At 60.5% G+C, this 356,404-nt stretch carries 365 protein-coding genes and 4 tRNA genes (1 of these 369 running past the window's edge); 217 read left to right on the forward strand and 152 right to left on the reverse strand.

Going from position 1 to position 356,404, the window contains the following annotated elements:
* From tsf to ispD, 22 genes are all read left to right on the forward strand, one after another.
* Positions 1-391, forward strand: the end of a protein-coding gene (gene tsf, locus AC1RME_RS18420) for a translation elongation factor Ts (RefSeq protein WP_096819628.1). The gene continues 473 nt to the left of window position 1, outside the view; only the last 391 of its 864 coding nucleotides appear in the window; its start codon lies off the left edge, out of view; its stop codon occupies positions 389-391.
* 210 nt (positions 392-601) lie between these two features.
* On the forward strand, positions 602-1,345 hold the full coding sequence (gene pyrH / locus AC1RME_RS18425; RefSeq protein WP_003222124.1) for a UMP kinase: 744 nt from the start codon (positions 602-604) through the stop codon (positions 1,343-1,345).
* Entirely contained in the window at positions 1,342-1,899 is a 558-nt protein-coding gene (gene frr / locus AC1RME_RS18430; protein ID WP_096819627.1) for a ribosome recycling factor, read from the forward strand. The genes pyrH and frr overlap by 4 nt, the downstream gene beginning before the upstream one ends.
* 14 nt (positions 1,900-1,913) lie before the next feature.
* Positions 1,914-2,669, forward strand: coding sequence for a polyprenyl diphosphate synthase (gene uppS, locus AC1RME_RS18435; protein WP_096819626.1), 756 nt, complete (start codon positions 1,914-1,916; stop codon positions 2,667-2,669).
* On the forward strand, positions 2,669-3,475 hold the full coding sequence (locus AC1RME_RS18440) for a phosphatidate cytidylyltransferase (protein ID WP_096819625.1): 807 nt from the start codon (positions 2,669-2,671) through the stop codon (positions 3,473-3,475). The genes uppS and AC1RME_RS18440 overlap by 1 nt, the downstream gene beginning before the upstream one ends.
* Positions 3,472-4,662, forward strand: a complete 1,191-nt coding sequence (gene ispC, locus AC1RME_RS18445) for a 1-deoxy-D-xylulose-5-phosphate reductoisomerase (protein ID WP_096819624.1) — start codon at positions 3,472-3,474, stop codon at positions 4,660-4,662. Before AC1RME_RS18440 ends, ispC begins: the two co-directional genes overlap by 4 nt.
* A gap of 52 nt (positions 4,663-4,714) precedes the next feature.
* Positions 4,715-6,067 (forward strand): sigma E protease regulator RseP, encoded by a 1,353-nt coding sequence (gene rseP, locus AC1RME_RS18450; protein ID WP_096819623.1) that lies wholly within the window; start codon positions 4,715-4,717, stop codon positions 6,065-6,067.
* A gap of 74 nt (positions 6,068-6,141) precedes the next feature.
* Positions 6,142-8,517 (forward strand): outer membrane protein assembly factor BamA, encoded by a 2,376-nt coding sequence (gene bamA / locus AC1RME_RS18455; RefSeq protein ID WP_096819622.1) that lies wholly within the window; start codon positions 6,142-6,144, stop codon positions 8,515-8,517.
* A gap of 45 nt (positions 8,518-8,562) precedes the next feature.
* The gene (locus AC1RME_RS18460) at positions 8,563-9,066 is read left to right on the forward strand and encodes an OmpH/Skp family outer membrane protein (RefSeq protein ID WP_003222140.1); all 504 of its coding nucleotides are present in this window, start codon (positions 8,563-8,565) and stop codon (positions 9,064-9,066) included.
* 3 nt (positions 9,067-9,069) lie between these two features.
* Positions 9,070-10,125: a UDP-3-O-(3-hydroxymyristoyl)glucosamine N-acyltransferase gene (lpxD, locus tag AC1RME_RS18465; RefSeq protein WP_096819621.1), complete on the forward strand. Its 1,056-nt coding sequence runs from the start codon at positions 9,070-9,072 to the stop codon at positions 10,123-10,125.
* 106 nt (positions 10,126-10,231) lie between these two features.
* A complete protein-coding gene (gene fabZ / locus AC1RME_RS18470; RefSeq protein ID WP_042557884.1) occupies positions 10,232-10,672 on the forward strand; it encodes a 3-hydroxyacyl-ACP dehydratase FabZ in 441 nt (146 codons plus the stop codon).
* Positions 10,669-11,445 (forward strand): acyl-ACP--UDP-N-acetylglucosamine O-acyltransferase, encoded by a 777-nt coding sequence (lpxA, locus tag AC1RME_RS18475; RefSeq protein WP_085712845.1) that lies wholly within the window; start codon positions 10,669-10,671, stop codon positions 11,443-11,445. The genes fabZ and lpxA overlap by 4 nt, the downstream gene beginning before the upstream one ends.
* Positions 11,446-11,447: 2 nt before the next feature.
* Positions 11,448-12,578: a lipid-A-disaccharide synthase gene (gene lpxB, locus AC1RME_RS18480; protein WP_096819620.1), complete on the forward strand. Its 1,131-nt coding sequence runs from the start codon at positions 11,448-11,450 to the stop codon at positions 12,576-12,578.
* 11 nt (positions 12,579-12,589) lie between these two features.
* Positions 12,590-13,216 (forward strand): ribonuclease HII, encoded by a 627-nt coding sequence (rnhB, locus tag AC1RME_RS18485; RefSeq protein ID WP_085712847.1) that lies wholly within the window; start codon positions 12,590-12,592, stop codon positions 13,214-13,216.
* Between the two features lie 76 nt (positions 13,217-13,292).
* Complete coding sequence (dnaE, locus tag AC1RME_RS18490; RefSeq protein WP_096819619.1) at positions 13,293-16,814, forward strand: DNA polymerase III subunit alpha; 3,522 nt, start codon at positions 13,293-13,295, stop codon at positions 16,812-16,814.
* A 139-nt stretch (positions 16,815-16,953) separates the two neighbouring features.
* Entirely contained in the window at positions 16,954-17,901 is a 948-nt protein-coding gene (locus AC1RME_RS18495) for an acetyl-CoA carboxylase carboxyltransferase subunit alpha (protein WP_085748116.1), read from the forward strand.
* Between the two features lie 133 nt (positions 17,902-18,034).
* Complete coding sequence (tilS, locus tag AC1RME_RS18500; RefSeq protein ID WP_096819618.1) at positions 18,035-19,363, forward strand: tRNA lysidine(34) synthetase TilS; 1,329 nt, start codon at positions 18,035-18,037, stop codon at positions 19,361-19,363.
* Between the two features lie 274 nt (positions 19,364-19,637).
* Positions 19,638-21,269, forward strand: coding sequence for a CTP synthase (gene pyrG / locus AC1RME_RS18505; RefSeq protein ID WP_096819617.1), 1,632 nt, complete (start codon positions 19,638-19,640; stop codon positions 21,267-21,269).
* Between the two features lie 5 nt (positions 21,270-21,274).
* Positions 21,275-22,120 carry a 3-deoxy-8-phosphooctulonate synthase gene (gene kdsA / locus AC1RME_RS18510; RefSeq protein ID WP_007954807.1) on the forward strand — a complete coding sequence of 282 codons (846 nt, stop codon included), beginning with the start codon at positions 21,275-21,277 and terminating at the stop codon, positions 22,118-22,120.
* A gap of 156 nt (positions 22,121-22,276) precedes the next feature.
* Complete coding sequence (gene eno, locus AC1RME_RS18515) at positions 22,277-23,566, forward strand: phosphopyruvate hydratase (protein ID WP_007954808.1); 1,290 nt, start codon at positions 22,277-22,279, stop codon at positions 23,564-23,566.
* A gap of 171 nt (positions 23,567-23,737) precedes the next feature.
* Positions 23,738-24,016, forward strand: coding sequence for a cell division protein FtsB (ftsB, locus tag AC1RME_RS18520; RefSeq protein ID WP_003222158.1), 279 nt, complete (start codon positions 23,738-23,740; stop codon positions 24,014-24,016).
* On the forward strand, positions 24,013-24,720 hold the full coding sequence (ispD, locus tag AC1RME_RS18525) for a 2-C-methyl-D-erythritol 4-phosphate cytidylyltransferase (protein WP_096819616.1): 708 nt from the start codon (positions 24,013-24,015) through the stop codon (positions 24,718-24,720). Before ftsB ends, ispD begins: the two co-directional genes overlap by 4 nt.
* On the opposite strand, the gene AC1RME_RS18530 is transcribed toward ispD, so the two are convergent.
* The gene (locus tag AC1RME_RS18530; RefSeq protein WP_102621420.1) at positions 24,717-25,613 is read right to left on the reverse strand and encodes a LysR substrate-binding domain-containing protein; all 897 of its coding nucleotides are present in this window, start codon (positions 25,611-25,613) and stop codon (positions 24,717-24,719) included. The genes ispD and AC1RME_RS18530 overlap by 4 nt on opposite strands.
* 115 nt (positions 25,614-25,728) lie before the next feature.
* Between AC1RME_RS18530 and AC1RME_RS18535 the strand changes: the two genes are divergently transcribed.
* The 8 genes from AC1RME_RS18535 to rpoS all read left to right on the forward strand — a co-directional run bounded on the left by AC1RME_RS18535 (position 25,729) and on the right by rpoS (position 32,935).
* Positions 25,729-26,841, forward strand: a complete 1,113-nt coding sequence (locus tag AC1RME_RS18535) for an S-(hydroxymethyl)glutathione dehydrogenase/class III alcohol dehydrogenase (RefSeq protein ID WP_007954819.1) — start codon at positions 25,729-25,731, stop codon at positions 26,839-26,841.
* Between the two features lie 55 nt (positions 26,842-26,896).
* Positions 26,897-27,742, forward strand: a complete 846-nt coding sequence (gene fghA, locus AC1RME_RS18540; protein WP_114881646.1) for an S-formylglutathione hydrolase — start codon at positions 26,897-26,899, stop codon at positions 27,740-27,742.
* Between the two features lie 43 nt (positions 27,743-27,785).
* On the forward strand, positions 27,786-28,259 hold the full coding sequence (gene ispF, locus AC1RME_RS18545; protein WP_007954821.1) for a 2-C-methyl-D-erythritol 2,4-cyclodiphosphate synthase: 474 nt from the start codon (positions 27,786-27,788) through the stop codon (positions 28,257-28,259).
* Entirely contained in the window at positions 28,256-29,314 is a 1,059-nt protein-coding gene (truD, locus tag AC1RME_RS18550; RefSeq protein WP_493091611.1) for a tRNA pseudouridine(13) synthase TruD, read from the forward strand. The genes ispF and truD overlap by 4 nt, the downstream gene beginning before the upstream one ends.
* A complete protein-coding gene (gene surE, locus AC1RME_RS18555) occupies positions 29,302-30,051 on the forward strand; it encodes a 5'/3'-nucleotidase SurE (RefSeq protein WP_096819612.1) in 750 nt (249 codons plus the stop codon). The genes truD and surE overlap by 13 nt, the downstream gene beginning before the upstream one ends.
* Positions 30,052-30,092: 41 nt before the next feature.
* Positions 30,093-30,728, forward strand: a complete 636-nt coding sequence (locus AC1RME_RS18560) for a protein-L-isoaspartate(D-aspartate) O-methyltransferase (RefSeq protein ID WP_173861377.1) — start codon at positions 30,093-30,095, stop codon at positions 30,726-30,728.
* 211 nt (positions 30,729-30,939) lie between these two features.
* Positions 30,940-31,821: a peptidoglycan DD-metalloendopeptidase family protein gene (locus tag AC1RME_RS18565; protein WP_096819610.1), complete on the forward strand. Its 882-nt coding sequence runs from the start codon at positions 30,940-30,942 to the stop codon at positions 31,819-31,821.
* Between the two features lie 106 nt (positions 31,822-31,927).
* The gene (rpoS, locus tag AC1RME_RS18570) at positions 31,928-32,935 is read left to right on the forward strand and encodes an RNA polymerase sigma factor RpoS (protein ID WP_007954831.1); all 1,008 of its coding nucleotides are present in this window, start codon (positions 31,928-31,930) and stop codon (positions 32,933-32,935) included.
* Positions 32,936-33,422: 487 nt separating this feature from the next.
* On the opposite strand, the gene fdxA is transcribed toward rpoS, so the two are convergent.
* A complete protein-coding gene (fdxA, locus tag AC1RME_RS18575; RefSeq protein WP_007908827.1) occupies positions 33,423-33,746 on the reverse strand; it encodes a ferredoxin FdxA in 324 nt (107 codons plus the stop codon).
* 163 nt (positions 33,747-33,909) lie between these two features.
* Positions 33,910-36,492 (reverse strand): DNA mismatch repair protein MutS, encoded by a 2,583-nt coding sequence (mutS, locus tag AC1RME_RS18580; RefSeq protein ID WP_096819609.1) that lies wholly within the window; start codon positions 36,490-36,492, stop codon positions 33,910-33,912.
* Between the two features lie 210 nt (positions 36,493-36,702).
* On the opposite strand from mutS, the gene AC1RME_RS18585 reads away from it, so the two are divergent.
* The 49 genes from AC1RME_RS18585 (at position 36,703) to recX (ending at position 73,526) form a co-directional block, all read left to right on the forward strand.
* Positions 36,703-37,437 (forward strand): LexA family transcriptional regulator, encoded by a 735-nt coding sequence (locus tag AC1RME_RS18585; RefSeq protein ID WP_085729827.1) that lies wholly within the window; start codon positions 36,703-36,705, stop codon positions 37,435-37,437.
* Positions 37,438-37,585: 148 nt separating this feature from the next.
* A complete protein-coding gene (locus AC1RME_RS18590) occupies positions 37,586-37,774 on the forward strand; it encodes a hypothetical protein (protein ID WP_134825654.1) in 189 nt (62 codons plus the stop codon).
* 194 nt (positions 37,775-37,968) lie between these two features.
* A complete protein-coding gene (locus tag AC1RME_RS18595) occupies positions 37,969-38,400 on the forward strand; it encodes a tail fiber assembly protein (RefSeq protein ID WP_096819608.1) in 432 nt (143 codons plus the stop codon).
* A gap of 153 nt (positions 38,401-38,553) precedes the next feature.
* Entirely contained in the window at positions 38,554-38,955 is a 402-nt protein-coding gene (locus AC1RME_RS18600; protein WP_096819607.1) for a tail fiber assembly protein, read from the forward strand.
* 141 nt (positions 38,956-39,096) lie between these two features.
* Positions 39,097-39,516: a tail fiber assembly protein gene (locus AC1RME_RS18605; protein WP_096819606.1), complete on the forward strand. Its 420-nt coding sequence runs from the start codon at positions 39,097-39,099 to the stop codon at positions 39,514-39,516.
* Between the two features lie 152 nt (positions 39,517-39,668).
* Positions 39,669-40,103: a tail fiber assembly protein gene (locus AC1RME_RS18610; RefSeq protein WP_096819605.1), complete on the forward strand. Its 435-nt coding sequence runs from the start codon at positions 39,669-39,671 to the stop codon at positions 40,101-40,103.
* A 123-nt stretch (positions 40,104-40,226) separates the two neighbouring features.
* Entirely contained in the window at positions 40,227-40,565 is a 339-nt protein-coding gene (locus tag AC1RME_RS18615) for a phage holin family protein (RefSeq protein ID WP_096819604.1), read from the forward strand.
* Positions 40,566-40,638: 73 nt separating this feature from the next.
* Positions 40,639-41,160: a hypothetical protein gene (locus AC1RME_RS18620; RefSeq protein WP_493091612.1), complete on the forward strand. Its 522-nt coding sequence runs from the start codon at positions 40,639-40,641 to the stop codon at positions 41,158-41,160.
* A 3-nt stretch (positions 41,161-41,163) separates the two neighbouring features.
* Positions 41,164-41,772: a phage baseplate assembly protein V gene (locus tag AC1RME_RS18625; protein ID WP_493071686.1), complete on the forward strand. Its 609-nt coding sequence runs from the start codon at positions 41,164-41,166 to the stop codon at positions 41,770-41,772.
* 14 nt (positions 41,773-41,786) lie between these two features.
* Positions 41,787-42,119 (forward strand): phage baseplate protein, encoded by a 333-nt coding sequence (locus tag AC1RME_RS18630; protein WP_102621413.1) that lies wholly within the window; start codon positions 41,787-41,789, stop codon positions 42,117-42,119.
* On the forward strand, positions 42,116-43,111 hold the full coding sequence (locus tag AC1RME_RS18635; protein ID WP_493091613.1) for a baseplate J/gp47 family protein: 996 nt from the start codon (positions 42,116-42,118) through the stop codon (positions 43,109-43,111). Before AC1RME_RS18630 ends, AC1RME_RS18635 begins: the two co-directional genes overlap by 4 nt.
* A complete protein-coding gene (locus AC1RME_RS18640; RefSeq protein WP_273539884.1) occupies positions 43,108-43,743 on the forward strand; it encodes a phage tail protein I in 636 nt (211 codons plus the stop codon). The genes AC1RME_RS18635 and AC1RME_RS18640 overlap by 4 nt, the downstream gene beginning before the upstream one ends.
* Positions 43,744-45,357, forward strand: a complete 1,614-nt coding sequence (locus AC1RME_RS18645; RefSeq protein WP_255261907.1) for a phage tail-collar fiber domain-containing protein — start codon at positions 43,744-43,746, stop codon at positions 45,355-45,357.
* Between the two features lie 9 nt (positions 45,358-45,366).
* Positions 45,367-45,954 carry a phage tail protein gene (locus AC1RME_RS18650; RefSeq protein ID WP_255261906.1) on the forward strand — a complete coding sequence of 196 codons (588 nt, stop codon included), beginning with the start codon at positions 45,367-45,369 and terminating at the stop codon, positions 45,952-45,954.
* A 99-nt stretch (positions 45,955-46,053) separates the two neighbouring features.
* A complete protein-coding gene (locus tag AC1RME_RS18655; RefSeq protein WP_096819598.1) occupies positions 46,054-46,239 on the forward strand; it encodes a hypothetical protein in 186 nt (61 codons plus the stop codon).
* Between the two features lie 2 nt (positions 46,240-46,241).
* Positions 46,242-47,408, forward strand: a complete 1,167-nt coding sequence (locus tag AC1RME_RS18660; RefSeq protein ID WP_248738157.1) for a phage tail sheath protein — start codon at positions 46,242-46,244, stop codon at positions 47,406-47,408.
* Complete coding sequence (locus AC1RME_RS18665) at positions 47,408-47,914, forward strand: phage major tail tube protein (protein ID WP_134825665.1); 507 nt, start codon at positions 47,408-47,410, stop codon at positions 47,912-47,914. The genes AC1RME_RS18660 and AC1RME_RS18665 overlap by 1 nt, the downstream gene beginning before the upstream one ends.
* An 81-nt stretch (positions 47,915-47,995) precedes the next feature.
* Complete coding sequence (locus AC1RME_RS18670) at positions 47,996-48,577, forward strand: phage tail assembly protein (RefSeq protein ID WP_192559917.1); 582 nt, start codon at positions 47,996-47,998, stop codon at positions 48,575-48,577.
* A 128-nt stretch (positions 48,578-48,705) separates the two neighbouring features.
* Positions 48,706-50,997 (forward strand): phage tail tape measure protein, encoded by a 2,292-nt coding sequence (locus AC1RME_RS18675; RefSeq protein WP_493091614.1) that lies wholly within the window; start codon positions 48,706-48,708, stop codon positions 50,995-50,997.
* Entirely contained in the window at positions 50,997-51,380 is a 384-nt protein-coding gene (locus AC1RME_RS18680; protein WP_273539261.1) for a phage tail protein, read from the forward strand. The genes AC1RME_RS18675 and AC1RME_RS18680 overlap by 1 nt, the downstream gene beginning before the upstream one ends.
* Positions 51,373-51,585, forward strand: a complete 213-nt coding sequence (locus AC1RME_RS18685; RefSeq protein ID WP_493091615.1) for a tail protein X — start codon at positions 51,373-51,375, stop codon at positions 51,583-51,585. The genes AC1RME_RS18680 and AC1RME_RS18685 overlap by 8 nt, the downstream gene beginning before the upstream one ends.
* Before the next feature lie 9 nt (positions 51,586-51,594).
* Positions 51,595-52,623, forward strand: coding sequence for a phage late control D family protein (locus AC1RME_RS18690; RefSeq protein ID WP_493091616.1), 1,029 nt, complete (start codon positions 51,595-51,597; stop codon positions 52,621-52,623).
* 62 nt (positions 52,624-52,685) lie between these two features.
* Positions 52,686-53,267 carry a phage tail terminator protein gene (locus AC1RME_RS18695; protein WP_493091617.1) on the forward strand — a complete coding sequence of 194 codons (582 nt, stop codon included), beginning with the start codon at positions 52,686-52,688 and terminating at the stop codon, positions 53,265-53,267.
* Positions 53,264-53,443, forward strand: coding sequence for a DUF2635 domain-containing protein (locus AC1RME_RS18700; RefSeq protein ID WP_007954893.1), 180 nt, complete (start codon positions 53,264-53,266; stop codon positions 53,441-53,443). The genes AC1RME_RS18695 and AC1RME_RS18700 overlap by 4 nt, the downstream gene beginning before the upstream one ends.
* Entirely contained in the window at positions 53,443-54,939 is a 1,497-nt protein-coding gene (locus AC1RME_RS18705) for a phage tail sheath subtilisin-like domain-containing protein (RefSeq protein ID WP_493091618.1), read from the forward strand. The genes AC1RME_RS18700 and AC1RME_RS18705 overlap by 1 nt, the downstream gene beginning before the upstream one ends.
* Positions 54,940-55,006: 67 nt before the next feature.
* Positions 55,007-55,354 (forward strand): phage tail tube protein, encoded by a 348-nt coding sequence (locus AC1RME_RS18710; protein WP_007908779.1) that lies wholly within the window; start codon positions 55,007-55,009, stop codon positions 55,352-55,354.
* Positions 55,351-55,647 carry a phage tail assembly protein gene (locus AC1RME_RS18715; RefSeq protein WP_003222226.1) on the forward strand — a complete coding sequence of 99 codons (297 nt, stop codon included), beginning with the start codon at positions 55,351-55,353 and terminating at the stop codon, positions 55,645-55,647. The genes AC1RME_RS18710 and AC1RME_RS18715 overlap by 4 nt, the downstream gene beginning before the upstream one ends.
* Positions 55,648-55,777: 130 nt before the next feature.
* A complete protein-coding gene (locus AC1RME_RS18720; protein WP_493071709.1) occupies positions 55,778-57,676 on the forward strand; it encodes a phage tail protein in 1,899 nt (632 codons plus the stop codon).
* Positions 57,663-58,898, forward strand: coding sequence for a DNA circularization protein (locus tag AC1RME_RS18725; protein WP_493091619.1), 1,236 nt, complete (start codon positions 57,663-57,665; stop codon positions 58,896-58,898). Before AC1RME_RS18720 ends, AC1RME_RS18725 begins: the two co-directional genes overlap by 14 nt.
* A 3-nt stretch (positions 58,899-58,901) precedes the next feature.
* Positions 58,902-59,927 (forward strand): phage baseplate assembly protein, encoded by a 1,026-nt coding sequence (locus AC1RME_RS18730; RefSeq protein WP_493091620.1) that lies wholly within the window; start codon positions 58,902-58,904, stop codon positions 59,925-59,927.
* 46 nt (positions 59,928-59,973) lie between these two features.
* On the forward strand, positions 59,974-60,483 hold the full coding sequence (locus AC1RME_RS18735; RefSeq protein WP_192559925.1) for a phage baseplate assembly protein V: 510 nt from the start codon (positions 59,974-59,976) through the stop codon (positions 60,481-60,483).
* A complete protein-coding gene (locus AC1RME_RS18740) occupies positions 60,483-60,881 on the forward strand; it encodes a phage GP46 family protein (protein WP_096819584.1) in 399 nt (132 codons plus the stop codon). The genes AC1RME_RS18735 and AC1RME_RS18740 overlap by 1 nt, the downstream gene beginning before the upstream one ends.
* The gene (locus tag AC1RME_RS18745) at positions 60,871-61,914 is read left to right on the forward strand and encodes a baseplate J/gp47 family protein (protein WP_096819583.1); all 1,044 of its coding nucleotides are present in this window, start codon (positions 60,871-60,873) and stop codon (positions 61,912-61,914) included. Before AC1RME_RS18740 ends, AC1RME_RS18745 begins: the two co-directional genes overlap by 11 nt.
* The gene (locus AC1RME_RS18750) at positions 61,902-62,501 is read left to right on the forward strand and encodes a YmfQ family protein (protein ID WP_096819582.1); all 600 of its coding nucleotides are present in this window, start codon (positions 61,902-61,904) and stop codon (positions 62,499-62,501) included. Before AC1RME_RS18745 ends, AC1RME_RS18750 begins: the two co-directional genes overlap by 13 nt.
* A gap of 11 nt (positions 62,502-62,512) precedes the next feature.
* Positions 62,513-63,664, forward strand: a complete 1,152-nt coding sequence (locus tag AC1RME_RS18755; RefSeq protein WP_493065376.1) for a phage tail protein — start codon at positions 62,513-62,515, stop codon at positions 63,662-63,664.
* On the forward strand, positions 63,661-64,176 hold the full coding sequence (locus AC1RME_RS18760; protein ID WP_493091621.1) for a phage tail protein: 516 nt from the start codon (positions 63,661-63,663) through the stop codon (positions 64,174-64,176). The genes AC1RME_RS18755 and AC1RME_RS18760 overlap by 4 nt, the downstream gene beginning before the upstream one ends.
* Positions 64,177-64,316: 140 nt before the next feature.
* A complete protein-coding gene (locus AC1RME_RS18765; RefSeq protein WP_192559928.1) occupies positions 64,317-65,396 on the forward strand; it encodes a phage tail protein in 1,080 nt (359 codons plus the stop codon).
* 7 nt (positions 65,397-65,403) lie between these two features.
* The gene (locus tag AC1RME_RS18770; RefSeq protein ID WP_192559929.1) at positions 65,404-65,970 is read left to right on the forward strand and encodes a tail fiber assembly protein; all 567 of its coding nucleotides are present in this window, start codon (positions 65,404-65,406) and stop codon (positions 65,968-65,970) included.
* A gap of 22 nt (positions 65,971-65,992) precedes the next feature.
* Positions 65,993-66,919 carry a glycine-rich domain-containing protein gene (locus tag AC1RME_RS18775; protein ID WP_493091622.1) on the forward strand — a complete coding sequence of 309 codons (927 nt, stop codon included), beginning with the start codon at positions 65,993-65,995 and terminating at the stop codon, positions 66,917-66,919.
* Complete coding sequence (locus tag AC1RME_RS18780; protein ID WP_493091623.1) at positions 66,919-67,386, forward strand: tail fiber assembly protein; 468 nt, start codon at positions 66,919-66,921, stop codon at positions 67,384-67,386. Before AC1RME_RS18775 ends, AC1RME_RS18780 begins: the two co-directional genes overlap by 1 nt.
* 41 nt (positions 67,387-67,427) lie before the next feature.
* The gene (locus AC1RME_RS18785) at positions 67,428-68,348 is read left to right on the forward strand and encodes a gp53-like domain-containing protein (protein WP_096819575.1); all 921 of its coding nucleotides are present in this window, start codon (positions 67,428-67,430) and stop codon (positions 68,346-68,348) included.
* A gap of 2 nt (positions 68,349-68,350) precedes the next feature.
* Positions 68,351-68,791 (forward strand): phage tail assembly chaperone, encoded by a 441-nt coding sequence (locus tag AC1RME_RS18790; protein WP_096819574.1) that lies wholly within the window; start codon positions 68,351-68,353, stop codon positions 68,789-68,791.
* 12 nt (positions 68,792-68,803) lie between these two features.
* Positions 68,804-69,973, forward strand: a complete 1,170-nt coding sequence (locus tag AC1RME_RS18795) for a glycine-rich domain-containing protein (protein ID WP_493091624.1) — start codon at positions 68,804-68,806, stop codon at positions 69,971-69,973.
* The gene (locus AC1RME_RS18800) at positions 69,973-70,227 is read left to right on the forward strand and encodes a hypothetical protein (RefSeq protein ID WP_096819572.1); all 255 of its coding nucleotides are present in this window, start codon (positions 69,973-69,975) and stop codon (positions 70,225-70,227) included. The genes AC1RME_RS18795 and AC1RME_RS18800 overlap by 1 nt, the downstream gene beginning before the upstream one ends.
* A 33-nt stretch (positions 70,228-70,260) precedes the next feature.
* Positions 70,261-70,824, forward strand: coding sequence for a glycoside hydrolase family 19 protein (locus AC1RME_RS18805; protein ID WP_102621389.1), 564 nt, complete (start codon positions 70,261-70,263; stop codon positions 70,822-70,824).
* Positions 70,806-71,336: a lysis system i-spanin subunit Rz gene (locus AC1RME_RS18810; RefSeq protein ID WP_096819570.1), complete on the forward strand. Its 531-nt coding sequence runs from the start codon at positions 70,806-70,808 to the stop codon at positions 71,334-71,336. Before AC1RME_RS18805 ends, AC1RME_RS18810 begins: the two co-directional genes overlap by 19 nt.
* Before the next feature lie 68 nt (positions 71,337-71,404).
* Positions 71,405-71,905 carry a CinA family protein gene (locus AC1RME_RS18815; protein ID WP_096819569.1) on the forward strand — a complete coding sequence of 167 codons (501 nt, stop codon included), beginning with the start codon at positions 71,405-71,407 and terminating at the stop codon, positions 71,903-71,905.
* 83 nt (positions 71,906-71,988) lie between these two features.
* Positions 71,989-73,047: a recombinase RecA gene (recA, locus tag AC1RME_RS18820; RefSeq protein ID WP_003222269.1), complete on the forward strand. Its 1,059-nt coding sequence runs from the start codon at positions 71,989-71,991 to the stop codon at positions 73,045-73,047.
* Positions 73,048-73,055: 8 nt separating this feature from the next.
* Positions 73,056-73,526 (forward strand): recombination regulator RecX, encoded by a 471-nt coding sequence (gene recX, locus AC1RME_RS18825; RefSeq protein WP_493091625.1) that lies wholly within the window; start codon positions 73,056-73,058, stop codon positions 73,524-73,526.
* A gap of 73 nt (positions 73,527-73,599) precedes the next feature.
* Here the strand turns inward: recX and AC1RME_RS18830 are convergent, their stop codons facing one another.
* Entirely contained in the window at positions 73,600-74,718 is a 1,119-nt protein-coding gene (locus AC1RME_RS18830) for an LOG family protein (protein WP_096819567.1), read from the reverse strand.
* A gap of 353 nt (positions 74,719-75,071) precedes the next feature.
* On the opposite strand from AC1RME_RS18830, the gene AC1RME_RS18835 reads away from it, so the two are divergent.
* Positions 75,072-75,266: a hypothetical protein gene (locus tag AC1RME_RS18835; protein WP_096819566.1), complete on the forward strand. Its 195-nt coding sequence runs from the start codon at positions 75,072-75,074 to the stop codon at positions 75,264-75,266.
* Positions 75,267-75,282: 16 nt separating this feature from the next.
* On the opposite strand, the gene AC1RME_RS18840 is transcribed toward AC1RME_RS18835, so the two are convergent.
* Entirely contained in the window at positions 75,283-75,708 is a 426-nt protein-coding gene (locus AC1RME_RS18840; RefSeq protein WP_096819565.1) for a PA3611 family quorum-sensing-regulated virulence factor, read from the reverse strand.
* Between the two features lie 189 nt (positions 75,709-75,897).
* On the opposite strand from AC1RME_RS18840, the gene AC1RME_RS18845 reads away from it, so the two are divergent.
* The 3 genes from AC1RME_RS18845 (at position 75,898) to AC1RME_RS18855 (ending at position 77,959) form a co-directional block, all read left to right on the forward strand.
* Positions 75,898-76,641, forward strand: a complete 744-nt coding sequence (locus AC1RME_RS18845; protein ID WP_493091626.1) for a tRNA-uridine aminocarboxypropyltransferase — start codon at positions 75,898-75,900, stop codon at positions 76,639-76,641.
* Positions 76,642-76,870: 229 nt separating this feature from the next.
* The gene (erdR, locus tag AC1RME_RS18850; protein ID WP_085647827.1) at positions 76,871-77,521 is read left to right on the forward strand and encodes a response regulator transcription factor ErdR; all 651 of its coding nucleotides are present in this window, start codon (positions 76,871-76,873) and stop codon (positions 77,519-77,521) included.
* A 75-nt stretch (positions 77,522-77,596) separates the two neighbouring features.
* Positions 77,597-77,959, forward strand: a complete 363-nt coding sequence (locus AC1RME_RS18855) for a diacylglycerol kinase (RefSeq protein ID WP_003222276.1) — start codon at positions 77,597-77,599, stop codon at positions 77,957-77,959.
* On the opposite strand, the gene AC1RME_RS18860 is transcribed toward AC1RME_RS18855, so the two are convergent.
* The gene (locus AC1RME_RS18860; RefSeq protein WP_085729869.1) at positions 77,956-78,882 is read right to left on the reverse strand and encodes a LysR family transcriptional regulator; all 927 of its coding nucleotides are present in this window, start codon (positions 78,880-78,882) and stop codon (positions 77,956-77,958) included. The two genes, AC1RME_RS18855 and AC1RME_RS18860, sit on opposite strands and share 4 nt — an antisense overlap.
* Positions 78,883-79,026: 144 nt before the next feature.
* Here AC1RME_RS18860 and fpr point away from each other — a divergent pair, with 144 nt between their 5' ends.
* A complete protein-coding gene (fpr, locus tag AC1RME_RS18865) occupies positions 79,027-79,806 on the forward strand; it encodes a ferredoxin-NADP reductase (RefSeq protein WP_007908723.1) in 780 nt (259 codons plus the stop codon).
* A 68-nt stretch (positions 79,807-79,874) separates the two neighbouring features.
* On the opposite strand, the gene tsaA is transcribed toward fpr, so the two are convergent.
* The 6 genes from tsaA to rimO all read right to left on the reverse strand — a co-directional run bounded on the left by tsaA (position 79,875) and on the right by rimO (position 84,788).
* A complete protein-coding gene (gene tsaA / locus AC1RME_RS18870; RefSeq protein ID WP_176504827.1) occupies positions 79,875-80,573 on the reverse strand; it encodes a tRNA (N6-threonylcarbamoyladenosine(37)-N6)-methyltransferase TrmO in 699 nt (232 codons plus the stop codon).
* Between the two features lie 59 nt (positions 80,574-80,632).
* Complete coding sequence (locus AC1RME_RS18875) at positions 80,633-81,403, reverse strand: SDR family oxidoreductase (RefSeq protein WP_102621518.1); 771 nt, start codon at positions 81,401-81,403, stop codon at positions 80,633-80,635.
* Positions 81,404-81,530: 127 nt separating this feature from the next.
* The gene (locus tag AC1RME_RS18880) at positions 81,531-81,998 is read right to left on the reverse strand and encodes a YehS family protein (protein WP_096819561.1); all 468 of its coding nucleotides are present in this window, start codon (positions 81,996-81,998) and stop codon (positions 81,531-81,533) included.
* A 73-nt stretch (positions 81,999-82,071) separates the two neighbouring features.
* Positions 82,072-82,782 (reverse strand): rRNA pseudouridine synthase, encoded by a 711-nt coding sequence (locus AC1RME_RS18885; protein WP_102621517.1) that lies wholly within the window; start codon positions 82,780-82,782, stop codon positions 82,072-82,074.
* An 82-nt stretch (positions 82,783-82,864) separates the two neighbouring features.
* Complete coding sequence (locus AC1RME_RS18890; protein ID WP_096819559.1) at positions 82,865-83,338, reverse strand: GNAT family N-acetyltransferase; 474 nt, start codon at positions 83,336-83,338, stop codon at positions 82,865-82,867.
* Between the two features lie 112 nt (positions 83,339-83,450).
* On the reverse strand, positions 83,451-84,788 hold the full coding sequence (gene rimO, locus AC1RME_RS18895) for a 30S ribosomal protein S12 methylthiotransferase RimO (protein ID WP_096819558.1): 1,338 nt from the start codon (positions 84,786-84,788) through the stop codon (positions 83,451-83,453).
* Positions 84,789-85,138: 350 nt separating this feature from the next.
* Between rimO and AC1RME_RS18900 the strand changes: the two genes are divergently transcribed.
* Positions 85,139-86,980: a potassium transporter Kup gene (locus AC1RME_RS18900; RefSeq protein ID WP_371858323.1), complete on the forward strand. Its 1,842-nt coding sequence runs from the start codon at positions 85,139-85,141 to the stop codon at positions 86,978-86,980.
* Between the two features lie 260 nt (positions 86,981-87,240).
* Here the strand turns inward: AC1RME_RS18900 and AC1RME_RS18905 are convergent, their stop codons facing one another.
* The 4 genes from AC1RME_RS18905 to AC1RME_RS18920 all read right to left on the reverse strand — a co-directional run bounded on the left by AC1RME_RS18905 (position 87,241) and on the right by AC1RME_RS18920 (position 91,815).
* Entirely contained in the window at positions 87,241-88,533 is a 1,293-nt protein-coding gene (locus AC1RME_RS18905) for a virulence factor family protein (RefSeq protein ID WP_096819556.1), read from the reverse strand.
* A complete protein-coding gene (gene mprF / locus AC1RME_RS18910) occupies positions 88,533-91,172 on the reverse strand; it encodes a bifunctional lysylphosphatidylglycerol flippase/synthetase MprF (protein ID WP_493091627.1) in 2,640 nt (879 codons plus the stop codon). The genes AC1RME_RS18905 and mprF overlap by 1 nt, the downstream gene beginning before the upstream one ends.
* 279 nt (positions 91,173-91,451) lie before the next feature.
* A tRNA-Met gene (locus AC1RME_RS18915) sits at positions 91,452-91,528 on the reverse strand.
* Between the two features lie 210 nt (positions 91,529-91,738).
* Positions 91,739-91,815 (reverse strand) — tRNA-Met (locus AC1RME_RS18920).
* 280 nt (positions 91,816-92,095) lie between these two features.
* Here AC1RME_RS18920 and dinB point away from each other — a divergent pair.
* Complete coding sequence (dinB, locus tag AC1RME_RS18925; RefSeq protein WP_096819554.1) at positions 92,096-93,157, forward strand: DNA polymerase IV; 1,062 nt, start codon at positions 92,096-92,098, stop codon at positions 93,155-93,157.
* 48 nt (positions 93,158-93,205) lie between these two features.
* Here dinB and AC1RME_RS18930 read toward each other — a convergent pair whose 3' ends face one another.
* The 4 genes from AC1RME_RS18930 to AC1RME_RS18945 all read right to left on the reverse strand — a co-directional run bounded on the left by AC1RME_RS18930 (position 93,206) and on the right by AC1RME_RS18945 (position 97,994).
* On the reverse strand, positions 93,206-94,159 hold the full coding sequence (locus AC1RME_RS18930) for a hypothetical protein (protein WP_096819553.1): 954 nt from the start codon (positions 94,157-94,159) through the stop codon (positions 93,206-93,208).
* 17 nt (positions 94,160-94,176) lie between these two features.
* Positions 94,177-95,892 (reverse strand): proline--tRNA ligase, encoded by a 1,716-nt coding sequence (locus AC1RME_RS18935; protein ID WP_096819552.1) that lies wholly within the window; start codon positions 95,890-95,892, stop codon positions 94,177-94,179.
* Positions 95,893-96,007: 115 nt separating this feature from the next.
* Positions 96,008-97,567 (reverse strand): AmpG family muropeptide MFS transporter, encoded by a 1,560-nt coding sequence (locus tag AC1RME_RS18940; RefSeq protein ID WP_096819551.1) that lies wholly within the window; start codon positions 97,565-97,567, stop codon positions 96,008-96,010.
* A gap of 43 nt (positions 97,568-97,610) precedes the next feature.
* Positions 97,611-97,994, reverse strand: coding sequence for an MGMT family protein (locus AC1RME_RS18945; protein ID WP_170929612.1), 384 nt, complete (start codon positions 97,992-97,994; stop codon positions 97,611-97,613).
* A 135-nt stretch (positions 97,995-98,129) separates the two neighbouring features.
* On the opposite strand from AC1RME_RS18945, the gene AC1RME_RS18950 reads away from it, so the two are divergent.
* Entirely contained in the window at positions 98,130-99,137 is a 1,008-nt protein-coding gene (locus AC1RME_RS18950) for a DUF481 domain-containing protein (protein WP_096819550.1), read from the forward strand.
* A 60-nt stretch (positions 99,138-99,197) separates the two neighbouring features.
* Here AC1RME_RS18950 and AC1RME_RS18955 read toward each other — a convergent pair whose 3' ends face one another.
* The gene (locus tag AC1RME_RS18955) at positions 99,198-100,658 is read right to left on the reverse strand and encodes a toxin-antitoxin system YwqK family antitoxin (protein WP_141401763.1); all 1,461 of its coding nucleotides are present in this window, start codon (positions 100,656-100,658) and stop codon (positions 99,198-99,200) included.
* Between the two features lie 131 nt (positions 100,659-100,789).
* The gene (locus AC1RME_RS18960) at positions 100,790-100,999 is read right to left on the reverse strand and encodes a cold-shock protein (RefSeq protein WP_002554837.1); all 210 of its coding nucleotides are present in this window, start codon (positions 100,997-100,999) and stop codon (positions 100,790-100,792) included.
* Positions 101,000-101,353: 354 nt separating this feature from the next.
* Here AC1RME_RS18960 and dcd point away from each other — a divergent pair, with 354 nt between their 5' ends.
* Positions 101,354-101,920, forward strand: coding sequence for a dCTP deaminase (gene dcd / locus AC1RME_RS18965; RefSeq protein ID WP_096819549.1), 567 nt, complete (start codon positions 101,354-101,356; stop codon positions 101,918-101,920).
* A 106-nt stretch (positions 101,921-102,026) separates the two neighbouring features.
* Positions 102,027-102,236 carry a hypothetical protein gene (locus AC1RME_RS18970; RefSeq protein ID WP_096819548.1) on the forward strand — a complete coding sequence of 70 codons (210 nt, stop codon included), beginning with the start codon at positions 102,027-102,029 and terminating at the stop codon, positions 102,234-102,236.
* A 98-nt stretch (positions 102,237-102,334) separates the two neighbouring features.
* Here AC1RME_RS18970 and AC1RME_RS18975 read toward each other — a convergent pair whose 3' ends face one another.
* The 9 genes from AC1RME_RS18975 to AC1RME_RS19015 form a co-directional block, all read right to left on the reverse strand.
* Complete coding sequence (locus tag AC1RME_RS18975; protein ID WP_096819547.1) at positions 102,335-103,099, reverse strand: ABC transporter ATP-binding protein; 765 nt, start codon at positions 103,097-103,099, stop codon at positions 102,335-102,337.
* Positions 103,100-103,112: 13 nt separating this feature from the next.
* Positions 103,113-104,231, reverse strand: a complete 1,119-nt coding sequence (locus AC1RME_RS18980; RefSeq protein ID WP_096819546.1) for a succinylglutamate desuccinylase/aspartoacylase family protein — start codon at positions 104,229-104,231, stop codon at positions 103,113-103,115.
* A 12-nt stretch (positions 104,232-104,243) separates the two neighbouring features.
* Positions 104,244-104,954, reverse strand: a complete 711-nt coding sequence (locus AC1RME_RS18985) for an ABC transporter permease (protein WP_096819545.1) — start codon at positions 104,952-104,954, stop codon at positions 104,244-104,246.
* Positions 104,951-105,679 (reverse strand): ABC transporter permease, encoded by a 729-nt coding sequence (locus tag AC1RME_RS18990; protein WP_096819544.1) that lies wholly within the window; start codon positions 105,677-105,679, stop codon positions 104,951-104,953. The genes AC1RME_RS18985 and AC1RME_RS18990 overlap by 4 nt, the downstream gene beginning before the upstream one ends.
* 56 nt (positions 105,680-105,735) lie before the next feature.
* Positions 105,736-106,518 (reverse strand): transporter substrate-binding domain-containing protein, encoded by a 783-nt coding sequence (locus AC1RME_RS18995; protein ID WP_096819543.1) that lies wholly within the window; start codon positions 106,516-106,518, stop codon positions 105,736-105,738.
* Between the two features lie 219 nt (positions 106,519-106,737).
* Entirely contained in the window at positions 106,738-108,426 is a 1,689-nt protein-coding gene (locus tag AC1RME_RS19000; protein ID WP_096819542.1) for an ATP-dependent DNA ligase, read from the reverse strand.
* Positions 108,423-109,457 carry a ligase-associated DNA damage response exonuclease gene (locus AC1RME_RS19005; RefSeq protein ID WP_096819541.1) on the reverse strand — a complete coding sequence of 345 codons (1,035 nt, stop codon included), beginning with the start codon at positions 109,455-109,457 and terminating at the stop codon, positions 108,423-108,425. The genes AC1RME_RS19000 and AC1RME_RS19005 overlap by 4 nt, the downstream gene beginning before the upstream one ends.
* Positions 109,458-109,585: 128 nt before the next feature.
* A complete protein-coding gene (locus AC1RME_RS19010) occupies positions 109,586-112,036 on the reverse strand; it encodes a penicillin acylase family protein (RefSeq protein ID WP_096819540.1) in 2,451 nt (816 codons plus the stop codon).
* Positions 112,037-112,180: 144 nt separating this feature from the next.
* Positions 112,181-112,825, reverse strand: a complete 645-nt coding sequence (locus AC1RME_RS19015; protein WP_096819539.1) for a glutathione binding-like protein — start codon at positions 112,823-112,825, stop codon at positions 112,181-112,183.
* A 147-nt stretch (positions 112,826-112,972) separates the two neighbouring features.
* Between AC1RME_RS19015 and AC1RME_RS19020 the strand changes: the two genes are divergently transcribed.
* Positions 112,973-113,530, forward strand: coding sequence for a cysteine hydrolase family protein (locus AC1RME_RS19020; RefSeq protein ID WP_096819538.1), 558 nt, complete (start codon positions 112,973-112,975; stop codon positions 113,528-113,530).
* A 78-nt stretch (positions 113,531-113,608) separates the two neighbouring features.
* On the opposite strand, the gene AC1RME_RS19025 is transcribed toward AC1RME_RS19020, so the two are convergent.
* Genes AC1RME_RS19025 through AC1RME_RS19040 form a run of 4 tightly spaced genes read right to left on the reverse strand, consistent with a single transcriptional unit; the run spans position 113,609 to position 115,328 of the window.
* Positions 113,609-113,812 carry an SEC-C metal-binding domain-containing protein gene (locus AC1RME_RS19025; protein ID WP_003198420.1) on the reverse strand — a complete coding sequence of 68 codons (204 nt, stop codon included), beginning with the start codon at positions 113,810-113,812 and terminating at the stop codon, positions 113,609-113,611.
* Between the two features lie 5 nt (positions 113,813-113,817).
* Positions 113,818-114,318 carry an LEA/WHy family protein gene (locus tag AC1RME_RS19030; protein ID WP_096819537.1) on the reverse strand — a complete coding sequence of 167 codons (501 nt, stop codon included), beginning with the start codon at positions 114,316-114,318 and terminating at the stop codon, positions 113,818-113,820.
* A gap of 31 nt (positions 114,319-114,349) precedes the next feature.
* The gene (locus tag AC1RME_RS19035) at positions 114,350-114,826 is read right to left on the reverse strand and encodes a YchJ family protein (protein WP_096819536.1); all 477 of its coding nucleotides are present in this window, start codon (positions 114,824-114,826) and stop codon (positions 114,350-114,352) included.
* 4 nt (positions 114,827-114,830) lie between these two features.
* Positions 114,831-115,328 carry a DUF6231 family protein gene (locus AC1RME_RS19040; RefSeq protein ID WP_096819535.1) on the reverse strand — a complete coding sequence of 166 codons (498 nt, stop codon included), beginning with the start codon at positions 115,326-115,328 and terminating at the stop codon, positions 114,831-114,833.
* A gap of 199 nt (positions 115,329-115,527) precedes the next feature.
* Here AC1RME_RS19040 and AC1RME_RS19045 point away from each other — a divergent pair, with 199 nt between their 5' ends.
* From AC1RME_RS19045 to AC1RME_RS19060, 4 genes are all read left to right on the forward strand, one after another.
* Complete coding sequence (locus tag AC1RME_RS19045) at positions 115,528-116,223, forward strand: PA1041 family peptidoglycan-binding anchor lipoprotein (RefSeq protein ID WP_096819534.1); 696 nt, start codon at positions 115,528-115,530, stop codon at positions 116,221-116,223.
* A 90-nt stretch (positions 116,224-116,313) separates the two neighbouring features.
* Entirely contained in the window at positions 116,314-117,036 is a 723-nt protein-coding gene (locus AC1RME_RS19050) for a PA1041 family peptidoglycan-binding anchor lipoprotein (protein WP_096819533.1), read from the forward strand.
* A 163-nt stretch (positions 117,037-117,199) separates the two neighbouring features.
* Complete coding sequence (locus AC1RME_RS19055) at positions 117,200-117,478, forward strand: DUF1145 domain-containing protein (protein WP_096819532.1); 279 nt, start codon at positions 117,200-117,202, stop codon at positions 117,476-117,478.
* Positions 117,471-118,229 carry a hypothetical protein gene (locus tag AC1RME_RS19060; protein WP_096819531.1) on the forward strand — a complete coding sequence of 253 codons (759 nt, stop codon included), beginning with the start codon at positions 117,471-117,473 and terminating at the stop codon, positions 118,227-118,229. The genes AC1RME_RS19055 and AC1RME_RS19060 overlap by 8 nt, the downstream gene beginning before the upstream one ends.
* A 50-nt stretch (positions 118,230-118,279) precedes the next feature.
* Here the strand turns inward: AC1RME_RS19060 and AC1RME_RS19065 are convergent, their stop codons facing one another.
* Positions 118,280-118,744: a CopD family protein gene (locus AC1RME_RS19065; protein ID WP_096819530.1), complete on the reverse strand. Its 465-nt coding sequence runs from the start codon at positions 118,742-118,744 to the stop codon at positions 118,280-118,282.
* A 98-nt stretch (positions 118,745-118,842) separates the two neighbouring features.
* Between AC1RME_RS19065 and dinG the strand changes: the two genes are divergently transcribed.
* The 5 genes from dinG to pdxH all read left to right on the forward strand — a co-directional run bounded on the left by dinG (position 118,843) and on the right by pdxH (position 126,574).
* On the forward strand, positions 118,843-120,987 hold the full coding sequence (dinG, locus tag AC1RME_RS19070) for an ATP-dependent DNA helicase DinG (RefSeq protein WP_096819529.1): 2,145 nt from the start codon (positions 118,843-118,845) through the stop codon (positions 120,985-120,987).
* Between the two features lie 95 nt (positions 120,988-121,082).
* Complete coding sequence (locus AC1RME_RS19075; protein ID WP_096819528.1) at positions 121,083-123,440, forward strand: beta-galactosidase; 2,358 nt, start codon at positions 121,083-121,085, stop codon at positions 123,438-123,440.
* 94 nt (positions 123,441-123,534) lie between these two features.
* A complete protein-coding gene (locus AC1RME_RS19080) occupies positions 123,535-124,680 on the forward strand; it encodes a serine hydrolase domain-containing protein (protein WP_096819527.1) in 1,146 nt (381 codons plus the stop codon).
* Positions 124,681-124,792: 112 nt separating this feature from the next.
* On the forward strand, positions 124,793-125,902 hold the full coding sequence (locus tag AC1RME_RS19085) for an OmpA family protein (protein WP_096819526.1): 1,110 nt from the start codon (positions 124,793-124,795) through the stop codon (positions 125,900-125,902).
* Positions 125,903-125,926: 24 nt separating this feature from the next.
* Positions 125,927-126,574 (forward strand): pyridoxamine 5'-phosphate oxidase, encoded by a 648-nt coding sequence (gene pdxH / locus AC1RME_RS19090; protein ID WP_096819525.1) that lies wholly within the window; start codon positions 125,927-125,929, stop codon positions 126,572-126,574.
* Between the two features lie 5 nt (positions 126,575-126,579).
* Here pdxH and AC1RME_RS19095 read toward each other — a convergent pair whose 3' ends face one another.
* Positions 126,580-126,816, reverse strand: a complete 237-nt coding sequence (locus AC1RME_RS19095; RefSeq protein WP_096819524.1) for a hypothetical protein — start codon at positions 126,814-126,816, stop codon at positions 126,580-126,582.
* A gap of 168 nt (positions 126,817-126,984) precedes the next feature.
* On the opposite strand from AC1RME_RS19095, the gene AC1RME_RS19100 reads away from it, so the two are divergent.
* Positions 126,985-127,449 carry an outer membrane lipoprotein gene (locus AC1RME_RS19100; RefSeq protein WP_007918566.1) on the forward strand — a complete coding sequence of 155 codons (465 nt, stop codon included), beginning with the start codon at positions 126,985-126,987 and terminating at the stop codon, positions 127,447-127,449.
* 63 nt (positions 127,450-127,512) lie between these two features.
* Here the strand turns inward: AC1RME_RS19100 and AC1RME_RS19105 are convergent, their stop codons facing one another.
* The 5 genes from AC1RME_RS19105 to nhaA all read right to left on the reverse strand — a co-directional run bounded on the left by AC1RME_RS19105 (position 127,513) and on the right by nhaA (position 130,797).
* Positions 127,513-127,767, reverse strand: a complete 255-nt coding sequence (locus AC1RME_RS19105; protein ID WP_096819523.1) for a colicin E3-like toxin immunity protein — start codon at positions 127,765-127,767, stop codon at positions 127,513-127,515.
* Between the two features lie 36 nt (positions 127,768-127,803).
* The gene (locus AC1RME_RS19110) at positions 127,804-128,034 is read right to left on the reverse strand and encodes a DUF7683 domain-containing protein (protein ID WP_096819522.1); all 231 of its coding nucleotides are present in this window, start codon (positions 128,032-128,034) and stop codon (positions 127,804-127,806) included.
* A 3-nt stretch (positions 128,035-128,037) separates the two neighbouring features.
* Complete coding sequence (locus tag AC1RME_RS19115) at positions 128,038-128,286, reverse strand: pyocin S6 family toxin immunity protein (RefSeq protein ID WP_096819521.1); 249 nt, start codon at positions 128,284-128,286, stop codon at positions 128,038-128,040.
* Between the two features lie 17 nt (positions 128,287-128,303).
* Positions 128,304-129,476, reverse strand: a complete 1,173-nt coding sequence (locus tag AC1RME_RS19120; protein WP_096819520.1) for an S-type pyocin domain-containing protein — start codon at positions 129,474-129,476, stop codon at positions 128,304-128,306.
* A gap of 133 nt (positions 129,477-129,609) precedes the next feature.
* Positions 129,610-130,797, reverse strand: a complete 1,188-nt coding sequence (nhaA, locus tag AC1RME_RS19125) for a Na+/H+ antiporter NhaA (RefSeq protein ID WP_096819519.1) — start codon at positions 130,795-130,797, stop codon at positions 129,610-129,612.
* A gap of 246 nt (positions 130,798-131,043) precedes the next feature.
* Here nhaA and AC1RME_RS19130 point away from each other — a divergent pair, with 246 nt between their 5' ends.
* Positions 131,044-132,138, forward strand: a complete 1,095-nt coding sequence (locus AC1RME_RS19130) for a PLP-dependent cysteine synthase family protein (RefSeq protein ID WP_096819518.1) — start codon at positions 131,044-131,046, stop codon at positions 132,136-132,138.
* Positions 132,139-132,204: 66 nt separating this feature from the next.
* On the opposite strand, the gene AC1RME_RS19135 is transcribed toward AC1RME_RS19130, so the two are convergent.
* Together AC1RME_RS19135 and AC1RME_RS19140 are read right to left on the reverse strand one after the other, a co-directional pair.
* A complete protein-coding gene (locus AC1RME_RS19135; protein ID WP_493071758.1) occupies positions 132,205-133,818 on the reverse strand; it encodes an NAD(P)/FAD-dependent oxidoreductase in 1,614 nt (537 codons plus the stop codon).
* Positions 133,819-133,913: 95 nt separating this feature from the next.
* Complete coding sequence (locus AC1RME_RS19140; protein WP_096819516.1) at positions 133,914-134,567, reverse strand: COG3650 family protein; 654 nt, start codon at positions 134,565-134,567, stop codon at positions 133,914-133,916.
* 162 nt (positions 134,568-134,729) lie between these two features.
* On the opposite strand from AC1RME_RS19140, the gene AC1RME_RS19145 reads away from it, so the two are divergent.
* Entirely contained in the window at positions 134,730-135,098 is a 369-nt protein-coding gene (locus tag AC1RME_RS19145) for a hypothetical protein (protein ID WP_493091628.1), read from the forward strand.
* Between the two features lie 34 nt (positions 135,099-135,132).
* Here the strand turns inward: AC1RME_RS19145 and AC1RME_RS19150 are convergent, their stop codons facing one another.
* Entirely contained in the window at positions 135,133-135,732 is a 600-nt protein-coding gene (locus tag AC1RME_RS19150; protein ID WP_096819514.1) for a short chain dehydrogenase, read from the reverse strand.
* Between the two features lie 103 nt (positions 135,733-135,835).
* Here AC1RME_RS19150 and AC1RME_RS19155 point away from each other — a divergent pair, with 103 nt between their 5' ends.
* The gene (locus AC1RME_RS19155; RefSeq protein WP_102621490.1) at positions 135,836-136,750 is read left to right on the forward strand and encodes a LysR family transcriptional regulator; all 915 of its coding nucleotides are present in this window, start codon (positions 135,836-135,838) and stop codon (positions 136,748-136,750) included.
* On the opposite strand, the gene AC1RME_RS19160 is transcribed toward AC1RME_RS19155, so the two are convergent.
* From AC1RME_RS19160 to AC1RME_RS19205, 10 genes are all read right to left on the reverse strand, one after another.
* The gene (locus tag AC1RME_RS19160) at positions 136,741-137,214 is read right to left on the reverse strand and encodes a DoxX family protein (protein WP_102621489.1); all 474 of its coding nucleotides are present in this window, start codon (positions 137,212-137,214) and stop codon (positions 136,741-136,743) included. The genes AC1RME_RS19155 and AC1RME_RS19160 overlap by 10 nt on opposite strands.
* Positions 137,211-137,969 (reverse strand): HvfC/BufC N-terminal domain-containing protein, encoded by a 759-nt coding sequence (locus AC1RME_RS19165; RefSeq protein ID WP_493091629.1) that lies wholly within the window; start codon positions 137,967-137,969, stop codon positions 137,211-137,213. Before AC1RME_RS19165 ends, AC1RME_RS19160 begins: the two co-directional genes overlap by 4 nt.
* Positions 137,966-138,853 (reverse strand): MNIO family bufferin maturase, encoded by an 888-nt coding sequence (gene bufB, locus AC1RME_RS19170; protein ID WP_493091630.1) that lies wholly within the window; start codon positions 138,851-138,853, stop codon positions 137,966-137,968. The genes AC1RME_RS19165 and bufB overlap by 4 nt, the downstream gene beginning before the upstream one ends.
* 25 nt (positions 138,854-138,878) lie before the next feature.
* Positions 138,879-139,187, reverse strand: a complete 309-nt coding sequence (locus AC1RME_RS19175) for a BufA1 family periplasmic bufferin-type metallophore (protein ID WP_096819509.1) — start codon at positions 139,185-139,187, stop codon at positions 138,879-138,881.
* A 243-nt stretch (positions 139,188-139,430) separates the two neighbouring features.
* Positions 139,431-139,829 (reverse strand): hypothetical protein, encoded by a 399-nt coding sequence (locus AC1RME_RS19180; protein ID WP_493071770.1) that lies wholly within the window; start codon positions 139,827-139,829, stop codon positions 139,431-139,433.
* A 180-nt stretch (positions 139,830-140,009) separates the two neighbouring features.
* Positions 140,010-140,711, reverse strand: a complete 702-nt coding sequence (locus tag AC1RME_RS19185) for an ABC transporter ATP-binding protein (RefSeq protein ID WP_493091631.1) — start codon at positions 140,709-140,711, stop codon at positions 140,010-140,012.
* Positions 140,712-141,479 carry a high-affinity branched-chain amino acid ABC transporter ATP-binding protein LivG gene (gene livG / locus AC1RME_RS19190; RefSeq protein ID WP_096819506.1) on the reverse strand — a complete coding sequence of 256 codons (768 nt, stop codon included), beginning with the start codon at positions 141,477-141,479 and terminating at the stop codon, positions 140,712-140,714.
* On the reverse strand, positions 141,476-142,732 hold the full coding sequence (locus AC1RME_RS19195; protein WP_096819505.1) for a high-affinity branched-chain amino acid ABC transporter permease LivM: 1,257 nt from the start codon (positions 142,730-142,732) through the stop codon (positions 141,476-141,478). The genes livG and AC1RME_RS19195 overlap by 4 nt, the downstream gene beginning before the upstream one ends.
* Positions 142,729-143,652 carry a high-affinity branched-chain amino acid ABC transporter permease LivH gene (gene livH / locus AC1RME_RS19200; protein WP_085729918.1) on the reverse strand — a complete coding sequence of 308 codons (924 nt, stop codon included), beginning with the start codon at positions 143,650-143,652 and terminating at the stop codon, positions 142,729-142,731. Before livH ends, AC1RME_RS19195 begins: the two co-directional genes overlap by 4 nt.
* A gap of 231 nt (positions 143,653-143,883) precedes the next feature.
* The gene (locus tag AC1RME_RS19205; protein WP_096819504.1) at positions 143,884-145,011 is read right to left on the reverse strand and encodes a branched-chain amino acid ABC transporter substrate-binding protein; all 1,128 of its coding nucleotides are present in this window, start codon (positions 145,009-145,011) and stop codon (positions 143,884-143,886) included.
* Between the two features lie 352 nt (positions 145,012-145,363).
* On the opposite strand from AC1RME_RS19205, the gene AC1RME_RS19210 reads away from it, so the two are divergent.
* Positions 145,364-145,669, forward strand: coding sequence for a DUF2288 domain-containing protein (locus AC1RME_RS19210; RefSeq protein ID WP_096819503.1), 306 nt, complete (start codon positions 145,364-145,366; stop codon positions 145,667-145,669).
* A 250-nt stretch (positions 145,670-145,919) separates the two neighbouring features.
* Here AC1RME_RS19210 and AC1RME_RS19215 read toward each other — a convergent pair whose 3' ends face one another.
* A complete protein-coding gene (locus AC1RME_RS19215) occupies positions 145,920-148,121 on the reverse strand; it encodes a hypothetical protein (RefSeq protein WP_102621486.1) in 2,202 nt (733 codons plus the stop codon).
* Positions 148,122-148,318: 197 nt separating this feature from the next.
* Here AC1RME_RS19215 and AC1RME_RS19220 point away from each other — a divergent pair, with 197 nt between their 5' ends.
* Positions 148,319-149,215, forward strand: a complete 897-nt coding sequence (locus tag AC1RME_RS19220; protein WP_176504826.1) for an NAD(P)-dependent oxidoreductase — start codon at positions 148,319-148,321, stop codon at positions 149,213-149,215.
* Here the strand turns inward: AC1RME_RS19220 and AC1RME_RS19225 are convergent.
* Together AC1RME_RS19225 and AC1RME_RS19230 are read right to left on the reverse strand one after the other, a co-directional pair.
* On the reverse strand, positions 149,106-151,388 hold the full coding sequence (locus tag AC1RME_RS19225; RefSeq protein WP_096819501.1) for a putative bifunctional diguanylate cyclase/phosphodiesterase: 2,283 nt from the start codon (positions 151,386-151,388) through the stop codon (positions 149,106-149,108). The genes AC1RME_RS19220 and AC1RME_RS19225 overlap by 110 nt on opposite strands.
* Before the next feature lie 164 nt (positions 151,389-151,552).
* A complete protein-coding gene (locus AC1RME_RS19230; RefSeq protein ID WP_096819500.1) occupies positions 151,553-151,906 on the reverse strand; it encodes a YkgJ family cysteine cluster protein in 354 nt (117 codons plus the stop codon).
* A gap of 302 nt (positions 151,907-152,208) precedes the next feature.
* On the opposite strand from AC1RME_RS19230, the gene AC1RME_RS19235 reads away from it, so the two are divergent.
* On the forward strand, positions 152,209-153,558 hold the full coding sequence (locus AC1RME_RS19235; RefSeq protein WP_493091632.1) for a spinster family MFS transporter: 1,350 nt from the start codon (positions 152,209-152,211) through the stop codon (positions 153,556-153,558).
* A gap of 77 nt (positions 153,559-153,635) precedes the next feature.
* On the opposite strand, the gene rapA is transcribed toward AC1RME_RS19235, so the two are convergent.
* Positions 153,636-156,482: an RNA polymerase-associated protein RapA gene (gene rapA / locus AC1RME_RS19240; protein WP_096819498.1), complete on the reverse strand. Its 2,847-nt coding sequence runs from the start codon at positions 156,480-156,482 to the stop codon at positions 153,636-153,638.
* 241 nt (positions 156,483-156,723) lie between these two features.
* Between rapA and AC1RME_RS19245 the strand changes: the two genes are divergently transcribed.
* On the forward strand, positions 156,724-157,065 hold the full coding sequence (locus AC1RME_RS19245; protein ID WP_096819497.1) for an aspartate-semialdehyde dehydrogenase: 342 nt from the start codon (positions 156,724-156,726) through the stop codon (positions 157,063-157,065).
* Here the strand turns inward: AC1RME_RS19245 and AC1RME_RS19250 are convergent.
* From AC1RME_RS19250 to AC1RME_RS19260, 3 genes are all read right to left on the reverse strand, one after another.
* Entirely contained in the window at positions 157,035-158,246 is a 1,212-nt protein-coding gene (locus tag AC1RME_RS19250) for an aminotransferase class V-fold PLP-dependent enzyme (protein ID WP_493091633.1), read from the reverse strand. The two genes, AC1RME_RS19245 and AC1RME_RS19250, sit on opposite strands and share 31 nt — an antisense overlap.
* On the reverse strand, positions 158,243-158,713 hold the full coding sequence (locus tag AC1RME_RS19255; RefSeq protein ID WP_096819495.1) for a RidA family protein: 471 nt from the start codon (positions 158,711-158,713) through the stop codon (positions 158,243-158,245). The genes AC1RME_RS19250 and AC1RME_RS19255 overlap by 4 nt, the downstream gene beginning before the upstream one ends.
* 89 nt (positions 158,714-158,802) lie before the next feature.
* Positions 158,803-159,669: a LysR substrate-binding domain-containing protein gene (locus AC1RME_RS19260; RefSeq protein ID WP_096819494.1), complete on the reverse strand. Its 867-nt coding sequence runs from the start codon at positions 159,667-159,669 to the stop codon at positions 158,803-158,805.
* 183 nt (positions 159,670-159,852) lie between these two features.
* Here AC1RME_RS19260 and AC1RME_RS19265 point away from each other — a divergent pair, with 183 nt between their 5' ends.
* On the forward strand, positions 159,853-160,014 hold the full coding sequence (locus AC1RME_RS19265; protein WP_096819493.1) for a hypothetical protein: 162 nt from the start codon (positions 159,853-159,855) through the stop codon (positions 160,012-160,014).
* A 145-nt stretch (positions 160,015-160,159) separates the two neighbouring features.
* Complete coding sequence (ccoM, locus tag AC1RME_RS19270; protein ID WP_003222396.1) at positions 160,160-160,273, forward strand: cytochrome c oxidase subunit CcoM; 114 nt, start codon at positions 160,160-160,162, stop codon at positions 160,271-160,273.
* Positions 160,274-160,844: 571 nt separating this feature from the next.
* Here the strand turns inward: ccoM and AC1RME_RS19275 are convergent.
* Entirely contained in the window at positions 160,845-162,320 is a 1,476-nt protein-coding gene (locus tag AC1RME_RS19275; protein ID WP_096819492.1) for an inorganic phosphate transporter, read from the reverse strand.
* A gap of 375 nt (positions 162,321-162,695) precedes the next feature.
* Positions 162,696-162,896, reverse strand: coding sequence for a hypothetical protein (locus AC1RME_RS19280; protein WP_007957826.1), 201 nt, complete (start codon positions 162,894-162,896; stop codon positions 162,696-162,698).
* 642 nt (positions 162,897-163,538) lie between these two features.
* Between AC1RME_RS19280 and pcaR the strand changes: the two genes are divergently transcribed.
* The 11 genes from pcaR (at position 163,539) to pcaC (ending at position 174,381) form a co-directional block, all read left to right on the forward strand.
* Complete coding sequence (pcaR, locus tag AC1RME_RS19285) at positions 163,539-164,381, forward strand: pca regulon transcriptional regulator PcaR (protein ID WP_096819491.1); 843 nt, start codon at positions 163,539-163,541, stop codon at positions 164,379-164,381.
* 294 nt (positions 164,382-164,675) lie between these two features.
* Positions 164,676-166,022 carry a 4-hydroxybenzoate transporter PcaK gene (gene pcaK / locus AC1RME_RS19290; protein WP_096819490.1) on the forward strand — a complete coding sequence of 449 codons (1,347 nt, stop codon included), beginning with the start codon at positions 164,676-164,678 and terminating at the stop codon, positions 166,020-166,022.
* A 187-nt stretch (positions 166,023-166,209) separates the two neighbouring features.
* Positions 166,210-167,067, forward strand: a complete 858-nt coding sequence (locus tag AC1RME_RS19295) for a CoA transferase subunit A (protein ID WP_003222404.1) — start codon at positions 166,210-166,212, stop codon at positions 167,065-167,067.
* Entirely contained in the window at positions 167,067-167,846 is a 780-nt protein-coding gene (locus AC1RME_RS19300; protein WP_096819489.1) for a CoA-transferase subunit beta, read from the forward strand. Before AC1RME_RS19295 ends, AC1RME_RS19300 begins: the two co-directional genes overlap by 1 nt.
* Positions 167,843-169,048, forward strand: coding sequence for a 3-oxoadipyl-CoA thiolase (gene pcaF, locus AC1RME_RS19305; RefSeq protein ID WP_493091634.1), 1,206 nt, complete (start codon positions 167,843-167,845; stop codon positions 169,046-169,048). The genes AC1RME_RS19300 and pcaF overlap by 4 nt, the downstream gene beginning before the upstream one ends.
* 36 nt (positions 169,049-169,084) lie before the next feature.
* Positions 169,085-169,789, forward strand: a complete 705-nt coding sequence (gene pcaH, locus AC1RME_RS19310) for a protocatechuate 3,4-dioxygenase subunit beta (protein WP_007957831.1) — start codon at positions 169,085-169,087, stop codon at positions 169,787-169,789.
* Position 169,790: 1 nt separating this feature from the next.
* Complete coding sequence (gene pcaG, locus AC1RME_RS19315) at positions 169,791-170,357, forward strand: protocatechuate 3,4-dioxygenase subunit alpha (protein WP_007957832.1); 567 nt, start codon at positions 169,791-169,793, stop codon at positions 170,355-170,357.
* A gap of 111 nt (positions 170,358-170,468) precedes the next feature.
* Positions 170,469-171,764 carry an MFS family transporter gene (locus tag AC1RME_RS19320; protein WP_096819486.1) on the forward strand — a complete coding sequence of 432 codons (1,296 nt, stop codon included), beginning with the start codon at positions 170,469-170,471 and terminating at the stop codon, positions 171,762-171,764.
* A gap of 46 nt (positions 171,765-171,810) precedes the next feature.
* Positions 171,811-173,175, forward strand: coding sequence for a 3-carboxy-cis,cis-muconate cycloisomerase (locus tag AC1RME_RS19325; protein ID WP_096819485.1), 1,365 nt, complete (start codon positions 171,811-171,813; stop codon positions 173,173-173,175).
* 11 nt (positions 173,176-173,186) lie between these two features.
* Entirely contained in the window at positions 173,187-173,978 is a 792-nt protein-coding gene (gene pcaD / locus AC1RME_RS19330; RefSeq protein ID WP_096819484.1) for a 3-oxoadipate enol-lactonase, read from the forward strand.
* A gap of 10 nt (positions 173,979-173,988) precedes the next feature.
* Positions 173,989-174,381 carry a 4-carboxymuconolactone decarboxylase gene (pcaC, locus tag AC1RME_RS19335; RefSeq protein WP_025110738.1) on the forward strand — a complete coding sequence of 131 codons (393 nt, stop codon included), beginning with the start codon at positions 173,989-173,991 and terminating at the stop codon, positions 174,379-174,381.
* Between the two features lie 167 nt (positions 174,382-174,548).
* Here the strand turns inward: pcaC and AC1RME_RS19340 are convergent, their stop codons facing one another.
* Positions 174,549-175,805 carry an OprD family porin gene (locus AC1RME_RS19340; RefSeq protein ID WP_096819483.1) on the reverse strand — a complete coding sequence of 419 codons (1,257 nt, stop codon included), beginning with the start codon at positions 175,803-175,805 and terminating at the stop codon, positions 174,549-174,551.
* A gap of 586 nt (positions 175,806-176,391) precedes the next feature.
* Between AC1RME_RS19340 and AC1RME_RS19345 the strand changes: the two genes are divergently transcribed.
* From AC1RME_RS19345 to AC1RME_RS19360, 4 genes are all read left to right on the forward strand, one after another.
* Complete coding sequence (locus tag AC1RME_RS19345; protein WP_096819482.1) at positions 176,392-176,652, forward strand: Os1348 family RiPP precursor; 261 nt, start codon at positions 176,392-176,394, stop codon at positions 176,650-176,652.
* A 99-nt stretch (positions 176,653-176,751) separates the two neighbouring features.
* Entirely contained in the window at positions 176,752-177,228 is a 477-nt protein-coding gene (locus AC1RME_RS19350; protein WP_096819481.1) for a GNAT family N-acetyltransferase, read from the forward strand.
* 15 nt (positions 177,229-177,243) lie between these two features.
* Entirely contained in the window at positions 177,244-178,404 is a 1,161-nt protein-coding gene (locus AC1RME_RS19355) for an aKG-HExxH-type peptide beta-hydroxylase (RefSeq protein ID WP_096819480.1), read from the forward strand.
* A gap of 15 nt (positions 178,405-178,419) precedes the next feature.
* On the forward strand, positions 178,420-180,369 hold the full coding sequence (locus AC1RME_RS19360; protein WP_096819479.1) for a multinuclear nonheme iron-dependent oxidase: 1,950 nt from the start codon (positions 178,420-178,422) through the stop codon (positions 180,367-180,369).
* A 62-nt stretch (positions 180,370-180,431) separates the two neighbouring features.
* Here AC1RME_RS19360 and emhC read toward each other — a convergent pair whose 3' ends face one another.
* The 3 genes from emhC to emhA are packed head-to-tail and all read right to left on the reverse strand — an operon-like array spanning position 180,432 to position 186,196.
* Entirely contained in the window at positions 180,432-181,892 is a 1,461-nt protein-coding gene (emhC, locus tag AC1RME_RS19365; protein WP_102621469.1) for an efflux RND transporter outer membrane subunit EmhC, read from the reverse strand.
* Entirely contained in the window at positions 181,889-185,038 is a 3,150-nt protein-coding gene (gene emhB / locus AC1RME_RS19370; protein WP_096819477.1) for an efflux RND transporter permease subunit EmhB, read from the reverse strand. Before emhB ends, emhC begins: the two co-directional genes overlap by 4 nt.
* 3 nt (positions 185,039-185,041) lie before the next feature.
* Positions 185,042-186,196 carry an efflux RND transporter periplasmic adaptor subunit EmhA gene (gene emhA / locus AC1RME_RS19375; protein ID WP_085712979.1) on the reverse strand — a complete coding sequence of 385 codons (1,155 nt, stop codon included), beginning with the start codon at positions 186,194-186,196 and terminating at the stop codon, positions 185,042-185,044.
* Between the two features lie 267 nt (positions 186,197-186,463).
* Here emhA and emhR point away from each other — a divergent pair, with 267 nt between their 5' ends.
* Positions 186,464-187,096: an efflux system transcriptional repressor EmhR gene (gene emhR, locus AC1RME_RS19380; RefSeq protein WP_096819476.1), complete on the forward strand. Its 633-nt coding sequence runs from the start codon at positions 186,464-186,466 to the stop codon at positions 187,094-187,096.
* A gap of 314 nt (positions 187,097-187,410) precedes the next feature.
* Here the strand turns inward: emhR and AC1RME_RS19385 are convergent, their stop codons facing one another.
* The 4 genes from AC1RME_RS19385 to AC1RME_RS19400 all read right to left on the reverse strand — a co-directional run bounded on the left by AC1RME_RS19385 (position 187,411) and on the right by AC1RME_RS19400 (position 190,673).
* On the reverse strand, positions 187,411-187,866 hold the full coding sequence (locus AC1RME_RS19385; protein ID WP_096819475.1) for a hypothetical protein: 456 nt from the start codon (positions 187,864-187,866) through the stop codon (positions 187,411-187,413).
* Between the two features lie 225 nt (positions 187,867-188,091).
* Positions 188,092-189,141 (reverse strand): alkene reductase, encoded by a 1,050-nt coding sequence (locus tag AC1RME_RS19390; protein ID WP_096819474.1) that lies wholly within the window; start codon positions 189,139-189,141, stop codon positions 188,092-188,094.
* A gap of 32 nt (positions 189,142-189,173) precedes the next feature.
* Positions 189,174-190,337, reverse strand: coding sequence for an MFS transporter (locus AC1RME_RS19395; RefSeq protein ID WP_096819473.1), 1,164 nt, complete (start codon positions 190,335-190,337; stop codon positions 189,174-189,176).
* A 33-nt stretch (positions 190,338-190,370) separates the two neighbouring features.
* Positions 190,371-190,673 carry an ArsR/SmtB family transcription factor gene (locus AC1RME_RS19400; RefSeq protein WP_007957866.1) on the reverse strand — a complete coding sequence of 101 codons (303 nt, stop codon included), beginning with the start codon at positions 190,671-190,673 and terminating at the stop codon, positions 190,371-190,373.
* Positions 190,674-190,844: 171 nt separating this feature from the next.
* Here AC1RME_RS19400 and AC1RME_RS19405 point away from each other — a divergent pair, with 171 nt between their 5' ends.
* The gene (locus AC1RME_RS19405) at positions 190,845-191,417 is read left to right on the forward strand and encodes an acyl carrier protein phosphodiesterase (protein ID WP_096819472.1); all 573 of its coding nucleotides are present in this window, start codon (positions 190,845-190,847) and stop codon (positions 191,415-191,417) included.
* 14 nt (positions 191,418-191,431) lie between these two features.
* Here the strand turns inward: AC1RME_RS19405 and AC1RME_RS19410 are convergent, their stop codons facing one another.
* A complete protein-coding gene (locus AC1RME_RS19410) occupies positions 191,432-192,226 on the reverse strand; it encodes a lysophospholipid acyltransferase family protein (protein ID WP_096819471.1) in 795 nt (264 codons plus the stop codon).
* Positions 192,226-192,981, reverse strand: coding sequence for an L-ornithine N(alpha)-acyltransferase (gene olsB, locus AC1RME_RS19415; protein WP_096819470.1), 756 nt, complete (start codon positions 192,979-192,981; stop codon positions 192,226-192,228). The genes AC1RME_RS19410 and olsB overlap by 1 nt, the downstream gene beginning before the upstream one ends.
* Positions 192,982-193,134: 153 nt before the next feature.
* Here olsB and AC1RME_RS19420 point away from each other — a divergent pair, with 153 nt between their 5' ends.
* The 9 genes from AC1RME_RS19420 (at position 193,135) to AC1RME_RS19460 (ending at position 202,275) form a co-directional block, all read left to right on the forward strand.
* Entirely contained in the window at positions 193,135-194,040 is a 906-nt protein-coding gene (locus AC1RME_RS19420; RefSeq protein ID WP_096819469.1) for an acyl-CoA dehydrogenase middle domain-containing protein, read from the forward strand.
* Between the two features lie 31 nt (positions 194,041-194,071).
* Entirely contained in the window at positions 194,072-195,151 is a 1,080-nt protein-coding gene (locus AC1RME_RS19425; protein ID WP_096819468.1) for a serine hydrolase domain-containing protein, read from the forward strand.
* On the forward strand, positions 195,148-195,450 hold the full coding sequence (locus tag AC1RME_RS19430) for an amidase (protein WP_096819467.1): 303 nt from the start codon (positions 195,148-195,150) through the stop codon (positions 195,448-195,450). The genes AC1RME_RS19425 and AC1RME_RS19430 overlap by 4 nt, the downstream gene beginning before the upstream one ends.
* A 144-nt stretch (positions 195,451-195,594) precedes the next feature.
* Positions 195,595-196,770 (forward strand): M20 aminoacylase family protein, encoded by a 1,176-nt coding sequence (locus AC1RME_RS19435; protein ID WP_493071806.1) that lies wholly within the window; start codon positions 195,595-195,597, stop codon positions 196,768-196,770.
* Between the two features lie 79 nt (positions 196,771-196,849).
* Positions 196,850-198,160 (forward strand): citrate-proton symporter, encoded by a 1,311-nt coding sequence (locus tag AC1RME_RS19440; protein WP_096819465.1) that lies wholly within the window; start codon positions 196,850-196,852, stop codon positions 198,158-198,160.
* Positions 198,157-199,614: an amidase gene (locus AC1RME_RS19445; protein WP_493091635.1), complete on the forward strand. Its 1,458-nt coding sequence runs from the start codon at positions 198,157-198,159 to the stop codon at positions 199,612-199,614. Before AC1RME_RS19440 ends, AC1RME_RS19445 begins: the two co-directional genes overlap by 4 nt.
* 59 nt (positions 199,615-199,673) lie before the next feature.
* Entirely contained in the window at positions 199,674-200,444 is a 771-nt protein-coding gene (locus AC1RME_RS19450; protein WP_096819463.1) for an IclR family transcriptional regulator, read from the forward strand.
* Between the two features lie 81 nt (positions 200,445-200,525).
* Positions 200,526-201,116 (forward strand): YceI family protein, encoded by a 591-nt coding sequence (locus AC1RME_RS19455; RefSeq protein WP_096819462.1) that lies wholly within the window; start codon positions 200,526-200,528, stop codon positions 201,114-201,116.
* Position 201,117: 1 nt separating this feature from the next.
* Positions 201,118-202,275: a phospholipase D-like domain-containing protein gene (locus AC1RME_RS19460; protein WP_096819461.1), complete on the forward strand. Its 1,158-nt coding sequence runs from the start codon at positions 201,118-201,120 to the stop codon at positions 202,273-202,275.
* Between the two features lie 68 nt (positions 202,276-202,343).
* Here the strand turns inward: AC1RME_RS19460 and bglX are convergent, their stop codons facing one another.
* A complete protein-coding gene (gene bglX / locus AC1RME_RS19465) occupies positions 202,344-204,635 on the reverse strand; it encodes a beta-glucosidase BglX (protein WP_096819460.1) in 2,292 nt (763 codons plus the stop codon).
* 260 nt (positions 204,636-204,895) lie between these two features.
* Here bglX and AC1RME_RS19470 point away from each other — a divergent pair, with 260 nt between their 5' ends.
* From AC1RME_RS19470 to AC1RME_RS19485, 4 genes are all read left to right on the forward strand, one after another.
* Entirely contained in the window at positions 204,896-205,504 is a 609-nt protein-coding gene (locus tag AC1RME_RS19470) for a LemA family protein (protein WP_096819459.1), read from the forward strand.
* Between the two features lie 13 nt (positions 205,505-205,517).
* Complete coding sequence (locus AC1RME_RS19475; RefSeq protein WP_096819458.1) at positions 205,518-206,270, forward strand: TPM domain-containing protein; 753 nt, start codon at positions 205,518-205,520, stop codon at positions 206,268-206,270.
* 28 nt (positions 206,271-206,298) lie between these two features.
* Entirely contained in the window at positions 206,299-206,916 is a 618-nt protein-coding gene (locus AC1RME_RS19480; RefSeq protein ID WP_096819457.1) for a TPM domain-containing protein, read from the forward strand.
* Between the two features lie 90 nt (positions 206,917-207,006).
* Positions 207,007-208,233: a class I SAM-dependent methyltransferase gene (locus AC1RME_RS19485; protein ID WP_096819456.1), complete on the forward strand. Its 1,227-nt coding sequence runs from the start codon at positions 207,007-207,009 to the stop codon at positions 208,231-208,233.
* Here AC1RME_RS19485 and AC1RME_RS19490 read toward each other — a convergent pair.
* The gene (locus AC1RME_RS19490; protein WP_096819455.1) at positions 208,223-209,137 is read right to left on the reverse strand and encodes a DMT family transporter; all 915 of its coding nucleotides are present in this window, start codon (positions 209,135-209,137) and stop codon (positions 208,223-208,225) included. The genes AC1RME_RS19485 and AC1RME_RS19490 overlap by 11 nt on opposite strands.
* 169 nt (positions 209,138-209,306) lie before the next feature.
* Between AC1RME_RS19490 and AC1RME_RS19495 the strand changes: the two genes are divergently transcribed.
* On the forward strand, positions 209,307-209,888 hold the full coding sequence (locus AC1RME_RS19495) for a DJ-1/PfpI family protein (RefSeq protein ID WP_096819454.1): 582 nt from the start codon (positions 209,307-209,309) through the stop codon (positions 209,886-209,888).
* 48 nt (positions 209,889-209,936) lie between these two features.
* Here the strand turns inward: AC1RME_RS19495 and AC1RME_RS19500 are convergent, their stop codons facing one another.
* The 3 genes from AC1RME_RS19500 to AC1RME_RS19510 all read right to left on the reverse strand — a co-directional run bounded on the left by AC1RME_RS19500 (position 209,937) and on the right by AC1RME_RS19510 (position 214,110).
* On the reverse strand, positions 209,937-212,495 hold the full coding sequence (locus AC1RME_RS19500) for a TonB-dependent receptor (protein WP_096819453.1): 2,559 nt from the start codon (positions 212,493-212,495) through the stop codon (positions 209,937-209,939).
* 122 nt (positions 212,496-212,617) lie between these two features.
* Positions 212,618-213,577, reverse strand: coding sequence for a FecR family protein (locus AC1RME_RS19505; protein ID WP_096819452.1), 960 nt, complete (start codon positions 213,575-213,577; stop codon positions 212,618-212,620).
* A complete protein-coding gene (locus tag AC1RME_RS19510; protein ID WP_096819451.1) occupies positions 213,574-214,110 on the reverse strand; it encodes an RNA polymerase sigma factor in 537 nt (178 codons plus the stop codon). The genes AC1RME_RS19505 and AC1RME_RS19510 overlap by 4 nt, the downstream gene beginning before the upstream one ends.
* A gap of 157 nt (positions 214,111-214,267) precedes the next feature.
* Here AC1RME_RS19510 and AC1RME_RS19515 point away from each other — a divergent pair, with 157 nt between their 5' ends.
* Entirely contained in the window at positions 214,268-214,612 is a 345-nt protein-coding gene (locus AC1RME_RS19515) for a YegP family protein (protein ID WP_096819450.1), read from the forward strand.
* A 73-nt stretch (positions 214,613-214,685) separates the two neighbouring features.
* On the opposite strand, the gene AC1RME_RS19520 is transcribed toward AC1RME_RS19515, so the two are convergent.
* Together AC1RME_RS19520 and AC1RME_RS19525 are read right to left on the reverse strand one after the other, a co-directional pair.
* Positions 214,686-215,567, reverse strand: a complete 882-nt coding sequence (locus tag AC1RME_RS19520) for a dihydrodipicolinate synthase family protein (protein WP_096819449.1) — start codon at positions 215,565-215,567, stop codon at positions 214,686-214,688.
* A gap of 26 nt (positions 215,568-215,593) precedes the next feature.
* Positions 215,594-216,376 carry an aldolase gene (locus AC1RME_RS19525; protein WP_007957912.1) on the reverse strand — a complete coding sequence of 261 codons (783 nt, stop codon included), beginning with the start codon at positions 216,374-216,376 and terminating at the stop codon, positions 215,594-215,596.
* A gap of 108 nt (positions 216,377-216,484) precedes the next feature.
* On the opposite strand from AC1RME_RS19525, the gene AC1RME_RS19530 reads away from it, so the two are divergent.
* Positions 216,485-217,027, forward strand: a complete 543-nt coding sequence (locus AC1RME_RS19530; protein ID WP_085747256.1) for a helix-turn-helix domain-containing protein — start codon at positions 216,485-216,487, stop codon at positions 217,025-217,027.
* On the opposite strand, the gene AC1RME_RS19535 is transcribed toward AC1RME_RS19530, so the two are convergent.
* Positions 217,028-218,047, reverse strand: coding sequence for a DUF4917 family protein (locus AC1RME_RS19535; protein WP_096819448.1), 1,020 nt, complete (start codon positions 218,045-218,047; stop codon positions 217,028-217,030).
* Positions 218,048-218,202: 155 nt separating this feature from the next.
* Between AC1RME_RS19535 and yiaY the strand changes: the two genes are divergently transcribed.
* On the forward strand, positions 218,203-219,351 hold the full coding sequence (gene yiaY / locus AC1RME_RS19540) for an L-threonine dehydrogenase (RefSeq protein WP_096819447.1): 1,149 nt from the start codon (positions 218,203-218,205) through the stop codon (positions 219,349-219,351).
* Here the strand turns inward: yiaY and AC1RME_RS19545 are convergent.
* The 3 genes from AC1RME_RS19545 to AC1RME_RS19555 all read right to left on the reverse strand — a co-directional run bounded on the left by AC1RME_RS19545 (position 219,348) and on the right by AC1RME_RS19555 (position 222,465).
* The gene (locus tag AC1RME_RS19545; RefSeq protein ID WP_493091636.1) at positions 219,348-220,514 is read right to left on the reverse strand and encodes an MFS transporter; all 1,167 of its coding nucleotides are present in this window, start codon (positions 220,512-220,514) and stop codon (positions 219,348-219,350) included. The genes yiaY and AC1RME_RS19545 overlap by 4 nt on opposite strands.
* 17 nt (positions 220,515-220,531) lie before the next feature.
* Positions 220,532-221,767 carry an aminotransferase class I/II-fold pyridoxal phosphate-dependent enzyme gene (locus tag AC1RME_RS19550; RefSeq protein ID WP_493091637.1) on the reverse strand — a complete coding sequence of 412 codons (1,236 nt, stop codon included), beginning with the start codon at positions 221,765-221,767 and terminating at the stop codon, positions 220,532-220,534.
* Between the two features lie 209 nt (positions 221,768-221,976).
* Positions 221,977-222,465, reverse strand: coding sequence for a DMT family transporter (locus AC1RME_RS19555; RefSeq protein WP_493091638.1), 489 nt, complete (start codon positions 222,463-222,465; stop codon positions 221,977-221,979).
* A 78-nt stretch (positions 222,466-222,543) separates the two neighbouring features.
* Here AC1RME_RS19555 and AC1RME_RS19560 point away from each other — a divergent pair, with 78 nt between their 5' ends.
* The 8 genes from AC1RME_RS19560 (at position 222,544) to AC1RME_RS19595 (ending at position 228,365) form a co-directional block, all read left to right on the forward strand.
* A complete protein-coding gene (locus AC1RME_RS19560; RefSeq protein ID WP_493091639.1) occupies positions 222,544-223,455 on the forward strand; it encodes a LysR family transcriptional regulator in 912 nt (303 codons plus the stop codon).
* 20 nt (positions 223,456-223,475) lie between these two features.
* The gene (locus AC1RME_RS19565; protein WP_493091640.1) at positions 223,476-224,213 is read left to right on the forward strand and encodes a PA3715 family protein; all 738 of its coding nucleotides are present in this window, start codon (positions 223,476-223,478) and stop codon (positions 224,211-224,213) included.
* A 35-nt stretch (positions 224,214-224,248) separates the two neighbouring features.
* Complete coding sequence (locus AC1RME_RS19570) at positions 224,249-224,968, forward strand: PA3715 family protein (RefSeq protein WP_096819441.1); 720 nt, start codon at positions 224,249-224,251, stop codon at positions 224,966-224,968.
* A gap of 3 nt (positions 224,969-224,971) precedes the next feature.
* Positions 224,972-225,388, forward strand: a complete 417-nt coding sequence (fos, locus tag AC1RME_RS19575) for a fosfomycin resistance glutathione transferase (RefSeq protein WP_493091641.1) — start codon at positions 224,972-224,974, stop codon at positions 225,386-225,388.
* Positions 225,389-225,448: 60 nt separating this feature from the next.
* On the forward strand, positions 225,449-226,087 hold the full coding sequence (locus AC1RME_RS19580; protein ID WP_493071835.1) for a LysE family translocator: 639 nt from the start codon (positions 225,449-225,451) through the stop codon (positions 226,085-226,087).
* A gap of 77 nt (positions 226,088-226,164) precedes the next feature.
* A complete protein-coding gene (locus AC1RME_RS19585; RefSeq protein WP_096819438.1) occupies positions 226,165-227,514 on the forward strand; it encodes a sensor domain-containing protein in 1,350 nt (449 codons plus the stop codon).
* A gap of 116 nt (positions 227,515-227,630) precedes the next feature.
* Entirely contained in the window at positions 227,631-227,786 is a 156-nt protein-coding gene (locus tag AC1RME_RS19590; protein WP_077045875.1) for a KGG domain-containing protein, read from the forward strand.
* A gap of 75 nt (positions 227,787-227,861) precedes the next feature.
* The gene (locus AC1RME_RS19595) at positions 227,862-228,365 is read left to right on the forward strand and encodes a DUF4142 domain-containing protein (protein WP_102622192.1); all 504 of its coding nucleotides are present in this window, start codon (positions 227,862-227,864) and stop codon (positions 228,363-228,365) included.
* A 44-nt stretch (positions 228,366-228,409) separates the two neighbouring features.
* Here the strand turns inward: AC1RME_RS19595 and AC1RME_RS19600 are convergent, their stop codons facing one another.
* The 3 genes from AC1RME_RS19600 to AC1RME_RS19610 form a co-directional block, all read right to left on the reverse strand.
* A complete protein-coding gene (locus AC1RME_RS19600; RefSeq protein WP_493091642.1) occupies positions 228,410-228,820 on the reverse strand; it encodes a low affinity iron permease family protein in 411 nt (136 codons plus the stop codon).
* Positions 228,821-228,961: 141 nt separating this feature from the next.
* Complete coding sequence (locus tag AC1RME_RS19605) at positions 228,962-229,501, reverse strand: AidA/PixA family protein (RefSeq protein ID WP_493091643.1); 540 nt, start codon at positions 229,499-229,501, stop codon at positions 228,962-228,964.
* Between the two features lie 123 nt (positions 229,502-229,624).
* Positions 229,625-230,128, reverse strand: coding sequence for an inclusion body family protein (locus AC1RME_RS19610; protein ID WP_007957947.1), 504 nt, complete (start codon positions 230,126-230,128; stop codon positions 229,625-229,627).
* A gap of 372 nt (positions 230,129-230,500) precedes the next feature.
* Between AC1RME_RS19610 and tam the strand changes: the two genes are divergently transcribed.
* The gene (gene tam / locus AC1RME_RS19615) at positions 230,501-231,271 is read left to right on the forward strand and encodes a trans-aconitate 2-methyltransferase (RefSeq protein ID WP_493091644.1); all 771 of its coding nucleotides are present in this window, start codon (positions 230,501-230,503) and stop codon (positions 231,269-231,271) included.
* A 40-nt stretch (positions 231,272-231,311) separates the two neighbouring features.
* Here tam and AC1RME_RS19620 read toward each other — a convergent pair whose 3' ends face one another.
* The 8 genes from AC1RME_RS19620 to AC1RME_RS19655 form a co-directional block, all read right to left on the reverse strand.
* On the reverse strand, positions 231,312-232,040 hold the full coding sequence (locus AC1RME_RS19620; RefSeq protein WP_493091645.1) for a class I SAM-dependent methyltransferase: 729 nt from the start codon (positions 232,038-232,040) through the stop codon (positions 231,312-231,314).
* A 235-nt stretch (positions 232,041-232,275) separates the two neighbouring features.
* Positions 232,276-232,683, reverse strand: a complete 408-nt coding sequence (locus AC1RME_RS19625) for a type II toxin-antitoxin system HicB family antitoxin (RefSeq protein WP_493065433.1) — start codon at positions 232,681-232,683, stop codon at positions 232,276-232,278.
* Positions 232,684-232,719: 36 nt separating this feature from the next.
* Positions 232,720-232,899 (reverse strand): type II toxin-antitoxin system HicA family toxin, encoded by a 180-nt coding sequence (locus tag AC1RME_RS19630; protein WP_095049193.1) that lies wholly within the window; start codon positions 232,897-232,899, stop codon positions 232,720-232,722.
* A 260-nt stretch (positions 232,900-233,159) separates the two neighbouring features.
* A tRNA-Gly gene (locus AC1RME_RS19635) sits at positions 233,160-233,233 on the reverse strand.
* A gap of 168 nt (positions 233,234-233,401) precedes the next feature.
* Positions 233,402-234,286: an alpha/beta fold hydrolase gene (locus tag AC1RME_RS19640; RefSeq protein WP_249485023.1), complete on the reverse strand. Its 885-nt coding sequence runs from the start codon at positions 234,284-234,286 to the stop codon at positions 233,402-233,404.
* A gap of 315 nt (positions 234,287-234,601) precedes the next feature.
* Positions 234,602-235,294 carry a pseudouridine synthase gene (locus AC1RME_RS19645; RefSeq protein WP_096819430.1) on the reverse strand — a complete coding sequence of 231 codons (693 nt, stop codon included), beginning with the start codon at positions 235,292-235,294 and terminating at the stop codon, positions 234,602-234,604.
* Between the two features lie 33 nt (positions 235,295-235,327).
* Positions 235,328-235,546, reverse strand: coding sequence for a cysteine-rich CWC family protein (locus tag AC1RME_RS19650; RefSeq protein ID WP_493071847.1), 219 nt, complete (start codon positions 235,544-235,546; stop codon positions 235,328-235,330).
* Positions 235,547-235,550: 4 nt separating this feature from the next.
* Positions 235,551-237,038: a sensor domain-containing diguanylate cyclase gene (locus AC1RME_RS19655; protein WP_096819429.1), complete on the reverse strand. Its 1,488-nt coding sequence runs from the start codon at positions 237,036-237,038 to the stop codon at positions 235,551-235,553.
* A gap of 207 nt (positions 237,039-237,245) precedes the next feature.
* Between AC1RME_RS19655 and AC1RME_RS19660 the strand changes: the two genes are divergently transcribed.
* Complete coding sequence (locus tag AC1RME_RS19660; RefSeq protein WP_096819428.1) at positions 237,246-237,509, forward strand: hypothetical protein; 264 nt, start codon at positions 237,246-237,248, stop codon at positions 237,507-237,509.
* Between the two features lie 178 nt (positions 237,510-237,687).
* Positions 237,688-238,089, forward strand: a complete 402-nt coding sequence (locus AC1RME_RS19665; RefSeq protein WP_096819427.1) for a hypothetical protein — start codon at positions 237,688-237,690, stop codon at positions 238,087-238,089.
* Positions 238,090-238,140: 51 nt separating this feature from the next.
* On the opposite strand, the gene dspII is transcribed toward AC1RME_RS19665, so the two are convergent.
* Positions 238,141-239,253, reverse strand: coding sequence for an enoyl-CoA hydratase/isomerase DspII (gene dspII, locus AC1RME_RS19670; RefSeq protein WP_273539139.1), 1,113 nt, complete (start codon positions 239,251-239,253; stop codon positions 238,141-238,143).
* Between the two features lie 132 nt (positions 239,254-239,385).
* Here dspII and ung point away from each other — a divergent pair, with 132 nt between their 5' ends.
* On the forward strand, positions 239,386-240,081 hold the full coding sequence (ung, locus tag AC1RME_RS19675; protein ID WP_085605867.1) for a uracil-DNA glycosylase: 696 nt from the start codon (positions 239,386-239,388) through the stop codon (positions 240,079-240,081).
* A 3-nt stretch (positions 240,082-240,084) separates the two neighbouring features.
* On the opposite strand, the gene AC1RME_RS19680 is transcribed toward ung, so the two are convergent.
* From AC1RME_RS19680 to AC1RME_RS19700, 5 genes are read right to left on the reverse strand one after another with little or no spacing between them, the layout of a single operon-like run.
* Positions 240,085-241,113 (reverse strand): AbrB family transcriptional regulator, encoded by a 1,029-nt coding sequence (locus AC1RME_RS19680; protein WP_096819425.1) that lies wholly within the window; start codon positions 241,111-241,113, stop codon positions 240,085-240,087.
* Entirely contained in the window at positions 241,106-242,620 is a 1,515-nt protein-coding gene (locus AC1RME_RS19685) for a tripartite tricarboxylate transporter permease (protein ID WP_493091646.1), read from the reverse strand. The genes AC1RME_RS19680 and AC1RME_RS19685 overlap by 8 nt, the downstream gene beginning before the upstream one ends.
* A 1-nt stretch (position 242,621) precedes the next feature.
* Positions 242,622-243,080, reverse strand: coding sequence for a tripartite tricarboxylate transporter TctB family protein (locus AC1RME_RS19690; protein WP_096819423.1), 459 nt, complete (start codon positions 243,078-243,080; stop codon positions 242,622-242,624).
* Between the two features lie 58 nt (positions 243,081-243,138).
* On the reverse strand, positions 243,139-244,116 hold the full coding sequence (locus AC1RME_RS19695; protein ID WP_096819422.1) for a Bug family tripartite tricarboxylate transporter substrate binding protein: 978 nt from the start codon (positions 244,114-244,116) through the stop codon (positions 243,139-243,141).
* A 39-nt stretch (positions 244,117-244,155) separates the two neighbouring features.
* Positions 244,156-245,448, reverse strand: a complete 1,293-nt coding sequence (locus AC1RME_RS19700; RefSeq protein ID WP_096819421.1) for an OprD family porin — start codon at positions 245,446-245,448, stop codon at positions 244,156-244,158.
* 237 nt (positions 245,449-245,685) lie between these two features.
* Here AC1RME_RS19700 and AC1RME_RS19705 point away from each other — a divergent pair, with 237 nt between their 5' ends.
* Together AC1RME_RS19705 and AC1RME_RS19710 are read left to right on the forward strand one after the other, a co-directional pair.
* The gene (locus AC1RME_RS19705; protein WP_102622206.1) at positions 245,686-246,357 is read left to right on the forward strand and encodes a response regulator; all 672 of its coding nucleotides are present in this window, start codon (positions 245,686-245,688) and stop codon (positions 246,355-246,357) included.
* A complete protein-coding gene (locus AC1RME_RS19710) occupies positions 246,350-247,735 on the forward strand; it encodes a sensor histidine kinase (protein ID WP_096819419.1) in 1,386 nt (461 codons plus the stop codon). The genes AC1RME_RS19705 and AC1RME_RS19710 overlap by 8 nt, the downstream gene beginning before the upstream one ends.
* 3 nt (positions 247,736-247,738) lie before the next feature.
* Here the strand turns inward: AC1RME_RS19710 and AC1RME_RS19715 are convergent, their stop codons facing one another.
* Both AC1RME_RS19715 and ygfZ read right to left on the reverse strand, forming a co-directional pair.
* Positions 247,739-248,560 carry an HDOD domain-containing protein gene (locus AC1RME_RS19715; protein ID WP_096819418.1) on the reverse strand — a complete coding sequence of 274 codons (822 nt, stop codon included), beginning with the start codon at positions 248,558-248,560 and terminating at the stop codon, positions 247,739-247,741.
* Between the two features lie 34 nt (positions 248,561-248,594).
* Entirely contained in the window at positions 248,595-249,536 is a 942-nt protein-coding gene (gene ygfZ / locus AC1RME_RS19720; protein ID WP_493091647.1) for a CAF17-like 4Fe-4S cluster assembly/insertion protein YgfZ, read from the reverse strand.
* Between the two features lie 149 nt (positions 249,537-249,685).
* Here ygfZ and AC1RME_RS19725 point away from each other — a divergent pair, with 149 nt between their 5' ends.
* Together AC1RME_RS19725 and AC1RME_RS19730 are read left to right on the forward strand one after the other, a co-directional pair.
* The gene (locus tag AC1RME_RS19725) at positions 249,686-249,940 is read left to right on the forward strand and encodes an FAD assembly factor SdhE (protein WP_007957989.1); all 255 of its coding nucleotides are present in this window, start codon (positions 249,686-249,688) and stop codon (positions 249,938-249,940) included.
* A complete protein-coding gene (locus tag AC1RME_RS19730; RefSeq protein ID WP_493091648.1) occupies positions 249,924-250,376 on the forward strand; it encodes a protein YgfX in 453 nt (150 codons plus the stop codon). Before AC1RME_RS19725 ends, AC1RME_RS19730 begins: the two co-directional genes overlap by 17 nt.
* On the opposite strand, the gene nadB is transcribed toward AC1RME_RS19730, so the two are convergent.
* Positions 250,345-251,961: an L-aspartate oxidase gene (gene nadB, locus AC1RME_RS19735; protein ID WP_493091649.1), complete on the reverse strand. Its 1,617-nt coding sequence runs from the start codon at positions 251,959-251,961 to the stop codon at positions 250,345-250,347. The two genes, AC1RME_RS19730 and nadB, sit on opposite strands and share 32 nt — an antisense overlap.
* Positions 251,962-252,519: 558 nt before the next feature.
* Between nadB and rpoE the strand changes: the two genes are divergently transcribed.
* From rpoE to AC1RME_RS19755, 4 genes are all read left to right on the forward strand, one after another.
* Positions 252,520-253,101: an RNA polymerase sigma factor RpoE/AlgU gene (gene rpoE, locus AC1RME_RS19740; RefSeq protein WP_003172477.1), complete on the forward strand. Its 582-nt coding sequence runs from the start codon at positions 252,520-252,522 to the stop codon at positions 253,099-253,101.
* A gap of 31 nt (positions 253,102-253,132) precedes the next feature.
* The gene (locus AC1RME_RS19745; RefSeq protein ID WP_096819414.1) at positions 253,133-253,720 is read left to right on the forward strand and encodes a sigma-E factor negative regulatory protein; all 588 of its coding nucleotides are present in this window, start codon (positions 253,133-253,135) and stop codon (positions 253,718-253,720) included.
* A gap of 8 nt (positions 253,721-253,728) precedes the next feature.
* On the forward strand, positions 253,729-254,691 hold the full coding sequence (locus AC1RME_RS19750) for a MucB/RseB C-terminal domain-containing protein (RefSeq protein ID WP_096819413.1): 963 nt from the start codon (positions 253,729-253,731) through the stop codon (positions 254,689-254,691).
* A 207-nt stretch (positions 254,692-254,898) separates the two neighbouring features.
* Positions 254,899-256,347 carry a DegQ family serine endoprotease gene (locus AC1RME_RS19755; protein ID WP_102622210.1) on the forward strand — a complete coding sequence of 483 codons (1,449 nt, stop codon included), beginning with the start codon at positions 254,899-254,901 and terminating at the stop codon, positions 256,345-256,347.
* 78 nt (positions 256,348-256,425) lie between these two features.
* Here the strand turns inward: AC1RME_RS19755 and AC1RME_RS19760 are convergent, their stop codons facing one another.
* Entirely contained in the window at positions 256,426-257,859 is a 1,434-nt protein-coding gene (locus AC1RME_RS19760) for a M48 family metalloprotease (protein ID WP_096819411.1), read from the reverse strand.
* A gap of 97 nt (positions 257,860-257,956) precedes the next feature.
* Between AC1RME_RS19760 and AC1RME_RS19765 the strand changes: the two genes are divergently transcribed.
* Both AC1RME_RS19765 and AC1RME_RS19770 read left to right on the forward strand, forming a co-directional pair.
* Positions 257,957-258,196: a sulfurtransferase TusA family protein gene (locus AC1RME_RS19765; protein WP_007963279.1), complete on the forward strand. Its 240-nt coding sequence runs from the start codon at positions 257,957-257,959 to the stop codon at positions 258,194-258,196.
* Between the two features lie 32 nt (positions 258,197-258,228).
* Positions 258,229-259,299 (forward strand): AI-2E family transporter, encoded by a 1,071-nt coding sequence (locus AC1RME_RS19770; protein ID WP_096819410.1) that lies wholly within the window; start codon positions 258,229-258,231, stop codon positions 259,297-259,299.
* A gap of 34 nt (positions 259,300-259,333) precedes the next feature.
* Here AC1RME_RS19770 and AC1RME_RS19775 read toward each other — a convergent pair whose 3' ends face one another.
* Together AC1RME_RS19775 and AC1RME_RS19780 are read right to left on the reverse strand one after the other, a co-directional pair.
* Positions 259,334-259,807, reverse strand: a complete 474-nt coding sequence (locus AC1RME_RS19775) for a peroxiredoxin (protein WP_096819409.1) — start codon at positions 259,805-259,807, stop codon at positions 259,334-259,336.
* 10 nt (positions 259,808-259,817) lie between these two features.
* Positions 259,818-260,378: a glycine cleavage system transcriptional repressor gene (locus tag AC1RME_RS19780; protein ID WP_096819408.1), complete on the reverse strand. Its 561-nt coding sequence runs from the start codon at positions 260,376-260,378 to the stop codon at positions 259,818-259,820.
* A gap of 312 nt (positions 260,379-260,690) precedes the next feature.
* Here AC1RME_RS19780 and dapA point away from each other — a divergent pair, with 312 nt between their 5' ends.
* From dapA to AC1RME_RS19805, 5 genes are all read left to right on the forward strand, one after another.
* Entirely contained in the window at positions 260,691-261,569 is an 879-nt protein-coding gene (gene dapA / locus AC1RME_RS19785) for a 4-hydroxy-tetrahydrodipicolinate synthase (protein ID WP_096819406.1), read from the forward strand.
* Positions 261,570-261,586: 17 nt separating this feature from the next.
* The gene (gene bamC, locus AC1RME_RS19790; protein WP_096819405.1) at positions 261,587-262,702 is read left to right on the forward strand and encodes an NlpB/DapX family lipoprotein; all 1,116 of its coding nucleotides are present in this window, start codon (positions 261,587-261,589) and stop codon (positions 262,700-262,702) included.
* Between the two features lie 4 nt (positions 262,703-262,706).
* Positions 262,707-263,465 (forward strand): MBL fold metallo-hydrolase, encoded by a 759-nt coding sequence (locus tag AC1RME_RS19795; protein ID WP_096819404.1) that lies wholly within the window; start codon positions 262,707-262,709, stop codon positions 263,463-263,465.
* A 28-nt stretch (positions 263,466-263,493) separates the two neighbouring features.
* Positions 263,494-264,207: a phosphoribosylaminoimidazolesuccinocarboxamide synthase gene (gene purC / locus AC1RME_RS19800; RefSeq protein ID WP_025110658.1), complete on the forward strand. Its 714-nt coding sequence runs from the start codon at positions 263,494-263,496 to the stop codon at positions 264,205-264,207.
* Between the two features lie 83 nt (positions 264,208-264,290).
* Positions 264,291-264,380, forward strand: a tRNA-Ser gene (locus AC1RME_RS19805).
* Positions 264,381-264,455: 75 nt separating this feature from the next.
* On the opposite strand, the gene AC1RME_RS19810 is transcribed toward AC1RME_RS19805, so the two are convergent.
* Both AC1RME_RS19810 and AC1RME_RS19815 read right to left on the reverse strand, forming a co-directional pair.
* Positions 264,456-265,049: a hypothetical protein gene (locus AC1RME_RS19810; RefSeq protein WP_096819403.1), complete on the reverse strand. Its 594-nt coding sequence runs from the start codon at positions 265,047-265,049 to the stop codon at positions 264,456-264,458.
* A gap of 313 nt (positions 265,050-265,362) precedes the next feature.
* The gene (locus AC1RME_RS19815; RefSeq protein WP_096819402.1) at positions 265,363-265,653 is read right to left on the reverse strand and encodes a DUF3077 domain-containing protein; all 291 of its coding nucleotides are present in this window, start codon (positions 265,651-265,653) and stop codon (positions 265,363-265,365) included.
* A gap of 219 nt (positions 265,654-265,872) precedes the next feature.
* On the opposite strand from AC1RME_RS19815, the gene AC1RME_RS19820 reads away from it, so the two are divergent.
* Positions 265,873-266,061, forward strand: coding sequence for a hypothetical protein (locus tag AC1RME_RS19820; RefSeq protein WP_096819401.1), 189 nt, complete (start codon positions 265,873-265,875; stop codon positions 266,059-266,061).
* A gap of 148 nt (positions 266,062-266,209) precedes the next feature.
* Positions 266,210-267,034, forward strand: a complete 825-nt coding sequence (gene ppk2 / locus AC1RME_RS19825) for a polyphosphate kinase 2 (RefSeq protein ID WP_493091650.1) — start codon at positions 266,210-266,212, stop codon at positions 267,032-267,034.
* Between the two features lie 87 nt (positions 267,035-267,121).
* Here ppk2 and AC1RME_RS19830 read toward each other — a convergent pair whose 3' ends face one another.
* Positions 267,122-267,313, reverse strand: a complete 192-nt coding sequence (locus AC1RME_RS19830) for a YegP family protein (protein ID WP_064383113.1) — start codon at positions 267,311-267,313, stop codon at positions 267,122-267,124.
* A 278-nt stretch (positions 267,314-267,591) separates the two neighbouring features.
* On the opposite strand from AC1RME_RS19830, the gene AC1RME_RS19835 reads away from it, so the two are divergent.
* From AC1RME_RS19835 to AC1RME_RS19865, 7 genes are all read left to right on the forward strand, one after another.
* A complete protein-coding gene (locus AC1RME_RS19835) occupies positions 267,592-268,560 on the forward strand; it encodes a glycosyltransferase family 2 protein (RefSeq protein WP_096819398.1) in 969 nt (322 codons plus the stop codon).
* Positions 268,561-268,563: 3 nt separating this feature from the next.
* The gene (locus AC1RME_RS19840; RefSeq protein ID WP_096819397.1) at positions 268,564-269,274 is read left to right on the forward strand and encodes a class I SAM-dependent methyltransferase; all 711 of its coding nucleotides are present in this window, start codon (positions 268,564-268,566) and stop codon (positions 269,272-269,274) included.
* A complete protein-coding gene (locus AC1RME_RS19845) occupies positions 269,274-269,657 on the forward strand; it encodes a GtrA family protein (protein WP_219737340.1) in 384 nt (127 codons plus the stop codon). The genes AC1RME_RS19840 and AC1RME_RS19845 overlap by 1 nt, the downstream gene beginning before the upstream one ends.
* Positions 269,654-271,750: a DUF6311 domain-containing protein gene (locus tag AC1RME_RS19850; protein WP_493091651.1), complete on the forward strand. Its 2,097-nt coding sequence runs from the start codon at positions 269,654-269,656 to the stop codon at positions 271,748-271,750. Before AC1RME_RS19845 ends, AC1RME_RS19850 begins: the two co-directional genes overlap by 4 nt.
* A gap of 73 nt (positions 271,751-271,823) precedes the next feature.
* On the forward strand, positions 271,824-272,744 hold the full coding sequence (locus AC1RME_RS19855) for a LysR family transcriptional regulator (protein ID WP_096819394.1): 921 nt from the start codon (positions 271,824-271,826) through the stop codon (positions 272,742-272,744).
* Between the two features lie 62 nt (positions 272,745-272,806).
* The gene (locus tag AC1RME_RS19860; RefSeq protein WP_493091652.1) at positions 272,807-274,015 is read left to right on the forward strand and encodes a low temperature requirement protein A; all 1,209 of its coding nucleotides are present in this window, start codon (positions 272,807-272,809) and stop codon (positions 274,013-274,015) included.
* Between the two features lie 53 nt (positions 274,016-274,068).
* Entirely contained in the window at positions 274,069-274,434 is a 366-nt protein-coding gene (locus tag AC1RME_RS19865) for a 5-carboxymethyl-2-hydroxymuconate Delta-isomerase (protein WP_493091653.1), read from the forward strand.
* A 3-nt stretch (positions 274,435-274,437) separates the two neighbouring features.
* On the opposite strand, the gene AC1RME_RS19870 is transcribed toward AC1RME_RS19865, so the two are convergent.
* Both AC1RME_RS19870 and AC1RME_RS19875 read right to left on the reverse strand, forming a co-directional pair.
* The gene (locus AC1RME_RS19870) at positions 274,438-275,373 is read right to left on the reverse strand and encodes a LysR family transcriptional regulator (protein ID WP_096819391.1); all 936 of its coding nucleotides are present in this window, start codon (positions 275,371-275,373) and stop codon (positions 274,438-274,440) included.
* A gap of 212 nt (positions 275,374-275,585) precedes the next feature.
* Positions 275,586-276,770, reverse strand: a complete 1,185-nt coding sequence (locus AC1RME_RS19875) for a cyanate transporter (RefSeq protein ID WP_493091654.1) — start codon at positions 276,768-276,770, stop codon at positions 275,586-275,588.
* 309 nt (positions 276,771-277,079) lie between these two features.
* Between AC1RME_RS19875 and AC1RME_RS19880 the strand changes: the two genes are divergently transcribed.
* The 4 genes from AC1RME_RS19880 to AC1RME_RS19895 all read left to right on the forward strand — a co-directional run bounded on the left by AC1RME_RS19880 (position 277,080) and on the right by AC1RME_RS19895 (position 281,323).
* Positions 277,080-278,729 (forward strand): phosphoethanolamine transferase, encoded by a 1,650-nt coding sequence (locus AC1RME_RS19880; protein ID WP_096819389.1) that lies wholly within the window; start codon positions 277,080-277,082, stop codon positions 278,727-278,729.
* 131 nt (positions 278,730-278,860) lie between these two features.
* Positions 278,861-279,994: a ribonuclease D gene (gene rnd / locus AC1RME_RS19885; RefSeq protein ID WP_096819388.1), complete on the forward strand. Its 1,134-nt coding sequence runs from the start codon at positions 278,861-278,863 to the stop codon at positions 279,992-279,994.
* The gene (locus AC1RME_RS19890) at positions 279,991-280,284 is read left to right on the forward strand and encodes a YcgL domain-containing protein (RefSeq protein WP_096819387.1); all 294 of its coding nucleotides are present in this window, start codon (positions 279,991-279,993) and stop codon (positions 280,282-280,284) included. Before rnd ends, AC1RME_RS19890 begins: the two co-directional genes overlap by 4 nt.
* A 106-nt stretch (positions 280,285-280,390) precedes the next feature.
* Positions 280,391-281,323: a D-2-hydroxyacid dehydrogenase gene (locus tag AC1RME_RS19895; protein WP_102622219.1), complete on the forward strand. Its 933-nt coding sequence runs from the start codon at positions 280,391-280,393 to the stop codon at positions 281,321-281,323.
* Positions 281,324-281,371: 48 nt separating this feature from the next.
* On the opposite strand, the gene AC1RME_RS19900 is transcribed toward AC1RME_RS19895, so the two are convergent.
* A complete protein-coding gene (locus tag AC1RME_RS19900; protein ID WP_085605592.1) occupies positions 281,372-281,965 on the reverse strand; it encodes a nitroreductase family protein in 594 nt (197 codons plus the stop codon).
* A 282-nt stretch (positions 281,966-282,247) separates the two neighbouring features.
* On the opposite strand from AC1RME_RS19900, the gene AC1RME_RS19905 reads away from it, so the two are divergent.
* Both AC1RME_RS19905 and AC1RME_RS19910 read left to right on the forward strand, forming a co-directional pair.
* Positions 282,248-282,697, forward strand: a complete 450-nt coding sequence (locus AC1RME_RS19905) for a YcgN family cysteine cluster protein (protein ID WP_025110643.1) — start codon at positions 282,248-282,250, stop codon at positions 282,695-282,697.
* 81 nt (positions 282,698-282,778) lie between these two features.
* Positions 282,779-284,008 (forward strand): hypothetical protein, encoded by a 1,230-nt coding sequence (locus AC1RME_RS19910; RefSeq protein WP_493091655.1) that lies wholly within the window; start codon positions 282,779-282,781, stop codon positions 284,006-284,008.
* A 3-nt stretch (positions 284,009-284,011) separates the two neighbouring features.
* On the opposite strand, the gene AC1RME_RS19915 is transcribed toward AC1RME_RS19910, so the two are convergent.
* The 4 genes from AC1RME_RS19915 to AC1RME_RS19930 form a co-directional block, all read right to left on the reverse strand.
* On the reverse strand, positions 284,012-284,389 hold the full coding sequence (locus tag AC1RME_RS19915; RefSeq protein ID WP_493091656.1) for a YgaP family membrane protein: 378 nt from the start codon (positions 284,387-284,389) through the stop codon (positions 284,012-284,014).
* An 81-nt stretch (positions 284,390-284,470) separates the two neighbouring features.
* A complete protein-coding gene (locus AC1RME_RS19920; RefSeq protein ID WP_007958066.1) occupies positions 284,471-284,941 on the reverse strand; it encodes an RNA methyltransferase in 471 nt (156 codons plus the stop codon).
* 125 nt (positions 284,942-285,066) lie between these two features.
* Positions 285,067-285,438, reverse strand: coding sequence for a YajD family HNH nuclease (locus AC1RME_RS19925; RefSeq protein WP_007944009.1), 372 nt, complete (start codon positions 285,436-285,438; stop codon positions 285,067-285,069).
* 50 nt (positions 285,439-285,488) lie between these two features.
* Positions 285,489-286,175 (reverse strand): spermine/spermidine synthase domain-containing protein, encoded by a 687-nt coding sequence (locus AC1RME_RS19930; protein WP_011332930.1) that lies wholly within the window; start codon positions 286,173-286,175, stop codon positions 285,489-285,491.
* A gap of 79 nt (positions 286,176-286,254) precedes the next feature.
* Between AC1RME_RS19930 and AC1RME_RS19935 the strand changes: the two genes are divergently transcribed.
* A complete protein-coding gene (locus AC1RME_RS19935) occupies positions 286,255-286,539 on the forward strand; it encodes a hypothetical protein (protein ID WP_096819383.1) in 285 nt (94 codons plus the stop codon).
* Here AC1RME_RS19935 and AC1RME_RS19940 read toward each other — a convergent pair.
* Together AC1RME_RS19940 and AC1RME_RS19945 are read right to left on the reverse strand one after the other, a co-directional pair.
* Positions 286,536-287,009 (reverse strand): cyclic nucleotide-binding domain-containing protein, encoded by a 474-nt coding sequence (locus tag AC1RME_RS19940; RefSeq protein WP_096819382.1) that lies wholly within the window; start codon positions 287,007-287,009, stop codon positions 286,536-286,538. The two genes, AC1RME_RS19935 and AC1RME_RS19940, sit on opposite strands and share 4 nt — an antisense overlap.
* A gap of 108 nt (positions 287,010-287,117) precedes the next feature.
* Positions 287,118-289,172 carry a S9 family peptidase gene (locus AC1RME_RS19945; RefSeq protein ID WP_096819381.1) on the reverse strand — a complete coding sequence of 685 codons (2,055 nt, stop codon included), beginning with the start codon at positions 289,170-289,172 and terminating at the stop codon, positions 287,118-287,120.
* A gap of 99 nt (positions 289,173-289,271) precedes the next feature.
* Between AC1RME_RS19945 and AC1RME_RS19950 the strand changes: the two genes are divergently transcribed.
* The 3 genes from AC1RME_RS19950 to AC1RME_RS19960 are packed head-to-tail and all read left to right on the forward strand — an operon-like array spanning position 289,272 to position 291,122.
* Positions 289,272-289,772: an MFS transporter gene (locus AC1RME_RS19950; protein WP_096819380.1), complete on the forward strand. Its 501-nt coding sequence runs from the start codon at positions 289,272-289,274 to the stop codon at positions 289,770-289,772.
* Positions 289,773-289,788: 16 nt separating this feature from the next.
* Complete coding sequence (locus AC1RME_RS19955) at positions 289,789-290,565, forward strand: class II glutamine amidotransferase (protein WP_003222625.1); 777 nt, start codon at positions 289,789-289,791, stop codon at positions 290,563-290,565.
* Positions 290,566-290,579: 14 nt separating this feature from the next.
* Positions 290,580-291,122: a DUF2937 family protein gene (locus AC1RME_RS19960; protein WP_096819379.1), complete on the forward strand. Its 543-nt coding sequence runs from the start codon at positions 290,580-290,582 to the stop codon at positions 291,120-291,122.
* Between the two features lie 34 nt (positions 291,123-291,156).
* Here the strand turns inward: AC1RME_RS19960 and AC1RME_RS19965 are convergent, their stop codons facing one another.
* Positions 291,157-292,068: a LysR family transcriptional regulator gene (locus AC1RME_RS19965; RefSeq protein ID WP_096819378.1), complete on the reverse strand. Its 912-nt coding sequence runs from the start codon at positions 292,066-292,068 to the stop codon at positions 291,157-291,159.
* A gap of 144 nt (positions 292,069-292,212) precedes the next feature.
* On the opposite strand from AC1RME_RS19965, the gene AC1RME_RS19970 reads away from it, so the two are divergent.
* The 4 genes from AC1RME_RS19970 to AC1RME_RS19985 all read left to right on the forward strand — a co-directional run bounded on the left by AC1RME_RS19970 (position 292,213) and on the right by AC1RME_RS19985 (position 295,925).
* Positions 292,213-293,499 (forward strand): MFS transporter, encoded by a 1,287-nt coding sequence (locus AC1RME_RS19970; RefSeq protein WP_096819377.1) that lies wholly within the window; start codon positions 292,213-292,215, stop codon positions 293,497-293,499.
* A 61-nt stretch (positions 293,500-293,560) separates the two neighbouring features.
* Entirely contained in the window at positions 293,561-294,313 is a 753-nt protein-coding gene (locus AC1RME_RS19975) for a 5-oxoprolinase subunit PxpA (protein ID WP_096819376.1), read from the forward strand.
* The gene (gene pxpB, locus AC1RME_RS19980; RefSeq protein WP_096819375.1) at positions 294,310-295,014 is read left to right on the forward strand and encodes a 5-oxoprolinase subunit PxpB; all 705 of its coding nucleotides are present in this window, start codon (positions 294,310-294,312) and stop codon (positions 295,012-295,014) included. The genes AC1RME_RS19975 and pxpB overlap by 4 nt, the downstream gene beginning before the upstream one ends.
* Positions 295,011-295,925 (forward strand): 5-oxoprolinase subunit C family protein, encoded by a 915-nt coding sequence (locus AC1RME_RS19985; RefSeq protein ID WP_096819374.1) that lies wholly within the window; start codon positions 295,011-295,013, stop codon positions 295,923-295,925. Before pxpB ends, AC1RME_RS19985 begins: the two co-directional genes overlap by 4 nt.
* 37 nt (positions 295,926-295,962) lie before the next feature.
* Here the strand turns inward: AC1RME_RS19985 and AC1RME_RS19990 are convergent, their stop codons facing one another.
* The 3 genes from AC1RME_RS19990 to AC1RME_RS20000 all read right to left on the reverse strand — a co-directional run bounded on the left by AC1RME_RS19990 (position 295,963) and on the right by AC1RME_RS20000 (position 299,218).
* Complete coding sequence (locus tag AC1RME_RS19990; RefSeq protein ID WP_007956512.1) at positions 295,963-297,141, reverse strand: vWA domain-containing protein; 1,179 nt, start codon at positions 297,139-297,141, stop codon at positions 295,963-295,965.
* A 12-nt stretch (positions 297,142-297,153) separates the two neighbouring features.
* Positions 297,154-297,999 (reverse strand): AAA family ATPase, encoded by an 846-nt coding sequence (locus AC1RME_RS19995; protein WP_007911294.1) that lies wholly within the window; start codon positions 297,997-297,999, stop codon positions 297,154-297,156.
* Positions 298,000-298,141: 142 nt separating this feature from the next.
* Complete coding sequence (locus AC1RME_RS20000; protein WP_096819373.1) at positions 298,142-299,218, reverse strand: DUF748 domain-containing protein; 1,077 nt, start codon at positions 299,216-299,218, stop codon at positions 298,142-298,144.
* Positions 299,219-299,346: 128 nt separating this feature from the next.
* Between AC1RME_RS20000 and cysK the strand changes: the two genes are divergently transcribed.
* The gene (gene cysK, locus AC1RME_RS20005; RefSeq protein ID WP_102620234.1) at positions 299,347-300,321 is read left to right on the forward strand and encodes a cysteine synthase A; all 975 of its coding nucleotides are present in this window, start codon (positions 299,347-299,349) and stop codon (positions 300,319-300,321) included.
* Between the two features lie 187 nt (positions 300,322-300,508).
* Complete coding sequence (locus AC1RME_RS20010) at positions 300,509-301,447, forward strand: aspartyl/asparaginyl beta-hydroxylase domain-containing protein (protein WP_096819371.1); 939 nt, start codon at positions 300,509-300,511, stop codon at positions 301,445-301,447.
* Positions 301,448-301,698: 251 nt separating this feature from the next.
* On the opposite strand, the gene AC1RME_RS20015 is transcribed toward AC1RME_RS20010, so the two are convergent.
* The gene (locus tag AC1RME_RS20015; protein ID WP_096819369.1) at positions 301,699-302,244 is read right to left on the reverse strand and encodes a hypothetical protein; all 546 of its coding nucleotides are present in this window, start codon (positions 302,242-302,244) and stop codon (positions 301,699-301,701) included.
* 448 nt (positions 302,245-302,692) lie between these two features.
* Here AC1RME_RS20015 and AC1RME_RS20020 point away from each other — a divergent pair, with 448 nt between their 5' ends.
* Positions 302,693-303,556, forward strand: coding sequence for a DMT family transporter (locus AC1RME_RS20020; RefSeq protein ID WP_096819368.1), 864 nt, complete (start codon positions 302,693-302,695; stop codon positions 303,554-303,556).
* Positions 303,557-303,613: 57 nt separating this feature from the next.
* Here AC1RME_RS20020 and AC1RME_RS20025 read toward each other — a convergent pair whose 3' ends face one another.
* Positions 303,614-304,522: a DMT family transporter gene (locus AC1RME_RS20025; RefSeq protein WP_096819367.1), complete on the reverse strand. Its 909-nt coding sequence runs from the start codon at positions 304,520-304,522 to the stop codon at positions 303,614-303,616.
* A gap of 84 nt (positions 304,523-304,606) precedes the next feature.
* Complete coding sequence (locus AC1RME_RS20030; protein ID WP_096819366.1) at positions 304,607-306,232, reverse strand: methyl-accepting chemotaxis protein; 1,626 nt, start codon at positions 306,230-306,232, stop codon at positions 304,607-304,609.
* 416 nt (positions 306,233-306,648) lie between these two features.
* Between AC1RME_RS20030 and aceK the strand changes: the two genes are divergently transcribed.
* From aceK to AC1RME_RS20055, 5 genes are all read left to right on the forward strand, one after another.
* Positions 306,649-308,370 (forward strand): bifunctional isocitrate dehydrogenase kinase/phosphatase, encoded by a 1,722-nt coding sequence (gene aceK / locus AC1RME_RS20035; RefSeq protein ID WP_096819365.1) that lies wholly within the window; start codon positions 306,649-306,651, stop codon positions 308,368-308,370.
* 189 nt (positions 308,371-308,559) lie between these two features.
* Complete coding sequence (hrpA, locus tag AC1RME_RS20040) at positions 308,560-312,471, forward strand: ATP-dependent RNA helicase HrpA (RefSeq protein WP_096819364.1); 3,912 nt, start codon at positions 308,560-308,562, stop codon at positions 312,469-312,471.
* Between the two features lie 212 nt (positions 312,472-312,683).
* Positions 312,684-313,805 carry a beta-ketoacyl-ACP synthase III gene (locus tag AC1RME_RS20045; RefSeq protein WP_096819363.1) on the forward strand — a complete coding sequence of 374 codons (1,122 nt, stop codon included), beginning with the start codon at positions 312,684-312,686 and terminating at the stop codon, positions 313,803-313,805.
* 80 nt (positions 313,806-313,885) lie between these two features.
* On the forward strand, positions 313,886-314,500 hold the full coding sequence (locus AC1RME_RS20050) for an RNA polymerase sigma factor (protein ID WP_102620240.1): 615 nt from the start codon (positions 313,886-313,888) through the stop codon (positions 314,498-314,500).
* Positions 314,494-314,730 (forward strand): anti-sigma factor family protein, encoded by a 237-nt coding sequence (locus tag AC1RME_RS20055; RefSeq protein ID WP_096819361.1) that lies wholly within the window; start codon positions 314,494-314,496, stop codon positions 314,728-314,730. The genes AC1RME_RS20050 and AC1RME_RS20055 overlap by 7 nt, the downstream gene beginning before the upstream one ends.
* A gap of 135 nt (positions 314,731-314,865) precedes the next feature.
* On the opposite strand, the gene AC1RME_RS20060 is transcribed toward AC1RME_RS20055, so the two are convergent.
* Positions 314,866-316,197 carry a putative porin gene (locus tag AC1RME_RS20060; RefSeq protein WP_096819360.1) on the reverse strand — a complete coding sequence of 444 codons (1,332 nt, stop codon included), beginning with the start codon at positions 316,195-316,197 and terminating at the stop codon, positions 314,866-314,868.
* Between the two features lie 280 nt (positions 316,198-316,477).
* Between AC1RME_RS20060 and AC1RME_RS20065 the strand changes: the two genes are divergently transcribed.
* Complete coding sequence (locus tag AC1RME_RS20065) at positions 316,478-317,602, forward strand: GNAT family N-acetyltransferase (RefSeq protein ID WP_096819359.1); 1,125 nt, start codon at positions 316,478-316,480, stop codon at positions 317,600-317,602.
* A gap of 15 nt (positions 317,603-317,617) precedes the next feature.
* Here AC1RME_RS20065 and aqpZ read toward each other — a convergent pair whose 3' ends face one another.
* From aqpZ to AC1RME_RS20090, 5 genes are all read right to left on the reverse strand, one after another.
* Complete coding sequence (gene aqpZ / locus AC1RME_RS20070) at positions 317,618-318,313, reverse strand: aquaporin Z (protein ID WP_096819358.1); 696 nt, start codon at positions 318,311-318,313, stop codon at positions 317,618-317,620.
* Positions 318,314-318,500: 187 nt separating this feature from the next.
* A complete protein-coding gene (locus AC1RME_RS20075; protein WP_096819357.1) occupies positions 318,501-320,333 on the reverse strand; it encodes an ABC transporter ATP-binding protein in 1,833 nt (610 codons plus the stop codon).
* A gap of 88 nt (positions 320,334-320,421) precedes the next feature.
* Positions 320,422-320,985: a peptidylprolyl isomerase gene (locus AC1RME_RS20080; RefSeq protein WP_096819356.1), complete on the reverse strand. Its 564-nt coding sequence runs from the start codon at positions 320,983-320,985 to the stop codon at positions 320,422-320,424.
* Between the two features lie 3 nt (positions 320,986-320,988).
* On the reverse strand, positions 320,989-321,792 hold the full coding sequence (locus AC1RME_RS20085; protein ID WP_096819355.1) for an alpha/beta fold hydrolase: 804 nt from the start codon (positions 321,790-321,792) through the stop codon (positions 320,989-320,991).
* A gap of 14 nt (positions 321,793-321,806) precedes the next feature.
* Positions 321,807-322,730 (reverse strand): PA3225 family LysR-type transcriptional regulator, encoded by a 924-nt coding sequence (locus AC1RME_RS20090; RefSeq protein ID WP_007956543.1) that lies wholly within the window; start codon positions 322,728-322,730, stop codon positions 321,807-321,809.
* 49 nt (positions 322,731-322,779) lie between these two features.
* Between AC1RME_RS20090 and AC1RME_RS20095 the strand changes: the two genes are divergently transcribed.
* The 3 genes from AC1RME_RS20095 to AC1RME_RS20105 all read left to right on the forward strand — a co-directional run bounded on the left by AC1RME_RS20095 (position 322,780) and on the right by AC1RME_RS20105 (position 324,953).
* The gene (locus AC1RME_RS20095; protein WP_085710332.1) at positions 322,780-323,094 is read left to right on the forward strand and encodes a 3-phosphoglycerate kinase; all 315 of its coding nucleotides are present in this window, start codon (positions 322,780-322,782) and stop codon (positions 323,092-323,094) included.
* 165 nt (positions 323,095-323,259) lie between these two features.
* The gene (locus tag AC1RME_RS20100; protein WP_493091657.1) at positions 323,260-323,859 is read left to right on the forward strand and encodes an FMN-dependent NADH-azoreductase; all 600 of its coding nucleotides are present in this window, start codon (positions 323,260-323,262) and stop codon (positions 323,857-323,859) included.
* A gap of 212 nt (positions 323,860-324,071) precedes the next feature.
* Entirely contained in the window at positions 324,072-324,953 is an 882-nt protein-coding gene (locus AC1RME_RS20105; protein WP_102620243.1) for a carboxylate/amino acid/amine transporter, read from the forward strand.
* Here AC1RME_RS20105 and AC1RME_RS20110 read toward each other — a convergent pair.
* Positions 324,898-325,803 (reverse strand): LysR family transcriptional regulator, encoded by a 906-nt coding sequence (locus tag AC1RME_RS20110; protein WP_493091658.1) that lies wholly within the window; start codon positions 325,801-325,803, stop codon positions 324,898-324,900. The two genes, AC1RME_RS20105 and AC1RME_RS20110, sit on opposite strands and share 56 nt — an antisense overlap.
* 169 nt (positions 325,804-325,972) lie before the next feature.
* On the opposite strand from AC1RME_RS20110, the gene AC1RME_RS20115 reads away from it, so the two are divergent.
* The gene (locus AC1RME_RS20115; RefSeq protein ID WP_085648570.1) at positions 325,973-326,617 is read left to right on the forward strand and encodes a hydrolase; all 645 of its coding nucleotides are present in this window, start codon (positions 325,973-325,975) and stop codon (positions 326,615-326,617) included.
* 62 nt (positions 326,618-326,679) lie between these two features.
* On the opposite strand, the gene AC1RME_RS20120 is transcribed toward AC1RME_RS20115, so the two are convergent.
* Positions 326,680-327,978, reverse strand: a complete 1,299-nt coding sequence (locus tag AC1RME_RS20120; RefSeq protein ID WP_096819351.1) for a mechanosensitive ion channel family protein — start codon at positions 327,976-327,978, stop codon at positions 326,680-326,682.
* A 191-nt stretch (positions 327,979-328,169) separates the two neighbouring features.
* On the opposite strand from AC1RME_RS20120, the gene AC1RME_RS20125 reads away from it, so the two are divergent.
* Positions 328,170-329,510 carry a DEAD/DEAH box helicase gene (locus AC1RME_RS20125; protein ID WP_096819350.1) on the forward strand — a complete coding sequence of 447 codons (1,341 nt, stop codon included), beginning with the start codon at positions 328,170-328,172 and terminating at the stop codon, positions 329,508-329,510.
* A gap of 63 nt (positions 329,511-329,573) precedes the next feature.
* Here AC1RME_RS20125 and AC1RME_RS20130 read toward each other — a convergent pair whose 3' ends face one another.
* From AC1RME_RS20130 to AC1RME_RS20140, 3 genes are all read right to left on the reverse strand, one after another.
* Positions 329,574-330,173, reverse strand: a complete 600-nt coding sequence (locus AC1RME_RS20130) for a hypothetical protein (RefSeq protein ID WP_273540964.1) — start codon at positions 330,171-330,173, stop codon at positions 329,574-329,576.
* 12 nt (positions 330,174-330,185) lie between these two features.
* Positions 330,186-330,770 (reverse strand): C39 family peptidase, encoded by a 585-nt coding sequence (locus AC1RME_RS20135; RefSeq protein ID WP_102620291.1) that lies wholly within the window; start codon positions 330,768-330,770, stop codon positions 330,186-330,188.
* A 239-nt stretch (positions 330,771-331,009) separates the two neighbouring features.
* Entirely contained in the window at positions 331,010-331,285 is a 276-nt protein-coding gene (locus AC1RME_RS20140) for a hypothetical protein (RefSeq protein WP_493091659.1), read from the reverse strand.
* Positions 331,286-331,438: 153 nt separating this feature from the next.
* Here AC1RME_RS20140 and AC1RME_RS20145 point away from each other — a divergent pair, with 153 nt between their 5' ends.
* Positions 331,439-331,930 carry a hypothetical protein gene (locus AC1RME_RS20145; RefSeq protein WP_217993301.1) on the forward strand — a complete coding sequence of 164 codons (492 nt, stop codon included), beginning with the start codon at positions 331,439-331,441 and terminating at the stop codon, positions 331,928-331,930.
* 79 nt (positions 331,931-332,009) lie between these two features.
* Here AC1RME_RS20145 and AC1RME_RS20150 read toward each other — a convergent pair whose 3' ends face one another.
* A complete protein-coding gene (locus tag AC1RME_RS20150) occupies positions 332,010-332,747 on the reverse strand; it encodes a DUF899 domain-containing protein (protein WP_096819345.1) in 738 nt (245 codons plus the stop codon).
* A 176-nt stretch (positions 332,748-332,923) separates the two neighbouring features.
* Here AC1RME_RS20150 and AC1RME_RS20155 point away from each other — a divergent pair, with 176 nt between their 5' ends.
* Complete coding sequence (locus tag AC1RME_RS20155; RefSeq protein WP_096819344.1) at positions 332,924-333,316, forward strand: transcriptional regulator; 393 nt, start codon at positions 332,924-332,926, stop codon at positions 333,314-333,316.
* A 57-nt stretch (positions 333,317-333,373) separates the two neighbouring features.
* Here the strand turns inward: AC1RME_RS20155 and AC1RME_RS20160 are convergent, their stop codons facing one another.
* The 3 genes from AC1RME_RS20160 to AC1RME_RS20170 form a co-directional block, all read right to left on the reverse strand.
* The gene (locus tag AC1RME_RS20160) at positions 333,374-334,243 is read right to left on the reverse strand and encodes a DUF6279 family lipoprotein (RefSeq protein ID WP_096819343.1); all 870 of its coding nucleotides are present in this window, start codon (positions 334,241-334,243) and stop codon (positions 333,374-333,376) included.
* A 77-nt stretch (positions 334,244-334,320) separates the two neighbouring features.
* On the reverse strand, positions 334,321-335,037 hold the full coding sequence (locus AC1RME_RS20165; protein WP_096819342.1) for a TorF family putative porin: 717 nt from the start codon (positions 335,035-335,037) through the stop codon (positions 334,321-334,323).
* 217 nt (positions 335,038-335,254) lie between these two features.
* Positions 335,255-335,443, reverse strand: coding sequence for a PFL_1563 family small protein (locus tag AC1RME_RS20170; RefSeq protein ID WP_016985943.1), 189 nt, complete (start codon positions 335,441-335,443; stop codon positions 335,255-335,257).
* A gap of 350 nt (positions 335,444-335,793) precedes the next feature.
* On the opposite strand from AC1RME_RS20170, the gene AC1RME_RS20175 reads away from it, so the two are divergent.
* From AC1RME_RS20175 to AC1RME_RS20185, 3 genes are all read left to right on the forward strand, one after another.
* Positions 335,794-336,630, forward strand: a complete 837-nt coding sequence (locus AC1RME_RS20175; RefSeq protein WP_096819341.1) for a CvfB family protein — start codon at positions 335,794-335,796, stop codon at positions 336,628-336,630.
* A 45-nt stretch (positions 336,631-336,675) separates the two neighbouring features.
* Positions 336,676-337,086, forward strand: coding sequence for a DUF2177 family protein (locus AC1RME_RS20180; protein ID WP_096819340.1), 411 nt, complete (start codon positions 336,676-336,678; stop codon positions 337,084-337,086).
* A gap of 151 nt (positions 337,087-337,237) precedes the next feature.
* Complete coding sequence (locus tag AC1RME_RS20185) at positions 337,238-338,170, forward strand: DMT family transporter (protein ID WP_493091660.1); 933 nt, start codon at positions 337,238-337,240, stop codon at positions 338,168-338,170.
* On the opposite strand, the gene AC1RME_RS20190 is transcribed toward AC1RME_RS20185, so the two are convergent.
* Positions 338,115-339,296, reverse strand: coding sequence for an MFS transporter (locus AC1RME_RS20190; RefSeq protein WP_096819338.1), 1,182 nt, complete (start codon positions 339,294-339,296; stop codon positions 338,115-338,117). The two genes, AC1RME_RS20185 and AC1RME_RS20190, sit on opposite strands and share 56 nt — an antisense overlap.
* Positions 339,297-339,400: 104 nt before the next feature.
* Here AC1RME_RS20190 and ptrR point away from each other — a divergent pair, with 104 nt between their 5' ends.
* The gene (gene ptrR, locus AC1RME_RS20195) at positions 339,401-340,294 is read left to right on the forward strand and encodes a putrescine utilization regulator PtrR (protein WP_096819670.1); all 894 of its coding nucleotides are present in this window, start codon (positions 339,401-339,403) and stop codon (positions 340,292-340,294) included.
* 142 nt (positions 340,295-340,436) lie between these two features.
* On the forward strand, positions 340,437-340,565 hold the full coding sequence (locus AC1RME_RS20200) for a PA1414 family protein (RefSeq protein WP_007914492.1): 129 nt from the start codon (positions 340,437-340,439) through the stop codon (positions 340,563-340,565).
* Positions 340,566-340,671: 106 nt separating this feature from the next.
* Here AC1RME_RS20200 and AC1RME_RS20205 read toward each other — a convergent pair whose 3' ends face one another.
* From AC1RME_RS20205 to speB, 6 genes are all read right to left on the reverse strand, one after another.
* Positions 340,672-340,920, reverse strand: a complete 249-nt coding sequence (locus AC1RME_RS20205) for a phosphopantetheine-containing protein (protein ID WP_096819337.1) — start codon at positions 340,918-340,920, stop codon at positions 340,672-340,674.
* A gap of 45 nt (positions 340,921-340,965) precedes the next feature.
* Positions 340,966-341,691, reverse strand: a complete 726-nt coding sequence (locus tag AC1RME_RS20210) for an MBL fold metallo-hydrolase (protein WP_096819336.1) — start codon at positions 341,689-341,691, stop codon at positions 340,966-340,968.
* 86 nt (positions 341,692-341,777) lie between these two features.
* A complete protein-coding gene (locus AC1RME_RS20215; protein WP_096819335.1) occupies positions 341,778-343,157 on the reverse strand; it encodes a sodium:solute symporter family protein in 1,380 nt (459 codons plus the stop codon).
* A gap of 79 nt (positions 343,158-343,236) precedes the next feature.
* Entirely contained in the window at positions 343,237-344,748 is a 1,512-nt protein-coding gene (locus AC1RME_RS20220) for a purine-cytosine permease family protein (protein ID WP_096819334.1), read from the reverse strand.
* Between the two features lie 55 nt (positions 344,749-344,803).
* On the reverse strand, positions 344,804-345,226 hold the full coding sequence (locus AC1RME_RS20225) for a YybH family protein (protein ID WP_096819333.1): 423 nt from the start codon (positions 345,224-345,226) through the stop codon (positions 344,804-344,806).
* A gap of 10 nt (positions 345,227-345,236) precedes the next feature.
* Entirely contained in the window at positions 345,237-346,187 is a 951-nt protein-coding gene (gene speB, locus AC1RME_RS20230; RefSeq protein ID WP_003222717.1) for an agmatinase, read from the reverse strand.
* A gap of 206 nt (positions 346,188-346,393) precedes the next feature.
* Here speB and AC1RME_RS20235 point away from each other — a divergent pair, with 206 nt between their 5' ends.
* Entirely contained in the window at positions 346,394-347,287 is an 894-nt protein-coding gene (locus AC1RME_RS20235; protein WP_039772530.1) for a LysR family transcriptional regulator, read from the forward strand.
* Positions 347,288-347,291: 4 nt separating this feature from the next.
* The gene (locus AC1RME_RS20240) at positions 347,292-347,885 is read left to right on the forward strand and encodes a tRNA-uridine aminocarboxypropyltransferase (protein WP_096819332.1); all 594 of its coding nucleotides are present in this window, start codon (positions 347,292-347,294) and stop codon (positions 347,883-347,885) included.
* Between the two features lie 37 nt (positions 347,886-347,922).
* On the opposite strand, the gene AC1RME_RS20245 is transcribed toward AC1RME_RS20240, so the two are convergent.
* From AC1RME_RS20245 to AC1RME_RS20255, 3 genes are read right to left on the reverse strand one after another with little or no spacing between them, the layout of a single operon-like run.
* Positions 347,923-349,284 carry an HlyD family type I secretion periplasmic adaptor subunit gene (locus AC1RME_RS20245; protein ID WP_096819331.1) on the reverse strand — a complete coding sequence of 454 codons (1,362 nt, stop codon included), beginning with the start codon at positions 349,282-349,284 and terminating at the stop codon, positions 347,923-347,925.
* 9 nt (positions 349,285-349,293) lie between these two features.
* Entirely contained in the window at positions 349,294-351,453 is a 2,160-nt protein-coding gene (locus AC1RME_RS20250; protein ID WP_096819330.1) for a type I secretion system permease/ATPase, read from the reverse strand.
* Between the two features lie 30 nt (positions 351,454-351,483).
* On the reverse strand, positions 351,484-352,842 hold the full coding sequence (locus AC1RME_RS20255) for a TolC family outer membrane protein (RefSeq protein ID WP_096819329.1): 1,359 nt from the start codon (positions 352,840-352,842) through the stop codon (positions 351,484-351,486).
* A gap of 533 nt (positions 352,843-353,375) precedes the next feature.
* Between AC1RME_RS20255 and AC1RME_RS20260 the strand changes: the two genes are divergently transcribed.
* On the forward strand, positions 353,376-356,404 hold a 3,029-nt coding region (locus AC1RME_RS20260), incomplete at its 3' end, for a retention module-containing protein (RefSeq protein ID WP_493091661.1).

Here is a 356,404-nt window from a genome sequence, read left to right on the forward strand (position 1 = left end):
GAAAGGCGGTGACGTCGAGCTGGCCAAAGACATCGCGATGCACGTTGCTGCAAGCAACCCTGAGTTCCTGCTGCCTTCGCAAGTCTCCGACGAAGCGATCGAGCGTGAGAAGGCTGTGTTCCTGCAGCTGAACGAAGAGAAGATCAAAGGCAAGCCAGAAAACATTGTTGAGAACATGGTCAAAGGCCGTATCAGCAAGTTCCTGGCAGAAGCGAGCCTGGTTGAGCAGGCGTTCGTCAAGAACCCTGAAGTCAAGGTTGGCGATCTGGCCAAGAAAGCCGGTGCTGAAATCGTTTCCTTCACCTACTTCAAAGTAGGCGAAGGCATCGAGAAGCCGGTCGACAACTTCGCTGAAGAAGTTGCTGCCCAGCTGGCTGCCGCCAAGCAATAAGACGGTTTTTCAACTGTCGCCCGAAAGAGGCTGCCCGCTCACGCGCGCAGCCTCTTTTCAGATAGGGTTACCAATTTTTAATTGGTTTCCCCTTGGAACTGACTTACAAAGCCATGTTCCGATGGCGCTGAAGCAGCGCCAAGCTAGAGTGAACGCCAGCTGTAAACAGCTCGCAAAGAATTTTTAAATACGCCGCAGGAGAGATTCGCAATGGCTCAGCAGGGCAGTGGTTATCAGGCTCGCTATAAACGCATTCTACTCAAGCTTAGCGGCGAGGCCCTGATGGGCTCGGAAGAGTTCGGGATCGATCCGAAAGTGCTGGATCGCATGGCGCTGGAAGTCGGCCAGTTGGTCGGTATCGGCGTGCAGGTCGGTCTGGTGATCGGTGGCGGCAACCTGTTCCGCGGTGAAGCGCTGAGCAAGGCCGGCATGGATCGGGTCACGGGCGACCACATGGGCATGCTGGCCACTGTGATGAACGCCCTGGCCATGCGCGATGCGCTGGAACGTGCCAATATCTCGGCCATCGTGATGTCGGCCATTTCCATGGTGGGTGTGACCGATCACTATGATCGTCGCAAGGCCATGCGTCACCTGAACTCCAAGGACGTGGTGATTTTCGCGGCCGGTACCGGCAATCCGTTCTTTACCACGGATTCGGCAGCCTGCCTGCGCGCAATCGAAATCGATGCGGACGTCGTGCTCAAGGCGACCAAGGTCGACGGCGTCTACACTGCCGACCCGTTCAAAGACCCGCATGCCGAGAAGTTCGATCATCTGACTTATGATGAAGTACTGGATCGCAAGCTGGGTGTAATGGATCTGACGGCCATCTGCCTGTGCCGCGACCACAAGATGCCGCTGCGCGTATTCAACATGAACAAGCCTGGTGCCCTGCTGAACATCGTCCATGGCGGCGCTGAAGGCACCCTGATCGAGGAAGGTCAACAATGATCAACGAAATCAAGAAAGACGCTAAAGAGCGCATGACGAAGTCCGTCGAGTCTCTGGCTCACAACTTCGGCCGCATTCGTACCGGTCAAGCGCACCCAAGCATCCTGGAGGGCGTAATGGTTCCGTACTACGGTTCCGATACCCCGATCAAGCAAGTGGCCAACATCACCGTCAAGGACGCCCGTACCCTGCAAGTGGTTGCGTTCGAGCGCAACATGCTCGGTGCTGTCGACAAGGCGATTGGTAGCGCGGGTCTGAACCTGAACCCGACCAACCTCGGTGAACTGCTGCTGATCAGCATGCCGGCCCTGACTGAAGAAACCCGTCGTGGTTTCACCAAGCAGGCGCGTGACGTGGCTGAAGACGCTCGTGTTGCCGTGCGCAACATTCGTCGCGATGCCAACAGCTCGCTGAAGGATCTGGTTAAAGAGAAAGAAATCAGTGAAGACGAAGAACGTCGTGCCACTGGCGAAATCGACGACCTGACCAAGAAGTTCGTGGCTGAAATCGACGCGAAGCTGGCAGAGAAAGAAAAAGACCTGATGGCCGTATAAGGGTCGAGCTTTAAATGGATAAGACCAAGCAGACTGCGCCGTCCGCGGTGCCGCGCCATGTCGCGATCATCATGGATGGCAACAATCGCTGGGCGAAAAAACGCTTTATGCCGGGTGTCGCCGGGCATAAAGCGGGCGTGGACGCTGTTCGGGCGGTGATCGAGGTGTGTGCCGAGGCCGGGGTCGAGGTGCTGACCCTGTTCGCCTTTTCCAGTGAGAACTGGCAGCGCCCGGCCGATGAGGTCAGTGCCTTGATGGACCTGTTCTTCAAGGCATTGCGTCGTGAGGCCAAGCGCCTCAACGACAACAACATCAGTCTGCGCATCATTGGCGACCGCTCGCGTTTCCATCCCGAGCTTCAAGCTGCCATGCGCGAAGCCGAGGCCATGACCGCGGGCGCCAATCGTTTTGTCCTGCAGATCGCTGCCAACTACGGCGGTCAGTGGGATATCGCGCAAGCGGCGCAGCGTCTGGCTCGTGAGGTTCAGGCCGGGCATCTGCGTCCGGAAGACATCACGCCGGATCTGTTGCAAACCTGTCTGGCGACCGGTGACCTGCCGCTGCCGGATCTGTGCATCCGCACTGGCGGCGAGCACCGCATCAGCAACTTCCTGCTGTGGCAACTGGCCTATGCCGAGTTGTACTTCTCCGACCTGTTCTGGCCGGACTTCAAACACGATGCCATGCGTATTGCGCTGGCCGATTTCGCTTCGCGTCAGCGTCGTTTCGGTAAAACGAGCGAGCAGATCGAAGCTGGAGCCCGGGTTTAATGCTTAAACAACGAATCATCACTGCGCTGATCCTGCTGCCGATCGCCTTGGGCGGGTTTTTCCTGCTCGAGGGTTCCGGTTTTGCGCTGTTCATCGGGCTGGTCGTGAGTCTGGGTGCCTGGGAATGGGCGCGCCTGGCCGGTTTTACTGCGCAATCGTTCCGCGTCGGTTATGCGGCAGTGGTCGCGCTGATGTTGTTCGTCATGTACATCCTGCCGGGGCTGGCGCCTTGGGTGCTCGGCGCCTCGGTGATCTGGTGGGCGGTGGCGACCTGGCTGGTGCTGACCTATCCGCGCTCCAGCGAACGCTGGGCCAGCGCCGCCAGCAAACTGGTGATCGGTTTGTTGATTTTGCTGCCGGCCTGGCAAGGGCTGGTCCAGATCAAGCAATACCCGCTGGGCAACTGGCTGATCATGGCAGTGATGGTGCTGGTCTGGGGCGCCGATATCGGTGCCTATTTCTCCGGCCGCGCTTTCGGCAAGCGCAAGCTGGCCCCGCAAGTCAGCCCGGGCAAGAGCTGGGAAGGCGTGTATGGCGGTCTGGCGCTGAGCCTGGTGATCACCACGCTGGTCGCCCTGTTTCGTGACTGGACGGTGGCGCAGTTGTTCAAGGGCCTGATCGGCGCTGCGCTGATCGTGTTCATCTCGGTGGTGGGCGATCTGACGGAAAGCATGTTCAAGCGCCAGTCCGGCATCAAGGACAGCAGTAATCTGCTGCCTGGTCATGGCGGCGTACTGGATCGCATTGACAGTCTGACAGCGGCGATCCCGGTATTCGCGGTGTTGCTGTGGATGGCTGCGCCGTGAGTCGCCCGCAGCAGATTACCGTGCTGGGGGCAACCGGCTCGATCGGTCTGAGCACCCTCGATGTCATTGCTCGTCACCCTGAGCGATATCAGGTTTTTGCACTGAGCGGCTTTACTCGTCTCAGTGAGCTGTTTGCCTTGTGCGTGCGCCATGTCCCTCAGTTTGCTGTAGTGCCGGAAGTCGGCGCCGCTCGTGGCTTGCAGGACGACTTGCGTGCCGCGGGGCTGTCGACTCGGGTGCTGGTGGGGGAGGAGGGCCTGTGTCAGGTCGCGGCTGCCCCTGAGGTGGATGCCGTAATGGCTGCCATCGTCGGCGCCGCCGGTCTGCGTCCGACCCTTGCTGCGGTCGAGGCAGGCAAGAAGATCCTCCTGGCCAACAAGGAGGCGCTGGTGATGTCCGGCGCCTTGTTCATGGACGCTGTGCGCAAGAGCGGTTCGGTCCTGCTGCCAATCGACAGCGAGCACAATGCGATTTTCCAGTGCATGCCGCAGGATTTTGCCCGTGGCTTGAGTACTGTTGGCGTACGTCGGATTTTGCTGACAGCCTCCGGCGGTCCTTTCCGGCAGACGCCGATGGCCGAACTGGCGCATGTTTCACCCGACCAGGCCTGTGCTCATCCGAACTGGTCCATGGGGCGCAAGATTTCCGTGGATTCGGCCAGCATGATGAACAAGGGCCTCGAATTGATCGAGGCCTGCTGGTTGTTCGATGCCAGGCCGTCGCAAGTCGAAGTGGTGATCCATCCGCAGAGCGTGATTCATTCTCTGGTTGATTATGTGGACGGCTCGGTGCTGGCGCAGTTGGGCAACCCCGACATGCGCACCCCGATCGCCAATGCGCTGGCCTGGCCTGAGCGCATCGATTCCGGCGTGGCGCCATTGGACCTGTTTGCCATCGCGCGCCTGGACTTCGAAGCGCCCGATGAAGAGCGCTTCCCGTGTCTGCGACTTGCGCGTCAGGCGGCTGAGGCCGGCAACAGTGCTCCGGCCATGCTCAATGCCGCGAATGAAGTGGCAGTGGCAGCGTTTCTCGACGGGCGGGTTCGCTACCTGGAAATCGCGAGTATCATCGAGGAAGTGTTGAATCTCGAGCCAGTGGTTGCTCTGAATGATCTCGATGCGGTGTTCACGGCGGACGCGGCAGCACGCGCTCTGGCCGGGCAATGGTTGACCCGTCACGGTCGATAGACCCTGCGGTACAGGCTCCACGCGGCATAGAACAGGATTGCGGAGAAAGTAGATGAGCGCGCTCTATATGATTGCCGGCACCCTGATCGCCTTGGGTGTGCTGGTCACCTTTCACGAATTCGGCCACTTCTGGGTCGCGCGTCGCTGTGGCGTCAAGGTTTTGCGCTTTTCCGTAGGCTTCGGCATGCCATTACTGCGCTGGCATGACAAGCAGGGTACCGAGTTTGTTGTCGCGGCCATTCCGCTGGGTGGCTACGTCAAGATGCTCGACGAGCGTGAAGGCGAAGTGCCCGCTGATCAGCTTCATCAATCCTTCAATCGCAAGTCCGTTCGTCAGCGTATTGCCATCGTTGCAGCTGGCCCGGTCGCCAACTTCCTGCTGGCCATGGTGTTCTTCTGGGTGCTGGCCATGCTGGGCAGCGAACAGGTGCGTCCGGTCATCGGTGCGGTCGAGTCCGGCAGTCTCGCGGCAAAGGCCGGGCTGAGTGCGGGCCAGGAAATCATTGCCATCGACGGCGAGCCGACTTCTGGCTGGGCTGCGGTCAATCTGCAATTGGTGCGTCGTCTGGGGGAAAGTGGTTCCTTGCAGGTGCTGGTGCGCGAGCAGGGCTCCACGGCCGATTCGCCACGTGAACTTGCACTCGATCACTGGCTGAAGGGTGCCGACGAGCCGGATCCGATTCGCTCCTTGGGTATTCGCCCGTGGCGTCCGGCTCTGCCGCCGATTCTCGCTGAGCTCGATCCAAAGGGCCCGGCACAGGCAGCCGGGCTGAAAACCGGCGACCGTCTGCTGGCGCTGGATGGCAAGGCGCTGGATGACTGGCAGCAAGTGGTCGACACCGTTCGTACGCGTCCTGATACCAAAATCATGCTGCACATTGAGCGCGACGGTGCTCAAATCGACGTCCCTGTGACCTTGGCTGCGCGCGGCGAGAGCAAATCGCCAAGTGGTTATCTGGGGGCGGGAGTGAAAGCTGTCGACTGGCCGCCGGAGATGATCCGCGAGGTCAGTTATGGTCCTTTGGCCGCGATTGGCGAGGGTGCCCGCCGTACCTGGACCATGAGTGTCCTGACGCTGGATTCACTGAAGAAAATGCTGTTCGGCGAGCTCTCGGTAAAAAACTTGAGTGGACCGATAACCATTGCTAAAGTGGCGGGCGCTTCTGCCCAGTCGGGTGTCGCTGATTTCCTGAATTTCCTTGCTTATCTGAGTATTAGCCTGGGGGTTCTGAATTTGCTGCCCATTCCTGTACTGGATGGGGGGCATTTGTTGTTTTATCTGATCGAGTGGGCGCGTGGTCGTCCCTTGTCGGATCGGGTGCAAGGTTGGGGGATACAGATCGGTATCAGTTTGGTGGTCGGGGTGATGTTGCTTGCTCTGGTCAACGATCTGGGTCGACTGTAACGCTTCGCTGAATTGCGAATCTGCCGCATTTTGCGGCAGTTTGTTTATTGCCAGTTGGAATAAGAAAGGACTTCATGAAACGTCTGCTGCTAACTGCGGTTCTCACCGTATTGATGATCGCCGAAGTTCACGCCGAGTCCTTCACTATCTCTGATATTCGCGTCAATGGCCTCCAGCGGGTCTCCGCGGGTAGCGTCTTTGGTGCCTTGCCGTTGAACGTCGGCGAGCAGGCGGATGATCGTCGCCTGGTGGAATCCACTCGTGCGTTGTTCAAAACCGGTTTCTTTCAAGATATCCAGCTGGGCCGCGAAGGCAACGTTCTGGTGATCACTGTCGTCGAACGTCCATCGGTCGCCAGCATCGAGATCGAAGGCAACAAGGCGATCTCCACCGAAGACCTGATGAAAGGCCTCAAGCAATCCGGTCTGTCCGAAGGCGAGATCTTCCAGCGCGCGACCCTCGAAGGCGTGCGCAACGAGTTGCAACGTCAATACGTTGCACAAGGTCGTTACTCGGCCACGGTTGATACCGAAGTGGTATCGCAGCCGCGTAACCGTGTCGGCCTGAAAGTGAAGATCAACGAAGGCACCGTCGCTGCCATTCAGCACATCAACGTGGTGGGCAACACGGTTTTCCCTGAAGAAGACCTGACCGACCTGTTCGAACTGAAAACCACCAACTGGCTGTCGTTCTTCAAGAACGACGACAAGTACGCCCGTGAAAAGCTTTCCGGTGACCTGGAGCGTCTGCGTTCCTACTACCTGGACCGCGGCTATATCAACATGGATATCGCTTCGACCCAGGTGTCCATCACTCCGGACAAAAAACACGTCTACATCACCGTCAACGTGACCGAAGGCGAGAAGTACACCGTTCGTGACGTCAAGCTCAGCGGTGACCTGAAAGTCCCTGAGGATCAGGTCAAGTCGCTGTTGCTGGTGCAGAAAGGCCAGGTGTTCTCGCGCAAGCTGATGACCACCACCTCGGAACTGATCACTCGTCGTCTGGGTAACGAGGGCTACACCTTCGCCAACGTCAACGGTGTTCCGCAGCCGCACGATGATGACCACACCGTGGACATCCTGTTCGCTGTCGATCCGGGCAAGCGTGCCTACGTCAACCGCATCAACTTCCGTGGCAACACCAAGTCCGAAGACGAAGTGCTGCGCCGTGAAATGCGTCAGATGGAAGGTGGCTGGGCTTCGACCTACCTGATCGACCAGTCCAAGACCCGTCTGGAGCGTCTGGGTTTCTTCAAAGAGGTCAACGTTGAAACCCCGGCCGTTCCGGGTGTCGACGACCAGGTTGACGTGAACTACAGCGTTGAAGAGCAGGCTTCCGGCTCGATCACCGCCAGCGTCGGTTTCGCCCAGAGCGCCGGTCTGATCCTCGGTGGCTCGATCACCCAGAACAACTTCCTGGGTACCGGTAACCGCGTCAGCGTCGGCCTGACCCGAAGCGAATACCAGAGCCGTTACAACTTCGGCTACGTTGACCCCTACTGGACCGCCGATGGCGTGAGCCTGGGCTACAACGCGTTCTATCGCACCACCGACTACAAAGACCTCGATGTCGACGTAGCAAGCTATGCGGTAGACAGCCTGGGTGCCGGTGTGAACGTTGGCTACCCGATCAGCGAGACTTCGCGTCTGACCTTCGGTCTGTCCGCTCAGCAGGACAAGATCAAGACCGGTACTTACACCGTTGACGAGATTTTCGACTTCGTCAAGAAGGAAGGCGACCAATACCTGAACTTCAAGGCGTCGGCCGGCTGGTCCGAATCCACCCTGAACAAAGGCGTGTTGCCAACCCGTGGCCGTTCCCAGAGCCTGACCCTGGAATCGACCATTCCTGGCAGCGACCTGTCGTTCTACAAGCTTGATTACCGTGGCCAGCTGTTCCAGCCGATCACCGAGAACTACACACTGCGTCTGCATACCGAACTGGGTTACGGCGACGGTTATGGTTCGACTGATGGCTTGCCATTCTACGAAAACTACTATGCTGGTGGTTTCAACTCGGTACGTGGCTTCAAGGACAGCACCCTCGGTCCACGCAGTACGCCAAGCAAGGGTACCAACCCTGGCACCTTGGCAGACCCGGACCAGGATCCGCTTCCGTTCGGTGGTAACGTCCTGATTCAGGGCGGTGTCGAGGTTCTGTTCCCGCTGCCATTCGTCAAGGATCAGCGCTCCCTGCGTACTTCGGTATTCTGGGATGTGGGTAACGTGTTTGACTCGCAGTGCAAGGATACTGTGAACGCCGATGGCTCGAAGTCCAGCACCAAGTGCAACGACATCAGCCTGAGCAACATGGCCAGTTCCGTCGGTGTCGGCGTGACTTGGGTTACCGCACTGGGTCCTTTGAGCTTCGCGTTGGCCACACCGATCAAGAAACCGGATAACGCTGAAACTCAAGTGTTCCAATTCTCCCTCGGCCAGACGTTCTAAGCGTCTGACCCAAGATAACGACAATGGATTTTGTAGGAGTGCATCGTGCGTAAGTTGACTCAATTGGTTCTCCTGGCCTCCGTACTGGTGGCAGGCCCGGCATTTGCCGACATGAAAATCGCTGTTCTGAACTATCAGATGGCACTGCTGGAATCCGACGCAGCCAAGAAATACGCTGTGGATGCCGAGAAGAAGTTCGGCCCTCAACTGACCAAGCTCAAGACGCTGGAAAGCAGCGCCAAGGGCATTCAGGATCGTTTGATGGCGGGTGGCGACAAGATGCAGCAGGGCGAGCGTGAGCGTCTGGAGCTGGAATTCAAGCAAAAGGCCCGTGACTTCCAGTTCCAGTCCAAGGAACTGAACGAAGCCAAAGCCGTTGCTGACCGTGAAATGCTCAAGCAGCTCAAGCCGAAACTGGATAGCGCAGTGGAAGAAGTCATCAAGAAAGGTGGTTTTGACCTGGTGTTCGAGCGTGGCGCAGTGATCGATGTCAAACCTCAATATGACATCACGCGCCAGGTTATCGAGCGCATGAATCAGCTGAAGTAACCCATGACCGTGACTATCAAACTCGGCCAGTTGGCCGAGTTCCTCGGTGCCACCCTGAGTGGCGACCCCGAGAAGCAAATTACTGGGCTAGCCACCTTGCAGGAGGCTGGCCCAGCTCAGTTGAGCTTTCTGGCAAACCCTCAATACCGCAAATACCTCGCTGGCTCGCAGGCGGCGGCACTGCTGCTCAAAGCGGCTGATGCCGAAGGTTATGCCGGTAATGCGTTGGTGGTGCCGGATCCTTATCTGGCTTACGCACGCATTTCCCACCTGTTCGATCCGAAGCCGAAATCTGCAGCCGGTATCCATCCGACTGCAGTGATTGCTTCGGACGCCGTGGTCGATTCGACTGCCAGCATCGGTCCCTTTGTGGTGATCGAGGCCGGCGCCCGGATCGGTGCAGGCGTGACACTCGGCGCGCATTGCGTTGTCGGTGCCCGCAGCGAAATCGGCGAGGGTGGCTGGCTGGCCCCGCGGGTGACGCTGTATCACGATGTGCGTATCGGCAAGCGGGTGGTGATCCAGTCCGGTGCAGTGCTCGGCGGTGAAGGCTTCGGCTTTGCCAACGAGAAAGGCATCTGGCAGAAAATCGCCCAGATCGGCGGCGTGACCATTGGCGACGATGTGGAGATCGGCGTGAATACCGCCATCGACCGCGGTGCGTTGGCCGATACCGTGATCGGCAACGGTGTGAAGCTCGACAACCAGATTCAGATCGCCCACAACGTTCAGGTCGGTGATCACACCGCCATGGCGGCGTGCGTGGGGATTTCCGGCAGCACCAAAATCGGCAAGCACTGCATGCTCGCCGGCGGTGTTGGCCTGGTGGGGCACATCGATATTTGCGACAACGTTTTCCTGACCGGGATGACCATGGTGACTCACTCGATTACCGAGCCGGGTGCCTATTCTTCCGGTACAGCCATGCAGCCGGCTGCCGAATGGCGCAAAAGCGCGGCACGCATCCGTCAGCTCGATGACCTCGCGCGACGGTTGAAACAGCTGGAAAAGCGGGCAGGGGAAGTGACCCCTGGCGGTAATGCTTCATCTGAAGGCTGATACCATTTCCATATCAAGAGTGCACAGCCTCTGGACTGCCTCCTTGATTTGCTAGAGGAGTGCGCGTCAGTCGCGCTCCCAATCTTTACATAGGCTTCCCCCCGAAATGATGGACATCAACGAGATTCGCGAATACCTGCCTCACCGTTACCCGTTCCTGCTGGTGGACCGGGTGGTGGACCTGGATACTGAAGGCAAGCGAATTCGCGCCTACAAGAATGTCAGCATCAACGAACCGTTCTTCAATGGTCACTTCCCTGCGCATCCGATCATGCCGGGCGTCCTGATTATCGAAGCGATGGCTCAGGCAGCCGGGATTCTCGGTTTCAAGATGCTCGACGTGAAGCCCGCTGATGGCACGCTTTACTACTTTGTCGGCTCCGACAAACTGCGTTTCCGCCAGCCGGTCAAGCCTGGCGATCAGTTGATTCTTGAGGCCACGTTCATTAGCTGCAAGCGCAAGATCTGGAAGTTTGAATGCCAGGCGTCGGTTGATGGCAAGCCGGTCTGCTCCGCCGAGATCATCTGCGCGGAACAAAAAGTATGAGTTTGATTGACCCTCGCGCAATCATCGATCCTTCGGCCGTACTGGCTGAAGGTGTCGAGGTCGGCCCGTGGTCGATCATCGGCGCAGGTGTGGAAATCGGCGAGGGGACAGTGATCGGGCCACACGTGATCCTCAAAGGCCCGACCCGAATCGGCAAGCACAATCGCATCTACCAGTTTTCCTCGGTAGGCGAAGACACGCCTGATCTCAAGTACAAGGGTGAAGAAACCCGTCTGGTGATCGGTGACCATAACGTTATCCGTGAAGGCGTGACGATTCACCGTGGTACCGTTCAGGATCGCTCGGAAACCACCCTGGGCGATCACAACCTGATCATGGCTTACGCCCACATCGGTCACGACAGCGTCATCGGCAACCACTGCATTCTGGTCAACAACACCGCGTTGGCCGGGCATGTGCACGTCGAGGACTGGGCGATCCTGTCCGGTTTCACCCTGGTGCACCAGTATTGCCACATTGGCGCCCACAGCTTTTCCGGCATGGGCACCGCCATCGGCAAGGACGTTCCGGCGTTCGTCACGGTGTTCGGCAACCCGGCCGAAGCGCGCAGCATGAACTTCGAAGGCATGCGCCGTCGTGGTTTCAGCGAGGATGCCATTCATGCCTTGCGCCGCGCCTATAAAACCGTCTACCGCCAGGGACTGACTGTCGAGCAAGCCCTGGCCGAACTGGCCGAGCCTGCAGCCCAGTTCCCGGAAGTCGCGGTGTTCCGTGACTCCATCCAGTCGTCGTCTCGCGGCATCACCCGCTGATCATGGCCAATCTGCGTATTGCGCTGGTGGCGGGTGAGGCTTCCGGTGACATTCTGGGCGCCGGTCTGATGCGTGCCCTCAAGGCACAGCATCCCGCTGTCGAGTTCATCGGCGTCGGCGGCCCGTTGATGCAGGCCGAAGGCCTGAGCTCCTACTTCCCCATGGAACGGCTGTCGGTCATGGGGCTGGTGGAAGTCCTCGGGCGACTGCGTGAACTGCTCAAGCGCCGCAAGGACCTGATCGCCACGCTGATCGCTGAAAAACCGGATGTGTTCATCGGCATCGATGCGCCGGATTTCAACCTCAATATCGAACTCAAGCTGCGTCAGGCCGGGATCAAGACCGTGCACTACGTCAGCCCTTCGGTATGGGCGTGGCGGCAGAAGCGAGTGCTGAAGATCCGCGAAGGCTGCGACCTGATGCTCACGCTGCTGCCGTTCGAAGCCAGATTCTACGAAGAGAAAGGCGTGCCGGTGCGGTTCGTCGGCCATACGCTGGCCGATACCATTCCACTGGAAGCCGATCGCACTGCTGCGCGCGCCGAACTGGGACTGCCGGATGGCCCGCTGGTGGCTTTGATGCCGGGCAGTCGCGGCGGCGAAGTCAGTCGTCTGGGTGCGCTGTTCCTCGATACCGCCGAACGCCTGCGCGCCATGCGCCCGGGTTTGCGCTTCGTCATACCGTGCGCCAATCCCGAGCGTCGGGCCCAGCTTGAAGAGCTGCTGGCCGGTCGCGACTTGCCGGTGACCTTGCTCGATGGCAAATCCCATCTGGCGCTGGCGGCCTGCAACGCGGTCCTGATCGCGTCCGGCACTGCCACGCTGGAAGCGCTGCTGTACAAGCGCCCGATGGTCGTGGCTTACCGTCTTGCACCACTGACGTTCTGGATTCTCAAGCGCATGGTCAAGAGTCCGTACGTCTCCCTGCCGAACCTGCTGGCCCAGCGACTGCTGGTGCCGGAATTGTTGCAGGACGATGCGACGGTCGAAGCGCTCGCCCAGACCCTGTCGCCGTTGATCGACGGTGGCGAAGAGCAGACGCGCGGCTTCGACGAAATCCACCGCACCCTGCGTCTGGACGCCTCCAATCAGGCGGCTGACGCCGTTCTGAACCTGATCGGTCAAACACGATGAGCAAGACAAGCATGCAGATGGGCCTGGATTTCACCCTGGTCGCCGAAGTCGAAGAGTTGGTGGCCGGCGTTGATGAAGTCGGTCGTGGCCCGTTGTGCGGTGCGGTCGTCACGGCGGCGGTGATCCTCGATCCGAACCGTCCGATTCTTGGTCTCAACGACTCGAAGAAACTCACTGAAGCCAAGCGTGAAAAGCTCTACGACGAAATCTGCGAGAAGGCACTGAGCTGGTGCATCGCCCGTGCCGAAGTCGAAGAGATCGACGAGTTGAACATCCTCCACGCCACCATGTTGGCGATGCAGCGCGCGGTGGCGGGGCTGCACATCCAGCCGAAGCTGGCGATGATCGACGGCAACCGCTGCCCGAAACTGCCGATGCGTTCCGAAGCAGTGGTCAAGGGCGACAGCAAGGTGCCGGCCATCGCCGCCGCGTCGATTCTGGCCAAGGTCAGCCGCGACCGCGAGATGGCGGCGTTCGAATTGATCTATCCGGGTTACGGCATCGGTGGCCATAAAGGCTACCCGACGCCCGTTCATCTGGAAGCGTTGGTGCGCCTCGGGCCGACGCCGATTCACCGGCGTTCGTTTGCCCCGGTGCGGCAGGCTTATGAAGCGCTGGAAGGCCTCACGCAGGTTTAGCGGCGAGGCTGATGTTTTGTTCAGGGCCCGGTACAATCCGGGCCTTGTTGTCTCTATGTAACTGGACAGGATCACTATGCCGGCTTCATTCGTTCATCTACGCCTGCACACTGAATACTCCCTGGTCGACGGGCTGGTGCGGATCAAGCCGCTGGTCAAGGCCCTGACCGGCATGGGCATGCCGGCCGTTGCGGTTACCGACCAGAACAACATGTGTTCGCTGGTCAAATTCTATAAAAACACCATGGGCGCCGGGATCAAGCCGATCTGCGGCGCCGACCTGTGGCTGTCGAACAAGGACCCGGAGGGTCCGCTGAGCCGGATCAGCCTGCTGGTCATGAATGCCCTGGGTTATCGCAACCTGACCGAGCTGATTTCCCGTGGCTTCATCGAAGGTCAGCGCAACGGCATGATCATCATCGAGCGCGAATGGGTCGCCGAGGCCAACGAAGGCCTGATTATGCTGTCCGCCGCGAAAGAAGGCGAAATCGGCATGGCCATGATCGGCGGCAACCCCGCTGAGGCCGAGGTCCTGACGCGCGAATGGATGGCGGTGTTCCCGGATCGTTTCTACCTGGAGATTCAGCGTACCAACCGTCCGAATGACGAAGAACAATTGCACGGCGCCGTGGCCCTGGCCGACAAGCTCGGTGCGCCGCTGGTCGCGACCAACGATGTGCGTTTCATCAAGCAGGAAGACTTCGCCGCCCACGAAACCCGCGTCTGCATCGGTGAGGGCCGGGCCCTTGACGATCCGCGTCGTTCGAAGAACTACAGCGATCAGCAATACCTGAAAAGCGCCGAGGAAATGGCCGAGCTGTTCAGCGACCTGCCGGATGCGGTGGAAAACTCCGTCGAGATCGCGAAGCGCTGCAACATTGAAGTGAAGCTGGGCACGCACTTCTTGCCCAACTTCCCGATCCCCGATGGCATGACCATCGATGAGTATTTCCGCAAGGTGTCCTTCGAAGGTCTGGAAGAGCGGTTAACCGTTCTGCTGCCAAGGGACACGACTGAAGATTACGAAGCCAAGCGGCAGGTCTATGTAGACCGACTGAATTTCGAGCTGGATATCATTATCCAGATGGGGTTCCCCGGTTACTTCCTTATCGTGATGGACTTCATCCAGTGGGCCAAGAACAACGGCGTGCCGGTGGGCCCGGGCCGGGGGTCGGGTGCCGGATCGCTGGTGGCCTACGTGCAGAAGATCACCGACCTCGATCCGCTGGAATACGACCTGCTGTTCGAACGTTTCCTTAACCCGGAACGGGTATCCATGCCCGACTTCGACGTCGACTTCTGCATGGACGGTCGCGACCGCGTGATCGACTACGTGGCCGAAAAGTACGGCCGTAACGCTGTGAGCCAGATCATCACCTTCGGTTCCATGGCGGCGAAAGCTGTGGTGCGCGACGTGGCGCGGGCGCAGGGCAAGTCGTTCGGCCTGGCGGATCGCCTGTCGAAGATGATTCCGTTCGAAGTCGGCATGACCCTGGAAAAAGCCTACGAGCAGGAAGAAATCCTGCGCGATTTCATCAAGGTCGATGAAGAGGCGGCGGAAATCTGGGAGATGGCGCGTAAGCTCGAAGGCGTTGTGCGTAACGTCGGCAAGCACGCCGGTGGTGTGGTGATCGCACCGACCAAGCTGACCGACTTCTCGCCGATCTATTGCGACGAGGCCGGTGACGGCCTGGTAACCCAGTTCGACAAGGATGACGTCGAGGCGGCCGGTCTGGTGAAGTTCGACTTCCTCGGCCTGCGAACGCTGACGATCATCGACTGGGCGCTGAAAACCATCAACCGCGACCGCGCCAAGGTCAACGAACCGCCGCTGGATATCGCGTTCATCCCGCTGGATGACAAACCGACGTATCAGCTGCTGCAAAAAGCTGAAACCACCGCGGTGTTCCAGCTTGAATCCCGCGGCATGAAAGAGCTGATCAAAAAGCTCAAGCCCGACTGCCTGGAAGACTTGATCGCACTGGTGGCCCTGTTCCGTCCGGGCCCGCTGCAATCGGGCATGGTGGATGACTTCATCAACCGTAAGCACGGTCGCGCCGAACTGGCCTATCCGCACTCGGATTACCAGTACGAGGGCCTCAAGCCCGTCCTGGCACCTACTTACGGCATCATCCTGTATCAGGAACAGGTGATGCAGATTGCCCAGGTCATGGCCGGTTACACCCTCGGTGGTGCGGACATGCTGCGGCGGGCCATGGGTAAGAAAAAGCCCGAGGAAATGGCCAAGCAGCGCGGCGGCTTCATTGAAGGTTGCGCCACCAACAATATTGACGCGGACCTGGCCGGTAACATTTTCGACCTGGTAGAGAAATTCGCCGGTTACGGCTTCAACAAATCCCACTCCGCCGCCTACGGCCTGGTGTCATACCAGACCGCCTGGCTGAAGGCTCACTACCCGGCGCCGTTCATGGCCGCGGTACTGTCGGCGGATATGCACAACACCGACAAGGTCGTGACCTTGATCGAAGAAGTGCGCACGATGAAGCTGCGCCTCGACGCGCCGGACGTGAATACCTCGGAGTTCAAGTTCACGGTGAACGACGAAGGTCGCATCGTGTATGGCCTGGGCGCGATCAAAGGCGTCGGCGAAGGCCCGGTGGAAGCGATCACCGAGGCACGTCAGGCAGGCCCGTTCAAGGACCTGTTCGACTTCTGTGCCCGGGTCGACCTCAAACGCATCAACAAGCGCACGCTGGACGGCTTGATCCGTAGCGGCGCGCTGGATCGCCTCGGCCCGTACTTCCATGACGAGCAAAAGGCTTATCAGGCCAACATCGACCGCAACCGTGCCGTACTGCTGGCGGCGATGGAGGAGGCGATCAAGTCGGCCGAGCAGACTGCGCGCACCCGCGACAGTGGCCATGCCGACCTGTTCGGCGGGCTGTTCGTTGAGGAAGATGCGGACGTTTACGCACTGCATCGCAAGGCCAAGGAACTGACCCTCAAGGAACGTCTCAAGGGTGAAAAAGACACCCTTGGCCTGTACCTGACCGGCCACCCGATCGACGAATACGAAGGTGAAATTCGCCGTTTCGCCCGCCAGCGCATCATCGACCTGAAACCGGCCCGGGATACCCAGACCGTGGCGGGGATGATCATTGCCCTGCGTGTGATGAAGAACAAAAAGGGCGACAAGATGGGCTTCATCACCCTCGACGACCGCTCCGGACGGATCGAGGCGTCACTGTTCGCCGAGGCGTTCCACTCCGCTCAATCGCTGCTGCAGACCGATGCGATGGTGGTGGTCGAAGGCGAGGTCAGCAACGATGACTTCTCCGGCGGCTTGCGCCTGCGGGTCAAGCGGGTGATGAGCATGGAAGATGCGCGCACCAACCTGGCCGAGAGCCTGCGCTTGAAGTTGCAGACCCAGGACCTGAAAGGCGATCAACTACGCTGGTTGGGTGATTTGCTCAAGCGTCACCGCGGGGCGTGCCCGATCACCATGGAATACACCAGCCCTGATGCGAAGACCTTGCTGCAGTTTGGCGAGACCTGGCGGATCGACCCGGCGGATGCCTTGATTCAAGCCCTGCGTGACCAGTTCGGGCGAGACAACGTCTTCCTCCAATACCGTTGACCGGCAGGTGATATCAAACCGCCTGCCCGCAACCTGAATTTTTAATCTCGACCTTAGCGCGCCTCTCCCTTAAGGTAGGGCGCGAATAGACAACCGGCCGGCCCAAGCTCACTTGGGACACGACCCTAGACGGACGCCTATGAACCCGAATTTTCTAGATTTCGAACAGCCGATCGCCGACCTGCAAGCCAAGATCGAAGAGTTGCGCTTGGTCGGTAATGACAATTCGCTGAATATCGGCGATGAGATCTCCCGCCTGCAGGACAAGAGCAAAACGCTCACCGAAGACATTTTCGGCAAGCTGACCAGCTGGCAGATCGCACGTCTGGCGCGTCACCCGAAGCGTCCATACACCCTGGACTACATCGAGCACATCTTCACCGAGTTCGACGAACTGCACGGTGATCGTCACTTCTCCGACGACGCGGCCATTGTGGGCGGCGTGGCACGTCTGGAAGACCAGCCAGTGATGGTGATCGGTCACCAGAAGGGCCGTGAAGTGCGCGAAAAGGTACGCCGCAACTTCGGCATGCCGCGCCCGGAAGGCTACCGCAAGGCTTGCCGCCTGATGGAAATGGCCGAGCGTTTCAAGATGCCGATCCTGACCTTCATCGACACCCCGGGTGCCTACCCTGGCATCGACGCTGAAGAGCGCAACCAGAGCGAAGCGATTGCCTGGAACCTGCGCGTCATGGCTCGCCTGAAAACCCCGATCATCGCCACCGTGATTGGTGAGGGTGGTTCCGGCGGTGCACTGGCGATCGGTGTCTGCGATCAGTTGAACATGCTGCAGTACTCGACCTACGCGGTGATCTCGCCGGAAGGTTGCGCTTCGATTCTGTGGAAAACCGCAGAAAAGGCGCCGGATGCCGCTGAAGCGATGGGCATCACCGCCGAGCGTCTGAAAGGCCTGGGCATCGTCGACAAAGTGATTGGCGAGCCTCTGGGCGGCGCCCACCGTGATCCGGCGGCTGCCGCGGCCTCGATCCGTGCCGAGCTGAGCTCGCAACTGGCGATGCTGAAGAAGTTCGACAACGAAGCGCTGCTCAAGCGTCGCTACGATCGTCTGATGAGCTACGGCCTCTAAGTCGACCGCGCAATACCCGATGTGGGGGCGAGCCTGCTCGCGATGAGGGGTAACATTCAACCAGTGCGTTGGCTGTTGCACCATTATCGCAAGCAGGCTCGCTCCCACATTTGATTTGTGCCAAGGGAAAAAAATGGATCAGTCGACGATTGATTTGCCTTCCAGGCTTTTGCGCCATCTCAAGCCCTGGCTCGGTGCTTCCCATTGGCGGATCGCCTACTCGGGTGGGCTCGATTCCACCGTCCTGCTGCACCTTCTGGCCAGTCTCGCCAAAACTGAATCCCTTCCGGCGCTAGGCGCCATCCATGTCCATCACGGCCTTCAGGCTGCGGCCGACGCGTGGCCGGCGCATTGCCAGGTGGTCTGCGATGGGCTGGCGGTGTCGTTGCAAGTGGTGCGTGTGCAGGTGCAGCCGGGGGCGAGTCTGGAGCGGGCGGCGCGGGATGCGCGTTATGCGGCGTTCAGTGCGGCGATTCAGGCCAACGATGTGTTATTGACCGGACAACACCGCGATGATCAGGCTGAAACACTGCTGTTCCGTCTGTTGCGCGGCGCCGGGGTCCGAGGTCTGTCCGGCATGCCGGCGCAACGAGCGTTGGGGCAGGGCAGTCTGGTTCGGCCCTTGCTCGACGTCACGCGGGCCGAGCTGGAAGTCTATGCGCGGGACCATGGCCTGCGCTGGGTAGAGGATCCGTCGAATCAGGATCGACAGTTCTCGCGCAATTACCTGCGCCATCAGGTCATGCCGCTGCTGACCGGTCGCTGGCCGCAGGCTCACGCCAGCATGGCCCGCAGTGCGGCACATTTGCGTGAGGCGCAAGGTTTGCTCGATGAGCTGGCGCAGATTGATCTGGCTCAAGCGACCTTGTCCGATGATTTCGAGTGGTTGGGTTTGCCATCGCTGGCGTTTGCGGCCATCGCCGGGTTGTCCGATGCCCGCCAGAGAAATGCACTCAGTTATTGGCTGGAACCGCTCACCCGACTGCCGGATACCGACCATTGGTCGGGTTGGCTCGATTTGCGTGATGCCGGCATCGATGCTTCTCCGGTCTGGCGTCTGGCGGACGGGGAGTTGCATCGAAGCGCCGGTCGCCTGTGGTGGCTCAGCGGGCAATGGTTGCGCGCGCCAGTGGTCAGCGGCGACTGGCATGAGCCGTCGCTGGCGCTACGCTTGCCCGATAACGGGCGTGTCATGTTCAGCGGTCAGACTCCCGCAGGGCCGCTGCGCATCCGCTATCGGCTGGGCGGCGAGGTGATGCATCTGGCGGATCGCGGTCATCGCGATCTCAAGCGCTTGCTCAATGAACGCGCGGTGCCGGGCTTCGTGCGTGGCAGATTGCCGCTGCTGTTTCGCGGTGAAGAATTGCTCGCCGTGGCGAACCTGCCGGGGCTCGACGGCAATGCGTTGGAAGGCTGGCGTTTGCATTGGCAGCCATCTGACGAAGATCAAGGTTTGAGATGAAGGGGGCATTCCGGTAGACTACGCTCCCTTCTTGATACAACTTCTGTGGATTCGCCTGAATTGCAGGAGTTGCCGATTACCAAGCAGTCTTTGCTGGGCGATTCCAAAAAATGTGTAGCGAGCAACGTACCGGTGTTTTCACTTCCGGTCTGTCCCAACGCGGCGGTTTTTTTGAAAGGTGCACTGTGATTAATGCAGGTGATCGGGGGCTTCGGCCTTCCTTCGCTTTCCCCGGCGGCTCGGACCGCTTTAACGCAGACTTCTAGGGTTTTTCATGACGCGCTACATATTCGTCACGGGCGGTGTTGTTTCTTCTTTGGGGAAAGGCATTGCATCGGCTTCATTGGCGGCCATCCTGGAGGCGCGGGGGCTTAAGGTCACCATGCTGAAGCTGGATCCGTACATCAACGTCGACCCGGGCACCATGAGCCCGTTCCAGCACGGTGAAGTGTTCGTCACCCACGACGGCGCCGAGACCGACCTGGACCTGGGCCACTACGAGCGGTTCATCCGCACGACCATGACCCAGAACAACAACTTCACCACCGGCCGTGTTTACGAGCACGTGCTGCGCAAAGAGCGCCGTGGTGACTACCTGGGTGCAACCATCCAGGTGATTCCGCACATCACCGACGAAATCAAGCGTCGCATCATCAAGGGCGCCGGCGATGCCGACGTGGCCCTGGTGGAAATCGGCGGTACCGTTGGTGATATCGAATCGCAACCGTTCCTCGAAGCCATCCGCCAGCTGCGTGTGGAAGTCGGTTCCAAGCGCGCGATGCTGATGCACCTGACTCTGGTTCCGTACATCGCCACCGCTGGCGAGACCAAGACCAAGCCGACCCAGCACTCCGTAAAAGAGCTGCGTTCGATCGGCCTGCAGCCAGACGTGCTGATCTGCCGCTCCGACCATCCGGTGGATGTGTCGTCGCGTCGCAAGATCGCGCTGTTCACCAACGTTGAAGAGCGTGCGGTGATCTCCCTGGAAGACGTCGACACCATCTACAAGATCCCGGCCGTGCTGCACGCCCAGGGTCTGGACGATTTCGTCGTCGAGCGCTTCGGCCTGCAATGCAATGGCGCCGACCTGTCCGAGTGGGAAAAGGTCGTCGATGCCAAGCTCAATCCAGAGCACGAAGTCACCATCGCGATGGTCGGCAAGTACATGGAGCTGCTGGACGCCTACAAGTCGCTGATCGAAGCGATGAGTCACGCCGGCATCACCAACCGCACCAAGGTCAACCTGCGCTACATCGATTCCGAAGACATCGAGAACCAGGGCACCGCGCTGCTGGAAGGCGTCGACGCGATCCTCGTACCGGGCGGCTTCGGTCTGCGTGGCGTGGAAGGCAAGATCACTGCCGTTCAATACGCTCGCGAAAACAAGGTTCCATACCTGGGTATCTGCCTGGGCATGCAAGTGGCGGTCATCGAGTTCGCCCGTAATGTGATGGGCTGGAAAGATGCCAACTCCACCGAGTTCGATCGTGCCAGCGGCCATCCGGTTGTCGGTCTGATCACCGAGTGGGAAGACGCCACCGGTGCAGTCGAAACCCGTACCGAATCGTCCGATCTGGGCGGCACCATGCGTCTCGGCGCTCAGGAATGCCTGCTCGAAGCGGGTTCCAAGGTGCACGACTGCTACGGCAAGGATGTGATTGTCGAGCGTCACCGTCACCGTTACGAAGTGAACAACAACCTGCTGCCGCAAATCATCGAGGCCGGCCTGAAGATTTCCGGTCGCTCCGCTGATGCTGCGCTGGTTGAAGTGGTCGAAGCACCGGATCATCCATGGTTCGTCGCTTGCCAGTTCCACCCAGAGTTCACCTCGACGCCACGCGATGGCCATCCGCTGTTCAGCGGCTTCGTCAAAGCGGCATTGGCTCAACACCAGAAGAAGGCGTAACCCCGATGGCACAGAAGATCATCCGCGTCGGCGACATCGAGATTGCCAACGACAAACCCATGGTGCTGTTCGGCGGCATGAACGTGCTGGAAAGCCGTGACATGGCCATGCAGGTTTGCGAAGAGTACGTGAAGGTCACCGAAAAACTCGGTATCCCTTACGTGTTCAAGGCCAGTTTCGACAAGGCCAACCGTTCTTCTGTGACCTCTTATCGCGGTCCTGGCCTGGAAGAGGGCATGCGCATCTTCCAGGACATCAAACAAGCCTTCGGCGTGCCGATCATCACCGACGTCCACGAGCCTGACCAGGCCGCGGTCGTCGCTGAGGTCTGCGACATCATCCAGCTGCCGGCCTTCCTGTCGCGCCAGACCGACCTCGTGGTCGCCATGGCCAAGACCAATGCCGTCATCAACATCAAGAAAGCCCAGTTCCTCGCGCCTCAGGAAATGAAACACATCCTGAACAAGTGCGTGGAAGCGGGCAACGATCAATTGATCCTCTGCGAGCGCGGTTCGAGCTTCGGCTACAACAACCTCGTGGTCGACATGCTCGGCTTCGGCATCATGAAGCAGTTCGAGTACCCGGTATTCTTCGACGTGACCCATTCGCTGCAAATGCCTGGCGGTCGTTCCGACTCCGCCGGCGGTCGCCGCGCCCAGGTCACCGACCTGGCCAAGGCTGGCATGAGCCAGTCGCTGGCGGGCCTGTTCCTCGAAGCGCACCCGGATCCGGACAACGCCAAATGCGACGGCCCTTGCGCCTTGCGTCTGGACAAACTGGAGCCATTCCTGGCCCAGCTCAAAGCCCTGGACGAACTGGTGAAGAGTTTTCCGACGGTAGAAACCGCGTAAACCTCAATTCTCCGGTAAAGTACCGCACGATTTGTCGCTCATGCCCTCGGGTATGAGCGTTGTCGTCTGCAAGCTGCCCGCTGCACACCACTTGCCGACGGTAAAAAGATTTCCTCTAGCTGCGTCGTTTTCGTCAACTTTGGAGTGTTTACAACAATGGCAAAAATCGTCGACATCAAAGGTCGTGAAGTTCTCGACTCCCGTGGCAATCCCACCGTGGAAGCGGACGTGCTTCTCGACAACGGCATCATCGGCAGCGCTTGCGCGCCGTCCGGTGCATCCACTGGCTCGCGTGAAGCGCTCGAGCTGCGTGATGGCGACAAGAGCCGTTACCTGGGCAAGGGCGTGCTCAAGGCGGTAGCCAACATCAACGGTCCGATCCGCGATCTGCTGCTGGGTACCGACCCAAGCGACCAGAAAGCCCTGGATCACGCGATGATCAAGCTGGACGGTACCGAAAACAAAGCGACCCTGGGCGCCAACGCCATCCTCGCCGTCTCCCTGGCTGCGGCCAAGGCTGCTGCACAGGATCAGGACCTGCCGCTGTACGCACACATCGCCAACCTGAACGGAACCCCGGGTGTCTACTCGATGCCGGTTCCGATGATGAACATCATCAACGGTGGCGAACACGCCGACAACAACGTCGACATCCAGGAATTCATGGTTCAGCCGGTAGGCGCCAAGTCTTTCTCGGAAGGTCTGCGCATGGGCACCGAGATTTTCCATCACCTGAAAGCTGTTCTGAAGGCCCGTGGCCTGAGCACTGCTGTCGGTGACGAAGGCGGTTTCGCGCCGAACCTGGCGTCCAACGAAGACGCACTGAAAGTGATCTCCGAAGCTGTTGCCAACGCCGGTTACAAGCTGGGCACTGACGTGACCCTGGCTCTGGACTGCGCGGCCAGCGAGTTCTTTGAAGACGGCAAGTACAACCTGTCCGGCGAAGGCCAGGTGTTCACCGCTGAAGGTTTCGCCGACTACCTGAAAGGTCTGACCGAGCGTTACCCGATCATCTCGATCGAAGACGGTCTGGACGAGTCCGACTGGGCTGGCTGGAAGATCCTCACTGACAAGATCGGCGAGAAGACCCAACTGGTCGGCGACGACCTGTTCGTGACCAACACCAAGATCCTGAAAGAAGGCATCGATAAAAAGATCGCCAACTCGATCCTGATCAAGTTCAACCAGATCGGCACCCTGACCGAAACCCTGGAAGCCATCCAGATGGCCAAGGCTGCCGGTTACACCGCCGTGATCTCGCACCGTTCGGGCGAAACCGAAGATTCGACCATCGCCGACCTGGCGGTGGGTACTTCGGCTGGCCAGATCAAGACCGGTTCGCTGTGCCGTTCCGACCGCGTTTCCAAGTACAACCAACTGCTGCGTATCGAAGAGCAGTTGAATGGCAAAGCCAAGTACAACGGTCGCTCCGAGTTTCGCGGTTAAGTTGTAGATGGTAAAAAGACACCGGATTGTGTCGGAAAAGTCGTGACAGCGATGGATTTGCCACTAATCTGATGCCTTATATGCACAAGCCTGGATATTCCAGGCTTCGTGCTATCAGATGCTTCAAAGTTTTGGCGTGGCTGTCTTTTTTCACTGGATACCTGATATTCGATGCGCAGTCCTTACTGGTTGTTTCTCGTCTTGCTCTTGCTGCTGGCCGGTCTGCAGTACCGCCTGTGGGTGGGCAATGGCAGTCTGGCGCAAGTTGCCGAACTGAATCAGCAGATTGCTGATCAGCACGCCGAGAACGAAGCCTTGCTGGAGCGCAACCGGGTGATGGACGCTGAAGTCAGCGAGTTGAAGAAAGGCATGGAGACCGTTGAAGAGCGGGCTCGTCACGAACTGGGCATGGTCAAGGACGGCGAAACCCTTTACCAGTTGGCCCAATGATCGATTCCCTGCCGGCCTTCTGGGCCGTGATTCCTGCCGCGGGCGTCGGTGCCCGTATGGCCGCGGACCGTCCCAAGCAATACCTGCAACTGGGCGGGCGCACAATTCTCGAACACAGCCTCGGCTGTTTCCTCGATCACCCGAGCCTCAAGGGCCTGGTGGTCAGTCTTGCTGTCGATGATCCTTATTGGCCGAACCTGGCTTGCGTCAGCGATCCGCGGATTCAGCGGGTCGAGGGTGGCGCCGAGCGTTCAGGTTCGGTGCTCAACGCTTTGCTGCACCTGCACGCCCAAGGTGCCGACGATGAGGATTGGGTGCTGGTGCACGATGCGGCACGGCCCAATCTGAGCCGTGACGATCTCGATAAACTGCTGGCTGAGCTGGCGAACGATCCGGTCGGTGGCTTGCTGGCCGTGCCGGCGCGCGACACCCTGAAACGGGTCGACAAGCACGGTCGAGTGGTCGAAACCGTGGATCGCAGCGTGATCTGGCAGGCCTACACGCCGCAGATGTTCCGCCTCGGAGCATTGCACCGCGCACTGGCGGACAGTCTGGTGGCCGATGCGCTGATCACCGATGAAGCCTCGGCGATGGAGTGGGCCGGGTTGGCGCCGCGCCTGATCGAGGGTCGCGCGGACAACCTGAAAGTCACCCGCCCGGAAGACCTCGAATGGTTGCGCCAACGCTGGGCCAACCGTCGTTAAATCCGATACTCCGGCCGTTCGGCCAAGCCTTCCTTGAGAAAATCCACCAGTTTGCGCACCTTCGGCGACAAGTGCCGTTGTTGCGGATACAACGCCCACACCGCCGTGTTCGGCGGTTGATGCGCCTCCAGCAGCGAAATCAACGCGCCGCTGTGCAGATGCTCCAACACGTAATAGTCCGGCAACTGACACAGACCGACGCCTTGTAGCGCCGCATCCAGCACCGCTTGCCCACTGTTGCAGCGCCAGTTTCCCTGTACCCGCTGGGAAAATTCCCGCCCGTTCTGTTCCAGTTGCCAGATGTCCGAGCTGCCGATCAGGCAGTTGTGCCGGCTCAGTTCCGACAAACTGTGTGGCCGACCGTACCGTTCGAGGTAGGACGGCGACGCGCAGAGGTACATGCGCCGCGGTGCCAGCCGGGTCGCCACCAACCGAGAATCCTGAAGACGCCCGAGGCGGATCGCCAGGTCCAGGCCTTCGTGCACCAGATCGAGTTGCCGGTTGGTCAGTTCGATATCGATGCGCAGTTGCGGATAGTGCCCCATGAACCGCGTCACCAGCGGCACGATGAAGCGCTCGCCATAGGCCACGGCGCAGGTCATGCGCAGCATGCCTTTGGGTTCGCTGGTCAGGTCGCCGACCGCACGCAGTGCTTCTTCGCGACCATCCTGCAGACGCTGGCAATGTTGCAGGAAGGTCTGGCCGGCTTCGGTCAAGGTGACACGCCGGGTGCTGCGATACAGCAGTCGTGTCTGCAGTCGCTCTTCGAGTCGTACGATTTGTCGACTGACATGCGAGGAAGAAACACCCAGGCGTTCGGCGGCGGCGGTGAACTGGCTGCACTCGGCAACGGCGACGAACTCGTCGATACCTTCCCAGCGGTTTTCGGACATGGGGATTATCCCTGTATGGCAATAATGTTTTGCTTTTGTTCTGATTATTCATCAGTCAGCGCTGGACTACACTCCCTGTCTGGTTTTTATTCAATGGATTCACTGGAGAGTCAGCATGATCAAGTCGCGCGCCGCCGTTGCCTTCGAGGCCAAGAAGCCGCTGGAAATCGTAGAAGTCGATGTCGCCATGCCCAAGGCCGGTGAAGTGTTGCTGCGCGTGGTGGCTTCCGGTGTTTGCCACACTGACGCCTACACCCTGTCCGGTGCTGACCCGGAAGGTATCTTCCCGTCGATCCTCGGCCACGAAGGTGGTGCCATTGTTGAAGCGATCGGCGAAGGCGTGACCTCCGTTGCCGTCGGCGACCACGTGATCCCTCTGTACACCCCGGAATGCGGCCAGTGCAAATTCTGCAAATCGGGCAAGACCAACCTGTGTCAGGCGATTCGCGCCACTCAGGGCAAGGGCCTGATGCCGGACGGCACTTCGCGCTTTTCCTACAAGGGCCAAACGATTTTCCACTACATGGGTACCTCGACCTTCTCCGAGTACACCGTGTTGCCGGAAATCTCCGTAGCCAAGATCTCCAAGGATGCACCGCTGGAAAAGGTCTGCCTGCTCGGTTGCGGCGTGACCACCGGTATTGGTGCAGTGATCAACACCGCCAAGGTCAAACCGGGTGACACCGTGGCCATCTTCGGTCTCGGCGGCATCGGTCTGTCGGCCGTGATTGGTGCAGTGAAGGCCAAGGCCTCGCGCATCATTGCCATCGACATCAACCCGGCCAAGTTCGAAATCGCCAAACAACTGGGTGCCACCGACTGCGTGAACCCGAAAGATTTCGATCGCCCGATCCAGGAAGTGATCGTCGACATGACCGACGGTGGCGTCGACTTCTCCTTCGAATGCATCGGCAACGTGCAACTGATGCGCGCAGCCCTCGAGTGCTGCCATAAAGGCTGGGGCGAGTCGGTGATCATCGGTGTTGCCGGTGCCGGCCAGGAAATCGCCACCCGTCCGTTCCAGCTGGTGACCGGTCGCGTCTGGCGCGGCTCGGCGTTCGGCGGCGTGCGTGGCCGTACCGAGCTGCCAAGCTACGTCGACATGGCGCAAAGCGGCGAGATCCCGCTGGATACTTTCATCACCCACACCATGGGCCTGGAAGACATCAACAAGGCCTTCGACCTGATGCACGAAGGCAAGAGCATCCGCACCGTCATTCATTTCTGATCAATCGCGATGCCACGGCTGCCAACTTGCAGCCGTGGCGGCGTAGGAGTCCTACATGAGTCTGGAAAACATCTCCTGTCAGAAAAGTTTTGGCGGTTGGCACAAGCGCTATCGCCATCGTTCCGATGTGTTGGGCTGCGACATGGTGTTCGCCGTGTACCTGCCGCCGCAGGCAGAGCAGGGCGGCAAGCTGCCGGTGCTGTACTGGTTATCGGGCCTGACGTGCACGGACGAGAACTTCATGCAGAAGGCCGGCGCCATGCGCATGGCGGCCGAACTGGGATTGATCATCGTGGCGCCGGACACCAGTCCCCGTGGCGCCGATGTACCGGGTGATCCGGATGGTGCGTGGGATTTCGGCCTCGGTGCCGGGTTCTATCTGAATGCCACGCAGGAACCGTGGTCGCGGCACTATCGGATGCATGACTATGTCGTACAGGAATTGCCTTCACTGGTTGAAGCGCATTTCCCGGCTTCGGACAAGCGCAGCATCAGTGGCCATTCCATGGGCGGTCACGGTGCATTGGTCTGTGCATTGCGCAACCCTGGGCGTTACCAATCGGTGTCGGCGTTTTCGCCGATCAACAATCCGATGGATTGCCCGTGGGGCCAGAAGGCGTTCTCCCGTTATCTGGGCGAAGACCGTTCGAAGTGGCGCGAGTGGGATGCCTGTGCGCTGATCGCCGAGGCGGACGAGAAACTGCCATTGCTGGTCGATCAGGGTGATCGCGACGACTTCCTCGCCACCCAGCTCAAACCCGAAGCGCTGCAACAAGCGGCAAAACAGGCGGGCCATCCGCTGACGCTACGCCTGCAACCGGGCTACGACCACAGCTATTTCTTCATCGCGAGCTTCATTGACGACCACTTGCAGCATCACGCACGCGCCCTCAAGGGCTAATGCAGGTAGAATCACGCCCTGACAAAATTCGGGGCGTTTTTTTATGCGTATTGGCCACGGCTATGATGTGCACCGTTTCGCTGAAGGCGATTTCATTACTCTGGGCGGCGTGCGAATCGCACACGGCTTCGGGCTGCTCGCTCACTCCGACGGTGACGTCCTGCTGCATGCCTTGAGCGACGCCTTGCTCGGCGCGGCTGCGCTGGGTGATATCGGCAAGCACTTCCCGGACACCGACCCGCAATTCAAGGGCGCCGACAGCCGAGTGCTGTTGCGTCATGTGGTCAGCCTGATCCACGCCAAAGGCTGGAAAGTCGGCAACGTCGACAACACCATCGTTGCCCAGGCACCGAAAATGGCCCCCCATATCGAATCGATGCGCGCGCTGATTGCCGCGGATCTGCAAGTAGAACTGGATCAAGTGAACGTGAAAGCCACCACCACCGAGAAGCTCGGCTTCGTCGGTCGCGAAGAAGGCATCGCCGTGCATTCCGTTGCCTTGTTGCTGCGCGCATGAACGAACTGCAATTGCTCGGCCCACGGGCCTATGGCGACGCGCTCGGCACCGCGGTACTGAAAGCCATCGCCGAAGATTTCCAGGTCGATGAAGTCCTCGACATTCCGTTCAGCGGTGACGGCGAGCACCTGTGGATCTGGGTGGAAAAGCGCGGTCTGAACACCGAAGAAGCGGCACGCCGCATTGCCAAGGCGGCCGGTGTGCCGTTGCGCACGGTCAGCTATGCCGGCCTCAAGGACCGTCAGGCGCTGACGCGCCAGTGGTTCAGCGTGCAACTGCCGGGCAAGGCCGATCCGGATCTGTCGGCGGCGGAAAACGACACGCTGAAGATCCTCAAGACCACGCGCCACAAGCGCAAGCTGCAACGCGGCGCGCATTCGGCCAATGGTTTCACCTTGCGCCTGACCCAGTTCAATGGCGACAAGGCTGCCATCGACGAGCGCCTGCAACTGATTGCCAAGCAAGGTATCCCGAACTACTTCGGCGCCCAGCGTTTTGGCCATGACGGTGGTAACGTCGTCGACGCTCGGTCATGGGCGGCGCGCAAGGCCCTGCCGGAGCAGCGCAATGTACGTTCGCGCCTGCTGTCGACTGCACGCAGCTTTCTGTTCAACCAGGTGCTGGCGGCACGAGTGGCTGATGGCACCTGGCAGCGCGCCCAGGTCGGCGATCTGCTGGCGTTCACCGACAGCCGCAGCTTTTTCCCGGCGGGTGAAGCCGAGTGCAGCGACCCGCGCCTGGCGATTCTCGACCTGCATCCGACAGGGCCGCAGTGGGGCGAAGGTGACTCACCGGCCGCCGGCGCTGTCCATGATCTGGAGCAGACAATCGCCGCAGGCGAGGCGGATCTGCGCGATTGGTTGATTAATGCCGGTATGAGCCACGAACGTCGCATCCTTCGACTGCCCATTGGCGGGTTGACGTGGCATTATCCCGAGCCTGACATTCTGCAACTGGAATTCGTCCTCCCGGCCGGATGCTTCGCCACCGTATTGGTGCGCGAACTCGTTGATCTGGTGCCGGTGGGGCAGACGGACAGCCCATGCGTATTCTGATTTCTAACGACGATGGGGTAACCGCACCCGGTCTTGCCGCGCTTTATGCTGCGCTGGCGGATTACACCGAATGCGTGGTTATCGCCCCGGAACAGGACAAGAGCGGTGCCAGCAGTTCGCTGACGCTGGATCGTCCGCTGCACCCGCAATACCTGGCCAACGGTTTCATCAGTCTCAATGGCACGCCGACCGACTGTGTGCACCTGGGGCTCAATGGTTTGCTGGAGCGCGAGCCGGACATGGTGGTTTCGGGCATCAACCTCGGCGCCAACCTGGGCGACGACGTGTTGTATTCCGGGACAGTGGCGGCGGCCCTTGAAGGCCGTTTTCTCGAACGCCCATCGTTTGCCTTCTCGCTGGCCTCCCGGCAGGTGGACAATCTGCCCACCGCTGCCTACTTTGCGCGCAAACTGGTCGAGGCCCACGCCGGGCTCGATCTGCCACCGCGCACGGTACTGAACGTGAACATTCCCAATCTGCCCATCGATCATATTCGCGGTATTCAGCTGACGCGCCTGGGGCATCGCGCCCGTGCGGCAGCACCGATGAAAGTGGTCGATCCCCGTGGCAAGGCCGGTTACTGGATTGCCGCCGCCGGCGATGCGGAAGACGGCGGGCCGGGCACTGATTTCCATGCGGTGATGCAGGGCTACGTTTCCATCACTCCGTTGCAGCTCGATCGCACCTTCAATGATGCCTTCAGAAATCTCGACGGCTGGCTGGAGGGGCTCAACTGATGGCTCGTGAACAAGACGACCGGTTGCGCAGCGGCATCGGGATGACCTCCCAGCGCACCCGTGAACGCCTGATTCAGCGGTTATATGAAGAAGGCTTGTCCAACGCCAATGTGCTGGAAGTGATCCGTCGTACGCCGCGTCATCTGTTTGTCGATGAAGCGCTGGCGCACCGGGCCTATGAAGACACCGCGCTGCCGATCGGCCACAACCAGACCATCTCTCAGCCTTATATGGTCGCGCGCATGAGCGAGTTGCTGCTCGAGGCGGGGCCGCTGGACAAGGTGCTGGAGATCGGCACCGGTTCCGGTTACCAGACGGCGGTGTTGTCGCAACTGGTCGAGCGGGTGTTCTCTGTCGAGCGGATCAAGGTGCTGCAGGATCGGGCCAAGGAGCGTCTGGTCGAACTCAACCTGCGCAACGTGGTGTTCCGCTGGGGCGATGGCTGGGAAGGCTGGCCGGCGCTGGCGCCGTACAACGGCATCATCGTCACGGCCGTGGCGACCGACGTACCGCAGGCCTTGCTCGATCAACTGGCGCCCGGCGGTCGGCTGGTGATTCCGGTCGGTTCCGGAGAAGTGCAGCAATTGATGCTGATCGTGCGCGAAGAAAACGGCTTCTCCCGACACGTTCTCGGGGCGGTTCGCTTCGTGCCATTGCTCAACGGGCCGCTGGCCTGAGCATTTGTTTGCCGGCGCTGAATTCCTTGCGAGAGCGCCTGTCTTACAGCGGCATCGATTGTTTAAACAGGATTTATCGTCCATGAGCAAACGTGTGCGTCGAGCGATATCGCTTCATTAAAGGTAAAGCCTGTTTCGCCCGTTATACTTGCGAAGTTACATGCCGGAATCGGCATTCCACATTTTTCAGCCACCACAAAGGGAGCGGCGGGTGAGTCTCACAGTCATTGCGCAGCGTATGGGTAACACGAGCTTTCAGCGCCTGGTGACTGGCCTTGTCTTGAGCACCTTGCTGGTCGGTTGCTCCAGCACCAAATCGAGCAACGTGCGGGTCGTCGATCGCAACAATGCGGTGGCCCAGCGTCCTACAGTGACGACCGGGCAGTACGTAGTCCGTCCGGGTGACACCATGTTTTCGATCGCGTTTCGCTACGGCTGGGACTACAAAGCCCTCGCTGCCCGGAACAATATTCCTACGCCGTACACGATCCATCCGGGTCAGACGATTCGCTTCGATGGCCGCCCTGGTTCAACGTCGACCGCGGTGGTGAGCAACAGCGGTTCTGCGCCGTCTTCGTCGAGCAAAACCACGATAATCCGGCGCCAGGCGAATGGCACGACGACCACCACAACCACCGGTTCCGGGGCGACTTCTGCGGCCGTTGTACCGTCCGTCGCCAACAAGCCGGCACCGGCTCCATTGCCTCCACCGGGCCCGGCCCCGACCGGCTGGGGATGGCCATCTAATGGCATTCTGATTGGTAAATTCTCTTCAAACGGTAGTTTGAATAAAGGAATTGATATCGCCGGGGATTTGGGACAGCCTGTTTTAGCTGCGTCTGATGGGACGGTGGTTTACGCCGGGAGTGGCTTAAGGGGCTACGGCGAATTAGTCATCATCAAACACAGTGAAACCTACGTCAGTGCTTACGGACACAACCGTCGGCTGTTGGTACGGGAGGGGCAGCAGGTCAAAGTCGGACAGACAATTGCCGAAATGGGGTCAACGGGTACAGACCGGGTGAAACTGCATTTTGAGATTCGCCGACAAGGTAAACCTGTAGATCCGCTGCAGTTCCTGCCAAGACGTTGATTTGCAGACCAGCCTGTTCCGTCGCGTAGAGGGGACAGGCTCCAGCGTTGCCAAGGATAAAGGCGTCGCTTGAGCTTGGGGTCGAACTCACCAAAGGACTATAACAATGGCTCTCAGTAAAGAAGTGCCGGAGTTTGACATCGACGATGAGGTTCTCCTGATGGAGACCGGCATCGATTCGGATTCGATGTCGAATGATGAAGGGGCTGCTCCACCTTCCGTTCGTGCCAAATCCAAACACTCCGCTTCACTTAAGCAACACAAGTACATCGACTACACCCGGGCACTCGATGCCACGCAGCTGTACCTCAACGAAATCGGCTTTTCCCCATTGCTCTCCCCGGAAGAGGAAGTTCATTTTGCGCGCTTGTCGCAAAGTGGCGATCCCGCCGGGCGCAAGCGCATGATTGAAAGTAACCTGCGGCTGGTGGTCAAAATCGCCCGGCGTTACGTCAATCGGGGGCTGTCGCTGCTGGATCTGATCGAAGAGGGCAACCTCGGGCTGATCCGGGCGGTGGAAAAGTTCGATCCCGAGCGCGGCTTCCGCTTCTCGACCTACGCGACCTGGTGGATCCGTCAGACCATCGAGCGCGCGATCATGAATCAGACCCGGACCATCCGGCTGCCGATCCATGTGGTCAAGGAGCTCAACGTGTACCTGCGGGCTGCACGGGAGCTGACGCAAAAACTCGATCACGAACCTTCACCCGAAGAAATCGCCAACCTGCTGGAAAAACCGGTGGGCGAGGTCAAGCGCATGCTGGGCCTGAACGAGCGGGTTTCTTCGGTCGACGTCTCGCTGGGTCCGGATTCGGATAAAACCCTGCTGGACACCCTCACGGATGACCGTCCGACCGATCCATGCGAACTGCTGCAGGACGACGATCTGTCGCAGAGCATCGATCAATGGCTCTCGGAGCTGACCGACAAGCAACGCGAGGTGGTGGTACGCCGCTTCGGCCTGCGCGGTCACGAGAGCAGCACGCTGGAAGATGTGGGCCTGGAGATCGGTCTGACCCGGGAACGGGTGAGACAGATCCAGGTGGAAGGCCTCAAGCGCCTGCGTGAAATCCTCGAGAAAAACGGCCTGTCGAGCGAGTCGCTGTTTCAATAAGCGCCTTGCGTGATCGCCACAAAAAGCCCCGACTGGTTCGGGGCTTTTTGTTTTCTGCGGCAAAGCGGTTTGCTTCCCCGGGTTTGTAGTCTCGCGTTGTAAGCCCTGGCTTACTCTTTCGTAAGTGTTCGCTATTTTTACACTGCGGCAGACGTCCATTGAGCTTGGTGAAGATATTCAACTTATTGTTTTACATGGTTATTTTTAAATATTAAGTGCATATGACTGCGTGTTTTAGCTGAGCAGGCCGGTTGCGGCTGTCAGGGAAATCTCTAGTATCTGGGTTGTGTCGACGGACAGACACGCCCTTCAAGGAAGAGGGGAAAGGACATCGCAGGACGCGATTCATCAGGACGATGAAAAGGAACACAGGGAATAGGGAAAAAATGTGGGCGGGTCAAACCGCCCCTTTTTTTGCCTGAAGAAAAGCAAAACCCGGAAAAGCAAAAAGGCCCGCAAGGGGCCTTTTCTTCAAACGCGGGACAGATCAGCGTTCGAGGTCTTTGATCTTGCCTTTGACGCCATCCCACTCTTCGGCATCCGGCAGCGATTCTTTCTTCTCGGTGATGTTCGGCCAGATCTCCGCCAGCTCGACGTTCAGTTGAATGAACTCTTGCATCTCTTCCGGGACTTCATCCTCGGAGAAAATGGCTACGGCCGGGCATTCTGGTTCGCACAGGGCGCAGTCGATGCACTCATCCGGGTGAATCACCAGGAAGTTCGGGCCTTCGTAAAAGCAGTCCACCGGACAGACTTCTACGCAGTCGGTGTACTTGCACTTGATGCAGTTGTCGGTGACGACGAAGGTCATTTCTAATTTTCTCCTCAGGCGGCGGCAGCGTTGCCCCTTCACGGTTGGGGTCGCCAGGTTCGGGAGCGATGTCTGCCAGCCAGGCTATTAGCCAGCAGCATCCCAAACCGCGCGAGATTCTAACAGCTTGAAGCCTTTTGCGTTATATCCGGTTCATCGGTGCTTAGATCCGGTTCTTTAGTGCATAGAGCATTTCGAGCGCACGGCGCGGTGTCATGTCGTCTATGTCCAGTTTAGCCAACTCATCCAGCACCGGATGCGGCAGGCTGGCGAACATGTCGCTTTGTTGCGGCGTCGCCGGTTTGCCCTTGGCGGCCGGTTTAGGCGCTTCATGCGGCAAAGCGGTGTCTTCCAGGCGGCTCAGGTGTTCACGGGCGCGCACGATCACTTCGCTCGGCACACCCGCCAGTTGCGCCACGGCCAGACCATAACTCTGGCTGGCCGGCCCTGGCAGCACGTGGTGCAGGAACACGATGCGTTCGTTGTGCTCGGTTGCATTGAGGTGCACGTTGGCCACCAAGGGCTCGGCTTCCGGCAGCACGGTCAGTTCGAAATAGTGCGTGGCAAACAGCGTGTAGGCGCGCAGGTGCGCCAGTCGCTCGGCTGCCGCCCAGGCCAGGGACAGACCGTCGAACGTGCTGGTGCCGCGACCCACTTCGTCCATCAGCACCAGGCTGCGCTCGGTGGCGTTGTGCAGAATGTTGGCGGTTTCGCTCATTTCCACCATGAAGGTCGAGCGCCCGCCGGCCAGGTCGTCGCTGGAACCGATCCGGGTGAAGATCCGGTCCACCAGCGACAGTTCGCAGCTGGCCGCCGGCACGAAGCTGCCAATATGCGCCAGCAACACGATCAGTGCAGTCTGGCGCATATAGGTGGATTTACCACCCATGTTCGGGCCGGTAATCACCAGCATGCGGGTGTTGTCATCCAGGCTCAGGTCGTTGGCCACGAACGGCGTGGTCAGTACCTGCTCGACCACCGGGTGACGACCCTGAGTAATGCGCATGCACGGTTCGCTGACGAAGGTCGGGCAATTCAGGTCGAGGTTCAGTGCTCGTTCGGCGAGGTTGCTCAGCACGTCGAGTTCGGCCAGCGCGCCAGCGGTGTCCTGCAACGGCGGCAACTGACTGATCAGATCTTCCAGCAGCGCTTCGTAGAGCATTTTTTCGCGAGCCAGGGCGCGGCTCTTGGCCGACAGCGCCTTGTCTTCAAATTCTTTCAGCTCAGGCGTGATGAAGCGCTCGGCACCCTTGAGGGTCTGACGACGGATGTAGTCCGCCGGTGCCGATTCAGCCTGCTTGCTCGGCAACTCGATGAAGTAGCCGTGGATGCGGTTGTAGCCGACTTTCAGGTTGGCCAGGCCGGTACGAGCCTTTTCCCGCGCTTCCAGATCGATCAGGAACTGACCGGCGTTTTCGCTCAGCGATTGCAGCTCGTCGAGTTCGCTGTCGTAACCGGTTTTCAACACGCCGCCGTCACGGATCACTGCCGGCGGGTTGTCGATAATGGCTTTTTCCAGCAGCGCCGCCAGTTCCGGGTAAGTGCTGGTGGTGGTGGCCAGACGTTGCAGATGCGGCGCTTCCAGGTCGGTCATCGCCACTTGCAGTTCAGGCAGGGCGCCAAGTGCATCACGCAGGCGGGCAAGGTCGCGAGGACGGGCATTGCGCAGGCCGATCCGCGCCAGAATCCGCTCGATGTCGCCGATTTCCTTGAGCTGCGGTTGCAGGCTTTCAAAGCGATAGCGGTCGAGCAGGCAAGTGATCGAGGTCTGGCGTGCGAGCAGTACGGTCAGGTCGCGTAGCGGACGGTTCAGCCAACGGGTCAGCAAGCGGCTGCCCATGGCGGTCTGGCAACGGTCGACAACCGATTGCAGGGTGTTGTCGCGGCCACCGGCCAGGTTGGTGTCGAGTTCCAGGTTGCGGCGGCTGGCGCCGTCCAGTACCACGGTGTCGTCCAGACGTTCATGGCGCAGGCTGCGCAAGTGGGGCAGGGCGGTACGCTGGGTTTCCTTGGCGTACGCCAGCAGGCAACCGGCGGCACCGATGGCCAGGGTCAACGTTTCGCAGCCGAAGCCTTTGAGATCCTGAGTGGAGAATTGCTGGCAAAGGCTTTTCAGCGCCGAATCACGCTCGAAATCCCACGGCGCGCGGCGACGCACGCCACGGCGTTTTTCCGCCGGCAGATCCTTTGGCCAGTCATCCGGGATCAACAGCTCGACCGGGTTGACCCGCTCAAGCTCCGCCAGCAGGTTCTCCCAGCCCTTGATCTCAAGCACCGTGAAGTTGCCACTGGTGATGTCCAGCACCGCCAGACCGAACAGGCGCTCGTCCCCCAGCACCGCCGCGATCAGGTTGTCGCGACGCTCATCGAGCAGTGCCTCGTCGCTGACTGTGCCCGGGGTGATGATTCGCACTACCTGACGTTCCACCGGGCCCTTGCTGGTGGCCGGATCACCGACCTGCTCGCAGATCACGACCGACTCGCCGAGCTTGACCAGTTTCGCCAGATAACCTTCCGCCGCGTGATACGGAATCCCGCACATCGGAATAGCCTGCCCCGCCGATTGCCCACGGGCAGTCAGGGTGATGTCCAGCAACTTGGCCGCCTTCTTCGCGTCTTCGTAGAAGATCTCGTAGAAGTCGCCCATGCGGTAGAACATCAGCTGGTCCGGGTGCTGATTCTTCAGGCGCCAGTACTGCTGCATCATCGGGGTGTGGGAGGACAGGTCGGAGACGGCTTTATTCATCGGATTGTCAGGTAACTCGTTGGAAGGTGTGGGGTAAAAGCGGGGCAGTGGCCGGGCTTTTCCGCGATGGGCGCAAGGTTACCATGGGCGGTCTGTCGGACGCAGGCATCGCGGCCGGGTGACAGGTATCTGGCGCAAAAAGCTCGATTATGCACGATTTATGCAAATCAGCATTTGTCTTCCCGAAAAACTTCAAGCACTATGCGCGTTATGCAAAAACGCAACGTATCCTCCGTCTTAAGAGCACTGCTCGATCAGCACGGGATCTCCCCCACGGAGCTCCACCGTCGCACTGGCGTGCCTCAATCCACTCTCTCGCGGATTCTCAGCGGGAAGATCGTCGATCCTTCGGATAAACACATCTCGAAGATTGCCGAGTACTTCGCCGTGAGCACCGATCAGTTGCGCGGGCGCGCGGATGTTGCGCCGGTCGCCGGCGGCGGGCGCGAGGAGTTGCATTCCGAACTCAAGGACATAAGCCTGTGGGACGATGACACGCCCGTCGATGATGACGAGGTGTCGGTGCCCTTTCTTCGCGAGGTTGAATTGGCTGCTGGATCAGGAAGATTCGTCATCGAAGAGAGCGAGCGCTCTAGCCTGCGCTTTGGCAAGCGCAGCCTGCGCCATAATGGTGTGCAGTTCGACCAGGCCAAATGCGTGACCGTACGGGGCAACAGCATGTTGCCGGTACTGCGTGACGGCGCCACTGTCGGTGTCAACGCGGGCAAGTGCGGGATCGGCGACATTGTCGATGGCGACCTTTATGCGATCAATCACAACGGTCAATTGCGGGTGAAGCAGCTCTATCGCCTGCCTACCGGTATCCGCCTGCGCAGCTTCAATCGCGATGAGCATCCGGATGAGGACTACAGCTTCCAGGAGATCCAGGAGGAGCAGATTGTCATCCTCGGTCACGTCTTCTGGTGGGGCATGTACGCCCGATAACGATCCCTCTCTCAGATAAAACCCGCCCACGGCGGGTTTTTTTTCGCCTGTAGAAAACCGGACAACCCTTGATTGGCGGGGCTTTCATGCGTCCGTGCATTTCTTGTGCATAAATAAATGCATTTGCGCATTGACTGGATATGCATACATGCATATTCTTGCCACCAAGCCGCTCGACAAAGCGGCTGGCAACAACAGCTCTTTAGTTCCACAAGAACAGGCAGCGATGAACCGGCCTCAACGGTTCAGAGGGTTGGCAACTGACCCGGGTGTGCAGCGTAAAGCACCAGAAGCAGTTATCCGGCGGGCAGGGACCGCGGTCGGAAAAACAATTTGAACGGACTCGTACCGCGCCAGTAGCGCCGAAAAGTCAGCTTCCTTCACGTACACAGGATTGAAGGAAGGTAAAGGAGTGCATTACTGAAAAGCCCGGCGCATTGCCGGGCTTTTTGGAATGCTCCTCTGAGCAGATCACCTGCAATGAATATTGTGCAGAGCAGGGCCTGGTTAAATAGACAAAGGGAAATTGGAATGAATCGTTATGCACTGATGGAGTTGATCTCCGGGTACAGCTTTTATCTGGTCAACCAAATCGTGGAGGCTGAAAGTCAGCCGCCACTTCCTGAACAGACAGGACCGATGGACTACTGGATGGATATCACCACAAATCCGGAGGCTCAAGTTGGCTTGATATACAGGTACCTCGGCCCGGAACCTGGCTTCTTTCAAGCCGTTTATAGTGACTACGTTGCCATTGCTGCCGCCCGCAAGAAGCTGCGCCTTGACATTGCGGACAGATGGCTGCCGTTTAACCCGCTGCAATACCGGGTAGAGCTGGGTGCGGCAACCCCGGCAGAGGTGACGCAGTGGCAAGCCTACAAACAGTACATCGTCGACCTGACCGAGATTAACAATCAGCCCGGTTATCCAACGGCGCTCAACTGGCCGGTTGCTCCTTTCTGAGTCACTCGCCTCACAAGACTTCCACAGCGCGTGCACGACTGAAGAGCCCGGCGTAATGCCGGGCCTTTTGAAGTGCCTGGCGGATGCAATCGCTGTGGCAGTACCTCTGGAGATGAACGCATCTTCGTGAAATATCAAACCAAGGAGCAGGGAATGAAGTTGTTTGCGCTCGTAGAAGGATCGAAGGTTACCCGTCTGGTGGAAAGTGAAGAGATGCCGATTGCAACTTCACCCTTTGGTAATTGGGTCGATGTAACCGGAAACACTGAAATCGCAGTGAATGACCGCGCGTCCTTCAATGGCGGCTGGACGTTCACAAAACCAACCAATGAAGAGCTGATCAACGAGATCGAATATGACGCACTGTTGCGATTGAGAGACATTGAAAATCGTCTGTTGAGGAAGTCGTTGCAGTTCAAGGTTGATCTTGGCGTAGCCGAACCTGCCGAAGCGGCGTTGTTGCTGGTTTACAAGCAGTACGCCATTGCCATCAGCGATCTCAACAAGCAACCAGGTTATCCACGGACTGTTGTTTGGCCCGTTGTGCCTCAGTAAGCCGGTTTAACCACTCAATGGATCATTCAGGATCGCATGACTGATTAGCCCGGCCTAAGCGCCGGGCTTTTTGGAATGCCTTGACTGATTCAGGCAGATTTTCAAACAAGCCCGGGTTGCCGGCAGATCAAGGTAATAGTGATGAAAAAGTACGCACGCATTGTCGGCGGTAAGGTCGACAACCTTTTTGAAACCAATAACCCGATTCAAGAAGAATTCCCTGCCGATCAGCTTTGGGTGGATGTCACAAGTCTTTCCATTAACCAGATCGACTATGACTCGACAGCAGTCAATAACGACGGCGTCTGGACGTTCAGTGCTCCGGACCCAGCGATGCCGAGCTGGTTGTCACTGCGATTGAACAACGAAAGAAACACCCGTCTTGCCAAGTTGAACGATCGCCTGACCGCGACCGCGCTGCCATTCAAGGTCGAGTTGGGTATCGCGACAGACGCCGACAAGGCTTATCTGCGGGCTCACAAGCAGTTCTGCATCGACCTGAGTAATGTGAACAAACAGCCTGGTTACCCACTGACCGTTGTCTGGCCGCCATTGCCATAAATGCAATTGCGGTACTTGCTCCAGCAGTATCGTAAACCGGAGTGCATGACTGAAAGGCCTCTCTAGAGGTTTCTTTGTGATCTGCAAATAAACCCCGGTGGCTGGGGTGCAGATGAATAAATCAGTCTTCTGAAAATTTAGAGAAAAAAACAATGAATCGATATGCATTTGTCCCGACTTTTAGCCAAACACCTTTTTTATTAGTGACTCACGTGCTGGATACAGAAGGAAGCGCTCCAACGACCAGTCCGGATGGGGTTCAGGGGAATTGGCACGATGTAACAGCTAACTCCGGTGTTCAAGTCGGCTGGAAAGTTGAGTATTTCTTCGATAAGGGGCTTGTTTTTACCGAGCTGACTTATGAAGACCATCTGACGCTTGCCTCGATTTACATGCAGCAGCGCTTCGATGAGACCACGCGTCGCCTGATGTTCAATCCATTGCAATGCAAAGTTGATCTTGGCATCGCTACTCCGGCAGATGAGGCAGCATTGATCACTTATAAGCGATACATCATCGCTGTCAGTGAAGTCGTAAACCAGCCTGGCTACCCGTCCACGATCAACTGGCCTGCGACACCTTACTAACAACAAATGAGCACGCATTACTGAAAAGCCCGGCGAGATGCCGGGCTTTTTGGAATGCCTGCCTCGAGAGAAAACGTTTGAACCCAACACACACCACTCATCCATCACACCAGGAGGCGTGACATGACAAACGAGCAACAAGCGTTGGCGGACATGCCGATCTGGCTGGTCATCCTGCTTGCCGTGGCGGGCGGGGTCTCCGGCGAAATGTGGCGCGCCGACAAGGACGGCGCCCGCGGCTGGCCACTGCTGCGACGGCTGGCCCTGCGCTCCGGCGCCTGCATGATCTGCGGCGTCTCGGCGATCATGCTGCTGTACGCCGCCGGCATGTCGATCTGGGCCGCCGGCGCCTTCGGCTGCCTGACCGCAATGGCCGGTGCCGACGTCGCCATCGGTCTCTACGAACGCTGGGCCGCCAAGCGCATCGGCGTCTGCGAAGTACCTCCGCGCGACCCGCAGTAACCCCTTCACTTTCTTGTCTCGCTGCACGCCGTGCGGCGGGACTGCGCGTGGACATTTGAAAAGGAGGTCATGCATGCCCGCACCGATCCGGCAGCCATCGCAGCTGTTCACGGCGATGGCGACAGCCTTGCGCAATAACGTTGACCTGAACATGCAAGTCGGCAATCACGATGACTTCACGGCACCCGGCGACAAGGCCTGGGTGTTGATCGATATCGAACGAAATGCGCCGGGAGAGCGGGCAGCCAACGGGCGGATTGCCCATGTGCTGACGCTGTCGCTGCAGGTCATTCCGGCAGTTTCCGCCACGGCGTTTGCTGCCTGCGACCTGATCGCCGCACTGAAAAACCTGATCACCGACAACCGCTGGGGCCTGCCCGGCGATCAATGTGATCTGCCGGTGAACATCGATGGATTGCCGTCCTTGCTCACCCGTGCCGATCAACAGAACAAAGCCTGGACGCTGTCGTTCAACCAGACCCTCTACCTCGGTCCGACCTTGCTCGACGACCCGCTCGGCACACCGAAATTCGCCCGCACCTGGGAAGTCAGCGACATCGACGACCCCGACCAATACACCTCGCTGGAGGCCTGACCGATGTTCGACGCATTACTGCGTATGCAACTGGGGCCGATCATCGAACGCCTGGCCGAGATGGAAGCGGAGATCGAAGACCTGCACCGGCGCGCCGAAAGCTATTGCCGCATTGGCATTTGTCAGGAAGTCGATGCGGCGAGCAATACCTGCAAGGTCAGCCACGGAGGATTGCTCACCCCGGCCATCAAGTTCTTCAACCCGAGCGCCGGCGCACAGAGCGAGTCGCGGATTCCGAGCGTTGGCGAACAGTGTCTGCTGTTCAACTACGGCAGCGGCGAAAGCGGTGCGCAAAGCGTGGCGTTGTTCGGCTTGAACAGTGACCGTTTTCCACCCGCTGCCACCGTCCCCACGCTGACGCGACGGGTGCATGTCGATGGCAGCGAAAGTGGCTACGACGATGCCTCTCACACCCTGCACTGGCAAAACGGTCCTGTGGCTTTCAGCGGTTCTCGCGAATCCCTTGAGCTGAGCATCGGCCCCGCACGGCTGGTGATGACACCGCAAGCGATCAACCTGCAACTGGGCGCTGTCGGCCTGACGATCGACACCTCGGGCGTGCACTTCAGCGGCCCGCTGGTGGATCACCAGGGTCGCGTCATCAGCCCCTGAATCAAGAGCCTCCCATGATCGGAATCGATAGAAACACCGGGGCCACGGTCGACGACTGGCTGCAATTCGTGCAGCGCGCGACCCGGGCCCTGACCACGCCTTTGGGCACACGGCAGAAGCGGCCCTTGTACGGTTCGCTGATCCCCACGTTGCTGGGGCAGAACCTCGGCGATGACGTTCTGCTTCTGGCGCAAAGCCACGCCGCGCAGGCGTTCTACAACGCACAGAACGGCATCGGCGATTTTCAGCCGCAAGTGATCGTCGCCAGCCGTCAGGGCGCGGGGTTGCTGCTGCGATTTGCCGGCACCTGGAAAAACCGCCAACAGACTTTCGAGGTCGTGACATGAGCATGTTGATCCCTGGCCAGAACCAACTGGCCGAACCTTCACTGATCAAGGTCGAGGCCTTCGAGGATCTGCTCGCCGAGTTCAAGACCTTCGTCCTGGAATACGTCGGTACCCGCTCGCCGCAGAGTGCTGCGAAACTCAAGACCAGCCTGGAAAACGAAAGCGAACTGCTGACGATGGCGCTCGAAGCGTTTTGCGTTCGCCTGCAAACCCACGAACGCAAATACAACGCCCGCATCAAGCAGATGCTGGCGTGGTGGGCCACCGGTAGCAACCTCGATGCGCGGCTGGCGGACATGGGCCTGGAGCGACAGTTGCTCGACCCGGGCGACCCGGCGGCGTTCCCGCCGGTGCCGGCGATTTACGAAAGCGACGATGACGCCCGGTTGCGCTATTACCTGGCGCCCCATGCGCCGGCGGCGGGCTCGCGGATGCAGTATCGCCGCGAAGTCTTCACCCTCGGCGAACGGCCGGCAGTGAAAGTCGAATCCACCGATGCCGGCGTCGTCGACGTCACCTACACCTTCGCCCCGGACGGCCTCGCCGCACAGGTCAAGGATGGCAACGGTCGTCGCACCGCACCCGGTGAAGTGCAGGTGACTGTGCTTTCCCGCGACGCCGACGGCACACCGTCCACCGCATTGCTCGACGGCGTGCGCCAACACTTTGCCCGACCCGATGTCTGCCCGGAAACCGACAAGGTCACCGTCAAAGCTGCGGACATTCAGCGCTACAAGATCCGCGTCGTGGCGAAGATCAACTCCGGCCCGGATTCGGGCCTGACCAAAGTCGCCGCGCAGCAGCATTTGCAGGCCTACGCCGACAGTTGCCATCGCCTGGAAGGCCGGGTCGATCCGAGCTGGATCGACTACACGCTGCACAGCGCCGGCGCCGTGCAATTGCAGATTCTTGAACCGCTGACACCGATCGTATGTACCGCGTTTCAAGCGCCGTACTGCACGGCGGTCGAGGTCGAGGTGCAGACGCTATGACGGACCAGACACCGCGTCCGACCCTGCTGCCGGCCAACAGCTCGGCGCTGGAGCGGGCCCTCGACATCGGCTTCAGCACATTGCTTGACCGCATCGCGCCACCGTTTCCCGAGCTGATGAACCCGAGTTCGACGCCCGTCGCGTTCCTGCCGTATCTCGCGGCGGATCGCGGCGTGGCCGAATGGAGCACCGACGCACCGGAAGCGGAAAAGCGCCTGACCGTCGAACTGGCCTGGCCCACCGCGCGCCAGGCCGGCACCCGCAAGGCGTTGGAGAACGCGGCCAAAGGCTTGCAACTGAGACCCGAAATCCGCGCCTGGTACGAACAGACTCCGCCGGGCGCGCCTTACAGCTTCTCTGTGCGGGCCTTCAGCGAACAACCCTACAGCGAAGAAATCGACGCCCGTCTCGACCGACGCCTGGCCGATGCCAAGAGCGAACGGGACGTGCTGTCGGTGTCGGTCGGTCTCAGCGCCTTCGGCTCTCATGTGATCGGTGCCGCGACGTTCTGCGGCGAACTGACGACGGTCTACCCGGTGTTCCTCGAAGGACTCGAAACCTCCGGCAAAGCCTTCATGGCGGCCGCTCTCTACACCGTCGAAACATCCACTATTTATCCTCAGGGGGCCTGAATGGCTGACTATTACACCCTGCTCACCAACGCAGGGATTGCCTACGAAACCGCCTGCAAGGCAGCGGGCGTGCCGATCAAGCTGACGCAGATTTCCGTCGGCGACGGCGGTGGCGCGGTCTACAACCCGGCCGCGACGGCTACCGCGCTGAAACGCGAAGTCTGGCGCGGACCGCTCAACGCACTGTTCCAGGACGAGAAAAACCCGAGCTGGCTGCTCGCCGAAGTCACCATCCCGCCGGACGTCGGCGGCTGGTACGTGCGTGAAGCGGGTCTGTGGACCGACACCGGCATTCTCTACGCCATCGTCAAATACCCGGAGTCGTTCAAACCGGTGCTGGCCACGTCCGGCTCGGGCAAAGAGTTCTACATCCGCTCGATTTTCGAGACCAGTAATGCCTCGCTGGTGACGCTGCTGATCGATGACACCGTGGTCAAGGCTACCCGCGCCTGGGTCATGAGCTACCTCGCCGAAGAACTCGGCAAGCTCGATGGCAAACAGTCGGTACGTGTCGCCGCCACCGCTAACGTGGTGTTGAACGGTGCGCAGCAGATCGACGGTGTGGCGGTGATTGCCGGCGACCGCGTGCTGCTGCCGAATCAGACCCTGGCGAAAGACAATGGTCTGTGGATCGTCGCCAACGGTGACTGGACTCGGGCCAACGATGCCAACGTCAGCGCCAAGGTCACACCGGGCCTGACAGTGATGGTGGAAGAGGGCACGCTCAACGGCGATTCGCTGTGGCACCTGACTACCAACGCGCCGATCACCCTCGGCACCACCGCGCTGACATTCAAGATGCTGGCCGGGCGCACGGGGATTGCTGCCGGTACTTACAAGAGTCTGAGCGTCGACGAATATGGCCGCGCAACGGCCGGGGCTAACCCCACGACACTGGCCGGTTTCGGGATCACTGACGCTCTTGGAATCAACGCCACTGCAGTCGCGGCTCGAAAGCTCGAAACGGCACGCAGTATTTCCATCTCCGGCGCGGCGAGTGGTAGCGCGTCATTTGACGGATCGGCGAATGCCAACATTGCCCTGGCACTTGCCGATTCAGGTGTTGCTGCCGGCACTTACACAAAAATTGCCGTCAACGCCAAAGGGGTGGCTACCAGTGGCACAACTCTGGTCGCATCCGACATCCCTGCGCTGGACTGGAGCAAGATTACCTCTGGCAAACCCAATTCGCTGGCGGGCTACGGAATTACCGACAGCTATACCCAGGCCCAGACCAACAGCGTAGTCACCGCTGCTTTAAACAATTTTTCAGCGACTACCCTCCTGGTTCCTGCGTTTATCAATGGCTTCACTGACGGTAATTCCTCCCGCTACTGGAGAGCCAACGGCAATGTCTATGTGAGCCTTGATGCCGCACGTTGGGTAAGTAACGGTGTCGATTCGTTGGTCATGTTCACACTTCCACCAGGCTATCGTCCCCTCTGCAGAATGTGTGGGACGGGCGATTGGGGGACCACCGGTCAACTTGGAATGGGGTTGCTGTCGTGGCGTGTGGAAACCACGGGCGAAGTTATCCTGGATTACTCGATTGGATCGACGGCAGGCGTGGCTGGTTACAAGTGCCAGTTCAGTTTTTGCGTTCAAGCGGCTTAAGGGGACAATATGATTTTTGTCATTGATCAAACCGGGCGGTTTCTCTACGCCTCCGATGCCCCCAATGGGGCCGTAAACTGGACGACCGTCCAATTGCCTCAACCTTGCTGGAATCCGCGATTCAAAGGTGAGCGAGTCAGTGATACCGGCGAATGGAAAGGCCAATGGGAGCATGACGGTGAGCCTGTGCCGACCTGCGCCGAGTTGTGCGCAAGGATTGATAACTACGCCGACCAGGCACGACAGACTTTTGCAGGCGACCCGTTGCGGGCGTTCGAATACGAACGAGCGACGGCCGAAGCGCAAGCTTTCAAGGATGCCGGCTATCCCGCAGACGCAGTGCCACGTTCGGTCGCTGCCTGGGCAATCATGGGCCGCACGCCTCGGGAAGCCGCAGACAGCATGCTGGCTGAATCCGCCAGATACGCAGAAGTACTTTATTTAGTCCGCGAACGCCGCCTGGAGGCGAAAGAGCTGATCAGAGACAGGATTGCGAATGGCGCAATCGATGAAGCCAGAAAGGCTGCCGACGAAGCAATCAAAGCTATCCAGACAGCTGTGACAGATACCGGGAAACCTGAACCGTCACTTCAATAACGCCCCGAATCCGGGGCGTTTTGTTTTCCCACTCAACACAATCAACACCCGCCAAGCCCCTCCCTCTGAGGGGCTTTCCCGTTTATGGAGAAACGAAAAATGGCAACCCGCCAAACCTACACCGTGCTCGTTCCATTCCCCACCGGCGGTGGGCACTGGTCGAGCGTCGGCCAGGAACTCGATCTGCTCGATGTCGAGGCCAGTGCCCTGCACAGCGCCGGTCGACTGGAGCTGAAAACACCTACCACCAAGGCCGTGAAGGCCGCTGCCAAGAAGGCTAACTGACTATGGCTGAGGTTCTGAACTTCGAGCACAACGGCATTACCGTCAATGCCACCGAATCCCCCGAGGCCATGGGTGGCCTGGGTGACAACGTCATCGGTCTGGTCGGCACCGCGCCGAAAGCCGATCCGCTGATTCCGCGCAACGCACCGTTTCGCATCAACAGCTTCACCACCCACGCGCTGCTCGATCCGACCGGCGCGGAAGAGGGCACCCTGTACCATGCCGTTTACCAGATCCTCAAAGTGGTCAAGGTGCCGGTGTACGTGGTGATCGTCGAGGCGGGCGCGACCCCGGCCGACACCGTCAACGCAGTGATCGGCGGCATCGAGCCAGTGACCGGTCGCAAGCTTGGTCTGGCGGCACTGGGCAGCGTCCCTGAAGACCTGACCATCATCGGTGCGCCGGGCTTCACCGGCACCAAAGCGGTGGCCAGCGAGTTCGCCTCGTTCGGCAAACGCATCAAGGCCCGTGTGGTGCTCGACGGCAAGGACGCTTCGGTCGCCGACCAGGTGACCTACAGCCAGGAACTGGGCGGCGCCGACCTCGGTTTCGACCGCTGCCTGGTGGTGCACAACATGCCGGCCGTGTATTCGAAAGCGGCGAAGAAAAACGTCTTCCTCGCACCATCCAGCCTGGCAATTGCCGCGCTGGCCAAGGTCAAGCAATGGGAAAGCCCGGGCAACCAGGTGACCTACGCCGAAGACGTGTCCCGCGTCGTTGAGTACAACATCCTCGACACCTCCACCGAAGGCGATCTGCTCAACCGCTACGGCGTCAGCTACTACGCCCGCACCGTGCTGGGTGGCTTCTCGCTGCTGGGCAACCGTTCGATCACCGGCAAGTTCATCAGCTACGTCGGTCTGGAAGACGCCATCAGCCGCAAGCTGGTGAAGGCCGGCCAGAAAGCCATGGCCAAGAACCTGACCAAGTCGTTCATGGATCAGGAAGTCAAACGCATCAACGACTGGCTGCAAACCCTGGTCGCCGACGAAACCATTCCTGGCGGCAGCGTCTACCTGCACCCGGAACTCAACAGCGTCGAGAAGTACAAGAACGGCACCTGGTACGTGGTCATCGACTACGGCCGCTACGCGCCGAACGAACACATGGTTTATCAACTCAACGCCCGCGATGAAATCATCGAGCAGTTCCTGGAGGACGTTCTCTAATGTTTACCAACCGTAATCGCCAGGCCATCGCGGCCACCCTGCAAGGCCTGCCGCTGTCGGCGACCGTGGAAGAGTTCACTCCGCCGAAGATCGAATTCGATGTAGAAGAAATGCGTGGCGGCCGCTTCATCGTTGAAGAAATGGTCAAGGGCGGCAAAGCACTCAACGCCAAGTTGACCCTGCAAGGCATGGGCACCGAGGTCATGCTTGCACTGGGTGTGAAGTTGGGCGACGACATCCTGCTGAACGTGCGTGAAGCCGGTCAGGATCAGGATGGCAACACCTGGTTCACCTACCACACCGTCGGCGGCAAGCTGAAGTCCCTGGAGGAAACCGCTGTGAAGATGGGTGAGAAGCCCAAGACCAACCTGGAGCTCTCCTGCCGTACCTACAACCGTCTGGAAAATGGCGTGCCGGTGATCGACATCGACGTGCGCACCCAGAAGTTCGTGCTCAACGGCGTCGACATCCTCGGTGATGCCCGTCGTGCGGTGCTGATGCCGTAAGCCTTTTCGGCGCATCAAGCACACACCCTGTGGGCGCTCACGCCCACAGGGATCTTCAAGAACACCCAAGGAATTCCTTTCATGTCGTGGATGCCACCCAAGCATGACCTGTTGTCGCCGATCACCGGTGACGACGGCTCGCAGATCGAATCGATCCAGCTCAAGCCCCTGTTCTACGCCGCCCAGAAAGACGCGCTGGAACGCGCCGGCGACGACGAAGACGATCAGTTCTTCGAACTGGCGCTGCTGGCCACCGGGTTGTCGGTCAAGGAACTCGATCAGCTCAAGCGTCCGGACTACGTGACCATTGCGCAGTACGTGCACGAGATGTCGACCCGTCCGGCGTCGTACTTTCTCGACCAGGTCGAAGACGCGGAAAAAACCGACGATCCCGACCAGGTGCAACTGCTGCAACCGCTCGCCGTCACCGGCCGCACCGTGACCTCGCTGAGCCTGGAAATGCCGGTGCTGCGCGCGACCAAAGTGATGAAGAAACTGAAAACGGCCAAGGAACGCGCCGAGTTCATCACCGCCCATTGCACCGGTCTGATGATCCCCGATCTGGCCCTGATGACCGTCCCGGACTGGACGCAATTGCAGGTGCGCATCGACGATTTTTTAAACCAGCCGGCGGCCTTCTTTCAGAGCGCGACATCGAAGTAATCCTCGATATCGTGCCGCTCATTTACCCGGTAAGTGAGGCGGAAATTCTGGAGTGGGACGCCGAAAAGGCGTTGCGCCGCTACGACATAGCGATCACTCGTCTTGGCGTGAAACAGGAGTAGAGCGGCATGGCAGACGGTAGCTATTCGCTGACATTCACCGAGGTCGACCAACAAGCCCAGGCGTTGAACACGGCCAGTAAAATGGCCAGCCTGATGTCCCCCGCATCGAGCATGCAGGGCGCCGATGCAGCATCGGCCAATATTGTGTCGGACTTGAGTCTTTCGGGCGCCTTCGCAGGCCTGGGGCTGGCACTGGCGGATTCCACCGCCGAGCTTCGCCGATTGACGAGCGAACAGGTTCAGCTCAGAGATGTGTTGAGCACGATCCACGGTGTGCTGGTATCGCAGCGCTCATTGCAACAAGCCATGAATGATCGACAGGCCCAGCCCGGCCCTGTTGCCGGTATGGGGTCTGGAGTGCCTTCAGCGAATTCTGACAAGGATGCGCTGAAGGATCTTCGGCCCGCCATCAGCTTTGATACCGCGATGGCAAAGCTGGAAACGGTCGTCGGGTTCAAAGGTGATGAACGCCGAACATTTGGCATTGCGCTGGAGCAAATGGCCACCGAGTCCAAGGTGGCTGCCGGTGGCAGCACCATGCTTGATCTTGCAGGTGTCGGTTACGCCGCTGTCAAAGCCGGGGTCGGCAATGATCATGTAAATGACAAAGGCGAACTGGATAACGGCGCCAGACAAAAAGATGTGCTGGAGTTCACACGGGACACGGGCGTCACGGCGACAGCGTTTGGAATGAAGGCTGCGGATACGGCCGATCTATTGATCGGCTGGCGCACGTCGATGAGTCTCAATCGCGCGCAAACCCTCGATCTCGCTGATGCAACCAGTCTGCTCGGAAGCCGGTTGAGTGCCTCGGAGGCTGACATCGGCTCGATTCTCAGCAACTACGGTGCTTCTGCAAAAGGTGCCGGGATGACTCCCGAGCAGGCAGCGGCGTTTTCTGCGGCGTTGCTCAATGCGGGGGTCAACCGGGCGGATGCCGGTGTGGCCTTCGAGAAAATCACCACGACGGTGGCGCTGGGAGACAAAGCTTCGCCCGCTCAGCGAGCTGCACTCACTGAACTGAAGCTCGACCCCAAAGCGCTGGCCGAGCAGATGAAAGGCGATGCCCCGGGCGCCATTCTCAAAGTGCTGGAGGCGTTGAAGACACAATCGCCTGATCGGCAGTCCGAGTTGGCCATGACGCTGTTTTCGGTCGACCAGCCCGTGATCAAAATGCTGCAGAACACCGGGGATGTGAAACGCTCCTTCGATCTGGTGGCTGATAAAAAACAGTACGCCAGTTCCGAGCTTGGCGAAAAGGCCAGTGCGGTCAATGAGACTGCCCGTATTCAATCGCAGACATCGCAAGCGCACATCAACGGCTTCAATGCGCAAAAGGATCGCCTTTATACCTCCGCCGGCGATACGGTGTTGCCATCCTTCAACGCTGTTGCCGACACCGCAGCCAAGGTCGCCGGTGGTTTGAGCGGGTTGGCGGAACAGTATCCAACACTCACGGCGGCGCTGGTCCTGAGTATTGCCGGGATCAGGTCCATTGCACCGCTGGGCAAGATGTACGCCGGTGCTGCGGGCTGGGTGAAGGATACCGTTGGCACGCTACAGGGGGCTTACGGCAAAGCGGTCAGCGTAGCCGGCAGTATCCGAACGGGAGCCGGCACCCTGGCCGGCAGTATCCGAACGAGAGCCGGCACTCTGGCCACCAGGACCGAGCCGCTGAGAGCAGCGGCTGTCAGTCGAATCGGTTACATGAGATCCGCTGCCGGCCGCAGCATGATCAGTCGAGGTGCCCGATTCGGTCGGATCGCCGGTCCACTGAGCATGCCGCTGACAATGGTCGAAGCCGGTCTCAAAGTCGTCGAAGGCGTGGCCGAGAACGATACAAAAAAAGTCGCCGGAGGCGTAGGTATGGCGGCGGGAGGCCTGGCTGGCGGATATGCCGGCGCGAGCATCGGCGCCACGATCGGTACGTTCATCCTTCCCGGCGTCGGTACGTTGATTGGTGGTGCCCTGGGCGGTGCCATCGGGAGTTTTTACGGCAGTCAGGAAGGGGAGGCGCTGGGCGAAAGGCTTGCGACACCGGCCCCTGACAAGTTGGCACCACCTGCAGAAGTCAGCGCAGGCCTGAGCAGTGTGCAAGCACAAAATCAATCCAGCGCGAATGTCACCTACGCCCCGGCGTTTCACTTCAGCGGCGGCGATCTGGCCAGCGTTGAAAAGGTGAGCGCCATGGTCGCGCAGGTCATGCAGACGCATTTCACCTCTGACTTCACGCCGTTGATGAGTACTAACCCCCTCGGCACACGCCGTGACGCAGCCCTGACCGATGGAGTCGCCTGATGAAACAACAAATGGCACTGGGCAGTTTCATCTTTGGCCTGTCCCGTGGTTTTGCCTACAGCAGTTTTCTGCGCAAGTCCGACGGTGGCTGGACGGAGCTGCAGATTCTCACCAGTAAACCCAAGGCCCATCAAATCGGACAGAAACCCGAAACCCTGACCATCACTGGCAAATCAATGTACGCGATAGCCATGGATCGGCTGGATGAACTGCGGGCGCTGCAAGCCCTTCGTGTGCCGCTGCCGCTGATTGATGGCATCGGCCGAAACTGGGGCCTGTGGCGAATCACCACGGTTCAGGAAACCCAGACCTGCATCATCGATGATGGTACGGCGATGGTGGTCGACTGGACCCTCGAATTGGCGGAGTTCAACAATGCGTAAGGTACGAAGCGTGGCCGGCGACTCGGTGAATCTTTTGCTTTACCGCGAAACCGGTCGCAGTGATGACACTGCCGAAGAAGCCCTGTGGAAACTCAACCCGACCCTGGCCGAGCAAGGCCCGATCCTGCCGGCAGGTGTCTGGGTGACACTGCCGGAACTCGACAGCCGACCCGCCGCGATCAAACCGGTTCTGGCCTGGGATTAAGGAGGCTGCATGGCACAGGGATTCACGCCGACGATTGAAATCTACGGGGCCCACGAGGCCCTGCTGAATCAGCGCCTGATCAGTTGGGAACACATTGATGCCGCCGGAATGGAGTCCGATCAACTGACGCTGGTGATTGACCTGGAAGGTCTTGAAGGCTTGCCGACCCTGGGTGGAACAGTCGGTCTGCGGGTTGGCTATCGGGAGTCCGGGCTGGTCGAAAAGGGCCAGTTCAGGATCACTCGACTGACACCGACGCTGTTTCCGCTGCGCCTGACGCTGGTCGCTACGGCCGCGCCTTTCAGTGGCAAGGACGAGACCGGATTCAGGGAGAGGCGCACGGCCAGCCACGGGCCCACAACCCTTGGTGCACTGTTTGGCAAACTGGTCTCGCCGCACGGTTTTTCGCCGCGCGTCGATCCCGAACTGGCGTTGATCAGGATCGCCCATGTCGACCAGTCGAACGAAACCGACATGAGCTTCATCACGCGAATGGCGCGCAAATACGACGCGGTTGCCAAACCGGTCAACGAACTCTACGTATTGGCGAAACCGGCGCAGCTCAAAAACTTTTCAGGCCAGGTGATACCGGACGTCAGGCTGTCGGTAACCAGCAACAATCGGCCGGGCGATCACGCCTTCATCAGCGCTACGCTGGAAGAGACCGCTCGTACCCAGAACCAGGGTTGCAAGACCAGCTTCTGGGACGATGCTCTTGGCAAGCTGCGGGAGGTGATCACCGGTTCCGAGCCTTACAAGGTCATTCGCCAGAAACTGGCCAATGAGGAAGAAGCCAAAACCATTGGCGAAGCCGAAGTGCGCAAGATGCTGCGCGAGAAATACACGCTGAAGGTCACATGCCCGGGTGATCCGCTGCTGGTGGCCGAAGGCCTGTTGGTGCTCGATGACACCTGGCCGGACTTCATGCGCGGCCGCTGGTCGATTGAAAAAGTCACCGCCAGTGGCAAGCGCGAAGAAAGCTATCGCTGCCTGATCGAAGCGAAGGGCCTGGATCCCGAGGCAAAAGCCAAGGACTGATCCACCCGACCTCTCAGCCACATACATCACCGTGGCCACTCACTAATCCTGGAACGCTCCCCATGAAGATCTCCCCGATCCTCACGCAGCTGCGTGCGCAATGCCCAAGCCCTGGCCATATCTCGACAGGTGTCGACCTGGCGCTTCTGCAAGGCAACCCGAATCTGCCGATGCCCTCGGCCCACGTTTTACCGCTGGCCGATCTGGCCAGCGCCAGCACCGCACAGAACTCTGCCAGCCAACCGATCCGCGACCGCTTCGAAATCATCCTGGTGCTTGATGCCACGGACGCCACAAAAGCGCTGGATCTGTTGCACGACCTGCGCGCCGAAGTGTGGCGGGCGCTGGTGGGTTTCAAGCCCGGTTCCGACTACAGCGCCATCGTTTATGACGGCGGCGAAACGGTCTCGATCAACAGCAGCCGTGCGTTCTACCGGCTGCGCTTTTTTGCCGAGTTCCAGCTGGGCCGCAATCTGCCAAGTCAGCCTGCGGAGAGTTGGCACGAACGTGAACTGGACGGTTTGTCGTCCTTTACCGGGGTCACCGTGCGGGTCGATGCGATCGACCCGGCCGACCCCAACCTGAAACACCCGGGCCCTGACGGGCGCGTGGAAATGACTTTCTCTGGAGACGTAACCCCATGAGCAACCGCATCACCGTAGTGCCGGCCGCTGGCCGTGCCGTGCCGGACCCGGAAGCAGGCGACCTGCTGCCACTGGAAGGCCGTGAAGTGCTGGACAGCGCCTGGTGGCGCCGGCGTCTGGCCGACGGCGATATCACCCTCAAAACCGCAACAGCTAAACAAAAGGGAGCCAAATAATGGCGATCGGATTCAGCAACATTCCTGCGGACATTCGTGTACCGCTGTTCTATGCCGAAATGGACAACTCGGCCGCCAATAGCGCGTCCTCGTCCATGCGCCGCCTGATCGTGGCGCAGGTCAACGACAACATCGCTCCGAGCGAAGTTGGCAAACTGGTGCTGGTTTCCAGCGTGGCACTGGCCAAGAGCATTGGCGGCCAGGGTTCGATGCTGGCGTCCATGTACGAGACCTTCCGCAAGGCCGACCCGATCGGTGAGATCTGGTGCCTGCCGCTGCACAACGCCACCGGCGCCATCGCCAAAGGCGTGCTGACCCTGACCGGCACCGCGACTCAGGCTGGCGTGCTCAACCTGTATGTCGGCGGCGTCCGTGTACAGGCCACCGTGGTCAACGGTGCCACTGCTGCCCAGGCGGCCACCGCCCTGGCACAGAAAATCAACGCCACCGCTGATCTGCCGGTGAGCGCTGCAGCCGCTGAAGGCGTGGTAACCCTGAACGCCAAATGGACCGGTGAGAGCGGCAACGACATCAGCCTGCAATTCAATCGCCTGGGCAAGAGCAACGGCGAAGAAACCCCGGCTGGCCTGACCACCGCCATCACCGCCATGACCGGCGGTGTCGGTGTACCGGATCAAGTGGCTGCCGTTGCAGCACTGGGTGATGAGCCGTTCGAGTTCATCACGCTGCCATGGTCCGACCTGGCCACCCTCAACACCTGGCAAGCAGTGATGGACGACAGCACCGGTCGCTGGTCGTGGGCCAAGCAACTGTTCGGTCACGTCTACAGCGCCAAGCGCGGCACCGTCGGTACTCTGGTGGCAGCCGGTCAGGCTCGCAACGACCAGCACATGACCATTCAGGCGCTGGAGCCGGGCGTTCCGCAACCGGTATGGGTACAAGCTGCGGCACTGGCTGCGCGTACTTCGGTGTTCATCTCGGCCGACGCCAGCCGTCCGACCCAGAGCGGCAGCCTGCCAGGCGTCGATCCGGCACCGGCCAGCGAGCGCTTCACCCTGACCGAGCGTCAGTCGCTGCTCAACTACGGCATCGCCACCGCGTACTACGAAGGCGGTTACGTGCGCATCCAGCGCTCGATCACCACCTACCAGAAGAACGCTTACGGCCAGGCCGACAACTCGTACCTGGACAGCGAAACCATGCACCAGTCGGCGTTCATCGTGCGTCGTCTGCAAAGCGTGATCACCAGCAAATACGGTCGCCACAAACTGGCCTCCGACGGCACCCGTTTCGGCGCCGGCCAGCCGATCGTCACCCCGACGACCATTCGCGGTGAGCTGATCGCCCAGTACGCCAAGCTCGAACTGGAAGGCCACGTGGAAAACGCCGAGCTGTTCGCCGAGCACCTGATCGTCGAGCGCGACGTGCAGGACCCAAGCCGCGTGAACGTGCTGTTCCCGCCTGATTACATCAACGGTCTGCGCGTGTTCGCACTGCTCAACCAGTTCCGTCTGCAGTACGACGACGTCGCCTGATCGGCCCGTTTGACACTGTGATTTCAGCCCACCTCGCGTGGGCTTTTTATTTGAAGGGAGTAACACCATGGGTCAACTGATTGCAGGCACCTGCTACGTCAAGGTCGACGGTGCACAACTGACTATCAATGGCGGCTGCGAAGCCCCGCTGATGGCCGTCAAACGCGAAACCGTCGTGCCGGGTTTCTACAAGGAAACCGACATCGCGCCGTCGTTCAAAGTGACTGCGCTGCACACCGCCGACTTCCCGCTGAAGAAGCTGATCGAAGGCACCGACATCACCGTCACCTGCGAATTCAGCAACGGCAAAGTCTACGTGCTGGCCGGTGCCTACCTGGTCGAAGAGCCAGTCTCCAAAGGCGATGACGCCACCATCGAACTGAAATTCGAAGGCATCAAGGGGACCTGGCAATGAGCGGCGCCGTGAAGCTTCAAGTTGCGATCGAAGCTCACGGCGAGCCCCTGACCGAACTCGTCCTGCGCCGTCCGACGGTGCAGGAGGTACGAGCGATCAAGGCGCTGCCGTACAAGATCGACAAGAGCGAAGAGGTCAGCCTCGACATGGACGTGGCGGCCAAATACATCGCCGTGTGCGCCGGCATTCCGCCGTCGTCGGTCAACCAGTTGGATCTGGCTGACCTCAACGCGTTGAGCTGGGCCGTTGCGAGTTTTTTCATGAGTGCGGCGTCGGAGCCATCACCGACCTGATTTCGGTCGCCTATGACCTGGCCTGGTTCTGGAAGGTTGACCCCGAACAGATGATGGCCAGGCCACTGGATGTGCTCCGCGAATCGCTGGAGCACGCGCAACGGATCAATGCGATGCAGCAGGTGCAGTGATGGCAGACGAAGAAAAGAAAGAGAAAACCTCGGTGCTGCTGACGGGCATCGATGAACTGTCGCCCAAGCTCGGTGCCCTGCGAGTAAAGGTCGAGAGCTTCAAGAAAAACCTCGAACAGACCGGCCTCGGCAAACTGGACATCAGCGGTCTGTTCAAGGGCGGCAGCGTGATTACGCCGTTCGTGGACGGCATCAAATCGGCTGCGGCGTTTCAGGGCAAGTTGACCGAAGTCAGCGAAACGGCGAAAACCGTCGATCTGCCGGAAACACCGAAAGCCGCCGCGCAGAACATGAACGTGTTCAGTGCGTCGATGGAAAAGGTCTCCGCCGCGGTGGACGCCGCACTGGTGCCGGCCGTGGGGGCGTTGGTGGTCGGGCTGGAACCGGTGCTGACCCAGGTCGGCAGCCTGCTGGCCGACAACCCGAAACTGGTCGAAGGGCTGGCGGCGGGGGCGATTGCGTTTTCTGCCATGCAAACCGCCGTCACCGGTGCGACACAGGTGTTCGACGTGATGAGCATGGTGCTCAAGACCAATCCGATCATGCTGATCGCCATGGGCATTGCGGTGGCGGCCGGTTTGATCGTGGCCAACTGGACACCGATTTCCGCGTTCTTCACCGGATTGTGGGAGGGCGTGAAAAACGCCGGGGCGAGTGCAATGGCGACGTTGCGTTCGGTGCTCGACTGGCGGCCGCTGGAGGCACTGGCGGCGCTGTGGGAACCGGTTACGGGTTTCTTCTCGGGGATCTGGGACAAGGTCAAGGCTGTGACCGCGCCTGTGATCGACTTCTTCAAGTCGGTTTTCTCGTGGTCGCCCGCGGGCCTGATTCTGGAAAACTGGGGGCCGTTGACCGGTCTGTTTTCGGCGATCTGGGAATTGCTCAAGGCCTTGAGTGTGCCGGTGATGTCGTTCCTCAAAGGTCTGTTCGACTGGACGCCGCTGGGGATGATCATCAACAACTGGGGCGCGATCACCGGCTTCTTCGCCTCGATCTGGGCCACGTTGCAACCGGCGGCGAAAGCCATCAAGGATTTCTTCGGCACCCTGTTCGATCATTCCCCGCTGGGGATGATCATCAACAACTGGGGCGCGATCACCGGCTTCTTCGCCTCGATCTGGGCCTCGCTGCAACCGGCGGCGCAAGCCATCAAGGACTTCTTCGGCACCTTGTTCGACTACTCCCCGCTGGGGATGATCGTCAACAACTGGGGCGCCATCGTGACGTTCTTCGAACCGATCTGGGCCACGCTGCAAGCCTCGGCACAGCAGGTCAAAAGCTTCTTCCAGAGCCTGTTCGAATGGTCGCCGCTGGAGCAGATCGCGCAATACTGGCAGCCGATCAGCGAAGTGTTTTCGGCGCTGTGGGGCGTGGTGCAGGCGCTGGCCGCACCAGTGCTGGAGTTCCTGCACAACATGTTCGAATGGACACCGTTGGGGCAGATCATCAAGAACTGGGGACCGATCACCGAGTGGTTCGGCGAGTTGTGGCAAAAGCTGCAAACCGTCATCGCTCCGATCAAGGAACTGTTCGACGGTGGCTTCGCCGGACTGATCGCCAAGGTCACCGGCAAGGTTGAAACCCTGACCCAGGCGCAACGCCAGACCAATGCCGAAGGCAAGGGCGAACTGGCGCCGGCATTCTTTGGTGCCAGCCCGAAACCCGAGGGCGGCAGTGCGTTGCAGGGCGGTTCTTTGCCGCAATCCTCCAGCGCACTGATCCAGCAAAGCGCTGCCAACAACCGCACGCAGCTCGAAGGCGGTCTGACGGTGCGCTTCGAAAATGCACCGGCGGGGCTACGCACCGATCAACCGCAAACCAATCAACCGGGGCTGGCGCTCAGTTCGCGCATCGGCTATCGCTCGCTATCGGCAGGAGGTTCCAATGAACTGGCGTGACCGTTTGTTGCCGGCATCCTTTCGGGGTGTCGGCTTCTGGATCGACCAGGCGAAAACCCCGGTCGGTCGCAAGGGGCAATTGCACGAATACCCGCAACGCGACCTGCCGTTTTTCGAGGATCTCGGCCAGCAGGCCAAGACCCACGACCTGACGGCGTTCATCGTCGGTGCCGATTGCCTGGAGCAGCGCGACAAGCTGCTCCAGGCCCTGGAGCAGGGCAGCGGCGAACTGGTGCACCCGTGGCTGGGGCGCTTGCAGGTCAAGGTCGGCGAGTGCGACATGACTCACACTCGCCAGGACGGCGGGATGGTGACCTTCAGCCTGAAGTTCTACCCGGACCGGCCGCTGCCGTTTCCCACGGCGACGGTCAGCACGCAAAAAGTCCTGCTGATCAAGGCCGACGGTTTGCTCGGTTCGGCGGTGGTGCGCTTCGAACAGGCGATGACCCTGATCAAGGCGGCGCGGATCGGCATCGCCAATCTGCGCAACAGCCTGACCGGCGTGTATGACGTGATCAAGGAGCAGCTCAAACCGCTGATCGCGCAGTACAAGCAGATCACCGAACTGGTCAGGGCCGTCAAGGAGCTGCCCAAGGAAGTGGCGGCGGAGTTCAAGGGCTTGCTCGGCGATATCAAAGAGCTGAAGGAATTCGCGAAGGAGGGCTACCGTGGCGTGATTGCCGACGTGTCCCAACAACTCGAAGCCATCCGCAAGGCCGACGCACCGAAAATCACCACCGGCAAGGACACCAACGCCGCCGCGCAAGCGATGGCCAATCTGGTGCAGGACACCCTGATCGTCAAAGTCGCGCAGTGGGTTGCCTCGATGCCAGTGGCGTCGACGCCGGTGAAACTGAACTCGACCCCTTCGCTGGATCAGCAATCGAAGCAGCCGATCACTCGTCAGGAAGTGCCGGTCACCGACGATCTGCAAGCCCTGCAAAAGGAGTTGAGCGAAGCGCTGCAAAAGGCCCAGGACAAGGCCGATCCCGCGCACTACCAGGCCATCGCCGATGTGAAGGAAGCGCTGATCGCGCACCTCAAGGCTGTGGCTTCGTCCGGTGTGCGACTGGTCAGCAAAACCTTTCAGGAAACCTTTCCGGCAGTGGTCGTGGCCTACAAACAGTTTGGCGACGCCACGCGGGTGACCGAGGTCATTCAGCGCAACGGTCTGTCTCATCCGAGCTTCTCACCCAACGAAGTCAAAGTTTCCAGGGAGTGAGCCATGAACGAGACTGACAATCGCGTCACGCTGACCGTCGGCGACATGGAATACGGCGGCTGGAAAAGCGTGCAGATCACCGCGGACCTGGAGCGCCAGTTCCGCACCTTCAAACTCGACATCACCTGGCAATGGCCGGGACAGACCGTGGATCAGCGGATCAAGGCCGGCGACCCGTGCGAAGTGCGGATCGGCAAGGATCTGGTGCTCACCGGTTATGTGTTCAAGGCCCCGATCAGCTATGACGGGCGGCAGATCAGCCTGAGCATCGAAGGCAGTTCCAAGACCCAGGATCTGGTGGATTGTGCGGCGCGAAACAACCCCGGCCAATGGCAGGATCAGTCGTTGTTGAACATCGTCCAGGCCCTGGCCATGGAGTACGCGTTGATGGTGGTCAACGAAATTCCCGAGACCGCACGCCTGAGCAAGCACACGATCGTGCCAGGTGAAACGGCGTTTCAGTCGATCGACCGCTTGCTCTCGCTGTACCGGGTGTTTTCCACCGATGACGCCGAAGGCCGGCTGGTGCTCGCCAAACCGGGCAGCGGCGGTCGCGCCAGCGATGCACTGGAGCTGGGGAAGAACATTCTCTCGGCCAATGCACCGATGGATTTCAGCCAGGTGTTCTCTGAATACCGGGTGATCGGCCAGCAGAAGGGCAACGACAAGAAGAGCGGGGCATCGGTCAGCGAAGTGGAATCGGTGGCGGCCGACCTGAGCTTCAAGCGCCGGCGTACCACGATCATCAACGAAGGCTCGCAACTGACCTTCGAACTGGCCCAGCAACGGGCCCAATGGGAAAGCGCAACCCGTATGGGCCGGGCGCTGACCACCACTTATCAGGTGCAGGGCTGGCGTCAGTCCAACGGTGACCTGTGGCGTCACAACACCCTGGTGCGGGTCAAGGATCCGGTGCTCGGGTTCGATGAAGACATGCTGATTTCCAAGGTGACGTACTCGTTGTCGGCGCAAGGCTCGGTGACCACCCTGCAAGTGGCGCCGCCGCATACCTTCGACGCCAATCCTTAGCCGCCGAAAAAAACCTGAGCCCGACCCCGCCCTCCAAGGAAACCCTATGAGCCTACTGACACGCCTGCTGGCGCGCGGCACTGTCGTGCTCGCCAGTTCGGCCTCCAAGCTGCAATCGCTGCAAATGCGCCTCACCGCCGGTGAAGTGAACGACGACATGGAGCACTTCGAACCCTACGGTTTCACCAGCCATCCGCTGGCCGGTGCCGAAGGCGTCGTCACGTTTCTGGGCGGTGATCGTTCCCACGCCATTGCCCTGGTGGTCGCCGACCGCCGTTATCGCCTGCAATCGCTGGCGGCCGGCGAAGTGGCGATCTACACCGACGAAGGCGACAAAATTCACTTCAAGCGCGGGCGGATCATCGACATCGAAACCTCCACCCTCAACATCCGCGCCAGCACCGCCGTGAACTTCGAGACGCCGGTGATCAACCAGACCGGCAAGATCGTTTCCAAAGGCGATCAGATGGCTGGCGGCATCAGCCAGATCAAGCACGTGCACGTTGGCGTGCAGGCGGGCAGCGGCCAGACCGGCGCGCCGGCGGGAGGTCAGTGATGCTTTTCAGTCAGAACCTTCACGCCGCGCTGACCCGTTCAGTGCTGATCAGCCTGTTCTCCTGGCGCCGTGCGGCCGACGACGATGCCCTCGACGACGAGGAGCGTTACGGCTGGTGGGGCGACACCTTTCCGACCGTAGCCGACGACCGCATCGGTTCGCGGTTGTGGCTGCTGCGCCGGGTCAAGCTGACCCGACAGACCCAGATGGACGCCGAGTTTTATGCCCGCGAAGCCTTGCAGTGGCTGATCGACGACGGCCATTGCAGCGCCATCGACATCATCAGCGAACGCCTCGACGCCCAGCGCCTGAACCTGCGTACGGTCCTGACCCTGGCCGACGGCGAACGTCTGGACATCAACCCCGATAACAGTTGGCAGGTGATCTATGCCGTTTGAAACCCCTTCGCTGCCGGTGCTGATCAAGCGCACCCAAAGCGACCTGGCCGGCGATTCGCTGCGCCAGTCCGATGCGCAAGTCCTGGCCCGCACACTCGGCGGTGCCGCTTATGGCCTGTACGGCTACCTCGACTGGATTGCCGAGCAGATCCTGCCCGATACCGCCGATGAATCCACCCTGGAACGCATCGCCGCGCTGCGCCTGAACCAGCCGCGCAAACCGGCACAGGTCGCCACCGGCAACGTCAGCTTCAACGCGACGGCGGGCGCGGTGCTGGACGTCGATACGTTGCTGCAGTCGAGCGACGGTCGCACCTTCAAAGTCACCGCCGCGCGTACCACCGTCAATGGCGTCAACAGCACCTCCATCGCCGCGCTTGATGCCGGCAGCCTGGGCAATGCCGAGGCCGGTCTGGCGCTGACGCCGGTGCAGCCGATCACCGGTGTGGTCGGCAACAGCTTTGTGGTGCTGGCGCCGGGGCTCAACGGCGGGGTGGCGCGGGAAAGTCTGGAGTCGCTGCGCTCGCGGGTGATCCGCTCCTATCGCGTCATCCCCCACGGCGGTTCGGCCAGCGACTACGAGACCTGGGCGCTGGAAGTGCCGGGCGTGACGCGCGCCTGGTGCCGTGGCGGCTTTCTCGGGCCGGGCACCGTGGGCGTCTACATCATGCGTGACGACGACCCGCAACCGGTGCCGAATGCGGATCAACTGGCCGAAGTACAGGCTTACATCGAGCCGCTGCGCCCGGTGACCGCTGAAGTGCATGTGCTCCCGCCGGTGCAGAAACCGGTGACCTATCAACTGAAGCTGACGCCCGATACCACCGCGGTGCGCGCCGCTGTCGAAACCCAGTTGCGCGACCTGCACAACCGCGAGGCTGACCTCGGCGCGGATCTGTTGATCAGCCATATCCGCGAAGCGATCAGCAGCGCGGCGGGTGAAACCGATCACGTGCTTTCGGCCCCGGTGGCGAACGTCGCGGCAGGCGACAGCGAACTGCTCACCTTCGGAGGTTGCGTATGGGGGGCATAAGAACCGCCGCGCAATACCAGGCGCAATTGCGTGCCTTGCTGCCTTCGGGACCTGCGTGGGATCCGGAGCGAGTGCCGGAACTCGATGAAGTGCTGCAAGGCGTCGCCGTCGAACTGGCACGCCTCGACGCCCGCGCGGCCGACCTGCTCAACGAGATGGACCCGGCCGGTGTCAGCGAACTGGTGCCGGACTGGGAACAGGTGATGAACCTGCCAGACCCGTGCCTGGGCGCCACACCGCTGTTCGACGACCGTCGCCTCGCTGTACGCCGCCGCTTGTTGGCGGTCGGCAGCCAGGCCGTCGGCTACTACCTGGAAATCGCCAAAAGCCAGGGTTACCCCAACGCCACCATCACCGAGCTTGAAGCCCCGCGTATGGGTCGTTCGCGTTTCGGCGCCGCGCACTGGGGCACCTGGGAAGCGCAGTTCATGTGGACGCTCAACACCGGCGGCCGCCTGCTGCTCGGTCGGCGTTTCGGTGCGAGTTACTGGGGTGAGCGCTTCGGCGTGAACCCGGGCTCGGCGCTCGAATGCATGATCCATCGGGCAGCACCGGCGCACACCAAGGTGCACATCAATTATGACTAGGGAATAACGCAATGGATTATCCGAAGAGTGTGCCCAGCGCCGGTCTGGTGAATGGGAAATTTGTCGATGAAAACCCGCTGACCGGAACGCCGGGATCGTTGATTCCGGCGGACTGGGGCAACAGTGTCACGCAGGAAATTCTCAGCGTGATCAAGGCCGGGGATCTGACCCCGGACGAGAAGAAATACGATCAGTTGTTGCAGGCGATTCAGACGGTGACGGCCAAGGGCTGGAATCTGGATTCGGCGTTGCCGATCGGGTCTTTGCCTGCGGCAACCGTGGCCACAGCGGACGGGCGTCTGGCGGTGACGCCAGCCGCGGTGTCGACCAGTGGCGGCCGAGTATCGATCCCGGCAGGCGTATTGGTCAGCCTCGGACAGGAAGTCGTGGCAGGGCAGTTGGGGCGTTCGCGTACGTTCACCACTCAGGCCTGGAGCAGTGCCGACCTGCTGCCGAGTTCGGGTTACTTTCTGCGCGCTCAGGTGATTGGCGGTGCGCTGACCTTTTACATGCAGCGCGGCACAGTCTATGACGCGACACCGGAAGGTTTGAAGGGCACGGTAAATGGCGCAGCGGGTGGTGGCTTCCAGTCGACGCCGCTGGATATCTGTCTGGCCTGGGTTGTCACCGCCGGACCCGGTTCGGTGCCGACTGTCAGGCTGATCTACAACCGAAGCCGGTTGTCGTGGACGCAGACGGTCAATGGCAATGGAGTGGTGTATCTGCCGCTGGATCCACATGCGCGAGCGGCGCGTCTGGTGGTGGGCAATCCCACGCCGCACCCGACCGGCATCACCAGTGTGAACTTCGCGCCGGGCGGATGGCTGGGTGGCAACTATTGCTTCCTCAACCCGACCGTGGGCACCTCCAGCAACTGGGATGGCTGGGCAACGGCCGGCGGCGCCGCGCTTATTTTCTCCAGCAACGTGGTCAGCGATACGACGGTTTCGACATTGACCGCCAGCTTCGACCATAACGAATTGCGCTCACTGTGGCAGGCGTATCAGGCCGAACATACCTGGGGCGCGGGCAATGCCGCCAGTGACGAATTGCTGTTCAGCATGGGGCTCAAGAGCGTCGGTCCGGCCGATTACGCCAGCGGCATCGCGGTCAACTTTGCCGCCGCCGTCAATGTGAATTTTTCCTGGGAGTTGATCCGATGATCATCATTCATGAACTGCATCAGTTCGAGGAAGGCTTGCGTCCTGCACAACCCTCCACCGCACATGTCTGGGATGGCGAGAAGTGGGAGCTGAGTGACGACAGAGTCGCCGCACTGCAGCAGGAAGAAACCGAACGATTGTGCGTCAATCTCGATGCAGTCGCCGACAGCGCACGCACCGCACTGGCCGGTGACCCGCTCAAAGCCCTCGAGTACGCCCAGGCGGCGGTCGACGCTCAGGCCTATCAGGACGCCGGTTACCCGAAAAAGGACGTGCCGTTGTCCGTTGCTGCCTGGGTAGCCAAGGGCAGGTCGGCCAAACAGTCGGCCGAGCAGATCCTCGACAAGGCTGCCCAACTCAGCGAGAACCTGCTGACCCTGCGGACCGTGCGCCTGAAAGCCAAGACCCAGATCCGTGCGTACGCGAGCAAAAGCCAGATGGATCAGGCTCGCGCTGCCGCCGATGAGGCGCTGCAGGCCATTCGTCAGTTGACGGCCACCCCGGCTCCGTAATCGCCATCCGCTTCACCCAAGCCCACTTTGTTGTGGGCTTTTTATTTTCAGGAACAGAAGCGTTTGCGCCCGCCGTTGAGCAAGCCAAAAGCCCGCGTGCAGCCACGTTTCATTTGTCATTCAAGAGGAACGAACATCCAATGGATTATCCAAAGAGCGTCCCCAGCGTCGGCCTGGTCGACGGCCGCTTCGTCGATGAAAACCCGGTGGCGGGAACGCCCGGGTCGTTGATACCTGCGGTGTGGGGCAACAGCGTTACACAAGAGATCGTCAACGTGATCGCTGGCGCCGGGATGACCGCCGCCGAGGCTGATACAGGGCAGTTGTTCAAGGCAATTCAGTCGATTGTCGGCAACGCCAGCCCGATGCGTTCGGTGGTGACGCGGCTGGCAGCCTCCAAAGCTCTGACCGAACAGGAGCTTGGCCTTGTGCTCATCGACGGCAGCCCGGCAGCCACCACAGTGACCCTGCCGGCAGCCAGCATCGGTCTGGGCGTGCGTGACGTTATCGTTCGCCGCGTCGACAACAGTGGCAATCGACTGGTTGTTCAGACGTCCGGTACTGACCGTATCCGCTTTCATACACACCTTTCGTCCAATGGTTACCCCTTTCTGGTGTTGATGGGCAATGGCGACTGGTGGCATCTGCGCAGTGATGCAGCGGGTAACTGGTGGCCGGTGGGACGCCTGGACGGCTCGTCAGTGGGGCACATTGCCTTCGAGACCACGCTTTCCGTTTTGCCCGGTGGCTATGCCGCTTTGAATGGCTCGTTACTCAGCCGAACGGAGTGGCCGTGGCTCTGGGATCACGCGCAACAGTCCGGCATGTTGCGTTCCGAAGCCGATCGCGCCGGTGCATGGTCCTCTGGGGATGGAGCCACAAATTTCCGCTTGCCAGAAGCCCGTGGCGAGTTCCTGCGGGTACTGTCTGAAGGCGGTTTGATCGATCCGGGACGTGTACCGGGGTCTTGGCAAAAAGGCTCGCTGGTCCAGGGCGACAATGGCGTGGGCGACAATATTCTGTTCGCAACAAACATCATTTCCCAGAAAGCCCTGCTGGGGTTCGACATGGGCAATTACACCGATTACGCGGGCTCCACGGTCAAATACATCACCCCTTCTGAAACCGTTTCGCCGATTTCGGACGCAGATCTTTTGAATCATGGCGGTATCACCCGTCCCCGAAACATTGCCTATCCGGGCCGGATCAAACTTATCTGAGGTGCTCATGTTTAATTATCTGTTCGATCATGTGGGCTGCCTGTCCGGTCCCGTTGAATTTGCCGAGACGCCTGGACTTGGCGTTCAGTTGCCCAGCAATTCAGTGCAATTGCCTTTCGAATTGCCATCGCCTGGAAATGGCCGTGTCTGGGTTCTGGTGAACGGAGTTCCTCGTGAGGTGAGCGATCACCGGGGAGTGGTTCACAGGAAGGACAGCGGTGCGATACAGATCTGGGTTGAACCAGGTGAGTTACCGGATGACCTTACTGCCGATGTCTGGCCAGGAGAGGGATATATCTGGAATGGTCAAGCGTGGATGCTCGATGAAACGGCCCACCTGTCCGCGATCAAGTCTGGCCTTATCGACAAGCGCGACACGCTGCTGCGCGACGCCGTCCTGCGCATCGCCCCCCTGCAATACGCCGAAGACATCGGCGATGCCAGCCACGAAGAAGAGCTGCAACTGCTCGAGTGGAAGCTCTACAGCGTCGAGCTGAACCGAATCGAAAAGCAGACCGGTTTCCCGGAAGAAATCACTTGGCCGGCTGTGCCCGGCACAACCGTCACCAGCTGATTGCAGCACAGGAAGCAGCGCAATGGACTATCCGAAAAGCATCCCCGGCGTCGGCCTGGTCAACGGTGGTTTTATCGATGAAAACCCCGTTGCCGGCACGCCCGGGTCGTTGATCCCCGCCGCCTGGGGCAACAGTGTCACGCAAGAAATTCTCAACGCCATCAAGGCGGCCGGACTGACGCCGGACGAGACCAAGACCAACCAATTAGCAACGGCCATTGGCGCCCTGGTCGACTTCACCAAACTGAAGAACACCCCGACCACGCTGGCGGGCTACGGCATCACCGATGCGGTGGGGCGGTTGCTGGCGGTCCGGCAGATCGACGCGGTCGGGATCACGGTTTACAAGCCGAACCCGAGGGCCAGACGGATTCGCGTGCGGCTGGTCGGGGCGGGTGGTTCGGGGGGCGGATGTGCACCCATCCCGGCGACTAATTTAGGCATTGGCGGTGGCGGCGGGGCGGGCGCTTATGGGGAAAGCCTGTATGACGTCACGCCGGAAATGCTGACCGGTGTTCCGGTCACTCTGGGCGCCGGCGGTGCCCCACGTAACGCGGTTGGCCTGGCCGGTGGCGGCGCTTCTTTCGGTTCCTACCTGAGTGTTTCGGGAGGCATGGGCGGGCAGACGATTACCGTCCTGACGTCCCCAACGGCGTCCGGCTTTGTGCAAGGCGGTTCGGGAGGGCAAGTCGTTACGGGCGGCAACCTCTGCAGTGCTCGGGGCATCACCGGCACCTTTGCGATGTACAACGGCAACTGGGGAATGCTCTGCGGGGGCGGAGGCCCCAGCCCGTTCGATGGCGGTGCGCCGCTGATAGGTGTGAACAGCATTGGTATTGCCGGTGTTCGTGGCTCGGGAGGAAGTGGTTCGTGCTCGAACAATGCATCCGCATCAGTCGTGAGCGGCGCCGGTGGCAACGCCTTCTGTGAAATCTGGGAGTACGAGTAATGGCCCGTTATGCACGTATTGAAAACGGTGTCGCGGTCGAAGTGATCGACACCGGTGACTTCGCGATCGAACAACTGTTCGCGCCTGCGTTTGTCGCGGCGATGGTACCGGTGCCCGAAGGCGTCAACGTCGAAATCGGCGCGTCGATGGACGAGACAGCTCCCGCTATCGAGCCTGCGTACGAACCGCAAAATCCAGTTGTCGCCAAGGCCCCCGTGGTTGAGGAAAACCAGCCTCTGGCGGCGGAGCGTACCTGGCGTCAGTCGGCTCTCGCAGCCACCGAATGGCGGGTCACCCGCCACCGCGATGAGCAGGAATTGGGACGCGGGACAACGCTCAAGGCCCAGCAATACCTGGAGCTGCTCGAGTACCGCCAGGCATTGCGGGACTGGCCTGGTTCCGGCGCATATCCGTCATCCGCTTCGCGGCCCTCAGCACCGCAGTGGCTGGCCGGCGCGATTGGCTGAAGCCATCACGCAACCCATGTTTTCAGATAAGGAGATAAGCCTTGGACTATCCCAAGAGTGTACCCAGCGTCGGGCTGGTCAATGGACAGTTTGCCGATGAGGATCCGGTTGCCGGAAAACCCGGTTCGCTGATTCCGGCGGCGTGGGGCAATGGTGTCACGCAGGAAATTCTCAGCGTTGTTCAAGCCGCTGGCATGACGCCCAGCGAGGCGTCGAACAATCAGTTGCTGGGTGCGTTGCGCAGTTCCCGATTGTTTGCGACTCCGCCGCAGTTCGATACCGGAAAAGCGGTGGCCACGCCGGAGTTCGTGCAACGTGCGTTGGGTAACCATGCCAGTGCCCGGAGTCTGGTCGACACGACGCAGCTCACGGCTGCAGATGTGGGGTGCGCATTCGGACTGGGTGGAAGCGCGGCTTACACCGTGACACTGCCTGAGGTTTCCAGTGTCCCCGATGGTGCCACTCTCAGTTTTCATTGCCTCAGCAACTCAGTCATCACGATCGCCAGTAAAACCGGAACACAAATCTGCCCGCAGGGTGCTTACTTGAGTTCGATCACGATCAACGGCGGTGAAAGCGCGCAGTTCGTGAAGGGCTATGGCATCTGGACGGTCCATGGCACTGCGAGCCTGAAATATTCAAACGCCTTTACCTTGCAGCTAGCCAGTGCCGGTTATCAAAAACTGCCCAGCGGTTTGATTCTGCAATGGGTTGTGGGTGGTTCTGACGCCAACGGCATCATGAGCCTGTCTTTGCCGGTCAGGTTCCAGACGGCGATCGTCGGCGGAGTGGCCGATGAGGGGAACCCGTCCGGCTGGAGCGCGGGCAACACGACTGTCTGGGCGTTTGATTCGACCCTTTCAACAACATCGGTAGCTGCGGCGCGGGTCAGGAATGTCGACGGCACGAGTGTGAGACCGGCACCGGGCATCATGGGCCGCATTCTGGTTTGGGGGCGATAACGATGAAGATCTATTTCTTTGCACAGACACTCGGATTTGATCGGGTCGAAAGCCCTTCTCCGGAGTTACCTGAAGGCGCCGTAGAAATCACCCACGCCCAATACGCCGAACTGTTTGCCGGGCAGGCAACGGGCAAGGTCATCAGCGCCAGTGCCAGTGGGCAACCCGTACTGACCGATCCGGTCATCTCCCCTGAGGCTGCGATCACTCACGAACGCGCATGGCGCAATGCTGTTCTTCGCGACACCCAATGGCTGGTATGGCGTGACGCTGAGGAGCTGGAAGTCGGCGACGGCACGACCCTGCGCGCCGAAGAGTTCAAACAGCTTCTCGCCTATCGGCAGGCATTGCGCGACTGGCCCAACGATCCGGAGTTTCCTGATGCGCACGCTCGTCCGGTAGAGCCCGACTGGCTTGAAGGCTTGCTGCACAACGGAAACTGAGGAGATACAAACGTGGATTACCCGAAAAGCGTTCCCGGCATAGGGCTGGTGAATGGCAAGTTCGTCAATGAAGACGTCGTTGGCGGGTTGCCGGGGTCGTTGATCCCCGCGACCTGGGGCAATGGCATCACCGACGAGCTGCTGAATGTCGTCAAGTCTGCGGGCCTTGAGCCGAGCGAAAGCGATGCGACGCAGTTGCTGCAGGCGATCAGGAAAATCAGCCAGGCCGGTGCAGATAAACACGCAGCGGATATCGGCGCTGCCAATCTCTACATGGCCAATTATGTGCCGGCCATCACGACGTTGAAGGACGGTCTGGCGCTGCGTTTCACCGCAGGCAATGCCAACACCGGAGCGAGCACATTTGCACCGAATGGTCTTCTGCCCAAACCGCTATTGAGTCTGGCACAGAGTGCATTACGGCCAGCCGAGATTGTCGGCGGCAGTGTGTGTTCGGTGGTGTATAGCGCTGCGCTGGACAGTTGGTTGCTGGTGTATGCCAGTGGCGGCAATGCCGGGGGTGGTCGTTTGTTGAATGTGAAGACATTTGCTGTCAGCGGTGTTTATACGCCGACCGTGGGGATGCGATCCGTATTGGTCAAAGTCGTGGGCGGTGGTGGCGGGAGTGCGGGTATTGCAGCGACCGGTGCGAATCAATATGCCGTCTCCGGTGGTGGTGCTTCCGGCAGTTACGCCGAGACCCGGTTGCCGAGCGACAGGATCGGTGCGAGTCAGATTGTCACGATCGGTGCCGGTGGGGCTGCCGGAGCCGCACAGACGAACGGCGGCGTCGGAGGAACCAGCTCGCTGGGCTCGCTGGTATCGGCACCGGGAGGTCAGGGTTCCCTCTGGGTCGGTGTTGTTTCCGGATCGTCGGCAGGACTTTGTGTGGGCGGGTATCCCGGTGAAATTGCGTCCGGCGGGAACATCGTCAACTCAGCCGGGGCCCCGGGATCACCGGGCATCTCGGTCAATAGTTCGACGCTGGCGGGGCATGGTGGCAGCTCTCCGTTGGGCAGTGGTGGCCTCGGGTTCGGCACCACCGTCATTACCAGCTTCCCCGGCTACCCCGGCTCGGGATATGGATCCGGCGGCGGCGGGGTCGCTATCGGCCCCAATCTGGCTGGCAAATCAGGAACATCAGGTGCCCCTGGTGTCGTGATCATTTACGAGTACGCCTGATGAAAACCTACGCACGCATCGTCAACGACACGGTGGTCGAACTGTTCTCGACCGACGGAAACATGGTCGAGATGTTTCACCCGGATCTGCTCTGGGTCGATATCACCGAGATCACTCCAACACCGCAAATCGACTGGATGGCGAATTTCGGCACCCTCGGCTGGGTGTTTTCGTCGCAAGAAGACAGTGCCCCTGATGGCACCCTGAAAACCCTGGCAAAGAAATGGCTGACCGGTCTCGGTCGTCAGTCGTGATTCAATCGGAGCATCCAGGGAGGATTACGCATTATGCAAATTACAGAAGACAACCTTAAAACCATCATGCCCAACGCCCGCTCCCAAGCGGGCGTTTTTGTTTCACCGCTCAACGACGCCATGGCTCGCCATCGCATCGACGCGCCCAAGCGCATTGCCGCGTTTCTCGCCCAGGTCGGGCATGAGTCCGGCCAATTGCAGTACGTGCGTGAACTGGGCAACAACCAATACCTGAGCAAATACGACACCGGTACGCTGGCCTTGCGTCTGGGCAATACACCGGAAGCCGATGGCGACGGGCAGAAGTATCGCGGCCGCGGGCTGATCCAGATCACCGGCCGCACCAACTATCGCCAGTGCAGCCTCGGGCTGTTCGGCGATGAACGACTGCTGGCCTTGCCGGAGTTGCTCGAGCAACCGCAATGGGCGGCCGAGTCCGCGGCGTGGTTCTGGGAGCAGAACGGCCTGAACGCACTGGCCGACCGTGATGAGTTCAACAGCATCACCCGGCGCATCAACGGCGGGTTGAACGGGTTGCAGGATCGGCTGGAGCTTTGGGGGCGGGCGAGGGCGGTGTTATGCCTGCCTTCAGTCTGAGTATCGGGCGGCTGATCGGCCTGGTACTGCTGGCAGCGGGGGCGGCGGCGCTGGCCTGGCAATTCCAGGACTGGCGTTACGGCCGCCAACTGGCTGAACAGGCGCGGCTGCACGCCGAAACCCTCAACCAAATGACCCTGGCGGCCGCCACTGCGCAACAGGCCGAGCAGGACAAGCGTCTGGCCCTGGAGCAACGGCTCACGGCCAGTGAGCAAACCCACTATCGAGCACTCAGCGATGCCCAACGTGATCAGGATCGCCTGCGCGATCGCCTTGCCACTGCTGATCTGCGCCTGTCAGTCCTCATCGACGCAGGCGACGCTGCCCAAGGCGGCGGTGTGCCAGCCGCCTCCGGCACCGGCAGCGTGGATCATGCAACCGTACGCGCCCGACTTGACCCGGCGCATGCTCAACGAATTGTCGCCATCACCGGTGAAGGCGACCGCGGACTGATTGCCCTGCAGGCCTGTCAGGCCTATATCAGAGCGCTGGCGCCTGCACATTTTGAATAAGCTTGTGTATTGAAAGCGCAACCGGCTCGTGTACGGTGGTAGACATTCCACCTGATCCGGAGAGTGCCGTGAAAGACCTCACCCAACTGGCGGCCGAACTTGGCCGACGCCTGCAGTTGCTCAATGCCCACGTCACCACGGCCGAGTCCTGCACCGGCGGCGGCATCGCTGAAGCGATTACCCGGATTCCGGGGAGTTCGGCATGGTTCGAGGCCGGTTATGTGACCTACTCCAACCGACAGAAAACCCAGCAACTGAACGTGCCCGTCGAACTCTTCGGGACGGTGGGCGCCGTCAGTCGCGAGGTGGTCGAGGCGATGGTGCGCGGCGCGCAGAAACACAGCCGAGCGCGATTTGCCGTGGCGGTCAGCGGTATTGCAGGGCCGGACGGCGGTTCGCCGGGCAAACCGGTGGGCACGGTGTGGCTGGCGTGGGGTGTGGGCGATGCGGTTTCCAGCGAGGTGCAGCACTTCCCCGGCAATCGCGATGAAGTCCGCCGACAAACGGTGAAGGCCGCGCTAGAGGGGCTCCTGCGACTAGCGGCACGAGAAATCGAAAATCAGGGGTAGGCGATCCGTGAACGCTGTGGAATAATACTGGCTACTTATACAGGTGTTGGCCGTCAGGCCTTATTGATTACGTGAGGACTTTAATGGACGACAACAAGAAGAAAGCCTTGGCTGCGGCCCTGGGTCAGATCGAACGTCAATTCGGCAAGGGTGCCGTAATGCGTATGGGCGATCAGGATCGTCAGGCGATCCCGGCCATTTCCACCGGCTCTCTGGGTCTGGACATCGCGCTCGGCATCGGCGGCCTGCCAAAAGGTCGTATTGTTGAAATCTACGGTCCTGAATCTTCCGGTAAAACCACACTGACGCTGTCCGTGATCGCCCAGGCCCAAAAAGCCGGCGCGACCTGCGCATTCGTCGACGCCGAACACGCCCTCGACCCTGAGTACGCCGGCAAACTGGGCGTCAACGTCGACGACCTGCTGGTTTCCCAGCCGGACACCGGCGAACAGGCCCTGGAAATCACCGACATGCTGGTGCGCTCCAACGCCGTTGACGTGATCATCGTCGACTCCGTGGCTGCACTGGTGCCGAAGGCTGAGATCGAAGGCGAAATGGGTGACATGCACGTGGGCCTGCAAGCCCGTCTGATGTCCCAGGCGCTGCGTAAGATCACCGGTAACATCAAGAACGCCAACTGCCTGGTGATCTTCATCAACCAGATCCGCATGAAGATCGGTGTGATGTTCGGCAGCCCGGAAACCACCACCGGTGGTAACGCGCTGAAGTTCTACGCTTCGGTCCGTCTCGACATCCGCCGTACCGGTGCGGTGAAGGAAGGCGACGAAGTGGTCGGCAGCGAAACCCGCGTCAAGGTTGTGAAGAACAAGGTGGCTTCGCCGTTCCGTCAGGCCGAGTTCCAGATTCTTTACGGCAAGGGCATCTACCTGAACGGCGAGATGATCGATCTGGGCGTGCTGCACGGTTTCGTCGAGAAGTCCGGCGCCTGGTATGCCTACGAAGGCACCAAGATCGGTCAGGGCAAGGCCAACTCGGCCAAGTTCCTGGCAGACAACCCGGAAGTCGCGGCCAAGCTCGAGAAGCAACTGCGTGACAAGCTGCTGTCGCCAGCCGTGATCGCTGACTCCAAGGCATCTGCGGTCAAAGAGACCGAAGATGACCTGGCTGACGCTGACATCTGATTGCACCGATGACAACCGCCGTACTCGATACCCTCGTCGCGGTGCGGCGTACCGCAATGGACCTGCTCGCACGTCGCGAGCACGGTCGAGTCGAGCTGACGCGTAAACTGCGTCAGCGCGGCGCCCCACCCGAGATGATCGAAACAGCCCTCGACCGCTTGACGGAGGAGGGGCAGCTTTCCGAAGCCCGTTATCTGGAAAGCTTTGTTTCCTACCGCGCCCGTTCAGGTTATGGCCCGTTGCGGATTCGTGAGGAACTCAGCCAGCGCGGCTTGCAGCGTGCCGATATCGAACTTGCCTTGCGTGAGAGCGGTATCAGCTGGCAGGAGCAGCTAACGGACACGTGGCAACGGAAGTTCTCCGGACAGCTTCCCGTCGACGCCAAGGAGCGAGCCAGACAAGGCCGGTTTCTGGCGTATCGAGGGTTCTCGATGGAGATGATCAACCGCTTGTTCAGCGGCAGAGGGATGGACGATTAAATCGGCTCCAGCTTCAATCAAAAAATAAAAAAGCGGCCCGCTATTTCGATAGCGGGCCGCTTTTTTTTTGCCTTCAGATTACCTTCGAGGGTTCGCGGTTGTGCTGCGCCGTTTGTGGTCTGGACTGGGCCCAGTTTTCCGGCAGGTTGATGAAGTCCACCAGCTCGCGCAGGCGCCCGTGATCCCTGGCGTTGAAGGCGAAGGCCAGTCGCGCCAGATGGCTGAATTGCGCCTCGTCGTGTTCCTCGCCGCTGTAGGCGTGTTGATGGAACCGGTCGCTCAGGCACAGATCGGCGAAGGCTTCCTGCATGTGATCGAGTGCCTGATCGCTTAGCCTGTGGTTCATCCGAATCACGAACTGACGCTTGAGCCAGCGGCTGGAGTGGAAGTTGCTGTAGAACTGGTTGATCTGCTCCACCGCCTCTTCAACGCTGTAGACCAGGCGCATCAGTTTCAGGTCGGTTGGCAGGATGTAGCGGTTCTCCTCCAGTTGATGACGAATGAAATCCAGCGCCCCTTGCCAGAACGTGCCGCCCGGCGCGTCCAGCAGTACCACCGGCACCAGCGGGCTCTTGCCGGTCTGGATCAGGGTCAGTACTTCCAGTGCTTCATCTAGCGTGCCGAAACCGCCGGGGCACAGCACCAGTGCATCGGCCTCCTTGACGAAGAACAGTTTGCGCGTGAAGAAAAAGTGGAAGGGCAGCAGGTTTCCGGTGCCGTCCACGGTAGGGTTGGCGTGCTGTTCGAAGGGCAGGGTGATGTTGAAGCCCAGGCTGTGATCGCGACCGGCCCCTTCATGCGCCGCGGCCATGATTCCTCCACCGGCACCGGTGATGACCATCATGTCTGACCGGGCCAGGGCTGCGCCCAGTTCGCGGGCCATGGCATACAGTGGATGCTCGACCGGCGTGCGCGCCGAACCGAACACCGTGACCTTGCGCCGGCCCTTGAACTGTTCCAGCGTTCGAAACGCCTGCTCCAGTTCACGCAGGGCCTGCAGGGTGATCTTGGCGTTCCAGCGGTTGTGGTCTTCCTGGGCCATGCGCAGCACGGTCAGGATCATGTCGCGATAGATGGGGATGTTCGGACTGTTAGGGGAAACCAGGTTGAGTTGTTCTTCGACCTTGCCGGTGAGGTCGTGGCCGCTTTCCTGAAAATGACGGCTGAGCAGGTCATTCGGTTGGTAAGGCATGCAACTTCTCCTTCTGCACAGAGCCTTCGGCCCTGACGTGCGGCGTCAGTGCCGCGCTGCAAGAAAATAAACATCCGGCAGCTCCTTTCCTGCCGTTAATAAAATGATCGGGAATACTTTGAATCTAGACCCTCAAAGCATTTCTCGCTCATTGAGCATTGCGCCGCAAAGTCTTTCCTGGCAACTGCTTATTGTCGCTTTGCGAAGTGTTTTCACCGCTCGTCCGATGCCACGTCGAGGGCTGAATGCTCTGATTTACTAAGTTAAAGGCGCCGTACGACAACTTTGCGTCAACGACCGTACGCAAGGTGCACGCTCTTCAAGGATTTGCGGGTGGCAAGGAGGCGGGACACATGACCAGAGTCATTCTGGAGATCGATACGCAGCTGTATCGAATGCTGAAAGCATCGGCCGAGACCAATCATGTGAGTCTCGAAGAGGAGTGCTGCCGGCGCTTGTCGGGAGGGGATCGCCGTTCGCGTTATCTGCAGGCCTTGCTGGCCGAACTGCGCGCCGAGGATGAACAGCGGCGCGCCAATTCCAGATAGTTACTTTTGCGGAAAGTTATTTTTTCTTCGCCGGTGCGGCTTTCGGGCAATCCGATTCCTGATAGCTGGCGGAACCGATGGCCTTGTTGGTCTTCACTTCGCTGAAGTCGTAACGCATCACGGCACCCTTGGCCATCAGCTTGCGGTACGACGGGTTGTTGCAGACCGAGGCGCCCAGCTGGAAATACACGGCCTTGGGATCGGCACGCATCTTGTCGGCATGGCTTGCCTGCACGCTCAGGTGGTTGATCAGCGTGGTGCCTTCGACGGTGTAGCCCTGATCGAGAATGTCTTCGTTGATCGCTCGTGGCGTGCCGGCACTGCTTTGAGCAGCGACGTTTTGCAGTTCCTTGTTCAGGTTCTGCTCTTTCAGGGACGCAGCCTGTGCGCTGAAGGACAACGCCAGCGCAATGGCCGCGGTAGGAACGATAAGGCGCAGCATGAAACTCTCCTGATTCAGTGACTGGTGGTTCGACCAGCCCCGTGGCTGTGCGTTCAGTGGCGGCGAATTATAGGGGAGCCGGTCGGGAGGGTACAGGCTTGTGCCCGTCGCTCTGATAAACTGCCGGCCTTTATTGCCTTGCCGAGAGTTGTTCGTGTCGAGTTTTCCTGTCAGTCGGCGTCGCCCGCAATGAACCATGCCCCCAACGCCGTGGCCCGCCTGCGTGATCAGCGCGAGGATGAGGGCATCAAGCCGATTCAGGCCCGAGGCTTTCGCTCCGAACGTTGCCGTGACTGTCGGGTGATCATCAGCCATTGCCTGTGCGCCTGGCGCCCGACTGTCGACACCCGTTCCGGTGTCTGCCTGATCATGACCGGCAAGGAAGTGTTCAAGCCGAGCAATACCGGCTGGCTGATTGCCGACATCGTGCAGGACAATCACGCCTTCATCTGGTCCCGGACCGAACCGGACGAGCAACTGCTGGCGCTGCTGAACGACCTGCAATGGCAGCCGTATCTGGTGTTTCCCGGCGAATACGTCGAGCCTTCGCGGGTGACCAACACCGTGGATCTCGATAGCAGCAAGCGTCCGCTGTTCATTCTGCTGGACGCGACCTGGACCGAGGCCCGCAAGATTTTCCGCAAGAGCCCGTACTTCGACCGCTTGCCGATCCTTAGTCTGTTGCCCGACAAACTGTCGCGCTATCGCCTGCGTCGTTCGACCCGCAGCGAGCACCTGTGCACCGCCGAAGTGGCGGCGCTGTGCCTGGAACTGGCGGGCGACACGGATGCCGCCTCGGCGCTGGACGCCTATTTCGATGTGTTCAGCCAGCATTACCTGGGGGCCAAACAGCAGCTTGATGTGAACGTGTCGACGCCGGCCCATGCCGAGTTGCTGCCGTTCATTCGAAATGCGCAGCCGGTGCCCGTCTGATACTGGCCCATACTGCTAAAGCAGTGGCCGTGTTGCTTGACCACCCCGGCTTCGCTGGGCATGCTTGGCGCCGATTGGGGTGCGGCCAAGGTTTGAAACGCCGTTTTTGTCCGTGATTGGCGTTGAACGTGCCCCTGTGGATGCCGCTGCAAAAGCGTCGGCATCTTGAGTTGCCTTGGTGAGACTCGAATGCATCGGGTCTGCCATCAAAAACAGGATCATTTGAAAAATGGCCACATACGACATCCTGATTGCCGATGATCACCCTCTTTTTCGTAGCGCACTGCATCAAGCGGTGACGATGGGCCTTGGCCCGGATGTGCGAATGGTGGAAGTGGCGAGCATTGCCGAACTGGAAGCCCGCCTGACCGAAAAGGCCGACTGGGACCTGGTGCTGCTGGACCTGAACATGCCGGGCGCTTTCGGATTTTCCGGGCTGGTGATGTTGCGCGGGCAGTACCCGCAGATTCCGGTGGTGATGGTTTCGGCGCAGGAAGAAGCTTCGGTGATGGTCAAGTCGCGGGAGTTCGGCGCCAGCGGTTTCATTCCCAAGTCGAGCGACTTGAGCGTGATTCAGGAAGCCGTGCGCAAAGTTCTGGACGGCGACGTGTTCTGGCCGCCCCAGGCGTTCGAAGCGGTCAGCGTCTCCGACGAGGCCAAAGCTGCCAGCGATGGCCTGGCGAGCCTGACGCCGCAGCAGTTCCGGGTGCTGACCATGGTCTGCGAAGGCCTGCTCAACAAGCAGATCGCCTATGAGTTGAGCGTGTCGGAAGCGACCATCAAGGCCCACGTCACGGCGATCTTTCGCAAGTTGAACGTGCGGACCCGGACTCAGGCAGCTTTACTCTTGCAACAACTTGAGTCAATTCCGAGCCAGTAATAGCTGGCGTCTTCACGCTTTTTTGACTTTCGTTGATCTAGCTTCCCCACTTCTTTTTGGTCGGTTATCTACTTTATGTCACCTTTCAAGGGCCAGACGGGCCTGAAACGCATCCTCAACGCTTCCGGTTACTCGCTGGACGGTTTGCGCGCAGCCTTCACCGGCGAAGCGGCGTTCCGTCAGTTGGTGCTGCTGAACGTGGTGCTGATTCCACTGACGTTCTTCCTGAATGTCAGCCGTGTCGAGCAGGCGTTGCTGATCGCTGTGTGCCTGCTGGCGCTGATCGTCGAGCTGCTGAACTCCGCGGTGGAGGCGGCCATCGACCGCATTTCCCTGGAACTGCACCCACTCTCCAAGAACGCCAAGGACATGGGCAGCGCCGCGCAATTCGTGGCACTGAGCATGATTGCCCTGGTGTGGGCGGTGATTCTGCTTTAAGCGATCGTCGGCAGGACGATCTCGTCGCTGCGCTGGACCCCGGCGGTGAAGGCGCGGCACAGATCGAGAAATTCGCGCATGGCGGACGTCTGGTACTTCTGTTTGTGCCAGATGAAGTAGAACTGTCGCGCCAGATCCAGATCCGGCGTCTCCACCGGCACCAGGCTGCCGCGCCGGAAGGCGTCACGCAGCGCCAGGCGCGAAATACAGCCAATCCCCAAACCTGATTCCACCGCGCGCTTGATCGCTTCGGTGTGCTCCAGCTCCAGACGAATGTTCAGCGCACTGCGATGGTGACGCATTGCCTGATCGAAGGTCAGGCGGGTGCCGGAGCCTTGTTCGCGCAGAATCCATGCTTCATGCGTCAACTCTTCCATGGTCGCGCTGCCGCGTTTGGCCAGTGGATGCTGCGGGGCGCAGAACACCACCAGTTCATCCTCGACCCAGCTCTGCACTTCGATGTCCGGGTGGCTGCAATCGCCTTCGATTAGACCCAGATCAATTTCGTAATGCGCCACTTGTTGCACGATATTGGCAGTGTTCTGCACGTGCAGCTTCACTTGGCTTTCCGGGTGACGCTGCATGAAACCGCCGATCAGCAGCGTCGCCAGGTAATTGCCGATGGTCAGGGTCGCGCCCACCGACAGCGAGCCGAAACCGGATTTGCCGTTGAGCAGGTCCTCGATTTCCTTGGCCTGATCGAGCAGGGCCACCGCTTGCGGCAATAACTGTTTGCCGAGGGCGTTGAGGCTCAGACGTTTGCCGGCGCGGTCGAACAGCTGGCAGCTGGACTGGCGCTCCAGTTCGGTGATGGACGTGCTGGCGGCCGATTGCGACAGGTTGAGCAGACCCGCAGCGCGGGACACACTTTCCTGCTGGGCGACGGCGACGAAGACTTGCAGTTGACGAAGAGTAAATCGCATATCGATATAACCGATAACCCTTATCTTAATAATCCAGTTAACAGATATTGTCGGCGCTATTAGAATGCGATGCAATTGCGCACCGTCGGCATTCTTCAAGACCAGCCGGGCAAGCGCAGATCAATCTCCAGGAGTCCCACGTACATGAGCAACATGAACCACGAGCGTGTCCTCAGTGTTCATCACTGGAACGACACTCTGTTCAGCTTCAAGTGCACCCGCGATCCGGGCCTGCGCTTCGAGAACGGTCAGTTCGTGATGATCGGCCTGCAACAGCCCAACGGCCGCCCGCTTATGCGCGCTTACTCGATCGCCAGCCCGAACTGGGAAGAGCATCTCGAGTTCTTCAGCATCAAGGTGCAGGACGGTCCGCTGACCTCCCAGCTGCAGCACCTGAAGGAAGGCGACGAGATCATCATCTCGAAGAAGCCTACCGGCACCCTGGTGCTGGACGACCTGAACCCGGGCAAGCATTTGTACCTGCTGAGCACCGGCACCGGTCTGGCGCCGTTCATGAGCGTGATCCAGGACCCGGAAACCTACGAGCGCTTCGAGAAAGTGATCCTGGTTCACGGTGTTCGTTACGTCAACGAAGTCGCCTACCGCGAATTCATCACCGAGCACCTGCCGCAGAACGAATTCTTCGGCGAGGCGCTGCGTGACAAGCTGATCTACTACCCGACCGTGACCCGCGAACCGTTCGAGAATCAGGGCCGTCTGACCGACCTGATGCGCAGCGGCAAGCTGTTCAGCGACATCGGCCTGCCACCGATCAACCCGCAGGACGACCGCGCGATGATCTGCGGCAGCCCGAGCATGCTCGACGAGACCAGCGAAGTGCTCGACAGCTTCGGCCTGAAGATCTCGGCGCGGATGCGCGAGCCGGGTGATTACCTGATCGAGCGTGCGTTCGTCGAGAAGTAATCCCGACGATGCCAAAGAAAAGCCCGCGTTGCCTGAGAAGGCAACGCGGGCTTTTTCGTTTCCGGGATTTAGTCGTTGGCGGGGATGACTTCCAGGACGCGGATCTGCTCCGGCGTCGGGTAATGCCAACGCACATCCAGATCCCAGAACTGCGCGCCGTATTCACGTTCGGGCGCGGGCGTCTGATACGCCGGACGCGGATCCTGAGCCAGACATTGCTCGATCAGCTCGACCAAAGGTTCGGCAAGGCGCTGAGCGTGCGTGTGCGCCTGTTGCAGTGCCGCGTCCGTCCACTGCACGTCGATCAGTTGCGGCGCGGCACTGGCGATGCTGTTGGAGGCGTCAGCGATGATATCGGCGTAGGGCACGTAGGGTTTGATGTCGAGAATCGGCGTGCCGTCCAGCAGGTCGATGCCGGAGATGAACAAGCGATCGGCCTCGACCTTGTCCAGCTTCACCACCGACTGACCGATGCCGTTCGGTCGGTGAGTGGCGCGGGTGGCAAACACGCCCATGGACTTGTTGCCGCCCAGGCGGGGAGGGCGGACCTTCAGTCGCGGCTTTTCTTCCAGCGCCTGATGGAACAGGAACAGCAGCCAGACGTGACTGACCTGCTCCAGCCCCTGCACCGCATCGCCCTGATCGAACGGCGCCACCAGTTCCAGCACGCCCCGGGCGGCAGGGGCCAGTTGCGGCTGGCGCGGGATGGCGAACTTCTCCTTGAAGCAGGAGCGGACGAAGCCGATGGGGGAGACGCTGTAAGTCATGGTTTGCATTCGAAACGGAGCAGGGCGGGCATGATAACCCGTCCGGGCGCGTCGCCGGTCTACAGACTGAACCCGCCATCCAGCGGAATGATATTCCCGGTCATGTAGGCCCCGGCAGTGCTCGCCAGGCTGATCGCCAGCGCCGCCATTTCTTCTTCGCGGCCCCAGCGTTTCATCGGGATCAGCGCAGTGTCCTCGGCCAGTGCCTGCTGGTCACTGCCGATGTGCTGGGTCATCTTGCTCGGGAAGCGCCCCGGCGCGATGACGTTGACGTTGATGTGCTGGCTCACCAGTTCACGAGCGAGAATCCGCGACAGTTGATGCAGGGCCGCTTTGCTCGGCCCGTAGGCGTAGGCCTGTTCGCCAAAGGAAGAGATCCCGGCCACTGAGCCGATGTTGATGATCCGCGCGGGATTCGCTGCCGAGCCAGCCTTGCGCAGCAAAGGCAGAAACTGCTGGATGCAACTGAACACCGAGGTCACGTTGAGCTGCATGACCTTTTCCCAGCCCTTGACCGGGTAGCTCTCCAGCGGTGCGCCCCAGGTGGTGCCGGCGTTGTTCACCAGAATGTCCAGATGGGTGATCTGTTCGCCCAATCGAGCTGCCAGTTCTTTTACGCCTTCTTCGGTCGCCAGATTCGCCGCTACGCCCTGGCAGGAGCCCAATGCACCGAGTTCTTCAGCGGTTTGATGACAGGCTTCAGCGTCCCGGGAGCAGACATACACACGGGCGCCAGCCTCGACAAACGCCTTGGCGATCATTTTGCCGATACCACGGGTGCCGCCGGTCACCAGGGCGGTGCGGCCTTGCAGGGAAAAATACGGGTGCATGGCGAATCCTGAGGGCTAGGGTTCAGTACACCCTAGTCGCCGGCCGCGAAAAGCGGAGCCACTATTTTTGCAGGGAATGGAGGGGCATGCATGAAAACGGCGACCGAAGTCGCCGTTCTGAAAAGGATCAACCGCGAACGCGAAGGGTCAGGCCCTTGAGGAAATTGCGCAGCAACTGGTCGCCGCACGGACGGTAGTTGGTGTGGCCGACCTTGCGGAACAGCGCGCTCAACTCAGGCTTGGACACCGGAAACTCGGCGGCCTTGAGAATCGCGTGCATGTCGTCTTCTTTCAGTTCGAAGGCCACGCGCAGCTTTTTCAGGATGATGTTGTTGGTCACTGGCACTTCGATTGGCTGCGGCGGACGGCTTTCGTCCTTGCCGCGCTTGAACACCACCAGGCCGTCGAGGAAGTGAGCGATGACTTCGTCCGGGCAGCGCACGAAACCTTCTTCGTCTTCTTCTTTCTTGTCGAGCCAGGTCACCACGTCGGCGAGGGTCACGTCCAGGCCGCCGAGTTTGATGATCTCGACGACTTTCTTGTCGCTGATGTCGAGCATGTAGCGCACGCTGCGCAATACGTCGTTATGAACCATGTTTGCAGTCCTGATCTTTCGCTGTGGGCACCGCGCAGGCGCGATGCCGGAATGTGTGGCGGCAACAGAGGCCTTAGAACTTCTCTTTGCCGGACAGGTAGCGCCATTGGCCGGCCGGCACCTTGCCGATCGATACGCCGCCGATGCGGATACGGCGGATGCCGACGACCTTCAGCCCGACCGCTTCGCAGAACTGGGCGATGATGCCCGGCTGCGGGTTTTTCATGGCGAAGCGCAGGCGGTTTTCGTTCTGCCAGCTGGCCTTGACCGGCGGCAGCTCCTTGCCCTTGTGGGTGAGGCCGTGCTGCAAGCGATTGAGGCCGTGGGCGACCATGTCGCCTTCGACCTCGACCACGTATTCCTGCTCGATCTTGGCCGCGTCGGCGGTGAGCTTGCGCAGCACCTTCCAGTCCTGGGTGAACACCAGCAGCCCGCTGGCCTTGGGTTGCAGGTCGGCGCTGGCGGTCAGGCGCAGGAAATGCCCGCGCAGTGGACGCTTGCCATAACGGTGTTCTTCGCTGAGGGTTTCGGCGTTCAGCGACTGCATGGCGGTGTCGATGTCCACGCCCGCCGGGACGTTGAGCAGGATGGTCACCGGCTCCGGCGCGGTGGCCTTGGCGTCCTTGTCGAGCTCGACTTTCTGGTCGCCGACCTTGAACTGCGGCTCGTCGATGACTTCGCCGTCCACGGTGACCCAGCCGCCCTCGATGAACAGCTCGGCCTCCCGGCGGGAGCAACCGACCAGTTCAATGAGGCGTTTGGAGAGGCGAATCGGGTCAGTCATGACAGGGCCGTAACAAAAAAGGGGTGGGCATTGTACCTGCCTGGCGCCGGTTAATCGCGATTGCATTTGTACCGTGTGGCTTTTAGCCGCGTACGGCGCGCTGTTCCGGCTGTTTCAGACGCATGTGCAGCAACGGATAAGGCTGGCCCATGCCGTCGACTTCCGACCGGCCGATCACCTCGAACCCCTGTTTGAAGTAAAAGCCCAAGGCCTGCGGGTTCTGTTCGTTGACATCCAGTTCATCGGCGTTCAGGTGCTGCATCGCATAATTGAGCAGCTTTTTGCCCAGGCCTTGGCCGCGATGTTCGGGGTCGATGAACAGCATTTCGATCTTGCCTGCCGCCACCCCGGCGAACCCGGTGATGCGCTGGTGACTGTCCTTGGTGCAGATCAGCATCACCGCATCGAGGTAGCGGGTCAGCACCAGATTGCGCAGCAGCTCGATATAGCTGTCCGGCAGAAAATCATGGGTCGCGCGGACCGAGGCCTCCCAGACCCGGGTCAGTTCCTGATAGTCGCTGAGTTTCGGCGTGTGGATGACCGAATGGTGACGCATGCCCGTTAGCCTCTTTGTCATGAATGAGGGGAGTCCTTCCCCCCACAAACGATAGCCGTAAAAAAGCCCCGCATCTCGTAAAAGAGAGCGGGGCTTTTCGTATTTTTCGCGTTTAGATCTGTTCGGCCCAGAGGTCGTATTCGTCGGCGTCGGTCACCTTGCACCAGACCTTGTCGCCCGGCTTGAGGTTGCTGCCGTTGTCGATGAACACGTTGCCGTCGATTTCCGGGGCATCGAAGAAGCAGCGGCCGACCGCGCCTTGCTCGTCGACTTCGTCCACCAGCACTTCGATTTCACGGCCGATGCGCATTTGCAGACGGGCCGAGCTGATTTCCTGCTGGTGCGCCATGAAGCGTTCCCAGCGATCCTGCTTGACGTCGTCCGGAACGATGTCGAGGTTCAGGTCATTGGCCGGCGCGCCTTCGACCGGCGAGTACTGGAAGCAGCCGACGCGGTCGAGCTGGGCTTCGGTCAGCCAGTCCAGCAGGTACTGGAAGTCTTCTTCGGTTTCGCCGGGGAAGCCGACGATGAAAGTCGAACGGATGATCAGGTCCGGGCAGATTTCGCGCCAGTTCTTGATCCGTGCCAGGGTCTTGTCTTCGAACGCCGGGCGTTTCATCGATTTCAGGACTTTCGGGCTGGCGTGCTGGAACGGGATGTCCAGGTACGGCAGGATCTTGCCGGCGGCCATCAGCGGGATCAGCTCGTCGACATGCGGGTACGGGTAAACGTAGTGCAGACGGACCCAGACGCCGAGGGTGCTCAGTGCTTCGCACAGTTCGGTCATGCGGGTTTTCACCGGCGCGCCGTTCCAGAAACCGGTGCGGTACTTGACGTCAACGCCGTAGGCGCTGGTGTCCTGGGAAATCACCAACAGCTCTTTGACGCCGGATTTGACCAGACGCTGGGCTTCGTCGAGCACGTCGCCGACCGGACGGCTGACCAGTTTGCCGCGCATCGACGGGATGATGCAGAAGCTGCAGCTGTGGTTGCAGCCTTCGGAAATCTTCAAGTACGCGTAGTGACGCGGGGTCAGCTTGATGCCTTGCGGCGGCACCAGGTCGATCAGCGGGTTGTGATCCTGACGTGGCGGCACGACTTCGTGCACGGCGTTGACCACTTGCTCGTACTGCTGCGGACCGGTGACGGCCAGCACGCTCGGGTGCACGTCACGGATGTTGCCTTCTTCCACGCCCATGCAGCCGGTCACGATGACCTTGCCGTTTTCCTTGATCGCTTCGCCGATGACTTCCAGCGATTCGGCCTTGGCCGAGTCGATGAAGCCACAAGTGTTGACCACGACCACGTCGGCGTCCTGATAGGTGGACACCACGTCATAGCCTTCCATGCGCAGCTGGGTCAGGATGCGCTCGGAGTCGACCAGTGCTTTCGGGCAACCCAGAGATACGAAGCCAACCTTTGGATTGGCCGGCGCAGGAGTGGTGGACATGTCTAACCTCGGTGTTTTGTGACGCCGCTTGCCTGATGGCGGAAGCCGACGGACGGGCGCTTGAACTGCGCCTCTGATCAAAAAGTGCGCAATTCTAGCGATGAGCAGCGCACTTGACCAGCTTTATGCAGGGAAATGCGACGAGTGCTGCGCTATGCTTCGCGCCAAGACGCTTTACCAATTTTTTACAGTCAACAAAACGACTGTAACAACAGGTAAAACAGCGCATGCTGCATCAAAAAGCATAGTGCTTCGTTCAAAGAAGCCGGTCTGGAAATCAGGAGTGTTGGATGGGTCAGGCAAGTAGTCACGCGGCAGGCGCCGAGGGTTCGGCCACCAAGCCGCTGAGTATGCTGGTCGCGGCGGTCGGGGTAGTTTACGGCGACATCGGCACGAGCCCGTTGTACACCCTCAAAGAAGTGTTTTCCGGCGGTTACGGCGTACCCGTCAACCACGATGGGGTGCTGGGCATTCTGTCGCTGATCTTCTGGTCGCTGATCTGGGTCGTATCGATCAAGTACATGATGTTCGTCCTGCGCGCCGACAACCAGGGCGAAGGCGGGATCATGGCCCTGACCGCGCTGGCGCGACGAGCAGCGGGGGAGCGCAGGAAGTTGCGTTCGCTGCTGGTGGTCTGCGGCTTGATCGGTGCGGCGCTGTTCTACGGCGACAGCATGATCACCCCGGCGATCTCCGTACTCTCGGCCATCGAAGGCCTGGGCCTGGCGTTTGACGGGATCGACCATTGGGTCGTGCCATTGTCGCTGGTGGTGCTGGTGGGTCTGTTCCTGATCCAGCGTCACGGTACAGCGCGGATCGGCATCCTCTTCGGGCCGATAATGGTCACCTGGTTCCTGGTGCTCGGCGCCCTCGGCGTGTACGGCATCAGCCATTCCCCGGAAGTACTGAAGGCACTGAACCCGATCTGGGCCGTGCGTTTCTTCATGGTGCATGCCGGCATGGGCGTGGCGATCCTCGGCGCCGTGGTGCTGGCGCTGACCGGTGCCGAAGCGCTGTACGCCGACATGGGCCACTTCGGCCGCAAGCCGATTGCCCGCGCGTGGTTCCTGCTGGTGCTGCCGGCACTGGTGCTCAACTACTTCGGTCAGGGCGCCTTGCTGCTGGACAACCCGGAAGCGGCGCGCAACCCGTTCTACCTGCTGGCGCCGAGCTGGGCGTTGATTCCGCTGGTCGGTCTGTCGACCCTGGCCACGGTGATCGCCTCGCAAGCGGTGATCTCCGGCGCGTTCTCCCTGACCCGTCAGGCGATCCAGCTCGGTTACATCCCGCGCATGTACATCCAGCACACCTCCAGCGATGAGCAGGGCCAGATCTACATCGGTGCCGTGAACTGGTCGCTGATGGTCGGCGTGGTCTTGCTGGTGATCGGTTTCGAGTCCTCCGGCGCTCTGGCCTCGGCCTACGGTGTGGCGGTGACCGGGACCATGCTGATGACCACGATTCTGGTGTCGGCGGTCATGCTGCTGTTGTGGAAATGGCCGCCGGTGCTGGCCGTGCCGGTGCTGATCGGCTTCTTGCTGGTGGACGGTCTGTACTTCGCCGCCAACGTGCCGAAGATCGTGCAGGGCGGTGCGTTCCCGGTGATCGCCGGTATCGCGCTGTTCGTGCTGATGACCACCTGGAAGCGCGGCAAGCAACTACTGGTCGAGCGCCTGGACGAAGGCGCATTACCGCTGCCGATCTTCATCAGCAGCATCCGCGTCCAGCCGCCACACCGCGTGCAGGGCACCGCCGTGTTCCTGACTGCGCGCTCCGACGCTGTCCCGCATGCGCTGTTGCACAACCTGCTGCACAACCAGGTCTTGCACGAGCAAGTGGTGCTGCTGACCGTGGTCTACGAAGACATCCCGCGCGTCCCGCCATCCCGACGCTTCGAAGTCGAAGCCCACGGCGAAGGCTTCTTCCGGGTGATCCTGCACTTCGGCTTCACCGACGAGCCGGACGTGCCGCAGGCGCTGAAGCTGTGCCATCTGGACGACCTCGACTTCAGCCCGATGCGCACCACCTACTTCCTCAGCCGCGAAACGGTGATCGCCTCGAAACTCGAAGGCATGGCCCGCTGGCGTGAAGCGCTGTTTGCGTTCATGTTGAAGAACGCCAACGGGAATCTGCGGTTCTTCAATCTGCCGTTGAACCGGGTGATTGAGTTGGGGACGCAGGTGGAGATGTAGGCTCCGTCTGAACTGAAAAGCCCCCGTCGGTCTTGTGGCTGGCGGGGGCTTTTTTGTGTTTGTGCACTTATCAGAATCCAGTGGAGATCCCTGTGGGAGCGGGCTTGCCCGCGAATGCGGTGTATCAGTTTACAAATCAGTTGCCTGACCCACCGCCATCGCGGGCAAGCCCGACTCCCACAAGGATCTCGGGCGTTTGCCAAAACGAAAAGCCCCCGCAACCCTAAGGTTGCGGGGGCTTTTCGTTGGGGCGCTTCAGATCACTCTGCCGGCTGATCCTTGGCCTGACGCTTCTCGATCAGATCCACCAGGCGCTTGGCCAGCGCTGGGTAGTTCTCGTCGAAGTGGTGGCCGCCAGGCAGCTTCACCGCTTCGCCCACCGCGGTCTTGTCGGTGCAGCCGCTTTCATCCGTCTCTTCTTCGCCGTAGATGCAAACGACCTTGGCCGGTGGCAGCTTGGCCATCTCAGGTCCGGTGGCGGCTTCTTTGCCGGCATTGCCGAGCCAGCCTTCGACTTCGATTTCGAAGCTGCCGGTGCGGGCGAAGGCCAGCAGGATGATTGCGTCGATGCGCTGCTGCTCGGTGTCCGGCAGGCGGTTGTAGATGGCCGGCAGGACGTCGGCACCGAACGAGTAACCGGTCAGGATGAAGCGTTTGGTGCCCCATTTCTGGCGGTAGTGCTGCATCAGTTCGGTCAGGTCGAGCGCGCTCTGTTCCGGGCTCTTGTGCTGCCAGTAGTAGCGCAGGGTGTCGATGCCGACGACCGGGTAGCCGATCTTGGCCATTTCACCGGCCACGTCGCGGTCGAGGTCACGCCAGCCGCCGTCACCGGACAGGAACAGGGTCACGGTGTCCTTGGCCTGGCCGGCCGGGACTTCCACGACCGGGATCTGCAGACCGCCAGCGGCTTTGTCGCCACCGACGAGGATCTTGCGCAGTTCGTTGTTCAGCACTTGCGGCAGGTTGATGTCGTAGTCGCTGATGCTGGTTTCGGCGTTCGGTTGATCGCGCACGAAACCGGCACTGGTGTCGTCCGGGTTGTCGTTCCAGGCCACCAGCCAGTGGCCGTGGGCGGCTGATTTCGGCAGCAGGTGGGTGCAGCCGCCTTTTTCCAGTGCGAGGTCGACCGACACGGCCTGGGCCTTGTCGTCTTTCTGTTCGGACAGCCAGCGCCAGGCCAGCACGGCGCCAGGGCCGATGCCGCTGACCAGGGTCGCCGGGCCGTTCAGTTCACGCAGACCGCTTTGCAGTGCGCGGCTTTGCAGCAGGCAGTCCTTGGGCAGAATCACCTGGACGATCTGCGCCGAGGCACTGCGGCTCAGGGTGGTCAGTTGATTGTCGGAGAGTTTCTTGTCGTCCTCGACCGCCACCAGCACCTGGGCCTTGGGCTTGGTGCCGGGGATGACCCGGGTCATGACGGTGCCGTCAGCCGGCGTGAGCTGTTCGAGGGTCGGTTCCGGTGCCGGGCGTTTGAGGTACCAGTAACCGCCGCCGGCAATCACGGCCAGCACGATCAGTGCGGCCAGGATGTACTTCAGGGAGCGTTGAATCATCAGCGTTTCACCAATCCAGTCAAGCCGCCCGCGATCAGGGCAGCAGTATCGGCCAGTGCCACCAGCGGATCGAGTCCGGCGGGCACCGCCATATAACGGGGTTCCCAGTCAGGCTGGAACTTGTCTTTGAAGCGGCGCAAGCCTTGGAAGTTGTACAGCTGCTCACCACGGCGGAAAACCATCGAGCCCAGACGCTGGGTCAGCGGTGCACCACGCCGGGGTTGCAACCCCGACAACGGCACCATGCCCAGGCTGAAGCGCGCGTATCCGTGACTCTTATAGTGTTGAATCAGGCCGACCATCAGAAACTCCATGGTCAGCTTGGGGGCGTCCGGGTGCGAGCGCATCAGGTCGAGACTGGCCAGGTCATGGCTGTAAGTCTCGAGCAGGTTGGCGAACGCCACCGGACGGCCTTCGAAGCGAATCACCGCGATGCGGAAATGCTTCAGGTAATCGTCGCTGAAACGGCCGAGGGAGAAGCCTTTCTCGCGCACGTTCTTGCCGGTCAGCCAGGCATCGGAAATCACCTTGAGTTCATCCATCGGCGCCTGGCCCGGCTCAAAGATCTCCAGCGACAGACCGTCGCGGGTGCCGCGGTTCCAGGTGTAACGCAGATCCTTCATCTCCTTGCCCTTGGCTTCCAGGTCAAAGCGATGCAGGTCGACCCGGGCTTCTTCGCCGAGCTTGATCGCGGTCAGGCCGATGTCCATGTAGTACGGCAGGTTCTCGGCGCGCACCTGATAGAACACGGGACGGGCGTGGTGGATGTCGCACAGGTCGCGGAACTGCCAGATCATTTCCGCCCGCTGCTGGCCGGGACCGATCGGGTCGTACAGCGCCACCAGGCTGCGGCCGCGACGCGCGTACATCAGGAAGGCTTCGTCGTTGGGGTGGAACAGCATCGCCTTGTCACCGGTCAGGGCCAGGCCGCCATCCGGTTGCGAGGAGGCCATCAGGATCTTCGTGGCGCGCTCCAGTTCATCGGGCGTCGGCAGATGAATCACCGGGCGGGCGGTGCGCAGCAGCCAGGTCAGGGCGATCACCAGCAACAGCACCGCGGCGCCGAGCAACGAACGCAGACCGCGCGGGGCGTCGGCGTCGAGGGTGAACTGCCACCACAATTGATGGCTGTACGGTACGTCCTGATAAGCGAACAACAACAGCCAGGTCGAGGCACCGAGTACACACAGGCTCGCTACCAGATACAGCGGCGAAAACGGCACTTCGGTCAGACGGCTCGGGCGATAGAACGAGCGACGGAACACCCCCAGCAGCGCGGCGGTGAGGGTCATCAACGTGGCTTCTTCCCAGTCGAAACCCTTGAGCAGCGAGAGCAGGGCGCCTACGAGCAGCAGAATGGTGGTCAGCATCCACGCTGCCGACAGTCGGCGACGCAAGCCTTGGGCGAGCATCAGGCACAACACGCCAATCAGGCTGGCGCCGAAGTGCGAGGCATCGACCAGGCGATGAGGGATCAGGTAAGCGATGTGTTCCAGGCGGGTATCGATTTCAGGTGTCGCGCCGGAAAACAGCAGCACTACGCCGGAAAGAAACACCAGTACCGCAAGGATCGGTGCGGCGAGACCGGAGGCGGCGCGCATGGTCTGGGTCTGGAACAGGCGCTGACCTTCGTTGATCAGCAGCAGCACGCAGGCCACCAGCAATGGCAGCACCACGTAGATCATGCGATACAACAGCAGGGCGGCGGCCAGTGGCGCTGCGCCGAGCTTGTCGGCGAACGCCGCCAGCAGGATGGCTTCGAAGACACCGACCCCGCCCGGTACATGGCTGAGGACGCCGGCAGCCAGGGCCAGCAGGTACACCAGCAGGAATGCGCCGAATGGCGGCGCTTCCGGCAGCAGCAGATAAAGCACGGTGGCGGCAGCGGCCACGTCGAGAGCGGTGATGACCAGTTGCAGGAACGTCAGGCGTCGACCCGGCAGGCGCAGGGTGCGGCGCCCGACCTTGACCAGCAGGTTGTCACGGTAAGGCTGCTCCGGCAGGCGCCGACGGTAGATGCCGATGGCCAGAATAGCGCCGAGCAACAGCACGGCAGAGGTAATCGTGGCCAGCAGACCCTCGGACAGGCCCAGGGCCTGGGAGGCGGCCGGCAGGTCACTCAGGGTCGCCAGCGCTGCCAGCGGCGGCAGAGCGCAGCCCAGCGACAGGCTGGCGAACAGGGTCATGTGCGCTACTTCCGAAGCGCCCAGGCCAAGTCGTGCATATAAACGGTAGCGCACCGAGCCGCCGGACAGCATCGACAGGCCGATGGCGTTGCCGATCGCGAAAGCAGTGAAGCCTCCGAGCGCGAGCGTGCGTGGCGGGATGGTTACGCCGGCATAGCGGCTGGCCGACCATTCGTAGCCCAGCAGAATGATGAAGCCGACAACGGTCGCGCCGAAAGCGCCAAGCAGGGCGGGCTTCGGTACATCGAGAATCGAGTCGTGCAAGGCATAGAGGTCGAGTTCGCTGAGCAGATGGCGACAGGCAATCAGCGCGATAGCGAACAACAGCAAAGTGACCGCCAGACCAATCGGTTGCCGGTATTTGCTGATTCGATCCAGCAAGCGCATGCGCTCAGGCTTGATCGGTGGATTCACGGTGAGGGTGTCTTGTGGATCAGACGAGTTGGCGCGCATCAATCACCTCTTGGATTGTGCGCGACAGGATGGGGGTATCCAGCCAAGTTACCAATCCCTGTAGAAAAAAATAATCACAAAATACTACGCCTCTCGTCGGGTATCGGCGAGGGCAGGTCTCGGATTGCAGACGTCTTGCCCGCGACTCAAGCATAGTCGCAACTCGGCGGGTCTGAAGATCCTGAGCGGTTCACTGCACAGTGACAGATCATTGTTGCGAAAGGACTTTTTCCACAGATACAAAAAAGGCCACTCTTTCGAGCAGCCTTTTTTGATGTTTGGTTGCGGGAGCCGGATTTGAACCGACGACCTTCGGGTTATGAGCCCGACGAGCTACCAGACTGCTCCATCCCGCGTCTGTGTGGCGGCATTCTACAGGCGAACGGCGGGGTGTCAACCGTTAATCCCGCGAAGGGTCAAATAAGCGTGAAATCGCGTCAATCCGTCGCAGGAGGGCGGTAAGTTTCGGAATTGCAAAGGATTCCTGTTTGGCCCGGAAGGTTGCCCGAATGAAAAACAGACGCGCACAAAAAAGGCCACTCTTTCGAGTAGCCTTTTTTGATGTTTGGTTGCGGGAGCCGGATTTGAACCGACGACCTTCGGGTTATGAGCCCGACGAGCTACCAGACTGCTCCATCCCGCGTCTGTGTGTCGGCATTCTACAGAGGAACGCCGGGGTGTCAACCTTCAATCCGGATAAAATCTGTTCTGGTTCAATTGGTTAGCGACTTTTTGGTAGGGCTGATGGGGCCGCGAGTCAGGCTGGGCAAGGGTTTCAGCTCTATTGGTAGGTTGATTTCGATTGAGAAAGTAAATTCAGAGGAAGTTTCCTACCGCTGGAAAAGAACCTTCATACTACTGGTGCTATATACAGGTGTCAGTGAGATACTGCCGATCCGGCTTGCCACGTTTCCTTTTCTGCCATGACTCAGCGAAAAATCATCCACGTCGACTGTGACTGTTTCTACGCCGCCATCGAGATGCGGGACGATCCGCGTCTGGCCGGCAAGCCGTTGGCGGTCGGTGGTTCGGCGGACCGACGCGGGGTGATCGCCACCTGCAACTATGAGGCGAGGGCTTACGGCGTTCGTTCGGCGATGTCTTCCGGGCATGCCTTGAAACTGTGCCCGGACCTGACCATCGTCAAGCCGCGGATGGATGCCTATCGCGAGGCGTCGAAGGAAATTCATACGATCTTTCGCGATTACACCGACCTGATCGAGCCGCTGTCGCTGGACGAGGCCTACCTGGATGTCTCGGACAGCGCGCATTTCGGTGGCAGCGCCACGCGAATCGCCCAGGACATTCGGCGCCGGGTTTCCAATCAATTGCACATCACGGTCTCGGCCGGCGTCGCGCCGAACAAGTTTCTGGCCAAGATCGCCAGTGACTGGAAAAAACCCAACGGCCTGTTTGTCATCACCCCGGACCAGGTCGAAGACTTCGTCAGCGGTCTGCCGGTGAGCAAGTTGCACGGTGTCGGCAAAGTCACCGCTGACAAGCTGGGCAAGCTCGGTATCAACGACTGTCTGCAATTGCGCGAGTGGGACAAGCTGGCGCTGGTGCGTGAATTCGGCAGTTTTGGCGAGCGGATGTGGAGCCTGGCGCGTGGGATAGATGACCGTCAGGTGCATAACGACAGTCGTCGTCAGTCGATCAGCGTCGAAAACACCTACGACGTGGACCTGCCGGATCTGCGCAGTTGCCTGGACAAGCTCCCTGAACTGCTGGAAACCCTGAAAACCCGTATGGCGCGGATCGACAGCAGTTACCGGCCGGGTAAGCCGTTCGTCAAAGTGAAGTTTCACGATTTCACCCAGACCACACTGGAACAGGCCGGGGCAGGGCGGGATCTGGGCAGTTACCAATTGATGCTGACGCAGGCGTTCAATCGCGGTGGCAAACCGGTGCGGCTGCTTGGGGTGGGCGTGCGGCTGGAGGATTTGCGCGGCGGCTTTGAACAAATGGAGTTGTTTGAGCGGTAGCGCGCATAAAAAAGCCCGAAACAGGTTCGGGCTCCTTTAAAGCGGCTTTCAGTTCGGACCTGGATCCGCCACCAGTCGCCCGGCATCCTTGGTCAGAGACTTGAGAAACTCAGCCTGCAACTCGGGATCGTTACGCGTCAGTTCGATCAGGCTTTGCTCCAGCTCACTGGCTTCTTCTTCAAGACCCAATTCCGACAGACGCTTGACCCGGTGAACCCACTGGCTCACTTCGTCGTCTTCCAGATCGTCGTAAATCAGCCCGTGTGCTTCCAGCAATTTGCCGCGCAGGTGACTGCTGATTGTCAGGGACGAGTCGGAATGCACGTCATCCTTGGCATCTTCGACGCTGATCTGCAGTTTGCCCACATGATTCAGATCGTTCTCGGCGAACGGACTGTCCAGCAGGTTCAGGCGCAACACACCGTTACGGTCGGTGGTCATGTCGAAGGTCTGCTTGCCGGCCTTGACCTGTACCGGGCGCTCGCTCCACGGCAGGCTCGAATACTCCATGCGCTTGTCGCGCTGGACTTCATCGATACCGGCCAGGTTCTGCTGTGCACGACCATGGGACTGCACGTTCATGAACGGATTGAGCCCGGCGAATCCGTAGCTCAGCCAGTCCTTGGTCACGCTGTCCGGCAGGGTGCCGAGGGCGAACACGTTGACCACATTCGCGCCGACACCGGCCACCACCGCCACTGCACCCAGCGGAATCTCGTAGATTTCGCGCCAGGGTTGGTAAGGCGTGTAGCGGTCATAACGACGGGTGACTTCGAACTCGGTGACTTCGAAGGTTTTCTGCTCGTTGATCTTCACGCGTCGTTGCGGCAGCTCGAGCACCTTAGGCTCACCGACATCGATCTGCAGGCTGTGATCGAGCAGCTTTCGCTCGACCCGCTCTTCGTGCTCGCTGCGCTGTGACATGTGATTGGCACAGCCGCTGACCAGCAGGGCGCCACACAAGGTGGCGCCTCCGAGGCCTAAGGTGTTTCGCTTGAACATGAGGTCTCTATCTGGTTTCAGCGGCGGATACGGGCCTGAAGGAAGGACAGTACGTCGGCAACCGGCAGCGCTTGCGCCTGGCCTTCGGTACGGCTCTTGTATTCCAGGTTGCCTTCGGCGAGACCGCGGTCGCTGACCACGATCCGGTGTGGAATGCCGATCAGCTCCATGTCCGCGAACTTGATGCCCGGGCTGGTCTTCTTGTCGCGATCGTCCAGCAGCACTTCGAAGCCGGCCGCGGTCAGTTCCGCGTACAGCTTGTCGGTGGCTTCGCGCACCTGCTCGGTTTCATAGCGCAGCGGTACCAGGGCGATCTGGAACGGCGCCAGGGTGTCGCTCCAGATGATGCCGTTTTCGTCGTTGTTCTGCTCGATGGCCGCCGCCACCACGCGGGACACGCCAATGCCGTAGCAGCCCATTTCCAGGGTCACAGGCTTGCCGTTCTCGCCCAGCACTTCGCACTTCATCGCCTTGCTGTACTTGTTGCCCAGCTGGAAGATGTGCCCGACTTCGATGCCGCGCGCGATGTCCAGAGTGCCCTTGCCGTCCGGGCTCGGGTCGCCGGCCACGACGTTACGCAGGTCGGCCACGGTCGGAACCGGCAGATCACGTTCCCAGTTCACGCCGAAGTAGTGCTTGTCGTCGATGTTGGCACCGATGCCGAAGTCGCTCATCAGCTCGACCGAACGGTCGATGATGATTGGCAGCGGCAGGTTCAGCGGGCCGAGAGAACCAGCGCCGGCGCCGATGGCGTCACGCAGTTCAGCATCGGACGCCATGACCAGCGGGCTGGCGACGCCAGGTTGCTGGGCAGCCTTGATTTCGTTGAGTTCGTGGTCGCCACGGATGACCAGGGCGATCAGCTTGCCTTCTTCTTCGGCGTGCACGATCAAGGTCTTGATGGTCTTTTCAATCGGCAGACTGAATTTCTCCACCAGGGCCGCGATGGTCTTGGTGTCCGGGGTATCAACCAGACGCAGTTCTTCGGCCGGCGCAGCGCGGGAAGTTTCACGCGGTACGGCTTCGGCTTTCTCGATGTTCGCGGCGTAGTCGGAGCCGTTGCTGAAGGCGATATCGTCTTCACCGGACTCGGCCAGTACGTGGAACTCGTGGGAGCCGGCGCCACCGATGGAGCCGTTGTCGGCTTCAACCGGGCGGAATTTCAGGCCAAGGCGTGTGAACACGTTGCAGTACGCTTCGTGCATGCGGTCATAAGTGACCTGCAGCGATGCCTGGTCGGCGTGGAACGAGTACGCGTCCTTCATGATGAATTCACGGCCGCGCATCAAGCCGAAGCGTGGGCGGATTTCGTCACGGAACTTGGTCTGGATCTGGTACAGGTTGATTGGCAACTGCTTGTAGCTGCTCAACTCGTTGCGCATCAGATCGGTGATCACTTCTTCGTGGGTCGGGCCCGCGCAGAAATCGCGACCGTGACGGTCTTTGAAACGCAGCAACTCAGGGCCGTATTCTTCCCAGCGACCCGATTCCTGCCACAGCTCGGCCGGTTGGGTGCTCGGCATCAACACTTCCAGAGAGCCGGCGGCGTTCATCTCTTCGCGAACGATGGCTTCTACCTTGCGCATAACCCGCAAGCCCATCGGCAGCCAGGTGTACAGGCCCGAGGCGAGTTTGCGGATCATGCCGGCGCGCAGCATCAGCTGATGGCTGATCACGACCGCGTCGGAAGGCGTTTCTTTCTGTGTGGCGAGCAAAAATTGACTGGTGCGCATGGTTGGCCGTTGTCGGTTGCTATGACTGGAAATGACGGAGCAGTGTACCGGCGAGAGCTGCCGACGTACAGAAGTGCAGGCCCGGCGGGAACCCTCCCGCCGGGTGCGAGATGTCTTACGATTCTTCGGCGACCGGCGTCGGCACGGGTTCCGGTGTCGGCGTCGGGCCTTCGCGGCGGCTCTCCTGGAACCAGTGCAAGGCGATCAACACGAGCGTCGGGACACCCAGTAGTGCGGTGATCATGAAGAAGTTGTGATAGCCGAACTTCTCCACCATCACCCCGGAGTAGCCGCCGATGAGGCGAGGCAGCAACAGCATGATCGAGCTGAGCAGGGCGTACTGGGTGGCGGAGAATTTCAGGTTGGTCAGGCTGGACAGGTAAGCGACGAACGCCGACGTGGCCATGCCCGAACTGAAGTTGTCGAGGGAGATGGTCACGATCAGCATCTTCAGGTTCGGGCCCATGTCGGCCAGCATCACGAACAACAGGTTGGTGCCTGCCGACGCCGCGCCGCCAATGAACAGGATCGGCAGGATGCCGAAGCGCACGATCAGCAGGCCACCCATGCCGGCGCCGACCAGCGTCATGATCAGGCCGAAGATCTTGCTGACGCTGGCGATCTGGTCCTTGGTGAAACCCTGATCGATATAGAACACGTTGGCCATGACGCCCATGACCGTATCCGACATCCGATAGGTGGCGATCAAGCCCAGCAACAGCAGGGCCTGCCAGCGGTAGCGCAGGATGAAGTCGTTGACCGGGGTCAGCACCGGCGCCAGGCCACGGCGACCCATGGTCGAAAGGCACAGGCCGGTCAGCAGGGTATAGAGGATGGCGCGCAGGAACGCTCGGTCTTCCAGCAGCAGGTCCAGCGGGCTCATGGTGCCGAACAGCACGCTGGCGAAATCGGTGTTGTAGAGCTGGGTGAACATGGCCGGTACGGAGACCAGCAGGACGATCAGCACGAACACCGACATCAGTTGATGCATGAAGGTATAGCGCCCGGCCTGCAACTGGGTGCGCAACGGCACGGGCGGCTCGCGCATCAGCAGTGTGGTGAGCAGGGCTGGGACCATCAATGCGCCGAACAGCACGTAGGTGCCGGTCCAGGCGGAATGCTGATAGTTGAACCCGGTGGAGCCGAAGCCCTCAGCGAAGAACAGGGCGCCGGCGGTCGCGAGCAGGGCAGCGACCCGATAGCCGGACATATAACTGGCGGCCAGTGCGGCCTGGCGGTTGTCTTCGGCGATTTCCAGGCGATAGGCGTCGACGGCGATGTCCTGGGTGGCGGAGGCGAAGGCGACGATCACGGCGATGGCGATCAGCCAGGACAGATGTTTCTGCGGGTCGCAGAAGCCCATGCCGATCAAGCCGAGGATCACCAGCGATTGCGAAAGCACCAGCCACGAACGGCGTCGACCCAGCTTGCCGAGCAACGGCAGGCGCCATTGATCGAGCAGCGGTGACCAGACCCATTTGAAGGCATAAGCCAGACCGATCAGACTGGCATAGCCGATCGTCTCACGGGCTACACCGGCTTCACGCAGCCAGACCGAAAGTGTCGAGAACACCAGCATGTACGGCAGGCCGGCGGCGAAACCCAGCAACAACAGCACGAGCGTCGAAGGACTGGCATAGGCGGCGAGCGCGGCGCGCCAGGTTTTACGGGGCATGGGCTGAAGTCTGCCTCAAGATTGCGAAAACAAAGCGCGCACTCTAACCGCTGTGCTCTACCGGACGCCAGCCATGACGCCGAATATCCACACGATTGTTCAGGATGGTAACGCCTTCCATACGCAATCGTGCCCGCTGCTCATCTCCGGAAGGGCTGCCCACCGGCAGGCTGATCCGACCGCCGGCACCGAGTACCCGGTGCCAGGGCAGCTTCGTGTCGCCGGGTAATTGGCTCAGGGTGCGGCCGACCCAGCGGGCGGCGCGCCCCAACCCGGCGAGTTCAGCCAACTGACCATAGCTGACGACCTTGCCCTCAGGTACCTGGGCAAGGGTCGAGTAGAGTGCCGTGCGTCGGATTTGCGGATCGTTTTCGCAGGCTTGTATCGGGTCTGTCACGTGCGCCGTTCCTGAACAGGGTCGATTCATGGGTTAAAGGTTAATCCGTCATCGGGCAATTGAGAAATGAACTCAACAGAAATAGCCGAGTCATTCCTTGTCAGGGGATTATTCCTACGGATAATGCCGACCCTTTTTTCGCAAACTTGAGCTCCCGATTCGCTTATGTTGTCCAGAACCCTGCTGTGCCTTGCTGTCTTCAGTGCGTCCACGCCCTTGCTTGCCGATACCGTCTGGTTGAAGAACGGTGACAAGCTGAGCGGCAAAATCACCCTGTTCGACGGCGGCAAGTTGCTGGTCCAGACCCAGTACGCCGGTGCGGTCACCATCGACTGGAAGCAGGTGAAGACGCTGGAAAGTGATCAGGAACTGCTGGTCAAGCAGGACGCCTACAACGGCGAGAAAGCCAAGTCGCTGACCGCCGCCGAAGACGGCAAGGTCACCCTGGCCAACGGTGAAGCGCCGAAAACCGTCGAGCTGGCGAGCATCCAGCAGATTCTCAAGCCCAAGCCCGTGGTCGAGGATCTCGTGTGGAAGGGCAATGTCGACCTGGCCCTGGATTATCAACGTGCTGAAAAAGACACCAATGACTACGACATCGGCTTCAAGACCTCGGCGCGCCATGGCCGTTGGCGTCATACCGCTGAGGGCGAGTACAACCGCGAAGTTCAGGATGAGGTGGTGACCACCAACAACTGGCGTGCCGAATACGCCCTGGACCGCTTCCTGACTGATAAGTGGTTCTGGCAGGGGCGCCTGAACTACAAACGCGATTACGTCGAAGAGCTGTCGCGCCAGCGGGTGGTCGGTACCGGTCCGGGCTACCAGTTCTGGGATGACGAGCTGGGGGCGTTCTCGCTCGGCTCGCTGCTCAACCGCACCGACTACGAGTACAGCGATGGCGGCAAGGACAACTTCTATTCTGTCGCGATGAAGTGGGACTACAACCGCTACCTGATCGGCAAGAAGGTTCAGTTCTTCACCACTGGCGAGATTGGCAAGCCACTGTCGGACGTCGCCAACTATGCCCTGGATTCGGAAGTGGGCCTGCGCTACAAGGTGACGGACTGGGCGTCGCTCAACCTCAAGGCCGAGCGTGACATCATCAGCGGTACCAAGGATGCTGATCTGAACAAGACCCGCTACACCGCCGGGTTTGGCGTGGCCTGGTAAGGCTGTACTCCGAGGTGGAAGCAAGCCCAGCAGCTTCAGAGTTGCAGGGCTTCTTTGTTTTTATTTCTTCGATTTATCTTCCTTGGCGGAAATGTAGGTACATTTTTCCAGCTTTTTGCCCATCAGGTATTGGCATTCGTAGCTCAGACTGCCGTTGTCTCTCCAGAAGTGGATCGGGCCATGTTCTTTTCCATCTACGTAGCCGGCAGACGACGCCATCTCACCGTTTTCGTGCCACGTAGCGGACGAGCCTTGAAGTTTGTCATCCTGATATTTTTGATGTTCTTTTAGCTGGCCAGATTCATACCACCGCTTGAAGTCCCCTTGCTTGCGGTTTTGTGCGTCCCACTGCCATTGCAGCGTTTGCACGCCTTGCTGAGTCCATTGCTCGTAGCTCAGTCGATTTCCATCTTTGTAGAACTCTTTTTCCTTTACTTTGCCGTCGATGAAATATGTGACCATCCAGCCAACTGGTTTGCCATTCACATCGTTTCGGGTGAACTGTTTTGTTCCATCTTCAAAATAGTAGGTGGTGGGGCCCTCTGATTTGCCGTTCACGAAAAGGGTGCTGTAGCGCAGCTTTCCGTTCGGGAAGTAACCGAGGCTAGGGCCGTCCCACACGTTGTTCCGGTAGCTCGTTCGGCCTATCAGGGCTCCATTTTCATCATATTTGGGGTACTCGCCATCTACTCGTTTGCCTAAATGCCATTTGTAGGACTCGGCAAGCTTGCCATTGTCATGGTAGATGGATTGAGTTCCTTCTAGCTCGTTGTTGAGGTAGTTCTCCCGCTTGATGACGGTGCCATTTTCGGCATACATCATCGCTTCTCCCTGAAGCTGGCCGCTGGCGTCGTTCCGGTAGCTTTTGCGCAGCTTGCCGTTTTGATAGTAGGACTTGTAGGTGTGGACTGGTTTTCCTGAAACGAAATCTTCGTTATCGACAAAGTAGTCGCTGCGCAGGGCCTGGCTGTCCTGATAGAAGATTTGCGCATTCCATGCTTGGAGTTTGCCGTCATAGGTCATCGGCATTTTGAGGTAGTACGACGCCCTGACTCTACCAACGGGAGCGAAGTGTTCGTCGAGATAAAGTTTGCCATCCACTAGGGGAGTCATGAGGTCGACGCATTCTTCAGAAGTACAGGGGCGTACCTTTTTGAAAAAGGCTCGCTTTCGCTCACACGCCGAAAGCGTCAGCAGGAGTGGGACTTTTTGGTCGATCAAGTCCTGAACTTCTCCGAGTGCGCGGCGAAACGATTCGTTGGGAATTCCTAATGACTCCGGCGTGAGGTAGACCTCATTGCTCCCGCATGAGTGAGGCGTTTCAAGGGTCAGTAGTGCGGCAGCTCTAAGCTGCATGGACGCGTGGCCATTTACCTCTGGACCTTTGGCCAGATAGGTTGCTCTAGGGTTCATCCCGACAATTACTGTGGGATGTTCAGGGGCCGGCTCTGCATCGGCGTTGAGTGGTGGCGTCAGTACCAGCAGTAGCGCGTTGAGCGCTTTCCAAGAAATGAACTGCATCCTGCTTCTTCCATGTGAATTCCAGGGCGCGGATCATATAGAGCTGAGGTGCAGGCAGGGGCGAACAAAACTTGCGGACACAAAAAAGCCCCGCTTTTAAGGGCGGGGCTTTTTACTAAAGAAGCTACAAGTTAGATAACTTGTACTTCTTCAGCTTGCATGCCTTTCTGACCGCGGGTAGCGATGAAAGAAACCTGTTGGCCTTCTTTCAGGCTTTTGAAGCCGTCGGATTGGATAGCTTTGAAGTGAACGAACAGGTCGTCACCGGATTGTGGAGTGATGAAGCCGAAGCCTTTTTCATCGTTGAACCACTTAACGGTACCGGTTTGGCGATTAGACATGGTGTAACTCCTTGAACAAAGATAACTGCGACACAGGAAGAACCCTGGCCGAGACTGAGTGCAAAGAGCAGGAAAAATTCTTGTAGATGGTTGGATCGAAATTCAACATATCGTGTAGAGATTCTCAGTGACACAAGCAGCACAGTGGCGCCACCTTAACCCTTTTTCCGGAACGTGCCAATGCTTCTTGCGAAGGTTTCTCTGTTTTAAGGATCGGCGGTGTGACGGTTCGTCGCCAGGCCGCGTATTTCCTGCACGTTCGGCGAGAATTGCAGCCCGGACTTTGAACCCGGCGGCGCGCCCGGTAAGATGCCGGACAGATTTTTTCCACCTCGCTATTCAGGACACCCCGCCATGAGCATCAAATCGGACAAGTGGATTCGCCGCATGGCGCAGGAACACGGCATGATCGAGCCGTTCGTCGAGCGCCAGGTGCGCGGCAGCGACGACAGCCGTGTGATCTCCTACGGTGTGTCGAGCTACGGCTACGATGTGCGTTGCACCAGTCATTTCAAGGTGTTCACCAACATCAATTCGGCCATCGTCGATCCGAAGAACTTCGACGCCGGCAGCTTCGTCGACGTTCACAGTGACGTCTGCATCATCCCGCCGAACTCCTTCGCCCTGGCCACGACCGTTGAATACTTCCGTATTCCGCGCAATGTCCTGACCATCTGCCTGGGCAAAAGCACCTACGCCCGTTGCGGCATCATCGTCAACGTCACCCCGCTCGAGCCTGAGTGGGAAGGCCAGGTGACCCTGGAGTTCTCGAACACCACCAACCTGCCGGCGAAGATCTACGCCAATGAAGGTGTGGCGCAGATGTTGTTCCTCGAATCCGACGAGGAATGCGAAGTCTCCTACAAGGACCGTGCCGGCAAGTACCAGGGCCAGCGTGGCGTGACCCTGCCGCGCACCTGAGCCGTCCATCCGGCAGTTACCGGGAATTCTTCGGCGGGTAGACACTCTATGGGGTGTACTGCCCGTTTCGCGAACAGCGCAACGGGCCTTCGCCGAGGAGTGCTCCATGAAGATCGATCCGCAAATCACTGCCGAACTGGCAAGGCTCGAGCCCAATCAGGTTGGCGTATTGGCCTGGTCGTTGTTGGCACACCCGCCCATCACCACGGCCGGCGGAATCCCTCACCAGCCTGATCCCGATACCCCCAACGAAGAGCCGACCGAACCCGGCGAGCCTACGTTGCCGGATAAACCGCCACCGGCGCCCGTTGCCTGATCCGTGAGTGAATGCATGGCCCGTCGGCTGATGTCCTGAAAGACTTCAGCCGACGGGCCATATTTCGTTATGGGGACCCTGCCGGCAGGGCAGCGGGCTTACTTGAGGTTGCCGCTGAGAAACTGCTTCAGGCGTTCGCTCTTCGGATTACCCAGCACTTCCTCCGGCGCGCCTTCTTCTTCCACCAGCCCTTGGTGCAGGAACAGCACCTGGCTCGACACCTTGCGCGCAAAACTCATCTCGTGGGTCACCATGATCATGGTCCGGCCTTCTTCGGCCAGGCCCTGAATCACCTTCAGCACTTCGCCGACCAGTTCCGGGTCGAGTGCCGAGGTCGGCTCGTCGAACAGCATGACTTCCGGCTCCATCGCCAACGCGCGGGCAATGGCCACCCGTTGCTGCTGGCCGCCGGACAGGAAGGCCGGGTACTGATCGGCCACCCGTGCCGGCAAGCCAACCTTGTCCAGATAACGACGGGCGCGGTCGTCGGCCTCCTGTTTGCTGCAGCCCAGCACCCGGCGCGGGGCCATGGTGATGTTCTCCAGCACGGTCATGTGGCTCCACAGGTTGAAGTGCTGGAACACCATCGCCAGCCGCGTGCGCAGGCGTTGCAGTTCATTGGCGTCGGCGACGTGCATGCCGTGGCGGTCGGTGACCATGCGGATCGCCTGGCCGTCGAGGCTCATCGCGCCGTCGTTGGGTTGTTCGAGAAAGTTGATGCAGCGCAAAAAGGTGCTTTTGCCCGAGCCGCTGGCGCCGATCAGACTGATCACGTCACCGGTCTTGGCCTTGAGCGAAACGCCTTTGAGCACCTGATGGTCGCCATAGCTTTTGTGCAGGCCTTCTACGGTCAGTTTGTACATGGGACAGGCATCCTCAAGGCGAAAGTAAGTAGCCGCTGCGATAGGCTTCGGCGCCCGCGACGTGGGCGATCACCATGCCGGCCGTCGCCATGCGCCGCAGCGAGCGGGCATAGAGCAGACCGGAAGCGGTGCAATGGACTGGCGTGACCCGGTCGGTGATCGGGTCAATGATTTCGGCGATTTTCTGCCCGGCTTCCAGGTACTGGCCGGGCGTGGCTGTGTACACCAATAGCCCGCCGAACGGTGTCACGACCGGCTCTACACCCGCCAGCGGCGTGGCGGGGAGCGGCAGATCCGGCAGGGGTTTCGGCTCGCCGGCGATGGCGCCGAAGTGAATCAGGTAATCGAGCAAGGCTTCACAGTCACGGCTGGCCAGCGGATGGGTGACGTCGCCCTGGCCGCGAAGTTCGACGGTGACCGAGAAACTGCCCAGCGGAATCTCGAAGTGTTCGCCGAAGCGCTCCTTCAATTGCCACCACAGCAAGGTGAAGCACTCATCGAACGACTGGCCGCCGGAGTCGGTCGCCAGCAGGCTCGCCCGGGACTCGATGTAGCGCGCCAGCGGCTCGACCTGCGGCCAGGCCTCGGGCGTGGTGTAAAGGTGGACGACGGATTCGAAATCGCAGTGCAGGTCCAGCACCATGTCCGCGTCACAGGCCAGCCGTTGCAGGGTCAGGCGCTGGGATTGCAGCTGAGTCGTGGCGGTGTGCCGGGCGAGGGCGTTGCGCAGGCTGGTGCGGATCAGTTCCAGGTTGCGCTGCGGGTCGTCGCAGAGCTGCGATTCGATCTCGTTGCCGATTTCTTCGCTGAGGTCGACGAACCAGCGGTTGAAGTTCTGCCCGCTCTCCAGCTCGTAACGGCCCAGTGGCACGTCCATCAGCACCTGTTCGAGGCCGACCGGGTTGGCCACCGGCACCAGCACGATTTCGCTGCGCAGGCGGCCAGCGGCTTCCAGCTCCGCCAGGCGCTGCTTGAGGTGCCAGGCCACGAGCATGCCGGGCAGTTCGTCGGCGTGCAGCGAGGACTGGATGTAGATCTTGCCTTTGGCCTTGTCCGGGCCGAAGTGAAAGCTGTGGATCTGTCGTGCGGTCCCCGGCAGCGGGGCCAGCAGGTCATGTATCTGGTGGCGCATTGCAGAGAGGTCCTAGTGAGTCGGCCCGAGGAAGGCCAGCCATCGGCGTTCGGCGAGGCGGAATAGGCCGACCAGCGCAAAGGTGATGGTCAGGTAGATCAGCGCGGCGATGCCGAACGACTGGAACGTCAGGAAGGTCGCCGAGTTGGCGTCCCGCGCGACTTTCAGGATGTCCGGGATGGTCGCGGTGAAGGCCACGGTGGTCGAGTGCAGCATCAGGATCACTTCGTTGCTGTAGTACGGCAACGAGCGACGCAGCGCCGACGGCATGATCACATAGGCGTACAGCTTCCAGCCGGTCAGGCCGTAGGCCTTGGCCGCTTCGACTTCGCCGTGGTTCATGCTGCGGATCGCCCCGGCGAAGATCTCCGTGGTGTAGGCGCAGGTGTTGAGGGCAAAGGCGAGGATCGTGCAGTTCATCGCATCGCGAAAGAAACTGTCGAGCAGCGGCTGGGCGCGCACGGCGGCCAGGCTGTAGATGCCGGTGTAGCAGATCAGCAGCTGGATATAGAGCGGCGTGCCACGGAACAGGTAGGTGTAGAACTGCACCGGCCAGCGGATGTAGAAGTGCGACGAGACACGGGCGATCGACAGCGGAATCGACACGATGAAACCGAAGAAGATCGAAGCGCTGAGCAGCCACATCGTCATCGCCAGCCCGGTGATGTTCTGGCCGTCGGTATAAAGGAAGGCTTTCCAGTAGTCCTGCAGGAGTTCGATCATCGTACGGCCTCCCGGGCACCGGCGGCGTAGCGGCGTTCGAGCCAGCGCAGGATGACGTTGGAAACACTGGTGATCAGCAGGTAGATCAAGGCGGCGAGTACCAGAAAGAAGAACAGTTGATAGCTGCTTTTACCGGCGTCCTGGGCAGCCTTGACCAGATCGGCCAGGCCGATGATCGAGACCAGCGCGGTGGCCTTGAGCATCACCATCCAGTTGTTGCCGATGCCGGGCAGGGCGAAACGCATCATTTGCGGGAACACCACGTAGCGAAAACGCTGTCCGCGCTTGAGCCCGTACGCAGTGGCGGCTTCAACCTGGCCACGCGGTACGGCGAGGATCGCGCCACGGAAGGTTTCGGTGAAATACGCACCGTAGATAAAGCCCAGGGTCAGGACCCCGGCGCTGAACGGATTGATTTCGATGTATTCCCATTCCATGTAGTCGGTGAGCGTCGTCAGCCAGGTTTGCAGGCTGTAGAAGATCAACAACATCAGCACCAGATCCGGCACCCCGCGAATCAGCGTGGTGTAAAGCTGGGCGGGCAGGCGCAGCAGTTTGACTTTTGACAGCTTGGCACTGGCGCCGAGCAGGCCGAGCAACACGGCCACCAACAGCGACAACGCCGATAATTTGATAGTCATCCAGGTGCCTTCCAACAGCAAAGGACCGAAGCCCTTGAGGCTGAAGGCGGAGAGCCCCAGATTTTGTAAGAGGTTTTCGAACATAAATCAGCAACCTGACTGAATGAAAAAGGCGCCCATCGAGGATGGGCGCCGGGGCATTATTTGCCGCTGTACAGATTCAGATCGCCAAAGTGTTTCTTTTGAATCTCGGCGTATTTGCCGTCGTCGTGTAACGCTTTGATACCTTTATCCAAAAGCGCTTTCAGCTCGGTGTTACCTTTCTTAATACCGACAGCGGTTTTGGCTGGCAGCAACGGTGCGTCAACCGGCTCGCTGACTGCGTATTCGGCGCCCTGTGGCGACTTCAGAAAGCCCAGTTCGGCCTGCAGCATGTCCTGAATGCCCGCATCGAGACGGCCGGAAGTCAGGTCGGAATACACCTGATCCTGGTTGGCGTAGGCCTGGGTTTTCACGCCGGCCTTGTCCAGCACGGCTTTGGCATAGGCTTCCTGAATGGTGCCTTGCTCGTAGCCGACGGTTTTGCCTTTCAGGGAGGCCACGTCGTTGGTGATGCCCGAACCTTTCTTCGACACATACGCAGTCGGGCCGGAGAACAGCTCGCTGGAGAAGTCGATGACTTTTTCGCGGGCTTCGGTGACGGTCATCGACGAGATCACACCGTCGAATTTATTGGCCTTGAGGCCCGGAATCATGCCGTCGAAGTCGCTTTCGACCCATTTGCACTTGACCTTCAGCTCGGCGCAGATCGCGTTGCCCAGGTCGATGTCAAAGCCCACCAGACTGCCATCGGCCGCTTTCGACTCGAACGGTGCGTAGGAAGGGTCAACGCCAAAACGCAGCTCTTTGTATTCCTTGGCCAGTGCGGAACCGGCGGCCATGCACAACGCCAGTGCAGAAAGGGTCAGCAATGCTTTTTTCATTATTCAATCCCTAAGAACCAATATGAGCGCTTGTGGCGCAGAATTATTGTTACTGGAACGCTTACGACTTATAGAAAGTAGCAATTTCCGAACCAGAGTCCCGAACAAGTGTTTTAAAAGGTGTAGGAAGTGAGGGCGCAGCCGCAACAGTGCCCGAAAACGGGCACCGAAAAAGCGTTGCACCTTTTAAGCGCAGGAAGGGCTTTTACGGGACAGGAATCAGACCAGCAGATCCTGCAAGGTCGCCAGACTGTCCGCTTCGTCGACGGTCTTGTCCTGGCGCCAGCGCAGCATGCGCGGAAAGCGCACGGCGATGCCGCTCTTGTGCCGGCGCGACAGGGCGATGCCTTCGAAACCCAGCTCGAAGACCAGGCTGGGCGTCACGCTGCTGACCGGGCCGAATTTTTCCACGGTGGTCTTGCGCACGATGCTGTCGACTTCGCGCATTTCCGCGTCCGAGAGCCCGGAATAGGCCTTGGCGAAGGGCACCAGTGCGCGCGGGCTGGCGCCGGGCGGGCCGTCCCATACCGCGAAGGTGTAATCGCTGTACAGGCTGGCGCGCCGGCCATGCCCGCGCTGGGCGTAGATCAGCACCGCGTCGACACTGAACGGGTCGACTTTCCATTTCCACCAAACGCCCATGTCCTTGGTGCGACCGACGCCGTACATCGCGTCCCGGGCCTTGAGCATCATGCCCTCGACGCCCAGTCGCCGGGAGGCTTCGCGTTGACGGGCGAGGTCGAACCAGTCGCTGCCGGTCAGCACCGGGGAGGGCAGCAGCACCGGGTTGTTGCACTGCGCGATGACGTGCTCCAGTTGCTCGCGGCGTCGGGATTGCGGTTGGTTGCGCCAGTCTTCGCCCTGCCATTCCAGCAAGTCGTAGGCGAGGACGACCACAGGCACGTCTTCGAGGATTTTCCTGTCCAGGGTCTTGCGGCCGATCCGTTGCTGGAGCAGGGCAAAGGGTTGCACCGCCGGTGGCGCTGTCGATTGCGGGTCGAAGGCGTCTTCGGTGGTGGGATGCGGGTTTTTCCAGACCACGATTTCGCCGTCGATCACCGTGCCGTCGGGCAAACCGTGGACAAGGGTGTCGAGTTCGGGGAAGCGCTCGGTTACCAGTTCTTCGCCACGGGACCAGATCCACAGGCGTCCATCACGCTTGACCACTTGCGCGCGGATGCCGTCCCACTTCCATTCAACTTGCCAGTTGCTGGCCGGGCCGAGCAGGGCTTCGAACTGTTCGACCGGTTGTGACAGACCGTGGGCGAGAAAGAACGGATAAGGCTGACCGCCGCGTTGGGCGTGCTCGGTGCTGGATTCGGGGGCGATCAGTTTCAGATAACTGGCGGCGTTCGGCCGGTTGGACAGATCGGTGTAACCCACCAATCGTTGCGCTACGCGTTTGCTGTCCAGTCCGGCCATCGACGCGAGGGCGCGGGTCACCAGCAGTTTGGACACGCCGACCCGAAAACTGCCGGTGATCAGTTTGATGCACAGCATCAGGCTCGGCCGGTCGAGTTGCGCCCACAGTGCCGGCAACTGTCGGGCCAGGTACTCCGGAGTTTCACCCCGTAGCGGCAGCAGTTTCTGTTCGATCCATTCGGCGAGACCGGCCTCGGAGGTGTGCGGATTTTCCGGCAGTACCAGCGAGATGGTTTCCGCCAGATCGCCGACGGCTTGATAGCTCTCTTCGAACAGCCACGGCTCGAGCCCGGACACCTCGACCGCCAGATCACGCAGGATTCGCACCGGGATCAGTTGCCGTGGTCGTCCGCCCGACAGAAAGTACACCGCCCAGGCCGCATCCTCCGGTGCCGCCGTGGCGAAGAAGGTCTGCATGGCCGCGAGTTTCGCCTTGCTGGAGGTGGTGGCATCGAGTTCGGCGTACAACCCGGCGAAGTCTTTCATGGTTGCACCTCGGCAACGTCGGGTTCGACGGCGATGTTGTCTTGTTCGTCGTCACCGTATTCGGTGTTGAAGCCTTGGGCGTCCAGCCCTTGTTCGCGCAGGTGGCGGACCAGCACGCCGATCGATCCGTGGGTGACCATCACCCGTTCGGCGCCGGTCTGTTCGATGGCCCACAACAGGCCGGGCCAGTCGGCGTGATCCGAGAGCACGAAACCGCGATCCACGCCGCGCCGCCGACGGGTGCCGCGCAGGCGCATCCAGCCGCTGGCGAAACTGTCGCTGTAGTCGCCGAAACGTCGCATCCAGCTGCTGCCACCGGCCGAGGGCGGGGCGATGACCAGCGCCTGACGCAGCAACGGATCGTTTTTCTTCACGTCGCCGGCGTAGATCGTCGGTGGCAGATACACACCCGCCTCGCGATAGACCCGGTTCAGCGGTTCCACCGCGCCGTGGCTGAGGATCGGGCCGAGGGTTTCGTCGATGCCGTGCAGGATTCGCTGGGCCTTGCCGAAGGAATAGCAGAACAGCACGCTGGTCTTGCCGGCCTCGATATTCGCCTGCCACCACTGGTTTATTTCGCCAAACACCTGTGCCTGCGGCTGCCAGCGGTAGATCGGCAGGCCGAAGGTCGATTCGGTGATGAAGGTGTGGCAGCGCACTGGCTCGAAGGGCGCACAGGTGCCGTCGGGCTCGATCTTGTAGTCGCCGGACGCGACCCAGACTTCACCGCCGTATTCCAGACGTACCTGAGCCGAACCCAGAACGTGCCCGGCGGGGTGAAAACTCAAGGTGACACCGTGGTGAGTCAGGCGCTGGCCGTACTCGAGCGTTTGCAGGTTGATGTCCTGACCCAGTCGCGCGCGCAGAACCCCTTCGCTGGCGCTGGCGGCCAGATAGTGGGCGTTGCCGGTGCGGGCATGATCGCCGTGGGCATGAGTGATCACCGCGCGTTCGACCGGGCGCCACGGATCAATGTAGAAATCCCCGGCGGGGCAGTACAGGCCTTCGGGGCGGGCGATAACAAGGTCCATGGCGTTACCGGAATGGAGGGACTTGTTAGCTATGAGGTTTGCGTGAAGTCAGAAGTTCGATTGTTTTTTCGGGTCATCACAAAACCCTTGTGGGAGCCAGAAGACTGGTTCCCACAAGGGGATCGCGCTTACTTGCCGGGAGTGAGGGTCAACCGCGTCTTGCCATACACCCGATCAAAGTTCTGCGGCTGCATCGGCAGGCCGATGTACTGGCCCTTGAGCCACGGATCGATGCCGTTCAGGTAGTTCGGGCTCACCGGGTTACCCGATTGCCCCGTGCCGTTCTGGCCCATCAGCGGTTCGCTCTGACCGAAGTCGACGATAAAGCGCATCGATGGCGCACGGGTGGTGTTGAAGTCCTGACCCCAGGCAAACGCCGCCGTATTCAGCGTCGTGTGATCGCCACCCGCCGCGAGCGGGCCACGAACGGTCTGGCTGTTGGCATTCTTCCACTCGTAGCGGTGCAGTTTGCCCCACTGCCAGGCTTTGTGATCGCCACCCAACTGACTGTCGCCGGCGCTGATCGCCGCTGCCAGACTGCGGGCGAGGATGGCCGGTTTGTCTTCTTTTTGCGGCGTGCGGGCGTCGTCCCAGAACGGACTGTCTTCGCGGCCCAGCAGGTGGTCGGCCTGGGCGGCGTAGGACAGATCGCCATTGGCGATAAACGCTTTCCACGCCGGGCTGCTTTGCGGGCCAAGCTCGTCGAGGAAGATCTGCTTCATGCTTTCCTGCAGGAACAGCTCGTAGATCGCCGCGTCAGCGGAAGTCGGGCTGAGCTTGCCGTCGAACGCCATCAGACGGGTGAAGGCCTCGCGGGCCTTGCTGCGGTCCGCTTCCGGCAGAGCGTCGATCGCCTGTTTCAGCGGCTGCGCCATGCCCGGGGCTTCGAACATCTTCTTCAGCTTGGTGGCGAAGGTGGTGGTCTGGTCGTACTGCATGGCGATCATGCTGCGACCGTCATGCTTGGCGCCGCCGGCCAGTTCGGCGAGGCGCTCGCCACGTTCCGGCGCTGCCCAGGAGTTGGACAGTTGCATGCCGTAGCCGTGAGGAATGACGCGCTGGTTGGCGGTGCCGAGCCAGCCCTGGCTCGGGTCCTGATCGTACGGGTGCAGCATCGGGTCGGCGTAACCGTCCCAGTCGTAGCGACCTTCCCAGCCCGGCGATGGCAGCAGGCCTTCGCCTTCGCGGCGGTTCGGGAAACGTCCGGTGACTTGCCAGCCAATGTTGCTGGCATCGGCAAACACCAGGTTCAGCGCGATGGCGCGGATTTCCCGGCTCGCGTCGGAGGCGCGTTCAACGGTCTGCGCGCGGCTCAGATCGAAAAACGCATCGAGGGATTTGTCATCGGTGAAGCTCGGGGTCTGTAAGGCCAGGCCGAAACCTGCGCCTTGAGCCGCGGCCTGGGCACTGTTGAGCAGCGCGCCGTGGCGGGTTTCGTATACCGCTTCGCGAATCGGCCGCTGGCCTTTGACGAAATAGGTTTCGTTGCGCACGCCCAGTGGCTGCCATTTGCCGTTGACCTCGTAGGTCAGGCTGCTGCCCTGGCGACGGATTTTTTCCAAGAACAGGTCCTGGTTGTCACCGAACACGCTGGTCAGGCTCCACGCCACTTTGCCGTTGAATCCGCCCAGCACCATCGGCAGACCGGCGACGGTCACGCCGGCGGCCTGATATTTCGGTGCGTGAATCTGCACAAAACTCCACAGCGACGGCGCGGCCAGCGGCCCATGACTGTCGCTGGCCAGCAGGCTCTTGCCGCTGCGGCTGCGTTGCGGGGCAATCGCCCAGTTGTTCGAAGTGCTGGCGCCGAGCAGGTTCATCGCCGCCAGTTGTTCGCTGGCGTTGCTCAGTTCGCTCAGGCCGGGAATCTGCCCGTTGAGCTTGATGCCTTGCAACTTGTCGGCTTCGGCCACCGGCAGGTTTTCGTCAGGGGCGGACGGATTCAGCCAGGCGAGTTTGTCGGTGGTGACGGTCTGCGCCAGCACCAGCGAAGCAATTTCTTCCGGCAGGTTGGCCGACTGGCTGAAGTTCAACAGGCAGAAAATCAGCGCCGAGTCTTCCGGTTTCCAGTACTCAGGCTTGTAGCCACTGGAGGCCAGGTCCCCCGGCAACTTGTCGGCGTAGCGGAACAGGTAGGCGTTGACGCCCCGCGCATAGACCTCGAAGAAGCGCTTGAGCCGTGGCGACGAAGCCTTGTACAGCTCGCCGGCGCTTTTCTTCAGGTTGACGGCGCGCATGTAGCGGTCGGCGTCGAGCATCGACGCGCCGGACATTTCCGCCAGACGACCCTGGGCCAGCAGGCGCAGGGTGACCATTTGATTGATGCGGTCGCTGGCGTGCACATAGCCGAGGGCGAACAGCGCGTCATGGAAGCTGTTGCTTTCGATCAGCGGCATGCCCATGGCATTGCGGCGTACCGAAACGTTCTGCGCCAGGCCCTTGAGCGGCTGCACGCCGGAGGTGGGCGGGAGGGTGTCCTGAGCGTTCCAGGTCTGGCAACCGGAGAGGCTCAAGACACCGGTCACTGCTGCGGCAACGCCGAACCGGGGAAGAAAATGTGAAAGGGCTGGCGAGGCCATGGCAAAGCTCCTGCGGGGGTGTAGAGGCTGGGGGCGCAATAAAGCCGCTACGTTAGTGAGCAGGAGGGGGCCGCGCAAGCGGGGCGAGCGGTTATTTCTTCCCGTTGATCGTTCCCGCGTACGGGAACGATCAGGCCGGGTGACTCAGGCCTTCGGCGGATTGATCTTCTGCACCAGCGCGTAGGCCTTCACGGTCGCCGGGCGATCCTTGATGTGGTTGAACCAGCGCTGCACATTCGGGAAGTCTTCCAGGTTCTGGCTCTGCCATTTGTGGGAGACGATCCACGGGTAGATCGCCATGTCGGCGATGCTGTATTCGCTGCCGGCGACGAACTCATTGTGGGCCAGTTGCTTGTCCAGCACCCCGTACAGACGGGTGGTTTCATCGATGTAGCGCTTGATCGCGTAGGGGATTTTTTCCGGGGCGAACTGGCTGAAGTGATGATTCTGCCCGGCCATCGGCCCCAGCCCGCCCATCTGCCAGAACAGCCATTGCAGCGCCACCTGGCGACCACGCAGGTCCTGGGGCAGGAACTTGCCGGTCTTTTCCGCGAGGTACAACAGAATCGCCCCGGACTCGAACAGCGACAACGGCTCGCCGCCATCGGCCGGCTCATGATCGACGATGGCCGGGATGCGATTGTTCGGAGCGATCTTCAGGAAGTGTGGCTGAAACTGCTCGCCCTGGCTGATGTTGATCGGGTGCACGTTGTAGCGCAGGCCGGCCTCTTCGAGGAACAGGGAAATCTTGTGGCCGTTGGGCGTGGTCCAGTAATACAGGTCGATCATGGAAAGCTCCAAATCAGGAAAATGGCTTACGTGCGGACAGCAAACGCCGGCTTCAGGTTGTCCTGTGTGCGTTCGATAGCTTGCTTAGTGACAGGAAGTGATGCTCAAGTGCGGGAAATTCAATGACCCCGCGTGAGAAAAATCGCCATGGAGCTTAAGGCCAACGCTGCACTGATCATCATCGACCAGCAAAAAGGCATTCTGGAGCCGCGTCTGGGGCGGCGGAATAATCCGTTGGCCGAAGAGCGGATCCTCGATTTGCTGAACTTTTGGCAGCGCAGCGGGCGGCCGGTGATCCATGTGCAGCACTTGTCGCGCTCGCCGGATTCGGTGTTCTGGCCCGAGCAGTCAGGTGTGGAATTTCAGGAAAGGTTTTTGCCGCAGGACGGCGAATGGCTGATCCGGAAACAGGTGCCGGATGCGTTTTGTGCAACAAAGCTTGAAGCGAAGTTGCGTGAGGCGGGAATCGAGCAACTGGTGGTCGTCGGCGTGGCCACCAACAATTCAGTGGAGTCCACGGCGCGCACAGCGGGCAATCTGGGGTTTGATGCGTGGGTGGCGGAGGATGCGTGCTTTACCTTCGACAAGGCCGATTATTTCGGCACGCCGCGTTCGGCTGAAGAGGTGCACGGGATGTCGCTGGGGAATCTGCATGGGGAGTATGCGACGGTGGTCAGCAGCGGGCGAATTCTGGCGGCAGGCTGAAAGCCGCAGGTGACAGTGCTATCGCGAGCAGGCCCGCGATAGCGATCTAACGGGCGAAACGAATGTTCGCCCGAAACATCAAGCGCCGTGGCACTTCTTGAATTTCTTGCCGTTGCCGCATGGGCAAGGGTCGTTGCGGCCGACGTCTTTCAAGGCGTTGCGCACCGGTTCCTGGTGGGCATGGCCGCAGTTCGGGCCGTGAACATGGCCATGGTCGTGATCATGGTGATGGTCATGATCGTGGTTGCAGTCAGGGCCATGGACATGAGGTTGCTGGGTCATCGGGGTCACTCCGTAATCAAATCGGCGGGGATTATCACGCCATTGCGCTCCAGGTGCACGTAGTGGGCGATGAATAAACCGGTTTCCATCTCGCCCTGCAGGCGATAGGGAACCTGCTGGTGCGGATTCTTCAGCATTTTCACCACCTCTTTGACCTTCGGCCACAGGTTGGTGCGGATCGGCACTTTATAGAAAACACTGCTTTTGGGGCCGACGGTGATCCAGTGCTCATGCTCGCCCTCGGCCAGCAACATGTCGGACAGATGCACGCGGTATTCCAGGCCGCGCACGGTCAGGTCACTGTCGTTGGGATTGTCGATGCGAAAGTGCAGGATGAATTTCTGCTCCAGCAACTTGGCGCGCACCACTTCGACTTTCACCAGATGCACGGCAGGGTCGAGGGTGTCGTCGGCGAACCATGAAGTGCAGCCGCCGAGCCCCGAGAAGCTGATCCCCAGGAACATGAGCAGTGTGAAAGCCTTGAACGTGCGCCATTGACCGAGCATGGTTTAACTCCCTTTGATGCCCAGTCTAGCCTCAGCTGCCGAAATACCCCGCACAGCACTTCTTGAACTTCTGGCCGCTGGTGCACGGGCAGGCATCGTTGCGCCCCAGTTTGAGCTGCACGGTCGGGTCGATGAAGTACCAGTGACCGGCGTTCTGCACGAACGAGGAGCGCTCGCGGTGGCTGTGCTCACCCTGGCTGTCGTGCCAGCGCGCAGTGAAGGTGACGAAGGCGTGTTCCGGCTGACCGCCGAAGACTTCCGAGCTTTCAACGTCCAGCCCGAGCCATGTGCTCGAAGCGCTCCAGGCGCTGATCGACTGACGATCGAGCCCTGTCTGCTGGGCGGGCAGGGTGGTCGCCACCAGGTAATCGATCAGGCCCAGCACGTAGGCGCTGTAGCGCGAGCGCATCAGGGCTTCGGCGCACGGTGCCGGATGGCCCGCATGATAATGGCCGCAGCAGGCATCCAGCAGGTTGCCGCTGCCGCAAGGGCAAATGGCTGTACTCATTGCATTACCACCAGTATTTCCCGAAGTTTTCCGGATTGGCCCAGAATCGCGAGTTGAGCCAGTCGGGGACTTGTTTGTAGTCAAGCAGATCATAGGTGAACAGGGTCAGAACCTGCTCGTCGCGGGCAAAACGCTCGCTGGCTTGCAGGGCCAGTGAATAGAAGTCCGTTTCCTGCCAGCCGCTGGCCGACAGGTCCGCCAGCACCGCGATGCGGCTGGCGTTGAGGTTGCGGATTCCGCCGAGCAGATTCAGGCCGTCGCGCTTGGGCAAATGTTCGAGGCAGTCGACCACCAGCGCCAGGTCGAAACGCTGTGCGGCCAGTTCTGCCGGCAAGGCACCGGGCGCGGCATGGGCGACGCGGGTGTCCGGGTGCGCGTCCTTGAACGCCGCCAGTGCGGGGAATTCGCTGGCGCCGATCAGCAGCAGACGGGCCGGGGCGTAGCGGTCCAGCAGGGCGGCCAGTGCCTGCTGTGGCGTGCGGGAAGACAGGGCGACGTTCATCGAAGTTCCTCAATCAGATCGCCAAGACTAGCCTGCCCGGGCGTCGAGGCCTAGATCTCTGTCCTGCGGGTTTGCGCCAAATGCGCCGAAGTCCTGTGAACACGCTCGCAAACAGCAGTGGCCTATTGCTGGCGGAGATTAAAACTCCGGTCTTTACTCCCTGAATCGGTTCTAAGCCGATCCCTCAGGAGAAAACTAGATGAGCATAGTTCGGACAGCATTACCCTTGGTTCTGCTAACCAGTGTGTTGACTGGTTGCGCAGGTTTGCAGAAAACCGACTGGCCGACCTGTGCGGCAGTCGGCGGTGTCGTCGGAGCGGGTCTCGGTGCGACGGAAAGCTCTGCATGGGCAGGCTATGGCGCATTACTCGTCGGCGGTACGGCAGCAGCCTATTGCTGGGTGCACGGTGATGGCGATGAAGACGGCGATGGTGTGCCGGACAGTCGCGACAAGTGCCCGCATACGCCTAAAGGCGTGCAGGTCGATGCTGACGGCTGCCCTCCACCAGCCCCTGCACCAGTGGTTGAAGAAGCTGTAGTGGTCAAGGAAGAAACCATCGTCATCCGCGATGTTCACTTCCAGTTCGACAAGGCCACCCTGACGCCTTCCGATAAACAGGTACTCGACAAGGTCGCCACGCGCCTGAAACAGGAATCGAGCACCGCGCGACTGACCGTGACCGGTCATACCGACAGCGTGGGCAGCGATGCCTACAACAAGAAACTGTCGGATCGTCGGGCGCACTCGGTGGTGGAATACCTGATCCATGATGGTGTGCCACGTTCCAGCTTCGTCTCGGTGACCGGTGCCGGTGAAAGCCAGCCAGTGGCGGATAACAAAACCGCCGATGGCCGTGCGCTGAACCGTCGCACTGAAATCAAAATCGAACGCTAGCCCCCCTCGCATCCGCGGCTTGTGCAGTCGCGGATGCGGGTCTTTACTCCTGTGTAACCGGTATGGGCCGGTGACACAGGAGCTTTCACAATGAGTGTATTCTCAAGGTCCGTCTTGCCGGTGCTGCTGCTTGGCAGTCTCTTGACCGGTTGCGCTACTCACAGCGATGGCACTGCCCCCCTCAATCAACGTACCTGGCCGATCTGCAGCCTAATTGGCGGACTGGTCGGCGGCGGTCTGGGCGCGATTGAAAGCGGTGGCTGGGCCGGTGGCGGCGCAGCGCTGGGGATCCTCACCGGCGGATTGATCTGTTACGCCCAGGATGGCGATGAGGACGGCGATGGCGTGTTCGACCGTCGCGACCGTTGCCCTGACACTCCGGCCAATACCCCGGTCGATCACCGTGGTTGTCCGCTGCCGCAATACCCGGTCGCCGAGAAACCGGCCGAACCGGCCCCGCAATCCGAAGTCATCACCCTGAGCGATGCCGGCAACGTGCTGTTCGACTTCGACAAATCCGACCTCAAACCTGCGGCGAAAAGTCAGCTGGATTCGCTGATGGACAAGTTGCGCAACGCCGATGTGGTGAGCATCAAGGTCATCGGTCACACCGACGGCAAGGGTTCGGACGCTTATAACCAGGCGTTGTCGGAACGTCGCGCGAGCAGCGTGGCGGCCTATCTGCTGAGCCAGGGGCTGGCGCCGGACAAACTCACCAGCGAAGGGCGTGGCAAACGGGAACCGGTCGCCGACAACGAGACTGAAGAGGGACGTGCGCAGAATCGTCGCGTGGAACTGCACATCAATCGTTAGGACGTGTCTGTAGTCCGCAGGCTAGAGCTGTCGGGCGATGTTCATCGTCGCCCCGGCAGACATCCGACGAGTGCCCGGAACTTTTTTATTTCCCCCTCTGGCTTATCCCGTACGGAAGCCGTTACTGTGCGCCCAAAGAATAATTCGCAACACGGGGGAGCGTATGAAGGTGTTCTGTGGGCTGGGGCGGTTGTTGACCCTGGTGTTCTGCTGCGTGGTACTGGCCAATCAACTGGTGCCGTTTGTTCATCCGTTGCATCTGCTGGTCAATCTGGCCGCTGTTCTGCTGCTGGCGATCCATCTGCTGGAAGTGCTGCTGTGCAATCGCAGCCTCAAAGGTCGTCCGCACCCGTGGCGTGATCGCGGCCGTGTCCTGCTGTTCGGCGTTTTCCACCTGCAAACCATCCCGGCCCCGGCCGCTCCGGAGGCTTCCCATGCGTAAACTTTGCCTGCTCGCTGCATTCATCAGTCCTTTGGCTTGTGCCCAGGTGGTGAGTGTCGAGCCCAATTCCCTGATGCGTTTGCCCAACACCGCCAGCACCTTGCAACTGGAAAAACTGGTGGTCGCCGATTACGGCACCTTGCTGGTGCCCTCCAACGTGACCGAGTTGAGCGTCGGCGAATTGCAGTTGGGCCGCGAAGCGCGCATCGCCATCGTGCCGGGTGAACAGGCGCTGGATCTGAAAGTCACTCGCGCCGCGTTAGCCGAAGGCAGCCGGATCACCGCTCGCGGTGCACCGGGGACCTATGAAAAAGCGGCCCGTGCCGGACGTAACCTGAATCTGCAATTCAAGGCGCTGAATGCACCGCAGCTGATCGTCGATGCACGCGGCGGCACCGGTGCGCCGGGCTTCGTCGGGCTCGACGGCGCCAACGGTCAGGAACCGGGCTGCACCTGGGGCCAGGCCGGACACGGTTTCGATGGCAGTGACGGCAGCAATGGCCAGCCGGGAGCGCCGGGCGCGCTGGTGCGCCTGGAAGTACCCCGTGAGTTTCCGGCCGAGTTGATCAAGGTTGAAGTCGCCGGTGGTGCCGGTGGCCCGGCCGGGCCTGGCGGCAAACCGGGGGCGGGCGGCAAGTCCAAGGGGTGCCTGGTGTATCGCGCCGATGGCGGCAAGAGCGGCAAACCTGGGGCTGACGGGCAGCCGGGGCCTGCGGGAGCGGCGGGGTCTGTCACCGTACAGCGCCTATAAGCCATCCCCTGTCTGATCGTTCCCACTGAGTGGGAACGATCAGCCTCACTTCAGAACGACGGCCGCGCCGCGGCAATCGCCACCAGCGCCAAACCGACCAGCAGATTGAACCCCACCACCTTGCGAATCCGCCCCAGCACCGCTGCACCGGCCGGCCAATCCTTCGCCTGCACCGCCGTGCGCAATTCGGGCAGCATCAATGCCTGAATCCGGATGAACAGCGCCGTCATCACGATGTACAAGCCCATCATCACCTGCACGTACTTCGGCGCCGTCTCGAAGCCGATGTGCTGCAGATGCAACATGCCCACCCCGGTCACCGGCAGCAGAATCACCGCGCCCCACACCCAGCGGAAAAAACCTTGAAACACTTCCACCCACAGGGTCAGTCGGCCGGGGCTGTCCAGAGCCTTCACGGCCGCCGGGCGCAGCACCATCCAGGCGAAAAACATGCCGCCGACCCACACCAGGGCGGCAAGGACATGCAGGGGGTAAACGAGGCTAAAAGGTGTCATTGGGGTACTCCGTTCTGCGCGGGACTGATTAGCGGGGTATGATAGCGGCCGATCCGAACCACTGAAAATTTATCCAGCGTTTTTGCGCCCGACAACACATGATCAGCACTGAACTCAAAACCACGATCCAGGGCGCCTATTCGCGTTTTCTAGAGGCCAAGAGCCTCAAGCCGCGTTACGGCCAGCGCCTGATGATCGCTGAAATTGCCAAGGTCCTCGGGGATATCGACACCGACGACGAAGGCCGGCGCAGTGGCGACCCCGCGATTGTCGCGGTGGAAGCCGGCACCGGTACCGGCAAGACTGTGGCCTACAGCCTCGCCGCAATTCCTACGGCGAAACTGGCCGGCAAACGCCTGGTGATCGCCACCGCGACAGTCGCCCTGCAAGAGCAGATCGTCTACAAGGATTTGCCCGACCTGATGCGCAACAGCGGGTTGAACTTCAGCTTCGCCCTGGCCAAGGGCCGTGGCCGCTACATGTGCCTGTCCAAGCTCGATATGCTGTTGCAGGAAGGCCACGCACAGACCGCCACGGCGCAGTTGTTCGAAGAAGAAGGCTTCAAGATCGAGGTCGATGAGGCCAGCCAGAAGCTGTTCACCAGCATGATCGAGAAACTCGCCGGCAATAAATGGGACGGCGACCGCGACAGCTGGCCCAACGCGCTGGAAGACGCCGACTGGGCGCGCCTGACCACCGATCACAGCCAGTGCACCAACCGTCATTGCCCGAACTTCGGCCAGTGCGCCTTCTACAAGGCCCGCGAAGGCATGGGCAAGGTCGACGTGATTGTCACCAACCACGACATGGTGCTGGCCGACCTGGCACTGGGCGGCGGGGCGGTGCTGCCCGATCCGCGCGACACCATTTATGTGTTCGACGAAGGTCATCACCTGCCGGACAAGGCCATCGGCCACTTCGCCCATTACACGCGTCTGCGTTCCACCGCCGACTGGCTGGAAACTACCGCCAAGAACCTCACCAAACTGTTGGCCCAGCATCCGCTGCCGGGCGACCTCGGCAAGCTGATCGAGCAGGTGCCGGAGCTGGCGCGGGAGATCAAGACCCAGCAGCAATTCATGTTCACCGCTTGCGAGCAGATCGCCGATTTCAAGCCCGGCGAAGACGTCGAGGGCCGTGAGCGCCCGCGTCATCGCTTCATCGGCGGGGTGATTCCCGAGCACATGCGCGAGATGGGTATCGAGCTGAAAAAAGGCTACGCCCGTCTCAACGACCTGTTCACCCGCCTGACCGACCTGCTCAAGGAAGGCATGGACGGCGAGGTCAACATCGGCATCGCCAGCAACCAGGCCGAAGAATGGTACCCACTGTTCGGCAGCCTGTTGTCCCGTGCGTCCGGCAACTGGGAGCTGTGGACCGCGTTCACCGCCGAAGACCCGGAAGACAACCCGCCGATGGCCCGTTGGCTGACGCTGGCGGAAAGCGGTTCGCTGTTCGACATCGAGGTCAACGCCAGCCCGATCCTCGCCGCCGAAACCCTGCGCCGCAGCCTGTGGAACGTGGCTTACGGCTGCCTGGTGACCTCGGCGACGTTGACCGCGCTCGGCACGTTCGATCGTTTCCGCATGCGCGCCGGCCTGCCGAAGAAAGCCGTCACCGCCGTGGTGCCGAGCCCGTTCCATCACGCCGATGCCGGTGTGTTGCGGGTGCCGGACCTGAAGGCCGATCCGCGTGATGCTGCCGCTCATACCGCCGCGATCATCCGCGAGTTGCCGGATCTGGTCGAAGGTTCGCGTGGCACGCTGGTGTTGTTCTCGTCGCGCAAACAGATGCAGGACGTGTTCGACGGCCTCGACCGCGACTGGCGCAAGCAAGTGTTCATTCAAGGCAACCTGTCGAAACAGGAAACCCTGAACAAGCACAAGGCGCGGGTCGATGGCGGTGATTCCAGCGTGCTGTTCGGCCTCGCCAGTTTCGCCGAAGGGGTGGACTTGCCGGGGGCCTATTGCGAGCACGTGGTCATCGCCAAGATTCCGTTCTCGGTGCCGGACGATCCGGTCGAAGCCGCACTGTCTGAGTGGATCGAAGCCCGGGGCGGCAATCCGTTCATGGAAATCTCGGTGCCCGACGCCTCGCTGAAACTGGTTCAGGCCTGTGGCCGTCTGCTGCGTACCGAAGAAGACCGCGGCACCATCACCTTGCTGGATCGGCGGCTGGTCACCCAGCGCTACGGCAAGGCGATCCTCAATGCGTTGCCTCCTTTCCGTCGTGAAATATCCTGAGACATCGGTGGGCAGTTTTGCCCGCCGCGTTGTCTATCTCTGCGCCATCGCTTTTCCATTGGCCATTGTTGGTCGTTAGGGAGAAATCCGTTCTCATGATTCGTCGTTCGTTGCCTGCCGTTTTTGCCCTGGTTTTCGCTGCGCCTTTGCTGGCGGCACCTGCCGGGCAGCAGACCTTGTTCAACTTTGTCCGCCCCGCCGACGTGGTGAAAGTCGCGACCGAAAACGCCGACCTGCCGCAAGCCAACGCCGAGCAGACCCCCGAAGGCGAAGTGCTGCGCCGGGTGACCTTCAATCCGGTGGCGCGCCCGACCTTGCGCCTGAGCCCGCAGACCGGTGCCTGGGACTGGTCGCAGTCCGGCATGATGAGCCTGCGCATCCAGAGTGCGATGAACTGGGCCGTGACCGTTTACGTACAAATCCAGAGCAACGACGGCAAGACCCTGGTCAGCCGCGTTGATCTGCCGGCCGGCCCGGCGCAGACCTTGCTCGTACCGTTGACCGCGACCTCGCCGCTGAGCCAGGGCATGAAGGCCGGGCCGCTGATGCCAATGACCATCGACGGGCAGCGCGTGTTGCTGGCCAGCAGCAACGGTGAACTGGATCGCAGCCAGGTGGTGTCCGTCAGCCTCTCGATGGACCAGCCGAAAGCCGCGCAAAGCCTGTTGCTGGAGCGCTTTGGCGTGCAGGACGAGGGCGAGGTGATCAAAGCCGCCTACGGCAATCTGGTGGATGCCTACGGTCAGTCGACCCGCAGCAAATGGCCAGAGAAAGTCGCCAATGACGAACAACTGAAATCCGCCGCCGCCAAGGAACAGCAACAGCTGAAAACCTGGCTGGCCGAGCGCGAAAAATCGTCGCTGGACAAGTTCGGTGGCTGGAGCAAAGGCCCGGCATTCAAGGCCAGCGGCTTCTTCCGCACTGAAAAACGTGATGGCCGCTGGTATCTGGTGACGCCGGAAGGCCATCCGTTCTATTCCCTGGGCGTGAACACCGTCAGCCCGGAGGTCAACCAGACCTACGTGGCCGGTCGCGAGTACATGTTCGAATCCCTGCCAAAACCTGACGAGCCACTGGCCAGTCACTTCGGCGAGGGCGACAACCGTGGTGGCAATGGTTCCGATCAGGGCCGTGGCTACGGCAACGGACGCTGGTACGACTTCTATGGCGCCAACCTGCAACGCCTTTACGGCGAACCTTGCGCGACTCCGGCGGCGACTGAGCAAGCGCCTGCTGCGCCGTGCAAAGCCGCCATCGACGAGCAGAAGTGGGCCAGCCACACCCTCGACCGTCTGCAGGCGTGGGGCTTCAACACCGTCGGCAACTGGAGCGCACCGCAACTGAGCGACGCCGAGCGTGTGCCGTACACCTTGCCGCTGTCGATCGTCGGCGACTACACCAGTATCAGCACCGGCAACGATTGGTGGGGCGGCATGCCTGACCCGTTCGACCCACGTTTCGCCATGGCCACCGAACGTGCCGTGGCGATTGCTGCCCGCGATCACCGTGACGATCCGTGGCTGATCGGCTACTTCGCCGATAACGAACTGGCCTGGGCCGGTCCCGGTGATGATCCGAAGTCGCGTTACGCGCTGGCCTACGGCACGTTGAAAATGACCACTGACGTTCCGGCCAAGCGTGCGTTCCTCAAGCAGTTGCGCGACAAGTACCGCAATCAGGCGGGGCTGTCGAAGGCCTGGGGCATCGATCTGCCGGCCTGGGAATTGATGGAGGATCCGGGTTTCGAAGCGCCGCTGCCGAATCCGGAGCATCCGGAAATCGAGGCCGACTTCAAATACTTCCAGAAAGTTTTCGCCGACACCTACTTCAAGACCATTTCCGATTCGCTGAAATGGCACGCGCCGAACCAGTTGCTGTTGGGCGGCCGGTTCGCCATCAGCACGCCGGAAGCCGTGGCCTCCTGCGCGCAGTATTGCGACGTGCTGAGCTTCAACATGTACACCCTGCAACCGCAGGACGGCTATGACTTCGCCGCGCTGCGCAGCCTCGACAAACCGGTGCTGATCACCGAGTTCAACTTCGGTTCGACCGATCGCGGCCCGTTCTGGGGCGGTGTGACGCCGTTGAACAAGGAAGAAGACCGTGGCCCGGCCTACGCCAACTTCCTCAAGCAGGCGCTGAGCGAACCGTCGATCGTCGGTGTGCACTGGTTCCAGTACCTCGACCAACCGGTGACCGGACGTCTGCTTGATGGTGAGAACGGCCACTTCGGTCTGGTCGGTGTGACCGACTTACCGTACCAGGGATTTGTCGAAACCGTGCGCAAGAGCAATCTGGCGACGATCGATCAGCTTGGCAAAGAAGCCGCGAAGGCTGCTGCGGCGGCGGACAAGGTCGGTCACGAAACCGAAGGCGGACGCAAAGGCGAGGCCGGAAAAGGCCCGGGGCAGGGCGCCGGCCATACCGGTGGGCATTCCGGCAACGGCCATTAAGACAGAACCGCCCGGCCCGCCGCTGTTCCCAAAACCCTCAAGGGCTGGAACAATGCGGGCCACTTTGTAGAGCGTTTTCGCGGGGGAGTTGCGGGTGCAGATTCAGGGACATTACGAGCTTCAATTCGAAGCGGTGCGCGAAGCTTTCGCGGCACTGTTCGACGATCCCCAGGAACGTGGCGCCGCGTTGTGCATCCGGGTCGGCGGCGAAACCGTCCTCGACCTCTGGTCAGGTACCGCCGACAAGGACGGCGCCGAAGCCTGGCACAGCGACACCATCGCCAACCTGTTTTCCTGCACCAAGACTTTTACTGCCGTCACCGCGCTGCAACTGGTGGCCGAAGGCAAGTTGCAACTCGATGTTCCAGTCGCCCGCTACTGGCCGGAATTCGCCGCCGCCGGCAAGGAATCCGTGACCCTGCGTCAACTGCTCTGCCATCAGGCTGGCCTGCCGGCCCTGCGCAAACTGTTGGCCCCCGAAGCCCTGTATGACTGGCAAACCATGGTCGACGCCCTCGCGGCCGAAGCGCCGTGGTGGACGCCGGGCACCGGTCATGGTTATGCCGCGATCACTTACGGCTGGCTGATCGGCGAGTTGCTGCGGCGTGCCGACGGTCGCGGGCCGGGGGAATCCATCGTGGCGCGGGTCGCCAAACCGCTGGGGCTGGATTTCCATGTCGGCCTGGCCGACGAAGAATTCCATCGCGTGGCGCACATCGCACGGGGCAAGGGTAACGTTGGCGACGCCGCCGCCCAGCGCCTGTTGCAAGTCACCATGCGCGAGCCAACAGCCATGACCACTCGCGCCTTCACCAATCCGCCGTCGGTGCTTACCAGCACCAACAAACCGGAATGGCGCCGCATGCAGCAACCGGCGGCCAACGGCCACGGCAATGCACGCAGCCTGGCCGGGTTCTACGCCGGTCTGCTCGACGGCAGCCTGCTGGAAAGCGAAATGCTTGATGAGCTGACCCGCGAACACAGCCTCGGCGAGGACAAGACCTTGCTGACCCGCACCCGTTTCGGTCTCGGTTGCATGCTCGATCAACCTGACGTGCCAAACGCCACCTACGGCCTCGGCCCGCGGGCGTTCGGGCATCCGGGGGCGGGCGGTTCCATCGGTTTTGCTGATCCGGAGCACGATGTGGCCTTCGGATTTGTGACAAATACCCTGGGGCCGTACGTCTTGATGGATCCGCGCGCGCAGAAGCTGGCGCGGGTACTTGCCACTTGTCTGTAAAGCGTTACCAGAGGTTCCAGGGCCGGAACCTCGACCGGTTTTTCGATTCAAAGCGTCTGTTTATCCGGGCGAAAGTCCTCTGATTGTCCATTACTTATTTTGTGGGTTTCCAATGTCGTCCAAACAAACTCTCGCCCTGGCCCTGTGTTTCGCGATTACCGGTTGTGCACAGACTCCGAAGAATGACGCCGATGGCGGCAGCTGGTGGCCGTTCGGTTCTTCCGACAAAGTCGCGGCCAAGGAGCCGGCTCCGGCCCCTGCACCGTTGAAACCGGCCGCCATCGCGCCGGTCGCCAAGACCGAGAGCAGCAGCCATTGGTACTGGCCGTTCGGTTCCGATGACTCGGCGGACAAGGCCAAGGCCGACGTGAAGCCCGAAGTAAAACCTCAAGCCAAACCGGCTGTTGTCGCCAAGGCTGATGCCGACACGGGCAGCAAGTGGTGGTGGCCGTTCGGCGGCAAGTCGCAGGACACCGCCAAAGTCGTGCCGATGCCGGATCCAAAGGTCACTCAGGCCTGGCTGGATGACTACGAGCCGCGCCTGCGCACCGCAATCAAGGACAGCAATCTGCAACTTGAACGCCGTGAAAACGTGCTGGTCGTGATCGCGCCGGTTGAAGGCTCGTTCAACCCGGATCGTCCGGCGATGCTGCTGCCGGTCACCCTTGGCCCGTTCACCCGCGTGGCAAAAATTCTCGAAGCCGACCCGAAAACCGCCGTGCTGGTGCTCGGTCACAGCGACACCACTGGCGCAGCCCCGGCGAACACCAAACTGAGCCAGGAACGCGCTCAGGCCGTGGCAGCGATCTTCCGTCTCAGCGGCTTGCAGCGTGATCGCCTGATGCTGCGTGGCATGGGCTCCGAAGCACCGCGTGCGGCCAACGACAGCGTTGAAGGCCGTGCCCTGAACCGTCGTGTCGAACTGCTGGTGACCCCGCAAAACACCATGGTTGCACTGCTGAGCAAGTACAACATGCCGGCTCCGGCACCAGTGACCATGGTCGCTGCCCAGGACGTCAAGCCGGTCGCCAAACCGGTCACCCCGGCGCCGGCGGCGAAGAAAGCCGCAGTACCGGCGACCAAAAAGGCTCCGGCCAAGAAAGCGGCTGCCAAGGCGCCAGCGAAGAAGGCACCAGCGAAGACTCCGGCCAAGAAAACCGCTCCAGCCAAAGCCGCCGCAAGCGACAAGAAAGTCGTTGCGACCGACGCGGCAAAACAGTAATCCGCTAACGAAAAGGAATGCGCCATGACCCAGGCTCTGGCAGATATGCGTCGTGATTACACCCGGGATGGCCTGACCGAGGCGCAAGCCCCGGCCGAGCCTTTCGCGCTGTTCCACCAGTGGTTTGCCGATGCGGTGAAAACCGAGCAGGCCCCGGTGGAAGCCAACGCCATGACCCTGGCCACGGTCGATGCGGACGGTCGTCCGCACTGCCGCATTCTGCTGCTCAAGGGCTTGGACGAGCAGGGCTTCACCTTCTTCACCAACTACGAAAGCGCCAAGGGCCAGCACCTGGCCGCGAATCCGTTCGCGGCCATGACGTTCTTCTGGCCGACCCTGGAGCGCCAGGTGCGTATCGAAGGGCGGGTGGTGAAGGTCACGCCCGAGGAGTCCGACGCGTACTATCAAGTGCGCCCGCTGGGCAGCCGACTGGGTGCCTGGGCGTCACCGCAGAGCCGGGTGATCAACGGCCGCGGTGAACTGGAAGATTTGCTCAAGGCTACCGAGCAACGCTTCACCGACACCCAGCCCGACTGCCCGGAACACTGGGGCGGCTATCGCTTGCTCCCCGAGCGCATCGAATTCTGGCAGGGCCGCGCGAGCCGTCTGCACGATCGCCTCAACTACCGTTTGCAGGGCGCCGACTGGATTCTTGAACGTCTGGCACCTTAAGCAGTCTACCGAGCGGGATAGCCTGCCGCAGCGGCCTCAAGCCACTTCGGCAGGTCCCGACGCCTGATCTTCTGCGATCGGGCTTGCGCCAGCCGTTCGAGCATGAAGGCGCGTTTGCCTTCATCCTTGCCGGCCAGTGACAATGCCAGATCGCGGTCCATCCAGCGTTTGATCCGCACGTACAACCACCAGTGGAAGTACAAACCGGCGACGGTTGTGACGACAATGATGAAGTAATCCATGAAAATCCTTGGGGTCGGCGGCGCAAGCTATGTATTTTGGCGCTACTGTTGGGTGAGTTCGTGGAGGCCCTGTACCGGGCCTGAATGAAACCAAATTTATCCGGGCGGCGCCGTGACAGGCGTCAAGCTGCGGAGTTTAATGAATACCTGTCCTTTGGAGTTGATCCTATGCGTAAGTCTGTTCTGCTGGTTGCTTCCTTTTCCACGATGGCGATGTTGCTTACCGGCTGCCAATCGAGCCTGACCGGTGACTCCTACTCCCGTGACGAAGCGCGTCGCGTGCAGACGATTCGCATGGGCACCATCGAATCCCTGCGTCCGGTGAAAATCGAAGGCACCAAGACCCCGATCGGCGGCCTCGCCGGTGCAGCGGTGGGTGGTGTCGGCGGCAGCGCCATCGGCGGCGGTAAAGGCAGCATCGTTGCAGCCGTTATCGGTGCTGTGGCCGGCGGCCTGATCGGTTCCGCCACCGAAGAAGGCCTGACCCGTACCCAAGGCGTTGAAATCACCGTGCGCGAAGACGACGGCAGCATGCGTGCCTACGTGCAGCAAGTGCAGGAGAACGAAGTGTTCCGCGTCGGTGAGCGCGTACGGATTTCGACTGTTGGCGGGACCAGCCGCGTTTCGCACTAAGCGCGAACGAGCGGTAAAAGAAAACCCCGATCAGGTGACTGGTTGGGGTTTTTTGTTTGGTGTTTACCAGTGATCGCAGTAGTCGAACGAGACCTGGTAGTCATACAAAGCTAAATTGATGGCATGAGTAAAATGGGTTTGAAGAATATTTGCCCAGTCGTTGATAACGTTAAAACTGCCGTTGTTTATGTTGTTTTCTATTGGTATGCCCAGCGCCTCGATCACGGAGCCATCGTCACCGAAGTCTTTCGATAACTCTTCTCCGAGGCCGAGACTAGTTTCTTTGTCATACCAATCGAGTCTGACTTTCAAACCCACAAGGTTCTCCTGGAACTCTCACAGCGTAGAGTGTTTTTATATATTGCAAGTTAATTGGAAGTAGAAATCCTGATTCACAATTGATCTACCTATAAGTTTTTCGATCGCTTGTATCTGTTGGGGGTTTAAATCGTAACCTTCCCAGCCGTGTTGCTCTTTTGTCCAACCCATGATGGCTTTTATTTGCTCATCACATCCCGCTGGCAACTCAATCACGAAAGCCTGGAAGTCTGTTTTTTTGTCAAAAGCTTCTACTAAAAATCTCAAGGTTCAGCCTTTACTGCAAAGTCCAATGCAGTACATCAAGTCGTTCCTGAAGGGGGAGCCAATGATTTCCATCGCCGCTCTGGCTTGTGTGTCGGTTAATTCATGCTCGCCCATCGGGACGTCTTTTAAGGATGACCACCCCATAACGTTAAGAACATCCAGTTCTAAAGCTTGTGGGACAGATTTCTGATACTGCAATGAATTATCCGGGTTCGGTTCAGGGAAAAAGCCAGTGAGGGCGATAAAAATCATAGTTGAACTCTCATTCGTTATTTGGTTGAGGTGCGTCGTTTAGATCTTGCTTTGCCAGTTTTTTCGCCTGTGTGTATATCGAACTCACCGAGATGGTCTCCTTCCCAGTTGTAAACCTCGACGGCTCCGTGTTGATAGTCCCACTCGTAAATGCGTTTCTTGCTTTCCCAGCGCTTGCGATGGCTTTTTTTACGAACAAGTACAGCATCGGGAAAGGCCGGTAGAACGTCCGGTGGAACATGATAGACATGATCCCCAGAAACCGGACGTGCAACCACTATGTACAGCGGCCGAACTCCAGAGTCCGCCGGAAACACCAATATGAAATCCCGATACTCCGGCGGATAAACCGGATTCACCAGAATCCCGTCCGCCGCTTTCGTCGGCGGGTACACCCAGATATGCGGTGCCTGCGGAGCAGCCTCCAGTGCCGGAATACCGAGGATGTCGGAACCGTCCACGGCGGGCGTCCAGATCAGTTCGATGCCTTCGCCGAGGTCAGCGACAAACCGGTTACCACGTGCGGTGAACTGCGCGACATCAACCATCTCCCAGTCGCGATTCTTGCCGGTGTAGAAGCCGTAACCCTTGAGGCTGCCGTCGGCCTGTTGTTCGACACGCAGGCGCACGCGGGTTCGGGCCTGTTTGAGGGCGAGCAACTGGTCTTCGGTGTAGAGGGCGCTGTCGCCCAGGTTCGATGGCATGAGCAACGCCACCAGCCCGACCAAAGGGGTCATGACGGCGGCGGAGGCCATGGCCGGGAATGCCTTGAAAGCTTCGCCGGCAAGGGCAAAGCTGCCCAGGCCCAATGGAATGGCAGTGCCGCTGATTTTCTTGAGTGCAACGCCACCGCTGTCATCGGCTTCACGGCCACCGAGCAGGATCAGGTCGCCGTAATCTTTCAGGCTGTCAGTCGGCACCATCCCCGAAGGATTCGAGTAATCGATGATCGCGTCCGGCAACTTGCAGGACTTGGCGAACACGCAGCCGGCACGCACCGGCTCAGGCCTGTTCGACGCGACCTCACGGCTGCGTTCGAAAGCATCCTGCCGCGCCAGCATGGCGTCGTACTTGTCTTGTCGCGTTTGCTGATCGGCCAGTTCGGTGGCCGTCATGTAGCGGTAGGTGAAGCGATGCCCGTCGCCTGCCGGTGGGTTGGGAACCCGGGGAATGTCCTTTTGACCAGCCACTGATTGTCCTTTCGTTCATGCATCGGCAGCCCCTCGAAAGGGGCTGCACGACGTTAACGAAGCAGGAAAATCGTGGCTGTAGGACGCGTCTCTAAAGACGTGGGGATTGTTCGCTACGGCGATCCATGGCGTATCAGGAAGGCAGTGCGGTGTTCTTTCTGCTTGCCGCCAATGTCACCGCATAACCGATCAATGCAGCGAACACTGAGCCGGTGAGAATGCCCATCCGGTCCATTCCGGCGTATTCACTGGCGCCCGGCACGAAGGCGAGGGAGCCGACAAACAGGCTCATGGTGAAGCCGATGCCGCAGAGGATCGCCACGCCCAGCACCTGGCCCCAGTTGGCGCCTTGAGGCAGTGCGGCGATGCCGGTCTTGACCGAAAGCCAGGTCAGGCCAAACACGCCAACGGTCTTGCCCAGCAGCAGGCCGACGGCGATGCCCATCGGTACGTGGTGCGTGAAGCTTTCGGCGGTCACACCGGTCAGCGACAGGCCGGCGTTGGCGAAGGCGAACAGTGGCAGAATGCCGTAGGCGACCCACGGGTGCAGTGCGTGTTCCAGGGTCAGCAGCGGCGAAGGCTCGGCGTTTTTGGTGCGCAGCGGGATGCAGAACGCGAGGGTCACGCCGGCCAGCGTCGCATGGACACCGCTCTTGAGGACGCAGACCCACAGGATCAGACCAATGATCATGTACGGCCCGAGCTTGACCACCCCGAGCCGGTTCATCGCTACCAGAGCCGCGATGCACGCCGCCGCCAGGCCCAGCGACAGGGTCGAGAGTTCGCCGGAATAGAAGATCGCGATGATCACGATGGCGCCCAGGTCATCGATGATCGCCAGGGTCATCAGGAACAGCTTCAGCGACACCGGCACTCGCTTGCCGAGCAAGGCCAGCACGCCGAGGGCGAAGGCGATGTCGGTGGCGGTCGGAATCGCCCAGCCATCGAGGGCGGCCGGGTTGTCGCGGTTGAGGAACCAGTAGATCAGCGCCGGCACCAGCATGCCGCCGATGGCCGCCGCGCCGGGCAGGACGATCTGCGACGGTTTCGATAGCTGGCCGTCGAGCACTTCGCGCTTCACTTCCAGGCCGATCAGCAGGAAGAACAGCGCCATCAGGCCGTCGTTGATCCACAGCAGCAAGGGCTTGGCGATTTTCAACGCGCCGATCTGCGCCACCACGGGGGTATCGAGCAGGCCGCTGTACAACCACGACAGCGGCGAGTTGTTGATGATTAAAGCCAGGATGGCCGCGGCGATCAGTAACAGACCGCTGGCAGCTTCCAACTGAAAGAAACGCGTGAAAGTGCTACGCAGAGGCAAGGTCGCTCTCCATCGATAAAGTCAAAAGGTGGGACACCCTAACCCGTACCGTTAGTTGTTAAAACAAAAGTTATATTCTTTTTTGTTATATGTGGTTACAGAGCGCCCAGTCGACGTGCAGCAGAGCCTAGCAGTTGCCCAAGGGATTGAAGCTCAGCTGTATCTGTCGGTGCCGTAGGTTTTTTCCTAAGCTTGGGGGCTGAGCCTGTGAAGGCACTTCTGCCCGATTCAACGAGATCAACAGCCATGAGCGACAACCGACAGTGGGCCCGCGAAGCCATCCGGATCATCGAAGCTGACTTCCAGCGCAGCGCCGACACGCACCTGATCCCCTTGCCGCTGCCGGGGTTCCCGGGCATCGAGTTGTACTTCAAGGACGAGTCCAGCCATCCCACCGGCAGCCTCAAGCACCGTCTGGCCCGTTCGCTGTTTCTCTACGCCTTGTGTAACGGCTGGCTCAAGCCAGGCGCGCCGGTGATCGAGGCGTCCAGTGGTTCGACGGCGATTTCCGAAGCGTATTTCGCGCGGATGCTGGGGCTGCCGTTCATTGCGGTGATGCCGGCGACCACGTCCAAGGAGAAGATCGCCCAGATCGCGTTCTATGGCGGCAAGAGTCATCTGGTGGACGATCCGACCCAGATCTACGCCGAATCCGAACGTCTGGCCCGCGAACACGATGGGCACTTCATCGACCAGTTCACCTACGCCGAACGCGCCACCGACTGGCGGGCGAACAACAACATCGCCGAGTCGATCTTCCAGCAGATGCGCTACGAGCAGCACCCGTGCCCGGCCTGGCTGATTTCCAGCCCCGGCACCGGCGGCACCACCGCAACCCTCGGCCGTTATGTGCGCTATCGCCAACATTGCACCCGCGTGCTGTGTGCCGATGCCGAGCGTTCGGTGTTCTTCGACTTTTACCAGACCGGCGATGCCAGCTTGCGTCTGGATCACGGTTCGCGGATCGAAGGCATCGGCCGGCCACGGGTGGAAGCGTCGTTCCTGCCCAAGGTGATCGATGCGATGGTCAAGGTGCCGGATGCCTTGTCGCTGGCGGCCATGCATTACCTGGCGCAGCGTCTGGGGCGGCATGTGGGTGGGTCGAGCGGGACGAACCTGATCGGCGCGCTGATGGCGGCGCAGCAGATGAAAGCGGCGGGGGAGTCGGGGTCGATCGTGGCGATTCTGTGCGACGGCGGCGAGCGCTACGCGGACACGTATTACGATCAGGCGTGGCTCAAGGCGCAGGGCTATGAGCTGGATGGGTTGATGGCGGCGGTGGCAGCGAGTGCCGAGAAGGGTGAAGCGCTGCCAGCCTCGGTTCTGCGTGCCAATATCTGACGCCGAATACGACTGTGGGAGCGAATTCGCTCCCACAGGTTTTTGCATTGTTTCAGGTATTGCAGATCAGTCTTTCAGACCGAGGATGTCGCGTGCGACAGCTTCCGCGATGCGAATCCCGTCAACACCCGCCGACAGAATCCCGCCCGCATAACCCGCGCCTTCACCGGCCGGGAACAGACCTTTGACGTTCATGCTCTGCAGCGTCTCATCACGAGTGATGCGCAGCGGCGACGAGGTGCGCGTCTCGATCCCGGTCAGCACCGCATCGTGCAACGAATAACCGCGAATCTGCTTCTCGAACGCCGGTAACGCTTCGCGAATCGCTTCGATGGCGAAATCCGGCAACGCCAGAGCCAGATCGCCCAGCGCTACACCCGGTTTGTACGACGGTTCGACTTCGCCCAGTTCGGTCGAAGGAATGTCGTTGATGAAGTCGCCGACCAGTTGCGCTGGCGCCTTGTAGTCGCTGCCGCCGAGGATGAAGGCGTGGGACTCCAGACGCTCCTGCAACTCGATCCCGGCCAGCGGTCCGCCCGGATAATCGACTTCCGGGGTGATGCCGACGACGATGCCGGAGTTGGCGTTGCGTTCGTTACGCGAGTACTGGCTCATGCCGTTGGTGACCACGCGATTCGGCTCGGAAGTCGCCGCGACCACGGTGCCGCCCGGGCACATGCAGAAGCTGTAGACCGAACGGCCGTTCTTGGCGTGGTGCACCAGTTTGTAGTCGGCGGCTCCCAACTTGGGGTGACCGGCGTACTTGCCCAGTCGCGCACGGTCGATCAGCGATTGCGGGTGCTCGATACGGAAACCCACCGAGAACGGCTTGGCTTCCATGAACACGCCACGGCTGTGGAGCATGCGGAAGGTGTCGCGGGCACTGTGGCCGAGGGCCAGGACCACGTGTTTCGAATGCAGGGTTTCGCCGCTGGCCAGCTCGACGCCGACCAGTTGGCCGTCTTCGATCAGCACGTCGGTGACGCGCTCCTGGAAGCGCACTTCGCCGCCCAGGGCGCGGATCTCTTCACGCATGGTCTCGACCATGCCGGTCAGACGGAACGTACCGATGTGCGGCTTGCTGACGTAAAGAATCTCTTCCGGGGCGCCGGCCTTGACGAACTCGTGCAAGACTTTGCGGCCGAGGAATTTCGGATCCTTGATCTGGCTGTACAGCTTGCCGTCGGAGAACGTGCCCGCGCCGCCTTCGCCGAACTGCACGTTGGACTCGGGGTTGAGCACACTTTTGCGCCACAGGCCCCAGGTGTCCTTGGTGCGCTGACGTACTTCGGTGCCGCGTTCGAGGATGATCGGCTTGAAGCCCATCTGCGCCAGCAGCAGGCCGGCGAAGATTCCGCACGGGCCGAAACCGACCACGATCGGACGCTGGCTCAGGTCGCTCGGCGCCTGGCCGACGAATTTGTAGCTGACATCCGGCGCCACGTTGACGTTGCGGTCATCGGCGAACTTGCCCAGCACTTTCGCCTCGTCGCGCACTTCGAGGTCGATGGTGTAGATGAAGCACAGTTCGGAGGACTTTTTGCGCGCATCGTAGCTGCGCTTGAACAAGGTGAAATCGAGCAGGTCATCGCTGGCGATGCCCAGGCGTTGCACGATGGCAACGCGCAGGTCTTCGTCGGGATGGTCGATCGGCAGCTTGAGTTCAGTGATTCGTAACATGACAGGATCCGGTTCGCGGGGCGCACAACTGCGCCAGGGCGTTTGAAGGCGGCGATTATAAGCCGCAACGGCCGGATCCCGTGAGGGTAAAACGATCAGTCGTTGCGCGAACCGCCGAAATACCCGCAACCACGCTGCACCTTGCCGTCGATCCGCAGCTCGGCACTCATGTGCTGCACGCTGCCGGTGTTGCTGTCGACGCAACGCTGCGGCGCCACCCACAGCTCGAGGCGCTGGTTGTTGGCTTCGCTGCTGAGATTGAAACGGCCGTCGCCCAGTTGTTCTTCGACGTAGGGCACGGCGAGCGGTGGCTGGCCTTCGCGGTCGATGACCATGCCTTTGCCGCTGACCTTGACGTTCCATTCCGGGCCATGGCCGGCAGCGCGCAGGATCAGTTGCTTGAAGTTCGGATCATCGCAGGCAGTGCCGGAACGTTCGACGCGATACAACTGGGTCAGGTCGAGGCGGTCACCGGCGATCTTTCCGCGCACGTCGGCGAACAGCTTGCCCTGTTGATCGGCCAGCGTGGCGGCCTCTTGCAGGACGCTGGTACCGCCGATGTCGTTGACCACGTATTGGCGCTGCTCGCCGCAAGCCTGGAACACCAGTTTGCCGTCGGCAGCGGTCAGTTGCCCCTGCATCCGCGTCTGGCCGACGTGGGAGGCGCTTTCCCGCGCGCCATCGAACAACTGGCACGCGGCAAACAGAGGGAGCAGGGCAACAACGATCAAGGAACGGGCAACACGCATCTTTGGCTCTCCAGACAAGTGCCGCCACGTTACGCAGGCTGACCGCTTATCACAACCATGAGTTGGACTTGCCACGTACTGGAAACATTTGGCTTAACTTTGGGAGTCGGGACGAAGGGTATTTGGCCGTACCTTGTCCGCCTTTTAGAGAGGAGAGGCGTTATGAAAGGATCAGGCAGGTTGCTGTTGGCGGCAATGGGAATGATGGCGTCGCTGCAGTCGATAGCGGCTGACATTGCTTTTTCATCCGGTGCGGACTTTTCCGAAATGAACCTAGAGTTCAGACGAAATGATGATCCGAATCCGCAGGCCGTCATGCTCAATGTCACGTTGAGCCCGGAGGCGCAGCGTCGCCTGGAGCGGGTGACGACTGAGGGAATGCATCAGCGCCTGCAGTTGTCCATCAACGGCGTTCAAGTGTCGAACGCGACGATTCAATCGGTGATCAAAGGCCCGAGCCTGAGGATAAGCGTGCCGCGCGAGGTCGCAAGGGACCTGTTGCCCACGCTGCTGGAGCCTTTGACACCTTGATGCGACACTGGCCCAGCGCCGCATGCCGAGGTTTTCAACCCACGTGAAATGTCTGACCTGTCTGCAAGCCTTCGACACTTTTGGCGTAGGCCAATGCCACATCCGCCGCAGGAACCGGTTTGTAGCCGCGGAAGTACGGGGCGTAGCTGCCCATGGCTTCCACCAGCACGGTCGGGCTGATCGAGTTTACGCGCAGGCCGCGTGGCAGCTCGATGGCGGCGGCGCGGACGAAGCTGTCGAGCGCGCCGTTGACCAGTGCAGCCGAAGCACCGCTGCGGATCGGGTCGTGGCTCAGTACGCCGGTGGTAAAGGTGAACGACGCGCCATCGTTGGCGAACTCGCGGCCGATCAGCAGCAGGTTGACCTGGCCCATCAGTTTGTCTTTCAGGCCGAGGGCGAAGCTGTCTTCGTTCATTTCACCCAGTGGGGCGAAGGTCACGTTGCCGGCGGCGCACACCAGGGCGTCGAACTTGCCGGTCTTTTCGAACAGCTTGCGGATCGATGCGCTGTCGCTGATATCCACCTGGAAATCGCCGCTGCTGCGGCCGATGCGAATGACGTCGTGACGCTGCGACAGTTCTTTGTCCACGGCCGAACCGATGGTGCCGCCTGCGCCGATCAACAGAATTTTCATCGTGCTTGCCTCAAGTGATTGAACGAGGTTTCAGTCTAGAGTGGTTTTTTCCGCTGATAAGCGCGCTAATGGGCAACCTTTGGTTTTCAAATGGAAACAATCCATGAGCGAGATGGATGATCTGGCGGCGTTCGCGGTGTTGATCGAGGCGGGCAGTTTTACCTTGGCGGCGCAGCAACTGGGGTGCAGCAAGGGGCAGTTGTCCAAGCGCATCAGTCAGCTGGAAACGCGGTTTTCCGTGGTGTTGCTGCAGCGCACGACGCGTCGGCTGAGCCTGACAGCGGCGGGGGCGGCGCTGTTACCGCAGGCCCAGGCGCTTGTAGTCCAGGTCGAAAGGGCGCGTCAGGCATTGGCGCGATTGAAGGACGACATGGCCGGTCCCGTGCGTATGACGGTGCCGGTGTCGCTGGGGGAAACGTTCTTTGATGGACTGTTGCTGGAGTTTTCCCAGAAATACCCGGAAGTGCAGATCGAGCTGGAGTTGAACAACAGCTACCGCGATCTCTCCCGCGATGGCTTCGATCTGGCTATTCGCACAGAAGTCGCCAACGACGAGCGACTGGTAGCCAGGCCCTTGCTTGCCTGGCAGGAAATGACCTGTGCCAGTCCGGCGTATCTGGAGCGTTTCGGCGAGCCGCTGACACCGCAGGCACTGGTCGAACACCGTTGCCTGCTCAACAGTCATTACAGCGGTCGCGAAGAATGGCTGTATCACCAGCAGCACGAATTGTTGCGGGTGCGGGTATCGGGGCCGTTCGCCAGCAATCACTACAACCTGTTGAAGAAAGCCGCACTGGCCGGCGCCGGCATCGCACGCTTGCCGTCCTATCTGCTGCAGGCGGAATTGGCTGACGGCCGATTGCGTTGGCTCCTTCGTGATTTTCAGACCCGGCGCATGCCGATGTACCTGGTGCATCCGTATCAGGGCGGGTTACCGAAACGTACCCAAGTGCTGGCGGACTACCTGATCGGCTGGTTCAAGCGCAGCGGCGAGGCGTTGGACCGGCTTCAGCGGTAACGTCGGGCGATCAGATGATCGATCGACAGTTTGCCCGGCCCGGTGGTCATCAGGTACAGCAGAACGGCGGCCCAGGTGCCGTGAGTCGGGTAGGCGTCGGGGTACACGAACAACTCGATGACCAACGTCATGCCCAGCAATGCCAGCGCCGAAAACCGAGTGGCGAAGCCGACGAGGATCAGGATCGGGAAGAAGTGTTCGGCGAACGCTGCCAGGTGAGCGGCAATTTCCGGTGACACCAGCGGCACGTGGTATTCGCTCTGGAACAACGGAATCGTCGAGTCGGCCAGGTGCGGCCAGCCGATCTGGAAGGTGCCGTCGATCAGGTCGATGGCCAGACCCTCGACCTTGGTCTGCCCGGATTTCCAGAACACCGCCGCGATGGAAAAACGTGCGATGAAGGCGATCAGGCTGTGTGGGATTTTTTCCAGCAGTGCAATGGCACGGGCAACGAGGCTGTTCATGGCGAAACCTTTGGGTGGAAATGAGTGAGGGCATGGCGGCTGATCAACAGGGCCAGGGTCTGGCTGAGATCGAAGGCTTCTGCAGATTCCAGCGCCTGAGTGAGTGACAGGCCGGCCTTGAGCTGACGAATGAACTGGCTGGCGCCGTGATCCACGGCGAATACCTCGACCTCCAGGCCGTTGCGCAGGACCAGCGCCTGTTGGGCGTGATTCAGATCGATCCCGGCCAGCGTGTTGTCGTGCTGGTGCGCGGCCCAGATATCCACCACGGCAAAGGCTGAATCGAGCACATGCAGCGAAGGATGCAGACCGATTTGCAGATTGCTCAGAGCCTCTTGATCAGCGAATGCAGCAGCAATCTGTTCCTGGCTCAACGGCGATGCATCGGCGGCGTGATAGGCCAGCGTGCGCAAGCGCTCCAGCCGCGCGACATCGGCGAGGTAAGGAACGCTCGACGCCGGTTCGAATCCGCTGATGAAGTCCGCCAGATCACTGCCGTAGTCGCTCATCAACGGACTGTGTGGTGGATGGTTTTGAATGAAAACTCCGGCCATGGCGCGGAAGAATTCCTCTCCTACCAACTGCATTACCACGGGATAACTGTCGGCCAGTGCATTGCTCAACGAACCCTGCACGTTGTTGCGGTACACCGCGAATCGACTGGCTGGATCGGCCCCATTGGCGCTGCACAAACCGTCGGGGCAGGGCTGGCTAATGTCGAGGAGTGCTGCGCTGAAAGTGGCTTGGATACTCATCGCCGACCTCCTGCGCAACGCAGAAGCTCATCGGCCTGTTGCGCCTCGGCAAACAGCACGTTGAAGGCCGGCAGCTGATTGTCCCGCTCGATCAACGTCGCAACCGGGCCGACGCGTTCCAGCGCTTGCCGGTACAACGACCAGACGGCCTGATCGATTGGTGCGCCGTGATCGTCGATCAGCAAGCGATCACCGAGGCTGTCGGAATCTTCGGCAAAACCCGCGAGATGAATCTCGCCGACGGCGTGCAATGGCAGTGCGTCGAGGTAGGCCAGGGGATCGCGCTGATGGTTGATGCACGAGACATAGACGTTGTTTACGTCCAGCAACAAACCACAGCCGCTGCGCCGGATGACTTCACGGATGAAGTCCGCTTCGTCGATCGTCGAGCGCTGGAATGCCAGATACGTCGCCGGGTTTTCCAGCAGCATCGGGCGCTTGAGAGTGTTCTGCACCTGGTCGATGTGATCGCAGACGCGATTCAGCGTCAGCGTGTCGTAAGCCAGGGGTAATAGATCATTGAGAAACACCGGGCCGTGGCTCGACCAGGCCAGGTGTTCGGAAAAGGATTGGGGTTGATAACGCTCGATCAGCGCCGCCAGGCGTTTGAGGTGTTGAACATCCAGCGGGCCTTCTGCACCGATGGACAGGCCGACGCCATGCAGCGACAGCGGATACGCCTCGCGGATCAAACCCAGAAAGTGATGGAACGGGCCGCCGGCCACCATGTAGTTTTCGGCGTGGACTTCGAAGAAACCGATGTCCGGTAAAGAACCGAGCACTTCACGAAAGTGCCCGGTCTTGAGCCCCAGCCCGGCACGGGGCGGGAGCCCGGGGAGGGCTGCCCGAGTGCGGGTGGAGGCATGGTCGCAGGAAGTGATCATGATCGACACTCGGGCAGCCGCCGGATCAGGACTTGGCCTTGAAGGCTTCCATCTGACCGAAACCGGTCGGCGAGGTTTTGCTTTCGGTGGTGGCGCAGGTGCCTTTCGGAACGAACTTCCAGGAGTTGGCCTGGTAATCCATTTTCGCCGTGCCTGCGCAGGTGGTGCCGGCGCCGGCGGCGCAATCGTTATGACCTTTCATGGCCACGCCGAAGCATTTTTCCATGTTGGTGTTGTCGGCAGCCTGGACGGTCGAAACGGCGGCCATGCTCAGGGCGGAACCGAGGGCCAGAACCAGGGCGGTGGCGGACAGGGTGCGGGTGGTAGCAGTCATGATGTTTCTCCGGTTTCAACTTGGGTTGGAACAAGCGATGTGCGCTTGCTTACCCCACTAGAGAAACGACCTGGCGATGCGTTACAGCGATCGACAAATTTTTTTTGCCGGGCAAAAAAAACGGCCCGAAGGCCGTTTGTTATTGGGCGCAATCTCTCTGCTCTCAAACTGCGGCTTTTGCACAGTTGGGAAATGAGCAGGAGAACGCTTATCTGATTTTTATACACAGAAGATTATCTAGGTTCACCAGTCGGAGTTGATTCTGAATTCCGCGCCTTTAAACGGTGGCTGGTCAACGCCTGATAAATTGCTGGCAGAACCTCTAAGCACTAATGCTCCTGAACTATATTGATCGAGTTGTAGAATGCCCCCGGTTATAGCTCCACCTTTGTCTACCTTGCCCGTCTCGTTCTCGATCACGATGAAATACGCAAAAATGTCATCCTTCCCAAACTCATAAGTCCCTGGACCATTGGTACGGGGGCCGAGCACCATGCTAAATAGAAACGTATGCGTCTGGTTTCGGACAATGGCGGCATGTACATAATCAGACTTGTCAGAACCACGACTTATTCCATGAACGGTTGATTCGATTACCTCATTTGCGTAGTGGAGTTTGCAGTAGTCGTTTGCATTACTCATGTTTGTATCTCCAGGCAGATATCAGGTTTGTTACGCCATGGAATGTTACGAGCCGGCTGGTTTCTGGTGGTACTGTCAGATTTGACAGGTTTTTATAATCGTTGGCGATACTGTCAATAGCAAAAAAAATGCCCGCAACTTTCGATGCGGGCATTTCATTTTTTGCAGCAGATTCCGTGATCAACCGCCGAGATACGCCTCGCGCACTTTCGGATCGGTGAGCAGCGCTTCACCGGTGCCTTGCATCACCACCCGGCCGTTCTCCAGAACGTACGCACGGTCAGCGATTTTCAGCGCCTGGTTGGCGTTCTGTTCGACCAGGAACACCGTCACACCGTCCTTGCGCAGCTGTTCGATGATGTCGAAGATCTGCTGGATGATGATCGGTGCCAGGCCCAGCGACGGTTCGTCGAGCAGCAGCAGTTTCGGCTTGCTCATCAGCGCCCGGCCGATGGCGAGCATTTGCTGTTCGCCGCCGGACATGGTGCCGCCGCGCTGGTTGAAGCGCTCTTTCAGGCGTGGGAAAAGTCCGAGAACCTTGTCCATCTGTTCCTGATAGTCGCCCTTGTCGGTGAAAAATCCGCCCATGGACAGGTTCTCTTCGACGGTCAGTCGGGCAAACACCCGACGGCCTTCCGGCACCACGGCAATGCTCTTGCGCATGATCTGCGACGATTCCTGGCCGACCAGTTCCTCACCCATGTAGCGGATGCTGCCGCTGTGCGCCTGCGGCGAACCGCACAGCGTCATCAGCAGGGTGGACTTGCCGGCACCGTTGGCGCCGATCAGGGTCACGATCTCGCCCTGAAGGACTTCGACGTTGACGCTGTGCAGGGCCTGGATCTTGCCGTAGAAGGTGGAAACGTTTTCGAACTGCAGCATTTACGCTTCCCCCAGGTAGGCTTTGATCACTTCAGGATTGTCGCGGATCTGTTCCGGCGTGCCGTTGGCCAGAGGCGTGCCCTGGTTGATCACGACGATGTGGTCGGAAATGCTCATGACCAGTTTCATGTCGTGTTCGATCAGCAGCACGGTCACGTTGTGCTCTTCACGCAGCACGCTGATCAGCGCCTTGAGGTCTTCGGTTTCCTTCGGGTTCAGGCCGGCGGCCGGTTCGTCGAGCATGAGGATCCGCGGACGGGTCATCATGCAGCGGGCGATTTCCAGACGACGTTGCTGACCGTAGGCCAGGGTGCCGGCCGGACGGTTGGCGAATTCCTTGAGGTTGACCTTGTCCAGCCAGTATTCGGCGTATTCCATGGCCTCGCGCTCGCTTTTGCGAAACGCCGGGGTCTTGAACAGACCGGCCAGGAAGTTGGTGTTCAAGTGACGGTGCTGGGCGATCAACAGGTTCTCGACCGCCGTCATGTCCTTGAACAACCGTACGTTCTGGAAGGTGCGCACTACGCCTTTGAGGGCGATCTTGTGGCCCGGCAGGCCTTCGATCGATTCGCCGTCGAGCACGATGCTGCCGCCGCTCGGCTTGTAGAAACCGGTCAGGCAGTTGAACACGGTGGTCTTGCCCGCGCCGTTCGGCCCGATCAGTGCAACCACCTCTTTTTCCTTCACGGTCAGGGCCACGCCGTTGACCGCCAGCAGGCCGCCGAAGCGCATGCTCAGATTTTCGACTTTCAGGATCTCGCGGCTCATTTGCGCAGCTCCATGTGAGGACGTTGCATGGGCAGCAGACCTTGAGGTCGCCAGATCATCATCAGCACCATCAGGGCGCCGAACATCAGCATGCGGTACTCACTGAACTCACGCATCATTTCCGGCAACAGGATCATCACGACCGCGGCCAGTACGACGCCCAGCTGCGAGCCCATGCCACCCAGCACCACGATGGCGAGAATGGTCGCCGACTCGATGAAGGTGAAGGACTCCGGCGTCACCAGCCCCTGACGGGCAGCGAAGAAACTGCCGGCGAAACCGGCGAAGCAGGCACCCAGGGTAAACGCCGAGAGCTTGATGATCGTCGGATTCAGGCCCAGCGCGCGGCAAGCGATTTCGTCCTCGCGCAACGCTTCCCAGGCACGACCCAGGGGCATGCGCAGCAAGCGGTTGATGACGAACAGCGCGAACAGCGACAACAACACCGCGATCAGGTAAAGGAAGATCACCTTGTTCACCGGGTTGTAGGTCAGGCCGAAATACTCGTGGAAGGTCTGCATCCCTTCTGCGGCCGTCTTGTCGAAGGTCAACCCGAAGAGGGATGGCTTCGGAATGTTGCTGATGCCGTTCGGGCCGCCGGTGATGTCGGTGAGGTTACGCAGGAACAGACGGATGATTTCACCGAAGCCCAGCGTCACGATCGCCAGATAGTCACCGCGCAGACGCAGTACCGGGAAACCGAGCAGGAAGCCGAAGGTGGCCGCCATCAGTCCGGCGATCGGCAGGCAGATCCAGAAGCTCAGACCGTAGTAGTGCGACAGCAGCGCATAACTGTAGGCGCCGACGGCATAAAAGCCGACGTAACCGAGGTCGAGCAGGCCTGCCAGGCCGACCACGATGTTCAGGCCGAGGCCGAGCATCACGTAGATCAGCACCAGCGTGGCGATATCCACCGCGCCGCGAGAGCCGAAGAACGGCCAGACCAGTGCACCGATGATCAACGCAATGATGATCCAGCGCTGGGTGGTCGGCAGGGTCAGGAAGCTACTGGCCTTGGCCGGCATTTTTGGCAGGTTCGGTGAGGATTTCCACGCCGCACCGATCTGCTGGTCGAACAACACTCGCAGGAACATCAGTACCGAGCAGACGGCAATGGTGATCAATGTCGAGGTACTGGTGCCATGCACTTCGAGGTTGATGCCGACGATGGTCAGCTTCAGACCGAGTACCGGGTAGGCCACCGCCCACACCAGCAGGGCGCTGAACAGCGCCTGTTTAAGATTCCTAGTCATACTTTCTCAACCTCCGGACGACCCAACAGGCCGGTTGGCCGGAACAACAGCACCAGAACCAGCAGGCCGAACGCCACGACGTCCTTGTACTGGTCGCCGAAGATATCGGCACCAAAGGCTTCCGCCACACCGAGCACCAGCCCGCCGAGCATGGCGCCGGGGATGCTGCCGATGCCGCCCAGTACCGCCGCGGTGAAGGCCTTGAGGCCGACGAGGAAACCGGCGTTCGGGTTGATCACGCCGTATTGCATGCTCAGCAGCACGGCCGCGATGGCCGCCAGCGCAGCACCGATGACGAAGGTCAGGGCGATGATGTTGTTGGTGTTGATGCCCAGCAGGTTGGCCATCTTGATGTCTTCGGCACAGGCGCGGCAGGCGCGACCCAGGCGAGAGCGGGAGATGAACAGCGTCAGGCCGAGCATGGCGACCAGGGTCACCACGAACACCACGATTTGCATGTAGGAAATCAGCACTTCATGTGCGCCACCTGGCCCGATGGAGAAGTTGCCGGGGATCAGGTTGGGGATGGATTTGTCCTTGGAGTCTTGCGCCAGCAGAACCGTGTTCTGCAGGAAGATCGACATGCCGATGGCGGAAATCAGCGGGATCAGACGGTTGCTGCCGCGCAAGGGGCGGTAGGCGACGCGTTCGATGCTGTAACCGTAGGCACTGGTCACGACGATGGTTGCGAGAAAAGCGGCGGTCATCAACAGTGGAACACTGTCGAGTCCCATCATGGACAGCCCGGCGATGGCGATAAAGGCCACGTAGGAGCCGATCATGTACACCTCGCCGTGGGCGAAGTTGATCATTCCAATGATGCCGTAGACCATCGTATAGCCGATGGCGATCAGGGCATACGTGCTGCCAATGGTCATGCCATTAACCAGCTGTTGGAAGAAGTGATAGATGTCAGGCATTACAGCGCTCCTAAAAACCTGATACGCATTTCACTGGTGGAGTCATTTTCCCGCCCGGCCCCGTGGATCTTTATCCACTTCGAATCCGGGTTTTGCCAGCGAACCGCTGATGACGGTTTTGAGATTTTCAGGTGGGGAGACTGGCGGATCACGCCAGCGCGGCCCAATACATTCGTAAAACAAAGCCCACGGCACGCCGTGGGCTTTATTGGCAGTCAGTCAGGCAGCGCCTTACTGAGGCGAAACTTCGGTTTTAGGTTTGCCGAAGTGCCACTCGTAGACCACGAATTTGAAGTCCTTCAGGTCGCCCTTGGCATCGAAGCTCAGGTCGCCGGTCGGGGTCTTGAAGGTGCCGGCGTGAATGGCAGCCGCCACTTTCGCAGGGTCTTCGGATTTGGCAGCGGCGATACCGCCGGCAATCACTTCAACCGCCGAGTAGGAAGGGAACACGAACGGGCCGCTCGGGTCTTCTTTCTTCGCCTTGAATGCATCAGCCAGAGCAACGTTGGCCGGATCCTGGTCGAAGGACTTCGGCAGGGTCACCAGCAGGCCTTCGGACGCGTCCTTGGCGATCTGCGAGATGGAGTCGTTACCCACGCCTTCCGGACCCATGAACTTGGCTTTCAGGCCTTTTTCCTGGGACTGACGCAGGATCAGGCCCAGCTCTGGGTGGTAGCCGCCGTAGTAGACGAAGTCGACGTTGGCTTGCTTGAGCTTGGAGATCATCGAGGAGAAGTCTTTGTCGCCGGCGTTGACGCCTTCGAACACGGCAACCTTGACGCCTTTGCCTTCCAGGGTTTTCTTCACGGCGGTGGCGATGCCTTCACCGTATTGCTGTTTGTCGTGCAGAACAGCAACGATTTTCGGTTTCACGTGATCGGCAATGTAGTTGCCGGCGGCAGGGCCCTGGGCGCTGTCCAGACCGATGGTGCGGAACACCATTTTGTAACCACGGCTGGTGATGTCCGGGCTGGTGGCAGCCGGGGTGATCATGATCACGCCTTCGTCTTCGTAAACGTCCGAAGCAGGCTGAGTGGAGCTGGAGCACAGGTGACCGACCACGAACTTGACGCCGTCGTTGACGACCTTGTTCGCTACGGCTACCGCTTGTTTCGGATCGCAAGCGTCATCGTATTCAACGGCTTCGAGCTTCTTGCCGTCGACGCCGCCCTTGGCGTTGATCTGTTCGATGGCCATTTTGGCGCCACTGAACTGCATGTCGCCGTACTGGGCTACCGGGCCGGTTTTAGGGCCGGCGATACCGATCTTGATGGTGTCAGCTGCGAACGAATGGCTGGCAACCCCGGCCAGTACCATAGCGGCAAACAGTTTGGAAATCTGCTTAGTAGCCTTAGTCATAGTGCTCCACTCTTACTGTTGTATTTTTTTAGAGTCCTGACGCCGTAGCAGCAGAACCGGGCCAGATATCATCGCGATATCGTCCGGAAATGCCCCCGGCAACTGTACCGGTACAGTGTAGAGCGCCGGTTGTTGGCCTGGGAAGCTGGCGCCCAGGGGCAAATTCTGGAGATGTCGCTTTAATGAAAGAAAAAGACAGAATTGCGGCGGGACGTTCAGAGGGCTTATACCCCAATCATCAGCATTCCCTGGCCTTCCTGCTCTTTTCGTTCGGTACAGCCTTTTGCTACCGGGTTTTTCTGCTGGACCACCGACGTTATCATTCGCGCCGATTTCTTTTCCGGACAGTCCCATGAATCAAGAACCTAGCACCCTCTATGCCAAGCTGCTTGGTGAAACCGCATCTATTACCTGGAAGGAGCTGGAGCGCTTCTACGCCCAGGGTGCCCTATTGTGGGTCGACGCTGACCTGGATTTGATCGCCGTGGCCGAGGCCGTGGCATCGGATCAAGGCGAGAAAGTCGCTGCCTGGCTGGCCGAAGACAAAGTCGCCAAGCTGTCTGAAACGCGGGCGCTGGATATTTTTGAACGTGATCCGCAGATGTGGGCGGTCGTGGTTCGGCCATGGATTCTGGTCCAGGAAAGGGCGTCCGCCTGAGGTGGTGCGCCTTGTTGGTGCGCGCGATCACCGAGGAAAAGTGTGTAGCCGAGTAGCGTGATGGCACGTTGCCGTAGAGAAATGCCACAAGCGGGGGTGGCATAACGGTGACGTAAACGTAACGGGCACAGTTTAGTAAGCAGCCTAACGGCTGCTTAATTGTTTCTGGATGTTGGAAAGGCTGAATAAATCGGGGAATTCGAGGACTCCATCGCGAGCCAGCTCGCGATGGAGTCGCCTCGGTCTTCGATCAGACCGAGTAAGTCTTGCCAGTATGGTTATTCAGCGAGATGACCTTGGTCTTGCCGATCCGGTGACGGTAGATCTCGCGCAGGTACTTGATCGACTTCTTCACGCAATCGCGCGACAGGCGGATGTCGTTGATCGAGACAAACTTCTCTTTGTCGTTGATCAGCTCGCGGTACTTCTTCTCGTACATCGGCTTGATCGCGTACCAGTTGGTATCGAGGATCTTCGCCGGGTTCTCGAATTCGTTGAGCAATTCGTCGATACGGTCTTCGTCGAATTCTTCATTGATGATGAAGTCGAGGATCGAGTTGTCCAGGGTCTCGTCGAAACGGTACGGGTTCTTCGCGAAGCAACGCTTGATGAACGCCACGATCAGGGTCAGGAAGTCGTCCGACAGGCACGGGCTCTTGGCGATCAGGGTGGTCAGCGACAGGTTCGCCGAGGCGCCGATCACCAGTGCGTAACGCTTGAGCGTGGTGTTGGGGAACAGGCTGTTGAGGTGGGTCTTCAACCGGTTCAGGTCCATGTACGACAGTTTGTAGTCTTTCGGCAGCGAAACGATCGAGACCACCGACGAGCAGTTCTTGAAGAAGTGCAGGTCATGCAGCGCAGCGGCGTCGTAGCCGGAGTTCTTGTATTGCTCGAGCGAGGCGCGATAACGCTTGGATTCGATCGGCAGCAGGCTGATGCCTTCGATGGCCTGGGTGACCTTGTTGAAGTGCGGCAGGTCGATCGAACGGAAGAACAGGTCGTCGATGTTCAGGCGCTGTGGCTCTTTGTCGAACACCTTGAACTTGTCGCTGCTCGGCGGCGGCGTTTCCGGCACCACGGATTCTGCGTAGGCAATCGCCACCGGGCCGGCCAGACTCATGAACAGGTCGTTGGCGTCCAGGCGAATGGTCTCGCCGATGTCGATACCGGCACGACGGAAATAGTTCTGGTCGTAGTCGGTCGTGACCGCCTGCGCCGTCAGAATGTTGAAGATCTGCTGCGAGATGTACTGGTTGGCGTGCTTCTCCATCGCATTGACATCAATGTTCTGGATGTTGCCGTCATCGCTTTCTTCGGCGTAACGCATGATGTCGTTGGAGATCAGCATCATCGCGTTCCATGGGCGGATACGGCCCATGACGCTGGCTTCGCTGCTGTCTTCGTTGGCGAAGTTGTACGAGAAATCCCATTCTTCCGAGAGGTATTTGCACAGCAGGCGACCGGCGTTGATGTGCAGCGCCTCGGACATTTCGCTGCGGTGGTCGGAAATGTTCGGCAGCACGCAGATGCCGCTGGTGAAGATCGGCTCGAACACGAACGAATGACCGCTCTTGCCGTCATGTTCGTCCATCGGCTTGGTGTCGAACGTCTTGTTCATGTACGAGTGTTGCTGGGCCAGGCCGAATTCCGAGGCCATGCCCGAACCGGTACCGCCGCCGGCACTGAAGATCGAGAAATACAGGCGCGACTGGTTGGCCTTGATGCCGCAGCTGTCGATCAGGTACGAGTGGATCATTTTCCAGTCAGGGCTGGAGAAGCGCTGGGTGTCCTTGTTCAGGATGATCTTCGCCAGGTACTGGCCGAGGATTGGCGCGTTACCGGCGCCGCCGGCGTGGACTTCGGACAAGTCCATGATCTTCATTTTGCTGTAGTCGCGCAGGAAGCCGCTCTTTTCGCCCTTGCGCGAGAAACGGATGCGTCCGGCAATGTCTTTGTCCAGGTCGCCGAGCATCACCAGCGGCTCGACCAGGAACACCGGTTTGGTCGACTTGTTCGGGCCGATCCGCAGGTTCTGCTTGATCCACTGGGCCGGGCTGTAGCCTTTGTCGGTCGCCAGACGCCGGTCAGCCGCGCGATCTTCGTTGTTGAATTCGTTGAGGTAGAACTTGCGTGCGTTGTACACCAGCTCCGCCACGTCGAGGGCGATGTTGGAGCCGCAGCGACCGAGGCCGATCAGGCACACCGACGGGAATTCCTGATCGTTGTGCTGCTCGTTGTCGCCTTCCAGGTGCGGCGGGCGCGGGAACACCAGGTCACGCAGGCCATCGAGGTTGTCGAGGATGCGGTCGGTGTTGGTTTCGGTGAAATACAGGTATTGCTGGGTGCCCAACGGGCGCGAAGGAGGCAATGGCTTCATCGGGGCAGGGCTGTTCGCTGCTGGGCTCAGGGTCAGATCGGATACCGCAGTGGCCGGATTGTTTTTAGAAGTCATTGTGCGCCATATACCTGGACTGGTTGGTTCGGCGACCGGTGTCGTCGAGCCTCACGGAATGGGAATCTCGCGTCTTTTTACTGCGCGTATTTGGCCCGTGCGTCAGGGTTCTGGCCTGAGTGCCGCGCGGGGGAATCCTTTCCTGATTGATGATGGATCGGCCATTATTCGGCGATCTTTAATCAAAAGGAGGCTAAATGATGTCAACGCTACCTTCGTTGGGGTTTGCCGGAATCGGTCTGATGGGCCTGCCGATGTGCCGGCGTCTGCTGGCAGCGGGTTATCCGCTGACCGTGTGGAACCGCAATCCGGACAAATGCGCGCCGCTGGTCGAGGCCGGTGCCCGGCAGGTGGCGACGCCCGCCGAGCTGTGTCGGCACGCCGATGTGGTGATGCTGTGCCTGGCTGACACGGCGGTGGTGCGTGAGGTGGTGTTTGGCCCGGTCGGTGTCGCCGAAGGGGCGAAGCGCGGTCAGTTGCTGGTGGATTTTTCCAGCCTGGAACCGACGGCGACTCGCGAGATGGCGGCTGAGTTGGCCGACAGGACTGGCATGACGTGGCTCGATTCACCGGTGTCCGGCGGCGTGGTCGGGGCCGAGGCTGGCAGTCTGGCAATCATGGTGGGCGGTGATGCCGCGGATCTTGAACGTGTACGCCCGGTGTTGCTCGCCCTCGGTCAGCGCGTCACGTACATGGGCGGCGTCGGCGCCGGCCAGGTGACCAAGGCCTGCAACCAGATGATCGTCGCGTGCAATGCGCTGGTGATTGCCGAAGTGGTCGCGCTGGCCGAGCAGTCCGGGGTCGACGCCAGTCTGATCGCCGAGGCACTGGCCGGTGGTTTCGCCGATTCGAAGCCGCTGCAGATCCTCGCCCCGCAAATGGCCGAAAGCCGTTTCGAACCGGTGAAATGGCACGTGCGTACGCTGCTCAAGGATCTCGACACGGCGGTGAAGTTTTCTCGCGAAGTGGGCTCGGCCACGCCGATCAGCGGATTGGCCGCACAACTGATGCGCCTGCATGGGGCGCAGGGCTTTTTGGCGAAAGATCCATCAACACTGGTGAAAATGTACCGCGAGCCAGCGTCAGCGGATTGACCGCGTGGGAGTGTTTGCGCTGATTGATCTCTTCCAGGACCGGGCGCAGTTCGTCCAGCGGCACCGGACGGCTGAGCAGGTAGCCCTGAATGAAGTCGCAGCCCGAACGTTCGAGGAATTCGTATTGCTCCAGGCTTTCCACGCCTTCGGTGACCACCTGCAAGTGCAGGGTGTGGGCCATGACGATGATCGCCTGGACGATTTCCATGTCGGCGGTGGCTTTGGGAATATCGAGGATAAATGAGCGGTCGACTTTCAGTGTGTTGAGCGGCAGTCGCTTGAGGTAGGCCAGCGACGAATAACCGGTGCCGAAATCATCGATCGACAACGACACGCCCAGGGCGCGGATCTGCCGCAACAGCACCAGCGTGTTGGCGATGTTGCCCATCAGGGCGTTCTCGGTCACCTCCAGCTCCAGCCGTTCGGGGGAAACGCCGGCGCTGCGCAAGGCGTGTTCGATTTCATTGGCCAGTTCTTCCCGGGCCAGATTCAGCGGTGAGCAGTTCCAGGCGATCTTCAGGTCATCACAGCCATGGCGCGACAATTCGCCAAGGTCTTCACAGGCCTTGCGCAACACCCAGTTGTCCAGTTCGGCGATCAGGCCATTGTTTTCGGCGATGGCGATAAAGCGATCCGGGGTCAGCAGGCCGTGCACCGGGTGCTGCCAGCGAATCAGCGCTTCAAGCTTGGTGACCTTGCCGGTCTTCAGTTCGAAGATCGGCTGGTAATACAGCATCAGCCCGTTCTCTTCGCGCAGGGCAAGACGCAGTTCTTCTTCCAGTTGCAGCTCCAGGCTTGCGCGGTTTTTCAGGTTGGAATCGAAAAAGTGCACGCCGTTGCGTCCAGCACCTTTGGATTGATACAGCGCCAGGTCCGCGTGCTTGAGCAGTTCATCACAGGTGGTGCCGTCTTCGGGAAACAGGCTGATGCCGATGCTGGTGGTCATCACCATGCGCCGGCCGGCCAGTTCGATCGGCTCCTTCATCTTGAGCATGATGCGCTGGGCCAGGTTGCGGGCTTCTTCTCGGTCGCGCAGGCCGATCAGGATGCAGAATTCGTCGCCGCCGAAACGGGCGACCACGTCTTCATGACCGCGCACCGAACCTTTGATGTGTTGGGCGATGACTTTGAGCAGTTCGTCGCCGGCATCATGGCCGAGGCTGTCGTTGATGCGTTTGAAGTGATCGATGTCGAGAAACATCACCGCGAGCATGCCGCCCTCGGTGGATTTCTGGCTGAGCTTTTCAGCGAAGAGCTGGTTGAAACCGCGACGGTTGATCAGGTTGGTCAGGGCGTCGTAATTGGCCGCCTGCTGCAGCGACATCCGCGCCTGATCGAGCTGGCTGAGCAACATGTTGACCCGGCGCAGGTCCTGTTCCTTGTTCTGCAGTTTCTTGTCGGCCAGTGCGGCGCTGATGGCGCTGCCGAGGATCAGCAGGGTGATAAAGGCGACGGTGAGCCCCAGTTGCAGATGGCTGGAGTCGACCTTCAGTGTGGGAATGCTCCCCTCCGGGAGGACCAGATGCAAGGCCGCCATGCCGGTAAAGTGCATGCTGATGATGCCGGCCCCGAGAATCAGTGTGGCCACGTATTTGAGCATCTGGTTGTGCAGGCCGCTGCCTTCACGCAAATTCCCGGCCACCCACAGGGCGGCGAAACTGGCACCGATTGCAATCAGGATCGACAGTCCGAACAGGGTCGGGTCGTAGTAGGCCGTGGCCGCCGATTGCATGGCGGCCATGCCGACGTAGTGCATGCCGGCGATGCCCAAGCCGATGACGATGGCGGTCTTGAGGTATTGCAGCAGACTGGGCTGTGGCTCGCTCAGCGTGTGCATGGCCAGCCAGGAGGCCAGCACGGCGATCAGCAGGGAAAACAGGGTGATGGACTGATCGTACTGGATGTCGATCGGCGTCTGGAACGCCAGCATGCTGATGAAATGCATGGCCCAGATGCCACCGGCCAGGCAGGTGGCCCCGATCCAGCGCCAGATCCTGCGTGATCCGGGATCTTCGGCATGGCCGACGCGTTCCGCCATGTCGAGGGTAGCGAAGCTTGCGGCGCAGGCCACCAGATAGGCGATCAGCACCAGCAAGGGATTGTGTGTGCAATTGAGAATGACCTGCCCGCTCTCCGGCAGCTCGGCAACAAACTGCAAACCAAGCCACTCCATAGCATGCCCCGTCTCTGAGTGCTTCCTTACTGCGTCATCAACGCAGGCGAATGAATGCAGTATAGAGGCCGATTTCGGGGCGCAAGCGGTGGTGGCACATTGGCTCTAATGATTTTGGCATGAGCGTCATAGCGATTGGCGCTAAGCCTCGTACGCTCGGTAGCTCAGGCGACTTCGTTCCAGTGCGGTTGCAATGGCGGCAGGCCAAAACGGGCACGCGCCTTGTCGCAGTCGGTGTTCTGCTCGCCGTTTTCCCACGACGCCTCGAACTCGCGGCAGGGGCTGGAACGCTTGTCGTAGATCGTGCAGGCCACCGATTTTCCGACTTCGCCTTCCAGCGCGGTGCAGCGCGGCGCTTTGCGGTCGGTACCGATCATCGCGACCCGGCTGGGCGTGATTTGGGTGACCAGTTCGTCGGGTACGGTCCCGCCGGAGGATGCGCATTCCCCCCAGAAAAATGAAACACGAAAATGGGAACAGCAGGCACCGCAACTCAGACACGGACTGACTTCGGACATTAGGGGGGCATCAAAGGGATTGATCGGCAGGATCCGGACGGATCCGGCGGCCATTCTAGGCTTTGCCACGGCGTTGGGAAGGGGGGCGTGAAAGTATTTTTTCATTGCCGGATTTTTCCGCAAAACCCCCGGTTTTCGGGGGATTCGAAGCATTTCAAGGGCTTACGTTTCGTTACACGGCCATGGCCCGTCATCAGGCTGACGAATGATCACAGACAGTCCCGACGAGCGTGACTAGATTGCAGGTTCCGGGCTCGGATGCGTCGGCAGTGAAGCCCTATAACAATAAAAGAGACGGACCCATGCAGAACTCGACCCAAGCGGCGAATGCCTGGCGCATTCTGTTCCTGCTGTTCCTCGCCAACCTGTTCAATTTCTTCGATCGCACCATCCCCGCGATCATCATCGAGCCGATCCGCATGGAATGGCACCTCAGCGACTTTCAGCTGGGGATCGTCGGCACCGCGTTCACTATCGTCTATGCCATTGCCGGCCTGCCGCTGGGGCGCATGGCCGACACCGGCTCGCGCAGCAAGCTGATGGGCTGGGGGCTGGCGACCTGGAGCGCGTTGACGGCGGTCAACGGCCTGGTCGGCAGTTTCTGGAGTTTCCTGCTGGTGCGCATGGGCATCGGCATCGGTGAGGCCAGTTACGCGCCCGCCGCCAACTCGCTGATCGGCGACCTGTTCCCGGCGCACCGTCGCGCGCGGGCCATGGGCATCTTCATGCTGGGCTTGCCGTTGGGGCTGCTGCTGGCGTTTTTCACCATCGGCGCGATGGTCAAGGCGTTCGACAGCTGGCGTGCGCCGTTCTTTATTGCTGCCGTGCCGGGGTTGCTGCTGGCGGTGTTCATGTTTTTCATCAAGGAACCCAAGCGCGGCGCGGCGGAGACCGTGCAAGTGTCGCAGGAGAAAGTCGACAAGCCGGTCCGCCGGATTCTCGCGGTGCCGACTTTTCTGTGGCTGGTGATGGCCGGGTTGTGCTTCAACTTCGCCACCTATGCTTGTAACTCGTTTTTGGTGCCGATGCTCCAGCGCTATTTTCTGATGCCGTTGCAGGAAGCGGCAGTGGCCACGGGGCTGATCGTCGGCGTGACCGGACTGATCGGTCTGACGCTCGGCGGCTGGATCGCCGACAAGATCCATCAGCGCGTGGCTAACGGGCGGCTGCTGTTTGCGGCGTTCAGCCTGAACATTTCCACCGTGTGCACCGCTTGGGCACTGCACGCCGGGCGGATCGAGATCGGTGTGTTTGTCGCGCTGTTCAGTGTCGGCTGGCTGTTTGCCTATAACTTCTACACCTGCGTCTACACGGCGATTCAGGACGTGGTCGAACCGCGCCTGCGGGCCACGGCGATGGCGCTGTTCTTTGCCGGGTTGTATTTGCTGGGCGGTGGTCTGGGGCCGGTGGTGGTCGGTGGTTTGTCCGATCACTTCGCCAAGTCGGCCATGATTTCGGCGGGCGCCGAGCAGATGACCGAGGCGTTCAAGGCGGTCGGCCTGCATGACGCGATGTACCTGATCCCGGTGGCACTGTTCCTGACCATGGTGTTTCTGTTTCTGGCGGCGCGGTGTTTTGTGCGGGATGCGAAGCGGATGAAGGAGGGCTTGGTGGCGGTGGTTGAGTCTGAGGGCGCTGTGGTGACTGCGTAATCGCCGCAATTTTCAGACAAACAAAAAGGCCCGCATCGCTGCGGGCCTTTTCATGTGTGGCGGAGGAGCAGGGCGGTTTAACCCGCTACCAGCACCCGGATCGCTTCCAGTCGCAGCGCCGCCTTGTCGAGCATGGCCAGGCCTTGCTCGCGCTGTTTGCGCAGGGCAACCAGTTCGCTGTCGCGCACGGTCGGGTTGACCGCTTGCAACGCGGTCAGGCGTGCCAGTTCTTCGTCGGTGTCGGCCGCCAGACGACGGCGGGCCTCGGCCACGCGCTCGGCGTGACGCGGGGTGATCTTTTCTTCACCGGCGTTGATCCGTGGCGTCAGCTGATCGCGCTGGGCCTGGATGAACTTGTTGGCGCTGGCGCGTGGCACGCTTTCCAGTTGATCGTTCAGGGTTTCGAACGCCACACGGGCCGACAGGTCGTTGCCATTGGCATCGAGCAGGCAGCGCAGGGCGGCCGGTGGCAGGTAGCGGCCCAGTTGCAGGGCGCGCGGAGCCACCACTTCGCTGACGTACAGCAGTTCCAGCAGGACAGTGCCCGGCTTGAGTGCCTTGTTCTTGATCAGCGCGACGGCGGTGTTGCCCATCGAACCGGACAGCACCAGATCCATGCCGCCCTGCACCATTGGGTGTTCCCAGGTGATGAACTGCATGTCTTCACGCGACAGCGCCTGGTTGCGGTCGTAGGTGATGGTCACGCCTTCGTCGTCGCCCAGCGGGAAGCTGGCATCGAGCATCTTCTCGCTCGGCTTGAGGATCAGGGCGTTTTCCGAATGATCTTCGCTGTCGATGCCGAACGCGTCGAACAGGGTTTCCATGTAGATCGGCAGGGCGAACTGATCGTCTTGCTCGAGGATGTCCTCGACCAGCGCTTCACCTTCGCCGGCACCGCCGGAGTTCAACTCCAGCAGACGGTCGCGACCGGTGTGCAGCTCGGCTTCCAGACGCTCACGCTCGGTGCGTGCTTCGTCGATCAGCGTCTGCCACTCGCCATCGTCAGCCTCTTCCAGCAGCGGCAGCAGGCGCGGGCCGAACTGATGCTGCAAGGCGTTGCCGGTCGGGCAGGTGTTGAGGAACGCGTTCAGTGCTTCGTGATACCACTGGAACAGACGCTCTTGCGGGCTGGTTTCCAGGTACGGCACGTGCAGTTCGATGATGTGTTTCTGGCCGATCCGGTCCAGACGACCAATGCGTTGTTCCAGCAGGTCCGGGTGCGACGGCAGATCGAACAGCACCAGGTGGTGGGCGAACTGGAAGTTGCGACCTTCACTGCCGATTTCCGAGCAGATCAGCACCTGTGCGCCAAACTCTTCGTCGGCGAAGTAGGCGGCGGCGCGGTCACGCTCAAGGATGTTCATGCCTTCATGGAACACCGTGGCCGGGATGCCGGAACGTACGCGCAGGGCGTCTTCCAGGTCCATCGCGGTTTCGGCGTGGGCGCAGATCACCAGCACCTTGGTGCGCTTGAGCATTTTCAGCTGATCGATCAGCCACTCGACGCGCGGGTCGAATTTCCACCAGCGTTCTTCTTCGCTGGCATCCGGCTGGGCCTGGAAGCTGACTTCCGGGTACAGCTCGGCGTGATCGCCCAGTGGCAGTTCGAGGTATTCGTCCGGGCATGGCAGCGGGTACGGGTGCAGTTTGCGCTCCGGGAAACCCTGCACGGCGGCGCGGGTGTTACGAAACAGCACGCGGCCGGTGCCGTGACGGTCGAGCAGTTCACGCACGAGGCGGGCGCTGGCTTCGGTGTCGCCATCGTTGACGGCGGTCAACAGGGCTTCACCTTCGTTGCCGAGGAAACCGTGGATGGTCTTGTGTGCGGCAGGCGACAGGCGCCCCTTGTCCAGAAGCTCCTGAACGGCTTCGGCCACCGGGCGATAGTTCTCGCTTTCGGCGCGGAAGGCTGCCAGGTCATGGAAACGGTTCGGGTCGAGCAGGCGCAGACGGGCGAAGTGGCTGTCCTGGCCGAGTTGTTCCGGGGTGGCGGTGAGCAGCAGCACGCCGGGAATGACTTCAGCCAGTTGTTCGACCAGCGAGTATTCCGGGCTGACTTTTTCTTCGTGCCAGACCAGGTGGTGTGCTTCGTCGACGACCAGCAGATCCCAGCCGGCAGCGAACAGGGCGTCCTGGGCCTTTTCGTCGTCGACCAGCCACTCCAGCGCCACGAGGGCAAGCTGGGTGTCTTCGAACGGGTTGACGGCATCGCTTTCGATGAAGCGTTCTTCGTCGAACAGCGCGACCTCAAGGTTGAAGCGGCGGCGCATTTCCACCAGCCACTGGTGCTGGAGGTTTTCCGGCACCAGGATCAGCACGCGACTGGCGCGACCCGACAGCAGTTGGCGATGGATCACCAGACCGGCTTCGATGGTCTTGCCCAGACCCACTTCGTCCGCCAGCAGTACCCGTGGCGCGATGCGGTCGGCGACTTCACGGGCAATGTGCAACTGGTGAGCGATTGGCTGTGCACGCACGCCACCCAGGCCCCACAGCGCAGACTGCAACTGGCGGCTGGTGTGTTCCAGGGTGTGGTAGCGCAGGGAGAACCACGACAGCGGGTCGATCTGGCCGGCGAACAGACGGTCGCTGGCCAGACGGAACTGAATGAAGTTCGACAGCTGGGTTTCCGGCAGGGTGACGGCTTCGTTCTCGGCGTTCAGACCGTGATAGACGAGCAGGCCATCGGCATCCTCGACTTCGCGCACGGTCATCTTCCAGCCTTCGAAGTGGGTAATGGAATCGCCCGGCGAGAATCGCACGCGGGTCAGGGGCGCATTCCTTAGCGCGTACTGGCGGGTTTCGCCAGTGGCCGGGTAAAGCACGGTCAACAAGCGGCCGTCCTGTGCCAGAACGGTGCCTAAACCAAGCTCTGCTTCGCTGTCACTGATCCAGCGTTGCCCCGGTTGATACTGCTGCGCCATGCTGCCTGACTCCCACCTTGAAAAAGCGGGCTATCTTAACGGAATGAGGCCCTGAGGCCAAAGGATTAGGCGTCGCGTGCGGCTATTAAATGCCGACGGCCAACTGAAGGAAGATTAGGTCATGCGTCGGTTTTACGAGCGATTGCGGCACAACCGAGTGCCGATCCGGTCACAAGTTTGCGACCGATGGCTCAAGGCGCCGATGCCGCAGCCGATAGCCTGCTGACAGGAGACCCTTCATATGCTGCCACCGATGCTCCCCTTGAGCGCCGTGCCGATCACTTCCCAGCAGGACCCGATCCGCCAGCGGCCGGACATTCCTCCGGTGGTGCCGGTGCAGGAAAGCTCCAACGAAAGCACAATCGACCTGCAAAAGCGCGATCCGGAAGAAGACGGTTATCTGCTGCGCGAAGAGCAGCGCCGCCAGCAGGAGCGTGATCGTCGTCGCCGTGAAGCCGACGACGACCCCGAAGCGCACCTCGCCGTACCGGGCACCGAACTCAATGCCGACAACACCGTGCCGGTAGTGCCGCTGATGGAAGACCAGCCGCGTCAGGGCTTGTGGGTCGACATCGAGATCTGAGGCTGCGCGGCCAGTTCAGCCAGATTCGTCAGCAATATTTCGATTTCTTCTGCGGTATTCAGATAACTTACCGACACCCTCGCAATCGAGTTCAGCCCGCGCGCCTGCATGTCCAGCGGCGTGTAGGCCACGCCATTGGCGCCGATATTGATTCGCCGTTCGGCCAGCGCCTGCTTCAGCGCCACGCAATCCCAGCCTTCCAGCGTGAAGGCGATCAGTCCGGATTGTTCGTTGGCGGACCCCAGATCTAGCGGTGTCAGCCCGGGAATCTCCTTCATACGCCGGCGCAGTGGTTGGCTCAGCTCAACGATCCGCTTTCGGATTGCCGTTGCTCCGATGCGCTCATGTTCCTCCAGCGCATTGGCCAATCCGGCGAGTAGCGCCAATGACACTTCACTGGTTTCAAAGCGGCGGGCGTCGTCGCGCAAGGTAAAGCGCTGGCCATCCCACGGTGCCGAGAGTACGTCGCGCTGCACGGGCAACAGTCGTTGCAGGAATTCTGGCCGGATGTACATCAACGCCGTACCGCGCGGCCCGCGCAGGAACTTGCGCCCCGCACCCTTGAGCATGTCGCACTGCAAGGCCTGGACGTCACAGGGCAATTGCCCCAGCGCCTGGCTGGCGTCGATGAAATAGGGGATGCCGTGACGTCGGGCTATCGCTCCGATCTGCGTCGCCGGGTTGATCAGGCCACCATTGGCCGGTAGCCAGGTCAGGGCGATCAGGCGCACATGGCGGTCAATCATTTGCGCCAGAGCTTGTGGATCGACGGCGCCACGGGCATCGCAAGGGATCACTTCCAGTCGCGCACCGGCCTTCACCGCTTCGGCCATGCAGGCCAGGTTGCCGGCCCATTCATGGCGACCGACCAGAATCCGCTCGCCCGAGTGCCACGGCCCCAGTGCATTGAATGCCTGACTCCAGGCCGCCGAGCCGCTGCTGGCAAAGGCGATGTCTTCGGGTTGGGCGTTGAGCAGGGCGGCTGCGGCACTGCGCGCGCGTTCCTGCACTTGTATGTCCGCCGTCTCCATCGGCCCGCCGAGCGCTTCGCGTTGCAGTTGCCCGATCACCGCGTCGAGGGTCGCCTGACTCGGCAGTGAGGCCCCGGCGTGATTGAAATGGATCACCTGCGCGCAGCCGGGCGTGGCGTCGCGCAGGCGCAGGACTTCGTCGACGTTCACGGCTTGAGCTCGAAGATCGCGTCGACTTCCACCGCCACGCCGGCCGGCAGGCTCGACACCCCGACGGCGGTGCGCACATGGCGGCCCTTGTCGCCGAGGACGTTGACCAGCAGGTTCGAGGCGCCGTTGGCGATCACGCCTTGGCGCGGGAAGTCCGGGGTGCTGGCGATAAACGCGCCGAGCCGGATGATCCGCACCAGTTTTGACAGGTCATCGCCCAAGGCATCGCTCAGCTGAGCCAGCAGGCCTAATGCGGCAAGTTCGGCGGCGTTGACCCCTTCTTCGTCGGAGATCGCTTCGCCGAGGCGCCCGAGAAACGCAGGTTTGCCATCGAGCATGGGAATCTGCCCGGCGATGTACAACTGATTCTGACTGATCACGTGGCTGACGTAGTTGGCCACCGGCTGGCTTGGTGCAGGCAGTTGCAGGCCGAGTTGCTGGACGCGTTGTTTGATTGAGTCGGTCATGTGGAGTCCTCCTGAATGAGGACTCCAGCATGTTGGTGCAGGAGGGTGGGCGACAAACGGATAGATTTGATTCGACGTATCCAAAAAACTCATGCGTCGACGATTTGCTCCAGCCATTGGCTGAACGCCTGTGCCGCCGGGCTTGGCGGGCGCTCCGGAGTGACCAGCCAATAGCCGATTTCGCCGGACATTGGCGGAGTGTCGAAGGCTGGCACCAGTGCGCCTTCCTTGAGTCGACGATCAATCAGGCATTGGCGACCCATGGCGATGCCCTGGCCGGCCACCGCCGCTTCTACCACGATGTTGTAGTCGTGGAGCATGACGCTGGGCACTTGCGCCAGGACGATACCGCTGTGTTGCTGCCAGTCGATCCATTCGAACGGCTGGTGCGACTTGGCCATCAGCAGCGGGCCGTTTTGCACGCCGCGGGTCTTGAAGGCCGGGCTGCACACCGGCGTCAGGGTTTCCGTCATGAACCGGCGTGCCTGGACTTTCGGCCAGCCGCCCTTGCCGTAGCGGATTGCCAGGTCCACCTCGCCGCCGTCGACATCGGCCAGTTGCACGGCGGGCAGCAGTTCGACGTGGATGTTCGGGTATTTGGCGTTGAAGTCCGCCAGGCGCGGCGCCAGCCACAAGGTGGCGAAGGAAGCCAGTAGGCCGATGCGCAGGGTGGCGGGGCGCTCGCCGCGCAAGTCGTGGGTGGCGGAGGCAATCGCGGCGAGGGCGGGCTCGATCTGTCGATAGTATTGTTCGCCGGCCGGCGTCAGGTCGATCGCGCGGGTGCGGCGCACGAACAGCGGCTGATCGAGGAACTCCTCGAGTTTGTGCACCTGATGGCTGATCGCACTTTGCGTCACCGACAGTTCGTCGGCAGCCTTGATGAAGCTCAAGTGACGGGCCACGGCCTCGAAGGCGCGCAGGGCCATCAGCGGCGGCAGATCCTGATGCAAGGGCACGGCAGACATCCTCGGAACAGTGCAAAGCGCAGAGTGTGCGGGCAAAAGCGCTGGCCGGTACACGATTTGTTGTATAGCGCCTGCGCCGATGGCTGGTCAGCGCCGGCGCGAGGCCGCATTATTGGCGCAGTCCTGTCGGTGATCCGGCAGTTGTGATTCAGTCCAAGCGATGCACCGAACGCCATGAGCCAAGACGACAAACTGATCGACCTCAGCACCGAACGCGCCAAGCGGGTTCATGACCTCAACGAGAAGCGCCTGAATGAAGTGCGACAGGCGTTCGAGCAGGCCATGCCGTTGGGCAAACCGAAGAAAAAGTCGAAAAACAAACCGAAAAAGCGTTGATCTCCCCTGCATCCGTTGATGCAGGTCAGTTATTCCCCCTCCTTTCTCCCGCGTGTTGACCGGCATTGATCCCGGTCAATTCCTGCGCCTGCCTGATTGGTTAACTTAGTTCCATCGCAGCAGAGCAGGGGCCAGGAGGCCAGTCATGTTTTTCGATAACGTGGTGTTTGCCGGGGTCCTGACCGTGGGCCTGATGGTTCTGTTTTTTGCAGGGTTTGGATTTTTTATCTGGAAAGATGCGAATAAGCGCAAGAAGTAAGATTGGGTCTTTCTGGATTTGATGAGCACGCAAGGCATTTTGGGGCGACTTCGGTTGCCCCTTTTTTTTTGTCTTCTTGGCGGCCTCTGGGCCGACCATGTTGTGGGTGTTTTTTGTGAATATCCGTTTCTGCGGGTGTTGCCGCTGGCGGTTTCGCCCTTACGGCGAGTCACTTTGGCAAACGCCCCAAAGTAACCAAAACGCTGGGCCCCGGCGTTCGGCACCTCGCTGAGGCTCGGCGTTCCTTCGCTCCGGGATTCATCCGGGGGCATCGCCTCCGGTTTGCTTCGCTGCACCTCCTCTCGATGTGTTCGACTCCGTCGAACGGCGCTACGCGCCCACCCCCGGATAAATCCCTCCACTCAGCCTGCCGAAGGGGCCGGCACGTCAAAAGCTTTACTCGAGCTAACGCTCATCGTGTTGAGTGGTGGAAGCAAAGGCAAGCGCGGGATGCTGATCGTTCCCACGCTCTGCGTGGGAGTGCAGCCCGGGACGCTCCGTGTCCCATTTCTGAAGCCAACAAAAAAGGCGTGATCCTCTCGAATCACGCCTTTTTCATTACCACGATCTATCAGCTACCCAGCGCCTTCGACGCCAGCCAGAACAAACCAGCCGACAGGGCCACGGTGGCCGGCAGGGTCAGGACCCAGGCCAGCAGGATGGTTTTCACCGTGCCGCCTTGCAGGCCGCTTTTGTTGGCGACCATGGTGCCGGCCACGCCCGAGGAGAGGACGTGGGTGGTGGACACCGGCAGGCTGAAGATGTTGGCCAGGCCGATCAGGCTGGCGGTGGTGATCTGGGCCGACATGCCTTGCGAGTAGGTCATGCCTTGCTTGCCGATCTTCTCGCCGATGGTCAGTACCACACGTTTCCAGCCAACCATGGTGCCCAGGCCCAGGGCCAGGGCGACCGCCAGAATCACCCAGAACGGGGCGTATTCGGTGGTGGTGGTCAGGTCTTTGCGCAGTTTATCCAGGTCGGCTTTTTCACGAGCGGCGAGGCCTGGCAGTTTGCTGACTTTCTTCGCGGTGTCGTCCAGACAGAGCAGGTAGCGACGCACTTCGATGCGGCTTTCCGACGACAGCGAGTGGTAGTCCGCCACACCTTTGAGGGTATCGAGCAGGGCGTTGATGGTCGGTTCGGTCTGTTGCGGGTTGCAACGGAATTTCTCCGGCAGGTCGCCTTCCACGCTTTTGCCCAGCGCCAGGAACTCGCCCAGGGTATCGGCGTTGCGCTTGTAGAACTGGCTCAGGTGCAGGGTCGCATCGCGAGTACGTTCGATCTGGTAAGTGGTGCTGTTCAGGTCGAGTACGAACTGCGCAGGCACGATACCGATCAGTACCAGCATGATCAGGCCGATGCCTTTCTGGCCGTCGTTGGAGCCGTGCACGAAGCTCACGGCCATGGCCGAGATCACCAGGACCAGACGGTTCCAGAACGGTGGGTGCTTCTTGTCGTCGATCTTGCGGCGCTGTTCAGGCGTCTTGTGCATTTTCGACAGCGGGCGCCACCATTTCAGGCCGATCAGGATCAGCGCGGCGATCAGGAAACCGGCCATCGGCGAGAACACCAGCGAAGCGCCGATGTCGATCGCTTTCTGCCAGTTGACGCCGTCGGCCAGTGGAATCTCGTTGATCAGGGCGTTGGCCAGGCCGACACCGAGGATCGAACCGATCAGGGTGTGGGAACTGGAGGCCGGGATACCGAAGTACCAGGTGCCCAGGTTCCAGGCGATGGCGGCGGCGAGCAGCGAGAACACCATTGCCAGACCATGGCCGGTGTTCACATTGATCAGCAGTTCTACCGGCAGCAAGTGGACGATGGCATACGCCACGCCGACACCGCCCAGCAATACGCCGAGGAAGTTGAACACGCCCGAGAAGAACACCGCCAGGTGAGGCGGCATCGCTTTGGTGTAGATAACAGTGGCTACCGCGTTAGCGGTGTCATGAAATCCATTGATGAACTCGAAGGCGAGGACAAATGTCAGGGCGAGCAGGAGGCTCACAAGCACCCAGGCATCCAGTCCGCTGAATAAATCGATCATGAAGGTTTTCTGACCCGGTCATAAGGGGGCGCGATTATGCCAGAAAAGACTGGAAATCGATCCCCTACCTGCTCATCGGTAACCTTCTTCGCCAAATTAATTTGTATCAAGGTGCATTACCCAAGCTTTTTACAGGGTTTTGCAAGGTGTTGATTCAATTGGAAAAAATGCGAAGCGTCGGCGGATTGGCCGGTGTGCGAGAGGGGGCAGAAGCGTGTATGAAATATCTGAGAAACGTGTCTGACATGCTCCAAACCTGTGCAATACAGGGGAGTTGGCCGCTGCCCGCGGGTAGCGGGCGCGCAAGGCATCGTCAGTCCACCGTGCTTGTAACCCGGTGAGTACGCTTACCCTCGAAAGTCTCAAAGGAAGGCGTCAAGGCTCTTCGGCTTTGAGTTCCTCTTCCATTTTTTTCAGTTCTTGCTGGAAGACCTGATCCTGAACGGTGGGGCGTTTACGCCAGGCTTTGCGTTCCGGTTCGGGCTGGGCGGCGTAGGTGGTGACTTCCCCGCCGTAAACTTCCTTGTAACGTTGTTCCTGGCGCTCAAGTTCCGCGCGCAGTTCGTCTTTCGTCACAGTGCTACCTGTATGAGTTGAGATAAATGTCTGGTGAAACGCACTGCAACGAATCGATTGAACCGGTTCGCCAACAAGCCACGGCCTGAACAGGCAGCGGTGTTATCGGCAGGGCGGTCAAGACTTCCATGTTACAGGCGGCTACGGCACCAGATTAAAACTGACGCAGCATCAGTTTCCTGTTTCAGCGAGCGCGCTGGCGGTGCATGGGTGATGATCATCAGGCGCTGGCCGGGGCTGAAGGCAATGGACATCGCCTCAGCGAATGGCGTCGACGGCAAATAAAAGTGCGGCGCCACTGAGGTGCATTATAGCGGCCGATTCGGGATTGACTATCTTTGCCAAGTTAAAAACGGTTCCGGATGTGTGATTGTTTTGTGACTCGCAACTTTTACCCATAGTTGCATCGTTGTTGTCGGGTGTTGTGTTTCTGGCGCCATTTAGCCGAACAACTAAGGCGCCGGGTGCATGAGGTGATACCGAGTTTAAAACGGTCGTGAGCGATTCCCGCCGGGGTGCAGGGATCGTTGCGATTATCGGTCGACGGTTCGATAATCGCCCGGTGTTGGCGATCTGGCGCTTGTGCATCTGTCTGCGAGCCGCTTGTATAGCCGTCGATCCGTACAGGAAAAAGGACCTGACATGAACGATCAAATGCGCAATTCCTTTACGTCGGTGGCGCCGCCGATCGTTGCTTCACCGGCCAAACGCATCCAGGCCCTGACCGGCGATCCGGACTTCATGACCTCTCTGGCCCGTGGCCTGGCGGTGGTCCAGGCGTTTCAGGAACGCAAGCGTCACTTGACCATCGCCCAGATCAGCCACCGTACGGAAATTCCCCGTGCCGCCGTGCGCCGTTGCCTGCATACGCTGATCAAGCTCGGCTACGCCACCACCGACGGCCGTACTTATTCGTTGCTGCCCAAAGTGCTGACCCTCGGTCACGCCTATCTGTCTTCGACGCCGCTGGCGGTTTCCGCCCAGCCTTACCTCGACCGCATGAGCGAGCAGCTTCACGAGGCCTGCAACATGGCCACGCTGGAAGGTGACGACATTCTCTACATCGCGCGTTCGGCCACCACCCAGCGCCTGATTTCGGTAGACCTGTCGGTGGGCGGGCGTCTGCCGGCGTATTGCACGTCCATGGGGCGGATTCTGCTGGCGGCGCTGGACGACACGTCGTTGCGCGAATACCTCGACCACGCCGAACTGGTGGCCAAGACCAGCCGCACGCTCCACACCCCCGACACCTTGCTCGAGTGTTTGCAGGAAGTGCGGCAGCAGGGCTGGTGCATCGTCGATCAGGAGCTGGAGCAAGGCCTGCGTTCGATTGCGGTGCCGGTGTATGACGCCTCCGGCCAGGTGGTGGCCGCGCTCAACGTCAGCACCCACGCCGGTCGCGTCAGCCGTACCGAACTGGAACAGCGCTTTCTGCCGGGCCTGTTGAGTGCCAGCCGCGACCTCAGCGCGCAGTTGTTCGCCTGATGAAGCTGTTCGATAAACGCACAGAGTTGCGTTTATCGAATTGACGCTAAAACCCCCGGATCATTAATGTCGCGGCAGCGTCATCCGGCGCTGTTGTGAATGAGCCCGCCGGATCGTCGACTCCCATAATAATGACAAGAGGCAACATCCCATGCGCACGTTCCCCGACTGTCGCCGCTCCCGTTCCTGTTGCCGGTTTTAGCGCAACGCCTGATTCCCCCCTTATATGCTTGTGTCCGTGCCAGTCTTTGGCCGGTCGCCGTTCGACTGCGTTTTTTGCGTGGAATAAAAATAATGAACCAGCCTCAGTCCGCTGTGGGTAACTGCCTCGACGTGCAGTCCTTCATCAACGCCCAACCGATCTCGCGCTATCAGTGGCGCGTGGTGATTCTGTGTTTTCTGATTGTGTTCCTCGATGGCCTCGACACCGCGGCCATGGGGTTTATCGCACCGGCCCTGTCCCAGGACTGGGGCATCGACCGCGCCAGCCTCGGCCCGGTGATGAGCGCCGCGTTGATCGGCATGGTCTTCGGCGCACTGGGCTCCGGGCCGTTGGCTGACCGCTTCGGGCGAAAGGTCGTACTGGTCGGTGCGGTCTTTCTGTTCGGTGCTTTCAGCCTGGCGTCGGCCTACGCCACCAACGTCGAGCAATTGCTGGTGCTGCGTTTCCTCACCGGTCTGGGACTGGGTGCCGGCATGCCGAACGCCACCACGCTGCTGTCGGAATACACCCCGGAGCGCAAAAAGTCGCTGCTGGTGACCAGCATGTTCTGCGGTTTCAACCTCGGAATGGCCGGCGGCGGGTTCATCTCGGCCAAGCTGATTCCGGCGTTCGGCTGGCACAGTTTGTTGCTGATCGGCGGGATTCTGCCGCTGATCCTCGCCGTGGTGTTGCTGGTCTGGCTGCCGGAGTCGGCGCGTTACCTGGTGGTGCGTAATCGCGGTACCGACAAAGTCCGCAAGACCCTCGCACCGATCGACCCGGCCACCGTCGCCCAGGCGGCGAGTTTCAGCGTGCCGGAACAGAAAACCGTCAAGGCACGCAACGTATTCGCGGTGATTTTCTCCGGCACCTACAGCACCGGCACGCTGTTGCTGTGGCTGACCTACTTCATGGGGTTGGTGATCGTGTACCTGCTGACCAGTTGGCTGCCGACCCTGATGCGCGACAGCGGCGCGAGCATGGAGCAGGCGGCGTTCATCGGCGCGTTGTTCCAGTTCGGCGGGGTGTTGAGCGCGGTCGGCGTAGGCTGGGCGATGGACCGCTTCAATCCGCACAAGGTCATCGGCATTTTCTACCTGCTGGCAGGGGTGTTTGCCTACGCGGTCGGGCAGAGCCTGGGCAACATCACGCTGCTGGCGACGCTGGTGCTGGTGGCGGGCATGTGCGTCAACGGCGCGCAATCGGCGATGCCGTCGCTGGCAGCGCGGTTTTACCCGACTCAAGGCCGGGCGACCGGTGTCTCGTGGATGCTCGGGATCGGCCGCTTCGGTGCGATTCTCGGGGCGTGGATGGGCGCGACCCTGCTGGGCCTGGGCTGGAATTTCGAACAGGTGCTGACAGCGCTGGTGATCCCGGCGGGGCTGGCCACGGCAGCGGTGGTGATCAAGGGCCTGGTCAGTCACGCGGACGCGACCTGATATCGAGGTCGATCGCCCCGGACTCGGGGCGATCATTAGGTTGATAACAATCCGTTCGATAAACGAACACTCAGTCGATTATCGGATTGTTTGGCGAAAATCAGCGGCTTAATCTTCAGTGACTCCGGCGCACAACCTCGCGCCTTTTTATCACTGGCGATCCACTACAAAAACGGGAGCCCGCTCCATGGCTGAGATCCTTTCGCTGCACGACGCGGTGAAGCAATTCGTCAACGACGGCGACACCGTCGCGCTCGAAGGCTTCACTCACCTGATCCCTACGGCGGCAGGTCATGAAATCATTCGTCAGGGCAAGAAAGATCTGACCCTGGTGCGGATGACGCCTGACCTGATCTACGACCAACTGATCGGCGCCGGCTGTGCACGCAAGCTGATTTTCTCCTGGGGCGGCAACCCTGGCGTGGGTTCGCTGCACCGTCTGCGCGACGCGGTCGAGAAACAATGGCCACACGCGCTGGAAATCGAAGAACACAGCCACGCCGACCTGGCCAATGCCTACGTCGCCGGCGCCTCCGGCCTACCGTTTGCGGTGCTGCGGGCCTACGCCGGTTCTGACCTGCCGAAGGTCAACCCGTTGATCAAATCCGTAACGTGCCCGTTCACCGGCGAAGTGCTGGCGGCGGTGCCGTCGGTGCGCCCGGACGTGACGGTGATCCACGCCCAGAAAGCCGACCGTCAGGGCAACGTGTTGCTGTGGGGCATCCTCGGTGTGCAAAAAGAAGCCGCGCTGGCCGCCAAGCGTTGCATCGTCACCGTCGAAGAAATCGTCGACAACCTCAACGCGCCGATGAACGCCTGTGTGCTGCCGACCTGGGCCCTGAGCGCGGTCTGCCATGTGCCCGGTGGCGCGCATCCGTCCTACGCCCACGGTTACACCGAGCGTGACAACCGCTTCTATCAGGCGTGGGACCCGATCGCCCGCGACCGTGAGACGTTTACCGCGTGGATCAACGAATACATCCATGGCTGCGCTGACTTCAGTGAGTTCCAGGCCAAATTGGCCGCTGCTTCGGAGGCCAAGTAATGACTTACACCACCAATGAAATGATGACCGTCGCCGCGGCCCGTCGCCTGAAGAACGGCTCGGTGTGCTTCGTCGGCATCGGCCTGCCGTCGAAAGCCGCCAACCTGGCGCGCCTGACCTCTTCGCCGGACGTGGTGCTGATCTACGAGTCCGGCCCGATTGGCGCCAAACCCAGCGTATTACCGCTGTCGATCGGTGACGGCGAACTGGCGGAAACCGCCGACACCGTCGTACCGACCGGTGAGATTTTTCGCTATTGGTTGCAGGGCGGACGCATCGACGTCGGTTTTCTCGGCGCAGCGCAGGTCGACCGTTTCGGCAACATCAACACCACCGTGGTTGGCGACTATCACCAGCCGAAAGTGCGCTTGCCGGGTGCCGGTGGCGCGCCGGAGATCGCCGGCTCCGCGAAAAGCGTGCTGATCATCCTCAAACAGTCGGCGCGTTCGTTTGTCGACAAGCTCGATTTCATTACCTCGGTCGGCCATGGCGAGGGCGGCGATTCGCGCAAACGTCTGGGCCTGCCGGGCGCCGGCCCGGTCGGGATCATCACTGACCTGTGCATCATGGAGCCGGAAGAGGGCACCCACGAATTCGTGGTCACCGCACTGCACCCGGGCGTGACCCGCGAGCAAGTGGTCGCCGCCACCGGTTGGGCGATCCGTTTTGCCGACAGCGTTGCCACCAGCGCCGAACCCACCGAGGTCGAGCTGACCGCCCTGCGTGATCTCGAAGCGCGTACCGCGGCGGCCCACGGCCAGGCACCGGGAGAAGCATGATGCGCGACGTTTATATCTGCGATGCGATTCGTACCCCCATCGGTCGTTTCGGTGGCGGTCTGGCGGCTGTTCGCGCCGACGACCTGGCCGCCGTGCCGATCAAGGCCCTGATGGAGCGCAACCCGTCGGTGGACTGGAGCGCCATCGACGAAGTATTCCTCGGCTGCGCCAACCAGGCCGGCGAAGACAACCGCAACGTGGCGCGCATGGCGCTACTGCTGGCCGGTCTGCCGGACAGCGTTCCGGGTGTCACCCTCAATCGTCTCTGCGCGTCGGGCATGGACGCGATCGGCACGGCGTTCCGCGCCATCGCCAGTGGCGAAATGGAGCTGGCGATTGCCGGCGGTGTCGAGTCGATGTCCCGCGCGCCGTTCGTGATGGGCAAGGCTGACGCGGCGTTTTCGCGCAACATGAAACTGGAAGACACCACCATCGGCTGGCGTTTCATCAACCCGTTGATGAAGGCGCAGTACGGCGTCGACGCAATGCCGCAGACCGCCGACAACGTCGCCGACGACTATGAAGTGTCGCGCGAGGATCAGGACGCTTTCGCCTTGCGCAGTCAGCAACGGACGGCCGCCGCCCAGGCTGCCGGCTACTTCGCCGAGGAAATCGTCGAAGTGCGGATCGCCCACAAGAAGGGTGAAACCGTGGTCAGCCAGGACGAACACCCTCGCGCCGACACCACGATTGAAGCCCTGACCAAACTGAAGCCGGTCAACGGCCCGGACAAGACCGTCACCGCCGGCAACGCTTCGGGCGTCAACGACGGTGCCGCCGCGCTGATTCTGGCTTCGGCTGAAGCTGTGAAAAAACACGGTTTGACCGCTCGGGCCAAAGTGCTGGGCATGGCCAGTGCCGGGGTCGCGCCACGGGTGATGGGCATCGGCCCGGTGCCGGCGGTGCGCAAACTCACCGAGCGTCTTGGCGTGGCAGTTAGCGATTTCGATGTGATCGAACTCAACGAAGCGTTTGCCAGCCAAGGTCTGGCGGTATTACGCGAACTGGGACTGGCGGACGACGCGGCCCAAGTCAACCCGAACGGCGGCGCGATTGCCCTCGGTCATCCGCTGGGCATGAGCGGCGCGCGCCTGGTGCTGACCGCCCTGCATCAGCTGGAAAAGACCGGTGGCAAGAAAGGTCTGGCGACCATGTGCATCGGTGTCGGCCAGGGTCTGGCCCTGGCCATCGAACGCGTCTGACGCAAGCCGTGACGAACAAGAACAGAGGAAAGCGAAATGACTGACAAGCCTGGTTACCGCCGCCCGCAGGAAGGCACCCAGCCGCCGTACCTGCACCCGAATTATCAATCCACCAATTTGCGCTCGCCGTCCAAGCCGTTGGTGTTCCTGCCGCATTCGCTGTCGGAAATCACCGGCCCGACCATCGGCGCCGAGCGTGTGGCCGACACCGACAACGATCTGACTGCCCAGCATCAGGGCGAGCCCCTTGGTGAGCGGATTATCATTCACGGCCGTGTACTCGATGAAGACGGTCTGCCGGTGCCGGGGATTCTGGTGGAGATCTGGCAGGCCAACGCCGCCGGTCGCTACAACCACGCCCGTGATCTGCACGACGCACCGCTGGACCCGAATTTCACCGGCACCGGCCGCACCGTGACCGACGCCGACGGCTGGTATCAGTTCCAGACCATCAAGCCCGGCGCCTATCCGTGGGGCAACCACCACAACGCCTGGCGCCCGGCGCACGTGCATTTCTCGCTGTTCGGGCCGAGCATCCTGACGCGTCTGGTCACGCAAATGTATTTCCCCGGCGACCCATTGCTGCCGTATGACCCGATCTACAACTGCGTGCCGGACACCTCGGCCAAGGAACGCCTGATCGCCGCTTTCGATCTGGAAAAAACCATTCCGTCCTACGCCCTCGCTTATCGCTGGGACATCGTGCTGCGCGGCCGCGAAGCCACGCCGATGGAGAAATGAGATGACCCTGACTGCGACCACGTCCCACACCGTCGGGCCGTATTACCACATCGGCCTGACCTGGCTGAACCGCGAGAACCTCGCCAACGAACTGACCCTCGGCCAGCGCGTGGCGATCAGCGGGCAAGTGGTGGATGGCAACGGCGATGTCGTCAACGACGCCATGCTCGAAGTCTGGCAGGCCAACGCCGCCGGCAAATACGATCACCCGGAAGACGAACAGGCCAAACCGCTGGACCCGAACTTCGAAGGTTTCGGCCGGGTGCCGGTGGATGCCGAAGGGCGCTTCCGTTTCACCACGATCAAACCGGGCACGGTCGAAGGCCTGAAAGGCTCGACCCAGGCGCCGCATCTGGTGGTGCTGGTGTTTGCGCGCGGGTTGGTGAAGCACTTGCTGACGCGGATTTATTTCGAGGGCGATCCGGCGAACGTCAATGATCCGCTGCTCGAATGCGTACCGGCCGAGCGCCGCACCACGTTGCTGGCCAAGCCGGATGCGGCGGGTGTTTATCAGTGGAATGTGATCCTGCAGGGCACTGACGCGGAAACCGTGTTCTTCGATTATTGAAAGAACACTGCACCTTCCCTGCCACAGGGAAGGTGTGTCGCTGATCCAATGTGGAACGGGATTGTTGCGAAGTGTGTCTAGACTCTCACTGTCCCTATCGAGTGAAAAACAATGACAACCACCACAGCTCATTACACCGGTGAGGAGCGCAGCAAGCGCATCTTCGCCATTGTCGGCGCCTCGTCCGGCAACCTGGTCGAATGGTTCGACTTCTACGTCTACGCCTTCTGCGCGATCTATTTCGCCCCGGCGTTTTTTCCCTCTGACAACCCCACGGTGCAGCTGGTCAACACGGCAGGCGTGTTCGCGGCCGGGTTCCTGATGCGACCGATCGGCGGCTGGATCTTCGGCCGAGTGGCGGACAAGCACGGGCGCAAGAATTCGATGCTGATCTCGATTCTGATGATGTGTTTCGGCTCGTTGCTCATTGCCTGTCTGCCGACCTACAACAGCATCGGGGTCTGGGCGCCGGTGCTGTTGCTGTTCGCGCGCCTGTTGCAGGGCTTGTCGGTGGGCGGTGAGTACGGCACCACCGCGACCTACATGAGCGAAGTGGCACTCAAGGGCCAGCGCGGTTTCTTCGCCTCGTTCCAGTACGTGACGTTGATCGGCGGGCAACTGCTGGCGGTGCTGGTGGTGGTGATCCTGCAGCAATTCCTCTCTGAAGATGAACTGCGGGCCTACGGCTGGCGGATTCCATTTGTGGTCGGGGCGGTGGCGGCGCTGATTTCGTTGTTCCTGCGTCGCGCCCTGAAAGAAACCACCAACAAGGAAATACGCGAACACAAAGACGCCGGCAGCATCCGGGCGCTGTTCCGCGATCACAAGGCTGCGTTCATCACCGTCCTCGGCTATACCGCCGGTGGCTCGCTGATTTTCTACACCTTCACCACGTACATGCAGAAGTACCTGGTGAACACCGCCGGCATGCACGCCAAGACCGCGAGCTTCATCATGACCGGCGCGCTCTTCTTATATATGTGCATGCAGCCACTGTTCGGCATGCTCGCCGACAAGATCGGCCGGCGTAACTCGATGCTCTGGTTCGGCGCCCTCGGTACGCTGTTCACTGTGCCGATCCTGTTGAGCCTGAAAAGCGTCAGCAGCCCGTTCCTGGCCTTTGTGCTGATCACCGTGGCGCTGGCGATCGTCAGTTTCTACACCTCGATCAGCGGCCTGGTGAAAGCCGAAATGTTCCCGCCGGAAGTCCGCGCCCTCGGCGTCGGCCTGGCCTACGCGGTGGCTAACGCGATCTTCGGCGGTTCGGCCGAATACGTGGCCCTGAGCCTGAAAGCCGGGGGCATGGAAAACGCCTTCTACTGGTACGTCACGGTGATGATGGCGGTGGCGTTCCTGTTCAGCCTGCGCCTGCCGAAACAGGCCGCCTACTTGCACCACGATCTCTAAACCGAAGTGCGCGGGTCACAACGGCCCGCGCCTGCAAGGACTGTTTATGACTCAGCGACCGGGCAATCAATTGTTCGATGCCTATTTCACTGCCCGCGATATGCGCGACGTGTTCTGCGATCAGGGCCGGGTGCAGGCGATGCTCGACTTCGAAGCGGCGCTGGCCCGGGCCGAAGCGCGGGTCGGGGTGATTCCGGCGAGTGCTGTGGCATCCATCGAAAACGCCTGTCGCGCCGAGCTGTTTGATTTCGCCGCGTTGGGCGAAGCCATCGCCACGGCGGGCAATTCGGCGATTCCGCTGGTCAAGGCGTTGGGCAAACGGATTGCCGCAACCAATGTCGAGGCCGAGCGCTATGTGCATCTGGGCGCCACCAGCCAGGACGTGATGGATTCCGGGCTGGTGCTGCAATTGCGTCAGGCGCTGGAACTGATCGAAGGGGAGCTGGCGCAATTGGCCGACGCCCTCGCGGCCCAGGCGCAACGCTACTCGGCGACGCCACTGGCCGGACGCACCTGGCTGCAACATGCAACACCGGTGACCCTCGGCATGAAGATCGCCGGTTGGCTCGGTGCAATCACTCGCAGCCGACAGCGTCTTCGCGAACTCAAGCCGCGCCTGCTGGTGCTGCAATTCGGCGGCGCCTCGGGCACCCTCGCAGCGCTGGGCGAACAGGCATTGCCGATTGCCCATGCGCTGGCCGAAGAACTGCAACTGACCCTGCCGGAACAACCGTGGCACACCCAGCGTGATCGCATCGTCGAGTTCGGCGCGGTGCTCGGTCTGATCGCCGGCAGCCTCGGCAAATTCGGCCGCGACATCAGCCTGTTGATGCAGACCGAAGCGGCAGAAGTATTTGAACCTTCAGCGCCGGGCAAGGGCGGTTCCTCGACCATGCCGCACAAGCGCAACCCGGTGGGCGCGGCGGTGTTGATCGGTGCGGCGACCCGCGTGCCTGGTCTGGTCTCGACGCTGTTCAGCGCCATGCCTCAGGAGCACGAGCGCAGCCTCGGCTTGTGGCACGCCGAATGGGAAACCTTGCCGGACATCTGCTGCCTGGTGTCGGGTGCGCTGCAACAGGCGCGACTGCTGGCCGACGGTCTGGAAGTCGATGCCGCGCGCATGGCCCGCAACCTGGAATTGACCCAAGGCCTGGTGCTGGCCGAAGCAGTGAGCATCGTCCTCGCGCAACGGGTCGGCCGCGACACCGCGCATCATGTGCTCGAACAATGCTGCAAACGGGCGGTGGCTGAACAACGCCATCTGCGTGCGGTACTCGGCGACGAACCGCAAGTGACCGCCGAACTCAGCGCTACCGAACTGGATCATCTGCTCGATCCCGCCCGTTACCTCGGTCAGGCGCAGGTCTGGGTCGAGCGTGCGGTGGCCGAACATCACGCGTTATCTGTCTGAAGGAGAGGGCTGTGGCTTTCGTTCAACTCGCCGATGGCGAACTGCATTACTCATTGGAAGGCCCGGTCGATGCGCCGGTGCTGGTGCTGTCCAACTCGCTGGGCACCGATCTGCACATGTGGGACGCCCAGATGCCGGCGTTCACCGAGCACTTTCGCGTGCTGCGTTTCGACACCCGTGGCCACGGCCAGTCGCTGGTGACGCCGGGCCCTTACAGCATCGAGCAACTGGGCCGCGACGTGCTGGCACTGCTGGATGCGCTGCACATCGAACGTGCGCATTTCTGCGGTCTGTCGATGGGCGGCTTGATCGGTCAGTGGCTGGGGATCAATGCCGGTCAGCGGCTGAACAAACTGATCGTCTGCAACACGGCGGCGAAAATCGGCGATCCGTCGGTGTGGAACCCGCGCATCGAAACCGTGCTGCGCGACGGCCCGGCGGCGATGGTCGCGTTGCGCGATGCATCGATTGCCCGTTGGTTTACCCCGGACTTTTCTGCCGCCCATCCGGCAGCGGCCAAGCAGATCACCGACATGCTGGCCGCGACCAATCCTGAAGGTTACGCCGCCAACTGCGCGGCGGTGCGCGATGCGGATTTCCGTGAGCAGTTATCGTCGATCAAGGCGCCGCTACTGGTGATCGCCGGTACTGAAGACGCAGTGACGCCGCCGTCCGGCGGACATTTCATTCAGGAACATGTGCGCGGCGCCGAGTACGCCGAGTTTTACGCAGCGCACCTTTCCAACGTTCAGGCCGGCGACGCGTTCAGCGACCGCGTGCTGACATTTCTGCTGGCCGCTTGAGGGGATTTCCGTGGACGAGAAACAACGTTATGACGACGGCATGCAAGTGCGCCGCGCGGTCCTCGGCGACGCCCATGTCGATCGCAGCCTGACCACGCTGACCGAGTTCAACTCGGAGTTCCAGGAAATGATCACCCGTCATGCCTGGGGCGACATCTGGACCCGTCCGGGCCTGCCGCGCCACACCCGTAGCCTGATCACCATCGCCATGCTGATCGGCATGAACCGCGAAGGCGAACTCAAGTTGCACCTGCGCGCAGCGGCCAACAATGGCGTGAGCCGTGGCGAGATCAAGGAAGTGATCATGCAGAGCGCGATCTACTGCGGAATTCCGGCGGCGAATGCGACCTTTCATCTGGCCGAGTCGGTGTGGGATGAGTTGGGTGTCGAATCCCGAGAGTGAAAGCGTTCAAGCGGACGTCATCGCTAGCCGGTTCGCGATGGCGGCCGTGGCTCTGATCAATCAAACCCTGGGAAGCGAAGAGGGTGGGTCACCTGAGTCCTTCAGGTGCTCCCTCTCTACTCGGCGGCTGGCGGCGTGCCATTAATCCTGACGGATGGCACAGCGACCTAGAGCAGGCTGATCGGGTAACTGATGATCAACCGGTTCTCGTCGAACTCGTTGTTGCTGAAGTCGCGACGCATGGTCGAGTTGCGCCATCTGACGTTCAGATTCTTCAGCGTGCCGCTCTGCACGGTGTAGCCCAGTTCCGATTCGCGGCCCCATTCCTTGCCGTCGGTGATGGTGCCGGTGTGCACATTGTCGCCGCTGATGTAGCGGTTCATCAGGGTCAGGCCGGGCACGCCGAGGGCGGCGAAGTTGTAGTCGTGGCGCAGTTGCCAGGAACGTTCCCGGGCGTTGTCGTAGCTTGAGTTGTAGCTGTCGTTGGCGAGGGTGCCGCCGCTGGTGCCGTTGACCCGCATCCAGGCGCTGTCGCCCGTGAGTTTTTGCAGGCCGACGTAGAAGGTGTTGCCGCCGTATCGCGCGGAGAACATCCCCGACCAGGTCTTGTTGTCGAGCTCGCCGGCCCGGGCGCTGCCGTCGTCCTTGCCGTAGAAGAAACCGAGGTTGGCGCCGAGGGTCCAGTCGCCCAGTGGCTGGCTGTGGATCAGATTGACGTACTGCTGGCTGTAGATGTCCTTGAGTTCGGCGTTCCACAGGCCGATCTGCGTGCGCTTGTCATTGAACGCGTATTCGCCGCCCTGAAAGTTGAAGCGGTCGGAGGTGAACGCGGCTTTGCCGAACATCGACATGTCGCTCATGCTGCTGTCGTCACGGGGGCTGTTGGCGCGGAACTGGCCGCCATACAGGGTCAGGCCGGCGATTTCCTTCGAGGTGATCTGCCCGCCGCGAAAGGTCTGCGGCAGCGAGCGGCCGTCGTCCGAACGCAGGATCGGCAGCACCGGCATCCATTCGCCGACCTTGATTTCGGTCTGCGACAGCTTGGCCTTGAACGCCACGTTGGTGCGACCAAAGTTGTCCGCCGGGCGACCGTCATGATCCAGCGGCAACAGTTGCGTGCCACCAGTGCCTTTGCCGCCATCGAGTTTCATCGAGTACAGCCCCAACACGTCCATGCCGAAACCGACGGTGCCCTGGGTGAAACCGGACTTGGCGTCGAGGATAAAGCTTTGCGTCCACTCTTCGGCCTTGCCCTGAGCCTTGGTCGGGTTGGTGAAATTGCGATTGATGTAGAAGTTGCGCAGGTTCAGGTCGGCCTTGGCCCCTTCGACGAAACCGGCTTCTTCGGCCACGACGGGCAAAGCGGCGCCGGCCAGTGCCAGGGCGATCAGGCTGAGTGCGTAAGGTGTTGTGGAACGTGTCATGGGCTCGGGTCTCTCTAATTGTTTGGGATGAAGCAGTTCGCAGCCGCAACCGGAGGTTGCAGACAAGAAACGGACTCGATGAAACGAAGGGCGGGATCAGCCCGAGCGGGGAGGACGCGTGGTCATGGGGATGAACCTGTTTTTATTGGTTTTGTTGGTGTGGGCAATGGTGAGGGGGATCGGCACGGGGATTCAATCGGGGTAAACAGGGTTTTGTGCGATTATCGAACGCTAATCGGCGAGGGTTTTATTTCCCGTTCTCAGCGCATTCTTAATGAAATCCCGTGTTTATGTTTCGTATTAACGAGTTGTTCCGGCGGCGTTCTATTAATGGCGATTGTGGATGTGCTTATTTCTTTAGTTGTAGGAAATTACCTACAGTAATTGTTGTAATAAAGGCTCTCTCAATCATCGCGGGTTCAACTTAATAATTGGCGTTATCGCTTATCGTGAAAAGGTTTAACGGGAAGCTGCGTTGTAACTGGCAAAGGAAACAGGCATTGCTATATTCAAAATTCTCGAAAGGGGCAGGGAGGTTTGTTGTCGCTCTCGAGAGAATTAATTATTGATAACAAGGAGAGATAACATGCCTGCAAAAGTGAATCAGGAACGTCTCGCGACGGTGGTTGGTCGTGCCCTTATTGATAAGGACTTTGCGGAACAGTTGCACAAGGATGCTGAAGGCGCGGCCAAGGGCATTGGTGTGCACTTGAGCGCAACCGAACTGAGCGCCGTCAAGAATATTGATGTGGCAAAACTGGGCACCGCGGGGGCGGGTATTCGCGACAAACTGGGAACGGCTGCGATCTTTGACCAGCAACAACAGATTCAGGCACGGATGGACTGATGCCCGGGGGGCTGTTTGGCGTGTCGTGGAGCGGCGATCCGGCTCTGTGCGCGCCAAATGGCCCGATTGCAAAGTGCATGCAGAGGGAGTGAGCGACGTATGTCAGTCACCTTGATTCCCATGGACGACGCGGACTTTGTGACGTTCACCGAAAGGGCGGTCGACGAGTATGCCCAAGGCATGGTCGCCTCGGGAGAATGGAGCCAGGCAGAAGCCTCGCACCGATCCGCCACGGCTTTCGCGCAGTTGCTGGACAAGGGACGGCTGACCGAAAACCATCAGCTCTGGGTGATCCGGGACAACCAGCGACGCATCGGCGAGTTGTGGATCGCCCGTCGACATGTCGGCACGAAGCCGATTGCCTTCATCCTGGATATCTACATCGAGCCTGGCGAGCGCCGTCAGGGTCATGCCCGGCAATCGATGCTGGCCGCCGAAACCTGGGCGCGCCAGAACGACTGCGAGGAAATGCGTCTGCATGTGTTTGGCCGCAACCTGCCGGCGCGTGGTCTTTATGAACAATTGGGCTATGACATCGCCAGTCTGACCATGGCGAAACCATTGCCGCCTGCCTGAAAGGATGGTTGAAAAATGGATATTGGAAACCACGGCGAATTTGATTCGACGGTTGATGACTTGTTTAAAGGGAACACATTTCTTGCCGATGCCAGATATTCAAGATTTGAAATATTACTTGAACATGTCAGTCGCAATCGTTTCACCATCTTCATGGTTTTATATGCCGAATTATTCAAGTTGTTTTCCGGAGAATCGCGGTTCTCGGTGTTTTTCGATCAGGCGGTGGAACTTGTATTGCTGCCACCCCGTGAGCAGGCCTCGATTATCAATGACCCGGTTTTTCAGATATGGACTGGGCAGGCGTTTCGTTTAACCAATCACTTTCTGGTCGGAAAGTCAGAGAATACTGCCGAACTGGAAAAGACATTATTCGAGTTTCCCGAGATGCTCGACAGGGTCAAGGCCCGGAGCAAGTCGGTCGTGGTTCAGAACGACCCGCCGGTCTACCGGTTCGACGCCGATCCGCTGATCATGCAGGCCACGCCGCCCAGTTATGAATTCCCGGAAGACGAGGCGACCCGCAAGCGTCTGGAGCGCGGCGGTGTTTCCAGTCGGTTCTTCGCTGACGTGGTAAAGATTGCCTTGTTGCGGATCGAGCACACCTGGCCGGCCTGCCGCGAACAGATGAAGTCTCTGATCAAATCCATTTGTTACCTGCCGGACGGTACCTTTCGCAGTTGTTCGGCTTCGCGCTACACCGGCGTCATCCTTCTGGCGAGCCGGGATGACTCGATTCTCGATCTTGAGGAATCCCTGGTGCATGAGGCGACTCATCAGTTGCTTTATCACGTCGTCGAGGTGTCGGCGGTCGTCGACCCCGATGCTTCGCAGGAGGCGTCATTCAGCTTGCCGTGGTCGGGCCAGAAACGTGACCTGTATGGCTACTTTCATGCGTTTTACGTGTACATCGCGCTGGTCAAGTACATGGAACGGGTGCGGTCGCGTTCCGACGAGGAATTGCAGCGGGCGCAGAACCGTCTGCTGTTCATTCTGCGGGGGTTGATCCGGGCCTTGCCGGACCTTCAAGGCAGTGAGGATTTCACGCCCCACGGGCGCCAGTTGCTGGAAAACCTTGCCGCCGAGGTGCGGGCCATGGAGAGCAAATACGCCGGACGGCTCGCCGCTGCGGCGCCATTGACCACGACGCCACCGGTATTGGGTGCAACGGCCTGAGCCCGGGAGGCAATCATGACGATGTTTGATGCTTCGCGGTTTCCCGAGGCCGGGGTAGGGCTGGAGTATCACTTGCCCCGGCACCGGGTTGCGGATCATGCAGTCGATCCGACTCTGGAGCGGATCCTCGCCGAAGGCCTGCCATATTTCGATTACCTGGAGTTTCAGCCGACCCACAGCATCCTCGAGCCGCGACTGCTCGAAGTCGGGGAGCAGACGCCCAGCCTGTTGCATTCCTCCAGCCTGTCTCTCGGCAGTGTGGGCATCGCGATGGATCGCGAGTTTCTGCAGATGACCCGACGGCTGTGCGACAGAACCCGATCACCCTGGCTGGCCGAGCACATTTCCTGGTCGCGGTTTCACGGCGGCGACACCCAGCACTTCATCTTGCCGACCCTGGCAGCGGAAGTGGCCGACACGGTGGTTGCCAACGCCCTTGAGCTGCAAGCGCTGACCGCGACACCGCTGGTGCTGGAAAACGCGCCACGTCTGTTTTCATTGGCCGACGCCCCCGAGCAGTCGGAAGGCGAATTCATTTCAAGCGTGGTGCAGCGCAGCGGTGCGGGGTTTCTGCTGGATCTGGACAGCGCCATCACCACCGCCAAAGCGCTGGGTTACGACTTCAAGGATTACTTGCGTTCGTTGCCGCTGGATCGGCTGATTGAAATCCACACCGGGCATCCGCGTCGGGACTGGGACCTGTTGGCGCAGCTGTTTGCGGTGTCCCCGGTCAGGGCGGTGACGCTGGAATGGGACATCGCCGACAGAACCGACGATGCACAACTGGAGGTCCTGATTCGCGACATCAAGCGTCTCAAGCCCAGGGATATGTTCTGGCAGGGCCGCGAGCCGCCGCCAGCGCCGGACACTCCGGCCCTCGAGCCCGGCTCGTTGCTCAAGCTCAGGGAAAGCGTGTGGTTCAGTGTCGGGTCTTCATCCTTTGCGCTGCGGGATCGGCAGTCGGGCCTGAGTCTGGATTTCTGCCTGACGTTGCTGCCGTTGTTGAACCACTTCATGACCCCGCATTCGCTTGAGAGTGCGCTGATGCTGCCGGGCGTTTTGAATAGCCCGGAGCAGGGCAGTCATCTGGCTTTTTTGCAGGCGCTGGTGAGTCACGGGATTGTGCAGCCTGTCGCAGGTCCGCGGGACAGGGTGCACAGGCAACCGCTCAAGCTCTGGTCGCGCTGGGAGGCGGCGCTGGAGTTTTACCTCAGCACCCGCACCGGTTTGCAGACGCCCTACGTCAGCGTCGTCGAGCTTGAGGCCGAGCTTGAACAGAAGGCCTCGCAGCAGCGTCAGCCGTCATCCTTCAAGGACTATCACTCTCATCCTTTCATTGCCCTGGAAAACCCGCTGCTGGTGCCCGGCGAGACCCTCGCCGAAACGACACTGCTTGATTCGCTGTGCGCCCGGCGTACGTCTCGGGCGTTCAGCGGCAAGCCGTTGACCCCGACGCAATTGTCCCTGCTGCTCTATTACACCTGGGGCGTGACCGCGATGGAGCCGAACGGTATGGGCGATTATTTCCTGAAGAAAACCTCGCCCTCCGGCGGCTCGCTGCAAGCCACCGAGGTGTATGCGGTGCTGATGAATGTGCAGGGTTTCGAACGGGGGCTTTATCACTACTCCGTACGTCGTCACGGATTGGAGTTGCTGTCGCGGGAAGATCCTAGAACCTGGATCAGCGAGGCCAGTGGCGGGCAACCCTGGGTGAAGGACGCGGCCGCGGTGTTCGTGTCCACCGCGCGGGTCGAGCGGTTGTCCTGGAAGTACGAGTTCAGCCGGGCGCTGCGGGTGGCGCTGATGGATGCGGGGCACCTGAGCCAGACGTTTTCACTGGTGGCCACCGCGCTGAACCTCGGGTGTTTCACCACGGCGGCGCTGCGCGATGAAATGTTCGAAAACCGCCTGGGGCTCGATTATCTGGAAGAACCGGTGTTTCTGCTCAACGGTGTCGGCGGCTGAAGGCGTTGCGCAGACAACAAAAAGCCCACCGAATGGTGGGCTTTTTGTTTATCGCGAGACGATCAGAACAACTTCATCTTCGGCGCTTCTTCTTTCAGCGGCTCGTTCTGCGCGGTTTGCGCATTCCAGCCACCACCCAATGCCTTGTACAGGTTGACCGCACTGGTCAACTGCGCGAGGCGGTCGGTGATCAGGGCCTGTTGGGCGCTGAACAGCTGACGCTGGGCATCGAGGAAGGTCAGGTTGCTGTCGACGCCAATGCGGTAGCGACGTTCGGCCAGACGGTAGTAATCCTGGTTGGCCTGAACGAAGTCACGCTGCGCCTGCAACTGCTCGGTGTAGGTCTGGCGCGCGGCCAGGCCGTCGGCGACTTCCTGGAAGGCCGTTTGAATGGACTTCTCGTAGTTCGCCACGCCAATGTCCTTCTGGATCTTGGCGTAGTCGAGGCTGGCGCGCAGGCTGCCGGCGTTGAAGATCGGCAGGTTGATCTGCGGCTGGAACAGCCACGTGCCCGAACCGCCCTTGAACAGGCCGGACAGGTCCGGGCTCAGGCTGCCCGCGTTGGCGGTCAGGCTGATGCTCGGGAAGAACGCTGCACGGGCCGCGCCGATGTTGGCGTTGGCCGCCTTCAGGTTGTACTCGGCCTGAAGGATGTCCGGACGACGTTGCAGCAGATCCGACGGCAGACCGGCCGGCACATCGCTGAGCAGGTCATCCGACAGCGGTTTGGCCGCTTGCAGGTTGGCCGGCACGCCGGTGCCGAGCAGCAGGGTCAGGCTGTTTTCGTCCTGAGCGACCTGGCGGGTGTAGCGCGCCAGTTGTGCGCGGGCGTTTTCAACCGAGGTGCGCGACTGCGCCAGGTCCAGCGCCGAAGCCACACCGACTTCGTTGCTGCGGCTGGTCAGCTTGTAGCTTTCCTCGAAGGCACCGAGGGTGTCCTGAGTCAGCTTCAGCAGTTCCTTGTCGGCCTGCCAGGTCAGGTAGGCGTTGGCCACGCTGGCCACCAGGCTGATCTGGGTGCTGCGGCGCGCTTCTTCGGTGGCGAAGTATTGTTGCAGCGCTTGTTCGCTCAGGCTGCGAACCCGACCGAACAGATCGAGTTCGTAGGCGCTGATGCCGACGGTGGCGGTGTACGAACTGGTGATGTTCGCTTCACCGGTCTGCGACGCACGGGCCGGAACCCGCTGACGGCTGCCGCTGGCATTGGCCGACACCGCCGGGAACAGGTCGGCACGCTGGATGCGGTACTGAGCGGCATAGGCGTCGATGTTCAGCGCCGCGACACGCAGGTCGCGGTTGTTTTCCAGGGCGACCTGGATCAGCTGTTGCAGGGCAGGGTCATGGAAAAACTGCTTCCAGCCTTGCTCGGCAGCGGCCTGCGCCGGTGCCTGGGCCGGCGAGTACGCCGGGCCCTGCGGGAATTGCGCGGCCACCGGTGCTTGCGGCTGCTGATAATCCGGTATCAGCGAGCAACCGCTCAGCACGAAGGCGGCGACTGCGATGGAGAGTAGCGACTTGCTCATTGGCCAGCCTCTTTAGGAGTTTCTATGGCGTCATCCTTGCCGGCGTTTTTGCGCTGGCCCATGGACGACACAGTGACGAAGAACAGTGGGACCCAGAAAATCGCCAGGATCGTGGCCGTGAGCATACCGCCAATCACGCCGGTACCGATCGCGTGTTGACTGCCCGAGCCTGCGCCGGTGGAGATCGCCAACGGTACAACACCGAGGACGAAGGCCAGCGACGTCATGATGATCGGTCGCAGACGCATGCGGCAGGCTTCGATCGCTGCATCGCGCAGACTGCGCCCTTGCTCGTGCAGCTCCTTGGCGAATTCGACGATCAGAATGGCGTTTTTAGCCGCCAGACCGATGGTCGTCAACAGACCTACCTGGAAGTACACGTCGTTCGACAGGCCGCGCAGGCTGGTGGCCATCAGCGCACCGATGATCCCCAGCGGCACCACGAGCATGACCGCGATCGGAATCGACCAGCTTTCATACAGCGCCGCCAGACACAGGAACACCATCAGCAGCGACAGAGCGTACAGCGCTGGCGCTTGCGAGCCGGACAGACGTTCCTCGTAGGACAGACCGGTCCAGGAGATACCGACACCTGGCGGCAGCTTGGCGGCAATCGCTTCGACTTCGGCCATCGCTTCACCGGTCGAGTAGCCCGGCGCCGGAGAACCGAGGATCTCCATCGCTTCTACACCGTTGTAGCGCGCCAGTTTCGGCGAACCGTAGATCCACTCGCCCTTGGCGAACGCGGAGAACGGAACCATGGTGCCGGCGCTGTTGCGCACGTACCACTTCTTCAGGTCTTCAGGGCTCATGCGAGCACCGGCCTGACCTTGCACGTAAACCTTCTTCACACGACCGCGGTCGATGAAGTCGTTGACGTAGCTACTACCGAAGGAGATCGACAGGGTGCTGTTGATGTCGGAAAGGCTCAAGCCCAGGGCACGGGCCTTCTCGTCGTCGATTTCCAGATGGTATTGCGGCTCGTCGTTCAGGCCGTTCGGACGGACCTGATAGAGCACCTTGCTCTGCGCAGCCATGCCGAGGAACTGGTTACGGGCTTCCATCAACTTGTCGTGACCGATACCGGCGCGGTCCTGCAGGAACACGTCGAAACCGGTGGCGTTACCCAACTCCAGTACGGCCGGCGGGGCGAAGGCAAACACCATCGCATCGCGGAAAGTGAAGAAGTGCTGCTGGGCGCGTTGAGCCAGGGCAAACACGCTGTTGTTCGCGTCACGCTCGTGCCATGGCTTGAGCATGATGAACGCAAGACCCGAGCTCTGGCCGCGACCGGCGAAGTTGAAGCCGTTCACGGTGAACACCGAGGCTACCGAACTGGATTCTTTATCCAGCAGGTAGGTACGCATTTCATCGATCACCACCTGCGTGCGTTCGGCACTGGAACCGGCAGGCGTCTGTACCTGGGCGAACAGTACGCCCTGGTCTTCTTCCGGCAGGAACGCGGTCGGAATGCGGGTGAACAGCCAGATCATGCCGACCACGATCAGGATGTAGGCCAGCAGGTACGGCGCCTTGCGCTGCAGGATGTTGCCGACGCCGCGCTCGTAGCTGCGAACGCTACGGTCGAAGTTGCGGTTGAACCAGCCGAAGAAACCGCGTTTCGGCGTGCCGTGCTCGCCTTTCGGAATCGCCTTGAGCATGGTGGCGCAGAGTGCCGGGGTGAAGATCAGCGCGACCATTACCGACAGGGCCATGGCCGAGACGATGGTGATCGAGAACTGACGGTAGATCACACCGGTGGAACCGCTGAAGAACGCCATCGGCAGCAGTACCGCCGACAGTACGAGGGCGATACCGACCAGTGCGCCCTGGATCTGGCCCATGGACTTCTTGGTCGCTTCCTTCGGTGACAGGCCTTCTTCGGCCATCACCCGCTCGACGTTTTCCACCACGACGATGGCGTCGTCCACCAGCAAGCCGATGGCCAGCACCATACCGAACATGGTCAGGGTGTTGATGCTGAAACCGGCGGCCGCGAGGATGCCGAACGTACCGAGCAATACCACCGGCACGGTCATCGTGGTGATGACAGTGGCGCGGAAGTTCTGCAGGAACAGGAACATCACCAGGAACACCAGCGCGATCGCTTCGACCAGGGTTTCAACCACACCCTTGATCGATTCGGTCACCACCGGGGTGGTGTCGTACGGGAACACCACTTCCATGCCTTGCGGGAAGAACGGCTTGAGGTCGTCAATCGTCTTGCGCAGGGCCTTGGCGGTGTCGAGGGCGTTGGCACCGTTGGCCAGTTTCACCGCCAGACCGGAAGCCGGTTTGCCGTTGAACTGCGCCGCGATACTGGAGTTCTCACCACCCAAGCCGACGTCGGCAACATCGCCGACACGCACTTGCGAGCCATCCTGGTTGACCTTCAGCAGAATCGCCTTGAACTGCTCGGCAGTCTGCAGGCGGGTCTTGCCGATGATCGTGGCGTTCAGTTGCTGGCCTGGCAGCGCCGGCAGACCGCCGAGCTGACCGGAGGAAATCTGCACGTTCTGCGCCGAGATCGCGGCGCTGACATCGGCCGGGGTCAGGTTGTACTTGTTCAGCTTGGCCGGGTCGAGCCAGATGCGCATCGCGTACTGGGCACCGAAGACCTGGAAGTCACCGACACCGGCAGTCCGCGAGATCGGGTCCTGCATGTTCGACACGATGTAGTTGGACAGGTCGTCCTTGGACATGCTGCCGTCACGCGATACCACGCCGATTACCAGCAGGAAGTTCTTCACTGCCTTGGTCACGCGGATACCCTGTTGCTGCACTTCCTGCGGCAACAGCGGGGTGGCCAGGTTCAGCTTGTTCTGGACCTGGACCTGCGCGGTGTCGGAGTTGGTGCCTTGCTCGAAGGTCGCGGTGATGGTCATGCTGCCGTCGGAGTTACTTTCCGACGACACATAACGCAGGTTGTCGATACCGTTGAGCTGTTGCTCGATCACCTGCACCACGGTGTCCTGAACCGTTTGTGCCGAAGCACCCGGGTAGGTCACGGAAATCGCAATGGCCGGTGGCGCAATGCTCGGGTACTGGTTGATCGGCAACTTGAGGATCGATAGAGCCCCGACCAGCATGATCACCAGGGCAATTACCCAGGCGAAAATCGGACGGTCGATAAAAAATTTCGACATGAGTTACTCCCCTTTGCCGCCGTAGGCTTTGTCAGCTGCCTTGGCGGGTGCCGGGTTCTTGGCTACGTTGGTCGCTTCGGTCGGATTGACCTGAACACCAGGGCGGACGAATTGCAGCCCTTCGGTGATCAGGCGATCGCCGGCTTTCAGGCCGTCTTCGATCAGCCACTGGCTGCCGACGGTACGGCTGGCCTTGAGCTGACGCAGTTCGACCTTGTTGTCCGCACCGACGACCAGCGCGGTCGGCGTGCCCTTGAGGTCACGGGTCACGCCTTGTTGCGGCGCCAGGATGGCGGCGGCGTTGACACCGGCCTGCAGCTGGGCGCGAACGAACATGCCTGGCAACAGGGTGTGATCCGGGTTCGGGAACACGGCGCGCAGGGTCACGGAGCCGGTGGTCGGGTCGACCGATACTTCGGAGAATTCCAGCTTACCGTCGAGCTTGTACTGGCTGCCGTCTTCCAGGGTCAGCTTGACCGCTGCGGCATTGTCGCCGGCCTTCTGCAGGCGGCCGCTTTCCAGCTCGCGGCGCAGTTCCAGCAATTCGACCGAAGACTGAGTGACGTCGACGTAGATCGGGTCCAGTTGCTGGATGGTCGCCATCGCATCGGCCTGGCCACTGCTGACCAGTGCGCCTTCGGTGACCGAAGAACGACCGATACGCCCGGAGATCGGCGCGTAGACCTTGGTGTAACGCACGTTGATCTGCGCGCTCTGCAGCGAAGCTTCCGATTGCAGGCGGTTGGACACGGCCGTGTCGTATTCCTGACGGCTCACGGCCTGTTCGTCGACCAGTTGCTTGTAGCGGTCGGAGATCGACTTGGTCGAACGCAGGTTGGCTTCGGCGCTTTTCAGGGTCGCTTCATAGACCGACGGATCGATCTGATACAGCTGCTGGCCGGCTTTGACATCGCCGCCTTCCTTGAACAGACGCTTGAGAATGATGCCGTTGACCTGCGGACGGACTTCAGCAATGCGGAACGCACTGGTGCGCCCCGGCAGTTCCGACGTGAGGGTAAAGGCCTGTGGTTGCAGGGTGACGACGCCGACCTGAGGAGGTGGTGCGGCGGGAGCCGCCTCTTCCTTTTTACATCCGCTGAGCAGCGATGCCAGGGCGACGGCAGTGACCAGAGCGGTAACAGCTGGCTTGAATTGCATGAAGATCCTCGGGTCAGGCGCGCGAAAAGCGCACAAGAAGTGTGGAAGGGTAAAAATAGGGTACCGGGTGGATAAGTAGCTTGCTAAGGAATATACTTACGTTCATGGTTGTTTGTAAATACCTTTGCCGCGTACCCACCTGGTTACAAAAGTCGTCGCAAGGTCTGAAATTGTAGGCCGGGGGAGTCGATCCGCGAGAGATCCACCCCTTTTTATTCAGCGGATATTCAGCCATCCCTGAAACATCCTGTTTGAGGTTTTACTGCCATGGTCCGTCGTACCAAAGAGGAAGCTCAAGAGACACGAAGCCAGATACTCGAAGCGGCCGAGAAAGCTTTTTATGAGCGGGGCGTTGCGCGCACGACGCTGGCGGACATCGCGACGATGGCCGGCGTGACGCGCGGCGCCATCTACTGGCACTTCAGCAACAAGGCCGACCTGTTGCAGGCGATGCTCGATACGCTGCATGAACCGCTGGACGAGCTGGCCAAGGCCAGCGAAAGCGAGGACGAGCCAGACCCGTTGGGCTGCATGCGCAAATTGCTGATTCATTTGTTTCATCAAGTTGCGCTGGACCCGAAAACCCGGCGTATCAACGAAATTCTGTTTCATAAGTGCGAGTTCACCGATGAAATGTGCGACCTGCGCCAACAGCGTCGGACGGCCAGCCTCGATTGCAATGTGCGGATCGCGCTGACATTGAGTAATGCAGTCAATCGTGGGCAGTTGCCGCAAGACCTCGACACCGCCCGCGCGGCCATCAGCATTCACGCCTTTATCGATGGCATCCTGTATCAATGGCTGCTGGCCCCGGACAGTTTCGAGCTGTATGCCGAAGCCGAGCGCTGGGTCGATACCGGGCTGGACATGCTGCGCCTGAGCCCCAGCCTGCGCAAATGAAACAAAATTCGTCATTAACACGGTCGCGCCGATCAACCTGCATTTATACAGGTTTGCGGCGCGAAGTTTATACGTAGCGGGCTATGTATTTTGTAGGGAAATTGTGTTGGTTCTGTGAAGGGACGCCAGCAGCAATAACTTGTCCATGGCGTCAAATATCAACACAGACCTTTGAATCTATCGATGCCGACAGTCAAGTGGATGTATAAGTAGCCGAAATATACCCTGCGAAAATCAGCCCTGCTTCTTTCAGAGTCGAGCTGATTTCGGATTGGCTATTTATCAGAGAGTAAGGCGGTTTTTCAGCGTTGAGTTTATTTTTTTAAGTCTCCCATGGAGATGTTTACATTGTAGCTATAAGGTTGGTTTTTGGGCTGTTCAATATTCCCAGTGGAGCAGATGGCCGGTGTCTTGCCTGTTGTTCGAGCTTCACCTTGAATGATCGGAGAGATAACCCCATTCAATTTTGTAAGGGTGATACTGCTGGAGAAGTAACAGGACTTGTCCCCCGATGTGAGTAGGAAGGCGTGGCCGAAGCCTGCACTGTCTCCTTCTCGTAAGCTGCTGATTTTCAAGTCTTTAGAGAAATTAAGGATGTCGAATTCGTACGGTTCGATTTTACTCCCGTCGCCCGGTTTTATTTCGATCGCACTGCTGCTGACATTATTGACGGTGAAGGCGATAACGGTTTCCTGAGGTTGAGCAGCAAAAGCACTCCCAGATAAAACGCCGATCAGGGAGAAAAGGGCGAGCAGTTTTGGAGAGTTCATGATTTATCTTCCTTGAATGTTTGGTTTGTTCGTTGGATCCAAGATGTCAGGAGTAGCTATAGTGATCCGTACATCTTTTTTTATTGTGGCGGGTTGAAAGTTAGTTGCTGATGATTTTCAAGGGAAGTTGAAAAGGGTTTCGCTGTATTGCAATGAAAACGCTTCAATAAATAAAAAGCCCCCGACTCGTGAGAGTCAGGGGCTTTTGTGTTTCTGCAGTGTGGCTTACAGCGTCGGGTAGTCGAGGTAGCCGACCGCGCCTTTGCCGTAGAAGGTTTCCGGGTGCGGTTGGTTCAGCGGCGCATCGGCCTTCAAACGTGCCGGCAGGTCCGGGTTGGCGATGAACGGCACACCGAATGCCACAGCGTCAGCCTTGCCCTCGGCCAGCCACGCGTTGGCGCTGTCCTTGGTGAAGCGTTCGTTGGCGATGTAAGCGCCGCCGAAGGCTTCTTTCAGTTGCGGGCCGAGGCTGTCGGCGCCTTCTTTCTCGCGGGAGCAGATGAAGGCGATGCCACGCTTGCCCAGTTCGCGGGCGACGTAGGTGAAGGTTTCGGCCAGATTGTCGTCGCCCATGTCGTGGGAGTCGGCGCGCGGTGCCAGGTGCACGCCGACACGGCCGGCGCCCCAGACTTCGATGGCCGCGTCGGTCACTTCCAGCAGCAGGCGGGCACGGTTTTCCAGGGAGCCGCCGTAGTTGTCAGTGCGCTGGTTGGTGCTGCTTTGCAGAAACTGGTCGAGCAGGTAACCGTTGGCGCCGTGGATTTCCACGCCGTCGAAACCGGCTGCCTTGGCGTTTTCTGCGCCGACGCGGTAGGCGTCGACGATGTCGGCAATCTCAGCGGTTTCCAGCGCGCGAGGCGTCGGGAAGTCGGCCAGTGGACGCACCAGGCTGACGTGGCCTTTAGGCTGGATGGCGCTCGGTGCAACCGGCGCTTCGCCGTTCAAGTACGACGGGTGGGAAATTCGCCCGACGTGCCACAGTTGCAGGACGATCTTGCCGCCTGCCGCGTGAACGGCCTTGGTCACGTTGGTCCAGCCGCGCACCTGATCGTTGGACCAGATGCCCGGGGTGTCCGGGTAGCCGACGCCCATCGGGGTCACCGAAGTGGCTTCGCTGAGGATCAGGCCGGCCGAGGCGCGTTGTACGTAGTACTCGGCCATCAGCGCGTTCGGTACGCGGCCTTCGTCGGCGCGGCAGCGGGTCAGCGGCGCCATGATGATGCGGTTGGACAGTTCGATGTCGCCCAGTTTGATCGGATCGAAAATTGTTGCCATGAGATACAACCCTCGTGAGGTAAGTGAGTGAATCAGTTAGCGGTGGCCAGCTCGGGATTGCCGTTCCGGCGGAAGGTGATCAGGGTGACCAGCAGTGCCAGGATCGCGAGCGCCGCAGCAGCAAGAGGTACGCTGGTCAGGCCGTAGCCGTGGGCGATGACGCTGCCGCCGACCCAGGCGCCGAGGGCGTTGCCGACGTTGAAGGCGCCGATGTTCAGGGTCGAGACCAGGTTCGGTGCGGCCTGGCCGTAGGTCACGACGTTCACTTGCAGGGCTGGCACGGCGGCGAAACACGCGGTGGCCCAGAGGAACAGGGTGATTTCGGTCGGGATCAGCGCGATGCTGGTCCAGGTCAGTACGGTGGAGGTCACGGCCATGGCGATGAACACGCCGATCAGTGTCGCGGCCAGGCCTTTGTCGGCCATCTTGCCGCCGATGATGTTGCCGACGGTCAGGCCCAGGCCGATCAACATCAAGGTCCAGGTCACGCCACGGGGCGAGACGCCGGTGACATCGCCCAGCAGCGGTGCGACATAAGTGAACAGGGTGAACACCGAGGCGGCGAACAATGCGGTCATGCTCAAGGACAGCCAGATCCCGGCGCCTTTGAGCGCAGCCAGTTCGGCGCGCATGTCGAGTTTTTCTTCGTCACGCTTGGCCGGCAGGAAGCGGATCAGGCCGATCAGCGCGATCACACCGATCACGGTCACTGCCCAGAAGGTCGAGCGCCAGCCGGCTTCCTGACCGAGTGCGGTGCCCAGCGGTACGCCGAGTACGTTGGCCAGGGTCAGACCGGTGAACATCAGGGCTACGGCCGAAGCGCGTTTGTTCGGCGCCACCAGGTTGGCCGCGACCACCGAACCGATGCCGAAGAACGCACCGTGGCAGAGGGCGGTGACGACTCGGGCGAACATCAGCACCTCGTAGTCAGTGGCGATGGCGCAGAGCAGGTTGCCGATAATGAAGATGCCCATCAACGCGACCAGTGCAGCCTTGCGCGGCAGTCTTGCGGTGGCCATCGCCATGAACGGTGCACCAATCGCCACGCCCAGGGCGTAACCGGTCACCAGCCAGCCGGCGCCGGGAATCGACACCCCGAGGTCGGCCGCCACATCGGGCAGCAGGCCCATGATGACGAACTCGGTGGTGCCGATGGCGAAGGCGCTCAAGGCGAGTATGAGGAGCGAGAGGGGCATCGTTGGGTCCTTTTGGCTGGCTGACGTTAAGGGTCAGAGCTCTTTGCTGAGGGTGCTGAGGAACGCCTGGATCACGTCCTCGTTGCGTTTGAAAAAGTGCCACTGGCCGGCCTTCTGGCTGCTGATCAGCCCGGCGCGTTGCAGGGTGGCCAGGTGGGCGGAGACGGTCGATTGCGACAGGCCGCAGCGTTGATCGATCTGCCCGGCGCAGATGCCGTACTCGTGGTTGTGGATCTGTTCCGGAAACTGGGCTTTCGGGTCTTTCAGCCAGTTGAGGATGTCTCGCCGTACTGGGTGTGCCAGGGCTTTTATTATTTCGTCGAGGTCAATGTTCATGGCTGGTTGCTCGTGATGTGTGTAGCGCTATATCGCGATGAGGCGAACTTTAAATCGGTATTTCGCGATATACCAATATGAATTCGATCTGACGACCGCATAAATCGGTATATCGGGTTATAACGATATGTGAAGTGTAAACAAACGCGGGCGCGGTGCTAAGCTGCGCCCATGAACTATCTCGCACATTTGCACCTCGGTGGCCAGCGTCCCGGTCAATGGCTCGGCAGTCTGTATGGCGATTTCGTCAAAGGACGGCTGCAAGGGCAGTTCGATCCGGAGATCGAAGCGGCGATTGCCCTGCATCGTCAGATCGATGTCTTTACCGATCGCCACCCGTTGGTGGACGCTTCATTGGCGCGTTTTTCCACGACCCGTCGCCGTTACGCCGGCATCGTCCTCGACGTGTTCTTCGACCATTGCCTGGCCCGGGACTGGGCGCTCTACGCCGACCGACCGCTGGCGCAATTCACCACTGACGTATACCGAGTGCTGTCCAGCGAGCGGCAATTGCCCGAGCGCCTGGCGAAGATCGCCCCGCATATGGTGGCCAATGATTGGTTGGGTTCGTATCAGGAATTTGAAGTGCTGGAGCAGGTGCTGCGCGGGATTTCCCGGCGCCTGAGCAAACCTGAAGAACTGGCGGGGGCGATGCAGGAATTGCGGCGTTTGTACGAACCGCTCAGTGACGACTTTCGCTTGTTCTACCCACAGCTGCAGGACTTTGCAGGCCGGCAGCTGTAGGCAGATGTTGACGATCAGGCAGCGATCAGCTCGCCTGCACGACGCGGTTCGGCCGGTTTGGCCACCTCGCCGAACAACGCTTTCTGCACCGCTTGCTGGGCTTCGTACGCCAGCGCCGCGCGTTCCCGACCCTGGCAGGCAATCGGCTTGAGCAGATGAACTTCCACATCGCCGCAGTCGTTGCTGAACAGACGCATCAGGTGTGACAGCAGATCGTCGTCGCCAATGAACGGTGCCAGCGAATCGATCTCGCCATTGCGCAGATAACGGATCGCCACCGGTTGCAGCTTCACTTCCGAATCAATCGCCGCCGACAGCAGACGACCATGGAAGGTACGCAGCGAACGACCGTCGGTGGTGGTGCCTTCCGGGAACATCAGCAGCGGATGTTCGGTTTGCAGGTGACGGGTCATCTGCTTGCGGATCAACTGGCTGTCGCCCGAACCGCGACGGATGAACAGGCTGCCGGCCTTCGCCGCCAGCCAACCGGCCACCGGCCAGGTGCGCACTTCGGCCTTGGACAGAAACGACAGCGGCGTGAGCATCCCGAGCAGCGGAATGTCAGTCCACGACACATGGTTGCTGACCCACAGCATCGGCTGCTTCGGCAGCTCGCCATGGACGGTCACGCGAAAGGGCAGGGCATTGCTCAGGCGCGCCATGAAAAACCGCGACCAGCGCTGCCGGCGTTGCATCGAATGGGCCAGACCCAATCGCTCGAAAACCCCGAAGACACTGGCCATGCTCAAACCCAGCGTCACCACCAGCAGCACCCGCGCGATCCGCGCGTACACCCGCAGCCGGCTCATCACACGGCCGCCTTGAAGTGCTTGGCGTAGCGCGGGCAGAGTTCGTCGCGCTTGAGCAGGATGAACACGTCGGCGACCTGGAAGTCTTCGTCCCAGCACGGCTCGCCGCAGATCTTCGCGCCCAGGCGCATGTAGGCCTTGAGCAGCGGTGGCATTTCGGCAATCACGTTCGACGGAATATCCAGGGTTGGCAGCGGGTTCTTCGGCTCGGCACGCAGGTGTTCGGTGCACAGGTAACGTTCGCGCAGGCGCTGCATGATCGCGTGGGCCTGTACGCCGCCGTCCTGCATCGGGATGCTCGCGCAACCCATCAGATAGCTGTAGCCGCCCTGATTGAGGACTTCGGCCAGTTCGCCCCAGAGCACGGCGATGGTGCCGCCGTTGCGGTAGGCCGGGTCGACGCAGGTGCGGCCGATTTCCAGGATCGGGCCTTGCAGACCGGCGAGGCCGTGCAGGCTGAATTCTTCTTCGCTGTAGAACTTGCCCAGGCTGCTGGCGGCGGTGTGATCGAGCAAACGGGTGGTCGCCACCAGGCGGCCGGTGTTCAGGTCACGCACGCCGATGTGGCTGCAGTGAACATCATAGTCATCCATGTCCAGACCCAGTTCCGCGCCTTTCAGCTTGGCGTTGAACTCGCCGCTGAACACGTTGAAACGCAAGGCCTGGGCTTGCTGCAAGGCCTCGGCGCCGATCAGGCGTTCGGCTTGCAGACGGCGTTCATTGCCGGTGTCGCTGATGCGGGCGATCTGAGTCATTTGAATCTCCGTACGGGCCTTTAACCCGTCGTGGGTTACAGCCGATCGACTTTCTTTATGCAGCCGTGTTGTGCAAAGTCAGGCTATGTAGCCCCGGTGTCATCGCCATGAATGTTTGGTGATGCTTATATGACAGCCCACGAGGAGCCTCTGATGACCTGGTCGACCCTGCTTGAATGTCGCGAACGCCTGCCCGCCGTTGCCGATCTGGCGGAGGGTTTCGCCACGCTGCTGCATCAACTGGGCAGCGTCACGCCGTTCGAACTGGCGGTGGTGGGAGGGCGGCGGATGGCGACGCCGGGGCTGGCGTTTCTGGTGGGCTATCAGGCGGCGTTGCGGATGCTCTGGCCGAGCGCGCCGCCGAGCCTGGGGGCTTTGTGTGCGACCGAACAGCGCAGCCTGCGACCGGCGGACATGCAGACCCGGCTCACGGATCTGCGCCTTAGCGGGCAAAAGGATTTCGTCACCGCCGGCGATGCAGCGGACTGGCTGTTGATCGCCGCCCGCAGTGAGCAACCCGGCGAATCGCCGCGCCTGAGCCTGGCGGTGGTGTACCCCGGCGAATCCGGCGTGCGCGTGGAAAAACTCCCGGCGCTGCCGTTGATGCCGGACATCAGCCATGGCCGCCTGTATCTCGACGACGCTCTGTGCGAACTGCTCGCCGGTGACGGTTGGGATGCCTACGTCAAACCGTTCCGCAGCCTTGAAGATGTCTATGTGCTCAGCGCAATGACCGCGTGGCTGTACGGCGTCGGTCAGGACAGCGGCTGGCCGCAGCCGCTGCAATTGCGCTTGCTGGCGCTGTTGGCCGGTTGCGCGGAGGTCAGTCGGCAGCCACCGAACAATCCGGCGGGGCATGTGTTGCTCGGTGGCTTGTTTGCGCAGTTCGACGGGCTTAAAGCGGAAGTCGATCAGGCGCTGCTCGACGGCAATCCGGAATGGGCAGCGATGTGGCAGCGCGATCAGTCGGTCATGCAACTGGCCGCAGGTGTGCGGGCCAAGCGTCTGGCCAAGGCGTTGGCGGCAAGTCAAAACACATCTGTCATGAACGCCGGCTAGTCTTGTCAGGTTCATCCCCAGAGCCCTCACCATGTTCAAAGGCCTGTCCCTGTTTCTGCTGCTGATCAGCTTCACGGTTCAGGCCGAACAATGGCCGGGCGAGCAGTGGCCGAGCGGCCCGAAACTCACCGGCCCGGCCGTCGATGCAATGGAGGCCTACGCCTTCCCGACCCGCGATGACAACACCCGCCAAGGCATCCGCACCGACGCCTTGCTGGTGATCCGCGACGGCCAGCTCATCTATGAACGCTACGCCGCTGCGACCACCGCCGACACGCCGCACCTGACCTGGTCGATCAGCAAAAGCCTGATGGCCACGGTGTTCGGCGTGGCGTACGGCGAAGGCTTGTTCAAGCTCGATGATCCCGTCGCGAAGTTTTACCCGGTGCTGGAAAAACACCCGGCCATCACGATCCAGGATCTGCTGCACTGGGCCTCGGGCATCGACTGGCAGGAAGACTACGAATACGCCCCGCTGAAATCCTCGGTGGTGGCCATGCTCTACACCCGTGGTCATCGCGACATGGCCGCCTTCACCGCCGACCACGACAGCTACGCACCAGCGGGTCAGGCGTTCCGCTATTCCAGCGGCGACAGCAATCTGTTGGTCGCGGCGCTGAAAACCATCGTCGGCCCGCAGCGGTATCCCGACTATCCATGGACGGCACTTTTCGATCCTTTGGGCATCCGCCATGCCACCTGGGAAACCGATGCCACGGGCACCTTCGTCGCGTCTTCATACGCTTACCTGACGGCCCGGGATCTGGCGCGAATCGGCCTGCTGATGGAACGGGACGGACGCTGGAACGACCGGCAGTTGTTGCCCAAGGATTGGGTCGCCTTCAATCGCCAACCCTTCGCCGGCTACAAGGCTAATCAGGACGAAGCCGTGCCCGGCGGCCACTGGTGGCTCAATCGACCGGCAGACGGTGCCCCCTCGCCGTGGCCCGACGCCCCCCCCGACACCTTCGCCGCCCTCGGCCACTGGGGCCAGGCGCTGTACGTGATCCCGAGCGAAAAACTGGTGATCGTGCGCTACGGCGATGACCGCGACGGCAGCTATCGCCACAACGAATTGCTCAAGCGTGTGCTCGGGGCGGTGCGGCCATGAAGTTGTTCAGACGAATCCTGCTGGTGCTGCTTGTCGTGCTGCTGGGCTGGGGCTGGCACGAGCGCGAGAATCTGTGGGCCTTCCCGGACATTATCAGCGCCTACACCGCCAAGGAATATTGCTCGTGCCGCTACGTCATGAACAACGACGCCGAGTATTGCCGTGGCTACGTGAAGCAATGGTTGCCCAGCGAACTGACCGATGACCGCACGCAAAAACTGGTTACCGCCAGCGGCATGGGGCGTAGCAACAGCGCCCGGTGGCAAGGCGAACGCCAAGGCTGTCGCCTGCAACCCTGATCCGGTTCCACCCTGTGGAACCACATTCGATTGTCCTCTCGCGTGTCTCGCGGTTATCTGGCGGTGAGCACGACCTGCCGTTCATGTGTCGTGAAACAACACCGAACAACAAGACCGGGAAACACCCGCGCGAGGAGAACCGTCATGCCCCGACATCAGCACATTCTGGCCTGGCTCAACGACGTGGCTGGCGACCTGCACGCCACCCGCCAGGACATTCACGCCCACCCAGAACTCGGTTTCGAGGAAAGCCGCACCTCGGCGCTGGTCGCCCGCTCGCTCCAAGAGTGGGGCTATGAAGTCCACACTGGCGTCGGCAAGACTGGCGTGGTCGGCGTGCTGCGCAACGGCAGCAGCACACGCAAACTCGGGCTGCGGGCCGACATGGATGCGCTGCCGATCATCGAGAATACCGGTGTCGCCTACAGCAGTCGTCATCAGGGCTGCATGCACGCCTGCGGGCATGACGGGCACACCGCGATGCTGCTCGGTGCGGCGCGTTATCTGGCGGCGACCCGTCAGTTCGACGGCACCCTGACGCTGATTTTCCAGCCCGCCGAAGAGGGGCAGGGCGGGGCCGAAGCGATGCTCGCCGATGGCCTGCTCGAACGCTTCCCATGCGATGCGCTGTTCGGCATGCACAACATGCCGGGCCTGCCGGCAGGGCACCTGGGCTTTCGCGAAGGGCCGATGATGGCTTCGCAGGATCTGCTCACGGTGACCATCGAAGGCGTCGGCGGCCACGGATCGATGCCGCATCTGGCGGTGGATCCGCTGGTGGCGGCGGCCAGTGTGGTGATGGCTTTGCAAACCGTGGTCGCGCGCAACATCGATGCACAGCAGGCGGCGGTGGTGACCGTTGGCGCGTTGCAGGCCGGCGAAGCGGCAAACGTGATTCCGCAACAGGCGATCCTGCGCCTGAGTCTGCGTGCGCTGAACGCCGAAGTCCGCGTTCAGACACTGGACCGCGTGCGCTCGATCATCGAAGCCCAGGCCGAAAGCTTCGGCTGCACCTCGACCCTCGAACACCGTCCTGCCTACCCGGTGCTGGTCAACCACGCCGCCGAAACCGAGTTCGCCCGTCAGGTCGGCGTCGAACTGGTCGGCGCCGATGCCGTGGATGGCAACACACCAAAATTGATGGGCAGCGAGGACTTCGCCTGGATGCTCCAGCGCTGCCCCGGCGCCTACCTGTTCATCGGCAACGGCGTGGCGCGGCCGATGGTGCATAACCCGGCCTACGACTTTAACGACGACATCCTGCTGACCGGCGCGGCGTATTGGGGCGCGCTCACCGAGAGCTGGCTCAAGCCGGCCTGATTTCTTCATTTTTTGCTGCCGCTGGAACGCAGGTGTGCACGTGCCTGCGTGGTCTACCCACAGCTTCTGGAGAATCCCCATGCAGATTTCGAACGCAGGCGTTTCGCGCACCCGGCAAGTGGTCGCCGCCGTCATCGGCAACGCCCTGGAATGGTACGACTTCATCGTTTACGGCTTTCTGGCGAGCATCATCGCCCGGCAGTTTTTCCCGTCCGACGACGACTACGCCTCGCTGCTGATGGCGCTGGCGACTTTCGGCGTCGGCTTTTTCATGCGCCCGGTGGGCGGCATCCTGCTGGGCATCTATTCCGACCGCAAAGGGCGCAAGGCTGCGATGCAGATGATCATCCGCCTGATGACCGTGTCCATCGCCCTGATCGCGTTCGCGCCGAATTACGCCGCCATCGGCATGGGTGCGCCGTTGCTGATTGTGGTGGCGCGGATGCTTCAGGGCTTTGCCACGGGCGGTGAATACGCCAGCGCCACGGCGTTTCTGGTGGAGAGCGCGCCGGCCCATCGCAAGGGTTTGTATGGCTCGTGGCAACTGGTCGGGCAATGCCTGGCGGTGTTCAGTGGTGCGGCGATGGTGGCGCTGGTCACGCACCTGTTTTCCCCCGAAGCGCTGGACAGTTGGGGCTGGCGGATTCCATTCGTGCTCGGTCTGTTGATCGGCCCGGTGGGCTTGTGGATTCGCAAACACATGGAAGAACCGGAAGAGTTTCTCGAAGCGCGCAAAAAAGCCAAAGGCGCCGCGCCCGGCCTTTGGCAGGTGCTGCGCGAACATCGCCGCAGCCTGCTGGTATCGATGGGCCTGGCCTGCGGTGCGACGGTGTCGTTCTACGTGGTGCTGGTGAACATGCCGACTTTCGCCCACAAAAACCTCGGCCTGCCGCTGGATCAGGTGCTGCTGGTGCAGATGCTTGCGGTGGGGCTGATGACCGTGGTGATTCCGCTGTCCGGTGCCCTGTCCGATCGCCTCGGTCGGCGGCCGGTGCTGATGGCGTTCACCCTGGCGTTTTTCGTCATGGTCTATCCGCTCTATGTGTGGGTCGCGGCGGCGCCTTCGATCGAACGCTTGCTGGTGATGCAACTGTTGCTGTGCACGGCGATTGGCGGGTTCTTCGGCCCGGCCCCGACAGCGCTGGCCGAGCAGTTCCCGATTGAAGTGCGCTCCACTGGCGTGTCGGTGGCCTACAACGTGGCGGTGATGGTGTTCGGTGGTTTCGCGCCGCTGATCGTCACCTGGCTAAGCAAAGTTCTGAACACCCCGGTGGCGCCGTCGTTCTATGTGTTGTTCGCTTGCCTGCTGACCCTGCTCGGTACTTACTGTTTGCAAGAGGCCCCGCGTGCAAAGAAACCCGTTGCGCTCAACCTGGGAGTGAAACCGTGAGTCCGTTAGCCATTGATCCGATTGTCGCCCTTGATGCCGATGCGCTGTCCCGGGCGATCCATGCCCGCAAGGTGTCGTGCCGCGAAGTGATGCAGGCCTACCTGACGCACATCGAACGCTTCAATCCGGCGGTCAACGCGCTGGTCTCGCTGCGTCCGCAGGACGTGCTGTTGCGCGAAGCCGATGAATGTGACCGGCAACTGGATCACGGCGAGTCCCGGGGCTGGATGCACGGCATGCCCCAGGCGATCAAGGACCTGGCGGCCACCGCCGGGTTGCGCACCACCCTGGGGTCGCCGTTGTTTGCCGAGCAAGTGCCGCAGCACGACGCGATCAGCGTGGCGCGGGTGCGCGATTGCGGGGCGATCATCATCGGCAAGAGCAACGTCCCGGAGTTCGGCCTCGGTTCGCAGACCTACAACAGCGTGTTCGGCACCACCACCAACGCCTACGATCCGGGCCTGATTGCCGGCGGCAGCAGCGGCGGGGCGGCGGTGGCACTGGCCCTGCGCCTGCTGCCGGTGGCCGATGGCAGCGACATGATGGGCTCGCTGCGCAACCCGGCAGCGTTCAACAACGTGTTCGGTTTCCGCCCGTCCCAGGGCCGCGTGCCCCATGGGCCGGCGCCGGAAGTGTTCGTCCAGCAACTGGCCACCGAAGGGCCGATGGGGCGCACGGTCACCGACGTCGCGCGATTGCTCTCGACCCAGGCCGGTTACGATCCGCGCGTACCGCTGTCGCTGGCCGATGAGCCTCGGGATTTCGGGCTGGATCTGCAACAGGACTGCAGCGGCCTGCGCCTCGGCTGGCTCGGCGATTACAACGGCTATCTGCCGATGGACGATGGCGTGTTGAGCCTGTGCGAATCGGCGCTGGCGGATTTCAGTGCATTGGGTTGCCACGTCGAAGCCTGTCAGCCGGAATTTTCCATGGAGCGCTTGTGGCAGACCTGGCTCACGCACCGGCATTTCCTGGTGCAGGGCAGCCTCGGCGCGGCCTATGCCGACCCGCAAAAACGGGCGCTGCTCAAACCCGAAGCACAGTGGGAAATCGAGGGTGGTTTGCGTCTGACCGCTGCCGAGGTCTATCAGGCATCGGTCGCGCGCAGCGATTGGTATCGCGCGGTGAGCGAGCTATTCGAGCGTTACGATTTCCTGCTGCTGCCCACCGCCCAGGTGTTCCCTTTTGATGCACAGCAACCGTGGCCGCGAGTCGTCGGCGGGCAGACCATGGACACCTATCATCGCTGGATGGAAGTGGTGATCGGCCCGACACTGGCGGGGTTGCCGAGCATCAGCGTGCCGGTGGGTTTCAACCCGGCCGGGTTGCCGATGGGCCTGCAAATCATCGGCCCGGCCCAGGCGGATCGGGCGGTGCTGCAACTGGCCTATGCTCATGAGCAACTGACGCGCTGGGTCGAGCGGCGACCGCCGGCATGCCTGCAATCGGCCTGAGCGGCCCGCATCTTGCTGCACGAAGTGATCTTTCACCCGCATCCACGGAGGTCGAACACATGGGCAGCAAGGCAGACACCGGCAGCGTGCGCTCGGTCGAACGGGCGCTGGCCATCGTCGAGTTGCTCGGCGAGCATCAGGCGTTGGGACTCGAAGAGTTGCACTACCTGACCACCCTGCCCAAAGCCACGGTGTCGCGGATGCTCGCCACCTTGCAGGAGCAGGGCTGGATCTATCGCGGCCTCAGCGACCGTCGCTACCGGTTGTGCGCCAAGCGGCTGTTCGGTGATCGTCAGCAACGCTTCAAGCGCCATCTGGTGGAAAGCGCCGCGCCGATGCTGCTCGAACTCAGCGAGCGCACCGGGCTGGTGGCGGATCTGTCGTGCTTCGACGGCGAGCGGGTTGAAGTGATGGAAAGCGCGATCCCGCAAGTGCTGCGCAAACGCTATCCGAACAACTGTCAGATCGTCGGTCATCACGCGAGCCTGTTTCATTCGGCGATGGGCCGGGCCTGTCTGGGAGAGCTCGACAGCCAGGACGTGCGGCGCCTGGCCGAGCGCGAACAGTTGGCGGATGACGGTGTGTTCCAGGCCACCGAGCAAGCCCTGCATCAGGGTTTCGGTCAGCGCACCGAAGGTTATTGGGAATACCCGGTGCGCCTGCCGTTCCTGATTCGCGCAGTGGCGTTGCCGATTCGTGCGCAGGGGCAACTGGTCGGCAGCATGGCGCTGCATTGGCCGATGGATCAGGCGCCGGTGGAGCGGGTGCTGAGCCTGCACCTCAACAGCCTCGCGGCGACTATTGGCCAGGTGCAGCAGGCGTTGGTCTGAGCCTTTGCACAGACTGACAGTTTGCAATAGCGCCACGGCCAGTTAAGGTTCGTGCAGGTTTATCGGCCCCACGAGTCTTCAATGTTCAACCGTTCTCTGTGCAACGCCTTCGCCGGCCTGCTGCTGGGCGCCGCTGCGCTGCCGGCCCAGGCCAACTGGTATCTGGACGGCGAGTCGTCGCGGCTGTCGTTCGTCAGCACGAAAAACGCCAACGTGTCCGAAGTGCAGCGCTTTCTGGTGCTGCACGGCAAGGTCGATCCCGATGGCCGCGCCGAAGTCGAGGTCGAGCTGGACTCGATCAACAGCGGCATCCCGTTGCGCGACGAACGCATGCGCAAGGAACTGTTCCAGATCGAGCAATTTCCCGAGGCGACCATCACCACGCAAATCGACCTGCGCCCGATCAACGATCTGGCCCCCGGCGCGCAACTTGAGTTGCGCCTGCCACTGACCGTCAACCTGCACGGCAAACAGCACGAATACCCCGCTGAACTGCTCGCCACGCGCCTTGATGACCGACGCTTTCAAGTGGTGACGCTGGAGCCGCTGGTGATCAGCGCCGAGGATTTCGATCTGCTGCCAGGGCTGGAAAGCTTGCGCAAAATGTCCGGCCTGTCGGCCATCAGTCTGTCGGTGCCGGTGGGTGCGGTGCTGATCTTCACGGCGCGCTGACATGCGCGGCGCAGTGTTCCCGTGGCGTGACGGCAACCGCTTCGAACTGTTGATCGACGGCCCGCAATTCTTCCCGCGCATGCTTGAGGAAATCGCCCGCGCACGGGAGCAGATCGAACTGGAGCTGTATCTGGTAGAGGCCGGCGCCTGTGCCGAAACCGTGGTTCAGGCGCTGGTGCTGGCAGCCGAGCGGGGCGTGCGGGTGCGTTGCCTGTTCGATGATTACGGCAGCCTCGCCTTCACCCTGACCTTGCGTCAGCGCCTGACGCTCGCCGGTGTCGAGCTGCGTTTCTACAATCGCCTGAACTGGCGGCGCTGGGTCGGCAATTTCTATCGCGATCACCGCAAGCTGTTGCTGGTCGATCAGCGTCTGGCGGTGGTCGGCGGCACCGGAGTGACCGACGAATTCTGGACCCCGGGCCACGACACCAGCGAATGGCACGAAGTGATGGTGCAGATCACGGGCCCCTTGGTGCTCGACTGGCAATTGCTGTTCGACCGCCAATGGATCGCCAACCGCCATCGCCGGGCCTGGAAGCCTCACGCGAATTTCGGCCTGCCGCGATTGCCGCGCGTACCCGACACCGGCGAGGGCATGGGCCGTGTGGCCTACGCCGACGCCCGCCAGCATCGCGACATTCTGCAATCGCTGTTCCGCGCACTGAACAGCGGCCAGAAGCGCATCTGGCTGGCCACGCCGTACTTCCTGCCGACCTGGAAAATCCGCCGCTCCCTGCGCAAGGCCGCCGCCCGTGGCCTCGACGTGCGCCTGCTGCTGACCGGGCCGCGTACCGATCACCCGTCGGTGCGTTACGCCGGGCATCGCTACTACCCGCGTCTGCTCAAGGCCGGGGTGAAGATCTTCGAATATCAGCCGTGTTTCCTGCACCTTAAAATGGTGCTGGTGGACGATTGGGTGAGCATCGGCTCATGCAACTTCGACCACTGGAATTTGCGCTTCAACCTTGAGGCGAATCTGGAGGCGCTGGATCCGTCACTGACGGCAGCGGTGGTGGCGAGTTTCGAGAAGGACTTCGGCCTGAGTCAGCAGGTGAGTCTGGAGGAATGGCAGCGCCGGCCGTTGTGGCGGCGGGTGAAGCAGCGGATCTGGGGATGGGTGGATCGGGTGGTGGTCAATCTGCTCGATCGCCGGGGCTGATTCAACACCGCAAAAACAATGAGGGAGCTGGCAGCCAGCTCCCTCAGTTTTATGTGTAGCTTTAACAGTTACAGCAATTCAAAGCTCTGCTGCGTCACGTCCTGGGAATCCAGGCCGATCTGCACGTTGAACTTGCCAGGCTCTGCCGCGTACTTGAGCTGGGCGTTGTAGAACTTCAGGTCATCTTCGGTGATGGTGAAGTGCACGACTTTCTGCTCGCCGGCCTTGAGCATGATCTTCTGGAAGTTCTTCAGCTCCTTGACCGGACGGATCATCGAACCGGTGACGTCCTGGATGTACAGTTGCACCACGGTTTCGCCGTCACGCTTGCCGGTGTTTTTCACCGTGACACTGGCGTCGAGCTTACCGGTGGTGTTCAGGGTGGTCGACGACAGCGCCATGTCGCTCAGGCTGAAATCGGTGTAGCTCAGGCCGTAACCGAACGGGAACAGGGGCCCGGTGGTGTCATCGAAATACTGCGAGGTGTAGTTGCCCGGTTTGCCCGGCGTGAACGGCCGGCCAATGCTCAGGTGGTTGTAGTAGGTCGGGATCTGACCCACGGAGCGCGGGAAGGTCACCGGCAGTTTGCCCGACGGGTTGTAGTCGCCGAACAGCACGTCGGCGATGGCGTTGCCGCCCTCGGTGCCGCTGAACCAGGTTTCCAGAATCGCGTCAGCCTGTTCCTTTTCCTGAAGGATCGTCAGCGGACGGCCGTTCATCAGCACCAGCACCAACGGCTTGCCGGTGGCTTTCAGGGCGCGGATCAGCTCACGCTGGTTTTCCGGGATGTTCAGGTCGGTACGGCTCGACGATTCGTGGGACATGCCACGGGACTCGCCCACGGCTGCGACCACCACGTCAGCGTCCTTGGCGGCTTTGACCGCTTCGTCGATCAGCACGTTGGCCGGGCGCGGGTCATCGACCACTTCCGGCGCATCGAAGTTGAGGAAGTTCAGGTAGTCGAGGACCTTCTTGTCGCTGGTGATGTTGGCACCACGGGCGTAGATCAGGTTCGACTTGTCGCCGATCACGCTGCTCATGCCGTCGAACAGGGTGACCGATTGCGCCGGACGGCCAGCAGCGGCCCAGCTACCCATCATGTCGATCGGGGCCTTGGCCAGCGGACCGACCAGCGCGACTTTCGCGGATTTCTTCAGCGGCAGGGTTTCGTTCTGGTTTTTCAGCAGCACCAGGCTGCGACGGGCGACGTCACGGGCGTCGGCGCGGTGCAGGCGGCTGTCGGCGTAGGTGTCGGCCGGATCATCCTCGGCTTTGCCAATGCGCAGGTACGGGTCCTTGAACAGGCCCATGTCGTACTTGGCCCCGAGCACTTCGCGCACGGCGTTGTCGATGTCTTTCTGTTCGATCTCGCCGGACTTGAGCAGCCCCGGCAGTTCTTTGCCGTACAGGGTGTCGTTCATGCTCATGTCGATGCCGGCCTTGATCGCCAGCTTCGCCGCTGCACGACCGTCGGCTGCCACGCCGTGCTTGATCAGCTCGAAGATCGCGCCGTGGTCGCTGACCGCCAGGCCCTTGAAGCCCCATTCCTTGCGCAACAGGTCGTTCATCAGCCAGGTGTTGGCGGTGGCCGGGATACCGTTGATCGAGTTCAGCGCGACCATCACGCCACCGGCGCCGGCATCAATCGCGGCGCGGTACGGTGGCAGATAGTCCTGGTACATCTTCACCGGGCTCATGTCGACGGTGTTGTAGTCGCGACCACCCTCGACCGCGCCGTACAGGGCGAAGTGCTTGACGCTGGCCATGATGCTGTCGGCCGCGCTCGGCGTGTCGCCCTGATAGGCCTTGACCATGACTTTGGCGATGCGCGAGGTCAGGTAGGTGTCTTCACCGAAACCTTCGGAGCTGCGGCCCCAGCGCGGGTCGCGGGAAATATCGACCATCGGCGCGAAGGTGATGTCGAGGCTGTCGGCTGCGGCCTCTTTGGCGGCCACGCGCCCGGACTGGCCGATGGCGTCCATGTCCCAGCTCGATGCGAGGGCCAATGGAATCGGGAAAATCGTACGGTGACCGTGGATCACGTCGTACGCGAAAAACATCGGGATCTTCAGGCGGCTGCGCATGGCAGCGTCCTGCATCGGACGGTTTTCCGGGCGGGTGATCGAGTTGAACGTGCCACCGATGTTGCCGGCGGCGATCTCTTTGCGGATCAGTTCGCGAGGCATCTCCGGGCCGATGCTGATCAGGCGCAACTGGCCGATCTTCTCGTCGAGGGTCATTTGTTTCATCAGGTTACTGATGAACGCATCCTTGTTTTCCAGGGGTACCGGGGTCGTGGCGGCCAGTACTTGATGACTGGCCAGGCTGACGAACAGGCCCAGCAAACACAGCTTCTTCATGAATAGTTTTCTCAAGGGCCTAAACGGCGTTGCAATGCCGGCCAGCCAAAATTTAGGGAGCGACTATTGTTGTTCGGGTGCTGATTCAGAAAACGACAGCCGAATGTACATCGTCAGTTTCGACGACGTGATCGCGCAGGGCCTCTTTTTAGCCCATCGGCCCGCCGCAATCCAGTGGCGCGGGCGATTATGCCCCAACCGCCGGCTGAGAATGTTTCGCGAGTCATTATTCATGAAATGTGCAAGGGAGCACCCGTCCGATGAATGTCAGTCCTGTCTACCGCTCGCGTTTGCAGGTCGCCACCTTGCTGGTGCTGGCCACGCTGTTGACCGCCTGCGGCATCAACAACATTCCCACCCTCGACGAACAGGCCAAGGCGGCCTGGGGCCAGGTGCAGAACCAGTATCAACGCCGCGCCGACCTGATCCCCAACCTGGTGGAAACCGTGAAGGGTTATGCCAAGCACGAGGAGGAAACCCTGACGGCGGTGGTCGAAGCCCGGGCCAAGGCGACGTCGATCCAGGTCGATGCCAGCACTCTCGACAACCCGGAAAAGCTCAAGCAGTTCCAGCAGGCCCAGGATCAACTGACCGGTGCCTTGAGCCGATTGATGGTGGTGTCCGAACGTTATCCGGACCTGAAGGCCAACCAGAACTTCCTCGCCCTGCAATCGCAACTTGAGGGCACGGAAAACCGCATCGCCGTGGCCCGCCGGGATTTCATTCTGGCGGTGCAGAAATACAACACCGAGATCCGCACCTTTCCCGGTCGCCTGTGGCACAGCGTGATGTACAGCGATCTGCCGATCCGCGAGACCTTCGAAGCCACCAGCCCCGGCGCGGACAAGGCCCCGGAAGTGAAGTTCTGAGCCGGGGATGCCCATGCGTGTGTTGAAGATGGGCCTGGTGCTGATGCTGTGGCTGTTCGCCGTCAGCGCCCGGGCCGAGTTGACCTTTCCGGCGCTGACCGGGCGGGTGGTGGACGACGCGCAGATGATCGAGCCCTCGGTGCGCGCGCAACTGAACCAGCAGTTGCAGGCCCACGAACAGGCGACTGGCGAGCAGTTGGTGGTCGTGACGTTGCCGAACCTGCAAGGCACTACCATCGAGGACTACGGCGTTGAACTGGGCCGGCATTGGGGCATCGGCCAGAAAGACAAAAACAACGGCGCACTGTTGATCGTCGCCCGGGACGAGCGCAAATTGCGCATCGAAGTCGGCTACGGGCTGGAGGATCGCCTGACCGATGCCCAGAGTTCGGTGATCATTCATCAGGTGATCACGCCGTCGTTCAAGGCCGGCAATTTCAGCAAGGGCATCAGCGACGGTGTGGCGGCGATGCTGGTGGTGCTGGGCGGCAATCCACTGGACGAACCTTCCACGGTGTATGAATCGGCCGGCGATCCGTCGGACGATTTCGTCTCGCGGCACCCGGCGTTGTTCGTATTTCTGGTGATGTTGTTCATCCTGACTGTTTTTATCTGCCAGATGCTCGGTATCCTTCCCGCCGGCCGGGGCGGCTCCGGAGGAGGGGGCGGCTTTGGTGGCGGTGGTTTTGGCGGCGGCGGTGGAGGCGGGGGCTTCAGCGGCGGCGGTGGCAGTTTCGGCGGGGGCGGGTCTTCCGGCGGCTGGTGATAACAATAATGAGCAGGCACTTCACGACATGGCATTACTGACTGAACACGAACAACGCAAGGTCGCCGAGGCCATCGCCCGGGTCGAACGCGACACCGACGCCGAACTGGTGACGGTGCTCGCGGCACGCGCCGACGACTACGCGTACATCCCGCTGCTGTGGGCCAGCCTGCTGGCGCTGGTGGTGCCGGGCATCGTGCATTACCTGACCGGCTGGCTGACGATGCACAGTCTGCTGCTGGTGCAGTGGGTCAGTTTTGTCGTGCTGTGCCTGGTGTTTCGTCTGCCCAAGGTCACCACCCATCTGATTCCGCGCCACGTCCGCCACTGGCGCGCCTCGAACCTGGCGCGTCGGCAGTTTCTCGAACAGAACCTGCATCACACGGTGGGCAGCACCGGCATGCTGATTTTTGTCTGCGAGGCCGAGCGGTACGTGGAGATTCTGGTGGATGAAGGGATTTCCAGAAAACTGGATAACAAGAGCTGGGATTCGATTGTCGCGGCGTTTACCGAGCAGGTGCGGCAGGGCCAGACGTTGCAGGGATTTGTCACCTGCATTGACGCGTGCGGCGAGTTGCTCAAGGTGCATGTGCCGGTGACGCAGGTGCGCAATGAGTTGCCCAATCGTCTGGTGGTGCTGGGATAAGCCGTTCGGGAAATTAGCCGTGCCCTCGAACGCCATCCCCCCTAAACTAGCGGCCATTCCCGATTTGCCCGTCCGAGGCCGCTTTTTCTCATGTCCGTTACCGCCCCATCTGCCAAACCGGCGCCCGATCACCACGCCCAGTTCATCGAGCTGCTGCAAGCCAGCCTCGAACAGAACGGCTTCATCAAACTGGTGCTGGCCAAGTACGTCGGCGAAGAAGCGGACCTGCAGCGGATCATCATCAAACCGGTGACGGTCAAGGCGCAGCCGTGCCTGTCGTTCGTTTATCGCTACAAGACCCGCGACATCACCAAGAACCTGCCGTTGGACGAAGCAGTAGCGACGATCGCCGAGCTGCTGCCGGCGGCGTTCAAAAATGCGCATTTGCTCACGTTGACCGACGAAGCCCAGCTCGAATACAGCAAAAAGGGCAAAAGCTCGCTGTTCATGAGCAAACCCCAGCAATTGCGTGAAGTGCCGTCCGCCGAGCATAACCGTGAGAAGAACCGCTTCCTTGATCTGAACCGACCGTTCCTCAAGGATCTGGGCGTGACCAACGCGCAACACGAGCTGATCCCGGCGATGTCGCGCAAGTGGAAGCAGATCAACAAGTTCATCGAAGTTTTCAGCCATGCGCTGACCTCGTCGCCGCTGGCCCTGGACAAACCGGTGCGGGTGGCGGATTTCGGTTCGGGCAAGGGTTACCTGACGTTCGCCATCCATGACTATCTGCGCAACACCTTGAAGGCCGAGGGCGAAGTCACCGGCGTTGAATTGCGCGAAGAGATGGTCAATCTGTGCAACACCGCCGCCGCGAAGCTGGAACACCCAGGGCTGGTGTTCAAGTGCGGCGATGTGCGCAGCGTGGCGCCGAGCGAGCTGGAAGTGATGATCGCCCTGCATGCCTGCGACATCGCCACCGACTATGCGATCCACACCGGCATCCGCTCGGGCGCGGGCATCATCATGTGCTCGCCGTGCTGCCACAAACAGATCCGCTTGCAGATCCAGAGTCCGGCGCTGCTCAAGCCGATGCTGCAATACGGCCTGCACCTGGGCCAGCAGGCGGAAATGGTCACCGACAGTCTGCGTGCGCTGTTCCTCGAAGCCTGTGGTTACGAGACCAAGGTGTTCGAGTTCATCTCGCTGGACCACACCAACAAGAACAAGATGATCCTCGCCGTGAAGCGCGCCGAGCCGGTGGACCCGGCCCAGTTGCTGGTGAAGATTCAGGAGCTCAAGGCGTTCTACCACATCAGCGAGCACTGCCTGGAAACCCTGCTGCTCGCCGATGGCCTGCTGCCGCTCAAGGCTTGAGCTGAACTCCGGCCGGTAACGTGCCCGGTTGAGCCGGGCGCACCGCCGTCTTGCGTCCGAGCATCACTGTCGCGATCACCCCGCAGGCGAACAGCCAAGTGATCGGCTCCACGTGTTCGCCGAAGAACAGCGCGGAAAACGCGATGGTGAAGAAGATCTGCAACAACTGGATCTGACTGACCCGGGCAATGCCGCCCATGGCCAACCCGGCGTACCAGGCGAAGAACCCCAGGAACTGCGAAAACAGCGCGACGTAACCGAAAGCCCACCAGGTTTTCGTCGAGACCGCGCCCTGATGCTGGATCGCCAGATACAGCACCGGGCCGATCAGCAACGGCGTCGACAGCACCAGCGCCCAGCAGATCACCTGCCAGCCACCCATTTCCCGGGCCAGGCGTCCGCCCTCGGCATAACCCAGACCGCCCACTGCAATCGCGCCGAGCATCAGCAAATCCCCGGCCTGAATGCTGCCGGCGCCGGTGTACAACGCATAACCCAGCACCAGCGCACTGCCCAACGCGGCGCAGGCCCAGAAGGCTTTCGACGGTCGTTCATGGGACAGCCATGCCGCGTACAGCGCCACGCACAGCGGCTGCAAACCGTTGACCAGCGCTCCGTGGGACGCCGGCAAGGTCTGCATGGCCCACGCCGACAGCACCGGGAATCCGAGAATCACCCCGGCGATCACCAGGCTCAGGCCTTTGACCTGTTGCCAGGTCGGCCACTTTTCCCGTCGCCACAACAACAGTAACGCCGCCGGAATCGCCGCGAACAACGCACGGCCGAGGCCGTTGAGCAGTGGGTGAAGTTCCTGCACCACGATACGGGTGAAGGGCAGGGTGAGGCTGAAAATCACCACGCCGAGCAGGCCGAGGGCCATGCCGGTGTTTTCGCGCGAAGACATGAGGGCAACCCGATTAGAAGGTGGCAGGGAGGTGGCTTCATCTAGCCACAAACCTTGCGCATCGTGCTGTTACAGTCAGACGCAGAGTTATCCATACAGTTTGCGGACGCCATCGCGGTCCTTGGACTACTTTGAATACTCCTGTGCATTTACCAGAGGAGTCCTGTCCATGGCCGCGAAAAAGATTCTGATGCTGGTCGGCGATTACGTCGAAGACTACGAAGTGATGGTGCCGTTCCAGGCCCTGCAAATGGTCGGTCACACCGTGCACGCCGTGTGCCCGGACAAGGCCGCCGGCAAGACCGTGCGCACCGCGATCCATGACTTCGAAGGCGACCAGACCTACAGCGAGAAACCCGGTCACCAGTTTGCCCTGAACTTCGATTTCGCCAAGGTCGATGCCAAAGACTACGACGCGTTGCTGGTGCCCGGTGGTCGTGCGCCGGAATACCTGCGGCTGAACGAAAAAGTCCTGGAACTGGTGCGAGCCTTCGACAAGGCCGGCAAGCCGATTGCTGCTGTCTGCCATGGCGCGCAACTGCTGGCGGCGGCGGGGATTCTCGAAGGCCGCGAGTGCAGCGCCTATCCGGCCTGTGCCCCGGAAGTGCGGCTGGCCGGTGGCACCTACATCGATATTCCGGTGACCGAGGGCCACGTCCAGGGCAATCTGGCCACCGCCCCGGCCTGGCCAGCACATCCGAACTGGCTGGCCGGTTTTCTCGGGTTGCTCGGAACCAAAATCACCCTGTGAACGAGAGGCCCATCGCGAGCGTGTTCGCGATGGGCAAGCCCGGACGGATCAGAAGAACCGCGTCACGCTGACCTTGGCATTGCGTCCCTGACTGTAGGCCCGATCACCGCTCAGCGCCGGGCGGTAATCTTCGTTGAACAGGTTGTCGACGGTGAGGTTGACCTCGGTGCCCTTGAGGTACGGCTGCTGCGGTTTCCATTTGGCGAACAGACCCTGCACGTTGTAGCGGTCGTTGGCGTACTGGTCGTAGAACACGTCACCCAGGGTGTTTTTGCTCGAACCGTACTTGTCGCTCGGCAGGCGATCGGTCTGGCGCACGAACTCTCCTTGCCAGCCAACCTGGGCATCCCAGCTAGGAATCTTCACGCCGAGCACGGCAATCCATTTGCTCGGTGGAACGTCCCGCACCCAGACGTCCGGTCCCCATGGATTGGTGTAGGCACCTTCGTGCTTGCCGGTCATCCACGAGTAGGACAGCGAACCGAACAGGTACGTCGAGTCATAGAAGCTTTCGACTTCAAAGCCCTTGATGGTCAGCCCGCCGATGTTGCGGTAGTTGCCCATGGGGCCGGAACCCTTGCAGTCCGAGGCGATGCTGCCGCCCTTGATGGCCTGGTTCTCGCAGCCGATGCCGGTGGCCTTGAAGATCTCGTCGTCGATCTTGTTGCGGAACAGCGTGGTGCGGACCTGCACGTTGTCGTGGTCGGTGAACACGTTGGCGAAGTGGCTGATATTACCGGCACGCCAACCGGTGATGCGTTCCGGGTCGAGGTCGACACTGGTGGCGGTGCGGCTGCCCAGACCCTGCACTTCGTACTGCTCGTCGATGACCGGCGCGCGCCAGGTCTTGCTGTAGTCGACGAAGAAGCCGACGTCCGGGGTCATCCGCCAGAACGCCGACAGGCGCGGCGACCAGCCGGTGTAAGTGCGGTCGCTGTAGTCGTGGCCGAAGCTCGGGTCCGGGTTGTCGTAGTAAGGCGCGTCGTTGGCTTCGCCGCGATTGCGCACATGGTCGTAGCGCACGGACGGGGTCAGGGTGAAATCGCCCAGTGTGATCGCGTCTTGCAGATAAACGCTGTTGGTGTCGACCTTGCCCTGGGGCATGAAACTCGGCTGGAAGTAGCCGTAGTTGTACTTCGGCACTTCGTAGGTCTTGCCCGGCATCCACATTTCGGTGTCGCGGCTGTGCTTGCGGATTTGCACACCGCCGGTGACCGCGTGAGACAGCACGCCGGTTTCGAACAGGCTGATGTTGCTCGCCTCGACGATGCGGTCCTTGTAGGCGGTGTCCATCTTGCGTCCGCCGGTGGACGTCTGGAAGAACGCCGTGGCATCGCGCTCGTCGGTCTGATCGGTGTTGGACTCGGAATAGCTCAGCTTGAAATCGATCAGGCGATTGTCCAGCGGCTGGTACTGATACTTGGCCGACCACGTGGTGTCGGTGGTCTCGCGGTTGGCGAGGAAACGCTTGAGGGCGTTTTCGTAGCCGTATTGCTTGATGTTGGCGCGGGTCGGCGGGGTCGGATAACTGGCCGACGAAAACGGCGCCCAGCGCTCGCTTTGCGAGCGCGAATACGACAGGCCGACGCTGTGCTCGTCGTTCAGGTGCAGGTTGAACTTGAGCAGTTGGCCGTCCAGATCCAGCGCGCTGTTGGGCAGGCGCCGAGGGTTGATCGGGTACTGATTGTCCGGATCGGGCGGGGTGCCGGCCAGCTTCATGTCACCGCCATCGCGTTTGGTCAGGTACACCAGCGCATCGGCGCGACCGTCATCGGTGCGACCGAACACGGCACCGGTGTAGGTTTGCTGATGGTCGTTGCTGGCGTAACCGTACTTGACCATCGCACCGCTGTTGCGACCTTCCTGCAATAGGTCCGGGGCGTCTTTGGTTTCCATGTGCACGGTGCCACCGAAACCGCCGTTGCCGGTGAGCATCGAGTGCGGGCCTTTTTCCACTTCAATGCGTTTGATCAGCTCCGGCTCGATGAAAATCGTGCCTTGCTGGTAGCGCTCGAAACCGCTTTTGGTGGCGCCGTCGACGGTCAACGGCACGTCCTCGGCATCGCCCAGGCCCCAGATGTTGATGGTCTGGCCGCCCGGTTTCATCGAACCGCCCATGCTCACGCCAGGCAGGGTCGCCAGCAGGCTGGGAATGTTGTTCGGCTGGTGGCGGTCGATGTCGGCCTGGGTCAGGGTCGAGCGGCCGACGGTGCTGGAGTCGACTTCGGTACCGCTGCCGATCACGCTCAGGGCGTCGAGCTGGATGCCGTCACCGCTGCTGGTGACCGGCTCTTCCGGGCGCACGACGTAGGTCTGGTTGACCTTGATCAGACCGAACTGGCTGTTGTCGAGCAACGTGCGAATCGCCGCTTCCGCGCTGTATTCACCGTCGAGGGCCGGGGCCTTGAGGTTGCGCAGTTGCGCCTCATCGAACAGCAACTGGATCTTCGCCTGTTGGGCGACCTGACTCAGCGACGTTGCCAAGGGTTGCGCCGGCAAATGCAGGCTCAGGTCAGCGGCATGGGCTTGTACGCTGAACGCCAGGCAAGTGGCGAGCAGGGTCGGTCGAAGGCAAGTGAGCGGGTACGGCGAAAACACGCGAAACATGGAATCCCCCAGGGCGGCGAAAAGGCCAGAAAGGCCTGCGTACGAAGCGCAGACCGGAGGAAGACGCGGCAGGTAAAAAAAACCTCACATGCGAATGCAAAATATTCTCATGTAAGGTTTTGTCAGCGGTTTTCGAGGCGGATACTGCCATCGGCCAGCGCGACGGTTTTCACCGGAACCAGGGCTGGCAGGGCGTTGATCAGGGCATCCGGGTCCTCAACGTCGAGGTTGCCGGAGACCTTGATCTGCCCCAGTTTTGCGTTGGCCAGCAACACCGGACGCGGGCGATAGAGGTTCAACTCATCCACCAGACTGGCCAGCTCACGGTTGCGAAAGGACAGATGCCCGGTGCGCCAGTCGGCGACCTGGCTGGCTGCAAGACTGTGTTGCTGCAAGGCGCCGCTGGCCAGGTCGACCGCGACTTGCTGCTGTGCGCCGAGCAGCAGCGGTGCGCGGCTGTCCGGTGTGAACGCGACCTGGCCGTGGGCGACGCTGACCACCAGTTGTCGCTCGCTGCGCCGCACGTCAAAGCCGGTGCCGACCACGCGGATCGTGGCGTCGCCGGTCTGCACCCACAGCGGCCGTTCCTTGTCCGGCGCAACGTCGATGTAGAACTGTCCGCGATCAAGCGTGAGCCGGCGCTGGTGGCTGTCGAAGTCGACACGCAGTTGCGTGTTGGCGTTCACCGACAAGGTGCTGCCGTCGGGTAATTCGAAAGTGCGCAGGCCTTTGCCGTGGGCAGCAATCTGCTGCTGATAGACCTCATGTGACGTGCCCAGAGGCGTAGCCAGTACCGCAACGATCAGCGCGGCGGCCATCGCCAGCGCGGGTCGCCAGCGGTTTTTTGAGCGATTTACCGGCAGCGGCGTTGGCCGGTTCAGTTGCTGCAATTTACCAAGCTCGGCCCACAACACTTCAAATGAACGATAGGCGCTGGCGTGCGCCGGCTCGCGCAGCCATTGTTCGAATGCCTGGCGCTCTGCGGGCTGCTGATCCTGACGATTGCGGGTAAACCAGGCCGCGGCTTGAGCGTCGATGCTGTCGTCGGGCAGTTCCTCGGTGAAGTCGTGAGAACGGTTCATTCTGGCTGCTCCATGCCGTTGTCGTGATCCAGGCGTTGCTTGCAATGCAGCAGTGCGAAGGCGATGTGTTTTTCCACCATGCTCAGCGAAATCCCCATGCGCTCGGCAATCTGCGCCTGACTCAGGCCTTCGAAGCGGTGCAGCACAAGCGCCTCGCGCCGACGTGGCGAGAGTTCGCCCAGCACGGCTTTGAGTTGCTCCAGCCGTTGCTGGCGCTGCGCGGCCGCCATCGGATCGTGATGCTCATCGGCCAGTGGTTCGGCATCGTTGTCTTGAGTGGGCTGCACGATGTGCCGCACCTTTTGGCGGCGCCAGTGGTCACGCAGCAGGTTGCGCGCCATTTGAAACAGAAAGGCCCGCGGTTGCTCGACCTTGGCCCGGTCGCGATAGTCGAGCCATTGGGTGAACACGTCCTGGGTCATGTCCGCCGCGTCACTGGGATTGTCCGTGCGTTTGCGCAGGTAATGCAGGATGTCCCCGTAAAACCGGCGAAACGAATCGGCCGACAGAGGATCGGGCGTGAGGCGGGGCATGACTATCCTTCTCGACGAAGCGGGGGGTGCAGAAAGTCGCGGATGATATGAGAATGATTGTCATTTGTCATGTTCACATTCGCGCCTGTCAGTGCGGAGTGGCTAAACCGTCGAAACGGTCTTTACTTGCGGGGATTCAATCGACAGGAGCAGCGACATGTCCGGATGGTACGAGTTGAGTAAAAGCAGCAACGGCCAGTTCAGGTTCGTGCTGAAAGCGGCAAACGCCGAAACGATTCTGACCAGCGAGCTGTACACCACCCGCAGCGCCGCCGACAACGGCATCGCCTCGGTGCAGGTCAACAGCCCGCTGGACGAGCGCTACGAGAAGAAATCGACGAAGGACGGGCATCCGTATTTCAACCTCAAGGCGGCCAATCACCAGATCATCGGCAGCAGTGAATCCTATTCGTCCGAGGCAGCGTGCGCCAAAGGCATCGCCGCCGTGAAGGCCAACGGGCCTACGACAGTGATCAAGGACAAGACGTTGCCGGTGCTCTGAGTTCACCTCCAGCACAAAAAACTGTGGGACCGGCAGCGTGCCGATCCCACAGGTTTTTTGTCGTGCTTGAAGGTCAGCGCAGGGTTTTGAGAATGGCCTGCAACTGGTTGCGCCCGGCCTCGCTCAACGGGAACACCGGCAAGCGTGGATCGCCGACTTCCAGCCCGGTATCACGCAGACCGGCCTTGATCGTCGCCGGCAAACCGCCCTTGAGGATGAAATCCAGCAGCGGCAACTGGCGGTAGAACAGTTCCCGCGCCTTGCCCAGATCCCCCGCCAGTGTGGCCTCGTACAAATCCAGATTGAGTTGCGGAATCAGGTTCGGTGCTGCCGTGCACCAGCCCTTGGCCCCGGCCGCAAAGGCTTCCAGCGCCAGTGGATTGCAGCCGTTGTAGAACGGCACCTGGCCTTCGCCGAGCAGTTGCAGCTTGTGCATGCGCTGGATGTCGCCGGTGCTCTCCTTGACCATGGTCACGTTTTCCACGCCGTTGACGATGCGCAGGATCAGCTCTACCGACATGTCGGTGCCGCTGGTGGCCGGGTTGTTGTAGAGCATGATCGGCACGCCGATGCTGTCGCCGATGGCGCGGTAATGGGCGAGGATTTCCGCCTCGGTCAGCTTCCAGTAGGACGCCGGCAGCACCATCACCACGTCGGCGCCGTGGGCTTCGGCAAAACGTGCGCGACGCACGGCTTTGGCGGTGGTCAGGTCGGACACGCTGACCACGGTCGGCACGCGTTTGGCCACGTGCTTGATGCTGAATTCGGCGACCTGGTCCCACTCCGCATCGCTCAGGTAGGCGCCTTCGCCGGTGCTGCCCAGCGGCGCGATGGCGTGGACGCCGCCGTCGATCAGCCGATCGATCGAACGACCCAGGGCCGGCAGATCAAGACCTTCGCCATTGGCGCCGAACGGGGTGATGGTGTAGCCGATGATGCCGTGAATGTTGGACATGAGAGTGCTCCGCAAGGATGAGTTGTTCAGTTCAGGCAATCGGCGTGCTGACGCAGGTTCTGCCGGGCGTAGTAGTTGAATGCAGCGGCGTGGCGTTTGGGTTTCGACACCCAGTCATGGGCCTCGCGACCCAGCTCGGGAATGATCGGTTTGATCGTCCCGGCAGCCATTGCCAGCAATTGCAGTTTGGCGGCGCGCTCGATCAGTTGTGCGATGACGCAGGCTTCCTCGATGGTCGTGCCGGTGGACAGTTGCCCGTGGTGGGAAAGCAGGATCGCCCGTTTATCGCCCAACGCGCCGGCAATCAGTTCGCCTTCTTCGTTACCCACCGGCACGCCCGGCCAGCCTTCAAGGAACGCGCAATCGTCGTACAGCGGGCACAGGTCCATGTGGGAAATCTGCAACGGTACTTCCAGCATCGACAGTGCGGCAATGTGCGTCGGGTGGGTGTGGATGATGCAGTTCACGTCCGGTCGTGCGCGGTACACCCAGCTGTGGAAACGGTTGGCCGGGTTGGCCATGCCGTGGCCTTCGAGCACTTCCAGGTCTTCGTTGACCAGCAGCAGATTGCTCGCGGTGATTTCGTCGAAGCCCAGCCCCAGTTGCTGAGTGTAGTAAGTGCCCGGCTGCGGACCACGGGCAGTAATCTGCCCGGCGAGGCCCGAGTCGTGGCCGTTCTCGAAGAGGATCCGGCAGGTCAGGGCCAGCTTTTGCCGGTCCGTCCACGTATTATCCGCCAGGCTTTTTTGCATCTGGGTCAGCGCTTGCTTGACCAGTTCGTCTTTGGGTAGTGCTAATGTCTTCGCCATATCCGTGTCCTGTGGTGGTTGCCGTGGATGACACTTAAGAGGCTATATGACACTTTGTGTCATTGGCAAGGACAAATCGTCTTTCCTTTGCTGGATTAATCGCTTCGCATGTCTATCCGTTTGAAATTATTGAGAAAAAAACTTGGCGTAACCCTTGAGGCACTGGCCGAGAAATCCGGCATGACCAAGAGTTACCTGTCGAAAGTCGAACGCGGGTTGAACACGCCGTCGATTGCCGCCGCGTTGAAACTGGCGAAAGCGCTGAACGTGAAAGTCGAGGAATTGTTCTCCGAAGACAACGTCAGCCTCGACAGCTACAGCCTGGTGCGCAGCCACGAGCGCCAGTCGCTGGCGGCCAACGATCACAGCCCGGGTTATGCGGTGCTGGCCCATCAGGTCAGCGAGCGCAGTCTGCTGCCGTTCATCATTTACCCGCCGAGCGAGTTCACCGACAAGACCTTCAAGGAACACTTGGGCGAGGAGTTCCTGTTCGTCCACGAAGGCCGGGTCGAAGTGGACTTCGTGAACGAACGGGTGCTGCTGGAGCGGGGCGACGCGCTGCACTTCAATGCGCAGAAACCCCATCGCATCCGCTCAGTGGGCGAGGTGCAGGCGCAGTTGCTGGTGGTGGTGCACAGCAGCGAGGAGTGATCAGTCCTCGACTGGCACCGACAGCTTTGGATTCCCCAGCGCATGGCTCTTCGAATCAAAGAACCGCAACTCGGCGCCTGTGCTTTCGAACACTTTTGCGTAGTGACGCTTCTGGTGTTGGATGAACGCCGCGCTGCGCGGATAGATCGAAATCGCCACGGTCTTCGGTCTGGCCAGACGCAGGGCGCGGACGATGTGATCGTCCTGCTCGCCCAGGGCATGGCCGAAGATGCACAGACTGTCGCCGTGCGCGAGTAGCTGGTCGTAGCAGAACGACAGGTAATCGGAACTGCGGATGGTCTTGAGTTTGTCCGCGCTCGGCCCTTCGTTGACGAACAGCGGCACATCATCAAGCGTCTTGATCGTGTTGTTGATCGCAAAGCTGCCGAGCAGCGTGCCCTCGGTGGCAGTCATTTTGCGGGCGCTGCCGTTCAGATTACGCACCAGATGCAGGCCGCCGTGCAGGTACAGCAGACGCGGTTTGTCAGTGTGGTTTTCGCACAGGTCAAAGCTCGCGTCGGGACCGTTGAACAGGTCGTCGATGGCCTCGCCCTGATGTTGCAGGGCCCAGTAGTTGAGCAGGTCGTAATTGGTGGTGAACACCGTGCGGTAACTCGCCAGTTCGCGGTTCAGAGTGCTCAGGGTCGAGGCGTCGACCAGTCGCCACGGAATGTGCAAATCGTGGACGGCATTGATCAGTGCTTCCTTGATCGCGTAGTAGCGGTTGCGCGGCGCGGCCGAGCTGACGGCCAGTGCCTTGTTGACCCGGCTGGTGGTTTTCAGCGCGCCGAGCACCTGCTCGAAACTGCGCGTCTGCATCGCGTCGAACACGCTCAGTTCCGACGGGCTCAGGGGTTTTTCTTCCACCGTGCGGGCGCTTTCGAACAGCGAGTCGTAGCCGAAATCGTCCCACACCGCGCGGCTGGCGCCGTTGCCCACCAGCAAACCGCTGAAGTCGGTGGTGGCGCGCAACGCGTTCCAGTCTTCGAGTGTGGCGTCGACATCCAGAAAATCGGTCATTGCAGGGCACGTCTCAAAACTAAGGGGCAGATGGGCGGCGACTTTATCACGAGCGGGCATTGAGCCAGATCAACATCCGCCGTGACCGATCGGTCGATCCTGTATGCATCCGCCGAATCGCAGGAGTCGATTCGGCCCCTGTCAGGAGACGCACCATGAGCAGCACCTTTTTCATTCCCGCGGTCAACATCATGGGCAGCGGCTGCCTCGACGAAGCCATGAATGCCATCCGCAACTACGGTTTTCGCAAGGCGCTGATTGTCACCGACGCCGGGTTGGCCAAGGCTGGCGTGGCAACCATGATCGCCGAGAAACTGGCGATGCAGGACATCGATTCGGTGATCTTCGACGGCGCCAAGCCGAATCCGAGCATCGCCAATGTCGAGGCCGGGCTGGCGCTGCTCAAGGACAGCCGCTGCGATTTTGTCGTGTCACTCGGCGGCGGCTCGCCCCACGACTGCGCCAAGGGCATCGCCCTGTGCGCGACCAACGGCGGGCAGATCCGTGACTACGAAGGCGTCGATCAATCGACCAAGCCGCAATTGCCGCTGATCGCCATCAACACCACCGCCGGCACGGCCAGCGAGATGACCCGTTTCTGCATCATCACCGATGAAACCCGCCATGTGAAAATGGCCATTGTCGACCGTAACGTCACGCCGCTGCTGTCGGTCAACGACCCGGCGCTGATGGTCGCCATGCCGAAAAGCCTGACCGCCGCCACCGGCATGGACGCGTTGACCCATGCGATCGAAGCCTATGTGTCCACCGCCGCCAACCCGATCACCGATGCCTGCGCGTTGAAGGCGATGACCCTGATCAGCAACAACCTGCGCCTGGCGGTTCGCGACGGCAGCGACCTCGCCGCACGGGAAAACATGGCGTATGCGCAGTTCCTCGCCGGCATGGCGTTCAACAATGCATCGCTTGGCTTCGTGCATGCGATGGCGCACCAGTTGGGCGGTTTCTACGATTTGCCTCACGGGGTGTGCAACGCGGTGTTGTTGCCGCATGTGCAGACGTTCAACGCGTTGGTCTGCGCCGACCGCCTCACTGACGTGGCCCACGCTATGGGTGCCGATATTCGCGGCTTCAGCCCGGAGGAGGGCGCGCAAGCCGCGATTGCCGCAATCCGTTGCCTGGCCAAGGACGTCGACATCCCCGGTGGCTTGCGTGACCTCGGCGCCAAATGCACCGACATCCCGGTGCTCGCCGCCAATGCCCTGAAAGACGCCTGTGGTTTGACCAACCCGCGGGCGGCGGATCAACGGCAGATCGAAGAGATTTTCCGCAGCGCGTTTTAAGCGGGCTGGCGACCGGGCGCGAACCTCGTGCAGAGCACCGCGCCCAACGCCAGAGCACAACACAACAGCGACAGCGGCCACGCTTGTGGACTGGCGAACAGGCTGGCCACAGCGCCGATCAGTGCGGCCATCAACTGGTGGATGAAACCGCTCAGGGCCATCGCGTAGGCGCCGGCAATCGGTGCTCCATCGTTGGCCCGTGACAGGCTGATCGGGTAGTTCAGCGACTGGCCGAACACGGCGACGCAGTAAGGCAGCCAAAGCAACCAGGCCATCGAACTGGCCAACAGGCTGCCAGCCAGCATCACCCCACTGCCGGCCAGCACCAACCCCACCCCCAATGCCATCAACCAGTGCTGACCGGTGCGCAGGACGAATCGGTTGACCGCCAGCGCACCCAGAAAATACGCCGCGCTGATCGGCCAGCCCAACAGTCCGTATTCGGTCGTCGACCAATTGAACGGGCCTTGCAGAATCAACGGCGCGGCGCTGTTGAACGCGATGATCACGCCATAACCCAGACCTCCCGCGAGCGCCGGCAGAAGAAACGCTCGATGGACCAGAATCATTCGATAGACCGCCCAGGGCGAAGCGGTTGTAGGCGCTTCGACAAGTTCTGGAAAATTCAGGCGCGAGACAATCGCCGCCATCAACAGACTGACCGCACCCAGCAGATAAAAGATCGCCTGCCAGCCCAGCGTCACCTGAATGAGCGAGCCGGCGTATTGCCCGATCCCGAGCGCGACAACGAACGAAATCGAAATCCACGACAGCGCTTTCGCCAGCAGATCACCCCGGAAACTGTCTCGAATCAACACCCGCGCCATCACCGAAATGCCGCTGGCGCCAATCCCCTGAAGCAGGCGCATCAGCAGGAACGACTCCAGTGTCGAGCCCAGCGGCAGCGCCAGATTCGCCAGCCCATAAATCCCCAGCGCCGCCAACAGCACCGGTTTACGGCCGATGCGCTGCGCCAGACTGCCCCAGAGCAGCATCGGCAGCGCCATGCCGATCAGGTACAGCGACAAGCCCCAGGCCACTTGCGCTGCATCGACCTGCAAGTGCCCGGCGATCTGTGGCAACGCCGGCAGGTAAATGCTCATGCCCAGTTGGGCGAGGAACACGGTGGAGCAGGTGATGAGCAGGATGAGGCTGGGGTTCATGAGTCGTCCGTGAAGGTTCAGCGGTCGCGATGGCCGCTGTGAGTCAGTAACAGTTCGATGATCAGATCACAGAATTGGTGGATCAATGGGGTTTCCATGTCGGCACGCAGGGTAACGCGGATTGCGGCTTTACCTTGAGCCACCACCGGGAAAAATACCGCGCTGGTGAAAAAGCCGTGTTCGGCCAGTTCAATGGCGATTCGAGTGGCCAGGGCGGCCTCGCCGCAGTTGATCAAGCGGATGGCCATGGGGCTGCCGTGCTGTTCGGTGCTCAGGAGGCTGTCGAACAGGCGAATATTGGCCTGGAGCCGAACCTGCAAGACCCGCAGTTCTGCGCTGCGATGCAGTTGAATCGAGGCAAGGCCAGCGCCGATGGCCGCGCAATTGAGGCTTTGCGACCAGTTGCTCGGACCGCCGTAACGCTGGATCAATTTTTTCTGGCGCTGATTGCCGAGCATCACCAGACCGCCGCTGGCCCCGAACGATTTGGCCAGCGAAGCGACGATCAGGCAATCCTCTTCCAGCGCCGGCATTCTTGGCCGCACAAGACCGGCACCGTTGCTGCCGACCGCCGACAGCGCGTGGGAATCGTCCAGGTACAGGAGCAGGCCATAGCGTTCCTTCAGATACAACAGACCGTCCAGATTGGCGACACCACCCATGCTGTAGGCACCGTCGGCGATGTAGGCGACGGTGGTGTGGCGCTGGCACACCGATTCGAGAAAATCCATGTCGTTGTGGGGCGATGTCAGCACTTGAGTTTCATCGGCGCAGCTGGCTTTCAGGTGATGCATCGAATAGTGGGCCAGGCGATCGAACACCATCACCGGCGGGCGGTTTTGCGTGAACACGCCACTGGCCAGCAACGGCAGGATGCCGGCACTCGCGGCGCTGCAGGACAGACTGCTCAGACACACCGCGCCAAACAATTGCGACAGCTCGCTTTCGTATTGATCGAGCAGCGCCAGCTTGCAGCGGTTTTTCGAGTTGGCAACGCGCAGTGTGCCGGTTTCCCGCAGGGCCGACATGGCACCTTCAAGCAGGGCCGGGTGATGGTCGAGGCCCAGATAGGACGTGGTGCAGAAGTGATGGAACTGGCGCCCGTGTTGATCGAGCAAGTGGTTGCAGCCTTTGACCTCGACATTGAGAGCCGCGATTTTTCCGGCTTCGGCAGCCTCCCAGTCGTGGTCTGCCAGCGCGATGACTTTGCGATAGTTGGAGAAGGTGTTGAGGGAATCCGTCAGATGATTCAAAGGCAGCTCTCCTTGAGCATGGCAATCCATGGGGTGTTTCAATTTGTGTGTGTTGCCAGACTTTACAGAGAGCTTTGCAGGGTCAGAATCGGCTGTATCCGATAGTGCTGAGGGCTGTTGGAGTTTTGCTTGTAGGGCGATGCCTCGCCGGGTTGTGAGGTGAGGAAACGCCCGACAACCCTTGTAGTGAAGGGCTTACCTTTGCCCTGTTATCCAACGGCTGTTGCGCTCTTTTCCAGCGCCGGGGAAAACTGGATCAGCACCACGCCCGCCATCAACAGCATCGCGCCGAATACCCGAGGCAATGTGAGTTGCTTCTCCAGCAGCCCGAACAACCCGAAGTGGTCCAGCACCATCGACGCCAGCACTTGTCCGGCCAACGCGAGCGCGACAAACCCCGATGCCCCGAGTTTCGGCACCAACACCACGGCCAATGCCACAAAACACACCCCGAACGCGCCACCGGCCCACATCCACAGCGGCGCCTTGCCGATGAACGCCAGAGATGGCAATGGCAAACGCAGCGCGACAATCACCGGCAACAACACCAGAACGCTGACCAGCAAAGACGCCAATGTCGCCCACAACGGATGACCCAGCCCTCTGGCCAGGTTGGTGTTGATAGCACTTTGAAAAGGCACGACAGCCCCGGCCACTGCCGCCAGCAACAACAGACCGGCCCACTGCAACGTACTCATGATCGTTCTCCAGCAAGGTTTTGCTGGACTCTAGGGTATTCGTCGCGCAGATTTAAATTCTGTTTTGTCATCCGGAACATGCATCAGATGAATGATCTGCGGCGTATCGATCTCAACCTGCTGGTGATCCTCGACGCCTTGCTCAGCGAGCAGCACGTCACCCGCGCCGCCGAGCGGTTGCACTTGAGTCAACCGGCGGTCAGCCATGCGTTGGCCCGACTGCGTGACTTGCTCGGTGATCCATTGCTGGTGCGGGCCGGTTCGGGGCTGGTGCCCACCGCTCGGGCACTTGAATTGGTAGCGCCGCTGGCCGAGGCCCTGGCCCAGGTGCAATCGCTGCTGGCGCCGAACACCTTCGACCCGGCCAGCGCGCGCCGGACCTTTCGGCTTGCGATGTCGGATTACGGCGCGGCGATCATCTTGCCTGGCTTGATTCGTACATTGCGCACAGAAGCGCCGGGCATCGATCTGCAAATCAGCCACGCCAGCCGTGAAGGCATGGTTGAAGGTTTGCTCAACGGCGACATTGACCTCGCTGCCGGTGTGCTCCCGGAACTCCCCGGTGAATTGCGCAGTACGCCGCTGTTCGAGGAGCGCTACGTCTGCCTGCTGGACCGCCAGAGCCTTCCCGCCGGAGGTGTTCTCGACCTGCCAACCTACCTCTCCCGTCCGCATGTCCTGTTGGAAATGCGCGGCAGCGGCACCCCGGAAATCGAACGCACCCTGACCGCCCTGCGCGAACGCCGCCGCGTCGCTATCAGCCTGCCGCACTGGAGCGTTGCGCCGCAGTTCATCAGCGGCACGGATCTGATCCTGACCGTGGCCTCTCGGGCGTTGAACGATATTGATGAAGAGGCGCTGATCGTTGTGCCACCACCGTTTGAGATCGCACCGTTCACCTTTGTCTCGGCGTGGCACAAGCGGCGGGGTGGGGATCAGGCGTTGAACTGGTTGAATCGGCGGATCGGGGAGGGGATAGTGCGCGGCTGAAAAACATCAAGGAGCGGGGCGTGACAGTGAAGTCTGGGGTTATTGGGTGTATGGCGCTTTGCGGCGCGTTGATGGCGGGGCAGGTGTTGGCTGATTGTGTGCCTGCGCCGGTGGCCGGTGATTTGGATTTCTCCGTGTGCAAAGAGTGGCCGGCGTATCCGGGGTTGACTATTGGCGCCAAGGCTCTGTTCAAGCGCAAACCTACGCCGGGTGATGTCGACTCGAACGGCATCTATGACTTCGACTTGTCAGTTTTTCAGGACGGCAAAACAGATCCACTTGCTACATATCACCAAGCCGCTGCGTTTGAGCAAAATGGTGTGGCGGTGTATGAGCTGACTCTTGATACTGCCCGTTACAAGCTCACTTCCGACCTTCGAGCGTTTGGTGTCCGAGTACGGCTTTCAAACGGATCTCGTCTTTCTCCGGTGGATGAAACTCAACTCTCGCTCTATGTGAGAGAGGGCGAAAAGTTACGCCCGGTCCTGCGTCAGTTGGTTGTTTATGAGTATGGCGGCGAATGGGATGGCAATTGCGATAGCCAGCGCTTTGAGATTTCGAGGACAGTCGAAATTGCTAAAACCAGCTCTCATGGTTATGTGGATTTGATCGTCAAAACCCAGCAAACAAATACGACTAGTGTGGGGGAGGGGGATGCCTGCGAAGATAAAATCAGTGTCGGCAGTCCGGTTTTGACAACCCTTCACTACGACGGAAAATCATACGTCTTGCCTAAAGGTTTCCAGGCGATCGAGTGATACAGAACCAACGCGACTCTTATCAAGGAAGAACAATGCTCACCCCAACCCGACTTTTCATCGCCCTCGGTTTTCTGGCCATCACCACTCAGGCCCACGCCGCCTGTGAGGTAAAGAAATTCGACGGTCACTCCCTGTCACGCTGCAAAGTGTGGCCGGCCTTCCCGGACAAGGCGATCTCGGCGAAGTCCACGTTCGTGTCCGACTCCGAAGGTGACCACGACGGTGTGTTCGACCTGGAGCTGTCGCTCCTCAACGCTTCCGACGCCAAACCGCTGGCGACTTACGTAAAGCCTGGCGCCTACAATTCCGACGCGATCAGCTTCAATGACTTGAAGATCGATACCGCTCGATACCGTCTGGCGTCGGACGTTCGCGCCTTTGGCCTGCGTTCGGATTTCGCCGACCATCTCTCAAGAGCCAATCCCTACGCGAAAACCGATCTGGCGCTGTATGTACGTGAAGGCAGCAAGTTGCGGCCGGTGCTGGAAGGTCTGGTCATTCGCAAGGAGTTTGGTGAGGGTAGCGGTGAGTGCGACACCAAGGACACGAAAATCCTCAGAAGCGTGGAAATCGGCTCGTCCAGCCATAACGGTTTTGCTGATCTGATCGTTTCCTCAAGTGGTGTGGTGTACACATCGACCCAGTCAGGCAAAGAGTGCGTTTCCAAAACCACTAACCTGAAGAACACCCAAATCACCCTGACCTACGATGGCAAGCAATACCTCGTCCCCGAAGACCTCCGAGGTTACTGACCGATGCTCACCGGCCTCAACCACCTGACCCTCGCCGTCAGCGACCTGGATCGCAGCCTCGCGTTCTACCGCGACGTGCTGCATCTGCGGGTCGAGGCCACGTGGGACGCCGGTGCCTACCTGTCGCTCCCGGGCCTGTGGTTGTGCCTGTCGCTCGACGCGCAACGCAAACCCGAGCCCGCCGCCGACTACACCCATTACGCCTTCAGCCTCGACGCAGCGGACTTTCCGCTGTTCGTGCAAAAGCTTCGCGCCGCGAACGTGCAGGAATGGCGCGACAACCGCAGCGAAGGTGCGTCGTTCTACTTCCTCGACCCGGACGGCCACAAGCTCGAAGCGGATGTTGGCGATCTGGCTTCGCGACTGGCCGCGTGTCGGCAAAAGCCCTACGCAGGCATGCGTTTTTTCAACGAATCGTGAATATTCACAAACCGCTGGGATAGACTGGCGGCCACGTTTTCCGGCACTTGCAGGTTTTCCATGACTCCATCGTTGCTTATGGCCGTGCTGGCCTCGGGTTTCATCTACGGCATCACGCCGGGGCCGGGTGTGCTGGCGGTGTTTGGCATTGGTGCTGCGCGGGGCCGGCGGGCCGGGGCGGGGTTCCTGTGCGGGCATTTGCTGGGCGATGTGATCTGGTGCAGCACGGCGTTGATCGCGATTGTCGGCGCCCGGGAAATCGGCAGTACCGCGTTCGATGTGCTCGGCGTACTCAGCGGCCTGTACCTGTTCTGGCTCGGCTGGCGCGCGGTGCGGGCCAAACGCAGCAACGGTGAGCAACCCCAGGGCGCGGCGCGTCAGCCGTTCTGGCACGGCATCCTGTTCGGGCTGACCAACCCCAAGGCCTACCCGGTGGCGGTGGCGACGTTCACCGCGCTGCTGTCGAGCCGCGCCGAACTGCTCAACTGGTCGATGCTGCCGATGCTGATCGCTTTGAGCTTCCTCGGTGGATTGCTCGCCTACGCTATTCTCATTGGCATTGTCGGCGCCCGACAGGTGCGTACGCTGTATCAGCGCCATGAACTGGCCATCACCCGGTTGTGCGGGGTAATGTTTATCGGTTTCGCCATCAACGCCCTGGTGCATGCGCTACCGGGGCTGATGCCGAACAAGACTTGAATGTGATCGCTGGGATGCGAGGTCGAGGTCAGGGACGGTTGATCAGTGCTGCATTGCCCGGACACCCACGCTGAACCATGGAAAGTCGAAATTCTGCACCGTTGGCGAGTTATATCGATCTGTTGCTGGACGCCGTGTGCGCAGTCGACAAGCAGGGTCGTTTCGTTTTTGTCAGCGCAGCCTGCGAGCGGATTCTCGGCTACACGCCTGACGAACTGATCGGTCAGTCGATGATCGACTACGTCTATCCCGCCGACCGTGAACGCACCCTGTCCGCCGCCAGCGACATCATGGGCGGCGAGCCCAAGCACAATTTCGAAAACCGCTATGTGCGCAAGGACGGCAGCGTCGTGCACATTCTGTGGTCGGCGCGCTGGTCTGAAGTCGATCAACTGCGCATTGCCGTGGCTCGGGACATCACCGAGCGCAAACTCGCCGAATCCCGTCAGGCGGCGTTGTATGCGATCTCCGAAGCGGCGCATGCGGCGGAGGATCTGCTGGCGCTGTTCAAGCGCATTCACATGATTATTGGCGAGTGGTTGCCGGCGCTGAATTTCTCCGTGGCGCTGTACGACGAACACTGCGCACAGCTGAATTTTCCCTATCACGTCGACGATGACGAGTTGCAACCGGAGCAGCCCGGCACCGTGACCGGTCGGCTGTGCGCCGAAGTGATCCGCAGCGGCCAGCCGATCCTGCTGACCCCGGATTGCCCGCACGCACCGCCAGGTTTCGAAGCGTTGGTGGCGGGGCAGCAATCGCCATGCTGGCTCGGCGTGCCGCTGAACTCGAAGAACGGCACCATCGGCGCGTTGATCGTCAAAAGCCTGGCCGGCGGCGAGCGCTACACCGAGCGCGACAAGGAACTGCTGCAATACGTCTGCGCCCAGGTCGCCACGGCCATCGAACGCCAGCAATTGCACGCCCGTCTGCGGCGCATGGCGCAATACGATCAGTTGACCCAGTTGCCCAACCGCGAATTGCTGCGTGATCGGCTCAAGGCTGCGCTTGCGGGTGCGCGGGAGCAGTCGGGGTTCATGGCGCTGCTGTATGTCGATCTGGATCGCTTCAAACAGGTCAACGACACCTTCGGCCACGCCGTTGGCGACATGCTGCTGCAAACCGTGGCCAACCGTCTCAAGGGCTGCGTGCGCGACACCGACACCGTGGCGCGCATTGGTGGCGATGAATTCGTGGTGCTGCTGCACAGCGTTCACGCCGCCGAAGATGCCGACAGCGTGGCGGAAAAAATCCGACAGATTCTGGTGCAACCGATGCGTCTGGACGGGCACAACCTGCACATCGAACCGAGCATCGGCGTCGCCCGTTATCCCGAGCACGGCAGCGAAGAACAGCAACTGTTCCGCCACGCCGATCAGGCCATGTATGCCGCCAAACGGCAGAATCACCGGGCGCGGGATATCTGACTGACATCATCCGTTCGTCGCGGCAACGGCAACTTTTCTAAACCTTTGGCGGCTGGCGAATTCTCAATCCAGGCGGGCACCTGCTCGCCACGATCAACACCAAGAGGAAGAGAATCATGCCTAACTCAAGAAACTCGAACTCGGGAAACTTCGCCAACGATCGAACCAAGGCGTCTGAAGCCGGTCGCAAAGGTGGGAAAACCACCACCACGACGGTCGACAAAGAGCCAAAAACCGACATGGGCCGCAAGCCCGCTCAGAAATCGAAGTAGTCGGCGAAGGTTGTTTTGATTGAGAGGCGGGGGCGCAAGCTCCCGCTTGAATTTCAAGAGAAGGAGGGCGCGACCATGAACCGGATGGCCACCCGAGTACGCAACTTCAGTTTTGTCACCCTGCTGGGGCTGTGCGCCGGCAGTGCGTTCGCCCAGTCGCCCGCCGACTTCATCAACGAAGCTTCGGCCAAAGGCATGGCAGACATCGAGGTCAGTCGTCTGGCGCACCAGAAGTCCGAGTCCAAAGAGGTCAAGGACTACACCATCGTGGTCATCAACGACCGCACCACCGCCAATCAGCATTTGGCAAAAATCGCCAAGAAGCTGGACTTGCCTGTCGCCCCCCGTGAAGAGGTCGCCGACAAGGCCAAGGCATTGATGCCGGAGGTGAAGGACGGCGCAACCTTCGATCAGGCCTACGCCGCCAGTCAGGTCAAAGCCACGGAAGAGGCGATCGAACAGATTCAGCAGGAAGCCCAGACCACCGACGTGCCAGAAATCAAAGCCTTCGCCGACGAGACCCTGCCGAAACTGCAAAATCACCTGCAGATGGCCCGGGCTCTACAGGCTAGCCGCTGATATCGGGTTAAACAAAAACGGCGCTCAGGCGCCGTTTTTTCTGCTCAGCATTCATTCAAGTCCTGCTTCGGTTTGCTCTTGTGACCGAGCCCCTCCAATTCAAACACTTCGTTTTCCCCCAGCGACCGATAGTGCCTGCGCAACGTTTCAAGTTGCTTGAGGTCCAGCGACTCCAGCCCGAGCATCGCGTTCTGCGCCTCCTTGTTCACCCGCAGCAACTCATCGAGTTTCAAATGCAGGATGTCGGTGTCGCGGTTCTGGGTGTTCTGGATCAGAAACACCATCAGAAACGTGATGATCGTGGTCGAGGTATTGATGATCAGCTGCCAGGTGTCATTGAAATGAAAAAACGGCCCGCTCAACCCCCACAACCCAATCAGAATCAAAGCCCCCATGAACGTCTTGGGGCTGCCGGCCCAGAGTGCCAGCGTTTGCGAAATCTTTGCGAATTTCATGGCTGTGTTCCTTGTAGGGGAGCGCTTGAAATTCAGACAGCGGGGTGGGTGTGAAAATTCTACGGACAACTCTTGGTTGCCTCACGACAGTCGGCTACTACGACTGATAAAAAACCGGCCCAAGTGGCCGGTTTTTTACTTCTAGTTCGTCACCTCTATGTTTGCAACCCACCTGAAATATCCCACGGCCTCACATTGCTGATTGACCAGCATGAAGTTCATTTCGAGTCTGGCCATGCCCGATGCCTTGGTCGTGCACGCCCAGAAATGATCGTGGGCCTTCTGGCTAACGGGTTCGGTTGGAGCGCTGGGGTTGGGAGCGGGAATGGTGAGGTCCGGGTGAACTTCCAGGTGAAGCCCTGAAAGGACGTTGCTGGTATCGATTGTCATGTCGTAGACCACAACGCTGTATTCGGCGATGAGGCTGACGGTTCTCCCGCGCAAATGAACAATACGACCAATGTCGATAGGTAAGGTTATATTGCTGTCATTTCTGGCTTTTTTTTGAGAGCTGTCATCTGTAGCAAAAAAGATGAACCCATCGCTGATGCTTGTCGGTGAACTGGCATCCAGACTGGGGGCCGGATAGCGCGAGCGTATTGATTCGGCATCGACGATCAACAGAATGTTGTGCGCATTCTCGGTGACGGAAGACGGTGAGGGGATCGGTTCGGAGGTCATCATGGATTCCTTTCATGATGTTGGCGCAAGACGCCAACCGCTTCGGCCGGCGGTGCATCCTGGTATGGCCGAGGCAGTAGCGAATCCGTCGGGCCCCTTGTCGCCAAGGAGCCCGAGGCAACGTCAGTTGTGAATGGAAATGAACGGATCCCACGAGCAGCAGCCGATGATCTGGCAGTTGCGGTCAACGATCAGGAAGTGGAAGTGATAGGTCACACGACCGCACGAAAGGGTTTCCGACGACCAGTAGTGGTTATCGACTTTCTGGCAGCTGGGCACCGATGGATTGCTGGTGTTTGGCACCGCAACACAGGCCGTAGCCTTGCGCGGCGAGGGTGGGGAGATCAGGTCGGCGCCCTGGTTGCCGATGAATTTGTAGAAGATCACGGCGGTTTCGAAGCTTTGCGACAGGCTGGTTTCACGCCAGCGAATCAAATCGCCGACCTGTGCCTTCAGGTCCAGTTCACCACCGGCCTGGCCGCTGACCACGTTGTCCTGGTTGGTGACCATGTACACATGATGCCAGTCGATCAGCGTCGGGTTCTTCGGGTCTTTGCTGATGCCGGGATACTTTTTCAGAATGGTTTCGGTGTCGATAGTGACCAGCACATCCGTGACTCGAGACATGGTAAAGCTCCTTGTTCATAGTGATTGCCTGATGTTTTTTTCAGGCACGACAACGTTGCTTGCCATTCGGCCGTTGCGAGCACACTACTGCCGGAACCCATCGGTCACGAGAGATGAGCGGACCTGCTCCCTGCAGGACAACTGATAGATCGGGTTCCTTCCGATTGCCGCAAATTGACTATAGGCAGGTATTTTAGGCTGTCAAAATTGCGCTTAATCAGTTCGACGGACGGTCAACTGAGTGATAAGTCCCAGCGATTTGGCGATAAGCATCGAAACGCCGGACATGGTTTGCAATCTGTCGGTCTGGAGCTGAGTGCTGCCCAGCCTGTATCGTAACGAACCGCTGGAATGCCCCGACAGGAGAACGCAATGACCTGGTCCGCCAAGCAATACGTCGCTTTTGAAGATGAACGCACCCGCCCGGCTCGTGACTTGTTGGCGGCGATTCCCACGCCCGAGGCGCGTTCCGTGGTTGATATCGGTTGTGGCCCCGGCAACTCGACCGAGCTTCTGGTGGAGCGTTTTCCGGGGGCGAAAGTGCAGGGGCTCGACAGTTCGCCGGACATGATCGACGCCGCGCGCAAGCGTCTGCCGCAGTTGCAGTTCGAGGTGACGGACATTGATAAATGGGCCGATGAAGGGCCATTCGATGTGATCTTCGCCAACGCGGTGTTGCAGTGGGTGCCGGATCACGCGACGTTGCTGCCAGCGTTGGCGGGCAAGCTGGCGCAGGGTGGCAGTCTGGCGATCCAGATGCCGGACAACCTCAACGAGCCGTCTCACCGGTTGATGCGCGAAGTGGCCGCCAACGGGCCGTGGGCCAGCAAACTGGCGGGTGCAGCGGGGCAACGGACCGAAATGGCGGATGCCAGTGCCTATTTCTCGATGCTGCGCCCGCATTGCGTGCGGGTCGATGTGTGGCGCACCACGTATCACCATCAATTGGCGGGCGGGGCTTCAGGCGTCGTTGAATGGTTCAAGGGCAGCGGTTTGATTCCCTTCCTCAGTCCGCTGACGGAAACGGAGCGGGCGGAGTATCTGGCGCAATATCTGGTGGAGGTTGCCAAGGCTTATCCGGCGTTGGCGGATGGTTCGGTGTTGTTGCCGTTCCCTCGGTTGTTCATTGTCGCCACACGTTGATACGAAAAAGGGCCGAGTTGATCGGCCCTTTCTTTTTCGGTCAGCGCTGTACGGCGACCAGCATCATCATCGGCCGCTCGCGCTCTTCGGCGAGAGCCGGTTGCGCGGCCACTTCAGCATCGCTCGGGCCCCATTCATTGACGTGTTGAATGGTGAACCCGGCGCCAATCAACGCGTTGAGCAGCGTCCCGACCGTACGATGTTGCTTGATCACCCCGTCGGCCAGCCAGTTCGTCACTCGCTCGCCTTCCATCTGATAACTGTCCAGCGGCCAACGCTTGTTGCCCTCGCTGTCGATCAGCCAGCTTGGATTGTGCGGCGCCATGAAGATCGGATGCTCGATGGAAAACACAAAATGTGCACCCGGTTTAAGCGCCGCATGCAGTTTGGCGAACAGCCCCGAAAGATCCTTGATGTAGTGCAGCGCCAGTGAGCTGTAGGCCAGATCGAAGGTGCACGTAGGTAAATCGAGCTGTTCCAGGTCGGCACGCTCGTAGCGGATGTTCGCGGCGGAGGTGGTTTCCTTCGCCCGTTCGAGCATTTTCTCCGAGACATCCAGCCCCAGTACCTCGGCTGCGCCCTGTTCACTGGCCCAGCGGCAGAACCAACCGTAGCCGCAGCCCAGATCCACCACCTGTAAACCGTGCAGGGAAGGCAACAAGGCTTTCAGCGCCGGCCATTCCGGCGCAGCATCGAGGCCGCCGATGGAGCGGTTCATCTGGCTGTAGCCCTGGAAAAATTCGGGGTCGTCGTAGATGTTCTGGGTCATGGGTTTGGTGCTCTTTCGGATTTTATTTGGGAGGCTTGGGGGCCACGGTTTTGAATCCCTCGAAAGGTGATGGCGCGTATTCGTCGATGGCCGCGCAGGGGGAGGGTGATGGGCGATGGGGAAATGCTAGCGGGTCGTGGTGAGCGTGAGAACTGAGGGAGTGTTGGGGATCTGTAATCGCGGTTTTTCGTAGAAGCAAGAAACCGGTCATCAAGACCGGCTTTCAGTATTCAGATCAACTCTGCTGCAACACCTTGAGCGCCGCCGAAGCCAAGAACCCGGAGCGGCTTTTTTCCTCCGGATGGTGCAACACGTACTCATCGATACGGTTGAGCAAATATCCCGGCAATGTGATGTTGAGTTTCTGAGCTTTGCCCAGGTATTTGGTCACATCGATATCCACCACCGCCCAAGTGCAGCCGGCGTATTTAGGGTTGGCAGCATGCAGCGTGACCTTGTTGGCGGGCGGGATCGGTGAACCGTCTTCGGCCAGAATCTCGAAGTGGCCTTCGATGGCTTCTCGGGCCATGGCCATTGCGTCGTCCAGATCATCTCCAGCGGAGAAGCAGCCCGGAATATCCGGCACCTCCACTCCCCAGGCATGTCCTTCATCACCCATTGAAATCGCGATCGGGTAAAGCATATGTGTTGTCCTCCTGGACGCTGCTGACCGAGCGAGTCAAAGCAACGCCTGCTGCAAAATACTGATGGCCGTTTTCTTGAGCAGATCTTTCTTCGGGTGAGGCACCGTAACCAGACCAGGTTTGGTCGGATGCTTGAAGTGATGATGACTACCCTTGATCCGCACCAGATACCAACCGTCTGCGACGAGTTGGCCAATTAGAAAACGGCTATTCACAACACCTCCTTGTGGTGTGCTTGGTGGGTACTATACCCACGATTTTTTCTCGATCAACACTATAACCACCGAGCGGTCATCATCCTTTGATGAGTGTTTCGGGTAGTGGGAAGTCTAGGAACGGATATTGCGGAAGGTCAGAGAGTGTATTGCTGGCTGTTGCGCTACCAAACCCCAGACACAAAAAAACCGGCCATCAAGGCCGGTTTTTTCTGTTTCCGCATCCCCCGTCAAACCACGACGCAGGACTTAAATTCGATTGGAGCGGGTGAAGGGAATCGAACCCTCGTTATCAGCTTGGGAAGCTGGAGTAATGCCATTATACGACACCCGCTCAGAGCGGCTGACTTTGTACCAGACTCGGCCACGGATTTGAAGTTTTCTTTGCGTGTGGCGAGCGGAAAAGCCTGAATCAGAGCCAGATCGGTCAATCGCGGGCAAGCCTGCGGGCTGGAGGACGACTAAAACTCAGCCCCGCAGATTTGCTCGCGACGACACTGTTTCAAATGGCCAATGCATGGTGATCCTGGACGAGCTGGTAACGCGTTCGGCTGGCCTGTTGCGCCGGTTTCAGGAAACCGAGCAGGGCGTTCTGGCTGTCACGGCAGGCTGACTTGTGTTCCATGTCGAGGAAGTGACCAGTGGCTTGCAGGGTGGTGAAGGTACTTTGCGCCACATGGTTGCCGAACAGGCGCGCATCTTCGGCGGCGGTGTATTCGTCCCATTCGCCGTTCATGAACAGCACCGGTACGTTGATTTTCTTCGCCGCGTTCAAATAGCACTGGCGATCACTGTGCAGCACGTTGCTGATGTGAAAGTGCATCTGCCCGTATTCGTGCTCGGCGAGGCTGCTGACATGGCGATAGTTGAAGCGCTTGAACAGCGACGGCAGGTGTTTGCCGATGGTGTTGTTGACCAAATGGCCAACCCGGTCGCCGTCGCGTTTACCGAGGCATTCGACGCCGCGCTCAAGGTAATCGAGCATGTGCGCGTTGACCACCGGAGAGAACGAGCTGATCACGGCTTTTTCGATGCGCCGGGGTTGGTGCGCAAGGGCGACCATGGTCGCGGCGCCACCCCAGGAAAACGACAGCACGTGTTCGGCCGCGAAGTGGTCGATCAGCTCCAGCAGGATCAGACCTTCGACTTCTTTCGTCAGATGTTTCTCGTGGCGGTTATGGACTTTCGACTTGCCCGCGTAGGGCTGGTCGTAGCAGACCACGTTGAATTGCGGGTGCAGATTTTTCACGGTTTGTGCAAACGACGCAGTCGTGGCCATCGAGCCGTTGACCAGGATGATGGTCTTTTCTGCGGCGTCTGCGCGATAGAACTCCGTGTAAACCCGATACTGACCCTGTATATCCAGCACAGCGATTTCTGGCCTCATGTCATAAGACTCCTGGCAAGCAAGCGGGTATGCGCGCAAATAGAGATTGCACGAGCTTTGTGACAGGTAGGCATACGCCTGGAATTTTGGAGCCCATGTCGATCCGTTACGGCAGGTCGACGGGTATTGTTATTGGCGGGCAGTCTGTCGGCTGAGGCGGAGCCTTGAGGCTCTCTACCGACAAAAAGTTTCTTAGAAGTTATGTGTGACTCATCGGTCACAATTTGGCCGACGTCCTGATTCAAGCAGGGGGATCCGGATCGCGCAAGTGCCGTTGGTAAATTGTTCGACAACTTCTGCTGAGCGGTCGGCTGCTTAGAACAAATGAATCTCTTCGGTGCGCAAGGCGCGGTACTCGCCCGGTTTTAGCGCGTGATCCAGCGGCAGCGGGCCCATGGATTCGCGGTGCAGGCGCAGCACTTTGTTGTTGAAGTGGCCGAACATGCGCTTCACCTGGTGGTAGCGTCCCTCGACGATGCTCAGTCGCGCCGTTCGCGGGCCGAGCAGCTCCAACTGCGCCGGTTGGGTGGTCAGGTCCTCGAAGGCGAAGTAGATCCCCTCGGCGAACTTGATCGCATATTCCGGGCCGATGTCCTGTTCGGTCTCGACGTAATAGACCTTCGGCAGTTTGGTCTGCGGCTGGGTCAGGCGCCGGGACCAGGTGCCGTCGTTGGTGATCAGCATCAGGCCGGTGGTGTTGAAGTCCAGGCGACCGGCGATGTGCAGGTCGTCCTTGTCCGGCTCGTGGATCAGGTCGAGGACGGTCGGGTGCTCGGGATCGCGTGTGGCGCTGACGCAGCCCTGCGGTTTGTACAACATGAAATAGCGCGCCGGTTTGCCGCTTTGCAGCACTTCGTCGTCGACTTCGACGCGGCTGAATTCCAGGACTTCGCTGTGAGGGTCGCTGACGACTTTTCCGTCGATGCGCACGCGCTTTTCCACCAGCAACAGGCGAACCTGCTTGCGGTTGTAGCGGGGCAGGTTACTGAGGAAACGGTCGACGCGCATGATCAGGAATCGGCAGGTAGCGGGGCGCGCATCTTACGGGATCGACGGCTTGGCCGCTTGCAGTTGCGCCTCGACCTGGGCGCAGCGCGGGCACAGACAGGATTGGTCGCGCAGTTCCGGCGGCAGGGCTTCGAGCAATGCCGGGTCGATGCTCACGCCGTAGCACCAGCAGGCACGGTCGGCGGTGCGCGGGTCGGCCAGAGTGCAGTCGTTGCGGGCGCCGCAGGCCGGGCAGAGGTCAGGTTTGTTCATGTTGTCAGGCATAGGTCGATTGGTGCATTTCCACGCAGGTGCGGTTGCGGCCGGTCTGTTTGGCCCGGTACATCGCATGATCGGCCCGGGACAGCAGGCTGTGCAAGGTGTCATCCCGTTGCAGGGTGGTGGCGCCGATGCTGACCGTCAGATTCAGGGTGTGACCGTTGTAGGCATAGTCCTGCTGTTCGACGTGTTGGCGGATCTTCTCGGCAATCTTCTGACCGGTCTCGCCGTCGGTGTCCTTCAGCAGAACGATAAACTCCTCACCGCCCCAACGGCAGACGATGTCGGAATGGCGCAGGCAGCTTTGCAGGTCCCGGGCAAAACCGATCAGCACCTGATCGCCGGCCATGTGCCCGTAGGTGTCGTTCAACACCTTGAAGTGATCGAGATCCAGCAGCAACGCCGTCAATGGTTTCGGCTCACGGTGAGCTTCGTGCAGAGCTTGCACGGCGAGCAGGTCGAAGCCGCGCCGGTTGGGCAGTTCGGTCAGGCTGTCGAGGGTGGCCTGGGCCTGGATCTTTTCCTGATAGCGCCGGATCAACCGGTTGACCAGGGCCAGCACGATCAGCGTCACCAGCAGGCAGATCAGCAGATTGAGGTACAGCGACTGGCGGATTTCACTCAGCGCGCCGTCTTCGCGTTTATCGACGAACAGGTACCAGTTCAGCTCCGGAATGAACCGCACGTTGAGGAAATGTCCCTGGCCGTGGGCGGAATATTCGTAGCTGCCGCTGTGAGGTTTGGGCAACTGGGCGACCAGGCTTTTCATGCTGTCGAGGTCCGTCAGGCTTTTCCCGACCCGCGCACCTTCCGGCCCGCCCTCGGCGCCGGTCAGTACCAGCCGGCCGAAGGTGTCGACGAAGTAAACGCTGCGTTGATAGCGCTGCTGGTACTTGTCGATCAGCTTGATGACCGCATCCACGGTCAGCCCCACGCCGGCGGCGCCGATGAAGCGATCGTTGTAGTCGTAGACCTTGTAGTTGATGAAGAAGGTCATGTTGTCTTTGTTGGCCAGGTCCGGGTCGACGTTGATCTCGTACGGATCCTTCATGTCGCGCACGCGGAAGTACCAGGCGTCGCGCGGCTCGTCGATTTTCACCTGCTTGAGCACGCCCTTGGCGTGGTAGTAGGTGTGGCTGCTGTTGGAGACGAAGAACGCCGTGTAGGCGCCGTAATGAGTCATGACCTCGTCGAGATAGCGGGTCATCTGATCACTGTCTTTCTCACCGTTCACCACCCAGTCGCGCATGAAGGTGTCGCGGGACATCATCGAGGAAATAAGGATCGGTCTGACGAGGTCTTTCTGGATTTCCGAATACACCGTATCGGACGTCAGCGGCAGTTCGGTGTTGACGATGTTGTCGCGGATCGACGCCCGCGAGGCGTAGTAGCTGAGCAGCGAGGTGGCGAGGAAGCCTGCGCCGAGGAGGGCGACCAGCGTCAGTACCAGCGAACGTTGGGAGTAAAACGCAGATCTGAGCGGCATTGGCAATTCCGTCGACGGTGGCCCGATGGCAGCATTCTAGTGGCAGTGACGGGGAAAAGGTTGCGGCATATTGGTCTGAAATGAGCCGCCTGTTGCGCCGCTGATCCGAAGGGCGCTGGAAGTTGGCACTCGGTAGCGGTTTGCCAGTCAAAACTCTTGTCAGCCGGTCTGTGCCGACTGCTGTCGCAGGTCTTTCAGGAGGCCGTCATGCGTATTTCAAAATGGCTGCGTCGGGTGCTGCTGGGAGCAGTGCTCGGTCTTGGGCTGTCCGGTTGTTACTACTACGGTGGCGGCTACGATGTTTACTCCCCGCCTTACTACTACCCCGGTTACTACTCGCCCTATTACTACGGTGGCTATTACGGCCCGCGCTACTACGGTGGCGGCCGCTATTACTACGGCGGCTATGGGTATCGTGGGGGTTACGGGCGGGGTTATCACGGTGGTGGATACCATGGCGGCCACCACTAATCAGCGGCTGAATGACGGCGTTTGCCGATGAACAAGATTTCATGAATCACTTGTATCAAGTTGTTACTGAAACGCACCAGATTCGGAAAACGCTGTCAGATATTTCGTCAGTCGCCGAATGAAAGACTGACGCCTGCCAGCGTCGCTGGTGTGGCTACCCGCGGTCCAGGAGGCCGCCATGTATCGCCGAATTCTTCTGCTTGCCGTGATGCTTTTTTCGATTGGCGGTTGCGTCCCTTATTCCTACGGAGATGGCTACTACACCTCAGAGGTCTACACCTCCCAGTCTCCTTCGTACTACAACAGCGGTGGCACTTATTACAGCGGCGGCAGCACCTACTATTCTGCCCCGCGTTACTACCAGCCAGCGCCGCGCTATTACCAACCGGCTCCACGTTATTACTCGGCGCCTCGTTACTACCAACCGGCCCCGCGCTATTACGAGAGTCGCCGCTGGCATGGCGATGATCGCGGACGCTGGGATGGCCACCGTCGCGGTGGTTGGGACGATCACCGGGGTCGTGGCGACTATGACCGCCATAGCGGACGCGGCGATCACTGGCGCGGTAACCGCTGGTAACTACCCGCAAAAAAGCGGCGCATTGAGCGCCGCTTTTTTTGTGCCCGGATTTCAGTAACTGGAGAGATCCGCCAACGGATGCCGCCCCTCCCAGACCTTGTGAAAGTGCGCCTCGACCACCGCATCCGGCACCCGAGTGATGTCCGGCCAATGCCAGTGCGGTTTGTGATCCTTGTCGATCAAACGCGACCGAACCCCTTCGCTGAACTCCGGATGCCGGCAGCAATTGAGGCTCAGGGTATATTCCATCTGAAAGACTTCGGCCAGCGACAAGTGGCGGGCGCGGACAATCTGCTCCCAGACCAGATGCGCGGTCAGCGGCGAGCCTTCGCTCATGGTTTTCGCCGCCCGGGCAATCAAAAGATCGTTGCTGTCCCGTTGCAGGCTGATGGCTTTCCAGGCGCAGGTCACGTCGCTGACATCCAGCAGTTCATCGATCTGCCGACGGCGCGGCAACCACTGCGCTTCCGGCATCTGCGCCACCGCTTCCTGCTGCAACGCCTTGAGCAGGCTGTTGAGTTGCATGGCGGTCTGTTCCTGCCAGTTCAATTGCAACAGGCCATCGATCAGTTCCTGCTGCTGTTCGTCGAGCAGGAAGCGGTCGGCCAGATCCAGATCGATCGCATCGCGACCGTTCATGTGCGCGCCGGTCAAACCAAGGAACAGACCGAGCTTGCCCGGCAGGCGTGACAGAAACCAACTGGCGCCGACATCCGGGTACAGGCCGATGCTGATTTCCGGCATCGCCAGACGACTGCTCGGCGTGACGATCCGGATGCTCGCGCCTTGCAGCAGACCCATGCCGCCGCCCAGCACATAACCATGGCCCCAGCAGATCAACGGTTTCGGGTAGGTGTGCAGGCTGTAGTCCAGCCGGTATTCAGCGTTGAAAAACTGTGCGGCCAGCGGCGGCACTTCGCCGGGGTGTGCGCGACAGGCCTCCACCAGGCTGCGCACCTCGCCACCGGCACAGAAGGCCTTGGCGCCATTGCCGCGCAGCAGCACGCAGACGATTTGCGGATCCTTGGCCCAGGCGTTCAGTTTGTCGCTCAGGGCATGGATCATCGGCAGGGACAGCGCATTGAGCGACTTTTCGGCATCCAGACTGGCCACGCCGATGCGCGCGCCGTCGGTGCCGGTGAGTTCTTCGAAGTGCAGATTCATCGTGACCTCGATCGGGAATTTGAACGATCAGTATGATCGCTGTGTGGGAAAGTGCCGGATCTGTGTCAGATCAATTGACAAGCGTGGTCGGCTTTCCTAGGGTTCGCCCCATTGTTTTTGCCGGGTATGACCATGACTGCTGACGACCGTATCAAACTCGAACCGAGCTGGAAGGAGGCACTGCGTGCCGAATTCGACCAGCCCTACATGGCAGAGTTGCGCACTTTTCTGCAGCAGGAGCGGGCGGCCGGCAAGGAAATCTATCCGCCGGGTCCGATGATTTTCAACGCGCTGAACTCGACACCGCTGGACAAGGTGAAAGTGGTCATTCTCGGCCAGGACCCGTACCACGGCCCGGGCCAGGCCCACGGTTTGTGCTTCTCGGTGCAACCGGGCGTGCCGGCGCCACCGTCGCTGGTCAACATCTATAAAGAGTTGAAACGCGACCTGAACATCGACATTCCCAACCACGGCTACTTGCAGAGCTGGGCCGATCAGGGCGTGTTGATGCTCAACACCACCATGACCGTCGAGCGTGCCAACGCCAATGCGCACAAGGACAAGGGCTGGCAGTTCTTCACGGACCGGATCATCGAGGTGGTCAGCCAGCAGCAACCGCATCTGGTGTTCATGCTTTGGGGCGCGCATGCGCAGAGCAAGCAGAAGCTGATCGATGCCACCAAGCATCTGGTACTGACCTCGGTGCACCCGTCGCCGCTGTCGGCCTATCGCGGTTTCCTTGGCTGCGGGCACTTCAGCCGAACCAACAAATTCCTCGAGCAGAACGGCGAAGCGCCGATCGAGTGGCGTTTGCCGTCGGTGGTCTGATCTTCAGGGCTGGCGGTTCCAGTATTTGAACAACGGTTCCGCCAGAAACAACACAAACAACAGCCGCATCACCTGCATCGCCGTCACCAGCGGCACCGACAGTTGCAGGGTTTCCGCCGTCAGGCTCATCTCTGCGATTCCGCCGGGCATCATGCCCAGCGTCAACGATCGCAGGTCCAGATGCGTCATTGCACTCAGTCCCAACGCCGCCAGCGTTGCGATCAACATGGTCAGCGCCGTGCCGATCAACGTGCGCCCCATGAACGACGGCGCGCGGCGGAAGAACTGCCGGTTGAAGTGACAACCCAGACCGCTGCCGATCAGCCACTGGCCAATCTGACTGCCACCATTGGGCAGACCGATGTGCAGATCCCAACCGATACTCACCGCCGCGCTGACCAGCAACGGCCCGAACAGCCATGGATTGGGTTGACGCAGGCGTTGCCAGAGCCAGGCGAGCAAGCCGCCCGCTGGAAACAGAATCGCCAGCCAGCGCCAGTCGACGCTGCCGGCGTGAGAAATCGGATTGCCATCGCCCAGCAGATATTTGAACGCCGCCGGCACACACAGCACCACCACCAGCACTCGCAGACTTTGCCCGGCCGCGACATGGCTGAGCATCGCGCCGTTGCGTGCGCCGAGGTTGACCATCTCGCCGGAGCCGCCGGGCATGCTGGAGAAAAACGCTGTGGCGCGGTCTTCGCCGGTGCGGCGCATCAGCCACACGCCGACCACCGCCGACAGGCTGGTGACCAGCGCCCCGAAGAAGATCAGGCCAAAGTGACTCAGCACCTGCTCCATCACCAGCGGGGTGAAGTGCAGGCCGATGCCGATCCCGACGATCCACTGGCCGCACTTGCGGCCGCCAGGGATTTCCGTCAGTTGCCACGGGGTCAGGCAGCGCACCAGGATGATCGCCAGCAACGAGCCGACCATCCACGGCAGCGGCCAGCCGATCTGGCTGGCGACATAGCCGCCCAGCAGACCGACCAGCGGGGTTCCCCACCAGGTTTTGAAGGACCGATCAAACATCGGCCACAGCACGCCGTGCGACCGAACGTTTACGCCAGATGCGGATGATCGGCACCAGCAGCATCGCCACGATCAGCCCCCAGACGCTGAGAGTGATCCCGCTCGACCAGAGGATGTCCAGCGAACCGTTGGAGATCGACAGCGCGCGACGCAGGTTTTGCTCCATCAGACCGCCGAGGATGAAACCCAGCAGCACCGGCGACAACGGGAAATCGAGCTTGCGCAGGATGTAGCCGAAGATACCGATGCCGATCATCAGGAACAGATCGAACGTGGTCGCATGCACCGCGTACACGCCAATGGCGGTGATGATCGCGATCATCGGCACCAGCGCCCAGTTCGGCACGGCGAGGATGCGGGTGAAGATGCGGATCATCGGGATGTTCAGGATCACCAGCATGATGTTGGCGATGAACAGCGAGGCGATCAGGCCCCAGACAATGTCCGGTTGTTGCTGGAACAGCAGCGGGCCGGGGGTGATGTTGTACAGCGACAGCGCGCCGATCATCACCGCCGTGGTGCCCGAACCCGGTACGCCGAGGGTCAGCATTGGCACCAGCGCACCGCAGGCTTCGGCACCGATGGCGGTTTCCGGGGCAGCCAGACCACGCTTGTCACCCTGTCCGAACTTTCCGTTCGGGCCGGCGATTTTCTTCTCGGTCATGTAGGCCACGGCGCTGGCCAGCGTCGCACCGGCACCCGGCAATACGCCCATGATGAAACCGAGCACGCCACAGCGCAGGTTCACCGCGACCACCGACGCGGCTTCCTTGAAGTTGAACATCATGCGTCCGGTGGCTTTGAACGCTTCCTGGCCACGGTGGGTTTTTTCCAGCAGCAGAAGGATTTCGCTGATGGAGAACAGACCCAACACCAGCACGACAAATTGAATGCCGTCGGTGAGGTGAATGTTATCCCCGGTGAAGCGATACACGCCGCTGTTGGCGTCGATCCCGACCGTGGACAGGAACAGGCCGATCAACGCGGCGATGAAGGTTTTCAGCGGTCGGTCACCGGCCATGCCGCCGAGACAGACAATCGCGAACACCATCAGCACGAAGTATTCGGCGGGCCCGAAGGCGATCGCCCACTTCGCCAGGATCGGCGCAAAGATCACCATGCCGCAGGTCGCGATGAACGCGCCGATGAACGAACTCCAGGCCGACAGCGACAGAGCAACACCGGCCAAACCCTGACGAGCCATCGGGTAACCGTCGAGCGTGGTCATCACGGTGGAGGCTTCGCCCGGGATGTTCAGCAGGATCGAACTGATCCGGCCGCCGTATTCGCAACCCAGGTACACCGCCGCCAGCAGGATCAGCGCCGATTCCGGTGGCAGGCCGAGAGCAAAGGCAATCGGGATCAGCAGCGCCACGCCGTTGATCGGCCCCAGCCCCGGCAACAGGCCTACGATGGTGCCAATCAAGGTGCCGCTCAGGGCTGTGACGAGGTTGTAGGGCGTCAGCGCGACCCCGAAACCGTGACTCAAATATCCAAGCGTATCCATATCAGTTCTCCAGCACGTCGAGCAGGCCCAGAGGCAGTGGAACGTCCATGACTTTGTCGAACAGCAGGTACAGGCCGATGCTCAGCAAACTGATGATGATCGCGCCGGGCAGCCAGCGGCCGCCGTACAGACGGGCCATCGGGATGCCGACCAGAATGCTGCTGAGGATGAAACCCAAGGGTTCGAACAGGCCGGCGAACACCACCAGCAGCAACACGCAGACACCGATTTTCTTCAGCGTTTCGCGGTCCAGCGGCGGGTCTTCTTCGGTGTGCTTGATCGGGGAGGGGCGGTAGATCATGTAGACCAGCGCCAGCCCCATCAGCCCGAGCATCAGCAACGGGAAGGCGCGCGGGCCGATCGGTTCGTAGGAAAAGGGTGCCTGGTAAGGCCAGGCCATCAGTATCAGGCTGACACAGGCCAGCAGCAGTACCGACGCAAAGATGCGTTGAACGAGCATGAGGAACTCCTGGGCCACGGCCTCGATGCGCGAGGCCGTGGCCGCTAGACAGAGACGATCACTGGATCAGGCCGAACTCTTTGGCCAGCACTTTGTAGTCCGCGACTTGCTTCTTCACGTAGGTGTCCAGCTCCGGGCCGGTCATGGCGAACGGGAACAGTTCACGCTGATCGCGCAGCTTGGCGAAGTCTTCGGAGGCCAGCAGTTTGTCGAAGGCGTCCTTCCACCAGGCGTAGTCTTCGTCGCTGACTTTCGGCCCGAGGTAGAAACCGCGCACCACCGGCCAGACGATGTCGTAGCCTTGTTCCCTGGCGGTCGGGATGCCTTTCATTTCCGGCTCGTCGAGGCGGTTTTCGGCGAAGACTGCCAGCAGGCGCATGTCACCGCTCTGGATGTGCGGCATGGAGTCGGAGATGTCGGTGCTGCCAACCTGGATGTGGCCACCGAGCAGGGCGGTGGCAATCTCGCCGCCACCTTCGAGGGCGACGTAGCGCAAGTCGCGCGGGTTGATCCCGGCGGCTTTTGCGATCAACGCTGTCTGCATCCAGTCCTGGCTACCAACGGTGCCGCCGGAACCGATCACCACTTTGCTCGGATCTTTCTTCAGCGCCTGTACCAGATCGTCGAGGTTCTTGTAGGGCGAATCGCTTTTCACCGCGATGGCACCGTAACTGGTGCCGACCGCCGCCAGCCAGCGCACGTTGCTTTCATCGAAACGGCCGAACTTGCCTTGCGCCAGGTTCAACAGCGAACCGCTGGACCACGCCACCAGCGTGCCCGCATCCGCCGGACGCTGGGCCACCACCGCGTTGTACGCCACCGCGCCGACACCGCCGGGCATGTAGGTCACGCGCATCGGTTTGGTCAGCAGTTTTTCGTTGACCAGCGCGCTTTGCGCCAGTTTGCAGGTCAGGTCGAAACCGCCGCCGGGGGAGGCCGGGGCGATGCATTCCGGGCGCTTGGGTTCGGCCATCAGTTGGCCGGCGAACAGCATGACGCCAGCGGCTAGAGCAACTTTACGCAGTGATAAGTTCATCTATGTCTCCTTGGGAGTTGTTGTTATGGACGTACTGAATTACCAAAGGGCAACGCTATAGCTCACCAGCAGACGCACTTCATCGGCATCGCGAGCGGAGTAGTTGGAACGGTAAGTGGCATTACGCAAACGCACGGCAACGTCCTTCAAGGCGCCGCTTTGTACTACATATTTGATCTCGGTGTTGCGCTCCCACTCTTTGCCTTCGTCACCGTTCTTGAGCTTGATGTTGTCACCGCTCAAGTAGCGGCTCATGAAGCTCAGGCCGGGGATGCCGAGTCTGGCGAAGTCGAAGTCGTAGCGCGCCTGCCAGGAGCGTTCTTCGGCGCCGGCGAAGTCGTTGATCTGTACGAAGTTGACCAGATACGGGTCGCTGCCATCGACATACGGGAACGCGCTGTCGCCGGACATGTGCTGATAACCGGCGGTGAACTTGTGGCCGCTCAGGGCATAGCTGACCAGACCGTTGAGCGAGCGGTTGTCGATCTCGCCACCGCGGGCAGCACCCTGATCGTCACTGACGGCGAAGCGCAGGTCGGTGGCGAAAGTGCCCGGGCCCATCGGCCGCGAAGCGACCAGTCCGAAGAAGTGCTGGTTGTAGACTTCGTCGAGTTGCGCGAAGTGGTAACTGCCGGTGATCTTGTCGGTGAACTTGTAGTCCACGCCGGCAAAATCGAAGTGCTTGCCGGCAACGGTGCCAGCAAAACGGCCGTTCTTGTTGTTGAGGGCAATGTCCTCGAAATCGGTGCTGTCGCGGTCCTTGGCCTTGTCCAGGCGCCCGCCGGTGAAGGTCAGGTTCTTGATCTCTTTGGAGGTCAGCAAGCCGCCCTCGAAGGTCTGCGGCAGGATGCGCCCGTCGTTTGGCTTGAGGATCGGCAGTTCCGGAATCAGGCTGCCGATCTTCAGTTCGGTGGCGGAGATCTTCACTTTGCCGGTCAGGCCGACCTTGGAGTATTCGTCCGCCGCGCGCCCGTCATCGTGGGTCGGCAGCAGGCCGGTGCCGGTGCGGTCCGGGCTCGAATCGAGCTTGACCCCCAACATCCCCAACGCATCGACACCAAACCCCACGGTGCCGTCGGTGTAGCCCGATTGCAGATTGAGCATGAAACCCTGTGCCCATTCGTCGCGCTTGGACTGTTGGGCGCTGGTGCCGTCGCGAAAGTCGCGGTTGAAATACATGTTGCGGGTTTCGAAGGTGGCGGAACTGTCTTCGATGAAATCGGCGTAGCTCATCGGCGCGAAACCGGCGAGGGCGGCGGCACTGGCAAGGGCGGTGTGGCTGAAACGGGAAGGACGAACAGGCGTAAGAGCCTTGGTCTGCAAGGACGGCATGCGAGGTGTACTCCGTTTATTGTTCTTATTGGTTGAAAACGCTTCGAGGCGTTTTTCTTATCGCTGTGTGGCATCAGCGACGGCAGTCGGAACTGTCCGTGGGCCGACTCTAACGGCCTAACCTTTCGCTAACCTTTCAGCTGACTTTCCCGGATTTCGGGCTTCACAGCGGCGGTTGCGGCTGTAAACTCCGCGGCAAAGAATGGCGTCGGCCATCCCTGAATGAGGTAGAGATCCATGCGTGTTCTGCTCGTCGAAGACCATTTGCCACTGGCCGAAAGTGTCGCCCAGGCGCTCAAGAGCACCGGTCTGACCGTGGACGTGTTGCACGATGGCGTGGCCGCTGACCTGGCCTTGGGCAGCGAGGAGTACGCGATGGCGATCCTCGATGTCGGCCTGCCGCGCATGGACGGATTTGAAGTGCTGGCGCGTCTGCGGGCCCGGGGCAAGAACCTGCCGGTGCTGATGCTCACGGCCCGCAGCGACGTCAAGGATCGGGTCCATGGGCTCAATCTCGGGGCCGACGATTATCTGGCCAAACCGTTTGAACTGACCGAGCTTGAGGCGCGGGTCAAAGCCCTGCTGCGCCGCAGTGTGCTCGGCGGCGAACGGCAGCAGCGTTGTGGGGTGCTGGCTTACGATCTGGATACCCGGCGCTTCACCCTCGGCGAAGAACTGCTGACGCTGACCTCCCGCGAGCAAGCGGTGCTTGAAGCGCTGATCGCGCGCCCGGGCCGGGTGATGAGCAAGGAGCAACTGGCGTCGCAAGTGTTCGGTCTCGACGAAGAGGCCAGCCCCGACGCCATCGAAATCTACGTGCATCGCCTGCGCAAGAAACTCGACGGCCAACCGGTGGCCATCGTGACCTTCCGCGGTCTTGGCTACTTGCTGGAAAGCCGTGATGCATAAGCCCAGCAGCCTGCGCTGGCGGTTGTTGTGGAACCTCGCGCTGTTGCTGGTGGTGTTGATGCTGGCCAGCGGCCTGAGCGCTTACTGGAACGGACGCGAAGCCGCCGACACTGCTTATGACCGCACCTTGCTGGCGTCGGCGCGGACCATCGCCGCTGGCCTCTCGCAGCGAGACGGCAGCCTCAGTGCCGACGTCCCTTATGTGGCACTCGACACCTTCGCCTACGACAGCGCGGGGCGCATCTATTACCAGGTCAACGACATCCATCAGAAGCTGATTTCTGGTTACGAAAACCTGCCAGGCCCACCACCGGGGACGCCGAGAACCGACAGCTACCCGGCGCTCGCGCGTTTTTACAACGCCACGTATCAGGGCCAGAACGTGCGCGTCGTCAGTCTGTTGAAAGCCGTGACCGAGCCGAACATGAACGGCATGGCGGAAATCCGTGTCGCCGAAACCGACGAAGCACGCGTCAGCATGGCCCGCAGTCTGGCGGCCGACACCTTGCTGCGATTGGGCATGTTGGCGATTGGCGCATTGTTGCTGGTGTGGTTTGCGGTCAGCGCGGCGTTGCGGCCGATCGAGCGTTTGCGCACCGCGGTCGAAGAGCGTCAGCCCGACGATCTGCGGCCCTTGCCGCTGGTGGAGGTGCAGCACGAATTGTGGCCGTTGGTGCGGGCGCTCAATCACTTCACCGAGCGTTTGCGCGGGCAGTTCGAGCGTCAGGCGCAATTCATCGCCGATGCGGCCCACGAACTGCGCACGCCTCTGGCGGCGCTCAAGGCGCGACTTGAGTTGGGCCTGCGCTCAAACGAGCCGCAGACCTGGCGCGACACGCTGGAATCATCGGCGCAAAGCACGGATCGCCTGACCCATCTGGCCAACCAATTGCTATCACTGGCACGGGTGGAGAACGGCGCCAGGGCGATTGCCGAAGGCGGCGCGCAGTTGCTTGATCTGAGCCAATTGGCCCGGGAGCTGGGCATGGCCATGGCGCCGCTGGCCCATGCTCGCGGCGTGGCGTTGGCGCTGGAAGCGGACGAACCGGTCTGGCTGCGCGGCGAGCCGACATTGCTCAACGAACTGCTGAGCAATCTGGTGGACAACGCGCTGGCGCACACGCCGTCGGGCGGTAACGTGATCTTGCGGGTGCTGTCGCCGGCAGTGCTGGAGGTTGAAGACGACGGTCCGGGCATTCCGCAGGATGAGCGTGACCGGGTGTTCGAGCGTTTCTACCGACGCAACCAGCAGGTCGCCGGTTCCGGGCTGGGGCTGGCGATTGTCGGGGAAATCTGCCGCGCGCATCTGGCGCAGATCACGCTGCACGATGGCGAGCAGGCGGGGTTGAAGGTGCGGGTGAGCTTTATTGCCGGCTAAGGATCAGTAAAACATCGACCGCGATTCTTCCAGGTCGGCACACAGCACTTTGTTGTCCGGATCGATCCCCAGTTTGCGGAAGGCCGGCACACTGAAAGGGTCGATGCGGGCGAGGGGATGGTCAGTGTCCTTGTGGCAATACAGGCTGGCCACTTGCACCAGATCCACGTAATCGATCTGCGACGAATCGCGTTTCAGATCCTGATACAGCCCCGGCAACTCCACCAGCCGCTCGGGGAATTCCCAGACCCGCAGCAATTTGTCGCCCAGCAGCGGATGAATGTGGTCGATCACATGGTTGAGGCTGACCGGGTCGGACAGCAATTCGTAGTGGTCTTCGGCATAGGTCAGGATTGGCAGCACACCGATCTGGTGCACCAGTCCGCCCAGCGCGGCCTGGTCAGGCTTGAGCTGGGTATAGCGGCGGCACAGTGCGTAGCTGACCCCGGCGATTTCCAGGCTCTTGCGCCAGACTTCGCGCATCTTCTGTTCGACCACGTCGGAGCGGGCGTGGAAGATCTGCTCCATCACCAGACCGATCGCCAGATTGCTGCTGTAATTGACGCCCAGCCGGGTGATCGCGGTGTGCAGGTCGGTGACTTCCTGGGTCGCGCGCAACAACGGGCTGTTGACCACTTTGATCAGGCGCGCCGACAGCGCCGTGTCACGGCCGATCACTTTGCTCAGGTCGCTGACGCTGATATCCGGGTCTTCAGCGGCCTTGCGAATCTGCAGGGCCACTTCCGGTAACGTTGGCAGAACCAGGTCATCGTTATCGATGGCCTCAACCAAATCCTGTTGGACCTTATCCGCCAGCTCACTCATGTCGTTTCTCTAGGGTGTTGCACAAATACTGCGATCAACGCTGGATTTCGCGGTCGCGATCCAGTTCGTAAGGCAGGTCGAGCAAGTGCAGCGCCGGACCTTCGGCCGTGCCCAGATGCAAATCGCCCGCTTCGGCAGCTTCGGCCTGCAACACCGCCAGCAGTTCAATATTCTTTTCGGTACGGGCGGCCAGCACCACTTCGCCGATGGAGCTGCCGTGGCTCGGGGCGAACAGCGGGGTGCCCGGCTCCGGCAGTTCGCTGGCGTCCAGTTGCACGCGGTACAGGCGACGCTTGAGCTTGCCCAGGTATTGCATGCGCGCGACGATTTCCTGGCCGGTGTAGCAGCCTTTCTTGAAGCTCACGCCGCCGACGGCTTGCAGGTTGAGCATCTGCGGGATGAACAGCTCGCGGGTGCTCGGCATGACTTGACCGATACCGGCGCGGATCTGGCCCAGCAGCCATTGATTGAGTTCGCCTTCGCTCAGTTGTGCGGACAGCTTGCCTTTGATGCTGTCGGCCTGATCGGTCGGCACCCAGAGTTCGGCACGGTTCGGGGAGACGCGAATGGCGATCAGGCCTTCGTGGCGGGCCACGCTGTCGGTTTCTGCCGGCAGTTCCAGACCCAGGCTGCTCAGGGCAGCATCGCCATGATCGAGGCCGAAGCGCACCCAGGAGGCGCTTTCGTCGGTCAGTTTCGATTTGGAGAACACCGCGTACTTTTTCAGATCCGCCAGTTGCGGCTCCAGCAGCTCGCCGGCCATGGCCAGCAGCACGCCGTCGCCTTCAAGCACGATGCGGAAGCTCGACTGCATCCGGCCTTTCTGCGTGCAGCGGGCACCGAGGCTGGCCTGGGTATCACTCAAGTAATTGATGTTGCAGGTCAGCTGGCCTTGCAGGAATTTGCCGGCATCCGCGCCGCGAACCGCGAGAACGCCTTCATGAGACAGGGTGCAGAAAAAAGCAGAATCGGCCATGGGTCATCGCAGGGTAAATAGACTGGGGCACATCATAAGGGGGTGGTGTTGAAATGGGTAGTTCATAAAGGATCGGTGGTGCCCGACCAAAGCCGACTGTTCGCCCCGTGTCGGGCCTGTATACTTGCCGCCTATTTGAGGAGGGCTCCATGGTCGAACAAGTTGAACTGAATCGCCTCTTTTGGCACAGCCGTCGCGGCATGCTTGAGCTTGACGTGCTGCTGGTGCCGTTCGTGAAAGAGGTCTACGCGAATCTGAACGAGGTGGATCGCGCGCTGTATGTCCGCCTGCTCGAGTGCGAGGATCAGGACATGTTCGGCTGGTTCATGGAGCGCAGCGAGTCTGAAGACCCCGAGCTGCAACGCATGGTTCGCATGATTCTGGATCGTGTCCAGCCCAAGTAACACGTTCGAATGCCGCTGGCAGGCCTCACGGCAATTGCTGGCGGCGTATCTCCTGGCCCAGGCGTTCTCCCTGTGCGCTCTGTTTCTGCTTGTCCTGCCTTTCTGGGTCAGTCTGCTCGGTGCGGTAGCCTGTCTGAGCCACGCTGCCTGGGTGTTGCCCCGCCAGATTCTGTTGAGTCATCCCGATGCATTCTGTGGATTGCGTCGTGACGCCGATGGCTGGCAGTTGTGGAATCAGGCCGATGGCTGGCAGCCGGTGCAGTTGCGCCCGGACAGCCTGGCGCTGCCATTGATCGTGGTTTTGCGCTTTCGATTGCGTGGGGAGTGGCGGGTCAGGTCGATCTGCGTGCCCCGGGACTCGCAGGCGGCGGATTTGCACCGACGCCTGCGGGTACGCCTCAAGTTCAGCCGGCGTAGGTGGGCGGCACCAGAATAGTGTCGAGGGCTTCGGGCAGCAGATCCGGGTAGTCGAGGGTGTAATGCAGGCCTCGGCTCTCTTTGCGCTCCATGGCTGAGCGGATCATCAATTCCGCCACTTGCGCCAGGTTGCGCAGCTCGATCAGGTCGCGACTGACTTTATAGTTGCTGTAGAACTCGTCGATTTCGTCCAGCAACAGACGCACGCGATGTTGTGCGCGTTGCAGGCGTTTGTTGGTACGCACGATGCCGACGTAGTCCCACATGAAGCGCCGTAGCTCGTCCCAGTTGTGCGCGATGATCACGTCTTCGTCGGAATCGGTCACCTGGCTTGCATCCCAGGCGGGCAGGGCGCGAGGGATGGCGATGTCGGACAGTTGTTCGAGAATGTCAGCGGCTGCGGAACGGGCATAAACGAAGCATTCCAGCAGCGAGTTGCTGGCCATGCGGTTGGCGCCGTGCAGGCCGGTGAAGCTGGTTTCGCCGATGGCGTACAGCCCGGGCACGTCGGTGCGACCCTGTTGGTCCACCATGACGCCGCCGCAGGTGTAGTGCGCCGCCGGGACGACCGGGATCGGTTGCTTGGTGATGTCGATGCCGAATCCGAGGCAGCGCTCGTAAACCGTCGGGAAGTGCGATTTGATGAAGGCTTCGGGTTTGTGGCTGATGTCGAGATAGACGCAATCGACGCCCAGACGCTTCATCTCATGGTCGATGGCCCGGGCGACGATGTCCCGTGGTGCCAGTTCGGCGCGCGGGTCGAAACGCTGCATGAAGCGCTCGCCGTTCGGCAGTTTCAAATGCGCGCCTTCGCCGCGCAGGGCTTCGGTGATCAGGAAACTCTTGGCCTGCGGGTGATACAGGCAAGTGGGGTGGAACTGATTGAACTCCAGGTTCGCCACCCGGCAGCCCGAACGCCAGGCCATGGCGATGCCATCACCACAGGCGCCGTCGGGGTTGCTGGTATAGAGGTAGACCTTGGCGGCGCCGCCAGAAGCCAGAATCACGAACCGGGCGCCGTAGGTGTCGACTTCGCCGGTCTTGCGGTTGAGCACGTAGGCGCCGAGGCAGCGGTCGCCGTCCAGTCCCAGGCGTCGTTCGGTGATCAGATCGACGGCGACGCGCTGTTCCAGCAGCTCGATGTTCGGGCGTTGTTTGGCTTGGGTCAGCAAGGTTGTGAAGATCGCAGCACCGGTGGCATCGGCGGCGTGAATGATGCGGCGGTGGCTGTGGCCGCCTTCGCGGGTGAGATGGAACTCGAAGCCGCCATCTTCTGTGCCGGACTGCTCATCTCGGGTGAACGGCACGCCCTGGTCAATCAGCCACTGGATCGCCTCTTTGCTGTGCTCGACAGTGAAACGTACCGCGTCTTCATGGCACAGGCCGCCACCGGCATTGAGCGTGTCGTCGACGTGGGATTCGACAGTGTCGGTGTCATCCAGCACGGCCGCGACGCCACCCTGGGCCCAATAGGTCGAACCGTTGGCGAGATCGCCCTTGCTCAATACGGCGATGCGCAAGTGACCGGGCAGGGTCAGCGCGAGACTCAAACCGGCAGCGCCGCTGCCAATCACCAGAACATCGTGTTGAAACTGTTGGCTCATTTCAGGATTCCGCTCAAAGCGACCCGGGTCGGGGTTGGCGCAAGACAGGCGGATGGGCGAGTCGAGACAGCCACACAGCCCACTAGTATATAGAGGGGTGGGGCGGCACAATAGCCGGGCCGATATGGCATTGTGAAACTACCGTGACGGAAAAATACGGACGCTTTGTCGGATGTTTTTTTCGCCGGTTTTGGGAAAAAGCGACTGTATCGCAGATGAAACACGCTTTTTCCGCTCACGGTTGCCCAATGTCGGCGTGGCGCGTCTATAAATATTTGGAACTTTTGCCAGAGGCCCAAGATCAATAGACAGTTGCCCGAAACAAGGGACAGTGTCGGCTTCAATGCGGAACCTGCGGTTGGGTTCTAGCCGGCGAGCCGATTAAAAGATTATTCGCGCAGCCGGTTTATCCCGCGCTGCGTTTTTCGTGCGTGCCAAATCAGAGCCCGCAGGAAACTTGCTTGGAGGGGGAGAACTTTTGCGAAAAGCCCGAGTCTATGTTTGCAAGTCCGGTCGTTTAGTCATGCAAGCTTCCTCCGAGTTTATCGAGGAGTGTTCATGCTAACCCAGGAAGAGGATCAGCAGCTGGTCGAGCGCGTTCAGCGCGGTGACAAGCGAGCTTTCGATCTGCTCGTGTTGAAGTATCAACACAAAATTCTCGGGTTGATCGTGCGTTTCGTGCACGACACCCATGAAGCCCAGGATGTTGCTCAAGAAGCCTTTATCAAGGCTTACCGGGCACTAGGAAATTTCCGCGGAGACAGTGCGTTTTATACGTGGCTTTACCGCATCGCCATCAACACGGCGAAAAACTATCTGGTTTCACGCGGCCGCCGGCCGCCGGATAGCGATGTCAGTTCTGAAGATGCAGAGTTCTATGACGGCGATCACGGCCTGAAGGATCTCGAATCTCCTGAACGCGCATTGCTGCGGGATGAGATCGAAGGCACCGTCCATCGAACCATTCAGCAACTGCCAGAGGATTTGCGCACGGCTTTAACTTTGCGCGAATTCGACGGTCTGAGTTACGAGGACATCGCGAGCGTCATGCAATGTCCGGTTGGTACCGTGCGCTCCCGGATTTTCCGCGCCCGGGAGGCCATCGATAAAGCCCTGCAGCCGTTGTTGCAGGAAAACTAAAGACAGCGGCGACAGCCAAGAGAGGAACGCCATGAGTCGTGAAGCCCTGCAGGAATCGCTGTCCGCAGTGATGGATAACGAAGCGGACGAACTGGAATTGCGTCGGGTGCTCAATGCACTGGACGATGTTGAAACCCGTGAAACCTGGGCTCGTTATCAGATCGCTCGGGCAGCCATGCACAAGGATCTGCTGCTTCCACGCCTGGATCTCGCTGCGGCAGTGTCTGCTGCGCTGGAAGACGAAGCCACTCCAGCCAAAGTGTCCCGCGGTCCATGGCGCAGCCTGGGTCGTCTGGCCGTTGCAGCCTCGGTGACCGTTGCCGTTCTGGCGGGTGTTCGTCTGTATAACCACGACGAAATTGCCGGTGTTGAACTGGCGCAGCAATCCAATCAGCCTGCATTGGCCGTTCCTCAAGTCAAAGGCCCGGCTGTATTGGCAGGCTACAATGAGAGTTCGGAAGCCACCGGCCCTATGGCCAATGGTGTGCTGCAAGGCCAGCCAGGCTGGCACGATCAGCGTCTACCAGGTTACCTGCGCCAACACGCTCAACAAGCTGCGCTGAAAGGTACTGAAAGCGCATTGCCTTACGCGCGTGCAGCAAGCTTGGAAAACCGTTAAGGAGGATCATGCGCGCCATACCTCTACTTTCGCTTCTGCTCAGTGGCTGGTTCATCGTTCCAGCCCACGCCGACGAGGCCCAGGACTGGCTGACCCGTCTGGGCCAGGCCGAGCAGCAGCAAAGCTTTCACGGCACATTCGTTTACGAGCGTAACGGTAGTTTCTCTACCCATAACATCTGGCATCGTGTCCAGAATGGTCAGGTCCGCGAGCGTTTGCTTCAGCTCGACGGCTCGGCTCAGGAAGTCGTGCGCGTTGATGGGCATACTCAATGCGTCAGCGGCACCCTGATTGCGGGACTGGGGGACTCTCCCAACTCTGCCGCTCGTCCTCTTGATCCTCAAAAGCTGAAAAATTGGTATGACCTTGCCGTCATCGGCAAGTCGCGTGTGGCCGGGCGTGAGGCGGTGATCGTGTCGCTGACGCCGCGCGATCAGCATCGCTATGGATTCGAGCTGCATCTGGACAAGGAAACGGGGTTGCCGCTCAAGTCGTTGCTGCTCAACGACAACGGGCAGTTGCTTGAAAGGTTCCAGTTCACTCGACTGGAGACCTCTGAGGTTCCGTCCGACAAGGATCTCCAGGCCGATTCCGATTGCAAGCCTGTGAACCTTGAAGGCGACAAGGCTTCTGCCGTCAAGACCGCTCAGGTCTGGCGCTCTGACTGGCTGCCTCCTGGCTTTGAGCTCACCAGCAGTTCTTCGCACAAGGATCCCGAGACCAAGACGCAGGTCAACAGCCTGCTGTATGACGATGGTCTGGCGCGTTTCTCTGTATTCCTCGAGCCGCTGAACGGTGCAACCGTCACCGATACCCGGACTCAGTTGGGCCCTACCGTTGCCGTATCCCGTCGCTTGACCACGCCTCAAGGTGAAGTGATGGTGACGGTTGTCGGCGAGATTCCAATCGGCACCGCTGAGCGGATTGCCTTGTCGATACGCAATGATGGCGCTGCAACCAGCAAGCAGTGAGCTGATTCCAGCTGTTTCCACCTCGTTTTCGAGACGTGAAATGTTTGCTGAGCATTTTCATTTGCAAATAATCCGAAAATTTTTTATAGGTCAGAGCCTCACGGCTCTGGCCTTGTTTTGTTGTTCCCGGAACAAAAATGCCGGCCTGTAGTTCCCGGTGTTCCTTGCTCCATATCGCTTAACCCTGCTCGTCGTAACGGGAGCTGTATGTCGATACCAAGCTTGAAGTCTTATCTCTCCATCGTCGCCACCGTGCTGGTGCTCGGTCAGGCTGTTCCTGCAGCCCAGGCGGCTGAAGCGGCCAGCCCGGCCAACCTGCCGGATTTCACCCAGTTGGTCGAACAGGCCTCGCCTGCGGTGGTGAACATCAGTACCACGCAAAAGCTGCCGGATCGCAAAGTGAACCAGCAGATGCCGGACCTGGAAGGCTTGCCGCCGATGCTGCGCGAGTTCTTCGAGCGGGGCATGCCGCCACAACAACGTTCTCCGCGTGGTGATCGCCAGCGTGAAGCGCAATCGTTGGGTTCGGGCTTCATCATCTCGCCGGATGGCTACATCCTGACCAACAACCACGTGATTGCCGACGCCGACGAAATCCTCGTTCGTCTGGCGGATCGCAGTGAAATGAAAGCCAAGCTGATCGGCACCGACCCACGCTCCGACGTGGCCCTGCTGAAAATCGAAGGCAAGGATCTGCCAGTACTCAAACTCGGCAAATCCCAGGATCTGAAAGCAGGCCAGTGGGTCGTGGCGATCGGCTCGCCGTTCGGCTTCGATCACACGGTGACCCAAGGCATCGTCAGCGCCGTTGGCCGCAGCCTGCCAAACGAAAACTATGTGCCGTTCATTCAGACCGACGTGCCGATCAACCCGGGCAACTCCGGTGGTCCGCTGTTCAACCTGAACGGTGAAGTGGTGGGGATCAACTCGCAGATCTACACCCGTTCCGGTGGCTTCATGGGCGTTTCGTTCGCCATTCCGATCGACGTTGCCATGGACGTATCCAACCAGCTGAAAAGCGGTGGCAAGGTCAGCCGTGGCTGGCTGGGTGTGGTCATTCAGGAAGTGAACAAGGATCTGGCCGAGTCGTTCGGTCTGGAAAAACCGGCCGGTGCGCTGGTGGCGCAGATCCAGGATGACGGTCCGGCTGCCAAGGGCGGGCTGCAAGTGGGCGACGTGATCCTGAGCATGAACGGTCAGCCGATCGTCATGTCCGCTGACCTTCCTCATCTGGTCGGCGCGCTGAAGGCTGGCGCCAAGGCCAACCTGGAAGTGATTCGTGAAGGCAAGCGCAAGAATGTCGAGCTGACCGTCGGCGCGATTCCTGACGAAGACAAGGAGCTGGATGCCCTGCCGAAGTCTGGTGTCGAGACCAACAGCAATCGTCTGGGTGTTTCGGTCGCTGAGCTGTCTGCCGAGCAGAAGAAAACCTACGACCTCAAGGGTGGTGTGGTGATCAAGGAGGTGCAGGACGGTCCTGCCGCCCTGATCGGCCTGCAGCCAGGCGATATCATCACTCACCTGAACAACCAGGCCATTGGTTCGGCCAAGGAGTTCTCCGAGATCGCCAAGGCACTGCCGAAGAATCGCTCCGTGTCGATGCGGGTTCTGCGTCAGGGTCGTGCCAGCTTCATCACGTTCAAGCTGGCTGAATGATTCAATAGCGGTTGAGTAAAAGAAAACCGCCTCGAAAGAGGCGGTTTTTTTGTGTCCGGCGTTTTTCCTGGATCAGGCTTATCCCATCATGTCCTTGATCATGCGTTCCTGCTCCATCAGCTCGCGCTGACGCGCATCGATACGCGACGAAAGCGGGAAGTTGCTGCCAGCCTTGCGTTTGGCGAAGTCCAGTTGCTGGATGGCCTGGCGATAGTCGCCAACCAGCGCGAAGTACTCGGCGCGAGCTTGATGTAGGCCGATGATATTGCCTGACAGACCGCGCGTTTCAGCCACCTGATACCAGACGTCCGGATCGTCCGGGCGTGATTTGAGCAGACCTTCGAGGGCTTTTTCCGCATCGGCGGTGCGGTTCTGTTTCAGTAACAGATCGACTCGCACCTGATTCAACGGGTAGTTGCCCGGATACTGCGTCAGCATGCGGTCGACCCGCGACTGCGCCTCCGCCAGGCGATTGTTGGTGATATCCAGATCGACCTGCGCGAGATTGAAAATGATCTCGTTTGGCGATCTCTCCAGCAGTTGCTTGAGATTCTCCCGCGCCTCATTCAACTGGCCACCCTTGATCTGGGCAATCGCCAGACCATAACGAGCCACGTCGTTTTTCGGGTTTTCATCCAGCTGTGCACGGAAACGCTTCGCGCCCAACCCCGGGGTTTCCTCGTAGATCAGTTGCACCCGCGCGCGTATCAGTTGATAGCGCATGCTGTCTTCAATGCCGCCGGGTTTGGCTTGCTCGGCACGGTTGCGGGTGTCGGCGATCCGCGATTCGGTCACCGGGTGAGTCAGCAGGAATTCTGGCGGCTTGGCGTCGTAGCGGTACTGGCGCATCAGGCGTTCGAACATGGTCGGCATGGAGCGCGGGTCGTAGCCGGCCTTCTCCAGGTTGAGAATGCCGATGCGGTCGGCTTCCTGTTCGTTCTGGCGCGAGAAGGTCCGTTGCGACTGGATCGCCGCCGCCTGGGTGCCGGCGATGGTCGCGATCCCGGCCTCGCCACCACCGGCGGCCGCAATGACGATCCCGGCCAGCAACGCGGCCATCATCGGCACCTGCATCCGCTGGGACGCCTCGACGCCTCGGGCGAAGTGACGTTGGGACAAGTGAGCCAGTTCGTGAGCCAGTACCGAGGCATATTCACCTTCGGTCTGGGCATTGAGGAACAGGCCGCCGTTGACCCCGACAATCCCGCCCGGTGCCGCGAAGGCGTTGAGTTGCGGGCTGTTGATCAGGATGAATTCCAGGCGTCGGTCGTTGACCTGGCTGGTTTCCACCAGTTTATAGACGCTGGACTCGACGTAGTCCTTGAGCTGTGGATCGTTGAGCTGTGAAACCTGGCTGCGCAGCAGCGCCAACCACGCGCGGCCCAGTTGGTATTCCTGTTGTGGCGAGACGATGGCAGAACTGGCGTCACCGAGTGACGGCAGGTCGTCGGCAAAGCCCGGTGAGGCGAGCAGGCAAGCGAGCGTCAGCAGGGTAGGGCGCAAAAATGTCATGCACAAAGCCTTAGTCGACAAAGACCTTACTGTAGCCGGACACCGGGCTTGCGACCAGATATTCTAGGCAGCCTGACCCTCTGAACCGGAGTAACGCATGACCGACGCTGTAGCCCATGACTGTGAACTGGACGCCAGCGGCCTGAATTGCCCGTTGCCGTTGCTCAAGGCCAAGATGGAATTGAACAAGCTGCCCAGCGGCGCGGTACTCAAGGTGATCGCCACTGACGCCGGCTCGCAACGCGACTTCCGCACCTTTGCCCGGTTGGCCGGTCATACGCTGCTGCGTGAAGAAGACGAGGCGGGCGTCTACCGTTACTGGTTGAAAAAAGCCTGAAACCGACAGCGTAAAAGACCTAAGGATTATTGATGTTCAAAGTGTTACGCGACTGGATTCAGCGCTACTTTTCCGATGAGGAAGCCGTGGTGCTGGCGGTGCTGTTGTTTCTCGCCTTCACCGCCGTGCTTACCCTTGGTGGAATGCTCGCGCCCGTGCTGGCGGGGATGGTGCTGGCGTACCTGATGCAGGGGCTGGTGGTTACCTTGGAGCGTCTGCGCATGCCCGGTGGCGCAGCTGTGGGGCTGGTGTTTGCGCTGTTCATGGGCGTGCTGATGCTGTTCATCGTCGTCGTACTGCCGCTGCTCTGGCATCAATTGATCACACTGTTCAATGAGTTGCCCGGCATGCTCGCCAAGTGGCAATCGCTGCTGTTGCTGCTGCCGGAGCGCTATCCGCATCTGGTGTCCGACGAACAGGTGCTGCAAGCCATCGAAGCCGCGCGCGGCGAGATCGGCAAATTCGGCCAGTGGGCGCTGACGTTCTCGTTGTCGAGCCTGCCGCTGCTGGTGAACATCATGATTTACCTGGTCCTGGTGCCGATCCTGGTGTTCTTCTTCCTCAAGGATCGGGTGATGATCGGCGAGTGGGTGCGCGGCTATTTGCCGCGTGAGCGGGCGCTGATCACCCGGGTTGCCGAGGAAATGAACCGACAGATCGCCAACTACATTCGTGGCAAGGTCATCGAGATCGTGATCTGTGGCGGGGTGACCTACATCGCCTTCGTCGCCCTCGGGCTGAACTACGCGGCGCTGCTGGCGTTACTGGTGGGCGTGTCGGTGGTGGTGCCGTATGTCGGGGCGGTGGTGGTGACTGTGCCGGTGATGTTGATTGCGCTGTTCCAGTGGGGCTGGAGCGATCAGTTCATCTATTTGATGGCGGTCTACGGGATCATCCAGACGCTGGACGGCAACGTGCTGGTGCCGTTGCTGTTTTCCGAAGCGGTCAACTTGCACCCGGTGGCGATCATCTGCGCGGTGCTGTTGTTCGGCGGGTTGTGGGGTTTCTGGGGTGTGTTCTTCGCGATTCCGCTGGCGACGCTGTTCAAGGCTGTGCTGGATGCGTGGCCGCGCAAGGAGCCGGTGGTGGCGCCGCTACTCTGAAAGCGATTCGGCGCCCGCAAGGGCGCCGAAAGGATCAGGCCTTGTTCAGCGCCTGAGCAGCAGCCAAAACTGCATCAACGTGGCCCGGCACCTTCACGCCGCGCCATTCCTGGCGCAGTACGCCATTTTTGTCGATCAGGAACGTGCTGCGATCAACGCCCAGGTATTCCTTGCCGTAGAGCTTTTTCAGTTTGATCACGTCGAACAGCTGGCAGACGGCTTCGTCCTTGTCGCTGATCAGCTCGAACGGAAACTCCTGCTTGCACTTGAAGTTCTCGTGGGACTTCAGGCTGTCGCGGGAGATGCCGAAGATTTCCGTGTTGGCAGCCTTGAACGCCGCGTACTGATCACGAAAGCCCTGACCTTCGGTGGTGCAGCCCGGGGTGCTGTCCTTCGGGTAGAAGTAGATCACCACTTGCTTGCCCTTGAGGGCCGAAAGGCTGACGGTCTGCCCGCTGGTGGCGGGCGCTTCGAAATCGGCAACCGGTTGATCGATAGCTACGGCCATGAAAGCTTCCTTACATTGGGTTCTGTGGGCGCCACGGTTCGATCAGTGCGTCCAGGTTCATGGCATCGGCGAAGTCCAGGAACTGGTCGCGCAGCCAACTGATCTGAGTGCCGGCCGGCAGGGTCACGGTAAACGTGGCGTTGAGCATGGTGCCGCCGGTCTGCGGAGCCTGATAGGTATCGCAGGTCAGGTTTTCCAGCTCGACGTTGTGATCCATGAAGAACTGGCACAGCTCGTTGATGATGTCCGGGCGATAGGCCGAGGACACGTAAGCCACGTACGGCAGGGCCTGAGGACGGTTTTCCAGGGCGGCACTGCGCACGACATTTACGGTGAAAGCATGCTTCTTGGCCAGGCCCGGCAGGCTGCCTTCCAGGCGCGCCAGGGCGTCCCAGCTGCCGGAGATCTCGAGGATCAGCGCGCTGCACTCGCCGTGACGGGTCAGGCGGGAGGTGACGACCGCGCAGCGGTTTTCATGGCTGGCGCGGCACAGGACGTTGGTCAGCTCCATGGGATTGGCGCCGAGGGCACTGACGACAAGGAATTGTTCGCGAACTGTGGGGGTGGACATGCAGCATTCCTAAAGCGATGAGCGGTCGGTAGGGTGAGGGCGTTGAGTGCCGGGACATACCTGTCCGGAAGGCCCGATTCGTATATCGCTACGGCTCCAATAATAAGGAAGCGTAAGGCGGCGACACTGGAACGGGGCCTGGGAGGCCGAAACGGGGGGCTGGAACCCGGCGTACAAGCTGATCAGTACCGATCAAAGTCTGAAGGGTAGCGAAAAGCGGCGCCAAGGGGAATGGCGGCGCAGTACTTCGCTTGTGCAAGCATCTTGGCGCCAGTACCATTACCGCTCTCTTTTTCCGGCAGGAGCGGTTTCATGATTGCGGGCAGTATGGTGGCACTGGTCACACCCATGGATGCACAAGGGCGTCTTGACTGGGACAGCCTCAGCAAACTCGTGGACTTCCATCTCAAGAACGGCACCCATGCCATTGTCGCGGTCGGTACAACCGGCGAGTCGGCAACCCTTGATGTAGAAGAACACATTGCCGTCATCAAAGCCGTGGTCAAACAGGTGGCTGGTCGTATTCCGGTCATCGCCGGTACCGGCGCCAATTCGACCCGTGAAGCCGTCGAGTTGACCCGCAACGCCAAGGCAGCCGGCGCCGATGCCTGCCTGCTGGTAGTCCCGTACTACAACAAGCCGACCCAGGAAGGCCTGTACCAGCACTTCAAGCACATCGCCGAAGCGGTCGACATCCCGCAGATCCTCTACAACGTGCCTGGCCGCACTTCCTGCGACATGCAGGCCGAGACTGTGATCCGTCTGTCCACCGTGCCGAACATCATCGGTATCAAGGAAGCCACTGGCGACCTGAAGCGTGCCAAGGCAATCCTCGACGGCGTGAGCAAGGACTTCATCGTGTTGTCCGGCGATGATCCGACCGCAGTCGAGCTGATCCTGCTGGGTGGCAAAGGCAATATCTCCGTCACCGCCAACGTCGCCCCGCGCGAAATGGCCGACCTGTGCGAGGCCGCGCTCAAGGGCGACGCCGAGACCGCACGGGCCATCAACGAAAAACTGATGCCGCTGCACAAGGACCTGTTCATCGAAGCCAACCCGATTCCGGTGAAGTGGGCTTTGGTCGAAATGGGCCTGATGCACGAAGGCATCCGCCTGCCGCTGACCTGGCTGAGCGCTCCTTGTCATGAAACGTTGCGCTCGGCCCTGCGCCAGTGCAGCGTCCTGGTTTAATTGAGGAAGTACAACGCATGAAGCGAATGGCCGGACTTTCCGCACTTGCCTTGATTATCTCCAGCACCAGTGGCTGCGGATGGATCTGGGGCCCGGAAGGTTATTTCCGTGACCGTGGTAGCGACTACCTGGAAGCGAAACAGACTGCACCGATGCAATTGCCACCGGATGTCAGCACCTCCAAGCGCCTGGATCCGCTGCTGCCGATCCCGCGTAACGTAGCCGACGACACCGCTACCGGCGAATATGTGGTTCCGCGTCCTCAGCCGCTGTCGGCGATTGCCGACGCCAGCGATTACTCGCTGCAGAAGAGCGGTGATTCGCGCTGGGTCATGGGCCAGCATCCACCGGCCGAAGTCTGGCCAGTGGCTGTGCAGTTCTTCCAGGACAACGGTTTCCGTCTGGATGAACAGCGTCCGCAAACCGGCGAATTCACCACCACCTGGCAGCATTCCGACGAACTGTCCGCCGCCATGGCCAAGCGCCTGAGCGCCGCCGGCGTCGGTGCCGACAGCGAAACCCGCGTGCGGGTACGCATCGAGCCGGGCGTGCAGCGCAATACCAGTGAAATCTACGTGGTCAGCGCCGAGCGTCCTGCCGGCAGCACCGCGAATGTCGATTTCACCAACCGTTCGGTCAACACTGGCCTGGACGCTGCCTTGGTCGACGACATGCTCGCGAGCATGAGCCGTACCTCCGAGAAGGGCGGTTCGGTGTCGATGCTGGCATCGCGTGATTTCGATACCCCGAGCCGTGTCAGCCTCAGCGAAGACGGCAGCGGCAACCCGGTATTGAACGTCGGTTCGGATCTGGATCGTGCCTGGTCGAGCGTCGGTCGTGCGCTGGAGCAAGGTCAGTGGCGCGTTGAAGACATCAACCGCAGCCTGGGCCTGTACTACATCAACCTGGCCGAAAAAGCCGAGAAGAAAGACGAGAAGCCTGGTTTCTTCAGCAGCCTGTTCGGCAGTGCGCCGACCAAGGAAGAAGTTGAAGCCCGTGCCGAGCGTTATCAGGTTCGCCTGAGCAAGGTTGGCGACAACGTTCAGGTCACCGTCGAGAAAAACATCAACACCGTTGCCCCGGCCGATGTGGCCCGCAAAGTGTTGAGCGTAATTCAGGACAACCTGGGCTGATCCAATGCGTTTTGCCGTTCTCGGCAGCGGTAGCCAAGGGAACGGCACGCTGATCGCCAGTGCTGATACGTATGTGCTGGTGGATTGTGGTTTTTCCCTGCGGGAAACCGAAAAACGCCTGCTGCGCCTGGGTGTGAACCCGGCGCAACTGAGCGCGATACTCGTAACCCACGAACATGCCGACCACGTGCATGGCGTGGGTTTACTGTCTCGGCGCTACAATCTACCGGTCTACCTCAGTCGCGGCACACTGCGCGGGATGCGCAAACCGATTGAACCCGCAGGCTTCGTGGCCGGCGGCGAGCAGCTGCAGATCGGTGCTCTGGACATCGGGGTCATTGCCGTGGCCCATGATGCACAGGAACCGACTCAATATGTATTCAGCGATGGTGAGCGGCGTTTCGGCCTGTTGACCGACCTGGGTTCATACTGTGAGCGGGTGCTGGACGGTTATCGGGACCTCGATGCGTTGATGATCGAGTCCAATCATTGTCGCGACATGCTGGCCCGTGGTCATTACCCGTACTTTCTCAAGCAACGGGTGGGCGGCGAGCTGGGACATTTGAACAACCATCAGGCGGCATTCCTGGTGGCCGAGTTGGGCTGGCAAGGCCTGCAACACCTGGTCCTGGCCCATCTGAGCAGCAAGAACAACCTGCCGCAGCTGGCCCGGCAATGTTTTGTCGACACCCTCGGGTGCGACCCGGACTGGCTGCAACTGGCCGATCAAGATTCAGGGCTCGACTGGCGCCACATCGCCTAGCCCATCTACTTAGCAAGCGGAGCCCATCATGGAAAAACGTGAAGAACTCTACCGCGGCAAAGCCAAATCGGTTTACAAGACCGACGACGCTGACCGCTTGATCCTGCTGTTTCGCAACGACACTTCGGCGTTCGACGGCAAGCGCATCGAGCAGCTCGACCGCAAAGGCATGGTGAACAACAAGTTCAACGCCTTCATCATGCAGAAACTCGAAGCGGCCGGCATTCCGACCCAGTTCGACAAACTGCTGGCCGACAACGAAGTTCTGGTGAAAAAACTCGACATGATTCCGGTCGAGTGCGTCGTGCGTAACTACGCCGCCGGCAGCCTGGTCAAGCGTCTGGGCGTTGAAGAAGGCCTGAAGCTCAACCCTTACACCTTCGAACTGTTCCTGAAGGACGACGCCAAGGGCGACCCGTTCATCAACGAATCCCACGTCGTGGCATTCGGCTGGGGCACCGCCGAGCAACTGGCGCGCATGAAAGAACTGTCGCTCAAGGTCAACGAAGTCCTGAGCAAACTGTTCGACGACGCCGGCCTGCTGCTGGTGGACTTCAAGCTTGAATTCGGCGTGTTCAGCGACGGCTCCATCGTCCTGGGCGACGAGTTCAGCCCGGACGGCTGCCGTCTGTGGGACAAGGACACCAAGAAGAAGATGGACAAGGACCGCTTCCGTCAGGGCCTCGGTGACGTCATCGAAGCCTACGAAGAAGTCGCCAACCGTCTGGGCGTACCGCTTTAATCGACGCAAGCATCTGATAGCACGAAGAAATTTTCGAAAGAGGGTTTGCTTTCGGTAAAAGTGTTGTTATGATGCGCGCCGTTGGAGAGATGCCAGAGTGGCCGAATGGGACGGATTCGAAATCCGTTGTACCTTCACCGGTACCTAGGGTTCGAATCCCTATCTCTCCGCCATACATAGAAAAAGCCCCGTAGCTGAGAAGCTGCGGGGCTTTTTTGTTTTCAGGCTGAAAATCATCATTTGCCTAATCACCCTCGGATGATGATCTCAATTTGCTCAACACTCACGCCAAACCTCAATGCCAGCCCTTTCTTGGCATCATCAATCGATAGTGAATCTTGATCTGTTAATTTCGGATTCGACGTGTCATCAAGCTTCGCCGCTTCATAATCATCACCAAGTATTAGGGTGGGGGTGTCTTCCCAGAGATTGAAGTGTGAACCGAGTCGGGTCCAGTTTAGGTTTTCAAGGTCATCGCTGGAGTTTATGCCAAAATCGGACAGAGTTCGGTAAGCGACAGGGTTTCTATTCCCATCCCATGAGTTCGGAACAGCCAAATCCGCGAACTCGGAAAATCTAATGATCGCTCTGTCGGCATCTTTCTCCACAGGGGATTTTTCGACTGTTGAGATCTTGGCGATGAGAAATGCTGTTTGGTGATCTGCTGTGGCTTGGCCCCATGTCTGGTTTCTGTTTTGAACACAGATCATGTACCTGTGTTTCGATGCTTTTGCCATATCAATCCGCCAAGCCTGACTACCCCCCTCAGCAATGATTCTGTTCTTTCCACGACAGGTGTAAACCGTCACGCATTCCTCATTTCCAATATTTTCGCTGTTCATTGAGGCTCCTTGGATACTGGCTGATTACTCATTTAAAGCTAGACCATAACTCGGAGCTTTCAAGTAGTAATCATCGAGTATTTTCAAGAGCTCGTACTGAGCTGTCCAATTTCTCTTGGTCGTCAGGAGAGGACCGCAGGAAAAAGCTGATCCTGGAAATGGAGCTGGAAAAGGGGAAATGGGGACGTATTTATTTTTGTGCGAGGAGCTTGGATTCGATTCCGTTTTCCTCTGTATGCATCGAAAAAGCTCCGTGTCGAAACAGCAGCGGGGCTTTTTCGTTTTTGCTGGAAATTGATGCGTGACGTAATCGTTATTTTTCTGTGCTCAGTGTTTTGGCAGGTCTCGGCGAAACCGCCTTCATCACATCATCAACAACCGCCTTACCCATCTCCGTCAAAAAGTGCGCAGCCCAGGCATATCGGTCCGTTTCTCTAATGAACGCCGCATCTTCTGCAAGTGCCTTGGCGAGAGCCAGTAGGTCGGAAGCCTGAGCCAATGCCTGGCCGACAGGCACTCCGGCGCTGACGTGAAATAACGGATTGTCAGAGCAATAAAGGAAGGGAGTGTTTCCGGCGGTTTTTTCTTCTGATGCGTCGTGCATAAATAACTCCTTGATTTGTAGAGCTGCCGCATCCGATACCAAGCGAATGGGTGGCAGCTATGCGCAGGTTGGTAAACCGGGGAATCAAGGAAACCGGCACGGCCGAAGCCGTCCCACGCACAGCCGCCATAAAACAGAAGCACGGACGGATATCGACCGTAATTGCATGGAGATGCTGTTGCGCTTAATTCCGTCGGGTTACCAAGCCCGGCCGCTGATATGCAGCGACGTCTTGAGAATATCCCGTCGGAGGAGGCCAATAAGGCAGTCACCGGCTTATACCCCCAGCTACTGCCCATTCACACGCAACTCGCGGATTCTGCCTACAAGCCCGTTTTGAGTCACCTGATTATTCTTGTCGGCATGATGCTCAAACCTTCAAGCAAAAAGGTGCAACTCGATGAATGAGATGAACTACAACGGTTACGTCGAACGTCGCAGTAACACGATTTGAGACCCGGCTCACGCTTTGAAAATACTGACTAAACTCCTGCATTCCAGCTCATGGGCCGCCAGCCATCCGGCGGTCACCCCCTTCAATGCATGAGGTTCGGTCATGGCAAAGGGAAAGAAGAAAGACTCGCCCAAAGACACCCCCGCGGATCGCCCGAAATTGTCGAGCAAAGACTATCTGGCGGAGTTGCGTCGACTGCACGTTGAACTCGTCAAACTGCAGGAATGGGTGAGGGCCGAGGGCATCAAGGTTTGCGTGATTTTCGAAGGGCGTGATGGTGCGGGCAAGGGCGGGACGATCAAGGCGCTTACCGATCGGGTCAGCCCGCGGGTCTTTCGGGTCGTAGCATTACCGGCCCCGAGCGAGCGTGAGAAGAGCCAGATGTATCTGCAGCGCTACCTGCCTTATCTGCCGGCGGCCGGTGAGGTGGTGATCTTCGATCGCAGTTGGTACAACCGCGCCGGTGTCGAGCGGGTGATGGGGTTTTGCACCGAAAATCAGGTCGAAAAGTTTCTCAAGACGGTGCCCCTGGTGGAGCATGCCATCGTCGATTCCGGGGTGATTCTGCTCAAGTACTGGTTGAACGTCAGTCAGGAAGAACAGACGCGCCGGCTGGAAGAGCGCATCAAGGACGGTCGAAAGATCTGGAAACTGTCGCCCATGGATCTCAAGTCGTACAGCCGCTGGTATGACTATTCGCGGGCGCGTGACGACATGATCAAGGCGACCGATACCGAATATGCACCTTGGCTGGTGGCCGATTCGAACGACAAGCGACGAGCGCGCCTGAACATCATCTCCGATCTCCTCAGCCGCATTCCGTACAAGAGTGTTTCGCGCGAGAAGGTTGAGTTGCCCAAGCGGCAGAAGCCAGGGGGCTACAAGGAATCGGATTATCCCTTCCGGCACATCCCCGAGAAATTCTGAAGACGGGTGTTCGCGTCAGTCTCGGAAAAGCCCCGTGGATGAAATTCCGCGGGGCTTTTTCGTTTCTGCAGGGGTGTCAGCCAGCCCTCAAATCTCCTTGACCGGCGTATCCCCCTGCACACCCTTGATCAACTCGATCACGTGCAGACAATCCGCCTTGTTCACATACGACTCCCCACTGGCAACCGTCTCATGGTTTCCCGCCCGCAGGCGCCAGCGCCATTGGCCCTTGCCGGTGCTCGGGGTGCCCTTGGATTGCCTGTAAATCTCGAAATACATTCAGTTCGCTCCATGCGATGGGATATTGCGACAACCTGTTTGGCGCATGGTCGCAAGCCTAGCGGAGCCTTGTCATTTGGCTATCGGGGATGTGTTTCCAATCGTTGGCTAATGTTTCTGCGACACGCGGGGCAGAGCGTCGGGATCGGCCTTCTGATTGGCGAGTACGGCCTTTTTTCACCCTTGCATGACCTTCAGTGGTGCTGCTTAATACGGTGCGGCTCATGGCGTCGAATTTCGTTCGGCGACCGACAAACACTATAAGAAAGAGCAGTCCATTGACCCACTCGCATGGAACGCAACACGCGGGGCCGGTGACGTTGTCGCTGGTGGTTCCCGTATTCAATGAAGAGGACAGCCTCGACGGCTTTCTCCTGCGCATTCGTCAGGTGTTCGAGCGTGAGGCGCAGATCAGCCTTGAACTGGTGTTCGTCAACGACGGCAGCACCGATACGACGCTGGAGCGCCTGCTGCGCTGTCAGCAGAGCGATTCGACGATACGTATCGTCGATCTGAGCCGCAACTTCGGCAAGGAGGCAGCACTTTCCGCTGGCTTGCAGATTGCCACGGGGCAGATCGTGGTGCCGATCGATGTCGATCTGCAGGACCCGCCCGAAGTCATTCTGCAGATGATCGAGCGTTGGCGTGAAGGTTACGAAGTGGTGCTTGGTCACCGCATCAGCCGCCGCAATGACTCCTGGGCCAAACAGACGTCCGCCAGTTGGTTCTATCGCCTGCACAACAAGATTGCCGAACAGACATTGCCGGAAAACGTCGGCGATTTTCGGTTGATGGATCGTTGCGTGGTCGACGCTCTGCTGACGCTGCCGGAATCGCGGCGGTTCATGAAAGGTCTGTTTGCTTGGGTCGGGTTTCGTACCACCCAGGTCGAATACGAGCGCCCGGAGCGAGCGGCAGGGCACAGCAAGTTCAATGGCTGGCGGCTGTGGAATTTCGCGCTCGAAGGCATCACCAGTTTCAGCACCGAACCCTTGCGGATCTGGACGTACCTGGGAGCGATGGTGTCTCTGGTGTCGTTTGCCTTTGCCATGTTCATTGTGGTGCGCACACTGATCCATGGTGTCGACATGCCCGGTTATGCCTCGCTGATGGTCGCGGTGACCTTTCTCGGCGGCTTGCAACTGATCGGCATCGGCGTGCTGGGTGAGTACCTCGGTCGCACTTATATCGAAGCGAAGCGCCGGCCGGTTTTCCTGGTGCGCCGCATTTACGAATCCAAGGACTGAAGCATGGATCTCAAGGAAACCGACATCCTCGGCGACAGCATCGGCGAGCATTGGTATTACTGTTCCAAAGCAGCGGCGACCCGTCGGTTGCTGGGGGAAGCACCGATCAAGCGAATTCTCGATGTCGGTGCCGGTTCAGGGTTCTTTTCCCATCATTTATTGACCCACACCGCTGCGCGCGAAGCGTGGTGCGTGGACATCAGTTACCCGGCCGACTCCAGCGCCACCACCGCCGGCAAACCGGTGCATTACCGCCGCTCGATCGATACCGTGGACGCCGATCTGGTGTTGCTGATGGATGTACTGGAGCACGTTGACGACGACCTCGGCCTGCTCAAGTCCTACGTCGACAAAGTGCCGTCCGGCAGTCGGTTCCTGATGACTGTGCCGGCGTTCCAGTTCATGTGGAGCGGGCACGATGACTTCCTTGAACACAAACGTCGCTACACCCTCGGGCAGTTCGAAACCCTGGCCCAAAAGGCCGGATTGACGGTCGAGCGGGGCGCCTACTATTTCGGTGCGGTGTTCCCGATTGCCGTTGCGTCGCGCCTGATACCCGGCGGTTCACGCGGTTCGGCGCCACGTTCGCAGCTGAAAAAACATCACCCGCTGGTCAATTCGCTGCTGAAAACCCTGTGTCGCCTTGAGCTGCCCTTGATGGGCATGAACCGCCTGGCTGGCCTGAGTGTTTTCGTGCTGGCGCGCAAACCGTGATGGCGACGCAACGGTCCGAACTGATCCAGCGTGGTTTGCGCTTTGCCGTGACGGGGTTGTTTGTTACGGCCCTGCATGCGCTGGTGGCAGTGTTGTTCATCAACTTCGTGAGCCCTCAACCTCCGCTGGCCAATGGCGTGGCATTCGTCGTGGCGACGGTGGTGTCCTACGTGATCAATACCACCTGGAGTTTTTCCGCAAGGTTGCACGGCCGGACCCTGCTGCGCTTCCTGATGGTCTCGGCGGGAGGATTCGTGTTGGCGATGTTCGTGGCCTGGGCTGCCCAGATGGCCGGTCTGCACTATCTGCTGGGAATTGTGGCCGTCTCGTTGACCATTCCGGCATTCACTTTCGTACTACACAATTTCTGGACATATCGATGAAGGATTCGCGAGAGCACCCGGCACTATTTTTACTGCCGCTGCTGTTGGGGGCGCTGGTGTTTTTTCTGGCGATCGGGCCGCAAGCGCTGAATCCGCAAAACATTGCCTGGCTGGAACAGGGGGATCCGGCGACGCATTACCTGGGTTGGGAATTCTTCCGACATTCGCCCTGGACATTTCCAGTCGGGCTCAACCCGTTCTATGGCATGGAGTTGAGCAGTTCGATCATCTTTTCCGACTCCAATCCACTGTTGGCGCTGTTGTTCAAACCCTTCAGTGAGTGGTTGCCGGATACCTTCCAGTATTTCGGGTTGTGGCTACTGGCGTGTTGTGTCCTGCAAGCCTGGTTTGGCTGGAAACTGCTCGGGCTGATCACCGGCAATCCTGTGATTCGTCTGTTGGGAGCCGGGCTGCTGGTGTTCTCGCCGCCGATGTTTCTGCGCATGGGCGGGCACCTTTCTCTGGCGGGGCATTTCCTGATTCTGGCAGCGTTGTATCTGGCGCTGGTGCCAGACCTGCGTCGACGCCATTGGGCCTGGGGCTCGTTGCTGGCGGTGACGTCATGGGTGCACGCGTACTTGCTGGCCATGGTGGCCCTGATCTGGCTGGCGGATTTGCTGGGCAAGGCATTCAGCCGACAATTGACCCGGCGTCAGGCGCTGATTGAAGGTGGATTGCTGTTTGCGCTGGTGAGTGTGTGCTGCTGGCAGGCGGGTTATTTCAGCATTGCCGACGGCGCAGCGTCCGGCGGTTTCGGTTTGTACCGGATGAATTTGTTGTCGCCGTTCGATCCGGCAGGCTGGTCCCGGATCTTGCCCAGTCTGCCCAAGGGTGAGGGCGACTATGAAGGCTTCAACTACATGGGGCTGGGCGTTCTCTTGCTGGTGCCGCTGGCGCTGATTGCCTGGATTGGAAACAGGCAACCCTTGAAGGACGAGTTGCGCGCTCGACCATGGCTGTTGATGGCCTTGTTCGGGCTATGGCTTTTTGCGCTGTCGAATCAGATCGGAATCGGTGCAACGACCGTCGGCTATCCGCTGCCGAAGATGATCATCGGCCTGGCCAATGTCTTCCGCGCCTCGGGGCGGATGTTCTGGCCGGTGCTGTATGCCCTCATCCTGGCCATGATTTTTCTGGTGGTGCGCGGTTACCGCCCGCGCGTTGTGATTTTTTTGCTCGCTACAGCGCTGGTGGTTCAGGTCGCCGACACTCGAGCCGGCTGGCTTGGCCTGAGACAGGGGAAAATGGTTGCGCCATCGGCGGCCTGGAACAGCCCGCTGCGCGATCCGTTCTGGACAAGCGCTGCCGGACGATACGCGAATGTACGTGGCCTGATGCCGCAGAATCAGAACGATCGCTGGCAAATGATTGCCGGATTTGCAGCGGCTCACGGCATGAAGACCGACGCTGTCTATCTTGCGCGAGTGAGTTCTTCAGCACTGGCGCTGGCACAGCAGAAAGCCCGACGCATGCTCGACTCGGGGCGATACGACGCGGATTCGTTGTACATCCTGAGCGACGATGTCCTGGCGGACGCCGCAAAAAGCATCAACAGTGAAACCGATCTGCTGACCCGGGTGGATGGACTGGTGGTCCTTGCGCCGGGGTGGAAGCGCTGCGCGCAGTGTCTGTCGATGCGGGATGAGGGGCGGCGGATGTCCGTGATTCCCCTCTCTGGGCCTGGGCAAACGCTGACGTTCAACTACCGGAGTCGACAATTGGCCAACGGCTGGTCGACGGCGGAAAGCTGGGGGACGTGGACGGAGGGGCGGCAGGCGAAAATCGAAATGCGGGTGTTGCCGCAGGCGCGTTCGATCGTGCTCGACACATTGGCGTTCATACTGCCACAGCATCCTTCCCAGCGAGTGATCGTGAGCCTCAACGGCGAGCAGGTGCTGAGCACGAGCTTGACGCAGTTCCAGGGTAATCGCCTGGAAATTCCAATCAGTGCTTCGCTCAGTCAGAGCCTCGTGCGCGATGACAGACTCGATATCGAATTGCAGCTGCCGGATGCCATCAGCCCTCAGCAATTGGGGATCAACGATGATTCGCGGGTCATGGGCATGGGCCTGAAGACGTTGACGGTGCAATGACGCACCGTTTTGATGGACGCTGCCCCGGCAGCCTTTCTACACTGCCCACAATCTGGGGACCGGGGGGCAATGGATGAATCGCAATGAACTTCGCAAGGCCGACATCAACCTGATGGTGGTGTTCGAAACCTTGATGCTCGAGCGCAACGTGACTCGGGCCGCCGAGAAGCTGTTTCTCGGCCAGCCGACCATCAGTTCGGCGCTCAATCGCTTGCGCACCATGCTCAACGATCCGCTGTTCATCCGCGTCGGCCACCGCATGGAACCGACGGCCCGCGCCGAAGACATCTATCGCCATCTCAAACCCGCGCTGGACTCGTTGTCGGTGGCGTTGAGCCTGACCCGTGATTTCGATCCCGCCGTCAGTACCATGACCTTTCGCATCGGTCTGTCGGATGATGTCGAATTCGGTCTGCTGCCGCCGCTGTTGCGCGCCTTGCGCCAGGAAGCACCGAACGTGGTGTTCGTGGTGCAGCACGTCGATTACTGGCGGATTCCCGATCTGCTGGCGGCTGGCGATATCACCGTCGGCATCAGCCAGACCCGTGGCCTGCCCGCCAATGCCAAGCGCAAACTGCTGCGGCATATCCAGCCGAGCATCCTGCGCGCCGACAAGTCCGACACGCCGCTGACCCTCGATGAATATTGCGCACGCCCCCATGTGCTGGTTTCTCACACCGCCAATGTCAGTGGTTATGCCGATGAGTGGCTGGCGGACATCGGTCGCACCCGTCAGGTGGTGCTGTCGGTGCCGCAGTACAGTTCGTTGCCGGCGCTGCTGGCCGGCACCGACCTGATCGCCAGCCTGCCGGACTACGCCGCCGAAGCCATGGCTGCCTCGGGCCTGCTGTTCAAGGAACCGTTCCCGTTCAAGACCCCGACCCTCGACCTGTCGATGGTCTGGCTCAGCCATGTCGACAGTGACCCGGCCGAGCGCTGGCTGCGCTCGCGGCTGGAGCAATTCATGAGCGAGCGACCGCACGCGCCGTTCTGACTTGCCGACCCGTTGTCCGGCTGCTTTGCTGAGTACACCTGAATTCGGCGGAGCCTCCACCCATGAGCATTTCCCGTGGTTTGCTGCGTGGGCGCGGCAGTCTCGACAGTGGCAAGGTCGGCATGGTCGAGCTGTTTTTCGACCTGGTGTTCGTGTTTGCCGTGACTCAACTGTCCCACACGCTGCTCGCGCACCTGTCGATCGAGGGCGCGGTACACGTGGCGCTGCTGATGGTCGCCGTGTGGTGGGTGTGGATCTTCACGTCCTGGATCACCAACTGGCTCGACCCTGAAAAACTGCCGGTGCGCCTCGGGCTGTTCGGCCTGATGATCGCCGGTCTGCTGCTTTCGTCTTCGATCCCCAAGGCGTTCACCGAGCGCGGTCTGATGTTCGCGGCCGCGTTCGTGTTCATGCAGGTCGGGCGCACGCTGTTCGCGATCTGGGCGGTTCGCGGGGAGTCATTGAACATGACCCGCAACTTTCAGCGCATCCTCGCGTGGCTGACGTTGTCCGGGGTGTTCTGGATCGGCGGAGCGTTTGTCGAAGGCGAACAGCGGCTGTTCTGCTGGGCGCTGGCACTGCTGATCGAACTGATTTCGCCGTCGCTGTATTTCTGGGTGCCGGGACTGGGCCGATCGTCTTTGAGTGACTGGAACGTCGAAGGCAATCACATGGCCGAGCGTTGCGCGCTGTTCGTGATCATTGCCTTGGGTGAATCGTTGCTGGTGACTGGCGCGACCTTCGCCGAGCTGACCCCGGGCCGCGATGGACTGCTGGCGTTTCTGGTGGCGGTACTGGGTAGCATCGCCATGTGGTGGGTGTACTTCGACAGCGGTGCGGAGCGCGCGCACCACCGTATCGCCCATTCCGCCGACCCCGGGCGACAGGCGCGAATCGCCTACACCTACCTGCATGTGCTGATCGTCGCCGGGGTCATCGTCAGCGCGGTGGCCGATGAACTGGTGCTGGTGCATCCGGATCATGCCAGCGACGCCGGCATCGTCGTGATCGTTGCCGGGCCGTGGTTGTTCCTGCTCGGCAATGCATTGTTCAAGTGGGTCATGGCTGACCGACCGTTTCCACCGTTATCGCATGTGGTCGGGCTGATAGCGCTCACGCTGCTGCTGCCCCTGGCATTGAATCACTGGTTTTCGGCGCTGGCGCTCGGTGCGTTGACCACGGCAGCCGTGGTGCTGGTGGCGATCTGGGAAACCCTGGCGTTGCGTCGGGCGCTACCGGTTCCAGTGTCAGAAAAAGCCGCAGGAGAGTAGGGCGGGGCTGTGTTATATGTACGACCTTTCTGCCGACTGACTGGAGCACCGAAATGCCACACCTGCACCTGGAATACACCGCCAACCTGCCGCAACTGAACGCCGACGTGGCGTTGATCCGGCTCAACAATACCCTGGTGGGTTCCGGTCAGTTCGCAGCGGAGTTCGATATCAAGAGCCGTGCGATCAAGGTGGAAACCTTCAAGGTCGGCACCGCCATGAGCGAGCGGGCCTTTGTGGCGGTGAGGCTGGCGCTGCTCAGCGGTCGTTCCCCGGAGATCAAGAAACAACTCTCGCAAAACCTGTTGGCGGTGCTGCAGGACCTGTGCGAATGGCCGGCCGGTGTCGAAGTGCAGTTGAGTGTGGAACTGCTCGACATCGATCGCGAGTCCTACAGCAAAGTCGCCATCGGCGTGTAAGACTCAGGCCGCCTCCAGCTCCGCGCAGGTCTTGATGACCTGCTCGCGCAGCCACAGGTTGGCGCTGTCCTGATCGACGCTGTGGCTCCACTGCATGTCGAGGGTGAACCCCGGCAGGCCGTTCGGCGCCTCACAGTGATTGAACACCGCGTCGTTGGTCAGCAAACGCTGGATCCGCCGGGGCAGGGTAAGGATGAAATCGGTGCCGGTGATCATCTTCAACGCGGCGCTGTAACTGTTGGAACGGGCGACGATCTGGCGCTTCTGCGCCTGACGCGCCAGCCAGCCATCGACCATGTTGGTGGTGGAAGTCCAGGGCGTCGGGAACACATGCCGGCGTTCGGTGAAGGCTTGCAGGCTGAGGCGCGGCTCCAGTGGCGTTGCGCGTTTGTCGAAGACGCAGACCAGGTCATCTTCCAGCAACATCCGGGATTTAAGATCGGTATGGCTGCGATGGAAGTTGGGGCCGAAACAGACCACCAGGTCGAGGCTGCCATCGCGCAGTTCTTCAGCCGGCACGTCGGTTTCGAACTTGTGCATGTTGACCATCACCGGCAGATCGTCGAAGTCGAAACGCTTCAACAGCCGCGGCAGGATCAGTTGTTCGAAGTATTCCGGTGCGCAGATGTTGAACGTCACCGGTTGCGCCATCGGGTCGAAGGTCGGGGCGCCGGCGTGGCACAGGTTGATGCTTTCGAGGATCTTCTGCACATGGCCATACATGCTGCTGGCCTTGTAGGTCGGGCGCATGCCGGTGCGGGTGTTGACGAACAATTCGTCTTCGAAACTGGTGCGCAATTTTTTCAGGCAGTAACTGACGGTGGACTGACTGACAAACAGCGCCTCCGACACATCGGTGACGCTGCTTTGCTCATACACGGCGACAAACACCATGAGATCCTGCATGTCGAGCTTTCTAAGCAAGTTACTGTTCAGCATCCGTTCTGTCTCGCTGTGCTCCTTGCGCTGAATCCGCGCAAACGTGTGCGCATGATCGTAACGGAACGATGGTCCCAGGAGAAAGCCCTGTAGGATTTTTCACGGACAGTTGTGGGACAGAAAGTTTTAGGAATACGACGTGTCGAATCAAACCTGGCAAAGATGGCCAGAAGCCTTTAGCTAGAGGGGTGAGCCCCGTGCACAACGCCCGATCAGCGAAAGTGCCGGGCGTAATGCCGAGGGTCGAAGTGCCACACGATCAACAGCATGAGCACCATGATGGCTGTCAGTGACCACCAGGCCCATTCGAAGCTGCCCAGTCGATCGCGGATCATCCCGGCCAGCAGCGGTGAAAGGCCCGCAATCAGATAGCCGATGCCTTGCACGAAGGCGGTCAGACCACCGGCTCGCTGCGGATTGTCGAGGTGATCGAGGGAGACGATCAGGCTCATCGGGAACAACCCGCCAATCCCCAGACCCAGCAGACACGGCCAGAGCAGGCTCAAGTGTTGCGGGCTGAGGATCAAGCCGCAAAAACCGCCAATGATCAGTACCAGCAGGGCGCCCAGCACCCGGCGTCGGTCACGGCTGCGGTTGGCTATAGCGGGAACCACCAGTCCGGAAATCACCTCCATGGCCGTCAGAAAACCCAACAGCAGACCGGCGTTCTGTTCACTCCAGCCGTTTTCCACGTAGTACGGCGCGAGCCACGCCAATACGCAGGTGTAGGACGCCGTCCCCAGACCGAAGAAGATTGCGAGCAGCCAGGCGCGGGAATGGGTGAAGAAGGTTTCTTTCTTTGCCTTGGTGGCTGTGACAGGCGCTGTGTCGTTGCCTTGCAACAACCAGAACAGCAGCGCGAGCAACGCCAGTACCGCCCAGATCGCCAGACCTGCCCGCCAACTGCCGGTGTCGAGCATCACCCGTGGCGCAAAGGAGGCGGCCAGCGCGGCGCCCCCCATGATCGAGGTGACATACAGCCCCATGCACAGCGACACGTTGTCGGCAAAACGCGATTTGATCAGGGCCGGCATCAACGCCTGAATCAGCGCGATGCCGATCCCGGCAAGCACGGCGCTGACGATCAGTTGTGCCGCCGAGTCGAGAAACAGCCGCGACAGGGTTGCCAGGCCAATGATCAGCAACGACAGCACCACCGTGCGTCGCTCGCCCAGACGCTGGCTGATGCCGATTCCGAAAAGCATCGCCAGCCCCATCGCCATCACCGGCAGCATGGTCAGCAGCGAGGCGAGGCTGAAGCTCAACGGTATGTCGCCGCGAATCGCCGACAGCAAAGGCCCGACGGCGGCCATCGACGGGCGCAGGTTAAGGGCGACAAGGACGATACCGAGCATCAGCCAGACGGCGGGGCGGGCAGTGGCGCGAACGTTTTCCATCTTCAGACCTTTGAATCAGAGGCTGTCGATTAGGCCGGTGTGGTGCGGGGGGCGGCAAATCAGAAAATCCCGAGGGGTATTTAAAAAGTCGATACGTCTCCCGAGCCCTCTGTGCAAGCCGGCGGCGATTTTTTACTGAATCAGGCCTGACGCATTTTCAAGTTTCATGGTTATTTCATGAGCTAACTAATCGTTGGCTTCTTTTTCACAAAATATTGATGGTTTTCTGCGTAGAGTTTTTGTCGCCTTAGTCAATGAAATTTTCACAATTGGCGACGGCGCTTCTTTTCAGGAAATCGCCTCTTCATCATGTTCAAGTTAAAAGCCGTGCGCCCGGAATGGGTGACGTTGTTTGCCAGCGCCTTTCTTTTGGCCGGATTCAATTTCGTACTCTGGGAACACCTCTTCGAGATTACTGCGGCCGACGGCAAGGGCATCGCCATGCGCATTGCGTTCGGGGTGATGATCTTCGCGGCGTACAACATCGTGCTGACGTTTCTGAGCTTTCGCCCGGTATTGAAACCGGTGTTGACGGTACTGTTTCTGATCAGTGCCGGCGTGGCTTATTTCATGAGCCAATATGGCGTGATGATAGACGCCGGCATGTTTCGCAACTTCGCTGAAACCAATGCCACGGAAGTTCGCGATCTACTGTCGTTGAAGTTGTTCGCTTATATCGTGTTCCTGGGTGTCTTGCCGTCCTGGTTATTGTGGAAGTTGCCCGTCAACTATCGTCGCTGGCACCGAGAGTTATTAAGCAAAGTTGTGGTGTGTGCAGCATCGGTCGCCGTCATTGGCGGTGTGGCACTGGCCAACTATCAGGGTCTATCCTCGCTGTTTCGTAACCACCATGAATTGCGCCTGATGCTGGTGCCGAGCAATTACATCGGCGCGTCGGCCGGCTATCTGCGTGAACAGGTGGTTTCCGCCCAACAACCGTTCATCAAGATCGGCGAAGACGCCCAGCGCAACCCGGCGCTGCAAAACCGTCCGCGCAAGTCGCTGACCGTGCTGGTGGTGGGCGAAAGTGCCCGGGCAGAGAACTTCGGCATCCTCGGTTACGGACGTGATACGACGCCGAAACTGGACAAGGAAGCCGGTTTGATCGCCTTCACCGACGTGCATTCCTGCGGCACTGAAACGGCCGTGTCGGTGCCGTGCATGTTCTCCAACATGGGCCGCAAGGATTACGACGCCAGCAAGGCGAAGAATCAAGAAGGGCTGCTGGACGTGCTCAAGCGCGCCGGCATCGACGTGATCTGGCGCGACAACCAGTCAGGCTGCAAAGGCACCTGCGATCGCGTCACCCTGCAGGACGTGAGCAATCTGAAAGATCCGGCGTTGTGCGCCAACAGCGAATGCCGCGACGAAATCCTTCTGCAAGGCCTGCAGAGCTTCATCGATCACCTGGACAAGGACACCGTGCTGGTCCTGCATCAGATGGGCAGCCACGGGCCGGAATACTTCAAGCGTTATCCGAAGGAATACGAACACTTCACCCCGGTGTGTGAAAGCAACGCACTGAACAATTGCAGCCGCGACAGCATCGTCAACGGTTACGACAACACGCTGGTGTACACCGACCATGTGCTGTCGAGCCTGATCGATGTCTTGCGCAGTAATCAGGAAAAAGTCGATACCGCCATGCTGTATCTTTCCGATCACGGCGAGTCGCTGGGCGAGTACAACCTGTTCCTGCACGGCACGCCTTACATGCTGGCGCCGGAACAACAGAAACATGTGGCGATGCTGGCCTGGTTCTCCGACAGCTATCAGAAGTCCTACTCGGTCGACACCCATTGCCTGCAATTGAGCCGCAACAAGCCATTGAGCCAGGACAACCTGTTCCATTCGATGCTCGGTTTGCTGGAAGTGCAGAGCAAGGTCTATCAGCACGATCTGGACATGTTTGCCGGTTGCCGCGGTGCGGTCATCGACGGGGTTCTGGCCAAGGACTGAGCCTGCGGAATCTTTCTGTAAGACTATTCTTGCTATCCAGCAGGAGATTTCATCAAAGCACTTGCCCTGCGGAGGCGCAGAAAGCGCCGGTGGCGATATATACTGCGCGCCATTCTTGAAGGGAGAGCCGTGTGGCCATCGATATTCACTGGATTCGCGACAACGATAGCCTCGCGCAGTTTTGCGCCGAGTGGCAGCAGCTGCCTTTCGTTGCCCTCGACACCGAATTCATGCGGGTCGACACCTTCTACCCGATTGCCGGCCTGTTGCAGGTCGGCGACGGCAAACGCGCCTATCTGATCGACCCGCTGACCATTGACGCCTGGCAACCGCTGGCGGCGTTGCTGGAAAACCCGGCGGTGCTCAAAGTCCTGCACGCGTGCAGCGAAGACCTCGAAGTCCTGCTGCGCCTGACCGGCAGCCTGCCGGCGCCACTGTTCGACACGCAACTGGCCGCCGCCTACCTGAACCTCGGGTTCTCGATGGGTTACTCGCGTCTGGTGCAGGAAGTGCTCGGCATCGAACTGCCGAAAGGCGAAACCCGTTCCGACTGGTTGCAGCGCCCGTTGTCCGACACGCAAATCAGCTATGCCGCTGAAGATGCCGTGCATCTGGCGGAGGTTTTCGTACAACTGCGTCCGAAACTGTCCGACGACAAATACGCCTGGGTGCTGGAGGACGGCGCCGAACTGGTCGCCAACCTGCGCCGTGAGACCGATCCGTACGAGGTGTATCGCGAGGCGAAGCTGGCGTGGAAACTGTCCCGCGCCCAACTCGCCGTTCTGCGCGAGCTGTGCGCCTGGCGTGAGCGCGAGGCCCGTGCCCGCAATCTGCCGCGCAACCGCATCGTCCGTGAGCATTCGTTGTGGCCGTTGGCGCGCACGCAACCGGACAACCTCAGCGCGCTGGGCAAGATCGAAGACATGCACCCGCGTACCGTGCGTCAGGACGGCGAGTTTCTGCTTGATCTGATCAAGCGCTCTGGCAGTGTGGGCCCAGATCAATGGCCGCCAGCCGTGCCGGAGCCGCTGCCGATCGAAGCCGCTGCGCTGATCAAACAGCTGCGGGCGCTCGGTCAGGCCGAAGCTGAACGCCTGAGCATCGCGCCGGAACTGATGCTGCGCAAGAAAACCCTCGAAGCGCTGGTCAAAAGCGGCTTCCCCGAGGGGCCTTACCAATTGCCTGATTCGCTGCGTGGCTGGCGCCGCGAATTGATGGGCCAGATGCTGCTCGACAGCCTGGCCACCGCCGGAGAACAGCCTTGAAACGTATTTGCTCGATTTACCAAAGTTCGAAACGCAGCGGCATGTACCTTTACGTGCTCAAGAGCGATGCGCTGGAGCGTGTGCCGGAAGCCTTGATGCTGGCGTTCGGCAAGGCCAGGCACTCCTTCGATCTGGTGCTGACTCCCGAGCGCAAGCTGGCCAGTGAAGACATCGTCGTCGTGCTGGAAAACCTCGACAAGCAGGGTTACCACCTGCAAATGCCGCCGGCCGAGGACGAGTACATCGAGCACTTGCCCGAAGAGTTGCTGCGACGCAACGACCCGGTCTGACCTGCGAGGCCCTGTCCTGGGCCTCCTGTAATCCCTGGAACTGTTTTTACGGCGACGACCGCCACGAAGTGGGCGGCCGTCTGCACGGTTTGCGAAAGGTTTGAACATGCGCGTTCTGATTGCTGAACACGACCACGCGATATATGCCCGACTGCTGCGTCAGGCGGCCCCGGAGCTTGAAGTGCTGACCAGCGGCGACTCTGCCGAGCTGGCTCGCCAGGCAGTCGATTGCCCGGTGTGGCTCGGTCAGCCGGATCTGTTGGCGACTCTGCTGCGTCAGGGCCATCAGCCACAATGGCTGCAATCGACCTGGGCCGGCATCACGCCGCTCTTGGCCGACGGCCTGCGCCGGGATTACCGCTTGACCCGGGCGGTCGGCATTTTCGGTCAGGTGATGGCCGAGTACGTGCTGACCTACATGCTCGGTCACGAGCGCGAAGTGCTGGCCCGGCTGGTCAGCCAGGTCGAGCGCAAGTGGGACAGTCGCACCGGCCAGAGTCTGGTCGGGCGCAAGGTGCTGATCGTCGGCACCGGTGACATCGGCCAGAGCGTGGCGCAGTTTCTGCTGCCGTTCGGCGTCGAGTTGTACGGCATCGCCAGCAGCGCCCGCGAGCAGGCGCCGTTTGTCGAAGTCGGTTCGATGGCGGATCTGCCACGGCTGGTGGGCGAGGTGGATTACGTGGTCAATCTGTTGCCCAACACCGAGCACACCCACGACATCTACGACGCGGCGCTGTTCAAGCAATTCAAGCCGACCGGGTTGTTCATCAACGCCGGGCGCGGTGTGGCCGTCGTCGATGCGGATCTGGTCGAAGCGTTGAAGGAAGGCCATCTGGCCGGCGCGGTGATTGACGTCTGCCGCCAGGAGCCGTTGCCACAACGTCATCCGTTCTGGACCGCGTGGGGCCTGCTGTTGACCGGGCACAGCTCGGCACCGACATCGCCGCCGATGATGGTGCAGTTGTTTCTGGATAACTTGCGGGCATATCAGGCGGGAGAAGCGTTGCGTGGGGAAGTGGATTTCGCACGCGGTTACTGAGTTCAGAGATCGTTCCCACGTTGCGTGGGAACGATCAAACAGTGTGGCTTAGAGGGTGAAATCCCCTTCAGCCGCCAGCTCGCTCAGCGGACGACGCGGGCTCGGTGTTTCTCGCGCTTGCAGGTAATCCGCCAGGGTTGCCTTGTCACCCAGCTTGCCTACCGCAACAGCGGCGTGCAGCGCATAACCTTCCGGAATGTTCAGCTCCTTGCGGGTCAGCTCCTGATCGAAGCCGGCCATGCCGTGGGTGTGCCATCCGCTCAGGCTCGCTTGCAGCGCCAGGTGGCCCCACGCGGAACCGGTGTCGAAGGTGTGCCACAGCGCTGGCGTTTCTTCGGTCGCGCCCGGTGCGGTGAAGGTGGTTTTCGAAATCACGATCACCAGCGCCGAGGCGTGCTGCGCCCAGCTGCGGTTGAATTCGTTGAGCAGGCCCAGGTAACGCTCCCAGTTCGGCGTGTCGCGACGGGCGTAGAGAAAACGCCACGGCTGCGAGTTGTACGCCGATGGCGCCCAGCGCGCGGCTTCGAAGAAGCTCAGCAGGGTTTCCTCGGAAATCGCTTCGCCGGTGAAGGCGCGGGGCGACCAGCGATCGGTGAACTGCGGGTGAATGGCGTATTCGGCAACGCGAGGGTTGGCACTCATCGAGAGATTCCTTGCTACGTTTGAGGATAGGTTTGAAGCAAAACCCGGCGGGATCAGTTGGGCTGAACGATGGGGGCTGTATCTGAAGCCGTGCAGTTCACCGGAATGCAACGCGGTCGAGCGTTAATGGCACCCAGCCAGGGCTTCTTGAGACTGGCAAAGCTACTTGGCCGCGCAAAAACTGACAAGCCCCGCACAACCGGCAGTCGCCAGCGCTTGGCCCACGGGGCCTTGGGCACTAGACTGGCGGCCTTTTCACCACCTGATGTAGATGCTTGAGCCATGGCCGCCAAAGTCGAACCGTTCTGGATACGCAAAACCCTCGATCAACTGGATCACGAGGAATGGGAATCGCTGTGCGACGGATGTGGCCTGTGCTGCCTGCAGAAGCTCGAGGATGAAGAAGACAACAGCGTCTACTACACGCGCATCGCCTGCAAACTGCTGGACCTGAAAACCTGCCAGTGCAGCGATTACCCGAACCGCATCAAGTTTGTCCCGGACTGCATCCAGCTCACCCCGGGCCAGGCCGAAGAATTCAAATGGCTGCCGCCGACCTGCGGTTATCGGCTGGTCAGCGAAGGCAAGGATCTGCCGCTGTGGCACCACCTGGTCTGCGGTGATCGCGACGCCGTGCACCACGAACGGATTTCCCAGTCCGGGCGCATGCTCGCCGAAGGCAGCGTGCCGGAAGACGATTGGGAAGATCACCTGATTTTCCGGGCCGGCTAAGTTCTGAGGGGCTAAGTTCTGAGGAGTTAAGTTCTGAGGAGTAAGCCCCGCCGAGGATTCAAGTTTCAACAAGGAGTGTGTATGGCTGTGGGATTGCGCCGGACGCTGATCGTCGGACTGCTGATGCTGAGCGCGCCGGTGTGGGCGGCGAAGAAGGTCGATCTGGATTACCACGTGCGTCTGTTGCCGCAAAGCGATCAGGCGGAAGTGCGCCTGACCCTTGCCAAAGGCGAGGCCGTGCGCAGTCTGGATTTCGACCTCGGCGACGGCAGCCACTACAGCGATTTCAAGGCCGACGGCCAATGGCAATTGACGCCGGGCCAGCAGGCGCGCGGCATATGGCGCCCGACGGCGGACAAGGCCAGCCTGACCTACCGCGTACGCATCAGTCACGGCCGCAAGAACGGCAGCTTCGACACGCGCATGACCCCGACCTGGGCGTTGATGCGCGGCGATGAACTGGTGCCGCCGGCCAGGCTCGATCAGCAGGACGGCATCGAACTGGTCTCGCGCCTGCACTTCGATCTGCCCGACGGCTGGAAAAGCGTCGAAACTGCCTGGCCGCGCATCGGCAAGAACAAATTCCGCATCGACAATCCATCCCGTCTGTTCGACCGGCCCACTGGCTGGATGCTCGCCGGGCACCTCGGCAGCCGCCGCACGCGGCTGGGGGAAACCGAAGTGACGGTGGCTTCGCCGCAGGGGCAGGGCATGCGCCGGATGGACGTGCTGACATTGCTGACGTTTGTCTGGCCGCAGGTGCAAGCGGTTTTTCCCCGCCATCCGACCAAACTGCTGATCGTCGGTGCCAACGACCCGATGTGGCGCGGCAGCCTGGCGGCGCGGGAGTCGATCTACCTCAACACGCGGTTGCCGCTGGTCAGCGAAAGCGGCAGCAGCCCCTTGGTCCGCGAGCTGGCGCAGGTGTTCGGACGGATCAACGACGAGCAGCGCAGTGACTGGATTAAGGAAGGTTTCGCCGAGTATTACGCCGTCGAACTGGTGCGCCGCGCCGGGGGCATGAGCGACGAGCGTTATCAGGCATTGCAGGTAAAACTGGCCAAGGACAGCCAAAAGGTCAGCACGCTGCGTGGCGAGCAGATCAGCTCGGCGCAGGTGTCCAAAGCGGTTCTGCTGTTACAGGAACTGGATCGCGAAATCCGTCTGAAGACCCGCAACAAACGGTCGCTGGACGATGTGCTGCGCGGGGCGATGCATCTGGGGACGGTGGATACCAAGGCGTTTTTACAACTCGCCGAGAGTGTCATCGGCGAGTCGTCCAAGGTGCTTGATAGCGGTTTGCTTCAGTAGCGATCAGACCCCGGCCTTCGGCGACTTCACCGAATCATTGCCGGTCACGGTAGCGGTTCTGGTCGCCGCTTCGGCATTGGCTTTCAGCTTGCTCAGCTCTTCACCGGCCCGCTCGATCTTCGTGCGCACGTTGTTCATGTCCTGACGGCTTTTCTCCAGCAGGCTTTTCACCGAGCTGTGGCCGGTGATGCCACGGGCCATGGCCACGCCGCCAATCGCCACCTGAATCAGACCGAACACGCCGCCACGGCGCAGCCCCTTGCCGACCATGATCACGCCGCCGGCCAGCGAGCCGATGCGCTCCCAGCCTTCGACGTTCTGCTCGGAACGGGTCTGGAACGGGGTGGATTCGATACGCTCGACGCGTTTGAGCTCGGTCATGATCTTTCTCCAGGCAATGAGTAATGGATAAACAAGCTGACTGCGTGGGCGGTCAGCTCGTTCCATCGGATGTGCGACGGTTCAGCGGAATTTCGGCCCGGAACGGGTGTTCAAGCCTTTGGCCATGCGGTCGTAAAGCACGACGTTGACCGTGGCGGCGAGGTTCATGCAACCGGTGGTCGGGATGTACACGACGTCTTCGCACCAGTCGCGGATCTCTTGATCCAGCGAGCCGTCTTCGGGGCCGAAGATGTACAGGGCGCGATCCGGGTGAGTGTATTCCGGCAGCGGGCGGGCGCCGTCGACCAGTTCCACGGCGACCGGTACGCAATTGAGCGGCAGGATCTTTTTCAGGTCGTCGATGCCGATTAGCGGGATGTCGTAGTGCACGCGCTTGGTGTCGGTGACGAAATCGGCGGCGCGCTCATAGCGCTTGCCGGTGTAGAACACGGTCGACACGCCGTAACAGCCTGCGGCGCGCATCACCGAACCGACGTTTTCCGGTGATTTGGGGTTATACAAACCAATGCAGCTGTACCGTTTGTCTGCCACGAGCGGGGTGCCTTCGGGAAAAAGAGGGCGATTATACGGGGATTGGGGGAGGGCGGGCAGATTCAGGATCTGCGGTGACTGATGTGATCCTTCCCACGCACTGCGTGGGAAGGATCATGGCTGGTTCAGTCTTCTTTCTTCATCAACCCGGCCAGCGCCGCAAACGGGTTGTGCGTGGCCTTGGCGATTTTCGGCGTGCTCAGCGAGCCTTCGCCGAAGTACTGCTGGTCGGTGTAGCGCGAGTGTTCGTTGTCGTGGCAGTACAGGCACAGCAGTTCCCAGTTGGAACCGTCCTGCGGGTTGTTGTCGTGGTTGTGGTCGCGGTGATGCACGGTCAGCTCGCTCAGGCGCTTGCCGGAAAACTCACGGGCGCAGCGGCCGCACACATGCGGGTACATCTTCAGGGCCTTGTCGCGGTAGCCCATTTCCTTGTCGCGCTGGTTGTCGGCGAGGATGCGATCCAGCTTCGAAGTGTTGGTCGGGGTGGACGAACTCATGGGTTCACCTTTGTAGAAAGACTAAATGACGGTTATGACGCAAGTTTAGCTCAGCCCTTGAGCTTCTCGGCAATCCAGATCGTGTGGCGGGTGCCCTTGTTGCCGTGGGCGAAGACCTGCACTTCCTCGGCCTTGAAACCGGCCTTCTTCAATTTGTCGGAAAACTGCCGGTCGGCGCTGGCCGACCACACCGCCAGCACGCCTTTGGGCCGCATCGCCTTGGCGCAAGCGGCCAGGCCAGCGGCGGAATACAGCCAGCTGTTGGCCTTCTGGGTCAGGCCTTCGGGACCGTTGTCGACGTCGAGCATGATCGCGTCGAAACCGTTCGGCTCGCTTTGCAGGACCTTGGCCACGTCTTCCTGACGGATCACGGTGCGTGGGTCGAGCAGCGGGCGCCCGGACTTTTCACCGAGCGGGCCACGATTCCATTCAACGACGCCGGGCACCAGTTCGGCGACCACCACTTCGGCACTTTTGCCCAGATGCTTGAGCGCGGAGGCGAGGGTGAAGCCCATGCCCAGGCCGCCGATCAGCACGCGCGAGTTCGGTCGGCCGGCAACCTTGCGGCACGGGATCTCGGCCAGTGCGTCTTCGGAACCGTGCATGCGGGTGTTCATCAATTGCCCGCCGTCGCCGCCCTGGATCTTGATGACAAAGTCCTCGCCATACTCGAACAGGCACAGGGCTCCGCCGTTGTCAGGGATCGGCGTGGTGTCGAGCAGAACGAAACGTTTCATGGAAATCTCTAAAGAGGGGGAGGCAAGCAGGCGCGTTGGGAGTAGCCTGAACGCAGACTTCAGGCCAACGGAGCCCTTGATGAAGCGCACCATTCTAACGGTCATTACCCTGGCCGCGCTCTCGATAACTGCAGTGCAGGCCCAACAGACGATTCCCGTCAGCCCGACGCCGCAACCGGGTTCGCCCGGCACCGCGACGCCAACCCCGTATCCGCAGATCAGCCCGGTACCGATTCCCAAGACTGGTTCCGGCAGTGGCGGGCCACCGCTGGTGCCGATCGAGATGCCCAGCCCGCCGTCCAAGGATCAGCCATTGCCGGGCCTCGAACAGAACGACGGCAAGAGCAAATCCCCCGGCGGCTAGATCTGTTGCGCCGCCAGTTGGCCGTCGGCCATGCGCAGGCGTTTGGACAGGGAGACGGCGAGGGCGCGGATGATCTTGGCGGCGATTTTCGGCGCGTCGTTGAGCATTTTTTCCAGTGAATCCTTGCCGAGGTTGAGCAACTGACAGTTGCTCGCCGCCACGCAAGTCGCTGAGCGGCGTTCGCCATCCAGCACCGCCATTTCGCCGAACGCGCGGCCGCTGCGCAGGGTGGCCATGGTTACGACCTGGCCGTCGCTGCCGGTTTTCTGCACGGCCACCTGGCCGGTGTGGATGATGCACATGAAACTGCCGGCATCGCCTTCGCGAAAGATCGCTTCGCCTTCAGCCACGGTGCTGATGCTGAAGTAGCCCGATGCGGCGGCGAAATCCGCCAGTTGCAATTGATCGAACAGGCCGCAGTCCATCAGCCAGTCGCGGATTTCGTTGTTCAGCAGGGTTGGTTCTGACATGTCGTGCGGTCTTTTTGTTGTGTCGGTTTGCAGGCTCGCGAGCGGGCGCCGAGTTGATTATCGGCGCCCGGCGTCGGGAATTAAGACCTGACTGACCGGCGGAGTTCCTCAGGCGATACCCAGAACCTTGAAAACAAATGCATATTCGAGGGCTACGTCACGTAATCCCTGATAACGCCCGCTCATGCCGCCGTGGCCGGCGCCCAGTTCAGTCTTGAGCAGCAACGGATTGTCGTCGGTCTTGGTCGCGCGCAATTTTGCCACCCACTTGGCCGCTTCCCAGTACTGCACGCGGCTGTCGTTGTAGCCGGCGATCACCAGGGTGGCGGGATAAGCCTGCGCGGTAACGTTTTCGTACGGCGCGTAGGCCTTGATTCGCTCGTAGACGTCAGGCTCTTCGGGGTTGCCCCACTCGTCGTATTCGGTGACGGTCAGTGGCAGATCCGGATCGAGCATGGTGTTGAGCACATCGACGAACGGCACTTCGGCAATCGCCACACCGAACAGATCCGGGCGCTGGTTGAGCACCGCGCCGATCAGCAAGCCACCGGCGCTGCCGCCGCTGATTGCCAGTTGCGGCGCGGTGGTGATGCCGTTGAGGATCAGGAACTCGGCGCAGGCAATGAAGTCGCTGAAGGTGTTGTGCTTGTGTTCCTGCTTGCCGGCGCGATACCAGGCTTCGCCCAGTTCACCGCCGCCGCGCACGTGGGCGATGGCGAACGCCATGCCACGATCCAGCAGACTCAGGCGTGCATGGGAGAACCAAGGGTCGAGGCTCGAGCCGTAGGCGCCGTAACCGTACAGGTACAGCGGCACCGGTTTGCCGACCATTTCCCGTTTCATCACCAGGCTGATCGGCACCAGCGTGCCGTCCGGTGCGCTGGCCCACAGGCGTTGGCTGACGTAGGCGTCGGCGTCGAACGGGCCGAGTACCGGGGTTTCCTTGAGCACCTCCTGCGCGCCGCTGGCGAGGATCAATTGCCGAACCTGAGCCGGACGATTCAACGCCTCGTAGCGCAGGCGGATACGGTCGCTTTCGAATTCCAGGCTGTTTTGCACATAGAGGCTGTAGGCCGCGTCCGGCAATTGCACGCGATAAGGCGCCAGACCGTGTGGGCGAACTTCGATGATCGGCAAACCGCCTTCGCGCAGGCTCAGGGTCAGGGCTTCGGCGTTGAGGGTCACGCCATCGAGCATCACCGAATCGCTGTGGGGAATCAGGTTCTGCCAGTCGGCTTCGCTCGGCGCGATGCCGGTGTCCGGCGCCTGATACAGGGCGAAGTTGATGCCGTCGCGGTTGGTGCGGATGAACCAGGTCCATTCGCCGTCGAGTTTGCCGTGGTCGACGTCGTATTCGTGATCCTCGACCCGAGGCGCCAGGCAAGCGAAGGGCAGGTGCGGCTGATTGGCGTCCAGCGCCCAGACTTCGCTGGTGGTCTTGCTGCCCAGGGACAGCAGCAATTGCTGCTCGGAGCTGGCGCGGTAGCAATGCAGGAAGAAACGCCCGTCCGGCTCATGGAACACCTCTTCGGCGGCAGTGCCGTCGAGGCGGTAGCGGAACAGTTTGTGCGGACGATGGGTGTCGTCGAGCTCGCCGAAGAACAACGTCAGGCTGTCGTTGGCCCAGGTCATGCTGCCGTCGCAGTCCTGGAATTCCAGTTCACTGACACGCTCGCTGGACAGTTCCTTCACGAACAGCGTGTAAATCTCGTCGCCCGAGGCATCGACGCTGTAGGCCAGGCGTTGGTGATCCGGGCTGATGCTGAACGCGCCGAGGGAGAAAAAGCCGCCATTGGCCAAGGCGTTCGGGTCAAGCAGCAACTGTTCGCGGCTTTCGTCGAGGGTCAGGCTGTCGTCGGCCGGACGCGGGCAGCGGTAGTGGCGGGGGTATTCGTCACCCGCAGTGGTGCGCGTGTAATACAGATACGGGCCCCATGGCGACGGCAGGGACAGGTCGGTTTCGAGAATCCGGCCCTTGATCTCTTCGAACAGGGTTTCGCGCAGTCCGGTCTGATCGGCGGTCTGCGCCTGCTGGTAGTCGTTTTCGGCCTTGAGGTAGTCGAGCACCGCGTCGGTGTCGCGTTCCTGCAGCCAGGCATACGGGTCGTGACCGGCATCCTTGCGGGCAATCGGGGCGCTGGTGACGTTGGCGGATACGGGCATGGAGGGCTCTCGAACATGACAAATGAGGACCGCACGGACGGCGGGGAAGCCTGATGTGCGAAAAGTCGTTACTATAAGCGCCTCTTTGCCTGCCTTGCCATGGACACCATGACCGAGAACGACTATCTGATCGCCTGGGGCCTTTACGCCTTTGCCGCCGTGGGCTGCCTGTTGGTGTGGATGCGCATGACCCGCTGGATGTGGCGCTGGCTGCGCGAGCCGCTGCGTGTGCTGATGGCGGTGCTGCTGTTCAGCCCGACCATCATCGACCCGGTGAAGGAAAAATTCGCCCCGTCCATCGCCATCACGGCGCTGGATCTGGCGTTCAAGGTGGGCAACAACGCCTTTCGTGCGATTTCCGAACTGCTCATGTACGCCATGATCGCGTTCGGCCTGTACCTGATTTTCGTGCTGATCCGCTTCCCGATCGAACGCGCTTCGAAGGCTCGCAAGGAACAGGCCGAGGCCGCCCGCGCTGCCGCCCGTGCCGACGACGAACGTGACGGCGATCAACCGTTCGGCGCCGCCGGCGATGATCGTTATGGCCGTCCACCGCTGCCGAACAATCCGCAGCGCATGCGCGTCGAGCCGCGTCTGTAATCACGAGAGTCCGCACATGTGTGAACTATTGGGCATGAGCGCCAACGTGCCGACCGACATCGTGTTCAGCTTCACCGGGCTGATGCAGCGCGGCGGTCGCACCGGCCCGCACCGCGACGGCTGGGGCATCGCGTTCTATGAAGGTCGCGGGTTGCGGCTGTTCCAGGACCCGGCGGCCAGCTGCGAGTCGGAAGTCGCCAATCTGGTGCAGCGTTATCCGATCAAGAGCGAAGTGGTGATCGGTCATATCCGCCAGGCCAACGTCGGCAAGGTCTGCCTGTCCAACACCCACCCGTTCGTCCGCGAACTGTGGGGGCGCAACTGGTGCTTCGCGCACAATGGCCAGCTCGCCGATTTCACCCCGATCAAGAGTTTCTACCGCCCGGTCGGCGATACCGACAGCGAAGCGGCGTTCTGCGATTTGCTCAACCGCGTACGTGCAGCGTTTCCGGAACCGGTCGATATAGAAGTGCTGCTGCCGGATCTGGTCGCCGCTTGCGCCGAATACCGCAGCAAAGGCGTGTTCAACTGCCTGCTCAGCGACGGCGACTGGCTGTTCTGCTATTGCTCGACCAAACTTGCGCAGATCACCCGTCGTGCACCATTCGGCCCGGCGCGGCTCAAGGACGTCGATGTGATTGTCGACTTCCAGGCCGAAACCACGCCCAACGACGTGGTCACGGTGATTGCCACCGAACCCTTGACCGAAAACGAAACCTGGACCCGCTACGAACCGGGCCAATGGAGCCTGTGGCGACGCGGCGAATGCGTAAGCCAAGGCACGACCGAATAAAGGATCTCTCCCCGATGTTGCTCAGTTATCTACGGCTGGTGTTGTTTGCGGCGGGCCTGTTGATCGGTGTCCAGGTGCCGGGATTCATCAACGATTACGCCAAGCGGGTCGAAGCGCATCTGATCGAGGCGCAGACCGGTCTGCGTGGCTTCCAGGGCACTGCCGAGCAGTTTTTCAAAGGTGATATTCAGGCGCTGGTCGCTCATTATCGCGCCAGTGAAGACCCTGTGTTTCGCAGCGATGCCGACAGCCTGAGCACTTTGCTCGTGCGTCAGACCGCACTGGATAAGCAGTTCCAGGCCATGCAGGGCCCGTGGTACATCCGTGTTCTGCAAGTGGCGCTGGCCGCCGATCCGGACATCCGCAAGGAGACCTGGAACGGCTACAGCTATCAGATTCTGCTGACGCCGGAAGCGATGATCTGGGGCATGAGTGGCGCGTTGTTGCTGTCGTTCGGCCTCGAATGCCTGTTCCGTCTGATCGACTGGGTGGTGCTGGGCGGCAAGCGCCTGCGCCAGAGCCGGCCGATCGAAGACCGGGATGTGCGCGGGCTGTAAGCTTCGATGCATCGTTCCCACGCCGTGGGAACGATCAACTCAGAACGATGTAATCCGTGCCGACCTTGCGCGCATACCCCTCCAGCACCTGCTGACACAACGTCACAATCTCTTCGACCCATTCCACACCGACCCGCCACGACACTACCACTTGTAGATCGGGTGGTCGTTGATCGATGTCGAGCAGGGTCAGTTCGCCTCGCGCCAGTTCCTCGGCCACCAGCACCGGAGGCAGTGCGCCAATACCGAAGCCATCACGCAACAACCGGGTGATCGCCGACACCGAATTCACACAGTTCAAGCGTGGCGCCAGCACGCTCGCAGCCTGCATCAGCGCCAGAATGTCCTGATGTGGCCGGGAGTTTTTCGAGTAGGTGATGATCCGTTCCTGCGCCAGGTCGGCGAGGCTTTGGTAGTTGCGGTTGTAGATCGAATTGCTGGCGACGATCCAGCCGATGGGGTGACTGGCCAGTTCCAGGCTGCGCACGCTTTCATGGCGTACCAGATCGGTTTGCAGGATCAGATCGAGAAAGCCTTTTTGCAGCTGATCGCAGAGGTTCAGCGACGTATCCGCCACCAGCTCGATTTCCACCCGTGGATACAGATCGGTCATCTGCGCCACCAGCGGGCTGAGCCAGGTGTGAATCACCGTGTCCATCACCCCGATGCGCACCCGGCCGACCTTGCTCGATCGGGTTTCGATCGACTGCTTCAGCGCCTGCATCGTGTCGAGCATCTGCTCGGCGTATTCCAGCACTTTCAGGCCTTCGGGGGTCAGGCTGACGCCGCGTGAGTCGCGCAGAAACAGCTTCACCCCAAGCTCGCCCTCGAGCACCGCGATCCGGCTGGAGATCGAAGCCTGGGTGGTGAACAGCTTGTCAGCGGTCAGGCGAAAACTCTTCAGCCGGGCGACCCAGACAAAGGTCTCGAGAAACTTCAGGTTCATGGCAACAAATTTTTCTTATGTCTTGGGCGGGTTTTTATTCGTTGGACGCGACCGGGTGACGCACCCAAAAATCGACGCATCCGGTCCCACGATAGGCGTCGTCGGGGCTACGAACAAGACCAATAATAATTGCGGAGATTTGCCATGAGTGCTCCCGACACCCTCCCTTTGTCAAAGGCCACGGCCCGTCCCGGACCGTTCGACTGGTATCGCAACATCAATCAGCAGGAGCGTCGCACCTTCTGGAGTTGCAAGATCGGCTACGGTCTGGACGGCATGGACACCCAGATGCTCAGCTTCGTGGTGCCGACCCTGATTGCGATGTGGGGCATCACCACGGGTCAGGCCGGATTGATTCACACCAGCACCTTGATCGCCTCGGCCATCGGCGGCTGGGTGGCGGGGATTCTCTCCGACCGCATCGGCCGCGTGCGCACCCTGCAACTGACGGTGTTGTGGTTCGCCTTCTTCACTTTTCTCTGTGGCTTCGCCCAGAACTACGAGCAATTGCTGATCGCCCGCACCCTGATGGGCTTCGGTTTCGGCGGCGAATGGACCGCCGGCGCGGTGCTGATCGGTGAAGTCATTCGGGCCAAGGATCGCGGCAAGGCGGTGGGCATGGTGCAATCCGGCTGGGCGTTGGGCTGGGGCCTGACGGCCATTCTGTATGCGCTGCTGTTCTCGGTGCTGCCACCGGAAGATGCCTGGCGCGCATTGTTCATCCTCGGCATCGTGCCGGCGGTGTTCGTGATTTTCGTCCGCCGTCTGGTGAAAGATCCGGAGATCTACCGCGAAGCCAAGGCCAGGCAAACTCCGGAAAGTCCGTCGAAGTTCTACGAGATCTTCGCCCCCGGCATGCTCTTCACCACGATCCGTGCTTCGTTGCTGACTACTGGTGCCCTTGGCGGTTACTACGCGATCACCTCCTGGCTGCCGACTTTTCTGAAGAACGAGCGCGGCTTGAGCGTACTCGGCACTGGCGGTTATCTGGCGATGGTGATCGTCGGTTCCTACGTCGGTTACGTGATCAGCGCTTATTTGACCGACCTGCTGGGGCGCAAGAAGAACTTCATCCTGTTCGCGGTCGGTTCGTTCACCATCGTTCTGCTCTACACCCAATTGCCGGTCAGCAATGGCGTGATGCTGTGGCTGGGTTTCCCGCTGGGCTTCTTTGCCTCGGGGATTTTCAGTGGCATGGGCGCGTTTCTCACCGAACTGTTTCCGACGCGGATTCGCGGTTCGGGGCAGGGCTTTTGCTACAACATCGGCCGGGCGCTGGCGGCATTGTTCCCGCTGCTGATCGGGCTGCTCAGCCAGAAGGTGCCGCTGAGCGTAGGTATCGGTGCCTTTGCGGCAGTGTCCTACGGCGTGGTGATCCTCGCGGCTTTGAGCCTGCCGGAAACCCGTGGCAAGCAACTGGACGCGCAGTAACTGATAACCTGCGACAACTGTCCTACAGCACAAAAAGATAACAGCTACAGGAGTGTTCACCGTGAGCCGCCTGCTATTGAACTGTGACATCGGCGAGAGCTTCGGCAACTGGACCATGGGTCTGGACGCGGAGGTCATGCCCTTCATCGATTGCGCCAACATTGCCTGCGGTTTCCACGCCGGCGACCCGAGCATCATGCGCAAGACCGTCAGCCTGGCCCTGAGCCACGGCGTGCAGATCGGCGCGCATCCGGCCTATCAGGATCTGGTGGGTTTCGGTCGGCGCTCCATGGCGTACACCGCCCAGGAACTGCAAGACATCCTGCATTACCAGATCGGCGCCCTCGACGGCATTTGCCGTGCCCAGGGTGGAAAAGTCAGTTACGTCAAACCCCACGGCGCAATGTACAACGACATGATGGCCAACCCGGCGCAGTTGCGGGCGGTGATCCAGGCAGTCGCAGCTTACGACCGCAGCTTGCCGCTGATGCTGATGGCGACCCGTGACAACACGGCGGCGCAACAACTTGGCGACGAATACGGTGTAACCCTGTGGTTCGAAGCCTTCGCTGACCGCGCCTACGACAGCGCCGGCCGACTGGTCTCGCGGCAACTGCCGGGGGCGGTGCATCACGACGCCGAAACCATCATCGGGCAAGCACTGACCATCGCCCGGGGCGACAACCTCACCGCCAGCGACGGCAGCGCGCTGCACCTGCAAGCCAACACCTTGTGCGTACACGGCGACAACGCCAGTTCGGTTGCGGCCGTGCAACGCATTCGTCAGGCCTTGAACGAGCAGAGCGCGCCATGAATCCGCGGGTGGAAGTGGTGGCACTGGATTGCCTGATGCTGCGCCTGTTCGATGAAATCGCCGAAGCCAACATGCCGTGGATGCTCGCCGCCAGCGAGCGGTTGCGCACGGTGTTCGGCGAGCATTTGATTGATCTGGTGCCGTCGTACACCACGTTGATGGTGCATTACGACCTGACGGCATTGAGCCCGAGTCAGGCCCGGGAGTTGATCGCCGAAGCCTTGGTCGACCTTTCGCCCAATGCGCGAACCGGCGGCCAGTGTCACGTGCTGCCGGTGTGGTACGACTTGAGTGTCGGCCCGGAACTGAGCCTGCTGTCGCAGCGCAGTGGTTTGTCGGTGGAAGAAGTGATCCGCCGTCACAGTGCGCGTGAATATCAGGTGTTCGCCCTGGGTTTTGCACCGGGGTTTGCCTTCATGGGGCTGGTGGAAGAAGTGCTGGCAGCACCGCGTCTGAATACGCCGCGCAAGAAAGTCGCCGCCGGCAGCGTCGGCATCGCCGAGCGGCAGACAGCGGCGTATCCGGTGGTGTCTCCCGGCGGCTGGAACCTGATCGGTCGCACGCCGGCAAAACTGTTCGACCGTGAACGCGAGGGCTACAGCCTGATGCAGCCCGGCGATACCGTGCGTTTCGAAGTAGTGAGCCACGCCGAATTCATCCGTCTCGGCGGTGACGACACGCCTCTGGAGGCCATGGCATGAGCCGACTGACAATTGAAGCGAGCACACCGCTGTGCCTGTTGCAGGACGCCGGACGATTCGGCGTGCGTCATCTGGGTGTGACCCAGGGCGGCGCGGCGGACTGGCGGTCGATGGCCTGGGCCAACTGGCTGCTGGGTAATGGCCTGGATTTGCCGGTGATCGAAATCACCCTCGGCGGGTTTGCGGTGGTGGCTGAGGAGGACTGTCTGTTGGCGTTGGCTGGCGCCGATCTTGGCGCGCAAATTGACGGTGAAACGTTGGCGCCGTGGCGCAGTTTCAAGCTGCGCAAAGGGCAGACCTTGAAGTTCACCCAACCGTTGTTGGGGGCTCGGGCCTATCTGGCGGCGCCCGGTGGTTTCAGTGCGCCGAAAGTGTTGGGCAGCAGTGCCACGGTGGTGCGCGAAGAGCTCGGCGGCCTCGATGGTTTTGGCTTGCCGCTGGCCAAGGGTGCTTCGCTGAGTTATCAGGGCGAAACCCAGTTGGTGCGTGAGGTTCCGGCACAGCATCGACCGGATCTGCGCCTCGACGCACCGCTCGATCTGGTACTCGGCGCGCAAATCGGCCAGTTCGGCGGACAGAGCCTGTTCGATGCATTCAACAGTGCCTGGACGCTGGACAGTCGTGCCGACCGCATGGGTATTCGTCTGTTGGGGACGGCGTTGCAGTATCAGGGCCAGCCAATGATTTCCGAGGGCATCCCGCTGGGCGCGGTGCAGGTGCCGCCGGACGGGCAGCCGATCGTGTTGCTCAATGATCGGCAGACCATTGGCGGGTATCCGCGATTGGGAGCGTTGACGCCGTTGGCGCTGGCCCGATTGGCACAGTGTCTGCCGGGGGCGAAGGTCAGGTTGCGCCCGGTGGTGCAGGACGTCGCGCACCGGGAACATGTCGAGTATCTGAAGCGTTTTTGATCGTTTCCCCCGCCGCTGGCGGGGGAGTGAACCCGGATTACTTGGACAGAAACCGCATCCCTTCTTCCAGCCCGCGCAACGTCAGCGGATACATCTGATCCTCGATCAGATCCCGCACGATATTGGTCGATGAGGTGTAGCCCCACGTATCTTTCGGGTACGGGTTAATCCAGATGAGCTTCTTGTACTTCTCCATGAAGCGCTGCATCCACACGTAACCCGGCTCTTCGTTCCAGTGCTCGACGCTGCCGCCGGCCTGGGTGATTTCATAAGGCGCCATGGCGGCGTCACCGATGAAGATCACTTTGTAGTCAGCACCGTACTTGTGCAGCAGGTCCTGGGTTGAGGTGCGCTCGGAGGTGCGGCGCATGTTGTTCTTCCACACCGATTCATAAATGAAGTTGTGGAAGTAGAAGTACTCCAGATGCTTGAACTCGGTCTTGCAGGCCGAGAACAGTTCCTCGCAGATCTTCACATGGGCGTCCATCGAGCCGCCGATGTCGAACAGCAGCAACAGTTTCACCGTGTTGCGCCGCTCCGGGCGCATCTGGATGTTCAGCAGGCCGGCGTCCTTGGCGGTGTGGTCGATGGTGCCGTCAATGTCCAGCTCTTCGGCCGCACCCTGGCGGGCGAATTTGCGCAGGCGGCGCAGGGCGACCTTGATGTTGCGGGTGCCCAGTTCCACGGAGTCGTCGAGATTCTTGTACTCGCGCTGATCCCAGACTTTCACCGCTTTGCCCTGGCGCTTGCCGGCATCGCCGACCCGGATGCCTTCCGGGTTGAAACCGCCGGAGCCGAACGGGCTGGTGCCGCCGGTGCCGATCCATTTGTTGCCGCCGGCGTGGCGTTCCTTCTGTTCTTCCAGGCGCTTCTTGAACTCTTCGATCAGCTTGTCCAGGCCGCCGAGGGACTGGATCTGCGCGCGTTCCTCGTCGGTCAGCGAGCGCTCGAACTCCTTGCGCAGCCAGTCTTCGGGAATCAGCGCCTGCAAGTGATCGTCGAGCTTTTCCAGGCCGTTGAAGTAGGCGCCGAACGCACGGTCGAACTTGTCGAAATGCCGTTCGTCCTTCACCAGAATCGCTCGGGACAAGTAGTAAAACTCGTCCATGTCGGCGAACGTCACGCGCTGTTTCAGCGCGTTGATCAGGTCGAGCAGCTCGCGCACCGACACCGGTACCTTGGCTGCACGCATTTCATTGAACAGGTTGAGCAACATGGCGTCAGCCTCTTAGCGGGTGCCGCGACGGCTCATGAACGCCAGGCGCTCAAGCAGTTGCACGTCCTGTTCGTTCTTCACCAGCGCACCGGCCAGCGGCGGGATGGCTTTGGTCGGATCGCGTTCGCGCAGCACCGCTTCGCCGATGTTGTCGGCCATCAGCAGTTTCAGCCAGTCCACCAGTTCCGAGGTCGATGGCTTCTTCTTCAGGCCCGGCACCTTGCGCACGTCGAAGAACACGTCCAGCGCTTCGCTGACCAGGTCCTTCTTGATGTCCGGGTAGTGAACATCGACGATTTTCTGCAGGGTGGTGCGGTCGGGGAACGCGATGTAATGGAAGAAGCAGCGGCGCAGGAAAGCGTCCGGCAGCTCTTTCTCGTTGTTGGAGGTAATGATGATGATCGGACGCTTCTTGGCCTTGATGGTCTCGTCGATCTCGTAAACGTAGAACTCCATCTTGTCGAGTTCTTGCAACAGATCGTTGGGGAACTCGATGTCGGCCTTGTCGATTTCGTCGATCAGCAGAATCACGCGTTCTTCAGACTCGAACGCCTCCCAGAGCTTGCCCTTCTTCAGGTAGTTGCGCACGTCGTGGACTTTTTCATTGCCCAGTTGCGAGTCGCGCAGACGGCTGACCGCATCGTACTCGTACAGGCCCTGATGGGCCTTGGTGGTGGACTTGATGTGCCAGGTGATCAGCTTGGCGCCGAACGATTCGGCCAGTTGCTCGGCGAGCATGGTCTTGCCGGTGCCCGGCTCGCCCTTGACCAGCAGCGGCCGCTCCAGGGTGATGGCGGCGTTGACCGCCAGCTTCAGGTCATCGGTGGCGACGTAGGCCTGGGTGCCTTCGAACTTCATCTGCTAATCCTCGAACGGTAACGCCGACCTGAACGGGCAGGGCGGGGGCGAAATAATCGGATGCCCGACTATAACGCGCAGCCCGGTCGACTGTGAACGCAGACGGCTTATTCAGTCTCTGAATGGGGCGTCACATGTTGACTCAACCCGCATCCGGCTTCGGACGCTCATACCGGGCATTGAATGCCTGGATGAATCCATTGCGCAAAATCTGCAAAAACGCTTCGAACGCGCTGATATCTTGCTGATGGACGCTGCCGCTGAGTTCGACCTTGGTTGCGAACTGGTTTTTGGCCTGGTTTTTCAGCACGGTTTCAGTACCGCCGACCAGTGCCTCCCAGACTGAGCGGAAGATGCTTTTGTTCTTGTTTTCCACATCCTGTTGCCAGTTGAACACTTCAACGTCGCGCAGCAACGGCTTGATGTAGCCCGTCAGCTGGGCTTTTTTGGCCTGGGCCTCGATGACCACGTCGCCGTGGCCGGCGTTGAAGTCGAACTTGCCATAGGCCGAGGCAAAGTCGTTCATGCGCTTGAGTTCGAGGTCGCGGGCACGCAGGCGGAACTCGAAGTCTTCGAAGTTGCTCAGCGGGTCGAAGGTGGCGGAGGTTTCCAGTGGCGCCTGGCCCAGCAGCAGGGCCTTGCCTTCGAAGCGGGCATCACGCTTGCCCTGGGTGTCGACGACGTTGGTCAGGTTGTAAATGCTCGCTTCGACGTTCGTAGCGTTCATGTTCACGGGCGGTTTGGAGTTGAAGTTGCGGAAACTGATGCGACCATCATTGATCTGCACTTCGTCGAGAGTGATCGGCAGCAGCTTGCCCAACTGCGCGCGCCAGTCGGTGCCTTTACCGGTCTGGGAGTTCTGTTTGTTGGCACCGCCATCGACGAAATTGACTTCGGGTCTGAAAAACTTCACCTGCGCTACTACCGCGTGGTCGTACCACAGCGAATGCCAACTGACGGACAGATCGATCAACGGTGCATTGACGAAGGGCACCGGCACCTTGCCGTCGACCTTGACGATCTTCAGTCCGTTGATCTTGTACGCACCGCGCCACAGGGCCAGGTCCACATCGGTGACCTGCCCACGGTAGTCGCCCATGTTGGCCAGCTTGTCATTCAGATAGTCGCGCACGAGGTAGGGCAGGGCGATGTGCAGGGCGATCAGTAGCACAACGACAGTGGCGAGGATCCACAACGGCCAGCGGTAGCGACGCTTCATGGCGGCAATTCCCGAACGGTGTTAAGCGATGGACTGCCGCCTGTAGCAGACGTTCGACCCGACTGGACTGGCAGGAGCAACAGGCTTACCTTGGAGAGCTGAATTCAACGCTGCATAAGGACCCAGCCATGAGCCGCATTTTTGCTGACAACGCCCATTCCATCGGCAATACGCCGCTGGTGCAGATCAACCGCATTGCGCCTCGTGGCGTGACCATCCTGGCCAAGATCGAAGGTCGCAACCCGGGCTATTCGGTGAAGTGCCGGATCGGCGCGAACATGATCTGGGACGCCGAAAGCAGCGGCAAACTCAAGCCGGGCATGACCATCGTCGAGCCGACCTCGGGCAATACCGGCATCGGCCTGGCCTTTGTGGCGGCCGCTCGCGGTTACAAATTGATGCTGACCATGCCGGCCTCGATGAGCATCGAGCGGCGCAAGGTGCTCAAGGCGCTGGGTGCCGAGCTGGTGCTGACCGAGCCTGCCAAAGGCATGAAAGGCGCAATCGAAAAGGCCAACGAGATCGTCGCCAGCGACGCGGGCAAATACTTCATGCCGTCCCAGTTCGACAACCCGGCCAACCCGGCCATCCACGAAAAAACCACCGGTCCGGAAATCTGGAACGACACCGACGGTGCGATCGATGTACTGGTGGCGGGCGTCGGCACCGGCGGAACCATCACCGGTGTGTCGCGGTATATCAAGAATACGGCGGGCAAACCGATTCTGTCGGTGGCGGTGGAGCCGGTGTCTTCGCCCGTGATCACCCAGGCGCTGGCCGGCGAAGAGATCAAGCCGAGCCCGCACAAGATTCAGGGCATTGGCGCCGGTTTCGTACCAAAGAACCTGGATCTGTCGATGGTCGACCGGGTCGAGCGCGTGACTGATGAAGAGTCCAAGGCGATGGCCTTGCGCCTGATGCAGGAAGAGGGGATTTTGTGCGGCATTTCCTGCGGTGCCGCGATGGCCGTTGCAGTGCGCCTGGCGGAAACCCCGGAAATGCAGGGCAAGACCATTGTGGTGGTGCTGCCGGACTCCGGTGAGCGTTATCTGTCGAGCATGCTGTTCAGCGATCTGTTCACCGATCAGGAAAACCAGCAGTAAGCGTCCCGTTGATTCAGGTCAGCCAGGGTTCAGGACCGTTATGTTAATTAATGCTTTGTTGCGCAATTCTTAACACTGAATCTTGGGTCGGGCGGGTTTTTCCCGGAGCCGGTAGTGTTTATCATGGCCGGCCGCCATGTCGGGTAAATGACATTGCGTGGCGTTGTCTTTTTTCAAGGAGTTGTTGATGACCTTTTCGTTAGCCGCCAAGGTGTCGGTGTTGCTGCTGTTTGTGGGCAGCATCCTCTACGTGCATTTGCGCGGCAAGGCGCGTTTGCCGGTGCTGCGTCAGTTCGTCAACCATTCGGCGCTGTTCGCTCCGTACAACGCGTTGATGTACCTGTTCTCCGGCGTGCCGTCCAAGCCCTATCTGGATCGCAGCAAATTCCCGGAACTGGACGTGCTGCGCGACAACTGGGAAACCATCCGCGACGAAGCGATGCACCTGTTCGACGAGGGCTACATCCGCGCCGCCGAGAAGAACAACGACGCCGGTTTCGGCTCGTTCTTCAAGAAGGGCTGGAAGCGTTTCTACCTCAAGTGGTACGACAAACCGCTGCCATCGGCCGAAACCCTGTGCCCGAAAACCGTGGCACTGGTCAGTGCCATCCCCAACGTCAAGGGTGCGATGTTCGCGCTGTTGCCGGGCGGCAGCCATTTGAATCCGCACCGCGATCCGTTCGCCGGTTCCCTGCGCTATCACCTCGGTCTGTCGACGCCCAACTCCGACGATTGCCGGATCTTCGTCGACGGTCAGGTCTACGCCTGGCGCGACGGTGAAGATGTGATGTTCGACGAGACCTACGTGCACTGGGTCAAGAACGAAACCGAAAAGACCCGCGTCATCCTGTTCTGCGACATCGAGCGTCCGCTGAGCAATCGCCTGATGACCCGCATCAACCGCTTCATCAGCGCCTGGCTGGGTCGCGCCACCGCACCGCAGAACCTCGACGACGAACGCGTCGGCGGGATTAACCAGGCCTATGCCTGGACCAAGAACTTCAGCGACCGGTTCAGCGGTGTGGTCAAACAGTGGAAACGCCGCAATCCAAAGGCCTACCGCGTAATGCGGCCGGTGCTGGCGGTGGTGGTGTTGACGTTGCTGGGGTATTGGCTGTTTGGTTGAGGCTGAATGCAGAAATGAAAAACCGCTCACTTGAGCGGTTTTTTGTTTTCTGAATCAGGGACGGCCAGCGAGTAAGCTTGGTTCATCGATAGCGGTACCCGTTGCAATGATCTGTAGGAGCCGCCGTTGACTGGCTGTCAGTACAGTCGGATCAGCTTCACCCTTCATTGCGTGCGGTTTTTTCTTTCTGGGGGACTTTTTTATTTCTTTGCGCATGTTCCCACCGTGGTTGATCAATATTTGAGCGTTTTTCACAATACTAGGCTCCCTACTGTTTTGACAAGACGACCATCGTTATCCAGACCGAAGCCGAGCTGTTCGTAAATTGGCACTGCTCCCTGGAATGGCTCTTGAGCCTCGATCAAACTGCTGCCAATGATGCGGGCGTATTGCTCAATAGCCAGAACGGATAACGGTGCAACGCGGTTTTTCAATGGATGAGTTTCTCTTGGCCGCCCCTCCAGTCGTACGATTCGAATGCGTCGTCGACTTTTATTCGGGTTGGCAAAGCAAAGTCCGCACAGTTCAGATTCAAACCAGATTGCGATGTCGAGAGCGAGAGGTTCGCGTGCTTTCCATCCAATGACGTCTACCCATGAAAAGTGCGGGCTCTCCCAACATTCAAAAGCGCTCAGCGCCAACGAGTCGATAGGTTCGAAACGTACTTTCGATAGGTCAAGAGTTGTGGGGCCAGCCATCTCCAGATCAATCTGGAGTTGAGTAGTGGCAGCGCGGGCAAGTTTTCTTGCCTGCGACTTGTACAACTGATACCGCAGATGATTCCGTTCCCTTGGCATGTGATCTCGCGCATTCCATATCCCCATCAATGGTCGTTGCAATTGCAAACGAGCCTATGCGCCTGCCCTCAGCCTGTCGCTACTGGCCCTTTGTCCAACTCATTGCAATCCATGTCGCAGGCTGGTTATAGTCGGCGCTCGTGAGTTCTACGGCTCACCTTTCAACCCTTCAAAAAAGATCAGCCCAATGCCTGCATCCCTCATCAACGCGGTAGTCGATTCAGCGGTCAACGCTGGCGTCGTGCCGTGCGGGAATCAGCAGTCTGTGCAGATCAGTCATTACCCCCCACCTGTCAGTAGCACGCCGGTGTGCGCAGTCGTATCACCGCCGGGCGTTGGCGTTTCGGGCTGATCAGCGTTTTCTGCTGACCCCTGTGCCCGCCTGAAAAAACCTACTGAATTTCAGCTTCGGCTGAGTTGGCTATTTGCCTGACTACAGGTGGTATTCATGTTTGTCCTTTCGAAAAAGTCCGCGCTCGCGGTGGCGTCCACGAGCCTGTTCGTTCTGCTGTGGAGCAGCGGGGCGATCTTCTCAAAGTGGGGGCTGGCCCACGCTTCGCCCTTTGCCTTTCTGCTGATCCGTTTTGTGATTGCCCTGTGCGGGCTGGTGCTGCTGGTGCCGTTGCTCAAGCTGAAACTGCCCAAGGGTGGCAGGCCGATGCTGTATGCGATGGCCACCGGGGTGGTGTTGTTGGGGGCTTACCAGATCTTCTATCTGCTGGCACTGGACCTGAAGGTCACCCCCGGCGTGATGGCCACCATCATGGGTGTGCAACCGATTCTCACGGTGGTGATCATGGAGCGTCAGCGCTCGGCGAGCCGCATTTTCGGTCTGGCGCTGGGACTGGCCGGTCTGATCATGGTGGTCTACCAGGGCATTGGTCTGGCCGGGATGTCTTTGGCGGGAATGCTGTTCGGTCTGCTGGCACTGGCTAGCATGACGTTCGGCTCGATCATGCAGAAGCGCATCACCGACAATCCTCTCGGCACGCTGCCGGTGCAGTATCTGGCGGGGCTGTTGTTGTGCGGGATCTTCGTGCCGTTCCAGCCTTTTCACTTCGAGCACAGCGCCGGCTTCATCGTGCCGGTGCTTTGGATGGGACTGGTGGTGTCGGTGCTGGCGACCTTGCTGCTGTACCGACTGATCGCCCGGGGCAATCTGGTGAATGTCACCAGTCTGTTCTATCTGGTGCCGGCGGTGACGGCGGTGATGGATTACCTGATCTTCGGCAATCGCCTGGCGGCGTTGAGCGTGCTGGGGATGCTGTTGATCATCGTCGGTCTGGTCTTTGTGTTCCGTAAATCGGCATAAGAAACGCGCATGAAAAAGGCCCGGGAGGAAACTCCCGGGCCTTTTTACATCTGCCGATCAGCGAGTCGCGACTTCTACCGGTTTCACCGCCGCCGGCTTCAACACCAGCCACAGCGCAATCGCGATCAATACCCCGCCATACACGTGGGCCATCGACAGCGGTTCATCGAGAAACAACGCGCCCCACAGCACGCCAAACGGCGGGATCATGAAGGTCACCGTCATCGATTTCACCGGCCCGATGGAGCTCAGCAGGCGGAAGTAGATGATGTAGGCAAATGCGGTGCAGCCCAGACCCAGGCCCAGCAGTGACAGCCAGACATTCCAGCCACCCCAGCTCACCGGCGGCTGAGTGATGACGCTGTAGCCGAACAATGGCAGCAGAAACAACGTCGCACCGAGCATGCTGCCCAGCGCCGAAAGACGGCTGTCGAGCCCGCCGGCCTGATCCAGCCAGCGCCGGGCGAGGAACCCGGCGAAGCCGTAGCAAGTCGTTGCGAGCAGGCAGGCAACAGCGCCCATCAACAGCGGCAGGTCGAACGCGACCGGGCCGGCGCGGGTCAGCACGCCCACGCCGAGCAGGCCAAGGAAAACCCCGGCCAGTTTGGCCACCGTGAGTCTTTCACTGAAGAACAGCCCGCCGATCAACACGCCCATCAGCGGCGTGGTGGCATTGAAGATTGCGGAGTACCCGGCCGGCAGCACTTGGGCGGCGACGGAATACAAGGTGGCCGGAACGCCGGAGTTGATCACGCCCAGCAGCATCACGGTCTTGAGTTTGCCTTTGAAATCCCAGCTGATGCGCATCAGGCCTAGGATCACGAGCAATCCGACCGCCGCGATCGAGACCCGGAAAAATCCGGTAGGAACGGTGCCGATCGTGGGGGCGATGATGCGCATGAACAGGAAACTCGCACCCCAGATCGCGGCCAGCGACAACATGCGGAAAATATCGACAGGGCTCACGGGCAACTCCTTCCTTGATGGGGACGAGAGTGTTGCCGAGCGCCCTGACGATGGCAACCGCTAAACGGGCATTTAATTTTCCCGTCAGAGCACGAAGCGCGTCACCAGGCCGTTCAGGTCGACGGCCAGGCGCGACAGTTCCTGACTGGCGGCAGACGTCTGGGTCGCGCCGGCGGCGGTCTGGGTCGACAGGTCGCGGATGGTCACCAGGTTTTCGTCGACTTCCCGGGCCACCAGCGCCTGTTGTTCGGCGGCGCTGGCGATCACCAGGTTGCGCTGGTTGATCTGCGAAATCGACGCGGTGATTTTCTCCAGTGCATGGCCCGCGCTGTTGGCTCGGCGCAGGGTCTGGCTGGCCTGTTCGGCGCTGCTTTGCAACGCGCCGACCGTGGCGCCGGTGCCTTGCTGGATGCTGCTGATCATCAGCTCGATTTCTTCGGTGGAATTTTGCGTGCGTTGCGCCAGCGAGCGAACCTCGTCGGCGACCACCGCAAACCCGCGTCCGGCCTCGCCGGCCCGCGCCGCTTCAATGGCGGCGTTGAGTGCCAGCAGGTTGGTCTGCCCGGCGATGCCGCGAATCACTTCCAGCACCTTGCTGATGTCCTGAGCCTGGGTCGCGAGGCCCTCGGCCTGTTCGGAGGCGCCGAGCACCGCGCTGACCAGTTCCTGAATCGAGTTGATGGTCTCGCTGACCTGCACGTGCCCGTGCTTGCTGTCCTCGTTCGAGGCTTCGGACGCTTCGGCACTGGACACCGCATTGGCCGCGACTTCATCCACCGCCGTGCTCATCTCGGTAACCGCGGTGGCGGCCTGTTCGATCTGGTCGTTCTGCTGTTGCAGGCCGCGGGTGCTTTGTTCCATCACCGAACTCATTTCCTCGGCGGCGGAGGCCAGTTGCTGGGCTGACTCGCTGATGCCGCGGATGGTCGAGCGCAGATTGCCCTGCATTTCAGCCAGAGCGCTGAGCAACTGCGCGGCTTCGTCCCGGCCCTCGCTGTCGATGCGACCACTGAGGTCTCCCGAGGCAATGCGTCGTGCCACGTTCAACGCCTGATTGATCGGCGCGGTGATGCTGCGGGTCAGCAGCCAGGCCAGCAGCAGCGTGGCGATCAGGGCGATGACGATGATCGTGGCGACGATCCACAGCGCCTGCTGGTACATCGCCGCCGCAGACCTGGCAGCGGCATCCGCACCTTGCTGATTGAGGCTGATCATTTGCTCCAGCGTCTTATCGAGTACCGTGCCCTGCGGCGCCAGTTCATTGGTCAGGCGCGCGTAAGCCTGATCGTTTTGCCCGACGTCGATCTGCTTGAGGATCTGGTCGAGGATGCTCAGGTACTTGGCCGTGTCGGCGCCCAGACCTTCCAGCATCGCCCGTTCCTGATCGTTGGCGATCAAAGCTTTATGGTCGTCGAGGCGCTTGAGCAATTCCTGGCGTTGCGCGGTGAGAATGCCTTTGCTTCGTTCGCGAATGGCCGCCTGGGTGCTGGTGATCAGGCGCAGGGATTCGAGGCGGATGCTGGCGATGTTCGCTGCCGCGTCATGGATGCTTTCGATGCTGGGCATCCACGATTCTTCGATCACCGCCGCGCTCTCACGCAGGGTTTTCATCTGACCCAGGCCGAACAGGCCAACCACCACCAGCAGGCTGGCCAGAACGGCAAAACTCAAACTGGCGCGCAAACCTATGCGCAGATTCCGGATAGACATCAATGTGCTCCTTGGGCATTGGGGGAGAGGTCGTCCTCGTGGGCCGAGGATCTTGTTGTGAGGCGGGTGATGGCGGGCTGTATATCAAAGTGCCAGTATCTTGGTAAGGGCCGTTTTGACCGACGCCGCGAGGAATGGACAGGCGTGAACACCTCGTGCAAAGGCGCGGACTAGAGATGTCGTTGATAAATTGGATCCGAAACCCAGAGAAGACGCGGGCTGGCGCCGTGCGGGGGGAAGTGCCGTTCAGGATGTTTATTGACCGAACGGTCGATTCAAAAAACTTTGATAAAAACTGTGTCGTTGTACAACCCGGTCGAGGATTTGGCAGAAATTGCACTTCTCCTGCCCCCGCTTCCGTGGCTAAGCTCAGGCCTTCGAGCGCAGATTCTTCAATTCCCGCAGAGGTCTCATCTATGCCGCAGCAATGGCCAGCCACCGACATCGCCCGCATGATCCTCGATGGCTTTGACGATTACCGCGAGCATTTCCGGCGGATCACCGACGGCGCCCGGGAACGCTTCGAGCAGGCGCGCTGGCAGGAGACGCAAACCGCGTCGGCGGCGCGGATCAACCTCTACGAAGACAAGGTCAACGAAACCATAGCGCGCCTGCGCGAGTATTTCGAGCCGGACACGCTGATGGAGGTCAGTTGCTGGCCGTTGGTGAAAAGCGCCTACATCAGCATCATCGACCTGCGCTTCGACGATGAACTCTCCGAGACCTGGTACAACTCGATTTTCTGCGGCCTGTTCAGCCACGACCTGATCAGCGACGGCTGCATGTTCATCCACACCACCCGGCCGAGCCTGCGTCGCGCACGGGCTGCGCAGACCCGCACCTACAAGCCGCAAGGGCAGTTGTCGGGCATGCTCGCGAGCATCTTTGCCGATTACCGTTTCGGCGAGGCATATGCCGACTTGCCCCGCGACTTGCAGCGTCTGGAAGCGCAACTGCGCGAGAACCTGCCGGACTGGGTGTGCAAGGACCCGGAACTGAGCGTCGAGTTGTTTTCCTCGGTGCTGTACCGCAACAAGGGTGCCTATCTGGTCGGACGCATCTACACCAACGACGATCAGTGGCCGCTGGTGATTCCGCTGCTGCACCGCGAGGGGCGGGGGATACAGATCGACGCGCTGATCACCGACGAAGCCGATGTGTCGATCATCTTCTCGTTCACCCGTTCGTATTTCATGGTGGATGTACCGGTGCCGGCGGAGTTCATCGGCTTCCTCAAGCGCATCCTGCCGGGCAAGCACATCGCCGAGCTGTACACCTCGATCGGTTTCTACAAGCACGGTAAATCGGAGTTCTACCGCGCGCTGATCAACCACCTGGCCAATACCGATGACCAATTCATCATGGCGCCGGGCGTGCGCGGTATGGTCATGAGCGTGTTCACGTTGCCGGGCTTCAACACCGTGTTCAAGATCATCAAGGACCGTTTCTCGCCGTCGAAAAACGTCGACCGCGCCACGGTGATCGAGAAGTACCGACTGGTAAAAAGCGTCGACCGCGTCGGGCGCATGGCTGATACCCAGGAGTTCGCCGACTTCCGTTTTCCGCTGAGCAAATTCGATCCAGCCTGCCTGGCGGAATTGCTGGAAGTCGCGCCGTCCACGGTGTCGCTCGAAGGCGAAACCGTGCTGATCCGCCACTGCTGGACCGAACGCCGGATGACCCCGCTGAACCTCTATCTGGACAACGCCAACGAAGCCCAGGTACGCGAAGCGCTGGAGGATTACGGTCTGGCGATCAAGCAACTGGCGGCGGCCAACATCTTCCCCGGCGACATGCTGCTGAAAAACTTCGGCGTCACCCGCCATGGCCGGGTGGTGTTCTACGACTACGACGAAATCTGCTTTCTCACCGAAGCCAACTTCCGTCATATCCCGGCACCGCGCACGCCGGAGGATGAAATGGCCTCCGAACCGTGGTACTCGATCGGTCCGCTGGATGTGTTCCCTGAAGAGTTTCCGCCGTTCCTGTTTGCCGATGCGGCGCAGCGCAAACTGTTCGATCAGTTGCATGGCGAGTTGTACAACGCCGATTACTGGAAGGGCTTGCAGGAGGCGATCCGGGCCGGAAAGGTTATCGACGTCTTTCCGTATCGGCGCAAGGGCCTCGATAACGAATAACTCTGCGAGCGAACACTCTGTGGCGAGGGAGCTTGCTCCCGCAGGGCTGCAAAGCAGCCCTGGAACCACCTGCCAGTCCGGGCCGCGATTGCTGCGCAATTGAGCGGGGGCAAGCTCCCTCGCCACAGTAGAAGCCAAATCTGCGACAATCGCGTCCTTGCGCCACTAGACGACCGAATTGCGTACCCGATGACCGACGAATCGCCCTCCATCGACAAACTGCTGAAAAACCTCGATCACGCCATGCTCGCCGACCGTCACCGGCTGCGGCGGCAGTTGCTTGAGCTGCGCAAGAAACCCGACGAGGCCAAGCTGGCCCAGTGGGTGGCGCGCATGCAGGCGTCCTGCGATCAAGTGCTGGCGCGCAAGGCTAGCCTGCCGGTGATCCGTTACGACGACAGCCTGCCAATTGCGGCCAAGCGTGACGAAATCAAGAAGGCCCTGGAAAAGCACCAGGTGCTGATCATCGCCGGCGAAACCGGCTCGGGTAAAACCACCCAGTTACCGAAAATCTGTCTGGAAATCGGTCGCGGCCAACATGGCCTGATCGGCCACACCCAGCCGCGTCGAATTGCGGCGCGCAGCGTGGCCAGCCGGGTCGCCGAAGAACTCGGTACGCCGCTGGGGGCGCTGGTCGGCTATCAGGTGCGCTTCGAAGACCAGAGCGACTCCAACACCCTGATCAAACTGATGACCGACGGCATCCTGCTGGCGGAAACCCAGAACGACCGCTACCTCGAACGCTACGACACGATCATCGTCGACGAAGCCCACGAACGCAGTCTCAACATCGACTTCCTGCTCGGTTACCTGAAAACCCTGCTGCCGCGTCGTCCGGACCTGAAAGTCATCATCACCTCGGCGACCATCGATCTGGAGCGCTTTTCCAAGCACTTTGACGATGCGCCGATTGTCGAAGTGTCCGGCCGCACCTTCCCGGTTGAAACCTGGTATCGCCCGCTGACCCTGGAGCAGGACGAAGAGGGCAACCGCGTCGAGGACGACCTGACCGTGGATCAGGCGATCCTCGCCACCCTCGACGAAATCGCCGCTTACGAGCGCAGCGAACGTCGCAGTCCCGGCGACGTGCTGGTGTTCCTGCCGGGCGAGCGCGAGATTCGCGACGCCGCCGATATGTTGCGCAAGGCCCAGCTCAAACACACCGAAATCCTGCCGTTGTACGCGCGCCTGTCGCCGGCCGAACAGCAGCGGATCTTCCAGTCCCACCCAGGCCGTCGCGTGGTGCTGGCGACCAACGTCGCCGAAACGTCGTTGACCGTGCCGGGTATCCGTTACGTGATCGACAGCGGCACCGCGCGCATCAGCCGCTACAGCTACCGCGCCAAGGTCCAGCGGCTGCCGATCGAAGCAATTTCCCAGGCCAGCGCCAACCAGCGTAAAGGTCGTTGCGGCCGGGTCGAGCCGGGTATCTGCGTGCGCTTGTACAGCGAGGAGGATTTCCTCGGTCGGCCGGAATTTACCGATCCGGAAATCCTGCGCACCAACCTTGCTGCAGTGATCCTGCAGATGCTGCATCTGCGCCTCGGCGAGATCACGGATTTCCCGTTCATCGAGCCGCCGGACGGCAAGGCGATCAGCGACGGTTTCAACCTTCTGCAAGAGCTGTCGGCAGTGGATCGCAACAGTCAGCTGACGCCGCTCGGCCGCCAGTTGGCGCGCCTGCCCGTGGACCCGCGCATGGGCCGCATGCTGCTCGAAGCGGCAAAACTCGGCAGTCTGCAGGAAGTGCTGATCGTCGCCAGTGCCATGTCGATTCAGGACCCGCGCGAGCGTCCGCCGGAGCGTCAGCAAGCGGCCGATCAGGCCCACGCCCAGTGGAAGGACATCGATTCGGACTTCGCCGGGCTGGTCAATCTGTGGCGCGGTTTTGAAGAGCAGCGCCAGGCGCTGACTGCCAGCCCGCTGCGCAACTGGTGCCGCAAGAATTTCCTCAACTACCTGCGCTTGCGCGAGTGGCGCGATTCCCATCGTCAGTTGAGCCTGATCTGCCGCGACTTGCAGCTGAGCCTCAATAAAGAGCCGGCGGACTATCCGAAGCTGCACAAAGCGGTACTGGTCGGTCTGCTCAGCCAGATCGGTCAGAAAACCGAGGACGGCGACTATCTTGGCGCCCGTCAGCGGCGGTTCTGGATTCACCCGTCGTCGGGCATCGGCAAGAAGCGCCCGCAGTGGGTGATGACCGCCGAACTGGTGGAAACCACCAAGCTCTATGCGCGGATGGTGGCCAAGATCGACGCCGACTGGATCGAACCGCTGGCCGGGCACCTGATCAAGAAGAACCACTTCGAACCGCACTGGGAGAAGAAGCGCGGCCAGGTTGTGGCGTTCGAACAGATCACGCTGTTCGGCCTGATCGTGGTCGGCCGTCGACCGGTGCATTACGGGCCGGTGGATCCGGTGGTCTCGCGGGAGCTGTTCATCCGCGAAGGCCTGGTGCGTGGCGAGATTCAGTCCCGGGCCAAATGCCTGACGGCCAACAAGCAACTGCTGGAACAACTCGACGAACTGGAAGCCAAGGCTCGCCGCCGGGACATTCTGGCCGACGAGGAAACCCTGTTCGCGTTCTACGATGCGCGATTGCCGGCGGAGATCCACCAGACCGCGACGTTCGACAGTTGGTATCGGGTCAACAGCCAGAAAGATCCGCAACTGCTGATCATGCGCGAGGAAGACGTGCTGGCTCGCGAAGCCAGCGAAGTCACCGCCCAGCATTACCCGGACACGCTGCACATCGGCGACCTGGAACTGGCGCTGAGTTATCACTTCGAACCGAATCACCCGCGTGACGGTGTGACCCTGCGCGTACCGGCACCGCTGTTGCCGATGCTGCCGCCGGAGCGCCTGGAATGGCTGGTGCCGGGGCTGATCGAGGCCAAGTGCATTGCGCTGGTGCGTAACCTGCCCAAGGCCTTGCGCAAGAACTTCGTGCCGGTGCCGGACTTCATCAAGGCTGCGCTGCAACGCATGACCTTTGCCGAAGGTTCGTTGCCGCAAGCGCTGGGCCGGGAGCTGCTGCGCATGACCGGTGCGCGGGTCAGCGACGAAGCCTGGGCGGAAGCTGAGCAACAGGTCGAAAGCCATCTGCGGATGAACCTGGAAATCGTCGACGGCCAGGGCAAGTTCCTTGGCGAAGGGCGTGATCTGGCGGAGCTGACGGCACGTTTCGCCGAAGCCAGCCAGGCTGCATTGGCTGTGCCGCAGAGCGCGAAAAGCCAGCAACCGGTGGAAGCCAAGGTCTTCGCAGCGGTGGCGGAAAAGACTCAGCAGAAGATTGCCGGGCTGTCGATGACGGTCTATCCGGCGCTGGTGGAGGAGGGCGGTACGGTCAAGGAAGGTCGCTTCTCGACCCCGGCCGAAGCCGAGTTCCAGCATCGCCGCGCCTTGCAGCGACTGTTGATGCAGCAACTGGCTGAACCGGCCAAGTTCCTGCGCGGCAAGTTGCCGGGCCTGACCGAACTGGGCTTGTTGTACCGCGAACTGGGCCGGGTCGATGCGCTGGTGGAAGACATTCTGCTGGCCAGCCTCGATAGCTGCATTCTTGATGGCGAAGACCCGTTGCCTCGTGACGGCGCAGGTCTGGCGGCACTGGCCGAGCGCAAGCGTGGCAGTTGGACCGAGCACGCCGAACGGGTGGCGCGTCTGACCCTGGAAATCCTCAAGCTCTGGCACGGTCTGCAAAAACGCTTCAAGGGCAAGATCGACCTGGCTCAGGCGGTGGCGCTTAACGACATCAAGCTGCAGCTCAGCCATCTGGTGTATCCGGGCTTCGTCCGCGAAACGCCGATGCTGTGGCTCAAGGAGTTGCCGCGTTATCTGAAGGCCGTCGAGCAACGTTTCGAAAAACTGGGCGCGCAGGTGCAGAAGGATCGGGTCTGGAGCGGCGAACTCGCCGGGCTCTGGACGCAATACCAGACGCGCGCGGCCAAACATGCTCAGGAAGGCAAACGCGATCCGCAGCTCGAGCTGTATCGCTGGTGGCTGGAAGAGTATCGGGTTTCGTTGTTCGCCCAGCAGTTGGGGACGAAAGTGCCGATCTCCGATAAGCGCCTGAACAAACAGTGGACGCAGGTCGAGGCCTGACCTCCGATCCTGCAAAAGGCGCCAAATGCCAAGGTTTATGGCAAACTTCGCGCCTATAAACGCCGGCCCCGCGGTTTTGAGCCTTGTCAGCCGCGGGTGAGGTCGGAATAAAGCGATGCCAGGTTTTTGCGTCCCCTCTATGGGAATAGACCCTTTGCGTGTTGGCACGTCGGTGCCAGCACTTTCTGCCTGAACAGATTAGAGAAACGACCATGCATAACGTCGTCATCAGCGGCACCGGCCTGTACACCCCGGCCAACAGCATCTCCAACGAAGAGCTGGTGCAGTCTTTCAATACCTACGTCGCGCAGTTCAACGCCGACAACGCTGACGCCATCGCCAGCGGTGAAATCCAGGCCCTGACCGAATCCAGTGCCGCGTTTATCGAAAAAGCCTCGGGCATCAAGAGCCGCTTTGTCATGGACAAGGACGGCATTCTCGACCCTGCGCGCATGGCGCCACGCCTGCCGGAGCGTTCCAACGACGAGTGGTCGGTGCTTTGCCAGATGGCCATCGGTGCCGCCGAACAAGCCCTGCAGCGTGCCGGTAAGACCGCCGCCGACATCGACGGTGTGATCGTCGCCTGCTCCAACCTGCAACGCGCCTACCCGGCCATCGCCATCGAAGTCCAGGAAGCGCTGGGCATCCAGGGTTTCGGTTTCGACATGAACGTCGCCTGCTCGTCGGCGACTTTCGGCATCCAGCAAGCCGCCAACACCGTGCAACTGGGCCAGGCCCGGGCGATCCTGATGGTCAACCCGGAAGTCTGCACCGGTCACCTGAACTTCCGCGACCGCGACAGCCACTTCATTTTCGGTGACGCCGCCACCGCCGTCGTCATCGAGCGTGCCGATACGGCGACGTCGAAACACCAGTTCGACGTGGTCAGCACCAAACTGCTGACCAAGTTCTCGAACAACATCCGTAACAACTTCGGCTTCCTCAACCGCGCAGCGGAAGAGGGCATCGGTGCCCGCGACAAACTGTTCGTGCAGGAAGGTCGCAAGGTGTTCAAGGACGTCTGCCCGATGGTGGCCGAGCTGATCGGCGAGCATCTGGAAGAGAACAAGCTCAACGTTGGCGACGTGAAGCGTTTCTGGCTGCACCAGGCCAACCTGAGCATGAACCACCTGATCGTGCGCAAGTTGCTGGGCCGCGAAGCCACCGAAGAAGAAGCCCCGGTGATTCTCGACACCTACGCCAACACCAGCTCCGCCGGTTCCGTGATCGCTTTCCACAAGTACCAGGACGATCTGGCGGCCGGTTCGCTGGCGGTACTGAGCTCGTTCGGTGCCGGTTATTCGATTGGTAGCGTGATTCTGCGCAAACGCTGAGTCCGTGTTAAAAGATCGCAGCCTGCGCGCTTCTTCGGGAGCCGTCGCAGGCTGCGATTTTTTTTGCCCGTGAGGTATCGATGGCTGCAACGGATGACACTCAATTGCTCGAACGCCTGCTGGCTGGCGAGCAAAAGGCTTTCAAGGAACTGGTCACCACCTACCAGAGCGCCATGCGCGCGGTGGCCTATGCGATTGTCGGCCAGCGCCACGTCGAAGAAGTGGTGCAGGACGCCTGGCTGTCGGTGGTGCGCCATATCGGCAGCTTCGAGGGCCGCTCCAGTCTCAAGACCTGGCTGCTGACCATCACCGCCAACTCGGCCAAGGGTCGCTACAAGCAGAATCGCCGGGAAGTGCTGATGGATGATCTGCCGTCGCCCCACGGCACCATCGACGACGACCGTTTTTCTCCCGGCGACGGTCACTGGCTGGTCGCACCGTTCGCCTGGCATCAGGACACGCCCGAAGCGCTGCTCACCGAAAATGAACTGCGCGAATGCCTGGAGCACACGCTGCTCAGCCTGTCAGAACTGCAAAGCAGTGTGCTGTTGCTGCGCGAGCGTCAGGGCCTGGAGCTGGAAGAGATCTGTAATCTTCTGGAGATCTCGCTCTCCAATGTCCGTGTGCTGCTGCATCGGGCACGCTTGAAGGTCTTCGCGACCGTGGAACATTTTGAGGAGACCGGCGAATGTTGACCTGCAAGGAGCAAGTGGCACGATCCAGCGATTATCTCGATGGCCAGTTGAGCTTTCGCGAGAAGCTGATGGTGCGTCATCACCTGATGTTCTGCCCCAATTGCCGGCGTTTCATTCGCCAGATGCGGCTGATGCAGGCGACGTTGCGCAAGATGCCGGAGAAACCGGAAGGGGATCTGGACGCATTGGCCGAGCGCTTGGCCGAGCAGCGACGAAAAGACAATTCCTGAGGCAAAAAACAGCCCGGCACAACAGCGGCGAACGGATGATGGGGATCGCTGCTGCTGCGCCGGGCTGTAGGAGAAAAGCAGCTTCAAGCGACAAGTGAGGCATTCACTCGCGGCTTGAAGCCTGGCATTGCTGTTTTAGAACTTGGCTTCGGCATCCAGTTGCAGGGTGTTGATGTCGGAGTCAGTCTTCTTGAGGCTGGCGTTGGTGTAGTCCGAGTTAGCCATGAAATACGTGGCGCCCAGGGTGAAGTTCTTGTCCAGCTCGTAGCTCACTTTCAGCTTGCTGCCGCGCGAACCGGTGTAGCCGTTGGCGAAGTCGGAGTCGGTGAAGGCACCCACCACAGCGTTACGCTGTACGTCGCGGTAGTTGTAGTCGATCCCGAAGCCGTAAACCTTGGTCTTGACGCCGGCCAGCCAGCCAGTGTCCTGGTCGTTGCTGGCGTCGTTGTTGTTGACGTACTGACCGTAGATCGACAGCGGTACTGGCAGGTTGGCGACGTCCAGCTGACCAAAGCCTTCATACAGTTTGAAGGTTTCGTTCGGGCTGTTGCCGTTGACGGCCAGGGCGCATGGCGCGGTCACGGTGCCGGTGGTCGGGCAGGCACTGTCCTTGTCGTTGTCGTAGGAATAGATACTGCCGCCCAGGGTCAGTTTCAGGCTGTCGGTCAGTGCGAAACGACCGCCCAACTGGCCGGCGTACAGACGCAGGTCGTGCTTGAACTGCACGCCTTCGCCATCGACGTTGTCCTTGAGGGTGTAGTGACCGGCGCTACCGAACAGCTCGGCGCTGCCGTTCAGCGGGTACTTGTAGGTGACGGCCAGGCCTTCCGGGTTGATGTCGCTGTCCCAGATGATGTCGCCCATGCTCACCCAAGGCTGGTTCATTTTACCGGCGATCAGGTGCAGGTTCTTGATGGCGTCAGGGTGGTAGTCGACGTAACCCTGGTCGAGCCAGATCTGCTTCTTGTCGAAGTAGTTGTTCAGGTCCTGGTTGGTGGAGCGGGCGTCGTCGCTGCTGCCGGTGGCGATACGGATACCGGTGTCCACCTGCGGGTTGATTTCGGTGTAGGCACCCAGACGGGCACGAATGCGCTGACGGTCCTGGTCCTTGGCGTTCGGTACGCCATCGTTCTTGACGGTTTCCTGACGGAAACGCACGTCACCCTTGAACTGGGTCTTGGCAGCCCAGGCCAGTTTCTGGTCGAAGGTGCTCAGTTCGTTGGTTTTCTTCGCGGTCGCCGCGATCTGCTCGTTGGTCTCTTGCTGCGCCTGCTGCGCGATTTGCTGGGCCTTCTGATCCTGGGCCAGTTCAGTTTGCAGTTCTACGTACTGCGCCTGGGTAATGGAACCGTTGGCCTTGAGCATTTCGAGCAGTTTGGCGTCGACTGCGGCACTGGCCGGAACACTCATGGCCAGCAACAGGCCACCGCACAGGGCTGCCGCAGTTTTCGTGGAAGCAAGACGCATAGCAATCTCCGAAGATGAGAGGGATGGCTGAACCATCCTGGGCACAACCGACGATTTGAACGTCGGAAAACTGTGTCCGGGTAGAACCCGGCGCTCTAAAAACAGGCGCCAGTATCGCGATGGTTTATGACAGAGCAGTGGCACGGTGATGGCAGGTTGATGACGATACAAAACTTCCGTGAACTATTGATTTAGAGCGCTGTCGCGCAATTGGTCGTGTGCAAGATCAAGGCGATGGGCGATACTCGCGAGGCTTTCAGGCCCGGATGTGGAGAGGAAAATGCCGTTGCAGCGCCTGCAAAAACTGTCGGAAATCGAACCGGCGCTCTGGGATGCACTGGTGCCGGACAACCAGCCGTTTCTGCGCCATGCTTTCCTCGGCGCGCTGGAAGACAGCGGCAGTGTCGGCCCGCACACCGGCTGGCAGCCGGAGCATTTGCTGCATGTCGAAGACGGTCGTCTGATCGCGGCGCTGCCCGGTTACCGCAAGTGGCATTCCTACGGCGAATACGTGTTCGATCACGGCTGGGCCGACGCCTGCGCCCGCGCCGGCATTGATTACTACCCCAAGTTTCTGAGCGCCGTGCCCTTCAGCCCGGTCAGTGGTCCGCGGTTGCTGGCGGCGAACGTCGAGGACGGATTCGAACTGCTCAAGAGCCTGCCGGGCTATCTGCAAATCGAAGAACTCTCCAGCGCCCACATCAACTTCACTGACCCCTTCACCGACGCTGCCATGGCCGAACAACCGGGCTGGCTGCAACGCATCGGCTGTCAATATCACTGGCAGAATCGCGGCTATCGCGACTTCCAGGACTTTCTCGACGTGCTCAGTTCGCGCAAGCGCAAACAGATGCGAAAGGAGCGCGAGCAAGTGGCGGGGCAGGGTTTCGAGTTCGAATGGCTGGAAGGACGAGAACTGGACGAGGCGCAGTGGGATTTTGTTTATGCCTGCTATGCCAACACCTATGCGGTGCGTCGTCAGGCGCCGTATCTGACACGGGAGTTTTTCAGCCTGCTGGCCGAGCGCATGCCGGAATCGATTCGTGTCGTGCTGGCCAAACAGGGCTCAAGGCCGGTGGCGATGGCGTTCAGTCTGGTGGGGGGCGACAGCTTTTACGGTCGTTACTGGGGTTGCCTGGCCGAGTTCGACCGGCTGCATTTCGAAACCTGTTTCTATCAGGGCATGGACTACGCGATTGCCCAGGGTTTCCAGCGCTTCGACGCCGGCGCCCAGGGCGAACACAAACTGATTCGCGGCTTTGAACCGGTGATCACCCATTCCTGGCACTACCTGCGTCATCCCGGCCTGAAAGCCGCCGTGAAGGATTTCCTTCAGCAGGAACGCGCCGGTGTTCTGGCTTACGCGGAAGAGGCGAGGAGCGCCTTGCCGTATCGGCAAGCCTGATCCTCGCCGCTGCCCTCAACTGTCTTCCTTGCCCAGCCAGCGATAGACCACGCCGCCAACCACCGCGCCCAGCAACGGCGCGACCCAGAACATCCACAACTGTGCGATCGCCCAGCCACCGACCATCAGCGCCGGGCCCGTGCTGCGGGCCGGGTTGACCGAGGTGTTGGTCACCGGAATCGAGATCAGGTGGATCAGCGTCAGGCCCAGGCCGATGGCAATCGGTGCCAGTCCGGCCGGCGCGCGCTTGTCGGTGGCGCCAAGGATGATCACCACGAACATGGCAGTCATCACCAGTTCGGTGACGAACCCGGCGGCCATCGAGTATTTGCCCGGCGAGTGCTCGCCATAGCCGTTGGAGGCAAGGCCGGCGGCGATGTCGAAACCCTCCTTGCCGCTGGCGATGTGGTAGAGCAATGCCGCTGCCAGAATCCCGCCGATCACCTGGGCGATGATGTAGGCAGGCAGTTCTTTGGCCGGGAACCGACCGCCGACGACCAGACCGACCGACACGGCCGGGTTGAGGTGACACCCGCTGATGTGGCCGATGGCAAACGCCATGGTCAGCACCGTCAGACCAAACGCCAGGGCGACCCCCAGCACGCCGATTCCCATAGGTGAAGACGCGGCGATCACCGCACTGCCACACCCGCCCAATACCAACCAGAACGTACCCAACAACTCAGTGACTGAACGTTTGAACAGAGACATGAGAGTGTCCTTGATAGACGTGCTATCGAGACTGCATCGAGTTGTGCTTCCTTGCAGAATTACGACAGGTTCATCTCCAGAACCTTCGCTGATTACAGCAGGGATTCAAGGGATTTCCAGCAGGCGATAAAAAACCGCCAGAGCCCGTGGCAGAGGGGCTGTGGCGGTTTTTGTGTTTCGCGCAGGGTCAGTCGATGCCGACAAACCCTCCGGTCTGGTGTGCCCACAACCGCGCATACAACCCGCCATGGGCCAGCAGTTCGGCATGGTTGCCGCTTTCGGCGATCTTGCCGTTTTCCAGCACCACCAGCCGATCCATGCGGGCAATGGTCGAGAGGCGGTGGGCAATGGCGATCACGGTCTTGCCCTGCATCAGGGTTTCCAGGCTTTCCTGGATCGCCGCTTCGACTTCCGAGTCCAGCGCCGAGGTCGCTTCGTCCATGATCAGGATCGGCGCGTCCTTGAGCAGCACTCGCGCAATCGCGATCCGCTGGCGCTGGCCGCCGGACAGTTTCACCCCGCGCTCGCCGACATGGGCATCGAAACCAGTGCGACCTTCGGCATCCGACAGCAGCGGGATGAACTCATCGGCACGGGCCTTGCGCACCGCCTCCCAGAGTTCGGCGTCGGTGGCGTCAGGCTTTCCGTACAGCAAGTTGTCGCGGATCGAACGGTGCAGCAGCGAAGTGTCCTGGGTGATCATGCCGATCCGTGCGCGCAGGCTTTCCTGGCCGACTTCGGCGATGTTCTGGCCGTCGATCAGGATCCGCCCACCCTCCACGTCGTACAGGCGCAGCAGCAGGTTGACCAGGGTCGATTTGCCGGCACCGGACGGGCCGATCAGACCGATCTTTTCCCCCGGTTTGATGGTCAGGTTGAGGTCGCCGATGATGCCTTTCTTCTTGCCGTAGTGAAAATCCACGTGCTCGAAACGCACTTCGCCACGGGCCACGGCCAGCGGTTTGGCCTGTTCGTGATCGGTGACGCTGACCGGTTGCGAGATGGTCTGCAGACCGTCCTGGACCATGCCGATGTTTTCGAAGATCCCGGTGACCACCCACATGATCCAGCCGGACATGTTGACGATGCGAATCACCAGACCGGTCGCCAGGGCGATGGCGCCGACGGTGATCAGCGACTGCGACCACAGCCACAGCGCCAGCGCGGTGGTGCCAACGATCAGCAGGCCGTTCATGGTGGTGATCGCCACGTCCATGCTGGTGACCACGCGCCCGGCCATCTGAGCCTTTTCGGTCTGCTCCTGCATGGCTTCGCGGGCGTAGTGCTGTTCGAAATTGGTGTGGGCGAACAGCTTCAGGGTGGCGATGTTGGTGTAGCCGTCGACGATCCGGCCCATCAGCTTCGAACGCGCATCCGAAGCCGCGACCGAGCGATCCTTGACCCGTGGCACGAAGTAATAGAGTGCGCCGATGTAAGCGGCGATCCACGTGAGCAGCGGGATCATCAGGCGCCAGTCGGCCTCGGCGAACAGCACCAGCGAACTGACCGCGTAGATCAGCACGTGCCACAGGGCATCCACCGCCTGCACGGCGGAGTCGCGCAGCGAGTTGCCGGTCTGCATGATGCGCTGGGCGATGCGCCCGGCGAAGTCGTTCTGGAAGAAGTTCAGGCTCTGCTTGAGCACGTAGCTGTGGTTCTGCCAGCGAATCATGCTGGTCATGCCCGGGCTCAGCGTCTGGTGCACCAGCAAGTCGTGCAGGCCGAAGAAGATCGGGCGCAGCACCAGTGCAACCACCACCATCCAGGTCAGTTCGAAAGCGTGGTCGTGGAAGAAATTCGGGTTCGGCGTGCCCTGGGCCAGGTCGATGATGCGGCTCAGGTAACTGAACAGCGCCACTTCGATCAGTGCGGCGAACAGGCCGACCACCAGCAGGGCGGCGAAACTTGGCCAGACCTGCTTCAGGTAATAGGTATAGAAGGGCAGAACACGGTTCGGCGGAGCCGCCGTCGGGGCGTCACGGAATATGTCGATCAGTTGTTCGAAACGGCGATAGAGCATCAGATAACCGCCCGGAGTACGGGCTCTCCTTTTATCAGTGTGAGCGGCGCGATGGATAATCGACGCCGCTCGATACGCCCTGTAAAGCTTAGTCGATGCGCTTGGCCGACTTGATGATCACAGGGTCGACAGGCACGTTTTGCATGCCCTGTTTGGTGGTGGTCTGGGAGTTGACGATGATGTCGACCACGTCCATGCCCTTGACCACTTTGGCGAACACGGCGTAACCGGCGTCGCGGCCCGGATCGAGGAACGCGTTGTCGGCAACGTTGATGAAGAACTGGCTGGTGGCCGAGTTTGGATCGGAAGTACGGGCCATCGACAGGGTGCCGCGAACGTTGTGCAGACCGTTGCTGGCTTCGTTCTTGATCGGTGCCTTGGTGTCTTTTTGTGCCATCTGCTGGGTGAAACCGCCGCCCTGAGCCATGAAGCCCGGGATCACGCGGTGGAAAATGGTGTTGGTGTAGAAGCCGCTGTCGACGTACTCAAGGAAGTTCTTGGTACTGATCGGCGCCTTGACCGGGTCCAGCTCGATTTCGATGGTGCCGTTGGTGGTCACCAGTTCGACGTGTGGCGCCTTGGCCGGCGTGGCAGCCATCAGGTTGGCGGCGAACAGCACGGTGCCGGCGGCGAGGGCGATTTTTTTCAGCATGGTTCAGTGATCCTGAGGGTGAATATCGGCTGTGGCGAGAAACTCCAGCAGCGTTTGATTGAAACGTTCGGGTTGATCGAGCGGGGTGGCGTGGCGTGAATCGGCGATCACCACCAGCCGCGCATCGGGCAGCAGTCTGACATAGGTTTCTTTCAGCGAAACGGGGGTGTAGTCCCGGTCGGCGCTGACGACGAGCGTTGGACAGGAGATCCTCGAAAGTCGTTCCTGAACCCCCCAGCCAACAATCGCATCGAAGCTGGCGAGATAAGCACGTTTGTCGTTTTTTGCCCAGCGCTCGGCCATCTTCTGTCGCAAATCTGCCTGCTCCGGCTTGGGGAACAGCTTGGCGCCAAGGGCTTTGCCGATGGTGGCCAGGCTCAGCAGGCGCATCAGGCTCCAGCGCTTGAACCACTGCCAGTAATCGTCGCGGCTGCGCACCTTGACCTCGGGCGCGCTGTTGACGATGGTCAGGCTCTTGAGCATCTGCGGCTGATCGACGGCGAACTGGAAGCCGATCATGCCGCCCATGGACAGCCCGGCGTAGTGCACCGGGCCGAGCTTCAGGTGTTCGATCAGGGCGACGATGTCGGCGCTGAACCCGGCGATGCTGTAGCGTTCGCGGGGCTTGTCGGAACGGCCATGGCCGCGCACGTCCGGGACGATCACCCGGTATTGCGCGGCCAGTGCCGGGATCTGCATTTCCCAGTCCAGCGTGCTGGAACCGAGCCCGTGAACCAGCAGCAACGGATCGCCGTGGCCATATTCCTCGTAGTGCAGGTTGCAACCTTCATGCTCGAAATACGCCATCGGTGAACTCCGTGTCAGGCTTGTTCGGGGGCGGCGAACGGTGCGTCCAGCGGCAAGGTGTCGAAGGTGCGCAACAGTTCGACGAGGATCTGCGAGGCCGGGCCCAGCGGTTTGTCCTTGTTCGAGTACAGATAGAAACTCGGATTGCGGCTGCCGCCCTGATCCAACGGTAGCAGCTTGAGCAGGCCTTCCTTCAATTCACGTTCGATCATGTGCCGTGGCAGCCAGGCAAAGCCCAGGCCACTGGAAACGAAATTGGCGGCGGTGGCGAGGCTGCCGACGGTCCAGCGCTGTTCGGCGCCGAGCCAGCCGACGTCCCGGGGCTGCTGGCGGCCGGAGTCGCGGATCACCACTTGCATCTGGGTTTCCAGGTCCTGGAAGTTCAGCTCACGGTTCAGTCGATGCAGCGCGTGTTCAGGGTGGGCGACGGCGACGAATTCCACGTCGCTCAACTCCGCGCCGAGGTAACCGGGAATGCTCAGGCCGGTGATGGCCAGATCGGCCACGCCTTCGAGCAACACTTCCTCGACACCCGACAGCACTTCTTCACGCAGACGCACGCGGCAGCCACGGCTCTGCGGCATGAACGCGGTCAGCGCACGAACGAGGCGGGCGCTCGGGTAGGCGGCATCGACCACCAGCCGCACTTCGGCCTCCCAGCCTTGCTCCATATGATGGGCGAGGTCCTCCAGTTGGCTGGCCTGCTTCACCAGTTGTCGCGAACGCCGCAGCAACACGCCGCCGGCTTCGGTCAGCACTGCCTTGCGGCCGTCGATGCGCAGCAATGGCACACCGAGCTGGTCCTGCATGCGGGCGACGGTGTAGCTCACCGACGATTGCGAACGGTGCAGGGCCTCGGCGGCCTGGGCGAATCCGCCGTGGTCGACCACCGCCTGCAACGTTCGCCATTGATCAAGGGTCACGCGGGGCGCTTTCATCAATAGCTCCTCTTGTCCTAAGCTGGCTGTCCCTCATGGAGACTGCCGAATGAAAAAATTCTGTTGTGTGGTGCTGGCGCTGCTGCCGCTGACCGCGTTTGCGTATCCGATCGATGTGCAGAAGAATCTCAATGGCCTGAAGATCGACTACGAGTCCTTCGATACCGATAAAGACATCGGCTCCATCCGGGTCGCCAACTACGGCGAGGTCGACGCGGTCTGCAAAGTCGTATTCAGCAACGGCCCGGAGGCGCCGCGCACTCGCAATATCGAAGTGCCGGCTGGCAAACATACCAACGCCACCGCCAAGTTCTCCCGCGAGATCATCAAGCTGCGCGTCGAACTGAGCTGCAACCCGAAATAACACCCGCCTCTTTGTGGGAGCCCGTGTGCTCCCACAAGGTATGCGTCAGCTTATAAACGAATTTATCGATGCTTTATAGCAGTTATTTGCGCTTTTTCATCGATACGACTCTGTTTAACCTTCACTCCATCGACTTACAACATTCTCGGATGGAGGCTACACACCATGTCCCGCGTTCTGATCATCGAAAGCAGCGCCCGCCAGCAAGACTCGGTATCCCGTCAACTGACCCAGACCTTCATCAGTCAGTGGAAAGCTGCACACCCGGCCGATCAGATCACCGTACGTGACCTCGCCGTGAACCCGGTGCCACACCTGGACATCAACCTGCTGGGCGGCTGGATGAAATCCGCCGAACAGCGCAACGCCAACGAGCAATCCTCGCTGGATCGTTCCAACGCATTGACCGATGAACTGCTGGCCGCCGACGTGCTGGTGATGGCCGCGCCGATGTACAACTTCGCCATCCCGAGCACCCTGAAAGCCTGGCTCGACCACGTACTGCGTGCCGGCGTCACCTTCAAGTACACCGAAACCGGCCCGCAAGGCCTGCTCAGCGGTAAACGTGCCTACGTCCTGACCGCTCGCGGCGGCATCTACGCCGGCGGCCCGGCGGATCACCAGGAACCGTACCTGCGTCAGGTGATGGGTTTCATCGGTATCCACGACGTGACCTTCATCCACGCCGAAGGCATGAACCTGGGCGGTGACTTCCAGGAGAAGGGCCTCAACCAGGCCAACGCCAAACTGTCCCAGGTCGCTTGATATGTTAATCGCCAGATAATCGCCGATTGTTCTAGTGACCTGGCGCAACCCCTTCAAGGCTCTACGCGCATCGAACCTCCCTTTGCACTTGTTGCTCCTGAGTGCTGTAGCCCGATTGAACGCTTTAGCGAGATCGGGCTTTTTTTTGCCCGGGATTTAGCGATGGCCGGGAAAAACCGCTATCGTCGCCGCCATTCGAAATCGAGGCGACCATGGGCTATCTACTTATTGTCACGCTGATCCAGGCGTTTTCCTTCAGTCTGATCGGCGAATACCTGGCCGGGCATGTCGACAGCTACTTCGCGGTGCTGGTGCGCGTGGTGCTGGCCGGGCTGGTGTTCATCCCGCTGACCCGCTGGCGTTCGGTGGAGCCGGCGTTCATGCGCGGCATGCTGCTGATCGGCGCGTTGCAGTTCGGCGTGACCTACGTTTGTTTGTACCTGAGCTTCCGGGTACTGACGGTGCCGGAAGTGCTGCTGTTCACCATCCTCACGCCGCTGCACGTGACCCTGATCGAAGACGCGCTCAATCGCCGCTTCAATCCATGGGCGCTGATCGCGGCGCTGGTGGCCGTGTGCGGTGCGGCGGTGATTCGCTATGACCGGATCAACCCGGACTTCTTCATGGGCTTCCTGCTGCTGCAACTGGCCAACTTCACCTACGCCGCCGGGCAGGTGTTGTACAAACATCTGGTGGCGAAGCATCCGAGCGATCTGCCGCACTACCGGCGCTTCGGTTTCTTCTACCTCGGCGCACTCGCGGTGGCGTTGCCGGCGTTCCTGCTGTTCGGCAAATCCAACTTCCTGCCAGAAGCGCCACTGCAATGGGGCGTGTTGGTGTTCCTGGGCCTGGTCTCGACCGCACTCGGTCTGTACTGGTGGAACAAGGGCGCATGCCTGGTCAACGGCGGCACCCTGGCGGTGATGAACAACCTGCACGTGCCGGTGGGATTGCTGCTGAACCTGCTGATCTGGAATCAGCATGAGGAACTGGGGCGGTTGTTCCTCGGTGGCGGCGTGATTCTGGCGGCGGTGTGGATCAGTCGGTTGGGGATTCGCAAGCCGGCGCCAATTGCCCCACCAGAAACTCGATAAACGCCCGGGTCTTCTGCGGCACCCGCCGCGCCGACGAGTACACCGCGTTGATAGTGATCGCCGGGGCTTGCCATTCGCACAGCACCGGCACCAGTCGCCCGGCGGCCAGCGCTTCTTCGACGATGAAGTCCGGCAGCAGCGCAATGCCCATGCCGGCCTCCGCCGCTTGCGCCAGCAAGTCGCCGTTGTTGGCGTGCAGCGGCCCGGTCACGTTGACCCGTTGGGTTTCCTTGCCATTGCACAGTTGCAGGCTGACGCCGCTCTGCAGATAGCCGTAGTTCAAGCATTGATGTGAACGCAGATCCTGGGGCGACTGCGGCGTGCCCGCGCGGTCGAGGTAAGCGGGGGAGGCGACCATGATTCGCGGCGCTGGCGCCAGTTGTCGGGCGATCATGGTCGAGTCGGGCAGGCTGGCAATGCGGATGGTCACGTCGAACCCGCCGCGTACCGGATCGACCTGTTGGTCGCTGAGCACCAGTTGCAGCTCGATGTTCGGGTGCTGCTCGTGGAACAGCGGGATCAGCTTGCCCAAGCGCCGCAGGCCGAACGACATCGGCGCATTCACCCGCAACACACCGCGCAATTCGCCAACCCCGTCCCGGGCTCGCTGCTCGGCCTCGTCCAGTGCCGCAATCACTTCCCGCGCCGCTTCGAAATATTCGGCGCCAGCCTCGGTCAGGTGCAGGCTGCGGGTGGTGCGTTGCAGCAGTTGTACGCCGATGGCTTCTTCCAGCGCCTGAATCTGTTTGCTGACTTTCGACCGGGGCACGTCCATGGCCCGGGCGGCGGCCGCAAAGCCGTTCTCGCCGACCGTCACCACGAAGGCGCGCATGCATTCGATGCGATCCATGATTGTCCCTGTTTTAGAATCAATGATTCTCGATTTTAGGGAATTGTCCCTTTATCGGCTAGCCCCTAAAGTGACATCCAAGCCGAGACAACAACGCCGAAGACGGCAAGCGACTCGACTCACTCATTACTCAATCGAAACTCTGAATCGACATCAAAAGGAACGCGCCATGTCTATCCGTGAACTGCTGAACCCAACCAACTCCGCCCTGATCCTGATCGACCACCAGCCGCAAATGGCTTTCGGCGTACAGTCGATCGACCGTCAGACCCTGAAGAACAACACCGTCGGCCTGGCCAAGGCTGCGAAGATCTTCAACGTGCCGACCATCTACACTTCGGTCGAAACCGAAAGCTTCAGCGGCTACATCTGGCCGGAACTGCTGGCGGTGCACCCGGAGCAGAAGCCGATCGAGCGCACCTCGATGAACTCCTGGGAAGACAAGGCGCTGGTTGACGCGGTGAAGGCCACCGGCCGCAAGAAGCTGATCATCGCCGCGCTGTGGACCGAGGTCTGCCTGACCTTCCCGGCCCTGGAAGCCCTGGCCGAAGGCTACGAGGTGTACATCGTCACCGACGCGTCCGGCGGCACTACCAAAGAAGCCCACGACATGTCGGTACAGCGAATGATTCAGGCGGGCGCAGTGCCGGTGACCTGGCAGCAAGTGCTGCTCGAGTACCAGCGTGACTGGGCGCACAAAGACACTTATCAGGCGGTGATGGACCTGGTGCTGGAACACAGCGGCGCATACGGCATGGGCGTCGACTACGCCTACACCATGGTGCACAAGGCACCGCAGCGGCAGGCCAAGTAAGTCGGCAGGACAAAAAAAGACGCAACCGGGGTTGCGTCTTTTTTGTTGTCCGCGAGAAAGGTCTACATCCGGTGTTTTTCGGCCTCGGGAATGTGGCTAGCGCCAAGGACTGCCGGCAACAATCCGGAGCGCAAATCCCCACCGCTCGGCTGCTGATACAAGCTCAAGCCAAACTCCGGCAGCACCGCCAGCAGGTAATCGAAAATATCCCCCTGAATCCGCTCGTAATCGGCCCACACCGTGGTGGTGGTAAAGCAGTAGATTTCCAGCGGAATGCCCTGAGCCGTGGTCTGCATCTGGCGAACCATGCAGGTCATGTTCGGCTGGATCTCCGGGTGGCTCTTCAGATAGGCCAGCGCATAGGCGCGGAACGTACCGATGTTGGTCATGCGCCGGCGGTTGGCCGACATCGCCGCGACGTTGCCCTGCGCTTCGTTCCAGGCCTTGAGCTCGGCTTTCTTGCGGCCCATGTAGGCGGTCAGCAGGTGTACCTGGGAGAGTTTTTCTTCTTCATCGTCGCGGATGAAACGCACACCGCTGGCGTCGATGAACAGACTGCGCTTGATCCGCCGCCCGCCGGACTGCTGCATGCCGCGCCAGTTTCTGAACGACTCGGACATCAGGCGCCAGGTCGGGATCGAGACGATGGTCTTGTCGAAGTTCTGCACCTTGACCGTGTGCAGGGTGATGTCGACCACATCGCCATCGGCGCCGACTTGCGGCATTTCGATCCAGTCGCCGACCCGCAGCATGTCGTTACTGGTCAGTTGTACGCTGGCGACGAACGACAGCAGGGTGTCCTTGTAGACCAACAGGATCACCGCCGACATCGCACCCAGACCGGACAGTAGCAACAGCGGCGAACGGTCGATCAGGGTGGCGACGATGATGATCGCGCCGAACACGTACAAGACCATTTTTGCCAGTTGCACGTAGCCCTTGATCGAGCGGGTGCGGGCGTGTTCGGTGCGGGCGTAGATGTCCAGCAGGGCATTGAGCAGGGCGCTGACCGACAGCAGCAGGAACAGAATGGTGAACGCCAGCGCGACATTGCCGAGAAACACCGTGGCGGTCTTGCTCAGTTCCGGCACCAGGTGCAGGCCGAACTGGATCACCAGCGACGGCGTCATCTGCGCCAGGCGCTGAAACACCTTGTTATGCCGAAAGTCGTTGAGCCAGTGCAGCGCGGGCTGTCGACCGAGCATGCGGCTGGCATGCAGGATCAGGTAACGCGCCACTCGTCCGAGGACCAGCGCGATCACCAGCAGCAGGATCAACGCCAGGCCGGCGTGCAGGAGCGGGTGCTGATCGAGGGCACCCCAGAGGTCTTGGGCGTTGAGCCAGAGCTGTTTGAAATCCATGAGAGAGACGATTCTTCTGTAAGACGCGACGGGCGATTAGAGCATTTAAGACGCTGTGTATTACCGTTGGAGACAAATCGAGCAACAAAAAAGCCACTGATTACGGCTGATTTCACAAAGAAACTCGGCCTGAGCGCTCGAAACCGGTAACCTATGCAGCTGATTTTTTGCATATCTTCGAGGTAGCACCCGTGTTTTCCCAATTCGCCCTGCACGAACGCCTGCTCAAAGCCGTGGCCGAGCTGAAATTTGTCGAGCCAACGCCTGTGCAAGCCGCGGCCATTCCGCTGGCGCTTCAGGGGCGTGACCTGCGGGTGACGGCGCAAACCGGTAGCGGCAAGACCGCCGCGTTTGTCCTGCCGATCCTCAACCGCCTGATCGGTCCGGCCAAGATCCGCGTCAGCATCAAGACCCTGATCCTGCTGCCGACCCGCGAGCTGGCCCAGCAGACCCTGAAGGAAGTCGAGCGCTTTTCGCAGTTCACTTTCATCAAGTCCGGCCTGATCACCGGCGGTGAAGACTTCAAGGTCCAGGCAGCGATGCTGCGCAAGGTGCCGGACATCCTGATCGGCACCCCGGGCCGGATGATCGAGCAACTGAACGCCGGCAACCTCGACCTGAAAGAAGTCGAAGTGCTGGTGCTCGACGAAGCCGACCGCATGCTCGACATGGGGTTTGCCGAAGACGTGCAGCGTCTGGTCGATGAATGCCCGAACCGTCAGCAGACCATGCTGTTCTCCGCCACCACCGGCGGTTCCGGCCTGCGCGAGATGATCGCCAAGGTGCTGAACAACCCTGAGCACTTGCAGCTCAACGCGGTCAGCCAGCTGAACTCGACCACTCGTCAGCAGATCATCACCGCCGACCACAACCAGCACAAAGAACAGATCGTGAACTGGCTGCTGGCCAACGAGACCTACCAGAAGGCCATCGTCTTCACCAACACCCGGGCCATGGCCGACCGCATCTACGGTCGCCTCGTCGCCCAGGAATACAAGGCGTTCGTGCTGCACGGCGAGAAAGACCAGAAGGATCGCAAACTGGCGATCGATCGTCTGAAGCAGGGCGGCGTTAAGATCCTGGTGGCTACCGACGTCGCGGCCCGTGGTCTGGACGTTGATGGTCTGGATCTGGTGATCAACTTCGACATGCCACGCAGCGGCGACGAATACGTGCACCGCATCGGCCGTACCGGCCGTGCCGGCAACGACGGTCTGGCGATCTCGCTGATCTGCCACGGCGACTGGAACCTGATGTCGAGCATCGAGCGTTATCTGAAGCAGAGCTTCGAGCGCCGCACCATCAAGGAAGTCAAAGGCACCTACGGCGGACCGAAAAAGGTCAAGGCCTCGGGCAAGGCCGTCGGCGTGAAGAAGAAAAAGACCGACGCCAAGGGCGACAAGAAGAAAACCGCCGCCAAGACCCCGACCAAGCGCAAGAGCGCCAACCGTCCGAAGCCGGATTCTCTGGTAAGCAGCGACGGCATGGCTCCGCTCAAGCGCCGCAAGCCGGTTGCACCTGCGGCCGAGTAAGGCGTTTCAGGCAGGGAATAAAAAACCCGGACACTGTCCGGGTTTTTTTATTCCCTGAGTTTGTCAGCTGCCCAGCTGCCCACGGGTGTCGGCATCAAAGCGCTGCTTGGCCTGATCCGCTTTTGGTTTGAGCTGTGCGAGCAGGGCTGCCTCGCTGTACAAACCGGTCAGAGCCAGTTCCTTGGGTGTCGGTTCGATCGGGATCAGCACATCTTCACCCGCCGCGTGCAGCCAGATCGCTACGACATGCAGCGCCGAAACGAACAACACTCGCAGCTCAACGGTTTTGCCCTGCAACTGTGGCGATTGCTCGGCCAGTTTCAGTGCATCGACCGTGGCCGCCGCCAGGTTGCCGTGGTTCAACGAGGCGAACTCGACGTGACCACGGACTTCGGCCAATTGCGCATCGGCAATCGACACACCGTCGGCAAACACCAGGTAATGCCAGTCGCCGAGCCGGGCGTCCTTCAGGCCTTTGCCCTGGCTCAGGTCATCCAGGCTGAGCGAGTAGCCGCGATAGGCCTCGCTCAAGCTGATTTTCGCCGGTGCAGCACTGGCGAACTGGCGATTGATGCCAAAGCCCTGGGTTTGCAGCGCGGCTTGCAACACCGGACGCAAGGTCTGTACGCCGTTGGAAGGCGCCTTTGGATAAGTCAGTTGCATGATGTCGCCCTCCTAGTTTTTCGCCGTGAAGTAAGTGTGAGTCCAGTTGCCGCCACCGTTGTAGGAACCGGGGAACGAGTTCAGCGCGCGGGTCGAATAGCCGTAGATCGAATCCGCGACCAGCACGTAGTTGCCGTTGGTGCCGTAGATCGTCAGGAAGTGCGCACCGCCGCCGTACCAGGCGCAACGCAGACCGACAGGCCGGCCCATGTTGATCTGGTTCTGGATGGCCGACATCTGCAACGAACCCTGATTCATCCCGTTGTAGCTGCGGGTGGTTTGCAGGGCCGAATCCAGATAGCCGTAGACGTTGCACGGCCCCGGCTGGCTGCAGCAGTTGCGGTTCAGTTGGGTGCTGGCAACGCCGCACTGGGTCCAGGACCCGGTGCCGTAATAGTTGCCGACCGAAGCGGAAACCGCGGCCCAGCACCAGTTGGTCTGGGTCTGTTGCTGCATCGTGAAGTTGAGACTCGAGGCGGCCAGGGCCTTGGCCTGTGGGGCCGCTTCGACTTCGACCAGTTGCGCATCGAGCAGATGGCCGGTCAGGCACCCGGGCAACGTGTTGCCGGTGAATTGCGTTGTTTCAGTGGTTAACATTTTTCAATCCTCCATGAATGAAAACAAACGTCCAACGTGTGGATGTTGCGAGCGATCGGTGGTGAATGGGTTGCCATCTCCGATGGCCGGTTCCGATCAGGCTCGAGGTAACCCTAGGTCTGAATATGCATTGATGCAAATATAAAAATGCATTAATGCAAATATCCAGACGAAAGGACGCGGGCTTTGGCATCGATTCTGACCGGTTGATGCCGAAGCCTGCGGCGTTGACCGAGATGTCAGCCCTCGGTTTTCTTCTCGGCCGAATCCAGTTCCTTCAGCCGCTGATCGATCAGTTGGCACTTGTCCGGCAGGTCGGCGGCTGCCGTGCCAAGATCCATCTTCTGCAACTCGGCGTTGATTTCCTTGGCCTTGGCCGGGTTTTGCTCGGTGAGCTTGGCGACTTCCCTGGCCAATTGTTCGCGTTTGGCGGTGGCTTCTTCCGGGGTGCAGGCCCAGACGGGCAGGGCGCAGGCGAGCGTGGCGGCGAGTGTGAGGGTGAGCAGGGTTTTCATGGGGGCAGGCCTCAGATCCGGTTAAGGCGGGTTAACCGGTTGAGGGCTGTGGCGTTTGAAAGTTCACAGGTCTTGGCTGTGAGGTACGTTTCCCTGACAACCTTCTGGACAAAGAATTGACCTTTACGCCGAATAATCAATGGATATCATGCGTTGCGTCTGCAGTGGATAGTGGAAGGATTTCAAATGGCCAAAAGGGTAAAAACAGGCGATATCTTGCAAATATTGACCTCAAAAGGCGTTGCCTACGCGCAGGTCACTCACAGGCACCCGGACTACGGCTTTTTGATCCGTGTCTTTTTCGGGTTCCGTGAACAACGGCCGAAGGATTTTTCAGCGGTGGTTGAGGGTGAACTGCAGTTTTCAGCGTTTTTTCCTGTGCAAACTGCAGTGAACCAAGGCCTTTTATCGGTGGCGGGCCATGCCCCGGTTCCTGAGCCGCTACAAGCCTTTCCTGTTTTTCGCGCAAGGGCAGGGGGGCCGGGCGGTTCTCTCTGGCTTTGGGATGGAGTTAAAGAACATCGACTGGACAGGGAGTTCAGCCTGCAAGAACAGGCGTTTCCCACAAGGGGAATCATCAGTGCGCCATTGTTGCTAGAGCGAATCGAGAAAAATTATAGAGCTCATACCCACGAGTTCTGGTGACGTTTCATCGTTATGCTCTGCACGCTGTGAGCGGGGGATCATAAATCCCCCACGTTCATTGGTCCGTCCATTGGCAGTGTCATGACTCGCCATGGCAGCAACCCGTTTTTTGCTCCGCGTCATACCGATCGTGATGCCGCACCCACTCCATGATCTCGTCCTCATTCCGGCCTTTTGGCGTGAGATCGAGGTAGTTGTAGGCACCGACCAGCATGTCCAGGCCTCGAGCGTAGGTCGAGTAGGTGTGGAAAATCTCGCCGTTGTTGGCGCGATAGAACACGCTCAGCCCCGGCATTTCCTCTTCGCCACTGTCAGTCTTTTCGTAGTTGTACGTAGCCTTTCCGGCTTCGGCATCATCAGCGTGGGCGCAAACGCCGAAGTCGTAGTTGAAATCGGAGCCGTCCGACGATACCCAGTCGAATTTCCAGCCCATCCGCCGCCTGAAGGCCTGGAATTCGGCGAACGGTGCGTGGGACACCGCCACCAGCGCAATGTCGTGATGGGCCAGGTGTTGATTGGCGCCGTCGATGTGATCGCTGAGGAACGAGCAGCCCGGGCAGCCTTCCTCCCAGCCTTTGGCAAACATGAAGTGATAAACGACGAGTTGGCTGTGTTTACCGAACAGGTCAGCCAGTTTCAATTCGCCGTTCGGCCCCATGAAGCGGTAATCCTTGTCGACCTTTACCCAAGGCAGTGCACGGCGTTTGGCGCTGAGGCGGTCGCGTTCTTTGGTGAAGGCCTTTTCATCGGCCAGATGCTGCTTACGGGCGGCGAGCCATTCTTCGCGCGACACCACCGGATGATTCTCAACGTTCATGATGATTTCTCCTGCGGGGGTTGAAACCGTCTGTCTCAGACTAGTCGCTCGCCGCTGTCGGAAATCGACAGACCGCCGGTCGGCCGGGGCGGTAAATGAAGCTGAACGGCTCTTGTCCGCTCGGGTCACAACCTTTGAAGGCGCCATTAATCACGCGCACCGGAGGTTGAATCAGGATGACGACTTATAACTGGGATTTGATTGAACGCCTGCTGCATGAAGTACAGAACGGCGCAGGCCACAGCTTCGCACCGCGCTCTTACGCAGAAGACTATGCGGCGGAAAAAGCGGCGGCGGGCGAGCCGATCGAGAATCTGGATCATCTGAAAACCATCGCCTGCCAATATGAGCAACTGTTGCTGCTGCGCGGTTACATCGGGCCCCGCGGGGAGGATGAGGGCAGCACCGGCAACAACTTCAGCCTGACCCCGCGCGGTTCAAGTCTGTTGAGCCTGATCGACAGCAGCATTCCCGGTAATGATCATCCGCGCCAGGTGCTGGATGAGCAGCAGGATGCGCTGGATGAGGCGACGTTCGATCGTGTGGCGTCCAAGGCGCAGATTGCCTGAACGCCTTATGCGAACCTGCGGGAGCCGAGCTGTTCGGTTCCCGCAGGTTCTGTGAACTCAGCCTGCCTTCGCGGCCTTCAGGCACTTCAAATCATTGAAGTCCTTGCGCACCCCTTCGATTTTCTTCAACAAGCGCTGGCGTTGTTGCGGTGTGCTTTCAGCCATCAGATCCACCGCCAGCGAGCGCGCCAGGGCTTCGGTGTCGGCGTAGGCCTTGCGGTAATCCGCTGTCCATAAACGCTCGCGATAGACCAGAAGCGTCTCGATCCGCTGTGGGAATTCCGGACTTTTACGCTGGGCGACGGCTGCACTGAACTGTTGTTGCCAGTGCGCACGGTTGGCGATCCATTGAGTGTTCTGGTCGCCCAAAGCTGTCGACCACGCCATCACGCGTTGTTCTTGCGTGGGACTCAGCGGCCCGAGCCAGTCGTTGAGGCGCTTGTCCATGCGTGCGCCGCGTTCGGCAATCTGCTGGGCCAAGGGTGGCTTCACATATTCCTGTTGGCGTTTGCGCAGATCCTTGGCAAACGCGTCGTTCATTTCCGCGACCTGTTTGTCATCCAGTCCTTGCAGCAACTCAATGGCCGACGGGGTGATCTCACGTGCGGTCTCGGCAATCGCCTGCTTGGCCTCCAAGGTGCGGGCCTGGAGCGCGGCGTCGGTGACCTGATTGGTCTCGACCATGGTTTGCAGGCGATCGAGCCAATCCAGATAACCCGGCAACTGCGTGCTGCAGTGCCAGCTCAGGTGTTCCTTGAGGCGTTCGTTGAACCAGCCTTTCTGCTCGCCGTTCATGTCCAGGTAGTCGCTGAGCGTCCACGGAATGATCACGTCGAGATTGCGATAGGCGAGGCCTACACGGCTGCAGGCGCCGAGGGCGAGGGTGAAAGCCAGCAGGGCGGCAATCTGTTTGAACCAGCGAGACATGGGCGAATCCTTGCGTGAGCCTGGCTTCGAAGTCTGATGCTTATGTGAACGCAGGATGAGCCCGGCAGTTCAGCCAATCAATAGAACGCGCGTTCGGCCTTTAGCGTGACCAGCCCGTCGCACTGGCTGTTGTGCCCGGAATAGGCGGAGCAATCGCTGCCGCTGAGGCTGGAGTTGCTGTAGATCAGGTCGAGGTCGACGCCCATCACCGGGCGGGAAAATTTCACCGACCAGTCGGTAAAACTGCTGACATACCCGCCGTCCACCGAGACCGGTGTATTGAGCTGATGGGTGGTGTATTTCATGCTGATCCCGATGCCGAACGGCTGGTTGCCGCGCAGATCGGCAAACAAGGTGTTGTTCTGTTTGTCCGGATCATTGCTCAGTGCGATGCCGAAACGGCTGCCGAGCAGGGTCAGGCCGCCGAACAATTCCTGGCTGTCGAGGGTGTCGACCTTGGGATAGCTGTAATGGATCATCCCGACTTCGTAGCCGAGGGTTTGATCGAAGGGTTGTTTAAAGCCGACGTAGGAATCGATCTCCAGATTCTTGCCCGGCGTCAGTCCCATGCTCGGCGCGTACTGGCCGACGTAGAGGCCGCTGTCATGGCTCAGATCGAGGCCGCCGTGGAACGAACCGGCGGCAGAAGGTTTGACCAGTCCCTGGGCCATGCTGCGGCTGGGCGTGGTGCCGAGCTTGAGGTCGAAGTCGCCGAGTTCACGCTGGAAAATCTGCGCGTGCGTCATCGGGCTCGCCAGCAGGCCTGCAAGAAATAAACAGAGGGGTTTGAGCATGCGTCACTCCTTGAACAGCGAGCGCAGTGCGATAAAGACTGCTGAAACGCTTGATCCAGACGCGTGCAAGGATACCGGCGAATGATCGGCATCGAGGGCCGTTCGTCGATTTCTGTTGTTTTGTTGAGTTTGATTAAACGCGAGAGAGGTCTTGCGAGGGTTCCGGTCCAGACGCTTCGAAGCTCAAAGCGCCTTGGGACTGGTGTGTTGCGGGGTGTTACTTCTTGCCCAGGCTGATCTGCTTGGACGGGCCGAACGTCTGGCCGCTGACGCCCTTGGCAATTTGCTGGATTTCGCCGCCGGACTTGAGGAATGCCGCGATCTGATCGTTGATCGATTCGCTGGTTTCAACGGCTGGAGCTGGCTTTGCTTTGCTGGTGGATGCTTTTACACGCATGGCGGCCATTAACCTGTAGAAAAGTAACTCGGCCAGGCATCGTACAGGAATAACTTGACAATTGCTTGGTAAATATCCCCCGGAATAACCCAGCGTGCGGGTGGATTATTCTCGATTAATTATTCGAAATATCCCGCTAACCTGCTGTTTTAAATAACAACATTTATCGGGGTCGGTGGCTTTTTCGAGGGGGCGGCGCGCCGGGGAGTCCTCCAGGTAGTCTGACGAGTGGCGCCCGCTCGGCGGCAAACCAAGGAAAATCAAGGCTTCGCGCAAATTTCCGTCGGCGGGAGGATCTGCCGGCCAACGAACCCGGCAAAACCGGGTAGAATGCCGCCCACGCAATGAGGGTATTGGAAATGGCTTTAGTCGGGCGCTACAACAGTTTGCAAGTGGTTAAACACACTAACTTCGGTTTATATCTGGACGGCGGTGCCGACGGCGAAATTCTTTTGCCCAACCGTTATATCCCTAAAGATATTCCCAGCGAAGATGAAGACTGGCTCAATGTTTTCATTTATCTGGACAGCGATGACAAACTTATTGCCACCACTGAAAAACCAAAAGTTCAGGTCGGTGAATTTGCCAGTTTGAAAGTTGTTGAAGTCAACAGCATCGGTGTGTTCCTCGATTGGGGCCTGCCGAAGGATCTGCTGCTGCCTTACTCCGAAGAAAAACGCCAGATGACCGCCGGCGAGTACTGCGTGGTGCATGTCTACCTCGACAAACACACCCGCCGCATCACCGCCACCGCGCGTCTTGATCGCTACCTTGACAAGACCCCGGCCAACTACAGCGTGGGCCAGGAAGTTGATCTGCTGGTGGCCGAATCCACTGACATGGGTTTCAAGGCCGTCATCAACAACAAGCACTGGGGTTTGATTCACAAGAACGAAATCTTCAAGTTCATGCGTTCCGGCATGCGCGAGAAAGGTTTCATCAAGGAAGTGCGTGCCGACGGCAAGATCAGCCTGAGCCTGCAACCGGTGGGTCAGGAAGCGGCCAGCAGCCTGAGTTCGAAGATCCTCGCCAAGTTGCGCGAAAACGATGGCACCCTGGCCGTCAGCGACAAGAGCGACCCGGCGCTGATCAGCAGCCTGTTCGGTGTCAGCAAGGGCAACTTCAAGAAGGCCATCGGTTCGTTGTACAAGGAAGGCAAGATCGTCATTCATGCCGATCGCATTGAACTAACCTGAGCCTGACGTGGCCCATGTTGCATGGGCTCACTTGAGGTCGGGCAGATGAAAAAAGCACTGATTGCCTACGTCGCCACGCTGCTGACGTTTCTTCTGCTCGACGGCGTCTGGCTCGGCGTGTTGATGGCGCCGACCTATCGCGAACTGCTCGGTTCGCTGATGCTCGAAAAACCGTTGCTGGTGCCAGCAGCGGTTTTTTATTGCCTGTACGTTTTCGGCTGTGTGGCGTTTGTGGTGTTGCCGGCAGTGAGCTGGCAGCGAGCCGCCCGCATGGGCGCGCTGCTCGGGCTGGTCGCTTATGGCACTTATGACCTGACCAATTGGGCGACGTTGCGCGGCTGGTCGGTGCAGGTGACATTGATGGATTGGGCATGGGGGACGTTTGCCACGGCGCTGGCCTGTACGGTCGGATTTGTCGTGGCCGGCCGCTTTGGCAGATCAGCCCTTCACCGCTGACGTTTGAGGAGCATGAAATGTCTCTTCCAGACGGCTTTTTCTGGCTGGCTGGTTAATAATCCACGCATCATTTTTCGCCCCGGACGAAGAGCCGGGGCTTTGTTTTGACCTTTGGAAAAACTGCCATGTTGTGTGTGTTCGAGGTGTTGCGGTGAGCGTCAGTCGGCGCAGTGCCGACGGGTTTGCCCTGCAAGTGATGGTTGGCCTGTGCCTGATCTGGGGCGTGCAGCAGGTGATGATCAAGTGGGCGGCGACCGATATCGCGCCGGTGATGCAGGCGGCGGGGCGGTCGGGGATTTCCGCGTTGCTGGTAGGACTGCTCATCTGCTGGAAGGGCGGCTGGGATCAGGTCGGAGCTACATGGCGCGGCGGCTTGCTGGCCGGTGCCTTGTTCGGTCTGGAGTTCCTGTTTATCTCCGAAGGCTTGCAGTTGACCACGGCCGCGCACATGTCGGTGTTCCTTTACACCGCACCGATCTTCACCGCGCTGGGTGTGCATTTCCTGTTGCCCAGCGAGCGTCTGCGACCGGTGCAATGGCTGGGGATTTTCATGGCGTTCGTCGGGATCGCTGTGGCGTTTGCCGGCGGCGTGTCGTGGGACAACCTCGATCACCGCATGCTGTTGGGCGATGCCCTCGGCGTGCTGGCCGGGGCCAGTTGGGGCGCGACCACCGTGGTGGTGCGCGCCTCGCGCCTGTCGGAAGCGCCGGTGACGTTGACGCTTTTTTATCAACTGATTGTCGGCTTCGTCGGCCTGCTGTTGATCGCACTGCTCAGCGGCCAGATCACCCACGTCAGCCTGACCGTCGTGGCGGTGGGCAGCGTGCTGTTCCAGGGCCTGGTGGTGTCGTTCTTCAGTTACCTGACCTGGTTCTGGCTGCTGCGCCGTTATCTGGCAGCCAATCTGGCAGTGTTTTCCTTCATGACGCCGTTGTTCGGCGTCACGTTCGGCGTGGTGTTGCTCGGTGAAAAGCTGAGCATGAACTTCATCATCGGTGCCGTGCTGGTGTTGCTCGGCATCACCTTCGTCAGCGCGGAACAGTGGGTGCGTCGGCGTTTGCGCAAAGCGCTCTGCCAGTCGTAAGCGGTTTCCACGCCAGGCCACCGGCAATCAGCAGCCCGCTGCCGGCGATCACCAGCGCCGGTTGCAGGCCGCCGCTGAAGTGGCTGCTGACCGCCGCCAGCAGCGGCCCGCTGAGCTGACCGACGGCGAAGCACGCGGTCAGCAGACCGGCGTTGCGCTGGGTGGCGTGGGGCGCCATTTCCCGGGAGCGTTGCATCACCAGTTGCATGCAGGCCAGGAACGGCGTGCCGCACAGGATCACGCCCAAAGCCAGACCGAGGCCGCTGCCCAACAGGCAGGCAAACACCCCGGCGGCCTGCAGCCACAACGTCGCCATCAACCAGTGACGGGTGGTGTCCGGATCATGCCGACGCAAACTCACCAGCAACACACCGATTGCGGCGCTGAGGCCGAAGCACGGCCAGAACAGATCGGCCTGCCATTGCCCGTGAAACTGCGCGTTGGCCATCTGCGACAGGAACGTGGCCGGGATGATGTAGCCCACGCCGTACAAGGCATACACCACCGCCAACCGCGCAATGCCGCGATTCGAATGATTGACGGCGGAAGGTGTGACGGTTGCGCCGACGCCCGGTTGCGGCAGGATCCGCACGATTCCCAGCAACATCACCAGTGCCACGGCGGCATAGATCAGCCACAGGGTGGCGGAAGTCTGCTGCGCCAGATGTGAGAACAGCGCCAGCAACCCCGTCAGAAAAATCCCAAGACCCGGTCCGGCAAATACCAGCGCTCCCAATCTCGGACGACCGGCCGCCGCAGCCAACGGCTGGCTCAGTGCGGTGATCATCACCAGCACCCACGCGCTCGCCACGCCAGTGCCGAAGCGCAGCAGCAGATGCGACCAGAAACCATTGGCCCAGAACGACGCCAGCGTCAGCAGCACGCACAACCACAAGCCACCGTGCAGACGCCGTTGCACCTGATCGGGCCGGCGAGAAAACATCGCGTCTATCGCGCCGAGCAGATAGCCGAGGTAGTTGGCTGCCGCAATCAGACCGGCGGCGGTCAGGTCGATCTGCCCTTCGCTGATCAGGTGGGGAAGTTGCGGTGTAAGGGCGAAACGCCCGATGCCCATGGCCATCATCAGGGCAATGAAACTGGCGGATAAGCGAATCAGCGGCGACATGGTCTGGATTCCGTTGGAGGTTCAATGACCGTCAGGCTAGGACTGATTGACTTTCTTTAAAATTGAATAATAGTGAGTAACTTGTTCAGTTCAGGAGAATGGTTGTGGAGTTCAGCCAATTGCGGATCTTCCAGGCCGTGGCGGAGGAGGGCTCTATCACTCGCGCCGCCGAACGCCTGCACCGCGTGCCGTCGAACCTGTCGACCCGGCTCAAACAGCTCGAAGAGCAATTGGGCGTCGAACTGTTCGTCCGCGAGCGTCAGCGTTTGCAGTTGTCGCCCGCGGGAAAAGTCCTGCTGGACTACACCGGCAAACTGTTCGCCCTGCGCGATCAGGCCAGTGCGGCGGTGATGGGCGGGCAACCGGCGGGAGATTTCGTGCTCGGCACTCTGTACAGCACCGCCGCGATTCATTTGCCGGCGTTGCTGGCGCGGTATCACAAGCGATATCCGGCGGTGAATCTGCAGGTGCAGTCCGGGCCCAGTGGCGAATTGCTGGAAGGCCTGCTCACCGGGCGCCTCGATGCGGCGCTGGTGGATGGCCCGCCGCAACTGGCCGGGATCGACGGGGTGCCGCTGTGCAATGAGCGGCTGGTGCTGATCAGCGAGCCGGATCACCCACCGGTACGCAGTGCCAAGGATGTCGAGGGGCGGGCGGTGTTCACCTTTCGCCATGGCTGCGCTTACCGTGCGCGGCTGGAGTCGTGGTTCGCGCACTATCAGGCGGCGATGGGCCGGGCGATGGAGATCGAGTCTTATCAAGGGATGCTGGCTTGCGTGATTGCCGGCAGCGGCGTGGCGCTGATGTCGGAGTCGATGCTCGCCAGCCTGCCGGGCCGCGAAAGTGTCGCGGTGCATCCGCTGGCCGAGCCGTTTGCCAGTGCGACAACCTGGCTCATGTGGCGCCGGGGCATGGTCGGCGCCAATCTCAATGCGTGGATTGAACAGCAGCAGGCGCTCTATCCCGTGGCTGGCGAAGACACCCGGGAAATCGCTTGAGCGATCGGTCAGGGATTCTGATCAATCTGGTAACAGATCATTGCGGATTTCACCGAGCATTGCGTAGGACTTCGGACTATTATCAGTGCGAAGCGGCCTCAGAATTCCGGACGCTCAGCACCACCCTGAAGGGGGCATGACGATGAAAGAGAAAATTCAAAACTGGCTGCACGATTTGGGTGTTGCCCTCGGCTTGATCGAACCGCCTCTGCAACCGGTCCCGATTCGCACTGATGACGAACAGCGTCGGCGTCAGCAGCGTCGGCGCTAATGCCCCGATCTGAATAACAAGGATTTGAAGATAGAGAGATCGCAGTCTTCGTCAGCGCCTGCATGAAACCGTGCAGGTGCTGACGAAGACTGCGATCTTTTGCTTTTCAGTGTCGCCCGATCTCGATCAGAAACCGGCTCAAGTCGTTCGCGGTTTTCGCGGTCTTGAGCATGTGATCTTCTTCGGCGGTGAATGCCGTCAGTCCGAATTCATCTTCCAGATGGAAGATCAGGTCCTCGATATCCGCCTTCTCCAGACCCAGCTCCGCCAGGCTGGTGCGGTCATTGAATTCGCGGTTTTCCAGCAGACGCTTGATGAACCTGTGCACGGCGGCACGCACGGCAGCTCTTCTCATGGCAGGTTTTCAAAAGTGGTGGGTCTGACTGGAGTACAGCAGGCCTCAGGCGTGCCGGCGCAACCATTCGTCAATCATCGAGCGCAGATGCTCCCCTGAAAAGCTGCCGAAATGCCCGCCATGCACGGTGCGGATCTTCAGAGCCTGCAAACGCTGCAGGCTGGCGGCGTAATCTTCGAGATTCGAGTGGTAGGCATCTTCAATCAACGGCCCGTCGTAGATGATGTCGCCACTGAACAGGGTTTCGCTGGCCGCTTCATAGAGGCTGATCCCGCCCGGCGAATGCCCCGGTGTGTGCAGCACTTGCAGCGTGCGATTGCCCAGGTCCAGCACATCGCCGTCCTCGACAAATCCGGTGGCCGGCGCAGCCTTGACCCGGTATTCGGCGTAGCACAGCGGGCAATCCGGGTGGGCTTCGAACATGTCGTCGCCGACGAAGGCACGGCTCAAGTCATTCTCGCCATCCGGCGCCGCCAGAATGTCCGCCTCGGCAGGGTGTACCAGCCGTTCGGCAAATTCGTGATGCCCGGCAATGTGGTCGAAGTGGCAATGACTGGCCACCGCCACCAGCGGCCGCTCGGTCAGCCACGGCAGTTGTTCGCGCAGGCTGACCAGGCCGGAACCGCTGTCGAGCAGCAGATCCTTGTCACGCCCCTGAACATGCCAGAGGTTGCAGCGGTAGAAGGGACGGATGTACGGCTCGTGAATCAGGCGAATGCCGTCGCTCAGGTGCTGCACTTCGAACCACTGATCGCGAGAAACAATCTTCATAAAGCATTTTCTCCAGACGAAAAAAAACGGGTGTGGCAACCGACGCCACACCCGTCGAAGAAAGCATCAAGTCGTTATGTTTCAGCTTAGATCGCGCTGGCCACCACGTTTGGGCGGCGGGACATCAGGCTGACCACCACGAAACTCACCAGACCCACAGCCAGGCTGTAGTAGATCGGGGTGTTGGCGTCCAGACCGTCCTTGACCATGAACAGCAAGGCGGTGGCAAAACCAGTGCCCATGCTGGCGATGGCGCCGGCGGTGGTGGCGCGCTTCCAGAAGATTGCACCGATCAGCGGGATCAGCATGCCGCCCACCAGCAGGTTGTAGGCCAGGGTCAGGGCGCTGATCACGTCGTTCACAACCAGAGCGATACCCAGCACCACGACACCGGTCAGCAGGGTGAAGAGGCGGTTGATGCCCAGGCTCGACTGTTTGCCGCCACGCAGTTTCGGCAGCAGGTCTTCGGTCAGGGTGGTGGCAGCGGCGAGCAGGCCGGCGCTGGCGGTGGACATCATCGCGGCCAGGGCAGCGGCGATCACCAGACCACGGATACCGTCCGGCAGCGACAGTTTGACGATCGCGGCGAAGGCGTTGTTGACGTTGTCCAGATCCGGGATCAGCACGTGCGCCGCCATGCCGATCAGGGCACAGGCCAGGCCGTAGAGAATGCAGTAGATGCCCGCGATGCTGCCGGCGTATTGAGCGACTTTAGCGGTCTTGACGGTGAACACCCGTTGCCAGATGTCCTGACCGATCAGGATGCCGAAGAAGTAGATCATGAAGTAGGTGATGATCGTGTCCCAGCCGATGGTGGTGAAGCTGAAGGCGGTGGCCGGCAGTTTCAGCACCAGCTCGTCCCAGCCGCCGACGCGGTACAGGCAGATGGGCAGGAGGATGAACATCAGGCCGACAGTCTTGATGATGAACTGGACGATGTCGGTCAGGGTCAGCGACCACATCCCGCCGATGGCCGAGTACACCACTACCACGCCACCGCCGAGCAGTACCGAGATCCAGAACGGCAGGCCGAACAGCACTTGCAGCACGGTGCCGATGGCGAGGATCGAGGTCACGCCGATCATCAGCGCGTAGGCCAGCATGATCGCCGCGCTCGCCGAGCGGGCCATCGGGTTGTAGCGTTTTTCCAGCACCTGGGTAACGGTGTAGATCTTCAGTTTCAGCAGCGGCTTGGCCAGGAACAGGTTCAGCGCGACGATGCCGCAACCCAGTGCCGCGCACAGCCAGAAACCGGAGATGCCGTGCACATAGCCCAGGCGGACGGTGCCGACGGTGGACGCGCCACCGAGAACGGTCGCAGCCATGGTGCCCATGTACAGGCTCGGGCCGAGGTTACGCCCGGCAACCAGGAAGTCCTCGTTGGTCTTGGCCTTGCGCATGCCGAAGTAGCCGAGCAAGAGCATGCCGGCGGCGTAGATGAGGACGACGAATAAATCCAAAGCCATGATGGCGTGTCTCCGATTGTCTTTTTTATGGGGTGGAACTCTGTGGGAGAAGGCTGACCCCCACAGGCGATTCGTTTATTCAGGCAGCCTGACGCAGCGCCGCTTCAGCCGGCGCATGCGCGCCTTTGCTCCGGGGATCCTTCGGGCCGTAGACCAGCGCCGGTTCCGGGAACAGGCTCAGCAGCATCAGGTACATCACCGAGGCCAGACCGAGGGTCACCAGCAGGCTGATGTCGATGCCGCCGGCCAGTTCACCCAGCGGGCCGACGAACTGCCCCGGCAGGTTGACGAAGCACAGGCCGACCGCCGCGCTCGGGATCCACGCGCCCAGGCCGCGCCAGTTCCAGCCGTGGCTGAACCAGTAGCGTCCGCCTTGCTCGCCGCGCGTGAACACTTGCAGGTCGTCCGGGCAGTAGAAGCCGCGACGCACCACCAGGCCGATGATCATGATCACCATCCATGGGGTGGTGCAGGTGATGATCAGCACGGCGAAGGTCGACACGCTCTGCACCAGGTTTGCCGCGAAGCGCCCGATGAAGATGAAGGCAATCGACAGCACACCGATCAGCAACGTCGCCTTTACTCGCGACAGCAGGCGAGGGAACACGCTGGACATGTCCAGCCCGGTGCCATACAGCGACGTGGTGCCGGTGGACATGCCGCCGATCACCGCAATCAGGCACACCGGCAGGAAGAACCAGCTCGGCGACACCGCCAGCAGGCCGCCGACGTAGTTGTTGGCCGCGATGTAGTCCGGTGCCTGGATCGCCACGATGGTCGCAGTGGTCAGGCCGAACAGGAACGGAATGAACGTGGCGATCTGCGAGAAAATCACCGCTGCCATGATCCGCTGACGCGAGGTTTCACGCGGGATATAGCGGGCCCAGTCGCCGAGGAACGCGCCGAAGGAAATCGGGTTGCTCATGGCCACCAGCGCGGCGCCGATAAAGGCTGCCCAGAAGCCTGGCTGGCCGAGGCTGACGGTGCCGGCGTAGTGCGAATCGAACGGGCCGGCGAAAGCGAAGATGCCCAGCAGGAACAGCAGGCTCGCGCTCCACACCGCCACCTTGTTCACCCACAGCAGGAAGCGGAAGCCGTAGATGCACACGGTCAGCACCAGAATCGCGAACAGACCGTAGGCCAGACCCAGAGTCAGGTCGGTTTCCGGCAGGCCGATCAGGCGTTTCGCACCACCAATCAACGCATCCCCCGAACTCCACACCGAGAGCGAGAAGAAGGCGATGGCGGTCAACAGCGAGAGGAACGAACCGACGATCCGCCCGTGCACGCCGAAGTGCGCACCGGACGACACCGCATTGTTGGTGCCATTGATCGGGCCGAACAGGCCCATCGGTGCGAGGATCAGCGAGCCGAGCAGTACGCCCGAGACAATCGCCCAGACGCCCGCCTGAAAGGACAGGCCGAACAGCACCGGGAAACTGCCGAGCACGGCGGTGGCAAAGGTATTCGCGCCGCCAAAGATCATGCGGAACAAATCCACGGGACCGGCGGTGCGTTCGTTGTCCGGGATCTGTTCGACCCCGTGGGTTTCAATCTGCGTAAGGCTTTGGTCTTTGTTGTTGTTATTCATGATCTGCTCCGATCATAAAGGCGCGCTCATCGTGCGTGAGCGTCACCTGTCTTGGCTAAGGGGATGGCAGCCCTTCCGGCATTGCGGACAAATGTTCGTGGCAGGCCAGCCAATGGCCTTGTTGTTCTAGGCTCGACGCTTGTTTCCTGAAAACAATCGTCTCGCGCTCCTGGCTGAAGTGTTGCTCCCCTTGCATGCGCAGCTCGGTGGCCACGTCATGGATGAAAATCGCCACGTCACCCTGCAGGCTGACGAAGGCGTTGCTCGAGATGCAGGACAGCACCTCGAAGCCATCCTCGGCGCGCCAGCTGTCCCACAACGCCTGATAGGCATCGCGCGACAGCAGGGGCTGTTCGAGGGTGTAGAACACGAAGCTTGCATCGGCGCTGAACGCGCCGAAGTAGGCTTCGCGATCGTTGCGGGCGAAGGCGGACACCAGATCGGCGGCCGCTTTCAGAACCTGATCACGTTCGTTCATGACCCGACCCTCAGCGGTGGACGACGCCCGGCAGTACGCAGAGCATTTCGTACAGCAGGTTGGCGGCCAGCAGCGAGGTGTTGCCGGTGGTGTCATAAGCGGGCGAGACTTCTACCAGATCGCAGCCGATCAGGTCGAGGCCCTGGCAGCCGCGAACGATTTCAATCGCCTGAATGGTCGTCAGACCACCGATTTCCGGGGTGCCGGTGCCAGGCGCCCAGGCCGGGTCGATGCCGTCGATGTCGAAGCTCAGGTACACCGGGCCGCCACCAACTTTCTCGCGCACTTCGGCCATCAGCGGTGCCAGCGACTTGTGCCAGCACTCTTCGGCCTGCACCACGCGGAAGCCCTGATCGCGGCTCCAGTTGAAGTCGTCAGCGGTGTAACCCTGCGCCCGCAGACCAATCTGCACCACACGGTCGCAGTCCAGAAGGCCTTCTTCGACGGCGCGACGGAAGGTCGTGCCGTGGGCGATCTTCTCGCCGAACATGTGATCGTTCACATCAGCGTGAGCGTCGATGTGCACCAGACCGACCTTGCCGTGCTTTTTGTGGATCGCACGCAGGATCGGCAGGGTGATGGTGTGGTCGCCACCCAGGGTCATCGGGATGACGTTGTGCTCGAGGATGTTGTCGTAGGCTTCTTCGATGATGCGCACGGCGTCGAGCAGGTTGAAGGTGTTGATCGCCACGTCACCGATGTCGGCAACCGACAGCGAGTCGAACGGCGCAGCGCCGGTGGCCATGTTGTACGGGCGGATCATCACCGATTCGGTGCGGATGTCGCGTGGCCCGAAGCGGGTGCCGGGGCGCAGCGAAGTACCGATGTCCAGTGGCACGCCAACGAAGGCAGCGTCCAGACCGGCAGCGGTCGGTACATGGGGGAGTCGGAGCATGGTGGCGATGCCGCCGAAGCGCGGCATTTCGTTGCCGCCCAGTGGTTGGTGAAGAATCTTGTCCACGGGTAGGGCCTCATCGTCTTTGTTTTATTTATGTCGGCGCGCCGCATTCGCAAGGTCACGGGCACCGCTGTGGGGCCGATTCTGCGAAATGTAGTGAGGCGAAAGAATCGCTACGGGCAAATACTTAGTTCAGATTTTTCTAAACTAATGGAATGGCTGGAGATAGACTTCTCGCCCATGCTCGTTGCCCGATCAGTGGAGTCCCCATGGCCAACGCTTTACCCGACCTGAAACTTTTGCGCATCTTCGTCAGCGTCGTGCGTCATCAGGGGTTTGCCAACGCGCAGCAGGAACTCAACCTGTCGACCTCGGCGATCAGCACCTACATGAGCCAGCTCGAAGCCGCGCTCGGTCTGGTGCTTTGCCATCGCGGGCGCGGTGGTTTCAGCCTGACCAGCAAAGGCGAGCTGTTCCATCAGGAAACCCTGCGCCTGCTGGCCGAACTCGAAGGTTTCGAACAATACGCCGCGGCGCTCAAGGGCGAATTGCGCGGTACGCTCAACCTCGGGGTGATCGACTCCACCGTCAGCGACAAGGCCCTGCCGTTCGCCGAAGCCATCGGCGCCTACAGCCAGGAACACCCGGCGGTGCATTTGCACCTGTCGGTGATGAGCCCCTACGAATTGCAACTCGGCGTGCAGGACAACCGACTCGATCTGGCCATCGGCGCGTTCTCCACGCGCATGAGCGGTCTGGTGTACATGCCGCTGTACCGCGAACAGCACTGGCTGTATTGCAGTAATCGTCACCCGTTGTTCAACGAGCGGCGGATTCCCGAGCAGGTCATCACCCAGCAACGCATGGTCGGGCGCGGTTACTGGAGCCAGGCGGAGCTGGCCCGTCACGGTTTCAAACACAGCGCCGCGACTGTGGAAAGTATGGAAGCGCAGTTGATTCTGGTGCTGTCCGGTGCCTACATCGGTTATCTGCCGGAGCACTACGCTCAGGCCTGGGCCGACAAGGGTGATTTGCGGGTGCTGCTGCCGGCGACCTTCGGTTATCAGGCGCCGTTTTCCATGATCATGCGCCGTGGCCGCAGCCGCGAGCCGCTGATCCAGACCTTCCGCGATCTGCTCAAAGCACAGCTCAATCAGGCATAAGAACATGTCCAGACCTCAATGCCCGCGCTGCCTGCGCCCACAAACCCACTGCCTGTGCCCGCTGATCCCCAGCCTCGACAGCCGCACTCGGGTGTTGCTGTTGCAGCACCCGAGCGAGGTCAATCACGCGCTCAACACTGCACGGCTGGCAGCGCTCGGCTTGAACAATGCCGAACTGATCGTCGGCGAAGTGTTCGAGGATCTGCCCGCGCTGCTGAATCGGCCGGGGTATCGGGCGCGGTTGCTGTTTCCGGCGGACGATGCGCAGCCGATGCAGGCTTATGCTACGTCCGATGAACCGTTGTTGCTGGTGGTGCCGGACGGCACGTGGCGCAAGGCGCGCAAGATGTTGCATCTGAATCCGCTGCTGGCGGCATTGCCTCGCGTGACTTTGGCGGAGGGCGGGGTCTCACGGTATCGGTTGCGCAAGGCACCGGGGCCGGGTGCGTTGTCGACTATCGAGGCGATCGTTCAGGCGTTGCAGACCCTGGAAGCGCCGGCTTCTTTCGATCCGTTGCTCAAGCCGTTCGAGGCGTTGATCGAGGGGCAGATTGCGGCGATGGGGGAGGAGACCTTCCAAAAGAATCACGGATACTGATCGTTCCCACGCGGAGCGTGGGAACGATCAGATGAGGCTAGCGTTCGCGCATCGCCTCGGTGCGCGCCTTCAGCACCGGTTTGAGCAAGTAATCCAGCACGCTTTTCTCCCCGGTAATGATGTCCACCGTCGCCACCATCCCCGGAATGATCAGCAGCGGTTTCACGTCCCCGCCCAAATGGTTTTTGTCGGTGCGCACCTGGATCAGGTAGAAACTGTTGCCCTTGTCATCGGTAATCGTGTCGGCACCGATCAGCTCAAGTTTGGCGCTGAGTCCGCCGTAGATCGTGTAGTCGTAGGCACTGAACTTGACCATGGCTTTCTGGCCCGGATGCAGGAACGCCACGTCCTGCGGACGGACCTTGGCTTCGATCAGCAGGTTGTCTTCCAGCGGCACGATTTCCACCATGTCGCTGCCCGGCTGGACCACGCCGCCGATGGTGTTGACCTTCAACTGCTTGATCACCCCGTGTACCGGCGAGGTCACGGTGGTGCGGCTGACGCGGTCGTCGATGGCGATGCTCGACGCCGTGATTTTCGACAGGTCGGTGCGCTTCTGGTTGAGGTCCTTGGCCGCGTCGGAGCGGAAGGTCTGTTCCGATTCGTCGATCTTGCTCTTGATCTCGTTGATCGCCGATTCGGCCCGGGGAATGGCCAGGGTCGTGGCGTTCAACGAGCCACGAATTTCCACTGCGCTACGACGTAGACGGAGGATCTCCACGGGCGACACCGCACCGGTTTTCACCAGTGGTTCCGACATGTTCATTTCCTGTTGCAACAGCGCCAGGCTCGAGCTGTATTGCCCCTGTTTCGAACGAAACTCCGCCAGCTCCTGAGTCTTCTGCCGCAGTTGTTCGCTGAGGGTGCGCTGTTCGCTGGCCAGCCGCCGTTGCCGTTGTTCATACAGCGAGCGCTCGTCCTCGGCGACTTGCGGAGCCTTGGCAATCACCTCGTCCGAGAGCTTGAACGGCCGGCCTTCGGCTTCGGCGGACAAGCGTTCGACCTGCGCGGTCAGGGCATAACGATCCGCCTCGCTCTCACCCTTGTTCGACAGAAACCGCGTGTCATCCAGGCGCAGCAGGGTGTCGCCCTTGTTCACCATTTGCCCTTCACGCACGAAGATCTCGGTGACGATCCCGCCCTCGAGGTTCTGGATCACCTGGACCTTGCTCGACGGAATCGCCTTGCCTTCGCCCATGGTCACTTCTTCGAGCACCGCGAATTTGGCCCAGACCAGCGCGCTGATCAGCAGTGCCGCCGCCAGCCACACGGTGATGCGCGACCAGCGCGGCGAATCCTGCAACGAAGCGCCGGCAGTTTCCGGCATGAATTCGGCTTCGGCGCTTTTGCCGAAACTGTCGAAGTAACCGCGCTGTTTTGACGATGAGGAAGCAGACATGGGCAACTCCTAGACCGCCGCCGAGCCGACCCGGCCCTTGCGCAGTGCATCGATGACCGCTTCTTTCGGACCGTCGGCGACGATCCGGCCGTTGTCCAGCACCAGCAACCGGTCCACCAGGCTCAGCATCGAGGTGCGGTGCGTGACCAGCAGCAAGGTTTTGCCCTGCACCCAGCCGTGAAGCTTCTGGCGCAGGACGTCTTCGCTGCTGTTGTCCATGGCGCTGGTGGGTTCGTCGAGCAGCATGATCGGCGGGTCGAGCAACAGCGCCCGGGCCAGCAGGACTGCCTGGCGTTGACCGCCGGAAAGCAATTGCCCACGTTCACCCACCGGTCGGTCGAAGCCTTGCGGGTGCTGGCGGGCAAGCTCGGTGACGCCGGTCAGTTCGGCGACTTCGAGCATCCGCGAATCGCTGACATAACGGGCGCCGAGGGTCAGGTTGTCACGCAGGCTGCCGGCCAGCAGTGGCAGATCATGGGCGACATAACCGATCTGCTGGCGCAGGTCGGCGACATCCAGTTGCCGCAGGTCGAGGCCGTCGAGCAGCAACTGGCCTTCTTCCGGTTCGTAGAAACCCATGACCAGCCGTGCGAGGGTGCTCTTGCCGGAACCGCTGCGACCGATGATGCCGATCCGCTCGCCGGGCTTGACGCTGAAACTGATATTGCTCAGGGCCGGCGCGTTCTGGCCGTTGTAATGGAAGGTCACCGCATTGGCGTCCAGCGCGCCTTGCAGTTGCGTGCGTTCCAGCGGCCGTTGTTTGCCGTCGCGCTCCTGGGGCAAAGACATCAGGGCGTCGGTACTTTTCATGGTCAGTTGCGCTTGCTGGTAGCGGGTGATCAGCCCGGCAATCTGGCCTAGTGGCGCGAGCACGCGGCTGCCGAGCATGTAACTGGCCACCAGCGCACCGACGCTGAGGTTGCCGGCGATGATGCTGTAGACCCCGGCGACGATGGTCGCCATCCCCGAGAATTGCTGGATGAACAGCGTGCCGTTGGTGGCCAGCGCCGAGAGGTTGCGTGCGTGGCTGTCGAGGCGGGTGAGGGCGCCGTGGGTGCTTTCCCACTTGTGCTGGCGCTCGCTTTCGGCGCTGCACGCCTTGAGGGTTTCCAGTCCGCCGAGGGTTTCGATCAGCAATGCCTGACGCTCGGCTCCGAGGCTCAGGCTTTTCTGCACGGTGTCGCGCAGGCGAACCTGAATGATCATCGCGAACACAATCGTGATCGGAAACGCCAGCAGCGGAATCACCACCAGCCAGCCGCCCAGCAGGCCGATCACTACCAGCATCAGCACCACGAAGGGCAGGTCGATCAGGCTGGTCAGGGTCACGGCGGTGAGAAACTCCCGCAGGCCTTGAAAGTCGTGAATGCTCTGGGCGAAACCGCCGATGGTCGCCGGCCGGGCCTTCATCGCCATGCCGGTGATGCGCTCGAATAAAGTCGCGGAAAGGATCACGTCGGTCTTCTTGCCAGCGGTGTCCAGCAGGTGCGCGCGCACCACGCGCAAGACCAGTTCGAAACCGGTGCCGATCAGCAATCCGATGGCCAGCACCCACAGGGTCGACGTGGCCTGGTTCGGCACCACGCGGTCGTAGGTCTGCATGACGAACAGCGGCACCATCAGGCCCAGCAAGTTGATCAGGAAACTGGCGAGGATCGCGTCGCTGTACAGCCATTTCGACAGCTTCAGGGTGTCGCGAAACCACGCTTGCACCCTTGGCACCAACGGTGAACGCAGGTCTTCCAGTTCATGCCGTGGCCGGGCGAACAGGGCCTGGCCGGTGTAGTGTTCGGTGAGTTCTTCGTGGCTGACCCACTGTTCGCCGCCATCGGCTTCACTGGGCAGAATCAGGGCTTTGCCGTCATCGGCAAAACGCCGCAGCACAGCCGTGCGGCCATTGCCCAACAGCAACAGCACCGGCAGGTTGAGCGGGGAAATGTCCTTGAGGTCGCGGCGCAGCAGCCGCGCCTGCAAACCGGCCCGGGCCGCCGCACGGGGCAGCAGGTCCAGGCTCAGGCGTTGTTTGTCCAGGGGCAGCCCGGCACTCAGGCTGGCGCGACTGACTGTCGCGCCGTGCAGTTTGCAGAGGATCAACAGACCGTCGAGTAACGGATCATCGAAGCTCAGCCGCGGATCGACCCCGGAAACACCGGGTTCCATGCTGGTCATATTGATCGCTCCCTGGCTACATCATCGGGACTACTTCAGTTCGGGCAAGCGCGCCTCGTTCTTCACTTCGGCAGCGGCAATCGCGTCGGCCGGCAGCACCACCCGTTGCTTGCTCAGCAACTGACCCATGTTCGCCAGCACGCGGTACATCGAAAACTCCTCGGTGTAGCGGATTTCGGTGTAGCGGCGATTGGCGTTGTACAGCTCGTTTTCACTGTCGAGCAGGTCGAGCAGGGTACGTTGGCCGAGGCCGAACTGATCCTGATACGCGGCGCGTACACGCTTGGTGGTCTCGGCGTATTCGCGGGCGGTCGGGGTCTGTTTCTTGGCGTTGACCATGGCGTTCCAGGCCAGGTGAATGTTCTCGTTGAGCTGGCGCAGGGCGTTGTTGCGGATGTCCATGGCCTGGTTGATCTGGTGCGCATCGGAGGCCAGTCGCGCCTTGTCGCTGCCGCCACGGAACAGGTTGTAGTTCATCACCACGCCGACGCGCCATTCATTGTCGTGGCCCTCGTCGCCCTGCACGTTGTTGTTGGCACCGACCGCCGCTTCGGCATCGAAGCGCGGGTAGAACGGCGACTTGGCGACTTCGTACTGACTCTCGGCCGATTGCACATCGGCCTGGGCGGATTTCAGGTACGGGTTGTTCTCGACCATGCTCTGCTGGGCTTCGGGCAGGCTGGTGGGCAATTCACCACGGGTCGAAGCCGGCGCTTCCAGTTCATCGGGCATGCGCCCGACCACGGCGTAGAAGTTCGATTCGGCATCCGCCAGATCGACTTCGGCGGTGTCGAGGTTGTTCTGCGCCAGCGCCTTACGGGCGACCGACTGATCGGAGTCGGCGGTGCTGCCGATGCCGCGCTGGGTGCGCAGGCCGATCTGGTCATTGACGCGCAAATGCGCCTGCAGGTTGTTCTTGGCCAGGGTCACCAGTTCGCGGCGCTTGAGCACTTCGAGATAGACCTCGATGGTGCGCAGGGCCAGGTCCTGGGCGGTGCCTTGCGCGTAGTACGCGCGCGAGTTGGAAACGCCCTTGGTGCGCTCGACTTCGTTGGCGGTATTGAAACCGTCGAACAGCATCTGCCGCAGACGCAGCTCGGACTGGGTGTAGTTGAGAATTTCGGTGTGGTGGTTACCGAGGGCCCGGGTGTTGGTGTTGTCGCTGTAACCGCGCCCATAAGCGGCGTTCAGATCCACCGATGGATAGAAGCCGCCCTTGGCAACTTTCACCTGTTCATCGGCCGACAGTTTGGCGTCTACGCGCGAAGCCAGTTCCGGGTGGGTCGCGATGGTGCTTTGTATCGCTTCGGTGAGGTTCATGGCCTGGGCTTGAGAAGTGCAAGCCATGGCCAGCAAAACCGCACTGCAAAGGGGGGTTAAAACGCGCATGGGTGCATCTCCCTGAGTCCTGATGGTGTATTGCTGTCGCCAATTTATTGACGATATTTTTTAGGTTTGGCGTTTCATCGCTGTTACAACAGAGCTAAGAACATCCTGAAGCGTAGCTAAGAAAAAATTTTCATATGGCTTATGCCAAAAAAAACTTATGCGCTTCGCCAAATCCAGCACATTGTTCCTCTCGAAAGCCTTTGTTTTATGTGCTTTAGGGAGTGCAGAAAGGCTTGAGGAAAGTTCCACTCACTTTGCGACATACGGGCGAAGTACTGCTAAAGGGGAGGGACGCGTAGCGGCCAATGAGCGACAGTTTTTTGTCACTCGGGTGATTCACCACCGTTACGTAGCGCTAGTGGGCGTGCTGCATCGATCAGGGATTCCAAGTGCTTGATGGCGCTGGGGTTTCTGAATTTGCATACCCTGCGAAACGAACTGTCGAGGTGCGAGCGTCGCCCCGACAACCCGCTTGAGCCATGGGCTGCTTCGCGAACCAGTGCCGACGGTGGTCGGCAGCGGAGGAAATGCACATGGCAACGCTCATCGGGATCGTCACTAAAGTCATCGGTCAGGTTTTCGCTCAATCGGCTGACGGAAGTCGGCGCGCATTGGTTGAAGGCGATCGACTGTTTGCCGGAGATCAATTGATCACGGGTGCGGAGGGGGCGGTTGCCGTCCATCTGCAAAACGGCCAGGAACTGACCTTGGGCCGGGACAGCAGCCTGACCATGACCGGACAATTGCTGGCCAACCATGCGCCGCATGTGGATGCCCCGGAAGCGCTGACCCCGAGCGATGCTCAACTCACCGATGTCGCCCAGATCCAAAAGGCCATCGCCGCCGGTGAAGACCCGACCAAATCTGCTGAAGCCACTGCCGCAGGCCCCGATGCCCCCGGTGACACCAGCGGCGGCAAGGGTGGCGGCCACAGTTTCGTATTGCTGACCGAAGTGGGTGGCCGGGTCGATCCGGTCATCGGTTTCCCCACGGCCGGTTTTGGTGGCATTCCCGAGTTTCCGGAAGAACGCCACAACGCGGTCATCGACAACGGTGACAACACGCCTGCGCCGATCATCCCGCCACCGGTCAACAACCTGGTCACCCTTACAGGCCTCGATGTGCCCGGGGGTGAACTGACGCTCAACGAAGCCAATCTGCCGGATGGCTCTGCCGCCAATCCCGGCGCGCTGACCCAGGCTGGCAGCTTCAGCATTTCGGCGCCTGACGGTCTGACCAGCCTGAGCATCGGCGGCATCAGCGTGATCGTCGGCGGCGTGCCCGTCGGTTTCCCGCAATCGATCACCACGCAATTGGGCAACACCTTGACCATCACCGGTTACAACCCGGCGAACGGCACGGTCACTTACAGCTACACCCTCAACGGCAACGACGCCCATCCGGCAGGTGACGGCGCCAACAGCCTCAGCGAACATTTCACGGTGATTGCTGGCGACAGCAATGGCGACACCGCCACCGGCTCGCTGGATGTGAACATCACTGACGACGTGCCCAAGGCGGTGGATGACAGCAACGCAAGCGCGGCTTCGGAAACCAATCTGACGCTGACTGGCAACGTCCTGACCAACGACGTACAAGGCGCCGACCGCGTACCGACCGGCCCCAATGCCGGCCCGATTACTGCGGGCACTTTCACCGGGACTTACGGCACCCTGGTGCTGAATGCCAATGGCACTTACACCTACACGCTGAACACTAACGATGCGGACTTCAAAAACCTGCACGGTGGTGGCAACGGGACCGAAACCTTCACCTACACCATCACTGACTCGGACGGCGACACCAGCACCGCGAATCTGGTGTTGCAGATCCACAACAACGACGATCCGGTGCTCATCAACGGCTTGAACGTCGAGGGTGGCGAACTGACGGTTTTCGAGAAAAACCTTTCCCTTGGTAGCGCCCCGGATTCGGCGGCGTTGACTCAGAGCGGCACGTTTACCATCACAGCTCTCGATGGCGTCACTACGCTGACCATTGGCGGAATCGCCGTGGTCACCAATGGCGTGGCTGCGGGTTTTCCGCAATCGGTCACGACTCCGTTGGGCAGCACGCTGACGATTACAGGTTTCAACGCTACGACGGGTGTCGTGAGCTACAGCTACACCCTGGATCACAACGATGCTCATCCGACTGCCAGTGGCGCCAACACGCTGAGCGAGCAGTTCGCTGTCACCGTGGTGGACGATAACGGCACCACCGCGAATGCATCGCTGGATGTGAACATCGTCGATGACCTGCCAAAAGGCGTGGATGACAGCAATACCGGTACTGCCTCGGAAACCAATCTGACGCTGACCGGCAACGTCCTGACCAACGACGTACAAGGCGCCGACCGCGTACCGACCGGCCCCAATGCCGGCCCGATTACTGCGGGCACTTTCACCGGGACTTACGGCACCCTGGTGCTGAATGCCAATGGCACTTACACCTACACGCTGAACACTAACGATGCGGACTTCAAAAACCTGCACGGCGGTGGCAACGGCACCGAGAACTTCACCTACACCATCACCGATTCGGACGGCGACACCAGCACCGCGAATCTGGTGTTGCAGATCCACAACAACGACGATCCGGTGCTCATCAAGGGCTTGAACGTCGAGGGTGGCGAGCTGACGGTTTTCGAGAAAAACCTTTCCCTCGGTAGCGCCCCGGATTCGGCGGCGTTGACTCAGAGCGGCACGTTTACCATCACAGCTCTCGATGGCGTCACTACGCTGACCATTGGCGGAATCGCCGTGGTCACCAATGGCGTGGCTGCGGGTTTTCCGCAATCGGTCACGACTCCGTTGGGCAGCACGCTGACGATTACAGGTTTCAACGCTACGACGGGTGTCGTGAGCTACAGCTACACCCTGGATCACAACGATGCTCATCCGACTGCCAGTGGCGCGAACACGCTGAGCGAGCAGTTCGCTGTCACCGTGGTGGACGATAACGGCACCACTGCGAATGCTTCGTTGGACGTCAACATCGTCGACGACCTGCCAAAAGGCGTGGATGACAGCAATACCGGTACTGCCTCGGAAACCAATCTGACGCTGACCGGTAACGTCCTGACCAACGACGTTCAAGGCGCCGACCGCGTACCGACCGGCCCCAATGCCGGCCCGATCACTGCGGGTACTTTCACCGGGACTTACGGCACTTTGGTGCTCAATGCCAATGGCACTTACACCTACACCGTCAACCCTAGCGACGCGGACTTCAAAGCGCTGCACGGTGGCGGCAATGGCACAGAAACCTTCACCTACACCATCACTGATTCCGACGGCGACACCAGCACCGCGAATCTGGTTTTGCAGATTCACAACAACGACGATCCAGTGACCATCAGCGGCCTCGACGTGAACGGTGGCGAACTCACCGTCTTCGAGAAAAACCTCAGCACCGGCAGTGCGCCGGACGCCACCGCATTGACCCAAAGTGGCACGTTCACCATCACTGCACTGGACGGTGTCACCACGCTGACTGTTGGCGGCATCGCCGTTGTCACTAACGGTGTAGCCGCAGGCTTTCCGCAATCGGTCACGACTCC

This window comes from Pseudomonas sp. GW822-FHT03F08 (assembly GCF_058801265.1).

Bases quoted from the DNA above. Each gene is read 5' to 3' on its own strand.
- pyrH (WP_003222124.1), top strand. From the start codon at position 602: ATGGCTCAGCAGGGCAGTGGTTATCAGGCTCGCTATAAACGCATTCTA.
- frr (WP_096819627.1), top strand. From the start codon at position 1,342: ATGATCAACGAAATCAAGAAAGACGCTAAAGAGCGCATGACGAAGTCC.
- uppS (WP_096819626.1), top strand. From the start codon at position 1,914: ATGGATAAGACCAAGCAGACTGCGCCGTCCGCGGTGCCGCGCCATGTC.
- AC1RME_RS18440 (WP_096819625.1), top strand. From the start codon at position 2,669: ATGCTTAAACAACGAATCATCACTGCGCTGATCCTGCTGCCGATCGCC.
- rseP (WP_096819623.1), top strand. From the start codon at position 4,715: ATGAGCGCGCTCTATATGATTGCCGGCACCCTGATCGCCTTGGGTGTG.
- bamA (WP_096819622.1), top strand. From the start codon at position 6,142: ATGAAACGTCTGCTGCTAACTGCGGTTCTCACCGTATTGATGATCGCC.
- lpxD (WP_096819621.1), top strand. From the start codon at position 9,070: ATGACCGTGACTATCAAACTCGGCCAGTTGGCCGAGTTCCTCGGTGCC.
- fabZ (WP_042557884.1), top strand. From the start codon at position 10,232: ATGATGGACATCAACGAGATTCGCGAATACCTGCCTCACCGTTACCCG.
- lpxA (WP_085712845.1), top strand. From the start codon at position 10,669: ATGAGTTTGATTGACCCTCGCGCAATCATCGATCCTTCGGCCGTACTG.
- lpxB (WP_096819620.1), top strand. From the start codon at position 11,448: ATGGCCAATCTGCGTATTGCGCTGGTGGCGGGTGAGGCTTCCGGTGAC.
- rnhB (WP_085712847.1), top strand. From the start codon at position 12,590: ATGCAGATGGGCCTGGATTTCACCCTGGTCGCCGAAGTCGAAGAGTTG.
- dnaE (WP_096819619.1), top strand. From the start codon at position 13,293: ATGCCGGCTTCATTCGTTCATCTACGCCTGCACACTGAATACTCCCTG.
- AC1RME_RS18495 (WP_085748116.1), top strand. From the start codon at position 16,954: ATGAACCCGAATTTTCTAGATTTCGAACAGCCGATCGCCGACCTGCAA.
- tilS (WP_096819618.1), top strand. From the start codon at position 18,035: ATGGATCAGTCGACGATTGATTTGCCTTCCAGGCTTTTGCGCCATCTC.
- pyrG (WP_096819617.1), top strand. From the start codon at position 19,638: ATGACGCGCTACATATTCGTCACGGGCGGTGTTGTTTCTTCTTTGGGG.
- kdsA (WP_007954807.1), top strand. From the start codon at position 21,275: ATGGCACAGAAGATCATCCGCGTCGGCGACATCGAGATTGCCAACGAC.
- eno (WP_007954808.1), top strand. From the start codon at position 22,277: ATGGCAAAAATCGTCGACATCAAAGGTCGTGAAGTTCTCGACTCCCGT.
- ftsB (WP_003222158.1), top strand. From the start codon at position 23,738: ATGCGCAGTCCTTACTGGTTGTTTCTCGTCTTGCTCTTGCTGCTGGCC.
- ispD (WP_096819616.1), top strand. From the start codon at position 24,013: ATGATCGATTCCCTGCCGGCCTTCTGGGCCGTGATTCCTGCCGCGGGC.
- AC1RME_RS18530 (WP_102621420.1), bottom strand. From the start codon at position 25,613: ATGTCCGAAAACCGCTGGGAAGGTATCGACGAGTTCGTCGCCGTTGCC.
- AC1RME_RS18535 (WP_007954819.1), top strand. From the start codon at position 25,729: ATGATCAAGTCGCGCGCCGCCGTTGCCTTCGAGGCCAAGAAGCCGCTG.
- fghA (WP_114881646.1), top strand. From the start codon at position 26,897: ATGAGTCTGGAAAACATCTCCTGTCAGAAAAGTTTTGGCGGTTGGCAC.
- ispF (WP_007954821.1), top strand. From the start codon at position 27,786: ATGCGTATTGGCCACGGCTATGATGTGCACCGTTTCGCTGAAGGCGAT.
- truD (WP_493091611.1), top strand. From the start codon at position 28,256: ATGAACGAACTGCAATTGCTCGGCCCACGGGCCTATGGCGACGCGCTC.
- surE (WP_096819612.1), top strand. From the start codon at position 29,302: ATGCGTATTCTGATTTCTAACGACGATGGGGTAACCGCACCCGGTCTT.
- AC1RME_RS18560 (WP_173861377.1), top strand. From the start codon at position 30,093: ATGACCTCCCAGCGCACCCGTGAACGCCTGATTCAGCGGTTATATGAA.
- rpoS (WP_007954831.1), top strand. From the start codon at position 31,928: ATGGCTCTCAGTAAAGAAGTGCCGGAGTTTGACATCGACGATGAGGTT.
- fdxA (WP_007908827.1), bottom strand. From the start codon at position 33,746: ATGACCTTCGTCGTCACCGACAACTGCATCAAGTGCAAGTACACCGAC.
- mutS (WP_096819609.1), bottom strand. From the start codon at position 36,492: ATGAATAAAGCCGTCTCCGACCTGTCCTCCCACACCCCGATGATGCAG.
- AC1RME_RS18585 (WP_085729827.1), top strand. From the start codon at position 36,703: ATGCAAAAACGCAACGTATCCTCCGTCTTAAGAGCACTGCTCGATCAG.
- AC1RME_RS18590 (WP_134825654.1), top strand. From the start codon at position 37,586: ATGCATATTCTTGCCACCAAGCCGCTCGACAAAGCGGCTGGCAACAAC.
- AC1RME_RS18595 (WP_096819608.1), top strand. From the start codon at position 37,969: ATGAATCGTTATGCACTGATGGAGTTGATCTCCGGGTACAGCTTTTAT.
- AC1RME_RS18600 (WP_096819607.1), top strand. From the start codon at position 38,554: ATGAAGTTGTTTGCGCTCGTAGAAGGATCGAAGGTTACCCGTCTGGTG.
- AC1RME_RS18605 (WP_096819606.1), top strand. From the start codon at position 39,097: ATGAAAAAGTACGCACGCATTGTCGGCGGTAAGGTCGACAACCTTTTT.
- AC1RME_RS18610 (WP_096819605.1), top strand. From the start codon at position 39,669: ATGAATCGATATGCATTTGTCCCGACTTTTAGCCAAACACCTTTTTTA.
- AC1RME_RS18615 (WP_096819604.1), top strand. From the start codon at position 40,227: ATGACAAACGAGCAACAAGCGTTGGCGGACATGCCGATCTGGCTGGTC.
- AC1RME_RS18620 (WP_493091612.1), top strand. From the start codon at position 40,639: ATGCCCGCACCGATCCGGCAGCCATCGCAGCTGTTCACGGCGATGGCG.
- AC1RME_RS18625 (WP_493071686.1), top strand. From the start codon at position 41,164: ATGTTCGACGCATTACTGCGTATGCAACTGGGGCCGATCATCGAACGC.
- AC1RME_RS18630 (WP_102621413.1), top strand. From the start codon at position 41,787: ATGATCGGAATCGATAGAAACACCGGGGCCACGGTCGACGACTGGCTG.
- AC1RME_RS18635 (WP_493091613.1), top strand. From the start codon at position 42,116: ATGAGCATGTTGATCCCTGGCCAGAACCAACTGGCCGAACCTTCACTG.
- AC1RME_RS18640 (WP_273539884.1), top strand. From the start codon at position 43,108: ATGACGGACCAGACACCGCGTCCGACCCTGCTGCCGGCCAACAGCTCG.
- AC1RME_RS18645 (WP_255261907.1), top strand. From the start codon at position 43,744: ATGGCTGACTATTACACCCTGCTCACCAACGCAGGGATTGCCTACGAA.
- AC1RME_RS18650 (WP_255261906.1), top strand. From the start codon at position 45,367: ATGATTTTTGTCATTGATCAAACCGGGCGGTTTCTCTACGCCTCCGAT.
- AC1RME_RS18655 (WP_096819598.1), top strand. From the start codon at position 46,054: ATGGCAACCCGCCAAACCTACACCGTGCTCGTTCCATTCCCCACCGGC.
- AC1RME_RS18660 (WP_248738157.1), top strand. From the start codon at position 46,242: ATGGCTGAGGTTCTGAACTTCGAGCACAACGGCATTACCGTCAATGCC.
- AC1RME_RS18665 (WP_134825665.1), top strand. From the start codon at position 47,408: ATGTTTACCAACCGTAATCGCCAGGCCATCGCGGCCACCCTGCAAGGC.
- AC1RME_RS18670 (WP_192559917.1), top strand. From the start codon at position 47,996: ATGTCGTGGATGCCACCCAAGCATGACCTGTTGTCGCCGATCACCGGT.
- AC1RME_RS18675 (WP_493091614.1), top strand. From the start codon at position 48,706: ATGGCAGACGGTAGCTATTCGCTGACATTCACCGAGGTCGACCAACAA.
- AC1RME_RS18680 (WP_273539261.1), top strand. From the start codon at position 50,997: ATGAAACAACAAATGGCACTGGGCAGTTTCATCTTTGGCCTGTCCCGT.
- AC1RME_RS18685 (WP_493091615.1), top strand. From the start codon at position 51,373: ATGCGTAAGGTACGAAGCGTGGCCGGCGACTCGGTGAATCTTTTGCTT.
- AC1RME_RS18690 (WP_493091616.1), top strand. From the start codon at position 51,595: ATGGCACAGGGATTCACGCCGACGATTGAAATCTACGGGGCCCACGAG.
- AC1RME_RS18695 (WP_493091617.1), top strand. From the start codon at position 52,686: ATGAAGATCTCCCCGATCCTCACGCAGCTGCGTGCGCAATGCCCAAGC.
- AC1RME_RS18700 (WP_007954893.1), top strand. From the start codon at position 53,264: ATGAGCAACCGCATCACCGTAGTGCCGGCCGCTGGCCGTGCCGTGCCG.
- AC1RME_RS18705 (WP_493091618.1), top strand. From the start codon at position 53,443: ATGGCGATCGGATTCAGCAACATTCCTGCGGACATTCGTGTACCGCTG.
- AC1RME_RS18710 (WP_007908779.1), top strand. From the start codon at position 55,007: ATGGGTCAACTGATTGCAGGCACCTGCTACGTCAAGGTCGACGGTGCA.
- AC1RME_RS18715 (WP_003222226.1), top strand. From the start codon at position 55,351: ATGAGCGGCGCCGTGAAGCTTCAAGTTGCGATCGAAGCTCACGGCGAG.
- AC1RME_RS18720 (WP_493071709.1), top strand. From the start codon at position 55,778: ATGGCAGACGAAGAAAAGAAAGAGAAAACCTCGGTGCTGCTGACGGGC.
- AC1RME_RS18725 (WP_493091619.1), top strand. From the start codon at position 57,663: ATGAACTGGCGTGACCGTTTGTTGCCGGCATCCTTTCGGGGTGTCGGC.
- AC1RME_RS18730 (WP_493091620.1), top strand. From the start codon at position 58,902: ATGAACGAGACTGACAATCGCGTCACGCTGACCGTCGGCGACATGGAA.
- AC1RME_RS18735 (WP_192559925.1), top strand. From the start codon at position 59,974: ATGAGCCTACTGACACGCCTGCTGGCGCGCGGCACTGTCGTGCTCGCC.
- AC1RME_RS18740 (WP_096819584.1), top strand. From the start codon at position 60,483: ATGCTTTTCAGTCAGAACCTTCACGCCGCGCTGACCCGTTCAGTGCTG.
- AC1RME_RS18745 (WP_096819583.1), top strand. From the start codon at position 60,871: ATGCCGTTTGAAACCCCTTCGCTGCCGGTGCTGATCAAGCGCACCCAA.
- AC1RME_RS18750 (WP_096819582.1), top strand. From the start codon at position 61,902: ATGGGGGGCATAAGAACCGCCGCGCAATACCAGGCGCAATTGCGTGCC.
- AC1RME_RS18755 (WP_493065376.1), top strand. From the start codon at position 62,513: ATGGATTATCCGAAGAGTGTGCCCAGCGCCGGTCTGGTGAATGGGAAA.
- AC1RME_RS18760 (WP_493091621.1), top strand. From the start codon at position 63,661: ATGATCATCATTCATGAACTGCATCAGTTCGAGGAAGGCTTGCGTCCT.
- AC1RME_RS18765 (WP_192559928.1), top strand. From the start codon at position 64,317: ATGGATTATCCAAAGAGCGTCCCCAGCGTCGGCCTGGTCGACGGCCGC.
- AC1RME_RS18770 (WP_192559929.1), top strand. From the start codon at position 65,404: ATGTTTAATTATCTGTTCGATCATGTGGGCTGCCTGTCCGGTCCCGTT.
- AC1RME_RS18775 (WP_493091622.1), top strand. From the start codon at position 65,993: ATGGACTATCCGAAAAGCATCCCCGGCGTCGGCCTGGTCAACGGTGGT.
- AC1RME_RS18780 (WP_493091623.1), top strand. From the start codon at position 66,919: ATGGCCCGTTATGCACGTATTGAAAACGGTGTCGCGGTCGAAGTGATC.
- AC1RME_RS18790 (WP_096819574.1), top strand. From the start codon at position 68,351: ATGAAGATCTATTTCTTTGCACAGACACTCGGATTTGATCGGGTCGAA.
- AC1RME_RS18800 (WP_096819572.1), top strand. From the start codon at position 69,973: ATGAAAACCTACGCACGCATCGTCAACGACACGGTGGTCGAACTGTTC.
- AC1RME_RS18805 (WP_102621389.1), top strand. From the start codon at position 70,261: ATGCAAATTACAGAAGACAACCTTAAAACCATCATGCCCAACGCCCGC.
- AC1RME_RS18810 (WP_096819570.1), top strand. From the start codon at position 70,806: ATGCCTGCCTTCAGTCTGAGTATCGGGCGGCTGATCGGCCTGGTACTG.
- recA (WP_003222269.1), top strand. From the start codon at position 71,989: ATGGACGACAACAAGAAGAAAGCCTTGGCTGCGGCCCTGGGTCAGATC.
- recX (WP_493091625.1), top strand. From the start codon at position 73,056: ATGACAACCGCCGTACTCGATACCCTCGTCGCGGTGCGGCGTACCGCA.
- AC1RME_RS18830 (WP_096819567.1), bottom strand. From the start codon at position 74,718: ATGCCTTACCAACCGAATGACCTGCTCAGCCGTCATTTTCAGGAAAGC.
- AC1RME_RS18835 (WP_096819566.1), top strand. From the start codon at position 75,072: ATGACCAGAGTCATTCTGGAGATCGATACGCAGCTGTATCGAATGCTG.
- AC1RME_RS18840 (WP_096819565.1), bottom strand. From the start codon at position 75,708: ATGCTGCGCCTTATCGTTCCTACCGCGGCCATTGCGCTGGCGTTGTCC.
- AC1RME_RS18845 (WP_493091626.1), top strand. From the start codon at position 75,898: ATGAACCATGCCCCCAACGCCGTGGCCCGCCTGCGTGATCAGCGCGAG.
- erdR (WP_085647827.1), top strand. From the start codon at position 76,871: ATGGCCACATACGACATCCTGATTGCCGATGATCACCCTCTTTTTCGT.
- AC1RME_RS18855 (WP_003222276.1), top strand. From the start codon at position 77,597: ATGTCACCTTTCAAGGGCCAGACGGGCCTGAAACGCATCCTCAACGCT.
- AC1RME_RS18860 (WP_085729869.1), bottom strand. From the start codon at position 78,882: ATGCGATTTACTCTTCGTCAACTGCAAGTCTTCGTCGCCGTCGCCCAG.
- fpr (WP_007908723.1), top strand. From the start codon at position 79,027: ATGAGCAACATGAACCACGAGCGTGTCCTCAGTGTTCATCACTGGAAC.
- tsaA (WP_176504827.1), bottom strand. From the start codon at position 80,573: ATGACTTACAGCGTCTCCCCCATCGGCTTCGTCCGCTCCTGCTTCAAG.
- AC1RME_RS18875 (WP_102621518.1), bottom strand. From the start codon at position 81,403: ATGCACCCGTATTTTTCCCTGCAAGGCCGCACCGCCCTGGTGACCGGC.
- AC1RME_RS18880 (WP_096819561.1), bottom strand. From the start codon at position 81,998: ATGGTTCATAACGACGTATTGCGCAGCGTGCGCTACATGCTCGACATC.
- AC1RME_RS18885 (WP_102621517.1), bottom strand. From the start codon at position 82,782: ATGACTGACCCGATTCGCCTCTCCAAACGCCTCATTGAACTGGTCGGT.
- AC1RME_RS18890 (WP_096819559.1), bottom strand. From the start codon at position 83,338: ATGCGTCACCATTCGGTCATCCACACGCCGAAACTCAGCGACTATCAG.
- rimO (WP_096819558.1), bottom strand. From the start codon at position 84,788: ATGTCCACCACTCCTGCGCCGGCCAATCCAAAGGTTGGCTTCGTATCT.
- AC1RME_RS18900 (WP_371858323.1), top strand. From the start codon at position 85,139: ATGCTGGTCGCGGCGGTCGGGGTAGTTTACGGCGACATCGGCACGAGC.
- AC1RME_RS18905 (WP_096819556.1), bottom strand. From the start codon at position 88,533: ATGATTCAACGCTCCCTGAAGTACATCCTGGCCGCACTGATCGTGCTG.
- mprF (WP_493091627.1), bottom strand. From the start codon at position 91,172: ATGCGCGCCAACTCGTCTGATCCACAAGACACCCTCACCGTGAATCCA.
- dinB (WP_096819554.1), top strand. From the start codon at position 92,096: ATGACTCAGCGAAAAATCATCCACGTCGACTGTGACTGTTTCTACGCC.
- AC1RME_RS18930 (WP_096819553.1), bottom strand. From the start codon at position 94,159: ATGTTCAAGCGAAACACCTTAGGCCTCGGAGGCGCCACCTTGTGTGGC.
- AC1RME_RS18935 (WP_096819552.1), bottom strand. From the start codon at position 95,892: ATGCGCACCAGTCAATTTTTGCTCGCCACACAGAAAGAAACGCCTTCC.
- AC1RME_RS18940 (WP_096819551.1), bottom strand. From the start codon at position 97,567: ATGCCCCGTAAAACCTGGCGCGCCGCGCTCGCCGCCTATGCCAGTCCT.
- AC1RME_RS18945 (WP_170929612.1), bottom strand. From the start codon at position 97,994: ATGAATCGACCCTGTTCAGGAACGGCGCACGTGACAGACCCGATACAA.
- AC1RME_RS18950 (WP_096819550.1), top strand. From the start codon at position 98,130: ATGTTGTCCAGAACCCTGCTGTGCCTTGCTGTCTTCAGTGCGTCCACG.
- AC1RME_RS18955 (WP_141401763.1), bottom strand. From the start codon at position 100,658: ATGCAGTTCATTTCTTGGAAAGCGCTCAACGCGCTACTGCTGGTACTG.
- AC1RME_RS18960 (WP_002554837.1), bottom strand. From the start codon at position 100,999: ATGTCTAATCGCCAAACCGGTACCGTTAAGTGGTTCAACGATGAAAAA.
- dcd (WP_096819549.1), top strand. From the start codon at position 101,354: ATGAGCATCAAATCGGACAAGTGGATTCGCCGCATGGCGCAGGAACAC.
- AC1RME_RS18970 (WP_096819548.1), top strand. From the start codon at position 102,027: ATGAAGATCGATCCGCAAATCACTGCCGAACTGGCAAGGCTCGAGCCC.
- AC1RME_RS18975 (WP_096819547.1), bottom strand. From the start codon at position 103,099: ATGTACAAACTGACCGTAGAAGGCCTGCACAAAAGCTATGGCGACCAT.
- AC1RME_RS18980 (WP_096819546.1), bottom strand. From the start codon at position 104,231: ATGCGCCACCAGATACATGACCTGCTGGCCCCGCTGCCGGGGACCGCA.
- AC1RME_RS18985 (WP_096819545.1), bottom strand. From the start codon at position 104,954: ATGATCGAACTCCTGCAGGACTACTGGAAAGCCTTCCTTTATACCGAC.
- AC1RME_RS18990 (WP_096819544.1), bottom strand. From the start codon at position 105,679: ATGTTCGAAAACCTCTTACAAAATCTGGGGCTCTCCGCCTTCAGCCTC.
- AC1RME_RS18995 (WP_096819543.1), bottom strand. From the start codon at position 106,518: ATGAAAAAAGCATTGCTGACCCTTTCTGCACTGGCGTTGTGCATGGCC.
- AC1RME_RS19000 (WP_096819542.1), bottom strand. From the start codon at position 108,426: ATGAAAGACTTCGCCGGGTTGTACGCCGAACTCGATGCCACCACCTCC.
- AC1RME_RS19005 (WP_096819541.1), bottom strand. From the start codon at position 109,457: ATGGACCTTGTTATCGCCCGCCCCGAAGGCCTGTACTGCCCCGCCGGG.
- AC1RME_RS19010 (WP_096819540.1), bottom strand. From the start codon at position 112,036: ATGGCCTCGCCAGCCCTTTCACATTTTCTTCCCCGGTTCGGCGTTGCC.
- AC1RME_RS19015 (WP_096819539.1), bottom strand. From the start codon at position 112,825: ATGATCGACCTGTATTACTGGACCACGCCCAACGGCCACAAGATTTCC.
- AC1RME_RS19020 (WP_096819538.1), top strand. From the start codon at position 112,973: ATGGAGCTTAAGGCCAACGCTGCACTGATCATCATCGACCAGCAAAAA.
- AC1RME_RS19025 (WP_003198420.1), bottom strand. From the start codon at position 113,812: ATGACCCAGCAACCTCATGTCCATGGCCCTGACTGCAACCACGATCAT.
- AC1RME_RS19030 (WP_096819537.1), bottom strand. From the start codon at position 114,318: ATGCTCGGTCAATGGCGCACGTTCAAGGCTTTCACACTGCTCATGTTC.
- AC1RME_RS19035 (WP_096819536.1), bottom strand. From the start codon at position 114,826: ATGAGTACAGCCATTTGCCCTTGCGGCAGCGGCAACCTGCTGGATGCC.
- AC1RME_RS19040 (WP_096819535.1), bottom strand. From the start codon at position 115,328: ATGAACGTCGCCCTGTCTTCCCGCACGCCACAGCAGGCACTGGCCGCC.
- AC1RME_RS19045 (WP_096819534.1), top strand. From the start codon at position 115,528: ATGAGCATAGTTCGGACAGCATTACCCTTGGTTCTGCTAACCAGTGTG.
- AC1RME_RS19050 (WP_096819533.1), top strand. From the start codon at position 116,314: ATGAGTGTATTCTCAAGGTCCGTCTTGCCGGTGCTGCTGCTTGGCAGT.
- AC1RME_RS19055 (WP_096819532.1), top strand. From the start codon at position 117,200: ATGAAGGTGTTCTGTGGGCTGGGGCGGTTGTTGACCCTGGTGTTCTGC.
- AC1RME_RS19060 (WP_096819531.1), top strand. From the start codon at position 117,471: ATGCGTAAACTTTGCCTGCTCGCTGCATTCATCAGTCCTTTGGCTTGT.
- AC1RME_RS19065 (WP_096819530.1), bottom strand. From the start codon at position 118,744: ATGACACCTTTTAGCCTCGTTTACCCCCTGCATGTCCTTGCCGCCCTG.
- dinG (WP_096819529.1), top strand. From the start codon at position 118,843: ATGATCAGCACTGAACTCAAAACCACGATCCAGGGCGCCTATTCGCGT.
- AC1RME_RS19075 (WP_096819528.1), top strand. From the start codon at position 121,083: ATGATTCGTCGTTCGTTGCCTGCCGTTTTTGCCCTGGTTTTCGCTGCG.
- AC1RME_RS19085 (WP_096819526.1), top strand. From the start codon at position 124,793: ATGTCGTCCAAACAAACTCTCGCCCTGGCCCTGTGTTTCGCGATTACC.
- pdxH (WP_096819525.1), top strand. From the start codon at position 125,927: ATGACCCAGGCTCTGGCAGATATGCGTCGTGATTACACCCGGGATGGC.
- AC1RME_RS19095 (WP_096819524.1), bottom strand. From the start codon at position 126,816: ATGGATTACTTCATCATTGTCGTCACAACCGTCGCCGGTTTGTACTTC.
- AC1RME_RS19100 (WP_007918566.1), top strand. From the start codon at position 126,985: ATGCGTAAGTCTGTTCTGCTGGTTGCTTCCTTTTCCACGATGGCGATG.
- AC1RME_RS19115 (WP_096819521.1), bottom strand. From the start codon at position 128,286: ATGATTTTTATCGCCCTCACTGGCTTTTTCCCTGAACCGAACCCGGAT.
- AC1RME_RS19130 (WP_096819518.1), top strand. From the start codon at position 131,044: ATGAGCGACAACCGACAGTGGGCCCGCGAAGCCATCCGGATCATCGAA.
- AC1RME_RS19135 (WP_493071758.1), bottom strand. From the start codon at position 133,818: ATGTTACGAATCACTGAACTCAAGCTGCCGATCGACCATCCCGACGAA.
- AC1RME_RS19140 (WP_096819516.1), bottom strand. From the start codon at position 134,567: ATGCGTGTTGCCCGTTCCTTGATCGTTGTTGCCCTGCTCCCTCTGTTT.
- AC1RME_RS19145 (WP_493091628.1), top strand. From the start codon at position 134,730: ATGAAAGGATCAGGCAGGTTGCTGTTGGCGGCAATGGGAATGATGGCG.
- AC1RME_RS19150 (WP_096819514.1), bottom strand. From the start codon at position 135,732: ATGAAAATTCTGTTGATCGGCGCAGGCGGCACCATCGGTTCGGCCGTG.
- AC1RME_RS19155 (WP_102621490.1), top strand. From the start codon at position 135,836: ATGAGCGAGATGGATGATCTGGCGGCGTTCGCGGTGTTGATCGAGGCG.
- AC1RME_RS19160 (WP_102621489.1), bottom strand. From the start codon at position 137,214: ATGAACAGCCTCGTTGCCCGTGCCATTGCACTGCTGGAAAAAATCCCA.
- AC1RME_RS19165 (WP_493091629.1), bottom strand. From the start codon at position 137,969: ATGAGTATCCAAGCCACTTTCAGCGCAGCACTCCTCGACATTAGCCAG.
- bufB (WP_493091630.1), bottom strand. From the start codon at position 138,853: ATGATCACTTCCTGCGACCATGCCTCCACCCGCACTCGGGCAGCCCTC.
- AC1RME_RS19175 (WP_096819509.1), bottom strand. From the start codon at position 139,187: ATGACTGCTACCACCCGCACCCTGTCCGCCACCGCCCTGGTTCTGGCC.
- AC1RME_RS19180 (WP_493071770.1), bottom strand. From the start codon at position 139,829: ATGAGTAATGCAAACGACTACTGCAAACTCCACTACGCAAATGAGGTA.
- AC1RME_RS19185 (WP_493091631.1), bottom strand. From the start codon at position 140,711: ATGCTGCAGTTCGAAAACGTTTCCACCTTCTACGGCAAGATCCAGGCC.
- livG (WP_096819506.1), bottom strand. From the start codon at position 141,479: ATGAGCCGCGAGATCCTGAAAGTCGAAAATCTGAGCATGCGCTTCGGC.
- AC1RME_RS19195 (WP_096819505.1), bottom strand. From the start codon at position 142,732: ATGACTAGGAATCTTAAACAGGCGCTGTTCAGCGCCCTGCTGGTGTGG.
- livH (WP_085729918.1), bottom strand. From the start codon at position 143,652: ATGCCTGACATCTATCACTTCTTCCAACAGCTGGTTAATGGCATGACC.
- AC1RME_RS19205 (WP_096819504.1), bottom strand. From the start codon at position 145,011: ATGACTAAGGCTACTAAGCAGATTTCCAAACTGTTTGCCGCTATGGTA.
- AC1RME_RS19210 (WP_096819503.1), top strand. From the start codon at position 145,364: ATGAATCAAGAACCTAGCACCCTCTATGCCAAGCTGCTTGGTGAAACC.
- AC1RME_RS19215 (WP_102621486.1), bottom strand. From the start codon at position 148,121: ATGACTTCTAAAAACAATCCGGCCACTGCGGTATCCGATCTGACCCTG.
- AC1RME_RS19220 (WP_176504826.1), top strand. From the start codon at position 148,319: ATGATGTCAACGCTACCTTCGTTGGGGTTTGCCGGAATCGGTCTGATG.
- AC1RME_RS19225 (WP_096819501.1), bottom strand. From the start codon at position 151,388: ATGGAGTGGCTTGGTTTGCAGTTTGTTGCCGAGCTGCCGGAGAGCGGG.
- AC1RME_RS19230 (WP_096819500.1), bottom strand. From the start codon at position 151,906: ATGTCCGAAGTCAGTCCGTGTCTGAGTTGCGGTGCCTGCTGTTCCCAT.
- AC1RME_RS19235 (WP_493091632.1), top strand. From the start codon at position 152,209: ATGCAGAACTCGACCCAAGCGGCGAATGCCTGGCGCATTCTGTTCCTG.
- rapA (WP_096819498.1), bottom strand. From the start codon at position 156,482: ATGGCGCAGCAGTATCAACCGGGGCAACGCTGGATCAGTGACAGCGAA.
- AC1RME_RS19245 (WP_096819497.1), top strand. From the start codon at position 156,724: ATGCTGCCACCGATGCTCCCCTTGAGCGCCGTGCCGATCACTTCCCAG.
- AC1RME_RS19255 (WP_096819495.1), bottom strand. From the start codon at position 158,713: ATGACCGACTCAATCAAACAACGCGTCCAGCAACTCGGCCTGCAACTG.
- AC1RME_RS19265 (WP_096819493.1), top strand. From the start codon at position 159,853: ATGAGCCAAGACGACAAACTGATCGACCTCAGCACCGAACGCGCCAAG.
- ccoM (WP_003222396.1), top strand. From the start codon at position 160,160: ATGTTTTTCGATAACGTGGTGTTTGCCGGGGTCCTGACCGTGGGCCTG.
- AC1RME_RS19275 (WP_096819492.1), bottom strand. From the start codon at position 162,320: ATGATCGATTTATTCAGCGGACTGGATGCCTGGGTGCTTGTGAGCCTC.
- pcaR (WP_096819491.1), top strand. From the start codon at position 163,539: ATGAACGATCAAATGCGCAATTCCTTTACGTCGGTGGCGCCGCCGATC.
- pcaK (WP_096819490.1), top strand. From the start codon at position 164,676: ATGAACCAGCCTCAGTCCGCTGTGGGTAACTGCCTCGACGTGCAGTCC.
- AC1RME_RS19295 (WP_003222404.1), top strand. From the start codon at position 166,210: ATGGCTGAGATCCTTTCGCTGCACGACGCGGTGAAGCAATTCGTCAAC.
- AC1RME_RS19300 (WP_096819489.1), top strand. From the start codon at position 167,067: ATGACTTACACCACCAATGAAATGATGACCGTCGCCGCGGCCCGTCGC.
- pcaF (WP_493091634.1), top strand. From the start codon at position 167,843: ATGATGCGCGACGTTTATATCTGCGATGCGATTCGTACCCCCATCGGT.
- pcaH (WP_007957831.1), top strand. From the start codon at position 169,085: ATGACTGACAAGCCTGGTTACCGCCGCCCGCAGGAAGGCACCCAGCCG.
- pcaG (WP_007957832.1), top strand. From the start codon at position 169,791: ATGACCCTGACTGCGACCACGTCCCACACCGTCGGGCCGTATTACCAC.
- AC1RME_RS19320 (WP_096819486.1), top strand. From the start codon at position 170,469: ATGACAACCACCACAGCTCATTACACCGGTGAGGAGCGCAGCAAGCGC.
- AC1RME_RS19325 (WP_096819485.1), top strand. From the start codon at position 171,811: ATGACTCAGCGACCGGGCAATCAATTGTTCGATGCCTATTTCACTGCC.
- AC1RME_RS19340 (WP_096819483.1), bottom strand. From the start codon at position 175,805: ATGACACGTTCCACAACACCTTACGCACTCAGCCTGATCGCCCTGGCA.
- AC1RME_RS19345 (WP_096819482.1), top strand. From the start codon at position 176,392: ATGCCTGCAAAAGTGAATCAGGAACGTCTCGCGACGGTGGTTGGTCGT.
- AC1RME_RS19350 (WP_096819481.1), top strand. From the start codon at position 176,752: ATGTCAGTCACCTTGATTCCCATGGACGACGCGGACTTTGTGACGTTC.
- AC1RME_RS19355 (WP_096819480.1), top strand. From the start codon at position 177,244: ATGGATATTGGAAACCACGGCGAATTTGATTCGACGGTTGATGACTTG.
- AC1RME_RS19360 (WP_096819479.1), top strand. From the start codon at position 178,420: ATGACGATGTTTGATGCTTCGCGGTTTCCCGAGGCCGGGGTAGGGCTG.
- emhC (WP_102621469.1), bottom strand. From the start codon at position 181,892: ATGAGCAAGTCGCTACTCTCCATCGCAGTCGCCGCCTTCGTGCTGAGC.
- emhB (WP_096819477.1), bottom strand. From the start codon at position 185,038: ATGTCGAAATTTTTTATCGACCGTCCGATTTTCGCCTGGGTAATTGCC.
- emhA (WP_085712979.1), bottom strand. From the start codon at position 186,196: ATGCAATTCAAGCCAGCTGTTACCGCTCTGGTCACTGCCGTCGCCCTG.
- emhR (WP_096819476.1), top strand. From the start codon at position 186,464: ATGGTCCGTCGTACCAAAGAGGAAGCTCAAGAGACACGAAGCCAGATA.
- AC1RME_RS19385 (WP_096819475.1), bottom strand. From the start codon at position 187,866: ATGAACTCTCCAAAACTGCTCGCCCTTTTCTCCCTGATCGGCGTTTTA.
- AC1RME_RS19390 (WP_096819474.1), bottom strand. From the start codon at position 189,141: ATGGCAACAATTTTCGATCCGATCAAACTGGGCGACATCGAACTGTCC.
- AC1RME_RS19395 (WP_096819473.1), bottom strand. From the start codon at position 190,337: ATGCCCCTCTCGCTCCTCATACTCGCCTTGAGCGCCTTCGCCATCGGC.
- AC1RME_RS19400 (WP_007957866.1), bottom strand. From the start codon at position 190,673: ATGAACATTGACCTCGACGAAATAATAAAAGCCCTGGCACACCCAGTA.
- AC1RME_RS19405 (WP_096819472.1), top strand. From the start codon at position 190,845: ATGAACTATCTCGCACATTTGCACCTCGGTGGCCAGCGTCCCGGTCAA.
- AC1RME_RS19410 (WP_096819471.1), bottom strand. From the start codon at position 192,226: ATGAGCCGGCTGCGGGTGTACGCGCGGATCGCGCGGGTGCTGCTGGTG.
- olsB (WP_096819470.1), bottom strand. From the start codon at position 192,981: ATGACTCAGATCGCCCGCATCAGCGACACCGGCAATGAACGCCGTCTG.
- AC1RME_RS19420 (WP_096819469.1), top strand. From the start codon at position 193,135: ATGACCTGGTCGACCCTGCTTGAATGTCGCGAACGCCTGCCCGCCGTT.
- AC1RME_RS19425 (WP_096819468.1), top strand. From the start codon at position 194,072: ATGTTCAAAGGCCTGTCCCTGTTTCTGCTGCTGATCAGCTTCACGGTT.
- AC1RME_RS19430 (WP_096819467.1), top strand. From the start codon at position 195,148: ATGAAGTTGTTCAGACGAATCCTGCTGGTGCTGCTTGTCGTGCTGCTG.
- AC1RME_RS19435 (WP_493071806.1), top strand. From the start codon at position 195,595: ATGCCCCGACATCAGCACATTCTGGCCTGGCTCAACGACGTGGCTGGC.
- AC1RME_RS19440 (WP_096819465.1), top strand. From the start codon at position 196,850: ATGCAGATTTCGAACGCAGGCGTTTCGCGCACCCGGCAAGTGGTCGCC.
- AC1RME_RS19450 (WP_096819463.1), top strand. From the start codon at position 199,674: ATGGGCAGCAAGGCAGACACCGGCAGCGTGCGCTCGGTCGAACGGGCG.
- AC1RME_RS19455 (WP_096819462.1), top strand. From the start codon at position 200,526: ATGTTCAACCGTTCTCTGTGCAACGCCTTCGCCGGCCTGCTGCTGGGC.
- AC1RME_RS19460 (WP_096819461.1), top strand. From the start codon at position 201,118: ATGCGCGGCGCAGTGTTCCCGTGGCGTGACGGCAACCGCTTCGAACTG.
- bglX (WP_096819460.1), bottom strand. From the start codon at position 204,635: ATGAAGAAGCTGTGTTTGCTGGGCCTGTTCGTCAGCCTGGCCAGTCAT.
- AC1RME_RS19470 (WP_096819459.1), top strand. From the start codon at position 204,896: ATGAATGTCAGTCCTGTCTACCGCTCGCGTTTGCAGGTCGCCACCTTG.
- AC1RME_RS19475 (WP_096819458.1), top strand. From the start codon at position 205,518: ATGCGTGTGTTGAAGATGGGCCTGGTGCTGATGCTGTGGCTGTTCGCC.
- AC1RME_RS19480 (WP_096819457.1), top strand. From the start codon at position 206,299: ATGGCATTACTGACTGAACACGAACAACGCAAGGTCGCCGAGGCCATC.
- AC1RME_RS19485 (WP_096819456.1), top strand. From the start codon at position 207,007: ATGTCCGTTACCGCCCCATCTGCCAAACCGGCGCCCGATCACCACGCC.
- AC1RME_RS19490 (WP_096819455.1), bottom strand. From the start codon at position 209,137: ATGTCTTCGCGCGAAAACACCGGCATGGCCCTCGGCCTGCTCGGCGTG.
- AC1RME_RS19495 (WP_096819454.1), top strand. From the start codon at position 209,307: ATGGCCGCGAAAAAGATTCTGATGCTGGTCGGCGATTACGTCGAAGAC.
- AC1RME_RS19500 (WP_096819453.1), bottom strand. From the start codon at position 212,495: ATGTTTCGCGTGTTTTCGCCGTACCCGCTCACTTGCCTTCGACCGACC.
- AC1RME_RS19505 (WP_096819452.1), bottom strand. From the start codon at position 213,577: ATGAACCGTTCTCACGACTTCACCGAGGAACTGCCCGACGACAGCATC.
- AC1RME_RS19510 (WP_096819451.1), bottom strand. From the start codon at position 214,110: ATGCCCCGCCTCACGCCCGATCCTCTGTCGGCCGATTCGTTTCGCCGG.
- AC1RME_RS19515 (WP_096819450.1), top strand. From the start codon at position 214,268: ATGTCCGGATGGTACGAGTTGAGTAAAAGCAGCAACGGCCAGTTCAGG.
- AC1RME_RS19520 (WP_096819449.1), bottom strand. From the start codon at position 215,567: ATGTCCAACATTCACGGCATCATCGGCTACACCATCACCCCGTTCGGC.
- AC1RME_RS19525 (WP_007957912.1), bottom strand. From the start codon at position 216,376: ATGGCGAAGACATTAGCACTACCCAAAGACGAACTGGTCAAGCAAGCG.
- AC1RME_RS19530 (WP_085747256.1), top strand. From the start codon at position 216,485: ATGTCTATCCGTTTGAAATTATTGAGAAAAAAACTTGGCGTAACCCTT.
- AC1RME_RS19535 (WP_096819448.1), bottom strand. From the start codon at position 218,047: ATGACCGATTTTCTGGATGTCGACGCCACACTCGAAGACTGGAACGCG.
- yiaY (WP_096819447.1), top strand. From the start codon at position 218,203: ATGAGCAGCACCTTTTTCATTCCCGCGGTCAACATCATGGGCAGCGGC.
- AC1RME_RS19545 (WP_493091636.1), bottom strand. From the start codon at position 220,514: ATGAACCCCAGCCTCATCCTGCTCATCACCTGCTCCACCGTGTTCCTC.
- AC1RME_RS19555 (WP_493091638.1), bottom strand. From the start codon at position 222,465: ATGAGTACGTTGCAGTGGGCCGGTCTGTTGTTGCTGGCGGCAGTGGCC.
- AC1RME_RS19560 (WP_493091639.1), top strand. From the start codon at position 222,544: ATGCATCAGATGAATGATCTGCGGCGTATCGATCTCAACCTGCTGGTG.
- AC1RME_RS19570 (WP_096819441.1), top strand. From the start codon at position 224,249: ATGCTCACCCCAACCCGACTTTTCATCGCCCTCGGTTTTCTGGCCATC.
- fos (WP_493091641.1), top strand. From the start codon at position 224,972: ATGCTCACCGGCCTCAACCACCTGACCCTCGCCGTCAGCGACCTGGAT.
- AC1RME_RS19580 (WP_493071835.1), top strand. From the start codon at position 225,449: ATGACTCCATCGTTGCTTATGGCCGTGCTGGCCTCGGGTTTCATCTAC.
- AC1RME_RS19585 (WP_096819438.1), top strand. From the start codon at position 226,165: ATGGAAAGTCGAAATTCTGCACCGTTGGCGAGTTATATCGATCTGTTG.
- AC1RME_RS19590 (WP_077045875.1), top strand. From the start codon at position 227,631: ATGCCTAACTCAAGAAACTCGAACTCGGGAAACTTCGCCAACGATCGA.
- AC1RME_RS19595 (WP_102622192.1), top strand. From the start codon at position 227,862: ATGAACCGGATGGCCACCCGAGTACGCAACTTCAGTTTTGTCACCCTG.
- AC1RME_RS19600 (WP_493091642.1), bottom strand. From the start codon at position 228,820: ATGAAATTCGCAAAGATTTCGCAAACGCTGGCACTCTGGGCCGGCAGC.
- AC1RME_RS19605 (WP_493091643.1), bottom strand. From the start codon at position 229,501: ATGACCTCCGAACCGATCCCCTCACCGTCTTCCGTCACCGAGAATGCG.
- AC1RME_RS19610 (WP_007957947.1), bottom strand. From the start codon at position 230,128: ATGTCTCGAGTCACGGATGTGCTGGTCACTATCGACACCGAAACCATT.
- tam (WP_493091644.1), top strand. From the start codon at position 230,501: ATGACCTGGTCCGCCAAGCAATACGTCGCTTTTGAAGATGAACGCACC.
- AC1RME_RS19620 (WP_493091645.1), bottom strand. From the start codon at position 232,040: ATGACCCAGAACATCTACGACGACCCCGAATTTTTCCAGGGCTACAGC.
- AC1RME_RS19625 (WP_493065433.1), bottom strand. From the start codon at position 232,683: ATGCTTTACCCGATCGCGATTTCAATGGGTGATGAAGGACATGCCTGG.
- AC1RME_RS19640 (WP_249485023.1), bottom strand. From the start codon at position 234,286: ATGAGGCCAGAAATCGCTGTGCTGGATATACAGGGTCAGTATCGGGTT.
- AC1RME_RS19645 (WP_096819430.1), bottom strand. From the start codon at position 235,294: ATGCGCGTCGACCGTTTCCTCAGTAACCTGCCCCGCTACAACCGCAAG.
- AC1RME_RS19650 (WP_493071847.1), bottom strand. From the start codon at position 235,546: ATGAACAAACCTGACCTCTGCCCGGCCTGCGGCGCCCGCAACGACTGC.
- AC1RME_RS19655 (WP_096819429.1), bottom strand. From the start codon at position 237,038: ATGCCGCTCAGATCTGCGTTTTACTCCCAACGTTCGCTGGTACTGACG.
- AC1RME_RS19660 (WP_096819428.1), top strand. From the start codon at position 237,246: ATGCGTATTTCAAAATGGCTGCGTCGGGTGCTGCTGGGAGCAGTGCTC.
- AC1RME_RS19665 (WP_096819427.1), top strand. From the start codon at position 237,688: ATGTATCGCCGAATTCTTCTGCTTGCCGTGATGCTTTTTTCGATTGGC.
- dspII (WP_273539139.1), bottom strand. From the start codon at position 239,253: ATGAATCTGCACTTCGAAGAACTCACCGGCACCGACGGCGCGCGCATC.
- ung (WP_085605867.1), top strand. From the start codon at position 239,386: ATGACTGCTGACGACCGTATCAAACTCGAACCGAGCTGGAAGGAGGCA.
- AC1RME_RS19680 (WP_096819425.1), bottom strand. From the start codon at position 241,113: ATGTTTGATCGGTCCTTCAAAACCTGGTGGGGAACCCCGCTGGTCGGT.
- AC1RME_RS19685 (WP_493091646.1), bottom strand. From the start codon at position 242,620: ATGGATACGCTTGGATATTTGAGTCACGGTTTCGGGGTCGCGCTGACG.
- AC1RME_RS19690 (WP_096819423.1), bottom strand. From the start codon at position 243,080: ATGCTCGTTCAACGCATCTTTGCGTCGGTACTGCTGCTGGCCTGTGTC.
- AC1RME_RS19695 (WP_096819422.1), bottom strand. From the start codon at position 244,116: ATGAACTTATCACTGCGTAAAGTTGCTCTAGCCGCTGGCGTCATGCTG.
- AC1RME_RS19700 (WP_096819421.1), bottom strand. From the start codon at position 245,448: ATGCCGTCCTTGCAGACCAAGGCTCTTACGCCTGTTCGTCCTTCCCGT.
- AC1RME_RS19705 (WP_102622206.1), top strand. From the start codon at position 245,686: ATGCGTGTTCTGCTCGTCGAAGACCATTTGCCACTGGCCGAAAGTGTC.
- AC1RME_RS19710 (WP_096819419.1), top strand. From the start codon at position 246,350: ATGCATAAGCCCAGCAGCCTGCGCTGGCGGTTGTTGTGGAACCTCGCG.
- AC1RME_RS19715 (WP_096819418.1), bottom strand. From the start codon at position 248,560: ATGAGTGAGCTGGCGGATAAGGTCCAACAGGATTTGGTTGAGGCCATC.
- ygfZ (WP_493091647.1), bottom strand. From the start codon at position 249,536: ATGGCCGATTCTGCTTTTTTCTGCACCCTGTCTCATGAAGGCGTTCTC.
- AC1RME_RS19725 (WP_007957989.1), top strand. From the start codon at position 249,686: ATGGTCGAACAAGTTGAACTGAATCGCCTCTTTTGGCACAGCCGTCGC.
- nadB (WP_493091649.1), bottom strand. From the start codon at position 251,961: ATGAGCCAACAGTTTCAACACGATGTTCTGGTGATTGGCAGCGGCGCT.
- rpoE (WP_003172477.1), top strand. From the start codon at position 252,520: ATGCTAACCCAGGAAGAGGATCAGCAGCTGGTCGAGCGCGTTCAGCGC.
- AC1RME_RS19745 (WP_096819414.1), top strand. From the start codon at position 253,133: ATGAGTCGTGAAGCCCTGCAGGAATCGCTGTCCGCAGTGATGGATAAC.
- AC1RME_RS19750 (WP_096819413.1), top strand. From the start codon at position 253,729: ATGCGCGCCATACCTCTACTTTCGCTTCTGCTCAGTGGCTGGTTCATC.
- AC1RME_RS19755 (WP_102622210.1), top strand. From the start codon at position 254,899: ATGTCGATACCAAGCTTGAAGTCTTATCTCTCCATCGTCGCCACCGTG.
- AC1RME_RS19760 (WP_096819411.1), bottom strand. From the start codon at position 257,859: ATGACATTTTTGCGCCCTACCCTGCTGACGCTCGCTTGCCTGCTCGCC.
- AC1RME_RS19765 (WP_007963279.1), top strand. From the start codon at position 257,957: ATGACCGACGCTGTAGCCCATGACTGTGAACTGGACGCCAGCGGCCTG.
- AC1RME_RS19770 (WP_096819410.1), top strand. From the start codon at position 258,229: ATGTTCAAAGTGTTACGCGACTGGATTCAGCGCTACTTTTCCGATGAG.
- AC1RME_RS19775 (WP_096819409.1), bottom strand. From the start codon at position 259,807: ATGGCCGTAGCTATCGATCAACCGGTTGCCGATTTCGAAGCGCCCGCC.
- AC1RME_RS19780 (WP_096819408.1), bottom strand. From the start codon at position 260,378: ATGTCCACCCCCACAGTTCGCGAACAATTCCTTGTCGTCAGTGCCCTC.
- dapA (WP_096819406.1), top strand. From the start codon at position 260,691: ATGATTGCGGGCAGTATGGTGGCACTGGTCACACCCATGGATGCACAA.
- bamC (WP_096819405.1), top strand. From the start codon at position 261,587: ATGAAGCGAATGGCCGGACTTTCCGCACTTGCCTTGATTATCTCCAGC.
- AC1RME_RS19795 (WP_096819404.1), top strand. From the start codon at position 262,707: ATGCGTTTTGCCGTTCTCGGCAGCGGTAGCCAAGGGAACGGCACGCTG.
- purC (WP_025110658.1), top strand. From the start codon at position 263,494: ATGGAAAAACGTGAAGAACTCTACCGCGGCAAAGCCAAATCGGTTTAC.
- AC1RME_RS19810 (WP_096819403.1), bottom strand. From the start codon at position 265,049: ATGAACAGCGAAAATATTGGAAATGAGGAATGCGTGACGGTTTACACC.
- AC1RME_RS19815 (WP_096819402.1), bottom strand. From the start codon at position 265,653: ATGCACGACGCATCAGAAGAAAAAACCGCCGGAAACACTCCCTTCCTT.
- AC1RME_RS19820 (WP_096819401.1), top strand. From the start codon at position 265,873: ATGCAGCGACGTCTTGAGAATATCCCGTCGGAGGAGGCCAATAAGGCA.
- ppk2 (WP_493091650.1), top strand. From the start codon at position 266,210: ATGGCAAAGGGAAAGAAGAAAGACTCGCCCAAAGACACCCCCGCGGAT.
- AC1RME_RS19830 (WP_064383113.1), bottom strand. From the start codon at position 267,313: ATGTATTTCGAGATTTACAGGCAATCCAAGGGCACCCCGAGCACCGGC.
- AC1RME_RS19840 (WP_096819397.1), top strand. From the start codon at position 268,564: ATGGATCTCAAGGAAACCGACATCCTCGGCGACAGCATCGGCGAGCAT.
- AC1RME_RS19845 (WP_219737340.1), top strand. From the start codon at position 269,274: ATGGCGACGCAACGGTCCGAACTGATCCAGCGTGGTTTGCGCTTTGCC.
- AC1RME_RS19850 (WP_493091651.1), top strand. From the start codon at position 269,654: ATGAAGGATTCGCGAGAGCACCCGGCACTATTTTTACTGCCGCTGCTG.
- AC1RME_RS19855 (WP_096819394.1), top strand. From the start codon at position 271,824: ATGAATCGCAATGAACTTCGCAAGGCCGACATCAACCTGATGGTGGTG.
- AC1RME_RS19860 (WP_493091652.1), top strand. From the start codon at position 272,807: ATGAGCATTTCCCGTGGTTTGCTGCGTGGGCGCGGCAGTCTCGACAGT.
- AC1RME_RS19865 (WP_493091653.1), top strand. From the start codon at position 274,069: ATGCCACACCTGCACCTGGAATACACCGCCAACCTGCCGCAACTGAAC.
- AC1RME_RS19870 (WP_096819391.1), bottom strand. From the start codon at position 275,373: ATGCTGAACAGTAACTTGCTTAGAAAGCTCGACATGCAGGATCTCATG.
- AC1RME_RS19875 (WP_493091654.1), bottom strand. From the start codon at position 276,770: ATGGAAAACGTTCGCGCCACTGCCCGCCCCGCCGTCTGGCTGATGCTC.
- AC1RME_RS19880 (WP_096819389.1), top strand. From the start codon at position 277,080: ATGTTCAAGTTAAAAGCCGTGCGCCCGGAATGGGTGACGTTGTTTGCC.
- AC1RME_RS19895 (WP_102622219.1), top strand. From the start codon at position 280,391: ATGCGCGTTCTGATTGCTGAACACGACCACGCGATATATGCCCGACTG.
- AC1RME_RS19900 (WP_085605592.1), bottom strand. From the start codon at position 281,965: ATGAGTGCCAACCCTCGCGTTGCCGAATACGCCATTCACCCGCAGTTC.
- AC1RME_RS19905 (WP_025110643.1), top strand. From the start codon at position 282,248: ATGGCCGCCAAAGTCGAACCGTTCTGGATACGCAAAACCCTCGATCAA.
- AC1RME_RS19910 (WP_493091655.1), top strand. From the start codon at position 282,779: ATGGCTGTGGGATTGCGCCGGACGCTGATCGTCGGACTGCTGATGCTG.
- AC1RME_RS19915 (WP_493091656.1), bottom strand. From the start codon at position 284,389: ATGACCGAGCTCAAACGCGTCGAGCGTATCGAATCCACCCCGTTCCAG.
- AC1RME_RS19925 (WP_007944009.1), bottom strand. From the start codon at position 285,438: ATGAGTTCGTCCACCCCGACCAACACTTCGAAGCTGGATCGCATCCTC.
- AC1RME_RS19930 (WP_011332930.1), bottom strand. From the start codon at position 286,175: ATGAAACGTTTCGTTCTGCTCGACACCACGCCGATCCCTGACAACGGC.
- AC1RME_RS19935 (WP_096819383.1), top strand. From the start codon at position 286,255: ATGAAGCGCACCATTCTAACGGTCATTACCCTGGCCGCGCTCTCGATA.
- AC1RME_RS19940 (WP_096819382.1), bottom strand. From the start codon at position 287,009: ATGTCAGAACCAACCCTGCTGAACAACGAAATCCGCGACTGGCTGATG.
- AC1RME_RS19945 (WP_096819381.1), bottom strand. From the start codon at position 289,172: ATGCCCGTATCCGCCAACGTCACCAGCGCCCCGATTGCCCGCAAGGAT.
- AC1RME_RS19950 (WP_096819380.1), top strand. From the start codon at position 289,272: ATGGACACCATGACCGAGAACGACTATCTGATCGCCTGGGGCCTTTAC.
- AC1RME_RS19955 (WP_003222625.1), top strand. From the start codon at position 289,789: ATGTGTGAACTATTGGGCATGAGCGCCAACGTGCCGACCGACATCGTG.
- AC1RME_RS19960 (WP_096819379.1), top strand. From the start codon at position 290,580: ATGTTGCTCAGTTATCTACGGCTGGTGTTGTTTGCGGCGGGCCTGTTG.
- AC1RME_RS19965 (WP_096819378.1), bottom strand. From the start codon at position 292,068: ATGAACCTGAAGTTTCTCGAGACCTTTGTCTGGGTCGCCCGGCTGAAG.
- AC1RME_RS19970 (WP_096819377.1), top strand. From the start codon at position 292,213: ATGAGTGCTCCCGACACCCTCCCTTTGTCAAAGGCCACGGCCCGTCCC.
- pxpB (WP_096819375.1), top strand. From the start codon at position 294,310: ATGAATCCGCGGGTGGAAGTGGTGGCACTGGATTGCCTGATGCTGCGC.
- AC1RME_RS19985 (WP_096819374.1), top strand. From the start codon at position 295,011: ATGAGCCGACTGACAATTGAAGCGAGCACACCGCTGTGCCTGTTGCAG.
- AC1RME_RS19990 (WP_007956512.1), bottom strand. From the start codon at position 297,141: ATGTTGCTCAACCTGTTCAATGAAATGCGTGCAGCCAAGGTACCGGTG.
- AC1RME_RS19995 (WP_007911294.1), bottom strand. From the start codon at position 297,999: ATGAAGTTCGAAGGCACCCAGGCCTACGTCGCCACCGATGACCTGAAG.
- AC1RME_RS20000 (WP_096819373.1), bottom strand. From the start codon at position 299,218: ATGAAGCGTCGCTACCGCTGGCCGTTGTGGATCCTCGCCACTGTCGTT.
- cysK (WP_102620234.1), top strand. From the start codon at position 299,347: ATGAGCCGCATTTTTGCTGACAACGCCCATTCCATCGGCAATACGCCG.
- AC1RME_RS20010 (WP_096819371.1), top strand. From the start codon at position 300,509: ATGACCTTTTCGTTAGCCGCCAAGGTGTCGGTGTTGCTGCTGTTTGTG.
- AC1RME_RS20015 (WP_096819369.1), bottom strand. From the start codon at position 302,244: ATGCCAAGGGAACGGAATCATCTGCGGTATCAGTTGTACAAGTCGCAG.
- AC1RME_RS20020 (WP_096819368.1), top strand. From the start codon at position 302,693: ATGTTTGTCCTTTCGAAAAAGTCCGCGCTCGCGGTGGCGTCCACGAGC.
- AC1RME_RS20030 (WP_096819366.1), bottom strand. From the start codon at position 306,232: ATGTCTATCCGGAATCTGCGCATAGGTTTGCGCGCCAGTTTGAGTTTT.
- aceK (WP_096819365.1), top strand. From the start codon at position 306,649: ATGCCGCAGCAATGGCCAGCCACCGACATCGCCCGCATGATCCTCGAT.
- hrpA (WP_096819364.1), top strand. From the start codon at position 308,560: ATGACCGACGAATCGCCCTCCATCGACAAACTGCTGAAAAACCTCGAT.
- AC1RME_RS20045 (WP_096819363.1), top strand. From the start codon at position 312,684: ATGCATAACGTCGTCATCAGCGGCACCGGCCTGTACACCCCGGCCAAC.
- AC1RME_RS20050 (WP_102620240.1), top strand. From the start codon at position 313,886: ATGGCTGCAACGGATGACACTCAATTGCTCGAACGCCTGCTGGCTGGC.
- AC1RME_RS20055 (WP_096819361.1), top strand. From the start codon at position 314,494: ATGTTGACCTGCAAGGAGCAAGTGGCACGATCCAGCGATTATCTCGAT.
- AC1RME_RS20060 (WP_096819360.1), bottom strand. From the start codon at position 316,197: ATGCGTCTTGCTTCCACGAAAACTGCGGCAGCCCTGTGCGGTGGCCTG.
- AC1RME_RS20065 (WP_096819359.1), top strand. From the start codon at position 316,478: ATGCCGTTGCAGCGCCTGCAAAAACTGTCGGAAATCGAACCGGCGCTC.
- aqpZ (WP_096819358.1), bottom strand. From the start codon at position 318,313: ATGTCTCTGTTCAAACGTTCAGTCACTGAGTTGTTGGGTACGTTCTGG.
- AC1RME_RS20075 (WP_096819357.1), bottom strand. From the start codon at position 320,333: ATGCTCTATCGCCGTTTCGAACAACTGATCGACATATTCCGTGACGCC.
- AC1RME_RS20080 (WP_096819356.1), bottom strand. From the start codon at position 320,985: ATGCTGAAAAAAATCGCCCTCGCCGCCGGCACCGTGCTGTTCGCCGCC.
- AC1RME_RS20085 (WP_096819355.1), bottom strand. From the start codon at position 321,792: ATGGCGTATTTCGAGCATGAAGGTTGCAACCTGCACTACGAGGAATAT.
- AC1RME_RS20090 (WP_007956543.1), bottom strand. From the start codon at position 322,730: ATGAAAGCGCCCCGCGTGACCCTTGATCAATGGCGAACGTTGCAGGCG.
- AC1RME_RS20095 (WP_085710332.1), top strand. From the start codon at position 322,780: ATGAAAAAATTCTGTTGTGTGGTGCTGGCGCTGCTGCCGCTGACCGCG.
- AC1RME_RS20100 (WP_493091657.1), top strand. From the start codon at position 323,260: ATGTCCCGCGTTCTGATCATCGAAAGCAGCGCCCGCCAGCAAGACTCG.
- AC1RME_RS20105 (WP_102620243.1), top strand. From the start codon at position 324,072: ATGGGCTATCTACTTATTGTCACGCTGATCCAGGCGTTTTCCTTCAGT.
- AC1RME_RS20110 (WP_493091658.1), bottom strand. From the start codon at position 325,803: ATGGATCGCATCGAATGCATGCGCGCCTTCGTGGTGACGGTCGGCGAG.
- AC1RME_RS20115 (WP_085648570.1), top strand. From the start codon at position 325,973: ATGTCTATCCGTGAACTGCTGAACCCAACCAACTCCGCCCTGATCCTG.
- AC1RME_RS20120 (WP_096819351.1), bottom strand. From the start codon at position 327,978: ATGGATTTCAAACAGCTCTGGCTCAACGCCCAAGACCTCTGGGGTGCC.
- AC1RME_RS20130 (WP_273540964.1), bottom strand. From the start codon at position 330,173: ATGCAACTGACTTATCCAAAGGCGCCTTCCAACGGCGTACAGACCTTG.
- AC1RME_RS20135 (WP_102620291.1), bottom strand. From the start codon at position 330,770: ATGTTAACCACTGAAACAACGCAATTCACCGGCAACACGTTGCCCGGG.
- AC1RME_RS20140 (WP_493091659.1), bottom strand. From the start codon at position 331,285: ATGAAAACCCTGCTCACCCTCACACTCGCCGCCACGCTCGCCTGCGCC.
- AC1RME_RS20150 (WP_096819345.1), bottom strand. From the start codon at position 332,747: ATGAACGTTGAGAATCATCCGGTGGTGTCGCGCGAAGAATGGCTCGCC.
- AC1RME_RS20155 (WP_096819344.1), top strand. From the start codon at position 332,924: ATGACGACTTATAACTGGGATTTGATTGAACGCCTGCTGCATGAAGTA.
- AC1RME_RS20160 (WP_096819343.1), bottom strand. From the start codon at position 334,243: ATGTCTCGCTGGTTCAAACAGATTGCCGCCCTGCTGGCTTTCACCCTC.
- AC1RME_RS20165 (WP_096819342.1), bottom strand. From the start codon at position 335,037: ATGCTCAAACCCCTCTGTTTATTTCTTGCAGGCCTGCTGGCGAGCCCG.
- AC1RME_RS20170 (WP_016985943.1), bottom strand. From the start codon at position 335,443: ATGGCCGCCATGCGTGTAAAAGCATCCACCAGCAAAGCAAAGCCAGCT.
- AC1RME_RS20175 (WP_096819341.1), top strand. From the start codon at position 335,794: ATGGCTTTAGTCGGGCGCTACAACAGTTTGCAAGTGGTTAAACACACT.
- AC1RME_RS20180 (WP_096819340.1), top strand. From the start codon at position 336,676: ATGAAAAAAGCACTGATTGCCTACGTCGCCACGCTGCTGACGTTTCTT.
- AC1RME_RS20190 (WP_096819338.1), bottom strand. From the start codon at position 339,296: ATGTCGCCGCTGATTCGCTTATCCGCCAGTTTCATTGCCCTGATGATG.
- AC1RME_RS20200 (WP_007914492.1), top strand. From the start codon at position 340,437: ATGAAAGAGAAAATTCAAAACTGGCTGCACGATTTGGGTGTTGCCCTC.
- AC1RME_RS20205 (WP_096819337.1), bottom strand. From the start codon at position 340,920: ATGAGAAGAGCTGCCGTGCGTGCCGCCGTGCACAGGTTCATCAAGCGT.
- AC1RME_RS20210 (WP_096819336.1), bottom strand. From the start codon at position 341,691: ATGAAGATTGTTTCTCGCGATCAGTGGTTCGAAGTGCAGCACCTGAGC.
- AC1RME_RS20215 (WP_096819335.1), bottom strand. From the start codon at position 343,157: ATGGCTTTGGATTTATTCGTCGTCCTCATCTACGCCGCCGGCATGCTC.
- AC1RME_RS20220 (WP_096819334.1), bottom strand. From the start codon at position 344,748: ATGAATAACAACAACAAAGACCAAAGCCTTACGCAGATTGAAACCCAC.
- AC1RME_RS20225 (WP_096819333.1), bottom strand. From the start codon at position 345,226: ATGAACGAACGTGATCAGGTTCTGAAAGCGGCCGCCGATCTGGTGTCC.
- AC1RME_RS20235 (WP_039772530.1), top strand. From the start codon at position 346,394: ATGGCCAACGCTTTACCCGACCTGAAACTTTTGCGCATCTTCGTCAGC.
- AC1RME_RS20240 (WP_096819332.1), top strand. From the start codon at position 347,292: ATGTCCAGACCTCAATGCCCGCGCTGCCTGCGCCCACAAACCCACTGC.
- AC1RME_RS20245 (WP_096819331.1), bottom strand. From the start codon at position 349,284: ATGTCTGCTTCCTCATCGTCAAAACAGCGCGGTTACTTCGACAGTTTC.
- AC1RME_RS20250 (WP_096819330.1), bottom strand. From the start codon at position 351,453: ATGACCAGCATGGAACCCGGTGTTTCCGGGGTCGATCCGCGGCTGAGC.
- AC1RME_RS20255 (WP_096819329.1), bottom strand. From the start codon at position 352,842: ATGCGCGTTTTAACCCCCCTTTGCAGTGCGGTTTTGCTGGCCATGGCT.